The sequence below is a fragment of the Methylocystis sp. MJC1 genome (assembly GCF_026427715.1).
GTDB lineage: Bacteria > Pseudomonadota > Alphaproteobacteria > Rhizobiales > Beijerinckiaceae > Methylocystis.
Genome location: NZ_CP107558.1, coordinates 1,693,432 through 2,132,719 on the forward strand (window position 1 = coordinate 1,693,432; position 439,288 = coordinate 2,132,719).

The 439,288-nt window shown below is 63.6% G+C and carries 449 protein-coding genes, 6 tRNA genes, 3 pseudogenes and 1 riboswitch (2 of these 459 running past the window's edge); of the genes and pseudogenes, 228 read left to right on the plus strand and 230 right to left on the minus strand.

The genetic code is table 11. The features are described 5' to 3' along the window. On the minus strand, positions 1-1,249 hold the 5' portion of the coding sequence (gene trpE / locus OGR47_RS08130; protein ID WP_165055621.1) for an anthranilate synthase component I. It extends 284 nt beyond the left edge of the window; 1,249 of the gene's 1,533 nt are visible here — the first part of the coding sequence; it begins with the start codon at positions 1,247-1,249; the stop codon falls past the left edge of the window. After that, a complete protein-coding gene (locus OGR47_RS08135; RefSeq protein WP_165055622.1) occupies positions 1,246-3,144 on the minus strand; it encodes a SurA N-terminal domain-containing protein in 1,899 nt (632 codons plus the stop codon). The genes trpE and OGR47_RS08135 overlap by 4 nt, the downstream gene beginning before the upstream one ends. Before the next feature lie 207 nt (positions 3,145-3,351). Between OGR47_RS08135 and OGR47_RS08140 the strand changes: the two genes are divergently transcribed. The 3 genes from OGR47_RS08140 to OGR47_RS08150 all read left to right on the plus strand — a co-directional run bounded on the left by OGR47_RS08140 (position 3,352) and on the right by OGR47_RS08150 (position 4,614). Then, positions 3,352-3,681 carry a hypothetical protein gene (locus OGR47_RS08140; protein ID WP_165055623.1) on the plus strand — a complete coding sequence of 110 codons (330 nt, stop codon included), beginning with the start codon at positions 3,352-3,354 and terminating at the stop codon, positions 3,679-3,681. A gap of 23 nt (positions 3,682-3,704) precedes the next feature. Beyond that, positions 3,705-3,833, plus strand: a complete 129-nt coding sequence (locus OGR47_RS08145) for a hypothetical protein (protein WP_256367651.1) — start codon at positions 3,705-3,707, stop codon at positions 3,831-3,833. Between the two features lie 337 nt (positions 3,834-4,170). After that, positions 4,171-4,614, plus strand: a complete 444-nt coding sequence (locus tag OGR47_RS08150; RefSeq protein ID WP_246729853.1) for a hypothetical protein — start codon at positions 4,171-4,173, stop codon at positions 4,612-4,614. A gap of 14 nt (positions 4,615-4,628) precedes the next feature. Here OGR47_RS08150 and arsB read toward each other — a convergent pair whose 3' ends face one another. Genes arsB through OGR47_RS08165 form a run of 3 tightly spaced genes read right to left on the minus strand, consistent with a single transcriptional unit; the run spans position 4,629 to position 6,546 of the window. After that, positions 4,629-5,684, minus strand: a complete 1,056-nt coding sequence (gene arsB / locus OGR47_RS08155; protein WP_165055625.1) for an ACR3 family arsenite efflux transporter — start codon at positions 5,682-5,684, stop codon at positions 4,629-4,631. Then, positions 5,681-6,211, minus strand: a complete 531-nt coding sequence (locus tag OGR47_RS08160) for an arsenate reductase ArsC (RefSeq protein WP_165055626.1) — start codon at positions 6,209-6,211, stop codon at positions 5,681-5,683. Before OGR47_RS08160 ends, arsB begins: the two co-directional genes overlap by 4 nt. Further along, positions 6,208-6,546, minus strand: coding sequence for an ArsR/SmtB family transcription factor (locus tag OGR47_RS08165; protein ID WP_165055628.1), 339 nt, complete (start codon positions 6,544-6,546; stop codon positions 6,208-6,210). Before OGR47_RS08165 ends, OGR47_RS08160 begins: the two co-directional genes overlap by 4 nt. Before the next feature lie 115 nt (positions 6,547-6,661). On the opposite strand from OGR47_RS08165, the gene tpiA reads away from it, so the two are divergent. Further along, on the plus strand, positions 6,662-7,414 hold the full coding sequence (tpiA, locus tag OGR47_RS08170; RefSeq protein ID WP_165055629.1) for a triose-phosphate isomerase: 753 nt from the start codon (positions 6,662-6,664) through the stop codon (positions 7,412-7,414). A gap of 3 nt (positions 7,415-7,417) precedes the next feature. On the opposite strand, the gene OGR47_RS08175 is transcribed toward tpiA, so the two are convergent. Continuing rightward, entirely contained in the window at positions 7,418-7,747 is a 330-nt protein-coding gene (locus OGR47_RS08175; RefSeq protein ID WP_165055630.1) for a helix-turn-helix domain-containing protein, read from the minus strand. Continuing rightward, entirely contained in the window at positions 7,725-8,129 is a 405-nt protein-coding gene (locus tag OGR47_RS08180) for a type II toxin-antitoxin system RelE/ParE family toxin (RefSeq protein WP_246729854.1), read from the minus strand. The genes OGR47_RS08175 and OGR47_RS08180 overlap by 23 nt, the downstream gene beginning before the upstream one ends. A 144-nt stretch (positions 8,130-8,273) precedes the next feature. Between OGR47_RS08180 and ndk the strand changes: the two genes are divergently transcribed. Next, positions 8,274-8,696 carry a nucleoside-diphosphate kinase gene (gene ndk, locus OGR47_RS08185; protein WP_165055632.1) on the plus strand — a complete coding sequence of 141 codons (423 nt, stop codon included), beginning with the start codon at positions 8,274-8,276 and terminating at the stop codon, positions 8,694-8,696. A 148-nt stretch (positions 8,697-8,844) separates the two neighbouring features. On the opposite strand, the gene OGR47_RS08190 is transcribed toward ndk, so the two are convergent. The 5 genes and pseudogenes from OGR47_RS08190 to OGR47_RS08210 all read right to left on the minus strand — a co-directional run bounded on the left by OGR47_RS08190 (position 8,845) and on the right by OGR47_RS08210 (position 12,257). Continuing rightward, complete coding sequence (locus OGR47_RS08190; protein ID WP_253948103.1) at positions 8,845-9,276, minus strand: glutathione S-transferase C-terminal domain-containing protein; 432 nt, start codon at positions 9,274-9,276, stop codon at positions 8,845-8,847. 98 nt (positions 9,277-9,374) lie between these two features. Continuing rightward, positions 9,375-9,557, minus strand: a pseudogene (locus OGR47_RS21790) (glutathione S-transferase family protein); the annotation flags it as partial. A 307-nt stretch (positions 9,558-9,864) separates the two neighbouring features. Then, positions 9,865-10,521 (minus strand): phosphoribosylglycinamide formyltransferase, encoded by a 657-nt coding sequence (gene purN, locus OGR47_RS08200; protein ID WP_165055664.1) that lies wholly within the window; start codon positions 10,519-10,521, stop codon positions 9,865-9,867. 211 nt (positions 10,522-10,732) lie between these two features. Further along, positions 10,733-11,797 (minus strand): phosphoribosylformylglycinamidine cyclo-ligase, encoded by a 1,065-nt coding sequence (purM, locus tag OGR47_RS08205; RefSeq protein WP_165055633.1) that lies wholly within the window; start codon positions 11,795-11,797, stop codon positions 10,733-10,735. Between the two features lie 73 nt (positions 11,798-11,870). Next, a complete protein-coding gene (locus tag OGR47_RS08210) occupies positions 11,871-12,257 on the minus strand; it encodes a VOC family protein (protein ID WP_165055635.1) in 387 nt (128 codons plus the stop codon). A gap of 306 nt (positions 12,258-12,563) precedes the next feature. Here OGR47_RS08210 and OGR47_RS08215 point away from each other — a divergent pair, with 306 nt between their 5' ends. The 3 genes from OGR47_RS08215 to OGR47_RS08225 all read left to right on the plus strand — a co-directional run bounded on the left by OGR47_RS08215 (position 12,564) and on the right by OGR47_RS08225 (position 16,464). Further along, complete coding sequence (locus tag OGR47_RS08215; protein ID WP_165055636.1) at positions 12,564-13,640, plus strand: hypothetical protein; 1,077 nt, start codon at positions 12,564-12,566, stop codon at positions 13,638-13,640. A 230-nt stretch (positions 13,641-13,870) separates the two neighbouring features. Beyond that, positions 13,871-14,584 (plus strand): DUF1013 domain-containing protein, encoded by a 714-nt coding sequence (locus OGR47_RS08220; RefSeq protein ID WP_165055638.1) that lies wholly within the window; start codon positions 13,871-13,873, stop codon positions 14,582-14,584. Positions 14,585-14,805: 221 nt separating this feature from the next. Continuing rightward, positions 14,806-16,464 (plus strand): acyl-CoA synthetase, encoded by a 1,659-nt coding sequence (locus tag OGR47_RS08225; protein WP_165055640.1) that lies wholly within the window; start codon positions 14,806-14,808, stop codon positions 16,462-16,464. A 128-nt stretch (positions 16,465-16,592) separates the two neighbouring features. On the opposite strand, the gene OGR47_RS08230 is transcribed toward OGR47_RS08225, so the two are convergent. Beyond that, a complete protein-coding gene (locus OGR47_RS08230) occupies positions 16,593-16,760 on the minus strand; it encodes a hypothetical protein (RefSeq protein ID WP_165055642.1) in 168 nt (55 codons plus the stop codon). 325 nt (positions 16,761-17,085) lie between these two features. Between OGR47_RS08230 and OGR47_RS08235 the strand changes: the two genes are divergently transcribed. The 3 genes from OGR47_RS08235 (at position 17,086) to guaB (ending at position 21,747) form a co-directional block, all read left to right on the plus strand. Further along, the gene (locus OGR47_RS08235) at positions 17,086-18,918 is read left to right on the plus strand and encodes an ABC transporter transmembrane domain-containing protein (protein WP_165055643.1); all 1,833 of its coding nucleotides are present in this window, start codon (positions 17,086-17,088) and stop codon (positions 18,916-18,918) included. Next, positions 18,915-19,259, plus strand: coding sequence for a cupin domain-containing protein (locus OGR47_RS08240; protein WP_206527501.1), 345 nt, complete (start codon positions 18,915-18,917; stop codon positions 19,257-19,259). The genes OGR47_RS08235 and OGR47_RS08240 overlap by 4 nt, the downstream gene beginning before the upstream one ends. Before the next feature lie 1,000 nt (positions 19,260-20,259). Further along, the gene (guaB, locus tag OGR47_RS08245) at positions 20,260-21,747 is read left to right on the plus strand and encodes an IMP dehydrogenase (RefSeq protein ID WP_165055645.1); all 1,488 of its coding nucleotides are present in this window, start codon (positions 20,260-20,262) and stop codon (positions 21,745-21,747) included. 200 nt (positions 21,748-21,947) lie between these two features. On the opposite strand, the gene OGR47_RS08250 is transcribed toward guaB, so the two are convergent. Then, entirely contained in the window at positions 21,948-22,382 is a 435-nt protein-coding gene (locus tag OGR47_RS08250; RefSeq protein WP_165055646.1) for a hypothetical protein, read from the minus strand. A gap of 99 nt (positions 22,383-22,481) precedes the next feature. On the opposite strand from OGR47_RS08250, the gene OGR47_RS08255 reads away from it, so the two are divergent. The 9 genes from OGR47_RS08255 (at position 22,482) to OGR47_RS08295 (ending at position 32,123) form a co-directional block, all read left to right on the plus strand. After that, complete coding sequence (locus OGR47_RS08255; RefSeq protein ID WP_165055647.1) at positions 22,482-22,754, plus strand: hypothetical protein; 273 nt, start codon at positions 22,482-22,484, stop codon at positions 22,752-22,754. Between the two features lie 189 nt (positions 22,755-22,943). Next, positions 22,944-23,981 (plus strand): cytochrome-c peroxidase, encoded by a 1,038-nt coding sequence (locus tag OGR47_RS08260; RefSeq protein WP_165055648.1) that lies wholly within the window; start codon positions 22,944-22,946, stop codon positions 23,979-23,981. 723 nt (positions 23,982-24,704) lie between these two features. After that, positions 24,705-25,475 carry a bacterial ammonia monooxygenase, subunit AmoC gene (amoC, locus tag OGR47_RS08265; protein WP_216697880.1) on the plus strand — a complete coding sequence of 257 codons (771 nt, stop codon included), beginning with the start codon at positions 24,705-24,707 and terminating at the stop codon, positions 25,473-25,475. A 325-nt stretch (positions 25,476-25,800) separates the two neighbouring features. Further along, positions 25,801-26,559, plus strand: a complete 759-nt coding sequence (gene amoA, locus OGR47_RS08270) for a bacterial ammonia monooxygenase, subunit AmoA (RefSeq protein WP_165050364.1) — start codon at positions 25,801-25,803, stop codon at positions 26,557-26,559. A gap of 121 nt (positions 26,560-26,680) precedes the next feature. After that, on the plus strand, positions 26,681-27,940 hold the full coding sequence (gene amoB, locus OGR47_RS08275; RefSeq protein WP_165050362.1) for a bacterial ammonia monooxygenase, subunit AmoB: 1,260 nt from the start codon (positions 26,681-26,683) through the stop codon (positions 27,938-27,940). A 425-nt stretch (positions 27,941-28,365) separates the two neighbouring features. Continuing rightward, on the plus strand, positions 28,366-28,974 hold the full coding sequence (locus OGR47_RS08280; protein WP_165050358.1) for a hypothetical protein: 609 nt from the start codon (positions 28,366-28,368) through the stop codon (positions 28,972-28,974). Between the two features lie 70 nt (positions 28,975-29,044). Further along, positions 29,045-29,431: a copper resistance CopC family protein gene (locus tag OGR47_RS08285; protein ID WP_165050356.1), complete on the plus strand. Its 387-nt coding sequence runs from the start codon at positions 29,045-29,047 to the stop codon at positions 29,429-29,431. A 123-nt stretch (positions 29,432-29,554) separates the two neighbouring features. Then, a complete protein-coding gene (locus OGR47_RS08290; protein ID WP_165050354.1) occupies positions 29,555-31,477 on the plus strand; it encodes a CopD family protein in 1,923 nt (640 codons plus the stop codon). A 55-nt stretch (positions 31,478-31,532) separates the two neighbouring features. Then, a complete protein-coding gene (locus tag OGR47_RS08295) occupies positions 31,533-32,123 on the plus strand; it encodes a copper chaperone PCu(A)C (RefSeq protein ID WP_165050350.1) in 591 nt (196 codons plus the stop codon). 118 nt (positions 32,124-32,241) lie between these two features. Here the strand turns inward: OGR47_RS08295 and OGR47_RS08300 are convergent, their stop codons facing one another. Both OGR47_RS08300 and OGR47_RS08305 read right to left on the minus strand, forming a co-directional pair. Beyond that, positions 32,242-32,469 carry a hypothetical protein gene (locus tag OGR47_RS08300; protein WP_165050348.1) on the minus strand — a complete coding sequence of 76 codons (228 nt, stop codon included), beginning with the start codon at positions 32,467-32,469 and terminating at the stop codon, positions 32,242-32,244. A 167-nt stretch (positions 32,470-32,636) separates the two neighbouring features. After that, positions 32,637-33,935: a glycosyltransferase family 87 protein gene (locus tag OGR47_RS08305; protein ID WP_165050346.1), complete on the minus strand. Its 1,299-nt coding sequence runs from the start codon at positions 33,933-33,935 to the stop codon at positions 32,637-32,639. A 154-nt stretch (positions 33,936-34,089) separates the two neighbouring features. Here OGR47_RS08305 and OGR47_RS08310 point away from each other — a divergent pair, with 154 nt between their 5' ends. From OGR47_RS08310 to OGR47_RS08320, 3 genes are all read left to right on the plus strand, one after another. After that, complete coding sequence (locus OGR47_RS08310; RefSeq protein WP_165050345.1) at positions 34,090-35,292, plus strand: pyridoxal phosphate-dependent aminotransferase; 1,203 nt, start codon at positions 34,090-34,092, stop codon at positions 35,290-35,292. Between the two features lie 251 nt (positions 35,293-35,543). Beyond that, positions 35,544-36,071 carry an SRPBCC family protein gene (locus OGR47_RS08315; protein ID WP_165050343.1) on the plus strand — a complete coding sequence of 176 codons (528 nt, stop codon included), beginning with the start codon at positions 35,544-35,546 and terminating at the stop codon, positions 36,069-36,071. A gap of 101 nt (positions 36,072-36,172) precedes the next feature. Next, positions 36,173-36,385: a hypothetical protein gene (locus OGR47_RS08320; protein WP_165050341.1), complete on the plus strand. Its 213-nt coding sequence runs from the start codon at positions 36,173-36,175 to the stop codon at positions 36,383-36,385. A 58-nt stretch (positions 36,386-36,443) separates the two neighbouring features. On the opposite strand, the gene OGR47_RS08325 is transcribed toward OGR47_RS08320, so the two are convergent. Both OGR47_RS08325 and OGR47_RS08330 read right to left on the minus strand, forming a co-directional pair. Next, entirely contained in the window at positions 36,444-37,040 is a 597-nt protein-coding gene (locus OGR47_RS08325) for a superoxide dismutase (protein ID WP_165050339.1), read from the minus strand. 162 nt (positions 37,041-37,202) lie between these two features. Beyond that, on the minus strand, positions 37,203-37,811 hold the full coding sequence (locus OGR47_RS08330) for a hypothetical protein (RefSeq protein ID WP_165050337.1): 609 nt from the start codon (positions 37,809-37,811) through the stop codon (positions 37,203-37,205). Positions 37,812-38,193: 382 nt separating this feature from the next. On the opposite strand from OGR47_RS08330, the gene OGR47_RS08335 reads away from it, so the two are divergent. Together OGR47_RS08335 and OGR47_RS08340 are read left to right on the plus strand one after the other, a co-directional pair. Further along, positions 38,194-38,742, plus strand: a complete 549-nt coding sequence (locus tag OGR47_RS08335) for a hypothetical protein (protein ID WP_165050335.1) — start codon at positions 38,194-38,196, stop codon at positions 38,740-38,742. 133 nt (positions 38,743-38,875) lie between these two features. Further along, a complete protein-coding gene (locus tag OGR47_RS08340; protein ID WP_165050333.1) occupies positions 38,876-40,036 on the plus strand; it encodes an acyl-CoA dehydrogenase family protein in 1,161 nt (386 codons plus the stop codon). Between the two features lie 12 nt (positions 40,037-40,048). Here the strand turns inward: OGR47_RS08340 and OGR47_RS08345 are convergent, their stop codons facing one another. The 3 genes from OGR47_RS08345 to OGR47_RS08355 are packed head-to-tail and all read right to left on the minus strand — an operon-like array spanning position 40,049 to position 42,857. Further along, a complete protein-coding gene (locus tag OGR47_RS08345) occupies positions 40,049-40,969 on the minus strand; it encodes a CBS domain-containing protein (protein WP_246729610.1) in 921 nt (306 codons plus the stop codon). Between the two features lie 39 nt (positions 40,970-41,008). Continuing rightward, positions 41,009-41,806 (minus strand): exodeoxyribonuclease III, encoded by a 798-nt coding sequence (gene xth / locus OGR47_RS08350; RefSeq protein ID WP_165050329.1) that lies wholly within the window; start codon positions 41,804-41,806, stop codon positions 41,009-41,011. A 1-nt stretch (position 41,807) separates the two neighbouring features. Further along, positions 41,808-42,857, minus strand: a complete 1,050-nt coding sequence (locus OGR47_RS08355) for a YcjF family protein (protein ID WP_165050326.1) — start codon at positions 42,855-42,857, stop codon at positions 41,808-41,810. Between the two features lie 228 nt (positions 42,858-43,085). Here OGR47_RS08355 and plsY point away from each other — a divergent pair, with 228 nt between their 5' ends. Continuing rightward, positions 43,086-43,676, plus strand: coding sequence for a glycerol-3-phosphate 1-O-acyltransferase PlsY (gene plsY / locus OGR47_RS08360; RefSeq protein ID WP_165050324.1), 591 nt, complete (start codon positions 43,086-43,088; stop codon positions 43,674-43,676). Beyond that, the gene (dprA, locus tag OGR47_RS08365) at positions 43,673-44,998 is read left to right on the plus strand and encodes a DNA-processing protein DprA (protein ID WP_165050322.1); all 1,326 of its coding nucleotides are present in this window, start codon (positions 43,673-43,675) and stop codon (positions 44,996-44,998) included. Before plsY ends, dprA begins: the two co-directional genes overlap by 4 nt. Positions 44,999-45,001: 3 nt before the next feature. Here dprA and OGR47_RS08370 read toward each other — a convergent pair whose 3' ends face one another. Further along, positions 45,002-45,259 (minus strand): hypothetical protein, encoded by a 258-nt coding sequence (locus OGR47_RS08370; protein WP_165050319.1) that lies wholly within the window; start codon positions 45,257-45,259, stop codon positions 45,002-45,004. 200 nt (positions 45,260-45,459) lie between these two features. Continuing rightward, on the minus strand, positions 45,460-45,933 hold the full coding sequence (gene ruvX, locus OGR47_RS08375) for a Holliday junction resolvase RuvX (protein ID WP_165050317.1): 474 nt from the start codon (positions 45,931-45,933) through the stop codon (positions 45,460-45,462). 124 nt (positions 45,934-46,057) lie between these two features. Between ruvX and gatC the strand changes: the two genes are divergently transcribed. The 3 genes from gatC to OGR47_RS08390 are packed head-to-tail and all read left to right on the plus strand — an operon-like array spanning position 46,058 to position 48,210. After that, on the plus strand, positions 46,058-46,345 hold the full coding sequence (gene gatC, locus OGR47_RS08380) for an Asp-tRNA(Asn)/Glu-tRNA(Gln) amidotransferase subunit GatC (protein ID WP_165050315.1): 288 nt from the start codon (positions 46,058-46,060) through the stop codon (positions 46,343-46,345). A gap of 48 nt (positions 46,346-46,393) precedes the next feature. After that, positions 46,394-47,878, plus strand: coding sequence for an Asp-tRNA(Asn)/Glu-tRNA(Gln) amidotransferase subunit GatA (gatA, locus tag OGR47_RS08385; RefSeq protein ID WP_165050313.1), 1,485 nt, complete (start codon positions 46,394-46,396; stop codon positions 47,876-47,878). Then, complete coding sequence (locus OGR47_RS08390) at positions 47,878-48,210, plus strand: chorismate mutase (RefSeq protein ID WP_165050310.1); 333 nt, start codon at positions 47,878-47,880, stop codon at positions 48,208-48,210. Before gatA ends, OGR47_RS08390 begins: the two co-directional genes overlap by 1 nt. A gap of 524 nt (positions 48,211-48,734) precedes the next feature. Here OGR47_RS08390 and OGR47_RS08395 read toward each other — a convergent pair. Further along, the gene (locus tag OGR47_RS08395; protein WP_165050307.1) at positions 48,735-49,046 is read right to left on the minus strand and encodes a hypothetical protein; all 312 of its coding nucleotides are present in this window, start codon (positions 49,044-49,046) and stop codon (positions 48,735-48,737) included. Between the two features lie 88 nt (positions 49,047-49,134). On the opposite strand from OGR47_RS08395, the gene gatB reads away from it, so the two are divergent. Both gatB and OGR47_RS08405 read left to right on the plus strand, forming a co-directional pair. Continuing rightward, positions 49,135-50,604 (plus strand): Asp-tRNA(Asn)/Glu-tRNA(Gln) amidotransferase subunit GatB, encoded by a 1,470-nt coding sequence (gene gatB / locus OGR47_RS08400; protein ID WP_165050305.1) that lies wholly within the window; start codon positions 49,135-49,137, stop codon positions 50,602-50,604. A 635-nt stretch (positions 50,605-51,239) separates the two neighbouring features. Continuing rightward, positions 51,240-51,599: a histone gene (locus OGR47_RS08405; RefSeq protein WP_165050303.1), complete on the plus strand. Its 360-nt coding sequence runs from the start codon at positions 51,240-51,242 to the stop codon at positions 51,597-51,599. 135 nt (positions 51,600-51,734) lie between these two features. Here OGR47_RS08405 and OGR47_RS08410 read toward each other — a convergent pair whose 3' ends face one another. Continuing rightward, positions 51,735-52,202, minus strand: a complete 468-nt coding sequence (locus OGR47_RS08410) for a hypothetical protein (protein ID WP_165050301.1) — start codon at positions 52,200-52,202, stop codon at positions 51,735-51,737. A 104-nt stretch (positions 52,203-52,306) separates the two neighbouring features. Here OGR47_RS08410 and hemB point away from each other — a divergent pair, with 104 nt between their 5' ends. Next, positions 52,307-53,323 carry a porphobilinogen synthase gene (gene hemB, locus OGR47_RS08415; protein WP_165050299.1) on the plus strand — a complete coding sequence of 339 codons (1,017 nt, stop codon included), beginning with the start codon at positions 52,307-52,309 and terminating at the stop codon, positions 53,321-53,323. Positions 53,324-53,326: 3 nt separating this feature from the next. Here the strand turns inward: hemB and OGR47_RS08420 are convergent, their stop codons facing one another. Beyond that, positions 53,327-53,770 carry a PA2169 family four-helix-bundle protein gene (locus OGR47_RS08420; RefSeq protein WP_165050296.1) on the minus strand — a complete coding sequence of 148 codons (444 nt, stop codon included), beginning with the start codon at positions 53,768-53,770 and terminating at the stop codon, positions 53,327-53,329. A 371-nt stretch (positions 53,771-54,141) separates the two neighbouring features. Between OGR47_RS08420 and OGR47_RS08425 the strand changes: the two genes are divergently transcribed. Both OGR47_RS08425 and pyk read left to right on the plus strand, forming a co-directional pair. Then, positions 54,142-54,567, plus strand: a complete 426-nt coding sequence (locus OGR47_RS08425) for a DUF1036 domain-containing protein (RefSeq protein WP_165050294.1) — start codon at positions 54,142-54,144, stop codon at positions 54,565-54,567. A gap of 48 nt (positions 54,568-54,615) precedes the next feature. After that, on the plus strand, positions 54,616-56,064 hold the full coding sequence (pyk, locus tag OGR47_RS08430; RefSeq protein ID WP_165050292.1) for a pyruvate kinase: 1,449 nt from the start codon (positions 54,616-54,618) through the stop codon (positions 56,062-56,064). 25 nt (positions 56,065-56,089) lie between these two features. Here pyk and OGR47_RS08435 read toward each other — a convergent pair whose 3' ends face one another. From OGR47_RS08435 to OGR47_RS08445, 3 genes are all read right to left on the minus strand, one after another. Next, complete coding sequence (locus OGR47_RS08435) at positions 56,090-56,590, minus strand: GNAT family N-acetyltransferase (RefSeq protein ID WP_246729609.1); 501 nt, start codon at positions 56,588-56,590, stop codon at positions 56,090-56,092. Then, on the minus strand, positions 56,587-57,378 hold the full coding sequence (locus OGR47_RS08440) for an inositol monophosphatase family protein (protein WP_165050290.1): 792 nt from the start codon (positions 57,376-57,378) through the stop codon (positions 56,587-56,589). The genes OGR47_RS08435 and OGR47_RS08440 overlap by 4 nt, the downstream gene beginning before the upstream one ends. Before the next feature lie 113 nt (positions 57,379-57,491). After that, complete coding sequence (locus OGR47_RS08445) at positions 57,492-57,770, minus strand: hypothetical protein (protein ID WP_165050288.1); 279 nt, start codon at positions 57,768-57,770, stop codon at positions 57,492-57,494. Positions 57,771-58,094: 324 nt separating this feature from the next. On the opposite strand from OGR47_RS08445, the gene OGR47_RS08450 reads away from it, so the two are divergent. After that, entirely contained in the window at positions 58,095-58,631 is a 537-nt protein-coding gene (locus OGR47_RS08450) for a DUF1465 family protein (protein ID WP_165050286.1), read from the plus strand. 134 nt (positions 58,632-58,765) lie between these two features. On the opposite strand, the gene rpmE is transcribed toward OGR47_RS08450, so the two are convergent. Together rpmE and OGR47_RS08460 are read right to left on the minus strand one after the other, a co-directional pair. After that, positions 58,766-58,996 (minus strand): 50S ribosomal protein L31, encoded by a 231-nt coding sequence (gene rpmE / locus OGR47_RS08455; RefSeq protein ID WP_165050283.1) that lies wholly within the window; start codon positions 58,994-58,996, stop codon positions 58,766-58,768. A 145-nt stretch (positions 58,997-59,141) separates the two neighbouring features. Beyond that, complete coding sequence (locus OGR47_RS08460) at positions 59,142-60,218, minus strand: hypothetical protein (RefSeq protein WP_165050281.1); 1,077 nt, start codon at positions 60,216-60,218, stop codon at positions 59,142-59,144. Positions 60,219-60,406: 188 nt separating this feature from the next. Here OGR47_RS08460 and OGR47_RS08465 point away from each other — a divergent pair, with 188 nt between their 5' ends. Continuing rightward, positions 60,407-61,453, plus strand: coding sequence for a hypothetical protein (locus tag OGR47_RS08465; RefSeq protein ID WP_165050278.1), 1,047 nt, complete (start codon positions 60,407-60,409; stop codon positions 61,451-61,453). Positions 61,454-61,475: 22 nt separating this feature from the next. Here OGR47_RS08465 and cpdR read toward each other — a convergent pair whose 3' ends face one another. Beyond that, positions 61,476-61,850, minus strand: a complete 375-nt coding sequence (cpdR, locus tag OGR47_RS08470) for a cell cycle two-component system response regulator CpdR (protein ID WP_165050276.1) — start codon at positions 61,848-61,850, stop codon at positions 61,476-61,478. Between the two features lie 187 nt (positions 61,851-62,037). Between cpdR and OGR47_RS08475 the strand changes: the two genes are divergently transcribed. Both OGR47_RS08475 and hisN read left to right on the plus strand, forming a co-directional pair. Next, positions 62,038-62,997 (plus strand): N-formylglutamate amidohydrolase, encoded by a 960-nt coding sequence (locus OGR47_RS08475; RefSeq protein ID WP_165050273.1) that lies wholly within the window; start codon positions 62,038-62,040, stop codon positions 62,995-62,997. Positions 62,998-63,024: 27 nt separating this feature from the next. Further along, positions 63,025-63,828 carry a histidinol-phosphatase gene (gene hisN, locus OGR47_RS08480; protein WP_165050271.1) on the plus strand — a complete coding sequence of 268 codons (804 nt, stop codon included), beginning with the start codon at positions 63,025-63,027 and terminating at the stop codon, positions 63,826-63,828. A 39-nt stretch (positions 63,829-63,867) separates the two neighbouring features. Here hisN and OGR47_RS08485 read toward each other — a convergent pair whose 3' ends face one another. The 6 genes from OGR47_RS08485 to OGR47_RS08510 form a co-directional block, all read right to left on the minus strand. Next, positions 63,868-64,812, minus strand: a complete 945-nt coding sequence (locus tag OGR47_RS08485) for a hydrogen peroxide-inducible genes activator (RefSeq protein ID WP_165050269.1) — start codon at positions 64,810-64,812, stop codon at positions 63,868-63,870. A 236-nt stretch (positions 64,813-65,048) separates the two neighbouring features. Continuing rightward, entirely contained in the window at positions 65,049-65,270 is a 222-nt protein-coding gene (locus OGR47_RS08490; RefSeq protein WP_165050266.1) for a hypothetical protein, read from the minus strand. Positions 65,271-65,549: 279 nt separating this feature from the next. Further along, a complete protein-coding gene (locus OGR47_RS08495) occupies positions 65,550-66,491 on the minus strand; it encodes an alpha/beta fold hydrolase (RefSeq protein WP_165050264.1) in 942 nt (313 codons plus the stop codon). Positions 66,492-66,572: 81 nt separating this feature from the next. Further along, positions 66,573-67,139 carry a TlpA family protein disulfide reductase gene (locus tag OGR47_RS08500; RefSeq protein WP_165050262.1) on the minus strand — a complete coding sequence of 189 codons (567 nt, stop codon included), beginning with the start codon at positions 67,137-67,139 and terminating at the stop codon, positions 66,573-66,575. Between the two features lie 152 nt (positions 67,140-67,291). Continuing rightward, on the minus strand, positions 67,292-69,685 hold the full coding sequence (locus tag OGR47_RS08505) for a TonB-dependent receptor (RefSeq protein ID WP_165050259.1): 2,394 nt from the start codon (positions 69,683-69,685) through the stop codon (positions 67,292-67,294). 65 nt (positions 69,686-69,750) lie between these two features. Then, positions 69,751-70,161 carry a hypothetical protein gene (locus OGR47_RS08510; protein ID WP_165050257.1) on the minus strand — a complete coding sequence of 137 codons (411 nt, stop codon included), beginning with the start codon at positions 70,159-70,161 and terminating at the stop codon, positions 69,751-69,753. Positions 70,162-70,399: 238 nt separating this feature from the next. Between OGR47_RS08510 and OGR47_RS08515 the strand changes: the two genes are divergently transcribed. Beyond that, the gene (locus OGR47_RS08515; RefSeq protein WP_165050255.1) at positions 70,400-70,864 is read left to right on the plus strand and encodes an Hsp20 family protein; all 465 of its coding nucleotides are present in this window, start codon (positions 70,400-70,402) and stop codon (positions 70,862-70,864) included. Positions 70,865-70,964: 100 nt separating this feature from the next. Here the strand turns inward: OGR47_RS08515 and OGR47_RS08520 are convergent, their stop codons facing one another. Further along, positions 70,965-72,044: a hypothetical protein gene (locus tag OGR47_RS08520; RefSeq protein ID WP_165050252.1), complete on the minus strand. Its 1,080-nt coding sequence runs from the start codon at positions 72,042-72,044 to the stop codon at positions 70,965-70,967. A gap of 465 nt (positions 72,045-72,509) precedes the next feature. Between OGR47_RS08520 and gltB the strand changes: the two genes are divergently transcribed. From gltB to OGR47_RS08535, 3 genes are all read left to right on the plus strand, one after another. Beyond that, entirely contained in the window at positions 72,510-77,210 is a 4,701-nt protein-coding gene (gltB, locus tag OGR47_RS08525; RefSeq protein ID WP_165050250.1) for a glutamate synthase large subunit, read from the plus strand. A gap of 180 nt (positions 77,211-77,390) precedes the next feature. Then, entirely contained in the window at positions 77,391-78,809 is a 1,419-nt protein-coding gene (locus OGR47_RS08530; RefSeq protein ID WP_165050248.1) for a glutamate synthase subunit beta, read from the plus strand. 5 nt (positions 78,810-78,814) lie between these two features. After that, positions 78,815-79,024: a hypothetical protein gene (locus tag OGR47_RS08535; protein WP_165050246.1), complete on the plus strand. Its 210-nt coding sequence runs from the start codon at positions 78,815-78,817 to the stop codon at positions 79,022-79,024. A gap of 70 nt (positions 79,025-79,094) precedes the next feature. Here the strand turns inward: OGR47_RS08535 and OGR47_RS08540 are convergent, their stop codons facing one another. After that, positions 79,095-79,760 (minus strand): L,D-transpeptidase, encoded by a 666-nt coding sequence (locus OGR47_RS08540; RefSeq protein WP_246729608.1) that lies wholly within the window; start codon positions 79,758-79,760, stop codon positions 79,095-79,097. 135 nt (positions 79,761-79,895) lie between these two features. Further along, positions 79,896-81,314 carry a DUF459 domain-containing protein gene (locus OGR47_RS08545; protein ID WP_246729607.1) on the minus strand — a complete coding sequence of 473 codons (1,419 nt, stop codon included), beginning with the start codon at positions 81,312-81,314 and terminating at the stop codon, positions 79,896-79,898. On the opposite strand from OGR47_RS08545, the gene OGR47_RS08550 reads away from it, so the two are divergent. Genes OGR47_RS08550 through OGR47_RS08560 form a run of 3 tightly spaced genes read left to right on the plus strand, consistent with a single transcriptional unit; the run spans position 81,313 to position 83,538 of the window. After that, positions 81,313-81,774, plus strand: coding sequence for a hypothetical protein (locus OGR47_RS08550; protein ID WP_206527411.1), 462 nt, complete (start codon positions 81,313-81,315; stop codon positions 81,772-81,774). The two genes, OGR47_RS08545 and OGR47_RS08550, sit on opposite strands and share 2 nt — an antisense overlap. Positions 81,775-81,828: 54 nt before the next feature. Continuing rightward, positions 81,829-82,581, plus strand: a complete 753-nt coding sequence (locus OGR47_RS08555; protein ID WP_371824438.1) for a ribonuclease T2 family protein — start codon at positions 81,829-81,831, stop codon at positions 82,579-82,581. A 36-nt stretch (positions 82,582-82,617) separates the two neighbouring features. After that, positions 82,618-83,538 carry a 23S rRNA (adenine(2030)-N(6))-methyltransferase RlmJ gene (locus OGR47_RS08560; protein ID WP_306792325.1) on the plus strand — a complete coding sequence of 307 codons (921 nt, stop codon included), beginning with the start codon at positions 82,618-82,620 and terminating at the stop codon, positions 83,536-83,538. Positions 83,539-83,941: 403 nt separating this feature from the next. Here OGR47_RS08560 and OGR47_RS08565 read toward each other — a convergent pair whose 3' ends face one another. Further along, complete coding sequence (locus OGR47_RS08565) at positions 83,942-84,442, minus strand: hypothetical protein (RefSeq protein WP_165050244.1); 501 nt, start codon at positions 84,440-84,442, stop codon at positions 83,942-83,944. A gap of 76 nt (positions 84,443-84,518) precedes the next feature. On the opposite strand from OGR47_RS08565, the gene OGR47_RS08570 reads away from it, so the two are divergent. After that, on the plus strand, positions 84,519-85,112 hold the full coding sequence (locus OGR47_RS08570) for a glutathione S-transferase (protein ID WP_165050241.1): 594 nt from the start codon (positions 84,519-84,521) through the stop codon (positions 85,110-85,112). A gap of 55 nt (positions 85,113-85,167) precedes the next feature. Here the strand turns inward: OGR47_RS08570 and lysM are convergent, their stop codons facing one another. The 5 genes from lysM to ftsE all read right to left on the minus strand — a co-directional run bounded on the left by lysM (position 85,168) and on the right by ftsE (position 89,183). Continuing rightward, positions 85,168-85,686, minus strand: coding sequence for a peptidoglycan-binding protein LysM (lysM, locus tag OGR47_RS08575; RefSeq protein WP_165050239.1), 519 nt, complete (start codon positions 85,684-85,686; stop codon positions 85,168-85,170). A 104-nt stretch (positions 85,687-85,790) separates the two neighbouring features. Further along, positions 85,791-86,627: a lysophospholipid acyltransferase family protein gene (locus OGR47_RS08580; RefSeq protein ID WP_165050236.1), complete on the minus strand. Its 837-nt coding sequence runs from the start codon at positions 86,625-86,627 to the stop codon at positions 85,791-85,793. Positions 86,628-86,756: 129 nt separating this feature from the next. Continuing rightward, the gene (locus OGR47_RS08585; RefSeq protein WP_246729605.1) at positions 86,757-87,440 is read right to left on the minus strand and encodes a YdcF family protein; all 684 of its coding nucleotides are present in this window, start codon (positions 87,438-87,440) and stop codon (positions 86,757-86,759) included. Positions 87,441-87,534: 94 nt separating this feature from the next. Further along, positions 87,535-88,515: a cell division protein FtsX gene (locus OGR47_RS08590; RefSeq protein ID WP_165050232.1), complete on the minus strand. Its 981-nt coding sequence runs from the start codon at positions 88,513-88,515 to the stop codon at positions 87,535-87,537. A gap of 5 nt (positions 88,516-88,520) precedes the next feature. Next, positions 88,521-89,183 (minus strand): cell division ATP-binding protein FtsE, encoded by a 663-nt coding sequence (gene ftsE, locus OGR47_RS08595; RefSeq protein ID WP_165050230.1) that lies wholly within the window; start codon positions 89,181-89,183, stop codon positions 88,521-88,523. Positions 89,184-89,336: 153 nt separating this feature from the next. Here ftsE and OGR47_RS08600 point away from each other — a divergent pair, with 153 nt between their 5' ends. Next, positions 89,337-89,945, plus strand: a complete 609-nt coding sequence (locus OGR47_RS08600) for a hypothetical protein (protein ID WP_165050228.1) — start codon at positions 89,337-89,339, stop codon at positions 89,943-89,945. Between the two features lie 7 nt (positions 89,946-89,952). Here the strand turns inward: OGR47_RS08600 and murJ are convergent, their stop codons facing one another. Further along, a complete protein-coding gene (murJ, locus tag OGR47_RS08605) occupies positions 89,953-91,494 on the minus strand; it encodes a murein biosynthesis integral membrane protein MurJ (RefSeq protein WP_165050225.1) in 1,542 nt (513 codons plus the stop codon). Between the two features lie 127 nt (positions 91,495-91,621). Here murJ and OGR47_RS08610 point away from each other — a divergent pair, with 127 nt between their 5' ends. Then, on the plus strand, positions 91,622-91,975 hold the full coding sequence (locus tag OGR47_RS08610; protein ID WP_165050223.1) for a DUF2845 domain-containing protein: 354 nt from the start codon (positions 91,622-91,624) through the stop codon (positions 91,973-91,975). A gap of 12 nt (positions 91,976-91,987) precedes the next feature. Here the strand turns inward: OGR47_RS08610 and OGR47_RS08615 are convergent, their stop codons facing one another. Both OGR47_RS08615 and OGR47_RS08620 read right to left on the minus strand, forming a co-directional pair. Then, complete coding sequence (locus OGR47_RS08615) at positions 91,988-92,893, minus strand: GGDEF domain-containing protein (protein ID WP_165050221.1); 906 nt, start codon at positions 92,891-92,893, stop codon at positions 91,988-91,990. Positions 92,894-93,271: 378 nt separating this feature from the next. Continuing rightward, the gene (locus tag OGR47_RS08620; RefSeq protein ID WP_165050219.1) at positions 93,272-93,706 is read right to left on the minus strand and encodes a hypothetical protein; all 435 of its coding nucleotides are present in this window, start codon (positions 93,704-93,706) and stop codon (positions 93,272-93,274) included. A gap of 348 nt (positions 93,707-94,054) precedes the next feature. Between OGR47_RS08620 and OGR47_RS08625 the strand changes: the two genes are divergently transcribed. Next, positions 94,055-94,270 (plus strand): hypothetical protein, encoded by a 216-nt coding sequence (locus OGR47_RS08625; protein WP_165050217.1) that lies wholly within the window; start codon positions 94,055-94,057, stop codon positions 94,268-94,270. 47 nt (positions 94,271-94,317) lie between these two features. Here the strand turns inward: OGR47_RS08625 and OGR47_RS08630 are convergent, their stop codons facing one another. Continuing rightward, a complete protein-coding gene (locus OGR47_RS08630) occupies positions 94,318-95,289 on the minus strand; it encodes a glycosyltransferase family 2 protein (protein WP_165050215.1) in 972 nt (323 codons plus the stop codon). 50 nt (positions 95,290-95,339) lie between these two features. On the opposite strand from OGR47_RS08630, the gene OGR47_RS08635 reads away from it, so the two are divergent. Continuing rightward, on the plus strand, positions 95,340-96,200 hold the full coding sequence (locus tag OGR47_RS08635; RefSeq protein ID WP_165050213.1) for a ChbG/HpnK family deacetylase: 861 nt from the start codon (positions 95,340-95,342) through the stop codon (positions 96,198-96,200). A gap of 67 nt (positions 96,201-96,267) precedes the next feature. Here OGR47_RS08635 and nadC read toward each other — a convergent pair whose 3' ends face one another. The 4 genes from nadC to nadA form a co-directional block, all read right to left on the minus strand. Next, a complete protein-coding gene (nadC, locus tag OGR47_RS08640; RefSeq protein WP_165050211.1) occupies positions 96,268-97,119 on the minus strand; it encodes a carboxylating nicotinate-nucleotide diphosphorylase in 852 nt (283 codons plus the stop codon). A 413-nt stretch (positions 97,120-97,532) separates the two neighbouring features. Next, complete coding sequence (locus OGR47_RS08645; protein ID WP_165050209.1) at positions 97,533-99,077, minus strand: L-aspartate oxidase; 1,545 nt, start codon at positions 99,075-99,077, stop codon at positions 97,533-97,535. 3 nt (positions 99,078-99,080) lie between these two features. Beyond that, positions 99,081-99,701 (minus strand): DUF4202 domain-containing protein, encoded by a 621-nt coding sequence (locus OGR47_RS08650; protein ID WP_165050207.1) that lies wholly within the window; start codon positions 99,699-99,701, stop codon positions 99,081-99,083. A gap of 135 nt (positions 99,702-99,836) precedes the next feature. Then, complete coding sequence (gene nadA, locus OGR47_RS08655) at positions 99,837-100,931, minus strand: quinolinate synthase NadA (RefSeq protein ID WP_165050205.1); 1,095 nt, start codon at positions 100,929-100,931, stop codon at positions 99,837-99,839. 534 nt (positions 100,932-101,465) lie between these two features. Here nadA and OGR47_RS08660 point away from each other — a divergent pair. From OGR47_RS08660 to OGR47_RS08670, 3 genes are read left to right on the plus strand one after another with little or no spacing between them, the layout of a single operon-like run. After that, positions 101,466-103,319 carry a putative bifunctional diguanylate cyclase/phosphodiesterase gene (locus tag OGR47_RS08660; protein WP_165050203.1) on the plus strand — a complete coding sequence of 618 codons (1,854 nt, stop codon included), beginning with the start codon at positions 101,466-101,468 and terminating at the stop codon, positions 103,317-103,319. A gap of 55 nt (positions 103,320-103,374) precedes the next feature. Continuing rightward, positions 103,375-104,322, plus strand: coding sequence for an aspartate carbamoyltransferase catalytic subunit (locus tag OGR47_RS08665; RefSeq protein WP_165050200.1), 948 nt, complete (start codon positions 103,375-103,377; stop codon positions 104,320-104,322). A 33-nt stretch (positions 104,323-104,355) separates the two neighbouring features. Continuing rightward, positions 104,356-104,700 carry a hypothetical protein gene (locus OGR47_RS08670; RefSeq protein WP_165050198.1) on the plus strand — a complete coding sequence of 115 codons (345 nt, stop codon included), beginning with the start codon at positions 104,356-104,358 and terminating at the stop codon, positions 104,698-104,700. A 148-nt stretch (positions 104,701-104,848) separates the two neighbouring features. Here OGR47_RS08670 and OGR47_RS08675 read toward each other — a convergent pair whose 3' ends face one another. The 4 genes from OGR47_RS08675 to OGR47_RS08690 all read right to left on the minus strand — a co-directional run bounded on the left by OGR47_RS08675 (position 104,849) and on the right by OGR47_RS08690 (position 108,438). Continuing rightward, entirely contained in the window at positions 104,849-105,724 is an 876-nt protein-coding gene (locus tag OGR47_RS08675) for a hypothetical protein (RefSeq protein WP_165050196.1), read from the minus strand. A 282-nt stretch (positions 105,725-106,006) separates the two neighbouring features. Then, entirely contained in the window at positions 106,007-106,528 is a 522-nt protein-coding gene (locus tag OGR47_RS08680; RefSeq protein WP_165050194.1) for a hypothetical protein, read from the minus strand. Between the two features lie 105 nt (positions 106,529-106,633). Next, positions 106,634-107,614 carry a cysteine synthase A gene (cysK, locus tag OGR47_RS08685; RefSeq protein WP_165050192.1) on the minus strand — a complete coding sequence of 327 codons (981 nt, stop codon included), beginning with the start codon at positions 107,612-107,614 and terminating at the stop codon, positions 106,634-106,636. Positions 107,615-107,634: 20 nt separating this feature from the next. Beyond that, positions 107,635-108,438, minus strand: a complete 804-nt coding sequence (locus OGR47_RS08690) for a sulfite exporter TauE/SafE family protein (RefSeq protein WP_165050190.1) — start codon at positions 108,436-108,438, stop codon at positions 107,635-107,637. Between the two features lie 260 nt (positions 108,439-108,698). Here OGR47_RS08690 and OGR47_RS08695 point away from each other — a divergent pair, with 260 nt between their 5' ends. From OGR47_RS08695 to OGR47_RS08715, 5 genes are all read left to right on the plus strand, one after another. After that, positions 108,699-109,184 carry an RrF2 family transcriptional regulator gene (locus tag OGR47_RS08695; RefSeq protein WP_165050188.1) on the plus strand — a complete coding sequence of 162 codons (486 nt, stop codon included), beginning with the start codon at positions 108,699-108,701 and terminating at the stop codon, positions 109,182-109,184. Positions 109,185-109,267: 83 nt separating this feature from the next. Continuing rightward, positions 109,268-109,984, plus strand: coding sequence for a protein-L-isoaspartate O-methyltransferase family protein (locus OGR47_RS08700; protein ID WP_165050186.1), 717 nt, complete (start codon positions 109,268-109,270; stop codon positions 109,982-109,984). Between the two features lie 133 nt (positions 109,985-110,117). Continuing rightward, positions 110,118-111,563 (plus strand): TolC family outer membrane protein, encoded by a 1,446-nt coding sequence (locus OGR47_RS08705; protein WP_165050182.1) that lies wholly within the window; start codon positions 110,118-110,120, stop codon positions 111,561-111,563. 203 nt (positions 111,564-111,766) lie between these two features. Next, complete coding sequence (locus tag OGR47_RS08710) at positions 111,767-112,405, plus strand: PopZ family protein (RefSeq protein WP_416374448.1); 639 nt, start codon at positions 111,767-111,769, stop codon at positions 112,403-112,405. 64 nt (positions 112,406-112,469) lie between these two features. Beyond that, positions 112,470-112,799: a septum formation initiator family protein gene (locus OGR47_RS08715; protein WP_165050178.1), complete on the plus strand. Its 330-nt coding sequence runs from the start codon at positions 112,470-112,472 to the stop codon at positions 112,797-112,799. A 6-nt stretch (positions 112,800-112,805) separates the two neighbouring features. Here the strand turns inward: OGR47_RS08715 and OGR47_RS08720 are convergent, their stop codons facing one another. The 3 genes from OGR47_RS08720 to OGR47_RS08730 form a co-directional block, all read right to left on the minus strand. After that, positions 112,806-113,687: an MBL fold metallo-hydrolase gene (locus OGR47_RS08720; RefSeq protein WP_165050176.1), complete on the minus strand. Its 882-nt coding sequence runs from the start codon at positions 113,685-113,687 to the stop codon at positions 112,806-112,808. Between the two features lie 76 nt (positions 113,688-113,763). Continuing rightward, positions 113,764-114,249, minus strand: a complete 486-nt coding sequence (locus tag OGR47_RS08725; protein WP_246729604.1) for an SH3 domain-containing protein — start codon at positions 114,247-114,249, stop codon at positions 113,764-113,766. A gap of 84 nt (positions 114,250-114,333) precedes the next feature. Continuing rightward, positions 114,334-117,723: an error-prone DNA polymerase gene (locus OGR47_RS08730; protein WP_165050173.1), complete on the minus strand. Its 3,390-nt coding sequence runs from the start codon at positions 117,721-117,723 to the stop codon at positions 114,334-114,336. A gap of 92 nt (positions 117,724-117,815) precedes the next feature. On the opposite strand from OGR47_RS08730, the pseudogene OGR47_RS08735 reads away from it, so the two are divergent. Then, positions 117,816-118,193: pseudogene (locus OGR47_RS08735) on the plus strand (transposase); the annotation flags it as partial. Positions 118,194-118,200: 7 nt separating this feature from the next. On the opposite strand, the gene OGR47_RS08740 reads toward OGR47_RS08735, so the two are convergent. Beyond that, positions 118,201-119,073, minus strand: coding sequence for an outer membrane protein (locus OGR47_RS08740; RefSeq protein WP_165050171.1), 873 nt, complete (start codon positions 119,071-119,073; stop codon positions 118,201-118,203). 204 nt (positions 119,074-119,277) lie between these two features. After that, the gene (gene glmM, locus OGR47_RS08745) at positions 119,278-120,624 is read right to left on the minus strand and encodes a phosphoglucosamine mutase (protein WP_165050169.1); all 1,347 of its coding nucleotides are present in this window, start codon (positions 120,622-120,624) and stop codon (positions 119,278-119,280) included. Positions 120,625-120,780: 156 nt separating this feature from the next. On the opposite strand from glmM, the gene arsC reads away from it, so the two are divergent. Both arsC and OGR47_RS08755 read left to right on the plus strand, forming a co-directional pair. Continuing rightward, entirely contained in the window at positions 120,781-121,131 is a 351-nt protein-coding gene (gene arsC, locus OGR47_RS08750; RefSeq protein ID WP_165050167.1) for an arsenate reductase (glutaredoxin), read from the plus strand. Positions 121,132-121,301: 170 nt separating this feature from the next. Then, positions 121,302-121,592 carry a PilZ domain-containing protein gene (locus OGR47_RS08755; RefSeq protein ID WP_165050165.1) on the plus strand — a complete coding sequence of 97 codons (291 nt, stop codon included), beginning with the start codon at positions 121,302-121,304 and terminating at the stop codon, positions 121,590-121,592. Positions 121,593-121,631: 39 nt separating this feature from the next. Here OGR47_RS08755 and ftsH read toward each other — a convergent pair whose 3' ends face one another. The 3 genes from ftsH to ybgF all read right to left on the minus strand — a co-directional run bounded on the left by ftsH (position 121,632) and on the right by ybgF (position 125,768). After that, positions 121,632-123,551: an ATP-dependent zinc metalloprotease FtsH gene (ftsH, locus tag OGR47_RS08760; RefSeq protein ID WP_216697899.1), complete on the minus strand. Its 1,920-nt coding sequence runs from the start codon at positions 123,549-123,551 to the stop codon at positions 121,632-121,634. Between the two features lie 140 nt (positions 123,552-123,691). Continuing rightward, entirely contained in the window at positions 123,692-124,675 is a 984-nt protein-coding gene (gene tilS / locus OGR47_RS08765) for a tRNA lysidine(34) synthetase TilS (RefSeq protein WP_246729603.1), read from the minus strand. Between the two features lie 13 nt (positions 124,676-124,688). Then, positions 124,689-125,768, minus strand: a complete 1,080-nt coding sequence (gene ybgF, locus OGR47_RS08770; RefSeq protein WP_246729602.1) for a tol-pal system protein YbgF — start codon at positions 125,766-125,768, stop codon at positions 124,689-124,691. 65 nt (positions 125,769-125,833) lie between these two features. Between ybgF and OGR47_RS08775 the strand changes: the two genes are divergently transcribed. The 3 genes from OGR47_RS08775 to OGR47_RS08785 all read left to right on the plus strand — a co-directional run bounded on the left by OGR47_RS08775 (position 125,834) and on the right by OGR47_RS08785 (position 129,171). Beyond that, entirely contained in the window at positions 125,834-126,709 is an 876-nt protein-coding gene (locus tag OGR47_RS08775; protein WP_165050160.1) for a thermonuclease family protein, read from the plus strand. Next, entirely contained in the window at positions 126,693-128,162 is a 1,470-nt protein-coding gene (locus OGR47_RS08780) for a M48 family metalloprotease (protein ID WP_165050158.1), read from the plus strand. The genes OGR47_RS08775 and OGR47_RS08780 overlap by 17 nt, the downstream gene beginning before the upstream one ends. Positions 128,163-128,280: 118 nt before the next feature. Continuing rightward, on the plus strand, positions 128,281-129,171 hold the full coding sequence (locus tag OGR47_RS08785) for an RNA polymerase factor sigma-32 (protein WP_165050155.1): 891 nt from the start codon (positions 128,281-128,283) through the stop codon (positions 129,169-129,171). A 7-nt stretch (positions 129,172-129,178) separates the two neighbouring features. Here the strand turns inward: OGR47_RS08785 and OGR47_RS08790 are convergent, their stop codons facing one another. From OGR47_RS08790 to OGR47_RS08805, 4 genes are all read right to left on the minus strand, one after another. Then, positions 129,179-129,400 carry a hypothetical protein gene (locus OGR47_RS08790; protein WP_165050154.1) on the minus strand — a complete coding sequence of 74 codons (222 nt, stop codon included), beginning with the start codon at positions 129,398-129,400 and terminating at the stop codon, positions 129,179-129,181. A gap of 265 nt (positions 129,401-129,665) precedes the next feature. Continuing rightward, entirely contained in the window at positions 129,666-129,884 is a 219-nt protein-coding gene (locus OGR47_RS08795) for a YdcH family protein (protein WP_165050152.1), read from the minus strand. Positions 129,885-129,967: 83 nt separating this feature from the next. Further along, positions 129,968-131,395 carry a protein adenylyltransferase SelO gene (locus OGR47_RS08800; RefSeq protein ID WP_165050149.1) on the minus strand — a complete coding sequence of 476 codons (1,428 nt, stop codon included), beginning with the start codon at positions 131,393-131,395 and terminating at the stop codon, positions 129,968-129,970. Positions 131,396-131,685: 290 nt separating this feature from the next. Continuing rightward, positions 131,686-132,282: a TIGR00730 family Rossman fold protein gene (locus tag OGR47_RS08805; protein WP_165050147.1), complete on the minus strand. Its 597-nt coding sequence runs from the start codon at positions 132,280-132,282 to the stop codon at positions 131,686-131,688. 126 nt (positions 132,283-132,408) lie between these two features. Between OGR47_RS08805 and OGR47_RS08810 the strand changes: the two genes are divergently transcribed. Further along, on the plus strand, positions 132,409-134,298 hold the full coding sequence (locus OGR47_RS08810) for an ABCB family ABC transporter ATP-binding protein/permease (RefSeq protein WP_165050145.1): 1,890 nt from the start codon (positions 132,409-132,411) through the stop codon (positions 134,296-134,298). Between the two features lie 253 nt (positions 134,299-134,551). Beyond that, a complete protein-coding gene (locus OGR47_RS08815; RefSeq protein ID WP_165050143.1) occupies positions 134,552-134,761 on the plus strand; it encodes a cold-shock protein in 210 nt (69 codons plus the stop codon). A gap of 250 nt (positions 134,762-135,011) precedes the next feature. Here the strand turns inward: OGR47_RS08815 and OGR47_RS08820 are convergent, their stop codons facing one another. The 3 genes from OGR47_RS08820 to OGR47_RS08830 form a co-directional block, all read right to left on the minus strand. Next, entirely contained in the window at positions 135,012-135,299 is a 288-nt protein-coding gene (locus OGR47_RS08820) for a hypothetical protein (protein WP_165050141.1), read from the minus strand. 108 nt (positions 135,300-135,407) lie between these two features. Continuing rightward, positions 135,408-135,803 carry a PIN domain nuclease gene (locus OGR47_RS08825; RefSeq protein WP_165050139.1) on the minus strand — a complete coding sequence of 132 codons (396 nt, stop codon included), beginning with the start codon at positions 135,801-135,803 and terminating at the stop codon, positions 135,408-135,410. After that, positions 135,800-135,994: a type II toxin-antitoxin system VapB family antitoxin gene (locus tag OGR47_RS08830; protein WP_165050137.1), complete on the minus strand. Its 195-nt coding sequence runs from the start codon at positions 135,992-135,994 to the stop codon at positions 135,800-135,802. Before OGR47_RS08830 ends, OGR47_RS08825 begins: the two co-directional genes overlap by 4 nt. A 144-nt stretch (positions 135,995-136,138) precedes the next feature. On the opposite strand from OGR47_RS08830, the gene uvrB reads away from it, so the two are divergent. From uvrB to OGR47_RS08845, 3 genes are all read left to right on the plus strand, one after another. Next, positions 136,139-138,712, plus strand: coding sequence for an excinuclease ABC subunit UvrB (gene uvrB, locus OGR47_RS08835; protein ID WP_165050135.1), 2,574 nt, complete (start codon positions 136,139-136,141; stop codon positions 138,710-138,712). Between the two features lie 367 nt (positions 138,713-139,079). Beyond that, positions 139,080-139,298 carry a translation initiation factor IF-1 gene (gene infA / locus OGR47_RS08840; RefSeq protein WP_165050133.1) on the plus strand — a complete coding sequence of 73 codons (219 nt, stop codon included), beginning with the start codon at positions 139,080-139,082 and terminating at the stop codon, positions 139,296-139,298. Between the two features lie 25 nt (positions 139,299-139,323). Continuing rightward, positions 139,324-139,962: a Maf-like protein gene (locus tag OGR47_RS08845; RefSeq protein ID WP_165050130.1), complete on the plus strand. Its 639-nt coding sequence runs from the start codon at positions 139,324-139,326 to the stop codon at positions 139,960-139,962. A 64-nt stretch (positions 139,963-140,026) separates the two neighbouring features. Here OGR47_RS08845 and OGR47_RS08850 read toward each other — a convergent pair whose 3' ends face one another. After that, the gene (locus OGR47_RS08850; protein WP_165050128.1) at positions 140,027-140,293 is read right to left on the minus strand and encodes a hypothetical protein; all 267 of its coding nucleotides are present in this window, start codon (positions 140,291-140,293) and stop codon (positions 140,027-140,029) included. 69 nt (positions 140,294-140,362) lie between these two features. Continuing rightward, the gene (gene alr / locus OGR47_RS08855) at positions 140,363-141,511 is read right to left on the minus strand and encodes an alanine racemase (RefSeq protein ID WP_165050126.1); all 1,149 of its coding nucleotides are present in this window, start codon (positions 141,509-141,511) and stop codon (positions 140,363-140,365) included. Positions 141,512-141,913: 402 nt separating this feature from the next. Here alr and OGR47_RS08860 point away from each other — a divergent pair, with 402 nt between their 5' ends. The 8 genes from OGR47_RS08860 to OGR47_RS08895 all read left to right on the plus strand — a co-directional run bounded on the left by OGR47_RS08860 (position 141,914) and on the right by OGR47_RS08895 (position 148,879). Continuing rightward, on the plus strand, positions 141,914-142,126 hold the full coding sequence (locus OGR47_RS08860) for a hypothetical protein (protein ID WP_165050124.1): 213 nt from the start codon (positions 141,914-141,916) through the stop codon (positions 142,124-142,126). A 181-nt stretch (positions 142,127-142,307) separates the two neighbouring features. After that, a complete protein-coding gene (locus tag OGR47_RS08865) occupies positions 142,308-143,531 on the plus strand; it encodes an MFS transporter (RefSeq protein ID WP_165050122.1) in 1,224 nt (407 codons plus the stop codon). Between the two features lie 154 nt (positions 143,532-143,685). After that, positions 143,686-144,093 (plus strand): succinate dehydrogenase, cytochrome b556 subunit, encoded by a 408-nt coding sequence (gene sdhC, locus OGR47_RS08870; protein WP_165050120.1) that lies wholly within the window; start codon positions 143,686-143,688, stop codon positions 144,091-144,093. Positions 144,094-144,106: 13 nt separating this feature from the next. Then, positions 144,107-144,502, plus strand: coding sequence for a succinate dehydrogenase, hydrophobic membrane anchor protein (gene sdhD / locus OGR47_RS08875; protein ID WP_165050117.1), 396 nt, complete (start codon positions 144,107-144,109; stop codon positions 144,500-144,502). 52 nt (positions 144,503-144,554) lie between these two features. Continuing rightward, positions 144,555-146,387, plus strand: a complete 1,833-nt coding sequence (gene sdhA, locus OGR47_RS08880) for a succinate dehydrogenase flavoprotein subunit (protein WP_165050115.1) — start codon at positions 144,555-144,557, stop codon at positions 146,385-146,387. A 1-nt stretch (position 146,388) separates the two neighbouring features. Next, entirely contained in the window at positions 146,389-147,168 is a 780-nt protein-coding gene (locus OGR47_RS08885; RefSeq protein ID WP_165050113.1) for a succinate dehydrogenase iron-sulfur subunit, read from the plus strand. A 147-nt stretch (positions 147,169-147,315) separates the two neighbouring features. After that, positions 147,316-147,696 carry a hypothetical protein gene (locus OGR47_RS08890; protein ID WP_165050111.1) on the plus strand — a complete coding sequence of 127 codons (381 nt, stop codon included), beginning with the start codon at positions 147,316-147,318 and terminating at the stop codon, positions 147,694-147,696. A 148-nt stretch (positions 147,697-147,844) separates the two neighbouring features. Then, entirely contained in the window at positions 147,845-148,879 is a 1,035-nt protein-coding gene (locus tag OGR47_RS08895) for an aspartate-semialdehyde dehydrogenase (RefSeq protein ID WP_165050108.1), read from the plus strand. A 129-nt stretch (positions 148,880-149,008) separates the two neighbouring features. On the opposite strand, the gene OGR47_RS08900 is transcribed toward OGR47_RS08895, so the two are convergent. From OGR47_RS08900 to OGR47_RS08950, 11 genes are all read right to left on the minus strand, one after another. Next, positions 149,009-150,739: a SulP family inorganic anion transporter gene (locus tag OGR47_RS08900; protein WP_165050106.1), complete on the minus strand. Its 1,731-nt coding sequence runs from the start codon at positions 150,737-150,739 to the stop codon at positions 149,009-149,011. Between the two features lie 2 nt (positions 150,740-150,741). Further along, positions 150,742-151,509, minus strand: coding sequence for an outer-membrane lipoprotein carrier protein LolA (locus tag OGR47_RS08905; RefSeq protein ID WP_246729601.1), 768 nt, complete (start codon positions 151,507-151,509; stop codon positions 150,742-150,744). A gap of 114 nt (positions 151,510-151,623) precedes the next feature. Beyond that, positions 151,624-152,046 carry a PIN domain-containing protein gene (locus tag OGR47_RS08910; RefSeq protein ID WP_246729600.1) on the minus strand — a complete coding sequence of 141 codons (423 nt, stop codon included), beginning with the start codon at positions 152,044-152,046 and terminating at the stop codon, positions 151,624-151,626. Further along, positions 152,043-152,282 (minus strand): hypothetical protein, encoded by a 240-nt coding sequence (locus tag OGR47_RS08915; RefSeq protein ID WP_165050102.1) that lies wholly within the window; start codon positions 152,280-152,282, stop codon positions 152,043-152,045. Before OGR47_RS08915 ends, OGR47_RS08910 begins: the two co-directional genes overlap by 4 nt. A gap of 55 nt (positions 152,283-152,337) precedes the next feature. Beyond that, positions 152,338-154,908 (minus strand): DNA translocase FtsK, encoded by a 2,571-nt coding sequence (locus OGR47_RS08920; RefSeq protein ID WP_165050100.1) that lies wholly within the window; start codon positions 154,906-154,908, stop codon positions 152,338-152,340. A gap of 91 nt (positions 154,909-154,999) precedes the next feature. Beyond that, on the minus strand, positions 155,000-155,836 hold the full coding sequence (locus tag OGR47_RS08925) for a YihY/virulence factor BrkB family protein (RefSeq protein ID WP_246729599.1): 837 nt from the start codon (positions 155,834-155,836) through the stop codon (positions 155,000-155,002). A gap of 84 nt (positions 155,837-155,920) precedes the next feature. Next, on the minus strand, positions 155,921-156,349 hold the full coding sequence (locus OGR47_RS08930) for a hypothetical protein (protein WP_165050098.1): 429 nt from the start codon (positions 156,347-156,349) through the stop codon (positions 155,921-155,923). A 62-nt stretch (positions 156,350-156,411) separates the two neighbouring features. Then, positions 156,412-157,026: a hypothetical protein gene (locus tag OGR47_RS08935; RefSeq protein WP_165050096.1), complete on the minus strand. Its 615-nt coding sequence runs from the start codon at positions 157,024-157,026 to the stop codon at positions 156,412-156,414. A gap of 90 nt (positions 157,027-157,116) precedes the next feature. Further along, a complete protein-coding gene (locus OGR47_RS08940; RefSeq protein WP_165050094.1) occupies positions 157,117-157,491 on the minus strand; it encodes a response regulator in 375 nt (124 codons plus the stop codon). Between the two features lie 4 nt (positions 157,492-157,495). Further along, positions 157,496-158,950, minus strand: a complete 1,455-nt coding sequence (locus OGR47_RS08945) for a PAS domain S-box protein (RefSeq protein WP_165050092.1) — start codon at positions 158,948-158,950, stop codon at positions 157,496-157,498. A 102-nt stretch (positions 158,951-159,052) separates the two neighbouring features. Then, positions 159,053-159,820: a helix-turn-helix transcriptional regulator gene (locus tag OGR47_RS08950; RefSeq protein ID WP_165050090.1), complete on the minus strand. Its 768-nt coding sequence runs from the start codon at positions 159,818-159,820 to the stop codon at positions 159,053-159,055. Positions 159,821-159,905: 85 nt separating this feature from the next. On the opposite strand from OGR47_RS08950, the gene OGR47_RS08955 reads away from it, so the two are divergent. After that, positions 159,906-160,676, plus strand: a complete 771-nt coding sequence (locus OGR47_RS08955; protein ID WP_165050087.1) for a class I SAM-dependent methyltransferase — start codon at positions 159,906-159,908, stop codon at positions 160,674-160,676. 170 nt (positions 160,677-160,846) lie between these two features. On the opposite strand, the gene OGR47_RS08960 is transcribed toward OGR47_RS08955, so the two are convergent. Next, on the minus strand, positions 160,847-162,247 hold the full coding sequence (locus OGR47_RS08960) for a multicopper oxidase domain-containing protein (RefSeq protein ID WP_165050085.1): 1,401 nt from the start codon (positions 162,245-162,247) through the stop codon (positions 160,847-160,849). An 82-nt stretch (positions 162,248-162,329) separates the two neighbouring features. Further along, positions 162,330-164,315, minus strand: coding sequence for an excinuclease ABC subunit UvrC (gene uvrC, locus OGR47_RS08965; RefSeq protein WP_165050082.1), 1,986 nt, complete (start codon positions 164,313-164,315; stop codon positions 162,330-162,332). Positions 164,316-164,847: 532 nt separating this feature from the next. Here uvrC and OGR47_RS08970 point away from each other — a divergent pair. Both OGR47_RS08970 and OGR47_RS08975 read left to right on the plus strand, forming a co-directional pair. Continuing rightward, positions 164,848-165,957 (plus strand): calcium:proton antiporter, encoded by a 1,110-nt coding sequence (locus OGR47_RS08970; protein ID WP_165050080.1) that lies wholly within the window; start codon positions 164,848-164,850, stop codon positions 165,955-165,957. A gap of 11 nt (positions 165,958-165,968) precedes the next feature. Next, positions 165,969-166,610, plus strand: coding sequence for a glutathione S-transferase family protein (locus OGR47_RS08975; RefSeq protein WP_165050078.1), 642 nt, complete (start codon positions 165,969-165,971; stop codon positions 166,608-166,610). A 73-nt stretch (positions 166,611-166,683) separates the two neighbouring features. On the opposite strand, the gene ung is transcribed toward OGR47_RS08975, so the two are convergent. The 13 genes from ung to ruvB form a co-directional block, all read right to left on the minus strand. Continuing rightward, a complete protein-coding gene (gene ung / locus OGR47_RS08980) occupies positions 166,684-167,352 on the minus strand; it encodes a uracil-DNA glycosylase (RefSeq protein ID WP_165050076.1) in 669 nt (222 codons plus the stop codon). Further along, a complete protein-coding gene (locus OGR47_RS08985) occupies positions 167,349-167,696 on the minus strand; it encodes a DUF86 domain-containing protein (RefSeq protein ID WP_206527408.1) in 348 nt (115 codons plus the stop codon). Before OGR47_RS08985 ends, ung begins: the two co-directional genes overlap by 4 nt. Further along, positions 167,696-167,992, minus strand: a complete 297-nt coding sequence (locus tag OGR47_RS08990) for a nucleotidyltransferase family protein (protein ID WP_165050071.1) — start codon at positions 167,990-167,992, stop codon at positions 167,696-167,698. The genes OGR47_RS08985 and OGR47_RS08990 overlap by 1 nt, the downstream gene beginning before the upstream one ends. 30 nt (positions 167,993-168,022) lie before the next feature. Beyond that, positions 168,023-169,324 carry a Tol-Pal system beta propeller repeat protein TolB gene (gene tolB / locus OGR47_RS08995; protein WP_165050069.1) on the minus strand — a complete coding sequence of 434 codons (1,302 nt, stop codon included), beginning with the start codon at positions 169,322-169,324 and terminating at the stop codon, positions 168,023-168,025. Between the two features lie 145 nt (positions 169,325-169,469). Then, positions 169,470-170,666 carry a cell envelope biogenesis protein TolA gene (locus OGR47_RS09000; protein ID WP_165050067.1) on the minus strand — a complete coding sequence of 399 codons (1,197 nt, stop codon included), beginning with the start codon at positions 170,664-170,666 and terminating at the stop codon, positions 169,470-169,472. 7 nt (positions 170,667-170,673) lie between these two features. Continuing rightward, entirely contained in the window at positions 170,674-171,123 is a 450-nt protein-coding gene (locus OGR47_RS09005; RefSeq protein ID WP_165050064.1) for an ExbD/TolR family protein, read from the minus strand. 3 nt (positions 171,124-171,126) lie between these two features. Beyond that, a complete protein-coding gene (tolQ, locus tag OGR47_RS09010) occupies positions 171,127-171,867 on the minus strand; it encodes a protein TolQ (RefSeq protein WP_165050062.1) in 741 nt (246 codons plus the stop codon). 137 nt (positions 171,868-172,004) lie between these two features. Continuing rightward, positions 172,005-172,442, minus strand: coding sequence for a tol-pal system-associated acyl-CoA thioesterase (ybgC, locus tag OGR47_RS09015; RefSeq protein WP_165050060.1), 438 nt, complete (start codon positions 172,440-172,442; stop codon positions 172,005-172,007). Beyond that, positions 172,439-172,741 carry a type II toxin-antitoxin system RelE/ParE family toxin gene (locus OGR47_RS09020; RefSeq protein WP_165050058.1) on the minus strand — a complete coding sequence of 101 codons (303 nt, stop codon included), beginning with the start codon at positions 172,739-172,741 and terminating at the stop codon, positions 172,439-172,441. The genes ybgC and OGR47_RS09020 overlap by 4 nt, the downstream gene beginning before the upstream one ends. Beyond that, entirely contained in the window at positions 172,738-172,926 is a 189-nt protein-coding gene (locus OGR47_RS09025; RefSeq protein ID WP_165050055.1) for a hypothetical protein, read from the minus strand. Before OGR47_RS09025 ends, OGR47_RS09020 begins: the two co-directional genes overlap by 4 nt. Before the next feature lie 75 nt (positions 172,927-173,001). Beyond that, on the minus strand, positions 173,002-174,501 hold the full coding sequence (locus OGR47_RS09030; protein WP_165050053.1) for a PepSY domain-containing protein: 1,500 nt from the start codon (positions 174,499-174,501) through the stop codon (positions 173,002-173,004). Positions 174,502-174,762: 261 nt separating this feature from the next. After that, on the minus strand, positions 174,763-175,068 hold the full coding sequence (locus OGR47_RS09035) for a hypothetical protein (protein WP_165050051.1): 306 nt from the start codon (positions 175,066-175,068) through the stop codon (positions 174,763-174,765). 347 nt (positions 175,069-175,415) lie between these two features. Continuing rightward, positions 175,416-176,456: a Holliday junction branch migration DNA helicase RuvB gene (gene ruvB / locus OGR47_RS09040; protein WP_206527407.1), complete on the minus strand. Its 1,041-nt coding sequence runs from the start codon at positions 176,454-176,456 to the stop codon at positions 175,416-175,418. 60 nt (positions 176,457-176,516) lie between these two features. Between ruvB and OGR47_RS09045 the strand changes: the two genes are divergently transcribed. Beyond that, positions 176,517-177,110: a Uma2 family endonuclease gene (locus tag OGR47_RS09045; protein WP_246729598.1), complete on the plus strand. Its 594-nt coding sequence runs from the start codon at positions 176,517-176,519 to the stop codon at positions 177,108-177,110. Positions 177,111-177,210: 100 nt separating this feature from the next. Next, positions 177,211-177,645: a hypothetical protein gene (locus tag OGR47_RS09050; protein ID WP_165050047.1), complete on the plus strand. Its 435-nt coding sequence runs from the start codon at positions 177,211-177,213 to the stop codon at positions 177,643-177,645. Between the two features lie 176 nt (positions 177,646-177,821). Here the strand turns inward: OGR47_RS09050 and ruvA are convergent, their stop codons facing one another. The 3 genes from ruvA to ruvC are packed head-to-tail and all read right to left on the minus strand — an operon-like array spanning position 177,822 to position 179,351. After that, a complete protein-coding gene (gene ruvA, locus OGR47_RS09055) occupies positions 177,822-178,442 on the minus strand; it encodes a Holliday junction branch migration protein RuvA (protein ID WP_165050045.1) in 621 nt (206 codons plus the stop codon). 10 nt (positions 178,443-178,452) lie between these two features. Beyond that, complete coding sequence (locus OGR47_RS09060; protein ID WP_165050043.1) at positions 178,453-178,845, minus strand: hypothetical protein; 393 nt, start codon at positions 178,843-178,845, stop codon at positions 178,453-178,455. Further along, positions 178,842-179,351 carry a crossover junction endodeoxyribonuclease RuvC gene (gene ruvC / locus OGR47_RS09065; protein ID WP_165050041.1) on the minus strand — a complete coding sequence of 170 codons (510 nt, stop codon included), beginning with the start codon at positions 179,349-179,351 and terminating at the stop codon, positions 178,842-178,844. Before ruvC ends, OGR47_RS09060 begins: the two co-directional genes overlap by 4 nt. A 104-nt stretch (positions 179,352-179,455) precedes the next feature. Between ruvC and OGR47_RS09070 the strand changes: the two genes are divergently transcribed. Further along, a complete protein-coding gene (locus tag OGR47_RS09070) occupies positions 179,456-179,896 on the plus strand; it encodes a hypothetical protein (RefSeq protein WP_165050039.1) in 441 nt (146 codons plus the stop codon). A gap of 30 nt (positions 179,897-179,926) precedes the next feature. Here the strand turns inward: OGR47_RS09070 and OGR47_RS09075 are convergent, their stop codons facing one another. Then, positions 179,927-180,361 carry an iron-sulfur cluster assembly scaffold protein gene (locus tag OGR47_RS09075; RefSeq protein WP_165050386.1) on the minus strand — a complete coding sequence of 145 codons (435 nt, stop codon included), beginning with the start codon at positions 180,359-180,361 and terminating at the stop codon, positions 179,927-179,929. Between the two features lie 257 nt (positions 180,362-180,618). On the opposite strand from OGR47_RS09075, the gene folE reads away from it, so the two are divergent. The 6 genes from folE (at position 180,619) to OGR47_RS09105 (ending at position 184,686) form a co-directional block, all read left to right on the plus strand. Beyond that, positions 180,619-181,320 carry a GTP cyclohydrolase I FolE gene (folE, locus tag OGR47_RS09080; RefSeq protein ID WP_165050037.1) on the plus strand — a complete coding sequence of 234 codons (702 nt, stop codon included), beginning with the start codon at positions 180,619-180,621 and terminating at the stop codon, positions 181,318-181,320. Continuing rightward, positions 181,320-181,709, plus strand: a complete 390-nt coding sequence (hisI, locus tag OGR47_RS09085; protein WP_165050035.1) for a phosphoribosyl-AMP cyclohydrolase — start codon at positions 181,320-181,322, stop codon at positions 181,707-181,709. The genes folE and hisI overlap by 1 nt, the downstream gene beginning before the upstream one ends. Before the next feature lie 4 nt (positions 181,710-181,713). After that, positions 181,714-182,220, plus strand: coding sequence for a hypothetical protein (locus OGR47_RS09090; protein ID WP_165050033.1), 507 nt, complete (start codon positions 181,714-181,716; stop codon positions 182,218-182,220). A 35-nt stretch (positions 182,221-182,255) separates the two neighbouring features. Continuing rightward, a complete protein-coding gene (locus tag OGR47_RS09095; RefSeq protein ID WP_165050031.1) occupies positions 182,256-183,134 on the plus strand; it encodes a manganese efflux pump in 879 nt (292 codons plus the stop codon). A 31-nt stretch (positions 183,135-183,165) separates the two neighbouring features. Then, positions 183,166-183,501, plus strand: a complete 336-nt coding sequence (locus OGR47_RS09100) for a DUF2190 family protein (RefSeq protein WP_165050029.1) — start codon at positions 183,166-183,168, stop codon at positions 183,499-183,501. Between the two features lie 126 nt (positions 183,502-183,627). Next, complete coding sequence (locus OGR47_RS09105) at positions 183,628-184,686, plus strand: patatin family protein (RefSeq protein ID WP_416374446.1); 1,059 nt, start codon at positions 183,628-183,630, stop codon at positions 184,684-184,686. 220 nt (positions 184,687-184,906) lie between these two features. On the opposite strand, the gene OGR47_RS09110 is transcribed toward OGR47_RS09105, so the two are convergent. Both OGR47_RS09110 and OGR47_RS09115 read right to left on the minus strand, forming a co-directional pair. Next, positions 184,907-185,338 carry a CBS domain-containing protein gene (locus OGR47_RS09110; RefSeq protein WP_165050026.1) on the minus strand — a complete coding sequence of 144 codons (432 nt, stop codon included), beginning with the start codon at positions 185,336-185,338 and terminating at the stop codon, positions 184,907-184,909. A gap of 83 nt (positions 185,339-185,421) precedes the next feature. Further along, positions 185,422-186,213 (minus strand): rhomboid family intramembrane serine protease, encoded by a 792-nt coding sequence (locus tag OGR47_RS09115; protein WP_246729597.1) that lies wholly within the window; start codon positions 186,211-186,213, stop codon positions 185,422-185,424. Positions 186,214-186,634: 421 nt separating this feature from the next. On the opposite strand from OGR47_RS09115, the gene OGR47_RS09120 reads away from it, so the two are divergent. Both OGR47_RS09120 and OGR47_RS09125 read left to right on the plus strand, forming a co-directional pair. After that, positions 186,635-187,228 carry a PAS domain-containing protein gene (locus OGR47_RS09120; protein WP_165050024.1) on the plus strand — a complete coding sequence of 198 codons (594 nt, stop codon included), beginning with the start codon at positions 186,635-186,637 and terminating at the stop codon, positions 187,226-187,228. An 85-nt stretch (positions 187,229-187,313) separates the two neighbouring features. Then, the gene (locus OGR47_RS09125; protein WP_165050022.1) at positions 187,314-187,928 is read left to right on the plus strand and encodes a PilZ domain-containing protein; all 615 of its coding nucleotides are present in this window, start codon (positions 187,314-187,316) and stop codon (positions 187,926-187,928) included. 311 nt (positions 187,929-188,239) lie between these two features. Here OGR47_RS09125 and OGR47_RS09130 read toward each other — a convergent pair whose 3' ends face one another. From OGR47_RS09130 to ubiG, 3 genes are all read right to left on the minus strand, one after another. Beyond that, positions 188,240-190,285 carry a M3 family metallopeptidase gene (locus tag OGR47_RS09130; protein WP_165050020.1) on the minus strand — a complete coding sequence of 682 codons (2,046 nt, stop codon included), beginning with the start codon at positions 190,283-190,285 and terminating at the stop codon, positions 188,240-188,242. 335 nt (positions 190,286-190,620) lie between these two features. Beyond that, positions 190,621-191,328 carry an invasion associated locus B family protein gene (locus OGR47_RS09135; protein ID WP_246729596.1) on the minus strand — a complete coding sequence of 236 codons (708 nt, stop codon included), beginning with the start codon at positions 191,326-191,328 and terminating at the stop codon, positions 190,621-190,623. A gap of 50 nt (positions 191,329-191,378) precedes the next feature. Next, complete coding sequence (ubiG, locus tag OGR47_RS09140; RefSeq protein ID WP_165050018.1) at positions 191,379-192,149, minus strand: bifunctional 2-polyprenyl-6-hydroxyphenol methylase/3-demethylubiquinol 3-O-methyltransferase UbiG; 771 nt, start codon at positions 192,147-192,149, stop codon at positions 191,379-191,381. 335 nt (positions 192,150-192,484) lie between these two features. Here ubiG and OGR47_RS09145 point away from each other — a divergent pair, with 335 nt between their 5' ends. Continuing rightward, the gene (locus tag OGR47_RS09145; RefSeq protein ID WP_165050016.1) at positions 192,485-193,717 is read left to right on the plus strand and encodes an aspartate kinase; all 1,233 of its coding nucleotides are present in this window, start codon (positions 192,485-192,487) and stop codon (positions 193,715-193,717) included. Positions 193,718-193,999: 282 nt separating this feature from the next. Continuing rightward, positions 194,000-194,452, plus strand: coding sequence for a hypothetical protein (locus tag OGR47_RS09150; RefSeq protein WP_165050014.1), 453 nt, complete (start codon positions 194,000-194,002; stop codon positions 194,450-194,452). Positions 194,453-194,483: 31 nt separating this feature from the next. Here the strand turns inward: OGR47_RS09150 and OGR47_RS09155 are convergent, their stop codons facing one another. Together OGR47_RS09155 and OGR47_RS09160 are read right to left on the minus strand one after the other, a co-directional pair. Further along, on the minus strand, positions 194,484-195,134 hold the full coding sequence (locus OGR47_RS09155) for a DUF4424 family protein (RefSeq protein WP_323809338.1): 651 nt from the start codon (positions 195,132-195,134) through the stop codon (positions 194,484-194,486). Next, complete coding sequence (locus OGR47_RS09160; RefSeq protein ID WP_165050012.1) at positions 195,071-195,469, minus strand: DUF4424 family protein; 399 nt, start codon at positions 195,467-195,469, stop codon at positions 195,071-195,073. The genes OGR47_RS09155 and OGR47_RS09160 overlap by 64 nt, the downstream gene beginning before the upstream one ends. 127 nt (positions 195,470-195,596) lie before the next feature. Between OGR47_RS09160 and OGR47_RS09165 the strand changes: the two genes are divergently transcribed. Continuing rightward, positions 195,597-195,977: a DUF2267 domain-containing protein gene (locus OGR47_RS09165; protein ID WP_165050010.1), complete on the plus strand. Its 381-nt coding sequence runs from the start codon at positions 195,597-195,599 to the stop codon at positions 195,975-195,977. Positions 195,978-196,253: 276 nt separating this feature from the next. Next, a complete protein-coding gene (locus OGR47_RS09170) occupies positions 196,254-196,946 on the plus strand; it encodes a ceramidase domain-containing protein (protein ID WP_165050008.1) in 693 nt (230 codons plus the stop codon). Here the strand turns inward: OGR47_RS09170 and OGR47_RS09175 are convergent. After that, a complete protein-coding gene (locus OGR47_RS09175; RefSeq protein WP_246729595.1) occupies positions 196,899-197,540 on the minus strand; it encodes a CPBP family intramembrane glutamic endopeptidase in 642 nt (213 codons plus the stop codon). The two genes, OGR47_RS09170 and OGR47_RS09175, sit on opposite strands and share 48 nt — an antisense overlap. A gap of 289 nt (positions 197,541-197,829) precedes the next feature. Between OGR47_RS09175 and OGR47_RS09180 the strand changes: the two genes are divergently transcribed. Both OGR47_RS09180 and OGR47_RS09185 read left to right on the plus strand, forming a co-directional pair. Next, positions 197,830-198,492: a hypothetical protein gene (locus tag OGR47_RS09180; RefSeq protein ID WP_165050007.1), complete on the plus strand. Its 663-nt coding sequence runs from the start codon at positions 197,830-197,832 to the stop codon at positions 198,490-198,492. A gap of 9 nt (positions 198,493-198,501) precedes the next feature. After that, positions 198,502-199,179, plus strand: coding sequence for a TetR/AcrR family transcriptional regulator (locus OGR47_RS09185; protein WP_165050005.1), 678 nt, complete (start codon positions 198,502-198,504; stop codon positions 199,177-199,179). Here OGR47_RS09185 and OGR47_RS09190 read toward each other — a convergent pair. Next, positions 199,176-199,856, minus strand: coding sequence for an outer membrane protein (locus OGR47_RS09190; RefSeq protein WP_165050002.1), 681 nt, complete (start codon positions 199,854-199,856; stop codon positions 199,176-199,178). The two genes, OGR47_RS09185 and OGR47_RS09190, sit on opposite strands and share 4 nt — an antisense overlap. 338 nt (positions 199,857-200,194) lie before the next feature. Between OGR47_RS09190 and OGR47_RS09195 the strand changes: the two genes are divergently transcribed. From OGR47_RS09195 to OGR47_RS09225, 7 genes are all read left to right on the plus strand, one after another. Next, positions 200,195-200,968, plus strand: a complete 774-nt coding sequence (locus OGR47_RS09195; RefSeq protein WP_165050000.1) for an SDR family oxidoreductase — start codon at positions 200,195-200,197, stop codon at positions 200,966-200,968. A gap of 128 nt (positions 200,969-201,096) precedes the next feature. After that, complete coding sequence (tsaD, locus tag OGR47_RS09200; RefSeq protein WP_165049997.1) at positions 201,097-202,158, plus strand: tRNA (adenosine(37)-N6)-threonylcarbamoyltransferase complex transferase subunit TsaD; 1,062 nt, start codon at positions 201,097-201,099, stop codon at positions 202,156-202,158. 4 nt (positions 202,159-202,162) lie between these two features. Next, a complete protein-coding gene (locus tag OGR47_RS09205) occupies positions 202,163-202,702 on the plus strand; it encodes a phospholipase D-like domain-containing protein (protein WP_165049995.1) in 540 nt (179 codons plus the stop codon). 207 nt (positions 202,703-202,909) lie between these two features. Beyond that, entirely contained in the window at positions 202,910-203,236 is a 327-nt protein-coding gene (locus tag OGR47_RS09210; RefSeq protein WP_165049993.1) for a hypothetical protein, read from the plus strand. Between the two features lie 405 nt (positions 203,237-203,641). After that, a complete protein-coding gene (locus OGR47_RS09215) occupies positions 203,642-203,968 on the plus strand; it encodes a hypothetical protein (RefSeq protein WP_165049991.1) in 327 nt (108 codons plus the stop codon). A 148-nt stretch (positions 203,969-204,116) separates the two neighbouring features. Beyond that, positions 204,117-204,380 (plus strand): hypothetical protein, encoded by a 264-nt coding sequence (locus tag OGR47_RS09220; protein ID WP_165049988.1) that lies wholly within the window; start codon positions 204,117-204,119, stop codon positions 204,378-204,380. A 129-nt stretch (positions 204,381-204,509) separates the two neighbouring features. After that, positions 204,510-205,499, plus strand: a complete 990-nt coding sequence (locus OGR47_RS09225; protein ID WP_165049986.1) for an NAD(P)H-dependent glycerol-3-phosphate dehydrogenase — start codon at positions 204,510-204,512, stop codon at positions 205,497-205,499. Here OGR47_RS09225 and OGR47_RS09230 read toward each other — a convergent pair. The 3 genes from OGR47_RS09230 to ilvD all read right to left on the minus strand — a co-directional run bounded on the left by OGR47_RS09230 (position 205,471) and on the right by ilvD (position 211,587). Further along, entirely contained in the window at positions 205,471-207,285 is a 1,815-nt protein-coding gene (locus OGR47_RS09230) for a methyl-accepting chemotaxis protein (protein WP_165049984.1), read from the minus strand. The genes OGR47_RS09225 and OGR47_RS09230 overlap by 29 nt on opposite strands. A gap of 296 nt (positions 207,286-207,581) precedes the next feature. After that, the gene (locus tag OGR47_RS09235; protein WP_165049982.1) at positions 207,582-209,489 is read right to left on the minus strand and encodes a CHASE3 domain-containing protein; all 1,908 of its coding nucleotides are present in this window, start codon (positions 209,487-209,489) and stop codon (positions 207,582-207,584) included. Positions 209,490-209,748: 259 nt separating this feature from the next. Then, on the minus strand, positions 209,749-211,587 hold the full coding sequence (ilvD, locus tag OGR47_RS09240; protein WP_165049980.1) for a dihydroxy-acid dehydratase: 1,839 nt from the start codon (positions 211,585-211,587) through the stop codon (positions 209,749-209,751). A 171-nt stretch (positions 211,588-211,758) separates the two neighbouring features. Here ilvD and OGR47_RS09245 point away from each other — a divergent pair, with 171 nt between their 5' ends. Then, on the plus strand, positions 211,759-212,313 hold the full coding sequence (locus OGR47_RS09245; protein ID WP_165049978.1) for a Uma2 family endonuclease: 555 nt from the start codon (positions 211,759-211,761) through the stop codon (positions 212,311-212,313). Positions 212,314-212,404: 91 nt separating this feature from the next. Here OGR47_RS09245 and OGR47_RS09250 read toward each other — a convergent pair whose 3' ends face one another. Next, positions 212,405-212,665: an acyl carrier protein gene (locus tag OGR47_RS09250; protein WP_165050373.1), complete on the minus strand. Its 261-nt coding sequence runs from the start codon at positions 212,663-212,665 to the stop codon at positions 212,405-212,407. A 245-nt stretch (positions 212,666-212,910) separates the two neighbouring features. Here OGR47_RS09250 and OGR47_RS09255 point away from each other — a divergent pair, with 245 nt between their 5' ends. The 7 genes from OGR47_RS09255 to OGR47_RS09285 all read left to right on the plus strand — a co-directional run bounded on the left by OGR47_RS09255 (position 212,911) and on the right by OGR47_RS09285 (position 218,279). Beyond that, positions 212,911-213,666 carry a tetratricopeptide repeat protein gene (locus OGR47_RS09255; RefSeq protein WP_165049976.1) on the plus strand — a complete coding sequence of 252 codons (756 nt, stop codon included), beginning with the start codon at positions 212,911-212,913 and terminating at the stop codon, positions 213,664-213,666. Positions 213,667-213,728: 62 nt separating this feature from the next. Next, complete coding sequence (locus OGR47_RS09260) at positions 213,729-214,325, plus strand: malonic semialdehyde reductase (protein ID WP_165049974.1); 597 nt, start codon at positions 213,729-213,731, stop codon at positions 214,323-214,325. Between the two features lie 7 nt (positions 214,326-214,332). Next, the gene (locus tag OGR47_RS09265) at positions 214,333-214,722 is read left to right on the plus strand and encodes a DoxX family protein (RefSeq protein WP_165049972.1); all 390 of its coding nucleotides are present in this window, start codon (positions 214,333-214,335) and stop codon (positions 214,720-214,722) included. Positions 214,723-214,821: 99 nt separating this feature from the next. Further along, the gene (gene pgsA / locus OGR47_RS09270) at positions 214,822-215,430 is read left to right on the plus strand and encodes a CDP-diacylglycerol--glycerol-3-phosphate 3-phosphatidyltransferase (RefSeq protein ID WP_165049970.1); all 609 of its coding nucleotides are present in this window, start codon (positions 214,822-214,824) and stop codon (positions 215,428-215,430) included. Beyond that, positions 215,427-215,678, plus strand: a complete 252-nt coding sequence (gene moaD, locus OGR47_RS09275; RefSeq protein ID WP_165049967.1) for a molybdopterin converting factor subunit 1 — start codon at positions 215,427-215,429, stop codon at positions 215,676-215,678. The genes pgsA and moaD overlap by 4 nt, the downstream gene beginning before the upstream one ends. A gap of 11 nt (positions 215,679-215,689) precedes the next feature. Then, positions 215,690-216,148 (plus strand): molybdenum cofactor biosynthesis protein MoaE, encoded by a 459-nt coding sequence (locus tag OGR47_RS09280; protein WP_165050371.1) that lies wholly within the window; start codon positions 215,690-215,692, stop codon positions 216,146-216,148. 82 nt (positions 216,149-216,230) lie between these two features. Continuing rightward, entirely contained in the window at positions 216,231-218,279 is a 2,049-nt protein-coding gene (locus tag OGR47_RS09285) for an ATP-binding protein (RefSeq protein ID WP_165049965.1), read from the plus strand. A gap of 14 nt (positions 218,280-218,293) precedes the next feature. On the opposite strand, the gene OGR47_RS09290 is transcribed toward OGR47_RS09285, so the two are convergent. Then, positions 218,294-218,860: a Yip1 family protein gene (locus OGR47_RS09290; RefSeq protein WP_165049963.1), complete on the minus strand. Its 567-nt coding sequence runs from the start codon at positions 218,858-218,860 to the stop codon at positions 218,294-218,296. A 147-nt stretch (positions 218,861-219,007) separates the two neighbouring features. Here OGR47_RS09290 and OGR47_RS09295 point away from each other — a divergent pair, with 147 nt between their 5' ends. Next, positions 219,008-220,000: a lysylphosphatidylglycerol synthase domain-containing protein gene (locus tag OGR47_RS09295; protein ID WP_165049961.1), complete on the plus strand. Its 993-nt coding sequence runs from the start codon at positions 219,008-219,010 to the stop codon at positions 219,998-220,000. A gap of 81 nt (positions 220,001-220,081) precedes the next feature. Here the strand turns inward: OGR47_RS09295 and OGR47_RS09300 are convergent, their stop codons facing one another. The 5 genes from OGR47_RS09300 to OGR47_RS09320 form a co-directional block, all read right to left on the minus strand. Continuing rightward, positions 220,082-220,357, minus strand: a complete 276-nt coding sequence (locus tag OGR47_RS09300) for a DUF1153 domain-containing protein (protein WP_165049959.1) — start codon at positions 220,355-220,357, stop codon at positions 220,082-220,084. Between the two features lie 260 nt (positions 220,358-220,617). Next, complete coding sequence (locus OGR47_RS09305) at positions 220,618-221,343, minus strand: cytochrome c biogenesis CcdA family protein (protein WP_165049957.1); 726 nt, start codon at positions 221,341-221,343, stop codon at positions 220,618-220,620. A 1-nt stretch (position 221,344) separates the two neighbouring features. Then, a complete protein-coding gene (locus OGR47_RS09310; protein WP_165049955.1) occupies positions 221,345-221,722 on the minus strand; it encodes a thioredoxin family protein in 378 nt (125 codons plus the stop codon). A 16-nt stretch (positions 221,723-221,738) separates the two neighbouring features. After that, positions 221,739-222,275, minus strand: coding sequence for an RNA polymerase sigma factor (locus tag OGR47_RS09315; RefSeq protein WP_165049953.1), 537 nt, complete (start codon positions 222,273-222,275; stop codon positions 221,739-221,741). Between the two features lie 4 nt (positions 222,276-222,279). Continuing rightward, positions 222,280-222,483 (minus strand): DUF2892 domain-containing protein, encoded by a 204-nt coding sequence (locus OGR47_RS09320; RefSeq protein WP_165049951.1) that lies wholly within the window; start codon positions 222,481-222,483, stop codon positions 222,280-222,282. A 68-nt stretch (positions 222,484-222,551) separates the two neighbouring features. On the opposite strand from OGR47_RS09320, the gene mobA reads away from it, so the two are divergent. Both mobA and OGR47_RS09330 read left to right on the plus strand, forming a co-directional pair. Beyond that, positions 222,552-223,169 carry a molybdenum cofactor guanylyltransferase MobA gene (mobA, locus tag OGR47_RS09325; protein ID WP_165049949.1) on the plus strand — a complete coding sequence of 206 codons (618 nt, stop codon included), beginning with the start codon at positions 222,552-222,554 and terminating at the stop codon, positions 223,167-223,169. A 429-nt stretch (positions 223,170-223,598) separates the two neighbouring features. Next, positions 223,599-225,929: a TonB-dependent receptor gene (locus tag OGR47_RS09330; RefSeq protein ID WP_246729594.1), complete on the plus strand. Its 2,331-nt coding sequence runs from the start codon at positions 223,599-223,601 to the stop codon at positions 225,927-225,929. Between the two features lie 58 nt (positions 225,930-225,987). Here the strand turns inward: OGR47_RS09330 and OGR47_RS09335 are convergent, their stop codons facing one another. The 3 genes from OGR47_RS09335 to OGR47_RS09345 form a co-directional block, all read right to left on the minus strand. Then, positions 225,988-227,019, minus strand: coding sequence for a cysteine synthase A (locus OGR47_RS09335; protein WP_165049945.1), 1,032 nt, complete (start codon positions 227,017-227,019; stop codon positions 225,988-225,990). 36 nt (positions 227,020-227,055) lie between these two features. Further along, positions 227,056-227,937, minus strand: coding sequence for an aldose 1-epimerase family protein (locus OGR47_RS09340; RefSeq protein ID WP_165049942.1), 882 nt, complete (start codon positions 227,935-227,937; stop codon positions 227,056-227,058). Positions 227,938-228,044: 107 nt separating this feature from the next. After that, positions 228,045-229,523: a methyl-accepting chemotaxis protein gene (locus tag OGR47_RS09345; RefSeq protein WP_165049940.1), complete on the minus strand. Its 1,479-nt coding sequence runs from the start codon at positions 229,521-229,523 to the stop codon at positions 228,045-228,047. A gap of 390 nt (positions 229,524-229,913) precedes the next feature. Between OGR47_RS09345 and recJ the strand changes: the two genes are divergently transcribed. The 5 genes from recJ (at position 229,914) to OGR47_RS09370 (ending at position 236,107) form a co-directional block, all read left to right on the plus strand. Further along, positions 229,914-231,710 (plus strand): single-stranded-DNA-specific exonuclease RecJ, encoded by a 1,797-nt coding sequence (gene recJ, locus OGR47_RS09350; RefSeq protein ID WP_165049938.1) that lies wholly within the window; start codon positions 229,914-229,916, stop codon positions 231,708-231,710. Between the two features lie 293 nt (positions 231,711-232,003). Beyond that, positions 232,004-233,071: a septal ring lytic transglycosylase RlpA family protein gene (locus OGR47_RS09355; protein ID WP_253948106.1), complete on the plus strand. Its 1,068-nt coding sequence runs from the start codon at positions 232,004-232,006 to the stop codon at positions 233,069-233,071. A gap of 119 nt (positions 233,072-233,190) precedes the next feature. Further along, on the plus strand, positions 233,191-234,366 hold the full coding sequence (locus OGR47_RS09360; protein WP_165050368.1) for a D-alanyl-D-alanine carboxypeptidase family protein: 1,176 nt from the start codon (positions 233,191-233,193) through the stop codon (positions 234,364-234,366). Next, the gene (gene tmk / locus OGR47_RS09365) at positions 234,363-235,034 is read left to right on the plus strand and encodes a dTMP kinase (RefSeq protein ID WP_165049933.1); all 672 of its coding nucleotides are present in this window, start codon (positions 234,363-234,365) and stop codon (positions 235,032-235,034) included. The genes OGR47_RS09360 and tmk overlap by 4 nt, the downstream gene beginning before the upstream one ends. Next, on the plus strand, positions 235,031-236,107 hold the full coding sequence (locus tag OGR47_RS09370) for a DNA polymerase III subunit delta' (protein WP_165049931.1): 1,077 nt from the start codon (positions 235,031-235,033) through the stop codon (positions 236,105-236,107). The genes tmk and OGR47_RS09370 overlap by 4 nt, the downstream gene beginning before the upstream one ends. A 204-nt stretch (positions 236,108-236,311) precedes the next feature. On the opposite strand, the gene OGR47_RS09375 is transcribed toward OGR47_RS09370, so the two are convergent. Beyond that, entirely contained in the window at positions 236,312-237,562 is a 1,251-nt protein-coding gene (locus OGR47_RS09375; protein WP_165049928.1) for a CCA tRNA nucleotidyltransferase, read from the minus strand. After that, positions 237,559-237,816 (minus strand): DUF6111 family protein, encoded by a 258-nt coding sequence (locus OGR47_RS09380; RefSeq protein ID WP_165049926.1) that lies wholly within the window; start codon positions 237,814-237,816, stop codon positions 237,559-237,561. Before OGR47_RS09380 ends, OGR47_RS09375 begins: the two co-directional genes overlap by 4 nt. A gap of 266 nt (positions 237,817-238,082) precedes the next feature. On the opposite strand from OGR47_RS09380, the gene OGR47_RS09385 reads away from it, so the two are divergent. From OGR47_RS09385 to OGR47_RS09410, 6 genes are all read left to right on the plus strand, one after another. Further along, positions 238,083-238,364: a hypothetical protein gene (locus tag OGR47_RS09385; RefSeq protein ID WP_165049924.1), complete on the plus strand. Its 282-nt coding sequence runs from the start codon at positions 238,083-238,085 to the stop codon at positions 238,362-238,364. Between the two features lie 230 nt (positions 238,365-238,594). Further along, the gene (locus OGR47_RS09390; protein ID WP_165049922.1) at positions 238,595-239,593 is read left to right on the plus strand and encodes an AAA family ATPase; all 999 of its coding nucleotides are present in this window, start codon (positions 238,595-238,597) and stop codon (positions 239,591-239,593) included. A 184-nt stretch (positions 239,594-239,777) separates the two neighbouring features. Continuing rightward, positions 239,778-240,698: a DUF58 domain-containing protein gene (locus OGR47_RS09395; RefSeq protein ID WP_165049920.1), complete on the plus strand. Its 921-nt coding sequence runs from the start codon at positions 239,778-239,780 to the stop codon at positions 240,696-240,698. Continuing rightward, positions 240,698-243,487, plus strand: coding sequence for a DUF4159 domain-containing protein (locus OGR47_RS09400; protein ID WP_165049918.1), 2,790 nt, complete (start codon positions 240,698-240,700; stop codon positions 243,485-243,487). The genes OGR47_RS09395 and OGR47_RS09400 overlap by 1 nt, the downstream gene beginning before the upstream one ends. A 148-nt stretch (positions 243,488-243,635) precedes the next feature. After that, positions 243,636-245,714: a hypothetical protein gene (locus tag OGR47_RS09405; RefSeq protein WP_165049916.1), complete on the plus strand. Its 2,079-nt coding sequence runs from the start codon at positions 243,636-243,638 to the stop codon at positions 245,712-245,714. Positions 245,715-245,913: 199 nt separating this feature from the next. Continuing rightward, the gene (locus OGR47_RS09410) at positions 245,914-246,129 is read left to right on the plus strand and encodes a hypothetical protein (RefSeq protein ID WP_165049914.1); all 216 of its coding nucleotides are present in this window, start codon (positions 245,914-245,916) and stop codon (positions 246,127-246,129) included. A gap of 69 nt (positions 246,130-246,198) precedes the next feature. Here the strand turns inward: OGR47_RS09410 and OGR47_RS09415 are convergent, their stop codons facing one another. Then, a complete protein-coding gene (locus OGR47_RS09415) occupies positions 246,199-247,431 on the minus strand; it encodes a peptide-binding protein (RefSeq protein WP_165049912.1) in 1,233 nt (410 codons plus the stop codon). Between the two features lie 340 nt (positions 247,432-247,771). On the opposite strand from OGR47_RS09415, the gene OGR47_RS09420 reads away from it, so the two are divergent. Both OGR47_RS09420 and OGR47_RS09425 read left to right on the plus strand, forming a co-directional pair. Further along, the gene (locus tag OGR47_RS09420) at positions 247,772-248,857 is read left to right on the plus strand and encodes an anhydro-N-acetylmuramic acid kinase (protein ID WP_246729612.1); all 1,086 of its coding nucleotides are present in this window, start codon (positions 247,772-247,774) and stop codon (positions 248,855-248,857) included. A gap of 109 nt (positions 248,858-248,966) precedes the next feature. Then, a complete protein-coding gene (locus OGR47_RS09425) occupies positions 248,967-249,569 on the plus strand; it encodes a redoxin family protein (protein ID WP_165049908.1) in 603 nt (200 codons plus the stop codon). A 92-nt stretch (positions 249,570-249,661) separates the two neighbouring features. Here OGR47_RS09425 and OGR47_RS09430 read toward each other — a convergent pair whose 3' ends face one another. Then, a complete protein-coding gene (locus OGR47_RS09430; RefSeq protein ID WP_165049905.1) occupies positions 249,662-250,336 on the minus strand; it encodes an alpha/beta hydrolase in 675 nt (224 codons plus the stop codon). 199 nt (positions 250,337-250,535) lie between these two features. On the opposite strand from OGR47_RS09430, the gene OGR47_RS09435 reads away from it, so the two are divergent. The 10 genes from OGR47_RS09435 to gyrA all read left to right on the plus strand — a co-directional run bounded on the left by OGR47_RS09435 (position 250,536) and on the right by gyrA (position 263,514). Further along, positions 250,536-251,696, plus strand: coding sequence for a cysteine desulfurase family protein (locus OGR47_RS09435; protein WP_165049903.1), 1,161 nt, complete (start codon positions 250,536-250,538; stop codon positions 251,694-251,696). A gap of 62 nt (positions 251,697-251,758) precedes the next feature. Then, positions 251,759-253,228: a Fe-S cluster assembly protein SufB gene (gene sufB, locus OGR47_RS09440; RefSeq protein WP_165049901.1), complete on the plus strand. Its 1,470-nt coding sequence runs from the start codon at positions 251,759-251,761 to the stop codon at positions 253,226-253,228. Positions 253,229-253,351: 123 nt separating this feature from the next. Continuing rightward, positions 253,352-254,104, plus strand: coding sequence for a Fe-S cluster assembly ATPase SufC (gene sufC / locus OGR47_RS09445; protein ID WP_165049899.1), 753 nt, complete (start codon positions 253,352-253,354; stop codon positions 254,102-254,104). A gap of 3 nt (positions 254,105-254,107) precedes the next feature. Next, entirely contained in the window at positions 254,108-255,397 is a 1,290-nt protein-coding gene (gene sufD / locus OGR47_RS09450; protein ID WP_165049897.1) for a Fe-S cluster assembly protein SufD, read from the plus strand. After that, a complete protein-coding gene (locus OGR47_RS09455) occupies positions 255,394-256,635 on the plus strand; it encodes a cysteine desulfurase (protein WP_165049895.1) in 1,242 nt (413 codons plus the stop codon). The genes sufD and OGR47_RS09455 overlap by 4 nt, the downstream gene beginning before the upstream one ends. A gap of 16 nt (positions 256,636-256,651) precedes the next feature. After that, complete coding sequence (locus OGR47_RS09460; RefSeq protein ID WP_165049893.1) at positions 256,652-257,038, plus strand: SUF system Fe-S cluster assembly protein; 387 nt, start codon at positions 256,652-256,654, stop codon at positions 257,036-257,038. Positions 257,039-257,069: 31 nt separating this feature from the next. After that, complete coding sequence (locus OGR47_RS09465) at positions 257,070-257,492, plus strand: VOC family protein (RefSeq protein ID WP_165049891.1); 423 nt, start codon at positions 257,070-257,072, stop codon at positions 257,490-257,492. 9 nt (positions 257,493-257,501) lie between these two features. Next, entirely contained in the window at positions 257,502-257,879 is a 378-nt protein-coding gene (locus OGR47_RS09470; RefSeq protein ID WP_165050366.1) for a HesB/IscA family protein, read from the plus strand. A gap of 140 nt (positions 257,880-258,019) precedes the next feature. Further along, positions 258,020-260,353, plus strand: a complete 2,334-nt coding sequence (locus OGR47_RS09475) for a DUF2167 domain-containing protein (protein WP_165049889.1) — start codon at positions 258,020-258,022, stop codon at positions 260,351-260,353. Positions 260,354-260,781: 428 nt separating this feature from the next. After that, positions 260,782-263,514, plus strand: a complete 2,733-nt coding sequence (gene gyrA, locus OGR47_RS09480) for a DNA gyrase subunit A (protein WP_165049887.1) — start codon at positions 260,782-260,784, stop codon at positions 263,512-263,514. Positions 263,515-263,542: 28 nt separating this feature from the next. On the opposite strand, the gene OGR47_RS09485 is transcribed toward gyrA, so the two are convergent. From OGR47_RS09485 to OGR47_RS09495, 3 genes are read right to left on the minus strand one after another with little or no spacing between them, the layout of a single operon-like run. After that, positions 263,543-264,013 (minus strand): hypothetical protein, encoded by a 471-nt coding sequence (locus tag OGR47_RS09485; RefSeq protein WP_165049885.1) that lies wholly within the window; start codon positions 264,011-264,013, stop codon positions 263,543-263,545. A 45-nt stretch (positions 264,014-264,058) separates the two neighbouring features. Next, positions 264,059-264,829, minus strand: a complete 771-nt coding sequence (locus tag OGR47_RS09490; protein WP_165049883.1) for a hypothetical protein — start codon at positions 264,827-264,829, stop codon at positions 264,059-264,061. A gap of 10 nt (positions 264,830-264,839) precedes the next feature. Next, complete coding sequence (locus OGR47_RS09495) at positions 264,840-265,982, minus strand: DUF3611 family protein (RefSeq protein WP_246729611.1); 1,143 nt, start codon at positions 265,980-265,982, stop codon at positions 264,840-264,842. A gap of 422 nt (positions 265,983-266,404) precedes the next feature. On the opposite strand from OGR47_RS09495, the gene tuf reads away from it, so the two are divergent. Continuing rightward, the gene (gene tuf, locus OGR47_RS09500; RefSeq protein WP_216697900.1) at positions 266,405-267,595 is read left to right on the plus strand and encodes an elongation factor Tu; all 1,191 of its coding nucleotides are present in this window, start codon (positions 266,405-266,407) and stop codon (positions 267,593-267,595) included. Positions 267,596-267,744: 149 nt separating this feature from the next. On the opposite strand, the gene OGR47_RS09505 is transcribed toward tuf, so the two are convergent. Then, on the minus strand, positions 267,745-267,936 hold the full coding sequence (locus OGR47_RS09505; RefSeq protein WP_165048472.1) for a hypothetical protein: 192 nt from the start codon (positions 267,934-267,936) through the stop codon (positions 267,745-267,747). A gap of 199 nt (positions 267,937-268,135) precedes the next feature. Here OGR47_RS09505 and OGR47_RS09510 point away from each other — a divergent pair, with 199 nt between their 5' ends. The 6 genes from OGR47_RS09510 (at position 268,136) to OGR47_RS09535 (ending at position 274,089) form a co-directional block, all read left to right on the plus strand. Further along, positions 268,136-268,912, plus strand: a complete 777-nt coding sequence (locus tag OGR47_RS09510) for a DUF1499 domain-containing protein (RefSeq protein WP_165048474.1) — start codon at positions 268,136-268,138, stop codon at positions 268,910-268,912. 145 nt (positions 268,913-269,057) lie between these two features. After that, the gene (gene pdhA, locus OGR47_RS09515) at positions 269,058-270,065 is read left to right on the plus strand and encodes a pyruvate dehydrogenase (acetyl-transferring) E1 component subunit alpha (RefSeq protein WP_165048476.1); all 1,008 of its coding nucleotides are present in this window, start codon (positions 269,058-269,060) and stop codon (positions 270,063-270,065) included. Between the two features lie 146 nt (positions 270,066-270,211). Further along, positions 270,212-271,636, plus strand: a complete 1,425-nt coding sequence (locus tag OGR47_RS09520; RefSeq protein WP_165048478.1) for a pyruvate dehydrogenase complex E1 component subunit beta — start codon at positions 270,212-270,214, stop codon at positions 271,634-271,636. Between the two features lie 97 nt (positions 271,637-271,733). Then, positions 271,734-272,684 (plus strand): 2-oxo acid dehydrogenase subunit E2, encoded by a 951-nt coding sequence (locus OGR47_RS09525; protein ID WP_165048481.1) that lies wholly within the window; start codon positions 271,734-271,736, stop codon positions 272,682-272,684. Then, on the plus strand, positions 272,681-272,893 hold the full coding sequence (locus tag OGR47_RS09530) for a GDCCVxC domain-containing (seleno)protein (protein WP_216697901.1): 213 nt from the start codon (positions 272,681-272,683) through the stop codon (positions 272,891-272,893). Before OGR47_RS09525 ends, OGR47_RS09530 begins: the two co-directional genes overlap by 4 nt. 77 nt (positions 272,894-272,970) lie before the next feature. Beyond that, positions 272,971-274,089, plus strand: a complete 1,119-nt coding sequence (locus OGR47_RS09535) for an Mrp/NBP35 family ATP-binding protein (protein WP_165048483.1) — start codon at positions 272,971-272,973, stop codon at positions 274,087-274,089. Positions 274,090-274,365: 276 nt separating this feature from the next. On the opposite strand, the gene OGR47_RS09540 is transcribed toward OGR47_RS09535, so the two are convergent. The 4 genes from OGR47_RS09540 to OGR47_RS09555 all read right to left on the minus strand — a co-directional run bounded on the left by OGR47_RS09540 (position 274,366) and on the right by OGR47_RS09555 (position 279,176). Continuing rightward, positions 274,366-275,709 (minus strand): OmpP1/FadL family transporter, encoded by a 1,344-nt coding sequence (locus OGR47_RS09540; RefSeq protein WP_165048485.1) that lies wholly within the window; start codon positions 275,707-275,709, stop codon positions 274,366-274,368. A 149-nt stretch (positions 275,710-275,858) separates the two neighbouring features. Beyond that, complete coding sequence (locus OGR47_RS09545; protein ID WP_165048487.1) at positions 275,859-276,086, minus strand: sulfurtransferase TusA family protein; 228 nt, start codon at positions 276,084-276,086, stop codon at positions 275,859-275,861. A 9-nt stretch (positions 276,087-276,095) separates the two neighbouring features. Then, positions 276,096-276,596 (minus strand): sulfur carrier protein DsrE2, encoded by a 501-nt coding sequence (gene dsrE2 / locus OGR47_RS09550; protein ID WP_246729544.1) that lies wholly within the window; start codon positions 276,594-276,596, stop codon positions 276,096-276,098. A 96-nt stretch (positions 276,597-276,692) separates the two neighbouring features. Beyond that, a complete protein-coding gene (locus OGR47_RS09555; protein WP_165048491.1) occupies positions 276,693-279,176 on the minus strand; it encodes a cation-translocating P-type ATPase in 2,484 nt (827 codons plus the stop codon). Positions 279,177-279,425: 249 nt separating this feature from the next. Beyond that, positions 279,426-279,520: riboswitch (TPP riboswitch) on the plus strand. 86 nt (positions 279,521-279,606) lie between these two features. Between OGR47_RS09555 and thiC the strand changes: the two genes are divergently transcribed. Beyond that, positions 279,607-281,433: a phosphomethylpyrimidine synthase ThiC gene (gene thiC, locus OGR47_RS09560; protein WP_165048494.1), complete on the plus strand. Its 1,827-nt coding sequence runs from the start codon at positions 279,607-279,609 to the stop codon at positions 281,431-281,433. A gap of 163 nt (positions 281,434-281,596) precedes the next feature. Here thiC and OGR47_RS09565 read toward each other — a convergent pair whose 3' ends face one another. Together OGR47_RS09565 and OGR47_RS09570 are read right to left on the minus strand one after the other, a co-directional pair. Beyond that, entirely contained in the window at positions 281,597-283,309 is a 1,713-nt protein-coding gene (locus OGR47_RS09565; protein WP_165048496.1) for a fibronectin type III domain-containing protein, read from the minus strand. A gap of 200 nt (positions 283,310-283,509) precedes the next feature. After that, complete coding sequence (locus tag OGR47_RS09570) at positions 283,510-284,016, minus strand: septal ring lytic transglycosylase RlpA family protein (protein WP_246729545.1); 507 nt, start codon at positions 284,014-284,016, stop codon at positions 283,510-283,512. A 355-nt stretch (positions 284,017-284,371) separates the two neighbouring features. Here OGR47_RS09570 and mog point away from each other — a divergent pair, with 355 nt between their 5' ends. From mog to OGR47_RS09585, 3 genes are all read left to right on the plus strand, one after another. Then, complete coding sequence (gene mog / locus OGR47_RS09575; RefSeq protein ID WP_165048498.1) at positions 284,372-284,914, plus strand: molybdopterin adenylyltransferase; 543 nt, start codon at positions 284,372-284,374, stop codon at positions 284,912-284,914. Positions 284,915-285,063: 149 nt separating this feature from the next. Next, positions 285,064-285,879, plus strand: a complete 816-nt coding sequence (gene dapB / locus OGR47_RS09580; protein WP_165048500.1) for a 4-hydroxy-tetrahydrodipicolinate reductase — start codon at positions 285,064-285,066, stop codon at positions 285,877-285,879. Between the two features lie 16 nt (positions 285,880-285,895). Next, a complete protein-coding gene (locus OGR47_RS09585; RefSeq protein ID WP_165048502.1) occupies positions 285,896-286,522 on the plus strand; it encodes a 2,3-bisphosphoglycerate-dependent phosphoglycerate mutase in 627 nt (208 codons plus the stop codon). Positions 286,523-286,643: 121 nt separating this feature from the next. Here OGR47_RS09585 and OGR47_RS09590 read toward each other — a convergent pair whose 3' ends face one another. After that, positions 286,644-287,258: a glutathione S-transferase family protein gene (locus tag OGR47_RS09590; RefSeq protein WP_165048504.1), complete on the minus strand. Its 615-nt coding sequence runs from the start codon at positions 287,256-287,258 to the stop codon at positions 286,644-286,646. 308 nt (positions 287,259-287,566) lie between these two features. Here OGR47_RS09590 and OGR47_RS09595 point away from each other — a divergent pair, with 308 nt between their 5' ends. The 5 genes from OGR47_RS09595 (at position 287,567) to cysG (ending at position 296,302) form a co-directional block, all read left to right on the plus strand. Then, positions 287,567-288,196 (plus strand): alpha-ketoglutarate-dependent dioxygenase AlkB family protein, encoded by a 630-nt coding sequence (locus tag OGR47_RS09595; protein ID WP_165048506.1) that lies wholly within the window; start codon positions 287,567-287,569, stop codon positions 288,194-288,196. Between the two features lie 330 nt (positions 288,197-288,526). Beyond that, positions 288,527-288,922: a cytochrome c-554 gene (locus OGR47_RS09600; protein WP_165048509.1), complete on the plus strand. Its 396-nt coding sequence runs from the start codon at positions 288,527-288,529 to the stop codon at positions 288,920-288,922. Positions 288,923-289,297: 375 nt separating this feature from the next. Further along, positions 289,298-291,763, plus strand: a complete 2,466-nt coding sequence (locus OGR47_RS09605) for a TonB-dependent receptor (RefSeq protein ID WP_267270083.1) — start codon at positions 289,298-289,300, stop codon at positions 291,761-291,763. Positions 291,764-292,217: 454 nt separating this feature from the next. Continuing rightward, entirely contained in the window at positions 292,218-294,608 is a 2,391-nt protein-coding gene (locus OGR47_RS09610; protein WP_165048513.1) for a TonB-dependent receptor, read from the plus strand. Positions 294,609-294,892: 284 nt separating this feature from the next. Continuing rightward, positions 294,893-296,302, plus strand: coding sequence for a siroheme synthase CysG (gene cysG, locus OGR47_RS09615; protein ID WP_165048515.1), 1,410 nt, complete (start codon positions 294,893-294,895; stop codon positions 296,300-296,302). Between the two features lie 464 nt (positions 296,303-296,766). Here the strand turns inward: cysG and OGR47_RS09620 are convergent, their stop codons facing one another. From OGR47_RS09620 to OGR47_RS09635, 4 genes are all read right to left on the minus strand, one after another. Beyond that, complete coding sequence (locus tag OGR47_RS09620) at positions 296,767-297,549, minus strand: tetratricopeptide repeat protein (protein WP_165048517.1); 783 nt, start codon at positions 297,547-297,549, stop codon at positions 296,767-296,769. Between the two features lie 131 nt (positions 297,550-297,680). Next, positions 297,681-298,292 carry a uroporphyrinogen-III synthase gene (locus tag OGR47_RS09625; protein ID WP_246729546.1) on the minus strand — a complete coding sequence of 204 codons (612 nt, stop codon included), beginning with the start codon at positions 298,290-298,292 and terminating at the stop codon, positions 297,681-297,683. 89 nt (positions 298,293-298,381) lie between these two features. Beyond that, positions 298,382-299,308: a hydroxymethylbilane synthase gene (hemC, locus tag OGR47_RS09630; RefSeq protein ID WP_165048521.1), complete on the minus strand. Its 927-nt coding sequence runs from the start codon at positions 299,306-299,308 to the stop codon at positions 298,382-298,384. Positions 299,309-299,729: 421 nt separating this feature from the next. After that, a complete protein-coding gene (locus tag OGR47_RS09635; RefSeq protein ID WP_165048524.1) occupies positions 299,730-300,818 on the minus strand; it encodes a linear amide C-N hydrolase in 1,089 nt (362 codons plus the stop codon). Positions 300,819-301,021: 203 nt separating this feature from the next. Here OGR47_RS09635 and OGR47_RS09640 point away from each other — a divergent pair, with 203 nt between their 5' ends. Then, on the plus strand, positions 301,022-302,218 hold the full coding sequence (locus OGR47_RS09640) for an MFS transporter (RefSeq protein ID WP_165048526.1): 1,197 nt from the start codon (positions 301,022-301,024) through the stop codon (positions 302,216-302,218). 62 nt (positions 302,219-302,280) lie between these two features. Here OGR47_RS09640 and OGR47_RS09645 read toward each other — a convergent pair whose 3' ends face one another. Continuing rightward, positions 302,281-304,101 (minus strand): alkaline phosphatase family protein, encoded by a 1,821-nt coding sequence (locus tag OGR47_RS09645; RefSeq protein WP_165048528.1) that lies wholly within the window; start codon positions 304,099-304,101, stop codon positions 302,281-302,283. A gap of 208 nt (positions 304,102-304,309) precedes the next feature. After that, positions 304,310-304,549, minus strand: coding sequence for a hypothetical protein (locus OGR47_RS09650; protein ID WP_165048530.1), 240 nt, complete (start codon positions 304,547-304,549; stop codon positions 304,310-304,312). A 123-nt stretch (positions 304,550-304,672) separates the two neighbouring features. On the opposite strand from OGR47_RS09650, the gene OGR47_RS09655 reads away from it, so the two are divergent. From OGR47_RS09655 to OGR47_RS09710, 12 genes are all read left to right on the plus strand, one after another. After that, positions 304,673-305,122, plus strand: a complete 450-nt coding sequence (locus OGR47_RS09655; RefSeq protein ID WP_165048532.1) for a hypothetical protein — start codon at positions 304,673-304,675, stop codon at positions 305,120-305,122. A gap of 51 nt (positions 305,123-305,173) precedes the next feature. Beyond that, the gene (gene metG, locus OGR47_RS09660; RefSeq protein WP_165048534.1) at positions 305,174-306,730 is read left to right on the plus strand and encodes a methionine--tRNA ligase; all 1,557 of its coding nucleotides are present in this window, start codon (positions 305,174-305,176) and stop codon (positions 306,728-306,730) included. A 40-nt stretch (positions 306,731-306,770) separates the two neighbouring features. Further along, positions 306,771-307,013 carry a type II toxin-antitoxin system VapB family antitoxin gene (locus OGR47_RS09665; protein ID WP_165048536.1) on the plus strand — a complete coding sequence of 81 codons (243 nt, stop codon included), beginning with the start codon at positions 306,771-306,773 and terminating at the stop codon, positions 307,011-307,013. An 81-nt stretch (positions 307,014-307,094) separates the two neighbouring features. Beyond that, positions 307,095-307,652, plus strand: coding sequence for a hypothetical protein (locus OGR47_RS09670; protein WP_165048539.1), 558 nt, complete (start codon positions 307,095-307,097; stop codon positions 307,650-307,652). Positions 307,653-307,829: 177 nt separating this feature from the next. Then, positions 307,830-308,639 (plus strand): class I SAM-dependent methyltransferase, encoded by an 810-nt coding sequence (locus tag OGR47_RS09675; protein WP_165048541.1) that lies wholly within the window; start codon positions 307,830-307,832, stop codon positions 308,637-308,639. 213 nt (positions 308,640-308,852) lie between these two features. Continuing rightward, positions 308,853-309,263 carry a hypothetical protein gene (locus OGR47_RS09680; protein WP_165048543.1) on the plus strand — a complete coding sequence of 137 codons (411 nt, stop codon included), beginning with the start codon at positions 308,853-308,855 and terminating at the stop codon, positions 309,261-309,263. 7 nt (positions 309,264-309,270) lie between these two features. Further along, positions 309,271-310,062 carry a TatD family hydrolase gene (locus tag OGR47_RS09685; protein ID WP_165049155.1) on the plus strand — a complete coding sequence of 264 codons (792 nt, stop codon included), beginning with the start codon at positions 309,271-309,273 and terminating at the stop codon, positions 310,060-310,062. Next, the gene (locus tag OGR47_RS09690; protein WP_165048545.1) at positions 310,059-310,856 is read left to right on the plus strand and encodes an MBL fold metallo-hydrolase; all 798 of its coding nucleotides are present in this window, start codon (positions 310,059-310,061) and stop codon (positions 310,854-310,856) included. The genes OGR47_RS09685 and OGR47_RS09690 overlap by 4 nt, the downstream gene beginning before the upstream one ends. Positions 310,857-310,907: 51 nt before the next feature. Next, the gene (locus tag OGR47_RS09695) at positions 310,908-311,861 is read left to right on the plus strand and encodes an alpha/beta fold hydrolase (protein WP_165048547.1); all 954 of its coding nucleotides are present in this window, start codon (positions 310,908-310,910) and stop codon (positions 311,859-311,861) included. Between the two features lie 607 nt (positions 311,862-312,468). Continuing rightward, positions 312,469-313,134: a cold-shock protein gene (locus OGR47_RS09700; RefSeq protein WP_246729547.1), complete on the plus strand. Its 666-nt coding sequence runs from the start codon at positions 312,469-312,471 to the stop codon at positions 313,132-313,134. Positions 313,135-313,213: 79 nt separating this feature from the next. Next, positions 313,214-314,053 (plus strand): nucleoside triphosphate pyrophosphohydrolase, encoded by an 840-nt coding sequence (mazG, locus tag OGR47_RS09705; RefSeq protein ID WP_165048550.1) that lies wholly within the window; start codon positions 313,214-313,216, stop codon positions 314,051-314,053. Between the two features lie 56 nt (positions 314,054-314,109). Continuing rightward, the gene (locus OGR47_RS09710) at positions 314,110-314,664 is read left to right on the plus strand and encodes a cytochrome b (protein ID WP_165048552.1); all 555 of its coding nucleotides are present in this window, start codon (positions 314,110-314,112) and stop codon (positions 314,662-314,664) included. A 175-nt stretch (positions 314,665-314,839) separates the two neighbouring features. On the opposite strand, the gene OGR47_RS09715 is transcribed toward OGR47_RS09710, so the two are convergent. The 6 genes from OGR47_RS09715 to OGR47_RS09740 form a co-directional block, all read right to left on the minus strand. Beyond that, entirely contained in the window at positions 314,840-315,160 is a 321-nt protein-coding gene (locus tag OGR47_RS09715; protein WP_165048555.1) for a DMT family transporter, read from the minus strand. 12 nt (positions 315,161-315,172) lie between these two features. Beyond that, positions 315,173-316,513 (minus strand): GTPase HflX, encoded by a 1,341-nt coding sequence (gene hflX / locus OGR47_RS09720; RefSeq protein ID WP_165048557.1) that lies wholly within the window; start codon positions 316,511-316,513, stop codon positions 315,173-315,175. Between the two features lie 5 nt (positions 316,514-316,518). Beyond that, positions 316,519-316,779 carry an RNA chaperone Hfq gene (gene hfq / locus OGR47_RS09725; protein ID WP_165048559.1) on the minus strand — a complete coding sequence of 87 codons (261 nt, stop codon included), beginning with the start codon at positions 316,777-316,779 and terminating at the stop codon, positions 316,519-316,521. A 658-nt stretch (positions 316,780-317,437) separates the two neighbouring features. Beyond that, positions 317,438-318,802: a sigma-54-dependent transcriptional regulator gene (locus OGR47_RS09730; protein WP_165048561.1), complete on the minus strand. Its 1,365-nt coding sequence runs from the start codon at positions 318,800-318,802 to the stop codon at positions 317,438-317,440. Continuing rightward, a complete protein-coding gene (locus tag OGR47_RS09735) occupies positions 318,802-321,057 on the minus strand; it encodes a sensor histidine kinase NtrY-like (protein WP_165048564.1) in 2,256 nt (751 codons plus the stop codon). The genes OGR47_RS09730 and OGR47_RS09735 overlap by 1 nt, the downstream gene beginning before the upstream one ends. A gap of 287 nt (positions 321,058-321,344) precedes the next feature. Next, on the minus strand, positions 321,345-321,593 hold the full coding sequence (locus tag OGR47_RS09740; RefSeq protein ID WP_165048566.1) for a hypothetical protein: 249 nt from the start codon (positions 321,591-321,593) through the stop codon (positions 321,345-321,347). 284 nt (positions 321,594-321,877) lie between these two features. On the opposite strand from OGR47_RS09740, the gene OGR47_RS09745 reads away from it, so the two are divergent. Beyond that, complete coding sequence (locus tag OGR47_RS09745; RefSeq protein WP_165048568.1) at positions 321,878-322,363, plus strand: GNAT family N-acetyltransferase; 486 nt, start codon at positions 321,878-321,880, stop codon at positions 322,361-322,363. Between the two features lie 127 nt (positions 322,364-322,490). On the opposite strand, the gene OGR47_RS09750 is transcribed toward OGR47_RS09745, so the two are convergent. Beyond that, entirely contained in the window at positions 322,491-323,711 is a 1,221-nt protein-coding gene (locus OGR47_RS09750; protein WP_165048571.1) for a DUF3047 domain-containing protein, read from the minus strand. A gap of 138 nt (positions 323,712-323,849) precedes the next feature. Between OGR47_RS09750 and OGR47_RS09755 the strand changes: the two genes are divergently transcribed. After that, positions 323,850-324,686, plus strand: coding sequence for an AraC family transcriptional regulator ligand-binding domain-containing protein (locus tag OGR47_RS09755; protein ID WP_165048573.1), 837 nt, complete (start codon positions 323,850-323,852; stop codon positions 324,684-324,686). Between the two features lie 330 nt (positions 324,687-325,016). On the opposite strand, the gene ntrC is transcribed toward OGR47_RS09755, so the two are convergent. The 3 genes from ntrC to dusB are packed head-to-tail and all read right to left on the minus strand — an operon-like array spanning position 325,017 to position 328,799. Then, positions 325,017-326,489, minus strand: a complete 1,473-nt coding sequence (gene ntrC / locus OGR47_RS09760; RefSeq protein WP_165048576.1) for a nitrogen regulation protein NR(I) — start codon at positions 326,487-326,489, stop codon at positions 325,017-325,019. A 28-nt stretch (positions 326,490-326,517) separates the two neighbouring features. Further along, a complete protein-coding gene (locus OGR47_RS09765; RefSeq protein WP_165048578.1) occupies positions 326,518-327,693 on the minus strand; it encodes a two-component system sensor histidine kinase NtrB in 1,176 nt (391 codons plus the stop codon). Next, a complete protein-coding gene (gene dusB, locus OGR47_RS09770) occupies positions 327,690-328,799 on the minus strand; it encodes a tRNA dihydrouridine synthase DusB (RefSeq protein WP_371824421.1) in 1,110 nt (369 codons plus the stop codon). The genes OGR47_RS09765 and dusB overlap by 4 nt, the downstream gene beginning before the upstream one ends. Positions 328,800-328,834: 35 nt before the next feature. Between dusB and OGR47_RS09775 the strand changes: the two genes are divergently transcribed. The 4 genes from OGR47_RS09775 (at position 328,835) to OGR47_RS09790 (ending at position 332,646) form a co-directional block, all read left to right on the plus strand. After that, positions 328,835-330,073 carry a bifunctional 2-C-methyl-D-erythritol 4-phosphate cytidylyltransferase/2-C-methyl-D-erythritol 2,4-cyclodiphosphate synthase gene (locus OGR47_RS09775; RefSeq protein WP_165048582.1) on the plus strand — a complete coding sequence of 413 codons (1,239 nt, stop codon included), beginning with the start codon at positions 328,835-328,837 and terminating at the stop codon, positions 330,071-330,073. A 453-nt stretch (positions 330,074-330,526) separates the two neighbouring features. Continuing rightward, entirely contained in the window at positions 330,527-331,609 is a 1,083-nt protein-coding gene (locus OGR47_RS09780; protein ID WP_165048584.1) for an acyltransferase family protein, read from the plus strand. A 119-nt stretch (positions 331,610-331,728) separates the two neighbouring features. Continuing rightward, positions 331,729-332,151 (plus strand): alternative ribosome rescue aminoacyl-tRNA hydrolase ArfB, encoded by a 423-nt coding sequence (gene arfB / locus OGR47_RS09785; protein WP_165048586.1) that lies wholly within the window; start codon positions 331,729-331,731, stop codon positions 332,149-332,151. Positions 332,152-332,154: 3 nt separating this feature from the next. Continuing rightward, the gene (locus tag OGR47_RS09790; RefSeq protein ID WP_165048588.1) at positions 332,155-332,646 is read left to right on the plus strand and encodes a CinA family protein; all 492 of its coding nucleotides are present in this window, start codon (positions 332,155-332,157) and stop codon (positions 332,644-332,646) included. 16 nt (positions 332,647-332,662) lie between these two features. On the opposite strand, the gene OGR47_RS09795 is transcribed toward OGR47_RS09790, so the two are convergent. Beyond that, positions 332,663-333,133, minus strand: a complete 471-nt coding sequence (locus OGR47_RS09795) for a type II toxin-antitoxin system RatA family toxin (protein ID WP_165048590.1) — start codon at positions 333,131-333,133, stop codon at positions 332,663-332,665. Between the two features lie 112 nt (positions 333,134-333,245). Here OGR47_RS09795 and OGR47_RS09800 point away from each other — a divergent pair, with 112 nt between their 5' ends. After that, on the plus strand, positions 333,246-333,740 hold the full coding sequence (locus OGR47_RS09800; protein WP_165048592.1) for a hypothetical protein: 495 nt from the start codon (positions 333,246-333,248) through the stop codon (positions 333,738-333,740). Between the two features lie 136 nt (positions 333,741-333,876). On the opposite strand, the gene OGR47_RS09805 is transcribed toward OGR47_RS09800, so the two are convergent. The 5 genes from OGR47_RS09805 to OGR47_RS09825 all read right to left on the minus strand — a co-directional run bounded on the left by OGR47_RS09805 (position 333,877) and on the right by OGR47_RS09825 (position 339,904). Continuing rightward, entirely contained in the window at positions 333,877-334,041 is a 165-nt protein-coding gene (locus OGR47_RS09805; protein ID WP_165048594.1) for a Flp family type IVb pilin, read from the minus strand. A 128-nt stretch (positions 334,042-334,169) separates the two neighbouring features. Further along, positions 334,170-335,135 (minus strand): lipoyl synthase, encoded by a 966-nt coding sequence (gene lipA, locus OGR47_RS09810; protein WP_246729560.1) that lies wholly within the window; start codon positions 335,133-335,135, stop codon positions 334,170-334,172. Between the two features lie 32 nt (positions 335,136-335,167). Further along, the gene (locus tag OGR47_RS09815; protein WP_165048613.1) at positions 335,168-335,497 is read right to left on the minus strand and encodes a hypothetical protein; all 330 of its coding nucleotides are present in this window, start codon (positions 335,495-335,497) and stop codon (positions 335,168-335,170) included. A gap of 397 nt (positions 335,498-335,894) precedes the next feature. Then, positions 335,895-339,356, minus strand: coding sequence for a DNA polymerase III subunit alpha (gene dnaE, locus OGR47_RS09820; protein ID WP_165048616.1), 3,462 nt, complete (start codon positions 339,354-339,356; stop codon positions 335,895-335,897). 206 nt (positions 339,357-339,562) lie between these two features. Beyond that, positions 339,563-339,904 (minus strand): phasin family protein, encoded by a 342-nt coding sequence (locus tag OGR47_RS09825; RefSeq protein ID WP_165049159.1) that lies wholly within the window; start codon positions 339,902-339,904, stop codon positions 339,563-339,565. 269 nt (positions 339,905-340,173) lie between these two features. On the opposite strand from OGR47_RS09825, the gene OGR47_RS09830 reads away from it, so the two are divergent. Then, the gene (locus OGR47_RS09830; protein ID WP_165048618.1) at positions 340,174-341,904 is read left to right on the plus strand and encodes a serine hydrolase; all 1,731 of its coding nucleotides are present in this window, start codon (positions 340,174-340,176) and stop codon (positions 341,902-341,904) included. 63 nt (positions 341,905-341,967) lie between these two features. On the opposite strand, the gene OGR47_RS09835 is transcribed toward OGR47_RS09830, so the two are convergent. Both OGR47_RS09835 and OGR47_RS09840 read right to left on the minus strand, forming a co-directional pair. Continuing rightward, positions 341,968-342,675: a DnaJ domain-containing protein gene (locus OGR47_RS09835; RefSeq protein WP_165048620.1), complete on the minus strand. Its 708-nt coding sequence runs from the start codon at positions 342,673-342,675 to the stop codon at positions 341,968-341,970. 3 nt (positions 342,676-342,678) lie between these two features. Beyond that, a complete protein-coding gene (locus tag OGR47_RS09840) occupies positions 342,679-343,389 on the minus strand; it encodes a VWA domain-containing protein (RefSeq protein ID WP_165049162.1) in 711 nt (236 codons plus the stop codon). Between the two features lie 237 nt (positions 343,390-343,626). Between OGR47_RS09840 and OGR47_RS09845 the strand changes: the two genes are divergently transcribed. After that, positions 343,627-344,154, plus strand: coding sequence for a DUF2478 domain-containing protein (locus OGR47_RS09845; RefSeq protein ID WP_165048622.1), 528 nt, complete (start codon positions 343,627-343,629; stop codon positions 344,152-344,154). Here OGR47_RS09845 and OGR47_RS09850 read toward each other — a convergent pair. Beyond that, positions 344,146-345,105: a DUF817 domain-containing protein gene (locus OGR47_RS09850; RefSeq protein ID WP_165048625.1), complete on the minus strand. Its 960-nt coding sequence runs from the start codon at positions 345,103-345,105 to the stop codon at positions 344,146-344,148. The two genes, OGR47_RS09845 and OGR47_RS09850, sit on opposite strands and share 9 nt — an antisense overlap. Next, on the minus strand, positions 345,086-346,138 hold the full coding sequence (locus tag OGR47_RS09855) for an amino acid ABC transporter substrate-binding protein (protein ID WP_165048627.1): 1,053 nt from the start codon (positions 346,136-346,138) through the stop codon (positions 345,086-345,088). The genes OGR47_RS09850 and OGR47_RS09855 overlap by 20 nt, the downstream gene beginning before the upstream one ends. Positions 346,139-346,221: 83 nt before the next feature. Between OGR47_RS09855 and metC the strand changes: the two genes are divergently transcribed. Then, positions 346,222-347,406 (plus strand): cystathionine beta-lyase, encoded by a 1,185-nt coding sequence (metC, locus tag OGR47_RS09860; RefSeq protein ID WP_165048629.1) that lies wholly within the window; start codon positions 346,222-346,224, stop codon positions 347,404-347,406. A gap of 123 nt (positions 347,407-347,529) precedes the next feature. On the opposite strand, the gene OGR47_RS09865 is transcribed toward metC, so the two are convergent. The 8 genes from OGR47_RS09865 to OGR47_RS09900 form a co-directional block, all read right to left on the minus strand. After that, entirely contained in the window at positions 347,530-348,003 is a 474-nt protein-coding gene (locus tag OGR47_RS09865; protein WP_165048631.1) for an NUDIX hydrolase, read from the minus strand. 140 nt (positions 348,004-348,143) lie between these two features. Continuing rightward, the gene (locus tag OGR47_RS09870; RefSeq protein ID WP_165048633.1) at positions 348,144-348,893 is read right to left on the minus strand and encodes a DUF2865 domain-containing protein; all 750 of its coding nucleotides are present in this window, start codon (positions 348,891-348,893) and stop codon (positions 348,144-348,146) included. 34 nt (positions 348,894-348,927) lie between these two features. Next, positions 348,928-349,004: transfer RNA gene (locus OGR47_RS09875), tRNA-Arg, on the minus strand. A 99-nt stretch (positions 349,005-349,103) separates the two neighbouring features. Then, positions 349,104-349,180 (minus strand) — tRNA-Arg (locus OGR47_RS09880). A gap of 14 nt (positions 349,181-349,194) precedes the next feature. Next, entirely contained in the window at positions 349,195-349,506 is a 312-nt protein-coding gene (locus OGR47_RS09885; protein ID WP_165048636.1) for an ETC complex I subunit, read from the minus strand. Positions 349,507-349,716: 210 nt separating this feature from the next. Further along, positions 349,717-349,793: transfer RNA gene (locus OGR47_RS09890), tRNA-Pro, on the minus strand. Between the two features lie 63 nt (positions 349,794-349,856). Further along, entirely contained in the window at positions 349,857-350,345 is a 489-nt protein-coding gene (locus OGR47_RS09895; protein ID WP_246729548.1) for a DUF192 domain-containing protein, read from the minus strand. Positions 350,346-350,400: 55 nt separating this feature from the next. Beyond that, complete coding sequence (locus tag OGR47_RS09900; protein WP_165048639.1) at positions 350,401-350,976, minus strand: cold-shock protein; 576 nt, start codon at positions 350,974-350,976, stop codon at positions 350,401-350,403. Positions 350,977-351,409: 433 nt separating this feature from the next. Here OGR47_RS09900 and OGR47_RS09905 point away from each other — a divergent pair, with 433 nt between their 5' ends. From OGR47_RS09905 to OGR47_RS09915, 3 genes are all read left to right on the plus strand, one after another. Continuing rightward, entirely contained in the window at positions 351,410-352,867 is a 1,458-nt protein-coding gene (locus OGR47_RS09905) for an aspartate aminotransferase family protein (RefSeq protein ID WP_165048641.1), read from the plus strand. A gap of 149 nt (positions 352,868-353,016) precedes the next feature. Continuing rightward, positions 353,017-353,613: a hypothetical protein gene (locus OGR47_RS09910; RefSeq protein WP_165048470.1), complete on the plus strand. Its 597-nt coding sequence runs from the start codon at positions 353,017-353,019 to the stop codon at positions 353,611-353,613. A gap of 45 nt (positions 353,614-353,658) precedes the next feature. Beyond that, positions 353,659-354,141 carry a hypothetical protein gene (locus OGR47_RS09915; RefSeq protein WP_165048644.1) on the plus strand — a complete coding sequence of 161 codons (483 nt, stop codon included), beginning with the start codon at positions 353,659-353,661 and terminating at the stop codon, positions 354,139-354,141. 107 nt (positions 354,142-354,248) lie between these two features. On the opposite strand, the gene OGR47_RS09920 is transcribed toward OGR47_RS09915, so the two are convergent. Then, positions 354,249-355,124 carry a branched-chain amino acid aminotransferase gene (locus OGR47_RS09920; RefSeq protein WP_165048647.1) on the minus strand — a complete coding sequence of 292 codons (876 nt, stop codon included), beginning with the start codon at positions 355,122-355,124 and terminating at the stop codon, positions 354,249-354,251. Between the two features lie 159 nt (positions 355,125-355,283). Here OGR47_RS09920 and OGR47_RS09925 point away from each other — a divergent pair, with 159 nt between their 5' ends. Genes OGR47_RS09925 through OGR47_RS09935 form a run of 3 tightly spaced genes read left to right on the plus strand, consistent with a single transcriptional unit; the run spans position 355,284 to position 358,006 of the window. Then, the gene (locus tag OGR47_RS09925) at positions 355,284-355,850 is read left to right on the plus strand and encodes a MarR family winged helix-turn-helix transcriptional regulator (RefSeq protein ID WP_371824422.1); all 567 of its coding nucleotides are present in this window, start codon (positions 355,284-355,286) and stop codon (positions 355,848-355,850) included. A gap of 6 nt (positions 355,851-355,856) precedes the next feature. Beyond that, on the plus strand, positions 355,857-356,627 hold the full coding sequence (locus tag OGR47_RS09930; RefSeq protein WP_165048649.1) for a response regulator: 771 nt from the start codon (positions 355,857-355,859) through the stop codon (positions 356,625-356,627). A gap of 8 nt (positions 356,628-356,635) precedes the next feature. Next, positions 356,636-358,006: an ATP-binding protein gene (locus tag OGR47_RS09935; RefSeq protein WP_165048650.1), complete on the plus strand. Its 1,371-nt coding sequence runs from the start codon at positions 356,636-356,638 to the stop codon at positions 358,004-358,006. On the opposite strand, the gene OGR47_RS09940 is transcribed toward OGR47_RS09935, so the two are convergent. The 4 genes from OGR47_RS09940 to OGR47_RS09955 all read right to left on the minus strand — a co-directional run bounded on the left by OGR47_RS09940 (position 358,003) and on the right by OGR47_RS09955 (position 360,946). Then, positions 358,003-358,671 carry a TetR family transcriptional regulator gene (locus tag OGR47_RS09940; RefSeq protein WP_165048652.1) on the minus strand — a complete coding sequence of 223 codons (669 nt, stop codon included), beginning with the start codon at positions 358,669-358,671 and terminating at the stop codon, positions 358,003-358,005. The genes OGR47_RS09935 and OGR47_RS09940 overlap by 4 nt on opposite strands. Before the next feature lie 71 nt (positions 358,672-358,742). After that, on the minus strand, positions 358,743-359,564 hold the full coding sequence (proC, locus tag OGR47_RS09945) for a pyrroline-5-carboxylate reductase (protein ID WP_165048654.1): 822 nt from the start codon (positions 359,562-359,564) through the stop codon (positions 358,743-358,745). Then, a complete protein-coding gene (locus tag OGR47_RS09950) occupies positions 359,561-360,064 on the minus strand; it encodes a YbjN domain-containing protein (RefSeq protein ID WP_165048656.1) in 504 nt (167 codons plus the stop codon). Before OGR47_RS09950 ends, proC begins: the two co-directional genes overlap by 4 nt. Before the next feature lie 357 nt (positions 360,065-360,421). Next, entirely contained in the window at positions 360,422-360,946 is a 525-nt protein-coding gene (locus tag OGR47_RS09955; RefSeq protein ID WP_165048658.1) for a L,D-transpeptidase, read from the minus strand. A gap of 236 nt (positions 360,947-361,182) precedes the next feature. Here OGR47_RS09955 and OGR47_RS09960 point away from each other — a divergent pair, with 236 nt between their 5' ends. The 5 genes from OGR47_RS09960 to OGR47_RS09980 all read left to right on the plus strand — a co-directional run bounded on the left by OGR47_RS09960 (position 361,183) and on the right by OGR47_RS09980 (position 363,415). After that, positions 361,183-362,055, plus strand: a complete 873-nt coding sequence (locus OGR47_RS09960; RefSeq protein ID WP_165048660.1) for a methyltransferase domain-containing protein — start codon at positions 361,183-361,185, stop codon at positions 362,053-362,055. A 316-nt stretch (positions 362,056-362,371) separates the two neighbouring features. Then, complete coding sequence (locus tag OGR47_RS09965) at positions 362,372-362,584, plus strand: cold-shock protein (RefSeq protein ID WP_165048662.1); 213 nt, start codon at positions 362,372-362,374, stop codon at positions 362,582-362,584. 125 nt (positions 362,585-362,709) lie between these two features. Next, positions 362,710-362,853 (plus strand): hypothetical protein, encoded by a 144-nt coding sequence (locus tag OGR47_RS09970; RefSeq protein WP_165048664.1) that lies wholly within the window; start codon positions 362,710-362,712, stop codon positions 362,851-362,853. 24 nt (positions 362,854-362,877) lie between these two features. After that, positions 362,878-363,123: a hypothetical protein gene (locus OGR47_RS09975; protein WP_165048666.1), complete on the plus strand. Its 246-nt coding sequence runs from the start codon at positions 362,878-362,880 to the stop codon at positions 363,121-363,123. Positions 363,124-363,148: 25 nt separating this feature from the next. Then, complete coding sequence (locus OGR47_RS09980; RefSeq protein WP_165048669.1) at positions 363,149-363,415, plus strand: hypothetical protein; 267 nt, start codon at positions 363,149-363,151, stop codon at positions 363,413-363,415. Here OGR47_RS09980 and OGR47_RS09985 read toward each other — a convergent pair. Beyond that, positions 363,399-363,773 carry a protease inhibitor I42 family protein gene (locus OGR47_RS09985; protein WP_165048671.1) on the minus strand — a complete coding sequence of 125 codons (375 nt, stop codon included), beginning with the start codon at positions 363,771-363,773 and terminating at the stop codon, positions 363,399-363,401. The two genes, OGR47_RS09980 and OGR47_RS09985, sit on opposite strands and share 17 nt — an antisense overlap. Beyond that, positions 363,770-365,203: a glycosyltransferase gene (locus tag OGR47_RS09990; protein ID WP_165048673.1), complete on the minus strand. Its 1,434-nt coding sequence runs from the start codon at positions 365,201-365,203 to the stop codon at positions 363,770-363,772. Before OGR47_RS09990 ends, OGR47_RS09985 begins: the two co-directional genes overlap by 4 nt. Here OGR47_RS09990 and rlmN point away from each other — a divergent pair. Further along, positions 365,191-366,372: a 23S rRNA (adenine(2503)-C(2))-methyltransferase RlmN gene (gene rlmN, locus OGR47_RS09995; protein WP_165048675.1), complete on the plus strand. Its 1,182-nt coding sequence runs from the start codon at positions 365,191-365,193 to the stop codon at positions 366,370-366,372. The genes OGR47_RS09990 and rlmN overlap by 13 nt on opposite strands. Before the next feature lie 15 nt (positions 366,373-366,387). Next, entirely contained in the window at positions 366,388-367,020 is a 633-nt protein-coding gene (locus OGR47_RS10000; protein ID WP_165048677.1) for an SGNH/GDSL hydrolase family protein, read from the plus strand. A gap of 36 nt (positions 367,021-367,056) precedes the next feature. Here the strand turns inward: OGR47_RS10000 and OGR47_RS10005 are convergent, their stop codons facing one another. From OGR47_RS10005 to OGR47_RS10020, 4 genes are all read right to left on the minus strand, one after another. Next, on the minus strand, positions 367,057-367,779 hold the full coding sequence (locus OGR47_RS10005; RefSeq protein WP_165048680.1) for a Crp/Fnr family transcriptional regulator: 723 nt from the start codon (positions 367,777-367,779) through the stop codon (positions 367,057-367,059). A 150-nt stretch (positions 367,780-367,929) separates the two neighbouring features. Continuing rightward, complete coding sequence (locus tag OGR47_RS10010) at positions 367,930-368,463, minus strand: DUF4142 domain-containing protein (protein ID WP_165048682.1); 534 nt, start codon at positions 368,461-368,463, stop codon at positions 367,930-367,932. A gap of 72 nt (positions 368,464-368,535) precedes the next feature. Then, complete coding sequence (locus tag OGR47_RS10015) at positions 368,536-369,042, minus strand: disulfide bond formation protein B (protein ID WP_165048684.1); 507 nt, start codon at positions 369,040-369,042, stop codon at positions 368,536-368,538. A gap of 142 nt (positions 369,043-369,184) precedes the next feature. Beyond that, a complete protein-coding gene (locus OGR47_RS10020; RefSeq protein ID WP_165048686.1) occupies positions 369,185-369,763 on the minus strand; it encodes a YqaA family protein in 579 nt (192 codons plus the stop codon). A 154-nt stretch (positions 369,764-369,917) separates the two neighbouring features. Here OGR47_RS10020 and OGR47_RS10025 point away from each other — a divergent pair. From OGR47_RS10025 to OGR47_RS10040, 4 genes are all read left to right on the plus strand, one after another. Beyond that, positions 369,918-370,002: transfer RNA gene (locus OGR47_RS10025), tRNA-Leu, on the plus strand. 267 nt (positions 370,003-370,269) lie between these two features. Continuing rightward, positions 370,270-370,542: a hypothetical protein gene (locus OGR47_RS10030; protein WP_165048689.1), complete on the plus strand. Its 273-nt coding sequence runs from the start codon at positions 370,270-370,272 to the stop codon at positions 370,540-370,542. Positions 370,543-370,963: 421 nt separating this feature from the next. Next, the gene (locus OGR47_RS10035) at positions 370,964-371,266 is read left to right on the plus strand and encodes a putative quinol monooxygenase (RefSeq protein WP_165048691.1); all 303 of its coding nucleotides are present in this window, start codon (positions 370,964-370,966) and stop codon (positions 371,264-371,266) included. Positions 371,267-371,975: 709 nt separating this feature from the next. Next, positions 371,976-372,251, plus strand: a complete 276-nt coding sequence (locus OGR47_RS10040) for a hypothetical protein (protein WP_165048693.1) — start codon at positions 371,976-371,978, stop codon at positions 372,249-372,251. A 15-nt stretch (positions 372,252-372,266) separates the two neighbouring features. On the opposite strand, the gene OGR47_RS10045 is transcribed toward OGR47_RS10040, so the two are convergent. After that, positions 372,267-372,413, minus strand: coding sequence for a hypothetical protein (locus OGR47_RS10045; RefSeq protein ID WP_165048695.1), 147 nt, complete (start codon positions 372,411-372,413; stop codon positions 372,267-372,269). 248 nt (positions 372,414-372,661) lie between these two features. Here OGR47_RS10045 and OGR47_RS10050 point away from each other — a divergent pair, with 248 nt between their 5' ends. Together OGR47_RS10050 and metK are read left to right on the plus strand one after the other, a co-directional pair. Then, positions 372,662-375,661, plus strand: a complete 3,000-nt coding sequence (locus OGR47_RS10050; protein WP_165048698.1) for a cation-translocating P-type ATPase — start codon at positions 372,662-372,664, stop codon at positions 375,659-375,661. Beyond that, entirely contained in the window at positions 375,651-376,826 is a 1,176-nt protein-coding gene (gene metK / locus OGR47_RS10055) for a methionine adenosyltransferase (protein ID WP_165048700.1), read from the plus strand. The genes OGR47_RS10050 and metK overlap by 11 nt, the downstream gene beginning before the upstream one ends. Before the next feature lie 45 nt (positions 376,827-376,871). On the opposite strand, the gene OGR47_RS10060 is transcribed toward metK, so the two are convergent. Beyond that, a complete protein-coding gene (locus OGR47_RS10060) occupies positions 376,872-377,312 on the minus strand; it encodes a hypothetical protein (RefSeq protein ID WP_246729549.1) in 441 nt (146 codons plus the stop codon). Further along, positions 377,309-377,617, minus strand: a complete 309-nt coding sequence (locus OGR47_RS10065; protein WP_165048702.1) for a DUF5132 domain-containing protein — start codon at positions 377,615-377,617, stop codon at positions 377,309-377,311. Before OGR47_RS10065 ends, OGR47_RS10060 begins: the two co-directional genes overlap by 4 nt. A 343-nt stretch (positions 377,618-377,960) precedes the next feature. Here OGR47_RS10065 and OGR47_RS10070 point away from each other — a divergent pair, with 343 nt between their 5' ends. Both OGR47_RS10070 and OGR47_RS10075 read left to right on the plus strand, forming a co-directional pair. Next, on the plus strand, positions 377,961-380,318 hold the full coding sequence (locus tag OGR47_RS10070) for an Orn/Lys/Arg decarboxylase N-terminal domain-containing protein (RefSeq protein WP_165048704.1): 2,358 nt from the start codon (positions 377,961-377,963) through the stop codon (positions 380,316-380,318). Beyond that, the gene (locus OGR47_RS10075) at positions 380,315-380,899 is read left to right on the plus strand and encodes a GNAT family N-acetyltransferase (protein WP_165048706.1); all 585 of its coding nucleotides are present in this window, start codon (positions 380,315-380,317) and stop codon (positions 380,897-380,899) included. Before OGR47_RS10070 ends, OGR47_RS10075 begins: the two co-directional genes overlap by 4 nt. Here the strand turns inward: OGR47_RS10075 and OGR47_RS10080 are convergent. The 7 genes from OGR47_RS10080 to OGR47_RS10110 form a co-directional block, all read right to left on the minus strand. After that, positions 380,896-381,084 carry a hypothetical protein gene (locus tag OGR47_RS10080; protein WP_165048709.1) on the minus strand — a complete coding sequence of 63 codons (189 nt, stop codon included), beginning with the start codon at positions 381,082-381,084 and terminating at the stop codon, positions 380,896-380,898. The two genes, OGR47_RS10075 and OGR47_RS10080, sit on opposite strands and share 4 nt — an antisense overlap. 84 nt (positions 381,085-381,168) lie before the next feature. Then, a complete protein-coding gene (locus tag OGR47_RS10085; protein ID WP_165048711.1) occupies positions 381,169-382,026 on the minus strand; it encodes a tRNA nucleotidyltransferase in 858 nt (285 codons plus the stop codon). A 290-nt stretch (positions 382,027-382,316) separates the two neighbouring features. After that, positions 382,317-382,721: a hypothetical protein gene (locus OGR47_RS10090; protein WP_165048713.1), complete on the minus strand. Its 405-nt coding sequence runs from the start codon at positions 382,719-382,721 to the stop codon at positions 382,317-382,319. A 75-nt stretch (positions 382,722-382,796) separates the two neighbouring features. Further along, positions 382,797-383,654: a patatin-like phospholipase family protein gene (locus OGR47_RS10095; protein WP_165048716.1), complete on the minus strand. Its 858-nt coding sequence runs from the start codon at positions 383,652-383,654 to the stop codon at positions 382,797-382,799. 38 nt (positions 383,655-383,692) lie between these two features. Further along, positions 383,693-384,181, minus strand: a complete 489-nt coding sequence (locus tag OGR47_RS10100; RefSeq protein ID WP_165048718.1) for a DUF2165 family protein — start codon at positions 384,179-384,181, stop codon at positions 383,693-383,695. Beyond that, positions 384,178-385,302, minus strand: a complete 1,125-nt coding sequence (locus OGR47_RS10105; RefSeq protein WP_165048720.1) for a GNAT family N-acetyltransferase — start codon at positions 385,300-385,302, stop codon at positions 384,178-384,180. The genes OGR47_RS10100 and OGR47_RS10105 overlap by 4 nt, the downstream gene beginning before the upstream one ends. 1 nt (position 385,303) lies before the next feature. Beyond that, on the minus strand, positions 385,304-386,248 hold the full coding sequence (locus OGR47_RS10110; RefSeq protein WP_165048722.1) for a hypothetical protein: 945 nt from the start codon (positions 386,246-386,248) through the stop codon (positions 385,304-385,306). 82 nt (positions 386,249-386,330) lie between these two features. On the opposite strand from OGR47_RS10110, the gene OGR47_RS10115 reads away from it, so the two are divergent. Then, complete coding sequence (locus tag OGR47_RS10115) at positions 386,331-387,035, plus strand: glutathione binding-like protein (protein ID WP_165048724.1); 705 nt, start codon at positions 386,331-386,333, stop codon at positions 387,033-387,035. A gap of 326 nt (positions 387,036-387,361) precedes the next feature. Continuing rightward, entirely contained in the window at positions 387,362-388,045 is a 684-nt protein-coding gene (locus OGR47_RS10120) for an orotate phosphoribosyltransferase (protein WP_165048727.1), read from the plus strand. 111 nt (positions 388,046-388,156) lie between these two features. Here the strand turns inward: OGR47_RS10120 and OGR47_RS10125 are convergent, their stop codons facing one another. Beyond that, complete coding sequence (locus tag OGR47_RS10125) at positions 388,157-388,450, minus strand: peptide-binding protein (RefSeq protein WP_165048729.1); 294 nt, start codon at positions 388,448-388,450, stop codon at positions 388,157-388,159. A gap of 78 nt (positions 388,451-388,528) precedes the next feature. On the opposite strand from OGR47_RS10125, the gene OGR47_RS10130 reads away from it, so the two are divergent. After that, the gene (locus tag OGR47_RS10130; protein ID WP_165048731.1) at positions 388,529-389,173 is read left to right on the plus strand and encodes a M15 family metallopeptidase; all 645 of its coding nucleotides are present in this window, start codon (positions 388,529-388,531) and stop codon (positions 389,171-389,173) included. 259 nt (positions 389,174-389,432) lie between these two features. Here the strand turns inward: OGR47_RS10130 and OGR47_RS10135 are convergent, their stop codons facing one another. Then, positions 389,433-389,852, minus strand: coding sequence for a type II toxin-antitoxin system death-on-curing family toxin (locus OGR47_RS10135; protein WP_165048733.1), 420 nt, complete (start codon positions 389,850-389,852; stop codon positions 389,433-389,435). Then, positions 389,849-390,100 carry an AbrB/MazE/SpoVT family DNA-binding domain-containing protein gene (locus OGR47_RS10140; RefSeq protein WP_165048736.1) on the minus strand — a complete coding sequence of 84 codons (252 nt, stop codon included), beginning with the start codon at positions 390,098-390,100 and terminating at the stop codon, positions 389,849-389,851. Before OGR47_RS10140 ends, OGR47_RS10135 begins: the two co-directional genes overlap by 4 nt. A 105-nt stretch (positions 390,101-390,205) precedes the next feature. Between OGR47_RS10140 and recG the strand changes: the two genes are divergently transcribed. Further along, positions 390,206-392,308 carry an ATP-dependent DNA helicase RecG gene (gene recG / locus OGR47_RS10145; protein WP_165048738.1) on the plus strand — a complete coding sequence of 701 codons (2,103 nt, stop codon included), beginning with the start codon at positions 390,206-390,208 and terminating at the stop codon, positions 392,306-392,308. A gap of 2 nt (positions 392,309-392,310) precedes the next feature. Here the strand turns inward: recG and OGR47_RS10150 are convergent, their stop codons facing one another. The 10 genes from OGR47_RS10150 to pyrC form a co-directional block, all read right to left on the minus strand. Then, positions 392,311-392,544, minus strand: a complete 234-nt coding sequence (locus OGR47_RS10150) for a hypothetical protein (RefSeq protein WP_165048740.1) — start codon at positions 392,542-392,544, stop codon at positions 392,311-392,313. 409 nt (positions 392,545-392,953) lie between these two features. Next, positions 392,954-394,174: a DNA methyltransferase gene (locus OGR47_RS10155; RefSeq protein WP_246729550.1), complete on the minus strand. Its 1,221-nt coding sequence runs from the start codon at positions 394,172-394,174 to the stop codon at positions 392,954-392,956. Continuing rightward, a complete protein-coding gene (locus tag OGR47_RS21795) occupies positions 394,155-394,685 on the minus strand; it encodes a HigA family addiction module antitoxin (RefSeq protein ID WP_306792322.1) in 531 nt (176 codons plus the stop codon). The genes OGR47_RS10155 and OGR47_RS21795 overlap by 20 nt, the downstream gene beginning before the upstream one ends. 37 nt (positions 394,686-394,722) lie before the next feature. Then, the gene (tgt, locus tag OGR47_RS10165; protein ID WP_165048746.1) at positions 394,723-395,859 is read right to left on the minus strand and encodes a tRNA guanosine(34) transglycosylase Tgt; all 1,137 of its coding nucleotides are present in this window, start codon (positions 395,857-395,859) and stop codon (positions 394,723-394,725) included. After that, positions 395,856-396,191, minus strand: a complete 336-nt coding sequence (locus OGR47_RS10170) for a hypothetical protein (RefSeq protein WP_165048748.1) — start codon at positions 396,189-396,191, stop codon at positions 395,856-395,858. Before OGR47_RS10170 ends, tgt begins: the two co-directional genes overlap by 4 nt. Beyond that, positions 396,188-397,327 carry a tRNA preQ1(34) S-adenosylmethionine ribosyltransferase-isomerase QueA gene (gene queA / locus OGR47_RS10175; protein ID WP_165048750.1) on the minus strand — a complete coding sequence of 380 codons (1,140 nt, stop codon included), beginning with the start codon at positions 397,325-397,327 and terminating at the stop codon, positions 396,188-396,190. The genes OGR47_RS10170 and queA overlap by 4 nt, the downstream gene beginning before the upstream one ends. A gap of 292 nt (positions 397,328-397,619) precedes the next feature. Further along, a complete protein-coding gene (locus OGR47_RS10180) occupies positions 397,620-398,078 on the minus strand; it encodes a peptidylprolyl isomerase (protein WP_165048752.1) in 459 nt (152 codons plus the stop codon). A 136-nt stretch (positions 398,079-398,214) separates the two neighbouring features. Continuing rightward, positions 398,215-398,769, minus strand: coding sequence for a peptidylprolyl isomerase (locus tag OGR47_RS10185; RefSeq protein WP_165048754.1), 555 nt, complete (start codon positions 398,767-398,769; stop codon positions 398,215-398,217). A 30-nt stretch (positions 398,770-398,799) separates the two neighbouring features. Then, positions 398,800-399,297: a pantetheine-phosphate adenylyltransferase gene (gene coaD / locus OGR47_RS10190; protein WP_165048756.1), complete on the minus strand. Its 498-nt coding sequence runs from the start codon at positions 399,295-399,297 to the stop codon at positions 398,800-398,802. Further along, the gene (pyrC, locus tag OGR47_RS10195; protein ID WP_165048758.1) at positions 399,294-400,613 is read right to left on the minus strand and encodes a dihydroorotase; all 1,320 of its coding nucleotides are present in this window, start codon (positions 400,611-400,613) and stop codon (positions 399,294-399,296) included. The genes coaD and pyrC overlap by 4 nt, the downstream gene beginning before the upstream one ends. 369 nt (positions 400,614-400,982) lie before the next feature. Between pyrC and OGR47_RS10200 the strand changes: the two genes are divergently transcribed. Then, positions 400,983-401,147, plus strand: coding sequence for a hypothetical protein (locus OGR47_RS10200; RefSeq protein ID WP_165048762.1), 165 nt, complete (start codon positions 400,983-400,985; stop codon positions 401,145-401,147). A gap of 66 nt (positions 401,148-401,213) precedes the next feature. Here the strand turns inward: OGR47_RS10200 and thpR are convergent, their stop codons facing one another. Next, on the minus strand, positions 401,214-401,783 hold the full coding sequence (gene thpR / locus OGR47_RS10205; RefSeq protein ID WP_165048764.1) for an RNA 2',3'-cyclic phosphodiesterase: 570 nt from the start codon (positions 401,781-401,783) through the stop codon (positions 401,214-401,216). Positions 401,784-401,816: 33 nt separating this feature from the next. Continuing rightward, complete coding sequence (locus OGR47_RS10210; protein ID WP_246729551.1) at positions 401,817-402,431, minus strand: arylesterase; 615 nt, start codon at positions 402,429-402,431, stop codon at positions 401,817-401,819. 103 nt (positions 402,432-402,534) lie between these two features. Between OGR47_RS10210 and OGR47_RS10215 the strand changes: the two genes are divergently transcribed. Both OGR47_RS10215 and OGR47_RS10220 read left to right on the plus strand, forming a co-directional pair. Next, positions 402,535-403,212: an ABC transporter ATP-binding protein gene (locus tag OGR47_RS10215; RefSeq protein WP_165048769.1), complete on the plus strand. Its 678-nt coding sequence runs from the start codon at positions 402,535-402,537 to the stop codon at positions 403,210-403,212. Then, a complete protein-coding gene (locus OGR47_RS10220) occupies positions 403,212-405,770 on the plus strand; it encodes an ABC transporter permease (protein ID WP_165048771.1) in 2,559 nt (852 codons plus the stop codon). Before OGR47_RS10215 ends, OGR47_RS10220 begins: the two co-directional genes overlap by 1 nt. Positions 405,771-405,773: 3 nt before the next feature. Here OGR47_RS10220 and OGR47_RS10225 read toward each other — a convergent pair whose 3' ends face one another. After that, positions 405,774-406,340: a Uma2 family endonuclease gene (locus tag OGR47_RS10225; RefSeq protein ID WP_165048774.1), complete on the minus strand. Its 567-nt coding sequence runs from the start codon at positions 406,338-406,340 to the stop codon at positions 405,774-405,776. Positions 406,341-406,406: 66 nt separating this feature from the next. Continuing rightward, entirely contained in the window at positions 406,407-406,808 is a 402-nt protein-coding gene (locus tag OGR47_RS10230; RefSeq protein ID WP_165048776.1) for a copper resistance CopC family protein, read from the minus strand. Positions 406,809-407,060: 252 nt separating this feature from the next. On the opposite strand from OGR47_RS10230, the gene OGR47_RS10235 reads away from it, so the two are divergent. From OGR47_RS10235 to OGR47_RS10250, 4 genes are all read left to right on the plus strand, one after another. Beyond that, positions 407,061-408,047: a DUF2232 domain-containing protein gene (locus OGR47_RS10235; RefSeq protein ID WP_165048778.1), complete on the plus strand. Its 987-nt coding sequence runs from the start codon at positions 407,061-407,063 to the stop codon at positions 408,045-408,047. A 50-nt stretch (positions 408,048-408,097) separates the two neighbouring features. After that, positions 408,098-408,661, plus strand: a complete 564-nt coding sequence (rplI, locus tag OGR47_RS10240; RefSeq protein WP_165048780.1) for a 50S ribosomal protein L9 — start codon at positions 408,098-408,100, stop codon at positions 408,659-408,661. A gap of 353 nt (positions 408,662-409,014) precedes the next feature. Beyond that, positions 409,015-410,520, plus strand: coding sequence for a replicative DNA helicase (locus tag OGR47_RS10245; RefSeq protein WP_165048783.1), 1,506 nt, complete (start codon positions 409,015-409,017; stop codon positions 410,518-410,520). Positions 410,521-410,581: 61 nt separating this feature from the next. Then, positions 410,582-410,716 carry a hypothetical protein gene (locus tag OGR47_RS10250; RefSeq protein ID WP_256367612.1) on the plus strand — a complete coding sequence of 45 codons (135 nt, stop codon included), beginning with the start codon at positions 410,582-410,584 and terminating at the stop codon, positions 410,714-410,716. Positions 410,717-410,769: 53 nt separating this feature from the next. Here the strand turns inward: OGR47_RS10250 and OGR47_RS10255 are convergent, their stop codons facing one another. From OGR47_RS10255 to OGR47_RS10270, 4 genes are all read right to left on the minus strand, one after another. After that, a complete protein-coding gene (locus tag OGR47_RS10255; RefSeq protein ID WP_165048785.1) occupies positions 410,770-411,273 on the minus strand; it encodes a PRC-barrel domain-containing protein in 504 nt (167 codons plus the stop codon). 280 nt (positions 411,274-411,553) lie between these two features. Further along, entirely contained in the window at positions 411,554-412,612 is a 1,059-nt protein-coding gene (locus tag OGR47_RS10260) for a MaoC family dehydratase (RefSeq protein ID WP_165048787.1), read from the minus strand. A 4-nt stretch (positions 412,613-412,616) separates the two neighbouring features. Further along, on the minus strand, positions 412,617-412,940 hold the full coding sequence (locus OGR47_RS10265; RefSeq protein ID WP_165048789.1) for a DUF167 family protein: 324 nt from the start codon (positions 412,938-412,940) through the stop codon (positions 412,617-412,619). Then, complete coding sequence (locus OGR47_RS10270) at positions 412,933-413,220, minus strand: YggT family protein (protein ID WP_165048791.1); 288 nt, start codon at positions 413,218-413,220, stop codon at positions 412,933-412,935. Before OGR47_RS10270 ends, OGR47_RS10265 begins: the two co-directional genes overlap by 8 nt. Positions 413,221-413,379: 159 nt before the next feature. Between OGR47_RS10270 and OGR47_RS10275 the strand changes: the two genes are divergently transcribed. Both OGR47_RS10275 and OGR47_RS10280 read left to right on the plus strand, forming a co-directional pair. Beyond that, positions 413,380-413,455: transfer RNA gene (locus tag OGR47_RS10275), tRNA-Ala, on the plus strand. 782 nt (positions 413,456-414,237) lie between these two features. Then, positions 414,238-414,585 carry a hypothetical protein gene (locus OGR47_RS10280; RefSeq protein ID WP_165048793.1) on the plus strand — a complete coding sequence of 116 codons (348 nt, stop codon included), beginning with the start codon at positions 414,238-414,240 and terminating at the stop codon, positions 414,583-414,585. 385 nt (positions 414,586-414,970) lie between these two features. Here the strand turns inward: OGR47_RS10280 and OGR47_RS10285 are convergent, their stop codons facing one another. From OGR47_RS10285 to rpsU, 3 genes are all read right to left on the minus strand, one after another. Further along, entirely contained in the window at positions 414,971-415,111 is a 141-nt protein-coding gene (locus OGR47_RS10285; RefSeq protein ID WP_165048795.1) for a hypothetical protein, read from the minus strand. Between the two features lie 552 nt (positions 415,112-415,663). Next, positions 415,664-415,885, minus strand: a complete 222-nt coding sequence (locus OGR47_RS10290) for a hypothetical protein (protein WP_165048797.1) — start codon at positions 415,883-415,885, stop codon at positions 415,664-415,666. A 70-nt stretch (positions 415,886-415,955) separates the two neighbouring features. Further along, positions 415,956-416,234 (minus strand): 30S ribosomal protein S21, encoded by a 279-nt coding sequence (gene rpsU / locus OGR47_RS10295; RefSeq protein ID WP_165049170.1) that lies wholly within the window; start codon positions 416,232-416,234, stop codon positions 415,956-415,958. A gap of 487 nt (positions 416,235-416,721) precedes the next feature. On the opposite strand from rpsU, the gene OGR47_RS10300 reads away from it, so the two are divergent. Together OGR47_RS10300 and OGR47_RS10305 are read left to right on the plus strand one after the other, a co-directional pair. Continuing rightward, the gene (locus tag OGR47_RS10300; RefSeq protein WP_165048799.1) at positions 416,722-418,455 is read left to right on the plus strand and encodes a DEAD/DEAH box helicase; all 1,734 of its coding nucleotides are present in this window, start codon (positions 416,722-416,724) and stop codon (positions 418,453-418,455) included. A gap of 529 nt (positions 418,456-418,984) precedes the next feature. Then, the gene (locus OGR47_RS10305) at positions 418,985-419,242 is read left to right on the plus strand and encodes a hypothetical protein (RefSeq protein ID WP_165048801.1); all 258 of its coding nucleotides are present in this window, start codon (positions 418,985-418,987) and stop codon (positions 419,240-419,242) included. 133 nt (positions 419,243-419,375) lie between these two features. On the opposite strand, the gene pstS is transcribed toward OGR47_RS10305, so the two are convergent. After that, on the minus strand, positions 419,376-420,557 hold the full coding sequence (gene pstS, locus OGR47_RS10310) for a phosphate ABC transporter substrate-binding protein PstS (protein WP_165048804.1): 1,182 nt from the start codon (positions 420,555-420,557) through the stop codon (positions 419,376-419,378). Positions 420,558-420,721: 164 nt separating this feature from the next. Continuing rightward, on the minus strand, positions 420,722-420,997 hold the full coding sequence (locus tag OGR47_RS10315) for a hypothetical protein (RefSeq protein WP_206527386.1): 276 nt from the start codon (positions 420,995-420,997) through the stop codon (positions 420,722-420,724). A 367-nt stretch (positions 420,998-421,364) separates the two neighbouring features. On the opposite strand from OGR47_RS10315, the gene OGR47_RS10320 reads away from it, so the two are divergent. After that, entirely contained in the window at positions 421,365-421,865 is a 501-nt protein-coding gene (locus tag OGR47_RS10320) for a hypothetical protein (RefSeq protein WP_165048806.1), read from the plus strand. Between the two features lie 267 nt (positions 421,866-422,132). Beyond that, on the plus strand, positions 422,133-422,333 hold the full coding sequence (locus tag OGR47_RS10325; RefSeq protein WP_165048808.1) for a hypothetical protein: 201 nt from the start codon (positions 422,133-422,135) through the stop codon (positions 422,331-422,333). Between the two features lie 180 nt (positions 422,334-422,513). Here OGR47_RS10325 and OGR47_RS21870 read toward each other — a convergent pair. Next, positions 422,514-422,608: pseudogene (locus OGR47_RS21870) on the minus strand (IS110 family transposase); the annotation flags it as partial. A 70-nt stretch (positions 422,609-422,678) separates the two neighbouring features. On the opposite strand from OGR47_RS21870, the gene xseA reads away from it, so the two are divergent. After that, positions 422,679-424,217 carry an exodeoxyribonuclease VII large subunit gene (gene xseA, locus OGR47_RS10330; protein WP_165048810.1) on the plus strand — a complete coding sequence of 513 codons (1,539 nt, stop codon included), beginning with the start codon at positions 422,679-422,681 and terminating at the stop codon, positions 424,215-424,217. 132 nt (positions 424,218-424,349) lie between these two features. Here the strand turns inward: xseA and OGR47_RS10335 are convergent, their stop codons facing one another. Beyond that, a complete protein-coding gene (locus tag OGR47_RS10335; protein ID WP_165048813.1) occupies positions 424,350-424,799 on the minus strand; it encodes a hypothetical protein in 450 nt (149 codons plus the stop codon). Between the two features lie 338 nt (positions 424,800-425,137). Between OGR47_RS10335 and pal the strand changes: the two genes are divergently transcribed. After that, positions 425,138-425,671, plus strand: a complete 534-nt coding sequence (gene pal, locus OGR47_RS10340) for a peptidoglycan-associated lipoprotein Pal (protein ID WP_165048815.1) — start codon at positions 425,138-425,140, stop codon at positions 425,669-425,671. A gap of 72 nt (positions 425,672-425,743) precedes the next feature. Then, positions 425,744-425,819, plus strand: a tRNA-Trp gene (locus tag OGR47_RS10345). Between the two features lie 258 nt (positions 425,820-426,077). Here the strand turns inward: OGR47_RS10345 and OGR47_RS10350 are convergent. Next, the gene (locus tag OGR47_RS10350) at positions 426,078-426,215 is read right to left on the minus strand and encodes a hypothetical protein (RefSeq protein ID WP_165048817.1); all 138 of its coding nucleotides are present in this window, start codon (positions 426,213-426,215) and stop codon (positions 426,078-426,080) included. 469 nt (positions 426,216-426,684) lie between these two features. On the opposite strand from OGR47_RS10350, the gene OGR47_RS10355 reads away from it, so the two are divergent. The 4 genes from OGR47_RS10355 to OGR47_RS10370 all read left to right on the plus strand — a co-directional run bounded on the left by OGR47_RS10355 (position 426,685) and on the right by OGR47_RS10370 (position 430,538). Then, positions 426,685-427,113 carry a hypothetical protein gene (locus OGR47_RS10355; protein ID WP_165048819.1) on the plus strand — a complete coding sequence of 143 codons (429 nt, stop codon included), beginning with the start codon at positions 426,685-426,687 and terminating at the stop codon, positions 427,111-427,113. Between the two features lie 122 nt (positions 427,114-427,235). Beyond that, entirely contained in the window at positions 427,236-427,505 is a 270-nt protein-coding gene (locus OGR47_RS10360) for a hypothetical protein (RefSeq protein WP_165048821.1), read from the plus strand. A gap of 143 nt (positions 427,506-427,648) precedes the next feature. Next, on the plus strand, positions 427,649-428,008 hold the full coding sequence (locus OGR47_RS10365; RefSeq protein WP_165048824.1) for a hypothetical protein: 360 nt from the start codon (positions 427,649-427,651) through the stop codon (positions 428,006-428,008). Between the two features lie 127 nt (positions 428,009-428,135). Further along, a complete protein-coding gene (locus OGR47_RS10370) occupies positions 428,136-430,538 on the plus strand; it encodes a TonB-dependent receptor (protein WP_246729552.1) in 2,403 nt (800 codons plus the stop codon). Positions 430,539-430,701: 163 nt separating this feature from the next. Here the strand turns inward: OGR47_RS10370 and OGR47_RS10375 are convergent, their stop codons facing one another. Next, positions 430,702-431,601, minus strand: a complete 900-nt coding sequence (locus OGR47_RS10375) for a phytanoyl-CoA dioxygenase family protein (protein ID WP_165048828.1) — start codon at positions 431,599-431,601, stop codon at positions 430,702-430,704. A 167-nt stretch (positions 431,602-431,768) separates the two neighbouring features. Between OGR47_RS10375 and OGR47_RS10380 the strand changes: the two genes are divergently transcribed. Together OGR47_RS10380 and proB are read left to right on the plus strand one after the other, a co-directional pair. Further along, a complete protein-coding gene (locus OGR47_RS10380) occupies positions 431,769-432,044 on the plus strand; it encodes a hypothetical protein (protein WP_165048830.1) in 276 nt (91 codons plus the stop codon). Positions 432,045-432,368: 324 nt separating this feature from the next. Next, positions 432,369-433,499, plus strand: coding sequence for a glutamate 5-kinase (gene proB / locus OGR47_RS10385; RefSeq protein WP_165048833.1), 1,131 nt, complete (start codon positions 432,369-432,371; stop codon positions 433,497-433,499). A 135-nt stretch (positions 433,500-433,634) separates the two neighbouring features. Here proB and OGR47_RS10390 read toward each other — a convergent pair whose 3' ends face one another. Further along, entirely contained in the window at positions 433,635-435,158 is a 1,524-nt protein-coding gene (locus tag OGR47_RS10390; protein WP_246729553.1) for an efflux transporter outer membrane subunit, read from the minus strand. Between the two features lie 311 nt (positions 435,159-435,469). Here OGR47_RS10390 and OGR47_RS10395 point away from each other — a divergent pair, with 311 nt between their 5' ends. Together OGR47_RS10395 and OGR47_RS10400 are read left to right on the plus strand one after the other, a co-directional pair. Then, on the plus strand, positions 435,470-436,222 hold the full coding sequence (locus tag OGR47_RS10395; protein WP_165048835.1) for a DUF2076 domain-containing protein: 753 nt from the start codon (positions 435,470-435,472) through the stop codon (positions 436,220-436,222). A gap of 245 nt (positions 436,223-436,467) precedes the next feature. Then, on the plus strand, positions 436,468-436,821 hold the full coding sequence (locus OGR47_RS10400) for a hypothetical protein (RefSeq protein ID WP_165048837.1): 354 nt from the start codon (positions 436,468-436,470) through the stop codon (positions 436,819-436,821). Between the two features lie 7 nt (positions 436,822-436,828). On the opposite strand, the gene OGR47_RS10405 is transcribed toward OGR47_RS10400, so the two are convergent. Beyond that, positions 436,829-438,277: an NAD-dependent succinate-semialdehyde dehydrogenase gene (locus tag OGR47_RS10405; protein ID WP_165048839.1), complete on the minus strand. Its 1,449-nt coding sequence runs from the start codon at positions 438,275-438,277 to the stop codon at positions 436,829-436,831. Positions 438,278-438,471: 194 nt separating this feature from the next. On the opposite strand from OGR47_RS10405, the gene OGR47_RS10410 reads away from it, so the two are divergent. Continuing rightward, on the plus strand, positions 438,472-439,288 hold the 5' portion of the coding sequence (locus tag OGR47_RS10410; protein ID WP_246729554.1) for a glycosyltransferase family 4 protein. The gene runs 290 nt beyond the window's last position; only the first 817 of its 1,107 coding nucleotides appear in the window; the start codon lies at positions 438,472-438,474; its stop codon lies beyond the right edge, outside the window.

Below are 439,288 nucleotides of genomic sequence, written 5' to 3' on the forward strand. Positions count from 1 at the left end.
TGGGCGCGCCGGAGACAGTGCCCGCTGGAAAGCCCGCCGCGAGCGCGTCGATGCAGTCGAAGCGCGCGTCGTCCAGCTCGCCTTCGACGTTGGAGACGATATGCATGACGTGGCTGTAGCGCTCGATCGTGAAGCTGTCGGTCACGCGCACCGTACCGGTCTTGGCGACGCGGCCGACGTCGTTGCGGCCGAGATCGAGCAGCATCAGATGCTCGGCGCGCTCCTTCTCGTCGGCGAGAAGCTCCGCGGCGAGGCGCTCGTCCTCGACCTTGGTCTCGGCGCGCCAGCGCGTGCCGGCGATGGGGCGGATCGTCACCTTGCCCTCCGCCACGCGCACAAGAATTTCGGGACTGGAGCAGACGATCTGAAAGTCGCCGAAGTCGAGGAAGCACAGGAACGGCGCCGGATTGACGCGGCGCAAGGCGCGATAGAGCGCGAAGGCGGGCAGGGCAAAGGGCGCCGTGAAGCGCTGCGACAGCACGACCTGAAAGATGTCGCCGGCGCGGATATATTCCTTGGCGCGCTCCACCATCTCGAGGAAGCGGGACTTGGGCGTATTGGAGACGGACTCCTCCGCCAAAAGCCGCGGATCGCAGCCCGCGTCGCGATGGTCGAGCGGCGCCTCCAGCGTCGCGACGATTTTGTCGAGACGCGCCAGCGCGGCTTCGTAAGCCGCTCGCGCCGTTACGCCTCCGCGCGGGCGCACGGGCGTCACGATGGAGATTTCGTCCTTCACCGTATCGAAGACGACCATGACGGTCGGGCGCACGAGCAGCGCGTCCGGGACGCCGATCTTGTCTTCCTTGGCCGGCGCCAGACGCTCCATCTGGCGCACCATGTCATAGCCGAGATAGCCGAAGACGCCCGCCGCCATGGGCGGAAGCTGCGTGGCCGCCGGAACAGCGGATTCGGCGATGAGCTGGCGCAACGCCACGAGGGGAGGCGCGTCGCAGGGAACAAAAGCGTTTGTATTGCCCAGCGCGTTGCGGTTGATCTCGGCCTTATCGCCCACGGCCCGGAAGATGACGTCCGGGTCGAGGCCGACCATCGAATAGCGGCCGCGCGCCGCGCCGCCTTCCACTGATTCCAGCAGAAAGGCGGCGCCGTCGCGTTCGCGCGAGAGCTTCAGATAGGCGGAGACGGGCGTTTCCAGATCGCCGACAAGACGCGTGACGACGAGCCTCGGGCGGCCCTCGTCGTAATCGGCGGCGAAAGCCTCGAAGTCTGGCTCGACTATGGCGCCGGTCATTCTTTCTCGGCGCCCGTCGCCATCTGCAGGGCCTTTTCGTTGATCTCGACGTTCAGGGACTTTTCCAGGCCGCCGACATATTGCTCGAGCAGATCATTCTGCAGTGCGGGCTTGAGCTGCTCGGCGATCGTCTTCGATTCGATGGAGCTCGGATCGAAGGGCGGGGTCTGCGCGTCCTTCACGACGAAGATCAGACGGCCGCCGTCGACAGAGACCGAGCCCGCGCCGCCCGGCGCGACCTCGAAGAACTGGACGATCGTATTGGTGTTGAAGTCGGGGCGCTGGGCGCGCCTCACCTCGGTCGCCCGCTGCACGTCGAGGGTGAGCTCCTTGGCGGCGGCGTCGATCGGCTGGCCGCCCTTGATCTTGGCGACGATGTCGTCGGCCTTGGCGGTGAGCGCCTTTTGGGCGCTCTCGGCGCGCATGGCCTCGGCGACGGCGCCCTTCACCTCTTCGAAAGTCTTCTGGCGGGCAGGCTCGACGCCATTGATCTCAAACCAGACATAGCCGCCGTCGCGCGTCGCGACCGTCTCGTTGTCGACGCCGATGTCGGAGGCGAAAGCGGCCTTGAGCAGATCGGCCCCGGCCGGGACGTCGACCGACTTGCCGTCCTTGCCATTGCCGGCGTCGTCGACCGCGTCGATCACCCGGGTCTTCACGCCGACGGCGGCGGCGGCCTCGGAAAGCGTCTTGCCGGAGGCGCGCTGGTCCTCGACCGCCTCGTGCAGGCGGCGCACTTCCGGCGCGGCCTTCTGCTGGGCGAGTTCGGCTTTCAGCAGGTTCGCCACCTGCTCGTAGGTCTTGGAGACGACGGCCGGCGAAATTTTCTTCACGACGGAGACGACCGTTCCGAAGGTGGTGGTCACAGGCTCGGCCACGCCGGGCTGGGGCAGGGCGAAGACAGCAGAGCCGACCTTGGCGTCGCCGAAGTCGCGCTGCTCGACCAAGCCCAAATCCACATCCTTGGGATTGCGCTTGAGCTCGGCCGCGAGGGCGTCGACGTCCATGCCGCCTTTGAGCCTGCCGATCGCTTCTTCCGCTTCCTTGTCGGTCTTGAAAACGAGCTGACGGACCTCGCGCTTCTCCGGCGCGCCAAAGCGCTTGGTTTTGACCTCGTCATAGAGCTTGCGGGCGTCGGCGTCGGAAATATCGGCGGCCTTGGCGACCGTCGCCGGGCTCACTTCCAGCACGGTGATCTTGCGATATTCCTTGGCGCGGAAGCTCTGTTCGCGATCGTCGAAATATTTCTTTAGGTCCTCGTCGCTCGGCGCCTTGGCCTCGCCGGCGGCGGAGACGGGCAGGATGAAATAGTCGATCGAGCGGGCCTCGTTGCGGAAGCGATGGATGGCTTCGATCATCAGCTTCGGCGGCTCGACCCCGTTGATGACGAGGTCGGTGAGGGTCTTGCGCAGATAGGCGCCCTTCTGGTCGGCGACGAAGCTGCGCTCCGTATAGCCGTTGTCGCGGGCGATGGCCTTGAACTTCTCGGCGTCGAATTTGCCGTTCGTCTGGAAGGCCTTCTCATTGGAGATCAGGCGCTGGACGGTGTCGTCGCTCGCGGCGAGGCCGAGGTTACGGGTCTTCTGGTCGAGCGCGACGTCGGTGATGAGGCGTTCGAGCACCTGCAGATCCATGCCCGCCTTATGCGCCTCCTCGGCGGTGACGGCGCGGCGCAGACGCTGCTGGATGCGGCGCAGATCGTTCTGGAAGGCGGTGCGGAACTGGTCCACGGTGACTTCGCCCGAGCCCACCTTGGCGAGGCGCTGGGAGGTCATGCCGCGAAAGACGTCGCCGACGCCCCAGATCGCGAAACTGATAACGATGACGCCCATCACAACCGCCATGATGGCGCGGCCGATCCAGTTCTGCGAAGCGACGCGCAGGCCCTCGAGCATATTCCGGTTCCCTGTTCATGTTTTGGGGAGCATTTTGCTCCCGTTTTGGCGCGGACTATAGGGAGGGGCGCGGGCCGTGGCAATGACAAGCGCGCATAAGGCGCCCCGCATCCATACATGCAGCGTTAAGGTTCCGAGCGGGACAATCGCAAATGGCTCCCTGCGAGCCATTGTCGCCCGACCTCTGGATCTGACCCGGAACTCAAAATGAAAAAGACATTCGCCCTCATTGCCGTCGTTGCTGTCGCCGCGCCGCTTGCGGGTTGCTACACGCCCGAGAGTCGGGCGGTGGGCGGCGGCGCGATCGGGGCGCTGGCAGGCGCCGGAATCGGCGGACTGGCCGGCGGCGGCCGCGGAGCGCTCGCCGGCTCGCTGATCGGCGGCGCGACGGGCGCCGCGGCTGGGGCTTTGACCGCGCCGCCGCCGCCCCCGGCGCCGGATTACTATTACGACGCGCCGCCTCCGGGTTATGGCGGCTACAGCCGTTCGAACGGCTACTATTATCAGTCGCCGAGCTGCGGGCCCTACGGCTGCTGATGAAATCCAGGATGGAGGGCGGATTGGCTTCCAAATTCTACTGCAACACGCCGTCTGCGCGGTTGCGCGTCGTCCTGCGGAATGCGCTGGGCCTGATCCTGATCGCCGGGATCGTGAGGGCGGCGTTGGAGATCGGCGCCGCGCTCCAATAGCGTCCGCGCCGGTCGCAGCAGGCGCCGTTTCCCTGCGGCGGCGCCTGCGCCCCATCCTTGCGCGCCTTTTGACGCCGCGGCGCCGCAGTTTTGCCCGACAAAGCGCGCGATTCGCGCGCTTCAAGGGCGCCCCTGCAAATTTTTTCTACAAAACCTCGTTCAAAAACAGAGGCCTACTTGCCGGCAGGCAAGCGCTCGCGTAACGATCGAAACGCTGAAGCTGACGGGGCCGTATTCGCCCGGGCAACGGCTCCGGGGCGAGCGCTTGGCCCACGGAGCTTAACGAAAAAATGTGCGGCGATTAACGCAACGCCCAAGCGCCTCAAAAGGAACAGCTATGCTGCGATCTTTCGGTCTTGCAGGAATGATGACGCTCGTACTCTTTTCCGTCCCCGCAAAGGCTTTCGATGTGGTGGATCACGATTACGGCGGACGCGTCGAGCCCTATGTCGCGCGCGTCCAGGAGGCGCAGGCGCGCGGGGAGCCGGTGCGCATCGGGGCGGTCGAGTGCGACTCGTCCTGCACGCTTTATCTTGCCGCCAAGCGCTCCTGCGTTTCGCCGGGTGCAGTCTTCGGCTTCCACGCTCCTTGGGTCGGCGGGCCGACCAGTGGCGTCGTCGATCCGCAGATGACCGCCGTCTTCGCCTCCGCCTATAAGCCGCCGCTACGGCGCATCTTCCTCAACCACGTGCGCAATTCGCGCGGCGCGGTGCCCGGGCCGCTCTTGAAGATCAGCGGCGCCCAGCTCGCGAGCCTCGGCTACCGTCTCTGCGCCGAGTAAGCCGGCAAACGGGGCTAATCAGCCGGCGCGACCTGGGTCTCGCGTATCGCGCCGCGCTCGTACCAGCCCTTGCTGCGGTTTACGATTGAGCAGACGCTGAGCATCACCGGCACTTCGATCAGCACCCCCACGACGGTCGCCAGCGCCGCGCCGGAGTCGAAACCAAACAGGCTGATCGCCGCCGCGACGGCGAGCTCGAAAAAGTTGCTGGCCCCGATGAGCGCCGAGGGGCCAGCGACGCAATGCGCCTCCCCGAAAATGCGATTGAGCGCATAGGCGAGCGCCGAATTGAAATAGACCTGGATGAGGATCGGAACCGCGAGCAAGGCGATGATTGCCGGCTGGCGGATGATCTGTTCGCCCTGAAAACCGAACAGCAGGATCAGCGTCGCCAGCAGCGCTACAAGCGATACTGGGCCGATTTTCGCAAGCGCTTGGGAGAGGCGCGCCTCGCCGCCAGAGGCGAGCAGGCGGCTGCGCGCGAGCTGTGCCGCGATGACCGGCACGACGATGTAAAGAACCACCGAGAGAAACAGCGTGTCCCAAGGCACGATGATCGACGAGAGCCCGAGCAGGAGCCCGACGATGGGCGCGAAGGCGACGATCATGATGGCGTCGTTGAGCGCCACCTGGCTCAACGTGAAATGCGGCTCGCCCTTGGTGAGGCTCGACCACACGAACACCATGGCCGTGCAAGGCGCCGCCGCGAGCAGGATGAGCCCGGCGATATAGGAGTCGATCTGCTCGGCGGGCAAATAGGGCCGAAACAGATGGCCGATGAAGAGCCAGCCGAGCAGCGCCATGGAGAAGGGCTTCACCGCCCAATTGACGAAAAGCGTCACGCCGATGCCGCGCCAATGCCGCCCCACCTCTTTCAGCGCGGCGAAGTCGATCTTCATGAGCATCGGCACGATCATCAGCCAGATCAGCGCCGCGACGGGCAGGTTGACCTTGGCGATCTCCATGGAGCCGAGGGAATGGAAAAAGCCCGGCAGAAAGTGCCCAAGCGCGACGCCTGCGACGATGCAGAGGGCGACCCAAAAGGTCAGATAGCGTTCGAAGATCGTCACAGCGTTTGCTCCGCTTTCGGATGGGTTGCGCCCTCGGTCTCACCAATTTCGCGCAGGCGCACGCCGACCGCCAGGCGGTCGAGGCGATGCAGCGGAATCGCGCAGAACTGCTCGATGCGGTTCTTGAGATAGCGAAAGGCGAGGGCGAAGGCCCGCTGTTTCTCGATGTCCGAGCCCTCCTCGGCGGCCGGGTCTTCGACGCCCCAATGCGCGGTCATCGGCTGGCCGGGCCAAAGCGGGCAGGCTTCGCCCGCGGCGTTGTCGCAGACCGTGAAGACGAAATCCATCTGCGGCGCGCCGGGGACGGCGAACTCGTCCCAGTTCTTGGAGCGGAAGCCTTCATGCGGGAAGCCCATCTTTTCCAGCGTCAGCAGGGCGTAGGGGTTGACCTCGCCCTTCGGATGGCTGCCGGCGGAAAAAGCGTCGAATCGGCCGGCGCCGAGCTGGCGCAGGATGCTCTCGGCCATGATCGAGCGGGCGCTGTTGCCCGTGCACAGGAACAATACGTTGTAGATCTTCTCTGTCATTGCCCGGGCTCACATTTCGAGAGGGTGAGGATTTGAGTCGGCGCGCATCCGGCTCCACCGCAGCAGTCCTCGACGAGGAAGCGAATGAGCGCGTTGAGCTGCGAAAGATCGGCCCGATAGACGACGCTGCGTCCGTTACGGGCGCTGGTGACCAGCTTGGCGTGGGAGAGGACGCTGAGATGGGCCGAGAGCGTATTTTGCGGCACGCCGAGGAGGCGGGCGAGTTCGCCGGCCGGCAGGCCCTTGGGCTCGGCGCAAACCAGGGCTCGAAAAGCCTCGAGCCGCGTCTGCTGCGAGAGCGCGGCAAGGCATGCGAGGGCAGTCTCTGTTTCCATGATTCTGGATATATCGATTTGTTGTGACAAGTCGATGGCGCCCGCGACTTTCGCCATATTGCGAGTCTGTCAGCTTCTGTTACGTAACATTTCCAAGCTCGAAGGATTCTCCTGCATGGATCGCTGCCCGCTCGTCGCCGGAAACTGGAAAATGAACGGGCTCATCGCCTCGCTTGCGGAAATCGCGGCGATGGGGACGGCTTATGACATCGCGCTGAAGAAAAAGGTCGAGCTGATCATTTGTCCCCCCGCGACGCTGATCGGCTTGGCGCTCGATATCGCGACGATGAGCGGGATAAGGCTCGGCGGGCAGGATTGCCACGCCGCCGAAAGCGGCGCCCATACCGGCGATATCGCCGCCGAAATGCTGAAGGACGCCGGCGCTTCTTATGTCATCGTCGGGCATAGCGAACGCCGGGCCGATCACGGCGAGACCGACAACATCGTGCGCGTGAAGGCGACGGCGGCGCTGCGCGCCGGGTTGAAGCCCATCATTTGCGTGGGCGAGACGCGGCGCGAGCGGGAGGCGGGCGAAGCGCTGTCGGTCGTCGGTCGGCAGATCGAGGCGTCGCTTCCCGACGACGCGCCGGAGACGATTGTCGTCGCCTATGAGCCCGTCTGGGCGATCGGCACCGGGCTCACGCCGACGCTAGAGGATGTCGCGCAAATGCACGCCTTCGCACGGGAGCGGATCGAGGCGCGGCTCGGCGGCGGCAAGAGCGAGGATGTGCGCATAGTTTACGGCGGCTCGGTGAAGCCCGCGAATGCGCGGGAGCTGATGGGCGTCCCCAATGTCGATGGCGCGCTGGTCGGCGGGGCGAGCCTGATCGCCAAGGATTTTATGGCGATCGCCGAGGCGTATCGGTGATGGCTAAATGATCGCTTCCAAGCCGCGCGCCTTGACGAGCGCTAGCAGCTTGAGGGAGGGACCACTGGGTTTTTTCTCGCCGCGCTCCCACTCGCTGACGAGCTTTGGTCGGACGTTCAACGCCCGCGCAAATATCCCTTGGCTGACGCCCTCGCGTTCGCGCAGTGCAAGGATTTCCTTTCCGCTCATCGGCTCCACCGGCGTGAGGCAGGCCACGTCGAATTCGCGCATGGTTTTCGCGTCCAGAAGGCCGATTCTGTGAAGGCCGCTCGCGGTCTCGTGCAGGGCCTCGGCCATGTCGCTGCGGAACCTATTCTTTGCTTTTTCCGACATCGACCAGCTCTCCTTCGGCCAACGCTTTTTCCAAGTCTTCATCTCGGAGGGAAAGAAATTGCTTGGAAAGTTTCTTGAGTAACGCCAAATCATCATCCGCGATGTTGTCTCGAACGTTCTTGGCAAAGCCGTAAAGGAAAATGCTCCTCGTCCCGCTTTGGTAAGCGACGATCGTCCGATACCCACCCGATTTGCCGCCGCCGTCCCGCGCCACACGCTGTTTGATGAGGCCTCCTCCGAGCGCAGCGTCGATGGCGCCTTTCTCCGCTCGGTCGATCGCCTCGCGCAACTGTTGGTCTAGGATGCTCTCCTTCCGTGCAAAGCGCGCGAACCATCTGGTCGCAAAGACTTTCAAAAAAAGCTCCTCGAAAATAAGCTTCAATATATACCCCCAAGGGGTATAGAGCAAGCATTGGCCCTTGCTGCGCAGAACCCGCGCCTCGCGAGGCTTGCCGCATCGCGGCGCCGCCGGTATAAGCGCGGCGCTTACCCTTTCAGCACTCCAACAACGAGGCGATGCGCTCTCATGGCGATCGAACGCACCTTTTCCATCCTCAAGCCCGACGCGACCAAGCGCAACCTCACCGGCGCCATCAATGCCCTGATCGAGGGCGCGGGCCTGCGCATCGTCGCGCAGAAGCGCATCCGCATGACCCGCGAGCAGGCGGAGACCTTCTACGCGGTGCATAAGGAGCGTCCCTTCTTCGGCGAGCTCGTCGATTTCATGATCTCCGAGCCGGTCGTCGTGCAGGTGCTCGAGGGCGAGAACGCCGTCGCCCGCTATCGCGAGGTCATGGGCGCCACCAACCCCGCCAACGCCGCGCCGGGCACCATCCGCAAGGAATATGCGCTGTCGGTCGGCGAGAACTCGGCGCACGGCTCCGACGCTCCGGAGACGGCCGCGGTCGAAATCGCGCAGTTCTTCTCCGGCAACGAGATCGTCGGCTAACACTCCCAATTGCAGGGCTGCTCTGGATTCCCGATCGCGCTTCGCGCGTCGGGAATGACAGGGGCGCCCCGTCATTGCGAGCGAAGCAATCCAGAGCGGCGACTACGGCCCTGGATTGCTTCGTCGCTTTGCTCCTCGCAATGACGCGCTATTGCTTGAGTAATTCCGGAAAACACCGCCCCATCATGCGGTCGCGATAGGCGACGAGGTTGCGCTTTGCAAGCGCCGCGTCGCGCGTGGGCGAGGCGGTCGCAGGGTCCATCAGCAAAGCCAGCATGGCGAAGACGGCGGCGTCGGCGGCGCATGGCGCCTCGCCCATCAGGAAGGGCTTGTCGCCGAGCAACTGCGCGAGCGCCTCGATGTCGCGCGTCCCCAGCACGGCAAGCTCCGCCGCGCTGAAGCGTCCGATCCCCTGCTGCCAGAAGCGCTTCACGAGGCCGCGTCGCATCGCCCATTTCCCGATCCCGCGCGCCGGCGCCGGCAGAACCTTATGGAAAAGCGTTCCGATCCCGCGGACAAAATTCTCGTAGTCTTGCCAGCGGTGGCGCGCCATGATCCAGAGCAGGTGATCCTCGCACATTTTCTCGACGGCCCAGCTCTGCGCGCGCTCTTGCGCCGAGAGGCTCGGTCGAAGTCGATCGCGCGCGTCTTTTCGAGATGAAGCCGGATGAAGGTCGAGTCGGCGACCATGACGCCGTCGTCTTCGATATAAGGCAGCTTGCCCTTTGGCGCTTTCCTGAAGCCTGAAGTATCGACCACATAATCGACGCCGGCCATTTTCAACAGCGTCATCGCCTTGATGACGAAGGGCGACCAGTCGGGAAGGCCCGGCGCGGGGCCGAAAGCATATATTTTCAACATCGGCGTCTCGCTATTGGCGGGGTTAAGCGGCGTCACTGCGGCTACTTGAAGATCAGTCTTCGACACAACAATTCCATGTAATATTCAGATCGAGCTCATAGTGTGAATGGATTGAGCCGTATTCGTGAGATTTTGGGCCGCCTTTGGTTTGATTTATTGCTTAACTGGCCAGGAGGGACGCTCCTCGCCGTTGGCTTGGCTCTGACTGTCGTTGGCGTCGTGAAGATCTGTAGTTCTGGCAGCCACGGGCTTCGGCCGGGCGCGTTCACGCAAACCGGCGGCGTTTGCGGCGGTTCGCCGGAGAAGGTCAGGGCGCCTCGGCCGCCGGCGCGACCAGCGCAGCATCGCTTTCCGCCATCGCGCCCAACACGCGATTGCCTTCGATCCGAACGGAGCCCGATGCGACGAGCCGCAGCGCCAAAGGATAAATGACATGCTCCTGTGACAGCACGCGCGCGCCGAGCGTGTCGGGCGTGTCGCCGTCGAGCACCGGCACGGCGGCCTGGGCGACGATCGGGCCCTCGTCCATCTCCGGCACGACGAAATGCACCGTGCAGCCGTGAATCTTCACCCCGTCGGCAAGCGCGCGCTCATGCGTGTGGAGACCCCGGTGGGACGGGAGCAGGGCAGGGTGGATGTTGAGCATCCGCCCGGTCCATTGGCCGATGAACCAGGGCGTGAAGAGCCGCATGAAACCGGCGAGGCAGATGAAATCGATCCGGTAGGTTTCGAGAACGAGTTGCAGCGAGCGCTCGAACTCCTCCCTTCCGGCGTAAATCTTATGGTCCACCGCTGCGACGGCGATGCCGGCGGCCTTGGCTTTTGCAAGGCCGGGGGCGTCTGGGCGGTTGGAAAGCACGAGAGCGATCTCGGCCGGGAAATCCGGGGAGCGCGCGGCGGCGATCAGCGCGTCCATGTTCGAGCCGCGGCCGGAGATGAGAATGGCGGTGCGCAGGCGGGTCATATTTTGCGGCTCCACGACGCCTCCTTCTCCCGCTTGCGGGAGAAGGTGTCGCGCAAGTGCGCGACGGATGAGGGCCCTCACTCTACCCTCGCTAACGCGAGGGCCACCCTCTCCCGCACGCCGGAGAGGGGACGCTCACGATCAGCGCTCCGGATGAAGGCCGCATTCTACTCCCTCTCCCGCGCGAGCGGGGGAGGGTCGGGGAGGGGGGCTACAACCCCAGCTTTCCCTTCATGACAACCCGCGCGTCACCCTTGGCTTCGAACGCCTCGCCGATCCGCACGGGCTTTTCGCCGACATCGCGCAAGATCGTCTCGACCTCGTCCGCCCCTTCCTTCGCGGCGAAGACCACCATGCCGATGCCGCAGTTGAAGGTGCGCAGCATTTCGGATTCCGCCACGTCGCCGGTCTTAGCGAGCCATTTGAAGACGCGCGGAACCTCGAATGCGCTCAAATCCAGCGATACGCCGAGGCCCTTGGGCAGAACACGCGGGATATTGTCCGGGAAGCCGCCGCCGGTGATATGGGCGAGCGCGCGAATATGGCTCGTGCGCTTCAGCGCCGCCAGCAGAGGCTTCACATAGATCCGCGTCGGCTCCAGCAGAGCGCGCGCCAGCGTCATTTCGGGAGCGAAGGGCGCGGTGGCGTTCCAGGAGAGGCCAGTGTCCTTCACGATGCGGCGCACAAGCGAAAAGCCATTGGAATGCACGCCCGAGGAGGGCAGGCCGAAGGCGACGTCGCCAATGTGGACCTCACGCGGCAGCAAGCTGCGACGGTCGACGGCGCCTACGGCGAAGCCAGCGAGATCGTAGTCGCTGCGCGAGTACAGGCCCGGCATCTCCGCCGTCTCGCCGCCGAGCAGCGCGCAGCCCGCCTTGACGCAGCCGTCGGAGATCCCCTTCACCACAGAGGCGGCGACCTCGGGATCGAGCTTGCCGGTGGCGTAATAGTCCAGAAAGAAGAGCGGCTCTGCGCCCTGAACGACGAGGTCGTTGACGCACATTGCGACAAGGTCGACGCCGATCGTGGCGTGCATGCCGGACTCGATCGCGATCTTCACCTTGGTGCCAACGCCGTCATTTGCCGCGACAAGCAACGGATCGGCGTAACCCGCCGCCTTGAGGTCGAAGACGCCGCCAAAACCGCCGATCTCGCCGTCGGCGCCCGAGCGCCGCGTCGCGCGCACGGCTGGGCGGATCATATCGACGAGCCGGTTCCCTGCATCGATGTCTACGCCCGCGTCGGAATAAGTGAGCCCTTTGGCTTTCTGTTGCATGGCCTTGTCCCGTCGGGCCTCCCGCCCGAAGGCGGTATGGGCAAAGCGCTCCCGGCTGTCAAATGAGTCGCCGTCAGGCTTTCAATTGCACGAGCACGAAGATGTTGCCGTAAAGGTCTCGGAACTGGGCGTAAATCGAAGTCTGATCCTCGGTCGGACGCGAGATGAACTCGACGCCTCGAGCGACAAGGCGGTCACACTCGGCGTGGAGATGCGGTGTGTAAATCACAGCGATAGGCTGTCCGCCGGTTTGATTTCCGACGCGCGCCTTTTGTTCGGCCGTCGTCGCTTTCAGCAGCCACAGGCCGATGGACGGCTCGGAGGCAAAGCCCAGATGGACGAAACGCAGTTCGCCCGCGGGTATATCGGCGATGATGCGCATCCCGAATACGCCGGAATAGTATTGGATCGCCTCGTCATAATCCGGGACCAAAACGACAAGACGACCAAGAGAGTTCATGTGAAGCCCTTTTTGTCTCAATTGGGAAAGCTTGCGGATGTTCGGAGGTGATATGGCAGCGTTTCCGAATCCGCGCAAATCTGCCTCCTCGCGCGTCGCTCATCTTTTGAAGGGCATTTCGGCGCATGCTCTTGTGTCTCGAGAGGAAAAGCCGCGCTCAACCTCTACCAAGCTAAAGTCGGCGACCGGTGGGACGTCCAATTTCGCGTGCGCCAGCGCAACGCCTTTTTACGAGATACTGTTGATCATTGGTTCGTTGACGCAGCCGGGGCTATGCGGCTCCGGATCGATGGGAGGAGTTCGACCATGAAGCCACGCTCGATCATCGAGGAGATTGCCGCGGCGCGTGACGCCGGCGTCATAGACGCCGCCACATTCAAAACGCTGGCGGCGTTTTTCACCGCGCGCGCCGCCGCGCCTGCGCCCGCCTATCAGCCGCCGCGCTACGATTTCGTGCATGTGCTCTGGTACGCCGGCGCGCTGATCGTGCTTTCGGCTATGGGCCTTTTTTCCACCACCGCTTTCGGCCTTTGGGGCGAGAAGGCGCTGCTGACGACGGCGCTCGTCTACGGGGCGGCTTTTCTTTACGCCGGGGCTTATCTGTGGCGGCGCGATCTTCGCACCCCTGGCGGGTTGCTCGTGACCTGCGCAGTCGGCATGGTGCCGCTGGCGATCTTCGCGCTGCAATCGCTCTGGGGACATAACCCCGCCGACGCCCCGAGCGGCTATCGCGATTTCTATATCTGGATCAAATCGAGCTGGCTGCCGATGGAGATCGGAACCATCGCCTCGGCGCTTGCCGCGCTCATTTTCTTTCCCTTCCCCTTCCTCACGATGGTCATTGCCTTCTGCCTGTGGTTCATGTCCATGGACTTGACGCCCTGGCTCATGGGAACAGAGACCTTCGATTGGGAGCAGCGCGCGTCGGTGAGCATGTATTTCGGCCTCGCCGTCATCGCCGTGGCCTGGCTCGTCGATCTCAAGCGCTGGAAAGACGGCGACTTCGCCTATTGGCTGCATCTCGGCGGCCTTCTGGCTTTCTGGGGCGGTCTGACGGCGCAGAATGGCGGCGACGAATTCGGCAAGGCGATCTATTGCGCCGTCAACGCGGGCCTCGTCGTCCTGTCCCTCTTCATGATGCGGCGCGCCTACGCGGTCTTCGGGGCCATTGGCGTGACGATGTATCTTGGCCATTTGGCCAGCGACGTCTTCAAGGATTCGATCCTTTTTCCCTTTGCTCTGTCCGGCATCGGCGTGCTGTTGATCGCCTTCGGCCTGTTCTTTCATAAATACGGCGGGGCGATCGGCGCGGCTTTGGGCGACTTGCTGCCCGAGCATTTGTCCGGGCTACGGCCGGCCCACGCGCGGGGGAGAGCTGGTTAGCAAAGGGTGCGATGTCCGGCAGGTCGAAGCCACCCTCCGGCGCGGGCCGGCCTGCCCTCGGCCAGCTAAAGGAATCCCGCGCCCAGCGCCGAATCATTGCACTTTTGCCCATGACAGCGTATATGTGCGGTCATTCCCATCATGGACGGTCGAGCCTAATGGGTCGCCAGCGCAGGAGAAGCGCGGCGCCGGACGCTCCCTCCATGTCTCGACCAAGGAGATTCTTCGAGATGAGCAACGCCCCCTTGATGCCGAAGGCGACGGCAGTCTGGCTCGTCGAAAACACGTCGCTTACTTTCGATCAGATCGCTGAGTTCTGTAAGCTTCACCCGCTCGAAGTGAAGGGCATCGCCGACGGCGAAGTCGCGGCGGGCATTCGCGGCCACGATCCGATCACCTCGGGCCAGCTGACCCGCGATGAAATCGCGCGCGGCGAGCGCGATACGAAGCACCAGCTCAGACTGTCCGTGTCGAAAGTCGTCGTGCCGGAGGTCAAGAAGGCGCGCGGTCCGCGCTATACGCCTTTGTCGCGCCGCCAGGACCGCCCCAACGCCATTCTCTGGCTCGTGCGAAATCATCCGGAGCTGAAGGACGCGCAGATCATGCGCCTCGTCGGCACCACGAAGGCGACGCTGAAGGCGATCCGCGAGCGCACCCACTGGAATTCCGCCTCGCTGACCCCGATGGACCCGGTGACGCTGGGCCTTTGCTCGCAGATCGATCTCGACTTCGAGGTCAATCGCGCCGCCAAGGACCGCCCCGCCGTCGTCGAGGATCAGGGCCAGACTCTCGTGCCCGCCGCTGTGACGACCAGCGTGCGCGAGCCTGTGACGACCGAGGATGTGTTCGGCAAGCCCGTCGCGCGTCCGGTGGAGGACGAGGAAGACAATTTTGACGCCGATCGCGTTTTCGGCAGGCTGAAGGACGTCGATTTCGGCGAGTGAGCGGGCGGCGCCGAGACTGGCGACCGCAATTGATTTGCTTAGCGGGCGCACCTATCCTCATGGGGCAGGGGCGCCCGCTGTGCATTTGTCGCAACCTGAAGGCTCGCGGTCCTCTCGACGGCGCGGAGCAGGCGGAAACGCATGAACTAAAGGGTTCGCCGCCTTCTCCAGAACTTGCATACTGCGTGGCCAGCCTTCGCGGCCCCGTTTCGGAGTTCTTCATGACCGCATCCGCCTATGACCGCGACCTCGACCGCAATCCGGCGAACTACCAGCCGCTGACGCCGTTGACCTTTCTTGCGCGCGCGGCGGCGGTTTTCCCGAACCGGGTTGCGATCATTCACGGCGACCTGCGGCGCAGCTATCGCGACTTCTATTCGCGCAGCCGGCGCCTTGCGAGCGCGCTGGCCAAAGCCGGCATTGGGCGCAACGACACGGTTTCCGCGCTGCTCGCTAATACGCCCGCGATGCTCGAGTGCCATTACGGCGTGCCGATGATGGGCGCCGTCCTCAACACGCTGAACACACGCCTCGACGCCTCGATCCTCGCTTTCACCCTCGACCACGCCGAAACCAAGGCGCTGATCGTCGACCGCGAATATTCAGACCTGATCCGCAAGGCGCTGGCGCTTTGCAAATGCAGGCCCCTCATCATCGACTACGACGATCCCGAATATACGGGGCCCGGCGAGCGGCTGGGCGCGATCGACTATGAGGATTTCGTCCTTTCAGGCGATGCCGACTACGCCTGGACGCCGCCGCAAGACGAATGGGACGCCATTTCGCTCAATTACACGTCGGGGACGACGGGCGATCCCAAGGGCGTCGTCTATCACCATCGCGGCGCTTATCTGCTCGCGCTTGGCAATATCCTCACCGGCGACATGGGCCGGCATCCGGTCTATCTGTGGACCCTGCCGATGTTCCACTGCAACGGCTGGTGCTTCCCCTGGTCGATCTCGGTCGCGGCGGGCACGCATGTCTGCCTGCGGCAGGTGCGGGCGGGACATATGTATGAGCTCATGGCCGAGCATGGCGTCACGCATCTTTGCGGCGCGCCCATCGTCATGTCGACGCTGCTCAACGCGAGCGCCGCGGAAAAGAAGCCGTTGAAGGAGACGGTGCGATTCTTCACCGCCGCCGCGCCGCCGCCGCAGGCCGTGCTCGCGGCCATGAAGGACGCCGGTTTCGAGGTGACGCATCTCTACGGATTGACCGAGACCTATGGGCCGGCCGCCGTCAATGAATGGCAGGAGAGCTGGGACGCGCTCGACGACAAGGAGCAGGCGCATATGAAGGCGCGCCAGGGCGTGCGCTATGTCGTCCTGGACGATCTCGACGTGATCGACCCCGACACTATGAAACCGGTCCCGCGCGACGGCGCGACGATGGGCGAGGTGATGTTTCGCGGCAATGTCGTGATGAAGGGTTACCTCAAGAACCCTTCGGCCACAGAAAAATCCTTCCACGGCGGCTGGTTTCACACCGGCGATCTCGGCGTGATCCATCACGACGGCTATATCCAGCTGAAGGACCGCTCCAAGGACATCATTATTTCGGGCGGCGAGAATATCTCTTCGATCGAGGTCGAGGACGTTCTCTTCAAACATCCGAAAGTGGCCGCCGCGGCGGTGGTCGCCGCGCCCGACGACAAATGGGGCGAGACGCCTTGCGCCTTTGTGGAGCTGAAGGACGGCGAGCTTGCGTCGGCGGAGGAGATCATCGCCTGGTCGCGCACGCATCTGGCGCATTTCAAATGCCCGCGTCATGTGGTCTTCGGCGCGCTACCCAAGACCTCAACAGGTAAGATCCAGAAGTATATTCTGCGCGAGAAGGCGCGGGAGATGTGGCCGGGCGGGGCGACGGCGGCGACGCTCTGATCGAAGCGCCCGCTTTCCGTAAATTTTGGGTCCTGAAACAGCGCAGCCAGCATTCGACTTCGAATGCTGGCTGTCGACGTTTTGGCGCTGCGCTGGCGGCCAGACCAGCGCCGCGCCGAAGAGTCGATTTAGAAGAACAGGCCGAGGCAGCCGCCCGCGAGCGCGCCCACGACGCCGGCCGCGATGGTGTTCGGCAAGCCGCCGAGCGCCGCAGCGGCGAGGCCGCCGAGGATAACGGCGCCGACGCCAGCGAAGATGTAAGTGTTGGTGGTGATCTCGAGTTCTTTATCAGCCATGACCTTCACTCCTCTTTCGTTCCCATTTCGCGCCTGGTTTTTATGTTTTTACGGCGCATGACCCCCCGGTTGACTGGCGGGCGCGTCATTTCGACGCAGGAGAAAGGTAGCACAAGTTTCGGCGCTGTCCAGCGTTTGGTGCAGCAAAATGCGACATCCTGTCGCATGACATATATGACTGAAATACAGCCGAAAACACCAGGGTTGGCAAAAATTTGTCTCGATTTTCGCTCCAAAAAATTCTTGCTGCGCCGCAGCGATTCGAGGCGTAGGAGCAAGCAGTGCGGACGTTTTCCGCTTTGCCGGCGCAGGATAGGGTCACGCCATGACCGAAATCAAAGATGCGGCTCCCGTTACGCTTCCCGCAACCGAATCGAAGCGCCGCGTCGGCGCGACGCTCGCGCCCTTGCGGCCGCTGCTGCCCTATGCGCTGCGCTACAAGCGAACGATCGCCTTTGCTTTCGCCGCTCTTTTGCTGGCCTCGGGCGCGACCTTGACGCTGCCGGCGGCGGTGCGCGGCATGATCGATCACGGCTTCTCGGCCGACAGCGCCGGAACGGTGAACGCCTATTTCGGCGCGATGATTGCCGTCGCCGCAACGCTCGCGCTCGCCTCCGCCACGCGTTATTATTTCGTGATGACGCTCGGCGAGCGCGTCGTCGCCGATCTGCGCGCCGATCTCTTCAAGCATCTCGCTTCGCTTGATGCTGCCTTTTACGACACGGCCAAGACCGGCGAGCTTCTCTCGCGCCTCACCGCCGATACGACGCAGCTGAAATCGGCCTTCGGCTCCTCGGCGTCTATCGCGCTGCGCAACATCTTCATGTTCATAGGCGCGGTGGTGATGATGTTCGCCACGAGCCCGAAGCTTGCCGGACTCGCGCTTGCGGCGATCCCTGTCATCGTCCTGCCGCTGATCGCCTCTGGCCGCGGCGTGCGCCGCCGCTCCAAACACGCTCAGGACACGCTGGCCCAGGCCGCGGCCTATGCCGGTGAGAATTTGTCGGCCGTTCGCACCATGCAGGCCAATGGAGCGCAGGCCTCGACAGTGGCGCGTTTCACGCGCGCGGTGGAAACCGCCTATGACGCCGCGCAGGCGGCGACGCTGCTGCGCGCCTTCATGACGGCGGGCGCCATTCTCATCGTCTTCACCAGCGTCGTTCTCGTTCTATGGCTCGGCGCGCAGGACGTGCTCGCCGGTCGAATGACCTCGGGCCTGCTGTCGCAATTCGTGCTCTACGCCGTGCTCGGCGCGAGTTCGCTCGGCGAGCTTTCGTCCGTCTGGGGCGAGGTGAGTGCGGCCGCAGGCGCCGCCTCGCGCATCGCTGAAATTCTCGCGGTGAAGCCGAAGATCGTCGCGTCCGCGCATCCGACCCCGGCGCCCGCCCGCTGGCAGGGGCGCATTTCCTTCAACCATGTGAGCTTCGCTTATCCGACGGCGCCCGACCGTTCGGCGCTGCACGATTTGTCGCTGACCATCGCGCCGGGCGAGCGGGTGGCGCTGGTCGGTCCCTCGGGCGCGGGGAAATCCACGCTCTTCGCGCTGCTGTTGCGCTTCTACGACGTTGAAAAGGGTGCGGTCATGCTCGACGGCGTCGATCTGCGCGCGCTCGACCCGCTCGATCTGCGCGCGGCCATCGCGCTCGCACCGCAGGACCCTGTGATCTTCGGGCTGTCGGTCGCAGAGAATATCGCTTACGGCCGCGAGGGCGCGGCCCGCGAGGCGATCGTCGCCGCGGCGAAGCGGGCCCAGGCGCATGATTTCATCGAGGCGCTGCCGCAGGGCTACGACACGCTGCTGGGCGAACGCGGCGTCACGCTTTCCGGCGGCCAGCGGCAACGCCTCGCCATCGCCCGCGCCATTCTGGCGGACGCGCCCGTGCTGCTGCTGGACGAAGCTACCTCCGCGCTCGACGCCGAGAATGAAGCCGCCGTGCAAGAGGCGCTGCACGACGTCATGGCCGGGCGCACCAGCATCGTCATCGCCCATCGACTGGCGACGGTGCTGGAAGCCGATCGCATTGTGGTTCTGGACCAGGGCCGCATCGTGGAGGAGGGGACCCACGCGACCCTCACGGCCGCGGGCGGGCTTTATGCGCGGCTGGCGAAGCTGCAGTTCGATACGGAGCGCGCCCATACGGCGGACGCCCTGCTGTGACGATCGTCGTCAGCAAGGAAAACGCCGAGCATTATGTCTGGGGCGCGAGCTGTGACGGCTGGCGCCTCGTTGATCGCGCCGATCTGAGCGTCATCCACGAGCGCATGCCGTGCGGGAGCGCCGAGACCCGGCATTTCCACCAGAAGGCGCGCCAGTTCTTCTTTGTTCTGGCCGGGGAGCTCTCGATCGAGGTCGCGGGGACCGTCTGCGTGGTCGCTGCCGGGCGGGGCCTCGAGATCGCGCCGGGCGCGCCGCATCGCGTCGTCAACGCCGGCGCCGACGTCGCAGAATTTCTGGTCGTTTCTCAGCCAACTACGCGCGGCGATAGAAACGAAGGCTGAGCTAGCGGGATTGGCCTTTGGACTTGACGCCACGCCGATCCTATATTCCAGCCATGGCGCAGGCGAGTGACCTAGAGAAGGCGGCAGGACGGCGCACGAGCGCATATTCCGCCTCAGGGCCATTGGGATAGATGAGGCGCTACGGTGGCCCGCGAAATCATAGCTCTGCGCTATGTCCTTGTCGGTGAGAGGCCGCCAGCCACGCGAAGGCGAAGCGTCTCCCTTTGCAAGAGATTAACGGTGTCGAGAGCACGAGTGAGCGTTTCAGAAGAATAGGTTGTCGGATTTTGACAAAGCGTCAAAATCCATTCTTCCAAAACGGCGTATTCGGCATCTTTGAGCCCCAGTAATCTTGATGTTAACCACCCATCCCAATATTCGATTGTCGGGCTTCGATCGAGACTCGCAAGCAATGAGCTGGCAGTAGAAGACCATCGATCTGGATATTGCGCTGACAGACACAAAACACTCGGCAAATAATACACGAACGCATCAGGTGTAAACGTGCTTATGGCCGACGAATGCTGATCCCATTCCTCCCAAGAGATCTCACGCCAATCACGGCCGGTAAACCATAGCGCCTCCTCTTCATCGCACGAAATTGGGGCTGTTCGTTGAATGACCCTACTAGGTTTCTCCCGGTCACCAAAAGCTAGCTCGATTCGACGAGATAAGGTCATTGTTGTTCCAGCAGGCGTTTGCAATTGCCCCACTGCCTCCAAGCTTCGGCTTGCTGCCCTTGATGATTTTAGTCACCCCCGTCCCAACATACATTGTCACGAATCGACCGCGCTAACGCCTCATCGAGCCAGGCAGCACGACGTTCGCTGAGTTCCAGGCACGTCATGCCTTCGGTCCCGAGCCAATCTCTATATTCCGCCCATACGTCGTGGCGGCGCCATTTGCCTTTGCAAGGATAAATGCTATGAGCACCCGCCAACCCTCTCAGGCGGCGCGCTCGTTTACGCCGCCCCATCGCAGCCCATGAAGGAGTTGGCCCATGGCCCGTCTGCCCATCACGTTGACCGAAGCGCTTACTTTCGACGACGTGTTGTTGCGGCCCGGTCACTCCCGCGTGATGCCCTCGACCGTCGACATCACGACGCGCCTCACCCGCGAGATCACGCTCAATCTGCCGATCGTCTCCGCCGCCATGGATACGGTGACCGAGGCGCGTCTCGCCATCGCCATGGCCCAGGCCGGCGGCATCGGCGTCATCCACCAAAATCTCACGCCCTCGGATCAGGCCGCCGAAGTGCGCAAGGTCAAGCGCTACGAGAGCGGCATGGTGGTCGATCCGATCACCATCTTCCCCGACGCGACGCTCGCCGACGCGCTGTATCTTATGGCGCAGAACGGCATCTCGGGCATTCCCGTCGTCGAGCGCGGCGCGACGAGCGGCAAGGGCAAGCTCGTCGGCATTCTCACCAACCGCGACGTTCGCTTCGCGCAGGACAAGCGCCAGCCGATCGCCGAGCTGATGACCAAGAATCTCGTCACCGTGCGCGAAGGCGTGGGCCAGGACGAGGCGCAGCGTCTTCTTCACGAGCACCGCATCGAGAAGCTCCTGGTCGTCGACGCCGATTATCACTGCGTCGGCCTGGTGACCGTGAAGGACATCGAAAAGGCGACGCAACACCCGAACGCCTGCAAAGATCCGGAAGGGCGCCTGCGCGTCGCCGCCGCATCGACTGTCGGCGACTATGGTTATGAGCGCGCGCTGCAGCTCATCGACGCCGGCGCGGATTGCATCGTCATCGACACCGCGCATGGCCATTCGCAGGCGGTCATCGATCAGGTCGCGCGCGTCAAGCGCGAGAACAACAAGGTCCAGATCATCGCCGGCAACATTGCGACCGCCGAGGCCGCCAAAGCGCTGATCGACGCGGGCGCCGACGCCATCAAGGTCGGCATCGGGCCGGGCTCGATCTGCACCACGCGCATCGTCGCGGGCGTGGGCGTGCCGCAGCTCACGGCGATCATGGAGGCGTCGGAAGAAGCCCGCAAAGCCGACGTGCCGGTGATCGGCGACGGCGGCGTGAAATATTCGGGCGATCTCGCCAAGGCGGTCGCCGCGGGCGCCGAGGTGGTGATGATGGGCTCGCTCTTCGCGGGCACGGAGGAATCGCCCGGCGAGGTGTTCCTCTATCAGGGCCGCTCCTTCAAGGCCTATCGCGGCATGGGCTCGGTCGGCGCCATGGTGGCGGGCTCGGCCACGCGCTATTTCCAGGGCGACGTGAAGGATCAGCTCAAGCTCGTGCCTGAAGGCATCGAGGGGCAGGTGCCCTATCGCGGCCCGATCGCGCCCATTCTCTACCAGCTCGCCGGCGGGCTGCGCTCGGCCATGGGCTATGTGGGCGCGCCGACGATCCGCGAATTCCAGGAGAAGGCGCAATTCGTGCGCATCACCAACGCGGGCCTGCGCGAAAGCCATGTGCACGACGTCTCGATCACCCGCGAGAGCCCGAATTATCCCACAGGGGTGTGACGCCATTTCCGCTTGAGCAGCTCGCGTTGGGTTTGTCATTTTGGTCGGGCTGGAAGCCCGACCCGGAGTCCAGATCCTGGATTCCGGATCGCTCGATTTGCGAGCGTCGGGGATGACGAGAGCCGATCAAGCTGATTTCGTTTGACCGGATCGCGCTGACGTCGCTTTCTTCGTCCGCAAGGGGCGGAGCGAGCGGCGCGTCAGAATGGCAATGGGGCGAGGTCGGGGGCCGTCCACTCGTGGCGGGCGGGGATGCTGAATAAGGTCTCGCGCCGCCAATAGGCGAGTAGCCAATCAGGGTGACCCAGGGGCGAGGCCATCAGCTCATTGGCTATGCAATGGAGACTGGCGGTTTCCGGATAGGCGCCGAGATGCGCCGATGCGGCGCGCATCGACGCAAGCGTAATCGTGTGGTGATAGCCGCCTGTATCGGTGTTCGGCGTGCCGGTCGCCTCGTTATAAGCAACGATGAGCCCTTTGATCGCGGACGCCGTGGTCAAATCGCGCCGGTAACGTAAAAGCCAGACGGCGGCGGCGAAATGCGCCGCGTGAGTCCAGTCGGCTTTCGGCAATGTCCGGTCGATCACGCCTAAGGCAATGCGTTCTATTGCGGCGTCGGTCTCGAACTTGAACATTCTCGTCCTCAGAAAAATCAAAAATGGCATGTCGATTGCTGAATTGGTCTCAAGACAGGGCGGGCAGGGGCCGCCGCCCCCAATTGTCGGAGGTCGCACATGCTCCCCCAAGTCATTCTGGTCGATGGCGTTCCCAGATGCGTGATTCGCCCGACGGACCAAAAAAACCTCGATCGCTTCGTGCGCAACGGCAAGAAATGGCTGCAGGCCGGAAACTCCGAAGCCAAATGCACCTATCGGCCGGCTGACGAGGTCGAGAGCGCCATCTGGAAAGACGCCTTTGGGCTGCATAAAGCCGGGGGCGCCGACGAGGAGAGCTTCTTCGGCATTCCGTTGACGTCGCTCGCCGTCGCGCCGGGTCCGTCCGAATGAGCTCGCGCCATTTGCGGTTTCTTTGTCACACGGCCGCCGTCGATCATCTGCTTTAACCCGCCCCGATCGACCGGCGAGGGCTTCCGCCATCTCAGGGGTTGTGATAGCCGGAGACGCGAGCTTCGCGCGCTCTCGCGCAGCGAGGCGGCCCAGCTTTTCAATGACAAAGCTGCAAGGGGAGGGAATCACATGTCCGCACTTCGGTTCGCCGTGACCGGCGCGATGCTGCTATTTCCCGTATTGGCTCACGCTGGCGACCTGCGCGCCGACGCCAATGCGGTCTTCAAGCCGATCGACGCCGCGAGCGTCAACTCGGTCGTCAAGAACAACGCCATCACCCCCGCCAAGATCGAGCTCGGCCACAAGTTGTTCTTCGATCCCCGCCTGTCGAAGAGCCAGATCATCAGCTGTAACAGCTGCCATAATCTCGGCACGGGCGGCGTCGACACCGGCCCCACCTCGATTGGTCATGGCTGGGCCAAGGGCCCGCGCCGCGCGCCGAGCGTGCTCAACGCCGTCTTCAACGTCGCCCAGTTCTGGGACGGCCGCGCCGTCGACCTCAAGGCGCAGGCCAAGGGCCCGGTTCAGGCCGACGTCGAGATGAACAATACGCCGGCCGCCGTCGAGGCGACGCTGAAGAGCATGCCGGCCTATGTCGTCGAGTTCAAGGCGGCCTTCCCGAACGACACCAACCCGGTCAGCTTCGACAATATGGCGAACGCCATCGAGGCTTTCGAGGCCACGCTGACGACGCCGAACGCCAAGTTCGACAAGTTCCTGGCGGGCGACGCCAACGCCCTCAACGACACCGAGAAGAAGGGCCTACGCCTGTTCATCGACAAGGGCTGCAGCGGCTGCCACAGCGGCGTGAACGTCGGCGGCAACGGCTACTTCCCCTTCGGCGTCGCCGAGAAGCCCGATGCGGCGATCCTGCCCGTCGCCGACCGCGGCCGCGCCAAGGTCACGAACAGCGACGCCGACGCCTTCGCCTTCCGCTCGGCCCCGCTGCGCAACGTCGCCCTGCGCGCGCCTTACTTCCATAGCGGGGCCGTTTGGACGCTGGAGGAGGCCGTCGACGTCATGGCGAAGAGCCAGCTCGGAGCGTCCTTGTCGCACGACGAGAACGCCGCCATTGTGGCTTTCCTCAACGCGTTGACCGGCGACCAACCGAAGGTCTCCTATCCGATCCTGCCGGCGCGCACCAAGGACACGCCGCGTCCGCAGTAATCGGCGGTTGAAAATCTAAGGTTCGACAAACCCCTGGCGAAAGCCAGGGGTTTTTTGTTGAAAGGATCCATCGCGAGCCAGGCGGTGAGAAAGGCGCCTCTATCTTCTTCTTGCCATGCATGGCGCCGCTCTGATCTGCGGTTCGTAATCTCGAGCGCGGCCCGCAATCCTGTTGGCCGGGCGGCCGCGTGTCGCGCCAGGATTTGGGCGCCTGCACGCCACAATTGTGGCAATCTCTTTCTTAGTTAATAAAAATCAGTAACTTGAGCATAGGCTCTCGCTGCCGGGAGAGGCACCTCATTCTTCCCATATGGGTAGGAAAATACCAACCCACTGGGGTTGTTTAGACTATTCGATAGACAGTTGAATGCTATCCCATGGGGTATTGTCATTATGTTGGTGAGAGGGAATGGTTGGGCCACGCTAAACGGGGTCTGTTGGCTTGGCTCGGGAGGGCCGGTTTGGGGCACTGTTTAGGCGGCGACGTCGGTGTTCGTCCGATAACAACAAGGCGGCCTTATTGGATGTTCGATCTTTTGGGGGGAAATTCTCAAAGGTCGGGGTCTGAGAGCTGCTTCAAGAAAGGGCGGGACGGTCTTGGGCTCCGTTAACAGCGGGTCCGACCTCACGTTAATCAAACGAGGACGAAGCGGCTCCGTTCCGGGAGGCGGAGCTTTTTTACCGGTCACGCGCATCCCTGGGAGCACATAGGAGGAGTTAAATATGAGCTCGACGACTAGCACGGCTGCCGGCGCAGCTGCTGAAGTAGAGTCCGTAGTCGATCTGCGCGGCATGTGGATCGGCCTTGCGGTTCTGAATGTTTTCTATCTGATCGTCCGCATTTACGAGCAGGTTTTCGGCTGGCGCGCCGGCCTGGACTCGTTCGCTCCGGAATTCCAGACCTACTGGATGTCGATCCTTTGGACCGAAATCCCGCTGGAGCTCGTCTCCGGTCTGGCGCTCGCCGGCTTCCTGTGGAAGACCCGCGACCGTAACGTCGACGCCGTCTCGCCGCGCGAAGAGATGCGCCGCCTGGTGGTTCTCGTTCAGTGGCTGGTCGTTTACGGCATCGCCATCTACTGGGGCGCCTCGTTCTTCACCGAACAGGACGGCACCTGGCACATGACGGTTATCCGTGACACGGACTTCACGCCGTCGCACATCATCGAGTTCTACATGAGCTACCCGATCTATTCGGTGATCGCGGTTGGCGCGTTCTTCTATGCGAAGACCCGCATTCCGTATTTTGCTCATGGCTACTCGCTGGCGTTCCTGATCGTCGCCATCGGCCCGTTCATGATCATCCCGAACGTCGGCCTGAATGAGTGGGGCCACACCTTCTGGTTCATGGAAGAGCTGTTCGTTGCTCCGCTGCACTGGGGCTTCGTGTTCTTCGGCTGGATGGCGCTCGGCGTGTTCGGCGTCGTGCTGCAGATCCTCGGCCGCATCCATGCGCTGGTCGGCAAGGAAGGCGTCGCCCTCCTCACCGAGTAAGATGTGACGACCCGCTCGCGCCCCTAAGGGCGCGGGCGGAGAGTTCGGGCGCGGGGCTTTTCTTTAGACAAGAGAACGAGCGTTATCTGGCCGCCATTGGCGACTGGGGTGGTTCTTCTCGGGTCGTGGTCAGGGGTTCCTCTGGAGTTTCCTGGCTGAAAAGGAAGGCTTCGCTCAGGCGGCGCGCGAGCGCGCCCAAAGGAAATGCCGGGCGGGGCCCTAGAGGCGATCGTCCGGGCGCGGTCCGGGGGCGCGACGCTTCCGGTCTGCGGCAAAAAGAAACTCGGGGCCTTAAGGCGCTCGAGAAACACCAAGGAGAAGAGTGATGTCACAATCGAAAAGCGGGGGGGCGGTCGGTCCGTTCAACTCCGTCGCCGAGGCGGCGGGTTGCGTCGCGACGACGGACTGGATGCTTCTGGTTCTGCTGTTCTTTGCGGTCCTGGGCGGCTATCACGTCCACTTCATGCTGACGGCGGGCGACTGGGACTTCTGGGTTGACTGGAAGGATCGTCGTATGTGGCCGACGGTTATCCCGATCCTCGGCGTGACCTTCTGCGCGGCTTCGCAGGCTTTCTGGTGGGTCAACTTCCGTCTTCCGTTCGGCGCCGTTTTCGCGGCTCTGGGCCTTCTGATCGGCGAGTGGATCAACCGCTACGTCAACTTCTGGGGCTGGACCTACTTCCCGATCAGCCTCGTGTTCCCGTCTGCTCTGATCGTTCCGGCGATCTGGCTCGACGTGATCCTGCTCCTGTCGGGCTCCTATGTGATCACGGCGGTTGTCGGCTCGCTGGGCTGGGGTCTGCTGTTCTACCCGAACAACTGGCCGGCCATCGCCGCCTTCCACCAGGCGACCGAGCAGCATGGTCAGCTGATGACGCTGGCCGATCTGATCGGCTTCCACTTCGTCCGCACCTCGATGCCGGAATACATCCGTATGGTCGAGCGCGGCACGCTGCGCACCTTCGGTAAGGACGTTGTGCCGGTTGCGGCGTTCTTCTCGGGCTTCGTCTCGATGATGGTGTACTTCCTGTGGTGGTTCATGGGTCGCTGGTATTCCACGACCAAGCGGATCGAGCAGATCTAATCGCCAAAAAAAGACGCGGTGGATTTTGGTTGGATCATCGGTTTGGCCTGATCTGTCGCGGATGAAAAAATCGGCTGGCGCGCGAGGCGCCGGCCGGGAGAAGAACCTGGGAGGTTTGTTCATGAAAAAGCTAGTCAAGCTCGCCGCCTTCGGCGCGGCGGCTGCTGTGGCGGCGACGCTCGGAGCGGTCGCTCCGGCCTCGGCGCACGGCGAGAAGTCCCAGCAGGCGTTCCTTCGTATGCGCACGCTGAACTGGTATGACGTTCAGTGGTCGAAGACGACGGTCAACGTCAACGAGGACATGGTCCTGTCCGGCAAGGTTCACGTCTTCTCGGCGTGGCCGCAGGCGGTCGCCAATCCGAAGGTGTCGTTCCTGAACGCCGGCGAGCCCGGCCCGGTTCTGGTCCGCACGGCTCAGTTCATCGGCGAGCAGTTCGCTCCTCGCTCGGTGTCTCTGGAGGTCGGCAAGGACTACGCCTTCTCGCTCAACCTGCGCGGTCGTCGCGCCGGCCGTTGGCACGTTCACGCTCAGATCAACGTCGAAGGCGGCGGCCCGATCATCGGACCCGGCCAGTGGATCGAGATCAAGGGCGACATGAAGGACTTCACCGATCCGGTGACGCTCCTCGACGGCTCGACGGTCGACCTCGAGAACTACGGCATCAGCCGCGTTTACGCGTGGCATCTGCCGTGGCTGGCGGTTGGCGCCGCCTGGATCCTGTTCTGGTTCATCCGGAAGGGCATCATCGCCTCGTATCTCCGTGTTGCTGAAGGCCGTCCTGACGACGTCATCGGCGATGACGACCGCCGCATTGGCGCGATCGTTCTCGCTCTGACGATCCTGGCGACGATTGTCGGCTATGCGGTGACGAACTCGACCTTCCCGCGCACGATCCCGCTTCAGGCCGGCTTGCAGAAGCCGCTGACGCCGATCGAGACGGAAGGCACCGTGGGCGTGGGCAAGGAGCAGGTGACGACCGAGCTGAACGGCGGCGTCTACAAGGTTCCGGGCCGCGAGCTGACGATCAACGTGAAGGTCAAGAACGGCACGTCGCAGCCGGTTCGCCTCGGCGAATATACGGCGGCTGGCCTGCGCTTCCTGAACCCGACCGTGTTCACGCAGAAGCCTGACTTCCCGGATTACCTGCTTGCTGACCGTGGTCTGTCGAACGACGACGTGATTGCGCCCGGCGAGTCCAAGGAAATCGTCGTGAAGATCCAGGACGCGCGTTGGGACATCGAGCGTCTTTCGGACCTCGCCTACGACACGGACAGCCAGGTCGGCGGTCTGCTGTTCTTCTTCACGCCGGACGGCAAGCGCTTTGCGGCTGAAATCGGCGGCCCGGTTATTCCGAAGTTCGTCGCCGGCGACATGCCCTAAGCGAAACTCGATAGCCTGAAATAATGCGCCGGCCGGACGAAAGTCCGGCCGGTCGCTTTTTGGGGGGATGATCGTGATCTCCCGCGCCTTTCAAGACGCGCTCGTTCGAGCGCCCGTTCCAGTTTTTGCTGAAAATCAAATCCTGCGTCCTTTCGACGCAAACAACGCGCAGGTTTTTCGCTCGCGCCCGCGCATAATTTGGATGCAATCTAGCAACGGAGCAGGCGCCGTTTTGCCAAAGACGCCATTGCAGGCGCGGCATGCGACGCGTTAAGTATCGTCGCGACAATTAGCGCAGCTGTTACGTGTCGCAGTTACTTGGCCAAATGGAACGACTGTGGGTTCGTGATCGACCGTGCAAAGCGGCGCACGGCAAAATCAAAAGGGGCGCGGCAAAAGCGCCTTATAAGAAATCGAGGGAAGAAATGATGAATTGGCGCAGCCTTGCAGCCGCCTTCTTCGGCTTGGCGCTCTCGCTCAGTTTCGCGCCGCAGACGCGCGCGGAAGGCGGCGCGGGTCCAGAGGCGATGTCCATGGGTAATATGTGCATGGTCATGTTCGGCTATGACATGATCCACATCACCGCCTTCCAGCCGGACAAATCGCGCAGCGAATATTGCGATGAGATCCCCACGACCGGCCGCACGATCATGGTGTTCGACCTCGAGACGCCGGCGTTTCGCGACCTTCCCCTCGAGCTGCGCATCATTCGCGATCCGGTGACGCCGATCACCAAGGATACGGATCTCGACTCGCTGACGGAGCTGCATATTCCCGCGAAGAAATACATGAAGGGCACATTCAGCCTGGAGCATAATTTTGCGGCGAACGGCCATTACATCGGCCTGGTGACGCTCACCCGCGAGAACGGCGAGCAGCAGACCGAGCAGTTCCGGTTCAGGGTCGGCGAGACCTTATGGGCGTGGGTGCCGCAGATTGCGGGCACGATCCTCATCGCCGGGATGGTGTTCGTCTATTGGAAGCACACCCATCCGTCCTCGAAGAAAAAGCCCGCCGAGACGGTGGCGTCTTGAACGGGGGCGCGGCCGAACGCATCTCATAAATAAACGCGACAAGGGGCGCAAAAGCCCGGGAGGAAATCTCATGAAGGGTCGGTCTATATTCTCGCGGCGCGCCGCCGTTTTCGCTGTGGCCTCGGCGTTGGCCGTCGGCATCGTCGCGCCGGCCAGCGCGCATTCGTTCCTTGTCGAGGCGACGCCGTCCTCGAAGGACCATGTCGCGACCTCTCCCAAGATTATCAAGCTGCGTTTCGGCGGCGGCGTGGAGCCGAAATATTCCAAGCTGACGATCGAGGATACGAGCGGAAAGGTGCTCGGCTCGGGCGCCGCCGGGACGCCCGACAAACCGCGCGAGCTGTCCATGGACGGGCCGGAACTCGCCGCTGGCAAATATGTCGTGCGCTATCGCGTGCTGTCCACGGACGGCCATATCGTCGAAGGAAACTACGAATTCACGGTCGATCCGAAGTAGGCGCGTCGCATTGAGGCGCTGAATGTCGGCGCGCCCGCATTGCTGCGGGGGCGTCGCTTCGGTTGGCCGCACGAGCGGCGTCCCTAAAAGAAAAGCGGAAACGGCAAGGGGCGAGAATCGCCGATGTATCTTTCTCTCGCATTCATACGCTTTCTCGAGAGCCTTCCGTCGGCGCTTGCGGTCGGTCTGCTGCTTTTGCCGCGGCTGATCGGCGAGGACGGGGGACGCTTCAAGCCCTGGGTCGCGGGGGCGGCGGTCTTTCGCGCGCTCATCGGATTTACGCTGCTTTATCTTACCGCCCGCGCGATTATTCCGGCGGAGCGGCCGATCGACGCCACTGTGCTTCAGGAGTTCGCCTTCGGCACCAGCGTGGGCAAGGCTTGGGTCGGCACGCAGATTCTCGCCTTCGTTTTTGCGGGAATGACGATCGCCCGGCTGTTTTCATCGTCCGATCTCCTCGATCGCCTCACGCTCTGGACCGGCGTCGGCGTCCTCGCCGTCGTTTCGGTCACGGGCCACGCCATCGACGACGGTCTGCCGCTCTGGACGCAACTCAGCTTCCTGCTGCATACGGCGGCCGGGCTCACCTGGCTGGGCGGACTTCTCGGCCTGATCTGGTGGATGTTCACGGCGCATCACAAGCCGCCGGCGATTGCAGCCAAACTCGCCGAGCGCTGGTCGAGGGTCGCCAAAGTCGCCATTGCGCTTGTGGCGGTGACCGGCGTCGCCATGGCCTATGAGAATGTCGGCAGCGTGCCGAACATGCTCGCGACGCCCTATGGGCGGCTTTTGACGCTGAAGCTGGCGTTGCTCGCCGCCGTGCTGCTCTGCGCGCTCGCCATTGTGCGTTACATGCGTAAGCGCCCGCTCGAGGAATTCGATGTCGCCTGGGTCGGCAAGATTGGAAGCCTGGAAGCGGTCTTCGGCGTCGGGCTATTGGCCATCGCCGGTTATATCGCGGTGATCACGCCGGCGTCGCATGAGACCAATCTTTATTGGCCCTTGCCCTTTCGCCTGTCTTACATCGCGACATGGGGGCAAAAGCCGATCTTCCCCTCGCCGATCTGGTGGTGGGCCATCGGCGCCGGGATTCTGGCGATTGCCGCCGCGCTCATCTGGTGGACGCCGGCGACGCGTGAGAAGCGTCTCTACGCCGCGCCGGCGGCGGCGATCGCCGCGCTGTTCTGCCTGGCCGTATCCTTCTCCACGGAGGCCTATACCGACACCTACAACGATCCGACGCAGGATTTCACCGCCGAGTCGGTCGCTCGCGCCATGACGAACTTTCAGGAGAACTGCGTCTCTTGCCACGGCCCGATCGGCGAGGGCAATGGGCCCATGGCGAAGGATTTGAAGAACAAGGCCGGGCTGCCGATTCAGCCGGCCGATCTCACGGCGCCGCATGTCGGCACGCATACGATCGGCGACATTTTCCACTGGCTGACCTTTGGCGGCCAGAGTGGGGTCATGCCGAGCTTCGCCCATGTTTTCGACGTGGACGACCGCTGGGACATGATCAACTATCTCCTGATGCTCTCCAGCACGAACCAGTCGCGCTTCATCGGCCCGCAGGCCATGGTGCAATGGCTCGTCGCGCCGGATTTCGCGCTGATCGATCCGCGGGAGGAGGTGACGACCCTCTTCAAGCTGCGCGGCAAGCCGACGCTTTTGTCCTTCGCGCGCTGCACGGGCGGCGAAGGAGAAAAGGAGCTCGACGCAAGTTTGCTGAAGGCCGACGCGGCCGCGAAGTCGGCGGGCGTGAATCATGTCACCGTCTATAGCGGCGATTGTCCCGCGGCGGCGAAGGGTCGCGAAGCGCTCCACGCGGCGGCGGTCGAGAAAGCCTATTCGATCATCAACCGTTATCCGAACGTGCCTTATACGACCGAGATTTCGCAGGCGCATTTCCTCATCGATCGCTCGGGCTATGTGCGCGCGCGATTCAAGCAATTCGGCGAGGATGACGGAAGCGCGACGCAATTCGCCGCTCAGGCCGCCATGATGGCCAATGAGCCGCTGATCGAGATCAACCTGCACTCGCATTGAGGCGCAGGCGAGCTTTCGAGCCGGCAATCGCGCCGGCCGTTGAAGGGAGAGAGACATGATCATCAAGCGGCGTGATCTTCTGGCGACGGGTGGCTCATTGCTCGCCGGCGCATTTTTCGGAGTCTTTGCTCCGGCCCGTTCGGCCAAGGCGCATGAATATGAGGTCGGCAAGCTCAAGGTCGAGCACCCGTGGCTGCGCGCCCCGGCCGACGGACAGAAAGATGCGACCTTCTACGCTTTCATACACAATGACGGCGATACGCCCGACAAGCTCATCGGCGTGAAGGTCGAGAAGTTCGAGAAAGCGGTGATTCACGGCGACCCGAAGCATCTCGACCTCGAGACCCCTGTGGTCCTGCCTCCCAAGACGAAGACCACGCTCGCGCCGGGCAGCATTTACGTCGCGCTGATCGGGGCCAAGAAGCATTTGGAGGTCGGCTGGGGTCTCGAAATGACGCTTGTTTTCGAGAAGGCTGGCGAGGTCGTGATCGACGCGGCGATCGACGCGCCCGACGCCCTGCATGCGCATGACGCCGAGGCCATGGAGCGCTGGGAAAAGGCCCACAACAAGGACACGTCCGGGCCAAAGGACGCTGGCCATGACCATCACGGCCACGAGCATCACCACGACATGGATAAGCACTGAACGCGGCCGGTTGGGGGGAGGGCGAACCAGCGCCCTTCCTGCGCTGCAGTGGCGGAACGCGCTTAAACAAGCAACGCGCGCCGACGGGCGCGCGTTTTACTTTCCTGATTTTGGAGAATCAACGATCGACGCTGACCAGGCGCCCGGAGAATCCGGCGTTGTCGGCGATCGGCGTCGTGCCGTGGGTCGTATTGAGCGGCAGCGCGAAGCCCAGCACGAAAGCGGCCGTGGCCATCGCTGCGACGAGCAGAATGGAGATGCGGAACTGCCGGCGAGCCGAATCGCGATCGAAGTGACGCGTAAACGCTGGCTCAATCTGGTCGTCGAACTTATCAACGAGCGACATGGTTTTTACTTCCCTTGGGTGATCGCCCTCGCATTCCCCGTCCGCCTGGGCTCTCCCTCTGCGCCGCGGCGGCGACGGCGCAAGGTCCATCCGGCTTGCGCCCTCCGGGATAGAAACGAGCGCAGGCCCGAAAAGTTGCATGGGGTTGGCGAGTTTTTCACAATTTTTTAACAGCCCGCCCGAGTTTGGTTAATCGGCGGCAAAAACGACCGCTGATTCGCGGCTCGATCGAGGTCCTGCGCCTCCGTTTCTGCCAAATCCTCGGCATCTTGCCCTTGCTCCGAGGCCTGCGAGGCGCGCGTGGTCGCGCAATAGAGCAGCACGAGCGCCGCGACGCCGATTGGAAGCCCGAGCGCCGCGGCCGCGGGGCGAGCGACGAGCGGGGCGACATAGGCGAACGCGAGCGCCGTTTTTTCGTAAGGGCGGAAGCCTCTGTCGATCCCCCGCGAGACCAGTAGAGCCAACGCTGGGGCGAGCGCCATCAAGTCGTAGTCCAGTAGATAGGGCGTCGAGAGCAGCATTGTTTCTATGGTCGCGGCCGCTTTTACCCTGGCGTCAGCCTGGGAGCGCAGCACCCATACGAGCCCGGCGAGCGCACTGAAGGTCGCTGACCCCTGCCAGAAATAGGCGGTCGGAATGTCGCCGCCCAGCAGCCGAACAGCGGCGAAAATGCTCTGGATCTTTTCGAAGCCCGGGCCGCCTTCCTCGACGACCTTGCGGGTGAAGGCGAGGCTCTCGAAGAAGGCCCGCCAGCTCGTTGCGCCGAAAGCGGCCAGGCTCATTACCGTCATGGCTGCAAGAGTCGCGGCGGCGCTCCAGAGTGCGCGCCAGTGGCGGCCAATGAGGAGGGCGAGCGGGAGGGCGAGCGCGAATTGCGGCTTATAGGCGAGAAGGGCGAAAAGGGCGCCGGCCGCAAGCGGGCGCCGATCGAGGAGAAGGAAGCCGCCTCCGAGGAGCGCGGCGGTGAGGAAGCCGTTCTGCCCATGTCCGAGATTGACGATGACGGCGGGAAAGGCGAGCGCCGCGATGAGCGCGCTACGGCGGGGGACGCCGGATTTGCCCAGTATGGCGACAATCGGAACGAGATAGAGCGCAAGCGTCCCGATCTGCCATAGGGCAAGCGCCGGCAGATAGGGCAGGGTCGCGAAAAGCGCGGCGAGCGCCAGGAAATAGGGTGGGTAATGCCAGCCGAAGATCCCTGTCTCGGGGCCGAATTCTTTGCGCTGCGCTTCGGCGTGTCGAGCGATGTCGAATGGCGCCTCGGGATCTCCGGAGAGAACCTTATGGCCCGCGACCCATACCTGGCTGAAATCCGAACCGAGTGGGAGATTGTTGGGTCCCATGCGGTCATGCGAGGTCACGATCGCCCAGAGCGCCGTCGCCGAGAAGATGGCAAGGAGGATGAGCGGATAGACGCGCAGCCGCTCCGCCGTCAGCCAGTCGCCGCTTCTGATTCTCGCCAGCATTCGCCACTCCCCGCCGATAGGGCGAGACCATAGTCGGCGCGGGTTAATGCGACGGAATCGCCCACGGTGAGCGTAGGCTGCGGATTTTCATTGCCCGCCGCCGCCCCGCTAATTATGGTGCGATGCACACTCCCCCTACAGGACAAAGACGGCAATGACCTTTCTCGCCCACGCTCTCTCGCGCGTTAAGCCCTCCGCCACGATCGCCGTGACGCAGAAGGCGCGCGATTTGAAAGCGCAGGGCAGGGAGGTGATCAGCCTCTCGGTCGGCGAGCCCGACTTCGACACGCCTGAGCACATCCGCGCCGCCGGCAAGGCGGCGATCGATCGCGGCGAGACCCGCTATACGCCGGTGCTCGGCATTCCGCAGCTGCGCGAGGCCGTGGCCAGCAAGTTCAAGCGCGAGAACGGGCTCGACTACAAGGCCTCGGACACGATCGTCGCGACCGGCGGCAAGCATATTCTGTTCAACGCCTTTCTCGCCACGATCAACCCTGGCGACGAGGTGATCATCACCGCGCCCTATTGGGTGAGCTATCCCGAGATGGTCGCGATCTGCGGCGGTAAGAGCGTCTTCGTCGACACCAAGATGGAGGATGGCTTCAAGCTGCAGCCGGAGGCGCTCGAGGCCGCCATCACGCACAAGACGAAGTGGCTGGTGCTGAACTCGCCGTCGAATCCGTCGGGCGCCGCTTATAGCTATGACGAGATGAAGAAGGTGACCGACGTGCTCCTGCGCCACCCGCAGGTGCATGTGCTCACCGACGACATCTATGAGCATCTCGTTTACGGCGACTTTAAATTCGTCACGCCGGCGCAGGTCGAGCCCAATCTCATGGATCGTACCCTGACGATGAACGGCGTGTCCAAGGCCTATGCCATGACCGGCTGGCGCATCGGCTACGCCGCCGGGCCGAGCAAGCTCATCAAGGCGATGGACCTCCTGCAGGGCCAGCAGACCTCGGGCGCTTGCTCGATTGCGCAATGGGCGGCGGTCGAGGCGCTCAACGGGCCGCAGGAGCATCTCGCGACCTTCCGCAAGGCGTTCCAGGAGCGGCGCGACCTCGTCGTCTCCATGCTCAATCAGGCGAAACATCTGAAGTGCCCGACGCCGGAAGGCGCCTTCTACGTCTTCCCGTCCTGCGCCGAGGCGATCGGCCGCAAGACGCCCGCGGGCAAGGTAATCGAGACCGACGAGGATTTCGTCACCGAGCTGCTGGAGGCCGAAGGAGTCGCCGTGGTGCATGGCTCGGCTTTCGGCACGGGGCCGAACTTCCGCATCTCCTACGCGGCGTCGGCGCTGACGTTGGAGACTGCCTGCGAGAAGATCCAGTCCTTCTGCGCGAGCTTGAAGTAAGGACGCGCGGCCCCTCCGTCTCGAGAGGACGGCTGTCATTCCCGATCTCTCGCTTGCGCGAGCGTCGGGAATGACCGCGAGAGTGCGCGCCGCAACTCCTTCGAACAATAATAGACCGTGCTTGGCTGCTTGCCGCCTTCGCAGAGCCGAGAGCGGCCGTTTCTGCGCGCCAGCTTTACGCCTTCTGCCACAGCGCTCTAATATGAAGAAAAGCGCGGGCCTATGAGCCTGCGTCTCAGGAGAGCGCCAAGATGACCCTTCTTCTCCTCATTGCGCTCGCGCTTGTGAGCGGGCTCATCGCCTATATTTCCTTGCGGCCGAACACGTTCAAAATCGTCCGCTCGGCGGTCGTGAACGCTCCGCCGGAGGTGATCTATCAGCGCATCAACGATCTGCATGCTTGGGAGGCCTGGTCGCCTTGGGCCAAGCTCGATCCGGCGGCCAAAAACACTTTCGACGGCTCGCCGCTCGGGCCCGGCGCCAGCATGAGCTGGTCCGGCAACAATAAGATCGGCGCCGGCAAGATGACGATAAAGGAAAGCAGCCAGAACGAGCGCATCCGCCTCAAGCTGGAATTTACCCGGCCCATGTCTGCGGTGAATGAGGTGCAATTCGATCTCAAGCCAATCGGGGAGACGAAGACCGAAGTCACATGGGTGATGTCGGGCCACAATGAGTTTGTGGGCAAGGCCATGCATGCGTTCATGAACGTGGACAAAATGCTTGGGGAGCAGTTCGAGCAGGGCCTCGCTAATTTGAAGTCACTCATCGAGGCGTGACGGCGCCGCGGTGTTTACTCTGTCTTGCCTATCATTCTCCCCGCCATGTTCCGGCGCCGTAGTCGGCCTGGCGAGGGAACGGATTGTAAGGAGAAGAGCCAATGAGAAAGCTGTTGACTGGCGGACTTGGGATAATGACTTTTGTCGCGACGCTGGCCGTCTTGCCGCAAGAAGCGAGCGCCGCCGCCTGCGCTGCCGGGCGCTATCGCGCGGGTTGCGTTGGCTATCGCGGGGCGGCCGTCGTGCATCGCGCGCCTGCGCGCGTCTGCCGCACCGTCTGGACCGGTCACGTGCGCCGCACGGTTTGCTACTGACAAAAAAATTAGGCGCGCGGCAGGCCTCCCGCCGCGCGCAAAGGATTGGCGACCGGCCTTACTTGGCGGCGTCCAACATCTCCTCGGCATGCTCCCAGTTCACGAGATGCTCGAGGAAGGTCTTGAGATAGTCGGCGCGGCGATTGCGGTAGTCGATGTAGTAGGAATGTTCCCACACGTCGGCGACGAGCAGCGGCTGCGCGCCATGCACCAGCGGGCTCTCGGCGTTCGGGGTCTTGCGGATCGCAGCCTTGCCGTCCTTGAGCTCCAGCCACACCCAGCCCGAACCGAACTGCCCCAGGCCTTCCTTCTGGAAGTCTTCCTTGAATTTATCGACCGAGCCGAACGAGTCGACGATCAGCTTCTCGATCTTGCCCGGAATCGCGCCGCCGCCATTGGGCTTCATCCACTTCCAATAGTGGTGGTGGTTGTAGTGCTGGGCGGCATTGTTGAAGATCGGCGTGTTCTTGCCAAAGGAAGCGACAACCACCTCCTCGAGCGACTTGCCCTCGAACTCCGTGCCCTTGATCAAATTATTGAGATTGGTGACATAGGTCGCATGGTGCTTATCGTGGTGATACTCAAAGGATTCACGCGACAAATAAGGCTGTAGGGCGTCGTAAGCGTAGGGGAGATCTTCAAGCGTGAAGGACATCAATGCTCTCCTGAACAGGAATAGGGCTCCAGGGCCCCGCGGTTAACTAGACCCGGCGCCGCCGTGCGGCAACAAGCAATAAGGATTCCGTATAGAAGGCGCGTGACATGGAAAAACGGCCCGGCGAGGGCCGGGCCGTCAACAGTAGCGCGAGCGGGGGAATCAGGCAGGCTGGCTGGCCGCCTCGTCCTTGTATTTCTTGGACTTTGCTCGCAGGGCCACCACCATGACGGCGACGAGCGACACGAAGCCGACGCCGTAAAGGATGTATTCGATCAATCCCCAGAACGTATAGAGCCCCACCGAGAACGGGAACTGCGACACGAACTCATTGCCGAGATCGTCGCGCACTGTGACGATTGCGACATAGTGGCCAGCATCCTTGAAGTTGTGTTCGAAGGTCATGATGCCATTGCGATAGATTTTCGGCTCGAGCTTGAAGACGGTCGTCGCCGCTGCGTTGCTCGCGTCTGTCGCGTTGCCTTCAGTCTTGACGATGCGCACGCCCATCGCCATGTCGCGCAGCTCGTCGGAGACGGCTTCGAGCGCAATCACAGTCGGACCGGTCTTGGCGACTGCCTCGCAAAATTCCTCCTCCTCGCCCGTGCGTTGATAGGCGATGAAATGCATGTTGCTTGGACCGATCTTGAACACGCATTCATCTTGTTCGAGCTTTACGCCGCCATGCGCGAGCGCGCTCGACGCGATGCCAAAAGCGCCGACAAGACCCAAAGCGGCGGCCAAGAACCGGCGCTTCAATAATCCCCTCATGTCTGTCTCCTAACCAGGTAGCGAACTGGCCGCCAGGTCCGGCAGCGCCTGCGCCGCCTCCCGCCGCTCTCACGGCCGATAACAAGACCTTTGTGTTGACTGCTGTTTTTACGATGCGTCATCAAGACGCATGCTAACTAATACATATAATATATTGAAAAATAAGCGATTCATGCAATTGAGACGAAATCGCCTTATATCAAGATATTGAATGTAGCAGCCATCAAAACCATATTAGTAGAAAAAGCCATGCGCCTTCTTCCGCCGTTCGGCGATGGTTCCTGGAAAGTATATAAAGTATAGGTTCGCTTGCCGCCTCGCTGCGACTTGCGCGCTGCGACGCCTTGTGTGCTAGAAAGGCGGCGATGACGACGGGAGCCCAATGAAGCGCAATTTTTCCGGATGGGGCGTGACGGCTGCGGGCCTGCTGCTCGCGGGCGGCGGCGCCTATGGAATGTCGGTCGGCTGGGACATGATTGTGGTCGAGCGCGGCTGGAGCCTATTCATCGCCGGCTCGGTCGCTCTGTCAGGCGGCGTGGTGACCATGGCGCTCGGTCGGGTCGTCGCCCATCTCGCCCGCCTCGGCGCGGGCTGGGAAGCTGTCGCGGACCCGGCCGCGCCCCTGCCGGATGAGGAAGCGGCTCCATTGGAGTCGGTACGGACGGAGACGCGGGCGAGCCCTGACCCCAGTCCGGCTAAGCCCGAGACTCCCAGGTTGGACGCCGTCCAGGCCGAGGCCACAGGGCCCGATTTCTCGTCCCTCTTCAAGCCCTCGCTCGAGGAGCCCTTGGAAGTCGACCGCTATACCGCGGGCGACGCGACCTATGTCATGATGTCGGACGGTTCGGTCGAGGTGCGCGGCCCCGCCGGCGCGCAGCGCTATCCCTCGCTTGCCGCGTTGAGAGCCGAGGCCGAGTCTCGGCAGCGCTGATCAGGCGTTTCGTATTCACCTGTGGTGACTGTCGTCGTGCGGCCATTGGCCGCGCTCACGGCGCCCGCCAGCGTCGCCTATCCTGCTGCGATAACAACGACAAAATCGTCGGGGCGGGAAGCAGATGGCAGAGATGGATTCTCTTTTAGACGCTGTTAGGCGGATCGAACCCATCCTTCGGGAAAATGCAGCGGCAGCCGAGCGCGACCGCAGATTGTCCCCACAGGCGGCCGCCGCGATGCGCGAGCAGGGCCTTTACCGGCTTTGGCGGCCCAAGGCGCTCGGCGGGCTGGAAGCCGACCCCATGACGGGCTTCCGGGTCATCGAGGAACTCGGCCGCATCGACAGCGCGGCGAGCTGGAATTTGCAAGTTTCGATCGCGCACGATCTTTTTGGGCCATGGTTCCCCGACGCCGCCGCGCGTGAAATTTTCGGAGGCGACGCCATCGTTGTCGGCGGCCAGCAGCCGGCGCGTCGGGCTGTTCCCGTAACTGGCGGCTATCTTCTTTCAGGAAGCACGCCTTTCGTCAGCGGCGCGCATCAGGCGACCGCTTTTCTCGGCTACGCCAACACAATCGAAATCGGCGATATGCGCCGTAACGCCGACGACGCGCCAGAGACGCTCCTGGTCGCCTTTTCGGCCAGAGACGCGAAGATTGTCGAGAACTGGAATGTCTTCGGCATGCGGGGGACTGGCAGCCATGATGTCGACGTGGTCGACGCCTTCATTCCCGCGCATTGGGCCGTCCCTTGGGAGCCGCTGCGTAAACCGGGCAGCGCCTATGAAGGACCGCTTTATCGCCTTACCGTTTGGCCGGCGATCGCCGCTCTGACGCCGCCGGCGCTGGGCATCGCGCGTGCCGCAATCGACGAGGCGATCGCGCTCATTACGAAGAAGACGCCAGCCTTTGGCGCGAAGAAGCTAGAGGACAACGGCGTCGTGCAATCGCAGCTGGCGCGCGCCGAGGCGCGGCTCAGCGCGGGCCGCGCGTTCTTCTATGAAGCCTTCGAAGAGGCGTATGGCGAGGCCGTCGCGGCTCGGCCGATCGACACAAAGTTGAAGGGGAAACTGCAGCTCGCCACCACGCACGCGATGCTGGAAGCTGCGGCGGCGGTCGATATTGTCCATGAAATCATCGGCGCTTCCGGCGTGCGCGAGGAATTCGGGTTTGCGCGGCATTTCCGCGACATTCACGTCATCACGCAACATGGCTTCATCAACGCCGCGAAACTGCAGCCGGTCGGGCAAATCATGCTCGGGCTCGCGCCCGACTGGCCGTTCTTTGCGTTTTGAGGCCGGCGCGTTTTAAGCGCGCTTGCCCCACATCAGGAACAGCGCCGCGTCGCCGGGCAGGCCCTCGGGAAAATCGACGATCTGCGCGGCGATCTTGAAGCCGCGCGGCTGCAGCTCGTTGCGCCAGCGCTTGAAAACGTCGGCGGGTTCTCCGCGAAGCATGTCGGGCCAATGCGGATCCGGCGCGTTGATCGCACGTCCGCCGTCGAGGCAGAGCTGCGCGGGAAAGCGGATCAGCAAATGCTCGGTCAGACCCGAGGCGGCGGCGCGGCGGGCCTGAGAAACCATCTCGCGCCACTGCCCCTCGGTCAGGCGCCGGGCGGCAAGCTCCTTGATGCGCTGCTCGCGCAGTTCGAGCATGGCGCGGTGGCGATCCTCGCGCTCTTTTTCGAGCTGGCGCTCATGCGCGGCGACAAGGTCGCGGAAGTCTTCCGCAGTCGCGATGTCGCAGGCTTCGGGCTCTGACCGCGCGGGCGAGAGGATCGGCTTCGGCTGGCTGAAGGCGTCCTGCTGCGGGTGTTTTCTTCCCGAGAGCGCGTGCAGCACCTCGCGACGCAAGAGCACGCCAATGATTTTGTGGCCGTCGACCACCGGCGCGCGCTTGAGATGATGCTCCTGCATCATTTTCGCGATGTCGGAAAGCTTGGCGCCGCTGGGGACGGAGATCGCGGGCGCCGTCATCACTTGGCGCAGCGCGAGACCGTTGGAGCGAAAGGGCGCCTTGCGCCGGTTTTGCAGCAGGAACTCAGGAATGGGCCCGAGATCGGCGGCGGGGGCGGGGCGCCCCTTTTCGAGATTGCTGCGCGTGACAATCCCGATCGGCGCGAGTTGCTCGTCGACGACGGGCACAACGCCGATCTCACATTCGGAGAGGAGCTTCGCGACGTAATCGAGGTCTGCGTCCGCCGTGACAAAAGGGAAATGCCTCGTCATCAACTCGCGCGCAATCATCTGGCCTCCCGTCGCTGCGCCTTACTCAGACAATTCGATCGTCACCGGCACGTGATCGGACGGACGGTCCCAGCCGCGCGCCTCGGTGAGCACTTCGAGCTTCCCGAGCGCGCCGCCGAGCGCTTCGCTCACCAGAATATGGTCGAGGCGTCGGCCGCGGTTGGAGGCCGCCCAATCTGCCGCACGATAGCTCCACCATGTGTAAAGTTTTTCTTCCGCGGGAACGAAATGGCGCATGGCGTCGATCCAATTGCCGGCGCGGACGACATTGGTGAGCTTCTCGACCTCGATCGGCGTGTGGCTGACGACTTTCAGCAGCGCCTTATGGCTCCAAACGTCGTGCTCCAGCGGCGCGATGTTGAGGTCGCCCACGAGCACGACGCGGCCCTTGGCGGCGCCGTTCTCGCCCCATTCTTTCATCTCGTCGAGAAATCCGAGCTTGTGCGCGAATTTCGGATTGATCTCGACGTCGGGCTCATCGCCCCCGGCGGGCACGTAGAAATTATGCAGCGTGATCGGCCCGCCGGCGCCCTCGACCTCGACGGAGATATGGCGCGCGTCGCCCTTTTCGCAGAAGTCGCGCTTCTCGATCAGCCGCAGCGGCTTTTTGGAGATGACCGCGACGCCATGATAGCCCTTCTGTCCATTGATCGCCGCGTGCTGGTAGCCGAGCGCGGTGAAGTCCTTCATTGGGAATTCGGCGTCGCGGCATTTCGTTTCCTGCAAGCAGATAACGTCGGGCGCTTTATCTTTGAGAAATTGCGCGACGAGCGGCATGCGCAGCCGCACCGAATTGATGTTCCAGGTCGTGATCTTCAAATTATTGAGCCTTGGTCTTGTCGCCGCCGAAAAGGAAAGGCGCGACGTCTTTCACGCCGGGCTGTTTCTCGGTGACGAAGGGAGTAGGGCGGCACACCGCCATGGCGGAGAGGCCGACGCGCGCCGTGAGCAGGCCGTTGAGCACGCCCTCGCCGAGCTTTGCGGAAAGACGCGCGGCGACGCCATAGCCCAACACCTGCTGCAACAGCGTATCGCCAACGGCGACCGTGCCGGTGATGGCAAGATGCGCGCCAACAGAGCGCGCGAGCTTGAAGAAACCGAGAAGGCCGGGGCGTCCGCCATAGATTTCGGCGATGCGCCGCATCAGCATGATCGCCTGGCCGGCGACGAAAATAACGTCGAGAATGGCGCGCGGGCTGATCGCCGTCACGACCGAAACACGCTTGGCGGCGGCGGCGATTTCGCGGCGCGCGCGCTCGTCGAGCGGCGCCACCAGATTGCGCTCGGCGAGATCGATGAGGTCTTTGCCGTCGATGATCTGCTTCACATAGTCGGCGACGAGGGCGCGCGGGCGGGCGAGTTCCGTGCGGCTGTCATAAAGTTTGCAGAGATCGAGCACGCGCGTGCGTGCGGCGTTGACGTCGTCCGCCGCGCGCGCGGCGGCGAGATCGGCATGCAGCTTGGCGACGTGGTTTTGCAGCAGAATGGCGCGGATTTCGCGCGCAACGAAGAGAAGCGCTGTCAGGCCGGCGGCGGACGCCAGCGCAAGGCCGATGGTTCCGAGAATGGGCGACCGAGCAAAAAGATCTTCGACGAAATTCCAGACCCAGACGCTGAGCGCGAGCGTGATTAGGCCGGTGACAGCCGAGAGGAAGACGCCGCTGGACGAGAAAACATAGCGATCGAGAAACCCCTTGGCGCGGGCGGCCTCGACCGCCTCCTCGCCACCCTGCGCGACATCGGCAAGCTCGACGGCTTGCGCGAAAATATCGGCCTCCTCCTCGACCTGCGGCGCGGGCTTGGAGGTCACGGTCTCGTCGCCATTGAGGCGGAAGGCGCGCGGGCGGGGTCTGCGCTCTGAATCGCTCATGTGTTCGGTCCGGGCTTCGACCCCTCCCTTTAGCGCTTCCGGCGGCAAAACGGGAGCGGGATGATGACAATCCTCCTATTGAAAAGAGCGCACGACGTTGCAACGATTTTTGGCCTCTAACTCGGAGATGGTCCCCAGGGTCATCCCCCGGTTGCAGCCTCGCCATGGCTCCGTTAGCATCTGCGGCGCCTCCCCTGCGCTTCTCGAGAATAGGCCTCAGCGTTTCCGATGTCCTTCCTGCCCGACGCGCTTGCGCTCATCCTCGGTTATCTCCTGGGCTCCATCCCCTTCGGCTTGCTGCTCACGCGCCTCGCGGGCACCACCGACATACGCGGCATTGGCTCGGGCAATATCGGCGCGACCAACGTCCTGCGAACGGGGCGTAAAGACCTCGCGGCGGCGACGCTCGTTCTCGACGCGATCAAGGGAACGGCCGCTGTGCTCATCGGCGCCCATCTCTCGCCCGAAGGCGCGAAGATCGCGGGCTTCGCGGCCTTTGTCGGGCATATCGCGCCGGTCTGGCTGCAGTTCAGAGGCGGCAAGGGCGTTGCGACATTCCTTGGGGGCCTTTTCGGCCTGCATTGGCCGGTGGGGCTCGCTTTTTGCGCCATATGGCTCTCGGTCGCGGCGATCACCCGCTATTCGTCGCTTTCGGCGCTCGTCGCCAGCGCCGCCGCGCCGCTGCTCTTGTTGTTTCTTGGTCATGGCGGCGAGGCCCTCGTCGTCGCCGCCATGGCCGCGTTGCTATGGTTCAAGCACGCGGAGAATATCGCTCGCCTGCGCGCCGGCACGGAAAGCCGGATCGGTCAAAAGGCATGAGCGAGGCGCGGCTCAGCGACGAGCAGCTCGTCGACTGGCTGCGCCTCATTCGCAGCGAGAATATCGGACCGCGCACCTTTCTCTCGCTCATCAACCGGTTCGGCGGCGCCGGCGCGGCGTTGGCGGCTTTGCCGGCGCTCGCCGCCAAATCGCTGCACGGGCGCGCCATCCGCATTGCGCCACGCGACGAAATCCTGCGCGAGATCGACGCCGCCGAAAAAATGGGCGTGCGTTTCATTCCCATCTGTGACGCCGACTACCCGCCGCTCCTGCGTGAGATTCCAGACGCGCCGCCGATCCTTTCCATTCGCGGCGCTGCCGAGATCATGCAGCGCGAGGGCGTGGCGCTGGTCGGTTCCCGCAATGCTTCAACGGCCGGACTCGCCTTCGCTGAGAGGCTAGCCCGTGGTCTGGGGCGCGAGGGTTATGTGATTGTCTCCGGCCTCGCGCGGGGGATCGACGGTGCGGCGCATCGCGCAAGCCTCGAATCCGGGACGATCGCCGTTCTCGCGGGCGGGCAGGCGCGTCCTTATCCGCTGGAACATGAAAAGCTCGTCGCCCAGATCGCTGAGCGCGGACTCGTCGTGTCCGAAATGCCGATCAAATGGGAGCCGCGCGGCCGCGATTTTCCACGCCGTAACCGCATCATCTCTGGGCTGAGCCGCGCGACCGTCGTCGTCGAGGCGGCGCGTCGCTCGGGCTCGCTGATCACCGCGCGCTTCGCCAATGAGCAGGGGCGGGAGATCTTCGCCGTGCCGGGCTCGCCGCTCGATCCGCGCGCGGAAGGGACGAATGATCTTCTGCGCCAGGGCGCGACTCTATGCGCCAAACTCGAAGATGTCGTCGACGCTTTGGCCGCGGGCGGCGGAGGATCAATGGGCCGTCGTCATTGCGAGGAGCAAAGCGACGAAGCAATCCAGAGCCGCGATCGCTGCCCTGGACTGCTTCGCTTCGCTCGCAATGACGACGCGTTTTTCGACAGGGCCGACACAACCGAAGGACCATTTTTCGAAGAGCTCGAAATCCTATTCGACCAGGAGCAAATTGCTTTCGCCGATTTGGCCGCCGGCCGACCGGATTTCCCACCAGCGCCCGACTCCTTCGGGCAGCGGGGCTCGGAAGAGACTTGCGCCGGGCTCATTGACCCGCGTGAGCGCGTCATGTCGCTTCTCGGACCGGCGCCGGTGGCGATCGACGACCTCATCCGAACAGCTGGGCTGTCGGCGCGGGACGTGCAGGGCGCGCTGGTGGAGCTGGATATCGAAGGCCGCCTGGAGCGGCATGGCGCAAATTATGTGGCGCTGGCTTACAACCAAAAGTAGAGGCTACTTTTCGGGTTCCGCCGTGCGCTCGCCAATTTCGCGCGAATGCGTCTCAGCTTCCACGCGAGCGAGGTTCAGGAAATAGGCGACCATCGGCATTTCCGAGCGTCCGGCCAATTGCGATAGCTCCGAAGCCATATCAGCGATATAGCTCGCCAGCGCGGCTGCGTCTTCCTCGGCGCGCCGCTCGGGAATTTCAGATTCAGCCGCCTTTTTCCGGGTGCGGGATGCGGCCGGGGTAGGCGCAGTAGAACGAGCCATTCAGTTTGCCTCCCGCCGACGCAGAGCCTCTGCGAATATAATTAAAACTCGACCTAGACGTGTCTTTTTCTTAAAGCTCAGCCTATGGATGTCAAGTTTCAGTTTGCGCGGAAGAGTTGCATACATACGACCGGGATAGCGTCGTAGATAAACTCTAGCGCTCGACCTTTCGCATGCAATAGCGCCTGGGGCGTAAACTTTCAGCCAAGGCGCGACAAACGGTCGAGCGCGCCTTGCAGAATATAGGCCGCCGCCATGCGATCGACGACCTCGGCCCTTTTGGCGCGGGAAGCATCCTGGGCAATCAGCTCACGGGTGACAGCGGCAGTCGAGAGGCGCTCGTCCCAGAAGGCGAAGGGCAGGGGCGTCAACTTACGCAAATTTCGCATGAAGGCGCGGGTCGCCTGGGCGCGGGGCCCCTCCGTGCCGTCCATATTGAGGGGCAGGCCGAAGATAAGCGCCTGAACCTCGAAATCGGCGGCGCGTTTCAAAAGAGCTTCAGCATCCGTCGAAAATTTCGCGCGCCGGATGGTGTCGAGCGGCGAGGCAAGGCGGCGCTCGACGTCGGAGAGCGCAAGGCCGATGGTTTTGGTCCCGAGATCAAGGCCCATCAGCCGGCCTTTGGGGGGCAGCTCGCCTCCCAGTTCTTCGATTGTCGCGATCTTATTGCTCATGCTTCGCGCTACCATGGCGGCGGCCAGCGATAAACTCCCGCGCCTCTCTTTCCCGACCCGCATTGCGCCTCTGCGCCCCAGGCGCTATAGCGCCGTAACAGGTTCATCCCGGCGGAGCTCTCACATGTCTGTCGATTCCGCGGTGGTTCGCCGCATCGCCCATCTTTCCCGCATCGCCGTCGACGAGAACGAGGTCGAGCGCCTGCGTGGCGAGCTCAACGCTATTCTCCATTTCGTCGAGACGCTGAGCGAAGTGGATGTCGAGAGCGTCGAGCCCATTGCTTCCGTTCTGCCGATGCAAATGAAGAAGCGCGCCGACGTGGTCACCGACGGCGGCATCGCCGAGGACGTGCTCGTCAACGCGCCGACCAAGGAAGATCACTATTTCGTCGTGCCGAAGGTGATCGAGTAAAATCGCCGCCGGCCGAAACGTCCCGCTCCTTATATATAAAGAGACTCGATGTCCGATCTCACGCATCTCACTCTCGCCGAGGCGCGCGACGCGCTCAAGTCGAAGAAAATCTCGGCCGTCGAACTGACCAAGGCGCATCTTTCCGCAGTGGAAGACGCGCAGGCTCTCAATTGCTTCATCACCAAGACGCCGGAGCTCGCTTTAGAGCAGGCGGCTGCCAGCGACGCGAAGCTTGCAAGCGGCGCGGCGGGCCCTCTCGAGGGACTGCCGCTCGGCATCAAGGATCTCTACTGCTCCAAGGGCGTGCGCACGACGGCGGCAAGCCGCATCCTCGACGATTTCACGCCCACTTATGAATCCACGGTCTCCGCCAATCTGCTGCGCGACGGCGCGGTGACGCTCGGAAAGCTCAATCTCGACGAATTCGCCATGGGCTCGTCCAATGAGACGAGCGCTTTCGGTCCGGTCATTTCGCCGTGGAAACGCAAGGGCGATCCCGACGCCAAGATCGTTCCCGGCGGTTCTTCGGGCGGCTCTTCGGCGGCTGTCGCGGCGCGTTTGTGCCTCGGCGCCACGGCGACCGACACGGGCGGCTCGATCCGCCAGCCGGCGGCGTTCACTGGCACGGTCGGCATCAAGCCGACCTATGGCCGCTGCTCGCGCTGGGGCATCGTCGCCTTCGCGTCGTCGCTCGATCAGGCGGGGCCGATCACGCGCACGGTTCGCGACGCGGCGATCATGCTGCGCTCCATGGCGGGCCATGATCCGAAAGACACGACCAGCGTCGACGCGCCCGTGCCAGATTACGAAGCAGCGATCGGCGCCTCGGTGAAGGGCCGCCGCATCGGCGTGCCGAAGGAATATCGCCTCGACGGCATCTCGGCCGAGATCGCCGCCTTTTGGGACCAGGGCGTCCAATGGCTGAAGGACGCGGGCGCCGAGATCGTTGAAATTTCGCTGCCGCATACGAAATACGCGCTCCCCACCTATTACATCATCGCGCCGGCGGAGGCGTCGTCTAACCTCGCCCGCTATGACGGCGTGCGCTACGGCCTGCGCGAGCAGGGCCGCGACATCATCGACATGTATGAGAAGACCCGCGCCAAGGGCTTTGGCGCGGAAGTGCGCCGTCGCATCATGATCGGCACCTATGTGCTCTCGGCGGGCTATTACGACGCTTATTATGTGCGTGCGCAGAAAGTGCGCAGCCTCATCAAGCGCGATTTCGATCAGGCTTTCGCGGCTGGAGTCGACGCCGTGCTGACGCCGGCGACGCCATCGACCGCCTTTGCGCAAGGCGAGCAAGGTTCGACCGATCCGGTCGAAATGTACCTCAACGACGTCTTCACGGTGACGGTGAATATGGCGGGCCTGCCGGGCATCGCCGTGCCGGGCGGGCTCGCGGCCAATGGTCTGCCGCTCGGCCTGCAGCTCATCGGTCGCCCGTTCGACGAGGAGACTTTGTTCTCGCTCGCGCATGCTCTCGAGCAGGCGGCCCCGAAATTCGACTTCCCCGAACCTTGGTGGCGCTAATGAACAAGGCCGCCGCCGAGCCAAACATCGATGCGATGCGGGACGAAATGTCCGAGGTGCGCCGCATCATCGACGCGCTCGACGATGAGCTCGTCGCGCTGCTCGCCAAGCGTCAGCGCCAGATCGAGCGCGCCGCGAAAGTAAAGCCGGCGCTCGGCATTCCGGCGCGCGTGCCGGACCGCGTGGACGAAGTGCTGGCGCGCGTGCTCGGCGCCGCGCGGCGCGAGGGGCTCTCCGTCGAGGTCGCCATGAATCTATGGACGGCGATCATCGAGTGGTCGATTTCCTATGAGGAGCGGCTGATGGGAGATCGGGCGCCGAAGGGGGAGTGAGCCCCTGCGATTGACGCCCGGCGTTGCACTGAGGTCGCCTGCTCGTTATCTTCATTCGGATAACCAGGACTTGCCGGACATCCTTCTGCATGACGTCCCGGACGATCTGAGACGGAAGCTCGAAGAAAGAGCGCGCGCGCACAGGCGCACTCTCGCCGACGAGGCTGAACGGCTTTTGGAGAGCGCCCTGGCGGAGCCAGAGTCTTCAAAAGCGGAGCTCCGGCAGCGCCTTGGCGCACTCTTTGCTGGGTTATTTCCCGTCAAATATCGCGGCGACGATTTTGTTTCTCTCCGGGACCCGACGGAGCGGCCGCCCCCGTCTGTTGAATGATCCTGCTCGACACCAATATTGTCTCGGAGTTCATTAAACCCACGCCGAACGAGCGAGGCGCGGGCGCTCATTTGCAGTGGTCGATATCATGATAGCCGCAATCGCCCCGGCTCACACGATGACGCTCACGGCTCGCAATACCAGCGATTTCGATGGCCTCGACATCCCCTTAATCGATCCCTTTACCGCCTGATTACGCGCCTCCCTCCGTACCAGGCGGCTCCGCCTTCCCCTTGCGCTGCGTCCGCTTCACCCGCACGAAGCCATTCTTGATCGACCATCTCAGAAGCCGCCGCGACAGCCGGCCGGCCGGCCGCCAATGTGGGGCCAGGATCGCCAGCCCCACCGGCGCCATCCACATGCCAAAAACGGGCAGCGGCGACAGCAACGTCCCGCCGATGATGAGGCCTACGCCGACCGGCACGGCGACTTGAGGCGGCGCGCCGCGCATCCGGGCGATGAGGCCGTTCTTGCGGTTCGCAGGCTGCTCTTTATCCGTCGCCATGCGCTGGCCTCCTCTTCGCGCCTTCTCGCCCGTTCCGCTCGCGCGCGCCGTGGTCTATATGAAAGGCCAAAGGTCCAGCGAGGAAAATATGGCGACACAGGCGGCTCCTTCAAAGCTCATTAAAGGCGCGACCGGCGACTGGGAAGTGATCATCGGCATGGAAATCCATGCGCAGGTGACGAGCAAGGCCAAGCTCTTCTCGGGCGCCTCAGCGGAATATGGCGGCGCGCCGAACGATCATGTCTCTCTGGTCGATGCGGCCATGCCGGGCATGCTGCCCGTCATCAACGAGGAATGCGTCAAGCAGGCGGTCCGCACGGGGCTCGGCCTCGAGGCGCAGATCAATCATCGCTCGGTCTTCGACCGAAAGAATTATTTCTATCCCGATCTGCCGCAGGGCTATCAGATCTCGCAGTTCAAGCATCCAATCGTCGGCGAGGGACAGGTCATTGTCGACGTGTCGCCGACCGAGCGGATCACCGTCGGCATCGAGCGCCTGCATCTCGAACAGGACGCCGGCAAGTCGCTGCACGATCTCTCGCCCAGCGAAAGCCACGTCGATCTCAACCGCAGCGGCGTCGCCTTGATGGAGATCGTCTCCAAGCCCGACCTGCGCTCGGCCGAAGAAGCGCGCGCCTATGTGACCAAGCTGCGCGCGCTGCTGCGCTACATTGGCTCATGCGACGGCAATATGGAGCAGGGGTCGCTGCGCGCCGACGTCAATGTCTCGGTGCGCCGTCCGGGCGCGCCGCTCGGCACGCGCTGCGAGATCAAGAACGTCAACTCCATTCGCTTCATCGGTCAGGCGATCGAGGTCGAGGCGCGCCGCCAGATCGGCATTCTCGAAGACGGCGGCAAGATCGATCAGGAGACGCGTCTCTTCGATCCCGGCAAAGGCGAGACGCGCTCTATGCGCTCCAAGGAGGAAGCGCATGACTATCGCTATTTCCCCGACCCCGATCTGCTGCCGCTCGAATTCGACCAGGCTTTTGTCGACGCGCTGAAGGCGGAGCTGCCGGAACTGCCGGATGCAAAGCGCGCACGCTTCATCGAGCAGTACGGCTTGCCGCCCTATGACGCCGGCGTGCTGGTGATGGAGAAGGCCAGCGCCGACTTCTTCGAGGAGACTGCGAAGGGTCGCGACGCAAAGCTTGCGGCCAATTGGGTCATCAACGAACTCTTCGGACGACTCAACAAGGAAGGTCTCGACGTCACGCGCTCGCCCGTGTCGGCGCAGGCGCTCGGCGCCATCGTCGATTTGATTTCGAGCAATGTCATCTCGGGCAAGATCGCCAAGGACCTCTTCGAGATCGTGTGGACCGAAGGCGGCGACCCGAGAGAGATCGTCGAGACGCGGGGCATGAAGCAGGTGACAGATACCGGCGCCATCGAAGCCGCGATCGACGCCGTCATCGCCGCGAACCCGGATAAGGTCGAGCAGGCGAAGGCGAAGCCGACAATGCTCGGCTGGTTCGTCGGACAGGTGATGAAACAGACGGGCGGAAAGGCGAATCCGCAGGCCGTGAACGATCTGCTGAAGCAGAAATTGGGCATCTGAGCGACGCCCTTTTCGATCCTGAATCGAATCACAATCGGCTTCGGCTTGCGCGATTTTTCATTTTGCGCACTGCCGAAGCCGATATTTTTTTGCGCTTCGGCCGCCTTCGCACAATTTTTTTTTGTTGTGTCGCCCAAGCGACATTGCATCAAATGAGCTCGACTCAACCGTTTGAAAACGAGCGCTGGTCTTCGCGATCAATCATGCGCCGCGCGTTGCGCGGGATGCGCCGCGCAGATGTATTTTAGAGCCCGTTCAAGACTTGCGCGCAGCCTTGACAAAATGCAGTCTGATTCAAGCTAGCGTGAAGAAAAACAAGTAATTGAAATGCATCTGCGCGCTGCTTCGTCGTCATAGGTCGCTTCCAAAGCGCATGTTGCTCGCATGCTGCGAAGGTCAAAATGGCGGGCAAATTTTGAATGCGCGAACCTCGGCGAAAGCATTTCCTAGCCGCTTCGATAAGAGATCGGACACGCTCATCTTCATTGTCGAACATCGGATGCGGCAATGCGAAATGCGTTGTAACGCTTACTTCTCGAGTGGCGCCACTTGAACCAGCAATTAACCACGTTACGCTAATTGCGCGTATTGTCGGTCGACCATAATTCCGGCAATTCGGATCAAGGGGACTTATTATGGCGAGAGCTACAACGAAGCGTAAGCCGGCCAAGAAGGCAGCGGCGAAGAAGGGTGCGCGTAAAACCGCCACCAAGAAGGCGGCGACGAAGAAACGCGCGACGAAGAAGACGGCTGCGAAGAAGAGCGTCCGCAAAACCGCCACGAAGAAGACTGCTCGCAAGGCCGTCCGCAAGGTAGCGACGAAGAAGCGCGCCGTCACCAAGAAGGCGACGACGAAGAAGCGCGCGACCAAGAAGGCGACCGTCAAGAGAACGACCGTCAAGAGGTCAGCCGTCAAAAAGGCGACCGCCAAAAAGCGCGCGCCCCGCAAGGTGAAGATCGCTCCGCCAGAAACGCCGACCGAGGGCGCCGCCTAAAGGCGTTTTCGTCATGCGCGATCGGAAGAGGGTCGCGCGTCACGAATGCGTGCTTTGCGCAAAATCCCAGTCGCCCGGGCGCGCGTCTTGCCGACGCGTCCCGGGCGAAGTTGCTTCAGCGGGCCGCTTTCGGCGTCAGCGCGTCAGGCACTCTGTCGCAAAATCGCGCCACAACGGCACAGCGGCGCGCGATACGCGCTTGTGCTTTTCCCATTCCTCGGCGCAGGCTCGCATGCGTTCGCGTGAGGCGCGCGGCAGCATGGGCGGCGGCGCTGATGTGTCGAGCGGCGGCGTCGGCAGCGCTGCGCCCTCATCAGTTTGCGGCGCTGCAGGCGCAGGCGGCTGCTTCGCGGCGCCTTGAGGCGTCGTGGCTTCGGACGGCTTAGACGCCCCCGATTTCGTCACGGCGGGCTTCTTCGCGCCTTTCGCAGGCGCCTTGGTCTTCGCGGCCTGGCTCGGCGGCTCGCGAGGCGGCGTCGCGGGCTGCGTCTGCTGCGCAAGGACAGGCGCCGCCGCGAGGAGGGCCGCGCCGAGAAAGGCCCCAAGAAACACGGCGGCGGGCCTAGTGAATGGCGTTGGCCGGAGGCGTTCCGCGGCGATCATTTCATCTTCCAATGCGCGCAAGGCTCGCGCGCCATATCTGTCTATAGCGGAGTCGAAAGGCGCCGTCGCGCATGTTAAGGCGTCCGCGACAAGAGGAGGCGTGAATGACGGACAGGGAGATTTCTTCGACGAGGCTGCCGCTGGTTCAGCGACCCCGGCGCAATCGCAAAAGCGATTGGTCGCGCCGCCTCGTGCGCGAGACCACGCTCGACGCCTCCGATCTCATCTGGCCGATTTTTGTGATCGAGGGCGCGGGTCGTCGAGAGCCCATTTCTTCCATGCCCGGCGTCTATCGCCAGTCGATCGACCTTGCTGCGCAGGCGGTCGCAGAGGCCGCCGCGCTCGGCGTGCCGGCGGTGGCGCTTTTTCCAAACACCGATCCGAAGCTGCGCGACGAGACGGCGAGCATTGCGCTCGATCCGGAAAATCTCGTTTGCCGGGCATGTCGCGCCATCAAGGAAACGGCGCCCGATATCGGCGTCATCACCGACGTCGCGCTCGACCCTTATACGAGTCACGGCCACGACGGGCTTCTCTCGGGCGATGAAATCCTCAATGACGAGACCGTCGCCGTGCTGGCGGCGCAAGCCGTGACGCAAGCGCGCGCAGGGGCCGACATCATTGCGCCTTCCGACATGATGGACGGGCGCGTCGGCGCCATTCGCTCGGCGCTCGACGCCGAAGGCTTCCAGAATGTGCAGATCATGAGCTACGCAGCGAAATACGCGTCCGCATTCTACGGACCATTCCGCGATGCGATCGGCACCAACAAGACGCTGCGCGGCGACAAGCGCGCCTACCAGATGGATCCCGCCAACACCGACGAAGCGCTGCGCGAGGTGGCTCTCGATCTGGAGCAGGGCGCGGATATGGTGATGGTGAAGCCAGGCATGCCTTATCTCGACATCGTGCATCGCATCGCCGAGACCTTTCATACGCCCACCTTCGCGTATCAGGTCTCCGGCGAATATGCGATGATCATGGCCGCCGCGCAGAACGGTTGGCTCGACGAGGAGCGCGCGATGATGGAAAGCCTGCTCGCTTTCAAGCGTGCAGGCGCCGCCGGCGTGCTCACCTATTTCGCGCCCCGCGCGGCCGCGATTCTGCGAGACGTTAGATAGGCGTCAGGCTGCGCGATCGCGCAGATTGCGGACGCGGTCGTGGTTTTCTCGCACGCCGCGATACTGCCGATCGATAATCGCATGCACGCGCGGCGGAAGAGGCTTGGCGACGGCGATCTCATAGGCCGACTTGGCCACGTCCTCGCCGCGCTCGACCTCTTCGAGGATAGCCTTGTCGCTCCGCGCCGTGATGAAGGATTTGACGTTGGTCCAGAGTCGATGCAGCGCGCCCGCAATAGAGGTTGACCGTGCGGGCGTTCCGCCGAGCTGCGAGATCTCCGACTCGAGCTCGCGCGCGCCGGTCGCGCAGCGTTGGGCTGCGGTCTCGAAGACGGTCTTGAGCTGAGGGTCCTGCGCCTGTTCGGCCGCCGTGCGGAAGCCTTGTTCGCCGTCGCGGCTGATCTCGACAAGATTGTTGAGCGTCTGGATGACTTCTTTGTTTTCCATCTTGCGCCTCCTCCCGGCAGGTTTTGCGTGGACGAAAACCAGAGGCGGCGCTCTTTGTTCCGCGGTCAGCGGGCCGCGCGGCGGAGAGCCTCGATTGTTTCGAGCAGTTTCTCCGCTTCCGGGCAGCCCAGTCCTCTGACGGAGCCGATCAGACGGCAGCCCATGATCACGATAACGCATGCCGAATTTCCCTTGAGCGGCGTTCGCGATAGGTAAAGGCGAAGCCGGCGCCACAAGCTTGCGCCGTCTGATCTTCCCGGCTTTTCGACGCGCAACGGGGTTGCCAAAGCTGGCCGCGCGTGGTTTGCCTGTTCGCCAAAGGCGGCGCTTGACAGTCGCCGTGCGCCAACCTTTCCGGTTCAGCTCCGACGATGATGAGACGCCTGCTGCTCCCCGTTGTTGCGATGGGTCTGGCCCAGACGGCGCCGGCGCGCGCCGATTTTCGCCTCTGCAACAACACGAATGTACGGGTGAGCGTCGCAATCGCCTATACGGACGGAAAAAACTGGCTTTCCGAGGGGTGGTGGAATCTCCGGCCCTCCGTCTGCGAGACCCTGCTGCGCGGGCCGCTCGCCGCGCAATTTTACTATGTCTATGCGATGGATGAGCGTGGCGGCGAATGGAAGGGCAAAGCTTTCATGTGCACCCGTGACCGCGAATTCCGAATCGACGGACGTGAGGATTGTTTTGCGCGGGGTTACGAGCGGACGGGTTTCTTCGAGATCGACACGGGACGAGACGCCAAGAGCTGGACGGTGCAACTTACCGATCCAAACGCCGCGCCGTCCGCCCAATGACATAGAGCCGCGCTATAGCGGTCGCGAGAAAAGGATTCGAGAACGAAAATGAGAAGGCTCAGGCGGACCAAGATCATCGCGACGCTCGGACCGGCGACGGTCGACAAGGCGGTCATCGCCGGTCTCGTGCGCGCGGGCGCCGACGTATTCCGCATCAATATGAGCCACACCGACCATGCGGCTCTCGCCAATTACGTCCGCGTCATTCGCGAGATCGAGGCTGAGATGTCGCAGGCGATCGGCATTCTGGTCGATCTCCAGGGCCCCAAGCTGCGCATCGGCGCCTTCGAGGAGGGCTCCGTCCATCTGCGCAAGGGCGACGTCTTCATCCTCGATTCCGACCCCACGCCCGGCGACGTCACGCGCGTGCGTCTGCCGCATCCCGAAATCCTCGCGGCGCTCAAAGTGGGCGACACCGTGCTGATCGACGATGGCCGCGTGCGGATGCATGTGGTCGAAGCCGCGCCCGACCGCGCCCACGCGGTTGTCGACGTCGCCGGCCGGCTCTCCAACCGCAAGGGCGTGAGCCTGCCGGATACGGAAATCCCGATCACCTCGATGACCACGAAGGACCGCGCCGATCTCGACGCTGCGCTGGAGCAGGGCATCGATTGGGTCGCCATCTCCTTCGTCCAGCGGGCCGAGGACGTGGTCGAAGTGAAGCGGATCACTAAGGGACGCGCCCTGGTGATGGCCAAGATCGAAAAGCCTCAGGCCATTCACCGTCTCGACGAGGTGATCGAGGTCTCCGACGCGCTGATGGTGGCGCGCGGCGATCTTGGCGTCGAGGTGCCGCTCGAGCGCGTGCCCGGCCTGCAAAAGCGCATCAACCGTTCGGCGCGCCGTCTCGGTAAGCCTGTCGTCATCGCGACTCAGATGCTGGAGTCGATGATCCTTTCGCCGCTGCCGACGCGCGCCGAGGTCTCGGACGTAGCGACGGCGGTTTTCGAGGGCGCCGACGCCGTGATGCTTTCCGCGGAGAGCGCAGCCGGCCAATATCCGCAGGACGCCGTGGCGACCATGAGCCGCATCGCGGAGGAGGTCGAGACGGATGCGGTGTTCCGCTCGATCATCAACGCCCAGCGCGGCGAGCTGGCCAATCCGACCTACGCCGACGCCATCGCGGTGGCGGCGCGCGACGTCGCGCAGACGCTGCACTCCAAGGCGATATGCGCCTGGACGTCATCGGGCACGACAGCCCTGCGCATCGCCCGCGAACGCCCGCAGTCGCCGATCCTGGCCTTGACGCCAAAGCGCGACACCGCGCGGCGGCTGGCGCTGGTCTGGGGCGTCCACGCGCTTGAGACGCGCGACGCCACGGATATCGAGGATATGGTGAAGCGCGCTTGCGAATATTCCAAGAGCGAGGGGTTCGGCGAGGACGGCGACCGCGTCATCATCGTCGCCGGCATGCCCTTCGGCTCGCCCGGCGCGACGAATATGATCCGCATCGCGCATATCAGCGACGAGGACGGGATGGGCGGCGACGCGCCCTGATCCGAGGAAAGGGGCGGCCGCGATCCTACTTCGCGGCCCGCCACTCCATCATCACAGTCGCTCGTCCTGAAAGCGTGTTGGCGCCCCTGCCAACCTCGGTGAAGCCGCGGCGCTGGTAGAAGCGGATGGCGCGCATGTTGTCCGAATTCACGTCCAGGCGCACGACGCCGGGGGATAGCGCGCGGGCGGCCGTCATCAGCGCCTCTGCATAGCCGTCGCCTTTATAAGCGGGACCAACGCATATCTGGTCGAGCCAGCCGGTTTCGGGATCGATGATCACGAATCCCGCGAGCCGCTCACCGCTGTCGGCGAAAATGCAGAGAGTGGCCGCGCCTTTGGCCTCGAGCGCCGCGATCTGCCGCGTCAGCCAGTCGCGCCGGGCGTCGAAATCGATCTCCGGATAGGCCGCGCGCCAGGAGTCCACCCAAAGATCGAGCATCTCCGGCAAGTCTGCATCCCTGCGGTGGCGCAAGTGCGGCGCCGGCGCCGCGCAGGCGGCGGCGTCCGAACCGGGGCAGGCGGTCACGCCTTCCTCATCACGTCGAGGAGCTGGCGGTGGATGGCCTCGTTGCCGACGCAGATTTCGCCCTTGGTTAGCATGTCGGAGCCGCCGGAGAGGTCACTCACGTAGCCGCCGGCCTCGCGCACGAGCACAATGCCCGCCGCGACATCCCATGAATTGATGCCGCGCTCCCAATAGCCGTCGAATCGGCCACAGGCGACATTGGCGAGGTCCATGGCGGCGGCGCCCATGCGGCGAATGTTGCCGATCTTGGCCATGCCGGCCGAAAGCTCCTTTTTGAAGGACTCATGGTCCCGGGCGCGGGCGAGGGGCGGGATTCCGCAGGCGACCATGGACTCTGCCAGAGATCGCCGGGCGGCGACGCGCATGCGCCGATTATTGAAATAGGCGCCCTGGCCCTTCTCCGCGACAAACATCTCGTCCGTCGCGGGATTATAGACCAGGCCTGCCACCAGCTGCCCGTCGCGCTCGAGCGCCACCGAGACGGCGAAGACGGGGACGCCGTGCAGGAAGTTCGACGTGCCGTCGAGCGGATCGATATGCCAGGTGTGGCTCTTGTCCGAGCCTTCGACCGTCCCGCCTTCCTCCATGATGAAGCCATAGCCGGGGCGGGCCTTGGATAGCTCTTCGAAAAGGGTCTTTTCCGCGCGCTTGTCGGCGGCGGAAACGAAGTCCCCCGGTCCCTTCACAGACACCTGGAGATTTTCGACTTCGCCGAAATCTCGCTTGAGCCCGCGCCCGGCCTTGATGGCCGCGGCTGTCATTACATTCATCAAGGCGGAGCGAATCATTGGGGAAAGCCTCGGGGCGTGCAGGGGGGAAGCCTCGACATGCCTTTCGCGGGCCCCCGCGTCAAGCATTTGCGAGGGGTTAGCATGGGGGCTGGCCAAGTCTTAACCATGTGTTAAGCATTTTGATCAAATTCTTTCAAAATCGTGTTTGGACGGAGCAGCTTCCGATGGCGAACATGGACGTCGATTTTGGAATGGCGCGTCATGACCGGCCACAGGCCATGATTGCATCTTATCGCTACGCGTTTCGGGAACAGCGCCCGGCGCAGCGCCAGCCAAAAGCGACGCCAAAATATACGCGTATAGACGCTGGCCAATTTCTCCGCACACTCGTCCTCCTCGCCCTCTGCCTCAGCGCCTTGCAGCTTACGCACGCCGAGAAGGCGCAGCACGAAAAGGCCCCCGTCACGGCGCTTCTAACCCCCTAGCGGGCGCGGGCAAAATCCCGAGCCATTAACGCACAATTAGCAGTTCGCGCGCAGCCTGTGCTTTGTCCATCGCGGACTTCGAGCGCAAACCTCCTCCACTTGTCCTCGGACATGCCTCCCTGATGTCGCCTCCAGAGCCGCTACTGCGGCTCCTTTTTTATGTTTTGCTGAAAAGCGGAGCCGTTAAGGTTAAAGAACGCTTAAGCAAGCGCGCCTCTCTCAATTGCGCTAAGGTTCTATATATCGAGTTTGCCGGGGGTAAAAAACCGGCCAGGGCGTGAGCGTGTCATGGGGCGTTTGAGTGACAACCGGGGCGAGCAAAATCAGCCCGTTTCCTTCGTCGAGAAGCTCGCGGGTTCCGAAGCTTTCGGCATGATGTTCAAAGAGGGCATGGGGCTCGTAGAAGAGGCGGCTGCCTATCTCGACGGCGCCGGCCGCGACGAGGCGAAGGAGCTGCCCCGCGCCGAAGCGCTGGCCTATGCCGCTGAAAGCATGCGGCTTACGACCCGCTTGATGCAGATCGCCTCCTGGCTGCTGCTGCAGCGCGCGGTCAATCAGGGCGAGCTTACTCGCAGCCAGGCGGCAAGCGATCGCCACCGCGTCAAGCTGCACCAGCAGGAGCTGGCTTCCGCGCCGGACGTCTTCCAGCGTCTCCCGCAGCGTCTACGAGATCTGGCGTTGCATTCCCTGCGCCTGCAGGCGCGGATCATCCATCTCGACCAGCTGATTTACGCCGGCCCTGAGGCTGCGCGCCCCCTTGTTGCGCCGACGCCGAGCCCGGTCCAGGAGCAACTGGCCAAGCTGCGCGACGCCTTCGCGCGATAATCGTCAGCCTTCTTATCGACGGGCAGGGGCGGCGGGACGCAAGTCTCGCCGCTTTATTTTTGGAACGAAAAAGAAAAACGCCGGAGCGGCAGGGCGCTCCGGCGTGTGAATGCGTCGCAGACGAAGGCTAAGGCTTACTTTTTGCCGAAGCTCAGGCCGCCGAAGCGCGAGTTGAAGCGGGAGAGACGGCCGCCGCGGTCGAGAAGCTGGGCCGAGCCGCCGGTCCAGGCCGGATGGGTCTTGGGATCGATGTCGAGATTCATCGTGTCCCCTTCCTTCCCCCAGGTCGAGCGCGTCAGATATTCGCTGCCGTCGGTCAGCACGACCTTAATGGTGTGATAGTCGGGGTGGATTTCGTTTTTCATCTAACGCGTCCTTCCTGCGATTTGAAACGGCCACAACCCCAAGACGCCTTTCGGCGCGGGGCGGCCGGTCGAAGCTGACGATTTGGCTGCGCTCTTAGCGCAATGCACGGTCGTCGGCAAGGTTTCTGGCCGAAAAAGGGGGCGTCTAAGCCGCGTTTCCACCTGGCATGGCGACATCTGGCTCACTCAGGCTCTCGGCAATCGCGTCGTCGACATATTTAAAGAGCGCGAGATCATCGGCGAGAAGGTCGTTCACAATGCCGATCTTCGCGAGAGATTCGGCCAAAGTCTTCACGCTTTTGAAAAAGACAGGCTCTTCGTCCCCGAAGATATTCGTCCCGACAGCCGCCGTCACGAGGTCCTTGAAAAGCGGGAAGCGCTCGTGAGTGCCGATGACGTCGAAGTCGGCGAGATAATCGAGCGCTCGGGAGACATTGGCTTGCTTGGGCATTTCGTCGACGTCGCAGCCAAAGACTTTCGTCATTGGGCTCATCAGCTCGCGGCGTTGTTGCTCGGTCGTGCCACGAAATGCGCTCGTCAGCGCCTTTTGATCGTTGAAGGGCAGGTTGGCGGCAAATTCGAGAAGGGACTTCACGCCTGTCGTATAGCCGGCGAAGGAGGAGTCGGCGCTCCCCTCCTTGACGAGGAAATTCAGGAAATAAAGCCGCTCGGCCAGCTCCTCGTGCGGCTCGCGCAGCAGGGCAATCCGTAGATAGCCCTTCTCTTTCAGGAGGTCGTTGTAACGGAGAAGCAACGACCGCCCAGAGATGAAAATGGATTTGCAGAACGGGTTGGCGATCAGCGCGATGGTCGTTTCGAGGCCGTTGCGCTCTGAATTGAAGTAGCTGAGGCTGAACCGGCTTTTGATCTCCTGTAGGATACGGCGCTGCGGAATCAGCGTGCAGTCGAACAGGAATATTTTGCGCTCGACGTCATCTGGTTGAAGCCGTCTGTAGATCGGGAGGTGGCCGTCCGCTTCGATGATCTCGATGTCCGACACGTGCGCGAGATCGGGCACAATGTCCGGGCCGATGCAAAAGCCGCATTGGCCTGTCGAATGGAGGCCGAGGTCCCGGATATCGGCTCTGTTCAAATTGGCAGAGATCTCGATGTCGTCTCGTCCAGGGATCGAGATAATGAATCTCGGCGTCTCCGACGGATTGTCCGGCGCGAGCCAACCTACGATCTGATCGCCAGTATCTGCGTCAATAATGAAATGCATATGGGGCGTTCTGGCTGGCTATCAGGAAGCGTTGTCAGCTATGTCCGGGAGAAGATCGATAGGATCCCCGGCCAATGCCCTGGTTTCGATGTCCTCTATCCGAGAAGTGGGCGCGACTCAAGTCTGGCGAGGTTTGACGCTTCACCATAAAGAGTTCATGCGACTTGGCGATCGTTTGGAGGCGGATCTTGCGCATTATGATTCTTGGCGGGTCCAATTCTAGTCCGAAGCACGGCTGGGCGGCCGAGTTGGCAAGGATTGCGCCCGAGCATGTGTTCGACAACAAGTTTCTGGGGGCGGTCGGGTCGCTTTTTGGGCTTCTCCGCTTGCTCAAGATGGAGCGGGACGGGGACCCGAAGCCAGACGCCCTCATCTTCGAATATACGCTGAACGACACCGTCTGGCTCGCGGGCGGGAGTCTTGATCCCCAGATAATCGCCGATACGCTTGGCGACGTTCTGACCTTCTGCGCGCGCGAAGGGATCGGGATCCTATTCCTTTGTCTTTGTCTGCGGCCTCACGAAGGGCAGGGCGAGGCCGAAGGATCGTTGTATCTCGACAATATTTACAGAACTGCGGCGGAAAAGCGGGGCGCAGCCTGCCTCTTTCTCGCGGACATACTCGGCCATATCGATGCGAGTCAGTTTGTCGACCACAAGCATCTCGACGGCGCTTCTTTCTGCCGTGTCGCGGAAGCGGTCGCCGAGCGTCTGCGTCAGCCTATTCCGACGCCTGGTGGAGCGGCGCTCAGCATGCGCTTTTGCTACGCCGACGCAACGCAGTCGTCGATTACCGGGCCCGTCTCCCGCTTGCGCCGCAGCGCGACGGTGTTCGAGGGCGCGTTCGTCGAAATCGCCCGTGGCGGCAGATGTCTATGGAACATTCGCGGCCGGCTTGTCGCCGCGCTCCTGCGCTCGACCGAGATGAGCGGTTGCTATGCGATAACGGCGGGCGGGCGAACGATCCGCAAGAATGCGCAATCATTGGCGCGCGAGGCTGTGGAGAACCTGATTATCCTTCATTATATCGCGCAAACGCTTCCGCTTGGCAAAAGCGTCGTTTTCGACCTGCCGACCTCGGAAGAGGCATTGATGGCGCTGCCCGGCGATCTCACCTTGATGGAAGGCGCGCCGCGCGTTCCTTTCGAGCAGCAGACATTGGAGGTCGCAGGAATCATGATCTACCGGCCGGCATCTTGGGCGCGCCGGATGTTTGAAGCGGTCTCTGGGGGATGACGGCCGGCTTTTCCCTGTGTCGTCAGGCCGCGAGCATGCGCTGAACCTCGCTAACGAGGTCGCGCAGATGGAAGGGCTTGGAGAGAATCTTCGCCTGCCGGGGGGCTTGATTGTCGGGGTTCAGCGCGACGGCGGCAAAGCCGGTGATGAACATGACCTTTATATCCGGATCGAGCTCGGTTGCGCGGCGGGCGAGCTCGATTCCGTCCATCTCGGGCATGACGATGTCGGTCAGCAGCAGCTCGAATGGCTCGACGCGGAGCTGGTCATAGGCGGAAAGCCCATTATCGAAGGAGGTCACCGAAAAACCCGCCTGCTGTAGCGCCTTCACCAGGAAACGACGCATGTCGTTGTCGTCTTCGGCAAGCAGAATCTTCGCCGTCGGGCTCTCGTTCATCTCAGTCCTCTCGAGGGGTTTTTTCCATATGAACCCCAGCCTGTAAATATCGGGTGAAAACCCAGCCGTGCGAGGGTAACTTAGAGGGCTAGATTTATAGAACCTTTCGACGCTCGCGACCCCTCGTGCGGCCTCCGCGCGCCAAAGCGGGAGCGTCGGGCGGGTCGGAACGGGCCGGGACGATTCGATGGATGGCCGAAAATTAGGACAAGGGGAAGGGGGGGCGAGCGAAGCATCGCCTCTCGAACCCGAGCTGTCGCCGCCTTTCGAGGTGATCAAGCCCGATGAACTCCTGTCGCCGCTTGTTTTTTCGTCCCCTCACTCCGGGCGGATCTATCCCGCACGCTTCCTTGCCGCCGCAAGGCTCGACGCCCTCTCCCTGCGCCGCTCCGAAGACGCTTATGTCGATGAGTTATTCGGCTCGGCGCGGTCGGTCGGCGCCCCGATGCTGCGCGCGCTGTTCCCGCGCGCCTATCTCGATCTCAACCGCGAGCCCTACGAGCTCGACCCCAAGCTGTTCGAGGGGCCATTGCCGCAATTCGCCAACACGCGCTCGCTCAGGGTCGCGGCCGGGCTCGGCACTGTTCCACGGGTGGCGGCCGACGCTCGGGAAATTTACGCTGGCCGCATAGCGCTCGACGAAGGCCTGCAGCGGATCGAGGCGCTCTATAAACCCTATCACGCAGAGCTGCGCGCGCTGGTGGAGCGCGCCGCCCGCCGCTTCGGCGTCGCTGTCGTCGTTGATTGCCACTCCATGCCATCGTCCGGCGCGCGAGGCGCCTCGCCGCTGGCTGGCGCGGAAAAGAAACGCGTCGATTTTGTCATCGGCGATCGTTATGGCGCGAGCGTTGCGCCCAGCCTCGTCGACGGCGTCGAGGCGCGGCTTCGCGCGAGAGGCTACAACGTTCATCGAAACCGACCTTACGCCGGCGGCTTCATCACGGAGCATTTCGGCCGCCCGCGCGCGGGCTGGCACGCGTTGCAGATCGAAGTCTCGCGCGGGCTATACATGGACGAGTCGACCCTGGAAAAAAACGACCGCTTTGCGACTGTCGCCGCCGATCTCGCCGAGGTGGTCGCCGGGCTCGCTCAGGATGTCGAACTGGACGAATCTCTCGGCGGCCCGCGTCGGATGGCCGCTGAATAAACGCGGCCCTTCGTCGCTGGAGCAACCATGACCGTCGTCGATTTCGAAAAATTTGTGGAAGAGCTCGCCGATGTTTCGGGCGAAGCTGTCATGCCTTTTTTCCGCACCGCAATCGCCGCGGACGATAAGGCGCATGGCGGGGCTTTCGATCCGGTGACGGAGGCGGATCGCGCGGCCGAGATCGCGATGCGGCGGCTGATCGAGCGGACCTTTCCAAGCCACGGTATCATCGGCGAAGAGTTCGGCTCCAAGAATCAAGACGCCGAATATGTCTGGGTGCTCGATCCGATCGACGGAACGAAGAGCTTTATCTCCGGCTTTCCAACCTGGGGCACGCTCATCGGCCTCTCCCATCGTGGGCGCCCCTGCTATGGCCTGATGCATCAGCCTTTCACGCGCGAGCGTTTCCATGGCGACGGCGAGGCCGCCTTCTGGCGCGGCCCGTCGCGTCACGGCAAGACGGTGGAAGAGCGGCGCAAGCTGGTTGTGCGCCCGTGCCCGACGCTCGCCCAGGCGACGCTGATGACAACCTCGCCTCTGCTCATCGAGCCGGCGCTGCGCGACAAATTCCACCGCGTCGAATCGCAGGTGCGTCTCTCGCGCTATGGCGGCGACTGCTACGCCTATTGCGCGCTCGCCGCCGGCCATGTCGATCTCGTGATCGAAGCGGGCCTCAATTCTTATGACATTGTCGCGCTTATCCCGATCGTCGAAGGGGCGGGGGGCGTCGTCACGACATGGGATGGCGGCGATCCGGCGCGAGGCGGGGCGATTGTCGCTGCGGGCGACAAGGCGCTGCACGAGGCGGCAGTGCGGTTGCTCGCGAAGTGAAGCTTTGATCGGCGCCGCTCGGGGCGGCGAATTGCGCCGTCAGTCTTTGTCCGAAGTTGCCGCGGCGAGATCGACGCTTCGAGAGAAGAAACGACTTTCCGCGAGCGACGCCGCAAGCAGGCGGAAGGTCTCTTTGCGCCAAGAGGTCCGGCGCCATGCGAGCGCAATGCGCCGAGCAGGCCGATCGCCTTCGATCGGCGCTACGCAGACATCGAGCCCCCTGAGAAGCCCGGCCTCGATCGCGAGCCGTGGCGCGAGAGTGATTCCAAGACCGCCCGCGACCATTTGCGCCAGCGTCTGCAGGCTCGTGCCTTGGAAGGCGATATTGCGACGAGCGCCCGCGAGCGCACATACGGCCAGCGCATGGTCGCGCATGCAATGGCCGTCTTCCAGAAGCAGCAGCTCTTCCTGCTCCAGATCGCTGGCGCATGCAGAGGCGCGCCCATCGAGGCGATGCCCACGCGGACAGACCATGAAGAAAGGATCCTCGGCGATCTCGAGCGTCTCGACGTCCTCGACCTGGTAAGGCAATGCGATCACAGCCACGTCGAGCTGCCCCGATTCCAGTTGGGCTAGGATTGGCTTGGTCTGCTCTTCGCGCAGATACACGCGAAGCCCGGGGAAGGCGGCGCGCAGCCTCGGCATCACCTCCGGGATCAAAAAGGGCCCGATGGTCGGAATTACGCCGAGCCGGAGCGGCCCGGACGTGGGATCTTGTGCACCGGCGGCAATGTCGACGATATCTTCGGCGTCCCGAAGCAGCGCACGGGCCCGCGTCGCGATTTCCAACCCGATCGTCGTCGGGACAACGGAGCGCCGCGTACGCTCCAAGAGAGCTACGCCCAAAGTTTCCTCTAGCTCCTGGATGGCGGCGCTCAATGCTGATTGTCCCACGAAGCAGGCTTCGGCCGCTTTTCCGAAATGGAGGCGATCGACCACGGCGACGAAGAATTTCAATTGGCGAAGCGTCGGAAGGTTCTTCATCGCGCGCTCGATTGGTTTGCAAGTTTGGCGATTATCGCTTCGCTTATCGGGCCCCAATGCATCGGGGCGCTACTGATACGCATGATAGATACTGCATTGGAGTTTCGACGCAGTGAAATGGGCGTCTTCACGCCATCCGTGAAGACGCCCGAAGAGGATAGCCGCTCTAAAGCGGCACTCTCTTCGTCATGAGAAATCCCAAGCTTGGATTGGGAGTTTCCGAGCGGAAACATTCTTTAGCGCTCGGCCGATCGCCCATCCGATCCTCTCGTCGAACAAGCATTGACCCAATGAGAGCCGTCGCTGCTCTGCACCCGCTCCGAGCAATCGAAGCAGCGGATGCTCTCCGATTCGTCGTAGCTGCAGCTCCCGCTTTCGTGGGCGAAGGCGGTCGAGTTCGGGTTCATGCTCGTGGCGCAGACGGCGGCGACGACGACGATTTTTGCGAAGCGTTTCATTCTATTTCTCCTGAACGATCTTTGAGTTTGGCGTCCCGGTCGGTTCGGCGTCTGTTTGGCGCCGCGCCTCGTTGACAAGCTGAACCTAGCGTCGTTCAGTGATCATAAAAATCAGATAATAAATATCACAGTAATCGAAAAATTGGATTAGTAGCCGAGGTCCTGCCGAGCTTGGCCACGCCATGTCATCGAAGCAGCCACGCTCTTGGGCAGACGCGCGGCAGTTTATGATCCTCCAATTGTGCGCGTCCCCAGGCGGGCATGGCCTCCCGGACTCTGTCAGCCGCCCGACCCCGGAATAAACGCGTCGAAGGCCTGCCAGAACTGCCCGCGCAACTCATCGCGCTCCATCAAAATCTCATGCTTGGCGCCGGCAATCGTGAGCAGCGCCCCCGTGTCGAGATTCTGCATGAAACGCTCCATGGCGGCGTTCGACACTATTCTTTCGCGGCCGGCTTCAAAGACCAATATCGGCGTGCGAATGGCGCGCGGATATTCGGGCGCTTCGAAACGCTTCATCAGGCGGAAGGCGGCGTTGACCCAGCCGATCGTCGGATCGCCGATGACGAGCTGCGGGGCGGCCGCGACAATGCGCGCATTGCGGGCGAAGCGTATCGGATCGGTCGTGAGCTTGTTTGCCTCGAAGGGCAGCTCAAGGTAGTTGCGCCCCCCGCCGAAAGGGATGAACTGGCCGCCGAGGCCCAGCATGTCGAGCGTATCGGCAAGCCATCTGGCGCCGCGGGGGAAGAGCAGATTGGCGAGGTCGATCATGGGCGCGATGAGCGCTATGCGCTCGAAAGGCGGTCGGGAAGAATGCGCCAGATCGACCATAATGGCCCCGCCCATCGAATGAGCGAGCGCGAACCAGGGCTGCGGCCGGGGGCTCAGCACTTCAGCGATAAAGACGTCGAGGTCGCGCTGATATTGCGAGAAATCATCCACATGGCCTTTGCGCGGGTCGGCGAGTTCGCGTTCCGAACCCGCCTGTCCGCGCCAGTCGAGCGCGACGACGTCGAAGCCCCGCTCGCGCAAGTTCTCGATCGTTTCGAAATATTTCTCGATGAATTCATTGTGCCCTTGGAAGACGGCGACCGTGCCGCGCGGTCTCGTGGGGCAGGGAAAGGTCGCGGCGCGCAGGCGTCTGCCATCGTATGTCTTCAATTGCTGAACGATGGCGCCCGTGGGAATGGGATTATCCGGCGTCGCGACCAGCTCGAGCATGTTTCCTCCGTGGCGATGGCGCCGAATCCAACCGCGCGAACATAGTGCATTTTCGCACGGCGCCAGAAGAGGCCTAAAATCTTAGATCGCGCAGAAGGCTGCGAGCCGGTCAGGCTCTTCGAAGTTCATCCTGCCGGTTACGATGGCGGAAACCGCGCCTGAGGCGTTCAGGAAATAATGCAGGGGCGTCGCTACGCCGCCGCGCTTGGTCTCGCCGTAGAAGGCGCGCGCGGCCTTCGCCTTGGCGCCGTCGGTCTTGCTCGATTCGCCGACCCGGTAGATTTTCCACGGCAGGCCGTAGCTCTTGAACTTGGCGAGGTCTTTGGGGAAGTCGGACGCAATGGCAGAGACGAAGACAACGTTCCAGCGTTGCGCGCAGGCCCTGGCCAGCGCCTTGTAACCCGACGCCTCCGCAAGGCAGTTGGGGCACCAATAGGCCCAAAGGGAGACGAGCGTCGGCTTGCCATTCGCCATGAGCGTGCGCAGATCGAGCCGCGCGCCTTTCTCGTCAACGAGCTCGACGTCGCGCAAAGAGGCTTTCATCTCCTCCTCGGTCACAGCGCGGTCGACCTGCATGCCAAGGAGTTCAGCGCGGGCAAAAGTCGCGGCGCAGGCGAAAAGAACGAGGACCGCAATCCGAAACGTCATTGGCCGCTTCCATAACGAAAGGGCGACGCTTTCGCGTCGCTGCAGCCTTAGCATGAGGGGCTTCTGCATCTGCGTCAAACCTGAGATTTCGCGTCGCGAGGAGCACGTAGCGAATTGGGGCGGCGCATTCGCGCCGCCCCAATGCTGTTCGATCAGAACTTCACCGTCATCCCAGCCACGAAATTACGGCCCATCCCCGGCACGGGTCCGTAATTGGCCGGATTATTCGTGACCTTGGCCAAGGTGAAATAGCTTCCGCCGAGTGGCGAGAAATACTTCTGGTCGAAGACATTCTCTAACCCCAGGTCGAAACGCACATTTCCCCACTCATAGGCCGTGCGTAGATTGAGCAGGGCATAGCCGCCGGTCTTGAGCTCGTTGCGCGCAACGGAGATATGCGTCTTGCTGTCGACGAGTTGCAGCTCCACCACATTCGACCAGCCGCCGAGGCGATGCTCGATGGCGCCGCGCGCATTCAGCGGCATGATGTGATAGAGGCCGTCGCCCTTGCGCACATTCTTCGCCAGCATATAGCAATTGAAGCCCGAGAGACCGCAGGCCGTGTAATCGGGCATGTCGAAGTCGCGGCCGAAGACGTAGTTGATATTTCCGGACGCGAAGAACTGCCCATATTCTGGCGTCTCCCACAATTTCACGCGGCCCGAAATGTCGAATCCGTAAATCTGGGCCTTGTGATTGCGGAATTGCAGGACGGGGAAGACCAGTCCCGCAGGGCCGGTCGTGTTGCCGTAGCGCTCGGCGGTGATGAAGTTTTCGATGTAGGTGTAATAGGGATTAGCGCGCGCTTCCCAATTGCCTTTCGGATCCTTCCATTCGGCGGTGACGCCGAACGTATGGGCGACCTCGGGCTTGAGGTCCATATTGCCGGTGTAGCCGTTGAGGTCGCCGAACCAATTGTTCATGGTGGTCCCCATCGCCACCGGCCAGGCGTAACGTTCGTAGAGGCTGGGCGAGCGGGTCTTGCGCGAATAGCCCACCTCATAGGCGCTCGTTTCGTCGCGCTGATAGCGGGCCTTCGCCACCATGTCGAAGTTCACGTCTGTGCGCGAACGGTTGCGGCTGTTGAAAATGCCGGCCGTGATGGCGTCGGGGTTATTCATATACATGGGCATGCCCATCATCATGCCCATGGGAATTCTCGCGCGCGGGTCGTAGGGCGAGACATTGCCCGTATCCATCCACACGACGTCGTTTCGCACGCCGAGCAGGGTCGACCATTGCGGCGTCCAATTGGCTTCCCATTCCGCAAAATGACCGACGCGGTTGCGATCGCCGTTGTTGATGTTCCAGAAGGTGAGGGGGCCCATCATCATCGAGCGGTAGATGGGCTCCCACCAATCGTTCAGCCGGAAGCCGTGATATTCGCTGCCGATCCTCAGAAGGTCGCGGCCGGAAAGCTGCGTGAAGGGGATTTCCGTCTTGATCGAATAGCCGAAGTCCTTGCCGATCGTGTTCATCGGCATGTTGGCGGGCTGCTTGTCCTGCAGGAAGCCCATCGTATGCGAGACATAGTGATAGAAGGCGCGCGCGTCGACTGTGCCCCAGTCATAAGCGCCCTGATATTTGGCGTCCGCCGTATAGGCGCGGTTGCCGGTCATATCCATGCGCTGATTGGGGAAGCCCTGATAGGGAATATTCTCTATGGCGCCGCGCAGCGAGAACAGGTGCCCGTTGTTCTGATAGGCCGCGGTGACCGAATGCTGCTCCGAGATGAAGTTGGTCGACAGCACCTTCCTGCCGTCGCCGCCCTGATGATAATCCGTCGCGCGCGACCACGCGCCGTTGTAGAGCACGCTCCAATGCTCGTTGGCGACATTCGCCGTGCCCGAGACGGTGATGCCGTTGTTGTTTGTGCGGAAAAACGCCGAGATGGCGCCCGTGGCGAGGATTTCGTTTTGGGCGCCGAAGCGCAGGCCCTGGCCGCGGAAAGGCAAGAAGGGCGGATAGGGCGAGCCGAGCAGGAACGGTCCCGTGGGCTCCACGACCGCCGGGGCGGCGGCGGGGTTTGGCGCGAAGACGGGCTGCCGCGGCGTCACGAGAATGGAGCCGCCGATCGAATCGCCGCCCTTGCTCACCGGCATGACGCCGGAGAGCACGTCGATGTTCTGCACATTGTTCGGATCGATATAGGAGAGTGGCGGATTCATATGGTTGGCGCAGGCCGAGGTCGCCTCGACGCCCCCGACGAGGATCTTCAGCCGATCGTCCGCCATGCCGTGAATGACCGGCAGCCGGGAGACGCCGCCCGCCTCGTACCAATTCACGCCCGGCGCATTTTGGAGAAGCTGCACTGTGTCGGCGGCCGCCGGCAGCTCTTTGGCGATCTCGCGCGGTCCGATGATGGTCGCGTCTTGCAGCTTGTCGGGCTGGGCGACGACTGTGTTCGATCGCGGCGCGGCTGCAGCGCCGCGGGCTGCGGCGCCCACTGAGATTGCCGGCAGGGGCGTTTGCGCTTGGGCGTAGCCAAACAAGGCGAGAGCGATCGCGCCAGCAGATACGCCGCGCGTCAAGACAAGACGTGACATGGGACAAACTTCTCCTGATCCGCCGAACGACGGCGGTTAGACTGGATTCGCGTTGGTAGGTTCAGTCAGGAGAAAAGCGGCGGCGCGCGCGCGGGATGGGCCGCACGCCGGCGGGCGTGAGGCGTTGCAACGCCGCTGGGTACGAAGAAGACGAGCCGGCTCGTGACGGCGGGCGCGACTTGCACGGACGGGCGAGCGTCGATTGCTGAAAAGACGCAGGCCAGACACGCGCTGCAATCATGGTCAGTGGTCGTCGCCGGCGGGTGCGGAGCGCCCGCGAGAAGCGTGACGCCGGGTCGTTGGCATCCCTCGGCGGCCATTGCCGGGCCATGCCCGGAGCCGCCGCGCATCCACTGCGGGGAGCCTGCCTGCACGACAAGGAACAGCGTCATCGCCAGCGCGAGCGCGTGACGCGCCCAATTGGCAATGAAGACGCCGCTCCTATTCGCGCGGGAAATGTGGCCTCGAATCCGCATGGAGCGGATTTATGCTTAGGAGTTCGTGGCTTAGCTAGCGACTAGGTCATACAAGCGTCGTATTCGGTTAGACTGTGTCTTTTCGGCAACTATATTTCTGGTCAGCAACAAAACGCCGACCCTTGAACTCACCAAAGCCGCTTCCCAAATCGAATTCAGCGCGGGCCGCACTGGACGCGCAAAAAGGCGCGGCGCGATACGCAGCGCGCCGCATGTCGCTTCATACGGAGGATATGTCATGCGTCACTTCGATCTTTCGCCCCTCTATCGTCAGACTGTGGGCTTCGATCGTCTCTTCAATCTTCTCGATCAGGCGGGCGGCGTCGACGGCGCGTCGACCTATCCGCCTTATAATATCGAGCGCACCGGCGAGAACGCTTATCGCGTAACGCTGGCGCTCGCCGGCTTCTCGCGGGAGGAGCTCACGATCGAGACAAAAGAAAATACGCTGTCGATCAAAGGCTCCAAGGATCAGTCTCCGCCCCCCCAGGGTCGTGAGATGTTGCATCAAGGGATCGCCGCCCGCGCATTCGAGCGCCGGTTCCAGCTCGCCGATCACGTGGTCGTGACGGGCGCGAGCCTGGTCAACGGCCTGCTGCATGTCGATCTGGTGCGGGAAATCCCCGAGACGCAGAAGCCGCGTCGCATCGAGATCGGCGGCAGCGCTCCGACCGCCAAGGTTGTCGAATCCAAGGCTGCGTAAGGCCGCTTGCTATTTGCGATCATGCAGAGGCGCCCGCTCGGGCGCCTCTTTTGTTTATCGGGACAGCAAACAGCGGCGGGCGCCTCCGCTCCGCGCTACTTTACGGCGTCTTCTGGGGCGTCTTGGCGCTCGGCGTCGCATGAGCCGTGGCGGTCGTCGGCGCCGATGGGGTGACGGCGGCAGGGCCCTCAGTCGCCTCCGGCGGGACGATGGCGCGATGCGAGGCGGCGGTGGAACGCGCGGCGACAGCGCGCGGCGCCGGCGCCTTTGCCGCCGCGGCGGGAGATTTCGCGGGTTCGGCGAGCGGCCCCGGCTGCGGTAGCCTGGCGGCCTCTGATTTGGCGGCCTCCGCTTTGGTTTCTACCGGCTTTGGCGCGGGAGCCGGTTTTGCGAGGGCAGGAGCCTTTGCCGCCTCAGGGGGCGTCGCCGAGATCGGCTTTTGCGTTTGAGCGGGCGGCAAAGCCTCCTTTGCCGCTTGCGGCGCCTGGGGCGGCTCAGTCGGTTTGGCCGGTTCGGCGGGCTTCGAGATCTCGGCTGGCTTTGCCCATTCGATCGGCTTTTGCGCTTCGGCGGGCTTCGCGGTTGGGGCCGGCTGCGCAACGGCCGGCGCGTTGGGCGCAAGCGCGGGACGCGCCGCGCCGCTCGCTGGACGCTGCGTCTGTTGGGCGGCGGGCGCCTCCGGGGCGGGCTGCGGCAGGCGCAGCGCACGCCCATTCCCCCGCATCTCGTCGACTGGCGCCCGGTTTTTGCCAATCTCCTTGACGACCGGGTGGGAGCCTCCAAGCGGTGGAATGAAACCATTGTCATCCGTGGGAGGACGCTCGATGGCCGCTGGCGGCGCGACCCGCATGGCGTGGAGGATTACGCCCTCGTAGGGATCGATGAAGAATCGCGTTTCACCCTCGCGGCGACTGACGCCCGTGGCGACGATCTGATCACCACGCCGGCCAAGCGGGCCCACGAGTTGGAACCCTTCGCGGGCGAGGATGCGCGCCACGGAGCCGCGCGAGGCGAAGCGCGGGGCTTCGAAATCCTCGTCTTCGGGCGGCAGTTGATACTGCCAGCTATAAGCGAAGGGGCGGAAGAAAAACTGCGCCGTCGCGGCGTCGGTGCCGATCCCGTAGGCCAGCGCGAGCCCGAGGGCGAGAGGGGGTCCCCATTTTCGCCAGGCAGATGACATGCTCACATTCCTTAAACCGTCGTCCCCTCGCTTACCATCTTCTTCCCGATTGCGGCGAGCATTGGACGCGCAACATTAATTGCCGGTAGGAACCGTTCTCGCGGGGAGCGGTTGCTTGTCACCGAAGCATAAATCTGGCAACAATCATGGGCGTCGATATGTCAGTGCTGCTGACCTTTTGACGTCGTCGCCCTTCGAAAGTCGCCTTTTTCCAACGCGCCGCGGTCAAAGCCGGCGGCGCGGGCCGAACGACCGACGATCAATACGGTTTGGCGCGCCTCTTGCCTGACGGCGCGGCGGCCTGGCTGAAGGGAAGGCGCAGAAAACGCCGCGCAAGCAGGGGCAGAAGAGGGCGCAAGCGCGCTTCTATCCGCCGCGAACTTGCTCTATGCAGTTTTTGGAAAAACGAATGTGACGAGGCGCCGGCCGCAGAAATACGCCGCGCCGCGTCGGGGAGACGCCGCCATGACGAAGGTCGTTGAAAACGCCGTGCAAGAGGCCCTGGGCCAAGAGATCGCCATCGGGCGCGATCCGGCCCTGCCGGCCGCGCAGGGGCTCTACGATCCGTCGAAAGAGCACGACTCCTGCGGCGTCGGCTTCGTCGCCAACATGCACAATGAGAGGTCGCACGCCATCGTCGAGATGGGTCTGCAGATCCTTCTCAACCTCGACCATCGCGGCGCGGTTGGCGCTGATCCCAAGCTCGGCGACGGCTGCGGCATTCTCGTCCAGATTCCGCACGACTTCTTCAAGGCGGAATGCGCCAAGCTCGGTTTCCAGCTCCCGGCGCCGGGCGAATACGCCATCGGCCAGTTCTTCATGCCGCGCGATCTCGAGATGCGCGCCAAGGCGCGCGAGATTCTCGAAGCGCAGATGAAGGACGAGGGCGTCGTCGTGCTCGGCTGGCGCGATCTGCCGGTCGATTCGAGCGATCTCGGCGAGGCGGTGAAGGCCGTCGAGCCGCATCATATGCAGCTGTTCGTCGGTCGTGGTCCCGATGTGAAGGACGAAGCGGATTTCGAACGGCGCGTCTATCTCGCGCGCAAGTCCTCCTCGAATGAAATCTACAAGCTCCAGAATGGCGCCCGCGAGTTTTACGCTGTTTCCGTCTCGGCGCGCACCATCGTCTACAAGGGCATGGTGCTGGTCTCGCAGCTCGGCGAATATTTCCGAGATCTCAAGGACCCGCGCTTCGTCTCGGCGATCGCTCTGGTGCATCAGCGCTTTGCGACGAATACTTTCCCGTCCTGGCGCCTCGCGCATCCCTATCGCTTCGTCGCACATAACGGCGAGATCAACACGCTGCGCGGCAATCTGAACTGGATGGCGGCGCGTCAGGCGTCGGTTTCCTCGCCGCTCTATGGCGACAACATCACCAAGCTCTGGCCGATCTCCTATGAGGGTCAGTCCGACACCGCCTGCTTCGACAATGCGCTCGAATTCCTGGTGCGCGGCGGCTATTCGCTGGCGCATGCGGTGATGATGCTGATCCCCGAGGCCTGGGCGGGCAATCCGCTAATGGACGACGACCGCCGCGCTTTCTACGAGCACCATGCGTCGCTCATGGAGCCGTGGGACGGCCCCGCCGCCATGGCCTTCACCGATGGTCGCCAGATCGGCGCGACGCTCGACCGCAACGGCCTGCGTCCGGCGCGCTATCTCGTCACCGACGACGGCCTCGTGGTGATGGCGTCGGAAATGGGCGTGCTGCCGATTCCGGACGAGAAGATCGTCACCAAGTGGCGCCTGCAGCCGGGCAAGATGCTGCTCGTCGATCTGGAGCAGGGGCGCATCGTCTCCGACGACGAGATCAAGAAGGAGCTCGCGCTCTCGCATCCCTATAAGGAATGGCTGGCGCGCACGCAGATTCAGCTCGAGGAGCTGCGGCCCGTCGAGGCGCGTCCGGCGCGCGCCGACGTCACGCTGCTCGATCGCCAGCAGGCCTTCGGCTACACCGAGGAAGACCTTTACACGCTGATGTTCCCCATGGCCGTCACCGGTCAGGAGGCCATCGGCTCCATGGGCACGGACACGCCGGTGTCGCCGCTCTCCGACAAGGAGAAGCTGCTCTACACCTATTTCAAGCAGAACTTCGCGCAGGTGACCAATCCGCCGATCGACCCGATCCGCGAAGAGCTGGTCATGAGCCTCGTCTCCTTCATCGGCCCGCGCCCGAACATTCTCGACCACGAGGGTTCGGCCAATAAGAAGCGGCTCGAAGTGCGCCAGCCGATCCTCACCAATGAGGATTTGGAAAAGATCCGCTGGATCGGCATGGTCGAGGACAGCTTCGACACCAAGACGCTGGAAATTTCCTATGATTCCAGCAAGGGCGCGGCGGGCATGGGCAGCGCCATCCAGCGTCTATGCCAGCGCGCGGAAGAAGCTGTTTCCGGCCGCTACAACATCATCATCCTCTCCGACCGCATGGCGGGGCCGGACCGCATTCCGATTCCGGCGCTGCTCGCGACGGCGGCGGTGCATCACCATCTGATCCGCAAGGGCCTGCGCACCTCGGTCGGCCTCGTGGTCGAAACCGGCGAAGCGCGCGAAGTGCATCACTTCGCCTGCCTCGCGGGTTACGGCGCCGAGGCGATCAATCCCTATCTCGCCTTCGATACGCTGGAAGCTTCGGCCGGCGAATTCCCGGCGGATGTCGACGCCGATACGGCGATCAAGCGCTACATCAAGGCGGTGGGCAAGGGCCTGCTGAAGGTCATGTCCAAGATGGGCATTTCGACCTATCAGTCCTACTGCGGCGCGCAGATTTTCGACGCGGTCGGCCTCGCGCAGAGCTTCGTCGACGAATTCTTCACCGGCACGACGACGCGCGTCGAGGGTGTTGGCCTCGACGAGATCGCCAAGGAGACAGTGCGCCGTCATCGCCTCGCTTTCGGCGACGCGCCGGTTTATCGCGACGCGCTGGACGTCGGCGGCGATTACGCCTTCCGCACGCGCGGCGAAGCGCATAGCTGGACGCCCCAGACCATCTCGCTGCTTCAGCACGCCGTGCGCGGCAATGCGCAGGAGCAGTATCGCGCCTTCGCCAAGGCGTTGAACGAGCAAGACGAAAAGCTGCTCAATCTGCGTGGTCTGTTCCGCATCAAGAGCGCCGATGAAGACGGCCGCAAGCCGGTTCCGCTCGACGAGGTGGAGCCTGCTTCCGCGATCGTGAAGCGTTTCGCGACCGGCGCCATGTCCTTCGGCTCGATCTCGCGCGAGGCGCACACCACGCTCGCCATCGCGATGAACCGCATCGGCGGCAAGTCGAACACGGGCGAGGGCGGCGAGGAGCCTGATCGCTTCAAGCCCTTGCCGAACGGCGACACGATGCGTTCCGCCATCAAGCAGGTGGCGTCCGGCCGCTTCGGCGTGACGACAGAGTATCTCGTCAACGCCGATATGATCCAGATCAAGATGGCGCAGGGCGCGAAGCCCGGCGAAGGCGGCCAGCTGCCCGGCGACAAGGTCGACGCGGTGATCGCCAAGGTGCGCCACTCGACGCCGGGCGTCGGCCTCATCTCGCCGCCGCCGCACCACGACATCTATTCGATCGAGGATTTGGCGCAGCTCATCTTCGATCTCAAGAACGTGAACCCGAAGGCCGGCGTGTCGGTGAAGCTCGTCTCCGAAGTTGGCGTCGGCACAGTTGCGGCGGGCGTCTCAAAGGGCCGCGCCGACCATGTGACGATCTCTGGCTATGACGGCGGCACGGGCGCTTCGCCGCTCACCTCCATCAAGCATGCGGGCTCGCCCTGGGAGATCGGTCTCGCCGAGACGCATCAGACGCTGGTGCTCAATGGCCTGCGTTCGCGCATCGCCGTGCAGGTTGACGGCGGTCTGCGCACGGGTCGCGACGTGATCATCGGCGCGCTGCTCGGCGCGGACGAGTTCGGCTTCTCGACGGCCCCGCTCATTGCGGCCGGCTGCATCATGATGCGCAAGTGCCATCTCAACACTTGCCCCGTTGGCGTCGCCACGCAGGACCCGGTGCTGCGCAAGCGCTTCGCCGGCCAGCCCGAGCATGTCATCAACTACTTCTTCTTCGTCGCCGAGGAAGCGCGCGAGCTGATGGCGCAGATGGGCTACCGCAGCTTCGACGAGCTCGTCGGCCAGATGCAGATGCTCGACAAGACCAAGGCCATCGCTCACTGGAAGGCGCAGGGCCTCGACTTCTCGAAGCTCTTCTACAAGCCGGAAGGCGAGGGCGCGGCGATCCGTCATTCGCAGCTTCAGGACCACGGCCTCGACAAGGTTCTCGACAACAAGCTCGTCGCCGAGGCGCGGCCGGCCCTCGACCGCGGCGCGAAAGTGTCGATCGAGACATCGATCAAGAACGTCGACCGCACCACGGGCGCCATGCTCTCCGGCGAGGTCGCGCGCGTCTTCGGTCACACGGGCCTGCCGGAGGACACGATCAACATCCGCGCCGTCGGCACGGCGGGGCAGAGCTTCGGCGCCTTCCTGGCGCGCGGCGTGACGCTGCAGCTCGAAGGCGAGGCGAACGACTATGTCGGCAAGGGCCTCTCGGGCGGCAAGCTGATCGTCTATCCGTCGCGCGAGGCCAAGAAAATCGATCCGTCCAGCTCGATCATCGTCGGCAATACGGTGCTTTATGGCGCAATCGCGGGCGAGTGCTATTTCCGCGGCGTTGCGGGCGAGCGCTTCGCGGTGCGTAACTCGGGCGCCGTCGCGGTGGTCGAGGGCGCGGGCGACCATGGCTGCGAATATATGACCGGCGGCGTGGTGGTCGTGCTGGGCCAGACGGGGCGTAACTTCGCCGCCGGCATGTCCGGCGGCATTGCTTATGTCCTCGACGAGGACGGCAGCTTCGCGAGCCGCTGCAACCTCGCAATGGTCGATCTCGAACCCGTGAGCGCCGAAGAGACGCTGATGACCGAGAATTACCATCAGACCGGCGATTTGGAGATGCATGGCAAGGTCGATGTGATGTCGGATATGACGCGCTTCGACGCCGAGCGCCTGCGCCAGCTCATCGAGCGGCATCTGCGCTACACGGGCTCGACCCGCGCGCGGCAGATTCTCGACGATTGGGAGAACTATCGCGGCAAGTTCCGCAAGGTGATGCCGATCGAATACCGCCGCGCGCTGACGGAAATGGCCAAGAAGGCGCAGCCGGGCCGGTTGAAGGCCGCGGGCGAGTGAGGCCGGAGCGGCGGATGGACAAAGATCGCGGCGGCGCAGGGCATCAGCTCTTTCGCCGCCCGCCTCGTCCGGTGGACGCCTTGACGGGGAATAGACGAAGGCGTTTAGAACTTTTGTGAAGTCGCGCAGTGGCAGCCGGTTGTTGGCGGGCTGACTCGATGCGAAAGGTTGGGAACTGATATGGGCAAGGTCACGGGCTTTCTCGAAATCGACCGGCAGGACCGCAAATATAAGCCGGCGGCCGATCGCATTCGTCACTATGACGAGTTCGTGATCCCGCTCTCCGAAGAGGCGACCAAAAGCCAGGCCGCGCGCTGCATGGATTGCGGCATCCCGTTCTGCCACAATGGCTGCCCGGTCAATAATCAGATCCCCGACTGGAACGACCTCGTCTATCACGGAGAGTGGAAGCGCGCGCTCGCCAATCTTCATTCGACCAACAACTTCCCCGAGTTCACCGGCCGCATCTGCCCCGCGCCCTGCGAGGCCTCCTGCACGCTGAACCTTCAGGACCAGCCCGTCACCATCAAGACGATCGAATGCGCGATCGTCGACCGCGGCTTCGAGCAGGGCTGGGTCGTCCCCGAGCCGCCGAAGCGCAAGACGGGGCGGCGCGTCGCCGTCGTCGGCTCGGGCCCCGCGGGCCTCGCCGCCGCGCAGCAGCTCGCACGCGCCGGCCACGACGTCCATCTCTACGAGAAGAACGCGAAGGCCGGCGGTTTGCTGCGCTATGGCATTCCCGACTTCAAGATGGAAAAGCACCTGATCGACCGCCGCGTCGCGCAGATGGAGGCCGAGGGCGTGGTCTTCCATTACGGCGTTAACGTCGGCGTCGACATGAACGTCCGCGACCTCGTCGCCAGCCATGACGCGGTGATCCTCGCCGGCGGCGCCGAGCAGCCGCGCGAGCTGCCGATCCCCGGGCGCGAGCTGCGCGGCGTGCATGTCGCCATGGATTTCCTGACCCAGCAGAACCGCCGCGTCGCGGGCGAGCCGCTCACGACCAACGAACCGATCTTCGCGACTGGAAAGCATGTCGTCGTCATCGGCGGCGGCGATACGGGCTCGGACTGCATCGGCACCTCGGTGCGGCATGGCGCGCTGTCGGTGACGCAGCTCGAAATCATGCCGAAGCCGCCGGAAAAGGAAAACAAGCTCCTGACCTGGCCGGACTGGCCGCTGAAGATGCGCACCTCCTCGTCGCATGAAGAGGGCTCCGCGCGCGAATTCTCCGTGCTGACCAAGGAGTTCATCGGCGAAGGCGGCGCGGTCAAAGGGCTGCGCTGCGTGCGGGTCGACGGCAAGATGCAGGAGGTTCCCGACAGTTCCTTCACGATCAAGGCCGATCTAGTGCTGCTCGCCATGGGCTTCGTCTCGCCCACCAAGGAAGGGCTCCTCGAACAAAGCGGCGTCGATCTCGACGGTCGCGGCAATGTGGCGGCGGATACGCGCGCCTATAAGACGTCGCGCGAAAAAGTATTCGCGTGCGGAGACATGCGGCGCGGACAATCGCTTGTCGTGTGGGCCATTCGCGAGGGGCGCCAATGCGCCCATGCGGTCGACCTGCATTTGATGGGTGAAACGAATTTGCCAAGGTGAGGAAAATGGTCAGCGAAAAATTGAACCTTTGGTATTGCGACACTTTCGTCGCCCAGCCGTGGCAGTTCTTTTTTCTGGTCCTGCCGCTGGCGGGTGCCTTTCTCTATGGGCGCGACCAGAAGAAAATCGCCTGGATTTTGATCGGGGCCTGGGTCGTCATTCAAGTCACCTTATCGGCGCTGACCAACTTCGTGTTCAACTGCAACATGGAATAGGCGTCCAGCCTATCGACGCAAAAAAAAGCCCCGGATTTCCGGGGCTTTTGTCGTTTGGGAGGAGATGAAGTCACAGCACCACGACGGTCGTCCCGATCTTCACGCGGCTGAAAAGGTCCGTGACGTCGTCATTCGTCATGCGGATGCAGCCGGAGGAGACGGCCTGTCCGATGGTCCAGGGCTCATTTGAGCCGTGGATGCGAAACATCGTGTCCTTCGGACCCGAGTAGAGATACATGGCGCGCGCGCCGAGGGGGTTTTCCTCGCCGCCGGCCATGTGGCGCGGCAGATCGGGACGACGCTTCAACATTTCCTTCGGCGGCGTCCAATCGGGCCAGGCTTCCTTGCGGCCGACACGGACTCGCCCCTTCCAGGTAAATCCGTCGCGGCCCACGCCGATCCCATAGCGAACCGCCTTGCCGTCGGAGAGCGAGAGATAGAGGTAGCGGTTCTCCGTATCGACGGTGATCGTGCCAGGGCGTTCGTTCGTCGGATCGGACACCATCTCGCGCGTTACGGTCGGATAGTCCCGCTGCAGGCGCATGTCGTCCTGCTGTTCATAGGACGCCTGTTGGCTGTTGGCGTAAAATACATCCTCATTCGCAGCGGCGGGACTGGGTTGTTCTTCGAAAAGCGCCATAAAGCCCCGGTCTTCCGCCGAGGCGGTTGTTGAAAAGGCGCCGGCGATCAGCATGGAGGCGGCGGCGGCGAGACGCCGAAAATTGAAAAGACGCATTTTCTATGGCTCCGCAAATTCATCTGCAGGAAAATGCGGGAGTCGGGCAAAGCGTTCCATGCGTGCGCGCACATTGGCCGATAGGGTAAAATTTGTTCAAAACATCGAGACGGTGCTTGAAGCGTTCTTAGAGCGTCAGGGCGCGGCGGGTTTCCAGGATTGGTCGTCGGCGCGATTGGGCCGCGGCGGCTGATCTCCCCCTTCGACGAAGACATGTCGTGCGAGCGCCTGCGCATCGGCGCCGGCGGGCGGCGGGGCAGCGGCGCGCCGAGCCAGTTCCGATGCGCTGCCCGGAGCCGGAGCGCCGGTCAATGTCTGGACGGGTCCAATAGCCGGGCGCTCGGGAAGCGATGGGGCCTCGCTCGATAGCGGCTTTTCGGGTGAGCGGAAAATGAGGGGTGCGGCTGGCGCCGCCGCTGATGCGGGCGGCTGCGCTGTTGCCGCTGGCGCGCCGGGAGAGGGGGGCTGTTCCAGTTCCGGCTGCTTTCGCTCGTCGTAAAGCTTCTTGATTTCATTGGCGACGAAATGCGCGACGCTGAGCGCGCCGGCGTCGGTGAAATGCACGCCATCGGCTGTGCGCAGCTTCACGATCTGGCCGTTGATGTCGGGCCCGAACGCGTTGAATTGGCCGCGCTCGTCAGCAAGCGCCTCCCAGAGATCGACATAGATCCCGTCGTTCTTGGCGACTTCTTCCCTGAAAAGGTCGTTGAGCTTGCCCATATCGGCGGAGAAGCTCTCGTTTTTCATCATCGGCAGGCCGACCCAAATCACTGGAATTTTCTTTTCCCGGAATGGCGCCATCACCGCGTCGATACGCGCGGCGTAGGCCTCGCGCCAATGCGCAGAGAAGGGTTCGTCGCTTTGCGCGCCTTCGCGCAGCGACTGCCTGTCGTTCGAGCCGATCATTATCACGGCGACGTCGATCTTCTGCGTCCCGTTGGCGATGTCCTTCGCCGTCTTCGGCCAGTCGTAGAAATCGCTGCGCACGAGGCCTGAGCTTTCCTTGCCCTTGCGCAAAATTCCGATCTCGGGCTTGTCGGCGAAGGTCTCCTCCAGCCCGTTGGCGAGCAAAATGCCGAGCGTGTCGCCCATCACGGCGACGAAATAGGTCGCGGCGACTTCCGGGGCTTCACTCTTGGCGGCCTCGCTGGCGCTTGTCGCTGGCTCGCTACGTTTCACGGTGCGTTTGGGTCCCGAGCGCGCCGCCTCGCCGCCGCGCCAATAGGTCGGCGGCCGGTTTTCCTGATGCGGCATGATGCGTCGCACGCGCGGCTCGTCGGCAGGGCGTTGAACCGGCGCGCGCTTGAAACCGAACAGGCCGCCGAAGAAATCGGAAAAGGGGTCCTGCGCCAGGGAGGCTTCCGGGCTTGCGAGAAGCGCCGCGAGGGCGATCACAGCGAGCGCCAGCGCGCGGCGCAAGGTGACGGCATGATCGTTCCGGTGCTCGGCCATGTGGAAAGTATAAAGGGCTTTTTCGGCCCTTCGCAAATCGCCGCTTGACGGGCGGGCGCGCATTCGCCCCAATTCGCCCGACTCGACCAAGGGGATTCCCATGACAGGCTCTGTTTTTCGGCGGGGTGTTTTTTTCTTGGCGTTGCTTCCGCTCCTCGGCGCGACCTCGGCCGTCGCCGCCCCGCGCGAGCACGACCAGCCGGCGGAGTTCCGCGTGCCGCCCTACAGCGGAATTTTGCCGTTGTGCTCCGACCCGCTGGTGCTGACGGAAATCACCTCGAGCTTTGGCAGCCGGGAGGCCGAATATTGGAATTCGGGCCTCGTGATCGAGGGCTATGAAAGCGCCTCTGAATTTGGCTATCGCACGGATGGGCTGAGCTATATTCCGCGTCGCTACTGCCGCGCCGAAGCCTATTTCAACGACGGCAAGCGCCGCCGCGTCGTCTACAACATCGGCGAGGATTTGGGCTTCATCGGCGTTGGTTCGGGCGTCACTTGGTGCGTCCAGGGGCTTGACCGCAACCACGCCTTCAGTCCGAATTGCCGCGCGGCCGGACCTTGAGCCCGGCCGCCCAACAAGCGGCTTTGAGGTTTTCCGATGTTCAGCATTTTGACGATGGCGACGGCGGCCATTTTTTCCGCTTTTTTGTTTCTCGCGCCCGCGAGCGCCAAGGACGACGATTGTATCCTCGACCATTGCGCCGACCGGCTCCCGCCGAAGCCACAGACCGACGCCAAGCCCACGCCGGCCCAGCCGGCCGAGCCTGAACCGAAGCGCGACGCCGGTTTCCGCGGCAGCGCGCCCTCCAAGGATTTCGATTTCTATGTGCTCGCCTTGAGCTGGTCTCCCGACTTCTGCGACAGCGTCGGCGGCTCGCATGACCAATGCGAGCCGGGGAAGGGCCTGGGCTTCGTCGTGCATGGGCTGTGGCCGCAATATGAGCATGGCTTCCCCAGCGACTGCGACGGTCCGCGGGCGCCCTCCCGCATCGCTCTGCAGCGCGCCGACGGGCTCTTCCCGGACGAGCGCCTTGCGCGCTACGAATGGCGCAAGCACGGAACCTGCAGCGGCAAAAGCCCGAGCGACTATTTCGCCGACGTGGCCCGCGCGCGAGAGGCGGTGACGATCCCCGCGGCTTTCGTGAGGCCAAAGGGCGATCAGACCTTCACGCCGATCGACGTCGAACGCGCCTTCTACGACGCTAATCCGCGGCTGCGGCCGGGCATGATGGCGGTCTCCTGCCGTCGCAACGTCTTCGAGGAAGTGCGCATCTGCCTGTCGAAGGATCTGCGGGAGTTCCGCGCCTGTCCTGAGGTCGTGCAGCACGGCTGCCGCCAGCGCGAAATTTCCGTGCCGGCGCCCTTGTGAATGTCATTCCCGCGAAAGCGGGAATCCAGGGCAGACATGACGCGCGCGTGGACTGACATCGGCGCGCGCGTCAGTGCTTGCGGCTCGGCGGCAACCGGCCGATACAACGGCATGAACTATCGTCACGGTTTCCACGCGGGCAACTTCGCGGATGTTTTCAAACATGCGCTGCTCGCGCGCCTGCTCCTCTATTTGGCCCATAAGGACGCGCCCTTCCGCGTCATCGACACCCATGCGGGGGAGGGCGCCTATGACCTTGCTGCCGATGAAGCGGAGCGCACGCTGGAGTGGCGCGGCGGCGTTGGGCGCCTCGCCGATCTCTCGGGCGCAGACGAAGAGACGCGCGCGCTTCTTGCGCCCTATCTCGATTGCGTCGGCGCCTTTGACGCCGAGGGGCGGCCGGGTCTCTATCCCGGCTCGCCGCTCATCGCCACGCGGCTGATGCGCGAGCAGGATCGCGCCATCTTTTGCGAGCTGCGGCCCGACGCCTTTGAGGCGCTGCGTTATCGCTTCGGCCGCGATGGGCGCGTGAAGACGATACATATCGACGGCTATACGGGGCTCAGCGCCTATGTGCCGCCCAAGGAGAAGCGCGGCCTCGTGCTCATCGATCCGCCCTTCGAGCGGACGGATGAATTCGATGCGATGTTTGCGACCTTTCTGCGCGCCTATCGGAAATGGCCGAACGGCGTCTACGCCTTGTGGCATCCGTCGAAGGACGTCGTTGCGGAGCGCAAGTTTCTCGACGGCTTTGCGCGCGAGGGCGTGAAGCGCGCGCTGCGTCTATCGCTCGCGGTTGCGCGCGGGGGCGAAGGCCTGCGGCGGACGGGATTGGTTGTCGTCAATCCGCCTTTCGTCTTCGAAGCGGAGGCGCGGAAAATTCTCGCTTTCCTTGCGCCGAAACTGGCCCAGGCCGAAGGGGCGGGCTTCGAGATCGATCGCTTGACGGGGGAGTGATACGAGATCCGCGTGATTAGTTCGGCGTTATTCCCCGACGCTCGCAAAGCGAGCGATCAGGCAATGCAAGCTGTTCAAGCGGATCGACGATTATTAGAAAATCAATCGGATTGTTTGCGGGGAAACGATTATTGCGGGACAAGATGTCGGGCCCTCAACGATAAGATGAAACAAATTCGGCTCTCGATTGTTTACCAGCGGTAGCGAGCGTCGCGCTCACGAATTGGTCGATCCGTCATATGCGCGACCAGTCGGCGTTCTACTACTCGGATGCATTGTGATGGAGGCATTTCATATGTTTTCCATGAGCATTTGCGGGCGTGGCGCAACTGGACGAATCACCCGTTTCTTCGCGTGCGGAGTCTTCCTCGCGAGTCTCGCGCGTCCCGCTAACGCCGGATTCCTAGAAGAACTTTTCGGCTTGGGCGACGCCTACCAGGCGCGGAGCGCGCCAAGGACCCAAGCGCACGTCAAGCATATCTACGCGCGGCGTCATTCCTTTTCTCTTCGCTTCGACAATTTGCAAAAAAGGAATGCTCGCGCCAGGGAGCGGCAAATCCTGGAAAACGGCTCCGATTTGGCGGAAGCCAAGCTGCCAAAACCCTTCTTTTGCTTGGCGGAGCCGGCTCAGCCGCAGGCTGAGGATAATTCGTTTCTGCTCTTGCACGACGCCACCTTGCGCACGGGCGACGGCATCGTGACGCCGACAGGGATTCTTGTATTCCGAGGCCGCGTCGGCTGCCCGCACAGCAATGCGGATTTTGTCGCGCTCGCCGATTCGGGCCTCCCTCGACAAAAACGCGACGCCCTTCTCAGCCTGGAGCGCACATTGCCTTCCCACCGCCCAGGAGCGGGCGCCAGGGCGGGAAAGCCTTCCGAAGTGAAAATGGCGGGTGAGGGCCACCCCTGACTTCCTTGCGCAGAGACGCGCGGTCAGGATAAGGAACGCCGACGTTCAGTAAAACGGCGGTGGTCCGCAAATGATGATTCTTCGTTATTCTCCCGCCTCGCCTTATGCTCGCAAAATCCGCATTGTCGCCGATCTGGTTGGACTTTCCCGGCAAATCGACGTTGTTTCGGCCAGCACGACCGATCCCAGCGACACGCTGCGCAGCCAAAATCCGCTGGGCAAGATTCCGACGCTCATTTTGGCGGACGGCTCGTCCCTCTATGACAGCCGCGTGATTGCCGAATATCTGGACCATCTCGGCGGCGGAAAGCTTTTCCCCGGCGATCCGGCGCGCCGCTTCGAGGCCCTGCGCCTGCAGGCGCTCGGAGACGGGATTAACGACGCGGCGCTGCTGATGCGCTACGAGACCGCCACGCGCCGGCCCGAGCTGCGCGATCAGGAGGCGATCGACCTTCAGCAGGGCAAGATCGACCGCGCGCTTGCGGCGCTCGAAGCTGTGCTGCCGGTGGGTGACATCACGATCGGACATCTCGCCGTCGCCTGCGCGCTCGGCTATCTCGATCTGCGCTTCGAGGGCGCATGGCGGACGAAATATCCGAAGCTCGTCGCCTGGCTCGCGGATTTTTCAGCGCGCGTCCCGGCTTTCGAGGCGACGAAGGCTTAAACTAAAAAACGCCGGAGCGAGCGATCGCTCCGGCAAACTGCGGAAGGAGAGCGCGTCAGGCCTTCTTCCCCGCGATTTCCTTCGGCGGCGCCCAGACGATAGCACTCGCGGCGCTAGGCCCGCTCACGCCGGGTATCCGCAGGCGCTGGCCGGGATAAATCTTGTCGGGGTCCTTCAGCATCGGCTTGTTGGCCTCGAAAATCTCTTCGTAACGCGCGCCGTCGCCATAATTCTCCGCGGCGATCTTCCACAGCGTATCGCCGTGCTTCACAACATAAAGGCCCGAGGGGGATTCCGGGTCGGCGTCGGGCGCGATGAGATTGTTCTCGACCTGCGCCACGCCCTTGGTGTTGCCGACCGCCAGAACGATTTTCTCGAGCGTGGCGCGCGAATCCACTGCGCCATTCAGCGTCACCTTGCCGCCGTCAACCTCGATGTCGACGCCAGATACGTCGAAGCCGTGGGCTTCCAATTCCTTCGTCAACGCCTCGGCCGACGCCGCCGTGGTTTCCGTCGCGCCCGCGGGAGCGGGGGCCGCTTTGCTCTTGCCGGTAAGAAAATCCAATATGCCCATGACTAAATGCCTCCCTGAGAGAAGACGCTCTTCGCGACGCCCCTTTATCTAGGAGGCGCCTCGCCGCTGCGACAGGGCCATTCGTCACGGGGCTGCGTGTCTGCTTACGCTTCGCCCGTCGCGGAGGTTCGGCCGCGCCCGGCCGCCTTTTTTTCCGCCCGAGCTTTGTCCTTGGCGATCGCCTTCGCTCGGTTCTCCGCGACGCGGGGCGCGAGGCTCGGATCGGCGGCGACGGCTTCGGCAATCAGCCGGTCCGAGGCGGTTTCAATCTCGCTTTGAAGCTTTTCGAAGAATTCGCGCGTCGGCAGGCCCGGCGGGATGGGCGGCAGGAATTCGATCACCACCGTGCCCGGATAGACCAGGAAAGAGCGGCGCGGCCAGAACAGGCCGGCGTTGAGCGCGACGGGCAGCACCGGCACATTGGCCGCGGCGTAGAGATGGGCGACGCCGATCTTATAGGCCGGCGGCGCGCCGGCGGGACGGCGCGTGCCCTCCGGGAAGATGAAGAGCTGGCGTCCCTCGGCAAAAAGCTTCTTCGACTTCTCGACGAGCTGCGGCAGCAGCTTGCCGCCCTTGGCGCGGTCGATGGCGATCTGCTCGGCGGCGAGCAGATACCAGCCGAAAAACGGCAGCCAGACCAGCTCATGTTTGAGGATATAGCTGAAGTCCGGGAACTGGGTCGGCAGGACGAAAGTGTCCCAGATCGACTGGTGCTTCGAGGCGACGATCACCGCGCCTTTGGGTTTGTTTTCCTGCCCGCGAAATTCAACTTTGGTCCCGCAGATCTTGTCGAGTAGCCACAAAGAGACGCGGCCCCATGTGCGGCCCAGCTCCTGCGAGACTTGCCGGCCCATGAAAAGGCCCGGCAGCCAGATCAGCATCAGCGCGACCATGGCCAGGAAAAAGAGAATCTGGAAGACGAGCGAACGCAGATAGATCATGGGGGCGCTTCCGTGCGGCAGGCCCGCGCCTTTTACGCCAGCGGCGCCCAGCTTAACAAGCCGCCGACGAATTGGACCGCGCGCCTTCGGGCGCGCATTTTTCCAGCGAGCCAGAAGGCCGCGGCCCGTTTACGGCGAAGCTGGCTCCGGACGCAGCCCCGTCAGATCGGGGCTGTTCTCGTTCTGGCGCAGCGTGATGCGCGCGAGGGCGCCCAGATATTTGAGATATTCGCCGCCGACCAGCCTGATGACGCCGGCGTCGCTCGCCCAGCCATCGACATTCACATGGTCGCTGACGACAGGGAAGGGATGCAGCGTCATATCCGGGAGTTCCGCCGAGAGCTCGGCGAGCGCGCGCGGCATGTGGTAATTTGAGGTCACGACGATGAGCGAATGGGAGATGTTGCGCGTGCGCGCCCATTCCCGCGTCTCTCGAGCGTTGCCGATCGTATCCTGGGCCTGATAGCCGAGATCGACGCAGCAATCGAATAGCTTATGGGAGACGGGCAGCAGCCTGGCCAAAACGGAGCTGCGGGTCCCGCGATTGACTCCGGTGATGAGCATCCTTTTCGCTTGGCCGCGCGCTAAAAGTTCCGCCGCCTCCTGCACACGGTCGGACCCGCCGGTGAAGACGACGATCCCCTCGGCCCTGACCGTCAGGCGCGGTTCGACGCGCGACAATGACAGCGCGAACCAGACGTATCCAGCCGCAAAGAGGAGGGCGCCAATCGCAAGGCCGGTGAGCGCCGCAATGCCGGCAACGCCCTTGAAACCGACCGGCGCCATCCCGGCCTGACGCGCTCCCGCCGCCACCTTGCTACTCTCCCGCCGCTTTCGTCGACCGTGCATCGAGGCTCGGTTTCTGGACAGATATATGGTCATAAGGCGGCGTTTCGGACGAGGGCCGTCATCCGAGCCGCCTCAGGTGGCGGAAGACGATCGACTGGGAAAGATAGCCAGTGAGAAGCGCAATGCCGCCCGCGAGCGAAAGGATGATAATCACGCCCTCGGCGCCTATTGAGAAATCGCCGAACATCGCCTCCATTTGTTCGCCGCCCGCCGTCGCGCGCCAATTTTGCATCAGCGTGCGCGCAAGGAAAAGAAAGGCGATCGCCGCGCCGCCGCCGATCAGCGCGCCGCGAAGTCCGAGCGCCAGAAAGCGGCGCTGGAACTCGCGCGCGATGAATGTATCCGCCGCGCCGACAATATGGAGCACCTCCACAATCTCGCGATTGGTCGCGACCGCCGCGCGCGTGGCCGAGACGACGGCGATGCCCATGGCGCCGAGAATGAGGACGAAGATCAGCGTCGAGACGGCGACGACGGCGCGCGCCATATCGCCGAGACGTTCGAGAAATAGTCGGTGGTCGTCGAGCACGGCGTTCGAGACGGCCTCTGCGAGATCAGCCTGCAGGACGGTGAGATCGGGGCGCTGTTTGGGATCGAGCTTGACCACGATCATGCGGGGCGTCGGCAATTCGGAGAGGTCGAGGCCTTCGCCGAGCCAGGGCGACAGCAGCGCTTCCGATTCGGCTTTCGTATAGATCTGCGCCTCGCGCACGCCAGCCGTCTTGCGCAAGATTTCGGCCGCGGTCGTCAGATCGGCCTCGATATCGCGACCGGGCGTCGGCCGGACCTGGACGCTGACTTCGCTCGACGCTTCGGCCCGCCATTCGACGCTCGCCTGGGCGACAAGCAGCGCGGCGCCGGCGGCGAGGGCCGCGAGGAAGGTCATGATCGCGATGACGATGACCAGCGAGCGACCGGCGACGGAATCGGTCGGCACCAGCGGCGAGCGGAAGGCGGCCTCCTCCTCGGCGACGGGCGCTGATTGGCGCAGGACCCGAACGCGCGCGAGGAGATCGGCGACGAGTGGCGGCAGCTCCATCCGCCTCACTCGAAAATATGGAGACGGCCGTCCGCGAGCACGAGGCGTCGCGCGGCTTCATATTGGTCCATCAGGCTCAGATCATGCGTTGCGATCACCACGGCGGTCCCGGATTTGTGCAGCTCCACAAAGAGCCTCAGAATGCGGCGGGCAAGAGTCGGATCGACGTTTCCTGTCGGCTCGTCGGCGAGCAGGAGCTTTGGCTGCGAGATCAACGCGCGCGCGATGGAGGCGCGCTGCTTCTCGCCGCCCGAGAGCACGGTGGGCAGGCTGTGCTTGCGCTCGCCGAGACCGACCCACTTGAGCAGCTCGATGACCTCCGAACGATAACTTGCCTCCTCGCGCCCCAGGACACGCAGCGGCAGCGCGACATTCTCATAGACGGTCAAATGGTCGAGCAGGCGAAAGTCCTGGAACACGACGCCGATCCGCCGGCGCGTGTCGGCGATTTCATCCGTGTCGAGCGTCGCCGAGTCCCGCCCGAAAATATTGATGAGTCCGCGCGTCGGCTTCAGCGCCATGATGATGAGGCGCATCAGCGTCGTCTTGCCGGCGCCTGAAGGCCCGGTGAGGAATTGGAAGGAACGCGGCGCGATGTCGAAGGTGACGTCGCGAAGCGTTTCCGGGCCGACGCCATAGCGCAAGCCGACGTTTTCGAAGCTCAGCAACTGTCTGCCGCTCCAGGCGATCGAGCCGCCTCAAAAGCGGCGTTGGTTAGCTGGGAATCAACGCTAGAGAATAGCAGTTCACGGCCCCTTAACCATAACGGCGCCTAATTGAGCCGCGCGCCAGCACCAATGCTGCGTCAGTGGGAGCCTGAAATGAGCTTTACTCAGGAAGAGGACATCCGCCGGCGCAGCGCGCCTCAGGAAATTGCCGCCGAAGCCTCGAGCGAGTTTTCGCGCACCCCGAGCTTCGATGAGCTGTGGGGCCGGCCCATGCGACCCGTCGCGCGTCAGGCGCCAGAGGTCAAGCGCGACCGCGCCCCTATCGTCGCCGCCATTATCGCAATCATCATCGGCGCTACGGCAATGATCGCCATGCGGGAGCGAATCGTTCGCATCGCCCCGCCGCTGGCGACGACCTATCGTGCGCTCGGCATGCCGGTAAATCTCGCTGGGCTGGAGCTAAGGGACGTGCGCTCGCGCATCGTGATGGACGGCGCGCGCCGGGTGCTGGTCACCGAGGGCGAGATCGTCAATATCCGCCGCGACCGCAACGCGGTCCCCGCGATCTCGCTTGCCGTGCGCGGGACGAATGGACTCGATCGCTATCGCTGGACCGCGCCCGCGCCGAAGTCGCGGCTGGACGCTGGCGAGAAGATCGCATTCCGCGCCCGCCTCGCGTCCCCGCCGGAGGACGGCGCCGAGGTGCTGGTGCGCTTCGCCAAGCTGGACGCGGAGAAGGGTCAAGCGCCGACTTACAGGTAAAAGCCGGCTAGCGCTTCAAGCGCGCCCGCAGAGCGCCGATTCTGATTCCCATGACATGGAGCGCGCCGGCGGCGGCCACGCCATAGACAACCGCTCCCGCAGCCCCCAAAAAGATCAGCGCCGCGAGATTGGCCTGAGAGCCGAAATGCGCTCCCAAGGCCAGCGCGGGCGCTCGGCCAAAAGCGGCGACCACCGAGAGCAGCGCGCAGGCGGCGACGGTCGCCCCCAGGGTCTTGGCGAAAACGCTATCGAAGTCGATGAGCTCACGGTGGATGGCGATCGCCACGAGCGCGCCGAAGTTGATCCAAAGGCCGACCGAGGTCGCGGTGGCGAGACCGACGGCTCCGAGCGGCCGGAAAAGGGCGACTTTGAGCGCGACATTCACGGCGAGCGCCGCGAGCGCGATCTTCATCGGCGTCGCCGTGTCGCCGCGTGATTGAAAGCTCGCGCGGGCCGAGGCGATCAGCACCAGCGCCATCAGCCCGCCGCCATAGGCGGCGAGCACGTCGCCGGCGGCGATGGCGTCGGCCGCGGTAAATTTGCCGCGCATAAAGAGCCCTGCGACGATGAGCTCCGGCAACATCACGAAGGCGATGAAGAAAGGCGCTGCCAGCGCGATGGTCAGCGCCATGGTCCGGCTCTGCGCCTGATGCGCGCCGTCCACGTCGCGCGCTGCGATGCGGCGGCTCATCTCGGGGAGCAGGACCGTGCCCGCCGCAAGTCCGATCACGCCAACCGGAAGCTGATACAGCCGCTCGGCATAGGAAATCGCCGACACGCCGCCATCCGCGAGCATGGAGGACAGGATCGTGTCGGCAAAGACGGCGATCTGCGGGCTGGCCGAGCCGATCACCGCCGGGCCGAGATTGACGAAAAACTCGCGCACGCGCGGCCAATGCGGCTTGCGCAGGCCGCGCAAGACGCCGATGCGCCGCGCGCCCCACATGAGGAGGCCCAATTCCAACGCGCCGGAAATCGTGACGCCCCAGCTCGCCGCATAGCCGGCGTTGGGGAACAGAAAGGCGACGGCGAGCGCCGCCATCACCGTGAGATTCATGAGGTTTGGCGCGAATGCCGGCAGCGCGAAACGGCCATGGGCGTTGAGCGTGCCCATATGCAACGCGAAGAGCGTCATGAAGAGCAGGTAAGGAAAGGTGATGCGCGTGAGGCTCACGGCCAGCGCGAATTTCTCCGGCCGGTCGCCGAGCCCCGGCGCCAGCAGCCCGACGAATTGCGGCGCGAAGAGCCAGACGAGCGCAAGCAGCACGATCTGCGAGACGAGGAGCAGCGTATAGACCTCGCCGGCGAATTCCTCGGCCGGTTCGGCCCCGTCCTGCTCCAGCGCCTTTGCGTAGCAGGGAATATAAGCGGCGTTGAAGGCGCCCTCGCCGAAAATGCTGCGGAAACTGTTGGGCAGGCGCTGTGCGATGAAGAAGGCGTCGGAAACGACGCCCGCGCCCATGATCGCCGACTGCATCGCGAGCGACAGAAAGCCCGTGAGCCGCGAGAGCAGGGTGAAGCCGCCGACCGAGAGAAGATTGCGAATCATCGGCTGCCTTTTAACAGGATCGTTTTCAAAATCAGCGTCTCTTCCGCTTGCGGTGGCGGGCGGCCCCGAGAATGCCTAATTTCGCTAGCGGGCGTTTATCGGGCGGCGCGCCGCCGGGGTCAGAAATATGAGATCGAGCCTGCTCCTTGCCGTTCCTTTGCTTATCGGGACCGTTGTTCCCGCCTTGGCGCTACGCTGCGGGTCGGAGCTTGTCGTCGAGGGGCAATCGAAATTCGAGGTGCTGCAGCGCTGCGGCGCGCCCGCATATACGGACGAACACATCGAATACCGGGCCGGGGGGCCCAATCCGACCATTCCGAGGCCGCTCGATTCCCTCGAGCAAACCTATCCCTTTCCCGTGGCGCGCGAGGTGTCGGTCGAGCAGTGGATCTATAATTTCGGCCCGACCCAGCTCATGTCGTCACTCACCTTCGAAAACGGCCGTCTCATCAAGATCGAAACGCTCGGCTACGGGAGGTAGCGTCGTTGGGCCCTAGACGCCGCCCGGAGTGACCCGGTTTCGACCTGAGGACTTCGATGCGTAGAGGCAGGAGTCCGCGCGGCTGATGAGCTCGGCTGGCGTGTCGTTGGGGCGCGATTGCGCGACGCCGAACGACGCGGTGATCTTCTGGGCCTGCGGCTTGCCGGCAATCTTCCAATTATTGCCGTGGAGCCATCGCCGCATTTTTTCAGCGATAGCGACGGCGGTCTCAACGCTCGTGTGGGGAAGGATAACCGCAAATTCCTCCCCGCCGAAACGGGCGACAGTATCCTCGGCGCGCGCATGTTTCTGCATCTGATCGGCGAACATCTTCAGCACCTCGTCGCCAACGAGGTGGCCATGCTCGTCATTTATGCTCTTGAAATGGTCGAGATCGGCCAGGATCAGGCTGACCGCGCTCGCGCGCCGATTGGCGTCCGCCAGGATATTGGTGAGCTTGGCGTCGAAATATCGACGGTTATAAGCGGACGTCAGAGTGTCCTTCTGAGTCTCGGCCTGCTTTTCCGCGAGTTCGAAGCGCAGCTTGCTGATCTGATCGCGAGAATTGCGCAAGCTCGCCTGATAGGCCTCGGTCTCCTTCAGCATTTTCTGGTTTTCGGAAATCAGGAATTCAATTGCCGATCGCAGGCGATCCGGAGTGCTCGCCTTGGCAAGCTCGTCGCTTCCTCTGAGCACCGAATCCGCGAACTTCTGATTACGTTCAGCATATCCCTGGAGGAGGTCGATGATCGCTGAGATCTCGTCGTCGAGCCGGCCTTTGACGATTGCGAGCTTGGCCGGCGTAAACCTCGAGGCGTTCGACTTCTCCGTAACGACAATCGTCGCGCCGATCAGCGTTAGCGCGATCACGGCGAGGTTTCGGGTCAAAGCGAAAGGCTCGTGAACGATTTGAATCATTCTGCCGTCGGCTGAGGTTTCCGTCGTCCAGGACTGAATCGCCCAAGACCAAAGGCTCGAAATGTCCGACGCGCTTTGGGGTTGCGCCTTCACGGTCATTCCGGCGAAGAAAGCGACGCAAAAAACGAGCGCAAAAGCAGAAAGCAATGGGGCGATGGACCGTAGGGATCTCACGGGGCTTCCAATTCGCTGGGCAACCAAAAAGAAAGAAGAGAGCCGACGCATGGGGACCAGACCCGACACGCCGGCGTCCGCCTCCTGACTGCAGGAAGGGATCAGGAGACCTCGCCAGGATAAATCTTTAGCCTTGCTGGAAGCTGACGCTCCGGCAGGCGTCCGATTAAGCAGCGATTTTATAGCGTTCCTGTTAACCGAGCGCTAATGCATTGGGCAATGCTGGTAATAGCCGCCCGTGAGCTTGGTCACGCGCCCCGTGGCGTCAGCGCTCCAGCGGAGGTTCCCGCTATGCTGGCATTTGTCGTTCAGGCCCGCGCGACGATCGTAGGTCGCGACTCGCGCCAACGGAGAGGCGCGCTTGAAGCCCTGCGCGGCCAGCGCGTCCAAAAGGTCTGGCTCGGCGAGGCCGGCGGGAAAGGCTTGATCGAGCCGCGCGCGGAAGAATTCTTGATCCGCCTCCGTATTCGAATCCGGCAGATTTTCCAGAAGCGCGGGCAACGGCGCTTCCGCCCCGAACCAGACGAGGCGTAGCCCGAATGCGAATGCGAGGAAAAGCAGGGCCGAGAGACCCAAGATGATCGCCAATCGGGGGCCGGCGGGGCGCGCAGCGGCTGTCATGAGGGGACCAAATATCATTTTTCCGCCATTCAGGCGACTATACTTCGGCCAGGAGGTGCGCCGCGGCGGGTAAGGAAGTGGAAACCAAGGCGGCAAACATGTGAAATCCAATCATTATATCCGCGCGAAACATAATACCGGCGCGCCTTTGCAATAGCCGTGAGCCGCCGGTCAGGCATTATGGCCAAGCTTACGCGACCGGCCGGGCACAAGGCAGGCCGGGGTGCGGGCGGTTCGCGCGAGAGCAGGAGGAGCCACGCAAATATCCCAGGGTGGATGCCTTGCTCTGGGAAATTCGGATTAGAGAAACGCGTTGTTCGAAGTCTCCTAGTTTTCATTGAATAGATGCCGCCAGGAACCGAAAACATGTCCCACGCTAATCTTGAGCCGGAATTTCAGGAAGACGCTGCAATATATATCAGTGACATAAGCGCCGAACTCGCCGACATGGCGATACGGTCGCAACTGCTGACGGTCGCCCATCTTCTTCAAATGGCGAGGATCGAAGCCCTATCCTCGCTCGATTGCCTTCCCGGTTCGATCAGCCTCGATCGGTCGAGCGACGGCGAAGCAGCAACCTGAGGGGCGAGAAGACGTAAGTCGCTTGGCGAAGGCGCTGCGCGCCTTCCTCATTCTTTGGAGTGTCCGGGTTCTCTTTTGGCTTCCACCCGCTCCGCCACGAGATAAAGCGGCCGTCCTTTCACCTCGTTGAAAATGCGCGCGACATATTCCCCCAGCACGCCCAGCGAAATGAGCTGGACGCCCGAGAAGAAGGCGATGGAAACGACCAGCGTCGGAAAACCCGGCGTATCGACGCCGAAAAGCATGGTGCGCACCCAATAATAGCCGGCCAAGCCGAGCGCGAAGATCGAGATCGCGAGCCCGACGTAAGTCCAAACCTTGAGAGGAATCGAGGAGAAGGACATGAGCCCGTCCAGCGCGAAGCTGACGAGGCGGGTGAAGTTGAATTTCGATACGCCGCTCGCCCGCGCATCAACCTCGAAAGGCACGCCAATCGACTTGAAGCCGATCCAGGCGTAGAGGCCTTTATTGAAACGGGCGCGTTCGCGCATGGAGAGCAAGGCGTCGGCAGCCTGTCGGTCGAGCAGACGGAAATCCCCGGCGCCGGGCGGCAGCGAGACGTCGCCGAACTTCGCCAGCAGCCGGTAGAAGATCTCCGTGAAGAAGATGCGCGTTTTGGGGTCGGTCGCGCGGTCGGCGCGTTGGCCGTAGACGTTTTTATACCCCTCGCGCCATCTCTCGACGAATTGGACGATGACCTCGGGAGGATGCTGCAGGTCGGAATCCATGATGACGACGGCGCGGCCGCACGCGTCGTCGAGACCTGCCGCGATCGCCACTTCCTTGCCGAAGTTGCGCGAGAAGGAGAGGGCGCGAAAACGCGGCTCCTCGGCGCACAGGGCCCGCAATTCTTCCAAGCTGTCGTCATGCGACCCGTCGTCGACGAAGATCGCTTCGAAGCTCACGCGCGCCTGTGCCAGCGCGGGCGTGAGCCGCGCCGCAAGCGGGCGCAAATTGGCGCGCTCGTTGAAGACAGGGATGACGACCGATATATCGGGGATCTCGATGGTGTCGCTCATGACGCAGGCTTCAAGCAGAAATTCGTCGCGCGGCATAGATGGGAGGCGGGATGGCCAAGGCAAACGAGCGGATCGTCGCGCTTTGCGCGGATGACTATGGCCTCTCCCAAGGGGTCTCGGTCGGCATTCTGAAGGCGCTCGACGCCGGGAGGCTGACGACTGTCTCGGCGCTGGTCAATGGCTCGCGCTGGCCCGCCATGGGCCGCGATCTGCTGCGCCGTAGCGAAAACGCCGACGTCGGTCTGCATTTCAACCTCACCCTTGGGCGCCCGCTTTCGCCCATGCCGACGCTTGCGCCGACCGGGACCTTCCCCGCCATCCGGCAAGTGATCGGCCTCGCCATGGGCGGCAAACTCCCCATGGACGAAATCCGCGCCGAGATAGAGCGACAGCTGGACCGTTTCGAGGCGGTGATGGAGCGGCGGCCAGATTTTGTCGACGGGCATCAGCATGTGCATGGACTGCCGGGGATTCGCGAGGCGCTGCTCGACGCCATGGCCGCGCGTAAGCTCGCCGGCCGCGCCTGGGTGCGCGACGCCGCCGATGGGCCGCACCGCATCGCGCTGCGCCGCGCGCATGTCGGCAAGGCGCTTACCGTGCGCGCGCTGACCTCGGGTCTTCGCCGCGCCGCCAAATGGCGCGGCTTTGCGGTTAATGACGGCTTTTCCGGCTTTTCCGATTTTGATCCCGGGAAGGATTACGCCAAGGCCTTCGAGACATTTCTGCGCGCGCCGGGGCGGCGCCACCTCATCATGTGCCACCCGGGTCACGTCGACGACGAGTTGAAGGCGCTCGACCCCGTGACGATCACGCGCGAGCAGGAACTGGCGTTTCTGTTGTCGCCGCGCATGCCGGAGATGCTTGAGAGGCGGGGGCTGAAACTCGGGCGGTTGAGCGCCGCGTTGAGTTGATCGAATGGGCCGCGCGCCTTCCGGCGCGCCTGTGCGCTGCGAGCCTGAAGGCTCGCGGTCCCGGCGGTCAGGCGATTTCTATATCGAGCCCCAGGTCTAGAACCCTCGCGGAATGCGTCAGCGCGCCGACCGAGATGAGATCGACGCCAGTCTCGGCAATCTCGGCGACGGTCTCGAGCGTGACGCCGCCCGAGGCTTCGCAGATCATTCGGCCGCCAACCATCTCGACGGCTCGGCGCAGATCGGCGGGTTTCATATTATCGAGCAGCACGGCGTCGGCGCCCTCGGCCAAGACGTCCTTCAGCTGACCGAGTGTATCCACCTCGATCTCGATCTTTACAAGATGACCGACGAAGCGCTTGGCTGCGCGCAGCGCCGGGACCACGCCGCCCGCGACCGCGATGTGATTGTCCTTGATGAGCACCGCGTCATCGAGCCCAAAGCGATGATTGGCGCCGCCGCCGCAACGCACCGCGTATTTTTCCAAGGCGCGCAGGAGCGGCGTGGTTTTGCGCGTGTCGCAGACCTTGGCTTTAGTATGCGCGATGCGCGCGGCATATTGAGCGGTCAGCGAGGCGACGCCGGAGAGCCGGCCCATGTAATTCAGCGCGACGCGCTCTGCGGAGAGAATGGCGCGCGCCGGCCCCTCTATGCGCGCGACAATGTCGCCGCGGGCGGCCTTGGCGCCGTCCTTGAGCCACGCTTCGACGCCGATATTCGAATCCATCTGCCGGAAGGCCGCGCGCGCCAAAGGGAGGCCAGCGACGACGCCCGTCTCTCGCGCGGCGATCACGGCTCTGGCCGCGGCGCGGGCGGGGATGATCGCCTGCGTCGTAATATCGCCGGCGCGGCCGAGATCTTCCGCCAAAGCGGCGCGGACGGCGTCGTCAATCAGAAGAGGTGAAAGGTTGAAGCTCATGCGCCGTCTCCAATGAGCCACCCTGCCTGCGGCATCTCTCCCCCCTTTGCGGAGAGAGGGCGATAATCTCGGGCGAAAGTGGGGGCAGGCCCCACCCGATCCCGCTACGCGGGCATACTCTCTCCGCAGGAGTTACCGCATGCACACATCTTCATGCCGCTGCCCTCGTCATGGCCGGGCTTGTCCCGGCCACCCACGCCACGCAAACCGCAGCTAATGCTGGGCAGCCGCCGGGGACTTTGGAGCCTCCAAAACCCTACATGAACTTTATCCATAGTGATAACGCGTCTTGTTGGGTTGTGTCCCTGGGCGTGGGTGGCTGGGACAAGCCCGGCCATGACGGCCCCGAGATGTGTGACTTCCTTAGCCCGCAATGGGGAGGGAGGGGGGATGCAGATTAGCGCATGCGGCCGTCACGCCCCAACCTCATCCGCAACCCGCAGGGCCTCAGCAAGCGTCATCTGCGAGCGCCGGGCGAAGGCGGGGTCCGGCTGCGGATAATCGGCGCGGAACTGCGCGCCTCGGCTCTCGCGTCGCGCCAGGGACGAGGCGGAGATCATCAGCGCCGTGGTCAGCATATTGGAAACTTCGATGTCCCGCGCCCGGCTGGAGAGGCGGCGGATCGCTTTGAGCGCGCCGGAGAGCCCCGCCGCGTCGCGGATGACCCCGACATTGGCGGACATGAGGTCGCGCAATTCCTCGATTATTGCGAAATCGCTTTCGCGCGCGGAAGCCTCCGCGCGCTCCGCGCCGACGCGCAAATCGATATCCTGCAAAGGTGTTGCGGCAATGTCGTCCGCCACGCGTGCGCCGAAGACGACGGCCTCCAGAAGCGAATTTGAAGCGAGACGATTCGCGCCATGCACGCCCGTCGAGGCGACTTCGCCGACCGCCCAAAGACCTGAGACGCTCGTGCGTCCCCGCGCGTCGGTCCAGACGCCGCCCATGTGGTAATGCGCCGCCGGCGCGATGGGGATGGGCTCGGTTACAGGGTCGAGGCCGGCCGCCCTGCAGCTCGCATAAACCGTCGGGAAGCGAAGCGGAAACTCCGCGCCGACGGCGGCGCGGGCGTCCAGAAAGGCGCCGCGTCCCGCCTTGACGCTTGCGAAGACGCCGCGGGCGACGATGTCGCGCGGGCCCAGCTCTGCCGCCGGATCGACGTCGAGCAGAAAGCGCCGGCCCTCCCGATCGACGATAATGGCGCCTTCGCCGCGCAGCGCTTCGGTCGCGAGCGGCGCCGGGTCGGCGTCTATGTCGATCGCCGTCGGGTGGAACTGCACGAATTCAGCGTCCGCGACAATGGCGCCGGCGCGCGCCGCCATGGCGAGCCCGACGCCGCGCGACTCGACGGGATTGGTGGTGAGCCGGTAGAGATGGCCGACGCCGCCGGTCGCGAGCACGAGCGCGGAGCAGGGGATGTCGCAGATTCGCCCCGAGGCGTGGCGGGCGCGCACGCCCACGACGCGACGGTCGCGCGTGATGATCTCCTGCGCGGAATAGCCGTCGACGACGGTGACCGACGGGGTCTCGGCGATCTTTCTTTCCAGCGTCTCCATGATGGCGCGGCCCGCCCCGTCGCCCATGACGCGCACGACGCGGCGGCAGGAATGCGCGGCCTCGCGAGAGGGCGAGAAAGCGCCGCCGTCCTTGCGATCGAAGGGCGCGCCCATGGCGGCGAGATCCTCGACGCGCGCGCGCGCTTCCTGCGCCATGCCGAGCGCCATTTCGGCGTCGACGATGCCGGCGCCCGCCGCCATCGTATCCTCGGCGTGGCGTTCCGGCGTGTCGCCATCCTCGACCGCCGCCGCAATGCCGCCCTGCGCCCAATAGGAGGAGCCGCTCGCGCCGAGCGGCGTCGGCGCCAGAATGGCGACTGGATGCGGCGCGAGTTTCAGCGCGCAGAAGACGCCGGCGAGGCCGCCGCCAACGATGATGATGGGAGGAAGCTTTTTCGGCATACGCTAATCGAGTGAGACGGCGGCGAGCCGTTCGAGTGCGGCGGCTTCGCGCGCCACGGCGGCGGCGGCGAGCGCGCGGGCGCGCTCGGGCAAGGGTAAAGCAAGCGCTGTAGCATGACCCTTGGGGGACATCTTGCAAAGGGTCTTGCCGAGAATATCGACGATCTTGTCGTCGGAGTAGCCGTCATATTTGGCGAGGAACTCCTCGAAGTAATGTTCGAGGAAGACGACCGCCGCGACATTCTCCAAGGCCTGCGATTCCGGGTCTTTTTTCAATTGTTCCTTCCGGATCAGCGCGCCGACATGGGCGATCGACGCTTCGTCGTAGCCGTTGGCGCGCATGATCCTGCCGGCGAGATCGGCGTGGTGAACGCGGCAGGCGCGTCGCCAATCGTTATAGCCCTTGCGCCCTTCCGGGTAATCGCCGCGCGGAATCTCCCAGCGGCGCAGATGCTGCGCGCGGGCGGCGATTTTCAAAAGGTCCGAGGCCTCGGGGTAGAGCGCGGCGAGACGCGCGCTCATGCGCTCTGCGTACACCGTCTCGACGGCGCGGCCGTCGACTTTGCGGGGGTCTTCGGCGTTGGCGGCGTCGATGGCGGCAAGGACCGCGTCGAGAGAGGGCATGTGGTTTTCCCGTTGCGCCCCCTCCCCAAGCCTCCCCCGCAAGCGGGAGAGAGAGCAGGGTTGAGGCCTTCATCGACAGCGCCGATCATGAGCGCCCCCTCTCCCGCGACAGCGGGGGAGGGTTGGGGAGGGGGCTCACCCCAGATCGATCATCCGCTGCACGCTTTGCCGCGCGCGGGCGGCCACGGCCGGGTCTACCAAGACCTCCTCGCGGATGTCGAGCAGCGCGTCGAGAATCTTCGGCAGCGTAATCCGCTTCATATGCGGGCAGAAATTGCAGGGCCGCACGAATTGCGTGCCCGTGGTTTCCGCCGCAATATTGTCGGCCATGGAGCATTCGGTGACGAGCAGCACGCGCGCCGGCTTTTTCGTGCGCACATAATCGATCATCGCCGCCGTGGAGCCCGAGAAGTCGGATACTTCCACGACCTCGCGCGGACATTCGGGATGGGCGATGACCTTGAGGCCGGGATGATCGGCCTTGAAGCCTAGGATTTCTTCGGCCGTGAAAAGCTCGTGCACTTCGCAGGCGCCGTTCCAGGCGATGATCTTCACCTTCGTCTGCGCGGCGACGTTCTGCGCCAGGAAACGGTCGGGGACCATGATGACGCGATCGACGCCGAGGCTCTCCACCACCTTCACCGCGTTGGAGGAGGTGCAGCAGATGTCGACCTCGGCCTTCACCTCGGCAGAGGTGTTGACATAGGCGACCACCGGCACGCCCGGGTATTTGCGGCGCAGCGCGCGAACGTCGGCGGCGGTGATCGAGGCGGCGAGCGAGCATCCGGCTTCCGCGTCCGGGATCAGCACGGTCTTTTCGGGGTTCAGGATCTTCGACGTCTCGGCCATGAAATAGACGCCGCCCTGGACAATCACCTCGGCGTCGGATTTCGCCGCAAGCTTCGCGAGCTGCAGGCTGTCGCCGATATAGTCCGAGACGCAATGGTAGATTTCCGGCGTCTGGTAGTTATGCGCCAGAATCACCGCATTGCGCGTCTTCTTGATGTCATTGATCGCCTTTACGTAAGGCGCGTGAAACGGCCATTCGATCGCCGGAATCACCTTGGAGACGCGCTCATAAAGATGGGCCGTCGCCGCCTCGACCTCGGGGGTCCACTCCAGATTCGGGCGCGGAATGATCGGAAAGCGGCCGTCGGGCCCCAGGCCCAGCGCGCGCGGACGGATCGTCGGCGCTGGCGCTCTCGTCAGTTCGGCGGATTGGGACGTCATGGCTCGCTTGCCCCTCAAAGTAGTCGACGCCTGCGCGGCCTTGATATACTCAATTTGAGTATAAGCCGGCCCTACAAAAACTCCGCGGCGAACCCCGCCCGGAGCGCTCATTCGCTAGAGCTTAATGACACTCGTCGGCGCCCGCAAGCCCAGCTGCCCGAGAGATGTTCTCGCGGCGAGCATAAGTCAAGGGCACATCGGGGAAAATGAGATGTTAACCCCTTCTGGGGCGGGCCCCAGGGCTTTAACAATTGTCAACGTCTGCGGCGGATCATCGAATCCAAGACCCTCCCGGCATGACGCCGGGGGCAAAGAGGGCCGCGGGCTGGCATGACAATTTTAACCGCTTTTTCCGGCGCGCTTTCGCGCCTCCATATTTCCCTTTTTAATTCCGATGAGTCTTGTTTCGCGCGTCTTCGTCATTTTCTCGAAGGCGACCCACTCGCATTCGAGGCTTGTCCGCTGTCGCCTTCTGTACGGGGTCGTTTTCGCGCCGAACAGCTGACCGATCTGGAGCGCGGCACACCTGTCATCTTGCTCGTCTCCTGTTTCAGCGCCCTGACCTTTTTGTTGCTGATGTGGGAAACGCCCATTGCCGGGCAGGTCGGAGTCTGGTCGGCGCTCGTATTTTGCCTTGCGGGGATCGTTTATGCCCGGCGGGTGAGCGCGCCCGTGCGCCAGTGCAGCGCCGCTTCCGCGAACGGCGTCTGGCGCGCCACTGCGAATGCGTTCTTGCACGGCACGCTGTGGGGCGCCTTTCCGGCGTTTTTTTTCGCCGACTCGGCGCTGCCGCAGCAGCTCGTCATCGTGGGATTCGTCTTATCGACCATGTTTGGCGGCGGTTTTGCCCTCTGCATGATCCCCGGCGCCTTGCTGGCGCATGTCACGCCGATCTGGGCGGGCTTTGCCGTCGCGCTCTTGGGCAAGCATGATCCCGCGTTCAACGTCGTCGGCTTCACGACGGCGCTCTATAGCCTGGTGATGGTCAACGGCGCGTTCAAACGCGCGGCTGCGGCGGCGCAGCGTTGCGCGGCGGAAGCGGCGGCGCAGGAGGGCGCCCTTCGCGACGAGCTGACCAATCTGCCGAACCGCGTGGCCTTTCGTGAGGAGCTGTCGCGTTCCTTCGCGCGTCTGGCGCGCCGGAACGAATGCTTCGCGGTGATGTGCTTCGATCTCGACGGCTTTAAAAGCGTCAATGACTCGATGGGGCACGAGGCGGGAGATCTTGTCCTAATCGAGGCCGCGCGTCGGCTGAAGGCGTCCACGCGCGAAAATGACCTGGTCGCGCGTCTCGGTGGTGACGAATTTGCGCTGATCGCCGCCGACATTCACAATGTCGAAGACGCCGCGACGATCGCGCAACGCACCCTGGCCAATTTCCGCCCGCCATTCGAGGTCGAGGGGCGCAGCCTGCCGATCTCCATGAGCATCGGCGTCGCCATCGCGCCGAGCGACGGCGTCGACGCCGAAAGCATCATGCGCAACGCCGACAGCGCCATGTATGCGACGAAGCAGTCGGGGCGTCGCGGATATACGCTGTTTCGAGATCGCTTCGGCTTCATCGCGGAGAGAAACACGCTCGACGCCGAGCTGGACCGCGCCTTCGCCGAAAACGAGCTCTTTATGGTCTATCAACCCTTCGTTGATTCGCAGAGCTGCGAAACGACGGGTTTTGAAGCGCTTTTGCGCTGGCGCCATCCGGCGCGCGGCGTGCTCAGCGCAGCAGAGATCGTGCCGCTCTTCGAGCGCGAAGGGCAGATCGAGCGGGTGGGGGCCTGGGCGTTACGGGAAGCAATGGCCGAGGCAAGCGGATGGCCGTCGCATCTTAGGGTCGCGGTCAATGTCTCGGCGCTGCAGCTGCGCAAGCCCAATTTCGAAGCGATCGTCCTCGACGCTTTGAACGCGAGCGGTCTCGACCCCAGCAGATTGGAGCTCGAGCTCACCGAGACGGCCATGATCCTCGACGGCGAAAAAGCCTTCGACATGCTTGCCAGTCTGCGCCAGCTTGGCGTCACGACGGCGCTCGACGATCTCGGAACGGGCTATTCCTCTTTGGCGAATCTCGTGGGACTGCCCCTCGACCGGCTGAAAATCGATCGTTCTTTCGTCGCCAATCTCGAGACAAATCCAATGTGCGCTTCCGTCGTGAAGCTGACGATCGAGCTGGCGCGTTCTCTCTCGCTGTCGGTAACGGCTGAAGGGGTCGAAAACCCGCGCCAGCTCGGAATGCTCCGCGAATTCGGATGCCGCGAGGTGCAGGGCTATTTGTTCAGCGCGCCGCGGCCGGCGACGCGGATCGCCGCGCTGTTCGAAAGGTGCCCGCTCGGCGGAGATGCGCAGACGCTCCCGCTCCAGCATGTGGCCAAAAGTTGCGTTCTAGCCGGGTGAGCCTCTTGGAGCGGAGGGGTCGCGGCGGCGGCGAAACCCCGCTATAGACGTGGCCATGCAGCCAGATGTCCAAACCGTTTTCCCACGCCGTCATCTCCTCGGCATCGAAGGCCTGTCCCGACCGACGATCGAAATGCTTCTCGACATGGCCGAGCAAGCGGTCGAAGTGTCGCGGCAGGTCGAGAAAAAGCGGTCGATCCTGCGGGGGCGCACCCAGATCAATCTTTTCTACGAAGCCTCGACGCGCACGCAGGCCTCCTTCGAGATCGCCGGAAAGCGCCTCGGCGCCGACGTGATGAACATGTCCGTGGCGCGCTCTTCGGAATCCAAGGGCGAGACACTGCTCGATACGGCGATCACGCTCAACGCCATGCGGCCGGACATTATTGTCGTGCGGCATGCGCAGGCCGGCGCGGCGCATCTTCTGGCGCGAAAAGTCGATTGCTCGGTCGTCAACGCCGGCGACGGCGCGCATGAACACCCGACCCAGGCGCTGCTCGACGCGCTGACCATTCGCCGCAACAAGGGACGCATCGAAGGGCTCATTGTCGCAATCTGCGGCGATATTCTCCATTCGCGCGTGGCGCGCTCGAATATTCTGCTGCTGTCGGCGCTCGGGGCGCGGCTCCGGGTCGTGGGGCCGTCGACGCTCGCCCCCGACAGCCTGTCTCGGCTCGGGGTAGAGGTCCATCACGACATGCACAGCGGCCTCGCGGGCGCGGATATTGTGATGATGCTGCGGCTTCAGCGCGAGCGCATGGCGGGCGCGCTTACGCCCAGCGCCCGGGAGTATTACCATTTCTTCGGCCTCGATGAGGAAAAGCTCGCCTATGCCGCGCCGGATGCGCTGGTCATGCATCCGGGCCCGATGAACCGGGGGGTGGAAATCGACTCCGCCGTCGCGGACAGCGGCCGCTCCTTGATCCGCGAGCAGGTGGAAATGGGCGTCGCGGTCCGAATGGCGGTTCTCGAGGCCCTCGCGCAGCACCTGCCCAACGTGTAAGATCGGTCGAAAAGAACCAAAAAGGGGCGAGAAATGCTCAAGTTGATCCGCTTCATCGGATTGGTGTCTCAGTCGATCATGATCCAGTTCGCGCATTTGTTCGGCCTCGTCGCCTTCGTGGCGGGGGCGGCGCTCGGCTATTTCCGCCTGCCGTCATGGGCCGTGCCGATTCTCGCCGTCGTCTGCGGCGTGCTTTCTGACAAGTTCCTCGACGAGGAGTCCGTCACAGGGCTTTTGGAGAAGGCGCATTCCGCTAATCAACGCGGCGGCTTTCTGATCGTCGTCTATTTCGTGATCTGCGCGCTCGGCTACGTCGTCGGCGCCTATGGGCGCCACTATCAGCGCAAGCGCGTCACGGCGGCGGCCACGAAGGAGTGACGTTCGCCGGCTCTCGTAGGAATAAACCGTCATTGCAAGCGAAGCGAAGCAATCCAGGGCCCCGTCGCTGCTCTGGATTGCATCGTGGCTACGTTCCTCGCAATGACGGCGAGATTTCCTTGGCGGCGCCGAGCGCCGCCTGCCGCGCTCAATTGTGAGCGATGGCTGCCAGGGAGCCGCTGACGTTGACGCCGTTCCGGATGAAGCTGTTGTCGCCATAAGTGGAGGCGAAACCGCCTGAGACTTTGACGCCAGTCGGGTTTCCAACCGCAGTCGACTTCGTGAGATAGATGAAGGCGTTGTTCGTGACCGAAAGACCGGTGGCCGCGTTTGCGGTCGCATCTACCTGGTCGATCTCCACATAGGCGAGGCTCGTCGCGAGCACGCCGACGCCATTGGCGTTCGCCTTCACGCGCGTCAGCGTTCCGGTCGGCTGAACATAATTCATATTCTGCGCGTTCGCGATATTGCCCTGTACGAGGACGCCGGTCCCGTTGTCGCGCACGAGCGTCTCGGCGACAGCGAAGAGGCCAGGGCCTGCCTGCGGGACGATGGCGACGCCATTGGCCTTGAACCCGAGGACCGTGCAGTCCTGGATGGCGATGTTGCCGAAGCCCGTGGCGTTGACGCCATTCGTCGCGGTTCCGCCCCCGTCGATGACGAGACCCTTGATGAGAACCGACGCCGTTGTCGGAGCCTGCACGGCGATTGCGTCGCCGGTGGAGACCGACACGCTGGCGTCGCCGACGTTCGCATTGACGATCGACAGCGCATTCTTGATCACGACCGGCCCGTACGCGCCGGGATCGCGCACCAGAATCGTCCCGCCAACGGCCACGATGGCGTCGTGCATGTATTGAAAGGTCTTGCAGGGGCTCGTAAGGGCGCCGCAGCTCGCGCTGTCGGCGCCGAACTGCGCAGACGCCCAGGCGCGCTGAAGCGTGCCCGAGGCATGAGAAATATTCGGGGCAAGACTCGCCGTGGCGATGACCGCCGCAAAGAAAGCTGAGGATGATTTGTTCATAACCAACTCCTGACTGCGCAATTCCAGTGCGCAATCGCAATGTTAGCCAGGCGTCGGAATACATCCGTGCGCCTGCTCACTCGGCGAACGCGAATGAAGGGAATGGTCGGAGAGGCCCCGCGAACGGGTTCATGTCCGCTTGTTTGCGACGGCTCTCATCGCCTGAGATTTAGCCCGTCATTGCGAGCGAAGTGAAGCAATCCAGGGCCGTGATATCCGCCTAGGATTGCTTCGTTGGGCTTAGCCTCCTCGCAATGACGGCGAGTCAGCTTACTGAAGATTTTATAGTCGCGATCGAACCTTTCTGCCGCACCAAAGTTCGATCGCCCGGGTTACCGATGGGCCATAAATCTCTTTATTGATCTCGCTGCCTGCGATGGCCTTTTTGAAGTACCATTTGGCGTAGCTACAAATAGTATCAGCTTCGTCGTCACGCGCGATTTCAAAAAGGATAGGTCCGATATTGAAGCGTATTTGAGCATCGCTCTCAGTAATAGGAGTCGAAATCGCTTCTGAAACTACGTAATTCAGATGGTCGTTTGGATTGTAATCCAAAATTATTGACTTAAGATAAAGTGGCAATATCGCTATGGTAGCCTCGTCGTTCAAGTATACGAATGCTGCTTGAGCGCTATTGCTCCGGTCAATCGCCGTCGCGGTCCTGATATAGGCGTCGACCCTCGCGGCTTCTGCGTGGTTTTCCAAATCGAATTCAGGACGAATAATCCGCCCTGCTGGCAGTTTGCGCGCATAAAATGAACGCGTAATAGCGGATACGAGATCTTTTTCGCGATCCGATATCATCTGCGTCTCTTCCGCGACGCGAAGCAATCCAGGGGCCGCGATAGCTCCGTGGATTGCTTCTCGGCTTCGCCTCCTCGCAATAACGGCGAGGGGCGCGCCGTCGGCTTACAGTCCCTCGAACAGCGCCGTGGAAAGATAGCGCTCGGCGAAAGAGGGGATAATCAGGACGATATTCTTGCCCTCGGCCTCCGGCCGCCCGGCGATTTCCAGCGCCGCGGCCACGGCAGCGCCCGAGGAAATGCCGACCGGAATGCCCTCCACCCGCGCAAGTAGGCGCGCCGTGTCGAAGGCGGTCTGATTGCCGATGGTGACGATCTCGTCGATCACGCCGCGGTCGAGGATCGGCGGCACAAAGCCGGCGCCGATGCCCTGGATCTTATGCGGTCCCGGCGGGCGGCCGGAGAGCACTGCGGAATCCTCCGGCTCCACCGCCACCACGCGCAACGCTGGATTATGCTGCTTCAGCACCTGGCCCACGCCGGTGATCGTTCCGCCGGTGCCGACGCCCGAGACAAAATAATCGACGTGGCCCTGGGTGTCGTTCCAGATCTCCTGCGCCGTGGTGACGCGGTGAATCTCGGGGTTCGCCGGGTTTTCGAACTGCTGCGGAATAACGGCGCCGGGCGTTTCGGCGGCGAGTTCCGACGCCTTGGCGAGCGCGCCCTTCATGCCTTGGGCGGCGGGCGTCAGCACCAGTTCCGCTCCGAGCAATGCGAGCATCTTGCGTCGCTCGATCGACATCGATTCGGGCATCACGAGAATAAGCCGGTAGCCGCGCGCCGCCGCGACGAAGGCGAGCGCAATGCCGGTGTTGCCGGAGGTCGGCTCGATGAGCACGGATTGGCCGGGCGTAATCTTGCCGCTCTTTTCGAGCGCGTCGATCATGGCGACGCCGATACGGTCCTTGACGCTCGCGATCGGATTGAAGAATTCGAGCTTGGCGAGAAGGTTGCCCTTCACGCCTTTCTCTTTCGCCAGTCGATCGAGGCGCACGAGCGGCGTGTCGCCAATCGTCTGCGTGATGGAGTCGTAAATGCGGCCGCGCCCCGGCTTTGCGGGCGGCGTGAACGGCGTGTCGTTCGACATGTCTTGCTCCGGAATGAGTTTCAGATCGACAGCTTGGCCCCGACCGCCGCCATCATTGTCGCAAGCGCGGGCCTCAAATAGTGGTCGGGGACGCGAGCGGCCAGATGACTTCCCAGCCAGATGCCGGGCAGCGAGCCCACAAGCAGGGAGAACAGCAACAGCCAGTCGACGCCGCCCATCAGCCAATGCCCGAAGCCGGCGACCAGCGTCAATGGCACCGCGTGAGCAATATCGGAGCCAACGAGGCGCACGGTCGGCAAGCGCGGGTAAAGGGCGAGCAGCACCGTCATGCCGACCGCTCCCGCGCCCACCGAGGAGATCGAGACCAGCACGCCGATGAACGCCCCGAGCCCGATTGTCAGGAAGCGCGCGCGGCTGTCGGTTAGATTGTCGGTGTGCCGCGCGATGTAGTCGAGAATCCATCGGCGGAAGAGAATCGCAAGGGCTGTCAGCAGCAAGGCGACGCCCAGCGCCGACGTGATGAGGCCGTTCGCCGCATGGCCGGCAGCTTTGCCGAGCCAGGAGAGCAGAACGAGCGAAGCGATCGTCATCGGAACCGAGCCGCAGGCGAGGCGCCGCGTAATGCGCCAATCGACCGTGTCGTTGAGCGCATGGACGATCGTGCCGCCGCTTTTCGTGACGGCGGCATAGAGCAGATCGGTGCCCACCGCCGTCGTCGGCGCAATGCCGAAAATCAGCACGAGGATCGGCGTCATCAATGATCCGCCGCCGACGCCGGTAAGCCCGACGAGCGAGCCGACGACGAAGCCCGATAGCGAATACAACGGGTTGAAGGCATGGAGCGCATCGGCGACCGAGACCATGGGATGAGCCCCTTTATTCCACACTAATTTCCCGTGCAAAAACGGGAGCTACGGACATTAATTGTATAATTGTCGCAAAAGCCTCGCGCGTCAAATGTCTACTGTTCTAGTTAAAAGGTAGAATGGGTGGCGGGAGGCCGTCAAGCTATTATATGAAAGCTCGTGAATATGTGATTTAGTCCCGCCGCCGGGCGGGAGAATGGGCTAAGCGTCACAAGCGGCGCCGGCCGCGCGTGGCCAAATCTGTGGTAAGCTGTCGAATGCTCACAAAAAAAGCAAAATACGGCCTGAAGGCGATGGCCTATCTCGCGGGGATAGAGCCGGGCCAGACCGCTCTCGTCGCGGACATCGCCGCCAGCAATCAAATCCCCAAGAAATTTTTGGACGCCATCCTCAGCGAATTGCGCAACGCGGGCTTTGTCCATTCCAAGAAGGGCAAGGGCGGCGGATATATGCTTGCCCGCCTGCCGGAACAGATCGCCGTCGGCGACCTCGTGCGCGCCCTCGACGGCCCGCTTGCCCCGATTCAATGCGCCAGCAAGCGGCTTTATAGGAAATGCGACGACTGCCCGGATGAGTGTCATTGCCCCGTCCGCCTGGTCATGCTCAAGGCGCGCGACGCGATTGCTCAGGTACTCGACAACACCTCGCTAGCTCAAATGCGCGCGCTGGGAGAGGCGGGATTGAAGCCGGCCGAAGGCAAGGCGGCGAAATCCGCCGCCGCCGCGGCCATGGACATGGCGTAAGGCTGAACCTATAAAGCCCGCGCCGGCTTTTCTTGCCGGGCAATTTTGCTGAAAATAGAGGCCGGCCTGACGCCGGGAAGCGAATGTCGGAAGCAGCTGTGGCGACGGTTCGTCGGGGTGCGGAGCAGGGACAAGCGGTGGCCGCGTTGCGGCGCACCATGGTCGAGCGTCAGCTGCGTCCCTTCGATGTCACGGACGTGCCGCTCCTCGAGCGCTTCCTCGAAATCCCGAGAGAATTGTTCCTGCCTGCGAGCCAGGCGCCGCTCGCCTATTCCGACCTTGCCATAACGGTGAACGGCGCCGGCGGACATAAGCGCGCGCTTTTGCCCCCGCTTGTTCTTGCCCGCCTGTTGCAAGGGGGCGCGCCCCGCCCCGGCGAGAAGGCGCTCGACATCGGCGGCGTCGGTTATTCGGCGGCGCTTCTTGCGGGCCTGGTCGGCGAAGTGACGGCGCTCGAGTGCGATCCGGAGCTCGCGGCGCGCGCCAAGGACGGTCTATCCGCGCTCGGCGTGAGCAATGCGCAAGTCGTGACCGGCCCGCATCAGCAGGGCTTCGCCGCCAAAGCGCCCTATGACGTGATCTTTGTCCATGGCGCGGTCGAGGCGGGTCTCGACGCGCTTTTTGCCCAGCTGGCGCCCAACGGCCGCCTTCTTGCAATCGTGACGCCGGAGTCGGGCGCCGGGCAGCATGTTGTGCGGTTCGAGCACCAGGATGGCCAGCTCGCCGGGCGAATCTCTTTGCTCAGCGCGAATGCGCCGGTACTCGAGGGTTTTGCAAAGGCGCCGTCTTTCGTCTTCTGAGGCGTCGGCGTTTCGCCTTATTCGCGTACCTTGCGTTCCTTGTGCCGCGTCTTGTGGAGAAACGCCTTCCGCGCAGGGCGTTCTCGCTGTCGTGCCTCTGGCGGCAGTCGGATTGTGATGAGGAGCGTTTAGTATGAATTTGGCGTCGAAGCGGTCGCTGGGGCAGGGCCTTGCGCCTGTTGCGCATATCGCCCTCATTGCGGCGGCGCTGGTTACGGCTTCGATCAGCGACGCACAGGCCGAATCGCTTCTATCGGCGCTCGCGCGCGCCTACGCTGGCAATCCAGACCTCAATCAAAGCCGCGCGAATGTGCGCGTGCGCGACGAGGACACGCCCAAGGCCGCCGCCGGCATGCGCCCCAAGGCCAGCATCCAGGCCTCGGCCGGACCCCAATACGGTAATTTGCGCATTCCCGGCGGGCGCAATCAGACGACCGGTCAGCGCCAATTTTTCGGCGATGAATTCGTCGGCTGGCCGCGCGGCGCAACGCTCAATATCACGCAGAGCGTCTTCGACGGCGGACGCACCGCGAATTCCATGCGCCAGGCCGAATCCGGCGTCTTCGCCGCGCGCGCCACGATGCGCCTTACCGAACAGGCGATCCTGCAAAACGGCGCCACCGCCTACATGAACGTGCTGCGCGACACGGCGGTTGTTAATCTGCGCAAGAATAACATCTCCGTTCTCGAGCAGCAGCTCAAGCAGACTCGCGACCGATTCGACGTGGGCGAGGTGACGCGCACGGACGTGGCTCAAGCCGAGGCCTCACTCGCCCAGGCGCGCTCCGATCTCTACGCCGCGCAAGCGCAGCTCAAAACCAGCATCGCCAATTATCACCAGCTCATCGGCAATGATCCGAGCCATCTCGAACCCGGCCGGTCGCTGGAGCCGCTCCTTCCAAGATCGCTGAATGAGGCAATCGGCGTTGCGCTCGCGGAGCACCCCGGCGTTGTTGCGGCGCTGCATCAGGTCGACGCGGCGGAGCTTGCTGTGAAAGTTGCCGAGAGCGCGCTGTCGCCGACATTGTCGGTCAATGCGCAGGTCTCCAATCAATATGATTCATTCCTCGGCTTTCCCGGATCGCGGCAATTCTCGGCCTCCGCCATCGGTCAGCTGAATGTGCCGCTCTATCAGGGCGGCGCGGAATACGCCTCGATCCGCCAAGCGAAGGAACAGCTCGGACAGGCGCGCTTGAACGCTGATCTGCAGCGCGACAGCGTTCGCGCCAGCGTGGTGTCGAGCTATGGGCTGCTGGAGACGGCGAAGGCCTCGATCGTCTCGCAGCAGGCGGCAGTGAAGGCGGCGGAAACTGCGCTTGCCGGCGTGCGCGAAGAGGCGAAGGTCGGCCAGCGCACGACGCTCGACGTGCTCAATGCCCAGCAGGCGTTGCTCAATGCGCGCGTGGGGCTGGTGATTGCGCAACGCGATCGCGTGGTGGCCTCTTTCGCTGCGCTCGGCTCCATCGGCCGGTTGTCGGCGCAGGAGCTCAATCTCGACGTCACGTTGTACGACCCCGGCGTTCACTACGAGCAAGTCAAATTGAAGTGGATCGGGACTGAGACGCCCGATGGGAGATGATCTGAATTGGTGACAGCGCGTCCCGAAAGGTGTGGAATTCGGTAACGCCGTGTTGATTCGGAAGCGAGCGAGGGTCACTGATTAATCGACCTTTCGTCGTAGACACAACGCTAACCATTTCGAGAAAGCACTCCATGAGCGCAGCGAACGCTTCCGCCCCGTCGCCCTCTATCCAAGAAGAGATGCGTGCGCACGAGCCGTCGATGGAGGAAATTCTCGCTTCCATCCGCCGCATCATCGCCGACGACGATTCGCTTCCCGGCGCCCGTCGCGACCGCGACGAACGTCGTCGCCGCGACGCCGAGCACGCTATTGCAGATGCCCCAGCGCTCGCCCCGCAGAGCGCCGCCCCGTCTGCGGCGGCGCCTGAAGCCGCGTCGCAGCCCGAGCCTGCGGTCGAACCGGAGCCGCAACTCGCCTCCGCAGCCAAGATCAGATCGCTGCCGCTGCGTCTCAACCGCGCGCCGGAACCCATCCAGCTGGTCGAGGAAACGGTCGCCGAAGAAGAAGATTATTCGGAGGAGCAGGAGCTTTCCGAGACGGTCGATTTCGACGCCGAAGCGCCGGTTGATGAGCAGCTCGAAAGCGAAAGCTCGGAAATCGCCGGCTATGAAGTCGAGGATGCGCCGCTGGTTTCAGCCGAGGCCGCATCCTCGGTCGCCTCGCAATTCCAGACGCTCGCTGCGAGCATGATCCTCAACGACAGCGGCCTCCTTCAAAAATACGCGCAGGAGATGCTGCGCCCGATGCTCAAGCAATGGCTCGACGACAATCTCCCGGTCATCGTCGAGCGGCTCGTGCGCGTGGAGATCGAACGCGTGGCGAGAGGCGGGCGCCGATAAAGCGCGCCCGGGCTTTGACGGCCCGTTAACGATAACGATAGGAGTCGGCGCTAGCGTTTTGCTCATGCACCGACTCCGCCTGTTTCTTCGCTCGCTTATCTTGCCCGTCACGCTGTTTTGCGCGGCCGGCGCGGTTGCGAGCTATTTTGTCTGGCATGGCGTCCACGGCCAGCGCGGTCTCAAGACCGGCGAGGAATATGAGCAGAAGCTGGCGCAGCTACGCCTCGAACGCGACATGCTGAAGCTGCAGCGCATGCAATGGGAATCCAGGATCGCGCTCATAAAGGGAGAGAATATCGACGCGGATATTCTCGACGAGGAAACCCGCAAGAGCCTCGGACGCGTGCATAAGAACGAAGTGGTGATATTGCTCCCCGAAGGCGAGACGCCGTAATCCGTCTCACCTGAGCGAATATCGTCCGGCAGGTCGCGGCGGCCCTTCGCTTTCGACCAATCCGCGCCCGACCAAATCCTCCAAATGCGCGAAGACATTCATGGCCGCTGCGCCATGGAGCCGTTTATCGATGCTCTCATAAAGGCGCGCGACCATCTGCGGGATGGTGTCGTCGCCCTCGGCCAGGCGTTGAAGGATCGCGGCCTCGCGGGCGTGGCGATGGTGGACGAGCGCGCGCAGATAACGGGGCGGATCGCGCACAGGGTCGCCATGGCCCGGCCAGAAGATTTGGTCGTCCCGCAGCCGCAGGTCCTCGAGCGATTCCATGTAGTCGGCCATCGAGCCGTCCGGCGGCGCCACCACCGTGGTCGACCACCCCATGATATGGTCGCCGGTGAAAAGCGCTTTCTCCTCCAGCAGGGCGAAGCAGAGATGGTTCGCTGTATGGCCGGGCGTCTCCAACGTTTCGATCGTCGCGCCGGGAAGATCGAGACGGTCGCCGTCTCTGAGAATGACGTCCGGCGCATAGGCCGTGTCATGCGAGGCGTCGAGGCCGGGGCCGGTGACGGCGATGTTCGGCGAGGGGGCATAGGGCGCGCAGCCGGCGATCGTCGCGCCGGTCGCTTCCTTCAAGGCGCGGGCCGCCGGCGAATGGTCGCGATGCGTGTGCGTGACAAAAATATATTTCAGCCGCTCGCCCTCGATCGCAGCCTGCAGGGCGGCAAGGTGGCGCGGATCGGCGGGGCCGGGATCGATGATGGCGACCTCGCCTTGGCCGACGATATAGCTGCAGGTTCCCTTGTAGGTGAAAGGCCCGGCGTTTGGCGCGACGACGCGGCGCAGCAGCGGAGAGACGCGCTCGGCGGCGTGCTGGACTGGCGCGTTCATCATCTTCCTCCCTGGACGGAGAGGAAGATAGAAGTTTCGCGCCAGCGTTTCAAAAGGCGGATGCGGGCCGCCCCGCTTACATCGGGAAGAGGGCGCCCTCGCGCTGCAGCAGGTTCTCCATCATATAGCCGACCGCGCCGTTGTAATTCACCTGGCACCAGCTTGCCTGCCAGCCCGCATAGCAGGCGCCCTTATTGACCCTCGCGCCGCCCGGCACCGCGCCGATGACCGGATATTTGGTCCCGGGGCCCTTGTAGAGATTGGCGAGCTCCGTGGTGACGACCGGCGCGACGATGACATCATTTCCAGACGGGGCGAGCACGCCCGCAGCGACATAGCCGCTGGTTTGCCCGAAGGAGACCTTGCACCAGTCGCGCTTCCAGCCGCCCCCGCATTGCAGGACCTGCACATCGGCGCCGGCGGGGATGGTGGCGATGACGGGCCATTTCACGCCCGGGCCCGATCGCACATTGGCGGGGCTTGTGACGGGCGCTGCGGTTGCTGCGCTCGCGACGAAAACAATGGATAGTCCCGCGAAACGGAGAAGGCTCATAGTCGACATTCGATTACTCCCTTGGAAATGATTTTACGTTTTGGCGAACCAGCCAAAAGATAATGATTTTATGGGGAAAAGGTTCCGCTTGCGTCAGTGGAAGTTGCGGGCCTTGGGCATCGCCTCGCCTTTCGAGACGCGCATCGCCTCCAAGAGGCGCAGATCGGCCGAGAGGTCGTCGACGCGCTGCGCGACCACATGGATGACGCCCGATTCCTTTTGCAGCCGGCCGGTGACGGCGACATAGCGGGCGCCGATGATCTCGGCGCGCTGGCGCTCCAGAAGCTTTGGCCAGACGATGATATTGGCCTGGCCGGTTTCGTCTTCGATCGTCATGAAGACGACGCCCTTGGCGGTGCCCGGCCGCTGCCGCAGCAGCACCAGGCCCCCGACCATGACCCGCCGCCCGTCGCCGTCGGGAAAGCGCGAGAGCGCCTCGCAGGGCAGGGCGCCGCGCGCCTCCAGCCGGGAGCGCAGGAAAGCCACGGGATGGCCTTTGAGCGAGAGCGAGAGGAAACGATAGTCCTCGACGATCTCCTCCCCCGGCGGCATGGGCGGCAGATGGGCGTCGGGCTCCAGCGGCGAGAAAGAGAGCGCGCGCAGAAGCGGCAGATCGTCCTTGTCGCCGACGCGATTGAGCCCCGCCGCCGCCCAGAGCGCGTCGCGGCGCGAGAGGCCGAGAGAGGCAAAGGCATCGGCTTCGGCGAGGCGTTGGATCGTCTCCGGCGAGAGCGCCGCCCGCAGCCAGACATCGCGGACCGAGTCGTATCCCTTGCCACGTAGCGCGACGAGACGGCGCATGTTTTCCTCAGCGACACCCCTGATCTGGCGGAACCCGAGGCGGATGGCGCGGTCGCCGATAATGTCGCCCGCCATATCGGCATGGCGAGGGTGGAGAGACTTGGTGGAATGACGGACGCTGGGCGTGAGTTCATCCCTCCCCTTTACGGGGAGGGTGGCGCAGCGAAGCTGCGACGGGTGGGGTAAGGCCCCATCAGAGTCGTTGCGGCTCGAACCCCACCCGGCGGCCTGCGGCCGCCGACCTCCCCGTAAAGGGGAGGTATTGGTCGCCATGCTCCCCAGACTGTCGTTGGCGCCTTGGGAGCTATTTGCCTCCAACGTCGCATCCCAATCCGACGCATTGATATCCACCTCGCGCACCTCGACCCCATGCTCCTTGGCGTCGCGCACGATCTGCGCGGGGGCGTAGAAACCCATGGGCTGTGAATTCAGCAAAGCGCAGGCGAAGACGTCCGGGTAACGGCATTTGAGCCAGGCCGAGGCGTAGACGAGCAGCGCGAAGGAGGCCGCATGGCTTTCCGGAAAGCCGTAAGTGCCGAAGCCCTCGATCTGGCTGAAGCAGCGCTCGGCGAACTCCCGCGCATAGCCCTTCTGCGTCATGCCGGAGATCATCTTGTCGCGGAAGCCGCCGATAAGGCCGGCGCGTTTGAAGGTCGCCATGGCGCGGCGAAGCTGGTCGGCCTCCGACGGCGTGAAGCCAGCCGCGACAATGGCGATGCGCATGGCCTGCTCCTGAAACAGCGGCACGCCATGGGTTTTGCTGAGCACCTGCTCGAGTTCCTTGGAAGGATAGGAGACCGCCTCCTTGCCCATGCGGCGGCGCAAATAGGGATGCACCATGTCGCCCTGAATGGGGCCGGGGCGCACGATCGCAACCTCGATGACGAGATCGTAAAAGCACTTGGGCTGGAGCCGCGGCAGCATGGACATTTGCGCGCGGCTTTCGATCTGGAAGACGCCGACCGTGTCGGCGCGCGAGATCATGGCGTAGACGCGCTCGTCTTCGGCGGGGATCGAGGAGAGGCGATGCGCGATCCCGTAATGCTGTGCGAGAAGCGCGAGACCCTTGCGCAGGCAGGTGAGCATGCCGAGCGCCAGCACGTCGATCTTGAGCAGGCCCAGCGCGTCGAGATCGTCCTTGTCCCATTCGATCGTGCTGCGGCCCTCCATGGCGGCGGGCGCGACGGGGACGACTTCATCGAGCCGGTCGCGCGTGATGACGAAGCCGCCGGAATGCTGCGTGAGATGACGCGGAAAGCCTTCGATCTCCTCGGCGAGCGCCAGCGCCTTGGCGAAGCGCGGCTCGGATGCGTCGAGGCCGAGCTTTTGAATATCGTCTCCGCGCTTGCCGCGCTCGCTGCCGCGCCCGAATGCCGCCGACGACAGGCGGCCGACGAGATCGCTCGACAGGCCGAAAGCCTTGCCGATTTCGCGTATGGCGCTCTTGCCGCGATAGGTGGTGACGGCGGCGGCAAGCCCCGCGCGCTCGCGGCCGAAGCGGCTGTAGATATATTGGATCACCTCTTCGCGCCGCTCATGCTCGAAATCGACGTCGATGTCGGGCGGCTCGTTGCGTGCAGCGGAAACGAAACGCTCGAACAGCAGGTCGTGCTTCGTTGGATCGACTTCCGTGACGCCGAGACAAAAGCAGATCACGGAATTGGCCGCCGAGCCGCGCCCCTGCGCGAGGATTTCCTTGCTCCGCGCAAAGCGCATGATGTCGTGCACGGTGAGGAAATAGGCGGCGTATTTCAGCTCGGCCACGAGCGTCAATTCGCGTTCGAGCAGCGCCGAGACATGATCGGGAACGCCTTGCGGATAGCGCGCCTTTGCGCCCTCGCGCGAGAGCGCTTCGAGCGCTTCCTGCTCGCTCGCAAAACCTTCGCGCAATTCGCTCGGATATTCGTAAGCGAGATCGGTGAGGCGGAAGTCGAGCCTTTGTAGAAAGCGCGCGCTTTCATCAACGGCGTCTGGCGCGTCATTGAAGAGCCGCGCCATTTCGGCGGCGCTTTTCAAATGCCGCTCGGCGTTGGCGGCGAGGAGAAAACCAGCTTCATCGAGCGTTGTCTTCTCGCGAATGCAGGTCAGCGCGTCGGCGAGCGGGCGACGCTCCACGACATGCATATGCGCGTCATTCACCGCGACGAGCGGCAGCCCGAGCCTTTGCGCAAGCTCGATGCGGCCAAGAAGCCGCGCGCGCGGGCGTGGGCCGAACAAAGCGGTCGCCGCCAGCCAGACGCGGCCTCGCGTCGCCTCCAACAGGGCAGGGGGCGGCGCGCCATTCTCCATGAGGATGAGCTGCTGGCCCTCGGCAAAGTCGAGAAGATCGGCGAGGAAAAGCGCACAGTCGCCCTTCTCGGTTCGCAGATTGCCGCGCGTCAACAGCCGGCACAGGCGCCCATAGGCGGCACGGTCCTTGGGATAGCAGAGAATATCCGGCGTCTCGTCGCGAAAGACGAGCCGCACGCCGACCGCAAGGCGAAAATCCCCGACGCTTTCCTGATGCGCGCGCAGATAGGAGAAGGCGCGCACCACGCCCGCGAGCGAATTGTGGTCGGCGACGCCAATGCCGCAATGCCCGAGCGCCAGCGCCGTCGCCGCCATCTCTTCCGGATGCGACGCGCCGCGCAGGAAGGAGAAATTGGTGGTTGTCGCAAGCTCTGCGTAGCGGGGCGGCGGCATGGGCGGCGGAGAGGGGTGTTTGTTCCCCTATTGTTCTAGGCTTTTTCTCCCGGCGTCAAGTGGGAGGACAGTGAGCCCTGTAACTTGCTTGTTCGTTGGTCTGTAGAGAGAAGGACGAGCTCCTGCGCTCGGTTCCAGGCGTGGTCCGATCGTCTCGCGCACGCTGATCGCCGAAGTACCGGAGTTCGGAACGCTCGACCGTCGCGAGATCGCCCTCGCTTGCGGGCCTTAAGCCTTGGACGCGACAATCCGGCCGGTGGAATGGCAAGAGCTTCATCGACGGCGGGCGTTCCTGCGTCAGAACCGCGCTCTTCATGGCCGCCATGGTAGCAGCGCGGTGGAACACAACGCTGAAAGCCTTCCGCGACAGGTTCGTGCAGGGTGCCCCAGAACGCTTGACCGGCAAGCCAGTGATTTCAGGCGCGCATCACCCCAAGAAAAACGGCGCGGGGAGCGCCCGCGCCGTTTGAAGAAAGATCAGTATTTCCGCACCAATGGGGGCATCGGAGGCGGAGCCATCATCGGCACCGGCGTGAGCGACGGAATGATGTAGCGGAAGCCGATCCGCACGTCGTTGGAGGCGACGTTGAAGGAGTGGCGCTCGCCGAAGCAGGGCACGGAGTTGCAGGAGATCGGATTGCTCGTGATCTTGCCCATGTCGAGGTAGCGATAAGCCACTTCCAGCCGCAGGTTCGGCGTTACCGCGAAGCCGAGGCCGCCTGTCACATGCCAGGCGAAATTCGTCGCGTTCATGTCGGCGGCGACGCCATAGCCGCCATTGGCGATGCCGTAGCCGGTATCTGTGAGGCCCGAGAAATTGTGGAAGGCCGCGCCGACGCCGGCGCCAATGAAGGGCGTCAGTCCATACCAGGTGCCGAGATCGACATAGGCGTTCGCCAGGAAAAGGGCGGTGCCCAGATTGGCGTTGTAATTGTCGAAGCCGCTACACGCCGAGCCGCAGCCCGGAAAGCTGAAGTGATTCGTGGCGCGATAGGCGGACTGGATGCGGTATTCGCCGGTCAGATCGAAGCGAACCCAGCTATTGAACTGGTAGCCGACGCCAGCGCCCGCGAACGCCGTGTCGCCGATGCTTCGCTGGGTGTTCCAGACCGGACCGGCGGGAACCACCACGTTTCCGAAGCTGTCGATGCCCGGGCGTAGCGAATAGTTCCAGCTGGAAATCTGGGTTGCGCCGACGCCCACGTCGCCGCGCAGATACCAGCCTCCGAAATCGACGGGCGGCGGCGGTTCCATCGGCGGGGGCGGCGGCAGCAGATCGGCCGCATTTGCGCCAGCGTTCGCGCCGGCGAGAAGTGCGGCCGCAAAAAGGAGGGCGAATATACGGCCCATGATTACTTCCCCTTTACGTAAAGAGGGCCGCGAAGCGGACCCGTGGCGCGTAGCCATCGGGCGTAAACATGACCGAAACCGCTTAAAGCCGAGTTAACCTTACCACTTAACCCAAAATACCGGCAGTTTAGCTAATTCTGTAAAGCATAACGGCTTTTGAAAGGCGGAGCGGGGCGTCTCCAACGCCCACGCCCGCTTTTTTTCTCATGCCGCTTCCGCCGGCTCTTTCAGCGCGTCGCAAACCTGCGCGACGAGCGTCTCGACGAGATCGCGGTCGTCGCCCTCGGCCATGACGCGGATTACCGGTTCAGTGCCGGAGGGGCGCACGATGAGGCGTCCCGCATTGCCAAGCCGCGCGCGCGCCGAGTCGATCGCCACGACGACCGACTTCTTCTCCAGCATCCTCTTTTGCGCACGGACGTTCTTGAGCACCTGCGGCAAGGGCTGGAAACAATGGCAGACCTCGCTTACGCGCCTGTTCTTGCGCTTGACCTCGGCGAGCACTTGCATGGCGGTCACGAGTCCGTCGCCGGTCGTCGAATAGTCGGAGAGGATCACATGGCCCGACTGCTCGCCGCCGACATTGTAACCCTCCTTGCGCATGCGCTCGATGACGTAGCGGTCGCCGACGGCGGTGCGCTCCAGCGTGAGGCCCATGGCGCCCAGATGGCGCTCGAGGCCCAGATTGGACATGATCGTCGCGACGATGCCGGGCTTTGCGAGGAGCCCCTGATCGCGCCAGCTTTGCGCGACGACGGCCATCACCTGGTCGCCGTCGATCACCGCGCCGGTCTCGTCGACGAGGATCACACGGTCCGCGTCGCCATCGAGCGCGATCCCGACATCGGCGCGCAGTTCGCGCACCTTCTCGCGCAGCGCCTGCGGCGAGGTCGAGCCGACGTCGCGGTTGATGTTGAAGCCGTCCGGCTCCACGCCGATCGCGATCACCTCGGCGCCGAGCTCCCAAAGCGCTTCGGGGGCGACCTTGTAGGCGGCGCCATTCGCGCAATCGATCACCACGCGCAGGCCTTCGAGGCTCAGATTGCGCGGCAGCGTATGTTTGGCGAATTCGATGTAGCGCGCGCGCACGTCGTCGATGCGGCGGGCGCGGCCGAGCTGGGTGGAGGCCGCGAGCTTGCGGCTGAGATCGCTGTCGAGGAGCGTTTCGATTTCGCTTTCGATCTCGTCGGAGAGCTTGTGCCCATCCGGCCCGAAGAGCTTGATGCCGTTGTCCTCAAAGGAATTGTGAGAGGCGGAGATCATCACGCCGACATCGGCGCGCATGGAGCGGGTGAGCATGGCGACGGCGGGCGTCGGCATCGGGCCGAGCAGCAGCGTGTCCATGCCGACCGAGGCGAAGCCGGCGACCAGCGCATATTCGATCATATAGCCGGAGAGGCGGGTGTCCTTGCCGATGACCACGCGATGGCGGCCCTCGCCGCGCTGAAAAATGAGGCCGGCGGCTTGTCCGACCTTGAGCGCCAGCTCGGGCGTTATCTTGACATTGGCGAGGCCGCGTATGCCATCCGTTCCAAAATAATGACGCGCCATCTGCATTCCTTTTCGTGGGATAAGGGCACAAGGTCACGCAAAGTTGGGCTTCGATGTGGCCAAAACATTCTGCCCGATACCGTATTCAACGGTATTCCACAATTTGGACCATAGGTTAAAATTTAGGTCGCTCTTGACTTCGAGAAGGATGTTGGAATGCGGGTCGTTATTTATCACAATCCATCCTGCGGCACGTCGCGCAAAGTCCTCGCCGCTCTGCGCGAGGCTGGGCACGAGCCCGAGGTCGTCGAATATCTCAAGACGCCGCCGGATCGGAAGACCCTGCAAGGGCTTCTGAAACGCATGGGCAAGAGCGTGCGCGACATTCTCCGCAAGCGCGGGACGCCCTATGAGGAGCTTGGTCTCGACAACCCGGCCCTGTCGGACGAGGAAATTTTCGATGCCATCGAGAAAAATCCGATCCTCATCGAGCGGCCGATCGTGCTCGTCGGCGAGAAGGCGGCGCTCTGCCGTCCGGCGGAGACGGTGCAGGAGCTGATCGGTTAACCCAAGGATCGTTAAAGGCCCTTAGGGTTAAGAAAGTCTTTCGCCCTCTCCCTCCCGCGTAGCGGCTAAGGTGGCGTTGGCGCGCTTTTCCGGTCGGATGGATTGTCGGACCCTGACAAAGCCGCCTTTCGTTTCACTCGAGGCCACTCGTGATTTGAGAGGATGAATTGATGGAAGAGCGGCGGACATATTTGCGACGGCGCACTTTGCTGGGCGCCAGGATCGAGTTTTTCGAGCGGTCTACATTTGACTGCGTCGTGCGCAACCTCAGCGAGGGGGGCGCGCGCGTGCAATGCGACCAACAGATTGCGCTTCCGGATGTCTTCGATCTTGTGATCGACAAGACAGAGGAGCGGCGCACGGCGCGCGCCGTTTGGCGGCTGGAGCGGGATATCGGCCTGCGCTTCTTCGCCAATGTCGTGACTTTGCGCCCGAAAAGGGTTGAACGCTTCGGCGCTTAAAGGAAAAGGCCCGGCGAAGTTTCGCCGGGCCTTTTTGTTTTAGACCGGATTGGGCGAAAGTCCGCCGACATCGGGCTCAGGCTTCTGTCCGGTCGTCGGCACGGCGGAGCCGCGCGGTGGCTGCGGCGTCGGGGCGCTCGTGTCCTCGCGCACCGGGCGCTTGCCGGCGAGAAGCCCCTTCATCTCTTCGCCCGTCAGCGTCTCGAACTCCAGCAGGCCATTGGCCAGCATGTCGAGCTGCGCGCGCTTCTCGGTCATGATCTGGTTCGCTTTGTCGTAGGCCTCCTGCACCAGACGCCGCACTTCCGCGTCGATCGTCTGCTGCGTCTGCTCCGACAGGCTCTGCTGGCGCCCGAGCGAATAGCCCAGGAACTGCTCCTGCTGCGGCTCGGCGTAGGCCACCGTGCCGAGCTTATCAGAGAAGCCCAGCTGGGTGATCATGGCGCGAGCCACCCGCGTGCACTGCTGAATGTCCGAGGCCGCGCCCGAGGTCACCTTGTCGTGGCCGAACACCAACTCCTCCGCCACGCGGCCGCCCATGGCGATGGCCAGCATCGCCGTGAGCTGCTCGAAGGACTGCGAGACCTGGTCGCGTTCCGGCAGGCCCTGCACCATGCCCAGCGCACGGCCGCGCGGGATGATCGTCGCCTTGTGGATCGGCATCGCGCCGGGAACGGTGAGCTGCACCAGCGCGTGGCCGCCCTCGTGATAGGCCGTGAGCTTCTTCTCCTCCTCGGTCATCGACAAAGTGCGGCGCTCGGCGCCCATCATGATCTTGTCGCGCGCGTCCTCGAATTCCTGGTTCGTGACGATGCGCTTCGAGCGCCGCGCCGCCAGCAGCGCCGCCTCGTTGACGAGGTTCATGAGATCGGCGCCCGAGAAGCCCGGCGTGCCGCGCGCCACGACCTTGAGATCGACGTCCGGCGCCAGCGGCACCTTGCGGGCGTGGACCTTGAGGATCTTCTCGCGGCCGATGAAGTCCGGGTTCGGCACCTGGATCTGGCGGTCGAAGCGGCCGGGACGCATCAGCGCCGGGTCGAGAACGTCCGGGCGGTTGGTCGCGGCGATGAGGATGATGCCTTCATTCGCCTCAAAGCCGTCCATCTCGACGAGCAGCTGGTTTAAGGTCTGCTCGCGCTCGTCATTGCCGCCGCCAAGGCCGGCGCCGCGATGACGGCCGACCGCGTCGATTTCGTCGACGAAGATGATGCAGGGCGCGTTCTTCTTCGCCTGCTCGAACATGTCGCGCACGCGGCTCGCGCCGACGCCGACGAACATTTCGACGAAGTCGGAGCCCGAGATTGAGAAGAAGGGCACGCCCGCCTCGCCGGCGATGGCGCGGGCGAGCAGCGTCTTACCGGTGCCGGGCGGGCCGACGAGCAGCACGCCGCGCGGAATACGCCCGCCGAGCCGCTGGAACTTGCCCGGATCGCGCAGGAATTCGACGATCTCCTGCAGATCTTCCTTGGCCTCGTCGACGCCCGCGACATCCTCGAAGGTGACGCGGCCCTGCGACTCGGTGAGGAGCTTGGCCTTCGACTTGCCGAAGCCCATGGCGCGACCGGCGCCGCCCTGCATCTGGCGGGAAAGGAAAATCCAGACGCCGAGGAAGGCGACAAGCGGCAGCGCGTTCAACAGCAGCGTCATCAACCAGCTCGAGCCGTCGGAAAGCGGCTTGGCGCTGATCGAGACATTATGCTGCTGGAGGCGCGGAATGATGTTCGCTTCGTTCGGAATGTAGGTCGAGAAGGGCCGATTGTCGTTGAAATGGCCCGCGACCTCGTTTCCGGCGATGGTCACGTCATGAACGCGGCCCTGGTCAATCTGCGTCAGCAGCTCGCTGAAGGAGATATCTCGGATCGGCGTGCGCTGGCCGGGCTGCTGAAACAGCATGACGAGCGCCACCACCAGCAGGCCAATGATGGCCCACAAGGCGAGGTTCCTGAAGTTTGCGTTCATTGGGTTATCCGTGACGGGAGCGCCTCGCGCGGGTGGATTCCCCCGAGAGGGACGCGCTCCATGTTCGAATTAATCTAGGCGCGCCCATGTTTCTTGCCAAGAGAGGCCCCGTAAAGGTCGAGCGACTTTACGGTTTCGGTCTAGGTGGAACGCCTGGGCGGCGCCGGCCGCAGGATGACGTTGTTACCGTCCGATTCGATCAGAAGATCGGCAATGGTGAGCCGAAGTGGCGCCTTTTCGCCCAGCGCCCGGGAGAGCCGATCCGCCACCCGCTCCAGCCTATCGAGGCGAAGCTGCGCCTGCGGCGCGAGCCGGGCGATTTCGCGCCCGAGGATGCGTTGCAGGATGTCGAGCGGCAGCTCCGTCAGAGCGCCCGCGTCGAAACGGGCGAGCGCCGGGGCGCTTTCCGCAAGCGTACGCTCATAAGCGGCGGCGGCGCAAGAGGCGAGTGCAGCCTCGGCGCGGGCGGCGCGTTCGCCAAGGCGCAGAAGCGCCTCTCGATCGAACCCCTGTTCCGCAAGCAGCGGCACGAGCTTGCGCAGCCGGGCGCGGGCGTAGGCGTCGTTGGCGTTCGAGGGGTCGCAGAAAAAGCGATGGCCTGCGATTTCGCAGGCTTCGACCAGCTCGGACTTTGAGAAGCCCAGAAGCGGACGCAGAAGCGCGACGTCATGCGTGCTCGCTCGCGGAGCCATCCCCGCCAGTCCGGAGACGCCCGAGCCGCGCGTCAGGCGAAAAAGGATTGTTTCCGCCTGGTCGTCGGCATGATGCGCCGTCACAATGGCGCCGGCGCCGATGCTTTTGGCGCAATCGGCGAGCAGGGCGTAGCGCGCCGTCCTGGCGCGCTCCTGAATGCGGGTCTGGGGTTTTTCGCCTTCCCAGCTCAAGAGATGATGCTGGAAGCTGAGGCTCCGGGCCCATTCGCCAACCTGTTCGGCTTCCGCGCGGGCGTCGGCGCGAAGGCCGTGATCGACTGTCGCCACCGCAATCTCATGGGATGCGCGCTCCGGCCAATGCGCGCACAGCAGCATCAGCGCGACGGAATCTGGTCCCCCGGAGACCGCGAGCAGCAGCTTCTCATGCGGCGCCAGCAGCGCGAGGGCGCCGCTCGCTCGATCCAGGGTCAAGGGCGGCAGCCCGTCAGCATTGCAGCTTCTTGCTTTCCCGCTGCGCCGCGTCCCGAATACGCGGGGCCGAACCAGGGTATTTCATGCCGATCTCGCTGAAGGAGGCGCAGGCCTGTTCCTTCGCCCCCATGGCGCCGAGCGATTGGCCGAGCCGCAGCAGCGCGTCAGGGGCTTGCGACGACTGGCCGTATTTTTGAGATATTTCGAGGTATTTTTCGGCCGCCTCGCGGTGGCGCCCGCGCAGGAAGAAGCTCTCGCCGAGATTGAATGTCGCCGCAGGGGCGAATTTGCTCTTGGGGTTTTTGGTGAGGAAGGTTTCGAGCGATTTCTCCGCCGCCTCGAACTTGCCAGCCTTCAGCGTGGCGACCGCCTCTTCGTATTCCTCCTTGGGGCCGGGCGGGACGGCCGGAGGAGCGGGCGCGATTTCGGGCAAGGTAGAGGGCTGGTCGCCGACGAGGCGGCCATGGGCGATGTCGAGCGGCTGTCCGGCTTCGCGCACCGGCGGCGCGCTGCTGACCGAGCCTGCCACGGTCTTTGGCGGATTGGCAAGGGGCGCGGAAGGCGCGGTCGTCCCGAGCGGCTTGGGCGCGCCGGGCGCTAGAGGATCGCTCGCCGGATCGAAGGCGTCGCTGCGGCGCATTCCTGTCGTGGCCGGGCTGGGAGCTCCGGCGACGGGTGGAAGCGCTGCGGCGGGATGCGCTGCGGCCGGGTCGGCCGGATGCGGCGCCGCGTCCTTGGCGGCGCGCAATTGCTCTTCCAGCAATTGCACCTTGTGCTGCAGCTCTTCGTTCTGGCCGGTCAGGCGGCGAATATCGCGCTCGAGCCGGTCGACGCGCGTCACCAGGGCTCCAGGCTCGGGGCCGCCATTGTCGATCTCGCCGGGCGGGAGGTCGATGTCGGCGGACGGGCGGTTGTAGCCCTGAGCCAAAGTCATGTCGGACTCTGGCCGCGCAGGGCCATAGAGATCATAGGCGAGCGCGACGTCCGCGCTGAGAAAGAGGACGGCGGAAAGGGCGATGCGAGAGATCATGGGCGAGATATGGGAGTGAAGGGCCGCGCTGAAAGCAGAGCTTGCTTCCAAGCGCCGCATCATAGGCGCTCTTTGGGCGTAATTGCGGCGAATGTTGCGGTTGCTAAGGCGTGAGCTAATCTGGAGGCATGAGACCCACGAAACCGAGCGCCTCCGGCCGTCGCAGCTTCTCCATTCTTCCCCCGCTCGCCGTCGTGGCGCTCTGCCTCTTTTTTGCCCCGCGCGCTCGGGCTCTCTCGCCGGCGCCCGAAACCGGCGCCTGCTCCCTGGAGAACGCCGCGCCCGCAACGGTCGCCCTGGTCGATGAGGACTTAGACCTCCTCATCGACGATGGCCGCCGCGCCGCGCTCACGGGCCTGGAATTTCCGCCGCCGCCCGCCCAAGGCGCCCCCGAGCGCCGCGCCGCCGCGCATAAGCGGCTTTCAGAATGGCTCACGGGCAAAGACATTTTTCTTGGCGCCTTCTCCGGCGCGGCGGATCGCTGGGGGCGCATTCCGGCGCGGGTCTTCGCCGCAAAGGGGGAGGGGGCACAGGCGCCGCTCGTCTCGGTCGGCGCGGCGCTGCTGGAGGAAGGCCTCGCGCGCTTTCGGCCCGATCCGCCGGCAGCGCCCTGCGCCAAGGCCTATCTTGCAGCCGAGGCGCCGGCGCGCGAAACATTGCGGGGCCTTTGGTCCGATCCGGAGATGCGCCCGGTCGACGCCGGCGCCAAAGGGAGCGGCGCGGCCTTGCTGCAGCGCAAGGGAATGGTGATCGTCGAGGGCAAAATCCACGGCCTCGGCCAAAGCGCGGGAGCTATCTACCTGAATTTCAGTCAAAAACGGATTGAAGATTTCTCTGTCGTGATTTCGCGGCGCGATTTGTCTATTCTTGCAGCATCGGGAATCGAACCCCCAAGGCTCATCGGGCGGCGGGCGCGCGTGCGAGGACTTATTGAGACAGGCTTTGGACCGCGTATGGCGATTTCAACGCCCGCCGAGATCGAAATCCTTGACGCGACGCCTTGACCTCTTCAGGCGCGCGGCCTTGGCCGTCGCCTGCATCTTCGCGCTCGCCAGTTGCGCTGAGCTCGAGCGGCAGGGGCAGCTTTTCGGGCCCACGCCGACCCCGCCCACGCGGCCGGCGTCCCTCAAGACGGACAACCGCTCCTCGGTCCAGCACAAGGAGCTGCTGGCTCAATTCGGCGGCGAATATCAGGCCGCCGCCGCCGAGCGTTACCTCAACGACATTCTGGTCAAGCTTGCGCAAGCGAGCGAAACGCCCGGTCAGACAGCCTATAAGGTGACGATCCTCAACACGCCGGTCGTCAACGCCTTTGCGCTGCCCTCCGGCAATCTCTATGTCACGCGCGGGCTCCTGGCCCTTGCCGGCGACGCTTCCGAGGCGGCGGCGGTCATGGCCCATGAAATCGCCCATGTCACGCTACGCCACAGCGCGCTACGCGCCGAAAAGGAGCGCGAGGCGGCGCTGATCTCACAGGCCGCGACCGTGATCCAGAGCAGGCAGAAAGGCGAGGAAGAACGCTCGAAGCAGCGCCTGTCGGTGGCGAGCTTCTCCCGCCAGCAGGAAATCGACGCCGACGAAACCGGCGTCAGAGTGATTGCGAGGGCCGGCTACGATCCCTATGGGGCCGCGCGCTTCCTCACGGCGCTCGGCCGGTCGTCAGAGCTGCGCGCGGCGCTTTACGGAAAGCGGAAAGACTCAGGCTTCGACATCACCTCGACCCATCCCTCGACCCCCGAGCGCGTCACGCGCGCGATCGGCATCGCTCGCCAGATCGGCGCGCCAGGCATTGGGAACCGCGACCGGGTCGGCTATCTCGCGGCGATCAACGGCGTGGCCTTCGGCGACGACCCGATGGAGGGCTTCGTCCGCGACCGGAAATTCACCCACCCGCGCCTGCGCTTCGCCTTCACGGCGCCAGAGGGCTTCCTGTTGGAGAATTCCAGCGAGGCGGTCTTTGGGGTCCGGCAGGCCGACAATGAGGCGCTGCGGCTCGATACGGTCAAGAATCCGCCGTCCGAGAGTCTCGAAGCCTATGTGGCGTCCGGCTGGGTCGATGGCCTGCTGCCGTCCACCGTGAGGAAGCTCGACGTCAACGGCCTGCCCGCGGTGACCGCCGTGGCGCGCGCCGGGGAGTGGAATTTCCGCCTCGCCGTAATCCAGTCGGGCGACTACCTCTATCGCCTCATATTTGCGGCAAAGGCTTTGACCGACCAGGCGGAAAGGGAGTTCATGGAATCGATCGCGACCTTCCGCCGGATCACGCCAGAGGAGGCGCGCGAGGCGCATGGGCTCAAGCTTTCCATTGTCACGGCTGGGGTGGGGGATTCGGCGGAGAGCCTCGCGGCCCGGATGACAACGCCCAATCGCCCGCTAGAATATTTCAGGTTGCTCAATGGTTTGGATGAGAACGAGACGATCGCCGCCGGCGAACGTTACAAAATCGTAACGGAGTGATCGCCGCCGCCCGGGAACAGGATCCGGGCGCCGCGTGTTGAACGGCTAGAGTTGTTCAAAACGCGCGGATATCTCGCCAAATGATGCCCATGAGATAGCGCGCTATGGAGATTTGACCATGGCGTATCTTCCCGGTCTTGGCAGAGAACTCATGAAGGCGGCGGCGGACGCCCCATTCCTCGAGAGGGAAGAAGAGAGGGGGCTCGCGGTCGCCTGGCGCGACCATGGGGACCCCGTGGCGCTGCATAAGCTGACCGCCGCCCATATGCGGCTCGTCATCGCCATTTCCGCGAAATTCCGTCACTATGGCCTGCCGATCGCCGATCTGGTGCAGGAAGGCCATGTCGGGCTTCTCGAAGCGGCCGCCCGTTTTGCGCCGGAGCGCGACGTGCGCTTCTCGACCTACGCCACATGGTGGATCCGCGCCTCGATCCAGGACTATGTGCTGCGCAACTGGTCGATCGTGCGCGGCGGCACGAGCTCGACGCAGAAGGCGCTCTTTTTCAATCTGCGCCGCCTGCGGGCCCGGCTGTCCCGAGAGCCTGGCGCCGCCACGGCGGGCGACGCCTATGAGAGCATCGCCGAGACATTGGGCGTGTCGGTCGCGGATGTCGAAATGATGGATTCGCGCCTGTCAGGCTCCGACGTGTCGCTCAATGCGCAGCTTGTCGACGACGAGTCGGCCGGCTCCGCTCAGCGCATGGATTTCCTTGTGGACGATGCGCCGCTGCCGGACGAGGTGGTCGAGCAGACGCTCGACTCGGACCGCCGCGCGCGCTGGCTGCGGGATGCGCTCGCAATCCTCTCGGAGCGTGAGCTGCGGATCGTGCAGGAGCGTCGTCTGACGGAAAATCTCGTGACTCTCGAAACGCTCGGCGACAAGCTGGGCATCTCGAAGGAGCGCGTGCGCCAGATCGAAAGCCGCGCCTTGACGAAGCTGCGCCGCGCGCTCTCGCGTTTGAAGGACGACGACGCGCCCGAGGACGCGGCGCCGCCGTTGGCGCAGTAGAGCGTTCTCAATGCGGGAAGGCGAAGAGCCGCCAGGCGGCGATCGAGGAGGTCGCCGCGGCGAGAAGCGCGAGCGCCAAGGCGACTTTGAAGAAGAGCGGAAGGAGAAGGTTTTCTCCGACGACATGCACGCCTTCGACATGTCGAATGCGCCGGCCGTATTGATCGGCTTTGACGGTTTGCAAAGAGCGCGGGACGGAACCACCAATGGAAACACTGAAACGCGGCATGGCTTAATTTCCCATAATTGACCAAGGGCGGCTCGCTTCTGTCTCGAAAGGGGACAGGGGCGCGCCGCTGGCAATTAGGGTTCAAGCCAGGCGCCACTCATGGCATTTCCGCCGGATTGAGTCGATGTCATTCCCGACGCTCGCAAAGCGAGCGACCGGCAATCCAGAGCAACACCAGCGCTTTTGCGGCTCTGGATTCCCGGTCGGGCTTTCAGCCCGCCGGGAATGACAAGCGCCAATGCGAGCTGTTCAAACGGAAATGGCGTCAGGCGATGATGTCGGGAGTCAGCTGGTCCTCGAGGAAGGCAATGCGATCGCGCAGCGCCAGTTTACGCTTCTTCAGTCGCTGGATTTGCAACTGGTCGGGGGGACCGACCGCGACCAGCGCGTCGATGGCCGCCTCGAGATCATGATGTTCGAGACGCAGGCGCTCGATTTCGGCGCGGATCGCGTCCTGCTCCGCCTTGCTGGCATTATCATTCATTGCCGCAACACTCGCCCCGCAAAGCGCCTAGAATCGAGGGGATTATCGCGCCGCACACAAGGGGCGTTCAAGAAGAAAACGTTTCAGGTGGAGGCGAAGCCATAGGCTTCGCGCATTTCGCCGATCTGCGCGATCTTAGCGCGCAGCGGCGACCAGTCGTCGCTCTCAGCGATGGCCGTCCAGATCGACTCGACCTCGTCGATGAGCATGGCGCAGGGCGCCGCGCGGCGGAAATAAGGGTGGTCGAGCTGGACGTCGGCGGTCGCTTCATGCTCGGCGAAAGTCGCGCGGACGGGCGCGAATTCCGGCGCATCATAGAAGGCGGCGGAAGGACTCGCCTTCGCCCTTTCGCTACTCGCAAGGCCCCCGCGCCAATCGAAAAAAGTCTGCTCGAATGGAGCGCCGGAGGCGATCAGGAAATCGGTGAAGGCTTTCGCAAGCCGGGCGTCGGCCTCTTCCCCAGCGGGCGCGAGCGCAAGTCGGCGCAGCAATATCGTGCGAAACTCCTTTTGGAGAAGCGCTGCGAAACTGTCGAGCGTGCGTTGGGCGAACTCCAGTCCGGTCAGATGCAGCAGACATTCGGCGAGGCGCGCAAGATTCCAGCTCAGCGCCGAGGGCTGGTGGCCGAACGAATAGAGCCCGCTCTCGTCGAAATAAGCGGCGGTAAATTGCGGGTCGTAACTCGGGGCGAAGCGCCAGGGCCCATAGTCGAAGCTCTCGCCCGTGACGTTGATATTGTCGGAATTGAGCACGCCATGGACGAAACCCGCCGACATATAACCAGCGCCGAGCTTGGCGACGCGCGCGACAACCGTCTCGAAAAAGGCGCGCGCCTTGGCCTGGCCGGAAAGATCGGCAAGCGCCGGGAAATAATGGGCGCAGACGTAATCCAGCAGCCGATCGATCGCGCCTTTGTCATCGTGGTAGGCAAGCCGCTGGAAGGTGCCGATGCGGATATGTGAATGCGAGAGTCGCACGAGCACGCTCGAGCGGGTGGGCGAGGGCTCGTCGCCGCGCAGGAGAGCCTCGCCCGTCTCGATGAGGCTGAAAGTTTTCGAGGTGTCCACGCCGAGCGCTTCGAGCATTTCGGTCGCGAGAATTTCGCGCACGCCGCCCTTGAGCGTGAGCCGCCCGTCGCCGCGTCGCGACCAGGGAGTCTGGCCGCTGCCCTTGGTGCCGAGATCGAGCAGGCGCCCATCGGCGACGTCGCGCAACTGCGCAAAGAGAAAGCCGCGCCCGTCGCCGAGCTCGGCGTTGTAAACGCGGAATTGATGGCCATGATAGCGCAGCGCAAGCGGTTGCTGCAGGCTGTCGGGCAGGGGCTCGAAACGGCCAAAATGCGCAAGCCATTCATCGTCGGTGAGCCCGTCGAGCCCCACCCGCGCAGCCCAGCGCTGGTTTCGAAAGCGCAAGATCGTCTGCGGGAATTTGGCGGCGTCGACGCGGTCGAAAAAGGGGTCGCCCAGGCTCTCATGCAGGGCTTCGGGGCGGTAGGCGGATGTGACGGGCATTTGGGGCGGTCTCTTACGCGTGTTCTGGCGTGGAGCAAGGGTCGCGCCATAACACGGGCCGCGCTTTCAGGCGCGCTCAGTTTGATGACAAACCTCCGAGGCGGCCTCGCCCTTCGAGACGCGAGCTTCGCTCGCTCCTCAGGATGAGGCCTAACTGTTTTATGCGGACGAAGAAGCCCTTCATGCTGAGGAGCCTGCGCAGCAGGCGTCGCGAAGCACGAGGGGCGTCAACGCCACTTTGTCAGCAGTCTGCGCGGGCAGAAGGCCAGCGTCCAGATTCGTCCGTCGCGTCACATCCTTTCGGTCACCGCCGTCTCTTCGATCTGCGGCGTGCGGCGCGCCGTCGACGTGATCATCGGCAAAATGTCCTCGATACGCTCGGCCACCATATAGCGGACGTCGTATCCCTCGCGGATGAATCCGGAATTGTGCATATGCGCGAAGAGCGTCAGCAGAGGCCGCCAAAAGCCGGCGATGTCGGCGATGACGAGCGGCTTGCTATGCCGGCCGAGCTGAATCCAGGTGAGCTGCTCGGTGAGCTCTTCCAGCGTGCCGACGCCGCCGGGCAGCGCAACGAAAGCGTCGGATTTCTCGAACATCAGCCGCTTTCGCGTATGCATATCGTCGACGACGACAAGCTCCGTCATGCCCTGCAAGGCGATCTCGCGCTCGTCTAGGAAGCCCGGAATGATGCCGGTCACGCGGCCGCCGGCGTTCAGCGTCGAGCGCGCCACGACGCCCATCAGCCCGCAGGAGCCGCCGCCGAAGACGAGCCCGACGCCGGCTTTGGCCAGCGCCCGTCCGAAAGTTTCCGCTGCGACGGCATAGCGTGGGTCATCCCCCTCGGCGGAGCCGCAGTAGACGCATATGTTCTTGATTTTCTGCATAACTCTCTTCCGTCAACTGGCGCCTTCGGCTCGCCCGTCAAGCGGGGTGCGCGAAGAGGCTAAAGGTCTTATATGACGCCCAGGCCTCACCGCCGAGGCGCCCTTTCATCCATCACCGGACCTCGAATGCTCAGAATTGGTCAGCGCGTCTCGGGCGCTCATGCGTCCGATCCGCAAGACGCTTCCCTTTCCGAAGCCTCCTTCATCGCGACCATCCGCCGTCTGTGGCCCTATATTTGGCCTCGCGGAAGGCACGATTTGGAGCGGCGCGTCGCCTTGGTGTTTCTGCTGCTTATTGTCAGCAAGCTGTTCAACGCGCTCACCCCTTACGCTTTCAAATGGGCAACGGACGCGCTGGCGGAAAGCGGAGCAGATGCGCTTCCTGCTTTGGGCGCGGGAGCAGTCGGCTTCACCCTACTGATGGGCGCCATCCGAATCCTTTCGGTCATTCTGATGCAGACGCGCGACGGCATTTTCGCGGCGGTCGCGATGCACGCCGTGCGGCGTCTGGCAACCGACCTTTTCGTCCATATGCACGAATTGTCGCTACGATTTCACATCGGCCGCAAGACCGGCGGCCTCACGCGCGTGCTGGAGCGCGGCCGCAACGCCATCGAGACTCTCTCGCGCCTGGTGATGTCCACCGGCGCGCCCACGGCGTTTGAAATGGCGCTGGTGCTCGGCGTGTTTCTCTATCAATTCGACTGGCGCTACGGCGCCGTGCTCATTCTCACGCTCGCCGCCTATTTCGCCTACACGACTCTCGCCACCAATTGGCGTATCGCCATCCGCCGCCAGATGAACGAGAGCGACACGGACGCCAACCAAAAGGCGATCGACAGCCTGCTCAATTACGAGACCGTCAAATATTTCTCGGCCGAAGCGCGCGAAGCGGCGCGCTACGATCGATCGATGGACCATTACGAGAAGGCGTCGACGCATTCCTACGTCTCGCTCGCCGTTCTCAACGCCGGTCAGACGGCGATCTACATCATCGGGGTCACCACGATGATGGTGATGTGCGTCTACGGCATTCGCGCCGGACGCAACACGGTCGGCGATTTCGTGCTCATCAACGCCATGATGCTGCAACTGGCGCAGCCCTTGAATTTCATGGGCACCTTCTATCGCGAGGTGCGCCAGGCGATTATCGACATCGAGACCATGTTCTCGATCCTCTCGCAACATCCCGAGATTTCCGACAGGCCCGACGCCGAGCCGCTGGTGGTGCGTGAAGGCCGCGTCGTCTTCGACGACGTGCGCTTCCACTATGATCCCGACCGGCCGATCCTGAAGGGCGTGAGCTTCGAGGCCGAGCCCGGGCAGACCATCGCCATCGTCGGACCTTCAGGCGCTGGCAAATCGACGATCTCGCGGCTGATGTTTCGCTTCTACGAGCCGCAGGGCGGGCGCATCACGATCGACGGGCAGAACATTCTCGACGTGACGCAGGCGAGCCTGCGTGCAGCGATCGGCATGGTGCCGCAGGATACGGTGCTGTTCAACGACTCCATCGGCTACAACATTCGTTACGGCCGTTGGGACGCTACCGACGAAGAGGTCCGCGAGGCCGCGCGTCTGGCGCAGATCGACGATTTCATCCGCAGCGTGCCGGGCGGCTATGAGGCGCAGGTGGGCGAACGGGGCTTGAAGCTCTCCGGCGGCGAGAAGCAGCGCGTCGCCATCGCCCGCACGATTTTGAAGGGCCCGCCGATTCTCATCCTCGACGAAGCGACCTCGGCGCTCGACAGCTTCACCGAGCATGAAATCCAGGAGGCGCTGCGCAGCGTCGCCAGGGGCCGCACGACGCTGGTGATCGCGCATCGGCTGTCGACCGTGGTGGAGGCGGATGAAATCCTCTTCCTCGACCACGGCCGAATCGTCGAGCGTGGCCGGCATGCCGAGCTGCTGGAGCGCGGCGGCCATTACGCCGCCATGTGGAATCGCCAGCGCGAGGCCGCCGAGGCGCGGGCGAAGCTTCTGGAGACGGAGCGGGAAGAGGCCGAGGCGGAGTAGGGGCTCCGTGCAAGCCAACCGTCATTCCCGACGCTCGCGTCAGCGAGCGATCGGGGATCCAGAACAAAAACGACTGTCCCGGCCCTTGCTCAAGGTTGCATCCGGCAGCCGCCAGACTTACATTCGTCCCATCGATTTTCGGCCTGACGACTTGGCCCCGCTTCCACCGGAAGCCCGCTGACGACCTCTTTCCCCAAATATCGATCGACTCGGCCCGGCGCATGCGGGCTTTACCATGCTTGGAGATAGAGACATGGCTACCGGAACAGTGAAGTGGTTCAACGCGCAAAAAGGCTTCGGCTTCATTCAGCCCGACGCCGGCGGAGCCGACGTTTTCGTGCATATCAGCGCCGTTGAGCGCGCTGGCATGTCCGATCTGCGCGAAGGCCAGAAGCTGAGCTACGAAATTGTGCAGGACCGCCGTTCGGGCAAGAGCTCTGCGGATCAGCTGAAGGCTGTCTAAAAGCGCCTTCCCGCTAGAATAGGAAAAAGCCGCCGGTGCTCCCGGCGGCTTTTTTCACGTCGATGCTCTGCGTCGGCTGACGCCGATTCGGCCTGGACAGCTTGCATTGGGGTTTCCGACCGGCAATCCAGAGACCCAAGAGCATTGGTTTCGCTCTGGCTTCCGGATCGCTCGCTTGGCGAAGGTCAGCAATGACAAAGAATCAATCGAGCGGAAGCCGTAGATCGCCGCAAGGGCAGGGGAAATTGGCTCAACCCCCTGTGAGCCGCCGGAGATTGCGGTCCACCCGGCGCTTATAGACCGCCACGGCGCGGCCAGCCGCATGATGGGCCTGGCCCATGGCCACCGCGCGCGCCGCCGCGAAAGTCGCCTCGGCGGCGGCGTCGATCTTCTCGGAGACCATCAGGCTGCTCTCATGGTTGGGATCGACGGCGCCAAGCGCCATCTTCGTCAGCCTGACGGCAATGACGGCGTTCGCCGCGAGGCTCAGGGCGAGCGTGTCGGCGAAAAGCGTGGCGAGGCTCGATCTGTCGGTCATCCGCTTGAGTCTCCGGCGATTAAAGGCCGAGTTTGCGGCATATGCGACAGAATTGTAAAGCCCCCGCCGTGACGTAGGTCAAGGTATCGTTGTTGCGGCGCGGGAGGTTCAATCCATGGCAGAGCGCAGGCCCAGCCTCTCTACGAATGGATCGAAGTCGCGGTCGCTGTAAAGCAGGGCCAAGTCGCTCTCGATGCAGCGCGTGGCGATAATCGTGTCGATCGTCTTGCGCGTGGTCACGCCCATGGCGCGCAGCTTCCGGTAGTTCTGCGCAGCGGAAATGGCGATCTCACGTCCACCGAGCCCGACGATCGTCAAAGACGTTAGAAGCTTCTGCGCCTGGGCGAAATCGCGTTCCCTGTCGAAGCCCTGGAGCACTTCCGTCAGGATGAGATCACCTGTGGCGATTAGCTCCTCGCCGAGAAGTCGTTCGAGACGCTCGGTCTGGGGCGTCTCGGCGCCATGAAAATAGTCGATCCAGACACTGGAATCGACGAAGATCATTTATCGGTCCGCATCGCGTCGAGATCGCCGCGCCAATCAAGCTTGCCGCGAAAGCGCTTAATCTCCTTCTGGCGTTCGAGCCGGAGCAGCGTGCGTAAGGCCAGATCGACCGCCTCGCGTTTTGTCGTTAGGCCGGTGGCCTTCAGCGTTTCCTTCATCAGGGCATCGTCGATGACGATGTTGGTTCGCATGTGTATAATCCCCTCTTGTGATACACATCTTAAGCATGCCCCCTCGGGCCCGCAAGAGTGACCTCACATGACGGCGCAAGATGCCGGCGCCGGTAGCCCACAACCCCGCTTCCATCCCGCCGCTACACCCCCCATATTGCCGCCATGGCGACGTCTCCCGAGAAACCCAAGAAAACCGCCCCCAAGAAAGACCCCGCGCGGCCAACCCGCGCCAAGGCGTCGAAGCCCGAGCTGGCGCCGCTTGCGCCGCATCTGGCGCAATTGCTCAATCCGGCGCTGGCGCCTGGCTTCAGCGATATGGGGCAGGCGGCCTATGACGCGGATGGCGCGCCGGTCGACGACGAGGAGGTCCAGAAGTGGTTTCTGGGACCCCAGCCGCCGGCCGGCGGTGGCGTGCAGGCGACCTCGGAGTCGCTCGCCGAGCTGCTGCGCCTCGGCGATCCGAACCTGCGCGACACAAAGCCCTGGGTTCCGCACCGGCCCGAGCGCCCGGCGAAATCCGAGGGCGGCGTCAAATTCGAGCTCGTCTCCGAATATACGCCCAAGGGCGACCAGCCGGCGGCGATTGCCGAGCTGGTGAAGGGCATTCAAGCCGATGAGCGCGATCAGGTGCTGCTCGGCGTCACCGGCTCGGGCAAGACTTTCACCATGGCCAGCGTCATCGCCGCGACGCAGCGCCCGGCGCTGATCCTGGCACCCAACAAGACGCTCGCGGCGCAGCTTTACGGCGAGTTCAAAAGCTTCTTTCCCAATAACGCCGTCGAATATTTCGTCTCTTATTACGACTACTATCAGCCCGAGGCCTATGTGCCGCGCTCCGACACTTACATCGAGAAAGAGTCGAGCGTGAACGAGCAGATCGACCGCATGCGCCACGCCGCGACGCGCGCGCTGCTGGAGCGCGACGACGTCATCATCGTCGCCTCGGTTTCCTGCATCTACGGCATCGGTTCGGTCGAGACCTATACGGCCATGACTTTCTCGGTGCAGCTGGGCGAGAAGCTGGAGCCCAAGCAATTGGTGACGGATCTCGTCGCGCTACATTACCGCCGCGTGCAGGCGGATTTCACGCGCGGCACATTTCGCGTGCGCGGCGACACGATCGATATTTTCCCCGCCCACTATGAGGATCGCGCCTGGCGCATTTCCTTTTTCGGCGACGAGGTGGAGTCGATCTCAGAATTCGATCCGCTCACCGGCAAGAAGACGGTCGATCTCGAATTCGTGAAGGTCTACGCCAATTCGCACTATGTCACGCCGCGCCCGACGCTGCTGCAATCGATCAAGGCGATCAAGGAGGAGCTGAAGCACCGTCTCGATGAGCTGAACCGTTCGGGTCGCCTGCTGGAAGCGCAAAGGCTGGAGCAGCGCACGCGCTTCGATCTCGAAATGATGGAGGCGACGGGCGCCTGCGCCGGCATCGAAAATTATTCGCGCTATCTCACCGGCCGCAAGCCCGGCGAGCCGCCGCCGACGCTGTTCGAATATCTGCCGGACAATGCGCTGGTGTTCGCCGACGAAAGTCACGTCAGCGTTCCGCAGATCGGGGCGATGTACAAGGGCGACTTCCGTCGCAAGGCGACGCTCGCCGAATATGGCTTCCGGCTGCCCTCCTGCATGGACAACCGCCCGCTGCGCTTCGAGGAGTGGGACGCCATGCGCCCGCAGACGGTGAGCGTCTCGGCGACGCCCGGCAATTGGGAGCTGGAGCAGACCGGCGGCGTCTTCGTCGAGCAGGTCATTCGGCCAACGGGGCTGATAGATCCGCCGGTGGAGATACGTTCCGCCCGTACGCAGGTGGACGATCTTCTCGACGAGGTGCGCGCCACCAGCGACATCGGCTACCGCACGCTCGTCACCGTGCTGACAAAGCGCATGGCCGAAGACCTCACCGAATATCTGCATGAGAGCGGCGTGCGCGTGCGCTACATGCACAGCGACATCGACACGCTGGAGCGCATCGAGATCATCCGCGACCTGCGCCTCGGCGCCTTCGACGTGCTGGTCGGCATTAACCTGCTGCGCGAGGGCCTCGACATTCCCGAATGCGGCCTGGTGGCCATTCTCGACGCCGACAAGGAAGGCTTCCTGCGCAGCGAAACGTCGCTTGTGCAGACCATCGGCCGCGCCGCGCGCAATGTGGACGGCCGCGTGATCCTCTACGCCGATCACCTCACCGGCTCGATGAAGCGCGCCATGGACGAGACCGAGCGCCGCCGCGCCAAGCAGGTGGCCTATAACCTCGAAAACAACATCACGCCCGCCTCGATCAAACGCGGCATCGCCGACATTCTCGGCAGCGTCGCCGAGCAGGATCACGTCACTGTTGATACGGGTTATGACATCGCGCCCGGCCATAATCTGGCGGCGACGATCGCTGATCTCGAAAAGCGCATGAAGGAGGCGGCCGCCGATCTCGCCTTCGAGGAGGCTGCGCGGCTGCGCGACGAGATTCAGCGGCTGCAAAAGGTGGAGCTGCTCGCCGAGGCGAGCCCGATGCTGCGCATTTCCCTCTCCCGCAAGGCGGGGGCGAGCCGGGGAGGGGGCGACGAAACGCCGGCGACCCGCGCGCGCAAACCCACCGACGCCGACATGGGCCCGCATAATTTCGGCGGCGGCGAAGCGCGGCCTCTCGGCCGCATGCCGCCGGCGCGCCCGGCCGGCCGGTCGAGCGGCGGCAAGCCGGGGACGCGGACGGTGAAGGGAAAGCCGAAGTAGGCGGGGGCGCAACCCCTTCTCCCGCCTGCGGGAGAAGGTGGCCCCGCAAGCGGGGTCGGATGAGGGCGGCGCGGCGCACGTCTGGGCGAGATTTCTCCTAAGATGGTGCGAGAGTCAGGCTGCTATTGCGTGCAAGCCATAGGGAACGACACGCCAGGGCCGCGGCGGCCCTCATCCGACCCGGCTGCGCCGGGCCACCTTCTTCCGTAAACGGGAGAAGGATTCGTCGCCGCAACTCTCCGGTTCACAAATTCGTCTTTCTCGATTAGGGTCCGCGCCAATCCGCCGTCCGTTCCGGGCGTTGCGGCCTTTTTGCTTTGCCGCGCTAACCGTCTTCTCCAGCGGGAGGCGCCACTCAAGGAACCACATGGCCAAGGAAGAACTGCTTGAATTCCCAGGAATCGTGACCGAGCTGCTGCCCAGCGCGATGTTTCGCGTGAAGCTCGAGAACGACCACGAAATTGTCGCCCACACCGCTGGCAAGATGCGCAAGAATCGCATTCGCGTGCTCGAGGGCGACAAGGTGCTCGTCGAAATGACGCCCTACGACCTCACCAAGGGCCGCATCACCTATCGTTTCCGCTAATCCCTTTTCGGCGGAGCCGCTTTATATGACAGCCGAACCCGCCGCTCCCAAGTCGAAGCTCATTCTCGCTTCGGCGTCGCCGCGCCGTCTCGCCCTCTTGCAACAGGCGGGGTTGGAGGCCGACGCGCTTCTGCCTGCCGACATCGACGAGACGCCCCATAAGGGTGAATCGCCTCGCGCTTTGGCCATCCGCCTCGCCAGCGAGAAGGCGGCCGCCTCGGCGAAGGTTCGCGCGGCGCATGACGATCTGAAGCAGTCCTATCTCATCGCCGCCGATACGGTCGTGTCCGTGGGGCGCCGCACCCTGCCAAAGCCCGAGACGGCCGAGGAGGCGGAGGAGTGCCTGCAGCTTCTCTCCGGGCGCCAGCACCGGGTCTATACGGCGGTGAGCTTGATCACCCCGCGCGGCTTCGAGCGCAAGCGGCTGGTCGAGGCGCGGTTGCGTTTCAAGCGGCTGTCATCGATGGAGATCGACGGCTATCTCGCCTCCGGGGAATGGCGCGGCAAGGCGGGCGGCTATGCGATACAGGGCCTCGCCGGGACTTTCGTGGTGAAGCTCGTCGGCTCTTATACGGCGGTCGTCGGCCTGCCGCTTTACGAGACGGTGTCGTTGCTGGCGGGCGAGGGATATCCGGTGCTGCAGCCTTGGTTCGCCAAGGCGTAAACCTGTCTTAATGCGCGTCGTGCGGGGGCAGCTTCAAATGCTGTCGAGGCGGCGCGCGCGTTCTTCAAAGCTCCGTAATCAGCACGGCGTGGCTGATCGTCGAGGAATGATATTCGATCACCGAGCGACGCAGGCCGGTGATTTGCTCGCTGAGTTTCATTTCCAGCAGATCGGACGCGACGTCAGCGCGCAGTGAGTGCATCTCGCTTTTAAACTCGGCGCGGAGTTCGGCGATTTGCCCTTTGGTGGCCATTTTGGCCTCAATGCCGGAGATATCGCCGCGCATGTCGCGCAGCAATTGCAGCACGAGATTTTCCGGTTCGCCGCTCATTTGAATTCCTGCTGAAATGGCCTCGTCGAGCGCCGATCCTAGCGCGGCCGTGGGCGCCTGTCATGCCCGCTACGGCTCGACATACCGCCGGGCGAAGCGCCGTCCCAGCCGGGTCAGCACCTCATAGCCAATCGTTCCCGCCCGCACGGCCAGCTCCTCGACCTCGATCGTCTCGCCCAGCAGTTCGACCCATTCCCCGCGCCGCGCCGCCTCTTTAGGCGCGTCGGTCACGTCGAGCACGACGTAATCCATGGATACGCGGCCGACGAAGGGGCAGCGCACGCCGCCGACGATCGCCTCGCCTGCCGGCTTCCCCTGCGCGCCCGTCGTTGAGACGGGCAGTCCGTCCGCATATCCGACGCCGATGGTCGCGACGCGGGACGCGCCGGGGGCGGTCCATATGCCGTCATAGCCGACGGTCTCGCCAGCGGCGAGGTCGCGCACGGAGATCATACGCGCGCAAAGCCGCGCGACGGGCCGCATGGGGTTTTCCGCACCGGGCGTCGGATTGCCGCCATAGAGCCCATAGCCGGGCCGCACCAGATCGAAATGCGGCCGCTGCGGCAGGAAGACGCCTGAGGAATTGGCGAGCGAAGCCGGTATGCCGGGGAAATGCGCGCGGACGGCGAGGAAGCCCTCGATCTGGCGGTCGTTGATCGGCGAGTCCAAGAGCTGCGCGCTGACGAAATGGCTCATCACCAGCGTCGGCATGATCGCCTGCGCGCGCAGCGCGATAGCGTCGGCGTCCTCTGGCGCGAACCCCAACCTGTTCATACCGGTGTCGAAATGGATCGCCGCCTCTAGCTTGCGGCCGAGCGTGGCGCCAGCCGCCGCCCATTCCTCCAACTCCGCAATAGAGCCGATCGCAGGTCGCAATCGCGCTGCGGCGAGGCGCGGCGCGCAGCCCGGCGCGACGCCGTCGAGCACATAGATGGTCGCGTCCGGCGCGAGTGCCCGCGCGGTCTCTCCTTCGACCAGATTGGCCACGAAAAAGCTCCGGCAGCCCGCGCCGGCGAGCGCGCGTAGCACCGCCGCCAGGCCGAGGCCATAGCCGTCCGCCTTGACGACCGCTCCACATTCGGCCGCGCCTGCCAATGACGCGAGCTTGCGCCAATTCGCGACCAAGGCTGAAAGATCGACGGTCAAAAGCCCAGTCTCGACCGGCTCCGACGGGTCGGCGCAGGCCAGCAGGCGCTCTGTGGGCGAGATGATTCCCATGTGGCTATCTTACTCAGGAAACACGGCGTTCGCATGGCGCATTGGCGACGGCGCGCGCGGAATAATAATCCCACGCCTGCCACGACGTTTCTAAATCATCGACGACGCAATCTTTCCGCATGGCTTGCCGCCTGATTCGATCCAAAACGGCGGCGGGACGTCGGAAATCTTGAGCTTGACTGGCACGGAATTTCTACTGGATCAGTCAGATGTTTAGCCAGTTGGAAATGTTTAAAACCCCGAACAATTTTTAATCATCAGCGCAATTCACCGCACGACCGCGCAAAAGCGATAGCGCGGCAAACTGGCCCTATCAAAATGGTAAATTAATGGTTACCAGCGGGGAATCTCCCGCTCCGCGTCGAACGAAATCCGAGGGGCGTCGAGTCGAGGGGCATTCAAGTGACGACGGAACAAATCATTCTCGCCAATCAGCGAGAGATATTGGAGACTCAAGCTGATCTCCTCAAAATTCAAGAGCAGCTCAGGCAGAGCTATGACGAAATAAGGCTCACCCTGAAAGAGATACAGCGGTCGCAAGAAAGGCTCGTTGCAAGCCAGGAATGCGTCCGGGTGCTGCTGGAAATCAAAAATCGGCGGTTCTTCGCGGCATGACTTTTCCGAGCGCGGCGAGCGGAACGTTCAACCGGATCGTCATTGCGAGCGAAGCGAAGCAATCCGCGGGCCTATGGGTCTAAGCTCGCCCGCCTGATTCCACGCCAGCAGAAAGCGGGCTAAGCTCGCACGAACGCGCGCCGGAGTTCTTCTCCAGATTAGCGATGTGCGAGGCAACATCATGAGCGACGACGCCATTCGATTCGGCCGGCTGCGCCTAATTCCGTCGAGCGTCTGGGCGTTGGGCGTCGTCTCTCTGCTGATGGATTTCTCATCCGAGATGATCCATGCGCTCCTGCCGATCTATCTCGTCGGGACCATGGGCACGACGATGGCCCAGGTCGGCGCCATCGAGGGCGTGGCGGAAGCGACGGCTTCGATCGTCAAAATCTTTTCGGGGGCGGTCTCCGACTGGTTCGCCAGCCGCAAGCTGCTCGCCATTTTGGGCTATGGCCTCGCGGCGGTGACGAAGCCGTTGTTTCCGCTCGCTCCCAATGTCGCCTGGGTGATGGCAGCGCGTTTCATCGATCGCGTGGGGAAGGGGATCCGCGGCGCGCCGCGCGATGCGCTCGTCGCCGACGTCACGCCGCCCGAGCTGCGGGGCGCCGCCTTTGGCCTGCGCCAGTCGCTCGACACGGTCGGCGCCTTTCTGGGGCCCGCAGTCGCGGTATTGGTCATGTGGGCGACGGTCGACGACATCCGCGCCGTTTTCTGGGTGGCCTGCATTCCCGCCGTCCTCGCCGTGGCGGTGCTGGCTTTCGGCGTGCGCGAGCCAGCCGAGACCCGCCCCGAGCGCCCGGCGCGCTTTCCGCTGCATTGGAATGAGATGCGGGGCTTGAGCGGGCGCTTCTGGCTCGTCGTCGCCGTCGCTTCGATCTTCAGCCTGGCGCGCTTCTCCGAAGCCTTTCTGATTCTCAAGGCGCAGGCGGTCGGCCTGCCCGAGGCGCTGGCGCCGCTGGTGCTGGTCGCGATGAATGTTGTCTACGCTGGCGCTTCCTATCCAGTCGGCGCCTTTTCCGATCGCGGGGACCGGATCACGCCGCTCGTGGCGGGCCTCGTCATGCTGATCGGCGCCGACGCGGCCCTTGCTTATGCCGAGCATCTCCCGCTCGTCTGGGCCGGGGTCGCGCTATGGGGCCTGCATATGGGCCTCACGCAGGGGCTTTTCGCCGCCCTTGTCGCCGATACGGCGCCTGCCGCGTTGAGGGGCACCGCATTCGGCGTTTTCAACCTCACGGGCGGACTGGCTTTGCTCGTTGCGAGCCTTTTGGCGGGCAGGCTCTGGGACGTCTACGGACCCTGGGCGGCCTTCGCGGCGGGAGGCGGCTGCGCTCTGATGTCGCTGGTTATTTTACTGAGCTTTTCAGGCGCCCTTTCGTCCCCGCCCGCCCCGCAGCGCCAGTGACGGAAAAGCCCAATGAGGGCGGGCCTTTTGTCTTTATTGCGACACAATCCGGCGCCTTTGCGCCATTGAGCCGGTTGCGGCGCCGCACCAATTGAACTATCCATCCATAAGCGTCTTCGGAACCATTTCGAACTGACGCGCGAGAGGGATACGCATGGCAAACGCCTCAACGGACGAGCGCGCCGCAAAGCGCCCGTTGTCGCCGCATCTGACGGTCTTCAAGCCTTGGCTCACAATGGCGATGTCGATGGCCCATCGCATCACCGGAGCGGCGCTTTATGTCGGCTTGGCGCTAATGGCGCTCTTCCTGCTCGGCGCGGGCGTTGGCGGCTGGCTCCATGCGCTCACCGGCTGGCTTGCCTCGGGCTTTATCGGCGGGCTGATCGTCTTCCTCATCACCTGGGCGATCTTTCACCATCTGCTCGGCGGCGTCCGTCACGCGCTTTGGGATCGCACTCTATACATGGACCCCCAAGGCAGGGAGCTGCTGGCTCAGGCCTCGCTCTATGGCGGCGTCGGCTTGACCGTGCTGCTCTGGATCATCAAGTCTCTCGCCGGCTAACGGAGGCGCTCAAATGTCGGTTCCGACTCACTTCAAGAGCGGGCGGAGCGGCCAGGGCGCCGCTTATGTCTCGGATCACGAGGGCTCGACTCACGCCCGCTTCATGCGCCTATCGGCTTATGCGCTGGCGCCGCTGGGCGTTCTTTCGGCCTGGTGGTTGGCCGGCCTTGTCGGCAAGACGCCCGAGGGCGTCCGCGCCGAGATCGGCCATCCGTTTTCGGCGATCGTGCTGATTCTCTTCGGGGTCATCGGCATGATCCACGCCCGCCAGGGCGCCACCGAGATCATCGAGGACTATGTCCACGACGCGGCGCTCAAGGAGCAGGCGCTCTACTGGAACAGGATCGCCTCAATCGCGATCGCCGGCGCCTGGACCCTCGGGATCATGCTGATCGCCGCGCCCCGATAAGAGTAGCGCGCAAGAAAAGCCGCTGGAAAGACATTCAACAAAGGCTTCGATAATGGTTGCGAATGGCGCTGCTTCATCCGTAACGATCGGCGGACGTGCCTATCCGATCGTGGACCACACTTTCGACGTGGTGGTCGTCGGCGCCGGCGGCGCCGGGCTGCGCGCTGTCGTCGGCTGCGCCAAGGCGGGGTTGAACGTCGCCTGCGTGACCAAGGTCTTCCCGACCCGTTCCCATACGGTCGCGGCCCAGGGCGGCGTCGCCGCGGCGCTCGGCAATATGGGGCCGGACGACTGGAAATGGCACATGTACGACACCGTCAAGGGCTCCGACTGGCTCGGAGACCAGGACGCGATCGAATATCTCTGCCGCAACGCCCCTCAGGCGGTCTATGAGCTCGAGCATTGGGGCGTGCCCTTCTCGCGCACGGCCGAGGGCACGATTTATCAGCGCCCCTTCGGCGGCATGACGACCGATTTCGGCAGGGGCCCGCCGGCCCAGCGCACCTGCGCCGCCGCCGACCGCACCGGCCACGCCATGCTCCATACGATGTATGGCCAGGCGCTGAAGCACGAGACTCAGTTCTTCGTCGAATATTTCGCGATCGACCTGATCATGGATCAGCAAGGCGCCTGCCGGGGCATCGTATGCCTCAAGCTCGACGACGGCACGATTCACCGTTTCCGCTCGGCGCTGACGGTGCTCGCCACCGGCGGCTATGGGCGCGTCTATCTTTCCGCCACCTCGGCCCATACCTGCACGGGCGACGGCAACGGCATGGTGTTGCGCGCCGGCCTGCCGCTGCAGGATATGGAGTTCGTTCAGTTCCACCCGACCGGCATCTATGGCGCGGGCTGCCTCATCACCGAGGGCGCGCGCGGCGAGGGCGGCTATCTGACCAATAGCGAAGGCGAGCGCTTCATGGAGCGCTACGCGCCTTCCGTCAAAGACCTTGCGCCCCGCGACATGGTTTCGCGCGCTATCACGATGGAGGTGCGCGAGGGCAGGGGCGTCGGCAAGCACAAGGACCACGCTTACCTCCATCTCGAGCATCTCGACCCGGCGATCCTGCATGAGCGCCTGCCGGGCATTTCCGAAAGTTCGAAGATTTTCGCCGGCGTCGACGTGACGCGCCAGCCGATCCCGATCATCCCGACCGCGCATTACAACATGGGCGGCATCCCGACGAATTATCACGGCGAAGTGCTGCGCAAGCTGGACGGCAATCCCGACTCCGTGGTACCGGGCCTGATGGCGATCGGCGAGGCGGCCTGCGTCTCCGTGCACGGCGCCAATCGGCTGGGCTCCAATTCGCTGATCGACCTCGTGGTCTTCGGCCGCGCAGCGGGCCTGCGCGCCGCCGAGGTGGTCAAGCCCGGCCAGTCGCAGCCCGAGCTGCCGGCCGACTCAGCCGAGCTGCCGCTCTCGCGCCTCGACTTCTTCCGCAACGCCAATGGCTCGATCTCGACAGCCGATCTGCGCGACAAGATGCAACGGACCATGCAATCGCATTGCGCCGTCTATCGCACCGGCGAGGTGCTGGCCGAAGGCGTCGCCGGCGTACACGAGGTTTGGCAGAAGGCCGCCGAGGTGAAGGTTTCCGACCGCTCGCTGATCTGGAACTCCGATCTTGTCGAGACGCTGGAGTTCGACAATCTTGTCGTGCAGGCCGCGGTGACGATCGAATCCGCGGCCAACCGCAAGGAATCGCGCGGCGCTCACGCCCGCGAGGACTTCCCGAATCGCGACGACGCGAATTGGATGAAGCACACGCTGGCGTCGATCGACCGCGAGAAGAAGACGGTCTCGATCGATTATCGCCCGGTGCACAGCTACACGATGACGAACGAAGTGGCTTACATCGAGCCCAAGGCGCGGGTGTACTGAAATGGTCGAATTCACCCTTCCCAAGAACTCCGTCGTCGCCGAGGGCACGGTCTGGCCGAAGCCGGAAGGCGCCGCCAATCTGCGCGAGTTCCGCATCTACCGCTACAACCCGGACGCCGACGCCAATCCGCGCATCGACACCTTTTTCGTCGATACGGGTGATTGCGGGCCGATGGTGCTCGACGGCATCATCTGGATCAAGAACAAGGTCGATCCGACGCTGACCTTCCGCCGCTCCTGCCGCGAGGGCATTTGCGGCTCCTGCTCGATGAACATCGACGGGGTCAATACGCTGGCCTGCACCAAGGGCATGGATGAGATCCTCGGGCCGATCAAACTTTACCCGCTTCCGCATATGGGCGTGGTGAAGGACCTCGTGCCCGACCTCACCATCTTCTATGAGCAGCACGCTGCGATTGAGCCGTGGCTCCACGCCGGCGCCAATCCCGAGAAAGAGCGGCTGCAATCGCCGCAGGATCGCGCCAAGCTCGATGGTCTTTACGAGTGCATCCTCTGCGCCTGCTGCTCGACCGCCTGTCCGAGCTATTGGTGGAACTCGGACCGCTTCCTTGGCCCGGCCGCGCTGCTGCAGGCGCATCGCTGGGTGCAGGATTCGCGCGACGAGGCGACGGAGGAGCGTCTCGGCTATGTCGACGACACCTTCCGCCTCTATCGCTGCCATACGATCATGAACTGCACCAAGGTCTGCCCGAAGGGCCTGTCGCCCGCCAAGGCCATCGCAGAGCTGAAGAATCTGGCAATCGCCCAGCAGGAGGCGTGAGGCCGCTTTCGGGAGCGACGTGGCGTGGACCACGCGCGTTCTGGCCCGCTTTGGCGCCGCGAGCCTAAGGCTCGCGGTCCAGCTGGGGGCCTTGATCCCGCCGCCGTGCGGCGCTAGGACGTCCCGTTCTATTTCGGAGACAATGCCATGCGTCCTTGCGCGCGTCCTTTCAGCGGTTCTCTCCTTGTCGCGGCCTTTGTGATCGGCGCCGGCGCGGCTGTCGCCCAGGAGCTACAGCTCGATCCCAAGGCGTTCGATCCCAAGGCGCTCGACACCAGCGGCGCCTCCTCGGTTCAAACCAAGCGCTCCAAGGGCAGGAAAGGGGCCGACTCCAACGCTCAGCAGACGCCCGGCAAGCCCCAGGCGACACCTAACGGCCCGAACCGCCAGTTCGGCGAGCTGGAAGGCTGGTCTCCCGGGAAGGCCCCGCCTAAACCCAAAGACAAGGAAGACCGCGCCCCCTCGGGGCCAAAGGCGCCGGTCTCCGTGAGCCCCTCTGGAAACATGGGGACGGGCTTCGCCTTCTAGCGCGCTTTCCGCTCGCAAGGAATCGTGCGAGCGGTTAGAAAATCGCGCAAACTCAAAAATGTGGAGCGCATTCTCGTCGCAAAAGTGCGTCTACTTTTGCGGAATGCGCTCTAGTTGAGACGCCGGCTCGGCCGGTTGGAGAAAGTTCATGGCTTATAAGGTCGCCATCGTCGGCGCCACAGGTAATGTGGGCCGCGAGATGCTGGATATTTTGGCGGAGCGCCGCTTCCCTGTGTCGGAAGTCGTGCCGCTCGCCTCTTCGCGCTCGATCGGCGTGGAGGTCTCCTTCGGCGACAAGACGCTCAAATGCCGCCATCTCGACACCTATGACTTCTCCGACACCGACATCTGCCTGATGTCCGCCGGCGGGAGCGTGTCGACGCAATGGTCGCCGAAGATCGGCGCGCAGGGCTGCGTCGTCATCGACAATTCCTCGGCCTGGCGCATGGACCCGGACGTGCCGTTGGTCGTGCCGGAGGTGAACGCCGACGCGGCCGCGGGCTTCAAGAAAAAGAACATCATCGCCAATCCGAACTGCTCCACCGCGCAGCTCGTCGTGGCGCTGAAGCCGCTGCACGACAAGGCTAAGATCAAGCGCGTTGTGGTTTCGACCTATCAGTCGGTCTCCGGCGCTGGCAAGGACGCGATGGACGAGCTGTTCGCCCAGACGCGTTCCGTCTTCGTCTCCGACCCGGTCGAAGCGAAGAAATTCCCCAAGCGCATCGCCTTCAACCTCATTCCGCAGATCGACTCCTTCATGGAGGACGGCTTCACCAAGGAAGAGTGGAAGATGGTCGTGGAGACGAAGAAGATCCTCGACCCGAAGATCAAGCTCGTCGCCACCTGCGTGCGCGTGCCGGTCTTCATCTCGCATTCCGAAGCGGTGAACATCGAATTCGAGAATCCCATCTCGGCGGACGAGGCGCGCGACATCCTGCGCGAGGCCCCGGGCGTGCTCGTCATCGACAAGCATGAGCCCGGCGGCTACATCACGCCGCATGAGGCGGCCGGCGAGGACGCGACCTATATTTCGCGCATCCGCGACGACCCGACCGTGGACAACGGCCTCGTGCTTTGGTGCGTGAGCGACAATCTGCGCAAAGGCGCGGCGCTCAACGCCGTGCAGATCGCGGAAGTGCTGATGAACCGCAACCTCATCACGCCGAAGAAAGCGGCTGCGTAAGCGCCCCGGTCCTTGCAGAAATTTGAGCCCGGGGCTGACGCCTCGGGCTTTTTCACGGAAGTGATGGGAGCGAGCTTGGTTGTTCCCCAGTCATACAATTTCCCTTTGAACAGCTCGCGTTGGCCGTTGTCATTCCCGGCGGGCTGAAAGCCCGACCGGGAATCCAGAGCCACAATAGCGCTGATTTCGCTCTGGATTCCCGATCGCTCGCTTCGCGAGCGTCCTTGTCGCTTCCTCGACGCTGTGGAACAGGCGCGCTGAGCCCAGCGCTTTCATGATCCCGAATTGCTCGAAGCTGCGATGCGCGCGCACCGATTCTAGCCGCGCGATAGCGAAGTCGACTTTCCTGACCCGACAGGCCTCGATCGCCTCGCGCAGCGCCTGGGCTGCGGAATAGTCGATCTCGACGATGCTGCTCGCTTCCAGCACGAGGAGGCGCAAGGAGCCGTCGGCGCGGTCGATCGCCGCGGTCATGTCGCGGCGAAAGAGATCGGCGTTGAGGAAGGAGAGCGGCGCCTGGAAGGCGACGACGAGAACGCCAGGGAGTTGTTCACCGCGATGCACCGGGGAGACCGGCCACCAGACGGTCGTGCCGGGGATGCGATCAAATTCGATGAGCCGCGTGCGGGTCGCCGTCCACACGCCGTGGAGCAATGACAGGATGATGGCGATGGCGACGCCCTCCTGCACCGGTAGCAGCACGATGGACAGCATGGTGACGAGGACGAGCAGGAACTCGGTCCGCGTCGCGCGAAAGATCGCCAGCATGTCGCGCCAGCGGAAGATGCGATAGGCGACGAACATCAGCACGGCAGCGAGCGCCGCCGTCGGCGTCTGCGCCAAGGCCCCGCCGCCGAAGAAGAGCACGCCGGCGACGATCGCCGCCGCAACGAGCCCGGAGAGCTGGCTCGCGCCGCCGCTCGCAACGACGATCGCCGTGCGCGGCGGGCTGGCGTTCACCGCAAAGGCGCCGAAGAGGCCGGAGAGCAAGCTTCCTGCGCCGGCTCCCATAAAATCCCTGTCTATATCCGGATTGACATCGCGCGCTGCGAAGGCGCGGGAGGTGGCCGAGGTCTGCACCATGACAAGCAGCGCGATGACCATGGCGAGGCTGAAGACCTGCCGAATGTCGGTGGAGCCAATATCCGGAACGCTCAGCCGAGGCGCGCCATGGGCGATGGAGCCGAGGAGTGCCACGCCCTCCTTGCCGAGGTCGAAATGGCTCACGGCCCATGTCGCGCCGCCGAGCGCAATCAGCGCGCCAGGGATGCGGGGGCTCAATTCCTCAAAAACAACAATGGCTGCAAGGCAAAGGACGCCGATCAGCATGGTCGGGCCATAGGCTGCGCCAATATGGCTCGCGAGCGCCATGATGCGCGATTGTATATCGCCATGCTCCGTCGGCAGGCCGAAAAAGGCGGGCGCCTGGGAAAGGGCGATATGGATGGAAATGCCGGCGAGAAAGCCTGTGAGTACGGGTACAGACAGGAGATCGGCGATCCAGCCGGCGCGCAGCAGCCCGGCGAGGATGAGCGCGCCGCCGACGATGAGCGCCAGAAGCGAGGCCAGCGCGGCGTAATGGGGCGAACCCGTCGCTGCGAGGAGCGCGAGCCCTCCAGCGAAGATCGGCGCGATCGTCGAATCCGCGCCGACTGAAACCGCCCGGCTCGAGCCGAAAGCCGCGAAGGCCAGCGTGCCGGCAATGAAGGCGATGAAGCCGATATGGGGCGGAAAGCCCGCCAGCCGGGAGGTCGCCATCTGTTCGGGAATGGCGATTGCCGCGAGCGTCAGCCCGGCCACGAGGTCGGCGCGCAGACTAACGCCGCGCAGTCCCGCAAAAGGCCAGGAGCCTTCCGCCATGGCTATTTGTTGATCTTGAACAGCGCCGCGTCAGGCGTCTTGGTCTGGTCGATGTTGAAGAGGGTGATCAGCGTCTCGTAACCCTGCGGGTCCTTCACCTGCCATTGCTTCAGCTTGAAGGTCTTGGGGTCGAAGATCAGCTTGAGATGCGAGGTGCCCCCGAAGGTCGCCTTGTCCTCGATGAAGATCGTCACGCCGGCGTCGTCGGTCTGGACGTCCTGCACGGTGACGTCCTTCTCCAGGTCGATCTTCTCCTTCATCAGGAATTTGAGCGGCGTCTGATTGATGAAATAGAGGTCCTGCGTATTGAGCTTGCGATCGCGCACGGCGACCTGCGCGCCGTCGGCGACGACCTCCATGGTCGCGGGCTGGGCGTATTCGAAGCGCACGCGGCCGGCGCGCTGCACATGGAGCTTGCCCTCGGAGCGCTTGCCGTCGGCGCCGATCTGGACGAAGTCGGCGGTCATCACCGGCGAGGCGTTGAAAAAGGCGTCGGCGCGCTTGATCGCCTCCTCGCGGCTGGGCGGCTTCGGCGGCTCGGCCGGGGCGGCGGGATTGGTGAGCTGCACGGGCTCGCTCGGCTTGGCGGCCTCGGCGGCCGGCGGCTTGGCCGGGGTCTTCTTGTCCTTGGCGGCGGGCTTTGTTTCTGGAGGCTTCGCTTCCGCATGTTTGGCGGCGGCGTTCGCATGCGCCTTCTTGGCGTCCTCGGCGTGAGCCGGCGCGACGAGCGCCAGGACAAGGGCGAAAGCGGCGAGGGGGAGATGCTTCACGGCGCGAATCCAATCCGAAGGGGCGTTCGAGCCGTCTTGGTAACATATGTTGGCGGAATTGGGGGCGCTCGACATTGGCGCAGGCGCACCACCGATATTGAAGGCGCTCGGATTCTACCTGAACGGATCGATGATCCGCACGCCTTCTACGACTTGTCCGTGCGACATATCTTCGGAATAGAGCTCGCCGCATCCTTGGGCGATCGCGGCGGCGATGATCGCCGCGTCCCAGTAAGAGAAGCCATAGCGCGACTTGATCCCCAGAGCTGCAATCATGATGTCGGACGTGACGTCCTGCACGCGAAAGCGCATCCATGTGCGCACCAGGCCCGCTGCAATGTGGTGCGGGAGCGGGTCTGCGCGGGAGGGGCGAGTGGCTCGGGCGTAGAACTCTTGCAGCACTTGGACGGACAAGCGCCAGTCATCCCGATCGAGCAACGCTATCGCACGCTCGCGCTTGACGTTTTCGGCAGGGTCGCGGCTGATCGAGTAGAGCAGGATATTGGTGTCGAGAAAGCCGGCGACGATTTCTGTCACTTGCCGCGTCTCGCATGGATATCGTCGCGCGAGAGGCGGTCGGCTGCGCGGAAGGTCGAAATCTGGGCGCGAAGCTCTTGTTCCTCGCGCTTCAGCCGCTCGAACTCTGTTTCCGACGCGGCGAAGTCGATCAAGAACCGCCGGACGACCGCGGAAATCGACGTGTCTTCCGCGGCAGCTTTGACGCGAGCGCGACGATAGGTGTCATCGTCCACAGTTACTGTGATGTTTTTCATGGTCTCACAGTAATCCCCGTCGCTGTTTTTATCAACGACAGGGAGGCTGGGCCAATCACTCCGCCGCCTCTATGTCAAACGCCCCACGATCCACGCCGCCGCCCACCAAAATCTCGCGCTTGCCCGCATGGTTGGGGGCGGAGACGACGCCCTCTTTCTCCATGCGCTCCACGAGCGAGGCGGCCTTGTTGTAGCCGACCGACAAGCGTCGCTGGATGTAGCTCGTCGAGCATTTCTTGTCGCGCAGCACGATATTCACCGCGCGGTCGTAGAGGTCGCCTCCTTCCTCGGCGTCCATGGAGCCGGGCGTCGGTCCTTCGCCGTCCTCCGCCCCGTCCTCATCCTCCGAGGTGATGTTCTCGAGATATTGCGGCGCCCCCTGGGCTTTTAGATGCGCCACCACATGCTCGACCTCGGCGTCGGACACGAACGGCCCGTGCACGCGCGAGATGCGGCCGCCGCCCGCCATGTAGAGCATGTCGCCCTGGCCGAGCAGTTGCTCCGCTCCTTGCTCGCCGAGAATGGTGCGGCTGTCGATCTTGGACGTCACCTGGAAGGAGATGCGCGTCGGGAAATTCGCCTTGATCGTGCCGGTGATGACGTCCACCGAAGGACGCTGCGTCGCCATGATGAGATGGATGCCGGCGGCGCGGGCCATTTGTGCCAGACGCTGGATCGCGCCTTCGATGTCCTTGCCGGCGACGAGCATCAAATCCGCCATCTCGTCGACGATGACGACGATATAGGGCAGGGCGGAGAGGTCCATCTCCTCATGCTCGAAGATCGCTTCCCCGGTCTCGCGATCGAAACCCGTCTGCACGGTGCGGGTGATGATCTCGCCACGCGCCTGCGCTTCCGCCACGCGGGCGTTGAAGCCGTCGATATTGCGCACGCCGACCTTCGACATCTTCTTGTAGCGGTCCTCCATCTCGCGCACCGCCCATTTGAGCGCCACCACCGCTTTCTTCGGGTCGGTGACGACAGGCGTCAGCAGATGGGGGATGTTGTCGTAGACCGAGAGCTCCAGCATCTTGGGATCGACCATGATGAGCCGGCACTCCTCGGGCTTCAGCCGATAGAGCAGCGACAGGATCATGGTGTTGATGGCGACCGATTTGCCCGAGCCGGTGGTGCCGGCGACGAGCAAATGCGGCATGCGGGCGAGGTCGACGATCACCGGCTCGCCGCCGATCGTCTTGCCGAGCGCGATGGCAAGCTTGTGCTTGGAGTGCAGGAAATCGTCGCTGGCGACGATCTCGCGCAGGAAGACCGTCTCGCGGCGCTGGTTGGGCAGCTCGATGCCGATGGCGTTGCGGCCCGGCACCACGGCGACGCGGGCCGAGACTGCCGACATGGAGCGGGCGATGTCGTCGGCGAGGCCGATGACGCGCGAGGATTTGATGCCCGGCGCGGGCTCCAGCTCGTAGAGCGTGACCACCGGGCCTGGGCGGACATTGATGATCTCGCCGCGCACCGAAAAGTCTTCCAGCACGCCTTCGAGCACGCGGGCGTTGGATTCGAGGATGTCCTCGGAAACAGTGACGGCCCCGCCCCGGTTCTTCGGTTCGGCGAGCAGCTCGAGCTCGGGATATTCGTAGGATTCCGGCGCAGCCCGCATGGGCGCGCGCGCAGGCTCGCGGGTGACGCGCCGGGGCGCGGGGGTGGCGGGCGCTTCGGCTTGGCGGCCGCCCGTCTGCTGGCGCGGCTCGGCTGGGCGCGTCCCGGCTGCGCCAGCCGCGCGTGGGGCCGTCATCGGCGCGGAGCCCGCATCCTCGTCGTCTTCGTCGAGTGGGCGCGCGCGTCGCGAGAAGGTCGGGTAGTAGGTCTCGACGTCGTCGAAGGTCGGCTCGACCCGCGGCGGCGCGGGGGTCGGCTCTTCCGCGGGGGCGCCCGCGCGGGCCCGCAGCTTTCCGAAAAGCCGCGCCACCCAGCATTTCAGCGTCAGTCCCATATGGATCAGCGCGCCGAGCGAGATCAGCGCAAAGCCGGGCTCCCCCGCGCGATCCTCGTCGTCCTCGGCGTAAGCGACGGGCTCACGCTCCTCGAAAGATTCGTCGCGGATGTCGTTTTGCGTCTCGAAACCGAGGCCGGACGCCCCGCTGACCGAGAGAATAGCGACGAAGGCCGCCGCGACGCCGAAAATCGCCATGATCGGGCCCGACCCCGCGAAAATCGCGCGCGGCGCCGCGAGAATGGCGTCGCCGGCGACGCCGCCGAGGCCTGTCGGCAGGGGCCAGCGGTCGGTCGGCGGCAGCAGCGACGCCGTGGCGGCCGTTGCAAAAATGCCCACTATCCACAGGCCGAGCCGCAGCGGCGCGCGCTCGATGCGCCGGCGTTTGACAATCCGCATCCCTTGCAAGGCGAGCGGGACGATTGCCGCCACGGCGCCGAGGCCGAAAAGCTGCATGAGCAGATCGGCGACAACCGCGCCGGGATGCCCCAAAAGGTTGCGGACATGGCCGCCGGTCGCGTGGTTGAGCGAGGGATCATGGGCCGACCAGGTGACCAGCGCCAGCGTCGCGGCGCCCGCGAGCGCCAGCATCAGCGCCCCCGCCGCCTCGGCGAGGCGATGGGCGGCGAATTCGCGGAGCTGTTCGGGGAAGAGACCAAATCTATGGCTGCGCATGTCACCAGAAGCCCGCGTGGCGCGGCGCGGCCATTGCGGCGCGCCGACTCCCGGCGAGGGTAAAAAAGCTGGGTTAAGAGGCGCTTAACCCTCAGGTTGCATCCGCTCGCCCGATCCCGCGATCGCCTGGTTGAGCTCGGCTCCGTAAATGAAGATCACGGCAAGGGGTTTGCAGGAAGACGATCGCCATCATGATCGAGGCGAGACCCGCATAGGTTGAAACGTAATTGATTGCAAACCTCGCCAGATAGGCGCCAAAGCCCGCGCCGAAGGCGAGGGAAGCGAGAAGCGTCAGCGCGAAGCCGGGCGCGAGGTTGAGAAGGCGCGGGCGCCCCGCCGGCAGCAAGATGTGAGCGGCGAGCACGGCGACGCCGACGACCGAGGATGTGACACCGTAGCGCACCGGGCCGTAGAGCGGCTCGAGCTCCCGCATCAGGCCGGGCGCATGTTTTTCGGCGAGCGCGCGGGCGAGCGGGGCGAGCACCATGAGGAAGGCGATGGCGAGCAGCGAGGCGGCGCCGAGGAAGATGTAAAGAATCGATTCCAGCCGCAACAGCCACCAGGGCCGCTGGTCGCGCTGGTTATAGGCGCGGTTGAGCGCGACGCGCAGCGACTCGACGCCGCTCGACGAGAAATAAATGGCGAGAAGCGCGCCGATCGTGAGCAGCCCGCCGCGCGGCTGGGTCACGACATTGCGAATTTCAGCCGCGATAGGCTCGGCGACGTTCGGCGGCCAGTTTTCAAAAATGAGCGCCGTCGCCGCATTGGCTTCTTCCTTCAGGCCGAAGAAGCTGGCGAGCGCGGTAAGAAAAATAAGGAAGGGAAAAAGCGAGGTCAGGATGGAGAGCGCGATATGGCTCGCGATCGCCCAGCCGTCATCCTCGTTGAATTTGAAATAGGCGACGTAAAGCGCGCGGAGCAGGGGCATGGGGCAGGGGCTTTTGGGGCGGCGGGATGCTCCCACTATTATAATGCTGGCGAGTATAAAAAATTAGCGTGTGCGGTTCCGGCGTCAATTGGTTCCGGTTGGTGAAAACTCTTCATAGGAGATGGAAATGTTCTTCTTTCCGGCAACACCGACGTTCGCAATCAAACCAAATGATTGGTCGACAAGCGAATAGGCATGATAGCCGTTTGCGGCGGCCATGTCTGCATAGAGCTTATTGAAATACTTGTCATTTGGGCCGTTCGGGTCGTAGGCGAACCGGACGGTGAAGACAGGGTACAGCTCATTGTTGCACAGCTCGACCTTTTTAAGCTCGATGTGCGCGTAATCCAGCACGCGTCTGGTTGGGTGTGACCATTGTTTCAGATCCACACTCCGGCATCCATGCGCAATATCCTTGTAGAGCGAGGTCGCCTCCAACGTCGGCGCACAAAAAGCCGGTTGGGCGAGGCAAGTCGTCGCCAAGCCAATACAGAGTAATTTTGACTTAAGCATTGTTGAAAATCCTTGGCGCAGCTGCGCTCGCAGTCGTCGAAATGGAAAGACGTTTTCGGCGCCTATGGCTCATGGGGACGCAGAGGCTTCTGCCGGTCGAAGGCGAGGTCTTCGCATTCCTTCAGCTCCGTCCGAACGAGACGAAAGACTCCGTCGTCCGGACCAAACGGATTCTTGATCGTTTCATGCCGCTTGTCGATTGGTCCCGGCATCCAAAGATCGGCCCCGCCGGGAATGGTGAGCACGACAGCTTGCCGCCCGTCGAGCGCGAGATGTGAGCCCCCATCTCCGGGTCCCGCACAATGCGCCCCGCCACGACGCGAGTCTTTCGGCGTCCCGTCGCCGCATTCCGCGACGGCGGTCAAAGTCTCCGCGCGGTCGTGAAACTTGAACGCGAGGGAAACTTGATATGCATAGGAGCTGCTTGCAGGCGTGAGGGTGGAGGCTTGGAAACGGGCCGTGACCAACGCCTTCACGAAAGTGACCTGCTGCCGGGGATGCGCGGTGAGATGCGCCGCATCATACTGCCGGCTGAAGCAGGCGAAGGACTCCCCTCGGCGGTACAGGGGGCCCACGAGATTTGCCAGGAACTCATTGCTTGGATCCGCCGCATATGCGGGAGCCTCCGAAGAGAAGGGCGCGAGAGCGGCGGCAATTATAAAAGCTCGTCGGAACATGTTGGAAATCGTGCCATTTGCAACGAACCATGACTGTGCGTCAGCGCACAGTATGTGAACAACAGCCGCACGGCCTGGGCGCCAGCCACATCAAGGCCGAGGCAAAAACGCGCGTAGCGCCTCGATGATCACGTCCGGCCGGCAAGGCTTTTGAAGGATAACAGTGCCCGGCGGGAAGCGTCCTCTCTGCTGCTCCGCATCATAGCCCGACAATACGAGAAACGGCGCGCCAGCTTTCTGCAGGGCTTCCGCGACAGGACCCGAGAACACGCCGCACAGATTTGCATCCAATATGGCGGCGTCGTAGTCGCCTTGGGCCGTGAGCTTCAGCGCTTCTTCGACCGTCGCCGCGACCCCCGCGCTCTCGAAACCCTCGCATTCCAGGAGCATTTCCATCGACATCGCGACCATGGGCTCATCTTCGACGATAAGAATGCGTCGGCTTTTCTGGCCAAGGTCCTGCATCGAGCTATCTCACGAAAATCCTGTCTGCCGGCGCCGTCAACGTCCAGCGCGCCCCATTTTCGGCGAAGGTCAGTTGCGCATGTCCTCCGACTGAGATTTCGGCCATTCGCCCCAGCACCGTTTTGCCAAAACCCTTGCGTGTCGGGGGCGCCACTTTCGGCCCGCCGTTTTCCTCCCAGGAAATCGAAAATTCATCGCCCGCGACCCCCCACGCGATCTGAACCTTTCCGTCTTCGTTCGATAGGGAGCCATATTTCGCTGCATTGGTCGCAAGCTCGTGCAGCGCCATGCCGATCGTCTGAGCGGCGGCGGCGTTCACGCGGATCGCTGGGCCATTTGCGACAATGCGCCCGCCGATCAGGTCTCGATAGGGCGCGAGCTGCGCGCGCACGAGGTCGCAGAGATCCGTCCCCTGCCATTCGTTTCGCACGAGCAGCCTTTGGCTCGCTGCGAGGCTTTGAATCCGCTCGACGAGCTTTGCGACATAGGCTTTGGGGTCGCCCTCGAAAGAGGTTTGCTGGGCGATCGCTTGCACGACGGCGAGAAGATTATTGGCGCGGTGGCTGATCTCCGCGACCAGAAGCTGGTTGTGCGCCTCGGCGGCCTTGCGCGCCGTTATGTCTTCGACCACGGCCACGAAATTGACAGGCTGGTCCGTGGCGTTGCGCGCGATGCCCACCGTCACATTCGCCCAAACATTCTTGCCGTCCTTGCGGATATATCGCTTTTCTGTCGAGTAGCTCCCGGCCTCGCCCGCGAGGAGGCGGCGCACATTTTCGCGATCGGCTTCGCGGTCCTCGGCATGCGTGATGTCGCCGGCTTTCATTTGCATCAGCTCGTCACGACGATAACCCACGATATCGCAGAGGCGTTCGTTCATTCTCAGCCACCGGCCGTCGAGCCCCACCTCGGCAATGCCCACGGCGGCGTTTTCAAAGGTCGCCTCCAAACGCGACAGCGCCACGCGCAGAGTATCGGCCCCGCGCTTTCGCTCTTCCAGTATCTGGCTCTGCACCGCTTCCATGGCTTCGGCCTTGAAGGCGCGCGCCTCGGCGCGATGCATCAGCTCGGTCGTTCCGATGATGAGCCCGCAACTCCCCAGAAACACCAACAAGGCGAACCAGTCGGCCCCGCCTTCGAGGGGAAGAACGAAGGTATGCAACAAGATCGCGCCGAGCACCGCCACTGTCGTTCCGGTGATCCATCCGCCGACCAGTGCGCCCACGGGAACCAAAGGAAAAAGGGTTATATAGGCGACCTTGGTCGTCGCCATTCCGATCAGAAGGGCCCGCGCAAGAATCGCCAGCACGGCCAAGGCCACGCCGAGGGCGGGCGCAAGCACGTAGTACGAATTCTCGGGCAGCTCAGCTTTGTCAGCCAGAATTCGAAGAGGCAGCCTCGCGTAGAAGGGAAATCTGTCCTCGACGGCATGGAGGTTCGACGACTCCATGTCCCGCATGGGTTACTCCGATGGGATTTTTGACAAATTTTCGTAAGCGAAGGCGTTGAATGGGGCAAGCTTGACCGATGTTGGCTTGGAAAGCAATGAAATGAGCCCGCTTCAGCCTGCGGGTAGAAGCAAGACGAGCTTGTGAGAGGGCGCGTCCGACGGCGTGAAGGAATGCTGCTCGAAGAGCACTCTGCCGTCCTGCGGATGGTTGAAGACGCGCAGGCCGCCTTCGCGGCTCAAGACGTCCTGTGCGGCCCAGGCTTGCGCAAAGAAAGGGCTCTCCTGCCGCAAGTCGTCGATAAATCGTCGCACGCGCGCGTCGCGAAACATATGCGCATAATCCGAGCGAAACTCGCAGAGGAGACGGCGCGCCCGCTCCTCCCAATCCGGCAGCAGATCTCGCGCCGCGGCGTCCAGAAAGACGAAACGCAGAAGATTGCGGTGGCGCCCGCCATCGAGCCAGCCGCAGAACAGATGCGCGGCCGCCGCGTTCCAGATGCAGGCGTTCCAACAGCAATCGAGGCCATAGGCCGGATGCTGAAAAGCTGCGATGGCGGCTTGTAGCGAGGCGGGGGCCGTCTCCGGTCGCGCCGGCGCATCCGGGTCGATGCGGCCGGCAAGCTCGAACAGATAGGCGCGCTCTGCGGGCGTCAATGAGAGCGCCATGGCGATGCGGCCGAGCGCTTCGGGCGAGGCCTGCACGGGCCGACCCTGTTCGATCCAGGCGCACCATGTGGCGCTGATGCCGGCGCGCGCCGCCAGCTCCTCGCGGCGCAGACCGGGCGTGCGCCTGCGGCCGCCGGCGACATCGGGCCGCGCCCGCTCGCGATGCGCGCGAATGAAATCTCCCAGCAGCCGCCGTTGGTCCGCGTCCAGCATGGAGGCAGTTATAACAGGATAATAATCTTTATTGTAATAGGTTAATCGCGGCTTGATCCTGCTTTTCGTCACAAGGAGCAAGCCGATGGAACGAACGCATGAAACGATGGTAGCCGCCCAATTCGGGCCCCGCGCGCGCGACTACGTCCAAAGCGCTGTGCACGCGCAGGGCGCGGATCTCGAGGTTTTGGCAAATATCGTCTCTGCGGCTGCGCCCGAACGCGCTCTCGATATCGGCGCCGGCGGCGGCCATGTCTCCTATCTGATGGCCCGCTATGCGGCTGCGGTGACGGCGCTCGATCTCTCGACGCAGATGCTGGCGGCCGTCGCCGCGACGGCGCGTGAGAAGGGGCTCGCCAATATCGAAACAGTGGAGGGGCCCGCCGAGCGCCTGCCTTTCGCCGATGGCTGTTTCGATTTTCTGGCGTCGCGCTATTCGGCCCATCACTGGCGCGATTTCAATGGCGGTCTGCGTGAGGCGCGCCGGGTGCTGAAGCCCGGCCGCTCTGCGGTCTTCGTCGACGTCTATGCGCCGGCCCGGCCGCTCTTCGACACGCATCTGCAAGCCGTCGAGCTGCTGCGCGATCCGTCTCATGTCAGGAATTACACAATTGCAGAATGGACGGTCGCGCTCGCGACGTCAGGTTTCACTGTCGAGCGCCTGCAGACATGGCGGCTGCGGATGGACTTCGCCGTCTGGGTGGCGCGCATGCGAACGCCGCAGGAAAATCAACGCGCCATCCGAGCTTTGCAGGCGGCGGCGTCGGGCGAGACCCGGGAGCATTTTGCGATCGAAACGGATGGCTCGTTTTTAATCGACGTGATGATGATTGAAGTCAGGGCCGCGAGCTGGTGACGGCTGGCCCTCATCCGACCCCGCTTCGCGGGGCCACCTTCTCCCGTAAACGGGAGAAGGAATCGCGTTGAAACTTTGTGGTTCAAAAACCTTGGGTTCTCCCTTCTCCCGCTTGCGGGAGAAGGTGGCCCCTGCGTCAGCAGGGGTCGGATGAGGGCTCATCCTGCCGCTCAGTCATCTCGCCGCCGTCGACGGCTCTCCGGACCTTCGTGCATCAAAGCGTCGTCGCGCGGCCCCTCGACGATCAGATCGCCGACGAGGCCGCGCTCCATCCGGGAGAGCGCGTGGTCGGCCAGAACATATTGTCCGCCGCGCCTCACATTGAATTCGACGGTCGCCGCGTCGCCCGGCGCGACGGAAACCGTTGGCGCGCCTCTCTCATGCACTTTCAGCGCGTCGTTGCGTCTGACGCGGTCGAAGAGGCCGCCGATCAGATGCAGCGAAGACGTGAAATTCGGCCCGCCGACGCCGAAGAAGATTCGCACGTTCTCGCCGCGCTCGGCCCGTAGCGGATGCTCCGCCGTCAGCGCGCCGACGGCGCCGTTGAAGAGGAAATATTCCGGCTGTTCGGCCATCAGCTTCTCGTAATCCAACTCCTGCCGGCCCTGGGTCCCGAAAGGCATGGTCGTATAGAGTTCGCCCTGCATGACGTAGAATTCGCGGTCCGCCTTCGGCAATCCGCCCTCGGGCTCGATCAGCACGAGACCATACATGCCGTTGGCGACATGCTGCGCAATGCTCGGCGTCGCGCAGTGATAGACGAAGAGGCCGGGCGTCGTCGCTTCGAAGCTGAAGACCTTTTCCTCGCCCGGATCGGCTTGCGTGAAGCGCGCGCCGCCGCCGGGCCCGATCGCGGCGTGCAAATCCACCGAATGCGCTAGCACGCTGCTCGAGTCGTTCTTCAAATGCACTTCCAGCGTGTCGCCCACCCGCGCCCTGATGAAGGGGCCGGGAACCTTCCCGCCAAAGGTCCAGAACTGATAGGTCGTCTTGTCATCGAGCCGGCCATCGATTTCGATCGTCGTGAGATCGACGCGCAAGGTTCGCGGCCCGCGGGCGCCGATCGGTCGCGGCACGTCGGAAGGATCGCGCGATATGTCCGGCGCGACGAGCTTCGCCTTGCTGCGCGGCCCCGGCTCGACCCTGATCTTGCCCTGCATGCCCGCGTCGCGATGGCCGGGGACTGAGCAGTAGTAGGAAAAGGCGCCGGTCTTGTCGGCGAAAAACGAAACAGTGCCGCTCGCGCCCTTGCCGACCACGCGGTTCGAACGCACGCCGTAAAACTCGATGACGATATCGTGCTCGGCGCCCTCGCCGTTGACGAGATTGATCTGGGCGCGCTCGCCTTCATGGAAGACGAGCTCTGGATTAACCTTCCCGTCGATCGCGCCGCCGACGCCAAGGAAGACGAGCCGCCCCTCGGCAATCCCCGATCGCAGCGTATAGACGACCGTGCGCGCCGCCGCGTTCTCCTGGCGCGCTGGCGCGTCTTCTTGCGAAAAAGCGAGCGGAGCCCAAGCGAGCAGGGCCGAAAACACGCAGAACAACAGAACGGCTCTGTCTGGCTTCATCGGCCGAGCCTCTGGCGGATGGGGACGCGTGCGGCAGTAAGCTAGGGGCGCGGCGTTCAAAGGAAAGGCGCGGGGCCGTCGCTCAATCGCCCCGCTGGAAATGGTCGTACACCATCCGCGCCGTCGCCTTGTTGATGCCCGGCGTCTTCTCCAGATCCGACAAAGCCGCCCGCGAGACGCCCTTCGCCGAGCCGAAGGCCAAAAGCAGCGCGCGCTTGCGCGACGGTCCGATCCCGGCAATCTCATCGAGCGGATTCTTGGTGAATTCCTTCTTGCGCCGCGCGCGATGCGTGCCGATGGCGAAGCGATGGGCTTCGTCGCGCAGCCGCTGCACGAAATAGAGCGCCGGATCATGCGGGGGCAGGCGGAAGGCTTCGCGGCCCTCGATGAAGAATTGCTCGCGTCCCGCGTCGCGGTCGCGGCCCTTGGCGATCGAAGCCAGCGCCACCCCCTCGACGCCGCTCTCGCGCAACGCCTCGCGCGCCACGTCGAACTGGCCGCGCCCGCCGTCGATCAGCACGAGATCGGGCTTTGCCGGAAAAGCCTCCGGATCGGTCTCCTTCTCCGGCTCCTTGGCGAGACGGGCGAAGCGGCGCGTCAGCACTTCGCGCATCATGCCGTAGTCGTCTCCGGGCGTGATCTCCGTGCTCTTGATGTTGAAAGTGCGGTAATGCGCCTTCATGAAGCCCGCCGGGCCGGCGACGACCATCGCGCCGATCGCCTGCGACCCGCCCGTATGCGAGTTGTCGTAGACCTCGACGCGGCGCGGGGCGTGAGGCAGGCCGAAGACTTCGCCCAAGGCCGCCAGCAACCGCAACTGGCTCGCGTCTTCCGCAAGCTTGCGGCCGAGCGCCTGCCGCGCATTGTTGAGCGCATGTTCGACGAGCTCGCGCTTTTCGCCGCGCTGCGGGGCGATGACGTCGACGTTTCTGCGCAGCTTCGCCGAAAGCGCGTCTTCCAGAAGAGCGCTGTCTTCGATCGGATGTGACAGCAGCACGCAGCGCGCGGAAGGATGCTCGTCGTAGAATTGCGCGAGAAAGGCGTCGAGAACTTCCGCCTCCGAGAGGCTCGCGTCGGCGCGCGGGAAATAGGAGCGGTTGCCCCAGTTCTGATAGGCGCGGAAGAAAAAGGCCTCGATGCAGAAGCGCCCCGCGTCCTTGGCGATGGCGAAGACGTCGGCCTCTTCGACCGTGCGCGGATTAATGCCCTGCGCTCCCTGTATCGCCGAGAGCGCCGAGATGCGATCGCGCAGCCGCGCGGCGCGCTCGAATTCGAGCCGCTCGGCGGCTTCGGTCATTTCCGTGGCGAGCTGCTCGCGCACGCTTCGGCTCTTGCCGGAGAGAAAGTCGCGCGCCTCCTGCACAAGCACGGCATAGTCGTCAGTTGAGATTTCCCCCGTGCAGGGCCCGGCGCAGCGCTTGATCTGGTAGAGCAGGCAGGGGCGTGTGCGGTTGTCGTAAAAGCTCTGCGCGCAGGAGCGTAGCAGAAAGGCGCGCTCCAGCGCGTTGAGCGCGCGATTGACCGCCCAGACGCTGGCGAAGGGCCCGTAATAATCGCCCTTGCGCACGCGCGCGCCGCGATGCTTGGCGATCTGCGGCGCTTCGTGGTCGCTGGCGATGAAGATGTATGGAAACGACTTGTCGTCGCGCATCAACACGTTGAAGCGCGGCTTCAACTGCTTGATGAGATTCGCTTCCAGCAGCAGCGCCTCGGTCTCGGTCTCCACCGAGATGAAGACCATGGAGACCGTCGCCGAGATCATCCGCGCGATGCGGTTCACATGGCCGGCGAGGCGGGTGTAGCTCGCGACGCGCTTCCGGACATTCTTGGCCTTGCCGACATAGAGCACCTCGCCATTCTCGGCGATCATGCGATAGACGCCGGGGCCGTTCGGCGCATGTTTCCAATAGGACTTGATGACGCCGACGCCGCGCTTGACGCTGTCGGGCGTCTGCGGGGCGTCGTCTTCTGGAGGCGTCTCGGAGGTCTCCGAGACGGCCTCGGGCGCGTCGAGGGGGTCGTCGTCCTCGGGCGGGAGGTCGCGCGTCTGGGAGGGGGGAGGGGTCATCCTATAAGGATTTATGCTGCGTTTGCGGCGATGGGAAGGGTTTCCGAGCCTGCACCGGTCGTTCGTCGGCAAAGAGCCGCGAGGAAACTGTCACCCTTCTTCCCGGGCCTTGCTGTCACCTTTCTATCCGGGCCAGGCGCCGCTCCTCTCCTCGTTTGCGGGGAGAGGCTGGGTGAGGGGCCGGGGCCGGAGCCCCGGGCGTGCCTTACGAAAGCGAGCGCGCTGCGGCGTTTATCGCTTCCACTCATCCCCCAAGCCCCTCACCCAACCTCTCCCCGCGCGCGGGGAGAGGGGCAGAGCGTGGCCTTCATCAAAAGTGGCTCGCGAGCCGCCTCCCTCCCCCTTGCGGGGAGGGATTAATGGTGGGGGTCGCCTCAGTGATGAGAATAACGCAGAAAAATTGAGTTTAATCTTACGCATTCGCGCCAACGCAAGTTGCTCGATCCTCGCAAGAATCGCCCGCCCGCACTTGCGCGCCGCGGAAAGCGACGTCAAAAGTTGTCGCCGTAGTTCGACGGGTATTGGGGGCCTCATGAGCGGCGGCAGGATCACGATCGGCGGCATTATTTTTCCAGTGCTCGCGCTCGGTCTCGCGGCGGCTTTCGCGGCAGGGGAGCGCTGGCTCAATACTATGCCGCCGACGCTCGCCTGGGCGCCGCCGCTCGTCGCCGCCATCCTCGTCATCGGGTCGGTTTTCGCGACGCTGCAGCACGCCGAGCGGATCGGCGCGAGGGTCGGCGAGCCCTTGGGCACGCTCGTGCTCACCATCGCCGTGACGATCATCGAGGTCGCCATCATGGCCTCGATGACCGCGCATGGCTCGGAAAATCCGACCGAGGCGCGCGAGGCTGTGTTCTCGGCGATCATGATCGTCTGCAACGGGCTCGTGGGCCTGTGCCTGCTGCTCGGCGGTTTCCGCCATGGCGAGCAGGAGCTTCATCCGATGGGCGCGAGCGCCTATCTCGCCGTGCTCATCGCGCTGTCGATGCTGACGCTCATCATGCCGAATTACACGACATCGACGCCGGGCCCGACGCTCTCGCGCGCGCAGCTCGGCTTCGCGAGCGCGCTCTCGATCCTGCTCTACGGCGCTTTTCTCTTCATCCAGACCGTGCGCCACCGCGCCTATTTTATCGACGCGCATATGGCGGCCGTGGGTCATGTCGGAGCAAAACCGACGCGGAGCGAGGCCTTGGTCTCGCTCGTCGGTCTCGGCGCGAGCCTAGCCGGCGTGTCGCTGCTCGCCGAGCATGTCATTCCGGGGCTCGAAGAAGGGCTGAAATGGGCGGGCGTCGAGGAGGTGAACCCTGTGACCGGCGCCGCCGTCGCCGCCCTCGTGCTCATGCCCGAAGGCATGAATTCGGTCCGCGCCGCCGCCCGCAACGCCTTGCAGACGAGCTTGAATGGGGCGCTCGGCTCGGTCGTGGCGACGATCGGGCTCACCGTGCCGGCCGTGGCGCTGATGAGCCTCGCCTCCGATCGCCAGCTCGTCTTCGGCCTCGATCGCCGCGACTCCGCCATGCTGGTTCTGACGCTGATGCTGTCCGTCGTCAGCTTCGGCGCGGGCCGCACCAATGTGCTCACCGGCCTTGTGCATCTCGTTGTCTTCGCGGCATATGCCTTCTTCTTATTTGCGCCATGAGCGAGGAAGAGATGAGCGGCGATCTGATATTTTACCATTCTCCCAATACGCGTTCGTCCAGCGTGCTCATTCTGCTCGAGGAGCTCGACGCGCCCTACACTTTGAAAGACCTCAATTTCAAAATCGGCGCGCAGCGCGAGCCCGAATATCTCGCCGTCAATCCGATGGGGAAGGTTCCGGCCATCGAGCACAATGGCGCGCTGGTGACCGAACTCGGCGCGGTGTTCATCTATCTCGCTGACGCCTTCCCGCAAAAGAAGCTTGCGCCGCAGATCGGCGATCCGCTGCGCGGACCATATCTGCGTTGGCTCGCGTTCTACGGCTCGGCCTTCGAGCCGGCGATCATGGACCGCTACACGAAGCAAGAGCCGCCGAAGAACATGAGCGCCTACGGGGATTTCGAGACCGTGATGGCGGTGATCAACAAGCAGCTCGCGGCGGGGCCCTATCTGCTCGGCGCGCGCTTCTCAGCCGCCGACATTCTCTGGGCGACGGCGCTGCGCTGGACCACCGGCTTCGGCCTCGTCCCGATGACGCCCGAGATTTCCGCCTATATCGAGCGCGTGGGATCGCGGCCGTCGGTTGCGCGCGTTACGGAGACGGACAAGCAGCTTCTGGCGATTCACGAGGCGGCTGCGGCTGCGAAGGGGTGATGCACATCGGCGCTGGCGCATGTCATTCCCGAGCGGGCCGAAGGCCCGCTCGGGAATCCAGATCCGGAATAACTCACCACTCGATCGGCGTCTGCCCATGCGCGACGAGATATTTGTTCGCCTTGGAGAAATGCTTGCAGCCGAAAAAGCCATTATGCGCTGACAGCGGCGAGGGGTGGGCGCATTCGAGCACGAGATGCTTGCGGCGGTCGATGCCGGCGCCCTTGCGCCGCGCATAAGAGCCCCAGAGCATGAAGACGATCCCCTCACGCTCGCGCGACAGCGCATGGACGGCGGCGTCAGTGAATTGCTCCCAGCCCTTGTTCTGATGCGAGCCCGCCTGCGACGCGCGCACGGTGAGCGTCGCGTTCAGGAGCAGCACGCCCTGCTTCGCCCAGCGCGAGAGGTCCGGGTCGCGGGACACAGGATGGCCGAGATCGGCCTCGATTTCCTTGAAGATGTTCTGCAAGGAAGGCGGCGGGGCGACGCCGGCGCCGACCGCGAAGCAAAGCCCATTCGCCTGGCCGGGCCCGTGATAGGGGTCCTGGCCGAGGATAACGACCTTCGCTTCGTCAAAGGGACATTCGTCGAAAGCGCGAAAAATCTGCGCCGCCGGCGGATAGACCGCGCAGGAAGCGTATTCCACGCGCACGAACTCGCGAAGGTCGGTGAAATAGGCCTTCTCGAATTCGGTGGCGAGATGTCTCTTCCAGCTTTCGTCGATGCGAACGGGCTTGGTCATGGAGCGCTGACATTCTGTCTGATCGCTTCGACGGCGGCTTTCAGGGGAGGCAGCTCGTCGCGCAGGACGTTCCAAATGATTTCGTCCGAGATGGAATGGTATTCGTGCCTCAGCACATTGCCAATGGCGCGAATGGCCCGCCAACGGATGTGTGGTTGCGTGGCGGCGGCTTCTTCGGGCAAGGCCCGGCTGGCCTCCGAAATGATTTCGATCGCCCGCTGAAGCGCGTGCCGAAGCAACCAATCAGCCTTGTAATCGTCGAGAGTCTTATGCGCGGTTACCCGCTCGACGCCCGCGATCTCCTGCAAGATGTCGTCAATGACGTGAAGGATTTCTCTTCCCATCAAAAGACACGCATGGCTGATTTCTCGATTTTTTCGCGCAAACGCGGATGCAGCCCATCACGCGTCGTCAGGTCGACGCGGGTCTGCAATTCATCCTCGAGAAAATGCTTGATGTCGACAAGGTCCAATGCGTTGAAGCGGCTGGCCGGATCGTAATCGATGAAGAGGTCGAGATCGCTATCGGCGCCCGCTTCGTCGCGGGCCGTCGAACCGTAAAGATATAGGGAGATCGCTCCTCGCGTTTTAACCGCGTCGGCAATCCTCCCAAGCTTCGCGATGGCCGTAGCTCTGTCCATGCCGTCAATTTACCGCAGGCGCCTGCGATCTCAATCCTGCAAAGGCCCCCAGGCCGGATCACTGGCGTAGTTCGGCGTCGGCACCAGCGCTTCCGAGCGGCCGAAGACGTCGACCATGTAAATCTTCGGCCCGCCCGCGCCGCCGCTTTCGCGGAAGAACATCAGGAACAGCCCGTTGGGCGCCCAGGTGGGTCCCTCATTGTGGAAGCCCTCGGTCAGGATGCGCTCGCCCGAGCCGTCGGTCTTCATCACGCCGATCGAGAAATTGCCGCCGTTCTGCTTGGTGAAGGCGATGTAGTCGCCCTTGGGGCTCCACACGGGCGTCGAATAGCGGCCGCCGCCGAAGGAGATGCGCTTGGCCTCGCCGCCATGCGCGCCCATGACGTAGATCTGCTGCGAGCCGCCGCGATCGCTCTCGAAGCAGATGCGCGCGCCGTCCGGCGAATAGGAGGGCGCCGTGTCGATGGCGCTGGTGTCGGTCAGCCGCGTCGTGGTGCGCGAGCGCAGGTCCATCGTATAGAGATTGGTCGACGAGCCCTGTGACAGCGACATGATGATCTTCTGCCCGTCAGGCGAGAAGCGCGGCGAGAAAGTCATGCCGGGGAAATTGCCGACGACCTCCCGCTGGCTGTTCTCGATGTTCATCAGGAGAACTTTCGGCTCGCCCTCGTCGTTGAAGGCCATATAGGTGACGTCGAGCGAGGAGGGCGAGAAGCGCGGGGTGACGACGAGCTCGTCGCCCCGGGTCAGATAGCGCACATTGGCGCCGTCCTGATCCATCATGGCGAGGCGCTTGCGGCGCTTGTCCTTGGGGCCGCTTTCGTCGACGAAAACGATGCGCGTGTCGAAGAAACCCTTCTCGCCGGTGATGCGGCTGAAAACCGCGTCCGAGAGAAGATGCGCGACGCGGCGCAGGTTGGAGGCTTCCGTCACATATTGCTGGCCGGCGACCTGCTCGCCAGTGGTGACGTCGAAGAGGCGGAACTCTGTCTTGAGGCGTCCGTCGCCGGCGCGCACCGAGCGGCCGGTGAGAACGAATTGCGCGTTGGCTGTTTTATAGACACCCAAATCCGGCTGGTCGGGCGAGCCGGCCTCGCCGACATTGGCGTCGACCGGGCGCAGGAAGACGGAGCGCTTGAAATTATTGGTCGCGACGGAGGTGATCGTGCGCGCGGCTTCGTCGCCGACGAAAGGGGCGACGGCGATATTCGTCGGCTGAAAGCCGCCGCCTTTGAGGTCGATGACGCGGCCGGCCCGTGCGGGCGCGAAAGGCGCGAGAGCGGCGCCGGCGAAGAGGCCGGCGGCGGCGCGGCGGGTGATGAGGCGGGTCATTTCGAGGGTCTCATTAGATGTAAAGGCCCCCTCCCACGCTCACGATCGGCAATAGCCGAAATCTTGAAGGAGGCGGCAATTTGCTCCCTCTCCCGCGAAGCGGGGGAGGGCTGGGGAGGGGGCATAATCAGCAGCGACGCGCGCATCAATTCGCATCCTGGAAGCGGATGGTCACTTCATGCAGCGCTTCCTCGTAATAAGGCATGAATTCCGGCGGAATCCGCATCGGACTGCAGCGGCGCACGGCCTGCACCGCTTGCTCGCCGCGCGCCTGCTCCACCGGATTGGCGGAAGGGTTCACCAGGCGCGGGCGGCCTTCCAGCGCGCCCTCGCGCGACAAGTGAAATTCCACGACCGGCGCGAAGGTGGCGCCGCCCAGCGAGAGGCCCGAGGCCCAGCAGGGGTGATAGTGATCGTGGATGTAGGAGGCGATGCGCGCCTCCATCGACGCCGACATCTTTGGGGCGGCTCCCTCCGGCGCGCCGAGCGACGCGGTTTTGATTTCTTTGCCCGTGGATTCACGGCGCTGCGGCGCCTCCTTGCTCAGGAGATTGGCGATGTTGGCCGCGTCGAATTTCGACTTGGGCGCGTTCTCGTCGCCGGACTTGGGCTTCGCGCCCTTGGCGCTCTTCTCCGCCGTTTCGCCTTCCGCGCTATTTTGAGGCTTCGCCGGCTTTTCCTCGGCCTTCTTGCTTTGGAGCAGTTTCGCCACTTCGTCCGTCTTCAGCCGCGTCTCTTTCGGCTTCTCGGGCGCAGGCTTGGGCTCTTCCTTCGCTTCCTTCTCCGGCTTGGGGCGCACGGGGGGCTTCGGCTTCACGACCTCGGCCTCCTTGGGCTCCTCCAGCGGCTTCTCCTCCGGCGCAGCCGCCTTCGGTTTGACGGACGGCGTCGGCTTCGCCTCGGCGGGCTTTTCGACAGGCTTAAGCGGCTCGGGCTTTTTCTCGACCGGGCGTTCCGGCGGCTCCGGCGCGGGCGGCAGAGCGGCGACGCGTTTGGGGGGCGTCGGCTCGGGCTTGTCGTCGGCGCCGGGGTCGGGCAGGCGCTTCAAGGAGGGGGGAGGGGTCGGCACATCCTTCTTGGCTTCCGCGATCGGCGGATGCGGCCTGGTCTCGCTCTCCTTGGCGACCTTGTCGACGCGCGGCGCGGGCTTTGGATCGCGCGCTGTCTTCTCGCCCTTCGTCACCCGCGTGAGCGCGTCGTCGGTGACGACCTCGACGGGGATTGTCTCCTGAGCGTCCTCGAATTTCTTCGCGTCCGAAAACAAGACAAGCGCCGCCACCAGCAGGCCCGCATGGGCCGCGGAAGAGATGACAACGCCTGGCTCGGAGCGCGAAACTCTCATTCGAGCCTCACTTCTTCTCCTGCTCCGTCACCAGAGCGACCTTCTTGTAGCCCGCCGTCGTGACAAGCGACATGACTTCGGCCACGCGGCCGTAATTCACCGCCTTGGAGCCGCGCACATAGATGCGCTCGTCGAAGCCCTGTTTTGCGGCGTCCTTGAGCTTGTCGATGAGCTGCGCCACCTCGACCGGCTGATCCATGAGGAAGATCTGGCCCTTGTCGTCGATGGCGATCGAGACGGGCTTCTGGTCGATATTGAGCTGGCCCGCCTTGGTCTGCGGCAGATCAACGGCGACGCCGGTCGCGAGCAAGGGCGCCGCGACCATGAAGATGATGAGCAGCACCAGCATGACGTCGATGAACGGCGTCATGTTGATTTCAGCCATCGCGCCGTAGCGCGGCACGCCGCGCCGGCGCCTGCCGCCCTTACGCCCGGGAGTGGAAACCGAGGCGCCCATGGGTCAGGCCGCCCGATCGCGGTTGGCCGCGTGCTGGTCGATCTGGCGGGAGAGAATGGCCGAGAATTCGTCGGCGAAGCTCTCCATGCGCGCCTGCGCCTTGGCGACGTCGCCCTGCATCTTATTGTAGGCGATGAGCGCCGGAATGGCGGCGAAAAGGCCGATGGCGGTGGCGAGCAACGCCTCCGCAATGCCCGGCGCCACGACCGCGAGAGAGGTGTTCTTCGAGGCGGCGATCGAGCGGAAGGAGGTCATGATGCCCCAGACCGTGCCGAAGAGGCCGACGAAGGGGCCCGCCGAAGCCACCGTCGCGAGCACGAGCAGATTGGATTCGAGCTTCTCGACCTCGCGGGCGATGGAGACGTCGAGCACCTTCTCGATGCGCGCCTGCAAGCCCATGAAGCTGGCGCTGGCGCCCGTCTGGAAGGAGCGCTTCCATTCCTTCATCGCCGCGACGAAAAGCGTCGCCATGCCGGTGGTCGGGCGCTCGGAGAGCTTGCCGTAGAGCTCCTCCAGCGAATTGCCCGACCAGAAGCTCTCCTCGAAACGATCCATCGCCCGGCGAAGGCGCGAGAAGAGCAGCGTCTTGTCGATGATGATCGCCCAGCACCAGACCGAGGCGAGGAGCAGGCCCACCATCACGAATTTCACGACGATATGCGCGCCCCAGAACATGCTCCAAATGGTGATGTCGGCGGCGGGGGCGGCGCCTGCGGCTGTCGCGGCGATGTCGGTTGGATTCATGATTTGTCCTTGAAGCGGAATGGCGCGCGCTTGCAGTATGAGCAGCGCCTCTTATTCCCCGCGATTCCGCCCTTTTCTGGGCCGCGGGTGCGCTGCACAACGATACTTATCACGAATGCATTAACAAGCGGTAAGGGTTAAGAATTGGTGACGGTTTCCGGGGCCGCCGCGAGCGCGGTTTCGAATTTGGCGCGCAGCGCGGGCGACAGACGCTTGGCGCGGCCGTGCTCGACGCAGACGGCTTTTACTTGCGCAGTCGCCAGGACCTCCGCCCCGCGCAGGACGCGCTGATGCATTGTGACGGAAGCGCCGCCAATGTCAGTGACGATGGTCTCGATCGAAAGCAGATCGTCCATGATCGCTGACTTGATGAACTCGATGTTCATGGCCCGCACCACGAAAAAGCTCGGCGAACCTGGGGCGCCTTGGAGCAGGCGCCGTTGGTCGAGCCCGATGTCGCGCAAAAGCTCCGTACGCCCGCGCTCCATGAAGCGGATATAGGAGGCGTGATAGACGAGGCCGGAGGCGTCGGTGTCTTCCCAATAGACGCGGACGGGGAGGATGTGGGGGATCATTTATCGAGCTGCGCCTCAATATCCATGCGGCCGTCGAGCACGCGCAAGACGAGGTCGGCGGTCGCGTCAAAGCTGTAAAGGATGATGTAATTTTCACAGACGAGCGTGCGCAACCCCCGCCCATATTCTGGCCGCACGCGGCCCAGTTCCCGGAAATCGCCGAGGCGCAAGATGGCGGCTTCCAATGTGTCTGAAAGCGCGGCGGCCGCGCGGGTGCTTCGCTGCTCGAGATAGGCGAGTATTTCCGAAAGATCGCTCTTTGCGTTGTCGGAAATATCGAGACGCATCGGCTGCTTCACGCGTCCGTCTTTGCGCGCTTGTCCGCCTTCACCCGCGCAAGCGCGCGGATTTCGTTCATGTCAAAGGGCGACATCCGTCCCGCCTCGACATCGTCCAGCGCCTCCTGCACGAGGGCGCGCATGATGGCGAGCTTCTCCGCCTGCTCTTCGAGAAAAGCGACGGCGCGTTGGGCGAGCTGGGTCATGCCGGCAATATAGCACGCTTCATCAAAAAGCGCAGGGAGACGGCCGCGCCGACGCTGGCGCGGCCTTTCGGAATTTTATTCCGCCGGGACAGTCGCCTGTCGCGACGGCTCCGCGGCGGCGCGCTGGGGGAGGCTGCGCCGCAGGCGTCGCCAGGCGAGCACGACGGCGCTCGTCGCCAACGTCAGGCCGAACAGGACCCAGGTCATGATCCAGACGCGCCGCGCCAGCGGGTGATGGGCGAACCAGCCGAAATCCCAGTGATGCGCGGCGGAATACAGCCAGCGCCAGGCGCGGCGCTTGTCGTCGATCTTGAGCAGCAGGCGGCCGTCCTGCGGGTCGAGATAAAGCGCGCCATGCAGCGAGTCGGCGAGATCGACGCGCAGCGCCGGCAGCGGCCGATCGAACACGCCTTGGCCATGGCCGGCGAAATAATAGCTGTCATAGTCCTCGATGCGCTCCGTCGCGGCGATCTTGGTCTCGTCGGCGAGACGCTGCGCCGCGGCGACCAGCGCCGTCTCGTCGAAGCCCGTCTGCGCGCAAGCGATCGACAGCGCGCGGCGGGCGCCGTCGCGGTCGTACCCGATCAGCACGGCGTCGTCGCCGAGACGCGACCAACGCAATTCCACAATGTCCGTCCCGACGGATTCGTTCGACGGAGCCCACTCCTTCGCGATGCGCGGCAGGTCGCCGCCGCGATAGCGCGCAAGCTCCTCGCGGCTCGGCATCGTCGGAGAGAAGATGTCGCCCGGATTGGTCGAGAGAAAGCCGCTGCCGGCCCATATCAGCGCGAAAACGCCGCCGATGAGCCCCGCCCAGAAGTGATATTTGAACCAGGTTTCGCGATAGGGCTGCGTGCGGCCGCGCCAATAGGTCGGCCGGCCGAAAAAGCCGGGCTTCCATTTCAGCCAGCCGATGATGACGCCGGTCAGCGCGCCGACGAAGGCGAAGAGGCCCGCATAGGTCAGCGCGGTTCGACGCCATTCTCCGGCGCCCAGGAGATCGAGCGGCCGGAAGAGATGCACCCAGCCGCCGACGTAATAGAGGATGCGTTGTGCGCGGGTCGCCGCCTGCAGCACCTCGCCGCTTTTCGCCGATACGACGACAATCACGCCGTCGTCGGTCGAGAAGCGATGAAAGGGTTTCAGCGCTTCGGCGTTGCGCAGGCCGATCACCGTGTCGACGGTATCGAGATAGGCGACGCCCTGGGCCGTCGCCAGCCAGTCGTAGGCGATCCGTTGCGCGACCGGCGTCGTGACCTCGATCCGGCGTCCGTCGAGCGCAGACAAGGGAACGCGCTTGCCGTCCTCGCTCTCGACGATCCAGGCCGGCTCCTCTCCGAGACGCAGCAGCCGCGCCTCACTGACGGCGCCCTTCCATCCGCTTCGCTGCAGCGCCTCGCCGAGCGAGAGCCAGCCGGCGGCGGGAGCAAGGTTCTGGGCGTGCGCCAGTTGCGCGCTTCGCGAGAGGGCTATCGAGCCCGAATTGGCGATGATCAGGCCCGAGGAGAACCACAGCAGCATGAAGAGAGCGAGCGCGACGCCCACCCAGCGATGAACGAAAAAGAGCAGCCGCATCGGAATTTTCCTGTCTTTTCGGTAGATAAACCTTCTTCAGCGTGGACGACGGAGTCTCCGCCAATCGCGGTGGCCTTACGCTTTCTGAAGGTTTGACGAGGGCGGGAGCAAGGCCGCGCCATCTCTCAATAATCTACCTCGTGAATAGGAAAATCGTCAATGCCACGCCAGAGATAGCCGCCGGCGGGGAAATTCGGTTTTGTTTTAAAAGGAGCAAGGCGCGGCGTCGAAGTTCTCCGGCGCCGCGTCAGTCGGGAAAAGTCAATGCGCCGCCGCGCCCGTGTTGCTGGGCAGGACCTTACGGACGCGATTGCCCTCGACCCAGGCGAAGCCGGCGTCGGGGTCGGCGCAGTTAATTTCCTGCTCGATGATGAGCTTGTCGCAGAGCATCACGCAGATCGCTTCGATCGGCGCGGAGGTGTCGTTTTCCTCGGTCATGCGGTCGATGGAGATTTCGCCCATCTCCTCGCCGTCGACGAGATGCATGATGAAGACTTCCTCATGGCCGGCGACGCCATGCGCGTTCACGCGGAAGGTTTCGCCCTTGTACTGGAATTCCTGGATCATTTCCGTCCTGCCTAAATTTTAATCGTTCCGGAATTTGCCCGTCCGTCGAGCAGCGCGGCGAAATTAGCGGGGGTTTCATTGGCGTCAAGAGCTGATTTGTCGCATGGCGATAGCTATTTATGGGGAATAATATTGCAGTAATTCTGACTAGATGCAATGAAAATGCTATTACGCAATATAATGTATATGTACAAATATGGATAATAGTCTTTATGACATGGTTTATCGTCGCGCTTAAGATGCGATGCATTGGGTATTGTTGGCGGTTTGTTTGGCAATAGTAATGAATGTGATGAGCAATAAGTGAGATATGCGACTTTTTTGATTATGAGGTAGGTTCTGGTTGTTTAGTCCTCTTCCCCAAACAATCCGAACTGCCCAGCCGGCCGTGCAGGCTCCGCGAGCCCCAAATGCCGAAAGGCGTGCGGCGTCAGCAGCCTTCCGCGCGGCGTGCGCTGCAGAAATCCCTGCTGCAGCAGATAGGGTTCGATAATGTCCTCGATCGCGTCGCGCGGCTCCGACAGAGCTGCGGCGATCGTCTCGATCCCCACCGGACCGCCGCCGAAATTCAGCGCGACCATGTCGAGGTAACGACGATCCATGATGTCGAGGCCGATCGAGTCGACTTCGAGCAGGCAAAGCGAACTGTCAGCGAGCTCCCGCGTGATCGTCGCGGCGCCTTCGACAACCGCGAAGTCGCGCACCCGGCGCAGCAGGCGCCCCGCAATGCGCGGCGTGCCGCGCGAGCGGCGCGCGATCTCTCTCGCGCCTTCGTCGCTCATGCCGACGCCGATGACGCGCGCGCCCCGCTTGACGATCAGCTCCAATTCCGCGGGCGTGTAGAAATTCAGCCGCACCGGAATGCCGAAACGGTCGCGCAGCGGCGTCGTCAGCAGGCCGGCGCGGGTCGTGGCGCCCACGAGCGTGAATTTGGCGAGGTCGATCTTCACCGAGCGCGCCGCCGGCCCCTCGCCGATGATGAGATCGAGCTGGAAATCCTCCATGGCGGGGTAGAGGATTTCTTCCACCGCCGGATTGAGCCGGTGGATTTCGTCGATGAAGAGCACGTCGCGCGGCTCGAGATTGGTGAGCTGCGCCGCCAGATCGCCCGCCTTGGCGATGACCGGGCCGGAGGTCGAGCGGAAATTGACCCCCATCTCGCGCGCCACGATCTGTGCGAGCGTGGTTTTCCCGAGGCCGGGCGGGCCGACGAACAGCACATGGTCGAGCGGGTCACCGCGCGTTTTTGCGGCCTCGATGAAGATTTTCAGGTTCTTGCGCGCCGCCTCCTGGCCGGTGAAATCGGCGAGCGTCAGCGGCCGCAGGCTGGAATCGGTGTCGTCGTCGCGCTGTTCTGGGCTGACTAAGCGCCGGGGAGGGGTGGTCAAGGATCGCTCCAATGCGCCGGCGCGCGCGCTATGCTATTCTTCGCCAAACGGAGCCGCGCCGTGAATCGCCCGTCCTCGCTCTACGAGTATATGTCCCTCGACGATTTCGAGGAACTTCTGGCCGACAAGCCCGCCGATGAAAAGTGGGAGCTGATCGGCGGCCGGGTCGTGCGCATGATGGTGGGCGCGCGCTGGCAGCACAACCGGATCTGCCAGAACATCGCCACGGCGATGTTGAACGACTTTCGCCGCCGCGGCTCGGATTGCCGGCCCTTCCAGGAGACCTTCTGGCTCAAGGAACGGCTGCTCGATCTCGCCTGCTTCCCGGACGTCATGGTGCGCTGCGGGCCTTTGCCGCCGGACGCGAACTCGATCGACAATCCGGTCGTGCTCGTCGAGGTCGTCTCCAAAGGCTCGGCCCAGCGCGATCGCTGGGAGAAATGGGGCTTCTATCGGCGGCTGCCCTCGCTTCAGCATTATGTGTTGGTCGAGCGGGACTATTTCGCGGTCGACGTCTTCGACAGGGTCGAGGGCGGCTTCTTCGAGCGCCCCAGGCTCGCCGCCGCCTCGGAGATTTTGCGGGTGCCGGCGATCAGCTTCGAAATCACGCTCGAGGAAGTTTACCGGGACGTTCTCGCTCCCTCGAGCGAATGAGATCCCCGCTCGCCTTGTGCGCTGGCAAACGCGCCGACAGGCTCAGGCCCGTTACCGTGCCTCTCGATGGTTCATTTCAGAACTTGGTTAGGGGGCAAATATGCGTTCCAATATCTCGCGTCTGTTTTTGGCAATCGGCATGAGCGTGACGGCTGCGGGGCCGTCTTTGGCCGGGACGGGCGAGCTTTTGAGCGGCGACGCTTCCGAGACGGTCGACGCCAATATCGAACGCAACGGCGGCGCGCTGCTTGGGCCGTTCGTTACGACGTCGGCGAGATGCCGGAAGACGTCGGATTCCAGCGCCTGGATCATCGAGGAGCCCAGATATGGCAAGGCCGCCGTGGTTAAGAAGCGCGGCGAGATCGCCTATGGCGACGACCACCGCTACGCCTATTGCAACGACCGCCCGATTGCCGGGACGATGATCCGCTATCGCCCGGCGACCGGCTTCACGGGGGACGATACATTCGTCTTCACGCTGCGTTTTTCGGATGGCGAGGTGCGGACGAAGCGGGTGAATGTTCACGTGGAGTAGGGCGCGGCGGCGGGCCCTCATCCGACCCTCGCTGACGCGAGGGCCACCTTCTCCCGCGAGCGGGAGAAGGGATCGCGTTGAAAGGTAAGTGATCAAAAATATTGCGGTTTTCTCCTTCTCCCGCATGCGGGAGAAGGTGGCCCCTGCGTCAGCAGGGGTCGGATGAGGGCGTCCGCTCACGCCTTCGCCAGCTCCTTGAGCCCCTGGCGGATCAACGCGCCCGTTTCTGCGCCTTCGCCGAGCGCCTTCACGCTGGCGGCGACGGCGGCGGCGGCTTGCGGGCGGGCGTAGCCAAGATTGACCAGCGCCGAAATGGCGTCGCGCACGGCGGAGGGGGCGGCCGAATCTTCATCTGCGCCGACAAGCTTCGCCACCACGGGGTCGATCGCCGTGAAGGCCGGCGCTTTATCCTTCAACTCCGCCACGATACGGGCGGCAAGCTTGGGGCCGACGCCGGAGGCGCGCGCCACCATGGCCTTGTCTTGCGTCGCGATGGCGGACCCCAGCTCGGAGACCGAGAAGATCGAGAGAATCCCAAGCGCAACCTTCGAGCCGACGCCCTGAACCGTCTGCAGCAGCTTGAACCATTCGCGCTCGGCCTCGGCCTCGAAGCCGAAGAGCTTGATCGCATCCTCGCGCACTTGCGTCTCGATCGAGAGCGCCGCCGCCTCGCCGGGACGGGGCAGCTTCTGCAGCGTCCGCCCCGAGCAGTGCACGACGTAGCCGACGCCGTTCACGTCGAGGATGACGTAATCCTCGCCATAGCTGTCGATGAGGCCCTTGAGCTTGCCGATCATGACGGGCCGATCACAGTTTGCCGCAGCGCGTGAAAACCGCGCTTTTGGTTCCGTCGGCCCAGAGAATCTGCAGCCCGGCGGCGTCGAGGACGAGGGTGAAGCTCTCCTTGCGCGGCTGGCCCGGCTCCTCGCCCAGACAAGAGCGGGCCATCACCGCATAGACCGCGCGGCCGCCCTTGTTCTCTGTCTGGTCATAGGAGACGCCCTTGCAGCCGAGGGTCGGCAAAGTGACGGCGTCTTCCGCGAGGGTGACGAAATAATCCTTGGCCTTGCAGGCGGCGCCGTCGAGCGCATAGCGGCCGACCGGCGAGTCCTTTCCGGCCGAGGCGGCCAGGGCAGGGCAGGGCAAGATCGTACCCGAGAATACGGCGGCGAGCGCCGCGTAGAGGAGAGTCTTTTTCATCCGATCGCTTTCCTTAGCGCGCGGGCGCCACGGTGCTGGGCATGGCATATCGCGACCGCCAGCGCGTCGGCGGCGTCCGCTGACGAGGCCTGGCTTGCCGGCAGCAGCACGCGCACCATCATCTGAACCTGCGCCTTTTCGGCGTGGCCGGCGCCGACCACGGTCTTTTTCACGAGATTGGCCGCATATTCGCCGATGACCAGCCCGGCGAGCGCCGGCGCCATCAACGCCACGCCGCGCGCCTGTCCAAGCTTGAGCGTCGACTGCGGGTCGCGGTTGACGAAGGTCTCCTCCACCGCCGCTTCATCAGGCTGGTAGTCGGCGATGACCCCCATCAGGCCTTCATGGAGCTGGCGAAGCCGGTGGCCCATATCGAGCGAAGCGTCCGACTTCACGCGCCCGCAGGCGACGAAGGAGAGCCGCGATCCTTGGGATTCGATCACGCCCCAGCCGGTGTTTCTAAGGCCAGGGTCGATGCCGAGAATGCGAATCGGAGGGGAAAGCATAAGCGAGGGTAACCGAAACGCCGCCGCTGTGGCGAGGGCGGTCCCGCAAGGCTGAGGAGAGCTTCGGTATCTAAACCGTAAACATTCAGAACGGGAGATTCGCGATGCAAGCCTTGCCCTTTATCAAACAGTTGCGTTCACGCCTCAAGATCGAGTTCGCCGCGACTCCCGAATGCCTGGAGCTGGAAAGAACCGAGCGGATGCTCAGCATCTATGAGCAGATCGTCATTCAAAAAGGACTGCAGAGGAAAGAGATCGGGCCCAAGGCGCTGAGAGCTTTCGAGCATTTCTTCGCGGTCGTCCACGACGCCTATCCGGAAGAGAAGGCCCCGCCGATTCGTCTGAAGGAGCCCCTGCGCGCAGCCCCTGTCGCGGCTCCCGTGGCCCGTGCTTCAGCTGCCGTCGCAGCTCCTGTGACCCGCGCCCCCGCTGTTGCCGCAGCTCCCGTGGCGCCTCGCTCCGCAGCTCCTCGCGCCCCCGCGGCCGCGCCGGGCCCGGCCTCTGCGCCCTTCGCCAGATGGATCAAGGCGGCGGAGGTCGCCTAGCCCTACTACGGCGGAGGCGTCGGCGGCGTTCTATTCCGCCTTTTCCTCCGCCTGCGCCACCGCATCGGCGACAGCGTCGAAAGCGAGCATGGTCGAACCGTGCCGCGCCTTATAGTCCCGCACGGGTTCGAGCAGAGCGAGATCGGCCCATTTGCCGGTCGGGGGCGGGCCATTTTCTTTCAGCATTTTCCGCAGCGCGTCGCGGGCCTCGCGCAATTCGTCGGGCGTCGCGCCGATCACATTGCGCGCCATGATCGAGGCGGAGGCCTGACCGAGCGCGCAAGCTTTCAGCTCATGTGCATAATCGGTCACCTTGCCGTCGCGCAGGGTGAGATCGACGGTGATCGTCGAGCCGCAGAGCTTCGAATAGCCTTTGGCGGTGGCGTCCGGACTCGCAAGGCGGCCGAGCCGCGGGATGTTTCCGGCGAGTTCCAGAATGCGGGCGTTGTAGACCTTGTCGAGCATATTGGGCGCGGGCTTCACAGGCGGGGCTTACCTTCGCTCCCGCTGATCTCTATATAGAACACCCGAGGGCTCATGCGAAAGCATAAGTCCCGGCGTAACGCCGAGGCGCCGCAATTTTTGCATGGCTCAGGCGAAGTCTCGAATTTTCGCGAATTCTCGGGTGAGGGGCGATGATTTGAGGTTAATTTCCCTTGCGTCTTGAGCGCAGGGGACTCTGCGTTGCGGGTTTTGCGACGCGATTGTCGAGGAGGCTCCACATGGATGACGTGGTTAAGACCTTTCCAGTTCGCCCCAGCTTTGAAGAAGACCGCAACAGTAAAGTGACCGATTCCACCTCCTCGACCAAGAACCCCGCCGCCGCGCAGCAATCCGAAAAGACCACGCTCGAACGCCCCAGCCGCGAGGAGGCCGAGGCTGCGGTTCGGACCCTCTTGCGCTGGGCTGGCGACAATCCCGACCGTGAAGGCCTTCTCGAGACGCCGCGCCGTGTCGTCAAGGCCTATGAGGAATTCTTCCGAGGCTACGCCGAGAGCCCGGACCAGGTGCTTTCCCGCGTATTCGAGGAGGTGGAGGGATATAACGACCTCGTGCTGGTGCGCGACATTCCGTTCACCTCGCATTGCGAGCATCATGTGGTGCCCTTCATCGGGAAGGCGCATATCGCCTATTATCCGACGGGCGGCGTCGTGGGGCTTTCCAAGCTCGCTCGTCTCGTCGACGTCTTCGCCAAGCGCCTGCAGACGCAGGAGGCCATGACCGCGCAGATTGCCGAGGCCATCGAGACGCATCTCGATCCGCGCGGCGTCGCCGTGCTGGTCGAGGCCGAACATATGTGCATGTCGATGCGCGGCGTCTTGAAACAGGGCTCCTCCACCGTCACCGTCCAGTTCTCCGGCGTCTTTCAGGATGATCCTGCGCAGCAGGCACATTTCTACACGCTGCTGCGCGGCGCGCGCTGATGGCCGACGATAAAGCAGCGCTGGAAGAGGGGAGCGCATTCGCCCCCCGCTTCGACGCGAACGGTCTCATCGTCTGCGTGACGGTCGAGGCGGCGACGCGCGAGATACTCATGGTCGCCTATATGAACCAGCTCGCGCTCGATAAGACGATCGAGACCGGGATCGCCCACTACTGGTCGCGCTCGCGCAACGCGCTCTGGCGCAAGGGCGACACCTCCGGGCAGGTTCAGCGAGTCGTTTCCCTTTCCGTCGATTGCGATCAGGACGCCATTCAGCTGATGGTCGAGGCGGGCGGCGACGGCAAGGCCTGCCATACGGGCCGCAAGTCGTGCTTCTACCGCAGCCTCGTCAGCGAGGACGGGGAGCGTCGGCTGGCTTTCACGGAGTGAGCCCGTGCGAAAGCGGCTCCTCATCTATGCGATGGCGCTGCCGCTTTTATTTGGGATCGCGCGCGGCGACGAATTGCGAAGCGCGCGCGAGGCCGTAGATCGCGCCTTGAAAAACGACGACGGCGGCGGGCTTGTCGCGCGTCAATCCGCCTGTCCCCAATCGGCCGACGACGGTTCTGAATATGTCACACGGGTGGAGATCATGCCCGTTGGCGACTCTGCGGACGCCACATTGATCGACAGCGCCATGTGCGGGGGTGGAAACAAGCACGGCCAATATCTCGTCGTCACGCGCCACGGCAAAAGCCGTCTCGTCACGGACGCGGAAATCGGCGACATGAGCTTCCTGGGGGAGATCAGCCGTGTCGACGGAAACAAGGTCTTCCTGTCTGGCAACCGGTGGCTTCCCGACGATCCGCATTGCTGCCCGTCCCGGCGCGCCGTGCTGGAATATGACATCGAGACCGGCAAGCACAGTCTCAAGCTCACGTCCAGAAGATTGGGGAACTGACGGTCGTCGGGATTCGCCATGGCGCGCATCGAAAGATGCGACGATCGACTGCGATCTTTCCCCGAGGCAAGGGCGTTGATCCCAGCTGCCGCATTCGCTTCAAGCTCGGCTGGATCGGGGGGCAATTGACGACCGCCAAATATCCCGGCTCAGGCGAGGATCAGTGCGAAGAGGTTTGCGTCGGGAGCGTCGCATCGGCGATTTTCGCCACTATCGTCGTGGCCCTCGGCGCTTTCGCAATCGATGCGACGCTCGTGCTTTCGACTTTGCTGCTCTCGAGCGCCGCCAACGTCCAGTGGACGGTCCATCACGTGCTGTCGGCGGTCGTGATTGCGCTCGCCAACAACGTGGACAATCTTGGCGCGCGGTTGGCGTATAGCGTTCAAGGGACGAAGGTCAGCGGCCCCATCAACGCCTGGATTTCGGTCATCACCTTTTTCATCTCGGCGGCGGCGGCCTATTTCGGCCGCTCGATCATCGCGATGCTCGGCAGCGAATTCGCGTCGATCGTCGCTATGGCGATGCTGTGCGCCCTGGGCGTTTGGATGATTCTCCACGCACGCCTGCAAAGCTGGCACGAGAGAATCCACGAGAAAAAAACTGCGCCGACGCACGTCACGATCTTTGCGAAGCCGCATCACGCCGACATCGACGATTCCCAACATATCGACTTCGTAGAAGGCACCGTGCTGGGCTTCGCCTTGTCGATCAACAATGTCGGCGGGGGCCTGTCGGCGGGCGTCCTGGGCGTCGATCCGCTGCTGGTGGGCTTCCTATCGGCGGTGATCAGCTTCTGCGCACTTTTCGCTGGAAACTACGTCGCCGATTTCTTTATTCAGAAGCGCATATCGGACAAAGCTGCGATTATCGGCGGCGGCGCCTTGATCGTGATCGGGGTGAAGCAGCTTTTCTGACGCGTGCGCGTCTGCCGGAAAAGGAGTCGAGGTGGAAGAGATCTTTCCGTCCGAGTCAGACATCATCATGGTTCCCGCGCCCGATGGCGGGGTAAGGCGGGGTGAGCTCCTCATCATCGGGAAGCTTTGCGGCGTCGCAACAGACGCGGCGGAGGCGGGGCAGGAAGTCGAAATCCTTATGGAGGGGTGCTTCGACTTTCCCAAGGATGGCGGCGCAATGTCTCTCGGCTCCCCTGTGTATTGGGACGCGACGGACAAACGAGCTTCGGCCACGGCCCAGGGTCGCACGCGCATCGGAGTCGCTATCGGCGCAGCGCCTCCCGAGGTCGAGATCGTTCGCGTGCGTCTCGACGGATTTATTTCTTAGCGGCCTCTTCTACCGCCGCAAAATAAGCGTGGCCGTGCGGCTGGTGGTTAACCTTCTGGCCATTTTCCCGGCGCAGCCTCGCTCCCATATAAGGAAATTCAAAGAGCAGACGACTGAGCGGGAAGTATGATGCTATCGTTGCTTAGACGCACGGATACCGTCACCAGCGAAGCGCGGGACGTGATGAGCGCAGCAGAGTCCGATCCCGGGACGACGACTCCCCCTGCGGTCATCGGCGACGCCGACGATGGGCGCGCCCGGCGGCGGGGTCAGCCGCTGATCGGTCTCGCCCTTGGCGCCGGCGCGGCGCGAGGCTGGTCGCATATCGGCGTGCTGCGCGAGCTCGCGGAGCAAGGCATTCACCCGGACATCATCGCAGGCACCTCGATCGGCGCCGTTGTCGGCGGCTGCTACGCGGCGGGCAGGCTCGACGCGATCGAGACTTTCGCGCGGTCGCTGACGCGCCGGCGCGTCTTCACGCTGATGGATCTCTCTTTCTCTGGCGCCAGCTTGATCACTGGCGAAAGGCTCAAGGCGGCGCTCGAGCAGGAGCTCGATAGCTTCACCATCGAGGAGCTCCCCATTCCCTTTGCCGCCGTGGCGACCGAGGTCGGCACGGGTCACGAGGTCTGGCTCCAACAGGGGCCGCTCGCTCATGCAATCCGCGCTTCCTACGCGCTACCGGGCATTTTCGAGCCGGTGCGAGTCGGCGACCGCTGGCTTTTCGACGGCGCTTTGGTCAATCCCGTGCCGGTGACGGTTTGCCGCGCGCTCGGCGCCGAGTTCGTCATCGCCGTGAACGTCACGGCCGACACCATGTATCGCGCCCGCGTCATCCATGACGCTGCGACGGCGAAAAAGGCGGCGGAGGCGGGGCCTTTCGCCGAGAAGCCCGACATCTCCTTGATCGACCGCATTTTGCCGCGTTATTTCGACCGCCAGCAGGGCGATGCGCCCAATGTCGCGACAGCGATGATCGACGCCTTCAACATCATCCAGGACCGCATTCTGCGCTCGCGGCTTGCGGGCGACCCTCCCGACGCCACCATCACCGCGCGGATGGAGGATATCGGCATGTTCGATTTCCACAAGGCGGATCAGCTCATTAACGTTGGCCGGTCCGCCGCCAAACGGGCGCTGCCCAACATCTTCGCGCACATTCCCATCCCGGGCGCGACCGCCTGAGGCGTCGTGCGATCGCAGGGGCGCGCCTTTCCGCTTGAGCCGCTCGCCAGGGGGTGTCATTCCCGGCGGGCTGTAAGCCAGACCGGGAATCCAGAGCCAAACTAGCGCTAGTTTTGCTCCGGATTCCCGATCGCTCGCTTCGCGGGCGTCGGGAATGATATCGAGCCAGAGTGGAATGTTGGCTTGTGAGCCAGCCAATTAGAGACAGACGCCGCGAAGGTCACGCCTGCGCGATATATTCGCGCATGGAGCGGTGCTCCTCCTCGATCACCCGAATGCGGTATTTCACAATGTCGCCGATCGACACGAGCCCGCTCAGGCGTCCGTCGCGCAGCACCGGCAGATGGCGCCGCCGTTCCAGCGTCATGGTCTGCATGGTGGAGTCGACCGTGTCGTTCTCATGGACCGTCAGCGGATTGCTTTGCATATGGCGCTCGACGGGCGATTCCAGCGCCTCAGCCCCGAAGGTTGCGATCGCCGACACGAGATCACGCTCCGAAATAATTCCAACGACCTCGCCGGCGCCATCGATGATGACGAGCGCGCCAATGCCGTGGCGCATGAGTTCCTGCGCGACCTCTCGCATCGTCCGGGAGGGCGGCGAGGTAACGACATGGCGACCCTTTTCGGAAAGTATCATGGCGACGGTCATAGGCTTCTCCTCCTCGGCGCAAACCTTTCCCGCGCGCGCATGCGGCAGCGGCCTGCGGGGGCGGAGAGAGCGGGAGGGAAATCCTACCCGCCTCTCCGGGGCCTTGCCCCAAAGCGCCACGCCCAATGATCGAACGCGCCGAAGGTCAGCAGCCCGAACAGGAAGCCCCCTATATGCGCTTCCCACGCGATGGGTTCGGAGGAGCCCGCCGCCTCGGGGAAAACGCCAAGAAGGGCGTTGGCTGCGAACCAGACGATAAGAAAAACCATCGCCTGCCTATTCGCGGTCAGCCGCCTCAACGATGCGGTTCGCGCTACGCTCCCGTCGCCATCCTCTCCCAGCCGCGCGCCGGGGGTAAATGCGAAACGCACAATCGCGGCCATCGTTCCGGAGATTGCAGCTGAAGCGCCGACGACGGGCGCTGCGTCGAACGGATGCAGCGCGAAATGCGTCGCCGCGCCGGCGACCGCGCAGGCCGCGAAGAACAGCAGGAAGAGCGGCGATCCCAGTTTCCGGGCGACTGGCGCGCCGAAAGCTGCCAGCGTCAGCGCGTTGATGAAAAGATGCGTCCAGCCGCCGTGAAGGAAAGCGTAGGAGAGGGGGGTGACATAGACAGTCGGCCCCGCGGTCAACGCCGTCGCGATCTGTTCCTGGACATTGGAGTCGAGCGCCTCGCCCTGGCTCAGCGCAGCGAGCGCGGCTTTGGGCGCCAGGAGGAAGCTCAGCTTCAAAGGTATGAAGGCGAAGGCGTCGTAGAGCGAGTAGACGAGGCCTTTCGGCGCAAGGGCGACGAAAATTTGAACCGCAGCCATGGCGCCCAGGAGCGCCGTAATTACGCCGGGCAGATTGATGAGCCGGTTGTTTTGAATCGCCAAATCATCCTCGCATCTGCTCGACTTGATCCGAATCAAGAAATTCACGCGCTATAATAGGGCATGCGAAGGGCCCTATTTGGGGCGTGCAGACACTGGCTGGGGGGAAGGGAAGCGATGAGGCGAGGGGGAACGCTGGAGCGTGCATCCCCCCTCGAGCCGTCTTGTCTTCGCTTGGGGTAGTCTAAAATGGATTTATTTCAGTCTGCTGCCTCGGATCGCCCTGGGAGCGGAGCATCTCCCAATCAATCCCTGGCATGTGACTAAGGTGCCACAGCCTTCGCTCGGCCACAAGCAAAGCGTTGAGAAAAGGTTAACGGGCTTGGCCATTGGCACATAGGCTGCTCTCGAAGCGGTGAGACGGGCGAAGACGGCGTCGTCCGTTCCAATACGACGCAGGAATCCCAATTCGGGGCGGCAACGCATGAGACATCAGGTCAGCAAGGATTTATTCGCCTATTGGCGTGAACTCAAAGGCGCGCGTTCCACCCCCGATCGGTCGGACATCGACCCCGGGAAGATCCGCCATATACTGGCGGACACCTTCATTATCGAAGTGGATGCCGACCGCACTTTTCCGCTGCGTCTTTCCGGCACGCGCGTCAATGCCCTTTGGCTTCGAGAACAGAAGGGCAGTTCTTTTCTCGATCTATGGGGAGCTGACGACCGCCAAAGCGTGTCGGCGGCGCTCTCCACAGTCATCGATGGCGTTGCGCCCGTCGTGGCGGGCGTGAACACAAGGACCGAGGACAATAGCCGCCTGGAGCTCGAGCTGCTTTTGTTGCCGCTACGATACTTCGGGAAAACCCATTCGCGCGTGCTTGGCGCGCTTTCGCCGGCTTACCAGCCCGACTGGCTCGGTTACCTGTCGGCGGGGCCGCTCGAATTGGTCTCCATGCGCGTGATCGACGCGCCAGCCGCCCGGGCGGGCGCCTCTTTGCGAAGGTCCGATCCTGTCGGAGTCTCACGCCCACGTCCGCATCTCGTCGTTTACGAGGGTTATCAACTGCGACGTTGACATTCGATTTTAATCGATCGTAAGCAATCCTTAATAGGCTGTGCAGTAACGTCTTCGGCGACTAAATGCGGAAGTACGCGCAAACATGGCCGCTATTCAACCCGAACTCAATTATCTTTATGATTTGCGTGAGAACCGGCGTTTTCAGCGGGTTCCCGTCACTTTGTTCGGACGATACATGCTCGAATCCCGGCGCGAATATCCGTGCCAGACCGTCGAGATGTCGCCCGGCGACATGACGTTGTTCGCTCCCGTCAAGGCGGAGATCGGCGAGAAGGTCGTCGTCTATCTCGACGAGATCGGCCGGTTCGCGGGGGTCACGACGCGGCAAACCAACTCCGGATTCATCTTGACGATGAATTTGCCGCCGATGAAGCGGGACAAACTCGCGGACCAGCTGACCTGGTTTGCGAACCGTCACGCGATCAGCCTCCCGGAAGACCGCCGTCACGATCGCGTTGTGCCCCTGATGCCGCGCACGCTGTTGCGCCTGCCGGACGGCCAGGAAATCATCGCCAAGATCAAGGATATTTCACTCTCGGGCGTCGGCCTCGAGACGGATGCGCGACCGCCGCTCGGCACGGCCGTCATCATCGGATCGACGCCCGCGAAGATTGTGCGTCATTTCGAAGGGGGCATCGGCGCCGAGTTCGACAAGCCCTTCAATCCCGGCGATATCGACGAAGCGACGCGCCTTTAGTCAAAGGCGCGCGCTCCTCGCTCAACCGCCGCCAATTCCCTCGACAATTCGGCCTGTTCCATCACAGCGCGCGCAAATCTCGTCGAGTTGCGCCCCGGTTTCGGGATCGGTCTTCTTCCCGCTGCCGTGGCATTCCGGGCAGATATCTTCACCGGTCCCAGGGGCGCCTGGTTCAGGATCGTCTGAAGGCGTGCGTTGTCGGGAGGGAGGCTTGGGCTGCATGGCAGGCGCCATTGTTGTTGTCGCCCACCATACATAGCGCGCCGCGGTCTCCCGTTACGCTATTTTTCGACCCGCCGCCGGCTAAAGCCTTAAGCGTTTGCTGGCGCAAAGCCGCGCTGTCGCAATAGCGCCTCGACGGTGGGCATGCGTCCGCGGAACCCCACATAGGCGTCGCTGGCGTCTTGGCGCCCGCCCGCCGCATAAATGAACTTCCGGAGCCGATCCGCGACGTCGGGATTGAAAGGATCGCCGCTTTCCTTGAAGGCGGCGAAAGCGTCGGCGTCGAGAACCTCGGCCCAGAGATAGCTGTAATAGCCGGCCGAATAGCCATCCCCCGAAAAGACGTGGCTGAAGTGGGGGAGGCGATGCCGCATCACGATCTCTTCCGGCATCGAGATGCTGTCGAGACTCTGCCGCTCGAATGCGCTCGCGTCGAAATCAGGCGACGCGCCACGCTCGTGAATATGGAGATCGACATAGGCCGAGGCGCAAAACTCCACCGCGGCGAAGCCTTGGTTGAAGTGCCGAGCCTCAGTGATGCGCTGAAGCAGATCGTCGGGGATCGGGGCGCCCGTCTCCGCATGCAAGGCGAATTGCTTCAAAACCTCCGGCTCCATCAGCCAATGCTCGTAAAGCTGCGACGGCAGCTCGACGAAATCGCGCGCAACGCTGGTTCCGGAAACGATCGGAAAAGTCACGTCCGACAACATGCCATGCAGCGCGTGGCCGAATTCATGGAAGAGCGTGCGCGCGTCGTCGAGACTGAGCAGCGTGGCCGCTCCATCCGCGCCTTTGGTAAAATTCGTCACATTGACGATGATCGGCCTGACCTCGCCATCGAGCTTATGCTGCGAGCGGAAATCCGACATCCAGGCGCCGCTGCGCTTCGAGGGCCGCGCGAAATAGTCGGCGAGGAAAAGCGCGACATGCTTGCCGTCACGGTCCAGCACCTCGAAGGCGCGCACGTCGGGATGATAGAGCTTTAAGTCCTTCTGCTCGACGAAGCGAAGGCCGAAGAGCCGCTCGGCGACATGAAAGGCGGCCGCCGTCATCTTCTCGAGCTGGAAATAGGGGCGCAGGGCCGCCTGATCGAGATCGTAGCGGTCCTTCTTCACGCGCTCGGCATAGTAGCGCCAGTCGTGTCCCACGACGGCGAAATTCGCGCCCTCCTGATCGGCGAGCGCCTGGAGCTGCGCGCGCTCCTCGGTGGCGCGGCCAAGCGCGGGCGTCCAGAGATTATCCAGAAGGTCGCGCACCGCGCGCGGCGTCTTCGCCATCGTGTCGTCGAGCTTGAAATCGGCGAAGCTCTCAAAGCCCATGAGCTTGGCGCGCTGGGCGCGCAATTCGACGATCTCTTTGATGAGCTGCCGGTTGTCGGTCTCGCCGCCATTCTCGCCCCGGCTCGCCCAGGCGCGAAAGACTATCTCGCGCAGATCGCGGCGCGTGGATGTTTGCAGGAAGGTCTCGGCGCTGGAGCGCGCCAAAGTCACGGCATATTTGCCGGGCGCGCCGCGCTCCGCAGCAATCTGCGCCGCCGCCGCGCGGAAATCGGCCGAGAGGCCGTCGAGATCGTCTTCTTCCAGGAGCAGCAGCCAGGAAGATTCGTCCGCCAGCACATTTTGCGAGAAGCGCGTGGAGAGTTCCGCGAGCCGCTCCATGATCGTCTTGAGCCGCGCCTTGTCGTTGTCGTTCAGCTTGGCGCCGGCCCGCACGAAGTTCTTATAGGTCAGCTCCAGAACGCGGCGCTGCTCGGGCGTGAAGTCGAGCGTGTCGCGATTTTCATAAAGCGCTTCGACGCGCCCAAAGAGCGCGGCGTTCATGGAAATCTCGCTGTCGTGTCTCGACAGGGCGCTCGCCATGTCGCGCTCGACCTCCTGCAACTCGGGAGTCGTATCGGTCGCGGCGACGTTCCAGAAGACCGAGCCGACGTCGGTCAAGAGCCGGCCAGCGCGTTCAAGGGCCTCGATTGTGTTCGCGAAATCGGGCGGCGACGGGTTATTCGCGATCTCGTCGATCTCGGCGCTGTGGCGCGCCAGCGCCGTCTCAAAGGCGGGCCGAAAATGAGCGCTTTGGATTTGGTCGAAGGGCGGCAGACGGAAAGGGGTCGCCCAGGAAGCAAGGAGTGGGTTCGACATCAGGTTCCTCATGCGGAGCGGGGCTCCATCGTTACCTGACAGCATAGCGTCTTTGCGTCCGCGGCTGGACAAAAATCAGCTGGACCGCGCGCCTTCAGGCGCGCTCGACATGGGGCCTGAAGGCCCCCGCAGACTGCTGACAAAGTGGCGACGACGCCCCTCGCGCTTCGAGACGCCTGCTGCGCAGGCTCCTCAGCATGAGGGGCTCTCGCTTCTGCCCCAAACACATAGGCTTCATCCTGAGGAGCGAGCGAAGCTCGCGTCTCGAAGGACGAGGCCGCCTCGGAGGTTTGTCGATAAACTGTGCGGGCCTGAAGGCCCGCGGTCCGGCCGGCTTACTTGCACTCCTGCGCCACGCGCGCCAGCGCGTCGGAGAGGCCCTTGAGCGTATAGGTGTCGGTGGTCGAGGTGCCTTTCGCCGAGGCGGCCTTCACCACGAGCTTGGCGCCGCCGCGCAGCGCGCCGACGAACTCCTTCTCCTTGGCCTGATCCTTCACCCAGGCGTTCGTGCCCTTGGTGATCAGCTCCCAGTCGTCGCCGTCGATCGCGGCGTTGGCGGCGGAGCCGTCCTTGGTGGCGTAGCCGAGATTGATCGCCACCTCGTTGCGCACGCCCTCGCCGGGCCGCGACGAGATGAAAATATAGGCCGAGGTGTCCTTCAGCTTCGTCTTGGGTTCGCGGAGCTTGGGCTGGCCGAGCGCATAGCAGGTTTTGTCCTTGCCGCCCTGGGCCAGATAGGCCCCCCAGTCCCCGAACGTCGCGAGCTGCTCGGGCTTGCCTGAGCCGGCGTTTTTGTCGGCCTTGTCCGCCTTGCCCCTTCTCTTGCCCTTCTTGTCGGTCGATTCCTCGGGAGCTGCCGCCTCGTCCGCAGGCTTCTCCTTGGCGTCCTTTTTGGACGCGTCTTTCGCGGCCGCCGGCTTCTCCTTGGCGAGAGCCGGGGCGGGGGCGGCCATATAGGTCGCCGAGAGCGCAAGCGCGAGCGACAGGCCGAGCCAGGGCGCGCGCCTGGCGAATAGAGACGGGAGCGACGATTCGTTCAACATCACGTAAAGTCTACTTTCCGCTCATAGCGCGAACAAGACGGTTCGAGCGGTCAACCCTGCTTTTTGGCCGCCATCAGATAGTTCACGTCGGTGTCGTGGCTCTTGCGCCAGCTGCGCGTGAAGGGCTGGAAAGTCATGCCGGCGCGGTCGATCTCCCGCAGGCCGGCGCGGCGCACCCAGGCCGACAGCTCGTCGGGGCGGATGAATTTGTCGTGGTCATGCGTGCCCTTGGGCACCCAGCCCAGCACATATTCCGCGCCCAGGATCGCAAAGACATAGCTCTTCATCGTCCGGTCGATGGTGGCGAGGAACAAAAGGCCGCCGGGCCTAACCAGGCTGGAGAGCTTTTTAATGAACTCGCTCGGCCCCTCGACATGCTCGATCACTTCGAGCGCGGCGACCGCGTCGAATTGCTCGCCGGTCTCGGCGAGCGCCTCGGCGGTGATGTTCCGATAGTCGATCGCGAGCCCCATCTTCTCGGCGTGGCGGCTCGCCACCGCGATATTGTTGGGGGCAGGGTCGATCCCCGTCACCGTCGCGCCGAGTTCGGCAAGCGATTCGCTCAAAATGCCGCCGCCGCAGCCGATGTCGGCGATGCGCACGCCCTCGAGCGGGCGCTCCGGCGATTCGTTCAGCGCGCTTCTGTCGTTCAGCAGAAAGCGGCGGATGTGGTCGCGGATATAGGTGACGCGGATGGGGTTGATGTCGTGCAGGATGCCCATCTTGCCCTGCTTATCCCACCAAAGATCGCCGAGGCGGTTGAAGCGCGCGACATCCTCGGGATTGACGCTGGCGGAGTGGGGGGCGGCGTGTTCGGACAAGGGGGCCTCGCAACTGGTCTGATCGTTTCTCGCCGCGGCCCATGCTTCGAGACGCGCCCTCCGGGCGCTCCTCAGCATGAGGACGTGGACGACCCGAGAAAAGGGCTCCTCATCCTGAGGAGCCGCCAAAGGCTGGCGTCTCGAAGGACGAGGAGACTTTTTCTCGGCTGCCCCTGATGTGGGGCGGCCCGCCCGGCGTTGACAGGGCGGCAGGCGCCGTCACATATACGCGCGCTTTTTGCGGGACGCGAGCGTCTCGCACGGCGGCAGGCGGTTGGCAGTCCGCCGCTTCTGCCGGCCGCCCGTTTCCCGCTGCCCAAGACCGATATTCCCTGATGTCACGCCTGGTCATGAAATTCGGCGGCACCTCGGTCGCCAATGTCGAGCGCATCCGCAATGTCGCGCGCCATGTGAAGCGCGAGGTGGACGCCGGCCGCGAGGTCGCCGTGGTCGTCTCCGCCATGTCCGGCAAGACGAACGAGCTCGTCGCCTGGTGCAAGGAGGCGGCGCCGCTCTACGACCAGCGCGAATATGATGCCGTCGTCGCCTCCGGCGAGCAGGTCACCGCCGGCCTTTTGGCCATCGCGCTGCAGGAGATCGGCGTTCCGGCGCGCTCTTGGCTCGGCTGGCAGGCGCCGATCTACACCAACGACACGCATGGTTCGGCGCGCATCGAATCGATCGAGGGCGCCGGCATCATCGAAGGCTTCAAACGCGGCGAGGTCGCCGTCGTCGCCGGCTTCCAGGGCGTCCACAAGGACAGCGGCCGCATAACCACGCTCGGCCGCGGCGGCTCGGACACGAGCGCGGTGGCCATCGCGGCGGCGATCCACGCCGATCGTTGCGACATCTACACCGACGTCGACGGCGTCTATACGACCGACCCACGCGTCGTGCCCAAGGCGCGCCGCATGGACCGCGTTGCCTTCGAAGAAATGCTGGAGATGGCGTCGCTCGGCGCCAAGGTTTTGCAGGTCCGCTCGGTCGAAGTCGCCATGGTGCACGGGGTGCGGACCTATGTGCGCTCCTCCTTCGACGATCCGGCCAATCCGGGCGAGGGGACGCTCATCTGCAACGAGGAGGACATTGTGGAAGCCCAGGTCGTCACAGGCATCGCCTTCTCGCGCGACGAGGCGCAGATCACGCTGCGCAACGTCGCCGACAAGCCGGGCGTCGCCGCCGCGGTCTTCATGCCGCTCTCCGAGGCCGGCATCAATGTCGACATGATCGTTCAGGTCGTCTCCGAGAAGGGCACGACCGACATGACCTTCACCGTCGGCTCGGCGGACTACGAACGCGCCTTCGCGATCCTCGATAAGATCAAGGCCGAGATCGGCTTCCAGAGCATGGCGGGCGAAAAGGAAGTCGCGAAGATTTCCGCCATCGGCATCGGCATGAGAAGCCATGCCGGCGTCGCGGCGTGCGCCTTCCGGGCGCTCGCCGAAAAGGGCGTGAACATCCGCGCGATCACGACGTCCGAAATCAAATTCTCGGTGCTGATCGACGAGGCTTATACGGAGCTCGCCGTGCGCACCCTGCATTCGCTTTATGGGTTGGACGCGGCCTGACGCGGGAGCAGCCGGGCGAAGGCCGGGCGTGAGCTCATCCCTCCCCTTTATGGGGAGGGTGGCCCCGCGTAGCGGGGTCGGGTGGGGTAAGCCCCCAAACCCGAGCAGTGGCGGCAAGAACCTCACCCCGCGGCCTTCGTCCGCCGACCTCCCCGTAAAGGGGAGGTATGGGGGCTCAACTACGCCAGGTCGTTCTTCACCCAGTTATTCGCCAAACATTGCTTGACGGTCAGGGTCAGCGCGACATTTCCCCTTCAGCCAATCCCTGAAGGGAGGGATGTCATGGAAGACCTGACCCAACGCGTTGTCGGCTCGACGTCGCTCGAACCCTCGATCGCCAAAGCGGCGATCGGCCATGTGCTGCTGTTTCTGCGGGACAAGGTCCCTGGCGGCCATGTCGATGAATTCATCGCCAAAATGAAGGGCGCCCGCGAAGCGGTGGCCGCCGCGCAAGCCGCGGACGATGGCGGCGTGACGCAGGCGATCGAGGGCCTGACCAGCTTCATGGGCCATGGCCGCGCCGATCTGAATATTCTCGCTGGCAAGCTCGCCAATCTCGGCCTGACGGAGGCGCAGAGCGCTCAGCTGATCGAGGAGATGGTGGTTCGCGCCAAATCGCTGATCGGCGACGAGGGCGTAGCCAAAATCCGGGCGATCCTGCCCGCTTTGGCCGAGCGTTCCGGCGTCATGCCGCAGCAGCCCGGCGCAACTGGCGAGGCGCGTCCGCGCGCTTGAGGAAAACCGCTGTGACGCGGCCCGCGCCGCGTCACAGCGGCCATTGGACGATGAGAATGTCGAGGTCTTTCTTCGGCGTGAAGTCTTTGTAGCGGACCTCGAACTGCGTCGGCGAAATCTTCTTCACGCCCTCCGCGCAGAAGCTCACCAGCGTATCCGGCGCGCCCTTGTCGACCACGAGGCGGAAATCGCCAATCGGGCCTTTCCAATTCGCGCCGGTCGTCAGCACATAGCCGAGCCAGATTTCGCCATAGGTGTCTCTATTCCCGGTTTTCTGCATGCGCTTGTCGAAGCTCGCGATCCACTCCTTGTCGATGCAATATTTGCGTTGCTTATTCTTGAACCAGTCGTTTTGGCGCTGGCTGGCGGTGAGTCCGCCCCCGACGCTGCCGCCGAGGAGAGGAACATATTCATGTTCGACGACGACGCTCGCTTTGGCGGGGAAAGTCTGCATGCGCGTGACGCTGGTGCGCAACGACCATTGGGCTGTGTAAAAATGCGCGCCCTCCGCTGAGTCGTCGCGCAGGAGGCCTTCGGCGACGAGCTTGTCGCGCTCCGCTTTCGGCGCCTTTTTGACGGCCTCGTCGAATTTCGTGGCGCGGTAATTGAGCGGGATCTTCAAGGCCGAAAGCCGGGCCGTGACGTCTTTCCCTTTGAAAAACGCCTGCTCGACGATGTCCAGCGCAAGCGGCTTGCCATCGACGGTGGTTTTGAACTTGAGATCGGCCTCCGGCTGCTCCAGAAAGCCTTGTTCTCCATATCGTCCGGCGGAATGTCGGGCAGGGGGAAGGCGACGAGCGTCTCGATCGGCTGGTCGCTCGTATTGGTGAAGCGATAGGTCACGCGCACGCGGTCGCGAGAGACATATAGATCCTCGCTGTCCATCCTGATGGAATCGGAGTGTTTCAGAGTCAGCCCACCGAGCGCGATTTCCGCCTGGGTGTCGTTCGCGTGGGACGGCAATGAAAACGCGGCCGCGAAAGCGAGCGTCGCGGCGCCTGCAAAGAATCGAGACATGGCTTCTCCTCTACAGACTTAGCTTAAGCCCCCGAACGGGCGGCCTCAATCGCCCTGCGCCGCCGCTTGCAATTGTCACGGGGCCCGGCGACAGTCTCGCGCCTGTTGAGGCGTGAGGAGGGTCGTGATGGAAGAATTGATTGCGCGCGTTTCGGCTGCCATCGGGGTGGATGCGGGCGTGGCCAGAACGGCGGTCGGCCATGTGCTCGCCTTCCTTCGCAAGGAGCTTCCCGACGGCCCGGTCGCCGAATTCATGAACCAGATCCCGGGCGCGCATCAGGCGGCGGACGAGGCCGCGGCGGGCGGCGAGAGCGCCGGCGGCCTGCTTGGCGGGCTTCTCAGCGGCGGGCTGATGGGCCTCGCCACCAAGCTCAATGCGCTCGGTCTCGACATGGGCCAGATCCAGAAGCTCGGCCATGAAGTCTTCGGCTATGCCGAGAGCGTGCTGGGGAGGGAGAAGGTCCAGCAGATCGCCAATTCCGTGCCGGGCTTGTCCCAGTTTCTGTAAGCAAGGCGAACCCCGCTCGACGCTAGCTCGACGGGTCGCCGCATGCACACATCTTCATGTCGCCGCCCTCGTCATGGCGGGCTTGTCCTAGCCATCAACAAAGCGTCCCTGATTGGCTGCGCCCCTCGGCGTGGGTGGCCGGGACAAGCCCGGCCATGACGGCTCGGAAATGTGTGACTCTCCTTGCGCTCGGCGGGAGGGTCGGACCGCGATTGATTGTGACAGAGCCCTTGCCGACAAATGCGCCGTCTCGAAACTTCAAGGCGGCGCTTTTTCATGAATTGGCGGGAAACTGTTCTGGATTATTGCGAACGCCTCGATGACCGATTCTGGTCGGAGCCGCTGAACGCTATCTCCAACGCCGCTTTTCTCATCTCGGCCGCCTCCGCCTATGCGATTCTGCGGCGACGCGGCGGGCGCGACCTTTCCGCATTGGCGCTCATCGGCGTGACGGCGAGCGTGGGCTTCGGGAGCTTTACCTTCCACACAGTCGCGACGCGCGGCGCGATGTTGCTCGACGTCATCCCCATCGCCATCTTCATTTACGGCTACTTCGTTCTGGCGCTGCGGCGCTACTTCGGCTTGGGCGCATGGGCGGCGGCCGGGACGACAATCGCCTTCGCGGCGGCAAGCTTTGCGGTCGACGCCTCTTTCACGGGTTTGAATGGGTCGATCGCCTATCTGCCGGCGCTTGCGGCGCTGATCTCTTTCGCCGCTCTCCTACGCTCGCGCGATCCCGAGACATCACGAGGGCTGGGCCTTGCCGCAATGACATTCGCCGCGTCGCTCGTCTTCCGCACCATGGATCGCGACCTCTGCGGCGTCTTTGCGCTTGGCACGCATTTCGTTTGGCACATGCTGAATGCCCTCGTGCTGTGGCTGCTGCTCACCAGGGCGATCAACCGCGGGCCGGCGCGAGGTTCAAGCGATCCCGAGCCAGAAGGCGAGCGAGCCGACGGCCGCATGTGAGGCGGCGACCGGCCAGATGTTGCGCGTCAACCGATAGGCCGTGGCCCAGACGAGGCCCACGAAGAAAGTATTGGCGAGCAGCAACGCGTCGCCATAAGCGACATGCATCAGCGAGAAGGTCGCAGCGGAAAACAGCACATAATTCCCGCCGCTGATTTGCAGCTTGTCGGCGATGAGCTTGGGGATCGCGCGACAGACCAGTTCCTGGCACGGGCTGGAGATGAGCACATAGAAGGGCGCGAATCGCATCCAGTCGGGCTGCTGACGGCCGGTGGGGAAGTAGAGCGATTCGAGATAAAGAGCGGCGCTGATGCAGAGCGTCGCAACGCCGCAACCCAGCCAGTGCCGCGCCACCCAAGGCGCACGAAGCCCGAGCTCTGCGATTGAATAGCCGGCAAGAAAGCACAGCCCGATGCAGAGCGTCGAGATGGCGAGAAGAGCCTCGAAGCGCATATCGAAAGGCAGCAGGCCGCAGCGGATCGCCAGGCTCGGCGCCAGCAGAAGCAAGGCGAAGCCGAAGAGAGGCCAGTTGTCATGGATTCGACGCAGCGCTGTCATGACTGTGTAATATACAGGCGCCTTGCGACGTTCCAAGCCAATTCAGCGCCAATTTGCCGCAAGACGCGGGCTCTCTACCGTCCGCTTGTTTGGAAAGGGTTCCTTCGAAAAAGGAAGATGCCCCTCGAGCGCCGAGGCGCCGTCAGCGCAGACTGTATCGACGCCAAATACTTAGGCTCTCCTGAGGCGCGGGCGTCGCTCGCGTCTCGAATGACGAGGCGGTCTCAAATGTGTGTCAGCAAACTGAACGCGATCCGCAGCGTCACATTTTTGCTTCAAACAGTCGTATGAATTTCACTCGGTCGTTTGAATTGGGGTTTCCAAAATGCGGAAGAATTTCGATGACGGCGTCGCGTCGCGGCAATTGACCGGAGACGCTCCATGGGTTGCGCCTTTCTCCACACATCGCCTGGCGCAGGCCAGATCGCGCTCGATCCTTCTCGACGCGTCCGTCTGCTTCATGGCGACCGCGCTCGGCTCGCTCGCGCCGCAGGCGCTCAATTTGTTCGATCTGGCGCCAGAAAAGCCGATTACGGCGCATATCGATCCGCAGACCGGCAAATTTATCGACCGCATCCTGGTTGGCGGCCTGCAGCCATTGTCGTGGGAGGATAAAAACCTGCCTCCCTCGCCGGCCTTCCTCTCCGCGCCCGCGCTGCCGAGCATCGTCGAGGAGCCGATCGAGGATACGCCACCGAAGACTCTGGCGGCCGCTCCGAGGCCCGTGAAGGAGGCCGCGATCTTCAAAAAGGCTGAAAAAGCGCCGCCGAAATCGGTCGATGGCGCGCCGACGCCGCCTGCACGCGTGGCAGTGGAGCTCTCCGCGCCAGACTCCAGGCTGGAGCCCGTCGAGCAAGGCCTCTTCGCGGCGTTGACGCCGGCGAACGTCTCGTCGAAGCTCGCGCCGGTCGGGCAGAGGGTGTGGAGCGGGGCGAGGTCGCTCGGCGGCTCCGTGGTGGCTGGCGGCTTGAGCTGGCTTGGTTACTGAGGGCAGAGATTGGAGACGCAGGAGAAGGCGCGCGGCGTGACGCGCGCCGCAGAGGCGACGCGGGCGGCGCTCATCAAGGCGGCGACGGCGGTTTTTGCCGAGCATGGCTACGAAGGCGGCTCGGTGCGGGCGATCACCCAGCGCGCGGGCGCCAATCAGGCGGCGATCAACTATCATTTCGGCGGCAAGGAGGGCCTCTATCGCGCGGTGCTGGAAACCGCCGCGGATGCGTTGGAGAAGGAGAGCTTTCTCGACGCCGAGGAGCTGGATCAGCTCCCGCCGGCGGACGCTCTGCGTCTCTATCTGCGCCAATTCCTGTCGCCGCTCGTCAAGCGCGACCGCGTCAGCCAATATCTGCGGCTCTTCGCCTGGGAGGGCGTCCGCCCGAGCGCGATCTTCAACAGCTTCATCGAGGCGCGCCCGCTGCGCATCTTCGCGCTCGCCGAGCGGGTCGCGCGGCGCTTTCTGCCGGATGACGCGCCGAGGGACGAGATCATGCTTCGCAGCCTATGGCTGGCGCAGCAGCCGATCTTCTTCGTGCGCGAGACGGAGCGCTTGGCGCGACCGCCTTTTGCAATGACCTTCGATCCAGACGGGGTGGAGCGGCTCGTTGAGCGTCTCGCCGCTTTGAGCCTTGCCGGGCTGATGGGCGCGGAGACGGCGTCGTCCGCGCCCAACGCCCCTTAGAAGTGATAATTCACGCCGGCCTTGAGCGACGACATGTTCACGCCGGAGCTCAGCGCATAGCGCGAAAAATCGAAGTAGCTGCCGCTTCCCGTCGAGGTGAAGAGATATTCGCCCTTGGCCGAGAGGTTGGGCAGGATCATATATTCGAGGCCGCCGCCGAGCGCCCAGCCGGGCTGGAAGCGCGCATCGACGCCATAGAAGAAGCCTTGCGAAAGCTGGATCGTATTCTTGCTCCCGGCGAAGCCGGCCGTCGCATAGATCAGGGCCGGGCCCATGACATAGCCGGCGCGCCCGCGGATCGTCAGCAGATCATCGACGTCGCCCTTGGCGTAGGCGCCCCAGAAGGGCGCGCGTGAGCCGGAGACCCCGGTGAAGGCGAAATCCACTTCGGCGCCGACGAGAAGCTGCGGCGCCGCCATGAAGTTGTAGCCGGCCGTGATGCCGATGAGGCCGCCCGACGGGCTGCTGCCGATCAGATTGCCGCCGCCGTCCTGGAAGGCCGCGAAACCGACACCGCCCTGCACGCCCGCGTAAAATCCTTGCCAGGTGAAGGCCGGCGGCGGCGGGGGATAATAATCAGCCGGCGGGGCAGAGCGGCGGGGCAGGTCCGCGCCCGTCGCCGCCGTCGCGGCGATGAGCAGCGGGGCGAGAATGGCGGCGCGATTCGGTTTCATCATAGCAACTCCCATGGCCGCTCTACGGCGCGGCATGTTTCGCGAAAGCGGCGCTTCCGCTTTCCGATAGGGGAGAAATGAAATTGTTCAGCTTAATGATTCCTTGCCGCGAGATGCGAGCGGCAAGGGCGAAAGTTTGACGCAGACTATTGATCTAGGCGCAATTTTGGCGTTTGTGGGCCTCTCCCCGCCTATACATGCCATATACGTTAAAGCGGTCTGTAAAATTTCAGAATGGGCCAAAACATGTTGGCTAATATTTTATAAATTCGCGCAAGGTCCTGGCGCGTTGACCTCACGCGCGCGGCATGGGAATCCCACCGCAAGGGAGCGATGCGGCCATGACTGAAGCCACTGGCGCGAAGAACGGTCCGGCCTTGGTGACCGGCGCGGCGCGGCGAATTGGACTCGCCATCGCCGGGCGTCTCTCACGCGCAGGACGCCCGGTAATTCTGCATGCTTCCCCGCGCTCGGCCGAAGAGGCCGAGCTCGCCGCCGAGGCGATCAGGCAGCAGGGCGGTCGGGCCGCCGTCGCGGTCGCGGATCTCGCCGACCCCGACGCGGTCCAAGGTCTCGTCGGTTTCGCCGCGCGCGCCTTCGGCCGGTTGACGCTTCTCGTCAACAACGCCTCTGTTTTTGAAGTCGATGAAGCCGAGGATTTCCCGCTCGAACGCTACGAGCGGCAGATGGCGATCAATCTGCGCGCGCCGCTGCTGTTGACGCGCGATTTTGCCGCCGCTTTGCCGGCAGAGGCGCAAGGAGCGATTGTCAATATCATCGACCAGCGCGTCTGGCGTCTCACGCCGCGTTATTTTAGTTACACGCTCTCGAAATCGGCGCTATGGACGGCGACGCGCACCATGGCCCAGGCCTATGCGCCGCGCATTCGCGTCAACGCCGTGGGGCCCGGACCAGTGTTCCCCAACGAGGCGTTGGGGGAACGCGACTTCGAGATCGAGACGCATGGCGTGCCGCTGGGCCATGCGGCGGAGGTCTCGGGCGTTGTCGACGCCGTTCTTTACCTCGCGAATGCGAAGAGCGTCACCGGGCAGATGATCGCCGTGGACGCGGGCCAGCATCTGGCGTGGCGAACGCCGGACGTGGCGTCGGAATGATTGCGTAAACCCTTCGCAAACCATAATTCGCTAAAATTGAGCCAGTTTAATCCTTACCCTCGGGCGCGCATTTGCGCACAGCCCTGAGCGGGCATGAAAAAGACGCCATCGGCGTCCAGGGAGCGTGAATGCGCGTACTTGGCATTGAAACCACCTGCGACGAGACGGCGGCGGCCGTCGTGTCGGACCGCCTCGGAGGCGAGGGCGGGGACATTCTCTCCAATGAAGTCCTGAGCCAGATCGCCCAGCATGCGGTTTATGGCGGCGTCGTGCCGGAGATCGCCGCGCGCGCCCATATCGACGTTCTCGACCGGCTGATCGTGCGGGCGCTCGCGAACGCCAAAGTGGAATTGTCGGACATCGACGCCATCGCTGCGGCGGCCGGGCCGGGCCTCATCGGCGGCGTGCTGATCGGCCTCACCGCCGCCAAGGGATTGGCGCTCGCCTCTGGCAAGCCCTTCATCGCCGTGAACCATCTCGAAGCCCATGCGCTCACGGCGCGGCTCACTGATCCTCTCGACTTTCCCTATGTCGCGCTGCTTGTTTCGGGCGGGCATACGCAGCTCGTCGCCATCCGCGACGTCGGCGATTATCGCCGTCTCGGATCGACGATCGACGACGCTGCCGGCGAAGCCTTCGACAAGGTCGCGAAAATGCTGGGTCTGCCTTATCCCGGCGGCCCGCAGATCGAAAAGCTCGCCCAGGAGGGCGACGCCCGTCGCTTCGATTTTCCGCGACCGATGCTCGGACGCGGCGGCGCGGATTTCTCGCTTTCCGGCCTCAAGACGGCCGTGCGACAGGAAGTCCTCAAGCTCGGAACGCCGAGCGATCAGGACGTGAAGGATATTGCCGCTTCCTTCCAGGCGGCAATCGTCGACGTCATCGTGGATCGGGTGCGCGGCGGCATAAAACTATTCACGGAAGGAGAGGGGCGTCCGAGCGGCCTCGTGATCGGCGGCGGCGTCGCCGCCAATGGCGCGATCCGCCGCGCGCTGACGCGGCTTTGCGCCGAGAGCGGCCTGCGTTTCGTCTCGCCCCCGCCGGTTCTGTGCTCCGACAATGGCGCGATCATCGCCTGGGCTGGATTGGAGCGCTTCAAGCGCGGCTTTCGCGATGACCTCGGCTTCGCGCCGCGGCCGCGTTGGCCGCTCGACGCGATCGCCAGCGGAGCCCACCACGGCAAGGCCTAAAGCGGTGCGTCGCCAATTCGCTTTGGCGCTCGTCGCCATGTTGGCGGCGCCCGAGCCGCAGGCTGCGGGCCCCTTGTCGCAGGAGCCGCTATTCGCCGGCGTGCGCGTCTTTTATGGACCTGGCGACGGTTTCGAGAGCATCGACGCCAAGCTCATCAATGGCGCGCGCCATTCGATCGACATGGCCGCCTATGTGCTCACCGATCGCGCCCTGGTCGCCGCGCTCGGCCGCGCCGCCATGCGCGGCGTGAAGGTGCGGATCTATCTCGATGGAGAGGAGTTCAGGCGCGGGTCTCCGATCCTGGACGTCGCCGGCGCGCCAAACCTCGAGGTACGCCGCAAGGCCCGCTCGCGCGACCTCATGCATTTGAAATCCTACCAGGTGGACGGCGCCACGCTGCGCTCAGGCTCCGCGAATTTTTCCGTCTCCGGCGAAGTTTATCAGGACAATGATTTGATCGTAATCCAGAGCCCTACGGCGGTGGCGCACTTTCTCGAGGCGTTCGAGCGGTTGTGGACCAGACCAGACAATCAGCGGCCCTAGTAGTGAACAATGCTCAAAATTATTTTGATCTATAGTGGTGTATTGACAGTCAAATTCGTTAACGTTGCCGATCAATCAGGGTGATGAATAATATAACGATGCGATGCGGACAAATGATGTACTGAAACATGGAGCCTATTTTCTATTTCAGCTTTCGAAGCCGGCGACGCCCGACTTCGCAGTGATGGAAAAAATAGGAGCGAACAAATGAAAAAGTTTCTTATCTCCGCGGCCTTCGTCGCTCTGACCGCGGGCTCGGCTTTTGCCCAGGGCGGTAGCATTACGGTGGGCGGCAACTTCAATCCCGGCGCGGTCACCTTTGGCAGCGTGTCCAACTCCGCCACCCAGAGCCTTACCACGACGGTGAGAAACAACTCTCCGGCGACCGCCGGCAACGCCACCGCCAGCACGGGGGCCGGCGCCATGGGAACGGCGACGGCCCTCTCGGCCGCCTCGACGGTGAACACCCAGACCGTGACGCCCACCAACGCGATCTCGTTCACGAACAGTCTGGCGCAGACCCTCAACTACTAAGGCGAGCATCCTGGCGCCAGGACTGCAATGAAGGACTGTGGCGGCGCCCAAACGCCGCCGTAGTCCACCTGACTTTGACGGCGGGCTCGCGCGCGGGGCCCGCCTCTTTTCGGGCCGCGAGGGCTCCTTGGCTCTGCGGCGCCAGCGCGCTTCCGCCAGGCTTCGGATGGCTGTTGGAGGGCGTATAATCTGCGACTGTGCTATGAACATCGATCAAACACATTTAGTCTAAAATGACATATTGACAGTCTATTTGGCTAGCGTTGCATGTCATGAGTGGTTATAGATATGTATATCTCCAGACGTATAAGAAAGTTATGGCTGGATAATCTCGCGGTAATTCTATTTTAGTTCCGGAAGACGGCGACGCCGGTCTTCACTATGAGTGGAACTAGGAGCGAAACCATGAAAAAATTTCTTGTGTCGATCGCGTTGGTCGCTCTGACCGCGGGTTCGGCTTTTGCCCAAGGCGGCGCGATCACGGTAGGAGGCTCTTTTACGCCCGGGGCGGTCGGCTTCGGCGGCGTGTTCAACTCCGCAGGTCAGACACTCAACACGACGGTGACCAACAACGCTCCGGCAAGGGCCGGCGCGGCTTCGGCCATCACGGGTACTGGGAACGGTGGATCGGCGACCGCCATTTCCGCAGCCTCGACGTCGAACACCCAGTATGTTTCGCCCATGAACTACATCTCCTTCTCCAACACTCTGAGGCAGAGCCTCAACTACTGAAGACGAGCAGCCCAGCGCTGAGATTGCGGTGAGGACTGTGGCGGCGCGCCAACGCCGCCGCAGTCTCCCTACCGTTGAACCCAACGACTTTCATGCTCGCGCGGTTATGCCGCAACGCAAGGAGCTCTGACCAGGAAGGGGTATAAGTATGAGGAAGTTTTTGTTGGCTGCCGTCGCCGCAATCAGCGCCGGGTCGGCTTATGCTCAATCACCCATTGTGGTGAATGCGTCTCCGAACATCAACGTCTTGACACAGCTCATGGTGACTGTGCCGGTCAATGTCAGTCCCGCAACCGCAGTGGCTGTTTCCGTCTATGGCAATTCCGCCGCCAAAGCCAATACGATCAACTTTCAGGGCGTTTCGGCGGCAAACCAGGGATGGATTAACACGAACTTCGTCTCGGGGTTCTGAGCGGAGAGCGCCGCCGGGGGCGGCCTCTTGCTTGGCAGGGGCCGCTGTCCGTTCTGTGGCGCGCGACGTCTACCGGTTTAGGGATCCGATCGTTATAGAAGGGCGGCAAGCATCAGCGGATCGGATGGGATGACGCGCGAAAATATCGCAGTTCTCGGCGCTGGCGCCTGGGGGGTGGCGCTCGCCAATGTCGCCGCGCAAGGACGCCAGCGCGTCGCCTTGTGGGCGCACGACCCCGGCCACGCGGAGACTCTCGCACGGGATCGAGAGAATAGACGGCATCTCCCCGGGTTGCCGCTCGCTCATGCGGTTGCGCCGACGAGCGATCTCGCCTGCGTCGCAGACGCGCATATCGTGCTCGCCGTCGTGCCGGCTCAGGCCGTGCGGGAAGTGGCGCGGGCGGTGCGCCCTCATGTTGCGGAAGGCGCCGCTTTCGTCATTTGCGCCAAGGGGATCGAGCGCGATCGTCGGCACTTCATGAGCGAGGTTGTCGCCGAGGAGCTGCCGCAAGCGCGGCCGGCCGTCCTCTCCGGCCCGAGCTTCGCGGCCGATGTCTGCAAGGGGCTGCCGACCGCCGTGACGCTCGCCGCTCCGGATGAGACGCTGGCGCAGAAGCTTTGCGAAGCGCTCTCGACCAAGACTTTTCGGCTCTATCGCTCGACTGACATTCGGGGCGTGGAGATCGGCGGCGCGGCAAAGAATGTCTTCGCCATTGCGGCGGGCATGGCCGCGGGGCGCCGGCTCGGCGCGAGCGCGCAGGCCGCGCTCATTGCGCGCAGCTTCGCCGAGCTTACGCGGCTCGGACGTGTGCTCGGCGCCAGAAGCGAGACGCTGATGGGGCTCTCCGGGCTCGGCGATCTGGTGCTGACCTGCGGCTCCGCGCAGTCGCGGAATTTTGCCTTCGGCCAGGCGTTGGGGCAGGGCACCGCCGTCAAGGACGCTTCCGGCGGCAAGCTGACCGAAGGCGCCTTCACGGCGCGGGTCCTGGTCGAGATGGCGCAGAAGGAAGGCGTCGAAATGCCGATCGCCGAGGCGGTCGACGCCATATTGTCGTCGCGCCTCAGCGTCGATTCGGCGATCGAGGCGCTTCTTATGCGGCCGCTGAAAGCGGAGGTCTGAGGGCGCCCGAGATCCGGAAGCCGCCGATGAGATCGGAGAGTCTTCCGGCTTCCGTCGCCAGACGCCGCATCGTGTCGCGCGTCTCTTCGACCTCCGCGACATTCTCCTGGGTATTCTTGTCGATCTGTCCGACGGCGACATTGATTTCCGCGGTGCTCGCGGCGAGATCGCTCGAGACGTTTGCTATCGCCGCGACGACCGTGTCGATCTGGATCATCTCGCTGAGGATGTTTTCCAGGGCTTTCGCGGTTTCGGCGACGAGCGTCACGCCGCGGTCGACCTCCGTCGAGGAGGTCGATACGAGCTTTTTGATTTCTTTTGCGGCTTCGGCGGAACGTTGGGCGAGCGCGCGCACTTCTGCCGCCACCACGGAGAAACCCTTGCCCGCCTCGCCCGCGCGCGCCGCTTCCACGCCGGCGTTCAAAGCGAGCAAATTGGTTTGGAAGGCGATTTCGTCGATGAGACCGATGATCTGGCCGATGCTCTGCGACGATTTCTCGATGCGCTCGATGGAGACCACAGCGTCGCGGACGATCTTGCTTCCCTTCTCCGCTTCGCCTCGCGCCGCGCCGACGATGGCGCTCGCTTTTTCGGCTCCGTTGGCGTTCTGCTTGATGGCTGTGGAATTGCTGTGAAGTGCGCTCGACGCCTCTTCGAGGCTGCAGGCCTGCTGGCCCATCCGACCGGTAAGATCGTCGGCGGCTTGGGAGATATGATCGACGCTCGCGCCGATCAGCTCCACGCAGTTCGTCACTTCGGCGATGGCGTCTTCGAGCTGTTGCGCGGTCGAATTGAGATCGGCCTTCAACTGCCGATAGGTCTCGGGAAGGTCTTCCGTCATCCGATAGCGGAGATCCTTGGCCGAGAGGCGGGAGAGCGCTGCGCCGACGGCGTTCAGCGCACGCTCGCGTTCGGCGTTGAGGGCTTCGGTTTCCTCAGTGTGGCGCGCCGCGGCGGCCTCCTTCATATGGCGCTCTTTTTCGGCTTGCGCCTCCGCTTCGCGCAGCCTTAGCGCGTTGCTCCTGAAATTGTTGAGCGCCTCGGCCATGTTTCCGATTTCGTCTCGCCGCCCGAGATAAGGGATATCGGCGTCGAGCGCGCCCTCGCTCACCTGCGTCATCGCTTCGATGATGCGGGCGAGAGGGAGCCGGATTTGCATCCCGATGAACCAGAAGGTCCCTGCGACGGCGATGGCGATTGTGACGGCAGGGATGACGATCAGGAGCAAGGCGTTGCGCCGATCGGCCTCATTCATCGCGGCGCGGCCTTCCTCGAGCTGCGCGAGCGTCTGTTTGGAGAGGCGCGTTATATTCGTGACGATCGCGTCACGATCCTTGATCGTCGCTTCGTCATTGGCTTGGATCAACGCGGCCTTGGGGGAGACGTTCAGGCCGAGTTCGATCGTCTCGTTTTGGTAAGCCAAAAATTCTTTTACGCGGAGCTCGAGGCGTTTTCGCTCCGGTTGCGGAAAGCGGTCGTCCGGCAGGCGCGAGAACCAATCGGACGCCTCTTTCGTCTCGGTCAGCGCTTGGCGGAGCGTCGCGAGGCCTTTCCTGATCTCCGCCTGATCGTCGCGCGCAAAAAGCGACGTAGCGACGACGGCGATATGTTCGATCGATTGCGCGAGATTGCGGGATTGCAGCGCAAGCTCCCAGGCTTTTTCGATCTCCGCTTCTTGCCGCCTCTGCTGAGAGGCCTGCCAATAGGCGAACGCAGATAGGCCGATGGAGAGCAGCGCGAGAGCGCCGATCACGACGCCGAGCTTCTGTCCTAAACCAAAGCGCATGAAAGCCCCCAGGTGGGTAATGCGGTCGAGAAAATTCGGAGCGTCGGGAATGCTCGAAGAGAGTTCCTGAACGCGCTGGATCGAGCCTGTTTATTGCGTCATCTTCTCCGAAGCTGGCAGGGGCCCATTCGGAGGCGATTGCAGCCGGCGGCGGGAGGCGCCGGAGCAATGCGGGGGCGGAGGCGACGTCATGCCGCCGATGTCGGGAAGCCCGCCCACCGATTAGCGTAACACTTGATCAAAACTATTTAATTGCGGGTTAGCGCCATGGCGCGGCGCAGCATAGATCGGCGATTTTACGGCTTTCCTTTCGGCAAATCGCCGCGCGCATCGAGAACGTCGCGAATTTTCCTCGCGAGCTGCGCCAGAGAGAAAGGCTTGGTCAGCAGATTGACGTCCGGGTCCAGCATGCCGTCACGCGCGATCGCGTGTTGGGAATAGCCGGTGATGAACATTACGTGCAGTGCATGACGGCGGAACACCGCCTCGCGCGCAAGCCGGGCGCCGTCCATCTCCGGCATGACGATATCGGTGATCATCAGCGAAATATCGCCGCGGGCGCGCAGAAGCCGGATCGCCTCCTTGCCGCTTTCCGCCTCGAGCACCGTGTAGCCAAGCTCGCGCACCCCTTGCGCGGTGGCCTGCCTCGCTTTTTCGTCGTCTTCGACGATAAGCACGATCTCCCCGGGCCTGCCGCGCGGAAACTCCTCTTCCGGCGGCTGCGGCTGCGGCTGCGGGGGGGCCTCTACTGCTTCGCTGTCTTCGAGATAGCGCGGAAGATAAAGCTTAAGGCAGGTTCCCCGGCCCACCTCGGAATAGATTTTGATATGCCCGTTGGATTGGGTCGCGAAGCCATGGGCCTGCGAAAGCCCAAGCCCCGTCCCCTTGCCAATCGGCTTTGTCGTGAAAAAGGGATCGAAGGCTTTGGCGGCCACATCCGGGGGCATGCCGACGCCGGTGTCGCTGATGACGATCATCACATATTGACCCGGCCTGACCGACGGATTTTCGTCCGTGTAACAAGCGTCGAGCTCGGTGTTCTGGGTCTCGATGGTCAGCTGGCCGCCGGTCGGCATGGCGTCTCGCGCGTTGACCGCGAGATTGAGAACGGCGCTCTCGAGCTCATTGGCGTCGACTCTCGTCGGCCACAGATCGGGGGCAAGCACGGTCGCCAGATGAATATGCGCACCCAGGGTGCGATGAAGAATCGCCGACATGCCGATAACGAGCGAATTGACGTCGAGCGGCTCCGGGTTGAGCGGCTGGATGCGGGAAAACGCCAGCAGCCGACGGACGAGCGCCGCGGCGCGATCCGCTCCGTCCATCGCCGAGTCGATCAGGGGGTCGAGGCCTCCCTCGTTCCGGCGCAGCTTGCGCCGTAATATGTTGAGGCTCGAGACAATGACGCCCAGCATATTGTTGAAGTCATGCGCGATGCCGCCGGCGAGATGGCCGAGCGCTTCGAGTTTCTGCGACTGGCGAAGCTGCGCTTCGAGCGAACCGCGTTTGGTCGATTCGGCGATGAGCTCGTTATAGGCAAGCTTCAAGCTTTCGCTGGATTTGCGCAGCGCGTGCAGCTGTCTCTCCGTCAGCAGAACCGCCAGGACGGCGACGCCGGCGATAAGCACGATCAAAGACCCGATCGCCGTTTGCAGCGTGTCCGTCGCTTCCGACATCTGCAAGTCTCTCTGGCGATGAAGCGCGTCCTCCTGCGCGATCATCTCCGCAACCAGCGCGTCGATCCGATCGGTTAGCGCTTTGCCCTCGCCGGTCCGCACGATTTCCGCCGCAGCCTCGAAATCGCCGGCTCTCATAATATCGATCTTGTGCTGGAGCTGCTCGAGGCGCTCCTCGATCAGCGGACGGAGTTCCGAGAGCCGCTCCGCCTGCTCGGAATCATCCGCGACCAAGGCGCCGACTTCCGCCAGCCCTTTTTCGAGCTGCGTTGCGATTTCATCCTTTGGCCTGAGATAGGCGCGGTCGCGCGTGATGATATAGCCGCGCTCCTCGCTTTCGGCGCGGCGGATGGCGCCGTCGAGCCGGTAGAGCGCGCTCTCGACCACGAGGGTGTGGCGCACCCACGCGCCGCTCTCGCGCCGCTGCTGTTCCGTGCGCGCGGTGACGAAGCCCGCGAAGGCGAGAATCGCAAACGCGACAATCAGGCTGATTGTCTCGACGGACAGGAACTTCCGCGTCTCGGCCATGCGAGTCCATTACGCGACTGATCAGGCGATTTTATGCGACCTTGGGCGCATAACCAACTTAGCTGATCGAACCGCCCGCCGCCTGACCGCGTCGAACTCTTATACCATTTCCGCTTGGACAGCTCGCATTCGGACTCATCATTCCCCGCGGGCTGACAGCCTAGTTGGGATCCAGAGCCACAAGAACGCTAGCTTTGTTCTGGATCCCCGATCGCTCGAGCGTGGGGAATGACAATGAACCAGTCGAGCGGAATCCGTATTACCCCTTGGGGACTTCGCGCACGGCGCCGCGCGCCGCGCTGGTCGTCATGGCGGCATAGGCGCGCAACGCCGTCGTGATCTTGCGGGGCCGCGGGGTAGCGGGCGCAAAGCCCTTGCCGGCTTGAACCGCGCGGCGGGCGAAAAGTTCCGTCTCGCTTACGGCGAGTGTGATTTTTCTGCCCGGAATGTCGATCTCTATCGGATCGCCGTCCTGCACCAGCGCGATCATCCCGCCCTCGGCCGCTTCTGGCGAGACATGGCCGATCGAAAGGCCCGAAGTGCCGCCCGAGAAGCGCCCATCGGTAATGAGCGCGCAGGCTTTGCCGAGCCCCTTCGATTTCAGATAGCTCGTGGGATAGAGCATCTCCTGCATGCCGGGGCCGCCGCGCGGACCCTCGTAGCGGATGACGACCACGTCGCCGGCCGTCACCTCGCCCGTCAGAATACCGGAGACCGCCGCATCCTGGCTCTCATAGACGCGCGCCGGGCCGGAAAATTTCAGGATCGAGTCGTCGACGCCCGCCGTCTTCACGATGCAGCCGTCCTGCGCAAGATTGCCGAACAGCACGGCGAGGCCGCCGTCCTTCGAGAAGGCGTGGGCGGCGTCGCGGATCGCGCCTTTTTCGCGGTCGCTGTCGAGCCCGTCATAGCGGCGCTCCTGGCTGAAGGCCTCCTGGGTCGGCACGCCGCCCGGCGCGGCGCTGAAGAGGGTCCTCGCTGTATTGCTGGTGGTCACGCCGATGTCCCATTGGGAGATGGCGTCGGATAATGTGGCGCTGTGGACCGTGGGCCTGTCGCCATGCAGCAGGCCGGCGCGCAAGAGTTCGCCCAGGATGGCGATGACTCCGCCGGCGCGATGCACGTCCTCCATATGCACGTCTGGCACGGAAGGCGCGACCTTGCAGAGCACCGGCACGCGACGCGACATGCTGTCGATGTCCGCCATGGTGAAATTCACTTCCGCCTCATGCGCGGCGGCGAGGAGGTGCAGCACTGTGTTGGTCGAACCGCCCATGGCGATGTCGAGCGCGATGGCGTTTTCGAAAGCGTCAAAAGTGGCGATCGAGCGCGGCAGCACGCTTTCGTCGTTCTGCTCGTAATAGCGGCGCGCGAGATCGACGATGAGATGGCCGGCCTCGACGAAGAGGCGCTTGCGGTCGGCGTGGGTCGCGACGAGCGTGCCATTGCCGGGCAGCGAGAGACCCAGGGCCTCGGTGAGGCAGTTCATGCTGTTCGCCGTGAACATGCCGGAGCAGGAGCCGCAGGTCGGACAGGCGGAGCGTTCGATCGCCGTCACGTCGCTTTCGGCCACCTTGTCGTCCGCGCCAGCGACGATGGCGTCGACGAGGTCGAGCGCATGTTCTTTGCCGGCGAGCACGACCTTGCCGGCCTCCATCGGTCCGCCGGAGACGAAGACCGCCGGGATATTGAGCCGCAACGCCGCCATCAGCATGCCGGGCGTGATCTTGTCGCAATTGGAGATGCAGACCATCGCGTCGGCGCAATGGGCGTTGACCATATACTCCACGCTGTCGGCGATGATCTCGCGCGAGGGCAGGGAGTAGAGCATCCCGTCATGGCCCATGGCGATGCCGTCGTCGACCGCGATGGTATTGAACTCTTTGGCGATGCCGCCCGCCTTCTCGATCTCGCGGGCAACGAGCTGGCCCAGATCCTTCAGATGCACATGGCCGGGGACGAACTGCGTGAAGCTGTTGACGACGGCGATGATCGGCTTGCCGAAATCCTCGTCCTTCACGCCCGTCGCACGCCAAAGGCCGCGCGCGCCCGCCATGTTGCGGCCGTGGGTGGTGGTGCTGGAACGATAGGGAGGCATGGGCGAACTTTCCTGTCATCAACCGGGTTTCGGAGGCGATAGCCCAGCCGGCGCGCCCCCGCAAGGACCGCGAGCCTTCCGGCTCGCTCGAAACATGCGCGCCTGAAGGCTCGCGGTCCGGGGGCCGACGTCTACATATGTCTTGAGAACGAAACGCGCTATGATGCCATCATGGCCGCGCTTCCCAAAGATCGCATGACCGTCGAGGAATATCTCGCCTGGAGCGAAAGCCAGGAGGGACGCTACGAGCTTATCGATGGCGTGGTCTACGCTCAGGCATCAGAGCGGGCGGCGCATGCGGAGATGAAAGGGCTGGTATTCCTCGCGCTCAGTAAGGCGATCCGCGATAAGGGGCTGCAATGCCGCGCCTTGGTCGACGGCATGGGGGTGCGCGTCGGCGCCAAGACTGTGTTCGAGCCCGACGCCATGGTCTATTGCGGACTGAGGCTGCGGCCTGACGCGCTGCTGGTCGAAAACCCCGTGATTGTCGTCGAGGTCATATCGCCGACCTCCGGGCGCAACGACAATACCCGCAAGCTCGCCGGCTATTTCGCTGTGTCGAGCATCCGGCATTATCTGGTCATAGACCCAGACGACAGGCTGGTGGTGCACCATGAGCGCCGCGAGGACGGCGTGGTTGTGAGCCACATACTGACGGATGGCAGGGTGACGCTCGATCCGCCGGGGCTGTCTTTCGGATTCGAGGAGCTTTACGGCCCGGCCTAGAGAGGCTGTGATCGCTCGGTTCTATAAAACGCAAGCCCGAAAGCTTGGGGCTTTCGGGCTTTGAGAAAATCAGAGAGATCGGTTTCAGCAATCACGCGGCCTGGCGGGCGGCGGCGTGGGGATGCAATTCATTCAGGCAGGCGACGATCGCGTTGATCGAGGAAAAGCTCTGACGGCGCAGCATATTCACCGGGAACTCGACGTCGAAAGCCTCTTCGATCGCGAGCATGGTGCGGATGGCCGCGAAGGGCGTCAGGCCGGCCTCGTAAAGATCCGCGCTGTCGGACAGCGTATCGATAGGCGTATGCAGGCGGCCGTTTTCTTGCAGCAGGCGGCGGATGGTCTCGATCATCATTCCAACTCCAAAGGCGCGCGCTCGAGGCAATTGCGCGGGGCTCGCGGCTTTCGCTCGAAGTGATGCTGGCGATCGTTTCAGGCAATCGTGAACATCAAGGAAAGAAATGGGGCGCCGAGCCTGAACCAAATATGAATTGGTGGAAAATTTGACCGGATTTGCAATATGGTAAGATTAAAGAATGGTAATCGTGTCCGCCGCGATATTGGCGCCGCGCGCGGCTGTGCTTTATGGTTGGGGCGATGAAAAGGCTTGCCGCGCTCCTGACGATTGTGACTTGCCTCGCGGCGGGCGCCGCTCGCGCGCAGCAGGACGAGCCGCCGTCCGTGGGGACCGACGAGCACGGGGGAACCTTTCTGTTCATCCCTGGCGTAGGCAAAATCCCCTTGCCGCCGGGCGCGCGCGGATTTGGTCCAAGCGATCCAGCGGACCCATTCGGGGGGCTCGCGCCGAGGGCGCCGGACCGCAAGCTAGCGAAGCCTCGGCCAGAGCCGCCGAAATCGCCTGAAGAGCGGCGGGCCGAGGAGATGAGCCGTCTGTTCGCCCGCCTCGCGACGGCCGAGGACGATCGCGAGGCGCAAGCGGTCACCGCCGCCATTCTCAGTCGCTGGTCTCGATCGGGCTCGGACACGATCGATCTCCTCGCCGCCCGGGCGCTCGCCGCAGAGGTCGCGGGCGCGCCGGCGCTCTCCAAAGCTTTGCTCGATTATGTTGTCGCCCTGGCTCCCGGCTGGCCCGACGGCTTCGTGCGCCGGGCGCGCGTCATGGCGTCCGAGGGGGACGCGGCGGGCGCGCTGGCGGATCTGGAAACGGCGGCGCGGCTCGAGCCAAAGCGCTTCGATGCGCTGGAAGCGCTCGGGTCGCTGGCCGAGAAGGCCGGGGATAAAAAGCGTGCGCTTTCCGCTTATCGTAAGGCGCTCGATATCTCGCCGCGCAATGACACGGTCAGAAAAAACGAAGAGCGGCTGCAGATAGAGGTCGAAGGGCGCGATATTTAAGGGCGCAGGGAGCATAGGGAAACCCGACGTTCTCTCGAACACTTTCTAGAGGGGTATTGCCGGTGACAGACGCGAAACAACTCCCGCCCGACGTCTTGGCGCAGCTCTTTACCGCCGCCCGCACACACAACGGCTGGCGCGACAGGGAAGTGCCCGACTCTCTCCTGGAGCTTGCGGTCGATTACGCTAAATGGGGACCGACAAGCGCCAATTGCTCCCCCCTGCGGGTCGTCTTCGTGCGCTCGCCGGAGGCCAAGGCGCGGCTCGCGCCCGCCCTGTCGCCCGGCAATCATGACAAGACCTTGGCCGCGCCGGCGACGGCCATCGTCGGCTATGACCTCGACTTCCCCGAGCATCTGCCTTTTCTTTACCCTGCAGCGGATGCGCGCTCATGGTTCGTCGGCAATGAGACGCTGATAAAGGACACTGCCTTTCGCAACGGTTCGCTGCAGGGGGCCTATTTGATTCTCGCCTTGCGCGCGGTGGGCTTGGACACGGGCCCGATGAGCGGCTTCGACAACGCCAAGGTCGACGCCGAATTTTTCGCCGGCACAAAAATTAAGTCGAACTTTCTCATCAATATCGGCTACGGCGATCCGGCCAAGCTTTATCCGCGCGGGCCGCGTTTCGCCTTCGAGGATATGGCCAAGATTTTTTGAGGCTTACATGACGCTCCGAATCATTCCCGCGCGCTTCCTGCCGCATGTGCAGGGGCTGCTGCGCATCGTGACCGCCTTCCTGTTTTTGCAGCACGGCACCGCGAAGCTTTTCGGCTACCCGCATGTCGCCATGTTCGACAAGGTGACGCTCTTGTCGGTGCTGGGCGCCGCCGGCGTCATCGAGCTCGTCGGCGGTTTTTTGCTGTTGATCGGCCTGTTCACGAGGCCAGCCGCTTTCATCCTCGCCGGTGAGATGGCGGTGGCCTATTTTGGCTTCCATGCTTTGGCGGCTTTCTGGCCGATTCTGAACAAGGGAGAGCTCGCGGCGCTATACTGCTTCGTGTTCCTCTTCTTTTCGGTGGCGGGGCCAGGGAAGTTCGCGCTCGACAAGGAATAGGCGGCTTATGGCCATGGCTGTTGACGAGTTGTGCTTGGCCGCCGCGACCGTGGCCAAATCTATTGACAAGAGAGGCGTGCGACCTATTCCCTTGCGGACATGACCGAGACAGCCGTCACGACCAAGCGACGCTCTCACGCCTGGGCGCTGCCCAATCTGCTGACCTACGGGCGGTGCCTCGCCGTGCCCGTGGTCGCTGGGCTGCTGCTCGCCTCGAGCGAGAACTGGACGCGCTGGACGGCGCTTGGCGTCTATACGGCAGCGGGAGTGACCGACTTTTTTGACGGCTATCTCGCTCGCGCCTGGCAGCAGCAATCGCCGATCGGCCGCATGCTCGATCCGATCGCCGACAAGCTCCTGGTCGCCGCGACGCTTCTCGTGGTCGTGGCCAATCAGACGCTCGTCGGATGGACCGTCTGGGCGGCGATCATCATCCTTTGCCGCGAGATTCTCGTCTCCGGCATGCGTGAATATCTTGCCGAGCTGAAAGTGCGGCTGCCGGTTTCGACCATCGCCAAATGGAAGACGGCGTTCCAGCTTTTGGCGCTCGGCTTCTTCATCGTCGGCCCCGCGGGAGAGGCTCTCCTGCCTGGCTCGGTCAAGATCGGCGAGGCCCTTCTTTGGGTCGCCGCTGTTCTGACCCTCTACACCGGCGCCGATTATCTGCACGCGGCGATTAGCCATTTCGGAGAAGACGAGCGGCCATGAAGGCGGTCTATTTCGCTTGGGTCCGCGAGCGGATCGGCGTTTCGGAAGAAGAAATCGCGCCGCCGCGCGAGGTGGTGACCGTGCGCCAGCTCGTCGAGTGGCTCGCCGCCAGGGGAGACGGCTACGCCGCCGCTTTCGCCAATCCCAAGACGATCCGGACCGCCATCGACAAGACCCACGCCGCGCCCGACGCGCCGATTGCGAGCGCCCGCGAGATTGCTTTTTTTCCCCCGATGACCGGCGGCTGAACGTGGCGGAGATTTCGCCAACCATTCGCGTCCAGGCGGAGGACTTCGACGCCGCCGCCGAGGAAGCCCTGTTGACGGCGGGCCGACGCGACGTCGGAGCGGTGGTCGCCTTCACCGGCCTGTGTCGGGACGAGGATGGAACGCTCGCTGCTTTGGAGCTCGAGCATTACCCCGGCATGGCGGAGGAGGAGATCCGACGCGTCGCGGGGGAGGCTCTGTCGCGCTGGCCGCTCGTCGGCCTGACGATTATCCACCGCCACGGCGTCATTCGTCCGGGCGAGCGGATCGTGCTGGTGATCGCCGCTGCGCGCCATCGCGGCGAGGCCTTTGCGGCGGCTGAGTTCCTGATGGATTACCTCAAGACCCGGGCGCCCTTCTGGAAGAAGGAGCGCCGGGTCGACGGCGCCGAGGGCGGCTGGGTCGCCGCCAAAACCGAAGATGACGCTGCGGCCTTGCGGTGGGAGCGATAGCAAACCAAATGAGCGGACGGCTTCCGGCCGCGCGTTACGGCTTCGCTTGATCGCGCCATTGATCCATACCAATGGTCCACACATGACCAAAGCGGGCGGCGATGCTGAGGAGCAAAACGACGCGTCGGGGAGCGCCGATTCCACGACAGCGGAAAGCTGGCGGCAGTGGGAAAATTTCGCTCGGGCCCAGCAGCTCGGCCAAATCGGCTGGTGGCGGCTGGACGTAACCAGAAATGTCCTCACCTGGTCTGCGGAGAACTACCGCATTTTTGGCCAGCCCATCGGGGCGCCGCAGACATATGAGACCTTCCTCGAGACGGTCCATCCCGACGACCGGGCCTATGTCCATGAGAGATGGACAGCCGCGCTGCATGGCGAGCCCTATGACATCGAGCATCGCGTCCTGGTTGACGGCCGGGAGAAATGGGTGCGCGAAAAAGCCTGCCTCGAATTCGACGCGACCGGAGCGCTGCTCGGCGGTTTCGGCGTCACGCAGGACATTTCTGAGCGAAAACACGCTGAAATCGCGCTGCAATGGGGCGTTCGGCGCAATGAGCTTTTGACGCGGATCGCGGCGCGGCTCCTACAATCGAGCGACGTTCAGGGCGTCGTGGAGGAGCTCTGCGCCGAAGTCATGCAGTTCCTCGATTGCCAGGCCTTTTTCAATTATCTCGTCGATGAGGAAGGGGGCTGCCTGCGCCTCAACGCTTGCGCGGGCATACCGGAGGATCGGGCGCGCGAGATCGAGTGGCTCGACTACGGCGTCGCCATATGTGGCACGGTCGCCCGCGACCGGGAAAGGATCGTCGCGGACAATATTTCCGTCGGCGCAGACCCACGAACCGCAATCGTGGCTTCCTGCGGGATCAAAGCCTATTGCTGCCATCCCCTCATAGCGCAGGGCAGGCTTATGGGCACTTTGTCGTTCGGGGCAAAGACGCGGCCAGCCTTCACCGACGCCGAGATCGAGGTCATGCAGGCGGTAAGCCAGCTCGTTTCCATGGCGATGGCGCGCCTGAGGATGGAGCAGGCTCTGCTGGAAGCCGACCGGCGGAAGGATGAATTCATCGCGACATTGGCGCATGAATTGCGCAATCCTTTAGCGCCGATCCGAACCGGCCTCCTCGTTCTCAAACGGACCGGCGGGCAGGGGCCCAACGCCGTTCGCGTTCAGGAGATGATGGAGCGGCAGGTCGATCACATCGTCCGCCTCGTGGACGATTTGCTGGAGGTGTCGCGCATCCGCAGCGGCAAGATCGAGCTCAAGAGGGAGCGGCTCGATCTGCGCGACCTCATGGACCAGGCCATCGAGGCCAGCCAGCAATTTCTCGACGCCAACGGCGTCTCGCTGACGGTCGTGCGGCCCGACGAGCCGCTCATGATCGACGGCGATCCGGTGCGGCTCGTGCAGGTCATCGCCAATCTTCTCAGCAACGCCGCCAAATATACGCCGTCCGGCGGCCGCGCGGAGATCGCGGCGAGGCGCGTCGGGAGCCAGGTCGAACTGACCGTCGCCGACAATGGCGTCGGCATACCGACGGACATGCTGCCGCACGTCTTCGACCTTTTCGCGCAGGTTGATCGGACATTGGGCCGCGCCCAGGGCGGTCTCGGCATTGGCCTAGCGCTCGTGCGCAAGTTGCTGCGGCTGCATGGCGGGCTGGTCGAGGCGCGCAGCGACGGGCCGGGCAAGGGCAGCACTTTCGTGGTGCGGCTGCCGCTCGCGCTCGGCGTTGCGCAAGGCGGGCCCCAACCGCAGGGGAGCCGATCCGCCCCCCGCGTGCTGATCATCGAGGACGATGACGACGCGGTCCATAGCTTATCCATGCTGCTGCGCGCCCAGGGCGCGAATGTCCGGACCGCGTTCGACGGAAAAAGGGGCGTCGAGGCGGTCCAGGACTTCCACCCGGAGGTCGTCTTCATCGACCTCGGATTGGCGGGGATGGACGGTTACGAGGCGGCGCGCCGCATTCGCGCCATGCCCGAAGGCCGGGACACGATCATTGTCGCCCTCACGCGCTGGGGCGGGGAAACCGCGCGGGAGCATGTGAAAAAGGCCGGCTTCGATCTCCACATCGCCAAGCCGACTTCAATGGGCGACATCGAAAGAGTTTTGGATTTTCGCCGCTGATGAGCGCGCGAGCGCTAAAGCAGCTGCACCGGGGCGATCGCCGACACGACCCAAGCATGCAAAGCGGCCATGGCGACCGTCAGGAACAGCGCCACCAGCGTGAAGACGTCGAGATTGTCCTTGGGCACCCGCATCATCCGCGTCAGGCCCAGCGAAAAGACATAGATGCCGTAAAGCCCCAGCACGTCGAGGAAGCGTAATCCCGGCACGAGGCCGAAAGCCGAGGCGAGCCAGGCTGGCGTATAGGAATAGGCCGCGAGCGCCAGCGCCCGTCGATCATCGCTGCGGCCGTCGAAATAAGGGGCCGCCATGGAGATCACGAAGGCGGTCATGAAAAGCGCAGGCAGGCTCAGCGCATATTGCGCGACGGCGTGCAGCGCGCCTGCCACGACGGGAGTGTGCAATCCGCGACTCCCGAACAGCCACGACCCCAAAAAGCTGGCGAAGGGCGGAATGGCCGCAAGGATGCCTATATACTTCAGATACAGCTCGAGGACGGATGTGTCCTCCGATTCGATCCGCTCCCACTCCTGCCGGGGAGTCAGAATCAGGCCTTTTATCCGAGAAATCATATCCTTCATGGCGTCGTTCTTCCGCCCGGCGCTCCTCTTTCGAGTGGCTTGGCCGGCGCTTGTGGCTTGCTCAGGACTTGCTTACATGCGAGGGAATGCGCAGGCCAGCATCGGCCGCTGACGAAGTCCCAAATAACGTCTAACGCGACAGGCTGCATGAAAAAACTGGCAGAATATTTCTGGCCCGTGATCGGGCTCGCCGCCGTCATCGGCTCATTTTACCTGCTCTATCACGAGTTCCAGGGCGAATCCGTCGGCACAGAGGTTTGGGCCTATCTCAGGGCCATTCCCGCGTCGGATTATTTCTTTGCGGCGCTTTCGACCCTGCTGGCCTATGCGGCGCTCGCCTGGTACGACCGGATCGCGCTGCTGCATCTGGGCGTCACCCACATCTCGTGGATTTTCATCTCCGTTTGTTCCTTCACCACTTATGCGCTGTCCCACAATATCGGCGCGAGCGTCTTCTCCGGCGCCATGGTGCGCTACCGCGCCTATTCGTCGAAAGGGCTGACGGCGACGCAGGTCGCGACGCTGGTGGTGCTCTGCTCCTACACCTTCGCCTTCGGCAATGTGCTGCTCGGGGGGCTTCTGCTCACCTACGACCCCACGATGATGCAGCGCCTCGCGGGTTTCCTGCCGGACGTCTTCACCCATCCGCATACGGCGCGCACGGTCGGCCTGCTCTGTTTGGGCTTCGTTGCGGTCTATGTGGTCGGCTCGCTGATGCATTTCAGGCCGTTCCGTTTCGGCAAGTTCGAGATCACCTATCCGCGGCCAGCCGTCATGGTCCAACAGCTCTTTGCAGCGCCGGCCGAGCTCATCGGCGCGGCGGGCATCATCTATTTCGCGCTGCCAGAGCAGGGGAACCCGGGCTATATCGTCGTCCTCGCCGCCTTCCTCCTGTCTTTCTCGGCGGCGCTCGTCTCCCATGCGCCGGGCGGACTCGGCGTCTTCGAGCTTGTCTTCATCAATCTGATGCCGGATGTGCCGCGCTTGCAGGTTCTGGCGGCGCTGCTGGTGTGGCGGCTGTTCTATCTCATTATTCCGCTGCTCGCGGCGCTCGTCGTCGTCGGGCTCTTCGAGCGCAAGAAGCTCGCGGAGAAGCTGCGGGGCCATGCCAGCGCGACGGAGGGACCGCCGCCAGCCTAGGCGCTCAGGGGAATATGCAACGAAAAAAGCCGGCCCAAATCGGGACCGGCTTTTTTAATCGGGCCGTAGGATGCGTGCGCCTTACATCCGATACTGCTGCAGCCGCGTCGTGCGCAGTCCGGCGAGGCCATGCTGGTCGATCGACATCTGCCAGCTCAGGAACTCGTCGACCGTCAGCGTATAGCGGTTGCACGCTTCGTCGAGGGAAAGAAGACCGCCCCGGACCGCCGCGACCACTTCCGCCTTGCGGCGAATGACCCAGCGCTTCGTGGATGGCGGCGGCAAATCCGCAATTGTCAGAGGGCTGCCGTCGGGGCCTATGACATATTTGACACGCGGACGATGCGTCTCGGTCATAATTTTACTCGCATACTCTACGACCACACAGTAACCGCCTTATAGCGCCTAGCCTTTTAAGATTTGCCTAAACGCGCCAGGTCCATACATAATCAAGTTTAAACCAGATTTTAGGAAGTTTAGGCGCGCCCCAGGCGTCGCCTTGTTTTCGCCAGAGTTTTCGCGCCGTAACCGCACGTCGGGGACGATCTACTGCTGCTTTATGCAGGCAAAATATCATTAATGCTTCCTGAAATGCTGTGTCTTTATTTGCGTCTCACTCAGAAGCGGGTGGTCAGCCCGGTCAACCATTCCGGAGACGCCGAGACGAGCGCGGCTTCGAGCATCTTGTCTGTCCCGCTCAAGATGAGCAGGCCCAAAGCAAGGAAGAGCAGGCCCATAGCCTGTTTCAGCTTCTTTCCGGCGGCGAGCAGCGGATCGCGCCAGCGCGCGAAGGCCTTTCTGGAAAGGAAGCCCAGGACCAAGAGCGGCGCGGCCGCGCCGAGTCCGAAGACGCCCATGGTTGCGGCGACAGCTCCCAGATCCTCGCCGCGCGAGGCGAGTACCGAGGCCGCGCCGAGCGTCGGGCCGACGCAAGGGCTCCAGATGGCGCCGAGCAGAAGCCCCACGCCAAATTGACCGAAGAGCCCGCCCGACGCGCCAGCGCCGCCAAAGGCCGCGTTGAGCCGGTCGCTGAGCGGGCCGCCCGCAGCCGCCACCCGCGCCTGAAGCGCCGGAAAGAGCAAGACGAGGCCGAGCGCCATCATCAGCGCCGCGGCGCCGACCCGGAAGGCGTCGCCATCGAGGCCAATCGAGAACCCGATCGTCGCGACGAAGAGACCGATCGCCACAAAGGAGAGGGCGACGCCGAGGGCGAGGAGCGCCGGCGCCCATTTATGCTCGGTCGCCGCCGCGCCGAGCACCAGCGGCAACAGCGGCAGCACGCAGGGCGACAGCGCCGACAGCAGGCCAGCAAGGAAGGCAAGACCGAGGGCGCCGGCGCTCATGTCACAGGGCCATGTCGAGCAGTTCGCCGATCGCCTTGGGGCTCGTCTCGCCAACCGAGCGGCCGACCTCCTTGGCGCCCTTGAACACGATGATCGTGCTTTGGCTCGTGGCCTTGAAAGCGCGCACCACGTCCTTCCGCCCGTCGAAATCGACCCGGAATGCCTCGACGCCCGAGAATTTCGGATCGGCTTCGAGCTTATGGAGGATGGGCTCCTGGGCGCGGCAGGTCGGGCACCAGGGCGCGTAGATATGGACGATAACGCCTTTGCCGGCCTTCTGCGCCGCTGAAAATGCGCTCGCCGTATAGGCCTGTTCGGCGCTGGCGGGTCCGGCAAGAGCGGCGAGGGCAAAGAAGGCGAGAATAATGTTGCGTAACATGGTCACCCCATATGCGTTAGCGGTTCGTCTCGTTCTCGTCGGCGTCAATGAGATAATCCCTCACGAGGGCGCGGGCGCGACGCAGCCTGCTCTTGGCCGTCGCCAGAGGAATATTCAAACGCTCGACAATCTCCGACATCGTCAGCTCCTCGAAATCGCGCAGCAGCACGATTTCGAGATAATGCGCCGGCAGGGATTCCAAAGCGCAAGCAAGCTCCGCCCTAAGCTCGGCGGTCGGGGCGCTGGCGAACCAGGCTTCCAGCTTCTCGTCGTCTATATTCTCATGGGCGAACATCTTGCGCGAGAGGCGCTGGCACTCGCGCCGGACCACGGTAAACAGCCAGCTTGCGAAAGACGCCGCGACGCGCAAGGACGTGACATGGCGGGCGACGACGAGCAGGGTTTCCTGCACGGCGTCGTCGATCTCGCTCGTCGCGCAGTGGCGAAGCGCATAGCGGCGGACGTCTCCACGGCAGTCGACGAGAAGCTGGTCGAGCGCGAGCGCGTCGCCGCGCTTCACGCCCAGGATCAATTGGCTGCGCTCTACGGCCATTCGCTCACTGCTTCAATCGGCGGCCGGCGAGCGCGCAGGCCGGACAAAAACCCATCATCCCGCTCATTGCCGCCATGACGCCCATCGCCCCGGCGCCAAAACCCATCGCCGTCTTTCCAAGATAGACGATGGCGATCGCAATGAGGACGAGGCCCATGACGACGCGCATTGCACGCTCCCAATTCGGCAGGTTTTTGACATAAAACATCTCGATCTCCGTGATTGCGAGGAAAGCCCTCGCTGACAAAGAGGCGCGGAACCGCCGAAAGGATGCGCATGAGGGAAAAAATTTTCGGCGTTCTACTCGCCGGCGGCCTGTCGCGGCGGATGGGCGGCGGCGACAAGCCGCTGCTCGAAATCGGCGGTCGGCCGATCATCGCCCATGCGATCGCGCGCCTCGCCCCGCAATGCGAAGGGCTCGTGATCAACGCCAATGGCGATCCGGCGCGGTTCGGCGCTTTCGGGCTTCCGGTCGTGGCCGATACGATCGAGGGTTTCGCTGGGCCGCTGGCGGGCGTGCTGGCGGGAATGGATTACGCCGCCGCGCATTGGCCAGAAGCGACGGATATCGTCAGCGCCCCGGCGGATACGCCTTTTCTGCCTGATGATCTCGTTGCGCGGCTTCGTGAGGCACGGGAGGCGGCGGGCGCACGGATCGCCGTGGCGGAGTCGGGCGACCGCGTGCATCACGCTGTGGCGCTTTGGCCTGTGGCGCTTCGCACGACGCTCCGTGAGGCGGTCGTGGAGGAGGATGTGAGGAAAGTTTCCGCTTTCATCTCGCGCTTCGTGAATGTGAACGTGGCTTGGCCGGAAGAGCCTTACGATCCATTCTTCAACGTGAATCGCCCGGAGGATGTGGAGAGGGCGCGCGCAATCGCGCAAGGGCGCCCCTGACTTCCTTTCCAGCGCGACACACTGCTTCTTGCCAGCTAATAATCTACTAACGTGCTGGAGTTATGGCGTAATTTCTCGGGCGCGCGGTTTTCAGACATAAGCTTGTCACGCATCGCGTATTACAAATAGACACAATCATATATTTTCATATGTGGTGTTTCTGCAACGCCGGCGAGCGCTTTTCCATCGCGGGATCGAGGCGCTTGAATTCCTCCTTAAATCATACTTTCATACTAGGAAAGTACATTGATGGAGGGGCGCAATATAATGACGAAGTGGCGTTTTTTATGCAGACTGCTTTCAAGCACCATTTTGGGCTCTGTTGTCGCCGGGGCGGCGGGAGCCGCTCTTGGTCAGGACGCTCAAGTTACGGACGTCGTGGTCAGCGGGAGTGGAAAGGACAAGCCCGGCGAATTGTCGAAACGCAAAATGCAGGTTGAAAAAATCGCACGGCCGATTGTCGTCGTCGATCCCAAAACCGCACAACGGGAGCAACTGTACAGGCTGGAGGACTTCGCCCAGAAGATCCCGAATTACTCGCCGGGCTCGGGCAATCCGCGAACTGCGCGCCCGGCCATTCGAGGAGTAAGTGCCGGCGCCGGCACCGGCGACGGGTCGGAGTTCGACACGGGTTTCATGCTCGACAATGTGTTCTTCAGACACGTTGGATTCCAGTGGGCGGATTACATCGACATTGAATCGGCAGAAGTGGCGCTCGGCCCCCAGGGCACGGCCGGCGGCAAGAACACAACTGTCGGCAGCTTCGTCGTCCGCACCCAACTGCCGTCATTTGAACGCAAGGCCACTCTCGAAACCCAGTTCGGCAGCTATTCTCACGTGATGCAGAGGGTGAATGTCACGGGGCCGATCATCGACGATAAGCTCGCTTACCGCATCGCAGCCTATTACGACCATGGCGACGGGTGGTTTCGCGACCAGGTCTCAGGCGCCTCGCTCCTGAACAACAACCGTTGGGGCGCGCGGGGGCAGTTGCTCTATGTCGGCGACAATTTCACCAACAGATTCATCTTCAATATTTCGCAATCGCACGAATACAACAACAACAATGACGGGCCATATGCGGATACATTCCAGGTTTTCTGGAACGGCACGCGACCCGCGCGGACCTATTCCCAAAATCTGAGGCTGCGCCTCGGATTGCCGCTGCTCACCATTGACCCGCGCAAGCCTTTCAACACCGACAATGGCACGCTCGACCAGCGCCTCCACATGGTGTCGAACGAGCTGAACTACAACATCGGCGAGAACGTCTTCACCTCGATCAGCGCCTACGGAAATTTCCGCCTCCTGCCGCGCAACTCGATGGGCGACAATTTGACGGAGATCAGCAAGGGCGCCTCCGACACTTACGTCGACCAATTCTCGCAGGAATTCCGGCTCTCCTCGCCGCGCGATGAGCCTCTCGAGTGGCAAGCCGGCTTATTCGCCTTCTATGACTATGTCTGGAACCGGTCCAACACGATCTATGGCGGCGACGCCGCCCGATGGTACGGGACAGTCAGCAATGGCGTCGTTACGCCGACGCCTTACCTGCTGAGGGGCATGGCGAGCAACCGCGACGGCAAGGCGCGCGATCTGCAATTCGCCGCTTATGGGAACGCGACGTACCACGTCGACGAACAACTCGCCTTGACCTTCGGGCTCCGAGACAGCTGGGAGGTCAGATCGGGCTCGAACTTCAGTTGGATTACCGCCGTACCGGGCAATGGCTCGGTCCTGGACCAGCAAGCGGCGATCGTCGCGGCGGGCGGGCAGCGCTTCTATGACACCGGCGGGCAGAAGGCTACGCTCAACTCGCTGACGGGCATCTTCAACCCGCAATATCAGTACAATGAAAATATCATGGTCTACGGGCTTGTCGGCCGGGGCGAAAAGGCCGGCGCCGTCAACACCGGCGCGCAGGGGATTTTTGTCGGCGGGGTCTTCCAGAAATTCCAGCCGGTGATCACCAAGCCCGAAACCTCATGGGATTACGAGCTCGGCGCGAAGTCGGTCTGGTTCGACGGCGGCCTCGTGGTCAACGCCAATCTCTATTGGACCGACATCTATAACTTCCAGACGAATTTCGTCGACACTTCCGTCGTGGATGCCAATGGCGTGCCGACAAGGCAGACCTATCTCGGCGTCGCGCCTCACGCGCGCCTGCGCGGTCTCGAATTCGACGGACGCTGGAACGCGTTCGAAGGGTTCTGGTTCAACTTTTCCGGCGCGATCACGGAAGCGCGCTGGATCGACTTCAATGAAGCGCCGATCGACGCCTCATGGATATGGAATGTTCCCACTAATTCGCCGCCAGGCTTTATACGGCCGCCCACCCAGCTCAGTCGCAGCAACTCGCGCTTCAACGCCGTGCCGGTCTATTCGTTCAATGCGGGCTTCAACTATGAGCGGAAGCTCGGTCGACTGTTGGAGGGCTTCGGCGAAGGGTGGGACCGGCCGGTGACGGGCTTCGTCTATGCGAATGTCGCCTGGCAGGACAAGACGCTCGTCACCGACCCCTACGCCGTCTACCGATATTGGCAGCCGGCCTACGCCATCACCAATCTTGGCTTTGGGCTCCACACGGATGACGAGCGCTACAATCTCAATTTCTGGGTGAAGAACCTGACCAACCAATTGCCGCTGATCAATAACAATGGAGCGGCTCTTGATCCCGGCACCGCGACGGCGCCGTCGACGCTCAACTTTTACCGCTTCCCACGAACGATAGGAGGAACGCTGCGTATATCCTTGTATTGATCTTCCTTTGAAACACCCCAACTTGGCGCCCTCGCATCGAGGGCGCCCCTTTTTTACGTCACACAAACCCCGGGTCGATCGCGACCTGCTTCTCCAGCCACTTCGGCGCCGGCAGGTTGAGCCCACGCAGGAAGTCGACATTGAAAAGCTTCGAGGCGTAGCGCGCGCCGCCGTCGGCGAGGATGGTCACGATGGTGTGGCCGGGGCCGAGATCGCGGGCGAGGCGGATCGCGCCGGCCACATTGATCCCCGACGAGCCGCCGAGCAGCAGGCCTTCTTCCTCGGCCAGCGCAAACACGATGTCGAGCGCCTCGCTGTCCGGGATCTGATAGGCGACATCGACCGGCGCGCCTTCGAGATTGGCGGTGATGCGGCCCTGGCCGATGCCCTCGGTGATGGAGGAGCCCTCGGCTTTCAGCACGCCGGTCGTGTAATAGGAATAGAGCGCCGCGCCGAAGGGGTCGGCGAGGCCGATCTTGATCTTGGGATCGCGCGCCTTCAGCGCCAGGCCGATGCCCGCAAGCGTGCCGCCCGTGCCGCAGGCGCAGATGAAGCCGTCGACCTTGCCGCCGAGTTCCTCGTAAATCTCCGGCCCCGTCGTCGCGATATGGGCCTCGCGATTGGCGACATTGTCGAACTGATTGGCCCAGACCGCGCCGGCGGGGTCTTCCTTGGCCAGCCGCTCAGCGAGGCGTCCCGACAGCTTCACGTAATTGTTGGGATTGGCGTAGGGGACGGCCGGGACTTCGACGAGCTGCGCGCCCTGCAGGCGCAGCATGTCTTTCTTTTCCTGGCTCTGGGTTTCCGGGATCACAATGACGGTGCGGAAGCCCATGGCGTTCGCCACCAAAGCGAGGCCGATGCCCGTATTGCCGGCCGTGCCTTCGACGATGACGCCGCCGGGCTTGAGCGCCCCCTTGGCGATAGCGTCCTGCACGATGGAGAGGGCGGCGCGGTCCTTCACCGAGCCGCCGGGGTTCATGAACTCCGCCTTGCCGAGGATGCGGCAACCCGTGGCTTTCGAGGCGGCGCGCAATTCGATGAGCGGCGTGCGGCCGATGGCCTCGATGACGCTGGGGGCGATAGTCATGAAATCTGATTCCTGTCGAACGAGTGACGCCTGTTCCTAACCGGAAGCGGCGCTTCGCTCAAAGGCAAAACTGGCGCCGTGGCGGGCCGTCTCGCCCGGCTGGAGGATGCGCATCGACGGCTTTTGATAGAGATCGCCGTGGAAGTCCTCCGGGTCGCCATATCCTGTCCAGGGCTCGATGCAGAGGTAAGGGGCCGGCGGCAGCGTCCAGAAGCCGATATGGGGGCAGTCGTCGAGCCTTACCTTCAGCCGCGCCCCCGCGCCATTGTCGAAGGCGAGGCTGCGGCTCTTCAAATTCAGGAAGCACAGAGCGTCGCGGGCGAACATCTGCGGCTCGAGCGGCAGGCGATTGCCTTCCAGCGGCGTGCGCCGCACCGGCTTGGAGAAGAGCCCGCCGGGGCCGATGATCGGCACATTGGGGTCTTCGTCCTTCTCGAACAGGATGGCGTACTCGGCCGTCGACCCCGCGAGCGGCCAGCGGAAGGCCGGATGCAGGCCACAGGCATAGGGCAGGGGCTTGGCGTCGGTATTGGTGACGATCAGATGATTGTCGAGCGCGCCTTTACGCAGCGCGAACTCCACCTCGAAGCGAAAGGCGAAGGGGTAGAGCGCATGGGTCTCGGCGTCGTCGAGCAGCACGAGCCGCAGATAGTCGGCGCGCCAGTCGGCGATCTCGAAGCGCTTCTTCCAGGCGAAGCCGTGCAGCGCCAGCGGATAGGTCTTGCCGTCGACCGTGACCTTGCCGTCGCGCGTCCAGCCGACGACCGGAAAGAGGATGGGCGCGGTCTGGTCCCAGATTTTCGGGGCCTTGGCCCAGATCATGTCGACACCCTCCGCCCGCCAGGCGGAGAGCTCGGCCCCGAAGGGCAGGATTTCGGCCGTATCGCCGTCGGCTTCGAGATGAATCGCGTCGCTCATGGTCCTCGACCTTTACACGATTTGCGCCGCCACGGCGGTGCCGGGCGGCGCGCGCTTTTCTCAAAGAACGATCGAGGGGCGCGACGGTTTCGCGCGCCGCCGTTCGGCTAGAACTCCACCCACTCCTCCTCGGCCGTGGCCTTCAGCGCCAGATTGCCGCTGCTGCGCCGGCTCGCGACGGCGCGGACTTGCGGCTTGGCGGGCGCCGCCTGGGGCGCACGCGCGCCACTGATATTGAATTGGGAGGTCAGCGATTTCAGATTGCCGCTGAAACGGGCCAGATTCTGGCTGGTCGCATTGACCTCCTCGGCCATGGCCGCGTTCTGCTGCGTGACGCGGTCGATGTCGTGCACGGCGGTGTTGATCTCGCGCAGCACATTCGATTGCCCCTCGGCGCCGACCGCGATTTCATCGACGATGACGAGGATTTTTTTTACCTGGTCGACGATCTGGCGGAGGGACTCGCCGGAGTTGTTCGCCAGAGTATTGCCGGTCGAGACCTTGGCGTTCGACTCCATGATCAGTTCTTTGATCTGCTTGGCGGCTTGCGTCGCGCGCTGGGCCAGGCTGCGCACCTCCGTCGCCACCACGGCGAAACCACGTCCGGCCTCCCCGGCGCGGGCGGCCTCGACGCCGGCGTTCAACGCCAGGAGATTGGTCTGGAAGGCGATCTCATCGATAATGCCGATGATCTGGCTGATCTTCTCAGAAGAATCGCTGATATCGTCCATCGCGGTGATGACCTGGCGAACGATCTTCTCGCCCTTTTCGGCGACGGCGCGGGCGCTCTGGACGACCTCGCGCGCATTGCCGGCGCCATCAGCGGTTTCCTTCACCGCCTGGGTGAACTGATCGACGCTGGCGGCCGTCTCCGCGAGCGTCGCCGCCTGGGTTTCGTTGCGACGTGACAGATCGTTGATGGCGCTGAGGATTTCCTGGGCGCTGGCGTCCATCGTGTCGGCGGTCTCGATCACGCCGACCATCGTCGCGTTGAGACGCTCGACGGCGAGGTTGAATGTGCGCCGGAGCTCCTCATAGTCCTTGATAAACTCCTTCTCCAATCTGAACCGGAGGTCGCCCTCGGAGAGCTTCGTCATCCCGGCCGTATATTCTTTGAAGAAGAAGTCCCGGTTCTCGATATACCACTTCGCGCCGTTCTCACGGTCCTTGGCTTGCGCCGCTGCTTTGGCTTTTTGGGTTTCTGCTTCCGCTTCCGCGACGCGCATCCCATCGACGACGGATTTGAAATACGCGACCGACGCGCTCATTTGGCCGATCTCGTCCTGCCGCTCAGCATAGGGCGGGTCTTCCGCCGTCTCGCCCTTTTCCATGGCCGCCATATAGGCGGTCAGGCGGGCCACGGGCTCAGCAAGTCGCTTGCCCGCAAATAAGCAGAGAGCGGCGACGGCGCCGATGTTCACCGCAGCCAGCGAAAGGCCGGCGCCCAGCAACCAGTAGCTGCTGACAGCCGCGCTTTCGGCGCCGAATTTAAGCAAGAGATAGAAGCCGACGGCTGTCGCAACCGAAATCACGGAAGCGACAATCGATCCGGCCCATAATATCGTACGAGTGATCGACGATTTCATTTTTTGGCTCGCAAAGGGACGTTTGCGTCGGCGGAACGGCCGCAAACAAGCGCAGGGAAGCGCGACGACATGATGGACGATCGGCGCGCGGCTTCTACCCGGAAGTCATTCAGGGCCATTGCGAGGCGGCGTCATGCCTTTGGAGGTCGGCTATCGCCGCGTGAACCCGACACCTCTCCAACTCGTAATGCGACAATTTGATGCAGGAAGATTGAGAAAATCCTAAGTGCGCATTTCCCTAAACCAAGCCGAAAGCTTTGCTATTTCTGTTAGATGTGGGCGGCGCGGCTTGCCGGTGGCCGGTTTGGCTGTAAAAGCGCCGGGTAAGCGCTAAGCTGTCATCCTCTCGGGCTGGAAAGCGCCGATCCTCATTCTCGACAAGACGGCAATATGTCCCAAACACTGGCGCCCGCCTTCCTTGGCGTCGAGCGCTCGATTCTCGGCCGGCCTTGGCGGGCGCGGCTCGACCCTGCGGCCGAGGCCATGGCGCTGGCCCTGATGCAGGCCGAGGGCCTCGACGACCTCCTCGCGCGGATTCTCGCCGGCCGCGGCGTCGGCGTGTCGGAAGCGGCCCGCTATCTCGAACCGAGCTTGCGGGACCTGATGCCGGACCCTTCCACGCTGACCGAGATGGACACCGCTGTCGAGCGAATGGCGCGCGCCATAGAGACAGGCGAGCAGGTCGCCGTTTTCGGAGATTACGACGTCGACGGCGCCTGTTCCTCAGCTTTGCTCATCGACTATTGGCGCGCCGCCGGCGCGCCAGAGCCCTTCCTCCACATCCCCGACCGCATCGTCGAGGGCTATGGACCGAATGCCGAGGCGATCCGCGCTCTCGCCGAACGTGGCGCGACGCTGCTCGTGACGGTTGATTGCGGCACGGTCTCGCATGAGCCCTTCGAGGTCGCTCGCGCGCATGGCCTCGACGTGATCGTCCTCGACCACCATCAGGCGCCCGAGGAATTGCCGCGAGCGGTCGTCGTCAACCCCAACCGGCAGGATGATCTATCCGGTCAGGGTGGGCTTTGCGCCGCCGGCGTCGTCTTTCTCGCGTTGGCGGGCGTCTCGAGGCTGCTCCGCAAGCGGGACTGGTGGAACGAGGCGCGACCGGCGCCGGATCTTCTCGCGGCGCTCGACCTCGTCGCGCTGGCGACGGTCGCAGACGTCGCTCCGCTTACAGGCTTGAACCGGGCTTTCGTCGCCAAGGGGCTTCAGGTCATGCGCAACCGGGCCCGGCCCGGACTGGCGGCGCTGATGGATGCCGCTCGAATGGATGGGCCGCCGCGCGCCTATCATCTTGGCTTCGCGCTTGGTCCGAGGATCAATGCCGGCGGCCGTATCGGCGACGCCGGACTAGGCGCACGGCTTTTGACTCTCTCCGACGCGATCGAGGCGGCGCGCATCGCGCATGAGCTCGACCGGTTGAACGCCGAGCGTCAAGGCATAGAAAAGCAGGCGCTGGAGGAAGCGATCGCCCAGGCCGAGGTGCAATTCCACAAGTCGAATCGGCTCAGCTGTCTCGTCGTGGAAGGACCGGACTGGCACCCGGGTGTGGTTGGCTTGGTCGCGGCGCGCCTGAAGGAGCGCTTTAACATCCCTTCATTTGCCTTTGCTCTTAATGGCGAAACGGGATCAGGTTCAGGTAGAAGCTTAAATGGCGTCGACATTGGCAAGACGGTTCGGCGCGCCGTTGATCTGGGTCTCGCCATCAAAGGCGGCGGTCACGCCATGGCCGCCGGGGTCACGCTTCTCAAAGACAAAGTAGACGATTTCCGCGCCTTTTTAAATGAAGCTCTCGCTGACGCCGTTGAGTCCGCTCGCGACGCCGACGCCCTCATTGTCGACGGCGTCATCGCGGGGCGCGGCGTGAGCCTCGATCTCTTGCGTAGGGTGGAGAAGGCCGGCCCGTTCGGGCAGGGTAATCCGGAGCCTGTTTTCGCTCTCGCCGAGCAGCGGCTGGTCGACGCCGCGATCGTCGGGGAGAACCATGTTCGCGCCAGACTGCGCTCGGGTGACGGCGTCGCAGTCGACACGATTGCTTTCCGGGTCGTCGGCTCGCCGCTGGGCGATGCACTGTTGCGGGGGCGGGGCGATCTCTTCCACGTCGCCGCCCGGCTTTCGGCCAATCAGTTCCGGGGGACGGAAAGGGTCGAGGCCCGAATAATAGACCTCGCCAGAGCGCAGTAAGCGGAGGCCGAACGGGTGTTGCCTCATCGCCACAGCTTACGCAAAACAGACAGCGAGGGCCTTGCTTGTGTGCATAGCCCCATTTTCGCCCTGATATCGTCCCCAAGTCGCCGCTGCTAAATCTTGTCGTTAACGGCAAGTTCAATTTTAGGGGAGAAACTCCGGGACGATCGCAACGCATGGCGAATCAAGGTCATGCGGGCCCGCACGAGGGGCGCCTACAGGCGTCGTCGAGGGGATGGATCGGTCTGGGGATGCGGCACTCGCCGTCGCTCTCGGAAAGGACCGTTCCAATGCGATCTGCCGCGTTTCGGGAGCATGGGCGCTTGTTGATGAAGTTCCAGCCGACAATCGTTTCCCTGCGCAGATCGGTTCTCTTGCTCTCTCTCGCGTCTCTGGCTGGCTGCGCCTCCACGAGTTCTCCGCGCTATGCCGGCATCGGTCCGAGCGGCGCCGATCCCCGCTACGGCGTGCGTCCGAGCCCGCGTGTGGTGGCCGATGGCGAGGAGGTTCCGAAAGGCGGCGGCAATTATATGGTCGGCAAGCCCTATAAGATCGCCGGCCAGACCTATTATCCGAACGAAAGGCCTTTGGCCGCCACCGGCACGGCCTCGTGGTATGGCTCGGACTTTCACGGCCGCCGGACCGCAAATGGTGAAGTCTTCGACCGCGAATCGATCTCGGCCGCCCATCCGACCATGCCGCTGCCGAGCTACGCCCGCGTCACCAATCTCAAGAACATGCGCTCGATCATGGTGCGCGTGAATGATCGCGGTCCCTATCACGGCGGCCGCGTCATGGACGTTTCGCAGCGCGTCGCCGAGGCGCTCGATTTCCGCTCGGTCGGCACGGCGCGGGTAAAGGTGGAATGGATCGGGAAGGCCGATCTCGCCGGCGACGACGACGCGCGGCTCCTCGCCACGCTGCGCGACGACGGGCAGCCGGCCAGTCTCGAAGGCGGGGCTCCGATCATGGTCGCCTCGAAACAGGAGACGGTTCGTTCGGCCGCGCTCGTTCAGCGCGAGCCGGAGCCGCCAGCCCGACCCGTCGTCAATGACGCGCCCCCCGTTTCCCCGGCGGTCGGGGAGACCGCTGAGATGATGGCTTACGCCCCGGACGCTCGCCCCGAGCCGCTGCCGGAGACGGCCGCTGCGCGCGACGGCCAGACCGCGAGCAACAATGCCGCGAACGCGACTGACAGTGAGCCGGTATTCTCGACCCATGCCGTTAAGACGGCGGCCCCGCCGGAGGATAAGGTGAAAGCCTTCCAGGCCGCGCCGCTACCGCCCGTGCGGCCAGCCTCCTTCAGCCATGATCATGCGTCGGCGCCGGTCCCGCCAATGCGTCAGGCCCTGAACTGAGCCGCACCGCCTAAGTGTGCTGCACGCGTTGCATTTTAGAGATCGAAGGATCATTCTCCGCCTTGCGTCGCGCAGCCGCTGCGACATTTTTTTATGCATGAGCGGAGGGTGCGTTGCTCATACGCCCATTCAGACTGCCGATATCGATCTTTCTTCTTTTGATCGGCGCCTTTTCGGCCGCCTGGGCGCAGCCTTTCCAAACGAGCGCCCCGCAAGCGATCCTCATAGATGCGGACACCAACACCGTCCTGTTTGAAAAGGGCGCCGACGACTATGTGACGCCCGCCTCGACGGTCAAAATCCTCACCGCGGAGATGATTTTCCGCGAGCTGACCGAAGGGCGCCTAAAGCTTGGCGATGAAATGCAGGTTTCCGAATACGCCTGGCGCAATGGCGGCGCGCCGGCCGGTGGTTCGGCTATGTTTTTGAAGGTCAACAGCCGCGCCAGCGTCGAGAATCTGCTGCGCGGGCTCGTCATCGACTCGGGCAACGACGCCGCGCTCGTGCTGGCGGAGGGCGTCGCGGGCAATGAGGAAGCTTTCGTCATGCGCATGAACAAGCGCGCGGCGGAGCTGGGCCTCGTCAAATCGCGCTTCGGCAATCCCTGGGGCAAGGCGAGTAACGATCAGAAGGTGACGGCGCGCGAGATGGCCAAGCTCGCCCTCTACGTCATCAAGACCTACCCGGATTACTACAAATATTTCGGCGAGAAGGAGTTCACCTGGAACAATATCCGCCAGCAAAACCGCAATCCGCTGCTGACGATGAGCATCGGCGCCGACGGGTTGAAGACGGGCAATATCGAGAAGAACGACTTCGGCCTGGTTGGATCGGCGGTCGAGGACGGCCGCCGCCTCATCGTCGCCGTTTATGGCGCCAAGACCGCGAAGGAGCGCGCCGAGGAAGCGCGCAAGCTTCTCCAGTGGGGCTTCCGGAATTTCGAGGAAAAGGACCTGTACAAGGCCGGCGAGCCGATCGGTCCGGCCCAGGTTTACGGCGGGACGAAGGGTTCGATCGAGCTGGTGTCGAAGACCGACGTCAAAGTGTTGCTGCCGCGCAGCTCCAGCGAGAAGCTCTCTGGCAAGATCGTCTATGAGGGGCCGGTGATCGCGCCCGTCGAATCCGGACAGAAACTCGGCAAGCTGGAAATCAAGCGCGGCTCGACCGTGGTCCTGGAGCAGCCGCTTGAGGCGGCCGAGGCGATCGATGAAGGATCGCTCCCGCGCCGCGCATTCGACGCGGTTTACGAGTATGCTGCGGCCAAGATCCACGAGAAGCTGTCGGCCAGGAAATGACGGGCGCCGAAAAAGGCCGATTCATCACATTCGAAGGCGGGGAGGGCGTCGGCAAATCGACCCAGCTGACGCGCCTCGCTGAGCATTTGCGCGGCTGTGGGATCGAAACCGTCACCACCCGCGAGCCCGGCGGCACGCCCAAGGCGGAAGCTTTGCGCCGTATTTTGCTCTCTGGACAGGTCGCGCCGTTGGGAACTTTGGCGGAGGCGGCGCTTTTCGCCGCGGCGCGCATCGACCATGTCGACAGGCTGATCGCGCCGGCGCTGTCACGTGGCGCCTGGGTGCTTTGCGATCGCTTTGTCGATTCGACGCGCGCCTATCAGGGCGCGCGCGGCGGCGTCGAGCGAGGGGCGCTGACTCTTCTGGAAAAGGCGGCTGTGGGCGACCTCGAGCCCGACCTCACTGTCATCCTCGATTTGGCGCCGGAGGAAGGGCTCGCCCGTGCGGCGGTGCGGCGGGAGGCGGCGGGTCAGCGCGCGGATCGCTTCGAGGCGGAAGACGGCGGCTTTCACGAGGGGTTGCGCCGCGCCTTCCTCGACATCGCCGCTGACGAACCCGAGCGCTGCTGCGTCGTCAACGCCGCTCTCCCGGCCGACGAGGTCGCGCGCGCCATACGCCAGCTCGTCGACGCCCGCTTCCTCGAAGCGCAGGCCGCCGCCGCCCAATGAGCAAGGAGCCGGCGGGTCCGCCCGAAAGCGATCGTTTCGACGACGCGCCGCATCCGCGCGAGACTCTGGCGCTTTTCGGCCATGCGCGCGCCGAGCATGAGCTGCTCGACGCCTATTTGCGCAATCGTCTGGCGCAAGCCTGGATCATCGGCGGGCCGGAGGGCGTCGGCAAGGCGACGCTGGCCTGGCGCTTCGCGCGCTTTCTGCTCGCCCATCCCGACCCGACTGCGGCGGCGGCGCAAGCCGCCCAGAGCCTCGGCGTGCCCGCCGATCACCCCGCCGCCCGGCGCGTCGCGACCATGGCGCTCGCCGACATCTTCCTGCTGCGGCGCGAGTGGAACGAAAAGACCAAAAAGCATTTCACCGAGATCCGCGTCGACGACGTCCGCGACATCACACGGTCCTTCCATCAGGGTTCGGGCACGGGCGGCTGGCGCGTCGCCATCATCGACTGCGCCGACGACCTCAATCGAAGCGCCGCCAATGCGCTCTTGAAGCTCATCGAGGAGCCGCCGGAGCGTTCGCTCTTCTTGTTGGTGGCGCATCAGCCGGGCCGCATTTTGCCGACAATCCGCTCGCGCTGCCGCAAGCTGATGCTCTCCGCGCTGACGCAGGTGGAAACCGTCGCGGCGGTGGAGGCGCTAGGCGCGCCCTGGAGCGATGCGCCTAAGGCCGACATCGCGGCCGCCGCCGCCCGAGCGGAAGGGTCGGTGCGCGAGACGCTGCGGCTTTTGGGCGGCGACGCTATGGTTTTCGACACGAGCGTCGCGCGGCTCCTGCAACGTCTGCCGCAGGTCGACTGGCTCGGCGTGCATTTTCTCGCCGACAAGCTCACCGGTCGGGACAATGAAGCGGCCTACGAGACCTTCATGCGGGCTTTGGAGCGCCATCTCGATTCCCGCGTGCGGGCGCTCTCGCAGGGCGGCGCGCCGGCCGCGCGGCTGATCGGCTACGCCCGCGCCTGGGACGAGATAAGAGACCTCGCGCGGGAGACGGAGGTGTTCAACTTCGACAAGCGGGCGATGGTGCTGGGGATTTTCGAGCGTCTCGCGGTGGCGGAAGGGGCGAAATGACGCCCAAGGGTGAATATGATTTCTCTCGGGGCGAGCGCGGCAAATTTTTACGGCCGTGCGCAGAATTGTCGCCACCTGTTCATCCGGGCGGAGAGGCCCGAGCTTTGAGCGTGCTGCTACGCTGGATTAGGACCGCGCGCCTTCAAGCTCGCAAATTCAGGCGAGCCTAAAGACTCGCGGTCCAGGCGTGACGGGAGCGCGTCGTCATTGTCGCCCTCGCGTTGAGCCTGGCTCCCCGGCTTCCTCCAGCAACCGCAGCACAACTGCCGGATCGCGCGGAAAGCCAGCTTTGATCCATTTTGCCTGCAGGGACTTCAAAGTCGCGCCGAGCTCGCGCCCAGGCAAGACGCCGCGGCCGATGAGATCGGCTCCGGTGATGGGAAACGCGGGGGCGGGCGTTTCGTCGAGATATTTCGCCGCCGTCAGCCAATCGGCGTCATCCGCTTCGGCGCGGCTCTCAGTGAAAGCCAGCGCTAGCGCATCCCCCGCCGCCCGGCCGCCGATCAGAAAGAGCATCTCGCGCAGATGCGAGACCGGCGGCGGCCGGTCGATCCCATGCAAGGCCGACAGGGCCCGCGCCGCGGCGACGAGCCGCGCATGTTCGTCGTTCGACAGCCGCAGCCGCGCGCGCAGGCGGTCGGCGTCCTCGACCGTCAGCACCGAAAAGGCGGCGAGGCGCAGCACCGCGTCGGGCCTCTTGCCGCGCGCCGCCTCGAAGGCGGCGAGCCGGGCGAGCCGCGCCGGATAGCCCATGCCGAGCAGCACCTCGATGATTCCCGCATGGGACATGGCGCGCATGACCTCGGGCGCGCGCCGCGCCGGGAGCAGCTTGATGATCTCGGCCCGAATGCGCTCGCGCGAGAGGCGCGCGAGATTTTCGCGGGCGATGATGGATTCGTGCAATCCAGCCCGGTCGAAGCCGCCTTCGCCATGCGAGGCGTTGAAGCGGAAGAAACGCAAAACGCGCAGATAATCCTCGCGGATGCGCGTCGCAGCGTCGCCGATGAAGCGGATGCGTTTAGCCGCGATGTCTGCAAGCCCGCCCGTATAATCGTGAAGCTTGCCGTCGGGCGTGACCGACAAGGCGTTCACCGTGAAGTCGCGGCGGCGGGCGTCCTGCTCGAAATCGCCGCCGAAGCGCACGATGGCGTAACGGCCGTCGGTCTCGACGTCCTCGCGCAGCGTCGTCACCTCGAACGGCGTCCCGGCGACGACGATCGTAACCGTGCCATGCTCTATGCCGGTCGGCACGCCCTTCAGTCCGGCGTCTCGCGCCGCCTTGAGCACCGCTTCCGGCAAAGCCGTCGTGGCGAGGTCGATCTCATGCGGTGCGAGCCCGAAGAGCGTGTCGCGCACGGCGCCGCCGACGACGCGCGTTTCGGCGCCGGTCCTGGCGAGCGCGGCGAAGAGCGTCGCGAGACGCGGATCGTCGAGAAGGCGCTCGACCCCTTTCATTGAAACTGGCCCGGAACGAGCTTGCCGTTTTCGACATGGGCCGGGACATAGGCGCCCTGCTGACGCCCCGTGAGGCCCAAGGTCAGCATCCCGGCGATGGCCGTCAGAAGCCCGGCGATCGTCAGCAGCGACAGGACGCGCCCGTGCCAAAGCTCGGCGACGAAGGGCCAGCGCCTTTGCAGGAGATGAAAGCCCACATAAGCCACAAAGGGCGTCAGAAAGAGCAGGGCGGTCTGAAGCGCGATGCGCCACATGGGCGAGGGGCCTTTATGGAAAAGTGCGGTTATTTCTTAGCATTTTGGTCGCGCTTTCCGTCATTGCGAGCGAAGCGAGGCGATCCAGCGCGGTGGCTGCGGCTCCTGGATTGCGTCGTCGCTGCGCTCCTCGCAATGACGATATACGGACAGAGGCGGGTCTTTCTGTTCAGTGCTTATCTAGCGGCGGCAGATCGAGATATTGCACCCCGCGCCGTAGGCGGCTTCGAGATCGCTGATGATAACGCCGTGGCCGACGACGCCGTGTGATAGTTTACGACGGCGCGGCGCAGGCCGACAATCTGGTCGCTCAGGTCTTTTCGGACCACGCCAAGCTTTGCGTCGAGCGTGTGGAGATCGGAAGCCACGTCCGCCCGCAGCGAGTGAATGTCAGCGCGAAGGTCATCCCGGATGCCATGCATCTCAGAGCGCATATCCGTCATCTCGCCACGCATCTCGCGCAGGAGCTGCAAAACGGGGTTTACAGGTTCGTCGGCCAATGCTCACTCCGCGCCGCGTGGCTGGCTGCCGTCGCTTTTCTCTTTTAGCGCACCCTGGCATGCGCGTGAAGGCGGCAGCCGTGCTGCTCGAGCGCCGCTATTTCTGCGACCGCTCATTTTGCCACAATTCGCGCGCGTTTGACGGCGAGACTGTCTAGCGTCCAAAATCGCGGAAGAGGGACGCCTCCCGCGAAGATTGTTGCGCCCTGGACTGATGCATTCGCGGGCGCCGATCCCTATCTTCTTGGCAAACGTGGCAGATGGACCCCCTCGCGCCCATGAACTCAATCAATGTTGCGCCGCTCGAAACCGCCGTCGCCGAATCGGCCGAGCGGGCGCTGGACCACATCGGGCGCGCCCGCGCCGCCATCGGTGCAGTCATCTTCGGACAGGACGAGGTGGTGGAGCAGGCGCTCGTCACCATCCTTGCCGGCGGCCACGGCCTGCTTGTCGGCGTGCCGGGTCTCGCCAAGACGAAGCTGGTCGAGACGCTCGGCAAGGTGCTGGGCCTTGCCGAGCAGCGCGTGCAGTTCACGCCGGACCTCCTGCCCGCCGACATCATCGGCTCGGAAGTGTTGGAGGAGGGCGCCGACCGCACCCGTTCTTTCCGCTTCATCAAGGGGCCGATCTTCGCGCAGCTTCTCATGGCGGACGAGATCAACCGCGCCTCGCCGCGCACGCAATCGGCGCTGCTGCAGGCGATGCAGGAGCATCACGTCAGCGTCGCCGGCAAGCGCTACGATCTGCCGCGTCCCTTCCATGTGCTCGCCACGCAGAACCCGCTGGAGCAGGAAGGCACCTATCCGCTGCCCGAGGCGCAGCTCGACCGCTTCCTCCTGCAGATCGACGTGCACTATCCCGACCGCGCCAGCGAGCGGCGCGTGCTGCTCGAGACGACGGGCGACAAATCCGCCGAAGCCGTTCAGGCGCTCGACGCCGAGGAGCTGATGGCGACGCAGCGCCTCGTGCGGCGGCTGCCCGTCGGCGACAAGGTCGTGGACGCGATCCTCGATCTCGTGCGCGCCGCGCGCCCGGGCGAGGGCCATCCGGAGATCGCGCCGCATGTCGCCTGGGGACCGGGTCCGCGCGCCGCCCAGGCGCTGATGCTCGCCACTCGCGCCCGCGCGCTTGCGACGGGGCGCCTCGCGCCGTCGCTCGACGACGTCGCCGCCTTGGCGGCGCCGGTGCTGCGTCACCGCATGGCGCTGAATTTCGCGGCGCGGCGCGAGACGACTATCCCGGAGCTGATCGATAAGCTTGTGTCGCGGATCGGCTGATGGCGGAGCGTTTACCCCCTCCCCAACCCTCCCCCGCTTCGCGGGAGAGGGGGCAGATTGTGGCTTTCATCAAGAATGCTGATCGTGAGCGTCCCCTCTCCCGCAATAGCCCGTCGAGAGACGGGCGTCTTGCAGACGCCCTATGGCGGGGGAGGGTCAGGGAGGGGGCGCTTCAGCACCCGCAATGATCCGGCCAATCACCACCACAGCCTACGACCCCGCCGCCCGCACGCAGATCGACGGGGCCGTCGCGGCCGATCTTGCCGCGCGCCTGCCGCGCCTCGTCAATCGCGCTCATGAGATCGCGGCGAGCGTCGCCTATGGCGTCCATGGCCGCAAGCGCGCCGGGCAGGGCGAGACCTTCTGGCAATATCGCCCCTTCACCAATGGCGAGGCCGCGCATCGCATCGACTGGCGCCGGTCGGCGCGCGGCGATCAACTCTATGTGCGCGAGCGCGAGTGGGAGGCGGCGCACGACTATTTTCTCTGGATGGACTGCTCGCCCTCCATGGCGTTCGTGTCCTCGCTCGCCCAGGACGACAAGCTTTCGCGCGGCGTCACGCTCGGCCTGGCGCTGGCGGATGTGCTCGTGAAGGGCGGCGAGCGCGTCGCCGCTTTGGGGCTGACAGCGCCCATCTCCGCGCGCGACGTCATCGACCGCCTGTTGCGCGCGCTCTACGACGGCGCCGCCGATATTTCGCGCGACGAGCTTCCGCCCGAGGCGGCCTTGCGCCCGCGCGCGCGCGTCGTGCTCATCTCGGATTTTCTCTGCGATCTCGACGCGCTGTCCGCGCGGCTGCGGCGCTTCGCGGGGGCCGGCGCCTCGGGCGCGTTGCTGATGATCACTGATCCGAGCGAAGAGAGCTTTCCCTTCACGGGTGAGACGATGTTTCTCGACACCGACGGCGGCCCGGCCTTTCATGCCGGCGACGCGCGCAGCCTGCGGGCGGCCTACGCCAAGCGCTTCGACGCGCATCGTGAGGCGGTGCGCGAAGCGGCGCGCGCCGGCGGCTTTCTTTTTCTGCAGCATCACACCGACCGGCCCGCCGCCGAGGCGGCGCTCGCGCTCGCCATGGGTCTGCATGGCGTGGAGGAGACGCTGTAATGGGCGGCTTTTCCTTCGCCGCGCCGCTGGCGCTGATCGGCCTTGCGAGCCTGCCGCTGATCTATTGGCTGTTGCGTGTGACGCCGCCGCGTCCGCGCGAGATCGTCTTTCCGCCGACCAAGATTTTGCGCGAGCTGCGGCGCGATGAAGAGACGCCGTCGAAGACGCCTTTGTGGCTCCTTCTCATGCGCCTCGGGCTTGCGGCGGCGCTGATCCTCGCGATGGCGGGGCCGGTCTGGAGCCCGTCCGGAACCGTCGCGGCCACCTCCACGCCGACCCTCGTCGCGCTCGACGATAGCTGGGCCACGGCCCCTTCCTGGGAGAAGCGCATCGCGGCTGGAGCGGCCATCATCGAAAGCGCCGCGCGCGGCGGCGCGCCGGTCGCCGTCATGACGCTTTCCGAGAGCGCCGCGCCGAGCCTGTCGGAGGCCGGACGCGCATTGGAGAAGCTACGCTCCGAGCGGCCGAAGCCCTATTTTGCCGACCGCCGCGCGGCGGCCGACACGCTGGCCGCTTTCGTGAAGGCAAATCCCAAGGCGCGCATCGTGTGGATCAGCGACGGTCTCGCGCAAGGCGAGGCGGGCGCCTTCGCCAGTGCGCTGAAGGCCGCCGCTGACGCCGGCGCCCGCGTCGAGGTCCTCACCGACGATCATGCGCCGCTGGCGCTCGCCGCGCCGACGAACGACGCCGCGACGCTCGGCGTCGACGTCCTGCGCGCCGACGCCGCCGGGCCTGCCGCCGCGACCGTCGCGGCCTATGACTCGAGGGGCCAGATCATCGGCCGCGCCGGCGCCGCTTTTGGCGGATCGCCGCGGGCGAAGGCGACGCTCGATCTGCCGGTGGAGCTGCGCAACGATGTGAGCATGTTGCGCATCGAGGGCGAGAATTCCGCCGGCGCTGTGGCGCTGCTCGACGCGCGTTCGAGAGTGCGCCGCGTCGCAATTGCCGGTGGCGCCGGACTAGACGAGGCGCAGCCCCTGCTGTCGCCGCTCTATTACCTGGAAAAGGCGCTCGCGCCTTTCGCGCAGACCCGCGAAGCCCGACCGGGCGTGGTCGATCCCATTCAGGCGCTGCTCGCCGAGCGGCCCAATGTTCTGGCGCTCGCCGACGTCGGTCTGGCGCCCGGCGAAACATACGAGGCCTTGAGCCGTTTCGTCGAGGAGGGCGGCACGCTCATCCGCTTCGCCGGCCCGCGCCTCGCCAACGCCGCGGACGATCTTCTGCCGGTGCGCCTGCGCCGCAACGGCCGCGTTCTCGGCGGCGCACTGTCCTGGGAGACGCCCAAGGCGCTCGCCGACTTCGATGCGACGAGCCCTTTTTTCGGCCTGCCGACCTCAAAAGATGTGAGCGTCCAGCGTCAGGTGCTGGCGGAGCCCGACCCCGGCCTTGCGCAAAAGAGCTGGGCGCGGCTCTCCGACGGCACGCCGCTCGTCACCGCCGAACGGCGCGGCAAGGGGCTGATCGTGCTCTTCCACGTCAACGCCGATACGAGCTGGTCGAACTTGCCGATCTCCGGGCTCTTCGTGGATATGCTCAAGCGCATCTGCGCCATGTCCGGCGAGTCCGCGCCCTTGCCCGGTGACGAGACGACGGCGACCGTGAGCGACCAGCGGCTTCTCGCGCCAATGAAGGCGCTCGACGGTTTTGGGGCGCTCGGCGCGCCGGGGCCCAACGCCCAGGCCGTTACGGCCGATTTTTTCGGGCCTGCCAGCGCGGAGCATCCGCCGGGCCTTTACGGGGCGGGCGACGCTTCCGTGGCCTTGCAGACACTGCGAGCGGAGGATGACATCTCCGGTTTCGATTTCGCCTCAGTGGGTCTCGCAACAAGCGTCCTCGCCTCCGGCGCGCCCGTCGATTTTCGCGGTCCGCTGCTCGCCGCCGCGCTGCTCGCCTTCATTGCGGACGCCGTCATCGTTCTGGTTCTCTCCGGCAAATTGCGCGTGAGGCTGCTCACTGCGGCGGCTGGCGCTGTGATCATTCTTTTGGCCCCTCTGCACGCACGGGACGCGCGCGCCGAGAATGGCGCGAAGACGGTCGTCTCGCAGCGCGACAAGGAGGCGGCGCTGACGACCCGGCTCGCCTATGTCGTCTCGGGCGACGCGAAAATCGACGAGGTGTCGCGCTCCGGCCTTGAAGCGCTTTCGAGAACGCTCGCCACGCGCACCTCCTTCTCGCCCGGCGATCCAATTGGCGTCGATCCGGCGAAGGACGAGCTCGCTTTCTATCCCATGCTCTATTGGCCGGTTGTGGCGAGTGCGCCGCAGCCCTCGGCGAAGACCACCGCGAGGGTCGCAAACTATATGCGGCAGGGCGGCACTGTCGTCTTCGATACGCGCGACGCGCTCAATCAGCGGCCCGGCGACGCGCCGACGCCCGAGACGCAATGGCTGCGGGACGTCACCAAGGGACTCGATATTCCTGAGCTCGAAGTGGTCCCGAGCGATCACGTCATCACCAAGACCTTCTATCTCCTCGACGGCTTCGTCGGCCGCTACGCCAGCGGCCAGACATGGGTCGAGGCGCTGCCGCCCGATCCGAAAGAAGGCGCCGCGCGGCCGGTGCGCGCCACCGACAGCGTCTCGGCGATCGTCATCACCTCGAATGATCTCGCGAGCGCCTGGGCGCAGGACAAGCGCGGCCAGCCGCTCTTACCGCTGACGCCCGGCGGCGCGCGCCAAAGGGAGCTGGCGCTCAGGGGCGGGGTCAATCTCGTCATGTATACGCTGACGGGGAACTACAAATCCGACCAGGTGCATGTGAGGGATTTGCTGGAGAGGCTGGGGCAGTGACGAAAACCCGCGCCCCCGTTTGCCCCCGTCATTGCGAGCGCAGCGAAGCAATCCAGGAGCCGCATCGTCGCTCTGGATTGCTTCGTCGCTTCGCTCCTCGCAATGACGGACTTTATTGGACGATGCGCGTTGGGGTGAGAGAGCGCCGATGACCGACCTCAACCTCACCTTCGCGCCGCTCCTGCCCTGGTCGCTTCTCACCGCCTTCGCGCTTCTCGGCGCCGCCGCGCTCGTCCTCGGCGCGTTGGCGGGCCAGCGCGGCACAGCCCTGCGGGCGCTCGCGCTGGCGCTCGTCCTCGCCGCGTTGACCGACCCGTCGCTCGTCACCGAAAAGCGCGATCCGCAGAAGACCGTCGTCGCCGTCGTCATCGACAAGAGCGAGAGCCAGAATTTCGGCGCCCGCGCCGCGCAGACCGAGGAGGCCCGCAAGGCGCTCGACGCGGCGCTCGCGAAATTCGGCGACGTCGAGACGCGCTTCGTCACGGCCGCCAATGACGCAAGCGGCAACGACGGCACCAAGCTTTTCGGCGCGTTGGAGCAGGCGCTCAAGGACGTGCCTCCGGAGCGCGTTGGCGGCGCCTTGCTCGTCACCGACGGCGTCGTTCACGACATTCCCGCCAAGGCCGAGGCGCTCGGCTTCCGCGCGCCGATCCATGCGCTGATCACCGGCAAGGAGAAAGAGCGTGACCGCCGCATCGAGCTCGTCGAGGCGCCGCGCTTCGGCATCGTCGGCAAGGAGCAGACAATCCGCGCCCGCGTGGTCGACGCGGGCGGCGACAATGCGCGCGCGCCCATCACCGTGCGCCGCGACGGCGAGAGCCTGCCGACCTACAGCCCCGTGCCGGGGGATATCGTCAATATCCCGGTGAAGATCGCGCATGGCGGGGCCAATATCGTCGAGCTGGAAGTTGCGCCCGCGCCGGGTGAGCTGACGCTCGCCGACAATAAGGCGGTCGTCTCCATCGAAGGCGTGCGCGACCGGGTCAAAGTGCTGCTCGTCTCCGGCGAGCCGCATCCGGGCGAGCGCAGCTGGCGCAACCTTTTGCGCGCCGACGCCAATGTGGAGCTCGTCCACTTCACCATCCTGCGCCCACCGGAAAAGCTCGACGTCACGCCATCGAGCGAATTGTCGCTGATCGCCTTTCCGACGGCCGACCTCTTCGGGCGCAAGATCAACGAATTCGATCTCATCATCTTCGATCGCTATTCGAGCCAGACGCTGCTGCCCTCGGTCTATTTCGAGAATATCGTGCATTACGTCGAAAACGGCGGGGCCTTTCTTGCGGCGGTGGGGCCGGATTACGCCACGCTGCGCGGGCTCTATTATTCGCCGATCTCGACCATCATGCCGGCGCGGCCGGACGGCTCCTTGTTCGAAGAGGCGTTCAAGGCGCACATCAGCAAGGATGGCGAGAAGCACCCGGTCACGCGCGGCCTGCCCGGCGGGAAGAGCGATCCGCCGCAATGGGGCGAATGGTTCCGGCAGATCGACGCCGACGTGCTGAAGGGAACGCCCATTCTCTCCGGCGCGCGCGACAAGCCGCTGCTGGTGCTCTCGCATGAAGGCAAGGGCCGCGTGGCCTTGCTGCTCAGCGATCAGATCTGGCTCTGGGCGCGCGGCTACGAGGGCGGCGGCCCCAACGCCGACCTCATGCGCCGTCTCGCCCATTGGCTGATGAAGGAGCCCGACCTCGAGGAAGAAGCGCTGCGCGCCGACGCCCGCGGCCGCGAAGTGACGGTCGAGCGCCAGACGTTGAAGGACGCCGCCGCGCCGGTGACGGCGACCGGCCCCTCGGGCGCGCAGCAGGAGATCACGCTGAAGCAAAGCGAGCCCGGCCTGTGGCGCGCGCGCTTCGACGCCAGGGAAATGGGCCTGTGGCGCTTCGAGAGCGACGGTCTGACCGCGCTCGTGAATGTCGGGCCGGCGAACCCGCGCGAGTTCCGTGAGGTGGCCTCGACGACCGAGAAGCTCGCGCCTTTGGCCGAGGCGACGGGCGGCACGGTGCGGCGGTTGAGCAAGAATTCGGACGACGTGACCATGCCGCGCCTCGTGGAGATGCGCGACGCGAGCCGCTATGGCGGCTCGGATTGGATCGGCGTCCGACAGACGGGGGCGTCGACGCTCGTCGGCGTCGAGGTGGCGCCGCTGGGGCTCGGGCTTTGGGCGATGCTGGGATTGCTGGGGATGGTCGTGGCGGCCTGGGCTTGGGAGGGAAAGCGGGGCTGATGGGTCTTTCTTCGGCCGCGTGAACCCGACAATGGCCGATGAGAGGAGACGCCAAAGTGGGGCGCCTCAAACCGACAACCCAAATTGCCGCATTGCGCGAAATCGGCGTTCGGCTCAGACTTCGAGCCGGGGTAGTCGAGGGGCCTCTTGATCCATGTGAAGTTCGGTTCGCCGTAAACCCAGCGAGGAGAATGGAAACATGCAGCGCAAGCAAATCCTTGGGCTCTTCATCGGCGCGTCTCTCGCGATCGGCTTCGAGCCCGTCGCGCAAGCAATGCCTACAGCCACGCCTGGAAGCGCCGTCGAGGTCGGCGTCTCCAATGGTCCCATTGTGCAGGTGGTGACGCGCGCCGGCGTCGTGCATCGGTCGGCTCGGCGAACGGCTCGGCGCGTGGAGCGCCGTCACGTCTACTAAGCGAGGCGCTCGGCGTCGCGCTTGGTCAATAAACGGGCGCGGTTCTGGCGGTTTGGGGGCCGGAGCTTCTTAACGGAAGCTCTGGACCTCCACATCCGTCTCCACCCGCGCCCCGCGACGCTCCAGCGTCAATCTTTTCCGCTCCCCCGGCGCGCCGTGAAGCGCGGAGAGAACGTCCTCTTTGCTCGCGCTGCGCGCTGTGACATTGTCGATCGAGAGCAGCTCGTCGCCGATCTCCACGCCAAGCGGGGCTTGCGGTCGAGACGCCGGTTGCGCCACGCCGCCAATGAGGTAGCGCTCGCCCTGGCGCACCAGCGTCATCGGCGGCTGGTCCAGCTCGGTTGAATCGGGCGCCTTTTGCCGGCGCCAGTAGCTCATGCGGTTCGGATAATCGATCGTCAGCTCGAAATCGCGCAGCGCATTGGCGCCGAGCCAGCCGACGACGGGCGCGGGCGCCGCCTTGCGCCAATTGTCCCAGAAGAGATCGCCGAACGCGCTCTCCACAAAGCCCCCTAAGACCGGCGCCGTGCCGAGAAAGCCTAATTCGCTCAACTCCACGCCGTCGCCCAGGCGCACGCTCGGAATGCGCAACACGTCGCCCTCCTTCTCGAAGGCGAAGTCGACCATATTGGCGTTCGCCGCGCCGACGGCGCCATGAGTGCGCAGCCAATCGGGATGGCGGGCGAGCATGTTGCGCGCGACGTCGCCGCGCATCCAGCTGTAGCCGCTGCCGGCGTCGATCACGAGCGTGCGCGTCTCGCCGTCAATTTGGGCCTCGACGGCGGCGAGCCCCGTGTCCGCATTGAGCTGGATCGGAACGGGGAGGCCTTCCGGCCCCTTGGCGCCTGGCGCGTCGAGCGCAAAGAGACGCCGGCCGTAGTCGATACGCAGGACATGGTCCGTAAACATCCGCGCGGGCAGCATCGCCTCGACCCGCCGCGGCGCGAAGAGATGGGCGAATGTCGGAACGCCGACGCCGCCGTCGCCATCCTTGATCTGATCCGCGCGCGCGTCGAAGGCGCGTTCGCCGATCCGCAGGCGCAAGGGCGCGCCACGATTGAGATCAAGCTCGCGATAAAGGTCGGACGTCAGGACAGGCGCCGCCATGCCCATGTTGAACCAGGCGAGGGCTCTGCGCTCGCCGCCATCCGGCGTCGCGAAGGCGACGTCGAGCAGAATGCGGCCCGCATCGAGGATGAAGGCCACGCCTTCTCGCGGCGCTGGGGATTTCTTGGCTGGCGCGGCGGCGGCTGATAGGGCGAGCGATAAGGCGGCGACCAGCGCCGCTAGGATGATGCGCATGCAATGCCTCTTGGAAAAATAAACGGGGGCGCCACTCGACTGAAATGTATTTCTATGAACGATAATTTTAGCGCTTGGACAAGCCGCCTGTTCGAGTGTCTACGGCGGGGGAAGCACGGCAACGTCACCCGCCGTCATTGCGAGGAGCAAAGCGACGAAGCAATCCAGAGCCACGTTGCAGCCCTGGATTGCTTCGCTTCGCTCGCAATGACGGAGTTTACCGCCTGCGTTTGAAATAACGGGGCGCCGCCCCGTTTCAGCCTCGGCGACAAATCACGTAATCTCCTCCCATTCCCATCCAGGAGATTCGCCCTTGCCCCTCTACCGCGCCATCGGCCTCATGTCCGGCACCTCCATGGACGGCGTCGACGTCGCGTTGATCGAGACGGACGGCGACGCGACCGTGTCCTTCGGGCCGACGGGTTTCTACGCCTATACGGACGCCGACCGGGCGCTGCTGCGCAATGCGCTGGCCGAGGCCGCGACCATGGACGACCGCGACGCGCGGCCGGGCGTGCTCGCTTTCGCCGAGCGCATGGTGACGGACCGCCACGCCGAGGCGGTCGAGACCTTCCTGCGCGACAACGCCATCGACGCGGCCAGCATGAATATCGTCGGCTTCCACGGTCAGACCGTGCTGCATCGACCCAAGCAAAAGCTCACCATCCAGATCGGCGACGGGCAGGCGCTGGCCGATCGGCTGGGCATAGACGTGGCTTACGACTTCCGCGCCGCCGACATCGCCGCCGGCGGCGAGGGTGCGCCGATCGTGCCGGTGTTTCATCGCGCGCTCGTGATGGCGGGCGGCATGAAGGGCGAGGTGGCGCTGCTCAATATTGGCGGGGTGGCCAATGTCACCTATGTCGCCGACGGCGAGCAGCCGATCGCCTGCGACACGGGCCCCGGCAATGCGCTCATCGACGACCTCATGCTTCAGCGCACCGGCGCGCCGATCGACCGCCATGGCCATATGGCCGCGCGCGGGCGCGTGAACGAGGCGGCGCTGCTGCGCATGCTGGCCCATCCCTTCTTCGACCAGCCGCCGCCAAAGTCGCTCGACCGCAACGCCTTTGTGCTGGAGCCCATCGTCAAACTCTCGACCGAAGACGCCGCAGCGACGCTCACCGCCTTCACGGCGGCCTCCGTGCTGCGGCTGTTTCCGCATCTGCCCAATCAGCCGCAATTGCTCATCGTCTGCGGCGGCGGCGCGCGCAATCCGATTCTGGTGCGCGAATTGGTGATGCGCCTGCCGTGCAAGGTGACGACCGCCGACGCGGTCGGCTGGTCGGCCGATTCCATGGAGGCACAGGGCTTCGGCTATCTCGCCGCGCGCGTTTTGGAAGGGCTGCCGATTACCTTCCCCACGACGACCGGCGTCCCGCAGGCGTTGCGCGGCGGACGCCTTGCGCGCGCCGGCGGGCGCTGACGCACGCGGCCGCAAGACCGGGGATTAAACTCTTCTCGCAGAGGCGCACGTTTCTTTCACCATTTTCGGTATAAGAATGTGTGCAGTTCTGTGCGCGAGGAAAACGCGGATGAGCACGCCAGCCGACGCGTCGCCGGAAAAGGCCGAATGGTTCGCGAGCAGGCGCAGCGTCATTCTCGGGGGCATGGGCGCCATCGGGCTGGGCGTAGGCGCCGCGGTCGTCGAGCATGTCTGGAAGCGCAAGGACTTGACAGCGCGCTTCTTCAATCCCTTTTCGATCGACAATTTCGATCTGCCGCCTGTGCCGGGCCTTGTCGATGCCGCCGGTCATCCGGTTCCCGGCTTTTCGAGCGCCGATCTTGCCGGCAAGCGCTCGCTCCTCGTCCTTTGGGCATCCTGGTGCCCGACCTGCCGCGAGGAGCATAAGCACATTGTCGCTTTGGCGAAGCGCAATCTCGCGCCCATCTACGGCGCGGACGTCAAGGACGCGCCGGCGCGGGCGAAATATTTTCTGGCGAAATATGGCAACCCCTTCGTCGCCGTCGGCGCGGATGAGCGCACATATCTGCAACGCGCGCTCGCCGCGAAGGGCGTGCCGGCGACCTTTATCGTCGGTCCGGGGCCCGTGGTCGAATGGTCGACTTACGAGGGCCTCGACCCCGAGATCATCGAAAAGGAAATCGTGCCGCGGCTGACGGCCAAGGCGCGTTAGCGCGCCGCGTCATTGCGAGGAGCGAAGCGACGAAGCAACCGAGGGCCGCTCCGGCAGCCCCGGATTGCTTCGCTTTGCTCGCAATGACGGAATCAGTCGCCCCGCGCGGGGATAAGAATGCGCGGCGGATTGTTGAGGCGCCGATCGAGATAGGCGTCCACATGCGCGATCAGCGGCTCGACCTTGTTCTCGAAGAAGTGGTTGGCGCCTTCGACCACGGCATGCTCGATGAGGATGCCCTTCTGAGTCTTGAGCTTCTCGATCAGTCCGGTGACTTCTTTCAGCGGCGCGACGCGGTCTTGGTCGCCGTGAATGAAGAGGCCCGAGGACGGGCAGGGGGCCAGGAAGGAGAAGTCGAAACGATTCGCCGGCGGCGCAACGGAGATGAAGCCTTCGATCTCCGGCCGACGCATGAGCAGCTGCATGCCGATCCAGGAGCCGAAGGAGACGCCGGCAATCCAGCAGGCGCGCGCCTCGGGGTTGACCGCCTGCGCCCAATCCAGCGCCGCGGCCGCGTCGGAGAGCTCGCCCGAGCCATGGTCGAAGGAGCCCTGAGAGCGACCAACGCCGCGAAAGTTGAAACGCAGAACAGAGAAGCCCCGCTCGGCGAAGGCGTAATAGAGGTGATAGACGATCTGATTATTCATCGTCCCGCCGAATTGCGGGTGCGGGTGCAGGATGATGGCGATCGGCGCGCCCCGCGTGGCGGACTGATGGAAGCGGCCTTCGAGCCTGCCGGCGGGACCGGCGAAGATGACTTCGGGCATTTGAATTCCCTGTGGAAACTGGCTGGGGCGTTCTTAACACGCTTGACCGAGTGAAAAGCAAGGGAATTCGGCGGAAGCGCGGAGTGGAGCTTGGCGTGGCTGTGGCTTTCACGCTTCGCGACCCCGCAAGATAGGAGAATAGCAAGATTGCGTGCTCCCGCCTCTCCCGCCATGGGCTGAGAGAGCGTAAATCAAGCCCATGTCCAAAAACCGCATCTATCTCGACCACAACGCCACCTCGCCCCTGCGCCCGGCCGCTCGAGCGGCGATGCTGGCGGCGATGGACGCGCCGGGGAATGCTTCCTCGGTTCATGCCGAGGGCCGCGCAGCTAAATCGACGCTGGAGCAGGCGCGGGCGACGATCGCGAAAGGGCTCGGAACAGCCCCCCGCAACGTCGCCTTCACGAGCGGCGCGACCGAGGCCGCCAATCTCGTCCTCACGCCCATGTTGCAGCGCGGAAGCGAGACGGGCCCCGTCGAGGTTCTGCTCGTCGGGGCCGGGGAGCATCCGGCCGTTCTGATGGGCCATAGGTTTCCCGCGGCGGCTGTCGAACGGGTCGCCCTGACGCCGGAGGGGGCGCTGTCGCTCCCGGCGCTGGAAGCGGCGCTTGCGCGCCTGCACGGCAAGCGCTTCATGGTGGCGCTTCAGGCGGTAAATAACGAGACGGGCGTGATTCAGCCGGTTCGGGAGGCTGCCGAGCGGGCCCATGCGGCTGGCGGCATCCTCATTTGCGACGCAACCCAGGCGATTGGCAGAATAAAGACAACTTTCCAAAGCGCCGGCGCAGATTTTTTGTTCTTTTCCTCACATAAGCTCGGCGGTCCATTGGGGGCGGGGGCGCTTGCCGCGGCGCAAGATCGCCTCCACATATCGGATGTGCTGGTGAAGGGCGGCGGGCAGGAGTTCGGCCGTCGCGCCGGAACCGAGAATGTCCCGGCAATTGCTGGTTTCGCGGCGGCTTTCGAGGCCGCGCTCGAAGGGCTCCCGAGCGAAAATATCCGTCTTGGGGCCCTGCGCGACGCGCTGGAGCGCCAGATCGCGGCGATTGCGGCGGATGTTCGCTTTTTCGGCAGGGGCGCGCATCGCGTCGGCAGCGTCAGCGCCTTCGCGATCCCGGGCGTCCCGGCGCATACCCTGTTGATCGCGCTGGACCTTGCCGGTGTGGCCATCTCCAGCGGCTCTGCCTGCTCTTCCGGCAAGGTTCGCGAGTCACACGTGCTCGCGGCGATGGGGGCGCCCGAAAAAGAGGCGCTGCGTGTAAGCCTGGGTTGGTCTACACGCCAAGAGGATGTAGAACAGTTTGGAATGGTTCTTGCGGAGGTCGTGGACCGTATCAGGTCGCGGCGTTCCGTCGCCTGAACAAGGCTGGAACCGCATCGGCCGGCGGACCTTGAACCCGTCGTGACGAGGAGAGAGAGAAGATGGCGGCTCGTCAGGAGACCGTTGCGCGCGTCGAGGAAATCGACGTCGACGCTTATAAGTATGGCTTTACGACGGAGATCGAGTCCGAGAAGGCCCCCAAGGGTCTGAGCGAAGACATCGTTCGCTTCATCTCCGCCAAGAAGAACGAACCCGAGTGGCTCACCGAATGGCGGCTGGAGGCGTATCGCCGCTGGCTGACGATGGAAGAGCCCAACTGGGCGCGGGTCCATTATCCGCCGATCGACTATCAGGACCTCTACTACTACTCCGCGCCGAAGTCGACGCCCGGGCCGAAGACGCTCGATGAGGTCGATCCGGAGCTGCTGCGCACCTATGAGAAGCTCGGCATTCCGCTCAGGGAGCAGGAAATCCTCGCGGGCGTCGAGACGCGCAAGGTCGCGGTCGACGCGGTCTTCGACTCGGTGTCGGTGGCGACGACCTTCAAGGAGGAGCTCGGCAAGGCGGGCGTGATCTTCTGCCCGATCTCCGAGGCCGTGAAGACCCATCCCGAGCTGGTGCGCCAATATCTCGGCTCGGTCGTGCCGGTGACCGATAATTTCTACGCGACGTTGAACAGCGCGGTCTTCTCGGACGGCTCCTTCGTTTATGTGCCGAAGGGCGTGCGCTGTCCGATGGAGCTTTCCACCTACTTCCGCATCAATGAGCAGAAGACAGGGCAGTTCGAGCGCACGCTGATCATCGCCGACGCGGGCTCTTATGTCAGCTATCTCGAAGGCTGCACGGCGCCCAAGCGCGACGAGAATCAGCTGCACGCGGCTGTGGTGGAATTGATCGCGCTCGACGACGCCGAGATCAAATATTCGACGGTGCAGAACTGGTATCCGGGCGACAGCGAGGGCAGGGGCGGTATTTACAATTTCGTCACCAAGCGCGGCGATTGCCGCGGCCGCAACTCGCATATCAGCTGGACGCAGGTGGAGACCGGCTCGGCGATCACCTGGAAATATCCGTCCTGCATTCTTCGCGGCGACGACAGCCAGGGCGAGTTCTACTCGATCGCGGTGTCGAACGGCCATCAGCAGGTCGACAGCGGCACCAAGATGATCCACCTCGGCCGCAACACCAAGAGCCGCATCGTCTCGAAGGGCATTTCGGCCGGCAAGTCGCAAAACACCTATCGCGGGCAGGTGACCGCGCATCGCAAGGCGGAAGGCGCGCGCAACTTCACCCAATGCGACAGCCTGCTGGTAGGCCACGACTGCGGCGCGCATACGGTTCCCTATATCGAGTCGAAGAACCCGAGCGCGCAGTTCGAGCATGAAGCGACCACCTCGAAGATCTCCGAGGATCAGCTTTTCTACGCCCAGCAGCGCGGGCTCTCGGCGGAAGAGGCGACGGCGCTGATCGTGAACGGCTTCGTGCGCGACGTGCTGCAGCAGCTTCCGATGGAATTCGCGGTCGAGGCGCAGAAGCTGATCTCGATCTCGCTCGAAGGGAGCGTGGGTTAACTCTTTCGTCGCACGTCTCGTCATTGCGAGGAGCGTAGCGACGAAGCAATCCAGGGGCGGCGTCGCAGCGCTAGATTGCTTCGCTTGGCTCGCAATGACGACTGAAACATCGGGATTTCAACTATGCTCGAAATCAAAAACCTCCACGTTTCGGTCGGCGACCGGAAAATTCTCAAGGGCCTCAACCTCACCGTGAAGGACGGCGAGGTTGCCGCCATCATGGGGCCGAATGGCACCGGCAAATCGACCCTTTCTTACGTGATCTCGGGCCGCGAAGGCTATCAGATTACGGAAGGCGAAGTGCTGCTCGACGGCGAGAACATCCTCGATCTCGAGCCGCATGAGCGCGCCGCCAAGGGCATTTTCCTCGCCTTCCAATATCCGGTCGAAATTCCCGGCGTCGCCACCATGACCTTCCTCAAGGCGGCGATGAACGCCCAGCGCCGCCTGCGTGGCGAGCCGGAGCTGGAGACGCCGGAATTCATGAAGCTGGTCAAGGAAGCCTCGGCGAAGCTCGGCGTCAGTCAGGAAATCTTGCGCCGGCCGCTGAATTCCGGCTTCTCCGGCGGCGAGAAGAAGCGCATGGACATTCTGCAGATGGCGCTGCTTCAGCCCAAGTTCGGCATTCTCGACGAGACCGACTCTGGCCTCGACATCGACGCGCTGCGCGTCGTCTCGGAAGGCGTCAATTCGCTGCGCTCGCCACAGCGCTCCTTCCTGGTCATTACCCACTATCAACGCCTTCTCGATTACATCAAGCCGGATACGGTGCATGTGATGGCCAAGGGCGTCATCCAGCGCTCGGGCGGGCCGGAGCTGGCGCTCGAGCTCGAAGACCGCGGCTATCAGGAATATCTGGCTGAAGAGGCGGCGTAAGCCATGATCAAGCTCGCGACCGAAGCCGATGCGGCTTTCTCCGCGCTCTTCGACACGATGAAGAGCAAGGGCGCAACCAGCCTGCGTCAGGCGGCCTGGGAGGCCTTCGCCGCCAAGGGCCTGCCGAACCGCCGCGTCGAGGCCTGGCATTACACCGACCTCAAGGCGGCGCTCGCTAAGCCCGCGCCGATCGCTCCCGCCCAGGCGGGCGCGCCGGAACTGCCGGCCGCGAGTGAAACAGTGCGGCTCGTCACGCTCGACGGCGTGTTTCGCGCGGACCTTTCGGATCTCGCCTCCCTGCCCGAAGGCGTGAAGATCCAGCCGCTGCGCGAGGCACTGGCGCAGGGCGCGCCGGGCGTCATGGCGCTCGTCGCCAGCGACGACGTGCAGGCCCAAGACCCCATGGTCGCGATGAACGCCGCTTTGATGCAGGACGGCGTGATCCTGCGCATCGCCGCCGGCGTGACGCTGGAAAAGAAAATCGAGCTGGCGAGTTATGTTTCCTCTCCGGACGCGCAGTCGAGCTTCACGCGCTCGCTCGTTATCCTCGGCAAGGACGCCAAGGCGACGATCATCGAGACGGCTGGCGCGCTCACTGAGGCGCCCGCGCAGGATAATCAGACGCTCATCGTGAGGCTCGCCTCCGGCGCGGCGCTCGATCTGGTTACGCTGGCTTCGGGGCAAGGCGACAAGCTCGTGCGTGTCATGAGCCTGCTCGCGCATCTCGACGAAGGCGCGAGCCTCAACTCCTATGCGCTGGTCGAAGGCGCGGGGCTGCTGCGCCGGCAAATTTTTGCCCGGCTCGACGGCGAGCGGGCGAAGGTCGCGCTCAATGGCGCGACGCTCGCGCGCGGTCGCCAGCATGCCGATACGACGCTCGTCGTCGATCACGCCTTCCCGAACGGCGAGAGCCGCGAAGCGTTCCGAAACATCATAGACGAGCAGGGAACCGGCGTATTCCAGGGCAAGATCGTCGTGCGGCCGCATGCGCAGAAAACCGACGGCGTCATGCAGTCGAAAGCGATCCTGCTCTCCGACGGCGCGACCATGAACAATAAGCCGGAGCTGGAGATCTTTGCCGACGATGTCCAATGCGGCCACGGGGCCACATGCGGGCGGCTCGACAAGGAACAGCTTTTTTATCTCATGGCGCGTGGCATTCCGCGCTATGCGGCGGAATCGCTGCTCATCGAAGGCTTTGCCAACGAGGCTTTCGCAGGGCTCGAAGACGAGACGTTGCGAGGCTATCTCGTCGAACGCATCTCATCCTGGCTAGCGGCGAGATCCAAATGAATGAGCAAGCGCCCTTGAAACTCTACGACGTCGAAAAGGTCCGCGCGGATTTCCCGATTCTCGCCGAGCGGCCCTATGGGAAGCCGCTCGCCTATCTCGACAACGCCGCTTCGGCGCAGAAGCCGCGCGCGGTGATCGAGCGACTGACGCATTTCTACGAGCACGAATACGCCAACGTCCATCGCGGCCTGCACTATCTCGCCAACGCCGCGACGGAAGGCTATGAGGGCGCCCGCGAAACCTTACGGCGCTTCCTCAACGCGCCTTCGACGGAAGAGATCATCTTCACCCGCGGCGCGACCGAAGCGCTCAATCTCGTCGCGGCCTCCTATGGGCTCGCCCATATTGGCGAGGGCGACGAAATCATCGTCTCGCTGATGGAGCACCACTCCAATATCGTGCCCTGGCACTTCTTGCGGGAACGCAAGGGGGCAGTGATCAAATGGATCGTGCCGGACGATAATGGCGTCATCGATCTTGACGCTTTCGAGAAGATGTTTACCGATCGCACCAAGATCGTCGCGATCACCCATATGTCGAATGTCGTCGCGGCGCCGACGCCGATCGCCGAGATCGCGCGCATCGCCCATGACCATGGCGTGCCGGTCTGCGTGGACGGCTCACAGGGCGCGGTGCATCTCGACGTGGATGTCCAGGCGCTCGACGTAGATTTCTACATCGTCACCGGCCACAAGCTTTATGGCCCCACGGGCATCGGCGCCGTTTACGGCAAGAGAAAATGGCTCGAGAGCCTGCCGCCCTTCGCAGGCGGCGGCGAGATGATCGAAACCGTCACGCGCGATACGGTCACGTATAACGCGCCGCCGCATCGCTTCGAGGCCGGCACGCCGCCGATCGCGCAGGCCGTCGGACTGGCCGCCGCGCTGGATTATATCGAGAGCATTGGCCGTGGCGCGATCCGCGCGCATGAGGCGCAGCTCACCGCTTACGCGCAGCAGCGTCTCTCGGAGATCGAGGGATTGCGCATCTTCGGCAATGCGCCCGACAAGGGGCCGATCGTCGCTTTCGAGATGGCGGCCGCCCATGCGCATGACGTCGCCACGATCATCGATCGTTCTGGCGTTGCGGTGCGCGCCGGCACGCATTGCGCCATGCCGCTGCTGTCACACTTTGGCGTCACCTCGACCTGCCGCGCTTCCTTCGCGCTCTATAATACGCGTGACGAGGTAGATCGATTGGCAGACGCTTTGCTTAAAGCTCAAAAACTTTTCGCGTGAGGAGGTTCTCGTGCTGATGAGCGAAGCTCTTAAAACAAGCGAAACGGAAAGCGTCGATACTGTGGCTGCGGATGAGCCCACAACGAAAGCGGTAGCGGGCGAAAGCCTCGCCGACGAAGTCGTCAAGGCGCTGAAAACGGTCTACGACCCTGAAATCCCTGCCGACGTCTACGAGTTGGGACTCGTCTATCGGATCGACATTTCCGACGAAGGCGTGGTCGAAATCGACATGACGCTGACGGCGCCGGGCTGTCCCGTCGCCGGCGAAATGCCCATATGGGTGAAGAATGCGGTGAGCACGGTGCCCGGCGTCAGCGACGTCAAGGTCAATCTCGTGTTCGACCCGCCGTGGGACCAGAGCCGCATGTCGGACGAGGCGCGCGTCACGCTCGACATGTTCTGAGTGGAAAGCGCCAAGGCAGGCGCGGGATGTCATGTTTACGCCGCGGTTGAAACCAAAGGTTCTGGAGACAGCCGTCTACGTCGAAGATCTCGCGCGGGCCGGGCGCTTTTACGAAGAGACGCTCGGCGTCACGCCCATGGCGCAAGACAGCCGCATGTGGGCGCTCGATTGCGGTCCAGCGAGCGTGCTGCTGCTCTTCAAGCGCGGCGCAACCTTGGAGCCGGTGGATTTGCCGGGCGGACGCATCCCGCCGCACGATGGATCGGGGCCTGCACATTTGGCCTTTGCGGTCGAGGCGGATGAAGTTTCCGCATGGGAAACCCGACTCGCCGAGCACGGGATAGAGATAGAAGCGCGGATGCGATGGCCGCGTGGCGGGGTCAGCCTTTATTTCCGAGATCCGGACGACCACCTTGTAGAGCTGGCGACCCCCGGGATTTGGGCGAACTATTGAGGATGGATGATGACAATGTCCGCGAAATCGAGCGTGATGAATGTTAGCCCCGCCGCCGCCGAGCGCGTGCGCGGCCTGTTGGCGAAATCCGAACCCGGCGTCGGGCTTCGTGTCTCGCTCGAAAAGAGCGGCTGCGCCGGCGTGGCTTACAGAATGGCGCTGACCGAGCCGGAGCCGGGCGACGAAGTCATCGATTTCGACGGCGGCCGCGTCATCGTCGATTCGAAGGCCGTGCTTTATCTGCTCGGGACGACAATGGACGTAAAGACCACGCAATTCGAGTCGTCTTTCGTCTTCGAGAATCCCAATCAGACCTCCGCCTGTGGTTGCGGCGAAAGCGTTGAGCTGAAAGAAGCCGATACTGCGAGCCTCGCGCCGACGGCGTGAGGACCGCAAACATCTCGACCTTCACCCTTCATTAACGCTGACGATGCGTTTCAGTTTTCTCGCATTTGGCAAATAGCGGTTTCTTCAACATCGAGGGCCAAAGCTCCGGCAGTGCGTTTTGTGCGTCCGGAGCCGTCTCGATGTCCGTTTCCAAACCACCCATCGTCGCCTCGAGTGTCGCCTTGCTCGCCGCACTGTCCTTGATTCCGTCACAGGGGCTCGCGCGCGACGGACAGCGCGTCGGTGATGACGTGATTTACGAAATGGCGCCGATGTCGTCGGATTCGACGCATGACATCATTTTCCAAATGCCGCCTTTGAAGCCCGTCAAGGGCGCCGCGCAGGCGGCAAAGACAGCCCCAAAGCCTGCCGAGCAGCCAAGCCCCGCAGTCGCCGCAAAACCGGACCTCAAGCCGAGCATAGCGCCGGCCTTCCCCGCGCAAGCAACGCCCGCTCAGCCTGTCCAGCCTGCGGTCGCCGAGGCGCAAAAGCCCGCAACGCCGAGCCTTGCCGAGCGTCCGGCTGCGCCCGAAGCCGAGGCGCTCCCGCAACAGGAGGCCGCGCCGCAACCCGCGCAGGCGGCCGGAGAGTCGCCGGCTCCAGCGGATCAGGAAACGGCCTCGTCGCCGCCGAGCGCCGAGCAACCGGTCGTCGCGCAAACGCCGACGCTCGTCGAGCCGGCGCCGATCGGCCCGCCGATCATGATTTTGAACACGCCGCGCAAGAGCCTCGCCGGATTGAGCGCGCCGCTCGCCGCGTTCGACCCGAAAGCAATGGATCTCCAAGGCGGCTCGGCGGCTCCGCGCCTTGTTCCGAGCCTCGAGTCTTCCGCCCCGGTGGAGCCGCCGCCTGCGATCGAAGAGCCCCTTCCGGAAACCGCGGACGCGGGAAGGCCGGCTGAAATTCCCACAGGGGCCGATGCGGGCGCGCAAGCGCAGCAAACGTCCGACGAGGGCGCCTCCGCGCCGGCTCAGGACGACATTGTAGCGCGTATCGGCGCTATCCTTGCTGAAGGCGTGGTTGGCCCCGCCGAGGTGCGCCTTGCCGATCGGGCGACGATGTGGCTGCCGGCAGGCCGTGTCTTTCTTCCGGTCGACTCTGCCAAGAAGCTCGCCAAGGAAGCGGGGCTCGAGTGGCGCGAAGGCATCCAAGGGATGGTCGCGCCCGCTGGCGACGGGCTGGAATGGCTGGCGCCCGTGGAGCTCGTCGACGACGGCTACATCCCGACCGGCGAGCCGGAGTCACTGCAGGCTGACAAATTGCTCGCCGCCTTCCAGGCCAGCCTGCCGGAGGTCAACGCCCAACGCGCGCGCGTCGGTCAGCCGCCCGTGACGCTCGATGGCTGGCTCACGGCGCCGTCGCTCGATGCCAAGCATCGCTTGTCGGCCTGCGTGAATATCGCCACTCCGAACGACCAGAATGGGATGGACGGGTTCTTCAATTGCGAGGGCTGGGCGCTTGGGCGTCATGGCGCGATCAAGGTCGGGCTGGCCGATGGCGTTGAGATGGCTGAACGGTTGAAGAATGAAGCGGCTGCGCTCGCGGAGACGATCGTCTTCGACCACGGCGCGACCTACGAAGACTTCGACGCGGCCGCCGATCAGGTTGCGCCCTATTCAGCGGCCGATCTACTGACGCGGGACGTGGCGGCGAAAGCGGTAAAACCGGTTCCAGCGCCGCAGGAAGGCGCGCCCGCCCCGTCCATCCTCGATCGCATTTCCGGGCTTCTTTATCCGGCGCTTTTCGGCGTGGCTGCGCTCGGCCTCTATGTTTTCCTGAAGCGCCGCCGTCGGGAAGGCGGAGAAGAGGGACCGCAACAGGAGCGCGCAGAGACTGTCGTGGCGGGAGAGGCTAAGCCGGAACCGGCCGAACTGCCGCCCGCATCGCTTTTCGCGCGCCTTTTGCCGTCGCTTCACGCGCGTCTTGCGAATAAGGCGGAGAAAGCGCCTGAGCAGGCGCCTACGGCGGAGACCCGCTTCAACGCCGTCCTGGGCGCGCTCAAAAGCAAATTTGTCAGCGTCATGAACGCCAAAAAGGACAAGACGCCAAAAGCCGACGCCGCTTCCGCCGAAAACATTGGGGAAGAGCCCATTTCGGCGCTCAAGAAGCTTGCCGCTCGCATGCGCCGTACGAGCGAGGAGGCGCCGCCTCCGCCGGTTAACATCACGCGAATCGTCAGGACGCCGCGGATTTTGGGAGGGGCGGCGCCCGCATTGGCCGAAGAGTTCGTTGCGCCGTTGATCGTCGATCACGATTCGAAAGAGGCGCCTGACGAGGGGCTTCTGGAACCCGAACTGATCGAGCCTGGGCAGACTGCAGAGCCGCTGGAATCCGAGGCGGCGCATGTAGCCGCGGCGCAGTCTGCGGGTCACGAAGCGGCGGGGGTGTTCGACGAGGACGACTTTGGTCTTGTCGAGCCCGGCGACGCTGCATCCGCCGCATCGGCGCGCGCGCGTCTCGCGATCGACGAGTGAGAGCGTTAACTTTACGGCCAGAAACTCCCCCGGCTCCGGAGCGAGCTGGGTCGGATCGGCGGTCATTCCCGACGCTCGCCAAGCGAGCGATCGGGAATCTATAGCAAAACCAGCATCTTGTGGATCTGGATTCCCGGTCGGGCTTTCAGCCCGCCGGGAATGACAACCCCATCGCGAGCGGTTCAAACGGAAATGGTATGAGACGCATTTCTGCGTCTTATTGCTTGGGCCAGGCCAATCTCTTGCGGTTTTGGCGAGAATTCCCCGTCTTGCGCCCCAAACCAAGCGCGCCATCCATCTGGATTTTACGGGGGATATCTAATAAGTTATTGGTTTAAATAGATGTTTTCTGTCGGCCGCGGCTGGCGCCGGCGGCTCGAATCGCCTATAGGGGTAGTCTGAACCAATAATTGGGGATTGGCGCGCCCTTGGCCGACGACGACACCAAAAGAGACGATTCCGAAAAGTCCGACATCAGGCCGGTTTCCATCGCCGACGAGATGAAGCGCAGCTATCTCGATTACGCGATGAGCGTGATCGTGAGCCGCGCGCTGCCGGACGTTCGCGACGGCCTGAAACCCGTGCATCGTCGCATTATGTTCTCGATGCACGAGAACGGCCATACGCCGGACAAGCCTTACGTGAAGTCGGCGCGCATCGTCGGCGACGTCATGGGTAAATATCACCCGCATGGCGACGCCGCGATCTATGACGCGCTGGTGCGCATGGCGCAGCCCTTTTCGATGCGGCTCATGCTCATCGACGGGCAGGGCAATTTCGGCTCGGTCGACAACGACCCGCCGGCGGCCATGCGTTACACCGAGTCGCGCCTCGCCAAGCCCGCACTGGCGCTGCTCGATGACCTTGACGAAGGCACAGTCGACTTCCAGCCGAATTACGACGGCAAGGAGCACGAGCCGACGGTCCTGCCGGCGCGCTTCCCCAATCTCCTCGTCAATGGCGCCGGCGGCATCGCCGTCGGCATGGCGACGAATATCCCGCCGCATAATCTCGGCGAGGTCATCGACGCCTGTATCGCGTTGATCGACAGGCCGGACATGACGGTCGCCGAGCTGATGGAGATCGTGCCGGGGCCGGACTTCCCGACCGCCGCGACGATTCTGGGCCGCGGCGGCATCCGCAACGCCTATGCGACGGGGCGCGGCTCGATCATCATGCGCGCCAAGGCGGAGATCGAGACGCTGCGCAAAGAGCGCGAAGCGATCATCTTCACCGAAATTCCCTATCAGGTGAACAAGGCGGCGCTGATCGAGCGCATTGCGGAGCTCGTCAAGGAAAAGAAGATCGAGGGCATCTCCGATCTGCGCGACGAGTCCGACCGCGAGGGCATGCGCATCGTCATCGAGCTGAAGCGCGAGGCGGTCGCCGACGTCGTGCTGAACCAGCTCTGGCGCCACACCGCGCTGCAGTCGAGCTTCGCGGTGAATATGATCGCGCTGAACGGCGGCCGGCCGGAGTTGCTGACGCTCCACGACGTGCTGCGCGCTTTCGTCGATTTCCGCGAAACCGTCGTCACCCGCCGCACCAAGTTCCGCCTGAATAAGGCGCGCGACAACGCCCATTTGCAGGTCGGCCTCGCCATTGCGGTGGCGAATATCGACGAAGTCATCCGTCTCATTCGCACCTCGCCCGACGCGTCGGCCGCGCGCGAAGCCCTGATGGCGCGCGACTGGCCGGCAAAGGACATGGCGCCGCTCGTCGCGCTCATCGCCGACCCGCGTCACAAGCTCGCCGACGACGGCACGGTTCGCCTGTCGGAAGCGCAGGCCCGCGCCATTCTCGATCTGCGCCTGCAGCGTCTCACGGCGCTCGGCCGCGAGGAAATCGCGGAAGCGCTCAACAAGCTCGCCGCCGAAATCGCCGAATATCTGGAAATCCTTGGCTCGCGCGAAAAACTCTTCGGCATCGTCAAGGACGAGATGCTGGCGGTGAAGGAGGCCTACGCCACCCCGCGCCGCACGCAGATCACCGAGGCTGACGGCGAGGTCGAGGACGAAGACCTCATCGCCCGCGAGGATATGGTCGTCACCGTCTCGCACGCCGGCTACATCAAGCGCGTGCCGCTTTCGACGTATCGCGCGCAAAGGCGCGGCGGCAAGGGCCGCTCCGGCATGCAGATGAAGGAGGAGGATTTCGTCCACCGCCTCTTCGTCGCCAATACGCATACGCCGGTGTTGTTCTTCTCCTCGCGCGGCAAGGCCTATAAGGAAAAGGTCTGGCGGCTGCCGCTCGCGGCGCCCCAGGCGCGCGGCAAGGCGCTCGTCAATATGCTGCCGCTGGAGGCGGGCGAACGCATCACCACCATCATGCCGCTGCCCGAGGACGAATCGAGCTGGGCGACGCTCGACGTCATCTTCGCCACGACCGGCGGCACGGTTCGGCGCAACAAGCTCTCGGACTTCTGTGAAGTGCGCCGCAACGGCCTCATCGCCATGAAGCTGGATGAGGGCGAGGCGATCGTCGACGTCGCCACCGCGACGGAAGCCGACGACATTCTGCTCACCACGCGCGACGGCCAATGCATCCGCTTCGCCGTGCCGGAAGTGCGCGTCTTCCAGGGCCGCACTTCCATGGGCGTGCGCGGCGTATCGCTGGCCGGCGACGATCGCATCATCTCGCTCTCGATCCTGAAACATTTCGAGGCGACGCCCGACGAGCGCTCGTCCTATCTCAAGAAAGCAAGCGCCCTGCGCCGCCGCATGGGCGAGGATGTCGCGCCGGACGCAGGCGCCGACACGGAGGAGGGGGCGGGGGCCGTCGAGCTCTCCGACGAGCGTTTCGCCGCCATGCAGGCCGCCGAGCAGATCATCCTGACGGTTTCGGAAAACGGCTACGGCAAGCGCACGTCTTCCTATGAGTACCGCATCACCGGCCGCGGCGGCAAAGGCATCGTCGCCATGGCGGTGAATGCGCGGAACGGCAAATTGGTTGCCTCATTCCCCGTGGGGCAGGACGACGAGATCATGCTCGTCACCGATGGCGGCCAGTTGATCCGCTGCCCGGTGGAGGGAATCCGCATCGCTGGGCGCGGCACGCAGGGCGTGATCGTGTTCAACACCGCTGCGGATGAGCGCGTGGTGTCGGTCGAGCATATTGGAGATGTGGGTGAGGATGATGGGGAGGAGGGGGAGGGGGAGTAAGCCCTGCTCACTCATATCAATGCAGTAGTCAGATCTCGATGAGCGGGGCAAATTTGCTCTTTGGGTTCGGTACGTCGAAACAGGTTGTGCTGTGAGACACGATCGGGATCACGATAAGATTGGGGTCGAGCATCTGATGTTGGCGTAGCGCTCGGCTTTGCACGCTGAAAAGAATCCGTTGAACATGCGAGCGATCCGTTATGCTCGCATCCGGATGCAGTACATCGGCGACCACGGCATTCAACCCGGCTCCGCTGCCGTTGATCGAAAAGTCACATAGAGCTCGAAAGTCAGCTTCCGCAACGCCGATAAAGTGAAGCCAGACCACGCTTGGCCTATTGGCGGGGCATTGGTCGGCCGCTCCTTTAAGAATTTGCACTAGGCGGCGCCTGAAGCGTGTTGGGGCATGCGAGCGAACCGCGAGGCCAAACACTTTGTGCGAGGTGATAACGCAGATGGTGAAGCGCTCGGATTTGTCATTCTCCGTCGCCAGCTGCACCTGTTGCTCAAGCTCGTCAACGGCATCCGTATTTAGAAGCGCTTGCTATTCCGGCTTCGGCGAAAATGCAAGAGAAAAGTCCTCCGTCTCAAAGGGGTTATTGATGCCAGCCTTCAATGCCGCTTCAAACCTACCTGGCAAGTTCTTGCACTCGTCCGCAGCCTTCTTAAGAGTCAGCGTGAATTGGCCTGAGTCAACGTTAGTGAGAAGTGCTTCTGCCGTTCGATCGAATATGGCTGTAAGATTGACGAGCGAGTCAGTCTTGATTTGATCGCCGGTGTCGTCGCCCATCGTCTTGCATTCGACTGCTACATGGCCCGCCGGAGTTTCGACGAGAAGGTCGAAACGGTCGGCGCCTTCGAGATCGGCGAAAGTTACGCGGAAGCCCTTTCGGACGAAATGCGTCCAACAGCAAATCTCATGCTCGAGCTGGCGTATGTCCCGACCCAGATTGTCAATGATCATCGAGCGAAATCGGTCGGCAGCCTTAGCAGAAAGCGAGCGGCTGATGCGGTTGATGCCTGCGACCAACGCGGCCGCTCGAACTGCTTGCGGATTGGCGATGTCAAGGCTGAAGGCGGGAATGCCGTAGGTAAAGCGAAGGCACTCTTCCTGAAAGAAATAGCGGTCGCCATAGATTGCGCGAATAGTAGGCTTAAGCGCCTGCAAGCGTTGTTCTATCTTGCGGGTTTTCTTATCCAGCGTAGCAGCGCCGACGAAAGTTATGAACTCAGCGACCTCGCGGGGAAATTCGGATTGTGACAACGCGTAGCGATTCCTTGGAAGGGCCGTCGGCACGCCATTTTTTGCTGACATTCGCTCTCCTTTACTGTCCCACACCGCCCGACACAGCCGCCACCACAGCCGCGCTCTTCTCCTCCTGCGCGCGCGCCATCTCCCTTGCCACCACATATTGATGCCGCGCCTTCAGCGCGCTGATGCTCAGCCAGGCCGCGACGCCGACGCCGATGCAATGGGCGAAGAGCAGGCTGAAATTCACCAGCAGGACGAACACGTCGAGCGCGCGGATGATCTTGCTGGGATCGGTGATGGCGATGCCCGGCGGCTGCGACACCGTCTTGCCGATGAGCAGTGCGACGCTCAATCCGACGCCTATGAAAGACAACAGCGCGCCCATGACATTGACGAAGCCGCCCGCGCCGACGAACCAGAAGGCCATGCGCCTTTCATGCGCGAGATAGCGTTCGGGACGGCTGCGGATGGCGGCGGCGGCGTTCATGTCGCGATAGCCGAACAGGATAGAGAGTAGCATGAGCGCCAAGGCGGCCGACGCCCAATAGATGGGTTCGCCGAAGTTCGAGCCGCCGGGGCTCACGCTATGGCCCGCAAAGGCGAAAGCCAGCAACAGCGCCGACACGACGCCGAGAAAGAGCTGCACCCAAAAAGCCGTGGCGCCGAAGAAGCGAAAGCTCTGTGCGAGGCCATCCGCAATCATCGCCGCAACGCTCGCCGGCGCAGGCTGCTCGATCGCCTTGTCGGAGGCGGGAGAGAGACGGTCGAACAGCGCGAAAGCCGCGTAAAGGACGGCGAGGGCGCCAAAAGCATAAGCGGCGATTATATGCGCGAGTTGAAGATGCTCTGCGGCCTGGGGCGCGCCCGCGTCCCAGAAGGGCAGTGGGTATTCCCAAAAGAAAATCTGCTCGCCTCGAAAGACCGCCGCGAGCGCCCCGGCCGCCGCCGCCGCCATGAACGAGAGATAGATCGCCTGCCTGAGCCAGAAGCCGATCATGCGCCGCGCATTGTGCGGCCCGCCGCTCTCGACCATGAGATAGAGAGTGAGGCCGAGCAGGATTTGCGCGACGAGGAAAAGCGCCGCTGTCAGCCCGAGCGATATGTGCAGCTCGGTGAGGGAGGCGCGCGTCGCGGCGTCCAGTTGCGCGTGCTCGCGAACCGCGCCGACGCTAAGCGCCACGGCGCCGGTAGCAAGAAAAATCCAAAAAACCAACACTGACAACAAATTGCGCCTAGGATCGGAGCCCATCGGACATCTCCATTCGGCGGGATTGCGACGCGCCTTCGCGGCCTTCCGCGCTGCAATATAGCCCAAGCGCCGCCTTGCGTCCCTGCGCCAAAGGGTCCGCGCCGGCGAGTCCCGCTACTCGGCGTCATGGCCGCGCTTGTCGCGGCCATCCACGCTGCGCCGCCGACGCGGACAGCTGGAGCATGAGCGAGCAACGCCACTTCCTTTCGCCGCGCGTCGTAATGGCGTGGCGTGGATGCCCGCGACAAGCGCGGGCATGACGTGGCTGCGTTAGGTGTTAACCTCCATTCAGAGCCCTGATCCCGGCGGCGCCCCCTTGCTCTTGGCCTTGTAACCCCGTAAAAGCCCGCCGCGCGCGGGCGGAGGACCCGCCCAATCGGAACGGGACAATGGCCAAGGAAAAATTCTCTCGCACCAAGCCGCACTGCAACATCGGGACGATCGGGCACGTCGACCACGGCAAGACGTCGTTGACGGCGGCGATCACCAAGGTTCTGGCGGAGACGGGCGGGGCGACGTTTACGGCCTACGATCAGATCGACAAGGCTCCGGAAGAGAAGGCGCGCGGCATCACCATTTCGACGGCGCACGTCGAATATGAGACGGCGAACCGCCACTACGCCCACGTCGACTGCCCCGGCCACGCCGACTATGTGAAGAACATGATCACCGGCGCGGCGCAGATGGACGGCGCCATTCTCGTGTGCTCGGCCGCCGACGGCCCGATGCCGCAGACCCGCGAGCACATCCTGCTCGCCCGTCAGGTCGGCGTGCCGGCGCTCGTCGTGTTCCTCAACAAGGTCGACATGGTCGACGATCCGGAACTGCTCGAGCTCGTCGAGCTCGAAGTCCGCGAGCTGCTGTCGAAGTACGACTTCCCCGGCGACGATATTCCGATCGTCAAGGGTTCCGCTCTGTGCGCGCTCGAGAACAAGAATCCCGAGATCGGGCATGACGCGATCCTGAAGCTGATGCAGGAAGTCGACCGCTACATCCCGCAGCCGGAGCGTCCGAAGGATCAGCCCTTCCTGATGCCGGTCGAAGACGTGTTCTCGATCTCTGGCCGCGGCACGGTGGTGACGGGCCGCATCGAGCGCGGCGTCGTGAAGGTCGGCGAGGAAGTCGAGATCGTCGGCATCCGCCCGACGACCAAGACGACGGTGACCGGCGTCGAAATGTTCCGCAAGCTGCTCGATCAGGGCGAGGCGGGCGACAACGTCGGCTGCCTGCTGCGCGGCACGAAGCGCGAGGACGTGGAGCGCGGCCAGGTTCTGTGCAAGCCGGGTTCGGTGAAGCCGCACACGAAATTCAAGGCCGAGGCTTACATCCTCACCAAGGAAGAAGGCGGCCGTCACACGCCGTTCTTCACCAACTATCGTCCGCAGTTCTACTTCCGCACGACGGACGTGACCGGCATCGTGACGCTCCCTGAGGGCGTCGAGATGGTGATGCCGGGCGACAACGTCACGATGGAAGTCGTGCTGATCGTTCCGATCGCCATGGAAGAGAAGCTGCGCTTCGCTATCCGCGAAGGCGGCCGCACGGTCGGCGCGGGCGTCGTCGCTTCGATCATCGAGTAACTGAGCGGTCCAAGTGGCCGGATTAAAGAAAGCCCCGCTGGCAGGCGCCGCGGGGCTTTTTTTATTTACAAGAATACAAGCTGAGGCGCTTCGCCTTAAGCCTGCGCGAAGCAGCCTTGCGCCGCTTCGCCCGGGCGGGGGGGCTTGCATCAGGCGGCGAGGTCCTCACCCAGCGGAACCCACGGGGCTAGGCCTTCGTCGTCCTCAGCGTCGCTTTCGGAAATCTGCAATGCGGCGGCGACGGCGGAAATGCCGATTTCGCGGTAGAGCCGCGCCAGAAGATCGTGAGGATGCCCGCCGGATTGGGACGGGTTGGGTTGGGCCGATGATTTATCCGACATGGCGGTTTCCTTTACGCGGACGCTCGACGCTGACGCAGGGTGTAAGAGCGCAGCGAATTTGGCTGGTTTCTATTTAATTTGTCGCTAATGCCCGCGCTTGGCGCGGCGAAGAGTGGCGATCATTGCATTCGGCGATGTTTTGGCCGAAAAATGCTCGCGCCCGCCCGCTGGCGAACTTCATGCGAGGCTATCTACCAATATGCGTCGAACGCTTCCGCCTGAGCCGTGGTCGCAAGCCGCTTTATGGAGTCGCGACGTTGCTCTCTTCGGGGCGACGGTGGCGCTGCTCTCGGTTCTGCTTGCGCGGCTGAACGTCATCGAGCCGTCGTCGGCGCTCGCCGCTTTCGGCGCCGCCGTGGCGCTGGCCTTGGTGGCGCTGCTTCTCGTCGGCGCCGCAAGCGTCGTCATCTGGCGGACGGGGAGACGCGGCGTTGGATCGGCGGTCGGCGGCGGCCTGATCGCGCTGCTCACGCTCGCTTATCCATCCTATCTCGCTGTCGAGGCGGTTCGTCTCCCGGTGCTGTCCGACATTTCCACCGACGTCGGTAATCCCCCTTACTTCTCACTGTCGCGCGCCGCCTACGACGCGCGCAAGGGCTTCCAGCCCAAAGGATTGCCGCCCAAAGCCCGCGAGGCGCAGCGCCCCGCTTACCCCGATGTCGAGCCGATCGTCGTAGACCTCGACGCCGACGAAGCTTTTGCGCTGGTGCTGAAAACGGCGAAAGCCGTCGGCTGGAAGGTCGTGGATCAACGCCCGCCCGGCGGCCGAACCGGGGAAGGGCACGCCGATTTCCTGGACAAGACGCCGATCATGGGCTTCGACGAGGACATCACCATTCGGCTCAAGCCGCTGCCCGGCCAGACGCGCATCGATTTGCGCTCGGCGTCTCGTTACGGCCGGCACGACTTCGGCGCCAACGCCGCGCGAATCGTCGCCTTCGCCGAGGAACTGCAAACGCAATTGGACGCGCGATAGGCCAATTGGACCGCGCGCCTTCTTGCGCGCAGCTCTCTCCGATCGATAGGCGTGCGGTCCGACGCCGTCACTCGTTTTTGAACAACGACTCTGGTATTGTCGCGCTCGTTCTCCAGTTTAACGGGCAGGAGGCCGAGGACAGCCCATGGCCAATCAAGGCGACGGCGCGAGCGCGGTTCACAGCGTTCCGAACTTCACCCGTGAGGAAGAGCTTCACGCGCTTCGAGAGATGCTGCTGATCCGCCGCTTCGAGGAGAAGGCGGGCCAGCTTTACGGCATGGGCGTCATCAGCGGCTTCTGCCATCTCTATATCGGCCAGGAGGCGGTCGTCGTCGGCGCCAAAATGGCGGCGCGCGACGGCGACCAGTTCACCACGAGCTATCGAGACCACGGCCACATGCTCGCCAGCGGCATGGAGGCCAGGGGCGTCATGGCGGAGCTCGCGGGCAAGAGGGGCGGCTATTCCAAAGGGAAGGGCGGCTCGATGCATATGTTCTCGCGGGAGAAGAATTTCTTCGGCGGGCATGGCATCGTCGGCGCGCCGGCGCCGATCGGCGCGGGGATCGCTCTCGCCAACGCCTATCGCGGCGACGGCAAGGTGTCGCTCACCTTTTTCGGCGAAGGGGCGGCCAATCAGGGACAAGTCTACGAAGCCTTCAACATGGCGGCGCTGTGGAAGCTGCCGGCGTTGTTCATCGTCGAAAACAACCGCTACGCCATGGGCACATCGTTGACGCGCGCCGCCGCGCAGACCGACTTCGCCATGCGCGGCGCCGCCTTCGGCATTCCCGGCCATCAGGTTGACGGAATGGACGTGCGCGCCGTGCGCGCATCGACCGCCGAGGCGCTGGAATGGTGCCGTTCGGGGAAGGGGCCGTATCTTCTCGAGGCCCAGACCTATCGCTATCGCGGCCACTCCATGTCCGATCCCGCCAAATACCGCTCCAAGGAAGAAGTGCAGAAGATGCGCGAGGAGCATGATCCGATCGAACAGGTGCGCTTGCGCCTGCTCGCCGACGGCGTCGCCGAGGACGAGCTCAAGAAAATCGACGCCAATGTTCGCAAGATTGTCGCCGATGCGGCGGATTTTGCCACGAGCGACAAGGAGCCGGATCCTTCCGAGCTTTATACGGACGTGCTGGCGGGAGCCTGAAATTTTATGTGCTTGATGTTTTCCCCCTCCCTGTCCCTCCCCCGCAAGCGGGAGAGGGAACGATCACGATCAGCAGCCTCAATGAAGGCGACAATTTGCTCCCTCTCCCGCGAGGCGGGGGAGGGTTGGGGAGGGGGCTTCGAGCCATGACCATTAACGTCCTCATGCCCGCCCTTTCTCCCACCATGGAGCAGGGCAAGCTCGCCAAATGGCTCAAGAACGAAGGCGATGCGGTGAAGGCCGGCGATGTCATCGCCGAGATCGAGACCGACAAAGCGACGATGGAAGTCGAAGCGATCGACGAGGGCGTGCTGGCGCGCATTCTCGTGCCGGGCGGCACGGAGAATGTCGCCGTCAATACGCCGATCGCAGTGATCGCCGGCGAAGGCGAGGACGCTTCCGCGGTCGAAGCGCCGCCAGCGGCAAAGGCGCCTTCGCCGCCCACCGCGCCGCAGGATGAAGCCGGCGAGGCGAACAAGGCCCGGCTAGAGGCCTCAGCGCAGGCTGCCGCGCCGCAAGCCAAGCCCGTCAGCGTCGCCGCGCCGCCTCCCGTCTCCGCCGAGCCGGAAGTGCCGGCGGGCACAACCATGATTCCCATGACCGTGCGCGAAGCCTTGCGCGACGCCATGGCCGAGGAGATGCGCCGCGACCCGAACGTCTTCATCATGGGCGAGGAGGTGGCCGAATATCAGGGCGCCTATAAGGTGACGCAGGGCCTGCTGCAGGAATTCGGCCCCATGCGCGTGCGCGATACGCCGATCACCGAATATGGCTTTGCCGGCATTGGCGTCGGCGCCGCTTTCGCGGGCCTGCGGCCGATCGTGGAGTTCATGACCTTCAATTTCTCGATGCAGGCCATCGACCACATCGTCAATTCCGCGGCGAAGACGCTTTATATGTCGGGCGGGCAGGTCCATTGCCCGATCGTCTTTCGCGGCCCGAACGGCGCCGCGGCGCGCGTCGGCGCGCAGCATAGCCAGGACTACACCGCCTGGTATTCGCAAGTGCCCGGGCTCATCGTCATTTCGCCCTCCAACGCCAGCGACGCCAAGGGCCTGCTCAAGGCGGCCATCCGCAACGACAATCCGGTGATCTTTCTCGAGAATGAAATTCTCTACGGCAAGACCTCGGAAGTGCCGGCGCTCGAGGATTTCGTGCTGCCGATCGGCAAGGCGCGCATCGCGCGGCCGGGAACGGATGTGACGCTCGTCTCCTTCTCGATCGGCATGACTTACGCGCTCGGCGCCGCCGAGGCGCTGGCGAAGGATGGGATCGAGGCGGAGGTCATCGACCTGCGCACCCTGCGCCCGATGGACACGGACACGCTCGTCGAGTCGGTGAAGAAAACCGGCCGCTGCGTGGCGATAGAAGAGGGTTGGTCGCAATGCGGCGTTGGGTCCGAGATCGCCGCGCGCCTGCAGCAGGAGGCCTTCGACTATCTCGATGCGCCGATCGCGCGCGTGACCGGCAAGGACGTGCCCATGCCTTACGCTGCGAATTTGGAAAAGCTCGCGCTGCCGAGCGTCGCGGAAGTCGTGGCGGCGGCGAAGGCGGTTCTTTATCGCGGGTAGGAAACATTCAAGCGCGCCTGAAGGCGCGCGGTCCGGGACCGCGAGCCTTCAGGCTCGCAAACAACCAGTTCGGTTGAGCCATGTGGAATCGCTGGAAATGAACGTCGCGGCGCCGAATCCCTCCCATCCTCGCGTCTTCGCTTCGCCATTGGCGCGCCGTCTCGCTAAGGAAGGCGGACTCGATCTTTCGGCCTTGACCGGCTCCGGCCCGCATGGCCGCATTATCGAGCGCGACGTAAAAAGCGCGCTGGCGGGCGGGGCGCGTAAGGCGGCGCCTGAAGCAAGGCCGGTCGCGCTCGCCGAGGCGCCCTCGGCCGAGGCCACACGCAAGTTCTATGCGGCCGATTCCTTCGAGGAAGTCCCGCACGATTCCATGCGCAAGGCGATCGCCCGCCGCCTCACGGAGTCGATCCAGACCGTACCGCATTTCTACCTCGACGTTGATTGCGAGATCGACGCGCTCCTGCGTCTTCGCGAGGAGTTCAACGCGGCCGCGCCCAAGCGCAGCGATGGGTCGCCGGAATGGAAGACCTCGGTCAACGACTATATCGTGAAGGCGCTGGCGCTCGCCTTGCAGCGCGTGCCCGAGGCCAATGTCACCTTCGCGCCCGAGGCGATGTTGAAGCACAAGGCTTCCGACATCGGCGTCGCGGTCGCCATTCCGGGCGGGCTCATTACGCCGATCATCCGCAACGCGCAGGCGAAGACAGTTCGCGAGATTTCGGACGAGATCCGGGAGCTTGCCGGCCGCGCCCGCGAGCGGAAATTGAAGCCGCAGGAATATGAAGGCGGGGTCTCCGCCGTCTCCAACCTCGGCATGTATGGGATCAAGAATTTTTCGGCGGTGATCAACCCGCCGCAATCGACGATCTTCGCCGTGGGCAAGGGCGAGCAGCGGATGGTCGTGAAGAACGGCGCGCCCACGGTCGCCACCATTATGAGCGTGACGCTATCCTGCGACCATCGCGCAGTGGACGGGGTCTTGGGCGCGGAGCTGCTGGCGGCTTTCAAGGCGCTGATCGAGCAGCCAATGGGGTTGTTCGCATGAGGCTTGCCTCCACGCTCACCTGTCCCCGCTGCGGACACGCTGAAACGCTCACTATGGCCGAAAACGCCTGTGTCGTCGTCTATGATTGCCCCGCCTGCGGCGCCCGGATTACGCCGAAAGAGGGCGATTGCTGCGTCTTTTGCTCCTATGGCGACGTTCCGTGCCCGCCAATCCAGGCGGAACAGCATTGCTGCCCCAGTCTGCACTAAAATATCGCCGTGGACGCGCGCGAGATTTGTCGGCATATCCTTGTTTAGACTTTCTCTAAAGATACAAGGAGCGGCCCGTGGCGACGGAAGCGGATATTCTCAAAGCGCTGGAAAACCTCTACGCGCCTGGCGGCATTTCGCTGGCGCGGGCGGTGAGCGGCATCAATCTTTCCGGCGCGAAAGCCTTTGTCTCGCTCGCCGGCGATCCCGCAAAGCCCGAAGGCTGGGAGATCGCCCGCGCCAACGCCGAGAAGGCGATCAAGGCGGTGCCGGGCATCGAGGCGGTCGTCGTGACGCTCACTGCCGAGCGCGCCTTCGGCGCCGCGAAAGCGCACGACCACCATCACGGCCATTCCCACGCCGCGCCGCCGCCCCCGCAGGCGCGCAAGGGCCTCGCGCCGGCTTTGGAGAAAATCCGCTATGTCGTCGTGGTGGCCTCCGGCAAGGGCGGCGTCGGCAAATCGACGACCTCGGCCAATCTCGCGCTCGGCCTCGCGGCGCAGGGCTGGCGCGTCGGGCTCCTCGACGCCGACATCTACGGCCCCTCGGCGCCGCGGCTCTTCGGCCTGCATGACAAGCCGAAGGTGGAGAACGGCAAGCTCGTGCCGCTCGAAGCTTATGGCGTGAAGATCATGTCCATGGGCTTCCTCGTCGAGGAGAACACGCCCATGGTCTGGCGCGGGCCGATGGTGGCGCAGGCGCTTTCGCAATTGCTGGGGGAGGTGGCCTGGGGCGATCTCGACGCGCTCGTCGTCGACATGCCGCCCGGCACAGGCGACGTGCAGCTCACCATGGCGCAGCAGACGCCAATCGCCGGCGCGGTAATTGTCTCGACGCCGCAAGATCTGGCGCTGATCGACGCGCGCCGAGCGGTCGCCATGTTCCAGAAGGTCGAGGCGCCGATCCTCGGGATCATCGAGAATATGAGCTATTTCCTCTGCCCGCATTGCGGCGGACGGTCGGAGATTTTCTCGCATGGCGGCGCGCGCCACGACGCCGAGCAGATGGGCGTGCCCTTCCTGGGCGAAGCGCCGCTCGACATGAAAATCCGGGAGACATCGGACGCCGGCCGTCCGGTGGTCGGCGCCGAGCCCGACAGCCCGCAGGCCGCCGTCTATCTCAACCTCGCCGCCAAGGTGAAGACGCTGCTCGAAACCACCAAGCAGCGCGCCGCGCCCAATATCGTCGTCGGCTGACGCGCCGTCATTGCGAACATGTTTTCGAAGCCGGGTATACCCGGCTTCGCAGACGTGCGAAGCAATCCAGAGCCGCGACCCGGCTCTGGATATTGTTAGCCGATTGCCATTTGAACAGCTTGCATCGAGGCTTTGTCATTCCCGGCGGGCTGAAAGCCCGACCGGGAATCCAGAGCCACAAAAGCGCTGGTTTTGCTCTGGATTCCCGATCGCTCGCTGCGCGAGCGTCGGGAATGACAGTGAACCGATCAAACGGATCTCGTATTATGGGCTTTTTCAGAAATGGGTCGGGATAATCGAGTTGTCGCCCGCGTCCCATTTATAGTTGTAGCCCAGCGTCAATTCCCACGCCTGCACCCAGGGCGTGATTTTCGCCGCCGGATTGATGGCGCCAAACGGCAAGCCCGGAAGCTGCGGGATCGTCTCCGGCCCGCTGAGCGAGTTTTTGAAGGCGTAGACGAAGCCGAGATCAATGGACGAATTTTTGGTGATGGCGTAATTGAAGCCGGCCGCGGCGTGGTGGCGGTTGAGGATCGGCGCCAGCACATTCAGCGTCACGGCGAGGGGGCGCACCGCCCCGGTGCTATAATGATAGCCCGTCCGCAATGTCAGCGTCGGCGAATAGCGCCATTCCACGCCGACCGCCGCCGAATCCGTATCCTTCCAGAAGAAACCCGGTCCATTGGAGCCGCCCATCGAGCGGAAGGTGATCGGGAATGATGGATTCCCCAGCGAGGGCACGGCGGAATAGAAGATGTGGCGCCAGTCCGCCATGACCGTCAAATTCGGGAAGAGATCATAGGCGAGGCCGGCCTGCATGCTGGCGGGAACGTCGAAGCGTCCGTGATCGCCGATCAGCCCGGAGTATTTGTCGAGGCGCGACATCCACATCGGCGTCGACGCCGCAACGCCGAAACGCAGCCTGTCGGTGATCCCCCAGTTCAGGCCTGCGCGGAGGCCGCCGCCCCAGGACCAGTCGTAGGACATGTCCGACAGTTCCCAGGGGTTCGACGAATAGGGCGCGAAGACCTTGGCGCCCTGGATATTGACCATTTGCACGGCGACGGTGGGCGCGACGCCGATGGCGATCGGGCCGATTGGCGTATGGAATCGCCGCGCATAGGAGACGCTCATGAAGGCCTGCTCCAGATCGACGCCGGCGAAGCCCGCGCCGAAAACGCCGCCGTTTGGGGCGCGTCGATAGGCCGAGCTGTACGCCGTGTTGATGCCGCCGTTGGCGTAGCTGGCGATGCTCCAGGATGAGTCCGCGTCGATCGGCTGCACATAGCCGCCGTTGGGCACCGGGAACCAGGGCCGGCCGCTCTCGACATTGCCGGGAGCGACGACGCGAGGCGCTCCTTCGGTATAGTAGCCGCGGTCGGCGTTGATGACCGTCATGCCGAGTTGGAACTGCCGCTCGAGCCCCACAATGCCGGCAGGGTTGGCGGAAATCGCCATGGCGTCGCGCTGGTCGGCCGTTCCGGCGCCGGCGAGCGCCTTTTGGCGCGGACCGTAGCCGATCATGAAGTAGCCATCGGCGGCGAAGGCGGCGGGCTCCGCGAGGAGAAGCGCGGAAAAGGCGAGAGTGAAGGCGAAGCGGCGCGAGAGTGCTTTGTTCATTGCGGAAGCCCAGCGGCGGAAATATTCCAGCAACAAAGCTAACAGAGTCGCGGATCAACCGGCAGGCCGCTCGAGCTCCCGCCTGCAAATTCTTAAGTAATGTTACGTATTTGCAACAGAATTTGTTAGCGGCCGCAATAAGTTAGCTTTTAGCGCCGCCGCCGGATAACATAGCGATAATGGTCGGCGGTCTTTTCCGCGGTCACCAGCTCGTCGCCTGTCTGGCGAGCGAAGGCTTCGAAATCGGCCATCGAACCGGAGTCGGTGGCGAGCACCTCCAAAAGCCCGCCGACCGGGATTTCGCCCAAGGCTTTCTTGGTTTTCAGTATCGGCATCGGGCAGTTCAGGCCACGCGCATCCAAGGTCTTGTCGGTCATTGTCATTCTTCAGATGAACAGGTTGATGTCGGCCTTCGCGGCCTCTTCGAGATAGGTTGCTGCGCCGCCGAAGGACACGCCCTCGATCATGTCCTCTTTCTTGAATTCGAAAAGGTCCATGGTCATTTGGCAGGCGACGAGCTTCACGCCGCTCTCCAGCGCAATGTCGCGCAGCTCGTCTATTTTCGCGACGCCCTTCTTCTCGATCATGTTTTTCATCATCGCCGTCGCCCCGGCGGTGACGCCCGGCAGCGCCGCGAGAAGATTGGGCATGCCGATATGCGCGCCGGCGATCGGCATTTTCATCGCCGGATTGCCGAGCGGCGAAACCTCGAGATCGAGTTCCTTCTTGAGGAGGCCGAGACCATAGAAGGTGAAGAAGAGCGTGACGTCCATGTCCATCGCCGCCGCGGTCGTCGCGAGGATGAAGGGCGGATAGGCCCAGTCCAGCGTGCCTTTCGAAACGATGATGGTGAGCGATTTCCGGCTTTGGGCCGTCTCTTGTGTCACGATGCGTCCGTTCCTTGGCCCCCCGGCCTGCGAGGCAAAGCCCATACCAGCCGATGGGCCAAAAATGCAAACGCGCGCTGCCGAGCGAGGCGGGCCTCAAAAATCGATCAGCCGACGCCACATGCCGTACCATCCGCCCGCGCTGATCCCGAGCAGCGCAGCGAGACCAAGCGCCGTCATGTCCGGCTGTCCGAAATGCAACAGCGCCGCAAGCGGCGGGAAATAGAGACCGGCGCCGACGACGGAGAGCGCCACCGCCGCGATCGCCCAGAAAAACAGGTTTTCGCGCGCAAAGGGCGAAACGCCCTTCGGCAAAGCGTCAGAGAGCGCCAGCGTCAGATTGCCGATGATGAGCGTCGCAAAGGCGATCCCTCGACCTTCGGGCTCGTCGACGCCAAAGCCATTCGCGAGGAGATAGACGCTCAGCACCGCCAGAAAAACCGACAGGCCCTGGACGACGCCGAGCAGCAGGTCGCGCGTCCCGAAGAGTGCCTCGCTTTGCGGTCGCGGCGGCTTCAGCATGGCGTCCCGCTCGCCGGGCTCGGCCTCGAATGCGAGAGAGCAGGTGGGGTCGATGATCAATTCCATCAGCACCACATGCGCCGGAAGCAGCAAGGGCGGCAGGCCCATCAGAATGGGCGCGAGCGCGAGGCCGGCGATCGGCACATGGATCGCGGTGATATAGGTGAGCGCCTTGCGCAGATTGGCGGAAATGCGCCGCCCCAGCGCCACGCCGGCGACGATGGAGGCGAAGCGGTCGTCGAGCAGCACAATATGCGCCGCTTCGCGCGCCACGTCCGAGCCGCGCTGGCCCATGGCGATGCCAATATGCGCGGCGGCGAGCGCCGGCCCGTCGTTGACGCCGTCGCCGGTCATGGCGACGATATGGCCGTCGGCCTTGAACGCCTCGACCAGCGCCAGCTTGTTCGCCGGCATCACGCGGGCGAAGACGCGCACGTCGCGGATTTTTTGCGCCACTTCCTGAGAAGGAATCTGTGCGATGTCCGCGCCGGTGAGAACGCCCCCTATGGTGTCGATGCCCGCCGCTTTGGCGATGGCGAGCGCCGTCGCCGGATAGTCGCCCGTGATCATCGCCACCGACACGCCGGCGCGCCGGGCGGCGGCGACCGCCTCGGGAACGTCGTCGCGGATCGGATCCTCGAAGGCGACAAGGCCAATCACGCCATAGGGCGCGTCGTCGAGTCCGCTAGCGACAATCGGCGTCTCCGCCACAGCCAGCACGCGCAATCCCTCTCGCGCCATCTCCTCGACAACGGACGCATAACGCGCGTGCTCCGCTTCGCTCGCTCGCGCGAGCCGGAAGATCGCCTCGGGCGCGCCCTTGGCGGCTTTCAACGCGCCGCCATCCACCCGCCACGACTGAATGAAAGCGAGCAGCTCCGGCTTGATGGGAAAGCTCTCGATCGCCGTGCCGCCAGCTGGGATTTCCAACCTTTCGGCCATCGCATGGATGGCGCGGTCCATGGGGTCGACCGGGTTGGCGCTCGACGCGCGTAGCGCGGCCTGGATCAGCCGGTGCTGCTCGGCGTCCGGCGCGTCGGGTACCGGTTCAACGCCATCGCCGATATAGAGCCGCGCCACGGCCATGCGGTTTTCGGTCAAAGTGCCCGTCTTGTCGACGCAGAGGAGGGAGGTCGAGCCCAACGTCTCGGTGACGGAGGAGCGGCGCACAAGCACATTGCGGCTGGCGAGCCGGAAGGCGCCGATGGCGAGGAAGATCGCCAGCACCATCGGGAATTCTTCCGGCAGCAGACCGATGGCGAGCGTAATGCCGGCGATCGCCCCTTCGAACCAATCGCCATGCACGAGGCCGTAAGCGAGGATCACCAGCGCACAGAAGAGCAGGGCGAAGGCGCCGAGCCGCGCTACCAGCGCCCCGGTACGTTTCTGCAAAGGGCTCGGCTCGCCCTTGATGGCGGCGAGCGAGGCGCCAAGTCCCCCGACCGCCGTGCGCGGGCCCGTGCGCGCAACCTGCGCCACGCCAGAGCCGCGCACGATCATGGAGCCGGCATAGAGGAAGGGCGTGTAATCGCCGCCTGGGTCCGGGAAGGCGAGCTCCGCGCCGTCGCCAGCAAGCGTCTTCGTGACCGGCGCGGATTCGCCGGTGAGGATCGACTCGTCGACTACCAGCGCGTCGCCGGCGAGAAGAATGGCGTCGGCGGGCGCCCGCTGTCCCTCGCCGACGAGAACAATGTCGCCCGGAACGAGATCGCGCGCGGGAATGCGTCGCTCCTCGCCGTCGCGAATGACATGCGCCATGGGCTCCGCGAGCTGCCGAAGGGCCTGAAGGGCGCGCTCGCTGCGCAGCTCCTGGATGACGACGAGCCCGATGGTCGCGCCGGCGCCGGCAACCATGAAGAGTCCTTCGCCGAGATCGCCGACGAATAGGTATAGCGTCGCCGCCGCCGCGAGCAGGAAGAACATCGGCTCTTTGAGCGTGCGCAGGACGATCGCGAAGACGCCGGGGGGCTTGGCTTCGGGCGGGGCGTTCGGGCCGAATTCTGCAAGGCGGCGCGCGGCTTCTTCGGAGGAGAGCCCGCGCAGAGAGGATTGGTTCATGTCCGCCAGTCTCGTCAGTGCAAATGAAGAAGCGCAATCTAACGCGGGTCTCGCTTTGCGGCCGTATAGGCCAATCTCGAATAGGGGCGCTATCCGCTACGCGCGACGGAAGGGGCCCGCAAAGAAATTGAGCGCAAGCGAGCGCCTTATGCGACTTCCTCCCAAAGGGCTCCTTCGCGCAATCTAGCGAGGGCTCGGCCATCTGTCCCCATCCGTCTTGCCGCCACGGGGGGAAGCGATTAGTTTCCTTTCAATGGCGAGGGGCGCCGCAGGCTGCGGCTGAGAAGCACCCGTCGAACCTGATCCGGGTCATGCCGGCGGAGGGAATGCCAGGGCAGGGCGCGCCGCGCCCCTCATCCGGATTCCGTTCTTAGTCTGCTTGGCCCTCATCCGCTCCCTTTTAAGGAGCGCGATCGAAGGAAGCGTGACGATGAATATCCACGACAAACGCACGCCGCTCAGCGTCACCACCGGCCCGATCGGCAAGTCGCGCAAGCTCTATTCGTCGCCCGAAGGGCGCGCCGACATCCGCGTGCCCTATCGCGAGATCGCGCTCGATCCCTCATCCGGCGAGGCGCCCTTGCGGGTCTACGACCAATCCGGCCCCTATGGCTGCAAGAATTTCACGCCCGATCTCTCCGCTGGCCTGCCGTCGGCGCGGCCTTGGCTCGCGACGCGCGCGGGGTTGGAGGCCTATCAGGGCCGCGCGGTCAAGCCCGAGGACAATGGCTTTGCCGAAGGCGAGCGGCTCGTGCCGCCATGCCCGGCCGAGCGCAAGCTTTATCGCGCCGCCGGCTCGGCGCCTGTCACACAGCTCGAATTCGCCCGCGCCGGGATCGTCACGGAGGAGATGATCTATGTCGCGCATCGCGAGAACCTTTGCCGCGAACGCGCGCTCGACGCCGCCAAAAACCGCATCGCCGATGGCGAAAGCTTCGGCGCGGACATACCCGAATTCGTCACGCCCGAATTCGTGCGCTCGGAGATCGCGCGCGGCCGCGCCATCATTCCGGCCAATATCAATCACCCGGAGCTGGAGCCGGTCATCATCGGCCGCAACTTCCTCGTGAAGGTCAATGCCAATATCGGCAACTCGGCCGTGACCTCCTCGGTCGCCGAGGAAGTCGAGAAGATGGTGTGGGCCTCGCGCTGGGGCGCCGACACGGTCATGGACCTCTCGACCGGCCGCAACATCCACAACATTCGCGACTGGATCATCCGCAACGCGAGCGTGCCGATCGGCACCGTGCCGATTTATCAAGCGCTGGAGAAGGTCGGCGGCGACGCGCTGAAGCTCGATTGGGCGGTCTTCAAAGACACGCTCATCGAGCAGGCGGAGCAGGGCGTCGATTATTTCACGATCCATGCGGGCGTGCGTCTCGCTTTCGTGCCGCTCACCGCAAATCGCGTCACCGGCATCGTCTCGCGCGGCGGCTCGATCATGGCGCGCTGGTGCCTCTCCAAGCATAAGGAGAGCTTCCTCTACGAACGCTTCGACGAGATTTGCGACATTATGCGCAAATATGACGTCTCCTTCTCTCTCGGCGACGGATTGCGCCCCGGCTCAAACGCCGACGCCAATGACGCCGCACAATTCGCGGAGCTGGAGACGCTCGGCGAACTCACCAAGATCGCCTGGGAGAAGGGCTGCCAGGTGATGATCGAAGGCCCCGGCCATGTGCCGATGCACGAGATCAAAGCCAATATGGACAAGCAGCTGAAAGCCTGCGGCGAGGCGCCGTTCTACACGCTCGGTCCGCTCGTCACCGACATCGCGCCCGGCTACGATCATATTACGTCCGGCATCGGGGCGGCGATGATCGGCTGGTTCGGCACGGCGATGCTCTGTTACGTAACCCCTAAAGAGCATTTGGGCCTGCCAGACCGCGACGATGTTAAAACGGGCGTTATAACCTACCGCATCGCCGCCCACGCCGCCGACCTCGCCAAGGGCCATCCAGCGGCGCGCGAGCGCGACGACGCCATGAGCCGCGCCCGCTTTGATTTCCGCTGGAACGACCAGTTCGAGATTGGCCTCGACCCCGACACCGCGCGCCAATATCACGACGAGACCATGCCCAAGGAGGCGCATAAGGTCGCGCATTTCTGCTCCATGTGCGGCCCGAAATTCTGCTCCATGCAAATCACGCGCGATTTGCGCGAGGAGGCAAAGGAGATCGAGGCGCGCGAGAAGGGAATGGCTGAGAAGGCCGAGGAGTTTATGGAGAAAGGCGCGGAGATTTACGTGCGGGGGTGAGTTGAATGCTCGCGTCTGCAACTGTCATTCCCGGCGTGCCAAAGGCCCGACCGGGAATCCAGAGCCCCGCAGAGCGCTGTTTCTGCTCTGGATTCCCGATCGCTCGCTTCGCGAGCGTCGGGAATGACAACCTGACCACAGATTCCGTATCAGTCTTCGGCGCTCAAAGCTGCGACAAGGTCGTGGCGTTGAACTTCATGCCTACCGCAGTTTCCAGATTCGACAAGGCATTGTCGATCACCGCGAAGATCACCGCGCGCGACGAGGCGTTGCTCAGATCGAGCGAAGCCGTTGTCGATACGGCGTTCTTCGTCAGGCTCGACGTGAACGCCGCCGCCGCCTGATTGGCGGTGAACATTTGCGCTGGCGCCGTTCCATTCGAATAGTCGAGTGTCTGGACGACCTTGGAAAACACATTCGCCAGCGCGCTCATGCTGATGACGACGTGGTTCTGCGGCGTGACGACGGCGGTGGCGCTCGTCGTGGGGATCGGGTTCCCATAGAGCTGATCCAGATAATAATGCACCTGATAGGGATATTGCGCGTAAGTGTCCGTGCTCCCCCAGACAGAGGCGTAGGAGTTGATCGAAGCCACTGTCGCAGCCGTCGCAGTCGCGCCGAGCTTGCTGTAACGGGACACCAAAGGCCCGTAATAGCCCTGGTTGTAGGCCGCATTGGCGATCACTTCGAGGAAGCTGTTGGGCAGCGTCTTGAAGGTGACCAACGCATTGTCGAAATCCGGTTCCCACGGCGTCACCCATCCGCCCGCGCCCTTTCCGGTGACGTTTAGCGCCACAAGGTCGTTGTAGTGGAAGAAGGCCGGCAGCATCGGCCCGTAATATTTGTTGTTGAAGGACGCTGGCGTCGACAGCGTGTGCTGCTGCGCGGCGTTCGCGATGGTGAAGCCGATGTTTTTCTGGATCGCCACATAATTGATCAGCGAATGTCCGTCTGGCGTGTAGCTGCCCGAGACCATATCCGCCGCGTAATTATTGATCTGGTATGGCCCGCCTTGGCCAACCCCCATCACCGCCTGTTGAAGCGGCGAGGGATCGATGAGATCCGAGCTCGACGTATAGAGTTGTGTCTCGATATTCTCCTGCAAAAGCTGCGCGAAAATCGAGCCGACCAGATAGTCGTTGTTGAATTGAACGCCGGGGAAGCCTTCCTTGACGAGGTGAGAATACATCACGCCCGCAATGACGTTCGAGGCGATCAGATCGTCGTAATTGCCGCCCGTCAGCGTGAGGGAATCCTGGGCCGTGCCGACGCCGAGCCAGAGATGGAAGTTGATCGTTCCCGAGCTTTGGCTGGAGCCGCCAGTGTTGCCGCCGCCGCCGCTGGCGCTTTGGGTCGTCACAGTGATCGGTGACGATTGCGCGGAGTCGCCGGCGGCGTCCACCGCGGCGACCGCGAAGCTATATGTCGTGGCCGGCGAGAGATTGGAGACGGCGACGCTGGCGCCGGTGACGGTCCCGAGCAGGGCGCCGTTCTTATAAACCTTGTAGCCGGTCACGACGCAGGAGGGGACCGTGACGGCGCTCCAGCTCAGGGTCGTGGCGGTGCTCGTGGTTCCGGAGGCGGCCAGGCCGGCGGGCGTTGGCGGGGCGGTTGTGCAGGAGCCGCAGGCGCCAACATTGGTCCACGGCTGGCCCGAGCCCGGATAGACGCCATTATGGGTGGCGGGCTCGTCGCCGAGCGTCCACCAGTTGTTTCGGTAGACGAGGCCGCTCTCGCTCACCAGATTGCCCGGCGAGGCGTAGGTGGCGGACGCGCTCCAGGGAGCCGGGCAGGAATTGGCGGCGAAGGTGGGCGCGCTGACCAAGCATCCGATGACGGTCGTTACCACTTGCGCCTTTAAACGCTGGTTGATCATTTTAGCCCCGATAGGAATAGAAAGGAACGGCGGACGCCTTGAGCGCCACGATCTAGCTTGTAGACATTCGATCGTGCTCAAACTCTGAAAAAATACTTAGGAATTATTCGTATAATTTTACGAAGTCGGCCGACGCGTGCGTTTGACGATTTCGAAATTGCGCGCGCCCGGCCTCGGCGGCCGGGCGCGGCTCACTTATCTCAGCTGCGGCCAAGCACCTGCACATGCACGGCGCCCGTGCCGGAGGAAATGAGGCCGATCCGCGAGGCGGCGCCGCGCGAGAGATCGAGGCTGCGGCCGGTCCAGGCCGCCGGGCCGCGATCATTGACCCGCACCACGACCGAGCGGCCGCCATGCGAAACAAGCAGCCGCGTGCCGAGCGGAAGGGTGCGATGGGCGGCCGTCAGGCCCCATTGATTGAAACGCTCGCCGTTCGCCGTATGGCTATTGGGCTCATATTTGCGCGGGCCGCCGCCGTAATAGGAGGCGTTGGCCACGAAGGAACGCGCATTCTCGGGCATGGCGTAGCCGAAGGCGTTTTCGTCACCTCGGGCGTGGCGGCCGTAGCCATAATGGCGCGTCTCGGTTGACTGCTGTTGTTGCGAGCCAGCATCGGTTCCGCCGAAGAGTTGTGAAAGAAAATCCTGAGCGGCGGCGGGAACACTCATCAGACCTAACGCGGCTACGACAACAGAAACACGCTTCATTCCGTATTCATCTCCTCATGACTGCCTCCAACAAAATAAATAATTGAGCGCATACAGACTGAAATGCGTTCAATCTCATTTCGATGAGGCATGGTGTAGGTGAGGATTGGCGATCTAAAGATAGAATGTGGCGAAAATGTCCTGTTACCGGTTTGCGTATTCATGGCGCATAATCGCCTCATTTACGAAGAGGCGTGAAAACATGTACGATAAAGGCCTGCTAGATTATCCACGAGACTGGTATTCATATTGAAATATCCGGCGATATCCCACGAGCTTCTCGCAAACGCCTTTCATCGAGAAAGGCTGACAAATGGGCGGCGAGGCGCCAAAAGACCCGGGGGAGACATTACGCATGACCGACACCAAACGCCCCGCCGTCATCGGCGTCGTCACCGCCTCGGACCGCGCCAGCGCCGGCGTCTATAAGGATGAGAGCGGGCCGGCGATCGAGGCCTATCTGACCTCTGTTCTGACGACACCTTTTCGCATCGAGCGCCGGGTGATCCCCGATGGGTTCGAAAGCGTGCGGGATACGCTGATCGACCTCGCCGACGCTCTCGGCTGCGACCTCGTGGTCACGACCGGCGGCACGGGTCCGAGCCCGCGCGATCTGACGCCGGAGGCGACGCTGGCCGCCTGTCCGCGCGAGCTGCCGGGTTTCGGCGAGCTGATGCGGCAAGTCTCGCTCGCGCAGACGCCGACGGCCATTCTGTCGCGCCAGCTCGCGGCGCATCGCGGCAAATGCCTGGTCATCAACCTGCCCGGAAAACCGGCCGCAATAGAGCTGTGCCTGAACGCGGTTATGCCCGCCGTGCCCTATTGCCTCGATCTCATCGGCGCGGCCTATATCGAGACCGATCCAGCGCGGGTGACGGCCTTCCGGCCGAAGAAATAACTACCCGTACGGGCAGTAAGCGCTTTCGCGCCGCGACAATGGGAAGGCTTCTCTTGAGGCCCTCCCGTCTGTATAGGGAGATACGCGTAGAAGGCCCGAGTCGCCGGTTCGCGCGTCTTGGTGGATGCCGCAGACGAGGGCTTGAAGAGATGAGCGATTTGCGTCTGGTCGTGGTAGGCCCGACGGGCCGCATGGGCCGTATGCTGACGCGGGCCATCCCGGACACGCTGGGCGTGCGGCTCGTGGCGGCTCTGGGGCGCGAAGGGTCGCCGGCAATCGGAGCCGACAGCGGCGCCGCCTTCGGGCAGGGGCCAAACGGCGTGCCGGTGACGAGCGACATCGACGTTGCTTTGTCTGAGGCCGACGTCGTCATAGATTTTTCGGCTCCCGCCGCGACGGTGGCGCTTGCCAAGGCCTGCGCCAGGAAGCGTGTCGCCCATGTCATCGGGACGACCGGCCTTGCGCCGGAAGACCTTGCGACGATCGGCGAAGCCGCTCGCGAGACGGTGGTGGTGCGCTCCGGCAATATGAGCCTCGGCGTCAATCTGCTGGCTGTCCTCGTCGAGAAGGCGGCCAAGGCGCTGGGGCCTGGTTGGGACGCCGAGATCGTCGAAATGCATCACAAGATGAAGGTGGACGCCCCCTCGGGCACGGCGCTGCTGTTGGGCGAGGCTGTCGCAAAGGGCAGGGGGATCGACCTCGCCGAGCATAGCGCGCGCGGCCGCGACGGACTCACCGGGCCGCGCAAGGCCGGCGACATCGGCTTCGCGGCGCTGCGCGGCGGCTCCGTCGTCGGCGAGCATACGGTGATCTTCGCCGGCATGGGCGAGCGGATCGAACTGTCCCACCGCGCCGAGGATCGCGGCATTTTCGCCCGCGGCGCGATCGCGGCGGCGCTCTGGACGCGGGAAAAGGCGCCGGGGCTCTATTCCATGGCCGATGTGCTGGGCCTTTCCGGCGCGTGAGTTTTGCGAGACCGACATGAGCATGAACCGCACGCTTGTCCTCGTCCGGCATGGCCAGAGCGAATGGAACGCCAAAAATCTCTTCACCGGCTGGAAGAACCCCGACCTCACGCCGCTCGGCGTCGAGGAAGCGCGCCGCGCCGGACGTGAGCTGAGGAAGCTCGATCTGCTGTTCAGCGTCGGTTTCACCTCGGCGCTGCTGCGCGCGCAGCACACGCTGCAGCTCATCTTCGAGGAGCTGGGCCAATCAAATGTGCCGACCGTGAAAGATCGCGCGCTGAACGAGCGCCATTACGGCGATCTCTCCGGCCTCAACAAGGACGAGGCGCGCGAGAAATGGGGCGAGGAGCAGGTGCGTCTATGGCGGCGCTCCTATGACGTGCCGCCGCCCGGCGGCGAGAGCCTCAAGGATACGGTTGCGCGCGTTGTTCCTTTTTACGTCCAACGTATTTTGCCGCCGGTGATGCGCGGCGAGCGCGTCCTCGTCGCCGCGCATGGCAATTCGCTGCGCGCGCTGTGCATGGTGCTTGAGCAGATGACCCCCGAAAGCGTGACGACGCTGGAGCTCGCAACCGGGGTGCCGATCATCTACAAGCTCAACGCGGATTCGACTGTGGCGTCGAAGACGGTGCTGGAGCATTGATAGCGGCCGCGAAAGCCTGCCCGGGCTTTGGCAATTGAAATAGGTCGGTTTGGCGGGGCAGGTTTCGCCGCCCCGTCGCGTGATCCTCGGATTGGTCTTCCTGTCACCGACGCGTCCATCTCTATCTGCCTGCAAGTGCAGCGACGCGGCGGTTCGCGGGCCGCACGGAGCAGCGATCCAGCCAGTGGGTTACATTTGGGAAGGGGGTAACGTCGATCTCCTCAATGCTGGAAATACCGGTTTCGCCCGGTTCACGGAGCGTCGAGGCGAGGTTGATGTCCGCGACGGTGAAGTCGTCTCCCAACAAATATGGCTGGCGCAGACTGTCGTCCAGGATGCGAAGCGCGGCCGAGATTTGCTCAACCCACGCCGCAACGGGCTCAGGCTCCTTCTTCGAGAGGCTTCTAGCGACGCCTATGATACGCGGTTCGATCTCGTTGGCGGCCCAAAGAGTCCATTGATACATCCTGGCGCGACCCTTCTCATCCGCCGGCCACAGGGAGGCGCCTGCATAGGTTTCGGCGAGATATAGATTGATGGCGAGAGACTCCCAAAGAACAAACCCGTTGTCATTCAGACAGGGAACATGTCCATTGGGGTTGACGCGCAAATACTCCGCCGAGCGGCTCTCCGTATAGGGCTGGATGGGGATGTGCTGGTAGGGAACCCCAATCTCTTCTAGCGCCCATAATGAACGACTCGCGCGCGACCGGGCTTGTCCATAGAGCGTCAACATTGTTCGGTCCGCTAGTGTTGGAGCGTGGGGGCGGCGCCTGATCATCGTCATGCGCGACGGACCCTAAAGAGAAAGGCGCCAACGATCGCAGCGGCGGGGACAAATGTTCTTTTCCGCGTGAACCGTAGCCATCGCCAAGTTGGTCGGCAAGATTTCATTTCGGGAAAAATGCCCAACAGTTGCTGAGAAGCACTCCCGCCTCTGCTTCGCAAGCGTGGGGAATGACAACGGACCAATCGAGCGAAATCCGTATTGCTGCGCGACCGTCCACAAGAAAAAGCGCCAACCGGCATGTAGAGTAACGCACCATGGAAGCACGGCAAATCACCCCCGGCGCGTTTCACTACCCGGCCTTTCTCGACGCCGCCGCGCAGGCGCGACTCGCGCAGGAAATCGCCGACGCCATCGCCCAAGCGCCGCTCTACGTCTCGCGCATGCCGAAATCCGGCCTGCCCATGTCGGTGCGCATGACCAATTGCGGGCCGCTCGGCTGGATGAGCGACAAGGACAGGGGCTATCGCTATGAGCCGCGCCATCCAGAAACCGGCGCGCCATGGGCGCCCATCCCGCAGATGCTGCTCGATATTTGGGATAAGCTGACCGCCTATCCGAAGCCGCCGGAGGCCTGCCTCGTCAATGTCTACGCGGCGGATGCGAAGATGGGCCTGCATCAGGATCGCGACGAAGCTGATGTCGAGGCGCCGATCCTCTCGCTGTCGCTCGGCGCCGATTGCCGCTTTCGCCTCGGCGGGTGCAAACGCGCCGACAAGACGACAGCCCTCACGCTGTCGTCGGGCGACGCACTGATTCTTTCCGGGCCTGCGCGGCTATGTTTTCATGGGGTCGACCGCATCTTGCCGTCCATCCTCACGCCATTGCCGGCGCCGCTCGCCGGGCAGGGGGTGCGGGTCAATCTGACATTGCGGCGCGTGACTTAGCGCGCGTTCCACAAAAGCTGACGGACTTCTAAGGCGGGAAAACGCGCCAGGAGTCTGGTTTCGCGCGATTTCTCATCGCTCGCATTGCTCAGCAGTCACGGCGAGCGCGAGGCGTCATGTAAACGCAGTTCAGCTCCGGTTCACCTCGCCCGCGCCAAAATGCAAGCTTGAGACTAATCAAGTGGCGGTATTGTGTCAGAGCGCCCCTTCGTTGTAGTTTCGCCGCCGTCTCAAAGAGCGCCCGCGAGCGCCGAACCATTGGCACGCGCGTTTTAAAGAATGTGGGCGGACGCAAATTTGCAGCCGCCGAGGATGAGGAAAGGATCAAGGATGAAGACGATTTCCCTGCTGACGTTCGCTGCGAGCGTCGCTTTCGCCGCTTCCGCCGGCCAGGCCTTCGCTGCTGGCGACGCCGCCGCGGGCGAAAAGGTCTTCGCCAAGTGCAAGGCCTGCCATCAGGTCGGCCCGGGCGCCAAGAACGCCGTCGCGCCGGAGCTCAACGGCATCAGCGGCCGCAAGGCTGGCACGGCCGAGGGCTACAACTACTCCGAGCCGATGAAGAGCTCGGGCATCACCTGGGACGAGGCCACCTTCAAGGAGTTCGTCAAGAACCCGAAGGCCAAGGTGCCCGGCACCAAGATGATCTTCCAGGGCCTCGCCTCGGAAGGCGACCAGGACAACGTCTGGGCCTATCTCTCCCAGTTCAAGGCCGACGGCAGCAAGTAATCCAAGCCCGACGTCTCAAGATACAAGCGGCCCTGATTCAGGGCCGCTTTTTTGTTTCAAAATTATCACAGTCAATCAGGAATAGAATTGTCTAGAATGGAGCATTTCCAACATAGGTTTTGGCGGAATTATTCCAGGAAAAGCGACAAACTTGTAAGATTTCCAAGGTCCAGTTCTGGGCGTTGACTGAGAATTCTGCACTGCAATACTCAAGCGGAACATGGGATCGAGTCTGGCGGCAATCGGTCTCGTAACTTCTGCTTGGAGTCTCTCTTGGTGACGTCCACCACGCCCCAAAAAGCACGCATGCCGTTTCCGCTCGAACCGTTCGCATCGCGGATTGTCATTCTCGGCGGGCTGAAGGCCCGACCGGGAATGACAACGAGCCGGTCAAGCGGGTTTCGCATCCTTCATCCGCGCGCCAGCCTCTGCGCCATCGGCGCCGTTCTCGTCGCCACTCCCGCCCTTGCGCAGCAGGCGCTGCCGACGATCGATGTCGGCCGCGCGCATAAGACCGTCGTCCACGCGCCGGCGCCGCGCGCCCCGCATCCGGTTCAGGCGTCGCCTGTCGTCGCCGCGGCGCCTTCCCAGCCGCCCGAACCGGCGCCTTTCGTGCCGGAAGGCCAAACGCTCGGCGGAGGCCCCAGCGGCGTCATCGGCTATGTCGCGCGCGGCACCTCGACCGCGACCAAGACCAACACGCCGATCATCGACATTCCGCAGTCGATCTCGATTCTTACCAAGCAGCAATTGGAAGATCGGGGCTCTCTCAGCATGCAGCAGGCGCTCACCTATGTGCCGGGCGTGACGGTGACGGGCGGCGAGGGCAATAAGGACGCGATCACCATTCGCGGCCAGAACACCTCCGCCGACTTCTTCCGAGACGGCGTGCGCGACGATGCGGAATATTATCGCGATCTCTACAACATTGAGGCGGTCGAGGTGTTGAAAGGCCCGAGCGCGCTCACCTTCGGGCGCGGCGGCGGCGGCGGCATCGTCAACCGCGTCACCAAAAAGGCGGATGGGCAGACGATCCGCAATATCGAGACGAGCTTCGGCAGCTTCGGCCGCAAGCGCGTCACGATCGATGTGGGGCAGGCGATCTCCGACACGCTCGCCGTGCGTCTCAACGCCCTCTATGAGCACTCCTACGGCTTCCGTAATTTCTTCACGCTCGAGCGCTACGGCATCAATCCGACGCTCACCTGGAAGCCGCTGCAGAACACTTTCGTCACGCTGAGCTACGAGCATTTCCGCGATTGGCGCACCACCGATCGCGGCGTTCCGTCGATTGGTCTGGGCTCCTACTTCCAGGGCTTTCCGGCGGGCCTCGCGTCCCACTATCCCGGCTATCCCGCGCCAACGTCCAATTACACTTTCTTCGGCGACGCCAATCCGGAAGCCAAGAAAAACAATTATTCAAAGGCCGACGTGAACATCGTCGACCTCAACTTCGAGCACAAGACCGACTTCGGCCTGGAGATCCGCAACCACACGGTCTACGCCAATTATCAGAAGCGCTACGCCACGACCTTCCCCGGCGAGAATGTACTTCTCTTCGAAGGCCCGCCCGGCGGCCAGATGGAGATCGAGGGCTATATCCACAACACGCCGCGGCGCAACGTCTTCAACCAGACCGACCTCGTGTATCGCTGGCAGATGACGCCTGAAATCAAGCACACATTCCTGACCGGCGGCGAATTCGGCAATCAGAAGTCTTCGAGCGAACGCAATCTTTCCTGCTTCGGAACGCCCGCGAATAACTTCGCCGTCACATGCGATGGCAGCGCGGCCGTGGTCGACGCGCCTTTCCTCAATCCGACGATCTACTATCCAATGGTCTATGGCGACGCGCGCGAGCGCCGCTATACGGATCTCACGCTAGCGTCGGGCTATGTGCAGGATCAGATCGAGATCACAAAACATATCGACGTCATCGCCGGCGTGCGCTTCGATCACTTCGATCTAAAGTTCCGCGGCGCCGACTATCCGCTTCCGCCCAACGCCGATCCGACTGGCCAGGCGACAGAGCAGCAAGAAGGCGAGATCGTCGATACGCTGAACGTGAACATCCGGCGTGTGGACAATAAATGGTCGCCGCGCCTCGGCCTCGTGTTCAAGCCGACCGAGAATCTCTCCTTCTACGGCGCCTATTCGCGCTCCTTCCTGCCGATGTCGAGCGATCAATTCGTCGTCATCACGCCCTCGCTCGCCGCGCTCTCGCCGCAGGGCTTCCAGAACTATGAAGTGGGCGTGAAATATCAGATCACGCCAAGCCTGCTGTTCACGGCCGCGCTGTACCAGCTCAACCGCTCCAACCAGCCGGTGACGGTCAGCGCCCTCAACGCCGTTTCCGCCAACACGCGCACGCGGGGCGGGGAGATCAGCCTCGTCGGCAATGTCACGGACCAGTGGCAAGTGTCGCTCGGCTACGGCCATCAATCGGCGCGCGTGCTGAGCGCGAACAACTATCCCGACCCGAACGACCCATTCCTCGTCTATGCCGGCAAGGTGACGCCGAATGTGCCGCGCGACACCTTCTCCTTCTGGAACAAATACGACGTGTCTTCCTTCTTCGGGGCGCGGCCGGGCGCCTTCGGGCTCGGCGCGGGCGTCATCTACAACGCCAAATTCTATCCCGCGATCGACAACGCCGTGGTCGTGCCCGGCTATGCGCGCGTCGACGCCGCCGCCTATTGGAAGATCACCGACACGATCTCGGCGCGCCTCAATGTCGAGAACCTTCTCGGCGCCCGCTACTTCGCAGCCGCGACCAACAACAACAACATCATGCCCGGCGCCCCGCGTTCGGCCTATGTGACAGTCAACGCGAGGTTTTAACCGACGATAACGAACGCGAGAGTGATACGAGATCCGCTTGATTAATTCAGTGTCACTCCCGACGCTCGCAAAGTGAGTGATCGGAAATCCGGAGCAAAACCAGCGCTCTTGTGGCTCTGGATTCCGGTCGGGCTTTCAGCCCGCCGGGAATGATGAGGTGGACGGCCCGGCCTCGCCGTCATTGCGAGCGAAGCGAAGCAATCCAGGGCAGCGACAGTGGCGCTGGATTGCTTCGTCGCTTTGCTCCTCGCAATGACGGCGAGTGGGAGAAATAAAATGATGCAGTTCAGAGGCGCTGTCTCTGAGCTGCTTTTGCGCGTTATTTAACCTCCAAATACTTTCTCTTCCTTATAATATTTCCATTTTGTGTCGGAATCTATTTGCTGAAACAATCCAGAAAAACGTAGCCTGAGCTTAAGCAGCGCCGGATCGCGCGCAGCAACTCAGGATCGACATGAAACAAGCCACACACACACGCGACGCGCATCGGCTGGCTGGCCTCTGCGCCCTCTCCGCCGCTTTAACGCTCTCGCATTCGGCCTCTGCGCAACAATCGCTTCCGACAATCGATGTCGGTGGCGCCCGCCGCGCGACCGCCCACGCTCCTGCGCCGCGCACACAACGGCCCGTGACAGCCGCGCCAATCGCAACCGCGCCCGCGCGGCAGCCCGCGCCGTTCGTTCCGCAAGGCGAACAGATCTGGCGCGGCCCCACCAATGTCGTCGGCTATGTGGCGGGCGGCACCTCGACAGCGACCAAGACCGACACGCCGATTCGCGACATTCCGCAGGCGATCACCATCCTCACCAAGCAGCAGCTCGAAGACCGTAATAGCCTGACTCTCGGCCAGGCGCTCTCCTATGTGCCGGGCGTGACGGTGGCGCAGGGCGAGGGGCAGCGCGACCAGCTCACCATTCGTGGCCAGCCGACAACCGCCGACTTCTATACGGACGGCGTGCGCGACGACGCGGAATATTACCGCGATCTCTACAACATTCAGGCGGTCGAGGTGCTGAAAGGCCCGAGCGCGCTTATCTTCGGGCGCGGCGGCGGTGGCGGCGTGGTCAACCGCGTGACCAAGAAGGCGGATGGCGAAACACTACGCGCCCTGCAGGTCTCGACCGGCAGTTTCGGCCGCAAGCGCGTGACCTTCGACGTGGGGCAGGCGATCAACGACCAGCTCGCCGCGCGCGTCAACGGCCTCTTTGAACAGTCCTACAGCTACCGCGACTATTTCAACATGAAGCGCTGGGGCATCAATCCGACCTTCACCTGGAAGCCCTTCGAGAAAACCTTCGTCACGCTCAGCTATGAGCATTACTTCGACTACCGCACGATGGACCGCGGCGTCCCGTCAGTGAATTGGAACGCCAATCCGACGATTGTCGCGGCGCAGAACCTTGGCGCCGCTTATTTGTTCCCCGGCTATCCCGCGTCGACGGACCGTTCGACCTTCTTCGGCAACCCCACGGTCAATTACGCCAAGACCGACGTCGATCGCGCCGTGCTGATGGTCGACCATACGACCGACTCCGGCCTCAACATCAAGAATCAGACCGTCTTCGCCCATTACGCGAAATTCTATCAGAACAGTTTCGCCAACAACGCCGTCGCCTTCAGCGGCTGCGCGGGCGCGCTGCCGCCCTGCGTGCAGCTCTCCGGCTACAACAATGAGACGCCGCGCCAGAATATCTTCAACCAGACCGACCTGACCTATACGCTGCAAATGACGCCGCAGATCAAGCACACGCTGCTTGCCGGCATGGAGTTCGGCAATCAGAAGTCCGACACCAACCGTAACAACGCGCGCTGGCTGAACCCCTTTACCGGCTCAGCGAACATCAACACTTTCTTCGGCTATCCTACGACTTTCCTGCCAGTGGTCTTCAACAACCCGAGCTTCCGCCGCCACACCGATCTCGATCTCGCGGCAGGCTATGTGCAGGATCAGATCAGCGTCACGAAATATGTCGACATCCTCGCCGGCGTGCGTTTCGACAGCTACAGCCTGAAGTTCGTCAACAACCTCATCAACCCGGCGCCGACGAGCGACAATTATTGGGGCCAGTCGCTCACCAACAACGTGGCCAGATGGTCGCCGCGCTTCGGCCTCGTGTTCAAGCCCTTCGAGCAGCTCTCGCTCTACGGCAGCTACTCGCGCTCCTTCCTGCCGGCGGCGGGCGATCAGTTCAACACGCTGACGATTTCACAGGCGAATATGCAGCCGCAGGGTTTCGAAAATGCGGAGGCGGGTTTCAAGGCGGAGATCACGCCAACCTTGCTTTTCACGGGCGCGATCTACAACCTCAATCGCACCAACCAGCCGGTCTCGATCAACGCTTTTTATAATGTGCTCACCGATACGCGCACGGTTGGCGGCGAGCTCGGCCTCGTAGGGCAGGTGACGCAGGAGTGGCAAGTCTCTCTCGGCTACGGCAATCAGCACGCCTATGTCACGAGCTCCGACCGCGTGCCGCTCGCAGGCATTGGGCCGCTCTTTACCGAAAAGGGCAAGGTCGTGCCGTCCGTGCCGCAGAACACTTTCTCGTTCTGGAACAAATACGACGTCTCGTCGCTCCTCGGCTTGGCGCCGGGCGTGCTCGGCCTCGGCTCCGGCGTGATCTACAACGACAAATTCTATGCGGCGCTGGACAATGCTGTCGTCATTCCCGGCTATGCGCGCTGGGATGGGGCTGTTTATGTGAAGGTGAGCGAGAATGTTTCCGCACAGGTGAATGTCGAGAACATTCTCAACGCGAGCTACTACGCGTCTGCGCATAACAACAACAACATCATGCCCGGCGCGCCACGTTCGGCCTTCGTGACGGTGAACGCCAAGTTTTGATTTTCCTGAGCAGCGACGCCATTCCCTTCAAGCGGTTTGGCGCCGGGGGCCGAAGGCCCCCTCGGGAATGAATCCAGAGCCAATGCGCGCGCGGCTTTGTTCTGGATCCCCGATCGCTCACCCAAGCGAGCGTCGGGGATGACCCAGCGAAAGGACCGCGGGGCGGTCGGCCCCGCCAGCGCTTTCTCGGCGCAAGCGGATCGGCTATGCGTCATCGGGCCGAGCAGGCGGCGTTCTAACCAACGCTCGCCTGCCGGATTCTCCTCGCCCGGAACAGGCCCGACGTGACCCGCAAACCTGACGAAATCTCCTCCGACCTCATGCAGCCCCTCGAAGCCCTGCCTGTGTTTTATCCGCTCGCCGGCAAGCGCGTCGTCGTCATCGGGGGCGGGGAGGGCGCGGCCTGGAAGGTCGATCTCGCCGCCGCGTCCGGCGCGCGGGTCGATGTCTACGCCGCCGACCCTTCCGATAAGCTGCGGGAGATCGTCGCCGTTCGCGCGAACGTCACGCTTCACGAGCGCCCGGCCGGGCCAGCCGATTTCGAAGGCGCCGCGCTCGCGCTCGGTTCGACCTTCGACGATGCGGAAGCCGACGCCGCCCGCAAGGCCGCGGACGCCGCACATGTGCCGCTCAATCTCGCTGACCGGCCGGCGATGAGCGATTTCATCATGGGCGCGATCGTCAATCGCTCGCCGCTCGTCATCGGCGTCTCGACCGGCGGCGCCTCGCCTGTCTTCGCCCAAGCCATGCGCGGGCGCATCGAGGCCCTCGTGCCGGCAAGCTTTTCCGCCTGGGCCCAGGCGGCGCAGGAATGGCGGCCGCAGATTCTCTCCTCCGGCCTCGACTTTCTGGCGCGGCGCGATTTTTGGCGCCGTTTCACGCGGCTGGCCTTCCGCGACGTCGAGCGCCAGCCGACAACGCAGGATCGCGACGCGCTGCTGGCGCAGGCGCGTGAGGCTGGAGACGCGGCGGCGCATGGGCGCGTCACTCTCGTGGGGGCGGGGCCGGGCGATCCGGAGCTCATCACCCTCAAGGGCATGCGCGCGCTGGCCGGCGCCGACGTCGTCCTCTTCGACGATCTGGTGCCGGCGGCCATTCTCGATTTTGCCCGCCGCGAAGCGACGCGCATCAATGTCGGAAAGCGCGGCTACAAGCCTTCCGTGCGGCAGGAGGAGATCACAGCGCTCCTCGTCGAGCTCGCGCGCGCCGGCAAGAATGTCGTGCGGCTCAAGGGCGGCGATCCGCTGATCTTCGGCCGCGCCAATGAGGAGATCGCGGCGTTGCGTGCGGCGGGCTTCGAGATCGAGATCGTGCCCGGCGTCACAGCCGCCTTCGCGGGAGCCGCAGCGCTCGGCGCGTCGCTGACGAGCCGCGAGACCGTGCGGCGGCTGCAATTCATCACCGCCCATACGAAAGACGGCGAATTCCCGGAAGATTTCGACTGGGGCGCCCTGGCCGACCGCCGCGCGACGACGGCTGTCTATATGGGAAACCGCACTTTGCCCGAATTGTCCCGGCGCCTGCTTCAGGAGGGCATGGCGCATGACACGCCCGCCTTCCTCATCGAACGCGCCTCGACCCCTGACGAGCGCATCATCAAGGGGACGATAAGCGATCTTCCCGAACGGGTGGCGCGCGAAACGGTTACCGGGCCCGTGATGGTTCTGATCGGCTGGGCGCTCGTGGAGAAATGAGGCGCGAGGGGAGGGGCGTTCGAACGTTTGTAAAATAGAACATATGTTCGAACACAGCTCGTCATGGCCGGGACAAGCCCGGCCATGACGAGGGCAGCGACAGGAAAGTGCGTGCAGGTGATACCATTTCCGTTTGAATAGCTCGCATGGGGACGTGTCATTCCCGGCGGGCTGAAAGCCCGACCGGGAATCCAGAGCCCCAAAAGCGCCTGTTTTGCTCTGGATTCCCGATCGCTCGCTTTGCGAGCGTCGGGAATGACAACGAACCAATCAAGCGGATCTCGTATGAGAGAAGGGCCCCGCCAGAAGGGCGTCTTTTGAAGCGCCATTCTTTCAGCGCGGGCGGCGGGGAAGGTAAAGCCCCGGCTTTTGTCCTTGCTGCGCGAACCCCACCCGGCGGCCTTCGGCCGCCGACCTCCCCGTAAAGGGGACGTATTTGGGGCTGAGCAGGGAAAGCCTCGGCTTTATTTACCGGGCACCGTCTCGATCGGAGCGCTTCCCGCCGGCATGGCGCCGCCCGACTCGGGCTCGATCACAGGAACGACGTCGACCTTGCCGCCGTTCGCGGCGCCGCCGGATGTCGCCGCCGCAGGCGCGGGCTTCGGGCCGCGCTTGGCGTGCAGCAGGCCCTTATAGGCGGAGGCGCGCTGGCGCATGGATTGCGGCGCGTCGCGGTCGTTGAGCACCTGCTCGAAGACGCGCTCAGCCTCGTCGTAGTCGTCGTTGAACAGAGCGTCGAGGCCGTTCCATTCCTGAGCGGAGAAGCGGAAGGCGCCGGTCGAGAGCATCAGCGGGCCGAGCGTGCGCTCGAGCTTCTCGCGGTCATCGCCTTCGACCACGATCAGCGCCGCGCGCAGCATGGCGATTTCCTGGGTCAGCTTATCGACGTTCGGGTCTTCGCCGATCGCGCTCAATTCGCTGAGCGCCTGAGCCTTGTCGGGACGCGCTTCGGCGGCGCGGATGCGGGCGAGGGCCGCATAGCCCTTGGGCGCGTCCTTGGCGATGGCGTCGAAAGCGGCGGCGGCCTCGGCGTTCCTGCCCTCGTCGGCCAGCGCCACGGCGGCGACATAGCGGGCGTTTGCCTCCTCGGCGGCCTTGAGGCGCTTATCCTGATAATAGCTCCAGGCGCCGGTCGCGGCGACGATCAGAAAAGCGCCGACGAAAATCGGCGTCTGATAGCGGCGCCAAAATTCGGCGGCTTTGTCCCGGCGGACGTCTTCGTCGACCTCGTGGAAAATATCCGACATGCTCGCGCGACCCTTGCGTTTCCGATTTTTCTTGTCCCCGAAGGGGAGACGGAGGGGTTAGCACAGGCGGACGCGAAAGGCGAGCATAGCGCCATGCGCCAAATGGGCGGCCAATATGCGGCCGCGAGCCATCACAAAAGCGCGACCGCCGCCTTTAGCAAATGCGCTTCATCAGGCGCTTCCGCGCAGGAGACCGAGAGCCCGGCCGCTTTCAGCGGCGCAGCGACGTCCTGCGAAAGCGCGACATGAGCCAGCCGCCCGAGCTGAGCCGTCAACCCGGCGGCAGACGCGAGCCGCAAAAAGATCTCCGCGCTGCGCCGGGAATAGTGAAGGACGATGTCGATCTCCCCGGCCGCCAGCGCTGCGCGCGCCTCCTCGGAGAGGGCCTCGGCCGCACGCGCCTCATAGACGTCGACGGCTGTGACGACATGGCCGGCGTCCCGCAAGCCGGTCTCCAGCGCCGCCTGCCGGTCGCGCCCGGCGAGATAGAGGAAATGAGCCGGGGCAGGGTAGCGGGCGCGCAACAGCGGCAGGATGGCGTCGGCGTTTCCCGCGACGATGTCTGGTCGCCAGCCATGCTCCCTCGCCGCTTTTGCGGTCTTGGCCCCGACGACGTGGAGAGGCAGCGGCTTATAGGGTTCCGCATCCGTTCCGGCGCAGTCGATCCCCTTGGCGCTCGACGCCAGCACGGCGTCATAAGCGCCCGGCGGAACGGGCGCTTCGGTCGCGGCAATTTCCAGCACAGGCGATACGACTGACGTAAAACATAATGATTTTAGTTTGTCCGATGTACGTAAGGCATCTTCCGCTGCGCGTAAAACAAGCGCGCGCCTCACATCAGCCCCGCGACGCCATGTGGCAGCTTCAGCACGATCTCATTGCCGGCGTCGGCGCCAATCATCGCCGCGTCGATCGCGCGGCCTTTGCGGCGCGCGATCCAGACTTGGCTGCCGTCCGCCTTCAGCACCTCGCCATAAAAAGAGAGTTCGTCGCCCGAGACGGTCGCATGGCCGGCGATCGGGGTGCGGCAAGAGCCGTCGAGCGCGGAAAGGAAGGCGCGCTCGGCGGTGAGCGCGAGGGCCGTCGCCGCGTCGAGCAGCGGGGCGAGCGCCGCGCGCGTCTCGGCGTCGCCGGCGCGCGCCGTCAGGCCGATCGCGCCCTGTCCGACCGCGGGCGGAAAATCCTCGAGCGGCAGCAGGGCCGTCGCGCGGTCGGCGAGGCCGAGCCGCTTCAACCCCGCGAGCGCCAGCAGCGTGGCGTCGATCTCGCCGCTTTCCACCTTGCCGAGCCGGGTATGGACGTTGCCGCGCAACAGCGTGGTTTGTAGATCGGGGCGGCGGCGCTTCACCTGAGCGGCGCGGCGCAGCGAGGCGGTGCCGACAGTCGCGCCGGCGGGCAGGGCGTCGATCGTCATGCCGTCGCGGCCGATCCAGGCGTCCCTCACGTCCTCGCGCAGCAAATAGCCGGCAATGACGATCTCCGCCGGCAGATGCGTGGGCAGGTCCTTAGAGCTGTGAACGGCGAGGTCGATGCTTCCGCCGATTAGCGCGAGATCGAGCTCCTTGGTGAAGAGTCCCTTGCCGCCGGAGTCGGCGAGAGACCGGTCCTGAATCTGGTCCCCGGTCGTCTTGATGATCTTGACGGGAAAATGGTCCTCGCTCACGCCATGCGCCTCGGCGAGGAGGGCGCGAACCATATGGGTCTGCGCGAGCGCCAGCGGACTGCCGCGCGTGCCGATGCGAAGGCTCTTGGTCGTCATGAGATTTCCCAGCGTGAGAGTCGCGCGGGACTATAAGGGCCGGGAAGGGAAGGGCAAGCGGCGGCGCCATAGCGCTGTCATCGCTTTTTGTCTCGGCGCTCAAACTGTCACCCTTCGTTCCGGGCCGTTGAGTTACCTTTCTATCCAGGCTGGACACGGCCCGCTCCTCTCCCCGCTTGCGGGGAGAGGCTGGGTGAGGGGCCGGGGCCGGAGCCCGGGCGTGCGTTAAGACTCGAGCGCCCTTCTGCGTTTTTCGTTTCCACTCATCCCCCAGGCCCCTCACCCAACCTCTCCCCGCGCGCGGGGAGAGGGGTGGCGCGTGGCCTCGGCGCTGAGGATCAACTGGAATCACGACAAGGCTCGGTGCGAGCCGCCTCGCTCCTTCTTGCGGGGAGGGATTATCCGCCGCGCCTAGGCTCGATTACGCCGGCGCTTTCCACCGCCGCAGGAAGCGGCGCGCGTCGCCGCCGATCGTCGGATCGTGCAGATCGAGAGAAAGCACTGGCGCGCCTGGCTTGAAATTGGCGCTCTTGAAATCGAGCCAAAACAGGCTCGGCGCCGTCGCGCTGCTGACGAAATAGACCTTGTTGGTGACGTCGGCGGCGGTGACCCAATTTGTTTGACAGGCGCCCCAGAAACTTTTGTCCGGCGCGCGGGCGGGATCGCGGAACGGAACCTGCGCGATGCGCAGCAGCGACAGCGCGCCGGCGACCGCCTCTCGGTAGCTCTTCGGATCGGGCAGATACTTCGAATAAGCGGCGAGCCGGACGAAACGATCCTCCGCCGTCTCGTCGCCGGGCAGCGGCTTGGTTCCGCCGAAAGGCGCATATTGCTTCACGCGCTCGATCATCTGGTCATAGGGCGGATCATTGGTCATCACGCGATATTCCGGGCCGTGATGAACGACGAGCCTTCCATCGATATATTCGATGATCGCCGAGTCGCCCCACGGATCTTGCACGGCGAGATGCGTGGGCAGGTGCTGTGTAAGGCCGAGGTCGCTCGCCCATGCGGCGGCGACGCGGAACTTGCCTTCCTTATGCGCGTCGACGACCTCGTTCACCGTCGCGAAATTGTCGAGAACATATTGCGCCCAATGCGTATCGGGTAGAACCGGGCGCTTGTCCGGGGCTTCAAGGCGGCTTTCGTCCAGCACCAGCATATGCGCCGCCAGACCCATTTCATTGAGGCCGTCCGAGGCGGCGCCTTCGAAGGAGACGATGGCGGCGCTGCCATATTTGGACGTCCAGCCGATCGTGTTCGGGCCGACGCCTTCGATCCGGCCCTTGACGCCGGGGAGAACGCTCGCTTGCGAAGTGCGGGCCTGGCCGCGCGGGAATACGACGAATTTTGGCCGTTCCGGCAGGGCGACCGGAAGATCCATCGAGCGAACGACGATCTTGGCGAGCTTGCGGTCATTGACGAAAGCCAGCGAGCAGGCGCGCAATTCCTCCGTCGTCAGCGCAAAAGGCAAGGAGAGGAGCCCGGTCAGAAATCCGCGTCTTTGCATGGCTTGCCAGCTCTTTCGTCGACGAAAATGGCAGTTAGGAAATAGCTCTGGCCGCACCTTGGGCGCGCCGAATGAATAAGCCGTTGCCGAGGGCCGGCAAATGCCGCCGTTTCGAGCGCGACGCCTTGCCGCGGATTTTATGTCGCCAGGCTTCGGCGGTGCGATAAAGCTAGCGCCTCGACGCCTTGGACAAAGAGACAGTCTTGGTCACAGCCCCGAAACGCCCGTCGTCCTATCGCTGGTTCGTGCTGGCGCTGGCGACCTTCGCCCAGACCGGCGGCTGCTTTCTGGTGCAGGGGCTCGGCGCTCTGGGGCCGGCGTTGCAGGCGGCCTTCGGCCTCGATGCGGCGCAGGTGGGGCTCACCATGTCGGCCGCGCAGACGACGCCCATCGTGGGGCTCCCGATCGCCGGCCTGCTGCTGGATCGCTTCAGCGAAAGGCTGATCGTCGGGCTCGGCGCCGCGATGGTCTCCGCGGCGCTCTTCGCGGCCGCGCAAGCCGAGAGCTATCTCGACATCCTCTCCTGGCTCGTCGTCGCCAGCATCGGCTATTGCACCGTGCAACCGGGCGGCGGCAAAGTGGTGGCGGCGTGGTTTGCGTCCGATACGCGCGGCCTCGCCATGGGGATCCGTCAGGCGGGCCTGCCGCTCGGCGCGGCGCTCGCGGCGCTGATCCTGCCGGTTGTGGCTGCACGGCAGGGGTGGCGCGCCGCCTTCGATCTCGGTGCCTGCGCCGCGCTGACAAGCGGGTTGCTTTTCGCCTTCCTATACCGCCCTCCGCCGGACCCTTTGCCGGCGCGCAAGCGGGGCGAGAACCTTTGGCGGGAGCGCATCAATGAGATCGCGCCGCGCCTTCCCCGCATCGCTCTGCCGGGAGCGGCGCTGGTCTGCGTGCAATTCTGCGTGACCGTCTATTTGCCGCTCGATCTTCGCGACCGCTTCGACATTCCGGTGGAGACGGGCGTGAAGCTCTTATTCGCAGCGCAATTCGCCGGGGCCTTTGCGCGCATCATTCTCGCCCTCTGGAGCGACAGAAGTGCGCGCGGCCGTTTCTTTCCGCTCGCCGTGAGCATGGGCGCGATCGTCCTGGGTCTCGCCGCCTATTTGGCGGCGCCCGGTGCGCCTCTATGGGCGGTCGCTTTGCTCGCCGTCTGGCTGGGCTTCTTCGGCTTTGGCTGGTACGGGCCCTGGATCGCGCTGGTCAGCGAAGCCGCGCCCAAGGGCGCGATCGGCTTCATGATCGGCGTCGCCATGGCGATCAACCAGATCTGCGTCGTGCTCGCGCCGCCGGCCTTCGGCGCCTTGCGCGACGCGACGGAGTCTTATGCCTGGGGATGGAGCGCCTTGCTCGCGGCGCTGGCGCTGGTCCTTTGGAAAAGCTGGCGAGAGGAAGAGTTGTAGGCGCAACGAAAAAAGGGCGGCCGCGCCGCCCTTTCTCAACCAACTGGGATGATCGCCGGCTTTTAGTCTTCGCCGTGCTCGTGATCTTCCTCGTGACGCTCGGCGTTGGCGAAGGTGAAGAGACGCATCAGATCGCCGATCGCCGGACGGTTCTTCGGAACGTAAAGATTGTCTTCGCTGACGATCGGGTTCGGCAGATTGTCGCGGCTGCGCGAAGAGATTTTCGGCAGGCTCCAGTTGCGCTCGATGAATTTCAGCATCGAGACGTGATCATAATAGGTGTGATCGACAAAGCCCTTCTTGGCGTAGGGCGACACGACGATGAACGGAATGCGCGTGCCGTCGCCGAAGAAGTCGACAGGCTGCACATAGCCGGAGTCGTAGTAGCCGCCGCCCTCGTCATAGGTGATGAAGATCGCGGTTTTCGACCAGATGTCCGGATTGCTCTGCACGCGCTTGATGAGCGCGGTCAGGAACTGCTCATAGAGGCCGTTGTTGGAGTTCGCCGGATGGCCAGCGAGATATTCGAAAGGCCGCACGAAGGAGACCGCCGGCAGGGTTCCCGCGCCGATGTCCTTGAGGAAGGCGCCGTAGTTCTGGAGCTTCGCCTCTTCGGTCGGGTTCTTCATGATCTGCGCATAGCCGGTGAGGGGGTCGCAGATGCCGCAATAGGAGTGATAGGCGAGCGGAACGCCGTCGATGTCATTGGGGAAGTTCGTGGCGTCGTCGCCGCGGTCGGCGCTGTAATATTTCCAGGACACGCTGGCCTTGGTCATCACATCGGCGATGGTCGGAGCCGTCTGCGGCGGCAGAACATAGCTCTTCGCGCCGAGGGTGCGGGTCTTGGCGCTCGTCTGGTTCCAATACATGTTGTAGTTGTTGACCAGATAATAATGGCCGGGCGCGCAGTTGTTCTTGACGTTGCCGCCCTCGCGAAGCAGTTCGTAGATCCCGGCCACGCCCGGCTGCTTGGCGTCGGCGCAATTCACGTAGGAACCGCCGCCGTAGCCGTCGTTGATGTAGTAGTTATTGCTCGTTTGCGCCGGGTTGGGGTTTTCGATCTGATTGTCCCAGGGCGTCGCGGCCGAGCCGTCGAGCTTGTCGGGATCGGTGAAGAAGGCCGCGTCGCCGGTCACGATCGCCTGGAAGTTGGCGCCCGTGCCGCCCATGATGGCCTGATGGAAATTGTCGCTCATCGCGTAAGAGTCGGCGAGCGCCTTGAAAACAGAGCCGTCGCCCGGCTGCTGAACGCCATTGGCGTCCTTATAGGGGTTCATATTGTAGAAGCCCATGGCGAGCGCGCCCTGCTTCGGATTGAACCCGCCCGCATAGGGGGCGCCATTCGAGCCGGTGCCGATGGTCTCCTCGACCCAGACGAACTTATCGTTTTTGCCGCCGTCGATGTCTTGCCACATCTGGAAGAAGCGATGGACGGGATCGCCGGTGAAGGAGAGATAGGGGACGTATTTCGTGATCTGGAACGGGCCGTTCGGCAGATCAGCCGGGAAGCGGCCGTCCAGGATGTTCGCCGTCTGGCCGATGGCGGAGGTCGTGTAAGGCTGGGGCAGTGTAGCGTAGGCGCCGATGGAAGGCGTCTCGGCCAAATAGGTCGAGGCGAAGGGGCCGTCCGAGCCGATGCGCTGCTTGGCGCGATCGAAATACCGGCCCGGCGCGCCGTCGGCTTTGACGATGCCCTTGGAGAGCAGATTGTCGACCTTCTGGCCGGCAGTCGGCGTGTAGGTTCCGAAGACGTTGTCGAAAGAGTGATTTTCGCCGATGACGATGATGACATGCTCGATCGGCGTCTTGGCCGATCCGGCAAGGGCGGGAGCCGCGCAAAGCGCGGTCGTCGCCAGACACAGAGTCTTGAATATCGAACGCATATGATTTCCCCTCACAAAATCGTCCCTGCTGGCTTTGCGAGGCGCCGCCATCAGGACCTTTGCGGGGCGGAAACTGGGTCCGGTTTATTGCCGGGGGATGTCAAAACGGCTGCGTTTCGATGACCCCTCGCGCGCTGCGTGCAAAGGGCGCTGAAAGGCAAAGAAAAAGCCGAAAAAATAAAGTTGAGCAACAGCTTATCTGAATAGCTCAGTCCGCGCTCGGCAGACGCCGCATGACGAATTCGATGCGGCCGTCCTCGAGTTCGCGCCAGAACTCGATCTCGGTCATATAGGCGGCTTTGGGGTAGCGGTCGAACCATTCGCGCGCCTTGGCGCGGGCGTCGTGGCGCGGCAAGGTGAAGGTCTCGCGCCGCCAGCCGTCGCTCCCGGCGCGGCCCTTCTCGCTGAGCCTGCGCGCAATGTCTCTCGGCGCCCTTGTTACGCTCATACCGATGCTCCCGCACAGTGCGCCAAAACATAGCGCGCGACGGCCAGAAAAGGGAGTCTGTGATTCGCCTTCCTACCCGCGTCTGTCAGGCTTTAATCTCGGCTTTATTTCCGGGAGATGAACATGCGCAATTTGCCTTGGGTCACGCTGTTCGCCATCCTCGCCGCCGCGCCCGCCCGCGCCACGGCCAATCTCGACTGCGAGATCGAGGACAAATCGCTGAAAGGCGTGATCAGCGCTCTGATGGGCTCGCTTCCGGGCCTCCTGCAGGTTCACGGCGAATTCGACGTTCTCGTTCAAGGAGTTCCGGACGATTTTCGCAAAATAATCCTTGCGAGCGACAACCTGCCGCACAGCTGGGTTCACGGCAAAGACTTGAAGCTCCATGCCTATAAGGAACGCGAGGGGGAGCGCTTCGCCAGTTTCGAGCTTGTCGTCGAGACGAAAATGACAAGCGATCCCAATCGATATCGGGGCGTCTACGAGCTGAAGGTCAGCTTCCTGCTCCACAAGGGCGCAGCCGAGAGCAAGACGGTGACGGTGCGGGGCAGGGCTTCATGCTCGCTTGGCTAAAGCGCAGGCTCCGACTTCCCCGCGTCTCAAAAGCGCGCTATCTCGGGCGCCATGTCAGAGCGCCCCACCTATATGATCTCCACAGCCATTCCCTACGCGAATGGCGCGCCCCACATCGGCCACGCCTATGAGCGCGTCGCCACGGACGCCTTCGCGCGTTTCAAGCGGCTCGACGGCTACGACGTGCTCTTCGTCACCGGCATGGACGAGCACGGCCAAAAGGTGCAGCGCACCGCCGAGAAGGAAGGCGTGACGCCCCAGCAGTTCGTGGACGGCATCGCCGCGCAATTCGCCCGCATGGGCGAGGCGCTGAACGCGCGGGCCGACGACATCGTGCGAACGACGCAGGAGCGCCACAAGGAGGCCGTGCTTGAGATCTGGCGGCGCATGGAGGCCAAGGGCGACATCTATCTCTCGAAATATTCCGGCTGGTATTCCGTCCGCGACGAAGCCTATTACGACGAGAGCGAGCTCACCGAGCGCGAGGGCAAGAAATACGCGCCGACCGGCACGCCGGTCGAATGGGTCGAGGAGGAGAGCTGGTTCTTCAAGCTCTCGGCCTATGCCGAGAAGCTGCTGGCGCATTACGAGGCCTATCCCGACTTCATCACGCCCGAGCATTACAAGAACGAAATCGTCGCCTTTGTGAAGCGCGGGCTCTCCGACCTCTCGGTCTCGCGCACGACCTTCGACTGGGGCATCAAAATTCCGCCGAGCCCGCAGACGACCGCGAACCATGTCATGTATGTGTGGGTCGACGCCCTGACGAATTACATCACCGCGACCGGCTGGCTCACCGGCGGCGAGAAGGCGCGCTACTGGCCCGCCGACGCCCATGTCATCGGCAAGGACATCACGCGCTTCCACGCCATCTATTGGCCGGCCTTTCTGATGTCGGCCGAGGCGCCTTTGCCCAAGCAGATCGTGGTGCATGGCTTTCTGTTCTCGCGCGGCGAGAAGATGTCGAAATCGCTCGGCAATGTCGTCGGCCCGCAGGAGCTGATCGACCGCTATGGCGTCGACCAGCTACGCTATTTCTTCCTGCGCGAAGTGCCCTTCGGCAATGACGGCAATTATTCGCATGAAGCGATCGTCATGCGCATCAACGCCGATCTTGCCAATGATCTCGGCAATCTGGCGCAGCGCTCGCTCTCCATGATCGCCAAGAACTGCGACGGCGCGGTGCCGAAGAAGGGCGCCTTCACCGACGCGGACAGGGATATCCTCGACCAGGCGGCGGGCGTGCTGGAGAAGGCGCGCGCGGCGATGGACGCCTATCAGCCGCATCATGCGCTTGCGGAGATCTTCCGCGTGGTGGCGGAGGCCAACCGCTATTTCGCCGGCGAGGAGCCTTGGGCCAAAAAGAAGACCGACCCGGCGCGCATGGAGACGATCCTCTATGTGACGGCGGAGACGCTGCGCCGGCTGGTGATCCCGCTGCAGGCCTTTATTCCCGAGGCGGCGGGGAAGTTCCTCGATTCCTTGGGCGTTGGCCCGGACGAGCGCGACTTTGCGCATGCCGGGGAGGGCAACACGCTGCAGGAAGGCGCGCCGCTGCCGCCGCCGGCGCCGGTGTTTCCGAGGTTTGTGGAGGAAGAACTGTCCTAAATATCCCGCCTTTGGTATGTTTATCTTCGAGGATACGTTCATGGCGCTTTACATCAAAGATGAAGACGTCGATTTGCCCGCGGAGAAGCTACAGGCAGCTGTTGGAGCCCGCACGAAGGCGGAAGCCGTGCGGGCCGCGCTTATGCACGAGCTCGAGCGCGTGCAGGCGCGTCAGTCCTTTGCAGAACGAAACGCCGAAGCCTTTGCTCTCGCGGATAAGATCGGCGCACCCAATCCGGACTTCGACGCCAAGGCGTTTATGGACCGGATGTGGGGGGAGTGATCATCCGTGCTCGGCGCAGCTATTAAGAGGCGCGAGTTGGTCAATTGCGACCACGCCTCGTTCTAGTAGAAGGGCCGAACCGTGAACTCAAAGCCCATCGCTAATCTTAATATCATTCCGCCGGCGAACCCCAACGAAGACATCGTCTTATTCGCCAATAACTGCGTTTTTATGCGCTCGATTTATTTACATCATAAAATACTATTCGAGAGAAGCTCAGCCTCCGACAAAAATCGGATGTCGGGGGTTGCTGCCATACTCTTCGCCGATCTCAATCGAATATTTATTGAGTATGTGATACTGCAGGTTTGCAAAATAACCGATCCCGCGCAGGATGCTCGCAAGAATGATAATCACACCGTGGCGTTCTTGCTGCAACGTTACGATTTCATCTCGGAACCTGCGATCAAGGCTCGACTCGCCGCGATCGCCGACCAACTTCAGGCTTTCCGAAATAAGCTGGTAGAAGCTCGTAATAAGCTGATTTCTCATGCAGATAGGAATGCGATTCTGGCGGGACTTGCCCTGCGGCGGCGGAGAACGACTGGGATGAGTTTTGGCTTAACCTCCAGGACTTTGTTTGCATCATTCACGAAAAAGTCATTGGAACACCGTTGCTCATCAACGGAGTTGCTATGACGTCGGATGCGGATGGTCTGCTAAAGGCCCTAAAACATGCCGATTGCTTCGATCAGCTCGCTAAGGATCCCATGCTCGCCCAGAGATGTGCAGATTCGGCTCTCAGCTGAGCGCCGCCCCGCCTAGAGGTGTGATGTGGCGTAATTCGAACTCTCAGCATATCAGCTTGGAAATCAAATGACCTCCGATCCCGCCCGCTTCATCGGCGACATCCCCCGCCATTACGACCGCGGCCTCGGCCCCGTGATCTTCGAGGCCTATGCCGAGGAGACGGCGCGGCGGGCGGCGATTTGGGGACCGCGAAACGCGCTGGAGATCGCCGCCGGCACGGGCATCGTCACCCGCAAGCTGCGCGACGCTTTGCCAGCGGACGCCCGGCTCACCGCGACCGACCTCAACGCCCCCATGCTGGAGATCGCGCGGGAGAAGTTCCGGCCGGGCGAAGAGGTGGGCTTCGACGTCGCGGACGCACTCGTCCTGCCTTTTGCAGACAACGCCTTCGACGCCGTTATCTGTCAGTTCGGCCTGATGTTCTTTCCCAACAAGGACGCCGCCCACCGCGAAGCGGCTCGCGTGCTGAAGCCCCATGGCCGCTATCTGACGAGCGTCTGGGACGCGCCGCGCTACAATCCCTTCTCGCGCATCGGCCTCGAAGTGGTCGAGCGCTTCTTCCCCGACGATCCGCCCAAATTCCTGAAGACGCCCTTCTCTTGCCCGGAGATCGATCCGACAAAGGAAGCGCTAATCGGAGCGGGCTTCACAAATATCGTCATCTCCGTGCTGCCGCGCGTGCATGAGATCGCGGATGTCGCGGCCTTTGCAACCGGCCTTGTCTTCGGCAGCCCGCTCATCGACCAGATCCGCGCGCGGGGCGAGGTCGTGCCAGAGGCGGTCGTCGAGGCTTTGGTGGAGAGGCTCAGCGAGGAATTCGGCGCGCCGGCGCGAATGCCCATGCAAGCCATTCTGTTCGAGGGGTCGCGACGGTGAGGTAGCCCCGATTGCCAGACTGCCCTTACAAGATTTTCTACCGGTTCAAAGTCGACGCTATCGAGGTCGTGCATAATCCGCCATTCTGCGCGTAGGCCGTGGCCGACCCCTTGAGGGTCGCCACGCATCCGACGCGGCCTTGTCGAAATCCCGTCCTATCTCTTCGGGAAGCGACGCCGCGTAACCAGCGGCGCGAAACAAGGCGAAATGGCCATGTTCGACGCTATCTCCAGGCGCCTCATAGGCGTCCTCATTCCCATCAGCCTTGCCGCCCTCGCGAGCCCGGCGCAGGCCGGCCCCGCCCAGGCGGCCACGCCCCCGTCCACGCCCTTCGACGGCCGGTGGGTCATCGAGGCCACGACCTCGAGCTTCTTTTGCCCCGTCAAGCGGAAGCAGTTGGTCGCGATTGTGCATGGAGGTCAGGTGACCAAGCTCGTCGGCATACCCGCGAGCACTTCGGGGCAAATCGGGGCGGACGGCGGCGTGTCGATCAACCTGAAGGTTTTCAGCGTCACCGCCGCCATACACGGCAAGATGCTCGACAAGTCCGGGGCAGGCGACTGGTCGACCAATAGTATGCTATGCGCGCGGGGCGCCTGGCGCGCCGCCCATGCAGGAAATTGAACGAGACATGCTCATCGACACCCATTGCCACCTTGATTTCCCTGATTTTGCGCCGGAGCAGGCGGAGATCGTCGCGCGCGCAAAGGCGCGGGGCGTCGGTCGGATGATCACCATTTCCACGCATCTCTCTCGTTTCGACCGCGTCAAAGCGGTCGCCGACGCCTATCCGGACGTCTTCTGCACGGTCGGCACGCATCCGCATCATTCTCACGAAGAAGCCGAGCCGACTGTCGAGGAAATCGTCACGCTCGCCCAGCATCCAAAATGCGTCGGGCTCGGCGAGGCGGGGCTCGACTACCACTACGACCGCGCGCCGCGCGAGCTCTCGCAACGGGTCTTCCGCACCCATATCGCCGCCGCGCGCGAGACCGGCCTGCCGCTTGTCATCCATACGCGCGACGCCGATGAAGACTGCGCCGCGATCCTGAGCGAGGAAATGGGGAAGGGGGCTTTTCCCGCCCTGCTCCATTGCTTCACCTCGAGCCGCGCATTGGCGGAAACAGCAGTCGAACTCGGCCTTTACATCTCCTTTTCCGGCGTCGTTACCTTCAAGAATTCGGCCGAGCTGCGCGAGACGGTGAAAGTCGTGCCCCTGGAGCGGATGCTGGTCGAGACCGACGCGCCCTTCCTTGCGCCCGTGCCGCACCGGGGCAAGCGCAACGAGCCGGCCTTTGTCGTCGACACGGCGCGCTTGCTTGCCGAAATCAAGGGCGTCTCGGAAGACGAGCTTGCCCGCGTGACGACGGCAAACGCCCTGCGGCTCTTCTCCAAAATGCCGCCGCTCGAGGCCGCTGCGTGACGCTCACGGTGACGATCCTCGGTTGCTCGTCCTCCGGCGGCGTGCCGCGCGTCGGGCAGGGCTGGGGCAAATGCAACCCGGACAATCCCAAGAACCGACGCCGCCGCTGCTCGATCCTGGTCTCGCGCGGCGACCACGATGCGGCAAGAACCCAGATCCTCGTGGACACGGGTCCCGATTTGCGGGAGCAGCTCATCGACGCGGAGGTCAGGCGGATCGACGCCGTGCTCTATACGCATCCGCACGCCGACCATACTCATGGGATCGACGACGTGCGCGGGCTCGTCATTCTGAACGGCAGGCGCATTCCGGCCTATATGGACGAACGGACATCCAGCGATATCTGCGAGAAATTCGGCTATATCTTCACCACGCCGCCTGGAAGCCTGTATCCGCCGCTGATGACGGAGCATCGGCTGCATCCGGGCCGATCCGTGACAATCGAGGGGCCCGGTGGGCCGATCGAAGCGACCCCATTCCGGCTTGATCACGGTGATATGGACGCGCTGGGCTTCCGTTTTGGGAATCTTGCCTACACGCCCGACCTGAACGCCATTCCGCCGGAAAGCGCGCGCTTTCTCGAAGGCCTCGATCTCTGGATCATCGACGCGCTACGCTGGCAGCGCCACGGCACGCATCTCTCGGTCGAACAGGCGCTGGCCTATATCGATCTCTATCGTCCGAAGCGCGCCGTGCTGACCGACCTCCATGTCGATCTCGATTATGATACGCTGGCGGCCATGCTGCCAGCCAATGTCGAGCCGGCCTATGACGGGCTGCGGATCGAGGTTTAGCTCATTAGTTTCAAGCCTATTGGTCTGACGTTTTCAAACAAGGACTTATCCATGAAAGCAGAACGCCGCGCCTTCCTCGTCGGAAGCTCCCACGCCATCTTGTTCGGATCGGCGCTCGCCTCCGCCGCCGCCCAATCCGTCGCCGCAGACGATTCGATGGCGCCTCCACTGCCGCGCGGCGGAACCAGCCACTTTGCGCAGCTCAACGGCGTCAAGCTGCATTACGTGAGCGTCGGGTCGGGTCCTACCGTGATCCTGCTCCATGGCTGGCCGCAGACATGGTTCGCCTGGCGAGGAACCATGGAGCGGCTTTCCTCCCGTTTCAGATGCGTCGCGCTCGACCTCAGAGGACTCGGACTGTCAGAGAGAACGCCGGCCGGCTATGACAAGCAGACAATCGCCGCCGACGTCGCAGCGTTGATCGACCATGTGGCCGACGGCCGCGCCCATGTGGTTGGACACGATATGGGTGGCAAAGCGGCCTTCGTTCTTGCCCATCTGCAGCCGAGGAAAGTCGAAAAGCTGGTTCTTGTCGATTGCCTCGTCCCAGGGACTGAGAACATGGACGCCCGGCGCGGCGGGGCCTGGCACTATGGCTTCCATATGGCTCCCGAGATCCCGGAAACGCTGACGCGCGGGCGGGAGCGAGAATATATCGCCGCCCAAATTCGCGCCTGGTCTCACAGGAAGGACGCCGTCACGGAAGCGGCGATTTCGGAGTTCGCGCGGCATTACGCATCTGCTGGCGGCATGACGGCCGGCTTCGCTTATTATCGCGCTCTACGTGACGACGCGGCGCGGGTCGAGTCTTTTGGAGGCCGCAAGCTGGAAATGCCCGTTCTGGCGATCGCTGGTCGCTATGGCGTTGGGACCAAGCTCGCGGATGCGTTGGGTCCGCGTGCGCCTAATTTGACGGCCGTGATCGCCGAGGACAGCGGGCACTTCGTCGCCGAAGAGGCGCCGGACTTTTTCTGTGCGCAAATAGAGCGGTTCCTCGCTGCATAATGGTCGCGGCCCGTTGGCGCATTTGCGGCAAATTTTCCATATTTCGAGAAACCGGCGCCCATGGCGCGCTGCCGTGTTAATTTTGCGACGGCTCATGTCGGCTTTGTCGTGGTTCTTGCCGCCGATGCCCGCCCCCGCAGGATGCCAGCTTTGGTTCCATAATATCGATTATGCGAATCGGCGCTACAGTCGAGCGACCCCTCGCTTGGCTTGATTCTTCTCGTAGAATCGCCAGCTTGATTTACGGGAAGACCCGCTAGCCGCCCGGCGAGCGTCCCAGCGCCGCCATCCTCCCGCGCGGCGAAGCTTCAGAATCATGGTCGCATTTGCGGCCATGGCGCGCGCCGACGAAACCTCTGAAAAGATGGTCTCTTGCGCTAGCCGGAGCGAGGCAATTCTTTGGATTTTTCGATAGGGCCACGAAAATCTCTGGCCAGAACGGCCTGAAATCTGCTAAAAGCCCTGTTGCGCGGGACTATATGGCATTCAACTGGCAACATCCCATCGTTTCCGAGCGGACACATTTTGCGCGTCCGAGCGGTTCTGCATGGGCGCACGCGTTTGGCATAAGAGTCTTGCCTTTTTTGGCGGAGACGAGCAGGTAGACATGAGCAAAGGTAGAGATTTCCGGGGACCCCGTAAGCGTGGGTTCGACGACGACGGGCCGTTTGGCTATGACGCGCCGCGGCCTAATCGTCCTGCGAGATCGCCGTTCGGCGGCGGCGGATTCCCGGATTCGGCGCCCCCGATGATGAACGAGCCCTCCGTTGACGCCGTCGTGAAATGGTTCAAGGCGGACAAGGGCTTCGGCTTCGTCGAGCTGGCCAATGGCACGGGCGACGCCTTCCTTCACATCGGCGCGGTTCAGGCGGCGGGCTATGACGCGCTTCCACCTGGCGCGAAGCTTCAGGTTGTGGTGACAAGCTCGGTCAAGGGCCAGCAGGTCTCCCGCATTCTCGACGTCGACCTCGCCGGCGCAGCCGAGCGCGCTCCGCCGCCCCCGCCGCGCAGCGGCGGCTTCGACAGCCCCCGTCCCCGCCGCCAGGCACCCGATCCGTCGACCGCCGTGCCGGTCTCCGGCAAGGTCAAATGGTTCGACGAGACCAAGGGATTCGGCTTTGTCCAGTCGAATGACGGCGGCAAGGACGTCTTCGTCCATATCTCGATCCTGGCCCCCTCGGGCGTGAACCGCCTGCTCGAAGGCCAGCCGGTGACCATGCAGGTCGTCGACACCGCCAAGGGCCGCGAAGCCCTCTCCATTGCTCTGGACTAACATCCTGGCAATCTGAGCTGACGCCGCCGCCCCTTTCGGGCGCGCGGCGTTTTATTTTGCTTCGGAGGATCGTCCTCAGATGCCCGGCGACATTGCGCGTCTTATCGAGATCATGGCGGCGCTACGCACCCCGGGAACCGGCTGTCCCTGGGACCTCGAACAGGATTCTCGCTCCATCGCCCCCTATGCGGTCGAGGAGGCCTATGAGGTCGTCGAGGCCATAGAATTCGGCGATCTCGACGATTTGAGAGACGAGCTGGGGGATTTGTTGCTCCAGGTCGTCTTCCATTCCCGCATCGCCCAGGAGCAGAGCGCCTTCGCCTTCCCCGATGTTGTCAAAGCCATCTGCGACAAGCTCGTTCGCCGCCATCCCCATGTCTTCGGCGAAGGAGAAGCGCTCACGCCCGATGGCGTGACGGCGCAATGGAACGAGATCAAAGCGGCGGAAAAGGCCGCGAAAGGCGCCCCTGCCCCTGCGAGCCTGCTCGATGGCGTCCCCCTCGCCCTGCCCGCGCTCGTCCGGGCGGTGAAGCTGCAGCAGAAGGCGTCGAAAGTCGGTTTCGATTGGAACGACGCCGCGCATGTCATGGGGAAGATCCGCGAAGAGACGGAGGAAGTCGCCGACGAGTTGCGCCGGCCAGACCTCGACCCCAAATCGCTGGAAGAGGAAATCGGCGATCTCCTCTTCGTCGTCTCCAATCTCGCGCGCCACGCCAAGGTCGATCCCGAACAGGCGCTGAGGGGCGCTAACGCCAAATTCGAACGCCGTTTCCACCATATCGAGAAGCGCTTGGCTGAAATGGGCTCGTCGCCGGACGCTGCATCTCTGGATGAGATGGAGGCGCTCTGGGTTGAGGCGAAGCAGCTGGAGAAAGGGGCAAATGGGGACCCCGCTCCGGAGGCGACGGGTCTGCCTTAATTTCGTGCGCTTGACGGCGTTAAGGTCACGCTTAGCACCATGGAGGCCACCGTACCATGTCCGATGCATCTAGCGCATCACGTTACAGCCCGCCCTCGCAGCTCTTCCATTGGCTCACGGTTCTGTGCGTCGCGGGCGCTTGGATTCTCGGCGTCTTTGGCGACGACCTGCCCAAGGGCTCGATTCGCCATACGGGAGAGTTCATTCACGTGATCTTGGGCGAAATGGTTGTGCTGCTGCTCGTTTTGAGGGTCGTCTGGCGCTTCGTCGCCCCTGCGCCGCCGCTTGAGCCAACGCGCTTCGGCACGGCCGGCGAATTGGCGACGAAGCTTGGCCATCTCGCGATCTACGGACTGCTTCTCGCGGTCCCCATCGTCGGCGTGTTGACGCTATTCCATGGCGGCGAGGCGCTGCCGCTCTTCGGCCTCTCGGAAATCCCTTCTCCCTGGATCAAAAACCGTGAGCTGAAGCACGACTACAAGGAAATACACGAGTTTCTGGCGCATACGCTGATCATTCTGGCGGCGGTGCATGCAGCAGCAGCCATCGTGCATCACCATGTGCTGAAAGACCGGACCTTGAAGCGCATGTTGCCGGCGATTTTCGAATGACCATTTCCGGTTGAACAGAGCGACATTGGGGTTTGTCATTCCCGGCGGGCTTTGAAAAGCCCGACCGGGAATCCAGAGCCACAAAAGCGCTGGTTTTGCTCTGGATGCCCGATCGCTCGCTTCGCGAGCGTCGGGAATGACACCGAACCGGATCAAACGGATCTCTCGTTGGACTTTAGCGGCCGCCGCCGAATTTCAAAACGACAATGCCCAGTCCAATCAACAGGATGCCCGCGATCTCCACCGAACCGAGGCTTTGGCGATAAACGACCCAGCCGGCCACGGAAACCAGCGCGAGACCGACGCCCGACCACACCGCATAGGCCACTCCGAGCGGGATGGCTTCCAGCGTCAACGACAGGAAATAAAAGGCCGTCACATAGCCGGCGACGACGGCGAGCGACGGCAGCGGATTACGGAAGCCCTGGGCGGCGGGCAGCGCCGTGGAGGCCGCGACCTCGGAGATGATCGCAATCGCAAGGTAGAACCAGTGCATGGTGTTAAGGTCTTATGTTCGCAAGGCCGATGAATAGCGCCGTTTTACCTCGTCCAACCGCTCCGGCGCAATCCGCACCGTAAGGCGGGAGACACCGTTCTCCTTGGTCTCGCGGGAGAGAACTTCGGCGTGGGCATGAAGCCAAGCGAGCCCCTGCCCGTCTTCCGGCCCGATCTCCAACGCCAGCGTCACGCGGCTCTCGGCAAGCAGGGACTCGATGCGCGCCAGGAGATCGTCGAGCCCCTCGCCCGTCAGCGCCGAAACAAGCGCGGGACGGCGGCGAGGGTCGAAACCGCGCGCGGCGAGGCGCAAGGCGTCGAGCCGGTCGGAGTCGAGCGAGTCGATCTTGTTCCACACCTCGATGATCCGCCCCTCGGCCTCGCCCTTGAGGCCAAGCTCCTCCAAGATCGCCTCGACGTCGCGGGCCTGTGCTTCCGAGTCCTCGTGCGAGACATCCCGAACGTGCAGGATCACGTCAGCGAGGGTCACTTCCTCCAGCGTGGCGCGAAAGGCCGAGACCAGCATGGTCGGCAAGTCCGAGATGAAACCGACCGTGTCGGAGAGCAGCACCCGCGCCCCATGTGGCAGACGAATTTGGCGCAGCGTGGGATCGAGGGTCGCGAAAAGCATGTCCTGCGCGAGCACCTCGGCCTTGGTCAACCGATTGAATAGCGTAGACTTTCCGGCATTGGTATAGCCCACGAGCGCGACGACGGGATACGGAATCTCCCGCCTTGTCTTGCGATGCAGTCCGCGGGTGCGCTTCACCTTGTCGAGGTCCTGCTCGATGCGGCGCATGCGCTCCTCGATGAGACGGCGGTCGGTCTCGATCTGCGTCTCGCCAGGGCCGCCGAGGAAGCCGAAACCGCCGCGCTGACGCTCCAAATGGGTCCAGGACCGCACCAACCGGGATTTCTGATAAGCGAGGTGGGCAAGCTCGACCTGTAGCGCGCCCTCTTTGGTGCGGGCGCGTTGGCCGAAGATTTCCAGAATGAGGCCGGTTCGGTCGATGACCTTGGCGTTCCAGGCTTTTTCGAGATTGCGCTGCTGCACGGGCGAGAGCTGGCAATCCATGCTCACGAGCCCCGCCTCTTGCGCCTTCACCGTCTCCGCGATTTCCTCGACCTTGCCCTTGCCGAGATAGGTCGCTGGGCGAACATCGTTCAACCCTACGGGAAGCTCGCCGACGATCTCGAGGTCTATCGCCTGGGCGAGACCGACCGCCTCGGCAAGCCGCGCCTGGGGATCGCGGGAAAGCGTGGTTGGGCCGCGCGAGAGATATGGCCCGACAACGATCGCGCGCGTTCGATCCCCGCCGAGCGCGTGTCCTTCAACTGAATCTTCGCCGATCAATCCGCTTATCTTTGCTTCTCCACGCCCTCGTCGTCCGCCGGCTCGAACATCTGGATCGGATGCCCGGGCATAATCGTCGATATGGCGTGCTTGTAGACAAGTTGCGAGTGCCCATCACGGCGGAGCAGCAGGCAAAAATTGTCGAACCAAGTGACAATGCCCTGAAGCTTGACGCCATTGACGAGGTAGATGGTAAGCGGAACTTTGTTTTTTCGGACGAAATTCAGAAATGTATCTTGTAGATTTTGCGAACGCTCCGACGACATCGGCTGTCCTGTTCTTTATCTTGATTGAGCCGAGCGGTATGACGCCGCCCCCCGCGGTTTATGATTTTTAGTTCGGTCGCCGCGCGGCCATTAGAACCCCTCGAAAGTCGTAGCGCAAGGTGGAAGTCAAACCGACCGGAAGTTTGCCACTGCTATCAGCCACGCTCGTGTTTTGCCGCATGTAATAGAATGACGCTCGACATATCCTCGAGCCGAAATCACAACTTATGCATGCGATATCTTGGCGCAGCTTCACGGGAACTCCTTAAGGGCGTCGTTCAGGCCCCCCTTACATCCGATCGCGCAGCCGGCGATCGAAGCGGCACCTGAGCTCTCTATCAAGCTGCGCGGCCATATAGCAAGCATGCTTTTGTGCGCTGCAAAAACACGCCCCGACTAAGCGGACTGAACCTCGGCCCGTTGTCGATGTCCGAACATTGGCTGGCCAATCCGAAGATAGAAAAAGGCGCCTCGGGGCCATGAGGCGCCTATCTCCCCCTTGCTCGCCCTTCTGCCGATCGCCCACCCGCACACACGACGTCAGCCCTCTCAACGAAGCCGGCGAACGCGAAAGCCCGCCACTCCAACGCTACTTAAAGAAAAACACGAGATTTATTAATGTTAAACATGAACAACATGTTGTAATTAGTTGAAATAACTATTCTATTGATAGAGACTTCAACTTCCTGTGGAGGGCAGACCTCTCCATTCCGATGAACTCCGCGGTCCGCGATATATTCCCGGAGAAGCGGTTCAACTGCGCCACCAGATACTCCCGTTCGAAGACTTCGCGCGCCTCGCGAAGCGGGAGGCTCATCAGTTTTTCGCCCCGCACGCCGGCCGGCGTGGCCGGCACCAACTCGCCGACATCGGCCGGCAGCATGTCCGCGGTGATCACGGCGCCGGGCTCGCCGGCGGTCAGGATCATCAGCCGTTCGACATTATTCTTCAATTGCCGGATGTTCCCCGGCCAGTCGTGCAACTGGAGAACGGCAAGGGCGTCCTCGGCGATTTTGCGCCGCGGCATGCCCGCGGCGACCGAGAGGCTCTCCATGAAATAGTCGATGAGCGCGGGAATATCCTCCCGACGCTCGGCCAGCGACGGCACGCGGATCGGCACAACCGCAAGTCGATGGAAAAGATCCTCGCGCAGCGTCCCTTCCTCGATCGCCAAGGCGAGGTCACGCGCCGAAGAGGAGATGACGCGGACGTCCACCTGGACCTTGGTCGTCCCACCGACGCGCTGGAAGGTCTGGTCGACGAGCACCCGCAGGATCTTGGCCTGAGTGTCCTTGGGCATGTCGGCGATCTCGTCGAGGAAGAGCGTGCCGCCATGGGCCTCCTCCAGCGCGCCGATCTTGCGCTCGCCGTCTGGCCCCTCGCGGCCGAAAAGCTCGATCTCCATATTCTCCGGCGTGATGGTCGCTGAGCTGATGACCACGAAAGGCCCATCCGTGCGCTGCGACGCCTCATGGATGCAGCGGGCGGCGAGCTCCTTGCCCGTGCCCGGCGCGCCCATGATCAGGACGCGAGAATTCACAGGCGCGACACGTGCGATGAGCTGCTGAAGCTGATGCGCCGCCGGCGAGGCGCCAACGATCCGGTCGAAGGCCCCTGCCCTCTGGCGTAGCGCCGAGATTTCGCGCCTGAGCTGGTAGGCCTCCAGCGCGCGCTCGGCGACCAGAACCAGACGATCAGCCTTGAAGGGCTTCTCGATAAAGTCATAGGCGCCGATCTTGATGGCGCTGACGGCCGTCTCGATATTGCCGTGGCCGGAAATCATGACCACCGGCAGCCCCTTGTGCTGCTTCTGGATCTGCTCCAGCACCTGCAGCCCGTCGAGCCGCGAGCCTTGCAGCCAGATATCCAGGAAGACAAGATGCGGCCGGCGCGCGGCGATCGCCGCAAGCGCCTCGTCGGCGTCCTTGGCCGTGCGCGTGCCATGGCCCTCGTCGCTCAGAATGCCCGCGACGAGCTCGCGGATGTCTTCCTCATCATCGACAATCAGAATGTCGCTTGCCATTAGGCCCCGCTCGTTTCGGAGGAATGCGCCGTCTCCGGCTGGTTCGTATCTTTGTCGCCGTCCGCAAGCGGCAGGACAAGCCGCACGCAGGCCCCGCGCCCAACCGGAGCGTCGAGGAGCTCTAGTCGGCCGCCGTGATCTTCTATGATTTTGGCGACAATGGGCAGACCGAGCCCCGTGCCGTCCGCCCGCGTGGTCATGTAAGGCTCCAACAGCCGCTGCCGGTTGATCGCCGGGAAGCCCTTTCCATTGTCGATGACGTCGATTTCCGCCATGCGCTCGCGCACAGACAGGCGGATTTCCACCCTGCCCTTCTCGGCCGCGTCCTGCGGCGCGCGGGCACCGATCCCCTCTATGGCGTTCTTCACGATATTCGTCAGCGCCTGCGAGAGAAGCCGGCGGTCGAACTGCGCATAGACCGGCGTCGTCAACTGGGTTTCCACAATATCGACGTCGGCGTTGCCGACCCGCATCAGGAAGGCGACCTGCCGGGCGCATTCGCTGAGATCGTCGCGCGCCGGCCGAGCCTTGGGCATGCGGGCGAAGGAGGAGAACTCGTCCACCATGCGCTTGATGTCGTCTACCTGCCGCACAATCGTGTCGATACATTGGTCGAAGACGTCGCGGTCGACCTGAATCAGCTTGCCATATTTGCGCTTGAGGCGCTCGGCCGAGAGCTGGATCGGCGTCAGGGGATTTTTGATCTCATGGGCGATGCGGCGCGCGACATCGGCCCAGGCCGAGGTGCGCTGGGCGGTGACGAGGTCGGTTATATCGTCAAGTGTGACGACGAAGCTCGGCGCGCCTTCCTGGGCGCGGCGCGCCGAGGTCACGCGAATGTTGAGGGTCCGCTCGGCCGTCCCGCGCTTCATCGTGACCTGGCTCTGCACCGCGCGCGGGAAAAGCTCGAGAGCGTCGCTCAACAGCGGCGCGATCTCGGGCATGACGTCAGCGATATTGGCCCCGACCGTGGCCTGGCCCTTCGCATCGTTGAGCGACAATTCTTCGGCCGATCGGTTGAGGATCGTTACAATTCCGTCTGCGTCGACGCCCATGACGGCCGCCGGCACGCCGGCGAGCACAGCCTCGGTGAATTCGCGCCGCTCGTCGTTGATCCGGTTTGCCTCGAGTAGCCGGCTCTGCTGGAGGTTCAGCTCCGTTGTCATATTGTTGAAGACATCGCCGAGGCGCGCAAGCTCGCCATGAGCGCGATCGACCTGCACCTGCACCTGGAGATTTCCGCTCGAAACCTGGTCGGTCGCGGCGATAAGCGTGCGGATCGGGCTCACCAGCCGGTCGGCGAAATTGAGGCCGAACCATACCGACGACAACAGCATGATCATGGTCAGCAGCGCGTACATGAGCACGAAGGCGCGCTGCACGGCCACGCGGTAGGCGTCGAAGGCGTCGTAATTGCTGATCAGCTTCTCAGCCTGCTTCGGGAAGTCGATGGCGAAGGGATCAATCGGGCGGGTGACGTAAAGAAAAGTGTTCTCGAAGGCGTGCAGCGCCCTGAGCGCGACGAAGCTCTTTCCGTCGTCGATCATCAGGCACAGCGGCTCGCCCTTTCGCGCATTTTCGAATTCCGATTGCGGGGGCGCGATGACGATCGCCGAGGCGTTTTGACTCACATCCACCCGGTCGATGACCTGCCCGTTGGAAGACACCAGGGCCGCGACGGAGAAACCGAGGAATTTGGCGCGGGAGTCGAAAATCTGGTGGAAATAATTGCGGTCGGTGATGAAGAGCACGCGCGCCCGGTCGAGGTCGGAGGCGGTCAGCTGCGCCTCCTGAAGCAGCGCCTGGCATTGGCTCGATTGAAAGGCTTCGGCCGCCTGGGCGGTATTGTGCACAAAGACCTTCACGCCATTCATGAAGGCGGGGTTCAGCGCCCGCTCCAGCGTCAGCGACCCTGCGACAGCGAGTAGAACCGCCGGAATGAGCGCGATAACCGAGAAGAAGCCGACGATGCGGACATGCAGTCGCGCCGCCGCCTCGCCGCGCCGCCAGACGCGATAAAGCCGCATCGCCTTGGCGACCACCATGACCAGGAGGACGCCCACGAAGAAAAGATTGGCGAGAAAAAGCGGGACGAGTCGGTTATCGGTCGGCGAGAGAACGCCGAACTCGGCCGTGACAAGAAAGGTCGCCAGCGCGCAGCCCGCGGCCCCGACGGCGACGGCTGGCCCGAACCAGGCCCGAACGCCGGCGCTTTTGCCGCTGTCGGAGAGTGCTTGCTCGCCTGTTTGGATCATGGGGCGGTTATAGGCCGGGGGCGAGACTGTCGCAAATGCGTAACGCTTTGGGCGGGGGCGTGCCGGGGACGCCCGTATGGGCGCGCCGTCGGCGCAAAAGTCTCGAGTTTTGATTGTTGCGCCGATTGGCGAGCGCCTCCTATCCTCACTTGATGCAACTTGGCGCGACTCTCATTGTTTTTTCGGGCCTGCCGGGCACGGGCAAGTCGTAGCTTGCCCGTGAAATCGCCCTGCGGCTTGGTGCGCTTTGGTTGCGGATCGACTCGATTGAAACGGCGATAAAGGCATCAGGCGTCGTCCCAGGCTCTATCGAGGACGCCGGTTATCGTGCGGCTTACGCCATAGCTGAGGACAATCTCCGGCTGGGGCGGCTCGTCGTCGGCGATTGCGTGAACCCGTTGATGCTGACGCGCGAGGCGTGGCGCAATGTGGGGCTTCGGGCAGGCGCGCGCGTGTTTGAGATCGAGACGATTTGCTCGGATTTTGATGAGCACCGTCGGCGCGTCGAAACGCGTGTCAGCGAAATCCCCGGTCATGTTCCGCCAACATGGGCCGAGGTCGCCGACCTAGATTATCGCCCTTGGGACCGCGCCCATCTGGTGATCGATACCGCCGGCCAACACCTGACGCCTTGCGTTGACCAAGTGCTTTTTACCCTACAGCAAGTGTAGGTCGCCGTTGCTTTTGATCTTCGCACGCATGCGGGAGCTACTTCCTAAGCGTTGCAACCGCCTACAACAAAACGCAGAGTAAGATTTCAGAATACGGAGCTTTCAGATCCGACGTAGTAAGACAACGGCTCAAAAATCGAGATGATAAGATGATAGTTCGTTGCGAAGAACCTGCTGACGTTTCTGCAATTCGAAAGATTGTGGAATCTGCTTTTCCCACGCCCGCCGAAGCACGGTTGGTCGAGCAGCTCCGGTCGGATGGCGATGCCGTTATCTCAATGGTCGCTGTCGAGTCCGGGATCGTCGTAGGACACGTCATGTTGTCAAAAATGGACGCCCCGTTCCGTGCGCTAGGTCTTGGGCCAGTTGCCGTCGCCCCCGATCGACAGCGTAAAGGGACTGGCGGTTCGTTAGTCCGTTCAGCCTTGAAGGAGGCTGAAAAGGAAGGATGGCAGGGTATTTTCGTGCTTGGCGATCCAGAGCTGTATCAAAAGTTTGGCTTTGACGCCGCCCTCGCAAGTGGCTTCACCTCTCCCTATGCGGGGCCGCACCTCATGGCTCTGTCATTCAATAGGCCCTTGCCCGTTGCGACTGGCATAATCGATTACGCGCCGGCCTTTGCGGCGCTTGGTTAAACAAAGTCGTATGTCGCATCACCGCCATTATCGAACGATTCCGCAAGGCCCGTTTTGGCGCGAAGCAGCCAGGCTCGATGGTCCGCTCGTTCACCCATAGCGGACCCGAACCTGTGCAGCCTCCATTCTAAAGTGTGTGCGCCACACCGTCAGCCGTCTCGACCCTGATGTCGGCGTAACGGCACGCGCCCCGGCGGCGCTGGAACGGCGTGATCGCCAACAGCCATATATGGCTGATCGCTTTCGCTGGCCCGCCGATATGGGCGGCGTAGTCAGACGCGACGTCCCGCTCCCTCTCGCGCCACGATCCGAGGCCGGTGGCGCCGGAGTCGACGATCATATGAGTTTCGACCGCATTCCAGCCGGGAAGCGGGCAACGGAAGACCTTGCCGGTCGGCAGCGCGGCGCTCCAGATATAGGTGAGGTCCTGCCCGTCCTCGAATTTCACGCCAATGGAGAGATAGTCATGAACAGGAGCCTGATCCTCCGGGACGGCGGACGGCAGTTGGTCGATCTTCCAGCGCCAGCCGAGCTTTGGACGCGATGCGAGAGGAAGCGACAGCGGCCGCTCGATAATCGACGCGCCTCCCGCGCTCTCACAGACGATCTCGCCATTCGCGTCCCGAATGAAGCTCTCCTCGCCGCCGCCGAACAAGAAGAGGTCGGACCAGCCTTCCGGCAGCCTGCGGTTGCGCCGCAGGCGCGCCAGCTCTACCGCCAGGAGACCGTCGACGTCGCCATGGGCCGCGAGGCTCGCAAGACCCGTGGCGGCCTCTCCGCGCCACAGCAGCGCGACGCCGGTGATTGTCACGTCGTCCCTGGCGTAGACGTCTTCTGGAATGGTCAGGCGGCCGTCCTCGTCGGCGCCCAGCGTAGCCAGTCGGGCCACCTCGATGGGGCCGTCGTGCAAAGCGGTCATGGCGCCCGTGTCGACGCCCGGGCTGTAGATCGGTCGTTTGCCGCGTGTGCGGGCGTGGAATCCGAGGCCGGGACGAAACCAGAGGTCGTGTTGTCGGGAGAGCCACCAGCGCCCGGTGACAAGAAAGGTGATTTGCTGGCCTTTGACAGCCTCGAGGCCAAGATCGATCCAAGGCAGATCGGGGCCATTGATTTGGAACAGTCGATAGCCCGCGAGCTCGGGCGAATGCGCCCGGGCGATCAGGTCTTCGACGCCCTTTTTGAAATCCGCCGGAGCCGGGTCGCTCTGCTCAGCGGCGAAGATGGCGTTCGAGGCGGCCGTGACGGGCAAGGCCACGCCGAGCGCCGTGGCGCGCCGCAATATGTCGCGCCGTGAAAAAGCGCCGCGCGCGTTCGCGGCATAAGAAAGATTGAGACAATAAAGGCACATACGCTTCCTCCTTGATCACGCGCAAGCGCTCTGCGGTCAGGCGTTCGTGATCGGGAAGCCTAATGTTATGCTTGCGCCGAAAATCCGCATGCCTTGGCGTGCCGAAATCGAGCTTTCTACGGCGCGTGAGGGCAATCGATGCGACGAACGGGATATACGCGCGCGAGCACGCTCGGGCCGATCGCCGGCGTCGTCATGGAGAACGGCGGCTCGATCGAGCGGGTCTTTCGCCGCGCCGAACTTCCCATCCGCTTGTTGGAGTCGCCCGACACCCTTCTGCCGCTGCGCGACCATTTTCGGCTGCTTGCGACCGCGTCTCGTGAGCTGCGCGACGAGGCTTTCGCTGCCCGCCTCGGTCGCCAAACGTCAATCGCGGGCCTTGGGGTCTACGGCAAATGGGTCACACAGGCGCCCACCTTATTCGAAGCGATCCACCGCTCGGGAACAAGTCTGCCGCACATGATGCAGAGTGCGACGCGACTTGCCGTCCGACGATATGGCGACGAGGTCCACTGGTCCTATGAATTGGCCGACCCCGCCACGGACGGAAGGCCTCAAAATGAGATGCTCGCGCTGTGGTACATGATTGTCATGATCCGCCATTTCGCCGGCGCGGGCTGGTTACCAAGCCGCATCATGGTCGGCGGCCTGCCCGTAAACGCGCGGCGTTCCATTGATGCGCAGATGGGCGTCGATACAGTGATCCGTGACCTGCCCGGCACGATCGTCTTCGATCAACGGCTGCTCATGGCGGTCAACCCGCATCTCAGTGCGGATCAAGGCCTCGACGCCGACGAACTCGCGCGCATTTTCGACATACCGGCTCCCGACGACCTGCCCGGCAACGTCGGGGCCCTGATCGATCTGGAGCTTCTCGACGGTCGTCCTGACCTTTCGCGCATCAGCCGCGCCTTCGAAAGTTGGAGTGGCGTAGCGCCCGGGCGATGGCGCAAATTAGCGAAATCCGACCGATAAAGGCAGCCAAATAGGTGAGATTTGAAACTAGAGCCTCTCACCGCGCTCCGTGCGTTGAAGCGCGTCTTCTGCGAACGCAGGCTCGTTCTTAAGCGGCCCTACCTTTCCTGCCATTTCCCGCTTGAACAGCTCACTTGGGGCTGTCATTCCCCGCGGGCTGAAAGCCCGACCGGGAATCCAGAGCCACAAGAGCGCTGGTTCGGTTCTGGATTCCCGATCGCTCGCTTTGCGAGCGTCGGGAATGACAACGAACCGATCGAGCAGATTTCGTATCATTCCGTCGGAACGTGCGAAAATCGAGCGCCTTCTAGGCGCTCATCTCGAATTTCCTCACCTCGGCGAGCGCATCAGCCGGATGTCGAGATCATTGACCTTCTTCCTCAGCGTATTGCGGTTCAACCCGAGAAGCTCCGCCGCCTTGATCTGATTGCCGCGCGTCGCCGCCAGCGCCGCGGAGATCAAGGGGATTTCGATCTCGCGAATGACGCGGTGATAAAGCCCGGGCGGCGGCAATCCGTCGCCATAATCGCGGAAGAGCTTGGCGAGATGCTGCTCGACGGAGGTCGAGAGCGTCTGGCCGTTCTCCAGCTCCTTCGTCGGCGCCGCGCCGGGCGCGGACGGCTTTTCCGCAGTCGTCTGCCGCAACTCGTGATCGAGCTCCGCTTCGACGAGCGGGTCGGAGATCACTTCCTGCGGATGCAGCGCGGCGAGGCGGCGGATGAGATTTTCCAGCTCGCGAATATTGCCGGGCCAGCGGTATTTCTTCATCCGGTCGAGCGCCGCCTGCTCGATATATTTCTGCGGCAGGCCTTCGCTCGCCGCCACTTTGAAAAAGTGGTGGACGAGATCGGGAATATCCTCCGTGCGTTCGCGCAGCGGCGGCAGGCGCAGCGGCACGACGTTGAGGCGGAAATACAAGTCCTCGCGGAAAAGGCCCTGCTGGATCAGGCCGCGCAAATCCTTGTTCGTCGCCGCGATGATGCGGACATTGGTCTTGATCGGCGTGCGGCCGCCGACCGTCGTATATTCGCCCTGCTGCAGCACGCGCAGCAGACGCGTCTGCGCCTCCATCGGCATGTCGCCGATTTCATCGAGGAAGAGCGTGCCGCCCTCGGCCTGCTCGAAACGGCCGGCCGAGCGCTGGTTCGCGCCGGTGAAGGCGCCCTTCTCATGGCCGAACAGCTCGCTCTCGATCAGGTCGCGCGGAATCGCCGCCATATTCACCGCGACGAAGGGGCCTTTCTTGCGCTTGCCGTAATCATGCAGCGCGCGCGCGACCAGCTCCTTGCCCGTGCCGGACTCGCCGTTGATCATGACCGTCAGATCTGTCTGCATCAGCCGCGCGAGCGAACGATAGATCTCCTGCATCGCCGGAGAGCGCCCGACGAGCGGCATGCCCTCCATTTCTTCCGGCGCGGGCTCCTCGCCGCCCTTGCGCGGCTCGGCCATGGCGCGGCCGACGATGCCGACAAGCTCCTTCAGATCGAAGGGCTTGGGCAGATAATCATAGGCGCCCCTTTCAGACGCGCGGATCGCCGTCATGAAAGTGTTTTGCGCGCTCATCACGATGATGGGCAATTCCGGCCGCAGCTTCTTGATGCGCGGCAGAAGCTCGAAAGCGTTTTCGTCGGGCATCACCACGTCGGTGACAACGAGATCGCCCTCGCCCGATTGCACCCAGCGCCATAACGTCGCCGCCGTGCCGGTGGTGCGCACCTCATAGCCGGCGCGCGAGAGCGCCTGGGCGACGACGGTACGGATCGCGGCGTCGTCGTCGGCGACAAGAATTTCGCCTCTCGTCATCAGACCAGTCTCCCCCGCTGGCGAAACGTCATGAACGGGCTGCCTCTCTCTTCTCCGATGATTTGGCGCGATACATGGGCATCAGAATTCGGAAGGTCGTACGTCGGGGAAGGGATTCGCATTCAATAACGCCGCCGTGGTCGTTGACGATCTTCGCCACCAAAGCAAGACCCAGGCCAGTCCCGGAAGACTTCGTGGTGACAAAGGGGTCGAAGAGATGCGCGGCGATATCGTCGGGCACGCCCGGGCCATTGTCGCGCACGCAGAATTCGAGCGGCAGGCCGACGGGGCTGCGCGCGCCCATGGCGCGCAGGCTTACCCCCGGGCGGAACGCCGTGGAAAGCTCGATCTCGCCGTCGACCGCGTCGAGCCCGATCGCCTCGGCGGCGTTCTTCACGAGATTGAGAAAGGCTTGCACGAGCTGGTCGCGATTGGCGTAGACCGGCGGCAGCGACGGATCGTAATTCTCGACAAATCTGATGCGCCGGGCGAAGCCGCTCTGCGCCACCTGCTTCACGTGATCGAGCACCGAATGAATATTGACGCGCTCACGCTTCAGGGGCCGCGCGTCGGAGAAGACCTCCATGCGGTCGACCAGCCGCACAATGCGGTCGGTCTCCTCGCAGATCAGCCGTGTCAGCGCCCGGTCCTGGTCCGAGAGGCCGCTCTCCAGCAATTGTGCGGCGCCGCGAATACCAGACAGAGGATTTTTGATTTCATGGGCCAGCATGGAGGCGAGCCCGGAAACTGAGCGCACAGCGCCGCGATGGCTTAGCTGCCTGTCTATTTTATCGGCAATTGTACGTTCTTGCAGCACAACCAGAACCAGACCATCCTGCTCCGGAAGCGGCGCGCAATGGACATCCACGCGGCGGTCGCCGTCCTGCCCCGGCCGGCCCAGATCGACCTTATATTCGTTGATCGCCGCGCCGCGGTCCTGAACATGCTGGACAAGCGTGAGGAGCGGCGAGCCAAAGGGCAGCAGCCGCTCGAGTTTCTGGCCGATGAGCAAAGGCTTGCCGAGCTCGAAGAAGCTTTCGGCGGCGGCGTTGGCGTCCTCGATCACCCCCTCGCGCGAGACGGTGAGAATGACGCTCGGCAACGCCTCGAGCACGCAGCTGCGGCCGCGCTCGTCGATGATCTTGAGCGGGGTAAACTCGCCGCGCCGGGGGTCGTCGCGTCTGGGGCGATCCGAAAGGCTCATGCGGCGACCTCTTGTCCCTCTGTAAAAGTGGCGTCGATCAGCCGAAAGGCCTCCGACGCGCAATTGGCGGTGACGAGCGCGTGGCGCAGCGCCGCGACCTCGGCGCAAGCGGCGCCGAAAGCCTCGTCGACATAGGCGGCGAGATGTTTGCGCGCATGGCGCAGGCCCGCCTCCGCGCCCATTTGCGTGAGAAGCCCATCGAGATGCTCGCGCGCGAGCGCGCTGCGCTCGGCGGGCGAAGGCTCGGCGCGACGCCGCCCGGCGCCAAGATAATGAGCAATATCGCCGACGAGCCAGGGCCGCCCCTGCGCGGCGCGGCCGACCATCACCGCATCGGCGCCGGATAATCTCAGCATTTCCGCGGCGTCCTCGACCGAGCCGCAATCGCCATTGGCGATCACCGGGATCGAAACGGCTTGCTTGACCGGAGCGACCGCCGCCCAATCGGCGCGGCCTTTGTAGAATTGCTGTCGTGTGCGTCCATGGACGGTGATCAGCGCGGCGCCCTCCCGCTCGGCGCGGCGCGCCAGCTCCGGCGAATTGCGCGAGGCGTCGTCCCAGCCGAGCCGCATCTTCACGCTCAGCGGAACGCGGATGGCCGCGCGCGCCGCCGCGATGAGGGCCGAGGCCTGGTCGAGGTCGCGCATCAGCGCCGCGCCGGCGAGACCGCCGGTCACCCGCTTGCAGGGGCAGCCCATATTGATGTCGACCCAATCGGCGCCCGCTTCTTCAGCATGGCGTGCGGCGATGGCGATCTCCTGCGGGTCGCGCGCCGCGATCTGGATCACGCGCGGCGCCGTATTTGTATCGCTGGAAGATGCGAGCCGCAGCGCGGTCTCGCGGTCGCCTCGCGCGACGCCGGCCGCCGTAATCATCTCGCTCACGGTCGCGCTGGCGCCATAGCGTTCGGCAATGCGGCGCATGGCTGGATCCGTGACGCCTGCCATAGGCGCAAGAAAAGCGCGCCCTGACAGACGGATTGCCCCGATCCGCAGCGCCTCTCGCTCGGGTTCAAAGCCCAATTTTTTGGCAGCAGTCATCTTGCCTATACCATAAGCAGCCAGCTTCGCAGTTGCAACATAGCATTTCGCCGCATTTTCGCACATTTGACGCGATGCAGGAAAAGCGACACAGGAGCGGCATGGTTGCTGAAACGGAAATCTCTATCCTCGTCGTCGCGGGGGGACGCGGTTCGCGCGCCGGCGAAGGCATGCCCAAACAATACCGACGGCTTGCCGACAAGACCGTGCTGGCACGCACGCTGGAGGCGATGGGCGCCAGCGCGCCGGGCGCGCGCCTGAAGGCTGTTATCCACCCGGACGACCGCGCGCTTTATGCGCAAAGCGTCGCCGAATTGAGCGACGCGGCGCGCGCCGCCGTCTCGGAGCCTGCGCTCGGCGGCGCCACAAGGCAGGAGAGCGTGCGCAACGGGCTCGAAGCCGTCGCCCGAGAGAGCGCGCCGCAGATTGTGCTGATCCACGACGCCGCCCGGCCCTTCGCCGATCCCGCGCTCATCGCCCGCGCGATTGCGGCGGCGCGCGCCCATGGCGCGGCCGTCCCCGGCGTGCCGCTCAACGACACGGTAAAGGAGATCGACGCGGCTGGCTTCGTGGTCGCGACGCCCGACCGCGCGAGGCTGCGCGCCGTGCAGACGCCGCAGTCTTTCCGCTTCCCGCTCATTCTGGCGGCGCATCGCGCGGCCGCCGCGGCCGATCGCGAATACACCGACGACGCCATGATCGCGGAAGCCGCCGGCCACGCCGTGCATGTCTTTCCCGGCGATCTCGCCAATTTCAAGCTCACGACGCCAGAGGATTTCGCACGCGCCATGGATCAGATCAAAGCCGCAGCTCCCCAATCAGATGATTTAACAAATGTTAGAACAATAAATGTTCTAACGGACGTTAGAACAGGCCAAGGCTATGACGTCCATGCTTTCGCCGAGGGCGACCAGGTCTGGCTCGGCGGCGTGTCGATCCCCCATAGCCATTCCCTCGCCGGCCATTCCGACGCCGACGTGCTGATGCACGCCATCACCGACGCGGTTCTCGGGGCGATAGCCGAAGGCGATATCGGTGCGCATTTCCCGCCCTCCGATTCCCAGTGGAAAGGCGCGGCCTCGAAAATCTTCCTCGAACATGCCTGCAAGCTCGTCCGCGCGCGCGGCGGCATGATCGCCCATATCGACGCGACGGTAGTCTGCGAGGCGCCGAAGGTCGGCCCGCATCGCGACGCCATCCGCGCGAGCCTCGCAGAAATCATGGAGCTGGATATCGGCCGCGTGGCGATCAAAGCGACGACGACCGAAAAGCTCGGGTTTACCGGGCGTCGCGAGGGGATTGCGGCGCTGGCGATCGCGACGGTGCGGCTGCCGGAGTAGCGGGGCGTGCGTTGGCGGCTCGAGCGGCAGCCGCCGACGCCGAGGCCAACGCCTGGGCAGCCTTCTGTGACGCGCGCTGCCGGGCGCAACTTCCTGTCGTAATTCTCCGGCTGAGGAAACGAGTCATACCATTTCCGATTGAACGGCTCGCATTGAGGAATGTCATTCCCGCCGGGCTGAAAGCCCGATCGGGAATCCAGAGCCATAGTAGCTAGTGTTGCTCTGGATTCCCGATCGCTTACTATGCGAGCGTCGGGAATGACACCGAACCAATCAAGCGGATATCGTATCAGAGTGACGAACTCTTCCCCGGCTGGAGCGTTTCAACGAGCCGATGACATGGTGACATTCACCACGTTTCCAAGAAATTGCAGACTTTTTTGCGCGGCGTGCGCATGAACGCTTTGGGGCACGATTGGAGTAAAACTGCGCATTTTTTGAGGGCCATTTTTCATGCTCGCGAGCACCAAGGCCGTCGTTTCCGCCTTCCCCGCCACACGCATCGATTGGGTCGATTACGCCAAGGGCTGGTGCATCATCCTCGTTGTGATGATGCATTCGACGCTGGGCGTCGAGCAGGCGCTCAGCCAGCAGAGCTGGCTTCATGGCTTCATCGACTGGGCGCGGCCCTTCCGCATGCCCGATTTTTTTCTCGTCGCGGGTCTCTTTCTCTCGCGAACGATCGACAAGCCCTGGGCCGACTATCTTGACCGCAAGGTCCTGCACTTCGCCTATTTCTTCATGCTTTGGACGTTGATCCAGGGCGCGCCCAAACTGCTGCTCGCGGGCGGCGATCCCTTGTCGATTGTGGGTGATCTTGCTTTCGCAATGATCGAACCCTTCGGCACGCTGTGGTTCATCTATCTGCTGCCGATCTTCTTCGTGACCACCAAGCTCCTGCGCCGCGCGCCGCCCTGGGCTGTGCTGGCCGCCGCCGGCGCGCTGCAAATGACGGACGTCGTCACACATTCAATCGTTATCGACGAATTCGCCGCCCGTTACGTCTACTTCTATGCAGGCTATTTTTATGCGGCGCGTATTTTCGCCTTTGCTGAAGCTGCGCGCGCGAAGCTGCGCCGGACCATCCCGGCGCTGATCATCTGGGGCGCCGCCAACGAATTTGCTGTGCGATACGGCTATTCGGGTCTCCCCGGAGTCTCGCTTCTTCTCGGCTTCGCTGGCGCGGGGGCCGTCGTCGCTTTCTCGGCGCTGCTCGCGGAAATCCGCGCTCTGCCCCAATTGGCTTGGCTGGGCGCGCGTTCGATCGTCGTCTATCTGGCCTTCTTCCTGCCGATGGCCGCCACCCGCATCGCCCTTCTAAAGACCGGCCTCATTGCGGATGGGGGCGTAATCGCGCTGACCGTCACAGCCGTCGCGGTCTGGGTTCCAATAATTGTTAGAACATTGACACAGGCGACTCCGTTCGAATGGTTGTTCGAACGTCCTGCGTTTTTCAGGACGGGCGGCGCACGCGTCGTTCCGGTTCGCGCGCCGGAAGACTCGCAGGCCGCGTCGGAGGCGCGTCGATATGGGTGAGCTGGCCCGCATGCATGTGAGCCGCATGCGGGCGCCCTCTTTCGCCGCGCGCCTTGACAACCGCCGAACGCCGTCGCGTTAAGAGAGGCCGGGACAAGCCCGGCTTGTCGAGGCCGCCGATGATCCGCGTCACCCCTTTCATTTCGCTGGACGACTCCGAGATTTCTCTGGAGTTTCTGCGCGCCTCCGGCCCCGGGGGGCAAAATGTCCAGAAGGTCGAGAGCGCCGTGCGGCTTCGGTTCGACGTTTGGCGGTCACCAAACCTTCCTGAACCGGTAAGACTGCGTCTGGCCCGCCTCGCCGGCTCCAGGCTCACCAAAGAGGGCGAGCTCATCATCGAGGCGCAACGCCATCGCACGCAGGAGCGCAACCGCGCCGACGCGCTGGAGCGGCTGATCGACCTCATCCGCGAGGCCGCCGTCCCGCCGCCGCCCCCAAGGCGCAAGACCAAGCCGACGCTCGGCTCGAAGATGCGGCGCCTCGAAGGCAAGAAGCTGCGCGGCGACGTGAAAGCCATGCGCGCGAAACCGGGGCAGGATTGAGAGATGGATATTACCTATAACGTAAAAGCTATTACGCTTGTCGTAAAAGCTAAAGAACGCGGACATCGTGTGGCGACGGCAGAATCCTGCACGGGCGGCCTCGTCTCGGCCGCGATCACCGACGTCCCCGGCGCGTCCGACGTCTTCGAACGAGGCTTCGTCACCTATTCCAACGACGCCAAGACAGACATGCTTCGCGTGCCCGAAGCCCTTCTTGCCGCCCATGGCGCCGTCAGCGCCGAAACGGCGCAAGCCATGGCGAAAGGCGCGCTGGAGCGTTCGTTAGCGGATATCGCCGTAGCCATCACCGGCATCGCCGGTCCCGGCGGCGGCTCGGCGCAAAAACCGGTCGGCCTCGTGCATTTCGCCTGCGCCAGGCGCGGGGGCGACATCGTGCTTCTGGAACGGCGCTTCGGCCCCCTCTCCCGGCGCGATATCCGCCAGGCCGCGGTCGATCAGGCGCTCGACCTCATGATCGCGGCGCTCAGCAGTTAGCTGCGACAGAAAAACACTATCTGCGCCCGTAGATGGCGTCTGCCCGGCTCACGAAGGCGTCGGCATATTTCTGAAACGCCTTGTCGAACATGGCGCCCATCAGAAGCCCGAGCGCGATGCTCTTGAACTCATAGGCGATGAAAAACTCCACGGTGGAGCGCGGCCGCCCATCCGGCCCCGGCGCGTCGTCGCGGAAGGACCAGCGGTTGTCCAGCTTGCGGAAAGGGCCGTCGATATAGGCGACCCTCACCTCCAGCTTGTTGGAATCACAAGTTACCCGGCTCGTGTAGCGCTCGCAGACAGCCTTGAAGCCGGCCTGCATTTCCGCAACGAGCTCGATGACCCCGGGGGCGATCTCGCTGCGCCGGCGCACCTTCATGCCCTCGCAGAGCGGCACGAATTTCGGATAGGAGTCGACATCGCAGACGAGCGCAAACATATCTGCGGCGCTGTGTGACACATGGCGGCGAGTGCGAAAGCTTTTCATGAGGCTCGGCTTTTAAGCCATTTCCCCGCCCGATGGAAAGCCGTCGCCCAAGCGCCTCTCGCGCCATCGACGGAAAAGGTCTAGCCTACCCTTGTTGTAGCGGGGAAAAATCATGGCGGATAAGTCCAGCTTCACGGCCGACCAGTGGGACAGGATCATTCAGGCGCCTCTTTTAGCCGGATTCGCCATCAGCGCCGCCGATCCGAACGGCTTTATCGGCGCGCTGCAGGAAGGCATGGCCAGCGCCCAGGCTCTAGCAGCCGCAAAAACAGACGGCGGCTCGGATGAATTGATCAAAGCCGTTGTGGACGACCTTCTCACGCCCGAAGGCCGGACCTCCGCCCGCGAAGGGATCAGGAAGATCATTCAGGGCGTAGAGCTCAACGAGATCAAGATCCGGGCCTTGGAGGAATTGCGCAGCACGGCCAAAATCCTCGACGCCACCGCGCCGTTGGAGGCCCGGCCATTCAAGAACTGGCTCAGCCAGATTGCGTGGTTTGTCGCCGAAGCCAGCGCCGAGGGCGGGTTTCTCGGTTTTGGCGGAGAGAAAATCAGCGCCGCCGAGCGGGCGACGCTGGCCGAGATCGCTGCGGCGCTCGGCGCCTAGCCCAAGGACGCCGCAAGCACGCGTCACTTCGGCGATCCATGCCGCTTCCAGGGGTTACATGACGCGCCTTACGCGAGCGCTCGAGAGTCCCGGCGGAGGGCGCTTCTCTTAGGCGCCAAGCGCGCCGCGGGGTCACTCAGGAAAGGTTGCTGGAAACTTTTGCGAAGGTTCCTGACATTCTCGCCCCCGTAATCCTGAGCGCCGCGATAATGGCCACGCTGATCAAGGAAGCGATGACGCCATATTCAATGGCGGTCGCCCCGGATTCGTCGTCCGAAAAACTTCTGATCAATCTCGACATTTGCTAGCTCCATCCTAGCATCTTTCGGCCACGTCATCGGCCGTACGCGTAACGATTAAGCTCGGAAAAATTCAATGGAGGGTTAATTTTAGGCGCAACAGGACGGTGCGGACATAGCTCTCGAAACTCTAACGAGAGGACGCCCTGCGCAGCTTTTCGAAATCTTCCCCGGCATGATGGGACGAGCGGGTCAGCGGCGAGGAGGCCACATAGGCGAAGCCCTTGGCGAGCGCGATCGCTTTATAGGCCTCGAATTCTTCCGGCGTGACGAACCGGTCGATGGGATGATGCTTTCGCGTCGGCTGGAGATATTGGCCGAGCGTCAGAAAATCGACGTCGGCGCTCCGCATGTCATCCATGACCTGCATGACCTCGTTGCGGGTCTCGCCGAGGCCGAGCATCAGGCCCGACTTGGTGAAAAGCTTCGGCTCGATCTCCTTGGCGCGCTGGAGCAGCCGCAGGGAATGGAAGTAGCGGGCGCCCGGCCGCACCGTGACATAGAGCGACGGCACGGTCTCGAGATTATGGTTGAAGACGTCCGGACCAGCCACCACAACTCGCTCGAGCGCCGCTTCCTTGCGCAGGAAATCGGGCGTCAGAACCTCGATCGTGGTTCTGTGACAGGCCGCGCGGATCGCTTCTATGGTGTGGGCGAAATGTTCGGCCCCGCCGTCGGGAAGATCGTCGCGATCGACTGAGGTGACGACGACATGGGAGAGCCCCAGGGCCTTGGTCGCCTCCGCCACCCTGCCCGGCTCGCCCGGATCGAGCGGCGCGGGCAAGCCAGTCGCGACGTTACAGAAGGCGCAGGCGCGGGTGCAGACCTCGCCCATGATCATGAAAGTGGCATGCTTCTTCTCCCAGCACTCGCCGATATTGGGACAGGCCGCCTCCTGGCAGACCGTGGTGAGGCCGGCCCCCTTCAATAGCGCGTTGGTCTCTCCCCAGGCGGCGGAGCCAGGCGCCTTGACGCGGATCCATGGCGGCTTCCTGAGGACCGGCTGATCCGGCCGCGCGGCTTTTTCCGGATGGCGCAGGCCCGCGCCGTCTCGCGCCGCGCTTTTGGACCGAGGGTCGTCGTTGAGCAGGTCGATGGTGGGCACAGGGCGTCTCCCTGCGCCATTATTTACGCATGAGACTGGTGAATAGCAATGTCCTCGCCGGTCTCCGACGGATGGAGCCGGCGCCAAGCATAGGCTAGCCCCAAGGCCCCAATCGCGGCCGCCGCCAGCTCGTCCGCGCTGCCGTGCTCAGCCTGCCCGATCAGGTGGGCGAATTCCGCGCCCGTCCAAGCTCCGCAGACGCCGATCATCGATAGCGCGCTGGACCAGCTCGCCCATCGACGGGGCCGCGAGAGCAGCCAGCCGACCATGGCGCCAATCGCCAAGAAGGTGATGAATTGAACGCAAGCGAAAAGGGCGGAAGCGCTGAACGCCTCGTCGAACGTCGCCCACATAGCCAACCCCAAAGGCTCGCCGCCAAGCCCAGTGGCCCGGCGCTCCTGCGGCCGACGGACCAACGCCCAAAAAGGGTAAAGGTTCCACATCAAGAATGAAAAAAACTGACTAGGAAATTCTTCTTAAAGTGATCAAGCAACAACTTCAGCCACGCAGCGAGAGAAGCGTTCGCGCTCATGTATCACGGAAAGAGACGGCAGTGAGCGGGTGCAGGCGAAGCTGCAAGGACGGCAACGCCCGGACGAATGAGGCGACGTGTGGCCGGCTTCTCAGCCTGGTCAACGCATCGCCTCAGGAGCCCAGACAAAATGTTGCGCCTTAACCTTAAGTTATTATTAGTAGTCACGTAAAAACAGTATGTTGTACTTAATACTAAGCTAAAAGATGAGCTATGCTCTACAGATGCTCGACCTCCAGCACCCCTGGGATTTCACGCAGCGCGCTCGCGACTTCCGCATTGACGGGATAAGAGCCCGGCAGGCGGATTTCTATCTCCTCGGGCGCAACGTCGCGCTTAACGAGGACGGACACCTCGCCTTCGCCTCTGCCGGTAAGTCTGCCTTTAATCCTATCGAGCGGACTTTGGTCGCTGACGACAATCCGCAGGCCCTTCTGCGCGCGGGCCGCGGCGGCGGCCAGGGGCGTGACCGAGACAATTCGGGCGCGCACATCGTCGCCGTCCACGCTCGCTGTCAGCTGCACCAAAACTGCGGCGCCTTTCTCCAGCGCGTCGCGATATTGGTTGAGCGCCTCCTGAAAAAGAATGGCTTCATACTGGCCAGTTGGGTCCGACAATTGGACGATGCCCATCTTCGAGCCAGACTTGGTGCGCCGCTCGGCGCGGTCCAAAACCACCGCGGCAAGGCGATCGGCTTCAGCCCCGCGCTTCACCGCCGCCGAGAATTTGGCCCAGTTCGTTACCCTCAATTTGGGTAGGAGGCCGGCATAGGCGTCGAGCGGGTGGCCGGAGAGGAAAAAGCCCGCCGCCTCATACTCCCGCCGCAGCGTCTCGCCCGCTGGCCACGGCTGGACCTTGGGCAGGACGAGGTCGTCCGCCTCGGCCTCGCCGAAGAGCGCGTTCTGGCCTGCCTTGCGATCCTCGGCGTGGCGGTTGGCGGTGGCGAGCACGCTTTCAGTGGCGGCGAAAGCGCGCGCGCGGTTCGGCTCCAGCTCGTCGAAAGTCCCGCAAGCGGCGAGATTCTCGAGTACCTTCTTGTTGACCTCGCGCGGGTTGAGCCGCCGGGCGACGTCGGAAAGGCTCTTGAAGGGCCGCCCTCCTCGCGAGCGCACGATCGACTCGGCCTGCCCCTCTCCGACCCCTTTGATCGCGGAGAGCGCGTAGCGGATCACCTGCTTGCCGTCCGGAGCGGTCGCGACGTCGAAATCGACGCCCGAGCGCTTGATCGAAGGGGGCTCCACGGCAATGCCGAGGCGTCGGGCCTCGTCGCGAAATTCGGCCAGCTTGTCGGTCTGGCTTTTATCGAAGGTCATGGAGGCGGCGAGGAACTCGGCCGGATAATGCGCCTTGAACCAGGCCGTCTGATAGGCGATCAGCGCGTAAGCGGCGGCGTGCGACTTGTTGAAGCCATAGTCGGCGAATTTCGCCAGCATGTCGAAGATCGTATTGGCGAGCTCCGGCGCCAGCTCCTGCTCGACGGCGCCCTTCACGAAACGCTCCCGCTGGGCGTCCATCTCCGCCTTGATCTTCTTGCCCATGGCGCGGCGCAGCATGTCGGCTTCGCCCAGCGTATAGCCGGAGAGCACCTGGGCGATCTGCATCACCTGCTCCTGATAGATGATGACGCCGAAGGTCTCCTTCAGGATGGGCTCGATCTTGGGGTGGTAGTAGTTCGCCTCTTCGTCGCCGAGCTTCACGGCGCAATAGGTCGGGATATTGGCCATGGGCCCCGGCCGGTAGAGCGCGACGAGGGCGATGATGTCCTCGAAACGGTCGGCGTGCATCTCGACCAGGGCCTTGCGCATGCCCGCGCTTTCCAGCTGGAACACGCCCACGGTCTCGCCGCGGCCCAGCATGGCGTAAGTGTCCTTGTCGTCGAGCGGCACTTTGGCGAGGTCGAAATCCGGGTCGCGGCGGCGCGCCAGCCGGCTCGCCATGGCGAGCACGGTCAGCGTCTTGAGGCCGAGGAAGTCGAATTTGATGAGACCGGCGGGCTCCACCCATTTCATATTGAACTGGGTCGCCGGCATGTCGGACTTCGGGTCACGATAGAGCGGCGCGACCTCATGCAGCGGCCGGTCGCCGATCACGACGCCGGCGGCGTGGGTCGAGGCGTTGGAATAGAGCCCTTCGAGCGCGCTGGCGACCTTGAAGAGCCGCGCCACGCGCTCATCTTCGTCGACTGCCTCGCGCAGCTTTAGCTCCCCGGCGAGCGCCTCGGCGAGGCTCACGGGCTTGGCCGGGTTCTGCGGCACGAGCTTGGCGAGCTTGTCGACCTGCCCAAGCGGCATTTCCAGCACGCGGCCGACGCTGCGCAAAACGCCGCGCGCCAGGAACGAACCGAAGGTGATGATCTGCGCCACCCGGTCCGCGCCATAGCGGTCGCGGACATAGTCGATCACCTCGCCGCGCCGCGTCTGGCAGAAGTCGATGTCGAAGTCCGGCATCGAGACGCGTTCAGGGTTGAGAAAGCGCTCGAAGAAGAGACCAAAGCGGAGCGGGTCGAGGTCGGTGATGGTCAGCGCATAAGCGACGAGCGAGCCCGCGCCAGAGCCGCGCCCCGGCCCCACGGGAATGCCTTGCGACTTGGCGTATTTGATGAAATCGGAGACGATCAGGAAGTAGCCGGGAAAGCCCATCTTCTCGATGGTGCCGAGCTCGAAGTCGAGGCGGTTGAAATATTCCTCCCGCTCATGGCCCGGCGCCGGCCCATGGGCGGCAAGGCGCGCTTCCAGCCCTTCGATCGCCTGGCGACGCAGCTCCTCGGCTTCGACTTCAGTGAGCGGCCGGTCGCCGGGCGCGTCGCGCAGGAAGCGCGGCATGATCGGCTTGCGGGTCTTGGGCCTGTAGGCCGTTCGGCGGGCGATCTCGATTGTGTTGGCGGTCGCCTCTGGAAGGTCGACGAACAGCGCCAGCATTTCGGCGCGCGTCTTGAAATAATGCTCGGGGGTGACGCGACGCCGCTCGGCGACGCTCGTCACCGTGCCCTCGGCGATACAGAGCAGCGCGTCATGGGCCTCGAAGTCGCCGCGCGAGGCGAAATAGGGCTCGTTGGTCGCCACCAGCGGCACGCTCCGGCGGTAGGCGAGGTCGAGAAGTTGAGGTTCGACCTCTGCTTCGGATTGAAGCTTGTGCCGCTGGATTTCGAGATAGAGCCTGTCCTGGAAAAGTTCCTGCAGCGTTTCGAGCCGCGTGCGCGCGAATTCCGGCCGCCCGGCGGCGAACATGCGGTCGAGCGGCCCGTCCGGCCCGCCGGTCAGCGCGATCAGCTCGGCGGCGTCCTCGGCGAGGGCCGCGAGCGAGACATGCGGCTCGTCCCCCTCCTCCGTGTCGAGATAGGCGCGCGAGGCGACGCGCATGAGATTGAGATAGCCGGCTTCGGTCTTGGCCAGGAGCACGATATTGGCGAGCGCCTCGTCCCGCCCCGAGGGGCCGCTCGTCTTGGCGTCGGCGAAATCGACGCGCAATTGCACGCCGGCGATGGGCTGAATGCCCGCTTTGGCCGCTTTTTCGGAAAATTCCAGCGCAGCGAAGAGGTTGTTGGTGTCGGTGACGGCAAGCGCCGGCTGCTCGTCGCGCACGGCGAAGTCGATCAGCTTGCCGATCGTGAGCGCGCCCTCGCGCAGCGAAAAGGCCGTGTGGAGATGGAGATGGACGAAGCCGGCGGAAGTGGCGCTCATGACGAGAGTCTAGCGCTTGCGAAGACGCCCTGAAACCAATGTTTGCGGCCGTCCACAGTGGCTTGGACCGCGCGCCTTCGGGCGCGCTTTTCAAACTGCGCGCCCGAAGGCGCGCGGTCCAAAACGACCAACGCCCGGCCGGGGAAGCTCCCCGCCGGGCGTCTGATACTCTCGCCCCGGACGAAAAGGGGCGCGAAACGGCGTCTTTACTCGGCGGCCGTCGTGAAATTCTTCGTGGCCGTTTCGATCGGCTTGAAGGCTTCCTTGGCGATGGCGCTGTACAACTCGCCGAGCTTGGTCGCCTCGGCGACGAAATCTTCATAGGCGCTCTTGGCGAAGTCCGACTGAAGCGCGAAGGCTTCGTCGATCTTCTTCACCGTGACGAGCTTCTCGGCGAGCAAGCGGCTCTTCTCAAAAGACTTCTTGGAATAGTCCGTCGTCTCGGCGGCGATATTCTGCCAGCCCTTCGTGACGGCCGCCGCGGCGGCGGAGACGGCTTCGAAGTGCTCTTTCCCGAGCTGCTGCACGCTTTCGAAATTGGCCACCATTGGCTTCGTCCTCATAATATGGCGCCGACCAGCCCGACGCCGCCCCCTGGCGGCGCGACCCACGCGCCTGCTGACAGCATAGATATATGCGTTGCACAATTACGCGTCAATTAAAATGTTGCATTGCAAAATTGCCATAGAAAATCCTGTATTCGCTTAACTCCTGGGTAACCGCGTTCTCTTACCCTTGATGACTGTAGCGTTTATGCGACGCCAATCCACGGTTGTCGCCTCGTGCAAGCGCCAGTTCCGTAAGAGGCGTGTGGCAAATGTCGAAACCGAGTCAGCTGGATCGTCTGGCGCAACCCCGTTCCCTCGCAGCTATTTTCGCGGTCGTCATGGCGTTTGTCGCTATCACGTCGATCCCGGCGGAAGCGCGCAGGCATGGCCATCGCCATCACGCCTCCTATAGTCGACACGTTTTCCATCATGCCTTCGCGCATCACAGGGGCGGCCATCATGCACGCCATGCGCGCAGCCATCGCTTCTACGCCTCGATGGCGGGGGAAGGCGGCGGCGAGATGCTCGGCGAGCACCACGGCTTCGCCGCCATCGTCGTGGACGGCAACAGCGGGAAAACCATTTACGCGCGCAACGAGCACGAGCTGCGTCACCCGGCCTCCGTCACCAAGGTGATGACGCTCTATCTTCTGTTCGAGCAGCTCGAGAAGGGCCAGCTGCGGCTCGACTCGCCGCTCATGATCTCAGGGCATGCGGCCGCCCAGGCGCCCTCGAAGCTCGGTCTGCAGCCGGGAGAGACGATCAGCGTCGAAAACGCCATCAAGGCGGTGGTCACCAAATCCGCCAACGACATCGCTTGCGCCATCGCCGAGAACATCGGCGGCGACGAAGCCAGATTTGCACAGATGATGACGCGCAAGGCCCATGCGCTCGGCATGCGCAATACGCATTACGAGAACGCCTCCGGCCTGCCGAACCCGCGGCAGATCACGACGGCCTACGACCTCGCGATCCTCGGCCGCGCGATACAGGACCGCTTCCCGCGCTATTACCGGTATTTCTCGACGCATAGCTTCGCCTATAACGGCGCTCTTCACCGCAACCACAACCATCTCCTCGGCCGGGTCGAGGGCATGGACGGCATCAAGACGGGCTATACGCGCGCCTCCGGCTTCAATCTGCTGACCTCGGTCCGCCGGCACAGCCATCATATTGTCGCCGTCGTCATGGGCGGGACCACCGCCGGCGCACGCGACCGCATCATGGCGCAGCTCATCGAGCAATATATCGGCGGTGGGGCGTCGACGCGCACGGCCGCGGCCATAACGGAAGACAACGCCGCCGAAGAAGTTGCGGTCGCCCCGACAGCGATCGAGCGCGCGCCCGCCTTCTCCGAGCCGGTCGCCGAGCGTCAGTCGGAACGGACCGCCTATGCCGCGGAAGAGCCGGCAATCGATTCCGAAACGGCCGTGGGCTCCATCCCGCGACATGCGGCGGCTCCCGTCCTGAAAGAAAAGGCCGAGAAGCCGATCGAACGCGCTCCGCAGGCCGACGCCGCCGCGCAAGTGCGCCCCGCCTTCGTCTCTGGCGTGCAGAAGCGCGTCGCCGAGGAGCCCGCCGTCACGGAGAAGAAGGGACGCGGAAAAGCGTCCGAGAAAAAGGCCGCCTCTTCCCCCATCGCCGACGGCTCGACGTCCGGCCGGCCGACCAAAGGCATTACCGTCGCGACGACGACGCCCGCCGCCATTCGCTCCACCACCAATGTGGCGAAGGTCGACGCCGCGCGACCAACGAAGCCCGGCTGGATGATCCAGATCGGCGCGGCCGAGGACCCGGCGAAGGCCAATGAGCTGCTCTCGCGCGCCCGCAGCCAGCTTCAGGGCTTCCCCGCCACCGCCAAGTCCTTCACCGAGAAGGTACAGAAGGGCAACGAAACCCTCTACCGGGCCCGCTTCGCCGGTCTCGAGGAAGATAGCGCCCAGTCCGCCTGCAAGGCGCTGAAACGCGCCGGCTTCGCCTGCTTCACCACCAAGAACTAAAAAAGAAGAGACCCCGCCGCCATGTCCGCCACCTGGGACCGCCTCGAGGGCTCCCGTCGCGCCTCAGTGATGGCGCCGCATCAGGACATCCTTAGCTTCATTCACGCGGGCGGCCAGATCCGTCGTCCCGCCAAGATCTGGATGAAGCTTTTTCATCAGATCGCGATGAGCCCGCGCAATGTCAGCGGCGGCCGCGCCCTTTTTCAGGCCGAGGATTTCGTAGGCTTCATCCTCGGTAATCGTGCCCGCTCGGCGCGCGCGCGTCTCGCCGCCCCCCGAGTCGCGGTTCGGGTCGCTTGCCGCACGCCATCCGGAAAAGCGGCGGTCCAGATACGCTTCAAGTAGCCGCGCCCCGTCCGGATCGTCGCGCTGGCACATGTTGTAGAGGTCGAGAAGCGCCGGCCGGGTCAAGGCGTCGAGGCGCTTCCCTTCGTTCTTGCCCGCGAGGATCATGCCGCGAATGGCGCCGGTCGCATGGTCCAGCTCCATCTCGATCATGGCCGAGCGCACGCGGGAGACTCCGCCGCCGCCCGCTCCGGCGTTGCGCAATCCGGCGCGCTCCGAGCGCCCCATGATCCAAAGGCCGGCCGCGCCAAGAGCGAGACCGAAGTCGATCCGCCCGCGCGCCAGCAGCAGGCCGCCGAGCGCCATCAGCAGAAATCCGCCCCCGCGCCTGATCATGCGCGCCAGAATGGCCGGCGACGCCTTCGTATAGGCCTTGAGCGCGAAGAGCGTGAGCGCGAGCGCGAAAAATCCCATCAAGACCGGCATGGCTTATCGTGACCCCATCTGCGACAGGAGCAGACGCGCAGCCCCCTCGCCCTCGCCCGCGCGTTTTTCCAGTTCCGGCAATCCGCCAACGGCATAAGCAGCGGCGGCGCCAAGCAGTTCCGCGAGACGGCGCGGCGCCGAAAGATCGAAGGCGGCATAGGCGCCGCCGGAGAGGCGCGCGATCTCCTGGAAGGCCGTCCGCGTTTTCGCGTCGCGGCCCTCCTGGAACATGAAGGCCTTGAGCCCCAGAAGGCCCATCTCGCCGGCCGCGCCGCCCAGATGATCGATCTTCTCCTCCATCGCGTCGCCGATATAGACGAGCGCGCCCACGCGCTCGGATCGCGTCTCGTCCAGGGCGTGGCTCAACACGCGGCCGATTTGCGTGTGTCCTGCCTGACAGGCAATCTGCGCCATCAGAGCGCCGAGCCCCTCGCCTTGCGAAACGAAACGCGAGGCGCGGCATTCCCTGAATCCACGGAAGTAGACAAGCTGGACGTCGAGCTCGCCTTGCGCGGCGGTGGCGCGAAACATCTCGCCCTGTATGGATTGCGCCAGATCCCACGTGGGCTGGCGGCTCATTGTGGCGTCCAAGGCGAAAATCAGCCGCCCCCGCGCGCGTTTTTCGACGACGCCGCGAGCCTTTGCGAGAAAAGCGTCGATGTCGCCATTACGTACGGGGCGCGGCGCCGGCGCCTTGTTTTGTTCGTCGCCCACTTTTTTCACGTCGCTTGTTCGTAACGATATATAAAATCGTGCCAGCGGACTACAAAGCAAGTGGCCCGAGCGAGAGTTGGAAGCTACGCCGGATGGCGCGGAACGCAAGCGCAAGAGGGGCAATTTGCAAGGGCATGATCGGACCGCGAGCCTTCTGGCTCGCTTTCGAGAGGCGCGCCTGAAGGATCGCGGTCCAGGGGCCTTGCCGACGCAGACATGTGTAAAGCGGAGCGCAATATGGAGCGTGAAACGCCTGCCACTCCGATCGCCGCTTTGCCGGCTGAGGACAGCGAGAATGTTCAGGCGCTCATGCGCCGCTTCGCGCTTGAGCTTGCAGAAAGCGGCGTGCGGGTCGCGGGCGTCACGCAGATGCGCGGCGCCGACTCGGCGGGCCGCTCGCGGATTTTCCTGCGCGACATCGCCTCGGACGCTGAATTTGTGATCTCGCAGGACCTTGGGCCGGGCTCCGTCGCCTGTAACCTCGACACAAGCGGGCTCGCCATGGCCTGCGCGGCTGTCGAGCATGCGGCGCGCGAGGGCGCTGGTCTCATCGTCGTCAGCAAATTCTCCAAGCAGGAAGCCGAACGCGGCGGTCTTTGCGACGCCTTCCGCGCCGCCATGGCCGCGCATGTTCCCGTGATTGCGGCTGTGTCGCCGCATTTTCGCGAGGAATGGCGCCGCTTCGCGGGGCCGCTCGCCGAGGATGTCGCGCCGACGCGCGAGGCGCTGCTCGAATGGTGGTCCCGCGCGCGGGTTTCAGCCTGAGGCGCGCGAGCGGAACATCAGCCTGTCAGCATGGCGCGCCCGCGATTCCGCGATGGGGGCGTCATCCGGCTCTCGGGGCCGGCAGGCGATCGCCACCAGCGCATAGCTGACGATCTGGAGCAAGAACCACGATCCGAGCTTGCCGACGCCGACCGGCTTCCAGGCCGCAAACTGATCCGGATAAAGCCAGACATGGCTGTAAGTGGCGATGTTTTCCGCAAGCCATATGAAGCAAGCCGCAAGGAAGGCCGCCAGCAGCAGCGGCATCGTCCGCCAACCGTGGTGGATGCGGTAATAGATGGTCGTGCGCCAGAAAATCGCGACGCTCGCGGCGAACAGAACGAGGCGCATGTCGGCGACATAGTGATGCGTGAAGAAATTGACGTAGATCGCCAGGGCGAGCGCGCCCACCTGCCATAGCGGCGGATGTTGGTGAAAGCGAAAATCGAAGAGCGCCCAGGCGCGCATCATATAGCTGCCGACACAAGCGTACATGAAGCCAGTAAAGAGCGGCACGCCGCCGATGCGAAAGAAGGCGGCCTCGGGATAGACCCATGAGCCATGCGCCGTCTTGAAGATCTCCATCGCCGTGCCGATGAGATGGAAGAGGAAGATCACGCCGGCCTCTTTGAGCGATTCGAAACGCAGGAGGATCAGCGCCGCTTGTACGCCAAGCGCGGCGAGGAACAGAAAATCATAGCGCGCGAGGGGCGCATGGGCGGGATAGAAGAACCGCGTCGCCAACACGAGAGCGACCATGACGCCGCCGAAGAGGCAGGCCCACGCCTGCTTGATTCCAAAGCGGATAAACTCATAGACGAAGCGGCGCGCCGGGTTTTGCGACGCCCAGGGCCCGAGGCGCGCCTCTCCTTCGACAAAGCGCGCAAGCGGCGGCCAAAGCTCCGCCGCGCTTTTTTCCCTCAATCCACGTTCATCTGACTGCCGGCGCATAAAGTAGCCCGCCCTTATTCCACAAAGCGTTCAAGCGACGCTCCATATTAAGCGGCGAGGACTGCCCGAGATTGCGCTCGAACACATCGGCGTAATTACCCACATGTTTGACGATCCGATACGGCCAGTCGCCCGGCAGCGCGAGACCGACGCCGCGGTCGCCCTCGACGCCAAGGAGATGGCGGATGCGGGGCTCCTCCGATTTCAGAGCGGCGTCGGCGTTGGCCTTTGAAACCCGCTGCTCTTCCGCGTCGATCATGAGGAACAGGGTCCATCGCACGATGGAAAGCCATTGATCGTCGCCCTGCCGCACCACGGGGCCACGCGGCGCCTTAGTGAGAAGATCAGGCAGAACGTCGTGCTCCGCAGGCGTCGCCAACTTCGTGCGCGCGGCGTAGAGCGTCGCGGCGTCCGCCGTCAGCGCTTCGCACTCGCTCTTATCGTAGCCAGCGGCAGCCTCCTCGAATGTCGCGAAGAGCTTAGGTTGATAGGACGTTTTGCGTTTGTGAAAAAAATCCGCGAGCTCCAATTCGTAGGACGTGCCCTGCTGCACGCAGACGGCGACCTCGGCGAGGTCTTGCGCCGAGGCGAAACTGCGTTGGCGGCGGACGAGAAAGGACTGGCCATCAAAGAGCGAGACGCCTGCGTAAATCACGCGCTGGCCGCCGTCGCGGGTTTGCGTCCAGGGCGCGGCGCTGGCCAGCAGATCGACCCAGCCGGCTTGCAGCGCCGGAACGCGCTCCTTTGCGCTGAGGCCGAGGAAGCGCACTTTCGTGGGATCATCGAAAATTGCGGCGGCGACGGCGCGGCAAAAATCCACGTCGAAGCCGCGCCACTCCCCGTTCTCGCCAGAGGGCTGCGCAAATCCCGGCGACTCGACGACGCCGCAGGAGAGATAGCCGCGTTTGATGACGGTCGCGAGCGTCGGCCCAGCGTCGGTCTGCGCCGAAGCGCCCTGCCCCAACAGCGTGGGCAGAAGGCCGGCAAGCACGATCGCTGTGGCGACGGCGAGAAGGAAGCGTCGTGCGATCATGGAGAGGCTCGGATTCAAACCGTCGCTATATTAGGTTCCACCCCGGCAGGCGCAAGCGGGCGCTCGGCGAGCCAGGGACCACGATGAGCGATAAACACGAAAAGCGGCAAAAAAAGCGTATGGCCACGGTTGTGACGCAAGCCGGCAGAGAGCCTTTCGAGCACTTCGGCTTCGTCAATCCGCCGATCTACCGCGGCTCCACCGTGCTCTTCCCGAGCGTTGCGGAACTGGGAGCCTTGCGCCAGCCCTACACCTACGGCACCAAGGGCACGCCCACGACGCGCGCCCTGGAAAATGCCTGGAGCGAGATCGCCGGCGGGGTGGACACGGTTCTTGTCCCGTCGGGGCTCGCCGCCATCGCTCTGGCGCTGCTTACCGCCACCAAGGCCGGCGCGCATCTTCTCGTGACCGATTCCGCCTACGCGCCCACACGCTTCTTTTGCGACGGATTCCTAACGCGGTTCGGCGTGACGACGGAATATTATGATCCTGCGATCGGCGCGGGCATATCGGCGCTCATCCGGCCCGAGACCACTGCGATCCTGCTCGAATCTCCAGGATCTCAGAGCATGGATATTCAGGACGTCCCGGCCATCGCCGCCGTCGCGCATGAAAAGGGCGTCTGCGTCATCATCGACAACACATGGGCGACGCCGCTTTTCTTTCCACCGCACGAGCGCGGCTGCGATCTCGCAATCGAGGCCGGCACGAAATATCTCTCGGGCCATTCGGACTTGCTGCTCGGCCTCGTCTCCGCCAACGCCAAATGGGCCAAGCGGCTCAGGCACACCTTCAATCTCTTCGCGATCGGCTCCGGGCCGGACGACGCCTCGCTCGCGCTGCGCGGCATGCGCACCATGGCGCTGCGTCTGCGCGAGCAGGAGCGCGCAGCGCTCGATATCGCCAACTGGCTGGCGGCGCGACCGGAAGTTGCGCGGGTGTTGCATCCCGCTTTGCCCGACCATCCGGGACACGACATTTGGAAAAGGGATTTCTCCGGCTCCTCTGGCGTCTTCTCGATCATACTGAAGCCTGTGTCCGAGGCGGCCGTCGCGGCCTTTGTCGACGGGCTGGAGCTGTTCGGGATCGGATACTCCTGGGGCGGCTATGAGAGCCTCGTGCTGCCATTCGACTGTGCGTCCTACCGCACGGCGACCAAATGGGAAGCGGAAGGTCCAGCGTTGCGCTTTTCGATCGGGCTCGAGGATGTGGCCGATCTCAAGGAAGATCTCGAAGCGGGATTTGCACGGTTGAGAGGCGAAGAGTGACGCTGCCCGCCGCACGGTAAACTCAGCCCGTCATTGCGAGCAAAGCGAAGCAATCCAGGACAGCCGTGGCGGCGCTGGGTTGCTTCGTCGCTTCGCTCCCCGCAATGACGAGGTGCGTCATCCTCAGAGGACGATCGACTTTCCGAAGGTCAGTATGATCTCCTTCAGCTCCGCTTCGTCCACCTGTTCGGCGGCCAGGGCGTAAGGAAACCAATAGGTCGCGCGCTGCGATTTTTCCGGCCATTTCTTACGCTGAACTTCGACCCGCAATGGAAACACCTCGACCAGGCATTCGACCGCCGCGCCCGATTGCAGCCGTTTCTGATAGTGGTATTCGCCGAGCTTGGTCTTCTCAATTTTGCCGTGCAGGCCGGCCTCCTGCTGCGCCTCGATGGCGGCGACGATATGCGGCTTGCGACCCTTCATCGGCCAGCCCTTGGGGATGACCCAGCGCCGGGTGTCGCGCGAGGTGGCGAGTAATATTTCGACGCCCTTCTTATCGTCGACGCGCCACGGCAATGCCCCGTATTGCATCCGCGGCAATCCGGAAGGCTTTTTCTTCGCCTTGTCGGCGGATGATTTCTTCGGGCCCTTCATGCGGGAGGCTTCGTTGGAATGGCAGCTAGCCGTCCGGTCCTGCTGGCCCAGGGCGATGCTGGTTCTATATCGGATTCCCGCGCGCCGGTCTCTGGAATAAAAGCTGTTAGCGGATTGAACTCACGCCCCATCTCGCAGATTTACCGAGTCGTGCTGCCGGTCCTGTCATCCTTCCCGAAGCTGATTTCGCCGGTTGGTCCGCTCGTCGTCGCCTGAGCGGGAGTCGACCGCGCGCTGGCGGTTCGCCGCAACATGGCGCGCAGCCGATCGCGCAAGGTAGACGACAAGAAGGAAGCGTTGCCCAGCGGAACGAACTTATCGCTGCGATAGACGAAGGCCCCCGTCTCCTCCACCAATATGTCGCCCGACTGCAATGTCGGATCGTTCCGGGCCGTCTTCTCGAAGAAGGCTTGCGACGTGCTCGGATCGTTGCAGGCGCAGCTGCTGTTCGCCTTGTCCCGAAAGGCGAAAGCAGCCGGCAGGGCCGAGTAACGATGGCCCTTGGAATTGCGAGCCGTCTCGATCGCTGCGCCGTCGTATACCTCCATGGAGGCCGACGGACAGGCGAGCTCGCAGGATTGCTGGCGCGTCGCCCGGGTGGATTTGATCAGCGGGAAAAAATAGCCGTCGCAGGTGCGCACGCAAAAACCGCCGGCGTTAGGCTCCGAGGCGAACCCGCTCCCCTCCCTCGGCTGGCCGAACCGCAATTCACCCTGCACTCCGCGACGCCGCCCCGTGGAATCAGGGTGGGTGCGCTGAGGCGCGATCTGTGGCGCGGGCTCTGGATCGGCGCCGAAAAGGAATTCGAGCAGCCCCGCCTCCGCCTGGCTGGAGAGCCCGGCGGCGAGAAGCACTGCGACGATAGCCAAAATTGGACGATAGAGCCGCATCTACGCCGTTCCCATTCCCTCGTCGCGCCCACATTGGCGACCCCGGCAGGATTCGAACCTGCGACCCACTGCTTCGAAGGCAGTTGCTCTATCCAGCTGAGCTACGGAGCCAGTCATTGTGAGCATACCGCTCCGCTAGAGGCGTAACGGTTTCATGAATAGGTCGAGCCGTCCTCAGACAGGCAACCTGCTACATAAATATGTCGATTCTGGCGACCCCGGCAGGATTCGAACCTGCGACCTACTGCTTAGAAGGCAGTTGCTCTATCCAGCTGAGCTACGGGGCCGTGGGATTCCGGGGCTAATGCGTCCACAAACCGATGCGATTGGTCCTGAAATTATCTGAATAGGAAACCGTGCGACGCGAGGCTGTCTCGGGCTTGGGCTCCTCCACACGATAGGGAATTCCCTCGCGCTCCGCATAAGCGATCGCTTCTTCCTTGGTCTCGAAACGCAGGCGGATCTGCTGCTTCATGTCGGCGGAGCTGGTCCAACCCATGAGCGGCTCGATCGAGCGCGGCAGCTCGGGGTCGAAAACGAGACACCAGGCCTTGGCGGAAGCCGGTCCCGACTGCGTCACGCTCGGCGATTGGCGATAGATGCGAGCCGTCATCTCAACCTCTTGCTTCATTTAGAGCGGCGGCTGGCGCCGCCTTCGTCTCAATTGCCGCGTTCCAGGCGCAAGCCTTCGCTTCCTTCGTAATCAGCCGAAGATAATTTGCAACCCGAACTTTTCAGTTATGCGACCTTTCGGGACGGCCGCGACCTTTTGGCCAGCTGACGATCCTGCGAGCCTGGACGCTCGCGATCCAGGCAAGAATGTTGGTCGGGGCAGCAGGATTCGAACCTGCGACCTGAAGTACCCAAAACTTCCGCGCTACCAGGCTGCGCTATACCCCGACAAACTGGCGACAAGCCTTCCCTTCGCTATCATGCGGCGCCGTCCCCTACAAGGCGGGTTCCCTAGCGCCTGAAGGCCGGATGCCGGATCTGATCGCCGGCTTTAATGCCGATTTTATCGGCGGCGCCGGCATTGAGCTCGATGACGGCATAGGCCGGGCCGCCGGATGAAATGACCTCCTCCGACATGGGGACCGTATTGGCCGCGACCTTCGTCACCACGCCCTGGCGTGAGACGAAGATCATGTCCAGAGGAAGGTAAGTATTCTTCATCCACATCATCACCGGCCCTTCGACATGAAAGTCAAAGAGCATGCCCTGATCTTCCGGCATGGATTTGCGGTACATCAGGCCCTTGGCGCGCTCGCTCGGCTTGTCCGCGACCTCGACCCGGAACTCGTGAGTCCCCGTCGAGGTGACGATTTCCAGCCGCTCGAGCGAGGTTTCCGCTCTCGCTCCGACGATCGCCACAAACAGGATGAGCGCAGGGAGCAGCGCTCGGAAGACCGGCAGAAAACCCGAACGGCTCACCATGGCAGCGCTACTCGCCATATGCGCACTCCACGATCGACATAAGCTTTCGGCCAAAACCGGCCAGCGCCGCTTTTCAATGGGAGGAATTCTTGGCTTCGAGCGGACGCACCTCCGCGGCCATCAGCCCCTTCGGTCCATCGCCGTAACGCACCAGCACGCTGTCGCCTGGCTTGAGCTCGGTCATTCCGAAGCGTCGCACTGTCTCCATGTGCAAGAAGATGTCTTCCGTGCCCTCGCCGCGCGTGAGGAAGCCGAATCCCTTCACGCGGTTGAACCACTTTACGATGGCGATTTCATAGCCGCTCGACGCCTTGACTTGGACATGCGTGCGGCCCGCCGGGGACTGGGCCGGATGCACGGCCGTGGTTTCGTCCATCGCAAGCACGCGGAAGACCTGCATGCCCTTCGAGCGATTTTGCGCCTCACAGACCACGCGCGCGCCCTCGAAAGCGGTTTGATGGCCACTACGACGCAGAATGGTCACATGCAGGAGAATATCGGGCGAACCGTCGTCCGGAACGACGAAGCCATACCCCTTGGCGACGTCGAACCATTTGATGCGCCCGGCAATTTCGATAAGATCAAGAGCCTCTTCGCTCTCGGTGGTGGACAAAGCGTCCAACTCTGCAAAAGTCACCTTCGCTCCCAACCGACCAACTCCCCGTGCTGATCCAGAGCATTCGACCGGCGCAGTCTGCGAGCTAAAAAATCTCGAATCGCTGCGTGCCAAATGAATCACTGAGGTAAAGATATCATTGACGGCGTCTCGTCCAACCAAAGAATTCGTTCGCGAGCGCAAAACCTTGTGGATACACGTGAAGAGGGCAATTGTTTGATCTTCGCCCTGCGCGAAAACGAGGCATTGGCAATTCGATTTGATTTGAATTTCTTTTGTGCTGTAGATGTTCTAGCAGGCTGCTGCAGCGCAACAGTTGGGAGGCGTCGCCATGCGCCCCCTGTATCCGCGTCCGACGGCGGCGTTTACCAGGATTTGACAAATCCGCCGCCGCGCGCAATCGAAAGCTGCGCGGACTTGCCGAGCAAGGCAATCCCGCCCCTTTCACCCATCTTGGAGCCGCCGCATGACCGATCTTTCGACTGCGCATTCGGGCGTTTTTGCTGCGCAAGGCGCAAGCGCGCGCGACGCCTCCCCTTACGATCTCGCGGCGATGGTGGCGGCGCGTGAAGACGAACGCTTCTCGCTACACACCAAATACCTCAATGAAATGTGGGTGCGCGTGCTCAAGACGATCGGCTACGACGTCGGATTCACGCGCGGCCTCGGCCCCTATCTGTGGGACCGCAAAGGCGACCGCTATATCGACCTCTTGAGCGGCTGGGGTGTGTTCGCAATCGGCCGCAACCATCCGGCCGTGCGCGAGGCCCTCGTCAGCGTCATCGACGGCGAATTCGCCAATCTGGTCCAGCTCGATGTTTCGACGCTCGCGGGCATTCTCGCCGAGAAGCTCATCGAGCGCGCGCCTTATCTCGAGAAAGTCTTCTTCGCCAACTCGGGCGCCGAGTCGATCGAAGCCGCGATCAAATTCGCGCGCGCCGCCACGGGACGTCCCGGCATCCTTCACTGCGCGCATTCCTTCCACGGCCTTACTTATGGTTCGTTGTCAATGAATGGCGACGAGATATTCAAGAAGGGCTTCGGGCCGCTGTTGCCGAATGCGCAGGAAATCCCCTTCGACGATCTCGCCGCGCTGGAGCAGGCGCTCGCCGCGCGCGATGTCGCGGCCTTCTTTGTCGAGCCGATTCAAGGCAAGGGCGTCAACATTCCCGCCGACGATTATCTCGCCGGCGTGCAGGCGCTCTGCCGCAAATATGGAACGCTGTTCGTCGCCGACGAAATCCAGACCGGCATCGGCCGCACCGGCAAATTCTTCGCGATCGACCATTATGCGGGGGTGGAGCCCGATATGATCGTCGTCGCCAAGGCGCTTTCGGGCGGCCATGTGCCGGTCGGCGCCGTGCTCACGCGCAAATGGGTCTTCGACAAGGTCTTCGACCGTATGGACCGCGCCGTCGTGCACGGCTCGACTTTCAGCAAGAACGATCTCGCCATGGCGGCGGGCGTCGCGACGCTGGACGTGATCAAGAACGAGCGCATCGTCGAAAATGCTGCAGCGAAAGGCGCGCGCCTGCTCTCCTCGTTCCGCAGGATGGCCGAAGGCTATGAGCTCGTCTGCGACGTGCGCGGCAACGGACTTATGATCGGCGTCGAATTCGGCCCGCCGAAGTCCCTCAAGCTGAAAGCGGCGTGGAATCTGCTCGAGACCGTCAACTCCGGCCTCTTCTGCCAGCTCATCTCCATCCCGCTATTCCGCGACCACAAGGTGCTGACGCAAGTCGCCGGCCACGGCAACCACACGATCAAACTGCTGCCGCCCTTGACGCTGACGGACGCCGATTGCGACTGGATCGAAAGCGCCTTCGACGCGGTCATTGCGGACGCGCATGACGCGCCTTCCGCCGTCTGGTCGCTCGGCAAGACGCTGGCCGGCCACGCGATCAAGGCGGGCATCGGCCGCTGATCCCTCAGGTCGCGGCGAGAGCTTTATCGTCGCGGCCGGAACGCTATTTGCCCTGAGTGTGAGGCGCGCGGCCGAGGCGCGCCAATTTCGGACAGCTGCGGCGCAAGCGCGCTTCAACCGCTCCGATCCGACACGAAAGGGCGCCTGCCATGCGTTTCATTTCAGGATTTCGCGCGGCCGCGATTGCGGGAGCGATCATTTTGCTCCCCGGAGCGCAGGCTGGCGGCTTCGGCGGCGGGCATGGCGGCGGCTTTGGCGGCCACGCCTTTAGCCGAGGCGGTTTTGACGGCCACCGTGGCGGCCTCGGTCCTCTGCCGGGCTATGGCGCGAACGCCTATGCGCCTGGGCAGGGCAATACGGGCGCGGCGGGCTGGAATGGCGGCAATTGGCGCGGCTTCACCAGAGGGCCCTTCGGCTATTTCGGCGGAGGCTGCTGCGGGGGCGGTTATGGCGGCGAGGGCGTCGCGATTGTCCCCGGCGGTTCTGCCAACCTCTTCAATTACACCTACAACGACTATCGCCGGCGGGACGGCGGCTTCTATGGCGGCGGCGGCGTCTTCTATGGCGACGACGGCTATAGCCGTCTTTATTCGATCCGCCCGCCGGGAGACTACAGCGAGCCGACTTACGGCCCCACGGGCTACGCGCCCTACTCAGTTTACCGTCCTTCGCAGCACATCTTTTACCTGCCGGACAACAATCCGCGCGCGGCGCGAAAAGCTGCTCGCCATGCAGCCGAGTATTGAGTTTCATTGACGCTTATGTCGCGTCGTAATCAGGGGGTGAGTAACATGCGTTTTATTTCAATCGTCCGGTCGCTTGGTCTGGCCGGCGCAGCCGCGGGGCTCCTCGCCGCGAGCAACGCCTGCGCACAGGACTTCACGGCTCCCTTCTTCGGCGGCGGCTATGCGCCGGGGCCGAGTTACGCCTATAGCGGTTACAATGGAGGCTACGAAGGCGGTTACGATGGCGGCGCGGTCGGTTATGACCAGGGCTATTACCAGGGCGGATACCAATATCCGGCCGGCGGATATGGCGGCGGGGCCTATCGCCGCGCAGCCTACAGCGGCGCCGACGTCTATCGGAACTCGCGCTATGCCTACGGCCGGACCTATGAGCGCTCCTATGTCGTGCCGCGGACGGTCTATCGGCCTTACGTGCGCACGCATTACGTGCCGGTGACGACGTACCGCGCGTACAATACGGTCTCCTATCGGCCGGTCACGCAATATCGGGTCGTGCGCAAGCGCTGCCACTGCGAAACGATTTACTAAAAAACAAAGCGGCGGCCCGAGAGGCCGCCGCAAAACACTCTTGATAAGTACACCGAGCCTTTAGGCTCGCTTTTTTATTACGAGCCTAAGGGCCCGCGGTCCGACTTTCAGGCGTGGATCTCTTTATTGTAGTCCTCGACCATCGCACGCGAGACCGCGCCCGGCGTGAAGCTGTATTTTCCGCCGATCTCCGAGACCGGGGTGACTTCCGCGCCCGTGCCGCAGATGAAGCATTCGTCGAACGACGCCATCTCTTCCGGCATGATGCGGCGCTCGATGATCTCGATTCCGCGACGCTTGGCGAGGTCGATCACCGTGCGGCGCGTGATGCCGTCGAGGAAGCAATCCGCGATCGGCGTATGCAGCGCGCCGTCCTTCACAAAGAAGACATTGGCGCCGGTGCATTCCGCGACCCTGCCCTGCCAGTCGAGCATCAGCGCATCGGCGTAGCCGCGCCGCTCGGCGCGGTGCTTCGAGATGGTGCAGATCATGTAGAGGCCGGCGGCCTTCGCCAAGGACGGCGCCGTGCGCGGGTCTGGGCGGCAATATTCCGCGATGTCGAGCTTGATGCCCTTCATCTTGGTGGCGATGTCGAACATGCTCGGCCAGTCCCACATCGCGATAGCGACATGGATGGTCGAGTTCTGCGCTGCGACCGCCATCATCTCGCTGCCGCGCCAGGCGACCGGGCGGACGTAACAGTCGGTGAAATTATTCGCCTTCAGCGTCGCGTCCTTGGCCGCGACCAGCTCGTCGACCGTGTAAGGAATCTCGAAATCGAGAATTTGCGCCGAATTCTTGAAGCGCTCCGAATGCTCGACCGACTTGAAGATCTTGCCGCCATAGGCGCGCTCGCCCTCGAAGACGCAAGAGCCGTAATGGAGGCCGTGTGAGAGAACATGCAGCTTCGCGTCGCGCCACGGGACGAGCGCGCCGTTGTACCAAATGAATCCGTCGCGCTGATCGAAGGGCGGAACAATCATGGCAAGCTCCGGGAAAACGGCGCCTTGGCAAGGCCCGGCTGGCCGCCTAGACGCTCGCATGAACCACTAGCCATCGGTCAGAAATATGTCAATATAGCTGACATAAAATCCAGCTTCGCGAGCATAAAGCTCACGGTCCCGCAGCGAGGAAAAAGCGTCTTGAGCGAGCTTCTCGAGCGAAAGACCGCCGGGCTGGCGGCGGACGCCACTGTCCCCCCGGGTGGCGCTCGGGCGGCGCGCCGCATGGAGGACGACGCCGAGGCGCTCGATCTGGTCGAGCTCTTTTTCTTCGCCTATCGCGATTTCGTCGGCGACGCGGACCGCCTGTTGGAGAATTACGGGTTCGGGCGGGCGCATCATCGCGTGCTGCATTTCGTCCACCGCAGGCCTGGCCTCACGATCGCGGCGCTGCTCGATATTTTGAAAATCACCAAGCAGAGCCTCAACCGCGTGCTCAAGCAGCTTCTCGACGCCGGTTTCGTGGAGGCGCGCGCTGGGGCCGTCGACCGGCGCCAACGTTTGCTTTATCCCACGCCGCGCGGCGCGCAGCTCGCGCGTGACCTCGCGGCCCTGCAATCGGCGCGCTTCCGCCGCGTCATGGAAGAACTGCCGTCCCCAGCGCGCGACGCCGCGGCTGAGTTTCTGTTCGCGATGATCGACAAGGAGGAGCGCGACAGGGTGCGCAACCTTCTCGGCCGGCCGGACCTCGGCCGCGACGAGCGGTAAGCGCCGATGCCCTCCTCGCCGTCTCCAACGATCTCGCAGCAAAATCCGAACGCCGGGGCGAAGGGCGCACATATTCTCGTGGTCGACGACGATCAGCGAATCCGTGCGCTTCTGACGCGCTATCTGATGCGCGAAGGCTATCTCGTCAGCGCCGCCGCCGACACGCGGGAGGCCTCTGAGCTGCTCGAGGACATGGCGTTCGATCTCATCGTGCTCGACGTCATGATGCCTGGCGAAAGCGGCACGCGATTCACCGCGCGGCTGCGCGAGGGTCCTGAACCCATGCGCTCGGCGCCGATCCTCATGCTCTCGGCGCTCCACGAAACCCGCAACCGCGTCGAGGGCCTGGAGGCCGGCGTCGACGACTACCTCGCCAAGCCTTTCGATCCGCGCGAATTGTCTCTGCGCATCGCCAGCATTTTACGACGCGCCCGCCGGCCCGAGACCGTCGATCCGCTCGTGCGCTTCGGCCCTTTCGCCTATGATCCCGCGCGCGCCGAGCTCACCTGCCTCGGCGAGGCGGTGCGGCTCACGACACGCGAGCGCGATGTGCTGCAGATTCTCGTCGAACATTCGGGCGCCATTGTTTCGCGTCAGAGTCTCGCCAGTCGCGAGTCGGAGCCGAAGGCGGCGGAGCGGTCGGTCGATGTCGAAATCGCCCGCCTGCGGCGCAAGATAGAAATCGACCCGAGTGCGCCCCGTTATTTACAAACGGCGCGCGGCCAGGGATACCGGCTCGTCGTCGACGCGCCGCGCGCGAAGAAAATGCAAAGCTAGGGGCGACAATGTCCGTCGTGATTGCCGAGGTTCTTTCTGCGCCGCTCCAGATTTGGCGCCGCTTCGCCGACTGGCTGCATGCGCGCATGCCAAAGGGCCTTTACGCGCGCGCGCTGCTGATCGTCATCCTCCCCGTCGTGCTGCTTCAGTCGGCGGTGGCCTATGTGTATATGGAACGGCACTGGGAGGTCATGACCTATCGCCTCTCCGGCGCAGTGGCGCGGCAAGTGGCGACGATCGTCGACGCCTACCAGACCTTTCCGGATGACGCCGGCCACAATCAGCTGCGTCGCATCGCGGCGCTCGATCTCAACATGGAGCTCACGCTCCTGCCCAAGGAGCCGCTGCCGGAGCCTCTTGCCAAGAAGCCGATCTTCTCCTTGCTCGACAAAGCGCTGTCGATCGAATTGTCGCGCAAGCTGCTGCAGCCCTATTGGATCAACACCGGGTTCTCGGCCGATCGCATTGAAATCCGTGTCGCGCTGAATGACGCGACCTTGCGGATGCTGATCTTCCGCTCGCACGCCTATGCGTCGAACTCCTATATTTTCTTCATGTGGATGGCGATCGCTTCGATCATCATTCTCGCAATCGCCACGTCGTTCCTGCGTAATCAGATCCGGCCCATCCTGCGGCTGGCCCGTGCGGCGGAGGAGTTCGGCAAGGGCCGCGACGTGCAATTCAGCCCGCGCGGCGCGCGCGAGGTGCGCCAGGCCGGGGCCGCCTTCGTGGAGATGAAGCGCCGTGTCGAACGTGCGATCGAGCAGCGCACCACCATGCTCAATGGCGTCTCGCACGATCTGCGCACCATCATCACGCGCTTCAAGCTTTCGCTCGCCTTGATGGGCGACACGAACGAAACGGGTGAGATGCGCAAGGACGTCGACGAGATGGAGCGCATGGTCGAGGCCTATCTCGCCTTCGCGCGCGGCGACGGCGGCGAGACATCCACGCCGACGGACATCAAGGCGATCCTCGAAGAGCTGAAGGCCGATACGGAGCGCCGCGGCGAGGTCGCCACACTCCAAATCGAGGGCGACCCGATCGTCGTCGCGCGCCCCGCGGCGATCAAGCGTCTGCTCGCCAATCTGGTCGGCAACGCCCAGCGCTATGGCAAGACGTTGGCCTTTTCCCTCGTCAACGACGGCGAGTCGATGATCGTCCACATCGACGACGACGGGCCGGGGATTCCGGTCGAGCGGCGCGAAGACGCTTTCCGGCCGTTCTACAGGCTGGACGAATCGCGCACTCAGGACAGCGGCAATTCGGGACTTGGGCTCGCGATCGCGCGCGACATTGCGCGTTCGCACGGCGGCGACATCACCCTCGACCGCAGTCCGCTGGGCGGGCTGCGGGCGACGGTGACGCTGCCGATTTAGGCTGAATGGTGCGGATATTCGTCTTCGGCGTGGCCGTGGCGGCGGCGGCGCATCGCGCCGCCGAATTCGAAGAGCCGGTTCGCCATATCGGCAAAAGGCCGCGTGATGCGGGCGAAGTCCTCGACATGCTCGACATAGCGCTCGCCGCGGGCGATCTCGCGGTCGAGCGTCTCCAGCGCGAAGGAGAACCCGTCCTGGAACCAGGCGTCGAGCACCCTGCCCCAGGCCATCGCCAACCCTTGCAACTTCAATGAGCCGACCGGACCGTCGCAATCGATGTCGGCTGCCTCCAGCATGAAGCGCATGGAGTTGAGGGTCTCGCGATTGAGCGCGGCGCTGGTCAGCGGGTCGCGCGTCGACCAGCGGAAGATGCTGGCGAGCGCGTCGCGGTGGGGCTCCAGCACCTCCAGCCGCTTGCGCAGCACCTCGTAAAGCCGATCGCGCGCCGGATCATGCGAGTCCTGGGCCGAGATGGCCTCCAGCACGTCGCGGTCGATACGCCGGTTGAAGCCGCCGATAATCGCCCCCTTAGAGGGGAAGAGATCGCGCAAATCGGCGAGCGAAATACTTGCCTCATGGGCGATATCGGTGAGGCTGACGTCGCCGAAGTCGCGGCGCGCCGCCAGCTTCAAAGCGGCGTCGATCACCCTGTTTCGGACGCTCATCTTCGTTCTCCGATGTCTGTTGTCTTGTGGCGTAATTTATTGCTCCGCCATCAAGGGGCAAGCCGGACTGCTCAGCCAGATAGTTCGCCGGCGCGCTTTTTCGCCGCCGCCACCGCGCGCGACATCAGCGGCGCGAGGCCGTCCTCGGCCATCAGCACGGAGAGCGCCGCCGCCGTCGTGCCGCCCGGCGAGGTGACGCGCTGACGCAAGGTCTCGGCCGAAACATCCGCCTGCCGATGCAGGAGCTCGCCAGCGCCTTCTATGGTCGCGCGGGCGAGACGGCCAGCAAGATCCGCGGGAAGGCCCGCCTCGACGCCGGCGGCGGCCAGACATTCCACGAGATAGAAAACATAAGCCGGGCCAGAACCGGAGACCGCCGTCACCGCGTCGATCAGCGCCTCGCTCTCGACCCATTCGACCTGTCCGGCCGCGGCGAGCAACGCATGCGCCAAGGCCCTCTGTCCCTGGCTTGTCACGGGGCTCGCAAAAGCGCCCGTCACGCCGCGCCCGATGGCCGCCGGCGTATTGGGCATGGCTCGCACGATGGCTTGAGCGGTCGGCAGCCGCGCGCCGATATCGGCGATGCGCTTGCCCGCAAGGATAGAAACGACGACCGACTCGGGCCCCACGAAAGGCGCAGCCGCCGACGTCCCCGCCTCCAGCATCTGCGGCTTGGTGGCGAGGATCACCGCGTCGCGCGCGCCCCCCGCTCCGGCGTCGAGCGAATAGCCTTTCGCCGCGCAGACTGCTTGCAGCCGCTCCGACGGATTTGGATCGATGACGGCGACCCCATCGCCAACGAGCCCCTCCGCCGCCCAGCCCTCGAGCATGGCGAGCCCCATATTGCCCGCCCCGATCAGCGCGACACTCTTGCCCTCGAGCGCCCGGTTCACGCCTCGCCCTTTGTCTCGAAATTGGCGGCCTCTAGAGCTTCCTTAGCGGATTTGCCCGCCCAGAGCACGAATTGGAAGGCCTGATAATAGCGCTCGCAAGAAGAAAGCGCATTGTCCAGAAGCGCCGCGCATTGTGGGGCGGAGGGCTGCGCGCCCCCGGAGAGGATCAGCCCATGGCGGTGCATGGCGACATTCTCCTGCGGCCAAAAATCGAAATGGCCGATCCACATCTGCTCGTTGATGGCGTTGACGAGCGCCATCACCTCGCGGCGGCGACGCTCCGGCGCCTTGAGGTCGAAAGCACAGCTCACATGCAGCGTTTCGAGATGCGGCAGCCAGGTGAAGGCGACGTGGTATTCCGTCCAGGCGCCGGCGACCGAAATGGAAATCTCGTCATCGTCCTCGCGGTCGAATGACCAATCATTTGTGGCGGCAAGCTGCTCCACGACATCCACCGGATGTTCGGCGCGTTCCGTTTCTTTTTCTGTAGCGATCAGCATAGCCAACCTTCATCGGAGTGTCAGCAGGACGCGGCGACCAACAGCAACATAATGTGACGCATTACGAAGCGTCGAGTAACAGGCGTCTCCCGATCAGCAGAGCGCTCAGTGCGGACGAATCACCCGCGAAAGCCACTATACTCCACCTGTCTGGAAACGCATGAGGATCGGGATGGCCCGTCAACTTGGGACATAGACTGCGGGATTCGGCTTTCGTCGTCTATGCCCGCCACCCCCTATTCCACAGATAGACGCCGGGGCCCTCAAAAAAACTTTGGAGAACTCCGGCCGTTACTTTCCGCGCTTGAATCGTCAACCGTTTTGCAACTCTGCCGAGCGCTACGGCTGTGGACAAATTCAAGGCTGCATGATGACCGGCGATCCCACGCTGACGCGGGAATAGAGGTCCACAACATCCTCGTTCAGCATGCGAATGCAGCCATAGGAGGCGGCGGTGCCGACGGAAGCGCGCATTTTCGCCGTCGTGCCATGGATCGCGACCTCGCCGCGGTCGAGGGTCAGCGCCGCGACGCCCATCGGATTGCGGGGCGAGCCGCCGGGAATCAAGTGCGGAAGCTCGGGATGGTCGGCGCGAACGACCGCCGGCGGCGACCAGTCCGGCTCGTAATATTTACCGTCGACGGCGGCGTAGCCCGACCATTCCTTGCCGCGCTTTGGCACGGCCACCGGATAGCGGATGGCGACGCCGGGGCGCACCACATAAAACAGCCTGCGCTGGCTGGCGCTGATGACGATCGTGCCCGGCTCGACGCTGGGCGCGAAGGCGACGGTGTCGCGGGCCGAGGCGACCTGCGGCAAGAGGGCGAAACCGAGCGCCGCGGCGGCGCCGAAAATTACGGCTTGGAGAGACGAGCTACGCATGGGACTCACCTTTAACTGGACGCCCGACACGGAAAGATTTCGATGCTTTGCATTTTAGCTTCAGCTAAGGCCCTGTCTAAGCGTTCCGTGTCTTGCGGTTAGTGCTTAACCTTAAGGTTTTTCGCATGTTGCGCTCATGCAACAGCGGCCTTCGCCTTTATTTAGCCCTCTCTGCGCCAAAATCCGTGCGGGTGCGCACTTGCCCCCTGAGGACGGCTGGGTGATAGGAAAAACAGATGGAAAAACAAAGCTTCCCGCCGAAAATTTTCGACCGCGCGCTGCTGCACGCACGGCTCCGACGGGCGCTCGCCAAGGGCGCCCCCGACTTCCTGCTGGCGCGGGCGGCGGACGACCTTCTCGACCGGCTCCTAACCGTTAAGCGCAGCTTCCCGCGTTCACTAGATTTGGGGGCGCCGGCCGAACATTTTGCCGAAGCGATCGTCGCCAGCGGCCGCGCCACGCCGCTGCGGGCGAGCCGCCTCGGCGGCGCCGTGATCGCGGACGAAGAGGCCCTGCCTTTCGCGCCTGGTTCGTTCGATCTCGTGGTTTCGGGCATGGCCCTGCAATGGGTGAACGACCTGCCGGGCGTCTTCGCCCAGGTGCGCCGCATCCTCGCGCCGGACGGTCTGTTTCTGGCCTGCCTGCCCGGCGGCGCGAGCCTCGTGGAGCTGCGCGTGGCGCTGGCCCAGGCCGAGGAGGAAGTCACAGGCGGCGCGAGCCCGCGCGTCTCGCCCTTCGTCGACGTGCGCGACATGGGCGGGCTGCTGCAGCGCGCGGGCTTCGCCCTCCCCGTTTCCGACGTCGACAGCTTCACGCTGCGCTACGACTCGCTCTTGGACCTGATGGCCGATCTGCGCGCCATGGGCGCGGCCAATGTGCTCGTCAAGCGCGCCGCGCGTCCGCTGCGGCGCGACGTGCTTGCCCGCGCCGCGCAGATTTACGCCGAGCGCTTCTCGGATCCGGATGGGCGGGTGCGCGCAAGCTTCGAAATCGTCTGGATTTCCGGCTGGGCGCCACATGAGAGCCAGCAAAAGCCGGCCAAACCAGGTTCCGCCACCATGCGGTTGGAGAATGCGATGAAGACGGCGCGCAGCTCCCAGGAAGAGTAGCTTTTCTCGCTACCGCTCCAGCAATCCCCGATCGGACCGACACCCGCCGGCGGCGCGTCTCTGATTGCTTCAGCCTAGCGAAAACTTTGGCCACAATGAAAATTTGAACGGGAATTCGATACTCTAGAAATGATGGTTGGAATAACTGTTGTAATTCGGAAAGATAGGACTATCTTAATACAATCAGGTTTCGGCCGGACGATCTTACTTTCTCTCTCGTCATTGGCGAGTCGGCTTGTGGTTTCCTCTCCAGAACTTTGATTTCCCGCGGCGGCGAACCTCGCCTCCGCGCAACTGCTCCTGGAAAGGACATCTCATGCAAATTGGCGTCGTCAAGTGGTTCAACGCAAACAAGGGCTTCGGCTTTATCGAGCCTGAGGCGGGCGGCCCGGATGTGTTCGTTCACGTCACCGCCATCGAGCGCGCCGGCCTCCCCTCGCTCGTCGAGGGGCAAAAGATCGGCTACGAGCTCCTCGTCGATAAGCGTAGCGGCAAGTTTTCCGCTGATCAGCTGCAGCTTCAGGGCTGAGCCATCTCACGCCTTTGGCCGACCGCGGATGTACCGGCGGTCCGATGGTGAGGGATTTGGAGGGCGGCGACCGGGTTCGCTGCTCTCCATGTAACCGGCTCTCTCCAACATAGGGCGTAACGGACATGGCCAAAGAGCAACGCCGCGGCAACCGCGAAGCGAAAAAGCCAAAAAAAGATAAATCGGTCGGCGCGCCGGCGGCAGCGAACCCCGCGCCATGGGCCACGGTCGAGAAGCTGAAAGCCCGCGACCCTGGCAAGAAGAAGTAACCGTCTAGCCATACGAAAGCGAACATGACCGACTACATCCGCGCGCGCGAACGCTATCGGAGCGCCAAAACAATCACGGTCGCGACCCACAAGTTCGACATAGGGTCGCACGTCTCCCACAGAGTCGGCGCGTCGGCCGAGGCTGGCCTGTATCGCGTGACGCGCCATCTTCCGGATGGGGGACAAGGACTGCAGTACCGCATCCGGTCCGACCGGGACGGTCAAGAGCGCGTCGTCGTGGAGTCGTCCCTTCAGCGCGCGATGTTCTAGAAAAACACGAACTTTGGAGGCGGAAATGGATGCAACGGATTATGCGTCGGAAGCCTCGCTCTATTACGCGAAGAGCCCACATTCTAAGCAGAAATCATTGGTTTTCAGACGGTTTACAATAGCAGCGGAGGCGATCCGTTTCGCCGTCGAGGAACTATCGCCACAGATCCTCAACGGATGCTCGCTGGAAGTGAACGAGGACCATTATTTCGGCCGCGAGATCCGCCCACTCTATGACGACGGCGCGTTTCCATTGCGCCGTCGCACAGTGCACCCTAAGGGGAAATCTTGACAATCACTCGTCGCGTCCTGACCGGAGCCGGCTCCCAGGGACGCTGATAGACGAATTGGATTGTCGCCCGACCCGGCTCAAGCGCGCGAATTGTCCAGCTATGCGCTCCCGGCGCGCCGGGGAGGCTCTCGCCAGGCTGCGTATGGCCTCCATCGGAAATGGCGACGCGATCGAGCCCCGTGCTCGCGCGGGTATCGACGCCCCAGCTGTATCCCGTCGAGAGATTTTCCTCGTTTGAGACGACGAAAATATCTCCGGGCTTCATCCGATGAAACAAGCCGTCATCCGGCGAGGCTTGCAGGCCAGTCACGCTGAGCGCGACAAATGGAACTGACAAAAAAGCGATAAACCGTCTCATACCAGCGCCCCCTCGCGGGCCAGCTGATGTTGGGCGATGAGTGCGGCGATACGCAGCGCCGCCATCCCCGCCCCCTCCTCCCGCCTGACCTCCTCGGCCACCGCCAAGGCTCGCGCCTCGTAGCTTTTGTCGAAGGCCGCGAGTTCGTCATACAACGCCTGCGCCGTCGCCGTCTTGCCGTCCAGCACGCGGGCGACCCCCAGCCTTTGCAGCCGCTCGGCGTTGTCGAACTGATCGCCAAGGAAGGGCGTCACCAGCTGCGGCCGTCCAGCGCGCAGCGCCTGCCCCGTCGTGCCGATGCCGCCATGGTGGACCACCGCGCGCGCCCGCGGAAAAACGAGCGAATGCGGCGCGTAGGACGAGATGTGAACATCAGCGCCCAACTCCGCGGCGAGTTCCGCTACATCGTCCTCATGCGCAAGCAGCACGGCGCGCCGCCCGAGCCGTCGGGCAGCCGCGATGCAATCGCGGTAAAAGTCGCATCGCGCGCGGACCACAAAGCTGCCCAATGTGAAAACGAACGGCGCCTCACCAGCCGCGAGAAAGGCGGCAAGCTCTGACGGCAGCCGCCCGCCTTCGAGATACCGGTCGTGGAAGGTATGCCCGGCAATGAAGGTCCGCCGCCCGTGATCGGGCTGCGGCGGCGCCAGCATCGGACTGAACAGGCCAATGACCGCGTCGCTGGATTTCACCCCCAGCAGCAAGTCGAGCCCATAACGCGGATCGAGCCCGACATCGCGCCGCAGCCGACGCAACGGCTCCGCCCAAAGCGCGATGGCGTGGGAGAGCGACCAGAGCAGGAGCCGATTATAGACGATTTCGATCGGCCATGCGGGGGCGCTACGGAGCGGCATGCGCGAGCCGAGCGGCGGATCATACGCCGAGTAGAGCATCATGGGCGAGAGCAACACGGTGGCGAGCGGCAGGCCGCGCTTTTCCGCCGCGACCCGGGCGGCGAAGGCAAGGCTGTGCGAGACGACCGCAACCGCCCCCTCGCTAGCCAGGAGGAGATCGTCGTAGGTCTCCCGAAGATGCGGGAAAATCAGCGAGTCGAACAGGAACTTGTCGTCCTCCGACATTTTGCGGGCAATCTCGCCCATATCCATGCCGAGCCGCGCGGTGAGATCATCGGCGTCGGGCCTGATGGGCGCGAAGCTGATCCCCTCGCCCTTGATAAATTCCGCATAGGCTGCGCTCGTCGCGATAACGGGCGCAAAACCTTCACGCGCCAGGGCGTGCGCAAGCGCGACGAAGGGGTGCAAATCGCCCAGCGACCCGAAGGTTGCGATCAGGATTTTCCGGGGGGTCAGGAGCCGTGCCTTTTCTTTCTCTGGATAATTCGGCGAAAAAAGCGCATTTGAAAGGTTGGAAACTGAAAAGCCGGCCGCCCAAAGTTGGGCCACGCCAAAGGTATAAAATGACTTTGTCACAGACCATCGCCGCGGAAAAGCCCTCGCTTGCCGGAATGACGCGCGCCGAAATTGGCGACGCCCTGCGCGCGCTGGGCCTGCCCGAGCGCGAAATCCGCATGCGCGTCTCGCAAATCTGGCAGTGGGTTTATTTTCGCGGAGCGCGAGACTTCGGCGAGATGCTGAACGTCTCCAAGACCTTGCGCCAGACACTCGACGACGCCTTCCAGCTGCGCCTGCCGCAGATCGTCGAGGAGCAGATTTCCGTCGACGGCACGCGCAAATGGCTGCTGCGGATGCAGCCCCTCGACGCGCTCGATAAGGGCGCGGAGGTCGAGTGCGTCTACATCCCCGAGAGTGACCGGGGCACGCTTTGCGTTTCATCCCAGGTCGGCTGCACGCTCAATTGCAGCTTCTGCCACACGGGCACGCAAAAGCTCGTGCGTAATCTGACGACCGCGGAGATCGTGGGTCAGCTTCTCGTCGCACGCCAGAGGCTCGGCGATTTCCCCGACCGCGAGCGCCCCACCGACGGCCTCGTTCCCATGGGCGAAGGCGTGCGCGCGGTCTCCAACATCGTTTTCATGGGCATGGGCGAGCCGCTCTACAATATCGACAATGTCATGGCCGCGATCGACGTGATGGCGGACGGCGACGGGCTGTCGCTCAGCAAGCGCCGCATCACCGTCTCGACCTCGGGCGTCGTGCCTGAGATCGAGCGGCTCGGCGCCGATTGCGGCCCGGCGCTCGCCATATCGCTTCACGCCGTGCGCGACGACCTGCGCAATGTCCTCGTGCCGATCAACAAGAAATATCCGATCAAGGAGCTGCTGCAGGCCTGCCGCGACTATCCCGGCGTCAGCAACGCCAGGCGCATCACCTTCGAATATGTGATGCTCAAGGGCGTCAACGACAGCCCTTCGGAAGCGCGCGAGCTGGTGCGGCTCTTGAAGGGCGTTCCCGCCAAGATAAATCTCATTCCCTTCAATCCGTGGCCGGGCGCGCCATATGAATGTTCGGATTGGGAGACGATCGAGCGCTTCTCGGATATCGTCTTCAACGCCGGCTACGCCAGCCCCGTGCGCACGCCGCGCGGCCGCGACATTCTCGCCGCCTGTGGTCAATTGAAGAGCGAGACGGAGAAACTGCGCGCAAGGGCGCGGCTGGCGGCGCAGGAGGCTGCGGAGTAAAAGGCGGCGGGGCGTATGTCGCATCTCGTTCTTCTCGGCGACGCGACCTTCGACAACGGCGCCTATACGGCCGGCGGGCCCGCCGTCATCTCCCAAGTGAGGAAGCGAATTCCCGTCGGCTGGCGTGCGACGCTCGTCGCCGTCGACGGCGCGACGATCGCCGATATAGGCGCGCAACTCGCAAGGCTTCCAGCGGACGCAGAGCGGCTTTTTCTCAGCGTCGGCGGTAACGATCTCTTGCAGCAGGCCGATATACTGGGCGCGCCGGTGACCACCAGCGCCGAGGCCTTCGATTTGCTGGGCGCCGCGGCGCGCCGTTTCGAGGCCGCCTATCGCGACATGCTGCGCCCCTGCTTGCAGATCGACCGCCATATGGCGATCTGCACGGTCTATTCCGGCAATTTCCCTGAGCCGACGCTTCAGCGTCTGGCGGAGATCGCGCTCGCGCCTTTCAACGACGCGATCATCCGCATTGGGGTCGAGCACGGGCTGACAATCCTCGACCTGCGCCTCATCTGCAGCGCGCCGGCGGATTACGCCAATCCGATCGAGCCCTCCGCCATCGGTGGCGGGAAGATCGCAGAGGCCATCGTCAGCGCGGCGAAGAACGACAAGACGCGATTGCGCAGCGCGCGGATCATCGGGTGATATTGCGCGGCCAACGCCTGGGGGGAAGATCCCGGATCAGCCCGTCAGAGTGTGCAATCCATTGAGATCGAGCAGCGTTATACGTCCCTGCGTCGTCTCGACCAATCCGCGTGCGGCCAAGCCCCGGAGAACGCGCGACACAACCTCTCTCGACGTCGAAAGATGACGCGCAAACTGCTCTTGAGTCATCTCGACATTGGCCTCGCCTTTCGAACGACGCAGGAGGAAGGCGGCGACGCGGGCTTCCACACCCTGCGACGCCGTCTCTTCCATCAGCGCCATGAGTTCGACAATGCGACTGGATAGAGCGTCGAAGGTAAACCCTTGAACAGCCGGCTCGAGAGTTAAGAGGCGACGATAGACGTCGCCGGGGACGATGCTGATTTCCGTCTCTCCTTCACTCTCCACCCAGGCCGGATAGGGATGGCGCGAGAACACGCAGCTGATCGCCAATATGCAGGATTGGCCGGGGTCGACCCAATACAACGTCCCCTCCCGGCCTTCCGCGTTGACGTAATAGATCCGCAGCGCGCCGCGCTCGACAAGATAGGCGCCCGCCACCATATCGCCGCGGGCGACGAGCTGCGCGCCGCCAGCGCAGGAGATATGGCGCACCGACGCGCCCAAGAGCTTGCGTCCTTCGGCGGATAATTCGCCGAGCGATGGAAAGAGCCGAAGGGAAGGATAAGCCATCCGCCGATCATAGTCGGCTTCGGACTCGCGCGTCGACACAGCGGCGAATGACCTTCTTTCACGCATGATCGCGGGTCCCCTTTGGCTCTCTGCAGCCGCCCGTCTCGCGCGCTTTCCGCTCGCACGGAATCGTGCGAGCGATGAAAAAGCGCGCAGATTCAAAACGCTGGAGCGCATTCTGATCGCAAAAGTCTATCAACTTTTGCGGAATGCGCTCTAGCGGGCGCCAAATTCACGCGCCATCGCGCGCGTTTGCGACAGATGCCCCTCGAAGGCCGGCAAAATTTCCTGCAGATGGGCGCGCAGCTCCGCGCAGCTCGCCGCCGGCTCGAGCAGCTTTTTTGCCGCGTCGATGGCGCCTGCGTGAAACGCCTCTTCATGGCGCAAATAGGCGTTGTCGAATTCAGCGCCTTGCAGCGCCGCGAGTCTTTGCATCGCCGCCGCATGGTCGCTCGCTGCTGAAACACGCTTTGCTGGCGTCGCGGGGGTAACCCCGCATTTCCGGGCAAGGTCATAAGCGGCTTTGCGCACGCCGATATGGTCCGCCGCAACATGAGCGGCGAGCTTGCGCAGAGCGGCCGACGCCCCCTGAGCGCGCGCGAGCAGCGCGGACTCGATGTCGAAGCTGTTGACCTGAATGTAAATCCCTAAAATCTGCGCGTCATCGAGGCTCGCCGCTTGGGCGGGGACGCTGGCGGTTAGCCACAGGCTCGCCGCCGCGGCGATTTGCAGGAATGTCAGTTTTTTCATGGGAACGCCTTCCGGTTCGATTGTTATCGAGGCCGGTGTAAGGCGAAGGCCGTCAGAAGGCTGGAACTAAAGTCACACCCTGATCGCGGGAGTGCGCTTCGCCCAAGCGGTGGAGGCCGCCGCTCCCGCCAGCGCCGCCGTAATCAACACATTCCAATTCGCCAGCGTCAGGCCGAGCACATAGAGCGAGGGCTCGTCGCAGCGCACGACCTTCACGGTCTGAAGCTGCTTCATGAAATCCGCCATGGAGCCCGCCTGGTTGACCGCGCCGGAGCAGTCCGAGGGCCCGGCAAAAATCTTCCACTCGACGCCGGAGTGATAAACGGAAAGCGCCGCGTCGCCGGCGAAGAGCAAGGCGAGCAGCAGAAAGGCGCCGCGCGCAAGCCCCGCCCTGCCCGCCCGCGCGGCCAAGCCCGCCAGCGGCGCCAGCGCAAAGGCCGCGTAATAGGGAATGCGCTCCTTGTAGCAGAGCTCGCAGGGCAGATAGCCGAGAGACTCGTAAAGCCACGCGCCGCCGATGGTCGCGACGGAAGCGGCGAAAATGACCGCGGCCAGAGCCTGTCTTCTATCGGGTTTCATTTGTCGTCATCCCCCGGCCCCTCAACCAGCCTCTCCCCGCGCGCGGGGAGAGGACCCCCGCGCCGGCGCCGTGCTATTTCCTCTCCCCGCTTCCGGGGAGAGGTGAGGGGCTCGGGGCGCGATCCAGAAAGATAACGGCCCCTCAGAACATCTTCGCCGCGAGGGCGAAGCCGCCGACGACGATCGCCGCCATCACGCCGACGAAAAGTCCGAAGTGGCTCTCGAGCTTCAGGCGGATGGCGTCGCCGAAGTGGTTGATCGCCGCCGCCAGAATGAAGAAGCGCGCGCCGCGGGTGATGAACGAGAGCGCGATGAAGAGCGGGAAATTATAGGCGAGGAGGCCCGAGACGATCGTCACGAGCTTGTAGGGAATGGGCGTCAGGCCCTTCACCAGAATGAAAATGGCCCCCCACTGGGCATAGAAGGCGCGCAGGCTCTCCATCTTCTCGGCGTAGCCGTAGAGATTGATGAGCCACAGGCCGATGGTGTCGTAGAAGAGCGCGCCGAAAGCGTAGCCGAGCGCCCCGCCCGCGACCGAGGCGATGGTGCAAAGCAGAGCGAAATACCAGGCCTTTTTGGGCTCGGCGAGCGTCATCGGCACGAGGATCACATCCGGCGGCACCGGGAAAAAAGAACTTTCCGCAAAGGCGATCGCCCCCAGCGCAAAGGGCGCGTGCTTGCTGGCGGCGAGCGACATTGTCCAGTCATAAAGCTTTTTCATTTTGCCTCGTGAGGTCGGGCCCAAGGCCTCTAACGCCTGCCGGCAGCGCTTAGCATGAAAAGTTTGAGCAAAGAAGGAGAGCGGGTTGACGCGGCGCGGCGCCTCGCTAATATCCGCGCCGCTCGCTAGGTCGATTCAAAATCGGCCGCGACGGGCCCCTGTGGCGGAATTGGTAGACGCGCTCGACTCAAAATCGAGTTCCGCAAGGAGTGCTGGTTCGACTCCGGCCAGGGGCACCATCTACCCTCTCTAAAACTCTCTCCTATTCAGCCTCGATATCCGATTCCCCCTCCGATCAAATGGCAAATAAGCGCGAACGGAGCGGTCGCGTAGGCTCCTGTCGAGATACGTGTTCGATTTTCAGACCCCGCGGCTCGACAATAAATAGTGAGAGGCAGAATGAGTGGGATAAAGTGCAGTAACAGAAAACCTGACTGGCTCGCGGGAAGATGATGAATGTATCTGTAGACATAAGCGTATTGTGCGCCGACGGAAGCGCCATAGGCATGATATCTGGCGATCTAAACGTTGTAGGCGTCCCTCCTCAAGGCTCTCTTATCACGTTTTCAAAACCGAATGCCGGAATTGACTACGTAAACATTGATGGTTTTTCTGGTAGGCTAGAGGTAAAAAATATAGTTTTCACACCTTCAACTGAGCGCGAGCCTGAACTATTGTTGATACTAGAGGATATTACTGTAAAAAATGGGGACGACGGTCGTAAAATAATGAAATATTTTGAAGATGGATTCGGGCTGTTTTCGTATGAGTATGATTAGGCTGGTTAGGCTAACGCTGATCGGCTGGACGATACACGACCATGCCGGCCACTTATTTCATCCATACCGACGATCTGGCCCGTCCGGCGTGGATGACCTCGGCCGATTGGGGTCGTTTCGACCTATGCCTATCCGGCGGCGTCGAACCCGCTGACTTCGGTCACGCTCTCTGGTCAGACCGCGCGGAGCTTCGGCTATGGCGCTGCTGGCGATATTCTGACTGACACGCGCACGGGCGCGCTAGGATTCGGCATTACGATGCGACGCTTGGCGCTCTATGAGCGGTCGCCGTCTCGCGACTCCGGCTATGCTAGCCGGTTTGTTGTTACTAGGTCGTTACAACACCAGCACCTCTCGAATTGCTCCTCTCCCTACCGGACCCCCAGGGCGCAGCGCAGATGCTGCAACTACGGAGGAAAGCATGATTGTAATGGTCACGGGTATCCTGCGATTTCCGCCGCAGAACATGGCCGACGTCTTGCCGCATTTGCGCAACCTTGTTGAGGCGACGCGGCGGCTCGATGGCTGCATCACCTATGACGCCGCGGAAGACATCTTCGAGCCGGGCCTGATCCGATTCTCGGAAAAATGGCCCGACGCGGAGTCGCTGGCGCGCCATCTGCAAGCGCCACACATCGCCCCCTGGCGCGCTGTCTGCCGCGACCAGGGCCTGACCGAGCGGGCCTTCACGGCTTTTGAGGCAAGAAATCCTCGCGAAGTCTGACTGCCAACCGCGGACCGGCTAGCGGATTACTCCGCCCCCCGGTCAGGCGAGGAGTAACCGTGCCGCCGGGCTGGGTGATTTGATTCATTGGTGGCTTTTGTGACGGCCTGGTCAGGTTTGCCAAGCGGCTCACCCGCCGGAGACGAGCAAGAAGAACCGCTCAGCCAGCTACAAGCTGCAGTGCGATTATAAATACCGCGACGAGAATGGAGAGCATAATCGCGTATGAGATTTCCTCTCGAATGAACATGTGCCGAGCATTCCAAGCCTGAAGACGCGCTCGATTGTCGCACCATTTTTGGGAAAGCGCGAGCCGCACATCCATCCTGCCCGGCGGTTTCCCGCGGCCAGGGCGTCATCCGCCTTGTTCCCAGCTTCCGGCGGGCCCGCATAAACAGCGCGGCGCTTGGTTAGGGAAACAATTCTGAAATATTCATACGCCGGTTAAGTAGCCCGGTCTCGCTTCCAACTAACTTGGTCCGAGCCTACGTGGGACTGTACCTGAAAATCCGCGCAATTTTGCACGGCTCCCACGTTCGTAACCCTGGCAGTTCGCTTTTTGCCCGGCAAGAAACTATCCTGAAACATTCTCCACGAGCCCTAGCACTAAACTCTACTCTCTCCGCCGTGATGGGTCTCGGCGTCGCACAAATTCCGAAAAACGGTCGAGAGACGATCGTCCATAAATTCACGATGGTAGAGGACATTAATGGAAGGCAAGACCGCCGTCCGCCAACGAATCGAATCTATCCGTGGCGTTTCGCGCACCTGGTTCGAATGGGCGGGAGCTGATCGCGCTGCTGCAAAAGTGCTGGTCGTCGAGGTGAACTTCGACACTGACCCGAATTCGGCAAGCTTTAGCGGCAAGGCAATCGAGGAGATCGGAAGCAGGTTTCGCGAGGTCTGTGAGGAAGGCCTCCAGATCAGCGACGCTCGGCCCGTGATCGTCGCGGGCATTCGCATCGTTCCCGCGCGCACCTTGTGACGGCAGGCGGACGCGTCAGCGGCCAAGCTGAGAATGGGTCCAGTAGAACCACTCCGCAACGACGGGGATGGCGACCAGCGCGGCCAGAAATACGGCGATGAGATCCGCTTTCCAATCGTAGGGGAGCCGCTTGTCCCGGTCTGTCGAGGTCGTCTTCCTCATGGCGCCGTCTCCGCTCTGCTTGGAGCCTATGCCCCGATATTCCGATGAAAAAGTATCAAGGAGCCATACGTATTTTCGGGTGGGAAGTTGGGAGCGCCTAAAGGCCCCCTCGTCCCCACGGATCAGATAGGCCTCGTACGGAAACGCGCCAGCGCGATTTTCGACCTGCGGCGCAGGCGCACGTGGCGCCTACTTGTCATCCAAGTCGAATAAGCAAAATACCGAGCGATACCAGCCTGGCCGCGCGGATGCTCCTGTCGAAGCTTGACCACTCCGTCGATGCCGACGCGACCATGGGGGCGCGGATCGTTCACGACGCCGTGCCTGGCCGGGTTCGGCTGCGGCATGCGAGTCTCCTCGGACGAGACGAGCAAAGGTTACGGATCGAAAAGGCTCTGAGAAGGATTCCGGGCGTCGCCAGCGTCAAGACCAATGGGCTGACGGGAACGGCGCTGATCGCCTTTCATCCTCCAGCGACGGCGGAATCGCTCGCTCTCGCGCTCGACGCCGCAGCGTCGGAGACTGAAACCGGATCTTCCAAAACTCTTCCCGACGCAGACGCCTGTCACGCGGAAGCCGTCGACGCGCTTGCCGCGCGGCTCGGAACCCAGCTTGCCGTCGGGCTGAGCGCCAAGGAGGCGGCGGCGCGAATTTCAAAGTGGGGCCGCAACGAGCTGCGGCCTGCCGAGCCCCGCTCCGCAGTCGCAATTTTCGCCGAGCAAATGACCAGCCTGCCGATCGCCTTGCTCGCCATCTCGGCGGGCTTGTCGCTTGCGACCGGCGGGATCGCCGATGCGGTCATGATCGCAGCCGTTGTGCTGGTGAATGCGAGCATCGCTACGGCCACGGAGCGGGAGGCCGACCGCACGATTCTCGGCATGACCGCTGAAAAGCCCCCGCCGACGACGGTCATCCGCGACGGCGTGCGGCAGTCGATCGACTGCGCTGCGCTGACTGTCGGCGACATTCTCGTGATCGAGCGTAGCGCCTTCGTGCCGGCGGATGCGCGCCTGATCGAGAGCGACGATTTGGGCGTCAACGAGGCGCCGCTGACCGGCGAGGCGCACCCGGCCACCAAGGATGCGCTCGCGCTGCTGCCGGCGGAAAGCCTGGTTTCGGATCGCCGCAACATGGTTTTTCGCGGCACTGTGGTGACGGGCGGCTCCGGCGCGGCGATCGTCACCGCCGTGGGCGCGCGCACGGAAATCGGCCGGGTGCAGGAGCTGCTCGGCGCCGTGCGGCCGCCGGAGACGCCGATCCAGCGCGAGCTCGGCGAAGTCGGACGCGAGCTGGTGATCATCAATGGCGTTATCTGCGCGATTGTTTTCGGGCTCGGACTGTACCGCGGCCATCCCTTCGTGCAGACTCTGCGCAGCGCGATCTCACTCGCCGTCGCCGCTATTCCCGAGGGGCTTCCCGCCGTCGCCACGACAACTCTAGCGATCGGCGTGCAGGACATGCGCAAGCGCAAGGTGCTGGTGCGCAAGATCGACGCGGTGGAAACGCTTGGCGCAGTCGAGATCATCGGACTCGATAAGACGGGAACGCTCACCGAAAACCGCATGGCCGTGGGCGCAATCCACCTCGACGGCGCAATGCTCGAATTGCAGGAAGGCCGGCTGCTTCGGAACGGAGAAGAGACCGACGGCGCTCTATGGCAGATGGCGCGTCGGCTCTTCGAGGTGGCGACGCTCTGCAGCGACGCGGTCGCATTTCGGACCGGCAAAGGCGTGACGATCGACGGCACGCCGACCGAGACCGCCTTGCTGAGTGCCGGCGTCGCGCTCGGCCTCGATCCGGTCGATTTGCGGCTTTCAGCGCGCGCCTTGGCGAGCGCCGCGCGCGGCGAGGGCCGCAAGCGCATGAGCACGCTGCATGAGACGCCGGACGGCGCGCGTCAGCTCTGCGTGAAGGGCGACCCCGTAGAAGTTCTGGCGCGCTGCGCAAGACAGCGCAGGAGCGACGGCGTCGTCCCATTGGACGAGGCGGCGCGCGCCGCGGCTCTGAGGGCCAATGAGCGTATGGCGAGCGATGCGCTGCGCGTCCTTGGCGTCGCTTATTGTGAGGACGGCGGCGACCCGCGCGACGAGCGTGATCTCGTCTGGCTCGGCCTTGCCGGCATTGCGAATCCGATCCGCGCCAGCGTGCGCCCCGCCTTGAAGCAATTGCATCGCGCCGGCGTGCGCACGGTCATGATCACGGGGGACCAAAGCGCCACCGCCTTCGCCATCGCGCGCAATCTCGACCTCAATGACGGCGACGAACTGCGCGTTCTGGAAGCCGGACAGATCGCCAATATGCCTCCCGAGCTTCTCGAGGCGCTGGCGGCGCAACCGGATGTCTTCGCGCGCGTCAGTCCCGTAGACAAGCTCAACATCGTCAAAGCGCTCCAGGTCGGCGGCCGCATTGTCGCAATGACGGGAGATGGCGTGAACGACGGGCCGGCGCTTCGCGCGGCTGATGTCGGCATCGCCATGGGCGGCGAAGGCGCGGATGTCGCCCGCCAGGTCGCCGACATCGTCCTCGCGACCGACGACATGGACGGCATCGTCGAGGCAATAAAGCTCGGGCGCGCGACCTACGCCAATATTCGCAAGGTCCTGCGTTATCTCGTCTCGACCAACGCTTCCGAAACCATCGCCATGCTCGGCGCCGCGCTGGTCGACGCCAGGGCGCCGTTGACGCCGATGCAGCTGCTCTGGCTCAATCTGGCGACAGACGCCCTCCCCGCCCTCGCGCTCGGCCTCGAGCCGCCGGAAGCCGAGGTTCTCGACGAGCCGCCGCATGATCCGGGCGCGCCGATCATGGGCGCGAACGATTTCCGCCGCGTCCTGCGCGAAGGCGCCGTTATCGGAACCGCTGCGCTTCTCGGCTATTACAGCGCTGGCGGCTCGAAAGAGAATGCGCGCGCGAGCACGATCACTTTCCACGGGCTGACCTTCGCCCAATTGCTGCACGCCATCGCTTGCCGCTCCGAGACTCGGGGCCTCACGGCGGAAATCGGACGCCGCCCCAACCCCCTGCTCTATGGCGGCGTCGGCATGTCTTTGCTCTTCCAATGCGCGGCGCAGTTTCTACCGCCGACGCGGCGGCTCCTCCGGCTCGCGCCGCTTGGTCCGGGCGATCTCCTGCGCATCGGCGCGATCGCCCTCGGCAGCTCGCTCGCCAATGATTTTTTAGGCTATCTGGTCGAGCGCGGCGCGGCCCGCCGCACTGGCCGCCAGGAGGAAGAAAGCCATGTCGTCTGACATGATCTTCACATCCCAGTCGGTCACGCCTGGCCATCCCGACAAGCTATGCGACCAGATCAGCGACGCGGCCGTCGACGCCTTGCTGAGGGAGGACGAAACCGCGCGGGCGGTGGTGGAATGCGCTCTCGCCACCGGCGTCCTGTTTCTCGCCGCGCGATATGCGGCCGACGCCGGGGTCGACCTGCCCTCGCTCGCACGCAGAATCATCATGGACGCCGGCTATGTCTCCGACGGTTTCGACGCGCGCAACTGCTCGATCCTGACGAGCCTGACCGAGCTTCCGCTCTACACTCGCGAGTCCGAGTCTCCGGGAGACGCGCCCGAGGCGTTCGCGCGCAGGGTCGCGCATGAACAGGCCAATGTTTTCGGTTACGCCTGCCGGGACACGACGGAGCTCATGCCCGCCCCGATCAGCTGCGCGCACAAAATCGCAAAAGCTTTGGATGCGGCGCGCCGCAATGGCTTCACTTCCCTGTCGCCCGACGCGAAGACGCAGGTCTCTGTGCAATATCGGGACGGACGCGCGATCCGCGTGCATAGCCTGTCGCTCACCGTGGCGCTGAACGATCCGAGCGCAACGGAAGCGCAGGATCGGCTGCGCACATTGGCGCTCGACGCCCTGGCGGGCAGTGACGTCAAGCCGGACGGCGAAACGCGGGTCATCATCAACGCCGGCGAGCCTCTCGAGATTGGCGGGCCGGGGCGCCACGCCGGGCTGACGGGGCGCAAGAACGGCATCGATTCCTACGGAGAGATCGCACGCATGAGCGGTTCCGCGCTCTCCGGCAAAGACCCCTCCCGCATCGAGCGCGCCGGCGCCTATGCGGCGCGCTACGCCGCCAAAAACATCGTCGCCGCCGGATTGGCGGAGCGTTGCGAGGTCCATCTGGCCTACGCCATCGGACAGGCCGAGCCGCTGAGCCTGAGCGTCGAGACTTTCAATACCGGCAGGTTCAGCGACGAGGCGATCACCAAGCGCCTCGCCGCCGTCCTCGACTTCCGCCCCGCCGCCATCGTAAGGCGCTTTTCCCTGCGAAGCCGTCCCAAGGCCGCCGGCGCTTCCGGCTTTTACCTGCCGCTCGCGACCTATGGGCATTTCGGGCGCGGCGACCTCGACCTGCCCTGGGAGGCGACGAATCTTGCCGAGGCTTTGCGCGGTTAGGAGAAGGCGTCTTGCGACGATGGAGGCGTCTCTAAGCTGCTCGAGCTACTTGCCACCCTCAGTTACGACATTGCGCCAGACGCCGGCCAGATTACTGGCGTACCAAAGCAGCGTAATAGCCGGCGGCAGGACTTTTTCTCGGGACATCTGCCAGAGCGCGAACCCCATCAGCGCCAATGAAACGAAAGCCTGCGGATCGATCTCGACCGGTAGCTCGGTGGACGCGGGCGGAGCCTTGCCGACTGCGAAAAGCCCGGCTTCCCGCGCCGCTTCGCTCACCTTATCGAGCGATCCCCCGTGCTCGATGAGGACACTGCCGGTGAACGGCCGCGCCGCAACTTTGGAGACGCCCGGCAACGCCGACAGGCTGCTGGAGACTGAGGCAAAAAAGGCCGAGTCCCCAAGGCGGTCGGGAAATCGCAGACGGGCCCTTCCGGGCATGGCGTGAGCGATTTCGGCGGTTGGCAGGCTCGCTTCCATGGTCATGCCCCTTTCGAAGCCGGCTGCGGCGCAGCCTCGGCGGCTTTCTCAGGCATTGGGCCGGCTGCCTTCTTGGCTTCCCCCGTGGCGGCCGTGAAAATTTCAGAGGCCGCCTCCGCCTTCACCTCGGCGAAAAGGTCCTCCGCCGCCTCCATGAGTTGCGCGCCCTGCACGCGGGCTTCGTGCAATGCCAGAACGGCGGCTTTTAGCGCAGCCTTGGCGACAGGACGCGCTCGATTTCCTTCGCGGCCAAGCAGGAGAGCCGCTGCGGCGCCGGCCGCCACGCCAAATGCAAATCCCCAGGGCTTCATGAAGCATTCTCCCCGTCGGAAACCAAGGCGTTTATATATAGGCGCGACAATGAGGCGCTCACGAGCGCATAAACTGCCGTTCGTCGCCCGCACCGTCCGATGCTGTCGCGAATGTTATATGACGGCTCGCTTTTTACGAAGCGCGGCCGATGCTCATCTGAATGGGCCAGCATGAAGGATGCATCTTCCCCGACAACTTTTCGTGGTGGCCTACCTTCTCGCCTTCTGACAAGCTAACGGCGTAAACCCCGCGCGCTGTCACGATTGCGTCATCGAAGAAGTGTCTGCGAGACGCGACAGCGCGGCTCAGCTTCGCGCGCGCTTTCCGAATGGACGGCATCGGATGGACTTTTCCCAGCGCTTCACTTTCCTCTTCTCCGCGCCCAATTTCGAGGCAGACGACCTCGAAGGCCTGCGCGTCAATCAGATCATCGCGGCCATCGAGCGCATGGGCTTTCAGGTCGTGCGGGCGCGGCGGCTGGAGGACGCCGAGATCGTCGTGCAGACGGACGCCGCGATCGGATGCCTTGTGGTCGACTGGGGCAAAAGGGGCATCGAAGGCAAGACCGCTTCGCTCATCGATCTGATGCGCAAGCGCGGCCTCGATATGCCGATCGTGCTGCTCATCCGCCGCAAGCGCTTCGAGGATATTCCGGTCGAGGTGCTCGACTTCATCGACGGCTATGTGTTCCTGGCGGAGGAGACGCCGGAGTTCATCGCCAAGAACCTCGTTTCGCGCCTCAAGCAATATGCCGACACGCTGAAGACGCCTTTCTTCGGCGCCATTGTCGATTACGCCGAAGAAGGCAATCAGCTCTGGACCTGCCCCGGCCATAATGGCGGCATTTTCTATAGCCGCAGCCCGATCGGCCGCATCTTCATGGAGCATCTCGGCGAAGCCGTCTTCCGCGACGATCTGGACAATTCCGTTGTCGAACTCGGCGACCTCCTCACCCACGAAGGCCCGGCGCTCAAAGCGCAGAAGGCGGCAGCCGAAATCTTCGGGGCGGAAAAGACCTATTTCGTGCTCAACGGCACGTCCACGTCGAACAAGGTCGTCCTCACCAATCTCGTGGCCGAAGGCGATCTCGTGCTCTTCGACCGCAACAATCACAAGGCCGCGCATCATGGCGCGTTGCTCTTGAGCGGCGGCGTGCCGATCTTTCTGCCGACGACGCGCAACGCCCTCGGCCTGATCGGCCCGATCGACCACAAAGCCTTCGACGAAGAGACGCTGCGCGCGCGCATTCGCGACAATCCGCTGGTCAAGGAAAAGGACGCCTGGCGCAAGGAGCGGCCCTTCCGCGTCGCGGTGATCGAGCAATGCACCTATGACGGCACCATCTACGACGCCGAATGGATCGTGAAGAAGATCGGCCATTTGTGCGACTATATCCTGTTCGACGAGGCCTGGGCGGGCTTCATGAAATTCCACCCGCTCTACGAGCGGCGCTTCGCCATGGGGCTCAAAAATCTCACCGAGGCCTCGCCCGGCATCGTCGCCACCCAATCGACGCATAAGCAGCTCGCGAGCTTTTCGCAGGCGTCGCAGATCCATGTGCGCGATCGGCATATCAAGGGGCAGAGGCGCCGGGTCGAGCACAAGCGCTTCAACGAAGGCTTCATGCAGCACGCCTCGACCTCGCCTTTCTATCCGCTGTTCGCTTCGCTCGACGTCGGTGCGCAGATGATGAAAGGCCGTTCCGGCGAAGTTCTGTGGGACGACACAGTGCGTCTCGGCATCGAGCTGCGCAAGAAGCTGCGCGCCGTGCGGCGCGAATTCGAGGACAAGGAGAAGGATCCGGCGCGGCGCTGGTTCTTCGATCCTTTCGTTCCCGATAAGGTCTCGATCCCCGACGCCGCGCGCGAAACCGGCGCGCATCAAGTCGGCTGGGAAATGGTCTCCACCGAACAACTCTCGCGCAACGCCGCCTTTTGGGAGCTTGCGCCGGGCGCGGGCTGGCATGGTTTCCAGGACATGGCGCCGGGCTTTGCAATCACTGACCCTTGCAAGCTCACCTTGCTCACGCCGGGCTTCGACCGCAGCACGGGCGCCTATGAGGATCACGGCGTCCCCGCCCCGATCGTCGCGCAATATTTGCGCGAGAACCGCATCGTGCCGGAGAAGAACGATCTCAACTCACTCCTCTTCCTGCTGACGCCGGGCGTCGAATCCAGCAAGGCGGGCACGCTCGTTTCGGCGCTCGTCGCCTTCAAACGGCTGCACGACGACAACGCGCTTCTACAGGACGTCATTCCCGAGTTCGTGGCGCGGCGGCCGGGCCGCTACAAAGGCGTGCGGCTGCGCGATCTCTGCGGCGATATGCATCGCTTCTTCAAGGAAGCCGGCGTCAGCGCTTTGCAGCGTGCGCAATTTGCGCACGAGCATTTGCCCGACATGGCGATGACGCCGCGCGAGGCCTATCTGCATCTCGTGCGCAACAAGGTCGATTATCTGACGCTCGATGAAATTGAAGGGCGCATTGCGACGACGCTCTGGGTCGTCTATCCGCCGGGTATCGCCACCATCGTTCCCGGCGAGCGGCTCGACGAAAAAGCGCGGCCCATGTTGCACTATCTGAAAATGTTCGAACGCAGCGCCAATCAGTTCCCGGGTTTCGACTATGAAATTCAGGGGCTCTATAAGGAGACCGACGCACAAGGCCGGCTGCGCCTCTACACTTATGTCGTGAGCGAATGACCCTGGAGTCAGAGAGAACCGCCATTGCGGAAGCCGGGCGTTCCGCGATCGTCGTGAGACCCTCGCGCGACGACGACGTCGACGCGATGCTCGCGATCTATCTGCATCATATCCGCAAGGGGCTCGATCCGTCCGATGCGCCGCTTTACGAGACGCCGCAGAAAGACGACCTCAAGCGGCGTCGGAAGAATATGGGCAAGCACCGCCTGCCCCATCTTGTCGCGGAGCTGGACGGGGCCGTGATCGGCTACGCCTATGCCGTCCCGTTTCGGAAGCGGCCGGCCTATCGCTATGTCGTCAAGCACTCGATCTATGTCGATCCGAGCCATTTGCATCGGGGCGTTGGTCGCCTTTTGCTGCCGGCGCTGATCGACGCCTGCGCGGCGGCGGGCTACCGCCAGCTGATCGGCTATATCGACGCGGCGAACGAGGCCTCGCTGAGGCTCCACAAGGCCTGCGGCTTCGTGCAGGCGGGCTATCTCTCGTCGGTCGGCTTCAAATATGGCCGTTGGACGGACTCGGTGATCATGCAGCGCTCGCTCGGCCCCGGCGCGTCTTTGCCGCCAGGGGTACAGCGTTAGCTCGGCTCGACAGGATTATCGCTGGAGTCACGCTCAGCGGCCGCGTCGCTACGCGGCTGGCGGAGCGGCGCATGGTCGCGATGTTGTCTTGCTTCGCGCACGATCGGCTTACGGTCAGCGTGCTCCTCGAGCGCGCTCTGTCCAACCAGAAAGTCGAGCCGACAAATAAAGATAAGATCGAGCATGCGCCTCTCCGCGTCCCCGCCATAAACGCAGAGACAGGCGCTCATTTCCACTTGGGGGAAGTGCTTAGAGCGCTTTCCGCCCGCTCAAGCGGGCTCGTCGGACCAGCGTAGAGAGCGGAACGCGCGCGCAATCGCCTCGGCGCGCGCCATCGTTTGGTCGTCAGCGGCGTTGTCGACTTCAGCGCAGGCTTCGAACGCGATGTCGAGCAGGGCCGACTTTTGATAGGACTGGCCCGAACGGCCCGGATGGGCGCAGAAGTCGCAAGCGCAGACGGTCATGAGCTGGTGGAACTGCTCCGATGTGCTAAAGGCCCCCAGGCGTTCGAGCATCGCCGCGACGGGCCCGGCGCGCATTTTCGATACGCGATGCACGCGCTCGCATTCGGCCAGCGCCAGAAGCGCCAGCTCCTTGCAGTCCTCAGGCGCCTCGAAGCGCGCACAGAGCGCCTCGACGCGCGGGCGCCCTCGCTCGATATGCTTGTAATGGACCGGAAGATGCTCGCGCGGGGAATCGGACTTGCCGATATTCATCACGAGCAGCGCGAAACGCACCGGCAATGGCGCATTCCTGAGGGCCGCCTCATCGAGCGCCTGCAACATATGCTCGCCGAGATCGACCTGAGCCGGCTCGTCCGAAAGCTGCGGGACGCCAAAAATCGCGGCGACCTCCGGCAAGACCTGAAAAAGGGCGCCGCACTCGCGCAGAGCCCCGAACATTTTGGAAGGCGCCGGGCACATTATCCCGCGAACCAGCTCCGGCCATATTTCGGACGGCTCGGCGCCACCCAAAGCGCCGGCCTCGACCTGAGCGGACATGAGCCCCAGCGCTTCGTCATCCGGGTCGGTCTGCGATTCTGCAAAGAGCGTCGCCATGCGCAAGACGCCCAGCCCCGGATGGGTCTGGATGAAATCAGCTGAATTCGGAGTGGATCTGGAATCCATCGGAAGGCGGCCCTTTTCCCCCGCAAGCGTCCACGCGACCGCAAAGCGCGCGAACTGGAGGTTCCCTAGCAAACGCCTTGCCGCTCGCAATTTGCTGCGGCAGCGACCCCCGGCGCAAAACTGGCGAGCTTGCGCCGGGGGTCTTCAGTCTCTCCGCCGCTATCGTGGACACTGGGGGGTGCACGGCGTCGAGACCGTCAAATCTTAAGCGGCGCGCTTGTCCCGCTCGTGGCTCCAATGTTGCTCGCTCATGTCCGAAAGGCGCCAACAGCGCGGCCTCGCCCGGTCACTTACCTGCAATAATGTGAGGGGCGGACCCGCTGATAGCGCACCAGCTCGCCGCCTGGGCTGGCGTTGACCTCGCTCGCGACGCATCGACGGCCGACGCGTGCGAAGGGCGTCGTATAGCCCCACGGATATTCCGCCTCGCTGATCGGATAGCCCGCAATGGGGTCGAAATCCCAGGGCGCGGAAAGCCCCCAGTCCCGCACGGCTGGCGCGCGCGACCAGTCCTCCCGGTTCCAACCCTCCTGCAGCCAGGACCCGAGAAAAGTCGGGCCATGGGCGCGCAGGACACGGCCGCGAAAGCCGGCGTCGGCTCCAGAGGCGGCTAAAAGAGGAAACGCAGCCGACACGAGATAGACGGCCAAGGACGTGAGAAAGCGCATGGGAACCTCCGCACTGACGGCGATCATATCAGCGCTCCCGACGCGGGGTGAGATGCGCGCTGGGTTTTGCGCGAACATCACTAATGGGGGCGCGCTTGATCGCTAATGCCGATGGTGATGCGGCGCGAGCTGCGAGGACGCGGCGCGCAAAGAGAGACCGCCTCCTTCGATCCATTTTTGCGTCGAAAGAGTCGCACGGGTCATCAGCCGTTCTGACTGCGAGAAATCGTAAGGAGAAACGTCGAGCGGGCAGAGCGCGGGCGCCATGTGCAGCTCCACGGTCTCCGACAGACGTTCGATGTCCCGGCTCAATTGCCAGGCAATCAGCAGGGTGATGGCGTGGAGCGCCCGCGCGACCGCGCCCGACGGCGGTCCTTGGAGATCGCAGGCATAGCCGGTGGGCAGGATGAAGATCCTTGTCGCGCCAAGCGACGCGGCGGCGAGGAGCGGCGTGTTGGCGGCGACCGCGCCATCCATCAGAGGCGCGCCATCGATCTCGACCGTCGGGTAAACGCCGGGGACCGCCGCGCTCGCCATGATGGCCTCGACAGCCTCGCCCCGCGACAAGGGAACAGCGACCCCTTGCATGTCTGTCGCCACGAGGCACACGGGCAGCTTGGCTTCCTCCAGGAAGCGGTACGGTAACGCTTTCTCGATAAGCCGCCGCAGCGGAGAAGGATCGACCAGGGAGTCGCGCCGCTTGATGACGGACAACGCCATCCCCAGTGTGAATGGGAAGATGTCCCTGCGCCGCACCGACGCCCAGATTTTGGCAAGAGACTCGACGCCCTCCGCATCCGGATAGGCGGCAAAGTAACAGGCGTTCAGGGCGCCGACCGATGAGCCGACAACCAGATCCGGAAAGACCCCGGCCGCGAGCAGCGCTCTGAGCATGCCGACCTGGATGCAACCGAGACTGCCGCCGCCGGCCAGGACAAAAGCCGTTTTCTCTTCGCTCATGAGTTCCACGCGCCAAGCGGAAGGGAGTTAGCGCGCCTCTAGCTCAATTCCATATCCGCCAGTGCGATGAAGATCATCGCCAGGCCAAAGCTGCCGATGAAACGAAACGCCGGCTCCTGCATGTTGTAAACGCCGGCGCGCCACATCTGGAACCATTCGCCAATCGCCATGAATCCGAAGAAATAGAGCAGGAAACCAACGCAAAGGCCGGCAAGCACCAGGCCTTTAGCGCTGTTGAAAGCCGCCGCCCGCCCTGCCCGCGCCTTCCAGAGTATCCATGCGCCGTAGAGCGTGAGCCCCGCGGAAACAAATTCGGTCGCGATAATCAAAAGATAGCTGAGGTGGTGCAGCGCCGGGCTCGAGATCGCGCGCCATTTGAGAGGGCTCGATGGGACCATATCCATTGACAAGATATGCTCCACGACCTCGAAATTCGGGCCGTAGTCGAAGAGATTGTCGAAAGCGACGAGAAGGATCAGGACGCCAGCCGAAAAGGCAATCGCGATCTTCGCCAGCCTGACGATCATGTCGCCGTCTCCTTTGCCCTCGACACCGGCAATCTAGCGCCATGGCGCCGGAATGAGAATGCGCTCTTCAACCCGGCGCACATCGGTCCGGCGGCGTGAATTACGCGCTTGGCGAAGGGCCGCATCTGGGCGAGCGCGAAAGCCGCCGCAAAGCCTTTCAACGTCCTTGCAACGAAACGCGCCTCGATCGTCGTCTCGCCTGTGGCCCAGGCGAGCTTATAGCTGTCGGCGGGCAATAGCATGTCATAGGCTGCAAGCCCCTCCTCAGCGCAACGCGCGATAAGGCGGCCCGTAAGCGCCTGCCCCGGCGATCCTTCCGCGAAGCGCTCATCGAAACAACCCAAGAAGGAACGATAGGCGCGCCCGCCGACAAATCCGAGATCCATCGCGCAAGTCTCGCCGCCGACCAGCAGCACATTGACCTGCAGAAAGCCGTCCCGCGCCAGCGCGGCAATGAAATCCTCCGCAAACGGGTTCGAAAGGCCGGCGCTATAGGCGCCCCTGGCGGCGAGCCAGCTACGCTTGAGCATGAGCGCATGGCGCGCGAGACTCTCCCTCTTCGCAGGCGTCTCGGCCTGGGCGAGCGCAAGCGGCCCACGGGCTACAAGGCGCTTCACGCGACGCTCGACGCTCTTATGGCGGCGCGCCGCCGCGAGACGCAGATCGACATAAGGCGCCGAAAACGGTTCGCCCGCTCTGGTTCCGTCCGCCATGACGGCGCCGGCCCGCAACCGCGTGAGGGCGAAGAGATCGACGTCGCGCCAGCGCCTCATCTCGGCTTCCACGAGCTTACGCCAATGCGTCCGACCCGCCTCGGCGCGCGCCAGCGCGTCGCCATATTGGGTCATGGGTTCGCCGACCCAGCGCGCAATGGAAACGCCGAAGCGCGTTTCGATCTGCAGCGGCAGCAGCATCACGAGCCGCCCATCCTCGCGCAGGCACAGGACGCGCGGCCGAATGCTTTGTCCCGCGACAGCGAGCCAGCTGCGGCACCAGATGAAGCTTTGAAAGCCCGTGGCCTCGGGCGTGGCGTTCTCGAGCTCCGCCCATTCGGCGGCGAGCGCATCGATGGCGTCGAGGGTCTCGGCGCGCTCAAGGCGATATGGCGAGGCGGCCGACATGCTATTTCATCACCTGATAAGGCGCGATGTCGCGAAAGCCCGCCTCCGCAGCAGGGTCGACCCGGAAGTCGATCATCATGGGCGCAACCGTGCGGCCAATTAGTTTCCGCCAGCCCTTGTGCGCAGCCGCTATGGCGAGCTTGCCCCAAAAGGCCGGGCCGGTCGTCGCGCGGGAGAGATCGCGGCCGCCAAAGAGCGGCCTCAATAGCCCATTGGCGTAATCGACCGCATAGCCGGCGCGCAGCTCATCCGTCCAATGCTCCGTCGTGAATGATACATTCACGCAATCCGCGTTGCGGACGCGATGCGGCGCATTGCGGGGCCAGCTCGACCAGTCGCCCGGCAGAAGTTCGAAACTTTCGGCGCCCGCGTCATATGACGGATCATAGGGAAGATCGGTGTCGAACGCGCGCCGAAGGACGATATTCTCGATCTTGTTCTGCGGCAGATAGGGTGCGCGCGGCGGATAGACCCAGACGCGCTTCCGGCCCCTCACCTGCCATAGGCTCTGGCCTGGAACGTCGGCATGCAAAGCGACATTCATGTTCGGAGAGGAAATCAGCACGCTCATCGAGCGCTTGTAGCTGCGAAAGCCCGGCACGCGCCGCTCGACGTCGCCGAACAGGTCGCTCAGAAAATCGTCGTAGGATTCAAAGGCTTCATGGACGCGCTGGAGATGAACCCAAATGTTTCCCCGCGCCACCGCCGCCATCACCTCGCGGCCGGAGAGCCCCGACATATCGCCCTCCCGCCATTTGCGTGGGTCGGTTTCGTCGCGGGCTATGGTATTGACATGGAATCGGTCGCGGGGCGTCGCTTCAATCAGACGCTCCAGCGCCGCGTCGCAGAACAGCGGGTGGTCGGCCAGCCTATGCCGCAACAGCATGGGTTTTCGGCCGAACTCTGCGATCTGCTCGGGACGCCATTCTGTAAGAGTTTTGGTCATCGCAGTGCTTGAGCCCGTGAAAATTCGCGACAGGCTAGCGCTCGAAATGGAAATAAAAGGTGGATGCGGCAAGGAGTCTCCCATGATCGACCTCTATTACTGGCCTACCCCGAACGGCCATAAGATCACGATCTTCCTGGAGGAGACGGGTCTGGCCTATCGCATCAAGCCGGTGGACATCGGCAAGGGCGACCAGTTCAAGCCAGAGTTTTTGGCCATCTCGCCCAACAATCGCATGCCGGCGATCATCGACCGCACGCCTGCCGACGGCGGGCCCGAGGTCGCATTGTTCGAATCCGGAGCGATCCTTCTCTATCTCGCCGAGAAGACGGGCCGGTTGCTTCCTGCCGACCTGCGCGGACGCATGCACGCCCTGCAATGGCTGTTCTGGCAGGTTGGCGGGCTCGGCCCGATGGCCGGGCAAAACCACCATTTCGCCAAATATGCGCCGGCGCGCATCCCCTACGCCATCGAGCGCTACCGCAACGAGACCAATCGCCTCTATGGCGTGCTGGATCGCGAGCTCGCCAAATCGCCCTATGTCGCCGGCGACTACTCCATCGCCGACATCGCCTGCTATCCCTGGATCGTGCCGCACGCCGACCAGGGCCAGGATTTGGACGACTTCCCGCATCTCAAGCGCTGGTTCGAAACGATCAAGGCCCGGCCGGCGGTCGCCCGCGCCTATGCCGCCGGCGCGCCCTATGAGCGCAAAGGCCCCGATTTTTCCGCGCTCGAGCGGGAAATTCTCTTCGGCCAGACGGCCGAGCGCCCGGATGCGAAATAGGCTATAGGCGGGGCGCCAGGGAAATGGCCGGGCGCGCAGCTTCCCTCCCCCTCCCCTTTACGGGCTAAGGGAGTCACACATCTCGGGGCCGTCATGGCCGGGCTTGTCCCGGCCACCCACGCCCTGGGGCACAGCCCAACAGGACGCGTTATCGCTATGGATGAATGCCCAGCATTAGCTGTCGCTGCATGGCGTGGATGGCCGGGACAAGCCCGGCCATGACGAGGGCGGCGACATGAAGATGTGTGCATGCGGGCCATGCGCCCCTCCCCATGATCGCTCTACACCTGATGCTCAGCGAAACACCAAGGAGACTTAGCCGCGCCATGTCCAACGACCGTCAATTCTACGCCCAGGAAACCGCTAAGGCGCTCATCGAGGTGCAGGCTGTGCTCGTCAATGTCGAGAAGCCTTTCATCACCACGGCAGGATGGGCGTCGCCCGTCTATATCGACATGCGCAAGGTTATCAGCTTCCCGCGCCTGCGCCGCCGCCTGACGGAATTCGCCGCGCGTACGATCGAGCGCGACATCGGCTATGAGTCCCTCGACGTGATTGCCGGCGGCGAGACGGCGGGCATCCCCTTCGCCGCCTGGGTGTCGGACAGCCTGATGCTGCCGATGCAATATGTCCGCAAGAAGCCCAAGGGCTTCGGCCGCAACGCCCGCATCGAGGGCGATCTTCACGAGAACGGCCGCGCTTTGCTCGTCGAGGATCTCGCCACCGACGGCGGCTCCAAGAAGGATTTCGTGCAGGCGCTGCGCGACGCCGGGCAACGCTGCGAGCATGTGTTCGTGTTTTTCTTCTACGACATCTTCGCCGGCGCCCGGGACGATATGGGCAAGCTCGGCGTCGAGCTGCATTATCTCGCCACCTGGCGCGACGTGCTGGCGGTGGCCCGGGAGCACGGCTATTTCCCCGAGCATGCGCTGAAGGAGATCGAGGCCTTCATCGCCGATCCGATCGCCTGGTCGGCCGCGCATGGCGGGGCGGACAAGCCGAAGGCGTAAGGCTGCTCGCCAAACCTGCCAATGTCGTCATTGCGAGCAAAGCGAAGCAATCCAGAGCAGCATCCCGGCGCTGGGTCGCTTCGTCGCTTTCGCCCTCGCAATGACGGGCCCTCAATAGCAGCTGATGAACTCGCGATAGACCCAGCCGAGCCGTTTGCCGCCTGCAGTCGAGACATAGGCCCAGGGCTTGCCGTCGCTGTCCTCGCCATAGCGTTGGATGTAGACGACGCGGCCGTTCTCGATCGCGCCGATGATGTTCTTCCGCTGGTCGCGGATATTGAGAGGCGTGCCGGCCGAGTCCGTCACCTTGCAGCGGTCGCCGGCGAGCGCTGGCGCGGCCCAGGCGACCGTGGCGGCGAGCGCGGCCAGAGTCAGGCCGGCGCCCATCGACAATTTCTCAGTCATAGAAACCTCCTTGATCTGCGCAATCCGCTATAATCGCCCCGGCCGCGCGCGCAGTTGCGCGGGCGCACAGAGCTTCCGATGAACAAGACGGCCCCTTTCGCCTGCCTCCTCGCCATCGCCGCCACGACGGCCCATGCCGAGCCGCCGCCCGGCTTCGCGCGCCTCGCAGACAATGCGCCAGATATTGCGCAGGACATGCGTTATGCGGGGCCGGATAATTTCACCGGCCATCCGGTTCCCGGCTATCGCGCGCCGCAATGCTGGCTGCGCGCCGAGGCCGCTAGGGCGCTTGCCGACGCGCAGGCCGACGCGAAGGCGCAGGGCTTCTCTCTCGCCGTCTATGACTGCTACCGGCCGATGCGCGCCGTCGCCTCATTCGTGGAATGGTCGCGCAACGCCGACCAGACGACGAAGCCCGCCTATTATCCGCGCCTCGACAAGAGCCAGCTCTTTGCGCAGGGCTATATCGCCGCGCAATCCACCCATTCGACGGGCCTCGCCGTCGATCTCGGCGTCGTCGGCTGGAATTTCGGCACGCCCTTCGATTTCTTCGATCCGCGCTCCTGGACGAAATCCAAAGTCGCCGGAGACGCACGCGCGCATCGCGACGCGCTGGTCGCGTTGATGAAACGCCACGGCTTCGAGAATTATCCGCGCGAGTGGTGGCATTACGCCTTCAAGGGCGCGGGGGATGCGGCGCGCTACGATCTGGAGATCGAGTAAGCTGGTTCGCCTGCGGCGCCGAGTTCACCAATACCACGATCATTCGATATGGAATCGGCTCGACCGGGCTCACTGTCATTCCCGACGCTCGCGCAGCGAGCGATCTGGAATCCAGGGCAAAGACAGCGCTTTTGTGGCTCTGGATCCCCGGTCGGGCTTTAAGCCCGCCGGGGATGACGAAGCCCGCCCGCGCGTCGTTCAAGCCAAAAAAAGGAAAAGCTTTTCGCGTCATCCCACTGCAGGTCCCGCTGGGGGAAATTTATTCTTTGGCGCTTTTGCCCAGACCCGCGAGTCTCTCCTGACAATTCGCCCGAATCCAGTCTGCCAAAGCCATTTCGTCGATCTCGCGATTGGCGAACTGCGACATCAGAACGAAACACTCCTCGTCGCTCGCCTCCAGCTCAAAGCCGTTGTCCACAAGAAATAGCTCCATCGCCACGAGGGCCACGCGCTTCTTGCCGTCGACGAAAGGATGACAGCGGATGAAGCCGGCGGCGGTGGCCGCGGCGAGGCGCGCGGCGTCGCATTGCGGGTCCTTCAGCGCAAGGTCTTTGGGGCGCATGATCGCATCCGTCAAAGCCGCCTCGCTGATGAGGCCGACGGCTCCGCCATGTGCGGCAAGAACCTCCTCATGGATCGCAAGCGCGATATTTCTATCGAGAAATCGCCAGCCGGTCATTTTGCAAGCTGGCGCAGCGCATTATGTCGCTGGCTGATGATCCGCCGCGCCAGCGCTACGCGGCGTTCGAAGTCGGGGTCGCTTTTGGTGATTCGGTAGCCCTCGGGAGAGCGCGTCAGATACAGCCGGTCGCCTTTTTCAACCGCAAGATCGGCAATGATCTCGCGCGGCAGCACCACCCCGAGGGAATTGCCGATGCGGATAATCTTGAGCGCGCCAAAGGCTTCGCCAGGATTTGTCTCGCTCAATGTTTGAACTCTCGTATCAACATGATGTGTTAATACCAAAGTTAAAACACACAAATGGCGGCGGCAACATGACAAATGACCGCCGGTGGATAAACTGCGCCCTCCATGCGACCCGACATTCTCTCCCCGCTCTTTGGCCGCGTTGCAGCCCTTTCCGGCGTCGGTCCGAAGACCGCGCCTCTTTTCGATCGCCTGTTGGCCAAGGCCGGCCAGCAGGCGCGCCTTGTCGACCTGCTGTTCCATCTGCCCACGAACATCATCGACCGCAGCCAGCGCCTCACCATCGCCGAGGCGCCATTGGAGACCTTGGTGGTCATCAAGGCGCGCGTCGCGGCGCATCGCCGGCCGCAGGGACGCTACGCGAAGCAGCCCTATCGGGTGCTCGTCGAGGACGACACGGGCGATGTGGAGCTCGTCTTCTTCCTGGCCAACGCCGATTGGATTGAACGCAGCCTGCCGCTGGGAGCAACGCGCTGGATCTCAGGCCGCATCGAGCTTTACGACGGCCGCCGCCAGATGGTGCATCCCGACCGCGTGCTCGACGAGGCCGGCCTCGCCAAGCTGCCGCCCTATGAAGCCGTTTATGGACTCACCGAAGGATTGCAGGCGCGTTTTGTCTTGCGGGCCACAGAAGAGGCGCTTGCGCGCTTGCCCGTGCTGCCCGAATGGCAGGAGCCAACCGTGCTCGCCGCCAACAAGCTCCCCGCCTTCGCCGACGCCCTGCGCACGGCGCATCGCCCGGACAGTCCCGCGTCTCTCTCGCCGCAGCATCCCGCGCGGCAGCGCCTGGCGCTCGACGAATTGCTCGCAAGCCAGCTCGCGTTACGGCTGATGCGCGCAAAAATGCGCCGCCTGCCGGGACGGGAGAACAAAGGCGACGGGCGCATCTCGCGCGCAATCGAGGCCGGCCTTCCCTTCCGCCTCACCGGCGCGCAGCAACGCGCCCTCGCGGATATCCGCGCCGACCTTGCCTCGCAGATGCGCATGCTGCGTCTTGTCCAGGGCGACGTTGGCTCCGGCAAGACGGTTGTCGCTGCGCTCGCCATGACGAGCGTTGTCGAATGCGGGCGACAGGCAGCCTTGATGGCGCCGACCGAAATTCTCGCGCGCCAGCATTATGAGCGCCTCGCGCCGCTCATGGAGCCCGCGGGCGTGCGCGTGAAGCTTCTTACCGGACGGTTGAAGCAAAGCGAACGCGCCGCGGCGCATGCCGCCATTGCGGCCGGAGAGGTCGATGTCGTCGTCGGCACGCATGCGCTGGTGCAGAGCGATCTCGCCTTCCACGATCTCGGCCTCGCCGTCGTCGATGAGCAGCATCGCTTCGGCGTGCAGCAGAGGCTCGCGCTCGGCGCCAAGGGCGAGGCGGTCGATGTGCTGGTGATGACGGCGACGCCCATTCCCCGCACCTTGGCGCTCACGGCGTTCGGCGACATGGACTCCTCGGCCCTGGACGAAAAGCCGCCCGGCCGCACGCCGATCTCCACCCGCGCCCTGCCCGCGGCGCGCATTGGCGAAGTCGTCGCAGGGCTCCAGCGCGCGCTGGCCGAAGGCGCTCGCGCCTATTGGGTATGCCCGCTTGTGGAAGAGAATGAAGACCTCGACCTTGCCGCCGTCGAGGCGCGCGCCGCCGATCTGCGCCATTATTTCGGCGACTCCGTTGGTCTGCTGCACGGAAAAATGAAAGGGCCTGAAAAAGACGCCGCCATGGAGGCCTTCCAGCGCGGCGGCACGCGCCTGCTCGTCGCAACGACAGTGGTGGAGGTCGGCGTCGACGTGCCCGAAGCGACGATCATGGTGATCGAACACGCCGAACGCTTCGGCCTTGCGCAATTGCATCAGCTCCGCGGGCGTGTCGGCCGTGGCTCGGGAAAGTCGAGCTGCCTCTTGCTCTATAAGGGCCCGTTGAGCGAAGCCGCAAAGGCGCGCCTGATGGTATTACGGCAGACGGAAGACGGATTCCGTATCGCGGAAGAGGACTTGCGGCTGCGCGGCGAAGGCGAGTTACTCGGAACGCGGCAGGCCGGCTTGCCGGGCTTTCGTCTCGCCGATCTTGCCGCCCACGCCCGCCTCCTCGCCATCGCACGGGACGACGCCGAGATCATCCTACGGCGCGACCCCGAACTGGCGAGCGATCGCGGCAGCGCGCTGCGCGCCCTGCTCTATCTTTTCGAGCGGGACGAAGCGATCAGACTTTTACGCGCAGGGTAAAATCACGCGGCCGCCCGCAGAGCGTCACCAAACTCGGGGAGGAAGCCCGCCACCGTCTCAAAGGGGACGCGACGGTCAAAATTCAACGTCCGGGCGTCGGCGACAATAAGAGCCTGCGGCGCGAGCAGCACGGTCTCGAAATCCATGTAGTTCTGAAAGCACTCTTGATTCATCATGGCCTTTGCGACGGCGCGGTAGGTGCCCTTCTCCGACGCCGCCAACTCGTCCGCGCGCATTGCTCTTTCGACATGCAACGCAAAGCGAAGCTTCGTCTGCTCCACCTCGAAAATGAAAAGCATCTTGGTTGAGATGTGGCCCGTGGATTCCGAACGCCAATTGCGCCACCACGGTTCCGGCCCCTGAGCCTCCTGCTGCTCAGCCTGAAGCAATCGGGCCAAGGGCCAAAGACGGGAGAACTTCGTGCGGCTGAGGAACCAGGAGCGAAATTCATGCGACGCGCCAAGCGTCGACGCAAAAACTTCATCCAAATCGCTGGAAGCTGGGATTCCCTGCATTTTCGATATCCTATCAGGCAAGACAAAGTCCGGACGGCGCTCGGGCTATTCTCTCCTTCCTAGGCTTCCGACGTGAATCTTGCGTTTAGAGAGCCGTCTCCAACTTCGTAAGCTTAACGACCAATTAAAACTATATTCGTCGAGCCAGAGCGATGCGGTTGCTGTTGACGCCTTTGCTGTTGTTGGCGACGCCCCAACAATTGCTGGTCTTGGTGAAACGTTGGCGGTTGACCATCACGCATAGCCTTTCGAAGGGCAAGCCTTCCATGGCCTCCCAAACAAGACGCTCGAGCAGAACCGCTCCGCCGCGCACCTCGCCGACCTCATAAGCGACATGGCCGCCTGGCCTGACGACACGCGCCAACTCTTCGAACACGCTGCGCGTCATAAGCGTCCAGGCGTCGAGACTGCGCAACTGCGATAGCGCGATCGCATCCGTATCCACAGCGGCGAACCAGTTGCGCAGCCAATTGTCGCCTCGATAATCCACGACGTCGAGAAAGGGTGGCGACGTCACGACCAGATCGACCGACGCGTCGCTCAAATGAGCAAGCTTCGCCGCATTGGCCACTGATAGAATGGCCGGAAGTCCCGGTGGCGGCGGCCCATCGGCCAGCAGCGACCGCGATTTTCTGGAGATCAGGGCTGCGACGTCGCGCATCGGCGGCGTTTGCGCACGGCGCGCATTGATCTTCACCTGCGCCTTGACGCTCACGGCCTGGTTAGGGGGCATTGTGTAGACGGAAAAAAAGCCCGGCGAATGGCCGGTCAGGCGGTTCAGCGCGACCATTCTGATCCAATCGTCGACCGGATCGGGCGCGACCTCGGGCGGCAGGCGCTCGATGAGCCAGGCGCGCAAGGCGCAAATCTGCCGCAACGTCTCCGGATGGTAGAAGGCGAGAAGATCCTCGCGCTCAATCTGGCCGGAGCCCAGCGGCGCTTCCGCAAGGCGCGCGACGATGGCCTCTATCGCCGGCGGACCAAGCCGCGGCCGCGTCAGCATCAGCGAGAGCGGATTTGCGTCGGAACCGACCGCCCGGCGCCCCAGCAAGGCGGCTTGAAGCGGCGTCGTGCCGCGACCCATGAAGGGATCACAGACCACGTCATTGGGTTTGGTCAGACGCTCGATAAAGAAAGCCGGCAGCTGCGGCTTGAAGCAGGCGCGGTAGCTGATCTCGTGGAGCGAATGCGCGGAGCGCTGCGCGGATGTCCAATATTCATTTACGTAATACGTAAGACCACACTCTTCCACCACCTGAGTAGCCGCGCCAAACAAGTCAAAGGCGCGCAAGGACGCGAGGAAATCGCTCTCCTGCGCCGCGCCGGCCGTGTTACGCAATGCGATCGGCAAGCCTGGGGCGTCCCTTAATCTCGGCGCCAAGTTCTGCGCGCGCCAGGGCCAACTCATATTGCAATTGCAAATCCAACCAGTCTTCCGGGTCGACCCCGAACCAATGACCGAAGCGCAGCGCCGTATCCGCCGTCACGCCGCGTTGGCCATTGATAATAGCCGTCACGCGATTGACCGGCACGCCAATATCTCTGGCAAGATCGGAAGCGGTTAGGCCCAGGTCAAAGAGATGCTGCGCGAGAATCCGGCCCGGATGCGTTACCTCCGTCTCAGCAGGCGCCAACTGGAAACTGAGCTGGGGCGTTGTGCGGCGAAGCGGTGCGCGCGGCGTGGCCGCCTTGGCGACGTGGCGCGGCGCGGCAGCAATGGGCGTCGCTTTGCGCGCCGGGGCAGAAACGGCGTTAACGCTCGCCCCCCGCTTGGGCGGCGAACGTTCGTCGCCCTCTGGAAAGGCGCCCGTCAGAAGGAGGCGGGTGAGCGCCTCGTAGTATGTGCCTGCGATAGGCTCCACTCGCTCCCTCCTCATCTATTATGCGCTCCGTAAAACGCTAAGGTGCGACATTCGACTTCTCGCCCTCGGCCCATTGCGCGCGGGTCTCGGCAATGAAATCGGAAAGCCGGCCCTCGACGATCGCGGCGCGCAACCCGGCCATCAACTGCTGATAATATGCCACATTGGCCTGAGTCAGCAGCATCATTCCCAAGATTTCCCCAGCCTTTACGAGATGGTGGAGATAGGCGCGGGAGTAATCGCGCGCGGCAGGGCACGAGGATTCGGGGTCGAGGGGCCGCAGGTCTTCCGCGTGGCGGGCGTTCTTTATGTTGATTTTTCCGAAGCGCGTATAAGCGAGGCCATGGCGGCCGGCACGGGTGGGCATCACGCAATCGAACATATCGATCCCGCGCGCGACCGCCTGCATAATGTCGTCCGGCGTGCCGACGCCCATGAGATAGCGGGGCTTTCCGGCCGGGAGATGCGGAACGGTCGTCTCCAGCATGTCGAGCATGACCTCCTGCGGCTCTCCGACCGCAAGACCCCCAACCGCCAAGCCGTGGAAATCCATATCGGCGAGCGCCCGGGCGCTTTCGATGCGCAAGCTTTTGTTCGCGCCGCCCTGAACGATGCCGAAGATCGCCCTACCCGGCTGTTCCTGGAAAGCCTTGCGCGAACGCTCGGCCCAGCGCAACGACAGACGCATGGCGCGTTCGGCTTCTTCATCCGAGCATGGCAGACGCACGCATTCGTCGAATTGCATCTGAATGTCGGAGCCCAGCAAATGCTGGATCTCCATCGAGCGCTCGGGCGACAGATGGTGGCGCGAGCCGTCGATATGCGACTGAAAGGTGACGCCGCTTTCATCGAGCTTGCGCAGCTTGGCGAGCGACATAACCTGAAAGCCGCCGGAATCCGTCAGGATCGGATAAGGCCATCGCATGAATTCGTGCAGGCCGCCGAGTTTGGCGACCCGCTCGGCGCCGGGCCGCAGCATCAGATGATAGACATTGCCAAGCAGAATATCCGCGCCCGTCGCGCGCACGTCCTGCGGAAACATGGCTTTCACCGTCGCCGCCGTTCCGACAGGCATAAAGGCGGGTGTGCGGATTATTCCGCGCGGCGTAAAAATCTCACCCTTACGCGCCGCGCCGTCGGTCGCCTGCGCGGCGAAAGAGAATTCATCGCTCATTTTCGGTCCTTGACGCCGAGCTCGGCGAGCTTAACGATTTTATACTGTCCGTAATCCGTCTCGTTGAACCACACGGAGAAGATTGCGCCCACTCTTATTTCCATCTTCCGTAAGTCGGTGCGCCATGGGTCGACGCTCTTGCCGAACTCGATGCGCCCGTCGCGTCGCAGGATGAAGGGAAGCGGCGCGGCGCCGTCGAGGTCAAAGGCCCCGAAGACGTCCCATGTTGACGCGACGCGTAAATCCTCGACCCGCAGATCGACGGTCATCCGCGCCTCGGTGGGGTCGTCCCGCCATTGCGCGATCAGCCTCACGTCGCGCGCCTCGCTCATCGGTCGGCGCGGTAAAGAAGGCTGGCGTCGCCGTAGGAATAGAAGCGATAGCCATTGGCAATGGCGTGCGTATAGGCGGCTTTCATGCGGTCGACGCCGCAAAAGGCGCAGACCAGCATGAAGAGCGTCGAGCGCGGCAAATGGAAATTGGTGAGCAGCATGTCCGTCGCGCGGAATTTGTAGCCCGGCGTTATGAAGATGCTTGTACGCGCTGCGTAAGGGAGAATCTCACCCTCCGCGCTCGCGGCGCTTTCCAGCGTGCGCAAAGCCGTCGTGCCAACGGCAATGATACGGCCGCCCCTGCTGCGCGCGGCGTTCAACGCCTGCGCAGTGGCCGCGTCGATGCGGGCGAATTCCTCATGCATCTTATGCGCGTCGGTATCATCTGCCTTGACGGGCAGAAACGTGCCGGCCCCGACATGGAGCGTAACGCGATGGAGCGTCACGCCCATCGCTTCTATCTCGGAAAGAAGCGCCGGCGTGAAATGCAGCCCGGCGGTCGGCGCGGCGACGGCACCCGCCTCGCGCGCGAAAACCGTTTGATAGTCCGTCTCGTCACGTTCGTCGGCCGCCCGCTTGCCGGCGATGTAAGGCGGTAAGGGCATTTCGCCCAAGGCTTCGATTGCTGTGTCGAGGGCGGAGCCGGTGAGAGCGAAATGCAGAGTGATCTCGCCTTCCGCTCCCTTGGCCTCGACCTGAGCCACGAGGGAGGCAGCCTCGTCATTGCGAGGACCGTCAGCGACGACGCAATCCAGAGCCGGGATGGCGCTCTCTGTTGCTTCGCTTCGCTCGCAATGACGGAAGAAGCGGATGTCGTCGCCGACGACGAGCTTCTTTGCCGGCCGCATGAGCGCGCGCCAGCGAGATGCGTCGAGCCGCTCGATCAGCGTCGCCTCGACACCCGCGCTCAATTCGCCGCGAATGCGCTTTCCGGAAAGCCGCGCGTGAATAACGCGCGTGTCGTTGATGACGAGAGCGTCGCCGGGACGCAAATAGGAGAGAAGGTCGCGCACGATCCGTTCCTCGAAAGAGCCGGACGGCGGAACGACAAGCATGCGTGCGCGATCGCGCGGCTCTACAGGCCGTAGCGCGATGCGGTCTTGTGAGAGCTCGAAGTCGAAGAGATCGACGCGCATGTTTGTTGCTCGATCAAACGGGCGGCAGGCGAGGCGCGCGCCATCTTCCGCTTTACCGGGAGGGCGGCGGTTGAAGGCCGCCGGGTGGGGCTCTTTCGCCGCTAAACTAAACCACCCCGTCACAGCCCGCGTTGACGCCCCTCGCGCTTCGAGACGCCTGCTGCGCAGGCTCCTCAGCATGAGGGGCTTCTGCATCTACGCCAAACACTTAGGCCTCATCCTGAGGAGCGAGCGAAGCTCGCGTCGCGAAGGACGAGGCCGCCTCAGAAGTGTGTCAACGGACTGAGAGCGTTCAGCCGCCCAGCGTCGCCTTGATGATCTTGTCGGGATCCTTCACCGGCTCGCCGCGCTTGATCTTATCGACATTCTCCATACCGGAGATCACCTCGCCCCAGACCGTATATTGGCGGTCGAGGAAATGGGCGTCCGTAAAGCAGATGAAGAACTGCGAATTGGCCGTATCGGGATGCGAGGCGCGCGCCATGGAGCAGGTTCCGCGCACATGGGGCGCGTCGTTGAACTCGGCTTCGAGGTTCGGATATTGCGAACCGCCCGTGCCGGTGCCGCGCGGGCAACCGGTCTGGGCCATGAAGCCCTCGATCACGCGATGGAAGACGATGCCGTCATAGAAGCCCTCGGAAACGAGCTTCTTGATGCGCTCGACATGCTTGGGCGCGAGATCGGGGCGGAGTTTGATGACGACCGGACCCTTGGTGGTCTCCAGCGTCATGGTGTCGGCGGCTTCAGTCATTGTGGCTCCTATTTTTGTTGGCCAGCGCCCGTTTCGCCGCATGTCATGGCCGGGCTTGTCCCGGCCATCCACGAAAGGCGTCCTGGCGTGGATGGCCGGGACAAGCCCGGCCATGACGCTGGAATTGTTTGCGACGTTAGCTCTCGTCGCCGGCGGCGCGCATCTTCACGATCTTGTCCGGGGCAACGACCATGCCGTTGTTGGATTTGTCGCCTTTCTTGATCTTGTCGACGACGTCCATGCCCGAGATCACCTCGCCCCAGATCGTATATTTTCCCTGGAGCTGCGGCGCGTCGGCGTAGCAGATGAAGAATTGCGAATTGGCGGAATCCTTGTCGCCGGGCTGGCGGGCCATGGCGACCGTGCCGCGCTTGAAGGGCAGATCGCTGAACTCGGCCTTGAGATCGGGATAACGCGAGCTGCCCATGCCCGTGCCCTCGGGGTCGCCGGCCTGCGCCATGAAGCCGTCGATCACGCGGTGGAAGACGATCCCGTCATAGAAGTGTTCCTTGGCGAGGCGCTTGATGCGCTCGACATGCTTGGGCGCCAGATCAGGCCGCAGCTTGATGGTGACGCGCCCGTCCTTGGTGTCGAGATAAAGAAGATCGTCTTCGGCGCGGGCGATCGAAGCGGTTCCCAGCGCGGCCGAAAAAGCCACGGTTGCAAGCAGCAGGCGGCGGGTGAGTTTCATTCAAACAGTCTCCCTCTTGAGGCCTTGGTTTTATCCGCGCCTTGCAATGGCGCGTTTCAGGGCGTCGACGGAAGCGGCCGGCGCGAAGGCCGACACGTCGCCGCCGAGCGCCGCGATCTGGCGCACGAGGGTGCCGCTGATGTGGCGGAGCCCTGGCGAGGCCGGCAGGAAAACCGTGCGAATGCCGGGCGCGAGCGTCCCGTTCATCCCCGCCATCTGCATTTCATAGTCGAAATCCGAGCCGTCGCGCAATCCGCGCAGGATCGCGCCGGCGCCCTGCTCTTTCGCCGCATCGACCACGAGGCCGTCGAAGCTTGCGACGGCAACCTTCTCGCCGAAACCCTCAAGGGCGGCGACCGTCCGGATCGTTTCGGCCCGCTCCTCGAAAGTGAGCCACGGCGTCTTGCCGGGGTGCACGCCGATGGCGACGACAACCTTGTCGAAAAGCGCGACGCCCTGGCGCAGAATGTCCAAATGACCATTGGTCAGCGGATCGAAAGTGCCGGAATAGAGTGCGATGCGGCTCATGAGGCGCGCTCGTAGACGATCTCGCCGGCCACCACAGTCACCTTCGGCGCGCCCTGTAACAGGGCGCCGTCGAAGGGCGTGTTGCGGCAGCGCGAATGGAGCTTTTCGGGATCGACGACGAAGGGCTCATCCGGATCGAAGCGGATGAGATCGGCCGGCGCGCCCTTTTGCAGACGGCCCTGCTCCAGTCCGAGGATTTCCGCCGGACGCGACGACATGGCGGCGAGGAGCTTGGGGAGCGAAATATCGCCGGAATGCACGAGCCTCAAGCCGGCGGCGAGCATGGTCTCCGTGCCGATGGCCCCGAACTCGGCTTCCGCAAAAGGCAGGCGCTTCATTTCCACGTCCTGCGGATCGTGGTCGGAGACGACGACGTCGATCAGCCCCTCGGCAAGCGCGGCGACGAGCGCCTTGCGTTCGTCCTCGAGACGCAGCGGCGGGCGCAGCTTCAGGAAGGTCCGATAATCGCCAATGTCGTTTTCATTGAGCGTGAGGTGGTTGATCGTCACGCCGCAAGTGACGGGAAGCCCCGCCGCCTTGGCGGCGCGTAGCGCGTCGAGCGACAGCGTCGTCGTGACGATGGCTGCGTGATAGCGCGCGCCAGTGAGCGCGACGAGCCGCAGATCGCGATCGAGCATGAGCGCCTCCGCTTCGCGCGGCACGCCCGCAAGCCCCAAGCGCAGGGCGAAATCGCCCTCATTCATCACGCCGCCCGCAAGGTCCGGGTCCTGCGGGAAATGCACCACCAGCGCGCCGAAGTCGCGCGCATAGCTCATGGCGCGGCGCATCACGAGGGCGTTTTTGACCGACCGCGCGCCATCGAAGAAGGCCACGGCGCCCGCCTGCTGAAGAAGCCCGAGCTCGGCGATCTCCTTGCCGTCGCGCCCCTTGGTGAGCGCCGCCATGGGCAGCACCCGCACGCGCCCCGTGTCGCGCGCGCGGCGCAGGACGAAATCGACGACCGCCGGGTCGTCGACCGCGGGAAAAGTGGCGCTTGTGGCGACAAGCGTCGTCACGCCGCCGGCTGCCGCGGAGAGCGTGGCGCTGGCGATGGTCTCGCGATGCTCGGCGCCGGGTTCGCCGACGAAGGCCTGCATATCAATGAGGCCAGGCGCGAGCACATCACCCGCGCAATCAATGACTCGGGCGCCGTCGACGGCGCTTTGCGCGCTCAGCCCCGGTCCAAGATCGGCGATGCGCCCATCCACGACGAGCAGCCCGCCGCGCGTCTCGCTCCCCGTGGCGGGGTCGATCAAGCGGGCGTTGACGAAAAGGAGCGGCGCGGAAGGCCGAGGCGACGGCTGATGAGGCGACATGGCGCCTGATTAGGGCATTTTGCCGAGGTTGGGAATGCGCAGAGGCGATGAATGTCCCGCGGCGGCATTGGCGATCGCAAGCCAGCGCAAGGCCCGGCCACATCCCTTCACTTTGATAAGACCACCGCTTGTCTTGAAACCAGCTAGTATAAATCTGATGGATCCAAATAGATTGCCCATTTGTTTGCGCGTCTGTGGTCCTTTTGCTTGGAAGATTTCTCGCTCAACCTGCAGGCGTCAACGAGACGGCGTTCCCCCTGTTGCCTTGTTGGCGAGCGACGGCCGGCCTCTCGCGAGGCCTTGGGAGCCGGCCGTCGTTCCCTCGTCGACAGGCGGAATTCGCAAACAACGAACTAAAGGGAGCGAAACATGGCTGTTAACGTCCATAGCGGCGAAGTCGGGAAAGTCCTGATCTACATCGCCGGATTTGTAGCCTTCGTCATTGTCGCGATGACCTGGGTCCCCGCGTGGATCTCACCCGACTCGGCGAATATCACGGGCAACACGGGCTCGACCGCGCGCATGGTGCAATAGGCGCGCAAAAAGGGCGTTCCAGGAACCGATCCGCCTGGAACGCCCATTTCATCCGCTAAAGCGGGCCTACAACCCCACAGTTCCAGTCAGCGCCGGCCGCGCCTCATAGAGCGGATACTCCGCCTCGACGATATAGGGCCCGCCGCCCACCGAATCCCGCGACGAGTAAAGCACAAAGCGGTCGGCCGTGAACCGCAGCGGCGGGAAATAGCCGCGCGCCCCGAGATAGGCCGCAACGGACGCCGAATTCGACCCACGCAGCCGCGCGAGCGTCACATGCGGCGAATACTTGCGCGGCTCCGGCGGCGCGCCGAGGCGCCGCATCAGCCTCTCCTGCTCGGCCTGCATCTCAATCAGCGCCGGATCCGGCCGCACGCGCGCTACGATGGCGCGCGGCTTGTCGCCGCCGAAAGAGGCGAGCTGATCGATGGTCACCTCGACTTCGGGACGCTGGATAAAGGCGAGCGCATTCGCCGCATCATGGGCGAAGCGGTCGTCGACGTCGCCCAGGAAGCGCAGCGTGATGTGGTAGTTCTCGACGTCGATCCAGCGCCCGCCGGCGACGCCCCCGCGCAGTCGCGAAAGGCTGTCCGCGATATGGGGAGGAACTTCCAGGGCCGTGAAAAGTCTAGGCATGTGCTCCTCCTCGATGCTGTTGAACATCCCGCGCTATTGCGCGCGCGACTGCGGCTTCGCGTCAGGCGGCGCGAGAACCTTTTCGACGTAAGGGGCTATTTTCGTGACGACCTTGGCGACGCCCGACGGATTGGGATGAAGGCCGTCGCCAAGCAGCAACTTCGGCTCGCCCCAAACGCCTTCCATGAAAAACGGAACCATCGTCACTCCATATTTGGCGGCGAGGTCGGGATAGATCGAATCAAATTCCTGGCGGTAAGCTTGCCCCCAATTGTTGCTCGAGACCATGGCGGCCAAGATGACAGTGACGCCTTTCGACTGAAAACTTTCGATCATCTTCGAAAGATTGGCCCGGGCCCCCTTGGGGGAGGAGCCGCGCAGCATGTCATTGGCGCCAAGCTCCAGGATTGCGACGTCAACGTGGCCGTCGGAGAGCGTATAGTCGAGGCGCGCGAGGCCGGTGGCGGTCGTGTCGCCGGAAACGCCGGCGTTGACCACATCGACGTCGTAGCCGTCCGCCTGAAGACGCTTTTTCAGCTGCGCGGGCAGCGAATCCCCCGCCGGGAGCCCCAATCCGGCCGTCAGGCTGTCGCCGAAAGCCAGAACGCGTTTTTGCGCCGCCTCGGCGCCGCCCGAAAACAATGCCATGGAAATGCTCAAGATTTGGAGCCAGCGCCCGAAGAGGCGATATAGGGGCGAAGCAAAAGCAAAATGCGTCTGAAGCGGCGCGTCGTTCAAGGATCGTCTCTCCGTGAAACCAGTGATCGAACTCGCGGACGTCCAACTAACGCTGGGCGAAGGCGCCGCGCGGGTCCATGTCCTGAAGGGCGTCAGCTTGAGCATAGCCCATGGCGAGACGGTTAGTCTCCTGGGACCTTCCGGTTCGGGAAAATCCACTCTGCTCATGACCCTCGCCGGGCTGGAGCGGCCTGACTCGGGCGTCGTCAGGATCAACGGGAACGACCTCGGCGTGCTCTCGGAAGACGCGCTGGCGCGCTTCCGTGGTCAAAAGATAGGGGTCGTCTTCCAGTCTTTCCAGCTGATTCCGACCATGACGGCGCTCGAGAACGTCGCTGTGCCCCTGGAGCTTGCGGGCAAGCCCGACGCCTTTGCCGTCGCCGAGGCGGAGCTCGCCGCAGTCGGGCTCGGCCATCGCCTCTCCCACTACCCGACCCAGCTTTCCGGCGGCGAGCAGCAGCGTGTCGCGCTTGCCCGCGCGCTCGCTCCCGAGCCGCTGATCCTCGCGGCCGACGAGCCGACCGGCAATCTGGACTCCGAGACCGGCGCTTCCGTCATCGACCTCATCTTCGCCCAGCAGAAGCGCCGGGGCGCGACGCTGGTGCTCGTCACACATGACGCGAACCTCGCGGCGCGCTGCGGACGTCGTGTGCGGCTGCGCTCGGGGCGCGTCGAGGCGGACGAAAGCTGATGGCGGACACGCGCTTTCGCTCTCTCCCCTTCGGGTTGCGCTTCGCGCTGCGCGATCTCCTCGGCGATCCGCGCGGCTTTTCGATCTTTATCGCCTGCATCGTCATCGGCGTCGCCGCGATCTCGGGCGTCTCGGGCCTGTCGCGTTCGCTCTCTCAGGGCCTCGCTCGAGAGGGCCGCACAATTCTCGGCGGCGACGCGTCGTACAGCGTCGTCGCGCGGGAGCTGACGCCCGAACAGCGCGCGTTTTTCGAAGCGCGCGGGCGCCTCTCGGAAATTTCGCTGATGCGCGCCATGGCCCGGCGCGACGACGGCGAGGCGGCGATGATCGAGATCAAAGCCGTCGACCCTGCGACCTATCCCGCCTTCGGCGCGGTCGCGCTCGATCCCGCCCTTCCGCTCGCCGACGCGCTGGCGGAGAAAGACGGCGTCGATGGAATAGCCGTCGAGCCGCTCCTGCTGGCGCGGCTCGACGTGAAGCTCGGCGATACGCTGCTGATCGGCAACAGTCGCGTGCAATTGCGCGCGACGCTGATCAGCGAGCCCGACAAGCTCGCCGGCGGCGTCGGCTTCGGCCCGCGCGTGATGATGACTCGCAAAGCGCTTGTCGCCGCGGGGCTGGTGTCGCCAGGCTCAGTCGTGCGCAACGCCACGCGCATTACGCTCAACGGAAACGCCAGCGACGAGCAGGTGAAAGCTTTCGCCAAATCCGCCGACGCCGCTTTCCCGCAGGCTGGCTGGGATCTGCGTACGCGCGACGCGGTCTCCCCCCAATTTTCGCGCAACCTCGATCGTTTCACCCAATTGCTGACATTGGTCGCGCTGACGGCGCTGGTCGCGGGCGGCGCCGGCGTCGCCAACGCCGTGCAGGGATTCGTCGAGCGCAAGCGCATGCAATTCGCCGTGCTGAAGGGCTTGGGCGCGACGGGCTCGCATGTCTTCGTCATTGCGCTTGCGCAGGTCCTGGCTGCGGCGGCTTTCGCGATCCTGCTCGGCCTCGCCGTGGGCGCCGTTATTCCAGTGGCCGCGGCGGAGACATTGAAGCAGCTTGCCGAGCTTCCCGTATCGGCCTCTCTCGATCTGCGCGGCGCGTCTTTCGGCGCGCTCTATGGACTGCTCGTGACGCTGATCTTCGCGCTCGTTCCGCTGGGACGCGCGCATGAAGTCCCGGTCGCGGCGCTGCTGCGCGACGACACGCGCAGCATAAAGCTCACGCGCTACCGCGCCGGCGCCTGGGCTGCGGCGGCGCTGCTCGCCGCGCTGATCATTCTCTCCTCTTCCGACCTCAAGCTCGGGCTCGCTTATGTGGGCGCCGCCGCTCTCGCCTTCGGGGCGTTGCGTGGAGCGGCCCGGCTCACCATGCATGCAGCCCGCGCCCTGCCCCGTCCGCGCGACGCGCGTTTGCGCTTCGCCCTCGCCAATATCTGGCGGCCAAAGAGCCTCACGCCCGCGCTCGTCGTCTCGATCGGCCTGACCCAGACCTTGCTCATCGCCCTCGCTCTCGTGGAAGGCTCCATCCACAATGAGCTCGCGCGCGCCGACGCCGGGGAAATCCCGAACTTTTACTTTGTCGACGCTCCGAAAGCGGAAGCGCCGGCCTTTGCCGCCTTTCTGGCCGAGCAGGTCCCCAGCGCCAAGATCGAGCATGTGCCCATGATGCGTGGGCGCATCGTCGAGGTGAAGGGCGTTCCCGTCGAGAAGATCAGCGTCGCCGATGACGCGAAATGGGCGCTCGACGGCGATCGCGGCGTGACGTTCTCGACCGACGTGCCAGCAAACTCCCGTCTGGCCGCGGGCGAATGGTGGCCGGCGGATTATAACGGCCCGCCGCTAGTCTCGCTGGAGGAGCGTGTCGCAGAGGGGCTGGGGCTTTCGCTGGGCGACGAGATCAAGGTGAATGTGTTGGGCCGCGAGACGGTCGCGAAGATAACCAGCCTGCGCAAGGTCGACTGGCGAAGCTTCGGCATCAATTTCGTGATGGTGTTTTCGCCGAACACCTTCGCGGCCGCGCCCTACACGCAGCTTTTCACCATCTCCTATGGCGCCCCGACCGTCGCCGCGCGCGACGCGATAGACGCGCGCCTCGCGCGCGAGGCCGCGAAGCGCTTCCCGATGATCGTGTCGGTGCGGGTCAAGGACGCATTGCAGGCGGTCGACAAAATCGCCGGGCAATTGGCGCTCGCCGCCCGGGCAGCGGCCGGGCTCGCCATCGTCACCGCCATTCTCGCCCTCGCCAGCGCCGTGGCGAGCGGCCAGCGGGCGCGGCTGCATGACGCCGTGGTGCTGAAGACTTTGGGCGCGACGCGCGGGTGGCTCGCAACGGCCTATGCGCTGGAATTCGGCCTTGTGGGCCTCGTCGCCTCGCTGATTGCGCTCTTGGCGGGCGCGGGCGCGGCCTTCGCCATGACGACGATGCTGATGAAGATCGACTTCGTTTTCCCGGTGGGCGCCGTGGTGACGATAACCGCGGCGGCGCTCGCGGTTACGATCGCGCTCGGCCTTGCGGGTACCTGGCGCGTTCTGTCGCGTCGTCCGGGACCGGAGCTGCGGGAGTTGTGAGCCTCAGGCGTCGACGAGCCGGAAAGCAAAATCCGGGACGGCGGCGCTGCAGAGAACCTCTTCCGCGCCCTTGCGGGTCACGCTGCCCCAGCCCGTTTCGCTCGGGCCAAGATGAACGAAGGCCACGCGCTCATTGGCGTCGACCACCCAGTATTCGCGCACGCCATGGCGCGCGTAGAGTTTTGCTTTGAGATCGAGATCATAGGCGAGGCTCGTGGCCGCAACCTCGATAGCGAGCAAAATATCGGAGCCGCGAACGTCCTGGGTCCGGAGTCGCTTCGAATAGACCGCGATGTCCGGTTCGACGAAAGTGCTCGGAGACAAGAAGAAGGAACTTTCGAAGCCGATCCTCAGAGTGTCCGGGCAGGCTTTGGAAAGCGCCATGCCGAGTTCTGATTTAATCAGCTCATGAGCGGAATACTTCGGTCCCTTGGGGACAATTTCCCCCTCGATCAGCTCGAAATTTTCTTCTTCGGAAATGATGCCGGCGTCCTGCATGGCGATAATCTCGTCGACCGTGAAGGCGCGGCGGTAATATCCTTCGGCGGCTTTGGTCATAGCGGACGGCATGAAGCGACGGCTCCTCGGGCGCAGCCTATCATAAGACGCGCAGCGCCGCGAGGAGCCGTGGCCGCCTCAACTTTGCGGCCGCATATCCTCAAAAACCGGCGCCGGGTCCGCGACGGCGCGCACGACGAAATCTAGCTTTCCTTCCACAATATCGCCATCGGCGGATAGCACCCGATAGGAAATCTTATATGGCCCTGGCCTCAGCATCGGAGCCGGGAGAATCATCTCCCGCGAGGCCTCTGGCTGCGTTGTCTCGGCAATCACAGCGCCGTTGTTGTCCGTCAGCTTCACGACGGAGAAATGAGCATCCGCGGTTCCTGAGAAGGTCAGCCTGATCCGCGACAACGGATGCATGACCTCCTGCCTCTTCGTGGGAACCGAGTCGACAAGATAAGCGTGAGCCAGGGCCGGAACCTGCGCTGCGGCCAAGGCGAACGCTGCAACGGCGATCGTCTGAGGCAGCATCATGAGCTTTTCTCCTGCTTGGCCACGACCTCCCGCGGCCTTCGCGAATTTAACGTCCGGCTGGGCCGTTCGTTCGCAGCCAGTTTTGAATTTCTCTAAGAAGGAGCCGCCCGCCCCCGGCTCTTGCCCTATCGGCGGCGAAACGGTAGAAGGACGAGATGCGCCGCCGGCCGAAAGGCCGTTTCGGCGCTTTTTGGCTTGACCGCGCCGTATCATGCGGGTGGGCCGCGAACCCCGACCCGGAAGCTGACGCCCGTGCCAGACAAGAGCGTTTTTTCGCTGCAGAATATCGGCGTATCGATCCTCGCTGGCCTCGCCGCCGCGACGATCGCGCTGGTCGTCACGCGCGGCGGCGTCGGCGGGCTCGTCTTCGCGCATCTCGCGCCACTGCCTATTCTCATCGTGGCCTTCGGCTTCGGGGTCGTTCACGGCGCGACCTCGGCGATTCTCGCAACGTTGATCCTCTCGGTCTATCCGCATCCGGTCGTGGGCATGGGCTATGGCTTGCTGGTCGCTGGCCCAGCCTGGCTCGCCGCCTATGCGGCGTCGGGCGCGCCGCGCGGCGGCCGCGATCTGATACGGGCGAATTTTTCGAGCTGGGCCTGTCTCGCGGCCGGCGGCGCCATCGCCTTCGCCGTCATCCTATGGCTCGTCGTCGCCTCCGTCAGCCAAGGCTCGCTCGACGAGGCGCTCAACCCGATCCGCGCCCGCGCTTTCATTCTGCTCGACAATATGCGGCGCGAGCAGCAGCTGCCCGAATCCTTGAACCCGACCGAGCTTTCAGGCCATGTCGCCCTCGCCGTGCCCGCCTTTCTGGCGGGTTACGGGCTCTTTGTGCTTGTCGCCAATATCTGGCTCGGCGCCGTCATCGCCCGCGCCTCGGGGCTTCTGACCCGCCCATGGCCGGACATCGCTATGGAGTTCCGTCTTCCCCGCAGCGTGGGCGGGCTTTTCCTGGCCGGCCTCGCGCTGACGTTTTTCCCTGGTCCGTCGGGGGCGATCGGTCTGGTTCTGGCTGCCGCCATGGGCTTGCTGCTGATGCTGCAGGGCCTCGCCGTCGTTCACATTTTCCTGCGCGGCTCCAAGTCCAGCGCATTGGTCCTCGCCATTCTCTATTTCATGCTCGGCTTCCTCGGATGGCCGATCGTGCCTCTCACAGTGCTCGGCGGCGCCGACACAATCTTCAACTATCGCGACCGCAAGACGGCCGCGGCGCCTCAAAATCCGGCGAAAAGCGATTGACAGAAGCCGGATTTTCCTGACAAAGGCGCCAACTCTCGGAGAAGAAGAAAATGGAAGTCATTCTGCTCGAACGCGTGGCCAAGCTCGGCCAGATGGGCGAAACGGTGCGCGTGCGCGACGGCTATGCCCGCAATTTCCTCCTTGCCCGCGGCAAGGCGCTGCGCGCCACGGAAGGCAACAAGAAGCATTTCGAGACCGAGCGCGCTCAGATCGAAGCGCGCAATCTCGAAGCTAAGAAGGAAGCTGAGGCGGTCGCCGAGAAGCTCGACGGGCAGACCTTCGTGATCATCCGCCAGGCGGGCGAGAGCGGCCATCTCTATGGCTCGGTCGCTACGCGCGACGTCGCCGAGGCCGCGACGGCCGGCGGCTTCTCGCTCAACCGCAACCAGATCGTGCTGACGCACCCGATCAAGGCGCTGGGCCTGCACAGCGTGCCGGTGCATCTGCACCCGGAGGTCGACGTCAAGATCACGGTCAACGTCGCCCGCTCGGAAGAAGAAGCCGAGCGCCAGGCGCGCGGAGAATCGGCCACGACCCGCGAAGAGACCTCGATGGACGATCTTGGCCTCGAGATCGGCGCGGCGCTGGCGGAAGCCGGCGACGTGGAGCTGTAAGAAGCTCTTCCTGCTTTTGGTTTTCGGCCCGGCGCTCGCAAGACCGCCGGGCTTTTTCTATGCTCCTCGCGAGCGCATCGAAGCAATCCAGAGCCCCATCGCTGCCCTGGATTGCCGCGTCGCTTCGCTCCTCGCAATCTGATTCGCCCTTGCTGGCAAGCGCTATCTCACCCACCGTCAGATTCTTTTGACGCTCTGTGGAAAAGACTCGCAACTTGCCCGCCTAAACCTTCGCTTAAGAGTCAAATCTGGCGCCAGTCGCTCGTTCATGCGAAGGTCACATTCGATCCCGCCGGCTTCCGCGTCGCGTGTTTGAAAGCCTCGGAATTTCATTCGCACTTAAACGAGCTGCTATGCCGCCAATCGAACAATTGGCGGGCCGGCGCGCCTTTCAGGTCGCGCAGCCCGAGACGCCCGCCTATCGCACGCCGCCCCACAATATCGAGGCCGAACAGGCGCTGCTCGGGGCGATTCTCGTCAATAACGACGCCTTCGACCGCGTCTCGGATTTTCTAAAGCCCGAGCATTTCTCCGAAGAGCTCCACCGCCGCATCTTTGAAACGACCGGCCAGCTCATTCGCGCCGGTAAGCTCGCGACCGTCGTCACCCTGAAGACCTTTCTCGCCGACCTCGAGCTGCCGGCCGGCGTCACCATACAGGCCTATCTCGCGCGCCTCGCGGCGGAAGCGACAACGATCATCAACGCCGAGGATTACGGCCGCATCGTCCATGACCTCGCGACCCGGCGCGAGCTCATCAGCATCGGCGAGGACATCGTCAACACGGCCTTCGACTCGCCCGTCGACGCGAGCCCGCGCGCGCAGATCGAAGAGGCCGAGCGCAAGCTTTATTCGATCGCCGAGACCGGCCGCTACGAAGGCGGCTTCCAGCGTTTCGCGGACGCGCTCACCATCGCGATCGACATGGCGTCGAGCGCCTATATGCGCGACGGCCATCTCTCGGGCGTTTCCACGGGGCTCGTCGATCTCGACGAGAAAATGGGCGGCCTGCAGAAGTCCGACCTCATCATCGTCGCCGGCCGCCCTGGCATGGGCAAGACGGCGCTCGCGACGAACATCGCCTTCAATATCGCCAAGGCCTATCAATTTGAGACCGAGCCGGACGGCTCGCACAAAACGATCAACGGCGGCATCGTCGGCTTTTTCTCGCTCGAAATGTCGGCCGAACAATTGGCGACGCGCGTCATCGCCGAGCAATCCGGCGTCGCGAGTTACAAAATCCGCCGCGGCGATCTCAACGAAGAAGACTTCCGCCGCATCGTCGATGCGTCGCGCGAGATGCAGAGCATTCCCTTTTACATCGACCAGAGCGGCGGCATTTCGATTGCGCAGCTTGTCGCCCGCGCGCGACGTCTGAAACGTCAAAAGGGACTCGATCTGCTCGTCGTCGACTATTTGCAGCTGCTCTCGGGCTCCAAGTCACGCGGCGACAATCGCGTGCAGGAGCTCACCGAAATCACCACGGGCTTGAAGGCGCTCGCCAAAGAACTGAACGCGCCGGTCATCGCGCTCTCGCAGCTCTCGCGTCAGGTCGAAGCGCGCGACGACAAACGCCCACAGCTCTCGGATCTGCGCGAATCTGGCTCGATCGAGCAGGACGCAGACGTTGTGCTCTTCGTCTACCGCGAGGAATATTATCTGAAGAACCGCGAGCCGCGCGAAGGCACGGAAGAGCACATTCAGTGGCAAGCCGAGATGGAGCGCGCCTATGGACGGGCGGAAGCGATTATCGGCAAGCAGCGCCATGGCCCGACAGGCACCGTGCCGCTCGCCTTCGAGGCCGAGGTGACGCGCTTCTCCAACCTTGCGGACGAGGACAAGCTGCCGGCGCCGGTGTGAGGCGCGGCGCTTAAACCGGATCTTCACGAGAATCTGCGCTTCACCCATTGGCGCGCATGCGATGATCGTCGACGCGATAGACGATGCAGCGGCGGCATTTTACCGAAAGCATCTCTTTGAGCCGTTCGCCAACACGTCAAACAGCCTCTTCTTGCCGCTCGCAACGACTCGTCGCCTGATTGAAGCGGATCAATAAACCGGCTCCGCCGCATCGCGGCGGAGCCTCTCCGTAAAGCCTCTCACGCGGCGTCAGTCACGAGACGCCACTGTCCATGCCTGTTTTGAACGGTCATAGCGGAAGCCCGGCGCGGCGCGGAGCTGATCCTTGTTGACGTTCATCGCGAGCCAGAACTTGTTTTCGCGCTGAGTCGGCGTCACGGCGTCGAAGGCGACAGCGACGTCCTTCTCGCCCATGCCGAGGAATCCGCCGACCGACACGATCACCGCCTGCACCTTGCCCTCGCGGTCGAGGAGCATGTCCTTGATCTCGCCCAACTTATTTTCCTGCTGATCATAGACGTTCTGATCGTACCAATTGGAGACAGCCGTCGCATGCTGCGGCAGCGTCGTCATCATCTGCGCCGGGGCGCCTGTCATCGCGCCCGTAGCGTTCAGCCCGCGCATGCTCGACCCGGCTCCCGGCCCCATGGTCGTGCCGGAGGTTCCACCGGATGTGCCGCCCGTGGCCTGGGCGTAGACGGCGCCGGCGCCCGCCGTCGCCAGCGCAGCCGCGAACATAATCGCTTTGAACATGTCAGTTACTCCGTCGTCGCAAGCGCGAATTCCGAGCGCACGACTTCGCACGCCCGTTTTCACGACTTCGCGCTCTTCGAGGCTCGAGTGCACGTGAGACTTGTTTCACGTGCCCCTACAACAGACGGGCTCGGGCGTTGTTCCTAGCTTGGCGGGGAGCGGGAGACGAGCGATTCGGGGACTCCATTGCGAGCGAAGCGAAGCAATCCAGGGCCGCCTTAGCTGCCCTGGATTGCTTCGTCGCGTCGCTCCTCGCAATGACGATCCGGCGTGCAACGGCTTACCGCGGTAGCACAGCCCAATAATCGAGATCGAGCAGCACCGCCGAATCCGGCTTGCCGTCGGCGGCGTTCAGCGGGAACTCGGCGCAGGGCTTGTCCTTGGTCGCGACGAGACGCAGGCGCAGCGCGCCGATGTCGGTGCGGCCGGGAATCTCCGCCTTATCCAGCACCTCGCTCCAGGCGAAGATGGTGCCGCCGGCAAAGAGCGGATTGACGTGCTTGCCGCCATTCACAGCCGAGACGTGGAACACGTTCTCCAGCCCGTTGAAGGATAGCGCGCGCGCCATGGAGATCACATGGCCGCCATAGATGATGCGCTTACCGAAGCGGCCCTGCGACTCATAATACTGGTTGAAGTGAACCTTAGAGTTGTTCTGGTAGAGGCGCGTCGCGAGCATATGCTCGGCCTCCTCTACCGTCATGCCGTCGATATGGTCGATCTTCTCGCCCACCTCATAGTCGCGCCAGAAGAAGGGCGAGCCGGCAAGCGCTTTGTCGTAAGCCGCGATATTGAGCGGCGGGACGGCCTTGCCGAGCTCGGACGGCGAGACGGCCTTCGGCAGCTCGGGCACGACGGCCGGGCCAACGGGGGCCTCCTTGTCGCGCTTCTTCACCATCACCCAACGCGCGTAGGAGAGCACCGTCTCGCCGCGCTGATTCTTGCCGGTCGTGCGCACATAGACGACGCCGGTCTCCTTGTTGGAATTCTCCTTGAGGCCGATAACCTCGGAGGTCGCGTCGAGCGTGTCGCCCGGATAGACGGGCGTTAGAAATTTGAAATCAGCATAGCCAAGATTGGCGATGGCGTTCAGCGAGACATCCGGGACCGTCTTGCCAAGCACGAGATGGAAGACCAGCATGTCGTCGATCGGCGCTTCCTGATAGCCGATCGCCTGGGCGAAGGCCTTGGAGGACTGCACGGCAAAACGCGGCAGATAGAGCGCCGTATAGAGCGCGACTTCGCCGACTGTGACAGTGCGCGGCGCGGCGTGGCGCAGCACCTGGCCGATCTTGAAGTCCTCGAAAAAATTGCCGACGTTGATTTTCGACTTGCTCATCTCTCTAGCCGTTTGTTGGCGCCAGCTTTGCCAGCGCATCGAGGTAGCGCGCGGGGTCGCCCGCGACGAAAAGCTTCTTCACGCGGCTCGTTTCGCCGGAGCGAATCGTCACCGCTTTTTTGGGCGCCGACAGCGCCTTGGCGATCAGCTCGATCAGAGCGGCGTTGGCGCGCCCGTCCTCCGGCGCGGCGCGCACCCGCGCCTTGAGCACGCTTTTGCCATCCGAGAGCGTCTCGATTCCATCTATGGCGTCGCGTCCGCCCTTGGGCGTCAATCGCAGCCAGAGCGTGACGCCGTCGGGCTCAGCCGACCAGGGCGGCTCAGCCATAGACCAGGGTGCGGGAGATCACGTCGCGCAGAAACTGCAAGGCGAGCAGCAGAATCAGCGGCGAGACGTCGAGGCCGCCGAATGCCGGCACAACCGAGCGGATCGGCCGCAGCGCCGGCTCGGTGAGGGCGTCGACCGCGCGCCAGATCATCTGCGCAGCCTGAGAGCGCATGTTGATCACGTCGAAGGCGGCGAGCCAGGACAGGATGACCGAGATGATCAACACCCACCAGTAGAGGTCGATGATAGTGAGAAGCAGATTCGCAACCGCGTAAGACATGCCTTCGTCCCGCAAATGATGGGCTCGCCGCCTTCCTAGCCTCCCCGCCCCCGCGCGGCAACCTTTGCGACGCCGCAAGCTTGTGTGCGAAAAATGACGTTCGGCGGCGATGGGCGATTGACAGGGAAAGTCGCGACGTTTATCCACCCGCCTCGGAGCGGGGCTGTAGCTCAGATGGGAGAGCGCTGCAATCGCACTGCAGAGGTCGGGGGTTCGAATCCCCCCAGCTCCACCAAAAGACCCCAACAAAACCAAAGGCAAAGAAAGAACCGCCTTACGAGCGGCCGGGGCGCTTTTTGGCTGGGGTGGCGCCGGGGAAGCACGCGCGCCATTTCGAAAATTGCCCTCCCCCACCTCGCCGGCTACACGCCAACGATCGAGCCCGCGAACGCCGCCAATGTGCTATGTTCATAAATGGTAACGGTCACCAGCATATTTTGACCGCAGAAAAGGAGACACCACCATGCCTCCCCAAGATACCGCCAGGTTTTACGAATGGCTAAACACGAGACTCACTAATAAGGGATACGTGGAAATAGGCCATATGGCCCCCGTTGATCGCGTCTTTCTTAAACACGGAGCGCTAAACCTCCCATATGTTATCGCTATCATAGACACGGCGCATGTATCGAATACGCCTAGCGAGATATTCGAACGGATCGAGAATTGGTTATCTCAGCTACACGGCGCCACTGGCGCGGCATGCATCATATTTCTTTACCACGGAACGCCGCTCGTAACGACGGTCGAGGAAATACAAGGAATAGGTGGATACGTTACCGCTGGCGCCCATGATCTTCGCACAGGGAAGCATTGGTTGAGCAACCATTTGAACTGGGAACAAGTGATCTACGGAGACTAAATTACGATTTGAGCCAAGTCCGAAAAAGGTCACCGCTCCGCCTTCGGATCTGCCGGCGTCTACTTCGTCGCGGAGAACGGCGGCGGGTTCGGCGCGCCTTTGCGGAAAGGACCGGACAAAAGTAGCGCATTTCGAAAAGGGAGCGCTGGAACCCTATGCAAAAGGCGATTGATCGCAGGTCTTTTTCCGCGGGAATTGGGGCAACGTTTCTTTTTGGCCTGCCTGGCAGGGCTGAAGAAAAGCACGGTCTTGATGGAACATGGGGCGGCGCCCAAAATGGCGTGACCGCGCAGATCATTATCGTAGGCGCCACTGTAATTGGCTTCTACTGGCGCAATGACTACCTCGATGCGGAGAGCCCAAAATTTTCCGACAATGGGCAGACCCTGTCCTTTGCCTTTCGGGGAGGCAAGGCTACGCTGAGGCGTACGAGTAAGCAGACTGCGACGATCGCGGTTACCGAAGGACCTAACGTGGTTAGCCTGGATCTTCGCCGAGACTGACTATCCAGGAAGCGGCAGGCGTCGAGTTCACCCCCAAGAATGGCGGTGAGCGGCTGTGAGGTTGGGGAAAGCAGGACCGGCGTGAGCGCTCTCATCCTCGCATTCATCATGATTTGCATCGGCGGAATTTGCATGCGCCGCGCCCTGTCTCGCGACTGGCGCCCGGTCGGGCAAGAGCGCCGGGCTTTCATACTCTTTTGCGGACTCTTCGGCGCCGGGAGCGTCGTTCAGGGCTTGGCGACGAGGAGCGACGCACTATTGCTTTCAATACGGAGCTTTGCCGGTCTTCTGCTTCTGGTGAGCGCCGCTATCGCGATTAAGCGCGGTAGGTGAGAGTGGCGCAGGCGGACCTCTGCCGTAAATAAACCCGTTGCGGCTGTCCGCCTTAGCGGCTGCCGCGCTCACCAAAATACGGAGGCTCCGGCGGGCAGTCGGGCGTCGCGCACCTCGGCTTGTAGGCATAAGGGATCATCGCGGCGATAAACATCGCGGCGCCCAGGACGATGATGGCAAGTCTGTAATTCATGGCGGCCCTCTTCTTGATCTGTTTGGGCCCGCGGAGCCTTTGCGTCCGTGACAATGTCGCTCAATCGCCTGGCGGTCGTCCCGCCTGCCTTTGGCCAGCGTCGCCTTCAGTTGACGAAGATGGCGTGGCCTTCGTTACGACGCCGCAGACGGCAATTTGAATTTTGTAGGGTTGACCACGGATGGCGCCCACCAATCTTCCCTCGCATGCTTGTCGGGAAAGCGCAGGCGAAAATGGCCCGTGTCCAGTTTTACAAATTAGCCATTGGCGGTGGGGTTGGGCGCCTGGTGGGGAGTGTGTCCATACCGCCATTCCCCCATGAACAGGCGTTCATTTCATGGGCGCAGAAGGAGCTTCCTGACAGGCGCGCAAACCCCAATATCTGGGAATGGCCCGAAGCGGTTCGCGCTATTGACGAATCCGGGGCCGAGCTGTTCCGCTGGACAATCTGGAATCAAATCCAAGCTGGGAAGCCGCTTACCAGTGCGGATCGAACCTAAGGCGAGAAGCGCCTTTACACATTTGTGAGGCGCCGGTCTCTCACCCAACGGTTCAGGACGACGAGCGCCGCACCGTCTTGATCGCGGCCAGCGGTTGTCCCGAGCGCTCGGAGATCTCGCGATCCTGCTCTTCGAGGGCTGCGCGCGCGGGCGCGTCGCCGTCGAGCCCGCCAAGAATCTCCTTCGGAACGCGGCGATTGGAGCGTTGGGTGCCATCTTCGTAGATGACGTCGAAGAGCACGAATTCGCTCTTCGAAGCGGGTTTACGGGCCATGGTTAGACTCTCCTATGGTGGGAGGACGCTATCGATTAGCGGCCGGCCACGTCGCGTGGCCGGCATAGCATCAATTGGACTGAGCTGCTGCAGCAGGCGCCGCAGGACGCGGCTTCGTGGGGCGGGCCTTGCTCTTTGGCATGGGCAAGAGCCCCTCGCGTTGCGCCTGCTTGCGCGCGAGCTTGCGGGCGCGGCGAATAGCTTCCGCCTTTTCGCGCGCGCGCTTCTCCGAGGGCTTTTCGTAGGCGCGGCGCAGTTTCATTTCCCGAAAGACGCCTTCGCGCTGCATCTTCTTCTTGAGCACACGAAGCGCCTGATCGACATTGTTGTCGCGAACCAGAACCTGCACGAGTTTTCCAATCTGAACAGAGGGATCGTCTCTTAGGTGAGACATCTATGACGCGTCCCGATGCTCCGGCGTCGAAGCGAGAGCTGCGAGAACGCGGATATCAGGAAGATCTCAGGGTGGGGGACTTCACGTTCGATCGACCGAACGCCCCTGTCCCCTCTCCTGTACGGTAATGCGCCAGTAAGCGCCAGTCGCTAACGCGCGAGCGCGGCAATGCAGCCTTGAACCCATTTTGGGCGGGCTGGGCCTATATTGCCGCGTTTTAGCGAAAGCGCAGGGAAGACCGCGGTTGCGCGAAGGATCAAAGCGTGCTCCAAAAGGGCTAAGCCTAAATGGCCTTAACCAGCATGCGGCTGCGCCGCAGTTTCCTGGTTTTCCTCGCCCCTGACGCTCTTGTCACCGTACGCTGACGGTGATTCGCCGCTATCCACGCACGACAGAAGCGCCCTGTCGGCGTCGACTCTTAACTGTCCAGGCACCTCACGCAATGACTTTCTTTGAAGCGAGCCCCGCGCTTGCCCGTGCGCTCGAAGAGCGCAACTACACCGCGGCCACGCCCGTTCAGGCCGCGGTCCTGGCGCAGGGCCACGTCGGCGATATGCTCGTTTCGGCGCAGACCGGCTCAGGCAAGACAGTCGCTTACGGATTGGCGATCGCGCCGACGATTCTCGGCGACACGGGGCAGATCGCCGACGCAAGCGCGCCCGTCGCGCTCATTGTTGCGCCGACCCGCGAGCTTGCGCTTCAGGTCGAGCGCGAACTCGGCTGGCTGTATCAATACGCGTCGGCGCGCATCGTCTCTTGCGTCGGGGGCATGGATGCGCGCCTCGAAAGACGCAAACTGTCTGAGGGCGCCCATATCGTCGTCGGCACGCCGGGACGCCTGCGCGATCACATAGAGCGCGGCGGGTTGAAGGCGGCGATGCTCAAGGCTGTTGTCCTCGACGAAGCCGATGAAATGCTCGACCTCGGATTCCGCGAGGACCTCGAGTTCATACTGGAAGCGGCGCCGCGTGAGCGACGCACCTTGATGTTCTCGGCCACCATGCCGAAAGGCATCGCGGCGCTCGCCAGACGCTATCAGCGCGACGCGAAGCGGATCGACGTCGCCGCAGGTTCGCGGGGCCACGCAGATATCGAATACAGGGCGATTCGTGTGGCGCCGAACGAGACCGAATTCGTGACGGCCAATCTCCTGCGCTATTTCGAGGCGCCGACGGCGATCGTTTTTTGCAATACGCGCGAGTCCGTGCGGCATTTGCACGCGACCTTGCTCGAACGCGGCTTCTCGGCGACGCTTTTGTCGGGCGAATTGAGCCAGCATGAGCGAAACCACTCCATGCAGGCGCTACGCGACGGGCGGGCGCGCGTCTGCATCGCGACGGATGTGGCCGCTCGCGGCATCGACCTGCCGAATTTGGATCTGGTTATCCACGCAGACCTTCCGCATGACGTCGAAGCCCTGCAACACCGTAGCGGGCGCACCGGCCGCGCCGGCCGCAAGGGCGTCAGCGCGCTGCTCATCCCCGCCTCGCGGCGCAGACGCGCCGAGCGGCTGCTGGCGGACGCGGGCGTGGGCGCGCATTGGAGCGGGCCGCCAACAGCCCAGGAAATCCGCGACTTGGACCAAAGCCGCATGCTGAAGGATCCGCTTCTGACGGAACCGCCCGCGGAAGAGGACTTTCGCGTGGCGGGCTTGCTTCTCGCCGAACGAACGCCGGAGCAGATCGGCGCGGCGCTGGTCCGACTCTACCGCTCCCGTCTTCCGTCGATCGAGGAGGTCGTGGATCCCGGGGAGGAACCCGCCCGCCGCGACACGCGCAAGCCGCGGCTCTCTGCCGCTCAGATGTGCGACGACGCTCGGAAACGCCCGCCTGCAGTCGGCCTGTCCGAACCCGGCGTGTGGTTCCGCCTCGATATCGGCCGCAAGAAGAACGCCGATCCCAAATGGCTCTTGCCGATGCTCTGCCGAAAAGGCGACGTTGCAAGGCAGGATATCGGCGTCATTCGTATTTTCGACCATGAAACGAAAGTCGAAATCTCGTCGCGGGTCGCAGCGCAATTCGCCGCGAACATGCGCCGTCCTGGCGGCGACAACATCCGTGTCGAGCGATTGAGCGGGGGCTCGTCGGGGGGCAAGTCGCGCAATGACGCCAAGCCTCAAAGCCAAAAAGAACCCAAAAGCAGGGATCAAAAAAGAAGCCGGAACAAAACGCAGTGATGGATTGGACCGATAGAGAATCGGTGACCAGCCCTTGAGCATCTTTTATTAAGCAATCCGATTTCTTATCTTCAGCATTGGCCATAGTTGGCCTGGAACCGCCCGAACCCGATAAGATGCTACAGCGTCTTCCGGTTCGGGCTCGCGCATTAACAGGAGAAACGAGTGGCTAGAGTGACAAGCAAGCGGTCGTCTTATCTCTACGGCTTCAACGAGTATCGCCGTGGCGACGCGTATGTTTATCTCGGGGTTTCATTTGAGCGCGTCCGCAACGCCGCCAAGATGTATGGCTCTCGAAATAAAATGCGGTTCGAGATTACCGAGACAAAAAAGGGCGCTAGAGTTGAGCGCATCGCATAATCCTTTTTGTCGGTGAAGGCGGCGGTTCGAAAGAGTGTCGAAACCCCTCATCGGGCATCAGCTGAGTTGCTTCGAGGCAGCGGCGAGCAGGCGCGTTATCGGCAAACAATAGCGCGCCCTATATACGAGATCGCCGCCTGGCATGACGCACAGCTTCAGGGAGGGCGAGATGCTGACATTCAAATCGCTGATCGTAAGTGGTTTGCTTATCGTCTCTTTGACGGCCAGCAGCTCCGCTGCCGAAAAATCTTCAGGTTTTTTGCAGAGCGGAGACCGCGCAACGCCGAACCATAGCCAGCGCCTGGAAGTGGCGCAGCAGTCCTGCTCGATCGAATGCAACGGTCATTTGTATACTCAGTCTTGCGGCGAGCGCCAAGGCGCATGCAGCTGCAACTGCTACTCAGATCCTATTTGCGCCTGCCGATGAAGCGAGGCGAAGGGATTATCTCTTAGCGCGCTTCCGCTCGCGTGGAATCGTGCGAGCGATAAGCGTTCGCGCAAAATCAATCTATCGGAGCGCATTCTTGTCGCAAAAGTCTGCAACTTTTGCGGAATGCGCACTAGGGACGCACGGCCCTGCGCAGGCGCGGCGAAGCCGCCGGCGGCGCGCTTTCTTCGAGCGCCCCCTCCGGCGAGGCGCTGGGCGCCGCGGGCGCGCCAGCAGAAGCGACGGCGCCCTCCCCGCTTTCGCTTGGGAAGATGCGCGCAAGCACGGCCTTGCCACGGTAGGCCACAGGCGCCGGCAAGGGCACATAGCCCAGCTCGAGGGCCATCTTCTGGCCGTCGACCAGTATGAAATCAACGAAAGCGGAGACCGTCCTCAGCTGCTCCGCCGGATAGTCCCAATGCAAAATCAGCCAGCTGTAGGAAACGATCGGATAGGCGCCGGGGCTCGAGGGATCGAGAATCGAGGCCTTCAGATTTCCCAGCCCCAGATAGGAAGATTGGTTGATCGCCGCGGCGCCGGCCTCTGGCGACGGCGCGACGAACTTGCCCTCTTTATTCTCCAGCGCGGCCACCGGAAGGCCGACACGCTTCGCATAGCCATATTCGACGTAGCCGATGGCGCCTTCCCGGCGCTTCACGAGCGCAGCGACGCCTTCATTCCCCTTGGCGGCGGCGACGAACGCCGGCCAGGACGCCTTCTTGCCGACGCCAATGCCGCTCTCGGCCCAGGAGGGGCTGATCGTGGCGATATGGCTGGTGAATGCGAAAGTGGTCCCGCTGGACTCTTCACGCGCGATCACGGCGATGTCGCGCGCCGGCAGACGAAGCTGAGGATTGGCGGCCACGATTCTGGGATCGTCCCAACGGCGGATTTTACCCTGGAAAATATCCGCGTAGACGTCTCGCGGCAGTTTCAGCTGGCCCGCCACGCCTGGCAGATTATAGGCGAGCGCCACCATGCCGGCGGTAACAGGAAACTGTGCGCCGACGCCGCCTGAGCGGTCTTCGCTGGTTGTCGGAACGGCGACGTCGCTTCCCGCGAAATCAACGACGCCGGCGGTAAAGCGCGCAATGCCCTCGCCCGAGCCCACTGGCTCGTAACGCAGCGTGACGCCGGCATGCTCTTTATGAAAGCGCTCGATCCAGGCCTTGTAGAGCGGCGCTGGGAAGGTCGCGCCGGCGCCGCGAAGCTCGACGGCCGCCGCTGTCGCCACAAAGCCAAACGCGCCAACCAGAAGTGCGCCGATTCCGAGCCCCGCGGCCTTTGCCGGAAGGACTCCAACACGAGACGTCATGACAGTGCCCTGGGAGGTTGCAGCAAACGGGCCCCGATGCTGCGCGCAACGGAGCCCGACATAATTTTTCGCTGGCATCCTCGGGTAAAGTTATGACGCCTGTGAGACAGGACCGGCGGTTATCATTCGGCGCATAGCTGTAGCCGCGCGCCGATCGGCCGCCCCTACTTGCCCATCATGACGGCCATCGCATCCTTGATATCCTCCAGGGTCACAAAGCCTTTGTGACCCTTGTCGATCTTGGTGAAGTTCGCGGAGACGCGCGGCATGCCGGCCTTGGCCTCCTCCGCCGTCAGCTTGCCGTCGCCATCCTTGTCGGCGGCGGCAAATTTGCTCTCCATCGCTGCGAGTTGCATGGCGGTCTGCGCCTGCGCGGCGCCCAGCCCGAAACAGATCATCGCTCCCGCGGCCATCAACAGGCCGGCGCATCCTTTCCTCATTTCCTCGTTCCCTCCCTAGCCCGCTCATGGCTATGAACAGGTAACTGTCGCGCAGGGCCGTCCCCACGTCAAAGGGATGAGGTCGAGCTTTGATTCGCGCCTGAGAGCGCTTTTTAGCGGATGGAATCGCCGCGCTGGCGCGGGGGTCTTGGCCAGCGCCATTGGGCGCGTGACCTGCTGCGTCTCGCAAAAAGCAAGAAAATCCAAGGCGAAAAGAATTTTCCGGGGCGAGACGGCAGGGCCCAAGATGGTTTTCGGACTTGTTGAGAAAGTCTCAGAATTGCTACGATCCGCCAATACACGTATCTGGATGCTGCTTAACACGCCGTAGCAGAGCACACCGATATTTTGGGGAGGAACGCATCGAATGGCGCGTGTTTTATCGACCATTGTGACGGCTCTCGTCGCAGGCGCGATCGGCTTCGGCCTCGGCGTCTATGCGGCGCCGAGCGAGGGCGTCGCCTCTCTCAGGGCGGCGATCGAAAAATTGACGGCGCCGAAGAGCGGAGAAGCGCCGGCTGAAGCGCCTGCGGAGCCCGCCTCAGGGGCTGAGCAAGCGCCGAAGGAGCCGGACGTTTCCGCCGCCCCGGCGGCCGACCCCGTCCCCGCCGAGACGCCCGCAGCCGCCGAGGCGCCCGCGCAGTTGGAGCCGCAGCCCGCTCCCGCCGCGGCCGAGACTCCGGCTCCCGAGCCCGTCGCCGCGCCGCTCCCGAGCGAGCCTGCCGCCGCTGCGACGCCTGCCGCGGCGGAAGCCGCCGCTCCTAAAGCCGACGCGAAACCGAAACCCAAGGCGAAGCCCAAGCCCAAGCCGAAGGCCAAGCCAAAGGCTCCCGACGCGCCGGCCGAAGAGCCTGCTCCGCAGCAATAAAAAGCTCAATATTTTCGGCCGGCGCTCAGCGCCGGCCGTTTTTGTCAAGCTTGCCAAAAGCGGCTTTACCCGCGCGCAGCTTACGCGGCCGTGCGAAGCTTTGGCGACCAGCGCGTGACGTTCTTTTCATCGAACGATCATCGCAGCTCCACAAAATCCTCATCGCACTCTCACATGACGGCGCTAGCAATCTGGCGATGCGGCGCGGCTGAGCGCGCTTTCCGGTCGTCCGAGAAACCGCGCCATTCCAACAGTCCGGGGGATGTCATGTCGAATGAGACGGTGCGGAACGCCGGCGCGGATACGGCGGAAAAGAAAGAAAGCTATACCGGCAAGATCGCTGGCGGCCTGCTCGGCGCCGTGATTGGCGGCGCGATCGGCGCCATCTTGCTCGGAAATTACGCCATCCTCCCGATCGCCGTCATGGTCGGCGTCGTCGGCGTGGGACTTGGCTCGGTCTTCGACTGAGACAGTCGAAGGGTGTTTTTAGAGCGTGAGCATTTGAGCGCGTATTGCTCGAAAAATAACTTATCGTTTTTCGGCGCGTAATCGCCTACTTGAGGCCTCGCTCCCGCGGCGGGGCCTTTTTTATCGGCATGGACCACGAGCCTTCAGGCTCGTCTCACTGCACACCTGAAACGAGTGTCTTGTCTGCCGCGTCCAGGGCGCAAGGCCCGCAAGCGCGGCGATTTCGCGACGGTCGAGCGTTCGAGCTCCGGTAGTTCGGCGATCAGAGTGCGCGCGCTATCTGCTACCCGATGTCGGCAAGCTCCTTTTCGAGCGCCGCGCCGCGGACATGGCTATACTCCTGATATGCTCGATCCCGACATCCCGGCCTCCGACGGCCCCCTCACCAATGCTCCGGAAATTAGCGTCACGGAACTCGCCAATGCGTTGAAGCGCACGGTCGAGGATCGGTTCGGGCGGGTGCGGGTGCGCGGCGAAATCTCGAACTATCGGGGCCCGCACGCCTCCGGCCACGCCTATTTCTGCCTGAAGGACCAAGGCGCGCGGCTCGACGCCGTGATCTGGAAGGGGACCTTCCTGCGCCTGCGCACGCGGCCACAGGAAGGCCTCGAAGTCGTCGCCACCGGGCGCATCACGACTTTTCCCGGCAAATCCTCCTATCAGATCGTCATCGAATCGCTGGAGCCTGCGGGCGTCGGCGCGCTGATGGCGCTGCTCGACGAGAGGCGCAAGAAGCTCGCATCCGAGGGGCTCTTCGACGAATCGCGCAAACGTCCCCTGCCCTTTCTCCCCAAGGTCGTCGGCGTGGTGACCTCGCCGACGGGGGCGGTCATTCGCGACATTTTGCACCGGCTGAACGACCGCTTTGCGCGCCATGTGCTGGTCTGGCCGGTGCGCGTGCAGGGCGAGACCTCCGCGGCGGAAGTGGCGGCGGCGATCGACGGCTTCAACGCCTTGCCGGTTGACGGCCCCGTTCCGCGCCCGGACGTCCTCATCGTCGCGCGCGGCGGCGGCTCGCTCGAGGATTTGTGGAGCTTCAACGAGGAAATCGTCGTGCGCGCCGCTGCGGCGAGCCGCATTCCACTGGTTTCCGCCATCGGCCACGAGACCGACACCACGCTGCTCGATTTCGTCGCCGATCTTCGCGCGCCGACGCCCACCGGCGCGGCCGAGAAGGCCGTGCCTGTCCGCGCCGAGCTGACCGAGCATGTCGCGGCGCGGGCGCGGCGTCTCTCGGCGGCGAAGACGCGGGCCGTCGAGCAGCGCCGCATGCAGCTTGCGACCTTCGCGCGCCTGCTGCCGACGGCGGAGCAACTGCTGCAGACGCCGAGACAGCGGCTCGATCGCGCCTCGGAGCGCCTGCGCGCGACGCTGCGAGCGCGCCAGGACGGCCGGCGCCTTCAGCTCGCGCGGCTGGCGCATGTGCTGTCCCGGCATTCGCCACAGGCGGAGCTTGCGGGCCAGAAAGAGAAACTCCGGGGCTTGGGCGCGCGGCTGAAGGCCGGCCTCGACTCCCGAGTGGCGCTGGCGCAGCATGAGAACAAGGGCGCAAGGCGGCGCATGGAAAGCGCCGCCGCAAGGCTCCCGCATGCCGTCGCGGCGCTGATCGCGCGCAAGAATGAGCGCCTTGAACGCCTTGCGCGTTTGCAGGATTCGCTCAGCCACAAAGCCGTGCTAGCGCGAGGCTTCGCGCTGGTGCGCGACGAGACCGACGCGCTTGTCCGTAGCGTCTCGCGGGCCCCCGTCGGCGCCGCGCTGACCATCGAATTCGCCGACGGCCGTATCGCCGCGCGTGCCGGGGAAGCCGACGCGCCGACGACAACGCCGTCCGTCCGGAAGAAACCCCGCAAGACGCCGGGCGGCGATCAGGGCTCGCTCTTCTAAACTGAAATGCATGCGTCCATTGTCATTCCCGACGCTCGCGAAGCGAGCGATCGGGAATCCAGAGCAAAAACACGTTGTTTTGGTTCTGGATTCCCGATCGGTCTTTCAGCCCGCCGGGAATGACAAACGCCGCTATTCGAAGCGCATCTGGAATGCGACGATCTCGCGCTGCATGGCCGACCGCGGCAAATAGCAGAAGACATTGGTGGAAACCTTGGCCTCCCGGCAATGCTCATGGACGTCGGTCCAGTCGTAGCCGAGTGTATCCATGCAAGCTCTGATCTTTTGGTGGATCAGCCGGGGATTGTCGCGCCGTTCCAGCGGATAATCGCGCTCGATCTGGAACTCACAGTCCGTAACGTCGATCTTCTGTCCCTCGAAATAGCGTCCGCTGATGTCGCTCGTGACGAACATCGCTTCCGTCGCGAGAATGAAGACGAGGCCGAAAACAAGGGCGAGCCTTTCCTGTGTCTTGGACTTCAGGAAATGGACATCGAAGAGCGAAAAAACGCCGATAACGACCAAACCGCCGCCCAGGATCAGGGTGAGCGGCGTGAAAAACGGCGCTATTCCCTCATTCATCTTGTCCTCCCGACTCGCCGCCGAGCGATAATGATAGTCAGGCCGGGGCCGCCGGCAAGAACGATGGCGGATTCTTGACAGGGACACTGAGCTTTTTTGACAAAAGTCACTGTGACTTTGTCGCCCCCAAGAGGAGGCGCAAGAGGGCCGTAAGCCCCCGCGAGCCCGAGCGCGGCCGTTCATATTTCGTTAACCATTTAACCTTTTAGTAAGGATGAGCGGAATTCGATCGAATGCCACGGGATTTCCACACCTTCGATTAAGGTTGCCGGAACCTTCGCTTAACCATGCGGGACTAGCACTATCCGCAGTTGGTTTACCGTAACAGGAGTTCCTCGATGATCCTTTCCGCTGGCGCCCGCTGCGCCAAATTCGCTGTCGCCGTGACGGCGGCCCTGGCCATGGCGGCCTGCGCGAAAAATGCGGCGGACGAGGCGGGCGCCGACCTCGCGGGGGGCGCGGGCGGCGGCCGCGGCGGGATTTCACGCGGCGGCGTCGCGACCCCGGGCAGCGCGCAGGACTTTGCGACCAATGTCGGCGATCGCATCTTCTTCGAGACGGATTCGACCGATCTGACCGCAACGGCCCAATCCACGCTCGATCGTCAGGCCGAATGGCTCAATCGTTACGGCCGCTACAGCTTTGCCGTGGAAGGCCACGCCGACGAGCGCGGCACGCGCGAATATAATTTCGCGCTGGGCGCCCGCCGCGCCGAGGTCGCCAAGAACTATCTGATCTCGCGCGGCGTCGCCGCCTCGCGCATCCGCACAGTGAGCTACGGCAAGGAGCGCCCCGTCGCGGTTTGCGACGATATCTCTTGCTGGTCGCAGAACCGCCGGGCCGTCACCCTGCTCCCGGGCGGAAATTCCTGATCGCAGGATCAAAACACGCTTGCGTCGGCGGCGCTGTTGCGGCATGAGAGGCGCGCGCCGACTGGCGCACGCAGGAGTGTAGCTCAACTGGTAGAGCACCGGTCTCCAAAACCGGGGGTTGGGGGTTCGAGCCCCTCCACTCCTGCCAACGAAAAATCGAAGACCAACGCTGAACTTTCGTGCCCCGGGTTTCGCGGGATCGCGGTCCCAGGGTATGCAATGGGTAACCTAATGCCCCCGCTTGTCCGAGTGACCGGGATCCTCTGGGCGGCCATTAGCGCCGCCGTCGATTCACCCGCCCGAGGTATTTGGGGGTAAGGCCGCAGACGCGGCGACGGTAAGGAAGGAAAGCCAAAGCCCCGCCGATACATCCACGGTCGGGGCGGTTTCTTGATGGTCAGAGCCGTCATTTCTTGCTGAGGCCGTCACCGCGCTCCTTCTCGACTGTGGCCCACACCGAGGCCGGCGTAACAGGCGCACTCTTGGATTTTGCCTTCTTCGGTTTTTTCTGTTCGCGGTTGCCGCGTTGCTGCCGATTGGCCATGTCCATCCCCCACCATCGATATCCCTCAGATGATGCTTTGGAGATATGGCACTCCCAACTGCCAAGGAAAGAAGCGCAAGGACAAAAACGCCCCGCGCCCCTCCACTCCTGCCATTAGATCAAATAATCGCGCGGCGGCCCAAGAGTAGCAGCGGGGGCCTCTACGGCAACAATCAAACCCTCCCCTCCCATCACACGTCTGCGCTTGAGCTTGGCCCCTCTCTCCCGGCGTGAGGCGGACTTTCTCTCTCTGTGCGAAACGAGCGGGCGGTCGAGCGCGTCCTTTGCGCGCGACGCTGGGTGGCAGCCCCTTCGCCTCTGCCGGCCCATGGCGGCGCCAGCGCAACCCTGAGACGCAAGAAAACGTCCCCGTCCGCCGACGCAAAAAAGCGTGAGCCTTGCAATTGTGGCGAAAGCTGTGCTGGATTGCAAAAAAATACGCTTGTTGTTTTTCATCGAGGGGTAGCGCGTGAGAAATATAGTAGTGATTGGCGTAGCGCTTGTGTCTCTGGCCGGCTGCGCAACGGTCGTTCGCGGCACGACTCAGACAGTCGCCATCAATACTCCGGGAGTGACGGGCGCGACTTGCACTTTGAACTCGAGCTCCATTGGCTCGCAGGTCGTGAAGACCCCAGGCGTCGTCTCTCTTGCAAAGGGATCGAGCGCCGTTGCGATCCGCTGCTCCAAAGAATGCTATAGCGACGGCATTGGGACTCTGGCCTCGAACACGGACAGCATGGCCGCCGGAAACGTCCTCGCTGGCGGCGTTATCGGCCTCGGCGTCGACGCGGCGACCGGGGCCATGAACCAATATGCGCCTCAGGCCGATATCGTCATGACGGAAGACGGATTATGCCGCGCTTCAGCGCCGCCGCCCGCCTCGAAGCGCCGCCGGTGATCTGAGGAACGCCGCCGCCCAGCGCGCGTTGGCTAAGTCCGTGACGGGATGAACGCCCGCATATTGCGCCCCGCTGGGGGAGCGCCAGATTTCTTGCAAGCGGCAAGACGAAAGGCGTCCCCATGGCCCAAGGCATCAACTTCACAGGCGCCTATGCGCCGATCGCATTGCCGGGCCTCGTTCCGGGTGGATGGTATCTGGGATTCGCCTGCAAGCACTGCGCGCAGCACTTCGCCATATTGAACGACCCCTCCGATGGGGCGCCGCTGGAATTATCAGGGCCGGCGTCATTCACGACCGCCTGCCCGAACTGCGACGTGCAAAGCGAATATTCGACGGGCGATCTCGTGCAGTTTCAGGCTGCTCAGGGCGGCCCGTCATCGACCGCTTGAACGGCCACGCTTGAGACGCACTGTGGCCCAAACGTGACATCCGTCAAAAACTCCGCGTGGGCCCCACGGCCAAGCTGGCTCATCCAGGATAAGCCGATAGAGTAGCCCTCGATTTTGGGCGGCGGTCGATCGGCGGAAGGTTCATGAGCCTGCGCTTTCGTCATATTCTGACGATTTGCATCACATTGCTGCTCGTCCTTGCGCGCGGCCATGTCGAGCACGCGTCTCATCTCGCCTTTTACAGCCCACAGCTATCGCATCACTGCGCCGACTCAAATCATGCGCCTGCTCCGGCCAGCGACGATGACGAGGACTGCTGCGCCCTCTGCGAAATCTCCTGCGACGATGCGCCCCTGCTCGCGCCGATCGCCCAGGCGGGCAGCGCACCGTTTCGCGAGGCCGTAAGGCTTTCGGCCCCCCTCGAACCGGCGGGGCCGCCTGCGAATTTCTCCAGCGCTGCGCATCGGCCGCGCGGGCCGCCGGCTCGGAAACTCAGCGCCTGACGCGCTGCCTGCGCGCCTCCTTTCATAGACGCGCTTCTTTTCCAGCTCGCCGCCATCGTCACCGCCGGCCGCTCCTGAGCGGCTCGGGCGACGCGGCGAATCCGACCCGCGCCTTCGAAAGGCGCCTGTGAAAGATCTTCTCATGTTCGAACATTGCGGCGCGCGATGCTTCAGCCTATGCGCCCTGACGCTCGCGCTTTCCTCAACTCCGGCCCTTGCGACGCATACGCTCCCCACCATCGACGTGGCCGGAGCCACGACGAGAGCCAGCCACGGAACGGCGCGCCCCTCCGGCAAGCCGCCACAGGGTGCGCAAGCCCGCCCCGCCCCGCCGACCGAATCGAGATTGGCGGCCGCAGCGGAGAATGTGTCCCCCCGCCCCTCCTATCGCGACGCCCCGGTCACCTCGTCGAGCACCAGAAGCTTCACGAGCGATCAGGTGACCTCCCGCTCCTATGAACAGCCCGGCCAGGCCCTTGAGATCACCCCCGGTCTCATCGTGTCGCAGCACAGCGGCGCCGGGAAGGCCAATCAATATTTCCTGCGCGGCTTCGCGCTCGACCATGGCTATGACATCGGGCTCACGATCGACGGCATGCCGATCAACCAGGCGTCGCACGTTCACAGCAACGGCTATGCGGACGCCAATTTCATCATCCCCGAGCTGTTCAGCTCGGTCGACGTGCGCAAGGGACCTTATTTCGCCGACGAAGGGCAGTTCTCCTCCGTCGGCGCTATCCACATGCAATATCTCAACTCGGCGCCGAAGGGCTTTGTCACGGCGACCGGCGGCAGCTTCGGCTATGGGCGCTTGCTCGGCGTGAAATCCTACGCGGTCGGCGGCGGCGATCTGCTGATGGCGCTCGAGCTCAATAATTATAACGGCCCCTGGGAGCGCCCCGACGAGCAGCGCAAGATCAATGGCGTGGCGCGCTGGAGCATGGGCACCGAGACGAATGGCCTCGCCGTCACCGCCATGGCCTATTCCAACCATTGGTTCGCGACAGACCAGATTCCCATGCACGACGTCGCCATGGGGTTGATGTCGCGCTGGGGCACGCAAGACCCGAGCGACGGCGGCAACGCCACGCGCTACAGCCTCTCGATGCGATGGAGCGAGACGAACAAGTCGGATTTCTCGCGCTTCGAGGGCTATTTGATCCGCACCACGACCAATCTCTATGACGACTTCACGTATAATCTCAACAATCCCCTGCCGTTGAACGACCAGGTGCATCAATTCGACCGGCGGTCGATGTATGGGATCAATGCGCTGCACGGCTGGAATTACAGCGTCGCGTCGAAACCCGTCGAGACGCGCGTGGGCTTTCAGTCGCGCTACGACGAGATCCGCAACGGCTCAGGCGATTCCTTCTTCCGCCAGCAATATGACGAAGTCAGAAACGACTATCTGAAGAACTTCTCACACGGCCTCTGGGCCGACACGACCGTCTATTGGACGCCCTGGTTCCGCACGACGGGCGGCTTTCGTCTCGATTACGTCCATGGCTCGGTGAATTCTGTGCTGAACCCCGCCCTGGCGCCAGGATGGTTCACGGGAACGCCCTTCATTCTCGGCACGGCGAATGACGGCCAGCTCGGCCGGTGGTTCACGAGCCCGAAGGCGGGCGCTGTGTTCGGCCCCTTCCAGGACATCGCCCATTCCGAGTTCTTCCTGAACTTCGGCGAAGGCTTTCGCGAGGAGGATCTTCGCGGCTCGGTTGCGCATTGGGACCCGGTCTCCGGAGCCTATGGGCCCAACAACCAGCTGCTGACGAAAACGCGCGGCGCGGAGGCCGGCGTTCGGGCCAAGCCCCTCCCCGGTCTGGATACGACGCTCTCGCTCTTCTGGCAGGATTTCGACGCCGAGAACGTCTTCAACGGCGACGCCGGCGTAACGGGCTACGGACGCCCTGGGCGTCGGCTCGGCTTCGAATGGACGGGCAATTATGCGCCAACCAGCTGGATCAACGCCTATGCGGAAGTCACCGGCACGCATGCGCGCTTCCGCGGTTCGGACGCGCCTCAGCAGGCCGCCTATTTGCAGCTCGTGACCACCGGCGCGGGCGATCCGCTCTTTCCCTTCAACATTCCCGGCAATGCCCCCGGCAATTATCTGATGCTGGCGCCCGTGTGGGTGGCGAAGAGCGGCATTGATCTCGGCGAAAAAACGGGTTGGTTCGGCGGTCTTTATTACCGCTATTTCGGCTCGCGCCCACTGACCGAGGACGGACAGATCAAATCTTCCGCCATGGCGACGGTCAACGCGCGGGTCGGCTATCGGTTCGAGAACGGCTGGAAACTGCAGGTCGACGCCTTCAACATTACCAACAACCGGTCTAGCGCGATCGATTACGGCTATGGCGCCTTCGCGCGGCAGGATTACTTTCTGCTTCCGGGCTACGCCGGCGGAAGCAATGGCATCATGGACCGCTATTTCAAGCCGCAGGACCCGCCGGCGGTGCGGCTGACCCTGTCCGGCCCGCTGACGCTTCTCGACCAGCCGGCGGGCGTAGCTGCGAAGTTCTAAAAGCTGTCCGTGTGAACAGCGCGCATTCAGGGTGTCATTCCCGACAGGCCAAAGGCCCGATCGGGAATCCAGAGCAAAACCAGCGCTCTTGTGGCTCTGGATTCCCGATCGCTCGCTTCGCGGGCGTCGGGAATGACACCGAACCGCGAGTAAGGTGGCGCTCCTAATCCCGGAATAAGGCGGCCGCTCTTTGCATGAGGGTCTGCCCGTTATGGACCGCCCCCGAGAGCCTGCCCTCTTTTCTTGCGTCCTTGACCTGCCGCGTCAGGGTCTTCCCGGCCATGGCGTCGTTTTTCAACGGCGTCGTATAACGACACCCCTCGAAGAAATAATGCGTGACCTGGCTCCAACGCGATCGAGCGGCGTCAACGCGCGGCGCGCCGCCGTGCAGCAGGTTCGAAGCCCAGATCAGCGCCTGTCCCTTGCGCGCAAGAAAGGTCTGCCGCTCGACGCCCAGAGCTTTCGGCAGCGCGTCATGCAGATGAACGAACTTCACGACCGCGGCGTCGGGCGGGTCCTCGGCGAGCGAAACGCCGATGTGCTCATTGCCGTAGCTCGGCCAGACATGCGAGCCGGGGTAATAGTAAAGCGGGCCCGCATCCGCATCCACGTCCTCGAGGGCGACCCAGACCCCGCACATGAAGCGCTCGGGGATGGCGCTGAAGTGAATATGATCGCTATGCGCGGGTTGCTGCGTGCCGATCGGAAAATTCAAAGTCTGAAAGGGAAAAGCCGTCTTTCCGTAGAGGGCGGAAAGAAGATCGAGAATGGCGCTGTTGCAGGCGATGTCGCGGACATCGCGATCGAACTCCCAGGCGTCCTGAATGCGCGCGCTCATCGGACAGGCGGCAGGGTCTGACCATCCGAAGCGCGCCGCCAGACGGCTTTTGATCGCCTCGGCTCTCTCGTCGAATTGAGCGTCGGGGAAGTCGATTACCGCGAAACCCTGGTCATGCAGTTGCTGCGCGATGGGCTGATAGGCTTCGGGCAGCGACGAAATGTCCTGGGAGAAAAAGGGGCTCTCGATCAACGGCACGCCCGGCAATAAGTCCCTTGTCAACATCGCTGATCTCTTGCCCGCTTATGAAACTGCGCCATCCTAGCAGGGCGGCGCCCTCCCGCCCAACCCTCGCCCGCCCCCGGGCGCGGGATTGCTCTAGGAAGGGACGCTCGCCTATCCTCGGGAAGCGTTATCCCAGTGCAAGAGCTACGAAATTTGGGAGGTTGCCTATGAAGAAATTCGTATTGGCCACGACCTGCGCCCTCGGCGCTTCCTTGCTGGCGCCGGTCGCTCTCGCTCAGGAAGCCGCGCCGGATTGCGCGGCGCAGGCGTCCACCAAGAAATTGGCTGGCGCGGCGCTCAACAGCTTCTTGAAGAAGTGCGAACGCGACGCAGCAACCGCTTCCTGCAATGCGTCGGCCGCGGAGAAGAAGCTCGCGGGCGCCGCCAAGACGAGCTTCACGAAGAAATGCGTGAAGGACGCGACTGGGAAGAAGCCGCAGTGAGCTGAGCGCGGTCGCCGAAGACTTCGGATGCGGAGACGAAAGCCGCCGCGAGACTACTGAATAAAACGGTGATGACGCCCCTCGTGCTTCGAGACGCCTGCTGCGCAGGCTCCTCAGCAAGAGGGGCTTCTGTATCTGCGCCAAACACTTAGGCCTCATCCTGAGGAGCGAGCGAAGCTCGCGTCTCGAAGGACGAGGCCGCCTCGGAGGTTTGTCAACAACCCGGCGGCGGCGAAAGCCCGGTTACTTCGGCCTCGCCCATTTGCAGCCGCCCACCCCTTGAGCTAACTCTCGCGCTTCCCGAGGAATCGTTCCCCTGAGCCTATGACCTATCGCGCGCCCGACATCGCCTCCTTCCGCCGCATCGTCGTCAAGGTCGGCTCGTCCCTCCTTGTTGACCCCAAGGAAGCGGCGGCGAAGCGAAGCTGGCTGACGCGGCTCGCCGACGACATCGCCACGCTGCACCGGGGCGGGGCCGACATTCTGGTCGTTTCCTCCGGCGCCGTGGCGCTCGGGCGCAGCGTGCTCGGCTTTCCGAACGGCGCCCTGCCTCTGGAAGACAGCCAGGCGGCCGCCGCCATCGGGCAGATCGCCCTCGCCCGCCTCTGGGCCGAGGCGCTGCACGAGCGTGGCCTGATCGCCGGACAGGTGCTCGTCACCTTCGGCGATACGGAAGAACGCCGCCGTTATCTCTATGCGCGCGAATGCCTCAATCGACTCATGTCGCTGCGCGCCGTGCCGGTGATCAACGAAAACGATACGGTCGCGACCGCGGAAATTCGTTACGGCGACAATGATCGGCTCGCCGCCCGGGTCGCCACCATGGCGAGCGCCGATCTTCTCGTGCTGCTCTCCGACGTCGACGGCCTCTACACCGCCCCGCCCGCCTCCGACCCGAGCGCCCGGCACATCCCGGTCGTGGCCCGCGTGACGGCGGAAATCGAGGCCATGGCCGGCGGCGCCGCCTCGCAATATTCGCGCGGCGGCATGCGCACCAAGATCGAGGCGGCGAAGATCGCCACCACCGGCGGCGCGCATATGGTCATCGCCGACGGCCGCGCCGAAGCGCCGATCGAGCGCATCGCCAAGGGCGAGCGCTGCACCTGGTTCCTCACGCCGTCGAACCCGGTGACGGCCCGCAAGAAATGGATCGCGGGCTCGCTCGAGCCCAAGGGCGCCGCGCATATCGACGAGGGCGCGGCCAGGGCGCTTCTCGCCGGCGCGAGCCTGCTGCCGGCGGGCGTCACGCGCCTCGAAGGCGGCTTTGCGCGCGGCGACTGTATCGTCATCCGCGACCATCGCGGCGGCGAGATCGGACGGGGCCTCGTGACCTATGACGCCCTCGACGCGGCGAAGATCGTCGGCCGCTCGACGAGGGATATTGAGGCGATTCTGGGCTTCAAGGGCCCCGACGAGATCATTCACCGGGACGATATGGCGCTTGCGGGCGAGTGAGATACCCCTTGTCATTCCCGACGCTCGCGAAGCGATCGATCGGAAATAAAGTGCAGAATCAACGTTCTTGCGGCTCTGGATTCCGGTCGGGCTTTCAGCCCGCCGGGAATGATGCTCCCCAACGCGCCGTAAACCTCACTCGAACAAACGTGGCAGTAAGCTCGTATTCACGGGCCCCTGGATCGCCTCTTTTTGCTCGGGCGTCGGCGTCACCGGCGTGTTCGGCGGCAGGTCGCGCAGATTCTCGTCCTTCCATCCGCCGCCCAAGGCCATGAACAGGGCGACGACATCGGACAGTCGGAACCCTTCCGCCTGCACGCTCGCGACCGTCGCGTTCAGATAGGCCTGCTGGGCGTTCAGAAGCTCGAATTGGCTGAAGCTGCCCGAGCGCACCTTCTCCTTCACGATCACGAGATTTTCGCTCGCCGCCTTCTCTGTATAGGAGGCCGCCTTCACCGCCTTGGTGTCCGCCTGCAAGGCGCGCAGCGCGTCGGCGACATTTTGGAAGGCCGTTATGACGGCCTGACGATACTGCGCCTCGGACTGCGCAAAGGCCGCCTCCGCTGATCTTTGCTTGTTGAGCAGGGCATTGGCGTCGAAGATCGTGTGGGAGATCGATCCCGTTAAAACGTAAAAGCCGCTGCCGGGCGTGAAGAGCTGCGCCATGCTGAACGCGCTGTAGCCGGGGGTGGCCGACAGCGTGACGTTCGGCAGGCGCGCCGCGAGGGCGACGCCGATCTGCGCCGCCGCCGCGTGCATATTGGCTTCCGCGCCGCGCACGTCCGGGCGCTGGCGGACAAACTCCGCCGGCAGAGATACCGGCAGGCTGTGCGGCAGCTTGAGCCCCCGGAGCCGGAATGTTTCGGGGATTTCCTCGCTCGAATAATTCCCGACGAGCGCGGTCAAAAGATTGCGCTGCTGGCTGAGGGATTTCTCGAGCGGCGGCAGGAGCTGGAGGATCTGCCCCAAGGCCGCCTCCTGAACGAGAACGTCGGACCGCGACACAGCGCCGGCAAGGAAGCGCATGGTCATGAGGTCGAGCATTTCGCGCCCGACCTTGATCGCCTTCTGGACAGCTTCGATTTGGCCGCGAAGGGACGCCTCCTGAATAGCCGCCGTCGCGATATTGGCGGTCAGCGTCAGATAGGCGGCCTCCAGCTGGTAGCGCTGCTGGTCGGCCTGGGCTTCCAGCGACTCGACGGAGCGGCGATTGGCGCCCCAAATATCGAGCGTATAGGAGATCGACAGCTGCCGAACAAAAAGCCCGAAAGGATTTGTGGGCGCGTTGTTCTGAAACTGCTGCTGGAACGACTGGCGAATAAAGGAATCCGAGGAATTGAAGTTGATCGTGGGCAGGAAGGCGCCTTTTTGCGCCTCTGCGTTGTAATAGGCCATCTTTATGGCTTCCTCGGCCGCCTGCAAAGATGGACTGCGCTCGATCGCCGCCTCGATGAGCCGATTGAGCTTCTTGTCCTTGAACGTCTCCCACCATTTCTCCGGCACGGAAGCGCCCATGACGAGGCGCTGAGCCCCTTTGGCGCCCTCTCCGATCTTGGCGATCTTCTCCGGCGTGAACCGCTCGACGTCCGGGGGCGGCGGCGAAACGAAATCCGGCCCCACCGCGCAACCGCACAGCGCCATCGCCGCCAGGGAGGCCATACCCGCTTTGAGCGACCTCCGGCCAGAATGCTGGTTTTTCATCGACAAGAAAGAAACCTTGACTGCCACCTGCGTGCGTTAATGCTTTGCTTAATCTGTTCAGCAAAAATATGACAGCCGAGCCTCCCCTTTTCCGCACGACTTTTTCCGTGGGGCTGCGAAGGAGCGCCCGGAAGGCCGCTCAGCCTGATTGCCGCCATCTTGCGAAACTTTAACACGGCGGCGCTGGCGCCCGCTCTTGGCGACTGCCCCGCCTTCCCCCATATTTCACTCGCCGCGCCTTTTGGGCCGGTTCCTACGTGGAGAGACTGATGTCACCGGAAGAACGTCAACTGCTCGTCGGGCTGTTCGAGCGCACGAAGAGCGCCGCCAACGGTCCACGCGACCAGGAGGCGGAAACTTTCATCAGCGAGCAGATCAAGCAGCAACCGGCCGCGCCTTATCTTCTGGCGCAGACGGTCATCGTGCAGGATCAGGCCTTGCAGGGCGCCAACGCCCGCATCCAGGCGCTCGAGGCGCAGGTGAAGGAATTGCAGTCGAAGCCCGCCGGCGGTTTTCTCGGCGGCCTCTTCGGCGGCGGCCAGCAGCGGCAGGCTCCTCCGCCGTCTCCGGCCGCGCCGAGCGGACCGTGGGGCGCGCCTCCTCAGGGCGGCCGCAATCCGGTCGCGGGCGGCTATGCCCCGCAGGGATGGGGCCAGCAGCAGCCGGCGGCGCCGAGCGGCAGCGGCAACAGCTTCCTGCACGGGGCGCTCGGGACAGCGGCTGGCGTGGCGGGCGGCGTGCTGCTTGCTGACGGCATCCGCAGCCTGTTCTCCCATGGCTCGGGCGCCGGCGGGATGGCCAATCTCGGCATCGGCTCGGGCTTCACGCCCACCGGCGAGACGACCGTCATCAACAACTATTACGGCGACGAGCCCGGCGCTCCTGGCGCCTATGACGCCAACTACGACCAGGGCTACGACGACTCCGGCAATGTGAGCGACGCAGGCTATAGCTCGGACCCGGGCTATGATGACGGGGGCAGCTTCGACGACGACGGCGGAGACGGCGGCTTCGACGTCTAAGCGCGTCGAGACGTCGCCTGACGCTCTGAGTCAGCGACAGCGATCAGGAACCCAGGGCCGAGGCGGACCTATATTGGCTCTGGATTCCCGATCGGGCCTTGGGCCCGGGCTCCCGTAAATACCGACCCGCCGGGCGACCGGCGGGTTTTTTCTGCACGAAAAGGCCTGTGCGCCATCGCACGAACTTTGCGCGCCGCAGCCCCTAAACCTCATTCCATCGGATGAGAGCCAAGAAGGGGTTGGACATGAACCGCATCGAAACCACCCGCGAGATCGCCTCCCGCAAATTCGCCTCGCGCCCGGTGCGCGTCGCCGTCGCCGTCAAGATCGCTTTCGCGATCCTTGGAGCCAATGTGAGCTTCGCTGCGGCCAAGGCTTATTTCCACACGCCCGCCGCCCCGGCTGTCGCCGCGAGCGTCTCGGCGGTCGAGCCCTTCATCCTCCCAGTCGAGGAAAAGGCGGAGGTCCGCCCGGAAGCCGCTTCGCAGCCCGTCGCCCTGGCAAGCGCTTCGACCTGCCGCGAGGTCGTCACCCAGACCGATGAAGGCTATGGCGTGCGCGGCTCGGTGACCCGCATCGTTTGCCGCAAGGCGCTGTAACGGCGGCTTACATGCCGCCGATACAGACGTATTTCATCTCCAGATAATCATCGATGCCATAGCGCGAGCCCTCGCGGCCCATGCCCGACTGCTTGACGCCGCCAAAGGGCGCCGCTTCCGAGGTGAGGATGCTTTCGTTCACCCCCACCATGCCGAATTCAAGCCTCTCGGCGACACGGAAAATGCGCGCGATGTCGTTGCTGTAGAAATAAGACGAGAGGCCGTAAGGCGTGGCGTTCGCCAGCCGGATCGCGTCCTCCTCGGTCTCGAAGGAGATCACCGGCGCCACTGGGCCGAACGTCTCCTCCCGGAAGATCAGCGCGTCGGGCGGAACGTCGGCGAGCACCGTCGGCTGGAAGAACAGCCCACCGAGCGCATGCCGGCCGCCGCCGGTCAGCACTTTGGCGCCATGCGCCACGGCGTCGGCGATATGACGCTCCACCTTCTCGACAGCCGCCTGCTCGATCAACGGCCCCACGTCGACGCCCTCTTGCACGCCCGCGCCGACTTCCAGGGCGCTCACCGCCTCGGCAAGCTTCCGCGAGAAGGCGCCGGCGACGCTCTTCTGCACGAGGAAGCGGTTGGCCGAAACGCAGGTCTGCCCGCAATTCCGGTATTTGGTGGCGATGGCGCCCTTCACCGCCCGGTCGAGATCCGCGTCCTCGAAGACGATGAGCGGCGCATTGCCGCCGAGCTCCATCGAGCATTTCTGCACATTGTCCGCAGCCTGGCGGAGGAGAATTTTTCCGACCTCCGTGGAGCCCGTGAAAGTGAGCTTGCGCACGATCGGATTACGCGTCAGCTCCTGCCCGACGGGGGCGGGATCGCGCGCCGTCACCACATTGACGACGCCCGCCGGCACGCCGGCGCGCTCGGCCAACTCCGCCAGTGCAAGCGAGGAAAAGGGCGTCAGCTCCGCCGGCTTCACGATCATCGTGCAGCCGGCCCCGAGCGCCGCCGAAACTTTGCGCGCCAGCATCGCGGAAGGAAAATTCCACGGCGTAATGGCCGCCGTGACGCCGATCGCCTGCTTCAGGACAAGGAGACGCCTGTCCATCCCGCCCGGCACGATGTCGCCATAGACGCGGCGGCCTTCTTCGGCGAACCAGTCGATATAGGAGGCGCCATAGGCGATCTCGCCGCGCGCCTCGAAGAGCGGCTTGCCCTGCTCCGCCGTGATGATGTGCGCGAGGCGCTCCTGCTCGGCCATGATCAGCTCGAACCAGCGGCGCATGATCTGCGCCCGCTCCTTCGCCGGACGATCGCGCCAGATCGGCAGCGCCCTGGAGGCCGCCTCGATCGCCCGCCGCGTTTCGGCGACGCCCATATCGGGGACGGTCCCGAGCGTCTCCCCTGTCGCAGGATTGGTCACCGCGAAAACGCCGCCACTGTCGGCGTCGATCCACTCGCCGCCGATAAAGGCTTTCTGTTTCAAAGAGAGTTCGTCGACCTTCATGCGCCGCAACCTTCATCCTCGCGCCCAATGGAGCCTGGCGCATCTGATACAGGAAAGAGGGGGGCCCTTTTCAAGAAAATATACATCTTCGTGAATTAGCTATTTTGCCTAGATTCTCGCGGCCAGACGCCCGCGCGGCATCCGCCTTTCACAAATTGCGCCGACTGTGCGCGATTCAACCGAGCGAAGTTTCCTTGGGCCCCACCCAGAAGACCGTGGCCATCGTCCAGACACAGGCGGAAAACGCCGGCGCGCAAGAGATCGCCCGCCAGCTCGCCAACGGCTTTGAGACGCAGGGCTGGCGCGTGCGACAGATCTTCTTTTTCCGGCGCACGGAAAGCTTTGACGAAGATCCCAACGTCTTCTTCTGCGCCAAAGAGCGGCCATCGACCCCCTTGGGCGTCCTGAAGATGATCGGCGCGCTTTACAGCGAGTTCCGGCGCGAGAAGCCGGACGCCGTCGTGACGCTTCAACACTACGGGAATCTGATCGGCGCGCCCATCGCGCGTCTCGCCGGCAATTCGGTCGTCATCGCCAATCAGCTGACCCCGGCGCCGCTTGTCCCCCGGCCGGTGGCGCTCGCCGACAAGTTCATGGGCGCAGTCGGATTCTATGATCACATCGTGGTCAATTCCGCGCAGACAGAGGCGGAATACCGAGGCTATCCGGCGTCCTACGCAAAGCGGCTGACGCGCGTCGACCATGGATTCTTCGATAAATCGGCAAAACTTGCCAAATCCGAAGCGCGCGCGCGGCTCGGTCTGCCGCAAGACGTTCCCTTGCTCGGCTGCGCAGCCCGCCTGCATCATTTGAAGCAGGTCGATCTCGCTATCCGCACGCTCGTTGAAAACCCGGACCAGCATCTCGCGCTCGCCGGCCAGGGACAGGAGCGCGAAAATCTGGAGGCGCTCGCCGCCTCCCTCGGCGTCGCCGATCGCACGCATTTCCTCGGCGAGCTGGGAACCGAACAAATGGGTGCATTTCTCGCCTCGCTCGACTGTTTCGTCTTTC

What these genes read in the sequence shown, in the direction of transcription:
- OGR47_RS08135 (WP_165055622.1), bottom strand. Translation starts at nt 3,144, where the DNA reads ATGCTCGAGGGCCTGCGCGTCGCTTCGCAGAACTGGATCGGCCGCGCC.
- OGR47_RS08140 (WP_165055623.1), top strand. Translation starts at nt 3,352, where the DNA reads ATGAAAAAGACATTCGCCCTCATTGCCGTCGTTGCTGTCGCCGCGCCG.
- OGR47_RS08150 (WP_246729853.1), top strand. Translation starts at nt 4,171, where the DNA reads ATGCTGCGATCTTTCGGTCTTGCAGGAATGATGACGCTCGTACTCTTT.
- OGR47_RS08160 (WP_165055626.1), bottom strand. Translation starts at nt 6,211, where the DNA reads ATGACAGAGAAGATCTACAACGTATTGTTCCTGTGCACGGGCAACAGC.
- OGR47_RS08165 (WP_165055628.1), bottom strand. Translation starts at nt 6,546, where the DNA reads ATGGAAACAGAGACTGCCCTCGCATGCCTTGCCGCGCTCTCGCAGCAG.
- tpiA (WP_165055629.1), top strand. Translation starts at nt 6,662, where the DNA reads ATGGATCGCTGCCCGCTCGTCGCCGGAAACTGGAAAATGAACGGGCTC.
- OGR47_RS08175 (WP_165055630.1), bottom strand. Translation starts at nt 7,747, where the DNA reads ATGTCGGAAAAAGCAAAGAATAGGTTCCGCAGCGACATGGCCGAGGCC.
- ndk (WP_165055632.1), top strand. Translation starts at nt 8,274, where the DNA reads ATGGCGATCGAACGCACCTTTTCCATCCTCAAGCCCGACGCGACCAAG.
- OGR47_RS08190 (WP_253948103.1), bottom strand. Translation starts at nt 9,276, where the DNA reads ATGTGCGAGGATCACCTGCTCTGGATCATGGCGCGCCACCGCTGGCAA.
- purN (WP_165055664.1), bottom strand. Translation starts at nt 10,521, where the DNA reads ATGACCCGCCTGCGCACCGCCATTCTCATCTCCGGCCGCGGCTCGAAC.
- purM (WP_165055633.1), bottom strand. Translation starts at nt 11,797, where the DNA reads ATGCAACAGAAAGCCAAAGGGCTCACTTATTCCGACGCGGGCGTAGAC.
- OGR47_RS08210 (WP_165055635.1), bottom strand. Translation starts at nt 12,257, where the DNA reads ATGAACTCTCTTGGTCGTCTTGTCGTTTTGGTCCCGGATTATGACGAG.
- OGR47_RS08215 (WP_165055636.1), top strand. Translation starts at nt 12,564, where the DNA reads ATGAAGCCACGCTCGATCATCGAGGAGATTGCCGCGGCGCGTGACGCC.
- OGR47_RS08220 (WP_165055638.1), top strand. Translation starts at nt 13,871, where the DNA reads ATGAGCAACGCCCCCTTGATGCCGAAGGCGACGGCAGTCTGGCTCGTC.
- OGR47_RS08225 (WP_165055640.1), top strand. Translation starts at nt 14,806, where the DNA reads ATGACCGCATCCGCCTATGACCGCGACCTCGACCGCAATCCGGCGAAC.
- OGR47_RS08230 (WP_165055642.1), bottom strand. Translation starts at nt 16,760, where the DNA reads ATGGCTGATAAAGAACTCGAGATCACCACCAACACTTACATCTTCGCT.
- OGR47_RS08235 (WP_165055643.1), top strand. Translation starts at nt 17,086, where the DNA reads ATGACCGAAATCAAAGATGCGGCTCCCGTTACGCTTCCCGCAACCGAA.
- guaB (WP_165055645.1), top strand. Translation starts at nt 20,260, where the DNA reads ATGGCCCGTCTGCCCATCACGTTGACCGAAGCGCTTACTTTCGACGAC.
- OGR47_RS08250 (WP_165055646.1), bottom strand. Translation starts at nt 22,382, where the DNA reads ATGTTCAAGTTCGAGACCGACGCCGCAATAGAACGCATTGCCTTAGGC.
- OGR47_RS08255 (WP_165055647.1), top strand. Translation starts at nt 22,482, where the DNA reads ATGCTCCCCCAAGTCATTCTGGTCGATGGCGTTCCCAGATGCGTGATT.
- OGR47_RS08260 (WP_165055648.1), top strand. Translation starts at nt 22,944, where the DNA reads ATGTCCGCACTTCGGTTCGCCGTGACCGGCGCGATGCTGCTATTTCCC.
- amoC (WP_216697880.1), top strand. Translation starts at nt 24,705, where the DNA reads ATGAGCTCGACGACTAGCACGGCTGCCGGCGCAGCTGCTGAAGTAGAG.
- amoA (WP_165050364.1), top strand. Translation starts at nt 25,801, where the DNA reads ATGTCACAATCGAAAAGCGGGGGGGCGGTCGGTCCGTTCAACTCCGTC.
- amoB (WP_165050362.1), top strand. Translation starts at nt 26,681, where the DNA reads ATGAAAAAGCTAGTCAAGCTCGCCGCCTTCGGCGCGGCGGCTGCTGTG.
- OGR47_RS08280 (WP_165050358.1), top strand. Translation starts at nt 28,366, where the DNA reads ATGATGAATTGGCGCAGCCTTGCAGCCGCCTTCTTCGGCTTGGCGCTC.
- OGR47_RS08285 (WP_165050356.1), top strand. Translation starts at nt 29,045, where the DNA reads ATGAAGGGTCGGTCTATATTCTCGCGGCGCGCCGCCGTTTTCGCTGTG.
- OGR47_RS08290 (WP_165050354.1), top strand. Translation starts at nt 29,555, where the DNA reads ATGTATCTTTCTCTCGCATTCATACGCTTTCTCGAGAGCCTTCCGTCG.
- OGR47_RS08295 (WP_165050350.1), top strand. Translation starts at nt 31,533, where the DNA reads ATGATCATCAAGCGGCGTGATCTTCTGGCGACGGGTGGCTCATTGCTC.
- OGR47_RS08300 (WP_165050348.1), bottom strand. Translation starts at nt 32,469, where the DNA reads ATGTCGCTCGTTGATAAGTTCGACGACCAGATTGAGCCAGCGTTTACG.
- OGR47_RS08305 (WP_165050346.1), bottom strand. Translation starts at nt 33,935, where the DNA reads ATGCTGGCGAGAATCAGAAGCGGCGACTGGCTGACGGCGGAGCGGCTG.
- OGR47_RS08310 (WP_165050345.1), top strand. Translation starts at nt 34,090, where the DNA reads ATGACCTTTCTCGCCCACGCTCTCTCGCGCGTTAAGCCCTCCGCCACG.
- OGR47_RS08315 (WP_165050343.1), top strand. Translation starts at nt 35,544, where the DNA reads ATGACCCTTCTTCTCCTCATTGCGCTCGCGCTTGTGAGCGGGCTCATC.
- OGR47_RS08320 (WP_165050341.1), top strand. Translation starts at nt 36,173, where the DNA reads ATGAGAAAGCTGTTGACTGGCGGACTTGGGATAATGACTTTTGTCGCG.
- OGR47_RS08325 (WP_165050339.1), bottom strand. Translation starts at nt 37,040, where the DNA reads ATGTCCTTCACGCTTGAAGATCTCCCCTACGCTTACGACGCCCTACAG.
- OGR47_RS08330 (WP_165050337.1), bottom strand. Translation starts at nt 37,811, where the DNA reads ATGAGGGGATTATTGAAGCGCCGGTTCTTGGCCGCCGCTTTGGGTCTT.
- OGR47_RS08335 (WP_165050335.1), top strand. Translation starts at nt 38,194, where the DNA reads ATGAAGCGCAATTTTTCCGGATGGGGCGTGACGGCTGCGGGCCTGCTG.
- OGR47_RS08340 (WP_165050333.1), top strand. Translation starts at nt 38,876, where the DNA reads ATGGATTCTCTTTTAGACGCTGTTAGGCGGATCGAACCCATCCTTCGG.
- OGR47_RS08345 (WP_246729610.1), bottom strand. Translation starts at nt 40,969, where the DNA reads ATGACGAGGCATTTCCCTTTTGTCACGGCGGACGCAGACCTCGATTAC.
- OGR47_RS08355 (WP_165050326.1), bottom strand. Translation starts at nt 42,857, where the DNA reads ATGAGCGATTCAGAGCGCAGACCCCGCCCGCGCGCCTTCCGCCTCAAT.
- plsY (WP_165050324.1), top strand. Translation starts at nt 43,086, where the DNA reads ATGTCCTTCCTGCCCGACGCGCTTGCGCTCATCCTCGGTTATCTCCTG.
- dprA (WP_165050322.1), top strand. Translation starts at nt 43,673, where the DNA reads ATGAGCGAGGCGCGGCTCAGCGACGAGCAGCTCGTCGACTGGCTGCGC.
- OGR47_RS08370 (WP_165050319.1), bottom strand. Translation starts at nt 45,259, where the DNA reads ATGGCTCGTTCTACTGCGCCTACCCCGGCCGCATCCCGCACCCGGAAA.
- ruvX (WP_165050317.1), bottom strand. Translation starts at nt 45,933, where the DNA reads ATGAGCAATAAGATCGCGACAATCGAAGAACTGGGAGGCGAGCTGCCC.
- gatC (WP_165050315.1), top strand. Translation starts at nt 46,058, where the DNA reads ATGTCTGTCGATTCCGCGGTGGTTCGCCGCATCGCCCATCTTTCCCGC.
- gatA (WP_165050313.1), top strand. Translation starts at nt 46,394, where the DNA reads ATGTCCGATCTCACGCATCTCACTCTCGCCGAGGCGCGCGACGCGCTC.
- OGR47_RS08390 (WP_165050310.1), top strand. Translation starts at nt 47,878, where the DNA reads ATGAACAAGGCCGCCGCCGAGCCAAACATCGATGCGATGCGGGACGAA.
- OGR47_RS08395 (WP_165050307.1), bottom strand. Translation starts at nt 49,046, where the DNA reads ATGGCGACGGATAAAGAGCAGCCTGCGAACCGCAAGAACGGCCTCATC.
- gatB (WP_165050305.1), top strand. Translation starts at nt 49,135, where the DNA reads ATGGCGACACAGGCGGCTCCTTCAAAGCTCATTAAAGGCGCGACCGGC.
- OGR47_RS08405 (WP_165050303.1), top strand. Translation starts at nt 51,240, where the DNA reads ATGGCGAGAGCTACAACGAAGCGTAAGCCGGCCAAGAAGGCAGCGGCG.
- OGR47_RS08410 (WP_165050301.1), bottom strand. Translation starts at nt 52,202, where the DNA reads ATGATCGCCGCGGAACGCCTCCGGCCAACGCCATTCACTAGGCCCGCC.
- hemB (WP_165050299.1), top strand. Translation starts at nt 52,307, where the DNA reads ATGACGGACAGGGAGATTTCTTCGACGAGGCTGCCGCTGGTTCAGCGA.
- OGR47_RS08420 (WP_165050296.1), bottom strand. Translation starts at nt 53,770, where the DNA reads ATGGAAAACAAAGAAGTCATCCAGACGCTCAACAATCTTGTCGAGATC.
- OGR47_RS08425 (WP_165050294.1), top strand. Translation starts at nt 54,142, where the DNA reads ATGATGAGACGCCTGCTGCTCCCCGTTGTTGCGATGGGTCTGGCCCAG.
- pyk (WP_165050292.1), top strand. Translation starts at nt 54,616, where the DNA reads ATGAGAAGGCTCAGGCGGACCAAGATCATCGCGACGCTCGGACCGGCG.
- OGR47_RS08440 (WP_165050290.1), bottom strand. Translation starts at nt 57,378, where the DNA reads ATGATTCGCTCCGCCTTGATGAATGTAATGACAGCCGCGGCCATCAAG.
- OGR47_RS08450 (WP_165050286.1), top strand. Translation starts at nt 58,095, where the DNA reads ATGGGGCGTTTGAGTGACAACCGGGGCGAGCAAAATCAGCCCGTTTCC.
- rpmE (WP_165050283.1), bottom strand. Translation starts at nt 58,996, where the DNA reads ATGAAAAACGAAATCCACCCCGACTATCACACCATTAAGGTCGTGCTG.
- OGR47_RS08460 (WP_165050281.1), bottom strand. Translation starts at nt 60,218, where the DNA reads ATGCATTTCATTATTGACGCAGATACTGGCGATCAGATCGTAGGTTGG.
- cpdR (WP_165050276.1), bottom strand. Translation starts at nt 61,850, where the DNA reads ATGAACGAGAGCCCGACGGCGAAGATTCTGCTTGCCGAAGACGACAAC.
- OGR47_RS08475 (WP_165050273.1), top strand. Translation starts at nt 62,038, where the DNA reads ATGGATGGCCGAAAATTAGGACAAGGGGAAGGGGGGGCGAGCGAAGCA.
- hisN (WP_165050271.1), top strand. Translation starts at nt 63,025, where the DNA reads ATGACCGTCGTCGATTTCGAAAAATTTGTGGAAGAGCTCGCCGATGTT.
- OGR47_RS08485 (WP_165050269.1), bottom strand. Translation starts at nt 64,812, where the DNA reads ATGAAGAACCTTCCGACGCTTCGCCAATTGAAATTCTTCGTCGCCGTG.
- OGR47_RS08490 (WP_165050266.1), bottom strand. Translation starts at nt 65,270, where the DNA reads ATGAAACGCTTCGCAAAAATCGTCGTCGTCGCCGCCGTCTGCGCCACG.
- OGR47_RS08495 (WP_165050264.1), bottom strand. Translation starts at nt 66,491, where the DNA reads ATGCTCGAGCTGGTCGCGACGCCGGATAATCCCATTCCCACGGGCGCC.
- OGR47_RS08500 (WP_165050262.1), bottom strand. Translation starts at nt 67,139, where the DNA reads ATGACGTTTCGGATTGCGGTCCTCGTTCTTTTCGCCTGCGCCGCGACT.
- OGR47_RS08505 (WP_165050259.1), bottom strand. Translation starts at nt 69,685, where the DNA reads ATGTCACGTCTTGTCTTGACGCGCGGCGTATCTGCTGGCGCGATCGCT.
- OGR47_RS08510 (WP_165050257.1), bottom strand. Translation starts at nt 70,161, where the DNA reads ATGCGGATTCGAGGCCACATTTCCCGCGCGAATAGGAGCGGCGTCTTC.
- OGR47_RS08515 (WP_165050255.1), top strand. Translation starts at nt 70,400, where the DNA reads ATGCGTCACTTCGATCTTTCGCCCCTCTATCGTCAGACTGTGGGCTTC.
- OGR47_RS08520 (WP_165050252.1), bottom strand. Translation starts at nt 72,044, where the DNA reads ATGTCATCTGCCTGGCGAAAATGGGGACCCCCTCTCGCCCTCGGGCTC.
- gltB (WP_165050250.1), top strand. Translation starts at nt 72,510, where the DNA reads ATGACGAAGGTCGTTGAAAACGCCGTGCAAGAGGCCCTGGGCCAAGAG.
- OGR47_RS08530 (WP_165050248.1), top strand. Translation starts at nt 77,391, where the DNA reads ATGGGCAAGGTCACGGGCTTTCTCGAAATCGACCGGCAGGACCGCAAA.
- OGR47_RS08535 (WP_165050246.1), top strand. Translation starts at nt 78,815, where the DNA reads ATGGTCAGCGAAAAATTGAACCTTTGGTATTGCGACACTTTCGTCGCC.
- OGR47_RS08540 (WP_246729608.1), bottom strand. Translation starts at nt 79,760, where the DNA reads ATGCGTCTTTTCAATTTTCGGCGTCTCGCCGCCGCCGCCTCCATGCTG.
- OGR47_RS08550 (WP_206527411.1), top strand. Translation starts at nt 81,313, where the DNA reads ATGACAGGCTCTGTTTTTCGGCGGGGTGTTTTTTTCTTGGCGTTGCTT.
- OGR47_RS08545 (WP_246729607.1), bottom strand. Translation starts at nt 81,314, where the DNA reads ATGGGAATCCCCTTGGTCGAGTCGGGCGAATTGGGGCGAATGCGCGCC.
- OGR47_RS08555 (WP_371824438.1), top strand. Translation starts at nt 81,829, where the DNA reads ATGGCGACGGCGGCCATTTTTTCCGCTTTTTTGTTTCTCGCGCCCGCG.
- OGR47_RS08560 (WP_306792325.1), top strand. Translation starts at nt 82,618, where the DNA reads ATGACGCGCGCGTGGACTGACATCGGCGCGCGCGTCAGTGCTTGCGGC.
- OGR47_RS08570 (WP_165050241.1), top strand. Translation starts at nt 84,519, where the DNA reads ATGATGATTCTTCGTTATTCTCCCGCCTCGCCTTATGCTCGCAAAATC.
- lysM (WP_165050239.1), bottom strand. Translation starts at nt 85,686, where the DNA reads ATGGGCATATTGGATTTTCTTACCGGCAAGAGCAAAGCGGCCCCCGCT.
- OGR47_RS08580 (WP_165050236.1), bottom strand. Translation starts at nt 86,627, where the DNA reads ATGATCTATCTGCGTTCGCTCGTCTTCCAGATTCTCTTTTTCCTGGCC.
- OGR47_RS08590 (WP_165050232.1), bottom strand. Translation starts at nt 88,515, where the DNA reads ATGGAGCTGCCGCCACTCGTCGCCGATCTCCTCGCGCGCGTTCGGGTC.
- OGR47_RS08600 (WP_165050228.1), top strand. Translation starts at nt 89,337, where the DNA reads ATGAGCTTTACTCAGGAAGAGGACATCCGCCGGCGCAGCGCGCCTCAG.
- murJ (WP_165050225.1), bottom strand. Translation starts at nt 91,494, where the DNA reads ATGATTCGCAATCTTCTCTCGGTCGGCGGCTTCACCCTGCTCTCGCGG.
- OGR47_RS08610 (WP_165050223.1), top strand. Translation starts at nt 91,622, where the DNA reads ATGAGATCGAGCCTGCTCCTTGCCGTTCCTTTGCTTATCGGGACCGTT.
- OGR47_RS08615 (WP_165050221.1), bottom strand. Translation starts at nt 92,893, where the DNA reads ATGATTCAAATCGTTCACGAGCCTTTCGCTTTGACCCGAAACCTCGCC.
- OGR47_RS08620 (WP_165050219.1), bottom strand. Translation starts at nt 93,706, where the DNA reads ATGATATTTGGTCCCCTCATGACAGCCGCTGCGCGCCCCGCCGGCCCC.
- OGR47_RS08625 (WP_165050217.1), top strand. Translation starts at nt 94,055, where the DNA reads ATGTCCCACGCTAATCTTGAGCCGGAATTTCAGGAAGACGCTGCAATA.
- OGR47_RS08630 (WP_165050215.1), bottom strand. Translation starts at nt 95,289, where the DNA reads ATGAGCGACACCATCGAGATCCCCGATATATCGGTCGTCATCCCTGTC.
- OGR47_RS08635 (WP_165050213.1), top strand. Translation starts at nt 95,340, where the DNA reads ATGGCCAAGGCAAACGAGCGGATCGTCGCGCTTTGCGCGGATGACTAT.
- nadC (WP_165050211.1), bottom strand. Translation starts at nt 97,119, where the DNA reads ATGAGCTTCAACCTTTCACCTCTTCTGATTGACGACGCCGTCCGCGCC.
- OGR47_RS08645 (WP_165050209.1), bottom strand. Translation starts at nt 99,077, where the DNA reads ATGCCGAAAAAGCTTCCTCCCATCATCATCGTTGGCGGCGGCCTCGCC.
- OGR47_RS08650 (WP_165050207.1), bottom strand. Translation starts at nt 99,701, where the DNA reads ATGCCCTCTCTCGACGCGGTCCTTGCCGCCATCGACGCCGCCAACGCC.
- nadA (WP_165050205.1), bottom strand. Translation starts at nt 100,931, where the DNA reads ATGACGTCCCAATCCGCCGAACTGACGAGAGCGCCAGCGCCGACGATC.
- OGR47_RS08665 (WP_165050200.1), top strand. Translation starts at nt 103,375, where the DNA reads ATGCAGCCAGATGTCCAAACCGTTTTCCCACGCCGTCATCTCCTCGGC.
- OGR47_RS08670 (WP_165050198.1), top strand. Translation starts at nt 104,356, where the DNA reads ATGCTCAAGTTGATCCGCTTCATCGGATTGGTGTCTCAGTCGATCATG.
- OGR47_RS08675 (WP_165050196.1), bottom strand. Translation starts at nt 105,724, where the DNA reads ATGAACAAATCATCCTCAGCTTTCTTTGCGGCGGTCATCGCCACGGCG.
- OGR47_RS08680 (WP_165050194.1), bottom strand. Translation starts at nt 106,528, where the DNA reads ATGATATCGGATCGCGAAAAAGATCTCGTATCCGCTATTACGCGTTCA.
- cysK (WP_165050192.1), bottom strand. Translation starts at nt 107,614, where the DNA reads ATGTCGAACGACACGCCGTTCACGCCGCCCGCAAAGCCGGGGCGCGGC.
- OGR47_RS08690 (WP_165050190.1), bottom strand. Translation starts at nt 108,438, where the DNA reads ATGGTCTCGGTCGCCGATGCGCTCCATGCCTTCAACCCGTTGTATTCG.
- OGR47_RS08695 (WP_165050188.1), top strand. Translation starts at nt 108,699, where the DNA reads ATGCTCACAAAAAAAGCAAAATACGGCCTGAAGGCGATGGCCTATCTC.
- OGR47_RS08700 (WP_165050186.1), top strand. Translation starts at nt 109,268, where the DNA reads ATGTCGGAAGCAGCTGTGGCGACGGTTCGTCGGGGTGCGGAGCAGGGA.
- OGR47_RS08705 (WP_165050182.1), top strand. Translation starts at nt 110,118, where the DNA reads ATGAATTTGGCGTCGAAGCGGTCGCTGGGGCAGGGCCTTGCGCCTGTT.
- OGR47_RS08710 (WP_416374448.1), top strand. Translation starts at nt 111,767, where the DNA reads ATGGAGGAAATTCTCGCTTCCATCCGCCGCATCATCGCCGACGACGAT.
- OGR47_RS08715 (WP_165050178.1), top strand. Translation starts at nt 112,470, where the DNA reads ATGCACCGACTCCGCCTGTTTCTTCGCTCGCTTATCTTGCCCGTCACG.
- OGR47_RS08720 (WP_165050176.1), bottom strand. Translation starts at nt 113,687, where the DNA reads ATGAACGCGCCAGTCCAGCACGCCGCCGAGCGCGTCTCTCCGCTGCTG.
- OGR47_RS08725 (WP_246729604.1), bottom strand. Translation starts at nt 114,249, where the DNA reads ATGTCGACTATGAGCCTTCTCCGTTTCGCGGGACTATCCATTGTTTTC.
- OGR47_RS08730 (WP_165050173.1), bottom strand. Translation starts at nt 117,723, where the DNA reads ATGCCGCCGCCCCGCTACGCAGAGCTTGCGACAACCACCAATTTCTCC.
- OGR47_RS08740 (WP_165050171.1), bottom strand. Translation starts at nt 119,073, where the DNA reads ATGGGCCGTATATTCGCCCTCCTTTTTGCGGCCGCACTTCTCGCCGGC.
- glmM (WP_165050169.1), bottom strand. Translation starts at nt 120,624, where the DNA reads ATGGCGCGTCATTATTTTGGAACGGATGGCATACGCGGCCTCGCCAAT.
- arsC (WP_165050167.1), top strand. Translation starts at nt 120,781, where the DNA reads ATGCGGGTCGTTATTTATCACAATCCATCCTGCGGCACGTCGCGCAAA.
- OGR47_RS08755 (WP_165050165.1), top strand. Translation starts at nt 121,302, where the DNA reads ATGGAAGAGCGGCGGACATATTTGCGACGGCGCACTTTGCTGGGCGCC.
- ftsH (WP_216697899.1), bottom strand. Translation starts at nt 123,551, where the DNA reads ATGAACGCAAACTTCAGGAACCTCGCCTTGTGGGCCATCATTGGCCTG.
- ybgF (WP_246729602.1), bottom strand. Translation starts at nt 125,768, where the DNA reads ATGATGCGGCGCTTGGAAGCAAGCTCTGCTTTCAGCGCGGCCCTTCAC.
- OGR47_RS08775 (WP_165050160.1), top strand. Translation starts at nt 125,834, where the DNA reads ATGAGACCCACGAAACCGAGCGCCTCCGGCCGTCGCAGCTTCTCCATT.
- OGR47_RS08785 (WP_165050155.1), top strand. Translation starts at nt 128,281, where the DNA reads ATGGCGTATCTTCCCGGTCTTGGCAGAGAACTCATGAAGGCGGCGGCG.
- OGR47_RS08790 (WP_165050154.1), bottom strand. Translation starts at nt 129,400, where the DNA reads ATGCCGCGTTTCAGTGTTTCCATTGGTGGTTCCGTCCCGCGCTCTTTG.
- OGR47_RS08795 (WP_165050152.1), bottom strand. Translation starts at nt 129,884, where the DNA reads ATGAATGATAATGCCAGCAAGGCGGAGCAGGACGCGATCCGCGCCGAA.
- OGR47_RS08800 (WP_165050149.1), bottom strand. Translation starts at nt 131,395, where the DNA reads ATGCCCGTCACATCCGCCTACCGCCCCGAAGCCCTGCATGAGAGCCTG.
- OGR47_RS08805 (WP_165050147.1), bottom strand. Translation starts at nt 132,282, where the DNA reads ATGCAGAAAATCAAGAACATATGCGTCTACTGCGGCTCCGCCGAGGGG.
- OGR47_RS08810 (WP_165050145.1), top strand. Translation starts at nt 132,409, where the DNA reads ATGCTCAGAATTGGTCAGCGCGTCTCGGGCGCTCATGCGTCCGATCCG.
- OGR47_RS08815 (WP_165050143.1), top strand. Translation starts at nt 134,552, where the DNA reads ATGGCTACCGGAACAGTGAAGTGGTTCAACGCGCAAAAAGGCTTCGGC.
- OGR47_RS08820 (WP_165050141.1), bottom strand. Translation starts at nt 135,299, where the DNA reads ATGACCGACAGATCGAGCCTCGCCACGCTTTTCGCCGACACGCTCGCC.
- OGR47_RS08825 (WP_165050139.1), bottom strand. Translation starts at nt 135,803, where the DNA reads ATGATCTTCGTCGATTCCAGTGTCTGGATCGACTATTTTCATGGCGCC.
- OGR47_RS08830 (WP_165050137.1), bottom strand. Translation starts at nt 135,994, where the DNA reads ATGCGAACCAACATCGTCATCGACGATGCCCTGATGAAGGAAACGCTG.
- uvrB (WP_165050135.1), top strand. Translation starts at nt 136,139, where the DNA reads ATGGCGACGTCTCCCGAGAAACCCAAGAAAACCGCCCCCAAGAAAGAC.
- infA (WP_165050133.1), top strand. Translation starts at nt 139,080, where the DNA reads ATGGCCAAGGAAGAACTGCTTGAATTCCCAGGAATCGTGACCGAGCTG.
- OGR47_RS08845 (WP_165050130.1), top strand. Translation starts at nt 139,324, where the DNA reads ATGACAGCCGAACCCGCCGCTCCCAAGTCGAAGCTCATTCTCGCTTCG.
- OGR47_RS08850 (WP_165050128.1), bottom strand. Translation starts at nt 140,293, where the DNA reads ATGAGCGGCGAACCGGAAAATCTCGTGCTGCAATTGCTGCGCGACATG.
- alr (WP_165050126.1), bottom strand. Translation starts at nt 141,511, where the DNA reads ATGGGAATCATCTCGCCCACAGAGCGCCTGCTGGCCTGCGCCGACCCG.
- OGR47_RS08865 (WP_165050122.1), top strand. Translation starts at nt 142,308, where the DNA reads ATGAGCGACGACGCCATTCGATTCGGCCGGCTGCGCCTAATTCCGTCG.
- sdhC (WP_165050120.1), top strand. Translation starts at nt 143,686, where the DNA reads ATGGCAAACGCCTCAACGGACGAGCGCGCCGCAAAGCGCCCGTTGTCG.
- sdhD (WP_165050117.1), top strand. Translation starts at nt 144,107, where the DNA reads ATGTCGGTTCCGACTCACTTCAAGAGCGGGCGGAGCGGCCAGGGCGCC.
- sdhA (WP_165050115.1), top strand. Translation starts at nt 144,555, where the DNA reads ATGGTTGCGAATGGCGCTGCTTCATCCGTAACGATCGGCGGACGTGCC.
- OGR47_RS08885 (WP_165050113.1), top strand. Translation starts at nt 146,389, where the DNA reads ATGGTCGAATTCACCCTTCCCAAGAACTCCGTCGTCGCCGAGGGCACG.
- OGR47_RS08890 (WP_165050111.1), top strand. Translation starts at nt 147,316, where the DNA reads ATGCGTCCTTGCGCGCGTCCTTTCAGCGGTTCTCTCCTTGTCGCGGCC.
- OGR47_RS08895 (WP_165050108.1), top strand. Translation starts at nt 147,845, where the DNA reads ATGGCTTATAAGGTCGCCATCGTCGGCGCCACAGGTAATGTGGGCCGC.
- OGR47_RS08900 (WP_165050106.1), bottom strand. Translation starts at nt 150,739, where the DNA reads ATGGCGGAAGGCTCCTGGCCTTTTGCGGGACTGCGCGGCGTTAGTCTG.
- OGR47_RS08915 (WP_165050102.1), bottom strand. Translation starts at nt 152,282, where the DNA reads ATGAAAAACATCACAGTAACTGTGGACGATGACACCTATCGTCGCGCT.
- OGR47_RS08920 (WP_165050100.1), bottom strand. Translation starts at nt 154,908, where the DNA reads ATGCGCAGCCATAGATTTGGTCTCTTCCCCGAACAGCTCCGCGAATTC.
- OGR47_RS08925 (WP_246729599.1), bottom strand. Translation starts at nt 155,836, where the DNA reads ATGCCCCTGCTCCGCGCGCTTTACGTCGCCTATTTCAAATTCAACGAG.
- OGR47_RS08930 (WP_165050098.1), bottom strand. Translation starts at nt 156,349, where the DNA reads ATGCTTAAGTCAAAATTACTCTGTATTGGCTTGGCGACGACTTGCCTC.
- OGR47_RS08935 (WP_165050096.1), bottom strand. Translation starts at nt 157,026, where the DNA reads ATGTTCCGACGAGCTTTTATAATTGCCGCCGCTCTCGCGCCCTTCTCT.
- OGR47_RS08940 (WP_165050094.1), bottom strand. Translation starts at nt 157,491, where the DNA reads ATGCAGGACCTTGGCCAGAAAAGCCGACGCATTCTTATCGTCGAAGAT.
- OGR47_RS08945 (WP_165050092.1), bottom strand. Translation starts at nt 158,950, where the DNA reads ATGCGGGACATGGAGTCGTCGAACCTCCATGCCGTCGAGGACAGATTT.
- OGR47_RS08950 (WP_165050090.1), bottom strand. Translation starts at nt 159,820, where the DNA reads ATGCTGGACGCGGACCAACGGCGGCTGCTGGGAGATTTCATTCGCGCG.
- OGR47_RS08955 (WP_165050087.1), top strand. Translation starts at nt 159,906, where the DNA reads ATGGAACGAACGCATGAAACGATGGTAGCCGCCCAATTCGGGCCCCGC.
- OGR47_RS08960 (WP_165050085.1), bottom strand. Translation starts at nt 162,247, where the DNA reads ATGAAGCCAGACAGAGCCGTTCTGTTGTTCTGCGTGTTTTCGGCCCTG.
- uvrC (WP_165050082.1), bottom strand. Translation starts at nt 164,315, where the DNA reads ATGACCCCTCCCCCCTCCCAGACGCGCGACCTCCCGCCCGAGGACGAC.
- OGR47_RS08970 (WP_165050080.1), top strand. Translation starts at nt 164,848, where the DNA reads ATGAGCGGCGGCAGGATCACGATCGGCGGCATTATTTTTCCAGTGCTC.
- OGR47_RS08975 (WP_165050078.1), top strand. Translation starts at nt 165,969, where the DNA reads ATGAGCGGCGATCTGATATTTTACCATTCTCCCAATACGCGTTCGTCC.
- ung (WP_165050076.1), bottom strand. Translation starts at nt 167,352, where the DNA reads ATGACCAAGCCCGTTCGCATCGACGAAAGCTGGAAGAGACATCTCGCC.
- OGR47_RS08985 (WP_206527408.1), bottom strand. Translation starts at nt 167,696, where the DNA reads ATGGGAAGAGAAATCCTTCACGTCATTGACGACATCTTGCAGGAGATC.
- OGR47_RS08990 (WP_165050071.1), bottom strand. Translation starts at nt 167,992, where the DNA reads ATGGACAGAGCTACGGCCATCGCGAAGCTTGGGAGGATTGCCGACGCG.
- tolB (WP_165050069.1), bottom strand. Translation starts at nt 169,324, where the DNA reads ATGACCCGCCTCATCACCCGCCGCGCCGCCGCCGGCCTCTTCGCCGGC.
- OGR47_RS09000 (WP_165050067.1), bottom strand. Translation starts at nt 170,666, where the DNA reads ATGAGAGTTTCGCGCTCCGAGCCAGGCGTTGTCATCTCTTCCGCGGCC.
- OGR47_RS09005 (WP_165050064.1), bottom strand. Translation starts at nt 171,123, where the DNA reads ATGGGCGCCTCGGTTTCCACTCCCGGGCGTAAGGGCGGCAGGCGCCGG.
- tolQ (WP_165050062.1), bottom strand. Translation starts at nt 171,867, where the DNA reads ATGAATCCAACCGACATCGCCGCGACAGCCGCAGGCGCCGCCCCCGCC.
- ybgC (WP_165050060.1), bottom strand. Translation starts at nt 172,442, where the DNA reads ATGATCCCCCACATCCTCCCCGTCCGCGTCTATTGGGAAGACACCGAC.
- OGR47_RS09025 (WP_165050055.1), bottom strand. Translation starts at nt 172,926, where the DNA reads ATGACCCAGCTCGCCCAACGCGCCGTCGCTTTTCTCGAAGAGCAGGCG.
- OGR47_RS09030 (WP_165050053.1), bottom strand. Translation starts at nt 174,501, where the DNA reads ATGCGGCTGCTCTTTTTCGTTCATCGCTGGGTGGGCGTCGCGCTCGCT.
- OGR47_RS09035 (WP_165050051.1), bottom strand. Translation starts at nt 175,068, where the DNA reads ATGATCCAGGAATTCCAGTACAAGGGCGAAACCTTCCGCGTGAACGCG.
- OGR47_RS09050 (WP_165050047.1), top strand. Translation starts at nt 177,211, where the DNA reads ATGCGTTCCAATATCTCGCGTCTGTTTTTGGCAATCGGCATGAGCGTG.
- ruvA (WP_165050045.1), bottom strand. Translation starts at nt 178,442, where the DNA reads ATGATCGGCAAGCTCAAGGGCCTCATCGACAGCTATGGCGAGGATTAC.
- OGR47_RS09060 (WP_165050043.1), bottom strand. Translation starts at nt 178,845, where the DNA reads ATGAAAAAGACTCTCCTCTACGCGGCGCTCGCCGCCGTATTCTCGGGT.
- ruvC (WP_165050041.1), bottom strand. Translation starts at nt 179,351, where the DNA reads ATGCTTTCCCCTCCGATTCGCATTCTCGGCATCGACCCTGGCCTTAGA.
- OGR47_RS09070 (WP_165050039.1), top strand. Translation starts at nt 179,456, where the DNA reads ATGCAAGCCTTGCCCTTTATCAAACAGTTGCGTTCACGCCTCAAGATC.
- OGR47_RS09075 (WP_165050386.1), bottom strand. Translation starts at nt 180,361, where the DNA reads ATGCTCGACAAGGTCTACAACGCCCGCATTCTGGAACTCGCCGGAAAC.
- folE (WP_165050037.1), top strand. Translation starts at nt 180,619, where the DNA reads ATGGATGACGTGGTTAAGACCTTTCCAGTTCGCCCCAGCTTTGAAGAA.
- hisI (WP_165050035.1), top strand. Translation starts at nt 181,320, where the DNA reads ATGGCCGACGATAAAGCAGCGCTGGAAGAGGGGAGCGCATTCGCCCCC.
- OGR47_RS09095 (WP_165050031.1), top strand. Translation starts at nt 182,256, where the DNA reads ATGCGACGATCGACTGCGATCTTTCCCCGAGGCAAGGGCGTTGATCCC.
- OGR47_RS09105 (WP_416374446.1), top strand. Translation starts at nt 183,628, where the DNA reads ATGATGCTATCGTTGCTTAGACGCACGGATACCGTCACCAGCGAAGCG.
- OGR47_RS09110 (WP_165050026.1), bottom strand. Translation starts at nt 185,338, where the DNA reads ATGACCGTCGCCATGATACTTTCCGAAAAGGGTCGCCATGTCGTTACC.
- OGR47_RS09120 (WP_165050024.1), top strand. Translation starts at nt 186,635, where the DNA reads ATGAGACATCAGGTCAGCAAGGATTTATTCGCCTATTGGCGTGAACTC.
- OGR47_RS09125 (WP_165050022.1), top strand. Translation starts at nt 187,314, where the DNA reads ATGGCCGCTATTCAACCCGAACTCAATTATCTTTATGATTTGCGTGAG.
- OGR47_RS09130 (WP_165050020.1), bottom strand. Translation starts at nt 190,285, where the DNA reads ATGTCGAACCCACTCCTTGCTTCCTGGGCGACCCCTTTCCGTCTGCCG.
- OGR47_RS09135 (WP_246729596.1), bottom strand. Translation starts at nt 191,328, where the DNA reads ATGTTGAACGAATCGTCGCTCCCGTCTCTATTCGCCAGGCGCGCGCCC.
- OGR47_RS09145 (WP_165050016.1), top strand. Translation starts at nt 192,485, where the DNA reads ATGTCACGCCTGGTCATGAAATTCGGCGGCACCTCGGTCGCCAATGTC.
- OGR47_RS09150 (WP_165050014.1), top strand. Translation starts at nt 194,000, where the DNA reads ATGGAAGACCTGACCCAACGCGTTGTCGGCTCGACGTCGCTCGAACCC.
- OGR47_RS09160 (WP_165050012.1), bottom strand. Translation starts at nt 195,469, where the DNA reads ATGTCTCGATTCTTTGCAGGCGCCGCGACGCTCGCTTTCGCGGCCGCG.
- OGR47_RS09165 (WP_165050010.1), top strand. Translation starts at nt 195,597, where the DNA reads ATGGAAGAATTGATTGCGCGCGTTTCGGCTGCCATCGGGGTGGATGCG.
- OGR47_RS09170 (WP_165050008.1), top strand. Translation starts at nt 196,254, where the DNA reads ATGAATTGGCGGGAAACTGTTCTGGATTATTGCGAACGCCTCGATGAC.
- OGR47_RS09180 (WP_165050007.1), top strand. Translation starts at nt 197,830, where the DNA reads ATGCGGAAGAATTTCGATGACGGCGTCGCGTCGCGGCAATTGACCGGA.
- OGR47_RS09190 (WP_165050002.1), bottom strand. Translation starts at nt 199,856, where the DNA reads ATGATGAAACCGAATCGCGCCGCCATTCTCGCCCCGCTGCTCATCGCC.
- OGR47_RS09195 (WP_165050000.1), top strand. Translation starts at nt 200,195, where the DNA reads ATGACTGAAGCCACTGGCGCGAAGAACGGTCCGGCCTTGGTGACCGGC.
- tsaD (WP_165049997.1), top strand. Translation starts at nt 201,097, where the DNA reads ATGCGCGTACTTGGCATTGAAACCACCTGCGACGAGACGGCGGCGGCC.
- OGR47_RS09210 (WP_165049993.1), top strand. Translation starts at nt 202,910, where the DNA reads ATGAAAAAGTTTCTTATCTCCGCGGCCTTCGTCGCTCTGACCGCGGGC.
- OGR47_RS09215 (WP_165049991.1), top strand. Translation starts at nt 203,642, where the DNA reads ATGAAAAAATTTCTTGTGTCGATCGCGTTGGTCGCTCTGACCGCGGGT.
- OGR47_RS09220 (WP_165049988.1), top strand. Translation starts at nt 204,117, where the DNA reads ATGAGGAAGTTTTTGTTGGCTGCCGTCGCCGCAATCAGCGCCGGGTCG.
- OGR47_RS09225 (WP_165049986.1), top strand. Translation starts at nt 204,510, where the DNA reads ATGACGCGCGAAAATATCGCAGTTCTCGGCGCTGGCGCCTGGGGGGTG.
- OGR47_RS09230 (WP_165049984.1), bottom strand. Translation starts at nt 207,285, where the DNA reads ATGCGCTTTGGTTTAGGACAGAAGCTCGGCGTCGTGATCGGCGCTCTC.
- OGR47_RS09235 (WP_165049982.1), bottom strand. Translation starts at nt 209,489, where the DNA reads ATGGCCGAGACGCGGAAGTTCCTGTCCGTCGAGACAATCAGCCTGATT.
- ilvD (WP_165049980.1), bottom strand. Translation starts at nt 211,587, where the DNA reads ATGCCTCCCTATCGTTCCAGCACCACCACCCACGGCCGCAACATGGCG.
- OGR47_RS09245 (WP_165049978.1), top strand. Translation starts at nt 211,759, where the DNA reads ATGGCCGCGCTTCCCAAAGATCGCATGACCGTCGAGGAATATCTCGCC.
- OGR47_RS09250 (WP_165050373.1), bottom strand. Translation starts at nt 212,665, where the DNA reads ATGATCGAGACCATCCGCCGCCTGCTGCAAGAAAACGGCCGCCTGCAT.
- OGR47_RS09255 (WP_165049976.1), top strand. Translation starts at nt 212,911, where the DNA reads ATGAAAAGGCTTGCCGCGCTCCTGACGATTGTGACTTGCCTCGCGGCG.
- OGR47_RS09265 (WP_165049972.1), top strand. Translation starts at nt 214,333, where the DNA reads ATGACGCTCCGAATCATTCCCGCGCGCTTCCTGCCGCATGTGCAGGGG.
- pgsA (WP_165049970.1), top strand. Translation starts at nt 214,822, where the DNA reads ATGACCGAGACAGCCGTCACGACCAAGCGACGCTCTCACGCCTGGGCG.
- moaD (WP_165049967.1), top strand. Translation starts at nt 215,427, where the DNA reads ATGAAGGCGGTCTATTTCGCTTGGGTCCGCGAGCGGATCGGCGTTTCG.
- OGR47_RS09285 (WP_165049965.1), top strand. Translation starts at nt 216,231, where the DNA reads ATGACCAAAGCGGGCGGCGATGCTGAGGAGCAAAACGACGCGTCGGGG.
- OGR47_RS09290 (WP_165049963.1), bottom strand. Translation starts at nt 218,860, where the DNA reads ATGAAGGATATGATTTCTCGGATAAAAGGCCTGATTCTGACTCCCCGG.
- OGR47_RS09295 (WP_165049961.1), top strand. Translation starts at nt 219,008, where the DNA reads ATGAAAAAACTGGCAGAATATTTCTGGCCCGTGATCGGGCTCGCCGCC.
- OGR47_RS09300 (WP_165049959.1), bottom strand. Translation starts at nt 220,357, where the DNA reads ATGACCGAGACGCATCGTCCGCGTGTCAAATATGTCATAGGCCCCGAC.
- OGR47_RS09305 (WP_165049957.1), bottom strand. Translation starts at nt 221,343, where the DNA reads ATGAGCGCCGGCGCCCTCGGTCTTGCCTTCCTTGCTGGCCTGCTGTCG.
- OGR47_RS09310 (WP_165049955.1), bottom strand. Translation starts at nt 221,722, where the DNA reads ATGTTACGCAACATTATTCTCGCCTTCTTTGCCCTCGCCGCTCTTGCC.
- OGR47_RS09315 (WP_165049953.1), bottom strand. Translation starts at nt 222,275, where the DNA reads ATGGCCGTAGAGCGCAGCCAATTGATCCTGGGCGTGAAGCGCGGCGAC.
- OGR47_RS09320 (WP_165049951.1), bottom strand. Translation starts at nt 222,483, where the DNA reads ATGTTTTATGTCAAAAACCTGCCGAATTGGGAGCGTGCAATGCGCGTC.
- mobA (WP_165049949.1), top strand. Translation starts at nt 222,552, where the DNA reads ATGAGGGAAAAAATTTTCGGCGTTCTACTCGCCGGCGGCCTGTCGCGG.
- OGR47_RS09330 (WP_246729594.1), top strand. Translation starts at nt 223,599, where the DNA reads ATGCAGGTTGAAAAAATCGCACGGCCGATTGTCGTCGTCGATCCCAAA.
- OGR47_RS09335 (WP_165049945.1), bottom strand. Translation starts at nt 227,019, where the DNA reads ATGACTATCGCCCCCAGCGTCATCGAGGCCATCGGCCGCACGCCGCTC.
- OGR47_RS09340 (WP_165049942.1), bottom strand. Translation starts at nt 227,937, where the DNA reads ATGAGCGACGCGATTCATCTCGAAGCCGACGGCGATACGGCCGAAATC.
- OGR47_RS09345 (WP_165049940.1), bottom strand. Translation starts at nt 229,523, where the DNA reads ATGAAATCGTCGATCACTCGTACGATATTATGGGCCGGATCGATTGTC.
- recJ (WP_165049938.1), top strand. Translation starts at nt 229,914, where the DNA reads ATGTCCCAAACACTGGCGCCCGCCTTCCTTGGCGTCGAGCGCTCGATT.
- OGR47_RS09355 (WP_253948106.1), top strand. Translation starts at nt 232,004, where the DNA reads ATGCGATCTGCCGCGTTTCGGGAGCATGGGCGCTTGTTGATGAAGTTC.
- tmk (WP_165049933.1), top strand. Translation starts at nt 234,363, where the DNA reads ATGACGGGCGCCGAAAAAGGCCGATTCATCACATTCGAAGGCGGGGAG.
- OGR47_RS09370 (WP_165049931.1), top strand. Translation starts at nt 235,031, where the DNA reads ATGAGCAAGGAGCCGGCGGGTCCGCCCGAAAGCGATCGTTTCGACGAC.
- OGR47_RS09375 (WP_165049928.1), bottom strand. Translation starts at nt 237,562, where the DNA reads ATGAAAGGGGTCGAGCGCCTTCTCGACGATCCGCGTCTCGCGACGCTC.
- OGR47_RS09380 (WP_165049926.1), bottom strand. Translation starts at nt 237,816, where the DNA reads ATGTGGCGCATCGCGCTTCAGACCGCCCTGCTCTTTCTGACGCCCTTT.
- OGR47_RS09390 (WP_165049922.1), top strand. Translation starts at nt 238,595, where the DNA reads ATGAACTCAATCAATGTTGCGCCGCTCGAAACCGCCGTCGCCGAATCG.
- OGR47_RS09395 (WP_165049920.1), top strand. Translation starts at nt 239,778, where the DNA reads ATGATCCGGCCAATCACCACCACAGCCTACGACCCCGCCGCCCGCACG.
- OGR47_RS09400 (WP_165049918.1), top strand. Translation starts at nt 240,698, where the DNA reads ATGGGCGGCTTTTCCTTCGCCGCGCCGCTGGCGCTGATCGGCCTTGCG.
- OGR47_RS09405 (WP_165049916.1), top strand. Translation starts at nt 243,636, where the DNA reads ATGACCGACCTCAACCTCACCTTCGCGCCGCTCCTGCCCTGGTCGCTT.
- OGR47_RS09410 (WP_165049914.1), top strand. Translation starts at nt 245,914, where the DNA reads ATGCAGCGCAAGCAAATCCTTGGGCTCTTCATCGGCGCGTCTCTCGCG.
- OGR47_RS09415 (WP_165049912.1), bottom strand. Translation starts at nt 247,431, where the DNA reads ATGCGCATCATCCTAGCGGCGCTGGTCGCCGCCTTATCGCTCGCCCTA.
- OGR47_RS09420 (WP_246729612.1), top strand. Translation starts at nt 247,772, where the DNA reads ATGTCCGGCACCTCCATGGACGGCGTCGACGTCGCGTTGATCGAGACG.
- OGR47_RS09425 (WP_165049908.1), top strand. Translation starts at nt 248,967, where the DNA reads ATGAGCACGCCAGCCGACGCGTCGCCGGAAAAGGCCGAATGGTTCGCG.
- OGR47_RS09430 (WP_165049905.1), bottom strand. Translation starts at nt 250,336, where the DNA reads ATGCCCGAAGTCATCTTCGCCGGTCCCGCCGGCAGGCTCGAAGGCCGC.
- OGR47_RS09435 (WP_165049903.1), top strand. Translation starts at nt 250,536, where the DNA reads ATGTCCAAAAACCGCATCTATCTCGACCACAACGCCACCTCGCCCCTG.
- sufB (WP_165049901.1), top strand. Translation starts at nt 251,759, where the DNA reads ATGGCGGCTCGTCAGGAGACCGTTGCGCGCGTCGAGGAAATCGACGTC.
- sufC (WP_165049899.1), top strand. Translation starts at nt 253,352, where the DNA reads ATGCTCGAAATCAAAAACCTCCACGTTTCGGTCGGCGACCGGAAAATT.
- sufD (WP_165049897.1), top strand. Translation starts at nt 254,108, where the DNA reads ATGATCAAGCTCGCGACCGAAGCCGATGCGGCTTTCTCCGCGCTCTTC.
- OGR47_RS09455 (WP_165049895.1), top strand. Translation starts at nt 255,394, where the DNA reads ATGAATGAGCAAGCGCCCTTGAAACTCTACGACGTCGAAAAGGTCCGC.
- OGR47_RS09460 (WP_165049893.1), top strand. Translation starts at nt 256,652, where the DNA reads ATGAGCGAAGCTCTTAAAACAAGCGAAACGGAAAGCGTCGATACTGTG.
- OGR47_RS09465 (WP_165049891.1), top strand. Translation starts at nt 257,070, where the DNA reads ATGTTTACGCCGCGGTTGAAACCAAAGGTTCTGGAGACAGCCGTCTAC.
- OGR47_RS09470 (WP_165050366.1), top strand. Translation starts at nt 257,502, where the DNA reads ATGACAATGTCCGCGAAATCGAGCGTGATGAATGTTAGCCCCGCCGCC.
- OGR47_RS09475 (WP_165049889.1), top strand. Translation starts at nt 258,020, where the DNA reads ATGTCCGTTTCCAAACCACCCATCGTCGCCTCGAGTGTCGCCTTGCTC.
- OGR47_RS09490 (WP_165049883.1), bottom strand. Translation starts at nt 264,829, where the DNA reads ATGTCAGCAAAAAATGGCGTGCCGACGGCCCTTCCAAGGAATCGCTAC.
- tuf (WP_216697900.1), top strand. Translation starts at nt 266,405, where the DNA reads ATGGCCAAGGAAAAATTCTCTCGCACCAAGCCGCACTGCAACATCGGG.
- OGR47_RS09505 (WP_165048472.1), bottom strand. Translation starts at nt 267,936, where the DNA reads ATGTCGGATAAATCATCGGCCCAACCCAACCCGTCCCAATCCGGCGGG.
- OGR47_RS09510 (WP_165048474.1), top strand. Translation starts at nt 268,136, where the DNA reads ATGCGTCGAACGCTTCCGCCTGAGCCGTGGTCGCAAGCCGCTTTATGG.
- pdhA (WP_165048476.1), top strand. Translation starts at nt 269,058, where the DNA reads ATGGCCAATCAAGGCGACGGCGCGAGCGCGGTTCACAGCGTTCCGAAC.
- OGR47_RS09520 (WP_165048478.1), top strand. Translation starts at nt 270,212, where the DNA reads ATGACCATTAACGTCCTCATGCCCGCCCTTTCTCCCACCATGGAGCAG.
- OGR47_RS09525 (WP_165048481.1), top strand. Translation starts at nt 271,734, where the DNA reads ATGAACGTCGCGGCGCCGAATCCCTCCCATCCTCGCGTCTTCGCTTCG.
- OGR47_RS09530 (WP_216697901.1), top strand. Translation starts at nt 272,681, where the DNA reads ATGAGGCTTGCCTCCACGCTCACCTGTCCCCGCTGCGGACACGCTGAA.
- OGR47_RS09540 (WP_165048485.1), bottom strand. Translation starts at nt 275,709, where the DNA reads ATGAACAAAGCACTCTCGCGCCGCTTCGCCTTCACTCTCGCCTTTTCC.
- OGR47_RS09545 (WP_165048487.1), bottom strand. Translation starts at nt 276,086, where the DNA reads ATGACCGACAAGACCTTGGATGCGCGTGGCCTGAACTGCCCGATGCCG.
- OGR47_RS09555 (WP_165048491.1), bottom strand. Translation starts at nt 279,176, where the DNA reads ATGAACCAATCCTCTCTGCGCGGGCTCTCCTCCGAAGAAGCCGCGCGC.
- thiC (WP_165048494.1), top strand. Translation starts at nt 279,607, where the DNA reads ATGAATATCCACGACAAACGCACGCCGCTCAGCGTCACCACCGGCCCG.
- OGR47_RS09565 (WP_165048496.1), bottom strand. Translation starts at nt 283,309, where the DNA reads ATGATCAACCAGCGTTTAAAGGCGCAAGTGGTAACGACCGTCATCGGA.
- OGR47_RS09570 (WP_246729545.1), bottom strand. Translation starts at nt 284,016, where the DNA reads ATGAAGCGTGTTTCTGTTGTCGTAGCCGCGTTAGGTCTGATGAGTGTT.
- mog (WP_165048498.1), top strand. Translation starts at nt 284,372, where the DNA reads ATGACCGACACCAAACGCCCCGCCGTCATCGGCGTCGTCACCGCCTCG.
- dapB (WP_165048500.1), top strand. Translation starts at nt 285,064, where the DNA reads ATGAGCGATTTGCGTCTGGTCGTGGTAGGCCCGACGGGCCGCATGGGC.
- OGR47_RS09585 (WP_165048502.1), top strand. Translation starts at nt 285,896, where the DNA reads ATGAGCATGAACCGCACGCTTGTCCTCGTCCGGCATGGCCAGAGCGAA.
- OGR47_RS09590 (WP_165048504.1), bottom strand. Translation starts at nt 287,258, where the DNA reads ATGTTGACGCTCTATGGACAAGCCCGGTCGCGCGCGAGTCGTTCATTA.
- OGR47_RS09595 (WP_165048506.1), top strand. Translation starts at nt 287,567, where the DNA reads ATGGAAGCACGGCAAATCACCCCCGGCGCGTTTCACTACCCGGCCTTT.
- OGR47_RS09600 (WP_165048509.1), top strand. Translation starts at nt 288,527, where the DNA reads ATGAAGACGATTTCCCTGCTGACGTTCGCTGCGAGCGTCGCTTTCGCC.
- OGR47_RS09605 (WP_267270083.1), top strand. Translation starts at nt 289,298, where the DNA reads ATGACAACGAGCCGGTCAAGCGGGTTTCGCATCCTTCATCCGCGCGCC.
- OGR47_RS09610 (WP_165048513.1), top strand. Translation starts at nt 292,218, where the DNA reads ATGAAACAAGCCACACACACACGCGACGCGCATCGGCTGGCTGGCCTC.
- OGR47_RS09620 (WP_165048517.1), bottom strand. Translation starts at nt 297,549, where the DNA reads ATGTCGGATATTTTCCACGAGGTCGACGAAGACGTCCGCCGGGACAAA.
- hemC (WP_165048521.1), bottom strand. Translation starts at nt 299,308, where the DNA reads ATGACGACCAAGAGCCTTCGCATCGGCACGCGCGGCAGTCCGCTGGCG.
- OGR47_RS09635 (WP_165048524.1), bottom strand. Translation starts at nt 300,818, where the DNA reads ATGCAAAGACGCGGATTTCTGACCGGGCTCCTCTCCTTGCCTTTTGCG.
- OGR47_RS09645 (WP_165048528.1), bottom strand. Translation starts at nt 304,101, where the DNA reads ATGCGTTCGATATTCAAGACTCTGTGTCTGGCGACGACCGCGCTTTGC.
- OGR47_RS09650 (WP_165048530.1), bottom strand. Translation starts at nt 304,549, where the DNA reads ATGAGCGTAACAAGGGCGCCGAGAGACATTGCGCGCAGGCTCAGCGAG.
- OGR47_RS09655 (WP_165048532.1), top strand. Translation starts at nt 304,673, where the DNA reads ATGCGCAATTTGCCTTGGGTCACGCTGTTCGCCATCCTCGCCGCCGCG.
- metG (WP_165048534.1), top strand. Translation starts at nt 305,174, where the DNA reads ATGTCAGAGCGCCCCACCTATATGATCTCCACAGCCATTCCCTACGCG.
- OGR47_RS09665 (WP_165048536.1), top strand. Translation starts at nt 306,771, where the DNA reads ATGGCGCTTTACATCAAAGATGAAGACGTCGATTTGCCCGCGGAGAAG.
- OGR47_RS09675 (WP_165048541.1), top strand. Translation starts at nt 307,830, where the DNA reads ATGACCTCCGATCCCGCCCGCTTCATCGGCGACATCCCCCGCCATTAC.
- OGR47_RS09680 (WP_165048543.1), top strand. Translation starts at nt 308,853, where the DNA reads ATGTTCGACGCTATCTCCAGGCGCCTCATAGGCGTCCTCATTCCCATC.
- OGR47_RS09685 (WP_165049155.1), top strand. Translation starts at nt 309,271, where the DNA reads ATGCTCATCGACACCCATTGCCACCTTGATTTCCCTGATTTTGCGCCG.
- OGR47_RS09695 (WP_165048547.1), top strand. Translation starts at nt 310,908, where the DNA reads ATGAAAGCAGAACGCCGCGCCTTCCTCGTCGGAAGCTCCCACGCCATC.
- OGR47_RS09700 (WP_246729547.1), top strand. Translation starts at nt 312,469, where the DNA reads ATGAGCAAAGGTAGAGATTTCCGGGGACCCCGTAAGCGTGGGTTCGAC.
- mazG (WP_165048550.1), top strand. Translation starts at nt 313,214, where the DNA reads ATGCCCGGCGACATTGCGCGTCTTATCGAGATCATGGCGGCGCTACGC.
- OGR47_RS09710 (WP_165048552.1), top strand. Translation starts at nt 314,110, where the DNA reads ATGTCCGATGCATCTAGCGCATCACGTTACAGCCCGCCCTCGCAGCTC.
- OGR47_RS09715 (WP_165048555.1), bottom strand. Translation starts at nt 315,160, where the DNA reads ATGCACTGGTTCTACCTTGCGATTGCGATCATCTCCGAGGTCGCGGCC.
- hfq (WP_165048559.1), bottom strand. Translation starts at nt 316,779, where the DNA reads ATGTCGTCGGAGCGTTCGCAAAATCTACAAGATACATTTCTGAATTTC.
- OGR47_RS09730 (WP_165048561.1), bottom strand. Translation starts at nt 318,802, where the DNA reads ATGGCAAGCGACATTCTGATTGTCGATGATGAGGAAGACATCCGCGAG.
- OGR47_RS09735 (WP_165048564.1), bottom strand. Translation starts at nt 321,057, where the DNA reads ATGATCCAAACAGGCGAGCAAGCACTCTCCGACAGCGGCAAAAGCGCC.
- OGR47_RS09740 (WP_165048566.1), bottom strand. Translation starts at nt 321,593, where the DNA reads ATGACCGGGGATTTCGCTGACACGCGTTTCGACGCGCCGACGGTGCTC.
- OGR47_RS09745 (WP_165048568.1), top strand. Translation starts at nt 321,878, where the DNA reads ATGATAGTTCGTTGCGAAGAACCTGCTGACGTTTCTGCAATTCGAAAG.
- OGR47_RS09750 (WP_165048571.1), bottom strand. Translation starts at nt 323,711, where the DNA reads ATGTGCCTTTATTGTCTCAATCTTTCTTATGCCGCGAACGCGCGCGGC.
- OGR47_RS09755 (WP_165048573.1), top strand. Translation starts at nt 323,850, where the DNA reads ATGCGACGAACGGGATATACGCGCGCGAGCACGCTCGGGCCGATCGCC.
- ntrC (WP_165048576.1), bottom strand. Translation starts at nt 326,489, where the DNA reads ATGACGAGAGGCGAAATTCTTGTCGCCGACGACGACGCCGCGATCCGT.
- OGR47_RS09765 (WP_165048578.1), bottom strand. Translation starts at nt 327,693, where the DNA reads ATGAGCCTTTCGGATCGCCCCAGACGCGACGACCCCCGGCGCGGCGAG.
- dusB (WP_371824421.1), bottom strand. Translation starts at nt 328,799, where the DNA reads ATGTGCGAAAATGCGGCGAAATGCTATGTTGCAACTGCGAAGCTGGCT.
- OGR47_RS09775 (WP_165048582.1), top strand. Translation starts at nt 328,835, where the DNA reads ATGGTTGCTGAAACGGAAATCTCTATCCTCGTCGTCGCGGGGGGACGC.
- OGR47_RS09780 (WP_165048584.1), top strand. Translation starts at nt 330,527, where the DNA reads ATGCTCGCGAGCACCAAGGCCGTCGTTTCCGCCTTCCCCGCCACACGC.
- arfB (WP_165048586.1), top strand. Translation starts at nt 331,729, where the DNA reads ATGATCCGCGTCACCCCTTTCATTTCGCTGGACGACTCCGAGATTTCT.
- OGR47_RS09790 (WP_165048588.1), top strand. Translation starts at nt 332,155, where the DNA reads ATGGATATTACCTATAACGTAAAAGCTATTACGCTTGTCGTAAAAGCT.
- OGR47_RS09795 (WP_165048590.1), bottom strand. Translation starts at nt 333,133, where the DNA reads ATGAAAAGCTTTCGCACTCGCCGCCATGTGTCACACAGCGCCGCAGAT.
- OGR47_RS09800 (WP_165048592.1), top strand. Translation starts at nt 333,246, where the DNA reads ATGGCGGATAAGTCCAGCTTCACGGCCGACCAGTGGGACAGGATCATT.
- OGR47_RS09805 (WP_165048594.1), bottom strand. Translation starts at nt 334,041, where the DNA reads ATGTCGAGATTGATCAGAAGTTTTTCGGACGACGAATCCGGGGCGACC.
- OGR47_RS09815 (WP_165048613.1), bottom strand. Translation starts at nt 335,497, where the DNA reads ATGTGGGCGACGTTCGACGAGGCGTTCAGCGCTTCCGCCCTTTTCGCT.
- dnaE (WP_165048616.1), bottom strand. Translation starts at nt 339,356, where the DNA reads ATGAGCGCCACTTCCGCCGGCTTCGTCCATCTCCATCTCCACACGGCC.
- OGR47_RS09825 (WP_165049159.1), bottom strand. Translation starts at nt 339,904, where the DNA reads ATGGTGGCCAATTTCGAAAGCGTGCAGCAGCTCGGGAAAGAGCACTTC.
- OGR47_RS09830 (WP_165048618.1), top strand. Translation starts at nt 340,174, where the DNA reads ATGTCGAAACCGAGTCAGCTGGATCGTCTGGCGCAACCCCGTTCCCTC.
- OGR47_RS09835 (WP_165048620.1), bottom strand. Translation starts at nt 342,675, where the DNA reads ATGCCGGTCTTGATGGGATTTTTCGCGCTCGCGCTCACGCTCTTCGCG.
- OGR47_RS09845 (WP_165048622.1), top strand. Translation starts at nt 343,627, where the DNA reads ATGGAGCGTGAAACGCCTGCCACTCCGATCGCCGCTTTGCCGGCTGAG.
- OGR47_RS09850 (WP_165048625.1), bottom strand. Translation starts at nt 345,105, where the DNA reads ATGCGCCGGCAGTCAGATGAACGTGGATTGAGGGAAAAAAGCGCGGCG.
- OGR47_RS09855 (WP_165048627.1), bottom strand. Translation starts at nt 346,138, where the DNA reads ATGATCGCACGACGCTTCCTTCTCGCCGTCGCCACAGCGATCGTGCTT.
- metC (WP_165048629.1), top strand. Translation starts at nt 346,222, where the DNA reads ATGAGCGATAAACACGAAAAGCGGCAAAAAAAGCGTATGGCCACGGTT.
- OGR47_RS09865 (WP_165048631.1), bottom strand. Translation starts at nt 348,003, where the DNA reads ATGAAGGGCCCGAAGAAATCATCCGCCGACAAGGCGAAGAAAAAGCCT.
- OGR47_RS09870 (WP_165048633.1), bottom strand. Translation starts at nt 348,893, where the DNA reads ATGCGGCTCTATCGTCCAATTTTGGCTATCGTCGCAGTGCTTCTCGCC.
- OGR47_RS09885 (WP_165048636.1), bottom strand. Translation starts at nt 349,506, where the DNA reads ATGACGGCTCGCATCTATCGCCAATCGCCGAGCGTGACGCAGTCGGGA.
- OGR47_RS09895 (WP_246729548.1), bottom strand. Translation starts at nt 350,345, where the DNA reads ATGGCGAGTAGCGCTGCCATGGTGAGCCGTTCGGGTTTTCTGCCGGTC.
- OGR47_RS09905 (WP_165048641.1), top strand. Translation starts at nt 351,410, where the DNA reads ATGACCGATCTTTCGACTGCGCATTCGGGCGTTTTTGCTGCGCAAGGC.
- OGR47_RS09910 (WP_165048470.1), top strand. Translation starts at nt 353,017, where the DNA reads ATGCGTTTCATTTCAGGATTTCGCGCGGCCGCGATTGCGGGAGCGATC.
- OGR47_RS09915 (WP_165048644.1), top strand. Translation starts at nt 353,659, where the DNA reads ATGCGTTTTATTTCAATCGTCCGGTCGCTTGGTCTGGCCGGCGCAGCC.
- OGR47_RS09920 (WP_165048647.1), bottom strand. Translation starts at nt 355,124, where the DNA reads ATGATTGTTCCGCCCTTCGATCAGCGCGACGGATTCATTTGGTACAAC.
- OGR47_RS09930 (WP_165048649.1), top strand. Translation starts at nt 355,857, where the DNA reads ATGCCCTCCTCGCCGTCTCCAACGATCTCGCAGCAAAATCCGAACGCC.
- OGR47_RS09935 (WP_165048650.1), top strand. Translation starts at nt 356,636, where the DNA reads ATGTCCGTCGTGATTGCCGAGGTTCTTTCTGCGCCGCTCCAGATTTGG.
- OGR47_RS09940 (WP_165048652.1), bottom strand. Translation starts at nt 358,671, where the DNA reads ATGAGCGTCCGAAACAGGGTGATCGACGCCGCTTTGAAGCTGGCGGCG.
- OGR47_RS09950 (WP_165048656.1), bottom strand. Translation starts at nt 360,064, where the DNA reads ATGCTGATCGCTACAGAAAAAGAAACGGAACGCGCCGAACATCCGGTG.
- OGR47_RS09955 (WP_165048658.1), bottom strand. Translation starts at nt 360,946, where the DNA reads ATGCGTAGCTCGTCTCTCCAAGCCGTAATTTTCGGCGCCGCCGCGGCG.
- OGR47_RS09960 (WP_165048660.1), top strand. Translation starts at nt 361,183, where the DNA reads ATGGAAAAACAAAGCTTCCCGCCGAAAATTTTCGACCGCGCGCTGCTG.
- OGR47_RS09965 (WP_165048662.1), top strand. Translation starts at nt 362,372, where the DNA reads ATGCAAATTGGCGTCGTCAAGTGGTTCAACGCAAACAAGGGCTTCGGC.
- OGR47_RS09970 (WP_165048664.1), top strand. Translation starts at nt 362,710, where the DNA reads ATGGCCAAAGAGCAACGCCGCGGCAACCGCGAAGCGAAAAAGCCAAAA.
- OGR47_RS09975 (WP_165048666.1), top strand. Translation starts at nt 362,878, where the DNA reads ATGACCGACTACATCCGCGCGCGCGAACGCTATCGGAGCGCCAAAACA.
- OGR47_RS09980 (WP_165048669.1), top strand. Translation starts at nt 363,149, where the DNA reads ATGGATGCAACGGATTATGCGTCGGAAGCCTCGCTCTATTACGCGAAG.
- OGR47_RS09985 (WP_165048671.1), bottom strand. Translation starts at nt 363,773, where the DNA reads ATGAGACGGTTTATCGCTTTTTTGTCAGTTCCATTTGTCGCGCTCAGC.
- rlmN (WP_165048675.1), top strand. Translation starts at nt 365,191, where the DNA reads ATGACTTTGTCACAGACCATCGCCGCGGAAAAGCCCTCGCTTGCCGGA.
- OGR47_RS10000 (WP_165048677.1), top strand. Translation starts at nt 366,388, where the DNA reads ATGTCGCATCTCGTTCTTCTCGGCGACGCGACCTTCGACAACGGCGCC.
- OGR47_RS10005 (WP_165048680.1), bottom strand. Translation starts at nt 367,779, where the DNA reads ATGCGTGAAAGAAGGTCATTCGCCGCTGTGTCGACGCGCGAGTCCGAA.
- OGR47_RS10010 (WP_165048682.1), bottom strand. Translation starts at nt 368,463, where the DNA reads ATGAAAAAACTGACATTCCTGCAAATCGCCGCGGCGGCGAGCCTGTGG.
- OGR47_RS10015 (WP_165048684.1), bottom strand. Translation starts at nt 369,042, where the DNA reads ATGAAACCCGATAGAAGACAGGCTCTGGCCGCGGTCATTTTCGCCGCT.
- OGR47_RS10020 (WP_165048686.1), bottom strand. Translation starts at nt 369,763, where the DNA reads ATGAAAAAGCTTTATGACTGGACAATGTCGCTCGCCGCCAGCAAGCAC.
- OGR47_RS10030 (WP_165048689.1), top strand. Translation starts at nt 370,270, where the DNA reads ATGATATCTGGCGATCTAAACGTTGTAGGCGTCCCTCCTCAAGGCTCT.
- OGR47_RS10035 (WP_165048691.1), top strand. Translation starts at nt 370,964, where the DNA reads ATGATTGTAATGGTCACGGGTATCCTGCGATTTCCGCCGCAGAACATG.
- OGR47_RS10040 (WP_165048693.1), top strand. Translation starts at nt 371,976, where the DNA reads ATGGAAGGCAAGACCGCCGTCCGCCAACGAATCGAATCTATCCGTGGC.
- OGR47_RS10045 (WP_165048695.1), bottom strand. Translation starts at nt 372,413, where the DNA reads ATGAGGAAGACGACCTCGACAGACCGGGACAAGCGGCTCCCCTACGAT.
- OGR47_RS10050 (WP_165048698.1), top strand. Translation starts at nt 372,662, where the DNA reads ATGCTCCTGTCGAAGCTTGACCACTCCGTCGATGCCGACGCGACCATG.
- metK (WP_165048700.1), top strand. Translation starts at nt 375,651, where the DNA reads ATGTCGTCTGACATGATCTTCACATCCCAGTCGGTCACGCCTGGCCAT.
- OGR47_RS10060 (WP_246729549.1), bottom strand. Translation starts at nt 377,312, where the DNA reads ATGACCATGGAAGCGAGCCTGCCAACCGCCGAAATCGCTCACGCCATG.
- OGR47_RS10065 (WP_165048702.1), bottom strand. Translation starts at nt 377,617, where the DNA reads ATGAAGCCCTGGGGATTTGCATTTGGCGTGGCGGCCGGCGCCGCAGCG.
- OGR47_RS10070 (WP_165048704.1), top strand. Translation starts at nt 377,961, where the DNA reads ATGGACTTTTCCCAGCGCTTCACTTTCCTCTTCTCCGCGCCCAATTTC.
- OGR47_RS10075 (WP_165048706.1), top strand. Translation starts at nt 380,315, where the DNA reads ATGACCCTGGAGTCAGAGAGAACCGCCATTGCGGAAGCCGGGCGTTCC.
- OGR47_RS10080 (WP_165048709.1), bottom strand. Translation starts at nt 381,084, where the DNA reads ATGCTCGATCTTATCTTTATTTGTCGGCTCGACTTTCTGGTTGGACAG.
- OGR47_RS10085 (WP_165048711.1), bottom strand. Translation starts at nt 382,026, where the DNA reads ATGGATTCCAGATCCACTCCGAATTCAGCTGATTTCATCCAGACCCAT.
- OGR47_RS10090 (WP_165048713.1), bottom strand. Translation starts at nt 382,721, where the DNA reads ATGATCGCCGTCAGTGCGGAGGTTCCCATGCGCTTTCTCACGTCCTTG.
- OGR47_RS10095 (WP_165048716.1), bottom strand. Translation starts at nt 383,654, where the DNA reads ATGAGCGAAGAGAAAACGGCTTTTGTCCTGGCCGGCGGCGGCAGTCTC.
- OGR47_RS10100 (WP_165048718.1), bottom strand. Translation starts at nt 384,181, where the DNA reads ATGATCGTCAGGCTGGCGAAGATCGCGATTGCCTTTTCGGCTGGCGTC.
- OGR47_RS10105 (WP_165048720.1), bottom strand. Translation starts at nt 385,302, where the DNA reads ATGTCGGCCGCCTCGCCATATCGCCTTGAGCGCGCCGAGACCCTCGAC.
- OGR47_RS10110 (WP_165048722.1), bottom strand. Translation starts at nt 386,248, where the DNA reads ATGACCAAAACTCTTACAGAATGGCGTCCCGAGCAGATCGCAGAGTTC.
- OGR47_RS10115 (WP_165048724.1), top strand. Translation starts at nt 386,331, where the DNA reads ATGATCGACCTCTATTACTGGCCTACCCCGAACGGCCATAAGATCACG.
- OGR47_RS10120 (WP_165048727.1), top strand. Translation starts at nt 387,362, where the DNA reads ATGTCCAACGACCGTCAATTCTACGCCCAGGAAACCGCTAAGGCGCTC.
- OGR47_RS10125 (WP_165048729.1), bottom strand. Translation starts at nt 388,450, where the DNA reads ATGACTGAGAAATTGTCGATGGGCGCCGGCCTGACTCTGGCCGCGCTC.
- OGR47_RS10130 (WP_165048731.1), top strand. Translation starts at nt 388,529, where the DNA reads ATGAACAAGACGGCCCCTTTCGCCTGCCTCCTCGCCATCGCCGCCACG.
- OGR47_RS10135 (WP_165048733.1), bottom strand. Translation starts at nt 389,852, where the DNA reads ATGACCGGCTGGCGATTTCTCGATAGAAATATCGCGCTTGCGATCCAT.
- recG (WP_165048738.1), top strand. Translation starts at nt 390,206, where the DNA reads ATGCGACCCGACATTCTCTCCCCGCTCTTTGGCCGCGTTGCAGCCCTT.
- OGR47_RS10150 (WP_165048740.1), bottom strand. Translation starts at nt 392,544, where the DNA reads ATGCGCGCGGACGAGTTGGCGGCGTCGGAGAAGGGCACCTACCGCGCC.
- tgt (WP_165048746.1), bottom strand. Translation starts at nt 395,859, where the DNA reads ATGAGCGATGAATTCTCTTTCGCCGCGCAGGCGACCGACGGCGCGGCG.
- OGR47_RS10170 (WP_165048748.1), bottom strand. Translation starts at nt 396,191, where the DNA reads ATGAGCGAGGCGCGCGACGTGAGGCTGATCGCGCAATGGCGGGACGAC.
- queA (WP_165048750.1), bottom strand. Translation starts at nt 397,327, where the DNA reads ATGCGCGTCGATCTCTTCGACTTCGAGCTCTCACAAGACCGCATCGCG.
- OGR47_RS10180 (WP_165048752.1), bottom strand. Translation starts at nt 398,078, where the DNA reads ATGACTGAAGCCGCCGACACCATGACGCTGGAGACCACCAAGGGTCCG.
- OGR47_RS10185 (WP_165048754.1), bottom strand. Translation starts at nt 398,769, where the DNA reads ATGAAACTCACCCGCCGCCTGCTGCTTGCAACCGTGGCTTTTTCGGCC.
- coaD (WP_165048756.1), bottom strand. Translation starts at nt 399,297, where the DNA reads ATGAGCCGCATCGCACTCTATTCCGGCACTTTCGATCCGCTGACCAAT.
- pyrC (WP_165048758.1), bottom strand. Translation starts at nt 400,613, where the DNA reads ATGTCGCCTCATCAGCCGTCGCCTCGGCCTTCCGCGCCGCTCCTTTTC.
- OGR47_RS10200 (WP_165048762.1), top strand. Translation starts at nt 400,983, where the DNA reads ATGGCTGTTAACGTCCATAGCGGCGAAGTCGGGAAAGTCCTGATCTAC.
- thpR (WP_165048764.1), bottom strand. Translation starts at nt 401,783, where the DNA reads ATGCCTAGACTTTTCACGGCCCTGGAAGTTCCTCCCCATATCGCGGAC.
- OGR47_RS10210 (WP_246729551.1), bottom strand. Translation starts at nt 402,431, where the DNA reads ATGGCATTGTTTTCGGGCGGCGCCGAGGCGGCGCAAAAACGCGTTCTG.
- OGR47_RS10220 (WP_165048771.1), top strand. Translation starts at nt 403,212, where the DNA reads ATGGCGGACACGCGCTTTCGCTCTCTCCCCTTCGGGTTGCGCTTCGCG.
- OGR47_RS10225 (WP_165048774.1), bottom strand. Translation starts at nt 406,340, where the DNA reads ATGCCGTCCGCTATGACCAAAGCCGCCGAAGGATATTACCGCCGCGCC.
- OGR47_RS10230 (WP_165048776.1), bottom strand. Translation starts at nt 406,808, where the DNA reads ATGATGCTGCCTCAGACGATCGCCGTTGCAGCGTTCGCCTTGGCCGCA.
- rplI (WP_165048780.1), top strand. Translation starts at nt 408,098, where the DNA reads ATGGAAGTCATTCTGCTCGAACGCGTGGCCAAGCTCGGCCAGATGGGC.
- OGR47_RS10245 (WP_165048783.1), top strand. Translation starts at nt 409,015, where the DNA reads ATGCCGCCAATCGAACAATTGGCGGGCCGGCGCGCCTTTCAGGTCGCG.
- OGR47_RS10250 (WP_256367612.1), top strand. Translation starts at nt 410,582, where the DNA reads ATGATCGTCGACGCGATAGACGATGCAGCGGCGGCATTTTACCGAAAG.
- OGR47_RS10255 (WP_165048785.1), bottom strand. Translation starts at nt 411,273, where the DNA reads ATGTTCAAAGCGATTATGTTCGCGGCTGCGCTGGCGACGGCGGGCGCC.
- OGR47_RS10260 (WP_165048787.1), bottom strand. Translation starts at nt 412,612, where the DNA reads ATGAGCAAGTCGAAAATCAACGTCGGCAATTTTTTCGAGGACTTCAAG.
- OGR47_RS10265 (WP_165048789.1), bottom strand. Translation starts at nt 412,940, where the DNA reads ATGGCTGAGCCGCCCTGGTCGGCTGAGCCCGACGGCGTCACGCTCTGG.
- OGR47_RS10270 (WP_165048791.1), bottom strand. Translation starts at nt 413,220, where the DNA reads ATGTCTTACGCGGTTGCGAATCTGCTTCTCACTATCATCGACCTCTAC.
- OGR47_RS10280 (WP_165048793.1), top strand. Translation starts at nt 414,238, where the DNA reads ATGCAAAAGGCGATTGATCGCAGGTCTTTTTCCGCGGGAATTGGGGCA.
- OGR47_RS10285 (WP_165048795.1), bottom strand. Translation starts at nt 415,111, where the DNA reads ATGAATTACAGACTTGCCATCATCGTCCTGGGCGCCGCGATGTTTATC.
- OGR47_RS10290 (WP_165048797.1), bottom strand. Translation starts at nt 415,885, where the DNA reads ATGGCCCGTAAACCCGCTTCGAAGAGCGAATTCGTGCTCTTCGACGTC.
- OGR47_RS10300 (WP_165048799.1), top strand. Translation starts at nt 416,722, where the DNA reads ATGACTTTCTTTGAAGCGAGCCCCGCGCTTGCCCGTGCGCTCGAAGAG.
- OGR47_RS10305 (WP_165048801.1), top strand. Translation starts at nt 418,985, where the DNA reads ATGCTGACATTCAAATCGCTGATCGTAAGTGGTTTGCTTATCGTCTCT.
- pstS (WP_165048804.1), bottom strand. Translation starts at nt 420,557, where the DNA reads ATGACGTCTCGTGTTGGAGTCCTTCCGGCAAAGGCCGCGGGGCTCGGA.
- OGR47_RS10315 (WP_206527386.1), bottom strand. Translation starts at nt 420,997, where the DNA reads ATGAGGAAAGGATGCGCCGGCCTGTTGATGGCCGCGGGAGCGATGATC.
- OGR47_RS10320 (WP_165048806.1), top strand. Translation starts at nt 421,365, where the DNA reads ATGGCGCGTGTTTTATCGACCATTGTGACGGCTCTCGTCGCAGGCGCG.
- OGR47_RS10325 (WP_165048808.1), top strand. Translation starts at nt 422,133, where the DNA reads ATGTCGAATGAGACGGTGCGGAACGCCGGCGCGGATACGGCGGAAAAG.
- xseA (WP_165048810.1), top strand. Translation starts at nt 422,679, where the DNA reads ATGCTCGATCCCGACATCCCGGCCTCCGACGGCCCCCTCACCAATGCT.
- OGR47_RS10335 (WP_165048813.1), bottom strand. Translation starts at nt 424,799, where the DNA reads ATGAATGAGGGAATAGCGCCGTTTTTCACGCCGCTCACCCTGATCCTG.
- pal (WP_165048815.1), top strand. Translation starts at nt 425,138, where the DNA reads ATGATCCTTTCCGCTGGCGCCCGCTGCGCCAAATTCGCTGTCGCCGTG.
- OGR47_RS10350 (WP_165048817.1), bottom strand. Translation starts at nt 426,215, where the DNA reads ATGGCCAATCGGCAGCAACGCGGCAACCGCGAACAGAAAAAACCGAAG.
- OGR47_RS10360 (WP_165048821.1), top strand. Translation starts at nt 427,236, where the DNA reads ATGGCCCAAGGCATCAACTTCACAGGCGCCTATGCGCCGATCGCATTG.
- OGR47_RS10365 (WP_165048824.1), top strand. Translation starts at nt 427,649, where the DNA reads ATGAGCCTGCGCTTTCGTCATATTCTGACGATTTGCATCACATTGCTG.
- OGR47_RS10375 (WP_165048828.1), bottom strand. Translation starts at nt 431,601, where the DNA reads ATGTTGACAAGGGACTTATTGCCGGGCGTGCCGTTGATCGAGAGCCCC.
- OGR47_RS10380 (WP_165048830.1), top strand. Translation starts at nt 431,769, where the DNA reads ATGAAGAAATTCGTATTGGCCACGACCTGCGCCCTCGGCGCTTCCTTG.
- proB (WP_165048833.1), top strand. Translation starts at nt 432,369, where the DNA reads ATGACCTATCGCGCGCCCGACATCGCCTCCTTCCGCCGCATCGTCGTC.
- OGR47_RS10390 (WP_246729553.1), bottom strand. Translation starts at nt 435,158, where the DNA reads ATGGCCTCCCTGGCGGCGATGGCGCTGTGCGGTTGCGCGGTGGGGCCG.
- OGR47_RS10395 (WP_165048835.1), top strand. Translation starts at nt 435,470, where the DNA reads ATGTCACCGGAAGAACGTCAACTGCTCGTCGGGCTGTTCGAGCGCACG.
- OGR47_RS10400 (WP_165048837.1), top strand. Translation starts at nt 436,468, where the DNA reads ATGAACCGCATCGAAACCACCCGCGAGATCGCCTCCCGCAAATTCGCC.
- OGR47_RS10405 (WP_165048839.1), bottom strand. Translation starts at nt 438,277, where the DNA reads ATGAAGGTCGACGAACTCTCTTTGAAACAGAAAGCCTTTATCGGCGGC.